Source organism: Bacillus nitroreducens (assembly GCF_964021195.1).
The window spans coordinates 308187-769559 of the sequence record NZ_CAXHYI020000003.1 but is presented as its reverse complement, the minus strand read 5'-3'; the positions used below and the strand labels follow the sequence as shown (position 1 = coordinate 769559).

Here is a 461373-nt window from a genome sequence, read left to right as displayed (position 1 = left end):
TTTTGGATGGGGATATCGTATATTTGTGGATAGGGGAAAAGGTCTAGTCTATTCGTTATCCACTAATTTCATGAAGGGATTCCCATTCCTCCATTAACTTTTCTAATTTTGCTGTGGATTTCTCATTTTCATCATTGATTTTCTGAACTTCTTCATGGTTTTGATAGACTTCAGGGTCACAGAGAAGTCGCTCATTTTCTTCTATTTTTTCCTCGATTGTAGATATTTCAAGTTCAATTTCTTCAATTCTACGCTTTCGTTGGCGTTCTTGCCTTTTTAATTCTTTTTCCTGTTCATATGAAGTTTTTTCTTGAATGACTTCTCGTTTGTCGGTCTTTTTATCCTCCGCTTCAAGTCGAGCAAGTTCTTCCAATTCGAACTTCTTTTCAAGATAATAGTCATAATCACCAAGGTATTCAGTCAGGCCATCTCTGGATAACTCAAATACCTTTGTTGCAATGCGGTTTATAAAATATCGATCATGGGATACAAACAAAATGGTCCCGGGATAATCAATAAGTGCATTCTCGAGAACTTCCTTACTATCTAGGTCTAAATGGTTTGTAGGCTCATCCAAGATTAGAAAGTTTGACTTTTCCATCATCAACTTTGCCAGTGCAAGTCTTGCTTTCTCTCCACCACTTAATGTAGAGACGGTTTTTAACACATCATCCCCTGAAAATAGGAAATTTCCAAGAACCGTTCGAATTTCTTTTTCAGGTTTAAGTGGATACTCATCCCATAATTCATTTAAAACCCGTTTGTTTGAGGTTAGGTCTGCTTGTTGCTGGTCATAGTAGCCGATTGTCACATGAGAACCGAAACGAATCGTACCATCGACATGATCAAGTTTATCAGTAATCGCTTTTAATAATGTTGATTTTCCAATACCGTTTGGTCCGACTAGAGCTATGCTGTCCCCACGAAAAATATTAAAATGGATATCTTTTACGATAGGTTTCCCTTTTTCGTAGGAAACGGAAATATCTTTCGCGCTAAGTACATCATTTCCACTTTGTCTTTCAATTTCAAATCGGAAGGAAGCTGATTTTTCATCTCCTTGTGGCTTGTCCATAAGTTCCATTTTTTCAAGTTGTTTACGTCTACTTTGAGCACGCTTCGTTGTCGAGGCTCTAACTAGGTTTTTAGCAATAAAGTCTTTTAGTTTTTCGACTTCATCTTGTTGCTTTTCATATTTTTTCAGTTCAAGCTCATAGTTTTCAGCTTTGAGTTTTAAGTAGTTACTATAGTTTCCGACATATCGAGTGCTTGTATGTCGTGATATCTCATAGACTTGATTGACCACTTTATCAAGGAAGTAACGATCATGAGACACGATTAACAGTGCGCCAGGATATCCTTGAAGATATTGTTCTAGCCAAGTTAGGGTGTTAATATCAAGGTGGTTAGTGGGCTCGTCAAGAATTAATAAATCTGGTTTTGATAGTAATAGTTTACAAAGAGCAAGACGTGTCTTTTGACCACCACTTAAGCTAGAAATTTTCGTTTGGTAGTCTTCTTCTGTAAAATTAAAACCATGTAAAATGGATCGAATATCAGCTTCGTATTGATAGCCGCCCATTTCTTTAAAGTTAACTTGAAGCTGATCATATTCCTCTAGCAATTTTTGATAATCGATTGGATTTTCAAATAGAGAAGGATCTCCCATTTTTACTTCAAGGGTTCTAATGTCTTTTTCAAGCTTTTGTAAGGGTGCAAATACGGTTAGCATTTCCTCCCAGATGGTGAGTGTTGATTCAAGTCCAGTATCTTGAGCGAGATAATCGATTGTGACACTTTTAGGCTTAATAATCTCGCCGCCATCATGAGACATCTGACCTGCTATAATTTTTAAAAGTGTTGATTTTCCAGCGCCGTTTCGACCAACAATAGCAATTCGGTCACGTGTTTGTACTTCTAACTTTATATTCGATAAAATAAGATCAGCAGCAAAATATTTTTTGAGCTGATTTACTTGTAGTAAAATCATACTATTTCACCTCTTGTTTCTACCAACAGTGTATCTTATATTATCGTAAGAGAGCAACTGCAATGATAATGTTCACACACGTTTCGCAGACAGATGTGGTAAAATAGTGTATAGTTTATGGGAGGGTCGATAGATGTCAGCATTTACCCATTTTAATGAGCAGGGTCGAGCTAAGATGGTCGACATTACGGAGAAGTCAGATACAGTCCGTACAGCTATTGCAAAATCTAGTATAACTGTAAATAAAATGATTTATGAGCAAATCGTAAATAATGAGATTAGCAAGGGTGATGTTCTTGCAGTATCACAGGTTGCAGGGATTATGGCAGCCAAAAAGACGTCAGATCTCATTCCGATGTGCCATCCATTGGCATTGAAGGGCGTCGATATTTCATTCAGTTGGACAGTAGGAGACGAATATATTCTTCATATTACGGTTGAAGTAAAGACAAAGGGTAGCACGGGAGTAGAAATGGAAGCACTTACGGCTGCTTCTGTCTGCGCTTTAACAGTTTATGATATGTGTAAAGCAGTTGATAAAGGGATGGTCATTGGACCAACCTACCTAGCAGAAAAAACTGGTGGAAAGAATGGAGATTTCAAAAGGGAATTTAAAGGCTAGTAGTGGGGGAATATACACATGAATCTGGAACAATCAAAAATACCACAAGCAACTGCCAAAAGGCTACCACTTTATTATCGGTTTCTGAAAAACTTGCATGCGTCGGGGAAGCAAAGGGTGTCATCTGCAGAACTGAGTGAAGCGGTAAAGGTCGATTCTGCTACGATTAGGCGCGATTTTTCCTATTTTGGAGCGCTAGGAAAAAAAGGGTATGGCTATAATGTTAATTACTTATTATCCTTTTTTAGTAAAACGCTCGATCAGGATGAATTAACAAAAGTTGCACTAATTGGTGTAGGAAATTTAGGCACAGCATTTTTGAATTATAATTTTTCGAAGAATAATAATACAAAAATTGAGCTTGCGTTTGATGTGGATTATAATAAGGTAGGAAATAGTGTTGGTGGAGTCAAGGTACACCATTTAGATGATCTTGAAAAAGTATTGCCTGATGATGTAACAGTAGCGATCCTAACAGTACCTGTCGGCGCTGCCCAGGCGATTACGGATCGTCTTGTCGTTAAAGGCATAAAAGGTATCTTGAATTTTACACCAGCAAGAATCAATGTCCCTGAACATATTCGAGTTCATCATATTGATTTAGCTGTTGAGCTACAAGCACTTGTTTACTTTTTAAAGCATTATTCAAATGAGGAATAGAAACTTTTATTTGTGGGGAGGTGACTTACGATGGGAAGTCTCGGTTTCGGTAGTATCTTTTTAATTGTGGTTGCAGCATTACTCATTTTTGGACCTAAGAAGTTACCTGAGCTTGGAAAAGCAGCGGGGAATACTTTGCGTGAATTTAAAAACGCGACAAAAGGTTTAGCTGATGATGACGATGATGATGTTAAGAAGAAAGAATCTCATGATGTGAAGTAATGATAGGATGAGTCATATGAACGAAAAAGAAATGTCCGTCTACGATCATATTGGTGAGCTACGAAAACGACTGATTTATGTAGTCGTTTTCTTCTTCATAGTTGCATTAGGGAGCTTTTTTCTCGCCGAGCCTGTAATTGTTTATTTGCAAAACGCGGAAGAAGCGAAAGAGCTAACGATGAATGCTTTCCGTATGACAGATCCGATTAAAATTTATATGCAATTTGCGTTTATTATAGCGTTAGTTATCTCGTCGCCTTTTTTACTTTATCAACTTTGGGCATTTATTAGTCCAGGTTTGTATGAGAAGGAACGGAAGGTAACACTAAGTTATATTCCAATCTCTGTTTTTTTATTTTTAGTAGGAATCTCATTCTCTTATTTTATTTTGTTTCCGTTTGTTGTGAACTTTATGTCCAGATTAGCGGTACGACTTGATATTAATCAAGTGATAGGAATTAATGAATACTTTCAATTTCTGTTACAGCTTACCTTACCGTTCGGATTTTTGTTTCAGCTGCCAGTAATTGTGATGTTTTTAACAAGACTGGGAATTGTAACACCAATGTTTCTTTCTAAAATACGGAAGTATGCGTATTTTATACTTTTAGTCATCGGAGGGTTAATTACACCTCCCGAGTTAATCTCGCATTTAATGGTCACTGTACCGTTATTCGGACTATATGAAATTAGTATAATCGTATCAAGAAGTGCATATAGGAAAGCTTTGAAAGCGGAAATGATGGCTGCTAATAGTATGGAATAAAAAAGAAAAGCGGAAGTGCCTTGCTCAGCCCCGACAAGCATAAGAAAATCTGTCGAGAAGGTTGTGCTTTGACCTTCATGACAGATTGGCTAGACCCAGTGGGGCTAGGCGCTGTAGTTAGACAATAAAAAATAACCTCCGTTGTGAGGTTATTTTTTTGTGACTTTTTTTATTTTACTATGTAGGGAAAACATTCGGATGGCCATACCGAAGTCAAAGGTTGCAAACAGGACGAGAAAAATGGTGGAAAAGTTCCAGATTGTCTCCGTTGCAAAGCCAATCGCAAAATAAGTAAAAAGTGTTCCCATTAACGCGTAAAAGATGCCCATCGCAAAAGGTGAAGTTCTTCGCATATACTAAAAGCCTCCAATAAATGTTTGTTGCAGTTTCTCGGCTTGCTTCATAATCCTTTCTATATCATCAGCAAAAATCGTCTGAACAGCAACGACAAATGTATTCATCGCAACATGTGCAAAAATTGGTACAATGATCCGCTTAGTTTGTACATAAAGGAATGCAAAGGTGAAGCCCATCGCTGTATAAATAAGGATATGAGTAAAATCCATATGTACAGCAGCAAAAATTAAGGAACTAATTAAGCCCGATATGAAAAAGTTGAACTTTTTATATAATGATCCAAAAATAATTTGTCTAAAAATAATCTCTTCAAGTATTGGACCAATAATGGATACGACAATCACAAGTAGTGGAAGAGATTTCACAAGGGCCATAATTTCTTGCGTATTTTCTGAGCCTGGCTCAATTCCAAACAGGTGAATTTCGATGTTAGCCGCTAAAATTTGTGAAGTCATGGCCATAAATACACCTGCAATTGCCCACCCGATTGCTTCACCCTTAGAAGAACGTTCAAGGTTTTGATGTCTTTCCCTTATATCTTGTCGCAATAAAAATAAAACAATAGGGAGCGCTGCAACAAAACTAATAATTGTCCATGTCGCAATAATTGTGTTTTTAGCTTTGTCTGGATCCAAATCATCTCCAACGCCAAGAAACAAGAGAAGTGGGATCCCAAGAATTCCAGAAAACTGCATAATGATGTACGTTAAAATGACATACCAATATCTAATTTTCATGTAAATCTCCTTTTAACTAGGTGGAATATTTATCTATTATATCGATTTATTTGTCCACCATCTGATTGTAACATATATTCATCTTTATCCATTAGTATAATGCAAATCCAATATTTCATAGAAAAAAACGAAATAATTTTGTATAAAAGGTTTATTTTTCCTGATTGTGAGATACGATAGGTAGGTGGATGGTTTAGCATTTTTATGGAATGAAATTTTTTAAAAATTTCTTTATCAAATACTTGCAAAAAAAGTAGAGATTATTTAATATAATAATTGTGTTAGCACTCAGGTGATATGAGTGCTAATAATAAGACGAATCCATATTTAAATTATCTGAGGAGGTTGTTTGACTTGTTAAAGCCATTAGGTGATCGCGTTATTATTGAACTAGTTGAATCAGAAGAAAAAACTGCAAGCGGAATCGTATTACCGGATTCTGCAAAGGAAAAACCTCAAGAAGGTAAAGTTGTTGCTGTAGGTACTGGTCGTGTACTAGACAGTGGCGAAAAAGTAGCTCTAGAGGTTGCTGTTGGTGATCGAATTATCTTCTCAAAATATGCTGGTACTGAAGTGAAATACGAAGGTACTGAATACTTAATTTTACGTGAAAGCGACATTTTAGCTGTTATCGGTTAATAGAAAGCATGTCATATATCATAGAATTCTAATCTTTTGAGGAGGGCTTAAGAAATGGCAAAAGATATTAAATTTAGTGAAGACGCTCGTCGCGCAATGCTTCGTGGTGTTGATGCATTAGCAAACGCTGTTAAAGTTACTTTAGGACCAAAAGGACGTAACGTGGTTCTTGAGAAAAAATTTGGTTCACCACTTATCACAAATGATGGTGTAACAATTGCAAAAGAAATCGAATTAGAAGATGCATTCGAAAACATGGGTGCAAAACTAGTAGCTGAAGTTGCTAGCAAAACAAACGATGTTGCTGGTGATGGTACTACTACTGCAACTGTTCTAGCTCAAGCGATGATTCGTGAAGGCTTAAAGAACGTTACTGCTGGTGCGAACCCAATGGTTGTTCGTCGTGGAATTGAAAAAGCAGTTGCTGTAGCGGTTGAAGAGTTAAAAGCAATCTCTCAACAAATCGAAGGCAAAGATTCTATTGCACAAGTTGCTGCTATTTCTTCAGATGACAAAGAAGTTGGCCAATTAATCGCTGAAGCTATGGAGCGTGTTGGTAACGACGGTGTTATCACAATTGAAGAATCTAAAGGTTTCTCTACTGAACTAGAAGTAGTAGAAGGTATGCAATTTGACCGTGGATATGCATCTCCGTACATGGTAACTGATTCTGACAAAATGGAAGCAGTACTAGAAAATCCATATGTTTTAATCACAGACAAAAAGATTTCTAGCATTCAAGAAATCCTACCAGTATTAGAGCAAGTTGTTCAACAAGGTAAGCCATTATTACTAATCGCTGAAGATGTTGAAGGTGAAGCTCTTGCAACTCTAGTAGTGAACAAACTACGTGGTACATTCAATGCAGTAGCTGTTAAAGCTCCTGGATTTGGTGACCGTCGTAAAGCAATGCTAGAAGATATTGCAATCTTAACTGGTGGTCAAGTAATCACTGAAGATTTAGGTCTAGACCTAAAATCTACTGAGATTACTCAATTAGGTCGCGCTTCTAAGATTGTTGTAACAAAAGAAAACACAACAATCGTTGAAGGTGCTGGTTCATCTGATCAAATCGCATCTCGCGTAAACAATATACGTGCTCAAATCGAAGAAACTACTTCTGAATTTGACAAAGAAAAATTACAAGAGCGCCTAGCTAAATTAGCAGGTGGAGTTGCAGTAATCAAAGTTGGTGCTGCTACTGAAACTGAATTAAAAGAACGTAAACTACGTATTGAAGATGCTCTTAACGCAACTCGTGCAGCAGTTGAAGAAGGTATCGTTTCAGGTGGTGGTACAGCACTTGTGAACGTATATAACAAAGTAGCTGCTCTTGAGTTAACTGGTGATGAAGCAACTGGTGTGAACATCGTTCTTCGTGCATTAGAAGAGCCAGTACGTCAAATCTCTCACAACGCTGGTCTTGAAGGATCTGTAGTTGTTGAGCGCTTGAAGAAAGAAGAACTTGGCATTGGATTCAACGCAGCAACTGGCGAGTGGGTAAACATGATCGACGCTGGTATCGTTGACCCAACTAAAGTTACTCGTTCTGCACTTCAAAACGCAGCATCTGTATCAGCTATGTTCTTAACAACTGAAGCAGTAATTGCTGATCTACCAGAAAAAGACGCTCCTGCAATGCCTGACATGGGCGGTATGGGTGGAATGGGCGGCATGATGTAATAAATCTGCTGTAAATGTTGATTTATCAAGGGTTCAAGGCTTGTGATTTCAACCTAACCCTTGAAAAAATCACATTTCACTCACATTTATTGTTAAATTCCTAAATTGAGGATGTTTCCGAGGGTCTGATTGATCTTCTCAGAAGCATCCTCTTTCATTTTTTTCGTAACGTGAGTATAGATTCTCATTGTCGTTTTTACATCTTCATGGCCTACACGTTCCATTATAGTAGCAAGGTCAACTTTGGCAGCTGCTAACATACTGATGTGAGTGTGACGGAATATATGAGGGGTAGCATGTTTCTTAATATCTGTAAAACCTAACAACCTTTCCATTCGCACCAGGATATTCTTGGGTGCAAAAGGGTAGCCATTATCCCGACAAAATACAAAATTCCCATCATGGAAATCCTCATATTTCTTTCTTCCATCATTAAGAAGTTTCATTTGCTTCATTTTGTGTTGTTTAAGTAGATCCATTACATAATCAGGTACATCAAACGTACGTATAGACCCATCAGTTTTAGGAGGTGTAAGTTCGTATTCACGCATGTTATTTGTTTCATTTGAGAGTGTTTTGGTTACTCTTATTGTATTAGTCTTAAAGGTGATATCGGTCCATTTAAGAGCACACAACTCACCAGAACGCATACCTGAAAAAGCTAATAAGTAAAACCTTTCCCTGTCAAGGTATAGTCCATGTTTTTCAACTGCATCAAGGAACTTCGATATTTCATTTTCTTCTAAATATTCCTCTTCAATGTTTGTGTTTTCAATTTCTTCAACTGTTTTTCTCTTTTTAGGTATTACAGCATGTTCTGTAGGACTGGATTTAATAAGATGTTCTTTTACAGCATATCTAAAAATCATACCAGCTGTAGTATGTACACCTTCTATTGTGGTCCTTGCGTAATCTTGTTTGGATAAATCGATGAGGATATTCTGGTACCTTTTGCTCGAAATCTTATCAATATTTACCTTAGCAATATAACGATTAAGTATTTTAATTTCCTTTTCCCTTATACGAACCGTGCTTCGCTTCACACCAGTTAATTTATATACTTCAAGCCATTCTAAAGCAAATTTATTAAACGGCAAGTTTTTGACCCTTTTCTCGTCTATGTCATGTTCCTCTAGTTTTCGTAACGCTTCTCTAACTCTTTGTTCAGCCTCCTTTTTGGTCTTACCTCTACGTGATATTTGATTTCGTTTGCCAGTGACTGGATCACGAGGACCATCAGCTACACATACCCATTTTTTCCCCTTAACTAATTCCTTGCAATACACTTTAATCACCTCATTTTAGAGAATGTATGTTCGTTTTATGTTTAAAAGAAAAGCCCAATATGGGCGATATTAAAGACCTAAAATTTCTTTTTTCTTATGTTCAAATTCCTCTTGTGTAATAATTCCTTCGTCCAGCAATTCTTTAAACCTTCTTATTTCATCAGCACTTGAAGTGGAAGTATTGTTATTTTCTACATTGTTCTTTTGATCGTCACAAATCAATTGAAAAGTAGATAAACATTCATGCGCAAGCTTAAAAACAGATTTATAAATCCATCCATCCTTTTTAGTTTTAGAATTTAAAAACGGTATGTACACAACAGGATTATTCATGTCTCTTACAGTTACCTTAATTTTTAAACTAGTACAAATTCCCTTAGTTTTCTTCTTACCCGTGACTCCACCTACTATAGCCCCTGCACCACCGAATAGCGCGCCACCAACTAACGCTCTACCCAGTCCACCACTTGCGATTGATTCATCATCTTCTAAAAGTTCAAAGTCGATAATATCACTATAGTTATAGACGATGGACTTATCCCTCTTACCAAGTACTGGTGACAAAACGAGCCATTTTTTCTGGTTATCATCAAATTCAACAAGTGATCCAATTTTTTTTGTAGGAGTAAAAACACCTAATTCCTTTTGGTTTTCTATTGTTGCTTGAATAGCAGCATGAACATTGTCAACAGTTAGTGTTCTAGTATCCGTTGTTAATGTAAAGCCAGCTTCTTTGAAGCATTTAGGACAAATCCACTTTTTATCAGCGATTCTAGTTCGATTTAATCCTATTTCTTTTTCGCATACTGCACATGTAGCTTTTAGATCAAAGAATCCCATATAACCACCTCTTTGATAAATTTGTATATAATGGGTTCTACACCCAGTAAAAGTTATAGTTGTATGGTCTTGTGAAATAGTACCTAGTTAAAAGGTAAAACTTTTTAGGTGCGCCAGTTGTCCAGGTACACCATAAATTTCACTAATTTCAATGATTGATAGACTTGTATCTTTATATTCATGTAGGTAATCATCTTGCATTAACAACTCTACAGCGAAAGTATTCGCCTCAACTTCTAACTTATTTATAGAAAAAAGGGTTTTCTCTCTCAGGAACGGGGTGTTAGCTCTTGGGTGTAATATAGCGTGTCCTAATTCGTGGGAACAAACAAATCTTTGTGAGGTATCATCTAAGTTGCTGTTAATAAAAATATATTTATTTCTTTTATCGTATTTATAAAAACCTTTTATTTCATCATGTAAATCCCATAAGACAACATTGATATTTTTGTTTGATGCAATTTCGAATGGATCGGTTGTCTTATGTTTTTTTACTATTCTACTTACTTCATTTTTTATCCAACTCAAGTAATCGCCCCGCATCCCTAGTTGTCTTTGTTTTCTCTATATTTCTTAGGAATGTATTTTTTATTAATCCTTTGAGTTTGACGGAAAGCGTATTCCATAGCTTCTAACAAAGATTCTTTTGCTTCATCACTCATAGGTTCTCCAGAGAAGAGTAAGCCGTCCTGTTTAGATAGATCTTTACGGAATTCTTCTAGCCGTTTTGCTATGTCTTTTTCGTCTTTGTCTGATAAAGAACTGGATGATATATGATTATCTGTCTGTTTCCCATTAATCAAGTAATCGATAGTAACACCATATAAATCAGCTATCCTTGACAGCATATCTTTATCAGGTGTCCTAAGTCCATATTCCCAATTTGCATAGGTAGAAACCGTTTTGATACCTAATCTTCTTGCGACTTCTGTTTTAGACCAACCTTTATTTTCTCTCAATTCCTCTAAAATTTTTGGCGTTTTATCATTCATTAGATACACCTTCATCTTTATATATTAAATAGATTCTATCACACTTACACAGATTAGCTAAAAAACTACACAAAAAGAATAAAATAATACTTGACTTACTCTATTTGTGTAAGTTATGATGGGTGCAAGAGTTACACAAAACGAGTAAAGAGAGGTGATATAGTGACTCTAAATAAGTTGCGTGATATACGATTATCACAAGGTAAATCTCAAACATTTATGGCGAAAAAACTTGGTTATAAATATGCAAGCGGATATGCAAATATCGAAATGGGAAGAACGAAACCAAGTTTAGAAAAAGCTATACAGATTTCTGAAATTTTAGGTGTCGATGTTAATGAACTTTTTTTTGATCAGAAGTTACACAAAAAGGGTAAAATAATCACTGCTTAAGGAGGTCCATCATGCACTTAAATAAGGCTCTTGAGATACCAAAAAAAATTATCGCTTTAGCTGAAAACGAAGGGTGGAGCGAAGAAGAGCTCGCCAAAGCTGTTAATCTTCTTCACTCTCAATTAAACAATCAGTCATCGTTTATCTCTTCAGACCGATTAGTCGAGATGATATACCCTTCTGAACGAAGTTTGTTAAGAACGTCAAAAAGTAAAAGTTCAGTGTACAACCGTGATTCATTAACTAAGAATGCTGACATTTGATGAAGTTCAACTTTTCCATCAGCATTTGAATATTGACTCAGTCTTTCTTCAAACTCTTCACGAGAGAAATCCTTCTCTCTAAGTTTTCTAATGACAGTTTCGAAGATATCAGCAAGTTGCTGTTGTTCCATGATTTACACCTCCTTCCAATCTCATATTTCGACAGGAAGTGAGGGAAAACCTGCAAGGAGGTCATCATGTCAACCATCAAGATTTACTTATTAACGCTGAAATGAAATCAGAAATTCTGATGATTGCTTTCAATCTAGAAGATGATGAACTCTAATGCAAAGAGGATGCGATTCAGGAATTACTAAAAGTTATTGATAAATACAATCTTTAGGAGGTGCGAAATGTTAACGCTCAATTTTGATGATGAAATGATTGATATACTCGCTGAAAAAATTGCTGGAAGAGCTTATGAAATGTTTAAAGATAAAATCGATTCATCCAGCAACCTTCCACACTTACTTACTAGAGCTGAAGCTATGAAAGTTCTAAGGTGTGGTGATACAAAGATGGCTGAACTAATGGCAAGGCCAGATTTTCCTGTAAATCGTGACATGGGTGTGAAAATTCCAACTCAACTTCTATTCAAATGGATTGAACAAAACACTCGATGGGTCGAAAACAACACTGATTACTTTAATAAGAAGGCGATCTAATGATTTCCTATCTTAATTTTAGAGAAAAAGCACTCTCAAAACTATTCCAATTAGGAATAAATGAGAGGGGGTGACGAAGTGGAGTTTGGGGGAGTATTTAGAGCTTTACGACAAAGAGCAGGATTAAGTCAGGAAGAAATGGCAGAGAAGTTGTTTGTGAATCAATCAGACGTTTCTAAATTCGAAAATGACCACAAAACACCTGATTTGCCAACCTTCCTACGAATTGCTCAAGTCACAAACGCACCAGAGGTAGTTGTAGCATTCTTATATGGAATGGATGGAATCACGATCTTACAAAGTTTATCAACGTTACTAACAGGATACATAGGAGGGTTCTAATGAACATTATATTTCTTTGGTTTCTAACTACTTTTGCAGCAGTGGGAGTGGGTTATATATTGGGTTCGAAAATAGAGGGAGAAAAAGTGAATGACGCAAAACTTTTGAATGAAATGAAAAAGCAGTAAGCTAAGCGGCTACTTAACTTACTGCCCGAGAATTACTAAGGAGTCTGAATTAATTTTATTGTAACACGCAAATGCATGTTCGGCAAGGCTTGGTTCTTGCCGTGATGATCGGGAATTAATAAAGCTTTAATCTCCACCTTATCCCCCCGTTCCTGATCATCACGGTGTGAATCACACCTATCACAATTACTTTAATTATATGTGAGAGGAGGACAAGTTATGCAAATCGAACATCCATTAATCACAAAAGTTGAACAAACTGGTTATCCGAACAAGGTAAAGCAACCTGAACACAACGGAATTGACTATTTCGGAGATGAAATTCTTCAAGGTGATGAAGTTGTCTTTGATCCAGAGAACGATGAAGTGATTTTAAAGTGCAACTTAGAGAAGTATCTGGAGAAAATGTTTGGCTTTGATTTTACACTTGCTCAATAAAAAAGACTCACATGGCGAGTGAGTCCCTTTAAAAATGTGCTTATTTAAATTAATTAATTTTTATTTTAAAGCAAACTTTCAATTTAATCAAACGGAGGTTAAATAAGTGGCGAAAAATATGAGCTCGATACCTACAGAGGAAATGGAAAGGTATGAATGGTTATGGCGGAGAAAGCAAGGAATCGGCGGTTCGGATGCAAGTGCAATCCTTGGATTCAATCCATGGAAATCCGCATTTCAACTATATATTGATAAAACAAGCGACACTGTTGACGAAATTGACAATGAAGCAATCCATTTCGGTAACGTCTTAGAGGATATTGTCGCAGAAGAGTTTACACGTCGAACTGGTAAAAAAGTACGCCGTCGAAACCAAACATTCAGGCATCCAGAACATAGCTTCATGCTCGCAAACATCGACAGGGATGTCGTTGGAGAAAAAGCATTACTTGAGTGTAAGACTACAAATGCCTTTAATGCAGATGCTTGGGAAGGAGAACATATACCACCTGCTTATATATGCCAGCTACAACATTACATGGCGGTGCTTAACTACGAAAAGGCGTATATAGCTGTGCTAATCGGTGGACAAAAATTTGTCTGGAAAGAAGTACAACGCGATGACGAATTCATTGAATTAATGATTGCTCAAGAAAAACAATTCTGGGAAGAGCATGTTCTTAAAGAAATTCCACCAGAGATTGACGGATCGCCCTCGGCTACAGAAATGCTAAACAAAATGTATCCAAAAGATAACGGCGAGACCATCATGCTGCAGACGGATGACGCTGAAATGTTAATAGAAGCAATTGAATCAATTAAGTCAGAAGTAAAAGAAAAGCAAACACTTCAAAAAGAGTATGAAAACAAACTTAAATTAATGATTGGTAAAGCTGAGACTGGAGTTACTCCGCGTTTTGAAGTGAAGCACAAGGCTTATGAACGTAATTCGATTGATACGAAAGCACTAAAAAAAGAACTTCCAGATATAGCAGAGAAATACACAAAACAATCAATATACAGAAGACTAACTATCAAACAAATTGAACAGGAGGCTATCTAATATGGCTACAGTAGACCAAATGAAAAACCAAATGGCGTCTAAGCAAAATAAAGGCGGTGCACCTGCTTCTAATAAGCCAAAAACAATAGAGGATTACCTAAAACAGATGGCTCCTGCGATGTCGGAGGCCTTGCCTAAACATATGGACGTAGATCGTTTAATGCGATTGACTATGACTACAATTCGGACAACTCCTGAACTAAGAAACGCAGATTTGGGTAGTTTGCTTGGTGGCGTGATGCAAGCAGCACAATTAGGGCTTGAACCAGGACTGTTAGGTCAGTGTTACTTATTGCCGTTTAGAAACAAGAAGAAGGGGATTACAGAAGTTCAATTTATCGTGGGTTATAAGGGGATGATTGACCTTGCAAGGCGATCAGGTCACATTCAATCCATTTATGCACATGCAGTTTATGAGAATGATGAGTTCGTATATAAATTAGGGTTAAATCCAACGTTAGAGCATACACCTTGTATGCAAGCTGACAAGGGCGAATACATTGGTTCTTATGCAGTAGCTCACTTTAAAGACGGTGGTTACCAAATGGAATTCATGCCGAAGGCTGAGATTGAAAAACGAAGACTTTCTAGCCCTGGTGGACGTTCACAATATAGTCCTTGGAATAATTACTATGAGGAAATGGCGAATAAAACAGTCATTCGACACATGTGGAAGTACCTTCCGATAAGTGTTGAGATACAACAACAAGTAGCATATGACGAAGGTACAGCGAGAAGTATAAAAGATATTACTCCAGATGATGATGTTTTCTTAGAAGCACCTGAAAGTGATTATATTGATCATGAAGGTGTAGAGGATGAAAATCCATCGGCATTAAATCAACAAGAAATTGAATTCGAATGATCGGAAGAGAAGCATCTCACAAAGTCCTCCTACCCAAATGGATTTGGGAGGAGGCAAACAATAAAGAACAATTGAAACGGCTTGTACTAGAGTATATGCAACGTTATCCGCATTATACCGTGAAATCAGTTAAAGATAGATTGGCAGTTTGTGAGAGGAAGTAGGTGATACGGTGCCCGAAAGCTATCCATTTAACACATATTCAGGCTTATTGACCCCAGAACATTATTCAAAGATCGGGAATGCAATTTGGTTGTTCTTATGGTGTATAAGCTCTACAACAACCGAAAAAGAAAAGGATGGAGTAGTGTGGGGCATTGTTAAAGGAAATAAACCTCACAAGCTTCATGAATTAGCAGAGATATTCGATGTTAATGAGAAAACGGTCAGGCGCTGGATAGATACGTTAGAAAAGAATGGTTATATAAAAATTACAAGAGCGCCCTATGGATTGATTTTTACCGTTAAAAATTCAAAAAGAGGCTATATAGAGAGAGTGGACAAAAATGTCCAATCTCAAATAAGAGAACGGACAAAAATGTCCAATCACTCAGAGAGAGTGGACAAAAATGTCCAGTCCAGAGTGGACAGAAGTGTCCAATCTAATAAAGATATTATAAAAGATCTTAATACTACTACTATTACTACTAAAGAAAATGACCCTGTGGATTTAGTAGCTGAACGATATATCGATTTACGAACAGCTCAAGAAGGTAAAGTAGTTTACCCAACTACAAAGGACTATGAAGCAATCGCCCAGATTATCGCCCGTGCGGTGCCGCCCGTACAAATAATCAAATTGCTTGAACAGTGCTTTGATGAATACAGTAAGCGGAATCCAAATGGCAGCATTAAAGCTTTTAGTTATTGCGAGAAATATATACTCGATCACTACGAAGCTATTAAAGCTAGGGATGAAGCGAAGAAAAACATTGCAAAAAGGAGGATTCCTGAAGATGGCAAGAACAATCGCAGAGGTACTGGCAGAGTTACAAAAAAAGACCCAGGAAATGCAGAATCAATCACTGGCGGGCAAGTCGGATGGATTGGAAGAAAAAAAGTACCTGTGTCCGAAGTGCAAGGATCAGACGGGATATATTGAAAAACATGATGGTGTAGACGTTTGGGTTAGATGTGGTTGTGTTGAGTGGAGAAAGGCCCAAAAGCTCATGAAGGCATCTGAAATCACAGATGAGTTTCGGAACATGGGATTTAAAAATTTTAATGTTGATGGTAAGCCTTCAGTTATTCGTGACATTAGAGACTGTGCCATGACCTACCTTAAGGAATTTGAGTCTATTCGTCATGAAAGAGCAAATAGCATTGCTTTGTTAGGTCAACCAGGCGTGGGGAAAACTCATTTGCTAACAGCAGTATCCAATAATCTAATTAACAAGTTCGGTGTACCAGTACTGTATTTTCCATACGTTGAGGGCTTCAATGATTTGAAGGATGACTTTAATAAACTTGAGGAAAAACTTGAACGAATGAAAAACGTTGAAGTTTTATACATCGATGACTTATTCAAGCCTGTTAAAGGCAATCCAAGGGCTACAGAATGGCAAGTTGAGCAAACGTATGCGGTGATTAATTATCGCTATTTAAATCACAAACCGATTTTAATCTCAAGCGAATTGACAGTTGATGAACTGGTTGATATCGACGAAGCTCTAGGAACTCGTATATACCAAATGTGTAGAGATTTTACAGTTGTTATCAAAGGTGATCGTAAGGAACTAAATCATAGATTGGTAGGTGTTTAAGATGTCAGATTTTAAGAATGGTGACTGGATTACTGTCAACACAATTATCGGGGAGAAAAAGGGGTTCATTGAAGACATGACCCCTTGGAATATTCTGTTCAGACCAGTAAAGGACGGCCAACTACAGGATGTCTTGTTTGTAACTAGAGAAAAGGCACGGTTAAGCGATTTAGAAATAACTCAAGAGGATATCGAGGGAATGATTGACCAGGCATTAGCAACTAATGACAAACAGTGGTTCGAGGAATTAACAGAGATGTTAACGACTATGAAATCATTCGAAGAATTGTTTTAGGGGGAATTCGGGTGGAGAATCAAGCGACAAAGCTATCACAAGCAGTGGAGAAAAGAAAAGAATTTTTAAAGGATGAATTAATGAAATACGGTTACTTTAAAATGCCAGAACCAGATAACAGACAATTGTATGAATTAACCTTATCAGAACTTGAAGACATTCATATTAGGGTTAAATGTCAATTCGGAAGGGAAATGAACCAATGACCGAGCAAATCACTGTTGTTAAAGATTGGGACAAGCTGTCACTAGTCAAAAGAGTTCAGGAACTTGAAAAGCGGGGTTATTCTTGCGTTGCTCCTATCGCTTCAATCAAGAAAACTACAAAGCTATTCAAGTACAGAAAAGCAGACTACCAAGCATATAAAAATGATTTTTTAGGCACTGAAGATCATGTTTTATACATTGTGAAAATGGTGAGGAAGGTGAGTGCTTGATGGTTAGTAAACAAGCAATGCGAGATTATTATTTGGACGAGTTAAACCGATTGGGTGTCACTGAAACGAAGGATGGAGTACCTATCAGCAAATGTGATATTGATGAACTGCACTATGAATTGGTTCTTGCATCGTTTCGTGAAGTGGATGTTGCCAAAGCGGAAAACGCTTGGTTTTGAAGTAAAAAGCGAAGGAGTGAAAATGTGAAAAAACGCTTAATCAAGAAGAAAGTAAAGCAAATGAATAATAAAGATTTGAATGAATGTGTAGCGTATGAAACCAATAGACATTGGCGTTTTTATGCAGAAAAAGAATTTGATAAAAGGATAGAAACTCACAACGAAAGTTATCAATCGAGAAATTAATTTGTGTCGCTATCCGAACAAAAAAGAGGAAAATCAGCGCTGGTGGGGAGTCCCACTAATCCAGATCTACTAATATTTCCTCATTGGCTAGTTTAATAGATTTTTATAGAAAAGTAAACATGAAAAAATACAAGGTTAGGAGGTTAGCGGAATGATCTGTCCAGTATGCAATCGTCAATTGAAAAATGAAAAGAGTATTGAACGTGGAATGGGTCCCGTTTGCGCTAAAAAACAAAAAGAACGTGAGAATGAACCACCAAAAGGTCAGCTGCAGTTCGTGGAAGAAACAGTATTGGTGTTGAGGGAAGTTTGAAAATAATAATTCCAGTGGTACCGATAGGGGCTGTTAGGATGACAGGGCGAGGGAAGTACATAAAACCTAACGCCCAACGGTATCTCACTTATAAAAAACTTATTCGGATGCATGTGTTAAGTCAGGTAAAACGAATGGAGCTCTTAACAGGTCCACTGGCAGTAACAGTTTGCTTTACAATGCCCATACCTCAGAGTTGGAGTAAGAAAAAGAAGCGTGAAGCTATTGGAGATTACCATTGTAAAAAGCCAGACATCGATAATTTATTGAAAGGTTGCTTCGATGCTTTAAACGGACTAATTTGGACTGATGATAATCAAGTAGCTGTAGTTAGGTCTTTCAAGCAATATGGCGAAACACCAATGATTGAAGTGTACGTGGAAGGGTTAAAAGAAAATGATTAATCAACTATGCAAAGAAGCCTATGAAACTGCTAAAAATAACTGCAAAAGGATAGGCGATTTACCCGCAAATTATTGCGTGGGTTGTGGCAAAGAGCTAGAAGAGAATTAGAACAAAGGATTTAAAAAGAAGGTTTCATAGGAGGCGATCACATGAAATTTGTGAGCTGCAGTAAATGCCATATGTTAATTCCAGCAAAGTACTCAGTCATGGTTGAGAAGAAAAGAGTTTGTAGTGAGTGCTTAAAGAAAAAGGATGAGAGAGGAGTACGTCATGAAAATTCCATGGCATAAACGGATATACGCTTTGTATCAAGGTGATCAGTTTATTTCAGAAGGAACGATTCATGAAATTAGTGCAGAGACAGGAAAATCAGTGTCATTCTTAAGATATATGACATACCCCGTTTACGATAAACGTTGTGGAGATAGTACGAGACGATTAAGGATGATTTCTCTGGATGATGAGTAAATGAAAGAAAATGCGAAATAAAAAAGCAAAGGTAAAAAATATTTTTACCCTTGCTAGAACATTTAGTCATTACAAATCATTAAAACGTTGCCATCTAGGTCTTTAAAATTAAAATAAGCAAAATCACCTATGCGCTCTATTTCTCTAACAATTTTTATCTCTTTATTTTTAATGAATTGGTATGCTTCATCAATATCTTTAACGTAGAAATTAAATAAAACGTGTTCTGAGGGATGCAATATAAAGCCAGGGTCAAAGCTGTGATCATCTAAAGAAAGTCCGGTTTCTGAGGTTACAGGGACATTGTAAACTGGAGAATTAACTTTGTCCATATTAATTGGTAACCCAAGTAAATCACTATACCATTCTGCAGATTTTTTTAAATCACTTACATGAATAAATACATTATTTACTTTACTTGCAATTGGAGAAACAGTTGAATTCATAATATTCCACCTTTCGATTTCTTTTTATATTAATAATTCAACGAATACTACCAATAACCTTTTAATAATTCTAACGTTTATGTCGTAGTTCGACCAAAGAGTAAATGAGTTATGGAAAAACCTCTGAATAAGAAATTTCAGAGGTCTTAGACGAATTACGTGTTAATAGTAGTATCGCTTGTAGGCGTGAAGTTTGTAATAACTAATACAACTGGAGAATTTTCTTCAATAGTTGAACCGGCAGGAACTGTAATAACCAATTGTCCTACGCCTGTACCACCAGGAGTATAGGCTAATAAGTCATCCATCTGTAGTACACCATTAACATAAACGTTAATGTAACTATTATCAGCTGCTAAATCTGGAAGTGTAGTAGCATCTGCTCCAGTGTCAGTCCAAAATTCTTCAACAGGAATGGTTAAGGTACCAGCTCCTGTTACTTGGGTAGAAGCTTCATTAAAAAACCTTTCAACAGTTGGAAAAGTGTCAACAGTTGAATCTGCAGTAATAGCTAGTTTCATTATTTTAAGTGGCATGATAAAACCTCCTTTCTAAGTTTCTAATATGCTATGCCTTAAATAATTTATTGACTAAACTTAAGTTTAGAAAATAAAAGACCAAGCACATTATAAGAACGAATTTATATAATGTTGATGGGCATATATGGGAATTTTAGGGGAGGATAATCAATGGTATGTAAAAATTACACTTCTATAAATAACACAAAGCCATTTCTTTCGATTCCGACTATACAACCAGTAGTAGTTCGCGTTTGTGTACCAAAAAAAGTGGGAGTATATGAGTATTACACAGTTTCAGACGGCCATTCAAGAATCTACAAGGAAGAAAACGGAATAATTGAATTAGGTAAACAAATAATTCTAGATTCTTCAAAAGTATCTTACATGAATCTTTTTATTAACGGGGTATTACAACCTAAGGAAAGCTATGAAGTACAGAGTGGAGTAATTAAGTTGAAAACAATAGACGTGCCACCAAAAGGAGCGCCAGTGATACTTCAAATGTTTAAATTTTAATGAATTACGCAGGGTATTTTATTTAATTAAAATAAGCACAAGTAGTTTTAAGAAGGAGGAAAAACATGAATTATCAAGATTTAAATGAATCACAAAAGGCTCATTTAATGGATATTACGATAAAGTTCTTAATGTCCACGGTAGATGGCTATTGCGCTAACGAAGCAGATGCAAATAAACAGGAGTATGCAACGAGATTGTTGTTACACCTTAAGCCTCTTGTTGATCAAATTATAGATACGAAAGAAACAAATGGTTTAAGTGCAGCTCAACGAATTGAAGAGTTAGAAAAGGAAGTTGAAAGGTTAAAAACAATTGAACAAGCCTATGAAGCTTATAAATCAGCACATTAAAAAAAGCCAGGATTACTCCTGACCGCCTAAAATCATTTTAACATAGGGAGTGGTCCTGGTGGTAGTGTTGGATTTTGGTCAACTTATTAAAGACTACAATTGGATGAAAAAAGAAATATCAAGATTGCAACGTATTATTTATGGTACTAGCTTCCCTATGAAGTCGTGGGGAGTTGCACAATACGGTATTGAAGCCACATTGCCGAAAGGAAGTAGAGGAAAAAGCCAAGCTGAATTAGAGGCAATGGATCTGCGTGAAAAGCGACAAATCGAACGGTTAGAAACTTATGAGAGATATGTATATGCTCTAGAATCAGCAGTGGATGTATTAAAAGACGAAAGACTTAAAATTATATATGATTGCTTACTTGACGAAATGACCTACAGGCAAATAGCTTTGCACCTTAATGTTTCCAAAGACTATGTCCAGAAACGGAAAAACGAAATTGTTCGACAAATAAGCCAAAGTAGACAGATTACATCTATTTTGCAAAAGGAAAAATCTGTCGTGTAAAATGGGAGGGAGGTCGGCGCGGTGAAGTCAGACTCACTATTCCATCTTTCGGTGGAAAATAATTTGCAGGAAAAAACCTCCTTTTGTCGAAATAAGTAGATATAGAGGAGATGATTCATTGTGGATAAAGAAACAGAAAACTTTTTATATGATTTAACTTATTTTCAAGAAGTAATGCATATGGTTTATTCGGATGCTTATGAAGCGTACGACGCATTAGAACAACACGACGGGGAGAACAATTATATTATATCTTTAGGTTATTTGAACATGGCTAATCAAAGCTTTGTTGAGTTGAATCGATTTAAAAACGAAAAGGCTTTGGAGACTTATGAAATAAGCCCATTCTTTAATGCGTATTTGGAATATAAACATGAACTTAAAGAAGTGATCACAAATAAAGATACAAATACATCTTGGTTATATACCAAACATCAAAATTTAATTAATAGTTGGAAAAACGCAGATGAATTCATAAAGAATTATTTGAAAACAACAACTAACAATTAAAGCATTCCAGGGGGAGTGCTTTTTATTATGTCCAAAATTATTAGGAGGTAGGTGCTGATGTAGATGAATTGGGAAGAAATAAAAAGAGAATATGAATCTACCAATATCACCTTAAAGGCACTTGCCGAAAAACATGATATTAAATTAGGTACCTTAAAGAGCAGAAAAAGCCGTGAAGGATGGTCAAGGAATCCAACCGAAAAGGGTACAACCAAAAACAAAAAGGTTGCAACCCCAAAAATGAAAGTTGCAACCAAACCAAAAAAACAAACTAAGCCTGTTGTTGAAAGTGATGAACTCACTGATAAACAAAGGCTTTTTTGTATGTATTACACAAAGTATTGGAATGCGACAAAAGCATATCAAAAGGCATACGAATGCAATTATCAGACGGCAAATGTTAACGGTAGTAGGTTGCTAGTAAATGCTAGTATAAAAGCCGAAATTAACCGAATTAAAGAAGAACGGTTAAATGGTATTGATTTAGATGCTAAATTTGTCCTTCAGAAGTACATCGACATAGCATTTGCAGACATTACAGATTTTGTTGAATTCGGACAAGAAAAAAGGCCAGAACTTGATCATAAACTTGAACCGTTGATCGATGAAAATGGTGATGAAGTAACATATACCTACAGTTACGTTAATCTCAAGAACCATGATGAGGTGGATGGAACCATCGTCACTGAAGTTAAAAAGGGTAAAGATGGCGTTTCAGTAAAACTAGCTGACAAGATGAAAGCTTTAGAGTTTCTAGCCAAGTACACTGATCTACTTTCTGAATTCGATAGAAAAAGACTGCAGGATGAAAAGCTCAAAGCCGAAATGCAATTTACTAAAGAACGCACGAAACTTCTCCAAAGTGAAAAGAAAGACACTAGCTTATTAGATGTCTTGATTGATACGGTGACGAAAGATGACTAAGAAAATCGTTTTATCTCCCAAACAAAAGAAAATCGTTAGAGCTCCTTTTAATGTTGGTTTAGAGGTTCATGAAGGAACACCAAGGAGTGGTAAAACAACAGGGGTTCACTTTCGATTAGCCTATCTATATACGATTTCTAGAGATACAAACCATTTAGTTACAGCTTATAACCAAGAACAGGCATTCAGGCTATTTATTGATGGCGATGGAACAGGGTTAATGCACATATTTGGAAACCTTGCAAAGATAAAGCATGATGAACATGGGGACCATTTGGAGATTCATACACCAAAAGGAATTAAAAAGATTTATTACAAAGGTGGTGCCAAAGCAAATAGTGTTGGTGCCATTACTGGTATGTCTTTAGGGTCTGTAGCATTTGGAGAGATTAATCTACTTCATATGTCATTTATCCAGGAGTGTTTTAGACGTACCTTTGCTGCTCAAGATAGATTTCATATAGCAGACTTAAATCCACCAGCGCCGAATCATCCTGTTATTAGCGAAGTGTTTGATGTACAAAATACGCGTTGGACTCATTGGACCATACAAGATAACCCAATCATTAGCGAGGAACGAAAAAAAGAAATACATGAAACTCTAAAAAAGAACCCTTACTTGCTGGATCGTGATTGGTACGGAAAAAGAGTAATGCCTGAGGGTGTTATATATTCAATGTTCAATCCGTCTGTAAATAAGATTCCAGCGTTGTTAGGTAAACCTTATGAAATGTACTTTGTTGCCGATGGTGGGCAATCAGATGCTACTTCTTGCAGTTGTAACATCGTTACAAGGTACACTGACGAAAAAGGTGTTACTAAATTCAGATTAAACCGTGTAGCAAACTACTATCATTCAGGTGCCGAAACAGGACAAGTAAAGGCTATGAGTGTTTACGCTAAAGAAATCAAAGAATTTATGAATTGGTGCATTAATAAATATCAAATGCGATACACCGAATTCTTTGTGGATCCAGCCTGTAAATCATTGCGAGAAGAATTGCACTTAATAGGTGTTGGTACATCGAGAGCAGATAATAATGCCAGTGATGCAAAGAAAAAAGGAGGGGGCATTGAAGTAGGTATTGAACGTGCCCAAAACGCTATTACAAATGAACAGTTTTTCCTTGTTGAAACGAATGAATATGATCATTACAACTTTGTGAAGGAAATTGGAATGTACGTCCGAGATGACAATGGGAATCCGATAGATGAATGGAACCATGCTATGGACGAGTTTAGATATAGCGTTAACTATTTTTATAAACGATATGTGCTTTAAGGTGGTGATTAAGTGTTTGAGAAGTTGATGTCCATGTTGAAAGGTGGTTTGGCAAAATTGGGCCTTATTAAATCAATAAACAAACTCAGTGACCATAAAGACATTGAACTTAACGAGGAAATGTACCGCGAAATAGACGTTTGGAAAGCACTTTATCGTGGCTACCATGAGCCGTGGCACAAAGTCCAATATAAAACCATTGATGGACCAAAAACACGCAAAATGGACACTTTAAACATGGCGAAAACGGCAGCCTCTGAAATGGCATCTCTTGTGTTCAATGAAAAATGTGAGATTAGTATAAGTGATAAATCAACAAAAGATTTTATTGATGATGTATTCAAAAAGAATAAGTTCTACAAGAAATTCCAAGATTATCTTGAGTACTCATTTGCACATGGTGGTATGGTCATTAAACCTTATGTTGAAGATGGCCAAATCAAACTCTCATATGTGACAGCTGATTCATTCATACCAGTTTCATGGCGCAATGACTCAATATCTGAAGCTGTATTCCCATATGAATTTAAGCGAAAGGGTAAAAAGTACACTCACCTTGAATGGCATTTGTGGGAAAAAGACGTGTATGTTGTCAAAAATGAAGTTTACGAATCTAATAGCGGTGACGATCTTGGGGTAAAAGTAAATTTAAAAGATTTTTTCCCAGGTCTTGAAGAGGAAGTAAGAATAAAAGGGTTAAGGACTCCTTTGTTTAGTTACTTCAAGCCAAACGTCGCCAATAACATTGATACTAAGTCACCATTAGGTATTTCAATCTATGCAAATGCACTTGATACTATGAAAGCCATAGACACTGCATTTGACAGCTTCCATAGGGAATTTAGATTAGGTAAGAAAAGAATTATGGTTCCAGCCCACATGGTTAAAACGGTTGTTGATCCAGAGACAGGTCAAATGGTCCGATATTTCGATTCCACAGACGAAACATACGAAGCCTTTGGCGGTGAACAGGACGACACAACGATTCAAGATATTTCTGTTGAACTACGTGTCGAGGAACATATTGCTGCCATTAATGCTTTTTTAAATCTATTTGCTATGCAGACAGGATTTAGTCCTGGCACATTTACCTTTGATGGACAGAGCATGAAAACAGCTACTGAGGTCATTTCAGAGCAATCTAAGACATTTAAGTCTAAACAGTCTCATGAAATCATTATTGAAGCAGGGTTACAAGAACTCATCACCTCCATCGTGGATGTTGCTAGGTTATATAAACTTTTTAAGGGTAAAGCCGAATTTGAGGTTACAGTGTCTTTTGATGACTCTATTGCCGAGGATAAAGGCGCTGAAATTAACAAGCAAATTCAATTGATTAATGGCGGTATTCAGAGTAAGAAGAGGGCAATCATGAAGATTCATGGCATGACTGAGGATGATGCGCTGGTTTTGCTAAGAGAAATCATTGAGGAAGAAAGAATGCAGTCGCCTGATTTGGCTGATTTAGAATCTCAGGGGGCTATGTTTGGGACGAGGGAGTGATTTGAATGGATCCAAAGGAACCTAAAATTACACCACATCAATTAGACATATTCACAGAGCCAATCACAGACATTTACCGAGCCTTAGAGGATGAAATATTCCTGATGATTGCTAATCGCCTAAAAACGGGACCTTCACTTGGTAAAGACCACGTACTAGAATGGCAAATTGATAAGATGCAGCAATTGTGGATGTTTAACCAGGAGACAATTAAATCACTATCTAAAGCTACTGGACTATCAGAAATGCAAATTAAAAAGGCCATTGCTGATGTCGGGTATGGCACCATAGCGGGAGTGGACAAGGAGTTAGAAAAGGTCTATACGACACTTCCACCACCTAGTCAAATCGATGCTATTCTAGCAACCTATGTCCAGCAGACATTTGTGGAGTTTGATAACTATGTTAACCAAACATTAATCACAACGAATTATGGTGAGGGTACCGTCACTCGAATGTACCGTAAAATCGTTGAACAAACGACTGGGCGGGTTTTAGCGGGTACGACGACAATTAATAAGGCTGTAGCTGAAACGGTTATAAAATGGTCAAATAAAGGGATTGAAACAGCGTTCGTTGACCATGGTGGTCATGTTTGGAGTTTAGAAAGATATGCTGACACTGTAGTTAGAAACACTGTGAACCGTACTTATAACGAATTGCGAATGTCTAGGATGGATGAATATGGAGTGGATTTAGTCCTTGTAAACAGCTATCCAGATGCACGAGAATCCTGTTCTAAAATTCAAGGTAGAGTGGCGTCGATGAAACCACCAAGCGAAAACAATTCTAATTATCCATCAATCTATGAATTCGGCTATGGGACCCCAGCGGGGATTAGGGGTATTAATTGCAGGCATATTCTTTATCCGTTTGTAGAGGGATTGAATGAAAACAATCAGGTGCAATATGACCCTGACCAAGCATACGAACGAGGAAAACTTGTTCAACAACAAAGGTATCTTGAAAGGCAGATCCGCAAGGCGAAACGTTCTTTAATGCTTGCTGAGGAAATTGGTAATGAAGAAACTATCCAGAAATATAAGAAACTCGTCAGAAATCGTCAAGCAAATATAAGAGAGTTTATATCCGAACATAACCTTCCACGTCGTTATGACAAAGAAAGGGTATTGGTTACAGGTGGAAATCATTTGTAAGTAAGCCGTATAGGCTTTTTATTTTGGTCTTTTTAAGGGTTAGACCCTAAAGAAACGGAACCTTTCTGCGTGAGGTGTGACACGCCTAAAAACATTAACAAAGGAGTTATTATATATGGATTTAAAAGAGTTGTTAGGAGAAGAACTTTACAATCTGGTTACCGAGAAAGCTGGTGAACACAAGATTGCTGTTGTATCTGATGGAAATTGGTTCCCAAAAGAGAAGTTTGACACAGTAAATAATGACAACAAGGAACTCAAAAAACAATTAAAATCACGTGATGATCAACTAGAAGAATTAAAGAAAGTAGATGCTGAAGGGTTACAACAAAAGATTCTGGACTTGCAAAAGGCAAACGAAGATGCAGAAAAAGAATGGCAATCCAAGCTTGCACAACAAAAGTTTGATTTCTCTCTAAAAGATGCCTTAATTTCTGCCAAAGTCCGTAATCCGAAAGCTGTAAAAGCCCTACTAAACTTAGAATCTATCAAGTTAGATGGTGATAAGTTATTAGGTTTGGAGGAACAACTGAATACAATTAAAGAAAGTGATCCTTATTTGTTTGAAGAAGAACAGCAAGATCCTAGCAAACCATCTTTCACTACTGGAAAACATCAAACTGGTGGGGGAATAGGAGAACCTACAAACCTAGCTGAAGCATTATCTCAACACTTTTCACAACAACAATAATATTTTAGGAGATGATTATTTATGCCAATCACTTTAGAACAAGCAAAAGTCGGTATGGCCGACAAAATAGACCAATTTGTAGTGGATGAATTTCGACGTTCATCATTTTTATTAGATCAATTAACGTTTGATAATGCAGTGTCACCAGGTACAGGAGGAAGTACATTAACTTACGGTTACACTCGTTTAAAAACTCCTTCTACTGCTGGATTCCGTGAAATCAATAAAGAATACACACCAAATGAAGCGGACCGTGAGAATTTAACGGTTGATTTAAAAATCTTTGGTGGTTCTTACCAAATTGACCGTGTAATTCAAGACACTAGCGGCCAAATTAATGAAATGCAGTTCCAAATGGAGCAAAAGATTAAAGGTGCTGCAAACCTATTCCATCATACCGTTATTAATGGTGATTCTGCAGTTGATGCTAAATCATTTGATGGATTGGACAAAGCATTAACTGGATCAAGTACTGAAGTCAATACGGATTCCGTTCTTGATGTATCTACAGATTCTGGATTGAATGACAATAAATATGCATTTCTAGACCTAATAGACGACTTTTTATCTGAATTAGATGGTAAACCGACAATGCTTTTAGGTAATAACAAACTGATTAACAAAATTAAATCCGTCGCTCGCCGTTCTGGTTATTACACTCAAATTGAAGATGCGTTTGGTCGTAAGATTGATGCTTATGATGGTATTCCTATTCTTGACCTAGGATACTTCTATAATGGTTCTGCAACTGAACCAATCGTTAAGATTGAAACTCGTACTGTCGGAACAGAACAAACAGGTCTTACTGATTTATTTGCAGTGTCTCTTGGTTTAGATGGATTCCATGGTGTTTCTCCAACTGGTAATGGAGTGATTCGTAACTATCTACCAAACTTCAACACTCCTGGAGCAGTTAAGACTGGTGATGTTGAAATGGTAGCAGCTGTTGCATTAAAAGCTACTCGCAAGGCTGGAGTACTACGTAATATCAAAGTTAAGTAAGGGGGCATTCAAATTGGCAAAAATTACAGCTCCTAACAAGGGCTACACTGGCATTAGTGCAGGTGTAGCTTTTGTTAATGGTGAAGCTGAAACAAATGATAAATGGCTAATTGCTTGGTTTAAAAATAAAGGATATGAAGTTGAAGACAACAAGAAGTCAAAGAAGGCTAGCAAAAAAGAAGGTGAATAAATGCCTTATTTAACTTATGACGAATACAACGAATTTGGATTTGCTGAAGTTGATCAACTAGAGTTTAATAAATTGCTAGAACGAGCGAGTGATGCTGTCGATAGTGTCACTCGCCATTTTTATAAGTTTAACAATCTAACTGAGGATGTGCCTTTTAGGCAGCACCAATTTAAAAAGGCTATTGCTGCTCAAATTGAGTATTTTCATGAAATGGGAGCAACAAATAATCATGGATTGAATGAACCGCTAACCGTACAAATTGGGCGCACAAGTGTTTCAAATAGTTCAAGGGGTTCTACATCTCAACAACCGCAAAACAGCCTAATTTCGAAAGATGCGCTTATGTATTTGCGAGATACAGGACTACTGTACCGAGGATTAGGGGTGGTCTGATGCGAATTAGACCATTGCCTAAAAAGTGGCTTATTCATGAGATTACCTATGAAGGTTTTACTGGTGAAATAGATGATTACCAAAATCCTTTATATGGAGCGCCGATCACTATTAAACACGTTCGTTTTGATGATACTACGGTATTTTCTAGAGATAAAACTCAAACCAAGGTAGTAGCTGATGCAGTTATCTTTGTAGACGCCAAATACAGCAATCCTTTACCTTCAGATTTCAAAGAACAATCAAAGGTAAGCTTCAAAGGCAATGATTACATTATACAAAAAGTTGTTCCTTGTTATTACCCGAATAAGGACGAGGTCAGACACTACGAACTTGAGGTAATCTGATGGCTATAAGAGTGAGGATTAATAAAGATTTAAAAGGCGTTGTTAAACGTACTCAACAAATGACAAAGCTTGGCCAATATGCACTTGTCAATCAAGTTCATGCGGATAGTAATCTTTATGCCCCTATGCTATCGAGTGACTTGAGAAATCAATCTACAGTAGCAATTGATGGGAAGTCAATCATTTGGAACGTGCCATATGCAAGGAGACAATATTACAATTACGGTGCCAATTTCACAACACCAGGAACAGGGCCAAAGTGGGATAGTAAAGCACTAGCAATCCATGGTAAACAGTGGGAACAAATAACGAAAAAGGCGATGAAATAATATGGATTTAGATTTTATGGATAGATTAAAAGACAAAATTAATAGCCTGGGTCTTTATGCACGGTGCACTGTTGGTCTTCTTAGTCCTAGCGAATCATTATCCATTATGGCGATGCCTGGTGGTGCTGAAACGGTATATTATGACGGTTCAAGGGACAAAGACTATCAAGTTCAAGTCAACGCAAAGAGCAAAAATCAAATGAATTGTTTTAACGCTTTGACAAATGTTTACCAAGCGTTGGAGAACTTAGAGGAATTGCCAAGTGACAACGGAAGTTATGACTTCCAAAGCATAATCACCCCTTCTTTACCGTCTTTATTAACGCAAGACGAACAAGGATACTGGATATATGTACTTTCTGTAAGTGCAAAAATAACCATTTCTCAAGGGGTTAAAATGTAATGCGAAAAGGAGAGATTTAAATGTCATTCGAATTAAACTTTAAAAATAAATATTCAATCGACACTTCAGGTGGATCGGAATCGCCAACATGGGCACCAGTTGCAGCGGGTATCTCGAATGTAGATCCCTCTTTTGAGGATGAAACAGACGATACAACTTATTATGATGGCGAAGGGTTCGGTAGTGAAGATGTTACTGGAGTTAGGGCCTCTTTGGTATTTACTGGTCATCGCTTATATGGTGATGAGGCACAAGATTACATTGCCGGACTAGCTTTTGAAGTTGGTGAGGCACGTAAAACAAGATTAAAATGGGAACAACCTGATGGGCGCACAATTACTGGTTCAGTAACAATTAGTGGAATCAAAGGTGCGGGTGGAGATGCTAACGCAAAGCAAGATTTTGAATTTACAGCAACATTCAACGGCAAGCCGGAAGTTACTACAGCGCCGTAATGTTCACGTTAACTGATTACCTAGAGGATGAGATTGAGATTGGTGGGGAGACCTACCGCCTCAATCTCTTTTTTGATGTTGTCTTACGGTTCTTTGACCTAATGGACGACGATGCTTTTTTAGATCATGAAAAAATATCAATTGCCTTTGATATGTTCGTTGAAACCGAAAGGGAATTTGATTTTGATATAAAATTCAATGCCGTAAAAACGATTGTTAAAACGTTCATCAAGCAAGAGGACGAGGAAAAACAATCGGGAGGCAGTGGTAAGCAACTTTATGACTTTAAACAAGATGCTGAATACATCTATGCCTCATTCTTACAGGAATATGGTATAGACCTAATAGACCAACAAGGCGTGTTGCGTTGGGAGAAATTCAAGGCTTTGTTAGCGGGGTTACGGGATAACACTCGATTTAAGGAAATTGTGGGCATACGTGCGGCAGAACTTCCTAGAGGAAAAGGAGCCGAGGAGGAGCGCAAGAGATTGCGCAAACTCAAACAGGCTTACGCACTCAAAAAAGACCACAAGACCAAAGAACAAGAACTTGATTCGTTGTTCAATATGTTAGCGGGAGGCGAAAAATAAATGGCTATTATTATTCAAGAACAAAAACCAGAAATACCGGTGGAAATCGGTAAGTTGAAGTTTAAATTTATCGTTACGGATGAATCTGTAAAAGACTTTCGAGTAAAGGGCGCTCAGATTAAACAAGAATTAGAATCCATGCAAATGAAAGAGGATGACGATGCAGCAATTGAGCAAATCAAAGAAGTGTTGAAAAAAGGATTTGATTTGATGTTAGGTAACGGGGCGTTTGAACAAATTTACGATATGACCCCTTCTGTTATGTACTTAACAAGCTATTTCGTCCAACTATCAAATGGATTACATGAAGAACTAATTTCGATTGGTGCTTTTGATACAGTCCAAAAGAAAGCGCAAAAATACACTCGTAACAAAAACAGAAACAGACAAAACCGTTAATGATCGTTAATTGAATCAAGAAAGGCGGTGAGGTAAATGGCAGATGGAAAAGTTGTAATAGACGTTGAACTCAATTCTAAAGGCGTTGGAAAGGGTATTGATGATATTAATGGCCGTATGGGTAAAGTTCAATACTCAGGAGAAAAAGCGGCGCTTGGTATCGGTAAAATTGTAACGGCGTTAGGATTAGTTGCGGTTGGTGCGAAAGCTATTGGAATGGTAACAAGCGCACTGGACGGAGCTATCTCACGTTATGATACTTTGAACAATTTCCCTGTAGTCTTGGAAATGATGGGTTTTAGTGCCGAGGATTCTTCAAAGTCGATTAAAAGGTTATCCGATGGTATCGACGGACTACCGACAACACTTGACAGTGTAGCAAGCACAACACAAAGAATCGCTACTATGACAGGTGATTTAGACGGAGCAACAGAAACGACACTAGCACTAAACAATGCATTTCTTGCAAGTGGTTCGAGTTCTGCAGATGCATCAAGAGGATTAGAACAATATGTCCAGATGCTTGCAAAGGGTGAAGTAGACCTCCAATCATGGCGCTCACTCCAAGAGACTATGCCAGTTGCGCTTAATAAAGTAGCTGAGGCGTTTGGATTCACAGGAGCAAGTGCGCAAAATGACCTATATGATGCGTTAAAAGAGGGCGACGTTACATTTGACCAGTTCAACGGCAAATTAATTGAATTGAGTAACGCACAAGGCGGGTTCGCTGATTTAGCGAGGACAAGTAGCACTGGTATTGCTACGTCGTGGCAAAACATGAAAACCGCAATTGTTAAAGGTGTTACCGATGTAATAGCTGGCATCGACGGGGCACTTGGAGGCGTTGGAAGTATCACTGGTCTAATTGATAAGGCGAAAACAGGTATACAAACATTTTTCACGTTTATTACTACAAATATTCCCGTTGCGGTGGCGTGGCTTTCCAAAATCAAAGATGCAATTGAACCGTGGCTACAGATGATAGGTGCAGCGGTTGCGGCGATAATTACTTTCATGACTACATTTTCAATCATCAACACATTAAAAAACCTCATAACAGGGGTAAGGACGGCCGTATTGATGATGAACGCTGCATTTATGGCTAATCCTATTGGATTGGTGATTGCGATAATAGCGGGGCTAATAGCGGTATTGGTGATAGCTTACAATAAAGTCGATTGGTTTAGAAATGCCGTTGATGTTGCTTGGTCATGGTTGAAAGACGTAACAGGTGTAGCTTTTGCCTACATTAAAGATATAATCACTAAATTGATAGCTGATGCGGTTGAATTTGCATCTAAAATACTTCAAAAATTCCGTGATTTTTGGGATGAAAATGGTCAGGCTATCATGATTATTGTCGAATCAACGTTCAATTTTGTGAAATCTTTCATAGAAACAGTGATGGGCGTTATTAAAGGGATTTTCCAAGTTACGTGGCCGATTATCACCGGAATAATTAAATTAGCGTGGGAAAATATCAAATTAATCGTCCAAAACGGGATTGATTTGGTACTCGGAATTATCCAAACGGTACTCAAATTATTGCAAGGTGATTGGGAAGGCGCTTGGGATACAATCAAAGGCACGGCCCAAAAGATATGGCAAAACATAGAAGATTTCTTTAGAAAAGTTGACCTCGTACAAATCGGGAAAGACATCATTCAAGGTCTGATTGACGGCATAAGCTCAATGGTATCATCTGTAGGTAAGGCGGTAGGAAAAGTAGTCGATAAAATCAAAGGCGCAATCACTAATCCTTTCGCTATCAAATCTCCTTCACGTTGGATGAGGGATATGGTAGGCAGAAACCTCATGAAAGGGTTTCAGATTGGGATTGATAAGGAAAAAACGTCTACAATTCGAAAAATGAGCCAAGCGGCCGAGTGGATGGCCCCGAACGTTAGTGATTTTGTTAACGGGTTGAAAGGTGTATCAGCACCAATTAGCAATGTTACCCCTATTAGTTCGATAACAGGCTCAGGAAACAGCGCAGGAGCGTCCACAAGAGGCGCTGGTGTCGGTCTAGATAAATTGGTAGGGGCTATTGATAAATTAGCAAGAAGGCCAGTTAAAATCGCAATTGACAAATACGAATTTGTGACAGCGACAGTTGATGAAATGGGTAATGCATTGGATTTTAGGAAGTCAAGAAAAGAATCATTTAAGTAAAGGAGGGATAACCAATGAATTTCTCATTTAATGGAGTCACCAAGAGTTATGTTAGAGCATTGAGAGGAATTGAGAGACCAACATGGGCCACAATTGAGCAAGAAATTATTGAGGTACCAGGACGTCCAGGTGGTTATTCCTCCAATAAAACAATGAGAGTAAGATTGATCCATGTTCCTGTGGAGGTCAGTGGTGTTGATCACATGAATTTGCAGAGAGCAAAAGAAGACGTTGCATCATGGTTAATTACGGATGAGCCAAAACCATTAATATTCCCTGATGAACCCGACAGAGTTTATTTTGCAGAAGTCACAGGAGATTTAAACCTTGATGAGATTTTAAATAAAGGTAAAGGTGTCATTTCATTTGTTTGTCCTGATCCATTAAAGTATTCTAGTAATCTTAAAACAGGCATTATTCAGAATCCAACAGGTCCAATTATATTACAGAATTTGGGCACAGCGGAAACGGCACCAATATTTGACATTACATTGAAACAATCAACTTCATTTTTGGACATCATTGGTGAGCATGATTATATGAGAATTGGTCAAACACCAAGTGTTGATGTGACACCAATTAATCCAAAAGAGACAGTATTATGGGATCAAATGAACTCATTAACTGGTTGGGCAAATGCACAAAATAGTGACATCGACGGTGGTACTGTAGCAGGTGACATGAGAACTAATGGTTATGAGTTTTCAGCCAGTTCATTTGGGACAGGATCCAGTTGGCATGGTCCAGCTAAGATAAAGTCAATAGGTCAATCATTAACTGACTTTGAAGCAGAGTTTAGGATTGAATTGACAAATGAGGAAATGAAGACCGTTGGACGAGTTGAATTGTATTTGTTGGATGAAGCAAAGAAAGCCGTTTGTAAGTTGTCACTAAAGGATAATTATAGTGGGACTAATGGAAATTATGCAGAATTACGGATCGGAGACAGAACAACAAATAGGTTTCTGATAAACGAAAGAGGAACCGAATGGCATACATGGATTAATTTTAATGGCTTGTTGAGGTTATCACGTATTGGCAATAAGTGGGAGGCATATGTCACTAAAATTGTGGATGGTAAACATACCGCTAGAAGACGAGTTGAATTTACCGACACAGAGAATAAATTTACTGGTAAAGTTGCACATGTAGTCATTCATTTAGGGGCACATGGGACTATTCCGCCTGCACCAATGAAAATATTAGATTTAAAGATACACAAACTCAATAAGATTGACGAAGGTGAAATTGGTTTAATTGGTGAAGCAGGAGACACATTTACGTTTGACCACAAAGCAAGTGCAATTTATAAGAATGGCGAGTTATTTATGGAAAAGGACTTTGGATCCCGTTTCTTTAAATTATATAAAGGGATGAATGTTTTATTATTAAACCCATTAGAGGTTGTTTCGGAAGTCAGAGCTGAATGGAGGGACGCGTACTTATGATTCACATTCTTGATCAGAAGACGGATAAGTTAGTTGGGTGGGTTGATGGCCCACTGTATGATAGTCATAAAAGTTCTATTAGCAACGAAGAGACATACGACTTTCGTTTATCCATTACTGAGAAGGGTGCGGAATTAATAAGTGAAAGGTCTCGTATTCTCATTCCATCTGAGGAAGGCGATTATAGAGAGTTTATCATCCATCAAACAAGAGAATTATCTTCCTCACACATGAAGGAAGTTTATTCAGTTGGATCCTTTATGGATTTAGATAAACTCAAAATAATTAGACCACAAATATTAGAGGGGCAAACAATCAGAACAGCAGGAGAATTTGTTCTTGCTGGTATTGAGGATTGGGAATTAGGAATCACTGATTATAGTCCAGTCCGTAAATGGGAAATTAAAACTCACCAGACAGCATATTCAGCATTAAAGTTATTAGCAACATTATTTGATTTAGAAATACGATTTAGAATTACCACTAATGGTAGTTTTGTCACTGGTAGATACGTTGATTTTATAAAACGTAAAGGGATGAATCGTGGTAAAGAATTAGTCATGGGTAAAGACCTAATGGGAGTCGACAGGAAAATTGACTCTGGAAGGATTGTAACGGCATTACATGTCATTGGTCCTGAAAGAGAAGACGGATCCCGTTTAGAGGTCGTAGTGACAAATGATGAGGCTTATCAAAACTGGAATCGTAAAGGACAACACTTGATCCAGACATATGAGCCAGAAACAGAAGACACCAATATCACATTGGCACGTCTAACTGAATTAGGTGAGGCTGAATTAAAGAAACGTATTTCAGCGGTAGTTGAGTATGAAATAGATTCAGTGTCGTTGGAGCATATATTAGGACATGAGCATGAACAAGTGTTTTTAGGTGACTCCGCAAGAGTGAAAGATGAATATTTTAATCCTCCAATGTATTTTGACAGTAGGATTATTTACATTGATAGATCCGTGTTTGATGAGTCAAAGAAAGTGTACAAATTGGGAGAAGTAATAGAGTACTCTCAAGAGGACATTATGAAGACATGGAGGGAACTTCAAGGCCTTTACGGTACTAAGGTCATAAAATCTCCTGTTCCACCAGAAGGGAAATATGGTGTAATATGGATTGATACTTCACAGGATCCGAATGTACCTTATACATGGAATGGGACAAATTGGGATAAAGCGTCACCTACTCAACCACAAGAGATTGGTGCTGAAACTCCAGAGGGTGCGCAAGATAAAGCTGATAATGCCCGTGATGATGCAAACACATACACGGATGATCAAGTTAATCCTATTAAGGCAAGTGTCACAGAAATAAGTGAAGCATTAATAGGTAAAGCAACAATTGAGGATTTACTGGCAACAAATGCAGAAATAGAGAATTTAAAAGCTACAACTGCAACGATTGAAAACTTAAATGCTGTTAATGCGGACATTCAAAACCTTTATGCAAGTAAGGCAAGCATTGACGAATTAACTGCGACAAATGCATTAATCACAAACTTGCAGGCAGAAAAGGCAAACATTGAGGATTTAACAGCAATTAATGCTGAAATCACTGATTTAAAAGCAACAAGAGCAACGATTACTGACTTAGAGACAACAAACGCAGAGATAACAAATTTAAAGGCTGAAAAGGCCAACATAGAGGATTTGACTGCGGTCAATGCAAGAATAGATAATTTAAAAGTCGGAACGGCATTGATTACAGATGCGGCAATTACGACCGCAAAGATTCAAGATGCTGCTATCACTTCAGCTAAAATATTGGACGCGGCGATTACAACTGCCAAGATAGGGGACGCTCAGATTACTAGCGCTAAAATCGGGACAGCGCAGATTAAGACAGCTAATATTGACGATGCTTCAATAACTACAGCTAAGATCGCATTAGCTGCAATTACTGAGGCACTGATAAAGGACGCGACAATAACCTCAGCAAAAATAGGTGATGCGCAGATTACTAATGCAAAGATTGCTGATGCGGCTATAACAACTGCAAAGATTGCTGATGCCCAAATAACTGCAGCTAAGATTGGTACAGCATCAATAGAAACAGCAAAAATCAAAGATGCTGCTATTACCACAGCTAAAATTGCAACTGGGGCAATTACTACTGCATTAATTGAAAAGGGAGCAATAGGAGAAGCCCAAATAGGTGATGCATCTATAACCGATGCGAAGATTGTATCTTTAACAGCCGCAAAGATAACCTCAGGAACGATCGACACAAATAAGATTACTATTCAAGGTTTGAATGGAAAATTGAAAATTTCTGGGAATAGATTACAAGTTTTTGATAACAGTACTGTTCCAAAAGAGCGTGTATCAATTGGTGATGTAAATAATAATGGCACCGTATTTGGTTTTAGAGTTAGAGGATCTGACGGAACAACCGTCCTATATGATGAAAAAGGAGTTTATAACGAGGGGATTACAGACGGTGCGATAACAAACCCGAAAATTGGCGATGGTCAAATCAATAATAGGGTCATTCAAGCTGAGACAATTACGGGAGACAAACTTGTCGCTGGTACAATTACCGCTAGGGAAATTAAAGCAAAATCAATAACAGCTAATGAACTTGTGACAGGTACCATAACTGCAGAAAGTGGAATTATCGCAGATGCATCTATAACAACAGCTAAAATCGGAGATTCCCAAATAACCAATGCTAAGATAGCCAACTTGGCTGTAGACGCTGCTAAGATTGCAAACTTAACAATTACGGATGGTAAAATTGCAAATGGGACTATCACCTATGCAAGCATTAAAGACGCAACGATCACGGGTGCAAAAATTGCTAATGCCACAATTTCTACTGGTAAGATCATTGACGCCGCAATTACTACGGCTAAAATTGCCAATGCCGCGATTACTAATGCAAAAATAGACAGTCTTGATGCTGGCAAAATTACTACTGGAATATTAAATTCAGCAAGAATTAGAGTAGGTGCAGCCTCAACATTTGATGATGGGTATGATCCTACAAAAATTGAAATTGGTGGAGAGAATTTATTTTTAGGTAGTGATTTTAGTAAGGCTGATGTTTCTGATTGGGAAGATGGAATCGTAGGGGGATTGGGTAATAAAACAAGAGGGACAGTTGCCATTACGACATACGGACGAGGTTCAAACGAAGATTATGTACCTTCTGGGGAAAGAGTTCTTAGACTCATGTTTCCAGATACAGATACGGATTTACCAGAAAGATTCGTATCCACTAAAAAATTCTTTTACTTAGAACGAGATACTGAATATACACTGTCTTATTGGGTATATCTAGGTGGCGGTGTTGCTAGGCATAGAGTTGGTATAGATGGTGGACACGATGAAAGATGGGCAAGTGGTAATGTTTATTACGGTTTAAGTTCATGGGAAAATGGTTGGAAGGGTAAATTTGTAAAAAAAGTTCACACATTTAAGACTATGAGTGACCGAAATTGGTATAGATTCAGGTTTACTGCTGTAAATGCGAATAACGGTCAAACAAATACAGCTAACATATTCCTATGGCGTATAAAATTAGAAAAAGGAAATAAAGCAACCCAATGGACACCAGCTTTATCAGAGATAGATAGAAGTGAACTTGTAGATGGTTGGAGGCATGGAGATACAACATACATTAAAGGTGGCAGTATTTATACAAATTCAATTACTGCTAATCAAATAGCTTCACGCACAATTACAGCAAATGAAATTAAAGCTGGCGCTATAACAGCAAACGAGATAGCTTTCAGAACTATTACAGGAGATAGAATAAAAGCTAACTCCATTACTACCAACGAGTTAAATGTTACTACCTTATCTGCCATTAGTGCTAACTTAGGTAACGTTACGGCAGGCAATATTAAAGGGGTAACTATAACAGGTAGTACCGTAACCAGTGAAAATCTACATGACACTCAAACGAAATTAGAAGATGGTTACTTAACAGCTTATAGTATTTATGATACTAGAGATAAAGTTTGGTTTACTGGACAACAACAAAACTTTGTTATATTTGAGTGGATGGACGGAAGTACAGCACGTTCTGCTTCCTTTGGTAGCGCAGACAATGGCGGATTAGCTTACTATGGGCAAAGACCGTTCATGTTTGCTGGAGGGGGAAAATTAGAGGTAAGGAATTTAGGTGGTTCCGCTGGGTTAGAGTTACGCTCTAACAATGGAGGAAATCCGTACATCGACTTTTCTGACAATGGCACAAGCGACTATGTAATCAGACTTAGGATGGAAAATGCTAATAGATTACAAGTTACAGAAGGGTTAAATGTTTCTAAAGACCTTTATGTAGGCGGTAAAATTCAAGGTTCCCAAATTATCAACGGACACCTAACCTTAGAAGGCAACCGAATCTTGTACTTTGATAGAGGTAGAAATGAAACATCGAGAATTTATTGGAATGCTACAACATCGGCGGATTATGGGATGATTCACCAAGTAGATGGAATAACTGCTATGAAGTTGTTAATTAGGGATAAAGGGACTAATAACCATTCCCAATTAACGTTAGGAAAAGTGTCATTTAAAGGGTTAAACGGTTCTATAGTACAAATGCAAGTAAGGAATGAAGCTGATAGTGCTTATGTCCCAATCGTTGCATCAGACTTTATCAACGGGTCATCCAGAGACTTAAAGAAAAACATTGAGCCATATACCAAGTCAGCAATGGATGAAATTATGAAGACGAACATTTATTCTTATCATTACAAGAATGATTTGGACATTGAGCCTAAACGTCTTGGTTTAATTTTGGATGAGGCACCACTTGACGTGATTGATATTGCAGGACAAGGGATTAACGTGTATGCATTATCAACATTGGCAATTAAAGGGATTCAAGAATTAAATGCGGATTACACCGTAAGAATGAAGAATCTTGAGGATGAAGTCAATTGGCTAAAGATGCAGAATCAACTGTTAAATACAAGAGTAAAAAAATTAGAAAACTTATTGGAGGTTGCTTAATATGCAAGTGAAAATTGAAAATCGTAAACTAGGGCAGGCAATTGACCTGCTTTTTAATTTGTCTTTAAAAGGGAAACAATCACGTCACCGTACAAAATTTATTAAAACATTATCTGATCGTTTGAATGAGGTTGCAGAACAGGAAAAAGAACTTCTAAAAGAACATTGTCATCTTGATGAAGATGGAGAGCCTAAAACAATTAATGATGGTAAGAATTGGGACGTTAAAGATGTTGATGCATTTGTAAAAGATTGTAATGAATTGTATGAAGAAGAACTTGTCATTGATGGTGGAGACAACCATGGAATGCTTAAGACCGTTAAAGAAGTGCTATTGAATTGTGATGTAGAATTTAGCGGTCAAGACGCCAGTATCTATGATTATCTTTGTGATCAGTTCGAAGGAGGTGAAGAATAATGCAGATTAATATTACTTCGGTTGCTATGAGGTATGGAGCAGAAGAAGAATTGGACAGTGTGCAAGTTTTCTTCAATGGCAATGATGAAAACCACGAGATTAATATAAATGGCTATGTACCATTAACTGCCGAAAAATACACAGGTAATGAGTCTATCCCAGCTTTAACTGAAATTGTTAAAGAAACAGTGGCTAATAGGTTATTAGAGTCCTAGAAATAGGGCTCTTTTTAATACTAGGAAAGCAGGTGAACCAATGACAATAGAATTTACGGTACTAATCGGGTTCCTGTCCCTTATTATTAGTTACCAAGCTTATCAGTTGAACAAAACAAAACAAGTAAAATCAGATGGACAGGAAAGCGCAGAATTGAAAGCTGAGTTGGGGTATATCCGAAAAGGTGTTGATGACATTCGAATTGATTCTAGAGCTAATGAAAAGGCATTGAATCACCTGGGAGAACGTGTCACAAGAGTAGAAGAGAGTTCTAAGCAAGCTCATAAACGGATAGATAAAATCGAACAATCAGGAGATGAATAATATGTTTGAATTAGCACTGGTAATAGCGGTAGTTATAGCTTTAACCGAATTAGTGAAACGATTGGAAATTATCCCAGTTAAATACTTACCTGCACTATCCTTAGTTTTAGGATTGGTGGCAGGTATTTTTTATGTGGCTGCTTCCACAATTCAAGACAAAATCATGTTTGGGTTGATGATAGGATTGTCAGCTGCAGGTTTATTTGACCAAACAAAGATAATCAAAAAATAAAAGAGGTGTAAATAATGTCATATTCATTCGAAAGGCTTCCACAATTAGAGGATAAACGTGGAAAACTACCTAGCAAAGGAAGTTATAAAAGACGTAGTACTAGTTTGAAAGATTGTGATCGTGCTTGGCATCACAGTTTAACTAAAAAACACTTAGCTGGTTCTGTAGCTGAAGCTTTTGCACGTTATCATGTTTCGCTTGGATGGCCAGGAGTAGGGTATCACTTAATTATTGAGCCTAAGAATATTGTAAATACTCCAAAAGGGCCAAGAGCAAAAATTGTCTATGCAAATGATGTTACATTATCCACTTATCATGTGGGTAATTCAAATGGACGAGCTGTAGGGATTTGCGTAGCTGGCGATTACCGCACTGATCAACTAGATGATGCTACGAAGGCAAGTATCGATGAATTACAAGAAGCTTTAATTAAAGATGGTATTGGAAAAGAAGATAAATCACATAACGATTTCCCTGGGTACAGCTGGAAAGCTTGTTGTGTATATAATTACAAAGAAGCGTTCAAATTCTTGGATAACAAACAACCAACAACTTTACCGAACTCCTATAAGATCCAAGAGGGCGATACTTTCTGGGGAATTGCAAATAACCTAGATTGTGTAACTGTTGAAGACTTGATTGCAGCTAATCCTGGTGTTGAGCCTACTAGATTAAAAGTTGGACAAATCATCAATTTAGGTAAAGCTAAGAATGCTTATACTCCAAAACCAGAAACACCAAAGAAGCCTCAAGAACATTATCGTTTTCCTGTGCCACAAGTAAACTTAGTACGTGGTAGCAAAGGGACGGCTGTAAAACAATTACAACGTGCACTCAATGCGATTTACTTCCGACCAGGTGCAATTGATGGTAGTTACGGACCAGCTACAGAGGATGCGGTAAGACGATTTCAAATGGTATATCTTCCGTATGATGTGGATGGGAAGTTCGGACCACAAACACGCAAAAAGTTACAAGCTGTGCTTAAGTCGAAAGGATATTAATGTCATGGCCACCTATTTTTGTCGATAGGTGGCATTTTTATTCAGCTTTTATCTTTGTAACTGGCACCTCATAAAAATCTGCAAATTTATTAAGTAACTCTTCATTCGGGATTCTTTCGTTATTTTCATATCTACTTAAGGTATTTTTGCTAATTCCAATTACTTCAGCAACTTTTGATTGTGTTACATTTTTTTGGAACCTTAACAATCTAAGATTGTAGCCTATTGATGGTTTCATAATAATATAACCTCTCAAAAAGTATTTATTGAAATTATATATCTAAAGGGATCTTTTATATATTAAGACAATAATAATTCACACTTTTGTCACATAATAACAAAGGGATAGATCTCTCCATATTGAATCTCTATAAGGGGAGTTGAATGTATTATGGAAAGAAGAGAATTAACAGCTAATAAAGTTATTTCTTCTAAGGTCCATTTGCAGGTAATTGAAGTAGATGGTGTGTATGATGTAACTATTTTTCCTGATGATATAGATTTAAACTATGTTCGGATCAAACAATCAGGTAAAAAGGAAGAAGTAATGGTAGAAGCTTTAAAGCAGTTTGAAGAAATAAACTGCGTAAGGATTTCATAAAAATAGCCCTGTCTCTTCGGAGAAGGGGGTTTTATTTTGAAACATATATTTGAAATGTGACGAAAATAACTGAAGATTCTTTTATATGAATGTATAATCATGATGAGGGTTGCGAAGAAATTGGAAAGGAATATTCCAATTGGCCGCAAAGACCACCTATTTGTGTAGAAGCAGATAGGTGGTTTTAATTTATATGATTATAAAAGAGCCCTCCATGATTGCAAGGGCTCTAATTATTACTTTTTGTTTTTTAGTTTATTTAATAAATCTTCAGCCGTTCTACGTAATCTTATAGTTTCCTCTTGTAAAATTTCTACAAAAGCAACTGAACCATCATCATTTAGTTCTAAGTTGATGATATCTCCTTCTTGTAGTTCACTCGGTAAATTCTTCTTAGCAATTTCAATTTGTACTTCTTCATTTTGTCGTAACAATAAAACAGCAAGATTTCCCTCGAAACGATCAACTGTGTATTTATTTAGCAAGTGTATCAATCTTCTTTCCTTGTGGGTCATATAAGGTTGCTGTATCTCCTGAATTATTCCAAATATAGCCAGTAGTCCAAAGTAATTGTGAAGGAGGGTTATTTACAGCACCTCGACCTGAGACTATTTTTACTGTAGCACCTTTTTTAAGAACATATCCAGAAGGGAATTTGAAAGTTTGATTTCCTACAACACTAACAAGTTTCCAACCATCCATTTTAATATCTTTAGTATCTATATTTTTTATTGTAACTATTTCTTTATCTAAATCTAGGCCAGTAATATCCAGCTTACCAGTTGTTGCTGGTTCTGAAGGTGGTGTAGGCTTAGGGTTAGTCGTATCGCCATTTCCATTACCTGTCCAAGGTTTAGCATTAATACTATATGTGGAGCCGTCAGTAGTTACAACAATATCTCCTGATTGATAAGTTGAGTATAGCTTAACTTTTTTATTTTTAAGTCTATTAACCACACTTGAGTCAGGATGACCATAAGAATTCTTGCCGTATGAAAGAATTGCTTCTTTTGGGTTAACCGCATTTAAAAATGCTTGTGACGTAGATGTATCTGATCCGTGGTGTCCTACTTTTAAGAATGTCGCTTGTAGATTACCCGAACGAGACAGCATTTTTTGCTCTGATTTAATTGTAGCGTCGCCTGTTAATAAGAAACTAACTTTATCATAAGTTACCTTTGCAACTACAGAGCCATCATTATTTTCATTATAACCATTACCATTATTTAAGATATTAAAACCTATTTCTTTATTCAATGTAAAATTACTGCCAACACTAGGTACTTCAAAAGGAATATTCTTACGGTCAATAATTTGTAAATACTCGAAATAAGTTTGCGAAGTATGAGTTAGACCAGAGTCTAATACTTTTCCTACTTTGAATGAATTCAACACATCTATTAAACCGCCAATATGGTCAGCATCAGGATGCGTTGCTATTAAATAATCAATTGATGTAATCCCGGCTTTTTTTAGATAAGATACAACCTTTTGACCTGCAGAACGGTTTCCACCGTCAACTAATAGGGTTTTACCTTGAGTTTGTACAAGAATACTGTCGCCTTGCCCAACATCAATGAAGTGAACGGTTAATTGTCCTGGCGTATCGTAACCTAGACCTTGTAAAGCAGCATCACTTATGGCTACTTTTCCACCCAATACAATGGTGTTCAGAGTCTTTCCAGCTAGATAAGACTTTGTAATGTCTTGAGAGCGAGTAGGATGAATTAATAAAACTTTTGCATTAAGTTTGTTGGCTAAACCTGAAGCTGCAACTGCATCTGGGTAGTCTTGTTTTGACTTATTAACTGATTCACCACGAACAAGAATAATGTTGTTAGAATTAATTTTTAAATTGGTTGCCGCTTTAACACTAGTTTCATAGCGGGTTTTCCCAGAAATACGATTAACTTTTATACCTTTTGATTTAAGTTGGTTTTCAATTCCAGCGGAAATTGCCGCTGTACCACCAAATATATCAACCTCTTTGATATTGGAAGGTAATTGAACCCTCATGGAATCTTTTGTTGCAAGATAAATAGGAATTTCATTAATTGCAGATGTTGCTGAAGCAGACAACGCATCGGCTACAGTTACTCCATTTGCAATAATTGCCTTTGGCTTTTTTGAAGTCCCTGCAACGTTATTAATTGCTTCGGCAGTTTTGAAGCGATCAGACCCTTTAACACGTTGAGTTTGATAACCTTTTGATTTTAAAAGATTTTCAACATTATTAGATATTGCACCAGTACCACCGAGTATGTAAATCTTTTTTGCGCCCAATCGTGATAGCTCTGACAAGATGGAATTATCTAGTTTGTTTGGATAAGTAAGTAGTATAGGTGCATCCTTAGTACCAGATAAACTTGCTGCGGCAAGAGCATCTGCTGGATCATCTGCACGAGCTAGTACTACTGACTTTTCAGTGGATTCTAATCCATTTGGCCAACCCGTTTTTGAAATTTGCAATGCAGTGTCTAAACGGGTGCTACCAGACAATCTTGTGTAATCATTAGATGCATTACTAGATGTTGGATTAGTGAAGACGGCGCTTAATGTAACCAATAAAGCAAATAAGACATAAGTAATTTTTTTCATGTTATCCCCCTAAAAGTAAATTAATTTCCAGTAACAATGATACCATACATTTGTACTAGTTTAACAAACTATAATTCTTCTCAATTGAACATTTTAGTGTCAATTATCCCATTAAAAAGGACACAATTTTTTCACGTATCTGTCACATGATAATAAAGGAATGCCGCTCTTTTTATGGAATTTTTCTATTGAGGGGGATGATAAAGATGATAACAAATACCGAAATTAAAGAATTAACCGCAATTCAGGAGCTTAAATCAATGGTCAACTTAACAGTTGTAGAAATGAAAAATGGTGAGTTTGATGTGTTTGTGTTGCCGATGCAAATGGGGCATGGAGGAGTAAGGTTAACTAAATCAGGTAATAAAGACGAAATTGTTGCTGAAGCATTGAAGCAATTTGAAGATAAAAATAATGTTAAACTAACATGAAAAATCCCTACTCTTTTTGAGTAGGGATTTAATCTAACTGTAAAGAATCAGCATAGTCATATGAGATAATTTCTCTATCCTCAGTATATTTCCATCCGTCTTCTTTATGTGAAAATTCACTTATAGCACCTGAACCAAATCTTTTGAATTCCTCTTTAACTTCTTCTAGGATACGAATTTCATCTTCATCAAAAAGTGAACTATTAAAATCAAGTTTTGAATTAATGTTTATTATTGTATACTCATTAATAAATTCGTAGTTAATATCGATAACATTATTTTTTTCAAGAGAAGATAATAATAAATCATGGTCTTTTGGCACAGGCCCATAAGGTAACTTTACATATGGTGTTCCGCTCATAGAAACTAGATTCCTTTTGAAATTGAGAAAGTCGGAATAAAAGAGTAGTTTCATCAGCTTTGTTTTTTGAACACCATGTTTTGTGAAATATAAAATCATATGGATTAATTTTTCTAATGAGAAATTATTATAGCCTGAATCTATAGTTTTCTCATGAAGTTTATAATTAATGTTTAAAGCTTCCACTAATCCTTGTTCTACAGTAATCTGGTCTAAATTCTTTAATTTTTCTTCAATTTTTCTTCTTTCTTTTTCCGTAAATCTATGGGCGTTCATTTTGTAATATTCATCAATTATATCGGGTTTATCTCTTAATTGTTTTAATACAGTCAAATGAGATGAATCAGGAATATATTTTCCAGACTCATACCTTACAATTGTTGATTTACTCCATCCGAGAATTTTCGCGAAAAGATCCATAGAAAGACCAAAGTTAGAGCGAATACTCTTAATTTCGTCTAAAGAAATACCAACTTTTTCTGAATACAGTTTCACAAGAGTACTCATCGTTTGTGAATCTAAGGTTTCATTGTAGATATCCTCTTTACAGACGGCGCATTGCATGACCTTTTCAGTAATTTCGAAGGTTTCACCTTTAAACGTATAGGTGGCGGGTCTTTCAATAATAATAGTTTCAACATCTATGTGACATGTATCACAAAACTTAATAATTGGTTTCACGATATTGTCCTCCATTGAATATTTCCCCCGTTATGTTAGAATTATTTAATACATTTTACCAATCTTTATGGAAAGATAAACATACACACCCTCTTGTAGAGTCAATCTTAATTTTAATGTAAGTTAATACACCGTTAACTTGCTTTTTAAAAATCCAAATGACTTTACCTTCACTTGGGCGATCTTCATCTACACAAGGACCATCATGATAATCTTTTAGTGTCAATTTAAGGACCTCATCCCAAGCCTGCTCAGGATTTGTTAAACCGATATCTAAAAGTGCCTCAATCCAACGGACTTTTCGACCTGATGGGTGATCGTATGTTCTCTTGATGAAATCTCTTTTGCCCCTGGAGATGAGTTGTTTAGCTTCACGAAGAAAGGCTTTTTTAGTAGTATTAGTCAAAAACATTCCTCCAAATGATGTTAGGTTAATCATCTCCGTGTATTAAGTATACCAAATTCGGTATCAATTGATACCAAAAAGTTTAAAATTTACACTTTTCGACAAAAAAACAGCTATTTTTACATAAGATTTATAACTTTAGGAAAGAATGAATTCAATAGAGGACTACATAGAAATTATATATGTTTTCACATTGAAATGGAAATTAATTTCCCTTTATTATTTCTTTAGAAATGCATCCTAAAACGGCAAATCATCCCTCGGAGGAACCCTTCTTATCTGCCTGGTCAATTCAGTTATATCCTTATTCCCCTCATATAGTACTTTCCTAATTTCAGTTTCCCTGTAACCAGTTTGCCTAACAATTTCTTGAATGTATTCATAGGCAATGATGGCTACTGCAAGATCTGGATTATCTATATACTCACGAGAATTTACGTTAAAAGGACCACCGCTCCTAGTATAATTTCCTTCGATGTTAAGAAATACGTCGATATTAACTTTCAAGTAATTCACCTCAAGCTTTTGTTGCAATATGTATTATTTATACACCTTATGGTAAAGATGATTCCTAAAAAGGGTTGGTAATAATGAAAAAAAGATACATATTCGCAATAATAATTGGTTTTATGTTACTTTTCACAACCACAACAAATCCATCATCAAAATACGATTACGTAAATTGGGTTAAAGAACAGATAAGTGAAGAAAACGGAATACTCTTAGGATGGCTCGGTGGAACAGTAGTTAATTCAGAAACTACCAAAAAGAATATGGTATTATTTACACTTTATGAAACAAAGATTGGTAAAGAAGATAATGAAAAACTAGTCGCCATTGGCATTTTAAACAATTTCATATGGATAAAAGGATTTCCAGAGGACTCACCTAAATAGTAGGTGAGTTTTCTATACATATTCGGTAATTCAGAAAGGGCTTGGTGGAAGATTCAAAGCGTGGGTCTAGGATACGTATTAATTGAGGTATCATCATTAATTTTAAATATACTAAAACAGATCGGAAATGCAGTTTAGAAAACGATGTGATTTTTTAGAAAATCACACAAAACTAACAAATGTTTCACCAGACAACGAAATAATTCAAAACATAATTATTCTATTACCTCATGTATCTATCAAAAAATCATTATTATGAAATGAGCAGAAAGACTACGAAACTGCTATAAAATATGGGCGGCATGATGTAATAAGCCGCTTCGTCCCTTGATATATAAGGGTTTTATGTAAGATGAGAGTGGAATGTTAACATTTTGCTAAAATTGAGGTTTTAATCGAGGCTTCTCATGAGTTGAGTAAACTTGTGGGGAGCTTCTTTTTTATTTCTATGTTAACGTGAATGTGTGCTCTTTTTCCCTAGCCGTTTCGTAACAGATCAACGAAGCTCTGAAATCTACCAAAAGTATGAAAAGACAACTAGTGTTTATAGGTCAGTCATAAGTCTGCCACACTTATAATGCAGCAAAGGACTGATCCTAATTTCCACCCGTTGTCTTTTTTCGTTTATTAAGTAAAGAAAGTTGTGTCTGTCTGTTAGTCCCCACACATATTTGTCAAATTAGGTAAATGTAATTTCATGAGAATTCTACAAAAGTTGACCATTCCCCTGCATATAAAACTGAGATTGTTTATAGTTATAGGAAATCTTTGAAAAGTCAAAAGGCAACCCATTTGTTAAATGAAAAATCGATTCAACATATAGCTTTGGTGCTCCTGTTTCAAGTTTTAAATACCTAGCTTCTTCTTCTGTTAACATTCCAGCTTGTAAGTAAATATCTGAAAATCCCACTTGTAAGCCTAATGCGTCCCGAATATAATCAAATATTGAATCTTTGACAATCTCGTTATTTAAGTAAGTAACAATTGATTTATTATAATAAGATTCTTCTAGACATAAGGTTTCTCCGTTTATATAACGAACTCGTTTAACATAATAAACATCATCATTTAGATCCATATTTAAATTGAATGCAACCTCGTCTGTGGGTTTTCTTACTTCTAATTCGATGACCTCGGAAGATAATTGAAAATCCTCAAGATCCTTTTTAAAACCTTGATTTGTAAAAAGAGTGATGTACCCTTTTCTTTTTTGCCTTCGAACAAAAATGCCGCTTCCTCTTAATTGAAATATAACTCCTTTTCTTTCCAATAAGTCCAATGACTTCGTTATAGTACTTTTGCTTACTTTGAACTGAGTCATTAACGATTCTAATACAGGCAATTTTTCACCTTGTTGGAGAGAGTGATCTTCAATATATTTTTCAATTTCCTTCGCAATTTGCTGATACTTTAGCATGTACATTCCTCTTTGTTTTTTATCAAAATTATAGCACTTAATAGTAAAAAAATCACAGACAGCTCGGACATTATGAATGTAATGTGATATTGTTAGGTTATTGATAAATTATACCGATACAATTATACTATAAATGCACAAAGTAATAACAAGTCATTTACCTATAATAGTGAAAGTGATCAAAATCTAGTGTACGAACATTCGTCATGTAGAAGGCTAAGAGAGAATATAAAATAACTTCCTTAAGGAGGACTCATAAATGGGAAAATTACCAAAAGATTTTTTATGGGGTGGCGCATTAGCAGCTCATCAATTTGAAGGTGGTTGGAATGCAGGGGGCAAAGGACCGAGTGTTGTTGATGTAATGACGGCAGGTGCTAACGGTGTGCCAAGACAAATAACAGATACGATTGAAGATGATAAATTTTACCCAAACCATGAGGCAATAGATTTCTATCATCGTTACAAGGAAGATATCGCTTTATTTGCCGAAATGGGGCTAAAATGTTTAAGAACTTCTATTGCATGGAGTAGAATTTTTCCTAAAGGTGATGAAGCGGAACCGAATGAAGCAGGATTACAATTTTACGATAATGTATTCGATGAATTATTGAAGTATGGAATCGAGCCTGTGATTACGTTGTCTCACTTTGAGATTCCGTTACATCTAGCAAAGGAATACGGCGGATTTAGAAACAGAAAACTTGTAGACTTCTTTGTCAAGTTTGCTGAAGTTTGCTTTACCCGTTACAAGGATAAAGTGAAATATTGGATGACGTTTAATGAAATCAATAACCAAATGGATGTTAGTAATCCAATCTTTTTATGGACAAACTCAGGTGTCGTGGTGAAAGAAGGCGAAAATGCTAGGGAAGTAATGTTTCAAACGGGTCACCATGAATTACTAGCAAGTGCTTTAGCGGTAGCAAAAGGAAAAGAAATAAATCCCAATTTCCAAATTGGAGGAATGGTTGCACATATTCCGATTTATCCATACTCTTCAAATCCCGAAGACGTTCTGTTAGCTGAAACTTCGATGAGAGAACGTTACTTCTTCTCAGATGTACATGTACGCGGGTATTATCCAAGTTATGCCCTTAAGGAATTTGAGAGAGAAGGATATAACATCAAGATGGAAGACGGAGACGAAGAAATTTTACGAAATGGAACGGTTGACTACTTGGCACTTAGTTATTATATGTCTAATACAGTTAAGTCAGGTGCAACAGAACAGAATTCTGAAAAAATCGTAAATGGAGCTGTTCCAAATAGTGTTAACAATCCTTACATCAAATCAAGTGATTGGGGTTGGGGGATTGATCCAACGGGACTCCGTTATACATTAAATCGTTTATATGATCGGTACCAAATCCCTTTATTTATCGTTGAGAATGGATTTGGTGCGGTGGATAAAGTGGAAGAGGATGGCTCGATCCATGATCCAGAAAGAATTGCCTATTTAAGAGGTCATATTGAGGCTGTAGAACAAGCAGTAAATGAAGATGGAGTAGAATTAATTGGTTATACACCTTGGGGGATTATTGATATTGTATCCTTTACAACAGGGGAAATGAAAAAGCGATATGGAATGATTTATGTGGACCGTGACAATGAAGGAAACGGTACGATGAAGCGTTCCAAGAAAGATTCATTCTACTGGTATAAAAAAGTCATCGAAACCAATGGAGAACAATTATAAGTAAGTTAACAATAGATAATCAACTTTAAGGATTAATAAGCAAGATTTTAAATTCTTACCCTACACAAAAAGGAAATGGAAGGCTTAGCTCAACATGTATTACAACCCGAGCACAACTGCTTAGGTACTCGATGTTGTAAAGTCAGTTACACAAAATAATTCAGCTTAAAAAGGCTGTTTCAATAAAAGGTCTAGTAAAACAAATAGAGACTTCTCAATTGTTATATAAACTTTTGGGAGGTCTTTTTTGTTTAGGAATGTTTTTTCACCTAATCATATTTCAATCTTCTACACATTCAAATCTCAGTGTTTGGACTGATATTACTAAATAGAAATCCTAAAGATGCAATTGACAACGAGAATCGTTTTCAATTATACTGTTGATTGAAAACGATTATCATTTACCTAATCCTTTAATGCTTGATACATGATCTAGATAAAACTTTGTTTTTAGGGAAGGTGAATGATAAGAAAAATAATAGTTTTTCAATATTGATTTTCATACATACATTGTGCACGATTGCCTAATTTTTTTCCTGACTATTACAAAAAACACTTGGTATTTAAGGAGGTTCATATGGAGTTATATGATGTAACGATCATCGGTGGAGGTCCTGCGGGCTTATATAGTGCTTTTTATAGTGGTTTACGGGATATGAAAACTAAAATTATTGAGGTTCAACCTGTCTTAGGTGGTAAAGTGAACATTTATCCAGAAAAGGTGATATGGGATGTTGGTGGACTTCCGCCAATGCAGGCCCAACAATTTATTCAAAACTTAATTAAGCAGGCGAATACCTTTTCACCAACGATATGTCTAAATACTAAAGTGGAACGAGTTAAGAAGCAGGGGGATATTTTCGTTATATTAACGAACCATGGGGAAGTTCATTATTCCAAAACCATTATTATTGCTGTAGGTGGAGGAATTTTAAATCCAGTTAAGCTTGAGCTGGAAGGCGCAGAAAAATATGAAATGGCAAACTTACATTATACAATTTTAGGACTAGAACGTTTTCGTAATAAAAAGGTTCTTGTATCAGGTGGCGGAAATGGGGCCATTGACTGGGCAATTGAACTTTTATCAGTGGCAAAAGAGGTCGTTGTTATTTACCGAAAGGAACAATTAACTGCCCACGAGTCTCAGGTGAAGAAACTAAAAGAGCACGGTGTGCAAATCATGCTTTGTGCAGAAATTCAGTCCTTATTATCAAATGAAAATAAATCAGCGATTGAACATGTTATCATTTCGCAAAATGGCAAGAAGCATCAAATACAGGTTGATGATGTACTAATCTGTCATGGCTATAATCGGGAAATTTCTTTAATCTTCGATGATGATATTCAACCAGTACGTAAAGACGATTATTACTTAGTGAGTCAAGGACAATGTAAGACTTCGGTTCCAGGAATTTTTGGTGCTGGGGATATTGTATCTTATGACGACAAAGTAAATTTATTGGTTGGTACCTTCCAAGATGCGGTGCTTGCAGTTAATAATGCATGTAGGTATATCAATCCAGAAGCTGAAAAGTATGCAATGGTATCTTCTCATAATGAAAAATTTGAAGAGAAAAATAAGGAAGTTCTAAAAAGATAAATCTAAAAAAATACTAGAAGGTAGGTTTCTATATGAAAAACAAAAAACTATTTTCATTATTGTTAACATTAACTATGGTTTCCGTTTTTGCCATAACTGGTTGCTCTAGTCAGACTTCAAAGAATGAGGAAACAAAAACAGCAAATTCAACTGAAACAGATTCAACATACCCAATTACAATTAAACATGCTCTAGGAGAGACAGTAATTGAAAGCAAACCAGAACGAGTTGTAACGATTCAATGGGGAAATCAAGATATTCCCTTAGCGCTTGGAGTTGTCCCAGAAGGTTTCTCAGCTGCAAACTATGGTGTTCAGGATGAGAGCGGAATGCTACCTTGGACTGCAGAGAAATTAAAAGAACTTGGTGAGGAAAATCCGACAATTTTTCAAGATACAGATGGACTAGATTTTGAAGCTATTTCAGATGCTAATCCAGATGTCATCCTTGCTGCATATTCAGGTATTACTCCAGAAGAATACGAAACATTGAGTGAAATCGCTCCAGTAGTAGCCTATCAAACTAGTCCTTGGGTAGCTTCATGGCGTGAACAAACCCTTTATAATGCAATAGGTATGGGGATGGAAGAAGAGGGTAAGCAACTTATTGCGGATACAGAAAAATTAATTGAAGAGAAATCATCTGCTCACCCAGAAATTAAGGGTAAAAAGGCAGCATTTGTAAGTATTAGTCCTGCTGATTTATCGAAGTTCTACATCTATTCACCAGAAGATCCACGTGGTGAATTCCTTACGGAGTTAGGAATGGCTTATCCTGAAAGTATTTCAAGTGAAGTGGCTGAGGGTAGTTTCTATATAGAGGTTAGTGCTGAAAATGCAGATATGCTTAACGATGCAGAAGTTATTGTGTCGTACGGTGATGAAAGTACGCTTGAGGCTCTTCAAACTGATCCGATTTTCGGAAAAATTCCAGCAATAGAGAGAGGTTCTGTTGTTATTATTGGAGATAACACTCCACTTGCAGCAGCGGGAACGCCTAACCCACTTGCTATTCAATACTCAATTGACGAGTATTTAACTTTACTATCTGAAGCTGTAGGTAAGTTGAACTAAGATGACATATAAATCTGTTACAGAAAATAAGCAGTTCCTTATACCTAAACATTTTTTTAAGGTATTGGCCCTTTTAATGTTCTTACTGGGTATTAGTTTATTGGCATCATTTGCTTTCGGGTCTAGAATCGTTGGGTGGAATGAACTAATGGATGGTTTATTCCATCCTGACGTACAATCCCATGGAGCAAATGTAGTACGCCAAAGAATCGCTAGAACTATATTTTGTGTGATGTGTGGTGCTGCATTAGGAGTATCTGGGGCTTTAATGCAATCGGTCACTCGTAATCCTATTGCGGACCCAAGCATATTGGGAGTGAACACAGGGGCAGCCCTTTTCGTTGTTTGTGGAATAGCTTTTTTTCATCTAAGTAGTGCTGGTCAATATATTTGGTTTGCATTAGCAGGAGCCATTATAACTGCGATAATTGTATTTGGAATTGGTTCGATAGGGAGCGGCGGTACCACTCCTCTAAAGCTCGTTTTAGCGGGAGCTGCAACAAGTGCTGCATTATCCTCTCTTGTTATGGCTATTATGATTCCTCGCTCTAACGTGATGGATCAATTTAGATTTTGGCAAGTTGGTAGTGTAGGAGCAGGAAACTGGGACTCTATATCGATTTTTATACCATTTTTAATTATAGGAATTTTAGTTGCTCTCTTCACGGCCCCCGCACTGAATGCATTAGCATTAGGAGATGAAGCTGCAACGGGATTGGGAGTACGAACAGGTACACTTAGATTAATTGCTGTTTTTGGAGGAGTCTTATTGTGTGGGGTAACCACAGCACTAGCGGGACCCATTGGTTTTATTGGGTTACTAGCTACTCATATAATACGACTTTTGATTGGTGCTGATTTACGATATGTTATCCCGATGTCAGCACTCTCGGGTGCCGTCATATTAACTATATCAGATGTATGTGGAAGACTTCTCGGGTCACCAGGTGAGCTTGAAGTTGGGGTAGTTACTGCATTTATTGGGGCACCTATATTAATCTTAATAACTATGAAAGCGAAAATGCGTGCGTTATGATAAATGAATCAATGAAACTTCTCATGGTAGGTAGATACAAAAGACGTCGGCGTTTTATCATTATGACTTCCATCCTTACAATCATTGCTATCGCACTTTGTTGCGCTATGCTTATGCTTGGAAACACGATCTATCCCGTTCAGGATGTTATACGTGTTCTACTAGGCGAAGAGGTTAAAGGTGCAACGTTTGCAGTCGGTACAATCCGTTTTCCAAGAATGATTGCAGGTGTATTTGCTGGATTTGCTTTCGGAGTTTCTGGTTATGTTTTCCAAACCATGTTACGTAATCCTTTGGCAAATCCCAACGTAATTGGAATAACAGCTGGTTCAAGTTCAGCTGCAGTATTTTGCATCATTATTCTTCAAGCAAGCAATACGGTTGTTTCGATTGCTTCCGTAATTGGTGGACTTGCGACTGTCTTAATCATATTTCTTTTATCAAGAGGATCATCTTTTTCAATTGGTCGCCTAATATTAGTAGGTATCGGTATTCAAGCTATGCTAAATGCTGTCATTTCCTACTTACTGATGATTGGTCAGGAACATGATATCCCAACCGCAATGAGGTGGCTCAGTGGAAGTCTAAATGGCGTAAAAATGGAAACTCTCTATCCTCTAATCATTACTGTTCTAATCTTTGCGCCTATCATCATCGCACTTGGGAATCGATTAGAACTATTAGAACTCGGGGAGCAAGCAGCCACTTCGTTAGGAGTCAATACGGATAAAACAAGGCTAATCCTTATCATTAGTTCTGTTCTTATCCTTGGGTTAGCTACTGCTTCAACAGGGCCAATTGCCTTTGTTGCATTCCTTTCTGGACCCATTGCGAAGAGGCTTGTTGGTGTTGGATTTTCAAATGTTATTCCAGCAGGTCTTGTAGGGATCATTTTAGTTTTAGCATCAGATTTGGTTGGACAATTTGCCTTCGTTGCTAGATATCCTGTCGGGGTAATTACAGGGATTCTAGGTGCGCCATACTTGATCTACTTGCTATTTCGAATGAACCGAAAGGGAGATTTATAATGAAATCGACTCATACTTTTCAAGCTGAAGGAATTACGGCTGGATACGATAATAGAACCATCCTACATGATGTGTATATGAATATTCCAAGTAATAAGATAAGTATTTTAATTGGAGCGAACGGTTGTGGCAAATCAACTCTCCTTAAAACGATGGCAAGATTAATTAAGCCTACCTCTGGGAGAGTTACATTAGATGGAAAGCCTATTCATAAGATACCACCAAAACAGTTGGCTCGAGTGTTAGGGCTTTTGCCACAAACACCAATTGTCCCTGAAGGAATTACGGTTGCAGATTTAGTAGCGCGGGGCAGATTTCCGCACCAAACCCTTCTAAAAGGTTGGACAACAAAGGATTATGAAGCCGTTGCTGAAGCCATGGAGATAATGAAAATTACGGAATTCGCGGATCGAAATATTGATGAACTATCAGGCGGGCAAAGACAACGGGTATGGATTGCAATGGCTCTGGCGCAACAAACTGATATTTTGTTTCTAGATGAACCGACCACATATTTAGATATCACTTATCAAGTGGAAATTCTCGACCTTTTGACAGATCTCAACCGAAAACATGGAACTACGATCGTTATGGTTCTTCATGATATTAACCTATCAGCACGTTATGCAGACTATATCTTTGCTCTTTATAACGGAAAGCTTGTTGCAGAAGGGGAGCCATCTAAGGTTATCACTAGTGAATTGATTGAAGACATTTTTGGCCTCCAGTGCAAGGTTATAAGAGACCCTGTATCGGATTCTCCATTTATGGTTCCAATTGGTCGATATCATAATGTAAAAATGTACTCATATTAAAGATTATCAGCTCACTATAAAAAGAAGCTTCTCATTAGTCACTAGACTTTTGAGGAGCTTTTTCCTATTGTTAAAAGGAAATGGTTTCTGCTAATTTCGATCATCATAGGGATGAGCCCGTAATATAATAAGAGATAGAATTGGGGGCTTAATATATGGAGGAAAGAGCCCCCGTTGAATTTAATATGGTACTAAATCATATCATTTATCGCGGTCCGTTCTGTGGAAAGGAGTAAAAACATGAATTTTAATATGAAGGAAGCAATTGAGGTTCTAGAATCTACACCACAAACTTTGGATTATTTTTTATCTGGTTTATCGAATGGGTGGCTGCAGTGTAATGAAGGAGAAGGAACTTGGAATGTCACTGAAGTCATTGACCACCTTATTGAAGGAGAGAAAAATAATTGGATTCCACGATTAGAGTTCATTCTTCAGGAAGGTGAAAGCCAGCCATTTCCTGCTTTTAATCGGTACTCACATATGGGGAAAAAACAAGCAGAGTCATTTAAACATAAGCTAATTGAATTTAAAGAAATTAGAAAGCAAAATATAATGAAGCTGAAGTCGCTTATAGAATCTGAAGAGGATTTTGAATTAACGGGGAGCCATCCAGAGTTTGGTACCGTGAAACTAAGAGAGTTACTATCGACGTGGGTGGTTCATGATTTAACGCACATTTCACAAATCGTACGGGTAATGGCGAAGAGATATCTAGTAGACGTTGGACCATGGAAAGAGTATTTAGGTATATTAAAATAATAAAAAAGTAGATAGTGATTAATTCTCAAAAAATGAAAGTAGTCAAAAAACGTGATTTATAAATATGCCTGATGACTACTTTCCTTTTTTCGTTTATTTCCAATTAAATTTAATGACGAGTGTTACTTACTAGTAACTGAATCTTTTTCGCTATTTTTAAATAGATCCAGTAACTCCTTTGCGTGATAAACGATATGATCTGGCTTAACATCACCTGTAGGTAGTTGTCTGTTTCGATGATTCATCCATATGGCGTGCCAGCCTGCTTGTTTTGCCCCTACAATATCATTAGCAAAAGAATCGCCAATATAAACTGTTTTTTCTTTATCTAATTGAAGTTTGTCTTCAAGAATATGAAAGGCTTCACGTGTGGGTTTCGAGTAGCCAATAGATTCGGATATAAAAAGATGCTCTTCAGGAATCCATCTAGTTAAGTTCAGTTGCTTAATCTTCATGGATTGATGACCTTCAGAACCATTTGTAAGAATGGCAAGTTGTTTGTTTTGCTGATATAGTAAATCAAGTAACTCTACGACTTCATCAAATAAGGTAATTTTTTGTTGTTCCTCAACATAGGCTTCTTGAAATTCTAGAGCCTTTTTTCTAGTGATCGCAATATTAAGCTCATCACATGCATCTGTAATTCTGCGGATGTGCATCTCTTCTACTGATAATTCACCTGCAACACTTTTATCAAAAAGGGCATCACTATGCTTTCTACTCACCTTGTAAAAGTTTTCTAATTCTACCTCTGTAAAAGGTATATCAAAGATTCGTTTGCATGTATTTTTAAAAGATAATGCCTGATCATATAAAGTGTCATCAACATCGAAAATAATGGTATTCATTCTATCACCCTCCGTACCTATCATACCTATAAAACGTAAAAGCGTACAGATTCAATAATTGTCCAACTTTTCCCTGTTATGCAATTATAAGTGCTATTAAAAGGGATATGTAGGCAAAAAGAAAAGAATCAGCCCATACTACTTAAGTGTGGGGACTGATTCTTTAATATGCTCATGAAAATTAGATACGCATTAATGCACCATTCGGTTCGGGTAATTCTTCTTTCACAATTCGATTTAGCTTACAATAATAGTCGAAAAAACCCTCTGCTAATTTTCGTTCCTGTGGATCCTGTTTTAGGGAAACAATATCACGTAAAATTTGAGCCATCCAACTATTATTAAAATAACGGAATTTACCTGTGTTCCAACTCATAAGGTGAGGAGATTTTTCATTTACGTAATATTTCCAGAAAAGTAGTTCATTTGCTTCCTGTTCTGTTAGTTTTAATCTGTATTTTGAATGGGCTGGTATGTATCCATCCTCACAAAGTTTACCAATAAAATCTTCGTTCACCATATACAGACCTAAGATACGTCTATCTTTTTCAGGAATACTTGCTTCTCTTGAAGTTAAAAGACAAACACTATTTTTGTAAATGCGGGTAGGTTTTTTAGGCTTTCCTTTATTAGTTCCACTTTTGATAATACCAGTAAACGTCTTCCACTCCGTAAAAATACTACTCAACTCTTCCGTTTCACACCAATAAACCATTTGTGATTCAGGATGAAGTTTATGATTCTTCATAAGTTTTTCGTGCTCTAAGCGAAGCTCATGTTCTTTACGTCGTAGTCTTTTTTCTTCTTCCTTTTCCTGTTTTATTCTCTCACGTTCAGATTCCCTTTTTTCTATTACCTTTTCAAGTGAATGAGCAGCATTTTTATCATGTAACGTTAGGTGTTTTACAAATGCATCGGGAAAAACAAACTTTTTATTTTCAGTTGCGAAATTGATTTCAATAATTGAATCGTTATGCTTCACAATACTTCCTTCACCGAAATGTTTGTGTGTTACTTCTTTATTGACTAGATTCATTCTTTTATCCTCCCTGTCATAGTAAAAAAACTTGGTTCACTCATCTTGAGTTATTTATTCATTAGTACAACTAATTTGCGACTCAAGATACGTCCTTTTAATGGTTGAAGCCAAAGTTTCCAAGGTACCGATTCTTCTAACTAGTTGGTGCCTTCTACAGGTGATCTACAATGCAAATTCTCATCACATCTTTCCTTTTTATTCGAGTTCGATTTATAAAAAACGCACCCAAATTCTCCTTTAAAAAGAAGTACATAAGAATTTGAAATACGATTAAACAAATATTGTAAAATAATTGTAACATCTTTCCTAAAAAAAAGCAAAAAACGTATTGACAGGTTAAATTTCTGTGATGTAAAATAAAAGATTATTTTGTTGTCGATATAAAAATCTTCTTCTATATTCGCTTGAAAGATATGAAGAAATAATACCTAGAACAGGTATTGTATTAGTCAACAAAACCAGTAGAATACGCGAGGAACTCTATTAAAAAGAAGAACAACAAAGAGGTGGCAACTTGAAAGGGAGAACTCACTTAACAATCGGATTAGGAATAGGGGCAGTGGCGTCTGTTAACCAGTCACTTGAAATGATTCCTGTCATTTTAGCAGCATCGGGAGTGGCTTCTCTTGCTCCTGATTTGGATGGAAATAATCTGTTAAACAAACGTGTAACGAAAACTGCAAAATTAATAAAGAAGAGTGGAGTGTTTGTTGGTGGCTTATTAATGGCTTTATCATTACTAACATTCTTTTTGGATTTACATTTCTTGTCTAACTTAGATGAGAAATGGTTTAGTCAACAAAATTTACTTCTCTTTTTTGGATGGGGAACGGTTATTTTGGGTCTTTCTATGAAGAGCCAGGAAACGGTGAAAAATATTTTAATGAGTGTATTAAGTTTATTTCTTCTGTACTATGCCGCAACAAATGAGCTGTGGTGGTTGGTTATGTTTGCGTTGTACATTGGGATAGCTGGTTGGTTTGCACATCGAGGAACAACACATACCATTTGGGCATTGATTTATTGGTGGTATATGTCACATCTATTAGAAGTCAGTAATAACGTAGAAGGCTTGGCTCTTATTTCCACAATAGCGTATCTATCACATATAGTAGGTGATATGCTAACGAAAAAAGGTGTCAAATTTCTATATCCATTGACCAACAAAGTATTTCGACTTCCTATTATAAAATAATGGCTTGAGTTGGTGTAGATATATGAGGAGGATCTATACTGGATTACGCACTATAGGGTGTTGAAGGTGCACAAATAAAGCTGAAGACGCAAAAACGAGATGAGAAGCAAATCATAGCCCAAAAAAATAAGAAATAGAGGCCGTACCAGATAGTAATGTATGTTAATGAAGCTTTCTACAAGGTAATGAACCTAGGAGAGCTTCTTTTTTTGCTTTTAAAATAAAGCACGGAGTTTGAAAAAAATTTCGAATTATGTAAACTTGTATATATAGGTAGTTTCATAATCTAAACCTATAAAATAATAGTTTACTAGTTACATAAAATGAGAAAGGTGGAAAAATAGTGAGTACATTAGTTGCGAAAGAAAGGAAAGAATTTAAAAGATCAAGTTTGAAACAAATAAGAAATGCTGGGGAAATTCCTGCAGTTGTTTACGGAAGTAAGATTAAAACAAAGTCAATTGTTGTTAAACATTCAGATTTAAAAAGAACATTAAAGAATGTTGGTCGAAATGGGATTATCGAATTAAGTCTCGATGGTGATACAAACAATGTAATTTTAAGAGATTACCAAAGTAATCCTGTAACCAAAGATGTTCTACATGTCGATTTTCTTCAAGTAGAAAAAGACACAGAAATTGATACAAAAATTAGTGTTATTTTAAAAGGAACGTCTAATGGTGAGAAAGCTGGAGGTACTGTCAAACAGTTTATTCACGAGCTAGATATTAAAGCAAAAGCAAGCGATATCCCTGATTTTATTGAAATTGATGTTACAGAGTTTGAAATCGGACATACTGTACGAGTAGAAGATATCAAGAAAGAATATAGTAACTGTACAATTAACCACGAAGATGATGAAACAATTGTGCTGATCGACTATGTGAAAGCTCAATCAGAAGAAGAGGATGAGAGTGAAGTTGAAGTTTCGGGTGTCTAATATCCTAGGAATCTAACCTGGTAAGTTGAAAAATAGGACGAAAAGACAGACCCAAAACAGTGAGGCATCACCTTTGCATAAGTGAATGACCGTTTTATAGTGTAAACAAAACGATTCACGATAGCAATACTTTTTTTTAGAAAAAACAACATTTTATCATTGTCTATAGTGAAGGCATGTTTTCGTTCCTTTGCTATAGACTTTTTTATTATCATTGTTTAATCTGTTTAGTAAAAGTAAATTCTACTTTTACGGGTGAATGATTGAAAAAGACCCTTTTATAAAAGTTGTTGTTTTAAGATATAGCAAAAATCAACGGCATAAAAAACAAAGTAACCAAAGGAATTTTGTAAAGCGATTTACCTTTAAAGAAAAAGGAGTAAGACATGATAAAACCAATTCGAAAAATCCATCAGTTTCTTATCGATAAGCCAATAAGTGAAGGGGAAATGCTAAATCAACGCTACCAGGTGTTAGACATGATTGGAGCTGGAAGCTATGGAATGGTATATCTATGTCATGATTTAAACGATCAAGTAAATAAAGTCCTCAAGCAATTAAGGCCAAGTAAGCGCAAGAGTAAGAAAGAGATTAAGCTCTTTCATGATGAAGTTTCAATCTTAAGCAATTTGAATCACCATCATATGCCTAAGCTCCATGAGGTCTTTTCCGATCAGGGTCATTATTTTTATGTGATGGACTATATAGATGGGGTAAACTTAGAGGATGAAATTTTTCGAAATAAGAAAACTTTTAATGAGAGAGAGTCTTTACAATTCGTAGCTCAAATCATCAAATTGGTTGAATATCTTCACAAACGAAATATTTTCCATCTTGATTTACGAATACCCAATATATTAGTAAAAAACAATGAGCCATATTTAATTGATTTTGGCTTAGCACAACAAATAGCCTCTTCTGCAAAACTTGAAGGACAAAATAGGGAAGAGATGAAACTTCAAGACTATTATGATTTAGGGGATATTCTTTTATACTTACTCTATACAACGTATTCCTCTAAAACAAAAAAAGCTCTTCCTTGGACAGAAGAACTTTTTTTACGAAAAGAAACAGTCTTACTTTTGGAAAAGCTATTAAAAATAGATGAACCATATACGTCTATTGACGAGATTCTTCATGACCTTCATTTAGCTATACAAGCTTTTAGGGAATAGTACTTGACTGGAATTAGCTACTACTTCCCCAACTTCTTCGTTTATAACGTTTACTACCGCTCATAGGATTATATTTATGTCTCCTGCTGCTACTTCCGCGGAAGTAACCGAATCTCTTACTACTACTTCCACCATAGTAACGATGTCTTTTTTTACTACTACTACCTCCATAATAACGGTTTCTCTTTTTAGTGCTACTCCCGCCGTAGTACCACTGCCTTCTACTACTGCTTCCACGTGCGATATTTCTTAGTTGCCTTTTTATTTTGTCAAACATGTTATCGCCTCTTTTCACATTTTAAAATGTTATTTTTAGTATTCTAACATACATCAATTTTTAACGGTTAATTTACGATTTCTACGTGAAACTTCTCATGTTCTTTTGACTTTAACGAAAGCTTTTTATATACATCTTTTTTCTAGTAGATTGTTGTTATTAGTAAAACGCCTGGAGTGCGGGCGCTCGGCACCTACGGGAATCGAATGGTTTTCGCTCTCGAGGAGGCTTAAAAAACAACTGCCCCTTAACAACTTCAAACATCTAATCATCTTAAGCAGTATTATATTTTTGCACTCGAATACAGTTAGAAAAACGTCCATTTGAAGCGAAAATACATTGTATCGATACTAAAAAAGTTTGCGATTACAACCTTATTTAAGAAGGAGAAGGCGCTTTTTGAAACCGTAAAATATAATCATTTGAGTCAAGTTTTGAATAAATGTTGACTATCTGAGTTAACGACTATTTCAGATTTATAGAGTAGAATGAAGCTAAATGAAAGGGTTTACCATTTGTATATTAGTATATTTCATGAAGGGGAGGGAAACGTTTTGACTGAAAATCTGGTACCTGTTGGGATTGAAAAAGATGATTCGGTTAGGAACTATGGGAACAAGTTTAATTTTAACGTAGGATGGAAATTCAAAAAGTCAGATGTAGAAGGGGCATGTCAGATTGATTTTGATGATTCTGATTGGGAGTTAGTTAGTGCGCCACACACATTTAATGATATCGATACTTTCGATAATTACATGGAAGGTGGACATAACGGTGAACGGAGTATGTTCACTGGAAGGACCTGGTATAGAAAATATTTTAAATTAAATCAAGAAGATCAAGATAAAAAAGTTTTTATAGAATTTGAAGGGATTAGACAAGCTGCGGATGTATATATCAACGGTACGAAATTAGCTGGAAAATATGAAAACGGATTTATTCCGTTTGGGTATGACCTAACTCCTCATGTGCATTTTGGGGATGAGGAAAATGTTTTAGCAATTATGGTTGATAATACGTTCCCTTACAAAGCGGAAGGTACGGATGATGTACTTAGTTGGCATGACTCTCATTGGCATCCGACACATGGTGGAATATATCGAAATGTTTTCCTTCATCTCAAGGACCGTTTGCATATTACACTTCCTTTATACAGTTATTTAAAAACTCAAGGAACATATGTATACGCTTCAAACATAACAGAGAACTCTGCAAAAGTAACCGTTGAAGCAGAAGTGGCGAATGAGTATGACACCAACAAAGAAGTACATTTTATTGCGGAAATACTCGACCAAGATGGTGTAGTTATTCAAACCATGGAGGACAAGAAACAACTACAATCAGGTGAAATGTTTGTATTTAAAACTTCAGAGACTGTGAAAAATCCCCATCGCTGGTCACCACAGTATCCATATTTGTATACAGTGCGAACGAAGTTACGATTAAATGAAAAGACAACAGACTCGGTCGATACACCACTTGGAATTCGCACATTCGAGTTTACGTTTGACCAAGGATTCTTTATTAATGGCAACAAACTTAAGTTAAAGGGTTGGGGACAAAGACCAACAAACGAATGGGCAGGGTTAGGTGCAGCATATCCAAATTGGATGCACGCGTTCATTTTTAAACAAATGAAAGAAGCTGGTGGAAACATGATTCGCTGGGGACATTCGGCAGGTGCTCCAGTTGATATTGAACTAGCGGACAAATATGGCCTCATAACCATACAGCCTGGTGTGGATGGAGAGGGAAGTACTGTTGGTGGTGTGTACAGTGATGTTTCCTATAAAATTCGTTCTGATGCATACCGCGATATGATTATTTATTACAGAAATCATCCCTCTATCCTTATTTGGGAAGGTGGGAACCAAAGTGTTCCTGATGAAGAGGCCCAGAAATTAGTAGAAATCACGCGAGAGTGGGATCCTCATGGGGCACGAGCTTATGCTCATAGACGTTGTGATCTAACCATGGAAAAATATGTAGATGTTTCTATTGGTACGGAAGGTAGTTGGGAGCTTAAGAGTAAGGGGAAACCAGTTGTAGAGGGAGAATACAACAGGGAAGAAGCGGCGCGCCGTGTTTGGGACAGACATACCCCAGGATATGAGAATTACAAGACTGCAGATGGTTCTGCTTATAATTTAACTTCAGAAGAATTTGCTAGAAATCAGGCAAAACATTTTGAAAAAATTAGCCATCCAGCACATGGTGGAGGAGCAAATTGGATTTATTCAGATTCCACAAGCCATGGTCGGGTATATTCAGAAGTGTCACGTGTAAGTGGTCAAGTAGATGCCGTGATGTTGCCAAAGGAAGCATATTATGCGACGAAAGCCATTTACCGCGAAGATCCACAAGTTCATATCATTGGTCACTGGAATTATCCAGAAGGAACAGTAAAAGACATCTATGTCATGTCAAATGCCGAACAAGTGGAACTATTCATCAACGGAGAATCAAAAGGATTTGGTAAGAGAGATCATACGTATCTATTTACCTTTGAAAATATTAAATGGAAAGCTGGAATCATAGAGGCGATTGCATATGACGAAAATGCTCAAATCATTGCACAACAATCCAAGCAAACAGCTGGTGATCCTGTTGCGGTAAAATTAATGCCGATTACTAACATAGGTGGCTTCAAGGCAAACGGTTCAGACGTTTTACTGGTGGATGCTGAAGTCGTGGATCAAGAAGGGAATCGTGTCCCTACATTTGAAGGGCGAATTGATTTCTATATGGAAGGTCCAGGAATATGGCGTGGTGGCTATAATAGTGGAAAAGAAGGATCAACGAACAATACCTATTTAGACATCGAAGCGGGTATAAACCGCGTAGCCATCCGTTCTACTTTAACACCAGGACAATTAAAACTAATTGGAGAAGTTCAAGGTTTAGAGAAGGATGCTCTAGTCGTAGAAGTTAAAGCTTTCCCTCATGTTAATGGGATATCAAAGGAGCTTCCACATTATCCAGTTGATTCACTTGGAGAGGAACCAGCGATTGGAGATGGACCAATTGAGAACTATCAAGCATTCCATTCCGAAACTGAAGACTCTGAACTGATTACAGATTATTCTTATTCAGGGATACGTGAAACGGGTGGTGTCAAAGTAAACGTAGGTACGGGGGATCGCATTTACAATGATAGAGAATACGAGTTTCAGTTTTTAGCAGAAAACTTAGTAGGTAGTGACTATCTCCAACTTGCAAATGATGAGACGAATTATAAGGCCCTTGATTTAATTCACTTTACCGTGGTAAAAGATGCATCTGTTTTGATTGCACATGACGATCGCTTAAGTCGACCAGAGTGGTTAATGGAGGACTTTGAAGAAACAAAACAGAAGGTTCTTGTTCATGATACTGGACATACCGTGTTCAAGAAACAGGTCAAGGCAGGGACAACCCTTACCTTAGGTGGGAATCAGGATGATTCGAATATTGAAGATAGTAACATGTATATCGTTTTTGTAAAAGAAGACAAGTAATCTAGAGAAAAAGGCGGTTTCCAAGCTGTTATAGGTAGAAGGGAACCGTCCAATGAAAATACAATTGATTTAATTCTCAAAAATGTAAGGGTTTTAGACAATGTTGTATTCCAAAAGGAGTGAAAAAAGATGGCTGTAGAAAAATTACATGAAATAGAAGAACCAGTAAGTACAACCAAACAGTCGACAACCAGTTATGATACATCTAAACGTCCCTTTGGTAAGCGTGATGTATTCGGGTATTTCATGGGTGATTTAGGGGGAAACTTCAGTTTTGACTTGGTAAACATGTACATGTTTATCTTCTTTACCCAATTTATTGGGATTGAATTAGCTCATTATGCGTTAATCATTTTAATCGCAAAAATTTTAGATGGTATTAATGATCCACTTATTGGGATGGTTATCGACCGTTTTAGATTAAAATCTCCAGATAAATTCAAGCCTTGGATCATGAGAATGGCACCATTACTTGCCTTTTCTATGTCCGTTATGTTTATTGATGCATCGGATTGGTCTTACACTGCAAAAATAGCACTATTCGCAGGTAGTTATTTCTTATGGGACCTCCTATATACTTTTGTAAACGTGCCCTACGGTGCTTTAAGTTCGGTTATGACAACAAAAGCATCTGAACGTACGGCATTATCGACAGCTAGAAGTATTGGTGGCTTTGTTCCAAATATTCTTTATGGAATATTTATTCCGATAGTATTGTACACGACTGTTGTTGTTGATGGCGAATCAAAAAGTATTTTTCAAGGGGAAATGATGTTTCCGATTACGCTTGTAACGGGTGTTTTAGCGATTCTTAGTTATGTTGCCCTTTACTATAATACAGAGGAACGAATTGTTCATTACAGCCATTCATCTCAGGATAAATCGAAAACCAATAAATACAGCTTTTTTGACACATTTATTAATTTCTTTAAGAATAGAGCGATGATAGGATTAGCTTTAGTCGCTTTGGCACAAATTCTTTTCTTAAATGGAGCGCAGCAACTTAACTCTCTAACGTTTCAATTATACTTTGAAGACGGTAAATTAAACTCTTATGTGATTATCGTAACACTTATTCCGATGATTCTCGGTGTTACTATCGGGAATAAACTTGTTAAACGTTTTGGGAAAAAAGAAATAGTTGCTTATCCGTTATTGATTAGTATTGCCATTTATTTAGTCATGTTATTTGCACCAATCAGTAACCCCTTTGTTTGGTTGGGATTACAAGCATTTGCGAGTGTCTTTTCATTTGGTTTAGGAATTTATACTTGGGCTATGGTAGCTGATGCAATTGATTATCAAGAATGGAAGACTGGAAAGAGAAATGAAGGATCCGTTTATTCTATGTACTCCATGATTCGTAAATTAGGTCAGGGATTAGGAGCTTCTATTGTTCCTGCTACCATTGCGATTATTTTACCAGGACTGAAATTAAGTGATGCCTCAACATGGACAGCAGAATATGCTACAAGTATTAAGAACCTTTCTGTTATTTTCCCAATTACAGGTATGGCACTAATCATGTTAGCGATGTTGTTTGTATATAACTTAGATAAGAATACATTAAGCAAGGTACAAAATGACCTTGGTCATGAAAGTGAATAATTCCTTTGTTTTTTATGTGTTTGTGGGGAGGAACCTATCATTAGGTTTCTTCCCTTTTTGGTTGACTTCACTTGTTTTACATGCGATTGTAAAAGAAATGAGAAAAATTAGATTTTGCCAAAAGGGGGGTGTGATATGAGGGAATTGAACAGTCAACATTTGTATAATCTATTTGCGATTTCTCATCAAAAAGGGATAGAAAAATCACCTGATTATCATACCCATTTTCATTATGAAATTTTTATTTTTCATTCGGGAAACTGCAAATATCTAATTGATAATAAGATTTATGATCTACTTCCTGGAGATATTATACTCATGGATGGGAGTAAATTGCATAAACCTTTTGTAACAGGGGATACAGATTCATACGATCGAAGTATTATTCAATTTTCATTAGAATGGATACAACCGACTCTTGAATTTTTAGAATCTACCCATTTATTAAAGCCTTTCCAAATAAATCATCACAGTATTTATCGCACAAATGATAAACATTTACAAAAGATAATCGGACTAACAAAGGATATGGAGATGTTACTGTCTGCTCGTTCAGTTGTAGAAGTGGAGAATGAATTGAAAGTAAAACTAATGGAATTGCTTTTCTCCATCCATCATTACCGCGATAAAAAATTAATTGGTTCTGACGATATTTATGAAAATAATGCCTATATCCAACAAATTGCTACCTATGTTCAAGAACATTTTAATAAAAAACTGTTACTAGAGGATGTTGCGAAAGAAATTAATATAAGCAAGTCCTATATGGTTCATATGTTTAAGGAGCAAACAGGGCAAACAATTATGGACTATGTCATGCAATATCGCTTAAGGCAAGCCATTCATCTTTTTAAAATGTATCCTGACTGGACTATTAAGAAAATCAGTACCGATTGTGGCTTTGAAAGTGAAGCCCATTTTAGTCGGTTCTTTAAACGTCATGTTGGTATTTCACCTAGTAAATACCGAAGAAACTTATAAAAGAGATGTTTATTAAGTAAGGGGGATTTTGAAAAATGGTCACGTTTTTTATCTATTTTGTTACCCTTATTGCAATAGGGGTTTCAGTGTTTATTTCGCTCTTTTTCAAGGCCGAACTAGAGCGAATGTTCCGAGAAAAAACGAGCGTGATTGCTTTTCATATTTGCAATGTTTTAATTGTATTAATGGTTTCTTTTACGTTTCATGCTGTTTTTACGATTTATATTTTTGAGCGGGAATTGAACTTGTTGTTGCAAATGTTGATTAATTTGCTCATCATCCTACCTATATATGTTGTAGGAAATAACCTATTTGAAAAAAACAAATTCATCTTTCGTAAATATAGGCCAGTTGAGGATGGAAAAGTGCTTGTCATAAATGAAAAATTTCTGCATCGGAAAAGAAAATAGTCGAATCACTAGAGAAATAAATAAGGACCAGATACTCAAAAGAGGGTGTCTGGTCTTTGTTCATTATTAAAGTCGAATTTTGAAGATACTACTATATACAGAAAAGGTAATGTTATGCGAATACTACATATTGAGCACTTGTTGAAAAATCAGATATTTTTTGAAAATTGGAGGATTTGAGAGGATAGGGGAGGATGTTGGAAGGATAAACCACCTCAACCCTCTAAAATTTCGAGACTGCAAAATATGCTAGTTTATCTCGAAATATGCTAATTTATCAGGTTTGTTCTCAATTTCCTATTCCTCTATACTTTTTATGTACCCAGTTTTTTACCGCGATTAAATAAGCTTAAGCAATTCCCACCTACACAATACAATGTGTCCTCATTTATATAAAATGTAGCTTTTTCTATTCCTCTACATTTTTTTCTTGCTGATTATTGAACGACTATCTACTTTTCTATTATTCATAAGCATATTGCTTGATAGTTAGGAAACAATTGTGCAAAAAATAAATGAATGTTCATTCATTTTGCTTGCTTGTATCGTTAGGTAAATAAATCGGTTTAAAAGACAAGAAGGGGAGTAATTACACAATGAAACGAAAGCTATTTACGGTGCTAGTTGTCCTATTACTAGCATTAGTAGGATGTAGTAGTGAAGGTTCTTCAGGAGATGGCGAACCTGAAAAATTAGATAAGATTGTACTTGCTGATGCTGGTTGGGACAGTATTCGTGTTCACAACAGTATAGCGCAAAGAATCCTTGAAGAAGGATTTGGATATGAAACAGAAGTTACAACTGGATCTACTCCTGCGACACTAGAAGGTCTCCGTCAAGGTGATATTAATGTCTACATGGAAGTCTGGACTGACAATGTTAAAGAGCTTTATAAAGAAATGACCGAGGCAGGAGATATTGAGACCGTTTCTACAAACTTTGGAGATAATAGCCAAGGATTGTATGTTCCCACTTATGTGATTGAAGGAGATGCAGAAAGAGGAATTGAACCGCTAGCTCCTGATTTGAAGACAGTCGAGGACTTGAAAAAGTACCCTGATGTTTTCCCAGACCCAGAGGATTCAAGTAAAGGACGTGTTGTAGGTGCTCCTACTGGATGGGCTGTTGGTGAAACAATGTCAGTAAAATTTGACACATATGGTTTAGGAGACTCGTTCAACTATATTAGCCCTGGTTCAGATTCGAGTGCAGTTGCAACTCTAGTTGATGCATATGAAAAAGGAGAAGGTTGGGTCGGATACTACTGGTCACCGACTTGGGTAACGGCAAAATATGATCTTACTCTTTTAGAAGAACCAGAATATAACGAGGAACAATGGAATAAAGACTTTGGTACGGAATTTCCACCAAACGATGTTGTGGTAGCAGTTCATAAGGATATGCCAGAACAAGCCCCAGAGGTTGTGGAGTTTCTAAAAAACTATGAAACAAGTAATGATTTAACAGAAGAAGCACTTAACTATATGAATGAAAATGAGGCATCTGCTGAGGAAGCTGCCGTTTGGTGGATGGAACAGCATGAAGATATATGGACTTCTTGGATTACAGAGGAGATCGCTGAAAAAGTAAAAAGTTCATTAGAATAATTTCTATGTAGTAGTTAGCATCTTGCTGGCTACTACAATTTTTAAGACAATTTGTCGAAAAATATGAATTTTATTCAGTGGAAGCCACACCTTCAGTAGTAGTCGATAGGCAATTTAAATTACCAATTGAGTGGTAGTTCTAATTTCGACTGAAATGAAGGAACTCCCTTGAGCATCTGAGTGACTAATGACGACTTGGCCAAAAGAGAAGGCGCAAGTGATTTTTGTAAATATAAGCGAGGTGAATGGTTACTTCATGTAACCTACTTATGAGTAATTTTCCAGATATAAAATGGGATTTTTTAGGTAAAAGTGTTGAAAAGTTTATAAAATGGGTAGATACAACGTTCGAAGGTTTTTTTGATATCATACATCTTATTTCCTCTCAAACAATCAATGGAATTGACAGTTTCCTTAGCTTCATACCATGGTGGCTCTTCTTAATTATTACTTTCCTTTTAGGATGGCGTTTTAAATCTGCCTTATCAGGTGTCTTATATGCATTCTTTATTTTTTTGATTGGAACATTTGGATTGTGGGATGTACTAATGATTACCATCGCGATTGTCTTAACATCCGTCGTGATTTCACTCATCATTGGGATTCCGCTTGGTGTGTGGATGGCATTTAGTAAAAAGTTCTCCATTTTCATGAGACCTATCTTAGATGCGATGCAAACCATGCCAAGTTTCGTATATTTAATCCCAGCTATTTTCTTCTTCAGTCTAGGAAATGTATCAGCGGTCTTTGCAACGTTAATATATGCATTGCCTCCTGTCATCCGTTTAACAGAGTTAGCGATTCGAAATGTGGATGAAGATGTCATTGAATCAGCGCAATCATTTGGATCCTCTAGATGGCAAATGCTCACGAAAGTTCAATTACCACAGGCGTTACCAACCATTATGGCAGGTGTTAACCAAACGACAATGATGGCTCTTTCAATGGTCGTTATTGCATCCATGGTTGGTGCGAAGGGACTAGGGGAACAGGTTTTAATCGCTATTAACCGTATTGATATGGCACTCGGATTTGAAGCGGGCATTAGTATTGTATTTCTAGCAATTATTATCGATCGAGTGACAAACGGAGTCGCGAGTTCCTTTCAGAAACACAAGGGGGCTGAATAAACATGGAAACAAAGATTAAGATCGAGAACGTTTCAAAAATATTTGGTTCAAAGCCAAAATCAGTCATTCCAATGATCGAACAAGGAATGAGTAAAAAAGAAATCTTAGAAAAAACAAATCATACCGTTGGTGTTTATAATGCATCAATGGAAATAAAAAAAGGTGAAATCTTTGTCATCATGGGACTCTCAGGGAGTGGAAAGTCGACATTGATTCGCTGTTTCAACCTTTTAAATAAACCAACATCTGGTGCTATTTATGTTGATGGAGAAGATGTCGTTCGCTATAATTCAGCCCAACTTAAGAAGTTTAGACAAGATAAAATAGCAATGGTGTTTCAGCACTTTGGATTATTCAGTCATCGTACTGTGTTAGCGAATGTAGAGTATGGACTTGAAATTAAAAATGTTTCAAAAGAAAAACGTCGAGAAATTGCGTTAAAAAACATTGAAAGTGTAGGGCTAAAAGGATATGAAGATAAATATCCTACTGAGCTTTCAGGAGGGATGCAGCAACGAGTAGGGCTTGCCCGTGCTCTAGCGAACGATCCTGATATCCTCCTAATGGATGAACCTTTCAGTGCACTTGATCCACTTATCCGTCGAGAAATGCAGCTTGAGCTCATTGAACTTCAGGAAAAGCTTCAAAAAACAATTATTTTTATCACGCATGATATCAATGAAGCATTTAAGCTTGGCGATCGGGTTGCAGTTATGAAGGACGGGGTCGTTGAGCAAATAGGTACTCCAGAAGAAATTATTGAGTCACCTGCTAATGACTATATCTCTGAATTTATCAAAGATATTGATCGTTCTAAAGTATTACAGGCAGAGCATGTCATGATTGGTTCCAATGCGTTGGTTTCTTTAAAAGATAGTCTGCAGGTAGCAATAAAAGAAATGCAAAAGAATGGGATATCCAGTGTGTTTGTTGTAAACAAGCACCAACAACTCCAAGGAATTATCACGATTGATGATGCAATCGATGGCATAAAGGAGAAGAAAACACTAAAAGATATTATTCGAGATGATATTTTTACAGTGGCCAAGGAAGAATATATTCAAGATATCATTCCAAAAGCATTAGAAACTAAGTTCCCGTTAGCGGTAGTGGATGAGGAACAACGTCTATTAGGAATAATCCTTCGTGTTCATGTTCTCTCGAGTCTCGTTTAATAGAGGTTGGTCATTTTCAAGGTCTGACCCTGATACAGTATCGTATTACTGTGTCGGGGATCAGGCCTGTTTATTTATCTCTGCTTTTATAATTGTAGTGTGAATAGTATAATAGTTACATATATTGTAAGACAAAGCTAGGTATACGGGAGGACGGAAAATGTCGCAGCTTGAAACGTTACATCCAGTTTTAGGAAGAGTTATTGAGAATATAGAGAAAGTTATGATAGGAAAAAGAGATGTAGCAACTATGAGTTTGGTCGCATTACTAGCAGAAGGTCATGTTTTACTTGAGGATGTACCTGGTGTAGGGAAGACGATGATGGTGCGCTCGCTTGCAAAATCGGTGAGTGCTGAATTTAAACGAATTCAATTTACACCTGACCTATTACCATCTGATGTGACGGGAACATCCATTTATAATCCAAAAGAACTCCAATTTGAATTCAGACCAGGTCCAATTATTGGTCATATTGTGCTTGCAGACGAAATTAACCGAACTTCTCCGAAGACACAATCTGCTTTGCTTGAAGGGATGGAAGAAAGTAGTATCACAGTTGATGGTGTTACAAGAATGCTACCAAAACCATTCTTCGTCATGGCGACCCAAAATCCGATTGAATACGAAGGAACATATCCACTTCCCGAAGCGCAGCTAGACCGCTTTCTATTAAAAATGAAAATGGGATACCCATCAGTTCAAGAGGAGATAGAAGTGTTAAATAGAGCGGAAAAGTCAAAACCAATTGAACATCTTGATGCGGTCATCACCCTTGAAGAGCTCGTTAGTCTTCAAAAGGAAGCTAAAGAAGTCTATGTTGATGAAACAATTAAAGAATATATTGTTGATCTTGTAAGTCGTACAAGAGAGCATCAATCTGTCTATTTAGGAGCTAGTCCTCGAGGTTCAATTGCGTTAATGAAGGCAGCGCAAGCTTATGCTTTAATACATGGAAGAGATTTTGTAATTCCCGATGATATTCAATATCTAGCAACATATGTATTACCACATCGGATCATTTTAAAGTCGGAAGCAAGATTTGAAGGAATCACGACGGAGAAGGTAGTGGAAAAAATTATTGAACGAACACCTATTCCAGTAAAAAGGTCGTTGAATCATAGATGAGGCGTTTACTACGAAAACTAAAAAAAACGGGGAAGCTTGTCAACATCTTTCTCTTAATTGTTGCAACATTTGTATATGCGATGTTTCAAGGTGGATTTGTTAGTTGGTTCCTTTTTTATAGTTTTATCCCGTTTGGCCTGTATTCTTTTGTTCTATCAATCTATCCTCTCAAAGACTTTATGCTCATGCGCCTTGTAAATCATAAGGATTATGTCGCAGGAGAAAAATTTGAGGCGACAATTGTAATTAGGCGAAAGATTCCGTTTCCACTCATGTATCTCATTATCGAAGAACTTCTACCGCCGCAATTAAAAAAGATGGAACAAGCAAAGCACTCTAAGGTCATGTTGTTCCCTTGGTTTAAACGGGAATTGACTTATAAATATAGGTTTGATTCCATACCTCGAGGCGAACATGTGTTAGAAGGTATCCGAATCAAAACTGGCGATTTGTTTGGACTCATTGAAAAGGAAACTGTTTTTCCAATCTATGACCAGTTTTTAGTATATCCACAGTACGTAGATATCGTGTATCGTCAGTTAGAAAGTCGATTTGAACAAGGAATGACATCTTCAAACGTAAGGTTAAAGCGGGATACAGCCATTGCAATTGGTGTTAGGGATTATACACCTGGGGATCGATTTTCGTGGATTGATTGGAAGGCTTCTGCAAGAAGAAATGAGATTATGACGAAAGAGTTTGAACAGCAGCAAAGCCATGATGTGGTGCTTTTTATGGATCGAGCCACATCGACACACTTTGAGCCACTTGTATCTTTTACAGCTTCACTTACAAAAGCCATTTTAAAAAAGGGTGCGCAAGTTTCACTTATCTCGATAGGGGAAGAACAAACTATTTTTCCTTTGAAAAACGGTGAATCTCAGCAACAAGTCATATACCATCACCTTGCAAAAGTAAAAGACGATAGTCAGATTCCATTTTCCCAAATTGTTGAAACACAGATCAAGAAGATTTATCAGCCAGTGACCTTTATGTTAGTTACGACTGAATTAACCGAAGAGACGATTCATATGGTAGGCAGGTTTACGATGCGTAACGCTGACTTGCAACTATTTGTGGTAAAGGGAAAAGGAACTCAGCTATCCCAAGAGGAAATACATGTCTTTGGGGCGGTTAGAAAGCATAATGTCATTGCAAAAGTCGTCTATGAAGGCCAATTTGCAGGAACATTTGATTGAGGTGAAATCATGAAGCCTAAAATTTCAGCACGGCGTGATATTCGAAACCTGTTGTTAAATATCTTTGGTTTTTTCTTACTATGGGAGTGGATCCGCCCGTTAAAAACGGTAACTGATACACAGGAGACAAGTGAATTTGTCTTATTTATTGGTGTTTGTTTTTTATTATTATTTCTACGAACCCCATTTTTTCTCGGTGCTTTAATGAAAATTTCTCTGATCCTCTATGCGGTTCATTCCATTTATTTTAATGTTTCATTTTTAGATGCTTCATGGTTGATGATGTTTAGTTCAGACGTAATAACAAATTTTGGGCTTCTCTTTCAGGCAAACTGGATGGGGATGACACCTATTTTCCGTACGCTTCTGTTTTTTATTTTACTTTGGTTATTAAGTTACTTGCTCCATTATTGGTTTGCTTACCAAAAAAGAATACTGTTGTTTTTTGTATTGACTATTATTTATATCACGGTAATCGATACATTTAGCCCTTATGATGCTAAATTTGCAATTATTCGGACGGTCTTAATCGGATTTTTCATGCTCGGTATTTTACAATTTGAACGATTAAAGGATAGAGAGCTTTCGCACCATATAAATATTGGAAAAAGGTGGGCAATTCCATTAACAGTTTTTATTTTGTTTTCAACTATGATTGGATATGTATCACCGAAAGCAGCACCACAGTGGCCTGATCCTGTTCCTTTCTTGAAGGGATATGGACAAGAAAATATGAATGGGTCCATTAACGGGGTAAAAAAGATTGGATATGGTGCAGATGACAAAAATTTAGGTGGACCATTTATCCCTGATGATACGGTAGTGTTTACAGCTAAGACGGAAAGACGTCATTATTGGCGAGTCGAAACAAAGGACACATACACTGGTAAGGGATGGGTATTATCGGATCAAGCGGAAAACGAAACCTTATATGCAGAAAATACAGCATTAAGTTGGTATGAATCGAAAACAGAGGTAGGAGAACATGACGCCGAAATCCAAATGAAACTAAAATATCCACATATTGTGTATCCGCTGGGGCTAACATCAGTAGAAACAGACCCTGATGTACATTTTGAGGTGAATCCAATCTCTGAAAAATTTTCGACCTATAGGGGTAATGCAGAGGTTGAGTTGGATCAATATACGCTGAATTACGAGTATCCAAAATACTATATTAACCTATTAAAAGAGGTTACAGACTCAGGGGGACTTGAGCACAATGTAGAATTCAAGGAAAGATATACTCAATTACCTGAGCGTTTACCAGAACGTGTCAAAGAGTTGGCCCAAAATATAACGAATACACATACAAACCGATATGATAAGGTTAAGGCGGTTGAAAGCTACTTCCAGGCCAATGGGTTTGTGTATGAAACGCAAAATGTAGCCATTCCGACAGGAAGTGAAGATTATGTTGATCAATTCCTGTTTGAAACGAAAATGGGCTATTGTGATAACTACTCAACTTCTATGGTTGTGTTATTGCGAGCTGCCGATATACCAGCACGATGGGTAAAAGGATACACAGAAGGCGAGCGTCTAGATATCCATACGTACGAAGTTACAAATAATAACGCCCACTCATGGGTAGAAGTATATTTTCCAGAATTCGGTTGGGTGCCATTTGAGCCAACAAAGGGCTTTAGTAACTCAAATCTATTCTCCTATTATTTGGATAGTGCTGACTACCAACGTAACCAGACTCCAGAAACAATACTAGATGAAATTCCTGAGGAAGAAGAGGTTGAAGAAACGGTAACAACACCTATTTTGGAAGAAAATAAGAGTGGAGTGATTGATAAATTCTCTGATTCCTTTTCGTGGAAATATGTATTGATTGTCATAGCAAGCCTGCTTTTAATGATTTATATCTTTTTTAAAACGAGGAAAAAGTGGATGCCTTATTTCTATATATGGCTGTATAGGAACGCAAAGGATGAAGATGTCTATTTTAAAGCCTATGATGCCTTGTTAAAACAATTAAATCGTGTTGGTTTGCCAAGGAAAGAGGGACAAACCTTAAGGGAGTACTCAATTAAAGTTGATAAGTTCTATAGAGGGAATGAAATGCAGCAATTAACCCGAAGTTACGAACGTGCACTTTATCGAAAAGATAATGCAAATGATGAATGGAGTAGGTCTGTTGAATTATGGGAAAATTTAATTAAAAAGATATCTTCTTGACCAATAAGTACGTGATTGATAGAATGAAAACACAATTTTAATAGAAATATTTGTTTCCTTTGTATATCCTCGAAGATATGGTTCGAAAGTTTCTACCAGACCACCGTAAATGGTCTGACTATGAAGGCAGCTATTCTATTTACGTGCGCAATCTAGAATCCTGCCTTTTTTTTAGGTAGGATTCTATTTTTATGCATATTTTCTGGTGGGTGTATAACAAAATAAAACGAGGTGATTTTGTGAATAACGTTCAAGAAACGATCGTTGTTTTAGATTTCGGTAGCCAATATAATCAATTAATCACGCGCAGAATCCGTGAGTTTGGAGTGTATAGTGAACTCCATCCACACACATTAACTGTTGAAGAAATTAAGGCAATGCAGCCTAAAGGAATTATTTTATCAGGTGGACCAAATAGTGTATATGATGAAAATTCATTTAGATGTGATGAAGGAATTTTTGAATTAGGGATTCCTGTATTAGGAATCTGCTATGGAATGCAGCTTATGACACAACATTTTGGTGGACGAGTTGAAAAGGCTCATAACCGTGAGTATGGAAAAGCAACAATCACAATCCAAAACGAATCTGCGCTTTTTGCAAATACCCCAAATGAACAAGTGGTATGGATGAGTCATGGAGACTTAGTTGTAGAAGCACCAAGCGGCTTTACGGTAGATGCGGTTAGTCCTTCATGCCCAATCTCAGCAATGAGTGATGAAGCTCGTAAATTTTTTGGTGTTCAATTCCACCCAGAGGTACTTCACTCAGTATATGGAAACGATCTTCTTAAAAACTTTGTTTTCGGTGCTTGTGGATGTACGGAAAGTTGGTCAATGGAAAACTTCATTGAAATTGAAATGGAAAAGATCCGTCAAACTGTTGGGGATAAAAAAGTACTTTGCGCACTTAGCGGAGGTGTAGATTCTTCCGTAGTTGCAGTTTTAATCCATAAAGCGATTGGTGATCAATTAACTTGTATGTTCGTTGATCATGGACTTCTTCGTAAGGGAGAAGCCGAGAGTGTAATGGAAACATTTAGCGAAGGTTTCAATATGAATGTGATCAAAATTGATGCGAAGGAACGCTTTTTAAATAAATTAAAGGGTGTAAGTGATCCAGAGCAAAAGCGTAAAATCATTGGTAACGAGTTCATCTATGTGTTTGATGACGAATCAGCAAAGCTTGAAGGATTTGATTATCTCGCACAAGGTACTCTTTATACAGACATCATTGAAAGTGGTACGGCTACTGCACAAACAATTAAATCTCACCACAACGTTGGTGGTCTACCAGAAGATATGCAATTTGAATTAATCGAACCGCTAAAAACTTTGTTTAAGGACGAGGTTCGTGCACTTGGAACGGAGTTAGGTATCCCAGATGAAATCGTTTGGCGCCAGCCTTTCCCTGGACCTGGTCTAGGTATTCGTGTTTTGGGTGAAGTGACGGAGGAAAAACTAGAGATTGTTCGTGAATCAGACTATATTTTACGTGAAGAAATTAGAAAAGCAGGTCTAGAACGTGAAATTTGGCAGTACTTTACTGTCCTTCCAGATATCAGAAGTGTTGGAGTCATGGGAGACGCTCGAACATATGACCACACTATCGGAATCCGTGCAGTAACATCTATAGATGGAATGACATCAGACTGGGCTCGTATTCCTTGGGACGTGCTTGAAGTTATATCAAGAAGAATTGTAAATGAAGTAAGTCATGTAAACAGGGTAGTTTATGATATAACAAGCAAACCACCAGCAACAATCGAGTGGGAATAATACACGAACGATAATAAAAGTAAATTCAATAATGTTCGCTTTTTGTATTGACTCTCTAGGCATATTGTCATATAATAAAATCGAATTTAAGATTTTGTTAATATACGTCGTATAATCTTGGGGATATGGCCCAAAAGTTTCTACCAAGCTTCCGTAAACAAGCTTGACTACGAGGTATAACTGATAATAGTGAGAGTTGATTCCCTAGGGTTCCTCTGATTTATCCGTTAACCTTAACGTCAAGCGCTTCAGATATAAATCTGGAGCGCTTTTATGTTGCTTGAAACAGGGGGATTTCAAGATTAGTCTGACGATATGGATAAAAGGGAGAGGTAATCTTTTATGAAAAAGTACTTTCAATTCGATGAGCTTGGAACTACTTATAGGCGAGAAATTATTGGTGGAATCACAACGTTCTTATCTATGGCTTATATTCTATTCGTTAACCCATCGATCTTGTCTTTAAGTGATGTACCTGATTTACCAGCTGAATTAAGAATGGATGCAAACGCAGTGTTCGTAGCGACAGCACTAGCAGCAGCGATAGGTACATTTATAATGGGAGTTGTTGCGAAATATCCCGTTGCGCTAGCACCAGGAATGGGACTTAATGCTTTCTTTGCTTATTCAGTTGTCCTAGGAATGGGAATTGCATGGGAAACAGCATTAGCAGGAGTTTTAGTATCTGGGGTATTTCTAGTGATACTAACATTAACACGTATTCGAGAAAAAATTATTGATGCAATCCCACAAAACCTTAAATTAGCAGTTGGTGCGGGAATTGGATTGTTCATTACATTTATCGGATTAAAAAATGCAGAAATCGTAATTGATGATCCTGCCACTTTAGTAGCACTGGGCAATTTATCAAATGGCAGTACATTATTAGCTATATTTGGTGTTGTTATTACGGTTATCTTAATGGTTCGTAATGTAAAAGGTGCAGTATTCTTCGGAATGATCATCACTGCAATCGTTGGGATGATTGTTAATTTAATTGATACTCCAGAACAAATTGTAAGTTCAGTACCAAGTTTAGCTCCAACTTTCGGTGCAGCGTTCACACACTTTGGAGAGATTTTTACTATTGACATGTTAGTTGTTATCCTAACATTTATGTTTGTAGACTTCTTTGATACTGCAGGAACTCTAGTAGGAGTAGCGAACCAAGCTGGAATTATGAAAGATAATAAATTACCACGTGCAGGTAGGGCGTTGGTTTCAGATTCTACGGGAACAGTAATTGGAGCAGTACTTGGAACTTCTTCAACTACATCGTACGTTGAATCAACAGCTGGGGTTGCTGCAGGTGCAAGATCAGGATTTGCTTCAGTTGTAACAGCAGTATTTTTCTTGTTAGCTTTATTCTTTTCTCCTCTCTTAGGAATAGTAACACCAGCTGTTACTTCTCCAGCTTTAATTATTGTGGGTGTACTCATGGTTGCTAGCTTAGGAGATATCGAATGGAAAAAATTTGAGGTTGCAGTACCAGCTTTCCTAACCATTGTGGCAATGCCTTTGACTTCTAGTATTGCCTCTGGAATTGCGATCGGATTTATCTTTTATCCAATCACAATGATATTTAAAGGAAGAGCAAAAGAAATACACCCAATCATGTATGCATTATTTGTAGTCTTTGTTTTGTATTTCATCTTCTTAGCATAAAAGTGAGAATGCCAGTTTCATTGCTGGCATTCTTTTTTTATATAGGAAAGTATGGAACTTTTATTATGTACAAGCCTCTGTTACTTAGTTGAAATTTAACTTAGATGTATAAATTTAAAGTGATATATAATTCTGGTTTAATTTATGTTGACAGAGATATATAAACTTGGTATAGTAAATGAGTCGCTGTTACAACATCATTTAAATAAATTATTTTTTAAAAGATGTTGACATAGACTTCTGAAGATGTTATATTATAAAAGTCGCTGCAAAACAGCGCGTCAAAAGTTCTTTGAAAACTGAACACAATACAAGCGTCAACGTTAATTCTAAGTAACAAATTTATTGAGCAATCAATACTCTATTGGAGAGTTTGATCCTGGCTCAGGATGAACGCTGGCGGCGTGCCTAATACATGCAAGTCGAGCGAATCTAAGGGAGCTTGCTCCCAAAGATTAGCGGCGGACGGGTGAGTAACACGTGGGCAACCTACCTGTAAGACTGGGATAACTTCGGGAAACCGGAGCTAATACCGGATAACATATGAGACCACATGGTCTTATATTAAAAGATGGCTTCTTGCTATCACTTACGGATGGGCCCGCGGCGCATTAGCTAGTTGGTGAGGTAACGGCTCACCAAGGCAACGATGCGTAGCCGACCTGAGAGGGTGATCGGCCACACTGGGACTGAGACACGGCCCAGACTCCTACGGGAGGCAGCAGTAGGGAATCTTCCGCAATGGACGAAAGTCTGACGGAGCAACGCCGCGTGAGCGAAGAAGGTCTTCGGATCGTAAAGCTCTGTTGTTAGGGAAGAACAAGTATCGTTCGAATAGGGCGGTACCTTGACGGTACCTAACCAGAAAGCCACGGCTAACTACGTGCCAGCAGCCGCGGTAATACGTAGGTGGCAAGCGTTATCCGGAATTATTGGGCGTAAAGCGCGCGCAGGCGGTCCTTTAAGTCTGATGTGAAAGCCCACGGCTCAACCGTGGAGGGTCATTGGAAACTGGGGGACTTGAGTGCAGAAGAGGAGAGCGGAATTCCACGTGTAGCGGTGAAATGCGTAGAGATGTGGAGGAACACCAGTGGCGAAGGCGGCTCTCTGGTCTGTAACTGACGCTGAGGCGCGAAAGCGTGGGGAGCGAACAGGATTAGATACCCTGGTAGTCCACGCCGTAAACGATGAGTGCTAAGTGTTAGAGGGTTTCCGCCCTTTAGTGCTGAAGTCAACGCATTAAGCACTCCGCCTGGGGAGTACGGTCGCAAGACTGAAACTCAAAGGAATTGACGGGGGCCCGCACAAGCGGTGGAGCATGTGGTTTAATTCGAAGCAACGCGAAGAACCTTACCAGGTCTTGACATCCTCTGACACTCCTAGAGATAGGACGTTCCCTTCGGGGACAGAGTGACAGGTGGTGCATGGTTGTCGTCAGCTCGTGTCGTGAGATGTTGGGTTAAGTCCCGCAACGAGCGCAACCCTTGATCTTAGTTGCCAGCATTCAGTTGGGTACTCTAAGGTGACTGCCGGTGACAAACCGGAGGAAGGTGGGGATGACGTCAAATCATCATGCCCCTTATGACCTGGGCTACACACGTGCTACAATGGATGGTACAAAGGGCAGCGAAACCGCGAGGTTAAGCCAATCCCATAAAACCATTCTCAGTTCGGATTGCAGGCTGCAACTCGCCTGCATGAAGCCGGAATCGCTAGTAATCGCGGATCAGCATGCCGCGGTGAATACGTTCCCGGGCCTTGTACACACCGCCCGTCACACCACGAGAGTTTGTAACACCCGAAGTCGGTGGGGTAACCGTAAGGAGCCAGCCGCCTAAGGTGGGACAGATGATTGGGGTGAAGTCGTAACAAGGTAGCCGTATCGGAAGGTGCGGCTGGATCACCTCCTTTCTAAGGAAAAAGTCGAAAAGCGAAGGTGACTGTTCAGCCTCGACAAGTGCTGGAACTTCTGAAGGAAAAGTCAGTAGACTTTGACAGAAGAAGTGAAGTAACCTCGAGAGACTAGGAACCGTAGCTAGACAATAGAAGTTCTGCGAACTTCATAAAAAAAAGACGTTTTGTATTGTGGTCAGTTTTGAGAGTGCTTTTTGTGCTTTCAAAGGTCGATTTTTGCAAAATGCAAAAATCAATTGCGCTTGCGTCTGCAAGATTAGTCAATGATGATTAATTCCTCAGCGCAAAGCTGCATGGAGACTATTCACTGATGTAAATCACGATGTGATTGAAGTCAGTAGCTTCGTTCCTTGAAAACTAGATAACGTAACAAAACATTCATTGAAGTAAAGTTCTTTAAACTTATAGGCGCATGAGAAGCGAAGAAATTTGAAGCTTATCGAAGCCGAACAGGTTAAGTTATAAAGGGCGCACGGTGGATGCCTTGGCACTAGGAGCCGATGAAGGACGGTACTAACACCGATATGCTTCGGGGAGCTGTAAGTAAGCATTGATCCGAAGATTTCCGAATGGGGAAACCCACTGCTCGTAATGGGGCAGTATCCTTACCTGAATTCATAGGGTAAGCGAAGGTAGACCTGGGGAACTGAAACATCTAAGTACCCAGAGGAAGAGAAAGCAAACGCGATTTCCTGAGTAGCGGCGAGCGAAACGGAAGATAGCCCAAACCAAGAGGCTTGCCTCTTGGGGTTGTAGGACACTCTATACGGAGTTACAAAAGAGCGAAGTAGACGAAGCGACCTGGAAAGGTCCGTCAGAGAAGGTAACAACCCTGTAGTCGAAACTTCGTTCTCTCTTGAGTGGATCCTGAGTACGGCGGGACACGTGAAATCCCGTCGGAAGCTGGGAGGACCATCTCCCAAGGCTAAATACTCCCTAGTGACCGATAGTGAACCAGTACCGTGAGGGAAAGGTGAAAAGCACCCCGGGAGGGGAGTGAAATAGAACCTGAAACCGTGTGCCTACAAGTAGTCAAAGCACATTCATGTGTGATGGCGTGCCTTTTGTAGAATGAACCGGCGAGTTACGATTACGTGCAAGGTTAAGTCGAAGAGACGGAGCCGCAGCGAAAGCGAGTCTGAATAGGGCGAATGAGTACGTGGTCGTAGACCCGAAACCAGGTGATCTACCCATGTCCAGGGTGAAGTTCAGGTAACACTGAATGGAGGCCCGAACCCACGTACGTTGAAAAGTGCGGGGATGAGGTGTGGGTAGCGGAGAAATTCCAATCGAACTTGGAGATAGCTGGTTCTCTCCGAAATAGCTTTAGGGCTAGCCTCGAGTATAGAGTCTTGGAGGTAGAGCACTGATTGGACTAGGGGCCCTCATCGGGTTACCGAATTCAGTCAAACTCCGAATGCCAAAGACTTGATTCTCGGGAGTCAGACTGCGAGTGATAAGATCCGTAGTCAAGAGGGAAACAGCCCAGACCACCAGCTAAGGTCCCAAAGTATACGTTAAGTGGAAAAGGATGTGGAGTTGCTTAGACAACCAGGATGTTGGCTTAGAAGCAGCCACCATTTAAAGAGTGCGTAATAGCTCACTGGTCGAGTGACTCTGCGCCGAAAATGTACCGGGGCTAAACGTATCACCGAAGCTGTGGATTGTTCTTACGAACAATGGTAGGAGAGCGTTCTAAGTGCAGCGAAGTCAGACCGTGAGGACTGGTGGAGCGCTTAGAAGTGAGAATGCCGGTATGAGTAGCGAAAGAGGGGTGAGAATCCCCTCCACCGAATGCCTAAGGTTTCCTGAGGAAGGCTCGTCCGCTCAGGGTTAGTCGGGACCTAAGCCGAGGCTGAAAAGCGTAGGCGATGGACAACAGGTTGATATTCCTGTACCACCTCTTTACCGTTTGAGCGATGGAGGGACGCAGGAGGATAGGGTAAGCGCACTGTTGGATATGTGCGTCCAAGCAGTTAGACTGGTAAGTAGGCAAATCCGCTTACCGTAAGGTTGAGCTGTGATGGCGAGGGAAATATAGTACCGAAGTTCCTGATTCCACACTGCCAAGAAAAGCTTCTAGCGAGGTAAATGGTGCCCGTACCGCAAACCGACACAGGTAGGCGAGGAGAGAATCCTAAGGTGATCGAGAGAACTCTCGTTAAGGAACTCGGCAAAATGACCCCGTAACTTCGGGAGAAGGGGTGCTTTTTAGGGTGCATAGCTCTGAAAAGCCGCAGTGAATAGGCCCAGGCGACTGTTTAGCAAAAACACAGGTCTCTGCGAAGCCGCAAGGCGAAGTATAGGGGCTGACACCTGCCCGGTGCTGGAAGGTTAAGAGGAGGGGTTAGCGCAAGCGAAGCTCTGAATCGAAGCCCCAGTAAACGGCGGCCGTAACTATAACGGTCCTAAGGTAGCGAAATTCCTTGTCAGGTAAGTTCTGACCCGCACGAAAGGTGTAACGATCTGGGCACTGTCTCAACGAGAGACTCGGTGAAATTATAGTACCTGTGAAGATGCAGGTTACCCGCGACAGGACGGAAAGACCCCGTGGAGCTTTACTGCAACCTGATATTGAATTTTGGTACAGCTTGTACAGGATAGGTAGGAGCCTTGGAAGCCGGAGCGCTAGCTTCGGTGGAGGCGTCGGTGGGATACTACCCTGGCTGTATTGAAATTCTAACCCGAAGGCCTTATCGGCCTTGGAGACAGTGTCAGGTGGGCAGTTTGACTGGGGCGGTCGCCTCCTAAAGAGTAACGGAGGCGCCCAAAGGTTCCCTCAGAATGGTTGGAAATCATTCGTAGAGTGTAAAGGCACAAGGGAGCTTGACTGCGAGACCTACAAGTCGAGCAGGGACGAAAGTCGGGCTTAGTGATCCGGTGGTTCCGCATGGAAGGGCCATCGCTCAACGGATAAAAGCTACCCCGGGGATAACAGGCTTATCTCCCCCAAGAGTCCACATCGACGGGGAGGTTTGGCACCTCGATGTCGGCTCATCGCATCCTGGGGCTGTAGTCGGTCCCAAGGGTTGGGCTGTTCGCCCATTAAAGCGGTACGCGAGCTGGGTTCAGAACGTCGTGAGACAGTTCGGTCCCTATCCGTCGTGGGCGTAGGAAATTTGAGAGGAGCTGTCCTTAGTACGAGAGGACCGGGATGGACACACCGCTGGTGTACCAGTTGTCCTGCCAAGGGCATAGCTGGGTAGCTATGTGTGGAAGGGATAAGTGCTGAAAGCATCTAAGCATGAAGCCCCCCTCAAGATGAGATTTCCCATAGTGTTAAACTAGTAAGATCCCTCGAAGATGACGAGGTTGATAGGTCAGAGGTGGAAGCATGGTGACATGTGCAGCTGACTGATACTAATCGATCGAGGACTTAACCAAATAGAATTGCGAAGGCGACTGTATAGGAGCCGTAGCAAGACAAATGAATGAATGTGCGTACGTTATCTAGTTTTGAAGGAATGAATCCTTCTTATAGTTTAGTGACGATAGCGAAGAGGTCACACCCGTTCCCATACCGAACACGGAAGTTAAGCTCTTCAGCGCCGATGGTAGTTGGGGCATTGCCCCTGTGAGAGTAGGACGTCGCTAAGCACCTAAAAGATCAGCCAATATGGTTGGTCTTTTTTGTGTTTTAAAACAAGAGCTTAGGTCGATCGTTGAATTTTACACAAGCAATTTACGGTTAGATTTAAATGGTATCCCGCAAACTCCCTTTATGATAAACCATGGAAGTGAAAAACAATAAATGATACACAGCAATCTATCCAAACAGTACCGAATCTACAAAATAGAGAACGATACCCGTAATCGTCCTATTCCACCTACCACCATCCACAAAACGACGCCACTTATCCCACAACACTATAAACACCATAATTTATGAATATTTTAGGTAGAAAATTCACCTTAACATTATAAGCTTCTTGAAACTTCTCTCCCCTAAACGTAATACATATATAACCTATAATAAGAGGTTACCTATGCTTGCTGGTTTCATTGTATGTTTTTTAGTAGGTCTTTTCTGTATCTTATTAGGATTTCTAATTTGGAAAAAAAGGCAGCTTTCACTTATAGCTGGTTATAACGAGGAAACATTTACGGGAGAAAGAAAGAAGGTAGCAAAAGCTGTAGGTGTGTTTACAATCATCATTGGTTTACTTCCTAAGTTACTTCCATTTGGGTTAGAGTTTGTAGGTGAGCTTACTGGATTGTTTTATGGTGTGATTGTCACAATAGGTTCAATTGTCCTTGTTATCTACATAAATATGTTAAATAAGCAAACGGACTCTAAATAGGAAAATCCCTCACATTATGGTGAGGGATTCAGTTATTTGTCTCGGTCGATGACTTCGATTCTTTTTCGATTATCATCGGGGATTTGTTTGTGGAGATGAATAAGAAGGAGTCCTCTTTTATAGCTTGCATGAATGCGGTCCTCTTTGACTGTGTACGGCAGCTGAATTTCGCGCTCAAATTTGCCTTGGAAGATTCCTTCTTGTATGATCTCAAAACCCTTAAAGTTCAAATTGATTTTTCCGCGTACTTCTAGGGTTTGATGATTTACATATATATCGACATCCTCAACCTTTACGAGCCCAGGGAGACTTAAGACAACTAAGAGTTCATTTTCACCTTGATAGAGATTAAGTTGTGAATGTGCGTTATCGAAAAATGGGGCAAATCCATTCCAGAATTCATCACCAAAGAAATGGTCCCATTGCTTTCGCCATTGTTCCATGTTTTTGAATTGGTCCATTTTCATAGGTTGCGATTCCTCCTCGACAGTGCATTATTCCGTTATGTAGTATATGGTAAATGTAATAGGTATGTGCCTATCGACTAAACGTAAGTATTGGTATATTTGACTATATCATTTAGGAAAAATGTTTAGTACAATGTAGTCTTTGGTAAGCTAATTAAAGCGAGCAATCGAAGGGGGCATTTTCATGTTAGCAAACGCGTATGTTATGGTTATTATCATTTTAGTTATTAATATTGTGTATGTATCGTTCTTTACGATTCGGATGATTTTAACGATGAAGGGACAACGTTATACAGCTGCTTTAATTAGTACGGTAGAAGTTGTCATCTATGTGGTCGGGCTTGGCTTAGTATTGGATAATTTAAACCAAATTCAGAATTTGATTGCGTATGCGGTTGGATATGGATTAGGAGTAATTGTTGGAATGAAAATAGAGGAAAAATTAGCACTAGGATATATCACGGTAAATGTAATTACAAAGGAATATGAGATGGATTTACCAAAGCGTTTGCGTGATGAAGGATATGGGGTTACGACCTGGCAAACCCAAGGGAGAGAAGGAGACCGATTGTCAATGACGATTTTAACTCCTCGAAAATATGAAATGAAATTATATAAAACCATTATAGATGTAGATCCGAAAGCCTTCGTGATTACATCCGAGCCAAAATCCATTCACGGTGGATTCTGGGTGAAGGCAGTTAAGAAAGGAAAATTAGAAACATGAAAAAACCAAAAAAACAAAAATTTGAGGTTCGGGCTAGTGAAACAATTGATCAATGTTTAGAAAGAATGAAAGTTGAAGGGTATGTTCCTGTAAGGAGATTAGAAGAGCCTGTATTTCAGGAAGTAAAGAGAAATGGAGAGCTGATAGTCGAGCCTATCGGGAGAAAAATAGTTTTTGAAGGAAAACTTCATTAAAACACGAACATTAAAAAAGAAATAATTGTAAAATGTTCGATTTAAATTGACAAGGCATGAATACTGTTGTTAAGATTAGGTTAGCAAAATTACCTCATATAATCTTGGGAATATGGCCCATAAGTTTCTACCCAATAACCTTAAATTATTGGACTATGAGGGAAAAGTATAATTTTACCTATTCTTGGTATGGAATGCTCAGGTAGGATTGCTTTCCCTTTTTCGGAAAACAGTCTTTGCCTGGGCATTTTTATGTTTAAGGAGGATATTATGAAACCAGTAGTTGGTGTCATTATGGGAAGTACTTCAGATTGGGAAACAATGAAGGAAGCATGCAATGTACTTGAAGAGATAGGAATTCCATTTGAAAAAAAGGTGGTATCTGCACACCGTACACCAGATTTAATGTTTGAATATGCAGAAACTGCAAAAGAACGAGGGATAAAGGTGATTATTGCAGGAGCTGGCGGTGCAGCACACCTACCAGGGATGGTGGCTGCTAAGACGACGTTACCAGTCATTGGAGTACCCGTTCAATCAAGAGCATTAAATGGACTCGATTCATTGTTATCGATTGTACAAATGCCTGGTGGAGTACCAGTAGCGACAGTTGCGATTGGAAAAGCAGGAGCAACCAATGCAGGATTATTAGCGGCTTCGATCCTTGGAACATCTAATCCAGAATGGGATCAGAAACTTGTAAATATAAGAGAAGCAAGAAAAAATCAGGTTCTAGAAAGTAGTGATGAACTTGAGTAAGCAAATTTTACCAGGTCAAATGATTGGCATTATTGGTGGAGGCCAACTTGGCAGAATGATGGCAATTTCGGCGAAGGAAATGGGGTTTAATGTTGCTGTTTTAGATCCAACACCGAACTCCCCATGTGGTCAAGTAGCAGATATTCAAATAACAGCTAATTACGATGATCTTGAAGCGATTAAAAAGTTAGCAAGTATTAGTGATGTTATAACGTATGAATTTGAAAATATAGATTACGAAGCCTTAACTTGGCTAGAAGAGAATGCGAATTTACCACAGGGAAGTCATTTGTTAAAAATTACTCAGGACCGTGGTACGGAAAAGAAAGCCATTCAAGAGATTGGCTTGAAAGTTGCACCGTTTCAACTTGTAGAAAATAAGGAGCAACTAGCTGAAGCAGTTGAGATCATTGGAGTACCCTCAGTATTAAAAACATGCCGTGGGGGTTACGACGGTAAAGGTCAATTTGTTTTAAAACAAATTGACGACATAAGGCTGGCGGAAAACCTATTAGAATCTGGGATGTGCATTCTAGAAGCGTGGGTTCCATTTCAAAAGGAAGTTTCTGTGATTGTTACTAGAAATCCATCAGGTGAGGTCAAAACATTTCCAGTAGCGGAAAATATTCATGTTGAAAATATTTTGCACCAATCAATTGTACCAGCAGGAATTCTTGAAAAGACAGAAGCGAAAGCAAAGGAAATGGCGATGAAGCTTGCATCAGCATTTGAACTAGTTGGTACATTAGCAGTTGAGATGTTTGTGACAGAGGATGGGGAAATTTATGTTAATGAATTAGCACCCCGCCCACATAACTCTGGACACTATACAATCGATGCTTGTGAGACTTCACAATTTGAGCAGCATGTACGTTCCGTATGTAATTGGCCATTAGGAGAAACGACTCTCTTACGACCAGTTGTCATGACAAATATTTTAGGTGAACATCTTCAGCCTTTGTTGGATAAAGTGGCACTCTTATCAAATATAAAGATTCATCTATACGGAAAAGAAGAAGCAAAAGTAAAAAGAAAGATGGGGCATATTACTGTTTTAGGAAATACAGTGGAAGAAGCTCTTCAAAGATCAAACGCCTTGAACGTTTGGGACACACTATAATCGAATGTACACATATAGCACCGAACACTACTTGACCTAGTATCCTGTTGGGATGTCTCGAACAATAGGTGATCTAGTATGGATGTATGTCGCAAAATTTTTTATTGCAACGAAAGTTTGAATAGTAATCCATAACTGACTGGGAGGACAAATTGCATGTCATACAAAGTAAAAGTTTATGTAACATTGCGGGAAAGTGTTTTAGATCCACAAGGAAGTGCAGTGATGGGGTCCTTGCACAAATTGAATTATCAAGAAGTTAAGGATGTTCGTATCGGGAAGTATATGGAACTCTTAATAGATAAATCAGTAAAAGACCTTGATAAGTCGGTTATGGAGATTTGTGAGAAGCTTCTTGCAAATACGGTGATTGAGGATTACCGTTACGAGGTCGAGGAGGTTGTCACACAGTGAAATTTGCTGTAATCGTGTTTCCAGGCTCTAATTGTGATGTAGATATGTATCATGCTGTTAAGGATATTCTTGGAGAAGAAGTGGAGTATGTAGATCATAATGTAACAGACCTTGATATGTTCGATGGAATTTTACTTCCTGGAGGTTTCTCTTATGGAGATTACCTACGAACTGGGGCCCTTGCTCGTTTTTCAAATGTAATGGATGAAGTTGTAAAAGCCGCTGAAGCTGGTAAACCAATTCTTGGTGTATGTAACGGATTTCAGATTTTATTAGAAGCAGATCTGTTACCAGGTGCTATGCGCCGTAATGATAACCTAAAGTTCATGTGTCGACCAGTCGAACTTCGCGTTGAAAACAACAAATCCATGTTCACATCTGAATATGAATCAGGCGAAGTAATAACAGTTCCGATTGCTCATGGTGAGGGGAACTATTACTGCGATGACGAAACACTTGATAGATTACAAGCAAATAATCAAATAGTTTTCACATATAACGGAACAAATCCTAATGGTAGTATTGCCGATATTGCTGGTATTACGAATGAACGTGGAAATGTGTTAGGAATGATGCCACATCCTGAAAGAGCAGTTGAGGAACTATTAGGTAGTGCAGATGGTATGAAGCTTTTCCAATCAATTGTAAAAAATTGGAGGTTATCAGCGAATGTCGTTACTTCTTGAACCAGGTCCGAATGAAATTAAGGAAAAAAAGATCTATAGTGAAATGGGTTTGAGTGATTCTGAGTTTGAATTAATTGAGAAAATACTTGGTAGACTCCCGAACTACACAGAGACTGGTTTATTCTCTGTTATGTGGTCAGAGCACTGTAGCTACAAAAACTCGAAGCCAGTATTACGAAAGTTTCCTACATCAGGGGAACGTGTTCTCCAAGGACCTGGCGAAGGTGCTGGAATAGTCGATATTGGAGATAACCAAGCAGTAGTTTTCAAGATTGAAAGTCATAATCACCCATCGGCAGTTGAGCCCTACCAAGGAGCAGCAACAGGTGTGGGGGGAATTATCCGTGATGTGTTCTCAATGGGAGCAAGACCTATTGCACTATTAAACTCACTTCGTTTCGGGGAGCTCACTTCACCAAGAGTGAAGTATTTGTTCGAAGAAGTAGTAGCTGGAATTGCAGGATATGGAAATTGTATTGGGATACCAACAGTAGGTGGAGAAATACAATTTGATGATTCCTATGAAGGAAATCCTCTTGTAAACGCAATGTGTGTCGGACTGATTAATCATGAAGATATACAAAAAGGGCAGGCAAAAGGCGTTGGTAACACTGTAATGTATATTGGTGCAAAAACAGGGCGTGATGGAATCCATGGCGCAACCTTTTCATCTGAAGAACTTTCAGAAGAATCTGATGCAAAACGTTCAGCGGTACAGGTTGGAGATCCTTTTATGGAAAAGCTATTGATGGAAGCTAGTTTGGAGATTGTAAAATGTGATGCATTAATCGGAATTCAAGATATGGGCGCAGCAGGTTTAACAAGTTCTTCATCGGAAATGGCAAGTAAGGCTGGATCAGGTATTGAAATGAACCTAGACCTAGTACCACAACGTGAAACAGGAATGACTGGATATGAGATGATGCTTTCTGAATCACAGGAACGTATGCTGATTGTTGTGGAAAAAGGCAGGGAGCAAGAGATTCAGGATATCGTTCGGAAATATGACCTCGAAGCTGTAGCGATCGGAAAAGTAACAGATGATAAACAATTCCGTCTTATTCACAAAGGTGAAGTTATTGCCGATGTTCCAGTGGATGCACTTGCAGAAGAGGCTCCTGTTTATTATAAGTCGTCCAGAGAGCCTGCTATGTTTCGTGAATTTAAAGAAATGAAAATAGAAACTCCTAAACTTGAAGATGTAGGGGAAACTTTGAAGGATTTGCTAGCACAACCAACAATCGCCAGTAAGGAATGGGTCTATGACCAATACGACTACATGGTGCGTACCAATACAGTAGTCGCTCCAGGTTCTGATGCAGCAGTTGTTCGGATTCGTGGTACAAAGAAAGCATTAGCGATGACAACAGATTGTAACTCAAGATACCTCTATTTAGATCCAGAAGTTGGAGGACAAATTGCGGTTAGTGAAGCAGCAAGAAATATTGTATGTTCTGGTGGAAAACCACTTGCAGTTACAGATAATTTGAACTTTGGAAATCCAGAGAACCCTGAAGTATTTTGGCAGATTGAAAAATCCGCGGACGGTATTAGTGAGGCATGTCGTGTTCTAGAGACACCTGTTATTGGTGGAAATGTGTCATTAAACAATGAAACGAACGGAAAGGCAATCTATCCAACACCCGTTATTGGAATGGTCGGATTGATTGACGATATTGCACATATTACTACCCAAGAATTTAAAGTAGCTGGTGACCTTGTTTATGTAATAGGCGAAGCAAAAGAAGAGTTCGCGGGCAGTGAGCTACAAAAGTTAATTCATGGTGAGATTTTCGGGCCAGTTCCTGAATTGGATTTAGAAATTGAAAGAAGAAGACAACAGCAAGTTCTAACTGCGATACGTGCAGGTGTGGTTGCTTCTGCACATGATGTGTCAGAAGGTGGATTTGCAGTAGCGTTGGCTGAAAGTACTTTCGGCTCAAAAGGTCTAGGGGTGAAAGTGCGCCTTAAGGGTGAGGTAGTAACTGAGCTATTCAGTGAAACACAATCCCGTTTTATTGTATCAGTGAAAAAGGAAAATAAAGAAAAATTTGAACAACTCGTAAAAGCAAATCTAATCGGTGAAGTTACTGAGAATGGATTATTTATCATCGAAAATTCAGCAGGAGAAGAGATTATGAATCTACCTGTTGCAGAACTTAAACATACATGGAAAGGAGCGATCCCATGCTTGCTGAACTCAAAGGCTTAAATGAGGAATGTGGTTTGTTTGGTATTTGGGGGCATCCAGATGCAGCACAAATAACATACTATGGATTACACAGCTTACAGCACCGTGGTCAAGAAGGTGCAGGTATTGTTGTAAGCAATGGAGAGAGACTAAACGTTGTTAAAGGGGAAGGCCTTGTAAACGAAGTGTTTAGTAATGGTCAACTTGATCAACTACATGGAAAAGCTGCGATTGGACATGTTCGTTACACAGCAGCTGGGGGGAGAGGTGTTCAAAACGTCCAACCCCTTCTCTTTCAATCTCAAGTAGGCGGTCTTGCAGTTGCACATAATGGCAACCTTGTAAATGCTAATCACTTAAAGCATCAGTTAGAAAATCAAGGGAGTATCTTTCAAACTTCCTCTGATTCAGAGATTCTCGCTCATTTAACTCGAAAGAGCGGCTATACAAAAATTAAAGACCGAGTTAAAAATGCACTAACCATGTTAAAAGGAGCTTATGCATTCTTAGTCATGACTGAAAAGAAGATGATTGTGGCTCTTGATCCAAATGGTCTTCGCCCATTATCACTTGGTAAGCTCGGTGACGCATGGGTAGTAGCTTCTGAAACTTGTGCGTTTGATATCGTTGGTGCTACGTTTGAAAGGGATGTGGAACCTGGGGAATTACTCGTGATCAATGATGAAGGCATTCATTCAGAACGATTTACATTAACAACCAATCATGCAATGTGCAGCATGGAATATATATATTTCTCTCGTCCAGATAGTGATATTAATGGAGTCAATGTTCATACAGCACGTAAGAATTTAGGAAAGCAGCTTGCTCTTGAAGCACCAATTGATGCCGATGTGATAACAGGTGTACCTGATTCTAGTATTTCAGCGGCAATTGGGTATGCGGAGGAATCTGGAATTCCATATGAACTTGGTCTGATTAAAAATCGTTATGTAGGTAGAACGTTTATTAAACCTTCCCAATCTTTACGTGAACAAGGAGTAAAAATGAAGCTTTCTCCTGTTCGTGGTGTTGTAGAAGGAAAGCGTGTTGTCATGGTGGATGACTCGATTGTGCGTGGAACGACAAGTAAGCGAATTGTAAAAATGCTTCGTGATGCAGGTGCTGTGGAAGTGCATGTATGTATAAGTTCACCACCAATGAATAATCCATGCTTCTACGGAATTGATACCTCAACACACGAGGAATTGATCGCTTCTTCAAACTCAGTTGAAGAGATTCGTCAAATTATCGGAGCAGATTCATTAACATTCTTAAGCCCTGAGGGGTTAGTAAAAGCAATAAATAGACCGATTGAAGGGGAAACACGTGGATTATGTATGGCTTGTTTTACAGGCAAATATCCAACAGAGATTTTCCCAGATACGGTATTACCACATGAAAAAGTTTTTAGCTAAATGTGTGTGTTCAAAAGGATGATGAAAAGGACCATGTCGACAAAATACATGTCCCCATGTTATGTCGACACTTGCACATCCTGTGCGTCGAAAGTTAGAGTTGGGCGGCTTTGAGTAGCGGAACGAATGTCGTTAATATGTGAGCAGATGTTTTTGCATGCTGGAGTAAAAAGCTAACAAATAAATTCGATGTGGCAATTTCACTGTACTTTTTGAACATCCTCTAAAAAGAATTAGGAGTGTTTATAACGATGGCAAATGCGTATAAGCAAGCTGGAGTAGATATTGAGGCAGGCTACGAGGCTGTTTCAAGAATGAAAAAACATGTTGCAAAAACAATTCGCCCTGAGGTTATGGGTGGACTAGGCAGCTTTGGCGGTATGTTTGATCTTTCTAAAATTAATGTAAAAGAACCTGTATTAGTTTCGGGAACCGACGGTGTGGGTACGAAATTAATGCTGGCTTTTATGATGGATAAACATGACACGATTGGAATCGACGCAGTTGCAATGTGTGTGAACGATATTGTTGTACAAGGCGCAGAGCCTTTATACTTTTTAGATTATATTGCTTGTGGAAAAGCGCAACCTGAGAAAATCGAACAAATTGTAAAAGGGATTGCAGACGGTTGTGAGCAAGCGGGTTGTGCATTAATTGGCGGTGAAACAGCTGAAATGCCAGGCATGTATAGTGAAGATGAGTATGACCTTGCTGGTTTTTCAGTTGGTGTTGCAGAGAAATCGAAGCTTGTCACAGGTTCTTCAATCAAACCTGGTGATGTACTCATTGGGCTATCTTCAAGTGGAATCCACAGTAACGGCTATTCACTTGTGCGTAAAGTATTATTAGAAGACGGTGGATTAGATCTTCATAAAGTGTATGAAGGTATAGACCGCCCATTAGGAGAAGAACTTCTTCAACCTACCAAAATTTATGTCAAGTCACTGTTAAAAGCAATGGAAAAATTTGAAGTAAAAGGGATGTCTCATATTACAGGTGGAGGCTTTATTGAAAATATTCCACGAATGTTGCCAGAGGGTGTCGGTGCTGAAGTTGATTATGGTTCATGGCCAATTCCATCAATCTTTGACTTAATTCAAAAGACAGGAAATCTTAATCGGGAAGAAATGTTTAATATTTTCAATATGGGTATTGGTATGGTACTAGCAATCAGTGAAGAGAACCTGCATGATGTGATTGAGCTTCTTGAAGAGCAAGGTGAAAAGGCGTTTGTAATCGGGCGTATCAAAGAAGGAAATGGTGTAACCTTTGGTGGAGGAGCACTTGTATGAAAAAAATAGCTGTCTTTGCATCAGGCAGTGGCTCAAACTTTCAAGCAATTGCAGACTCGATTAAAGAAGGAAGATTAGCAGCAGAAATTGCAGTTTTAGTTTGTGATAAACCAGGTGCAAAAGTAATTGAACGTGCATCAAGGGAAATGGTTGATACATTAGTTTTTACACCAAAAAATTACCCAGATAAATCATTTTTTGAAGCAGAGATTGTGGAAGTTTTACGTGAAAAAAATGTAGACTTAATTGTATTGGCTGGGTACATGAGATTAATTGGTCATACTCTTCTAAGTGCGTATTCAAATAAAATTGTAAATATTCATCCTTCTCTTCTACCTGCATTTCCAGGTAAAGACGCGATTGGTCAGGCTTTTCGAGCAGGTGTAGAGAAAACAGGTGTTACGATTCATTATGTTGACGAAGGAATGGATACTGGTCCAATTATTGCACAACGTGAGCTTCTAATTGAACCAGAGGACACTTTAGAAAGTATTGAAGAAAAAGTACATCGTATCGAGCATGAATTTTATCCGCAAGTCTTACAATCACTTATAAATAAGAGCTCAGAATGAAAGTTGAAAAGGACCAGCAGATTTTGTCATGTCCTACACGTTGAAAATCAATGTGTCTTTTTCAGATGATTTTTAAACAACAAAGAGCAGAAATTTACATTAGGGAGCGATATTAAATTGGCAATTAAACGTGCACTTGTCAGTGTTTCAGATAAACAAGGTCTTGTTCCATTTGTAAAAGGTTTAATCGAAAATGGAGTAGAAGTTATTTCAACTGGTGGTACAAAGCGTACTCTTGAGGAAGCTGGCCTGTCTGTTATTGGTATTTCAGAGGTAACAGGATTTCCTGAAATTATGGATGGACGGGTTAAGACGCTTCATCCAAATATCCATGGTGGGCTTTTAGCAGTTCGAGAAAATGAGGATCATGTAAATCAACTTGAAGAGCATAATATTACGCCAATCGATTTAGTTGTTGTAAACCTATATCCATTCCAACAAACGATTGCAAAACCGGATGTTGATTTTGCAGATGCGATCGAAAATATTGATATTGGTGGACCATCAATGCTTCGTTCGGCTGCTAAGAACCATAAATATGTTACTGTTGTTGTAGATCCACAGGACTATGATACAGTTCTTACAGAGTTGACTGAAAAAAGTGAAGTTACTTCTGAAACTAAGCTTCGTTTAGGAGCAAAGGTATTCCGTCACACAGCTGCATACGACGCGGTTATCGCTGAATATTTAACAAATGCAGCAGGTGAGGAAAGTCCAGAATCACTAACGGTTACTTATGAGAAGAAACAAGACCTTCGTTATGGAGAAAATCCACATCAAAAAGCTGCTTTTTATAAAAAACCATTAGGTACGGCGCTATCCATTGCATCTGCTACTCAATTGCATGGAAAAGAATTATCTTACAATAATATTAACGATGCAGATGCTGCTCTTCAAATTGTGAAAGAATTTAATGAGCCTGCTGCAGTTGCAGTTAAACACATGAATCCTTGTGGGGTAGGTGTTGGTGCAACGATTGAGGAAGCTTTTCAAAAGGCTTATGAGGCAGATTCTACTTCTATTTTTGGTGGAATCATTGCGGTTAACCGTGAAGTTGATGCTCAAACAGCTCAAAAAATGCGTGAGATTTTCCTTGAAATTATTATTGCACCATCATTTAGTGAAGAAGCATTTGAAATCTTATCTTCAAAGAAAAACCTCCGTTTGTTGACTGTTGATTTTTCAGATGACAAAAAGATTGAGAAGAAGTTAGTATCTGTTCGTGGGGGATTACTCGTTCAGGATGAGGATGCATATGGCCTTGAAGAGGCAACCATTTCTATTCCAACAAAACGTGAACCTACAGAACAAGAATGGGCTGATTTAAAGCTTGGTTGGAAAGTTGTAAAGCACGTTAAATCTAATGCGATTGTGCTAGCAAAAGACGATATGACCATTGGAATTGGTGCTGGTCAAATGAACCGTGTTGGTTCTGCAAATATCGCTATTAATCAAGCTGCTGCAAAAGCAAAAGGGGCAAGTCTTGCATCAGATGCCTTTTTCCCAATGAGTGATACTGTTGAAGCAGCTGCTAAAGCAGGTATCACAGCTATCATCCAACCAGGTGGCTCGATTCGTGATGAAGAATCCATTCAAAAGGCTGACGAATATGGAATCGCAATGGTCTTTACTGGAGTACGTCATTTTAAACACTAATTAGATACGCACAAGGCGCATTGAGTGATGACGCCTTGTGCTATGACATTGTTAACTATGAATTAATTAATTTCATTTGATGAGGTGAAAGAATGAAGGTACTAATTGTTGGCCGGGGTGGTCGCGAGCATACACTTGCTTGGAAAGTTGCACAAAGTCCTAAGGTACAATCAGTGTATGTAGCACCAGGTAATCCAGGGATGCAGGATGTCTCAACAATCGTTAATATAGATGAAAATGATTTTGATCGTTTAATCGCATTTGCAAAGGAAGAGAACATTGACCTTACGCTTGTTGGTCCTGAGGTTCCACTAATCAATGGAATCGTTAATCGATTTCAAGCTGAAGGTTTAAGAATTTTTGGTCCATCTAAGGAAGCTGCTTTATTAGAAGGAAGCAAGTCCTTTGCAAAAGAAATCATGAAAAAATATAATATCCCAACTGCGGAATACGAGACATTCACTTCTTATGAAGAAGCAAAACAATACATCATTGAAAAAGGTGCGCCGATTGTTATCAAAGCTGACGGTTTAGCAGCTGGAAAAGGTGTAACAGTCGCTCTTACATCGGAAGAAGCCTTAACAAGCGTTTATGAAATGTTAGAGGCTAACAAGTTCGGAGAAGCAAGTGCACAGGTAGTCATTGAAGAGTTTCTTGATGGGGAAGAATTTTCATTAATGGCCTTTGTTGACGGTAAAAATGCGTATCCGATGGTCATTTCACAAGACCATAAACGTGCCTTTGACAATGATGAAGGTCCAAATACAGGAGGAATGGGAGCTTATTCTCCAGTACCGCAGATTTCTGATGAAGTCGTTCAAACAGCTGTTGAAACAATCATCAATCCGACTGTCAAAGCGATGGAAGCTGAAGGTAGAGACTTTATAGGTATTCTTTATGCAGGGTTAATTCTAACAAAAAATGGCCCGAAAGTAATTGAATACAATGCACGTTTTGGAGACCCAGAAACACAAGTCGTTCTTCCACGTCTAACAACAGATTTGATTGACGTAGTTGAAGGATTATTAGATCAAAAGGAGATTACGCTTGAGTGGTCCAACAATGCAACATTAGGCGTCGTCTTAGCTTCAAAAGGCTATCCAGAAAGCTATGCAAAAGGCGCAATCATTGAAGGACTTAATAATCTTGATGAAAAAATCACTGTATTCCATGCAGGGACTGACATGGAAAATGATCAGTTTGTTACAAATGGTGGAAGAGTGTTAACCGTAGTGGCAAGCGGTGAAAATCTTGAAGCAGCGCAAAAATTTGTTTACCAAGAAGTGGTGAACATTAAATGCGATAACCTCTTTTATCGAAAAGACATAGGGAACAAGGCGATTGCATATAACTCAAAGGATGGAAAGCTAACACAGTTCGTTTAAATTCTAAATGGCAAATCTTATTTGCCATACGAAGTCTCATATATGTAATATTAATTTAGTAAAATTTACTTAAATATAAAAAGGTAAGAGGATTTCCTCTTACCTTTTTATTATGATGGATTAACAGGAGGAAGCTCTAATGATGGAGCCGTTTCCTGTTGCTTTTTTTCAACATATTCATGAAAAAGAGCGGTAAGTGGACAGAATCGAACAATACCTTCTGCTACCTTCATACCTCCAAGCATGGCAACGAGAAGAAAGCTTTCCCGCCATGGACGTTTTACCATTTTTGATGTTGCCCATGCAAGCATTGTAAACCCACAAGTAATGCGGATTAGAGCATTTATCATTCCGATATTCGGCTTCATTCTTATCCCCCCGACACACATTTTTAAAGATCGCATGTAAGAAATATTTTTACAAATTTTCACAAACTCTTTAATGCACTAAATCACTTAATATGGTACCATAATAGAAAGCGCTTCCATACAACTAGGTAGATGATTGGAGAGATGACTTATGGTTGGGCAACGATACCGATGGAAAAATAAGCAACTGCGCGAGCATATTGCTGTTATAGATGGAAAAAGGTCACCAACGATTCTATTAAAAAATGTCACATATTTAAACCAAATGTTAAAAAAGTGGATCAAGGCACATATTTGGATCTACCAAGATCGAATAGTGTATGTTGGACAAAAGCTCCCATCAAAACTAGCTGACTGCGAAGTTGTTGACTGTGATGGAAAATTTGTTGTGCCTGGTTACATTGAACCTCATGCACATACTTTTCATTTATATAATCCCCACTCATTCGCTCAGTATGCATCCCAAACAGGGACGACAACGCTCATAAATGACAATTTAGTGCTTGCTTTACAAATGACAAAAGAGAAAGCGTTTTCTTTCCTAGAGGAAATGAAGAAGCTTCCTGTAACAATGTATTGGTGGTGTCGCTTTGATCCTCAAACGGAGATTCATCATGAGGAGCAGGCCTTTTCAAATGGAAATGTGTTAAGGTGGATTGAACATGATTCTGTTGTACAAGGTGGGGAGTTAACAGGATGGCCGAAGTTACTTGATGGCGATGATTTAATGCTACACTGGATTCAAGAAACAAAAAGATTAGGCAAGAAAGTAGAAGGGCATTTTCCTGGTGCTTCAGAAAATACATTATCCAAGCTGATGTTATTAGGGGCGGATTGCGATCATGAGTCCATGACAGGAACGGATGTATTGAATCGTTTACTTCAAGGGTATACGACTTCATTGCGGTATTCATCCATTCGTCCAGATTTGCCAAAGATTTTCGATGAAATTCATGAATTGGGAATTGATACGTACGATAAGTTTATCTTCACAACAGATGGTTCCCCGCCTGCATTTTATGAGGAAGGAATTATCGATCGAATGATAAAAATTGCAATTGAAAAGGGTGTTCCAATAATTGATGCCTATAACATGGCAACACTTAATGTTGCACAATACTATAATATGGAGAACCTTCATGGTATTATAGCAACAGGTAGAATAGCAAACCTTAATTTTTTAACAACTATAGACAATCCTACTCCAGAATCGGTTCTTGCAAAAGGGATATGGGTGAAGCGTAATCATAGGGACCAACATGCATTTCCAGAATTCCCCTGGAATGTTCATGGTTTATCGAAGCTTACTGCAGACTGGGAATTAACACTTGATGACCTTCAATTTTCAATGCCGTTTGGTATGAAGATGGAAAATGCCGTCATAATGAAACCATATTCCATAACGATAGATGCTTCATCTGATGAGATATCAATGGAGCATGATGAAAGCTATTTAATGTTAATAGACCGTGAAGGGAAATGGCGTGTCAATACGATGATTAAAGGTTTTGCAAACCGGATATCTGGGTTTGCAAGTTCTTTTTCAAATTCGGGTGATTTTGCTTTAATTGGAAAAAATAAAAAGGATATGCTTATTGCCTTTAACCGGATGAGAGAGCTTGGTGGTGGTATGGTTTTAACTGAAAACGGTACCATTTTACATGAGATTCCTTTGGACATTGGTGGAGTAACATCCTCGAAATCAATTGTTGAGCTAAGTATACTTGAAAAAGAATTTAATCAACTAGTGCGCGAACGTGGGTACAAACATAGTGATCCCATTTATACTTTATCCTTTTTATCTTCTACACACTTACCATATATTCGCATTACTCCACAAGGGATTTATGATGTTATGAACAAAAATATACTCTTTCCATCAATAATGCGTTAAAATATAAAAGGATTTATAATAGTGTCCGATTGACCTGGGACTGACTATAAACCTTGAACAAAAGGTAGCATCATATAAATCTTATCTATTACAAAGGTTGTGTGCCTCAATATGAAAAGAGCTTTATATATTTTAGGAATAACTCTTTTGCTATTAACAACAGCATGCGCTAATAAAGAGGAAGCAGCAAAAAAACAAGATGAGCATGAATTCAAACAGGTTGAGCCAGTGGTGAAGGAAGAACCTATGTTTGACCATGTTTTCCCATTAACAGGAATTAAAACGAATGAAGAAATAGATAGTCGTCCATTTGCTGTCATGGTCAATAACCACCCTCAAGCACGTCCTCAATCAGGCCTACATATGGCCGACGTTGTATATGAGGTGTTAGCAGAAGGGGACGTGACACGTTTTCTTGCTGTGTTTCATAGTGAAAAACCATCAATCATTGGACCCGTACGAAGTGCGAGGGATTATTATATTGAGTTAAGCAAAGGTTTTGATGCATTATATGTGGCACATGGCTGGAGCCCAGAAGCACAAGAAATACTAAATAGCGGTCGAGTCGACAACATAAATGGAATGGTCTATGATGGTACTCTTTTTTGGAGGGCAGACCATAATGTTGCTCCACATAATTCGTATATTTCATTTGAAAATATCGTGAAAGGGGCAAGCAAACAAGGTTATACAATGAAAGATGAAGTTTCCAGTTTTTCATTTTTAAAAGAAAATGAGCTAGATAATATTGAAGGAACTACAGCAGAGCATGTTCGTGTCTCCTATTCATCAAGAGATGTCTTTGCTGCTGTCTATGATTACAACATAGAACAAGGGAAATACGAGCGTTATAGTGGAGGCGTCCAAACAGTAGACCGTGAAACAAAAACACCTGTTTTACTTGATAATGTGTTAATTGTTGAAATGAATCACCGCCTTATTGATGATTATGGAAGACGGGAGATTGATATAACCACTGGAGGTAAAGGCTTTTTACTCCAAAAGGGGAAAGCTCAGGAAATTGAATGGAAAAATGTCGATGGGCGTATCGTTCCATTTATGAACGGTGAAGAAGTCTACTTTGTTCCAGGGAAAACATGGATTAATATTATTCCAACATCACCAGGAATCACAGGTGCCGTTTCGTTTGGAAATTAGAAAAACATTGACAAAGGGAGATAATCTATGCAAATTGATAAATTACGTGGGAAAGAACTTGATCAATTATTTAAAGCAATATTGTCACTGAAAGATCTTGAAGAATGCTATCGATTTTTTGATGATTTATGTACGGTAAATGAAATTCAGTCTTTGGCACAACGATTAGAAGTTGCAAGAATGCTTCAAGAAGGAAATACGTATCATAAAATTGAAACTGAAACAGGTGCGAGTACGGCAACGATTTCGCGAGTAAAACGTTGTTTAAATTACGGAAACGATGCCTACCAAATGGCGCTTGATCGTGTAAAAGAAGTAGAAAACCAATAAATTGAAAGTCGAAACTTAGGTTTCGGCTTTTTCTTTTTTAAAGATGATTTTCTTTATCTCACATAAAAAAATTAAATTACATCACTTTTAATAAATATCGGAAATAATCTTTCTAGTTACGTTACCGTGATAATTAAAATCTGAAATAAAATTGTTCTTACTGTTATTGTTTTCTTTCAAATGTACAATTGTGATTTAATGGGGTTATGCTATCTAAAGCTATAAATCCAACGAAATCTTGATTGGTATTAATAGATGGATATAGTTTTGCTATAATGGAGAAATGGAATGATGAATGGAGGATCTTCATGTACGATTTTAGAGAATGGAGACATGTTTTTAAACTTGATCCGAATAAGGAAATTAGTGATGAACATCTAGAAGCTGTTTGTGAATCAGGTACGGATGCTATCATCGTTGGCGGAAGTGACGGGGTTACATTGGATAATGTCCTTCACTTAATGTCTAGAATCCGCCGTTATACCGTACCTGTTGTATTAGAAATTTCGAATATCGAGTCAGTTACCCCTGGCTTTGATTTATATTTTATTCCAACTGTTTTAAATAGTCATGATACAAAATGGATGATGGGATTACATCATGAAGCAGTAAGGGAATATGGAGACGTTATGGATTGGGAAGAAATGATCATGCAGGGCTATTGTATTCTGAATGAAGACTGTAAAGCAGCAAAGTTAACAAACGCAAATGCCGCTTTATCGAAAGAAGATGTTGTGGCCTATGCAACGATGGCAGAAAAAATGTTTTCTCTTCCTATTTTCTATATAGAATATAGCGGGGCTTACGGGGATGAAGAAGTTGTTTCGGCTGTAAGTGATACACTTCAATCAACAAAGCTGTTTTATGGTGGTGGAATCAAAACCGCTGAACAAGCAAAGAAAATGAGTCAATTTGCTGACACAGTCGTTGTTGGAAATGTTATCTATGAAGATCTGAATGCAGCATTAAAAACAGTAGAAGCTGTTAAGGAATAGGAATGGAAAGTTTATTCAAAATCGGATAAAATAGAACGTATGTACGAGATTGAAATAGGACGGTGAAAAAATTGCAATTTTTAATTGATAAATTGTTATCGGGGTTAAACGAACAACAACAAGAAGCGGTAAAAGCAACAGATGGTCCACTTTTAATCATGGCAGGTGCTGGGAGTGGAAAAACAAGAGTTCTAACACACCGTATAGCCTATTTGATGGTGGAAAAGGAAGTAGCACCTTGGAATATTTTAGCGATAACTTTTACAAACAAGGCAGCAAGAGAAATGAAGGACCGTGTGCAAGGTATACTCGGTGGTGCGGCTGAAGATATTTGGATTTCTACATTTCACTCAATGTGCGTACGTATTTTACGAAGAGATATTGATCGCATAGGATTTACTCGTAATTTTTCAATTTTGGACACAACCGACCAACTATCGGTTATCAAAAATATACTAAAAGAGAAAAACATTGATCCAAAAAAATTCGACCCACGTACAATTCTTGGAACGATTAGTAGCGCGAAAAATGAATTACAGACACCTGAGGATTATGAGAAGATAGCGGGTGGCATGTATGAGCAAGTTGTAAGTGACGTATATAAATTGTATCAAAAGAAGCTTCGTAAAAATCAGGCACTTGATTTTGATGATCTAATCATGACGACCATTCAGCTATTTAAAACGGTACCAGATGTCTTGGAATACTATCAACGTAAATTTCAGTATATTCATGTGGATGAGTACCAGGATACAAACCGTGCTCAGTATCTTCTAGTGAAACTTCTAGCATCACGTTTTCAGAATTTATGTGTAGTTGGTGATTCAGATCAATCTATTTATCGTTGGCGTGGTGCGGATATTACCAACATCCTTTCATTCGAAAAAGACTATAAAAATGCAAAGGTCATTCTGCTTGAACAAAATTATCGTTCAACAAAGCGAATCCTACAAGCAGCTAACCAAGTGATTCAAAATAATATGAATCGTAAAGCGAAAAATCTTTGGACGGAAAATGATGAGGGTAAAAAGCTATTATATTATCGTGCTGACAGTGAATCGGGAGAAGCACAATTTGTTGCAGGGAAAATACGTGAACTCGTTGCTGGAGGAAAACGTTCCTATAAAGATATTGCGATTTTATATCGGACCAATGCCCAATCCCGTGTAATGGAGGAAGTCCTACTAAAATCCAATATTAACTACCAAATCGTGGGCGGGATCAAATTCTATGACCGTAAAGAAATCAAGGACCTATTGGCATACTTACGCGTCATTGCAAATCCAGATGATGATATTAGTTTAGCGAGAATCATCAATGTTCCTAAGCGTGGAGTTGGTGCAACCTCTATCGATAAAATTGCAAATTATGCGATTGCCCATGACCTTTCAATGTTTCAAGCATTGCAAGAAGTTGAGCAAATTGGATTAAGTGCCAAAATCACGAATTCATTGCGTGAATTCAGAGATTTAATCCACAATTGGGGGCAAATGCAAGATTATTTATCTGTGACTGAATTAGTGGAGAATGTTTTAGAGAAGACTGAATATGTGGAAATATTAAAAGCAGAAAAAACACTTGAATCTCAGAGTCGAATTGAAAACATTGAGGAGTTTTTATCCGTTACACAAAACTTTGAGAAATCAAATGATGACAAGAGCCTTGTTGGTTTCTTAACAGATTTAGCTTTAGTAGCAGACATTGATAAACTGGATGAAGATGAGAATGATAAAAATAATGCAGTTGTGCTTATGACTCTGCACTCTGCCAAGGGCCTTGAGTTCCCCGTAGTATTTTTAATGGGAATGGAAGAAGGGGTCTTCCCGCATAGTCGTTCCCTTATGGAAGAGGCGGAGATGGAAGAAGAACGCAGACTTGCGTACGTGGGAATTACCAGAGCCGAGGAAGAATTATATTTAACAAATGCACAAATGAGAACCTTGTATGGTCGAACATCAATGAATCCTGTATCACGTTTTATAGCGGAGATTCCTGAAGATCTTATTGAAGATTTAGGTGAGCAGCGTCGACAGCAAATGCGCACGCCATTTTCTTCATCCTCTACGCCGTCAAGACAACCAGAAAAAAGAGTATTTGCAAGACCTATCGAACAGTCTACGGGTGGAGATGAAATTGGCTGGAAGGTTGGCGATAAAGCGGAACATAAAAAGTGGGGAATAGGTACGGTTGTAAGTGTGAAAGGAGACGGGGAATCGAAGGAATTGGATATTGCTTTCCCTAGTCCAACTGGAATCAAGCGATTGCTTGCAAAATTTGCTCCAATCACAAAAGTGCAATAAGAAAGAGAGGATTGGATGTATGGAAAAAATGTCAGCAGAAGCGCGAGTTCATGAACTACATGAGCTTCTAAATCAGTACAATTATGAATACCATGTGTTGGATAAGCCCTCTGTACCAGATGCGGAATATGATCGATTGATGCAAGAACTAATACAACTTGAGGAAGAGTTTCCAGAATTAAAGACAGGCGATTCTCCTACGGTCCGTGTCGGTGGACAAGTCCTGGAATCCTTCCAAAAAGTTGAGCACCGCATTCCAATGTTAAGTCTAGGAAATGCATTCAATGAACAAGATTTGCGCGATTTTGACCGCCGTGCCCGACAAGCTGTGGGTGACTCTATTTCTTACGTGTGTGAGTTAAAGATTGATGGTCTTGCAGTGTCTCTTCGTTATGAACAGGGCCGCTTTGTACAAGGTTCTACTCGTGGTGATGGTGAAATTGGTGAAGATATTACGGTTAACTTAAAGACGATTCGTTCAATTCCTCTTCGCTTAAAAAAGCCAGTCGATATCGAGGTGCGTGGAGAGGTATATATGCCAAGAAGTTCATTTGAAAAGCTTAATGAAGCTAGACTTCAAAATGAAGAAGAACCGTTTGCGAATCCAAGAAATGCAGCAGCAGGTTCATTGCGTCAGCTTGACCCCAAAATTGCAGCAAGTCGGAATCTAGATATCTTTTTATATAGTATAGCTGATACAAGAAATTTAGGTGTAGATTCCCATAGTGAAGGCCTTGATTTATTGGATGAAGTTGGTTTTAAAACAAACCGTGAACGTAGGAAATGTAACACGATTGAAGAAGTGCTCGATTATATTGAAGAATGGACAGTAAAGCGTCCATCTCTTGCGTATGATATTGATGGGATTGTCATTAAGGTTGATTCTTTCGATCAACAGGATGAACTTGGTTTTACGGCGAAAAGTCCGCGTTGGGCGATTGCTTATAAATTCCCTGCAGAAGAGGTTGTGACTAAGCTAATTGACATCGAGCTAAGCGTTGGAAGAACAGGGGTTATTACGCCAACAGCCATCTTAGAGCCTGTTCGAGTTGCTGGTACAACTGTACAGCGTGCTTCACTTCATAATGAGGATTTAATTCGCGAAAAGGATATCAGAATAGGCGATTCAGTTGTTGTGAAAAAGGCGGGAGATATCATTCCTGAAGTTGTAAACGTCCTTGTTGATAAACGGACTGGGGAAGAATCTGAGTTTTTTATGCCGACACATTGCCCTGAATGTGAAAGTGAGTTAGTCCGCTTAGAGGGCGAGGTCGCGTTACGTTGTATTAACCCAAAATGTCCTGCCCAGATTAGGGAAGGCATGATTCATTTTGTTTCAAGAAATGCGATGAATATTGATGGTCTTGGTGAAAAGGTGATTTCACAATTATTTGATGAAAAATTGATTTCGGATGTGGCAGATCTCTACACATTAACAAAAGAACAGCTGCTAAAACTGGAAAGAATGGGCGAAAAGTCGACTGATAATTTACTGTCAGCCATTGAAGCATCCAAATCAAATTCGTTAGAAAAGCTATTATTCGGTTTAGGTATACGCCATGTGGGTGCAAAAGCTGCGAAAACCCTGGCTCAGCATTTTGAAACGATGGATAGATTGCAGGTCGCTACAAGGGAACAGCTTACAGCCATTGATGAAATCGGTGAAAAAATGGCTGATGCGATTGTCACTTATTTTGAACTTCCAGATGTTCAAGACCTTTTAAATGAACTACGTCAATATGGTATAAATATGGAGTACAAAGGTCCAAAGCTAATTTCAGTAGAGGACAGTGATTCTTATTTTGCTGGGAAGACTATAGTTCTCACTGGGAAGCTCGAGCAACTGACGAGGAATGAGGCGAAAGCTGAAATTGAGGCGCTTGGTGGAAAGGTTACAGGAAGCGTAAGTAAAAGCACAGATTTACTAATTGCAGGTGAGGCGGCTGGTTCAAAGCTTGCAAAAGCAGAACAATTACAAATTGAAATTTGGGATGAGGATAGACTGGTACAAGAACTAAGGAAGTAAGAGGTGCTTGGATTGAAAAACCTATATTTGCTAGGTTTGTCGGTGTTGCTACTCTTATCTGGGTGTGCTCCTAAATTTGACCAAGAAACAGAGGTCATTCAGGACTCAGATAAAAAGAGTGAAAAAGCGATTATTCCTAGGTACAATATTTCAGATTCTTATTATAAGGCTGTCATCCCTTATAAAACAGGCAAGGCAAGAGGGATGGTTGCAGCGGGTCTTAATAACCGGGTGGATATTGATGAGTTTGAAACAGGACTGATGCGTATTGCTCAAGACTCATTTCCAGCCAATAAATACTTTTTTCAAGAAGGACAATATATAGAGAAAGATACAATACGAGATTGGTTAAGGAGAAAACGATCTCCTGCCCAACAGGAAGCCTATGAACAGAATACTGCAAAAGCTAAGAAAACAAAGGTAAGGACCTTGCCGAATGAGGGATTAAATCCAGTTTTTGATGTGGCGGATAATAATCCTGACTATGAAGCGGAAATGACAAAGAGTCCGATTTATATTGCGACGATTACGGAGCAGAATTATTTAATCAAAAATAACGAAGACAAATTAGAGGTTGGAGGAGTAGTGATTGGGATTGGAATGAACTCCCACCATTATTATAATCTTCCCGCTGGAATGGGTGGTTACCCAAGAGATGTAAAAATCTCCGATGCTGACATTGAGCGAGAAGGTAAAAAAGCAGCTGAGGAAATCATTAATCGAATTCGTTCTGGAGAAGAATATGCAGGAATTCGTGATGTTCCTATTATTGTCGCTTTATTCAAGCAGGAAGCGGTAAACTCAGTGGCACCTGGAAACTTTATTATGAAAGCAAAGGTAGATGCTAATTCCTCTAAAATTGGAAAATGGGAAGCCATCAATGAAGAGTATTACTTTTTCCCATCTTCTGATGCAACAAACAATTATCGTGAAGATGCTTTAATGGTACAGAATTTTTCTGATGCCATTGCCGAATTCTTTCCTAACTTTACGGCGGTAGTTGGTAAAGGTTTTTATAAAAATGATGAGTTACAGGAGTTAACTCTGACGGTTCCTATGCAATTTTATGGGAAAGCAGAAGTTATTGGGTTTACACAATATGTAACAGGTTTGATTATGGAGCATTTTGAAAACTATATTTCACTTCAAGTATATATAGAATCTGAAGGCGAGGCAGAAAGTGTCATCATCAGAGATGCGGGTGAAACCGAACCTACAGTACATGTCTATAATTAAGGATTTTTTTAAAGGATTGATGCTTTTGAGGTGGAAATTCGACCAAATAGATTGAAACGAAAAGCGGGGCTTCCTTGAGATGTATACATTGTCTTAGTATGTGGCTCGACTAAAAGGAAATGGTACCAAGCCCATCTCAAAAACGTAAGTCAATGGTCATAAAACAACAAGTTTACGAAAGGAAGATCTAGCCATCAGGTTGGGTCTTCTTTTTTGTAATTGTTGACAAGATTTGAAAATACACTCGCAGAGATTAAAGAAAGAAAATTGCGACTTATTATTCTCGTTTGAAGAAAGCGCTTTATTTTAGTAGAATGAAATTGTTACGTTTTAGACTATAAGGGAGGCGAAGTAGAATGGTAGTTCCATATAAACATGAACCATTTACAGATTTTTCAATTGAAGAGAATCGCAAAGCGTTTGAGGCTGGTCTAAAAACTGTAGAATCATATTTAGGCAATGATTATGATCTAATCATTGGTGGTGAACGAATCTCAACTGAAGATAAAATCGTCTCTGTTAACCCTGCGAATAAAGAAGAAGTGGTTGGAAATGTTTCGAAAGCAAATCGTGAGCTAGCTGAAAAAGCCATGCAGGTTGCTGATAAGACATTTCAAACTTGGAGGAAATCAAGCCCAGAAATGCGTGCTGATATACTATTTAGAGCGGCTGCAATTGTTCGTCGTCGCAAGCATGAGTTTTCGGCATTACTGGTTAAAGAAGCGGGGAAACCATGGAATGAAGCCGATGCTGACACAGCAGAAGCGATTGATTTCATGGAGTACTATGGTCGTCAAATGTTGAAATTAAAGGATGGAATTCCAGTAGAAAGCCGTCCAATTGAGCATAATCGTTTTACTTATATCCCATTAGGTGTTGGAGTTATTATTTCTCCATGGAATTTTGCGTTTGCTATTATGGCTGGTATGACAACTGCTGCATTAGTTTCTGGAAACACAGTTTTACTAAAACCGGCTAGTACAACTCCAGTCATTGCTGCGAAATTCATGGAAGTCCTTGAAGAAGCAGGATTACCTGCTGGAGTAGTGAACTATATTCCTGGTAGTGGTTCTGAGGTTGGTGACTTTCTCGTTGATCACCCGAGAACTCGTTTCATTAGCTTTACGGGTTCACGTGATGTAGGCCTTCGAATTTATGAACGTGCATCTAAATTAAATGAAGGTCAAATTTGGTTGAAGCGCGTAATCGCTGAAATGGGTGGTAAAGATACAATTGTTGTAGATAAAGAAGCAGATTTAGAATTAGCTGCTAAATCAATCGTTGCGTCTGCATTTGGATTCTCTGGACAAAAATGTTCAGCTTGTTCCCGTGCAGTTGTTCTTGAAGAAGTCTATGATGAGGTTTTAGCTCGTACTGTTGAATTAACAAAAGAACTCATGGTAGGTGACCCTACTAACAAATCGACTTTTATGGGACCAGTAAATGATCAAGGTGCATATGACAAGATTATGGGTTATATAGAAATTGGGAAGAAAGAAGGGAAACTGCTTCACGGCGGTGAAGGAGATGATTCCAAAGGCTGGTTTATCCAACCAACCATCTTTGCTGATGTGGCGGAAGATGCTCGTATCATGAAAGAAGAAATCTTTGGCCCTGTCGTAGCTTTCAGTAAAGCTCGTGATTTTGACCATGCCATTGAGATCGCAAACAATACGGAATACGGATTAACTGGTGCCGTTATCTCAAACAATCGTGCCAATATTGAAAAGGCAAAAGAAGACTTCCATGTTGGGAATCTATACTTTAACCGTGGATGTACAGGTGCAATTGTGGGCTATCAGCCATTTGGTGGATTCAATATGTCAGGAACTGACTCAAAAGCAGGTGGCCCTGATTATCTTCTACTTCACATGCAAGCAAAAACAATTTCAGAAATGTTATAAGTGCAAAAGAAACGCCCTCTCGCTTAAAATGAGAGGGCGTTTGGTATTTTACTAAGACATGTTTACAAATTGTCCAGAGCTAAATCTGTATCCTCTTTTTCTCCAACCTCTGTTTGTTCTACATTTGTTTCTTCCGTATCTGGCTGTTGGTCTGTATCTTCACTGCTGCAAGCTGTCATTAAGAATATTGCTAGTAGAGAGGCTCCAATTTTAAACAATAAGTTCTTTTTCATTGTTTTCAATACCTCCAAATCATTAATGTATGGATTGGATAACCAAGCTTCCAATCTAGTAACAATATACAATAAATACTTTGCTTGCAGACTCAATTTACAGTAAACACACCCATTTTTTACAATTTATAAGAAGTGATAAAGATAATGTTATGTAATGTGGTAAAAATGTCTCTTGACTTTTTTATATAAAAAAGCTCGGACGATTCTCCGAGCTAAACATATCAAAGCAGGTTTTAGTGGTGATGATGGCCTTTTTTCGGGTTTGTAATTACAAATTGTTCTTCAGGAACATAGAAGAATTGAATCCAAACTCCGTCTAAAAATTCTGCATCCCTCGTATCTAGAAGAACCTCAATGTCTTTATCGGTTTTTACAATTTCATCATGTTCTGTAGGATTATCGAATTGGAGCGCATAATGTGCGTGGTCCCCGTGCATCTCTGTAATGACAACACGAAGCATTTTACCTTCAGATTCTTCACTTTCGAGCATTTTTTTCATTACCTTTGCAGCATTACGATTAATTTTAACTTTCATCGGATTCTCCCATTTCTATAAAAATTTATTTACTATTTATTTTCTCAGTATTTCTGAAAAATGACAAATTTATAGCCCGTTTTCATAAAAAGTTCAATTTAATTTTATTCGTTTTCATAAAAAGTTCAATTTAATTTTATTCGTTTTCATGAATAGATATTAGGTTATTAGGTTCATAGAGTTAAAATTAATGCAAACTATTGAATAAATATAAATATAAAAATTTTTATCTGATAATTACAACTGTTCTAATAATAATGATGTGTTACGATTAATTGGTGTTTAGTTTACCTTGTGGTTGATATTGAATAATGGGAATAATCATGAAATTGTATATGACTGCATAGGTATATGGATAACAAAATTTTTGGGGGTGAAAGGGTGGAATATAGTTTAACAGGTGCCACTTGGTTTTGGTTACTCGTGCCAATGTTATCGTTAATTGTACTATCTGCAATCACGCTATTTACTGAAAGAGGAGAGGATGTCTAAACATGGATATTAATCCACAAACGTTTACAGCTATTATAATCTATTTAGTAGGAATGCTAGTCATCGGTATTCTTGCTGCAAGAATGACGAAAAATTTAACTGACTATGTGCTAGGTGGAAGAAGGCTAGGTGCAGGAGTTGCTGCTCTAAGTGCAGGTTCATCTGATATGAGTGGATGGCTCATGCTTGGTTTGCCTGGTGCAATGTATGCAAGTGGAATGGGCGAAATTTGGCTTGCAGTAGGTTTAGCGATTGGGGCCTACCTGAACTGGCAATTTATTGCGAAACCATTCCGAGTGTATACAGAGGTGTCAAAGGATTCAATTACGGTACCAGATTATTTTGAGAACCGTTTCCGTGATGGATCAAAGCTTCTACGTATTATTTCCGCGGTTGTCATCTTAGTATTTTTTACCTTCTATACTTCTGCTAGTCTCGTCGGAGGAGCGATTCTATTAGAAAGCTCATTTAAGATGGACTATGAACTCGCCCTTTGGGTTGGAGCTGCCGTTATACTTTCCTATACTTTCTTTGGTGGTTTCCTAGCAGCAAGCTGGACGGACTTTGTTCAAGGTATTTTGATGTTCCTGGCTTTAATTATTATCCCGATTGTAACCATTTATGAGCTTGGTGGATGGGGTGAGACGGTTAATAAAATTGGAGCCATAGACACAAGTTATTTAGATGTCATGTCTGGTGCAACTACTCTAGGAATTATTTCGTTGTTAGCATGGGGTCTAGGTTATTTTGGTCAACCTCATATTGTCGTTCGATTTATGGGAATTAAATCGACAAAAGAAATTCCTAAGGCACGATTTATTGGGATGACTTGGATGGTTTTATCTTTATTCGGAGCAATTTTTATTGGATTCACAGGTATTGCTTATTTTGCAGAGACACCACTTGGAAATCCTGAGACTGTTTTCATTGAATTTTCACAAGTGTTATTTAACCCGTGGGTGGCTGGATTCTTATTGGCAGGTATTCTTGCAGCGATTATGAGTACAGTTGATTCCCAATTACTTGTTTCTTCAAGTGCATTGACCCAGGATTTCTATAAAGCGATCTTTAGAAGAGATGCTGGTCCGAAAGAAGAAATGTGGGTTGGTAGAATTGCAGTCCTTGTGATAGCAATAGTTGCTATTTTCTTAGGTTATGACCGAGATAGTAAGGTTTTAGATTTGGTTGGATATGCGTGGGCAGGATTTGGAGCTGCATTTGGTCCTGTTATCATTCTCTCCCTGTTCTGGAAAAGGATGAATCGTTGGGGAGCATTAGCCGGAATGATCGTAGGAGCAGTTACAGTCGTTGTCTGGAGTATATTATCTACACCTAAGTTGAATGAAGCTGGTGAGGTTATTAGGGAGGCTGTCATTCCATTTAGTTTGTATGAAATCGTTCCAGGTTTCCTACTTGCCCTCATCTCCATTATCGTTGTTAGCTTGGTTACAAAAGCACCATCTCAAGAAATCCAAGATGAATTTGACTCGGTAAAAGAGAAACTAAAAAAAGCGTAAAAAAAAAGGCCGTTCCTGCAATTTTTGCAGGTAACGGCCTATTATTTTTTCAACAAGTAAGGACTCATGAGAAAAGCATCCCACCATGAAAATACAAGGTATTCTAAGGTTGTGTTGCATCGACGGTTTATACAGGACATGTGTAGGTCGAGGATGTTTCTTTTTCAAGTCGCTTGCGCAATTGTTCCTAGATTCCTAATCCTTCTAAGTATTCTTTTACTTGCTCAGGAGTTTTTGCATTTGCACTGTGTAAGTGGCCAAGCTTTTCTCCACCTTTATAATAAAGAAGACTTGGGATTCCCATTACCTGATATTTTTCGGCAATCTCAGGGAAATCGTCCTTGTCCATGCTGTACCAAGGGACACTATTGTGAGTTTCGAGGATCTCACCGATAAACGCTTCTAGGCGTCGGCAATCAGGACACCAAGTTGTATCGAACTTAATAACTGCACCTTCAGATTGAATAATTTCATTAAATTGTTCAACAGAAGTAATCCTTTCCATTACAATCACTCCAAATGCTAATATTTGTAATCCTACTATAACAAATTTCCTGTCTAAAAGAAAAATATCTGCCCAACTCGATTTTTCGAATTGATTCATGTCGAAACTGGGAAGAATGAGAGAGGAAATGTTGCCGAAATAGAGTAAATTTTGATATTATCAGTATATTGTATGGACGGTGGAGGTGAAGGAAAATGTCGAGGATTTCGATTGAAGAAGTTAAGCATGTTGCAAACTTAGCGCGTTTGGCTGTAACAGAGGATGAAGCAAAGATGTTCCAACAACAGTTAGATGCGATTATTTCATTTGCAGAGCAATTAAATGAACTAGATACAGAAGGTGTGAAGCCAACTTCACATGTTCTTCCTGTTAAAAATGTAATGCGAGAAGATGTCGCTAAAGAAGGATTACCTATTGAAGAAGTATTAAAAAATGCACCTGATGCAAAAGATGGTCAATTTCGCGTACCAGCGATAATTGAATAAAAGGGGGGATAAAAGGTGTCACTATTTGAGCACAAAGTGTCTGAATTACATTCTTTATTACATAAAAAAGAAATTTCAGTATCTGACCTTGTTGGTGAATCATTTAAGAGAATCAATGCGGTTGATGAAAAAGTACAAGCTTTCTTAACATTAAATGAAGAAAATGCAAGAGAGTATGCAAAACAATTAAATGAAGCATTAGGAAAGAACGAGGATTTAGGCTTATTATTTGGAATGCCAATTGGTGTGAAAGATAATATTGTAACCAAAGGTCTTCGTACGACGGCTGCTAGTAAAATTCTAGAAAACTTTGATCCAATCTATGATGCAACAGTTGTTCAAAAACTCCAAAATGCCCAAACGGTAACGGTTGGTAAGTTAAACATGGATGAGTTTGCGATGGGTTCATCAAATGAAAACTCTAGCTTCAAAGTAACGAAAAACCCATGGGATCTTGACCGTGTTCCAGGAGGATCAAGTGGTGGTTCTGCAGCAGCAGTTGCTGCGGGGGAAGTTTTATTCTCACTTGGTTCTGATACAGGTGGTTCCATCCGTCAGCCTGCTGCATTTTGTGGAGTGGTTGGATTAAAGCCGACATATGGTCGAGTGTCGCGTTTTGGATTAATTGCGTTTGCTTCATCTTTAGACCAAATTGGACCAATTACTCGCACTGTTGAGGATAATGCATATCTATTACAGGCAATCTCTGGTATAGATCCAATGGATGCTACTTCAGCAGATGTAGACGTACCAAACTATGTATCTGCCTTAACTGGTGACGTTAACGGGCTAAAAATTGCGGTTCCAAAAGAATACCTTGGTGAAGGTGTGAATGAAGAAGTTCGCCAATCTGTATTAGATGCCCTAAAAGTTCTTGAAGGACTAGGTGCAACATGGGAAGAAGTTTCACTTCCTCATTCAAAATATGCACTAGCAACATATTATTTATTATCTTCATCAGAAGCATCTGCGAACCTAGCTCGTTTTGACGGCGTTCGTTATGGATACCGTTCGGACAATGCAGAGAATCTTCTAGATATGTACAAACTTTCAAGAAGCGAGGGCTTTGGTGACGAGGTAAAGCGTCGTATTATGCTTGGTACATTCGCACTAAGTTCAGGATACTATGATGCGTATTATAAAAAGGCACAAAAAGTTCGTACATTAATTAAGAAAGACTTTGAAGACGTATTTGAAAAATATGATGTCATCATCGGACCTACTACACCAACACCAGCATTTAAAATTGGTGAAAACGTGGATGATCCACTTACAATGTATGCAAACGATATTCTCACAATACCAGTTAACCTTGCTGGTGTACCAGGAATATCAGTACCTTGTGGTTTCTCAAATGGACTACCATTAGGGCTTCAAATTATTGGTAAGCATTTTGATGAAAGCACAATTTATCGTGTTGCCGATGCGTTCGAGAAGGCAACTGATCATCATAAACAAAAACCACAATTGTAAGGGGGGAAACTAAAATGAAATTTGAAACAGTTATCGGACTTGAGGTTCACGTTGAACTTAAAACCAACTCAAAAATATTTTCAAGTGCACCCAACGCATTTGGTGCGGCACCAAACACGTTAACAAGTGTTGTTGAATTAGGATACCCAGGTGTTCTTCCTGTTGTAAATAAAAAAGCAGTTGAGTGGGCAATGAAAGCGGCTATGGCGTTAAACTGTGAGATTAACCAGGAAACAAAATTTGACCGTAAAAATTATTTTTATCCTGATAATCCTAAAGCTTACCAAATTTCTCAGTTTGATAAGCCGATCGGTGAAAATGGTTGGATTGAAATCGAAGTAAACGGTGAAAAGAAAAAGATTGGGATTACTCGTCTTCACCTAGAGGAGGATGCAGGTAAACTGACTCACTCAGGCAGAGGCTACTCTTTAGTTGATTTAAACCGTCAAGGAACACCATTAATTGAGATCGTATCAGAACCAGACATTCGTACACCAGATGAAGCATATGCATACTTGGAAAAATTAAAATCAATTATCCAATACACAGGTGTGTCTGACTGTAAAATGGAAGAGGGTTCACTTCGTTGTGATGCTAATATCTCTCTACGCCCAGTTGGACAAAAAGAGTTTGGAACAAAGACAGAGTTGAAGAATTTGAACTCATTTGCCTTTGTTAAAAATGGTCTTGAGTATGAAGAAATCCGCCAGGCAGAGGTATTATCAGCAGGCGGAGTGATCGGACAAGAAACACGACGTTATGACGAATCTTCAAAATCGACCATCTTAATGCGTGTAAAAGAAGGATCAGATGATTACCGCTACTTCCCAGAGCCAGACCTAGTGGAACTTTATATTGATGATGAGTGGATGGAAAGGGTACGAGCTGAAATCCCTGAGCTTCCTGATGCTCGTAAAAAGCGTTATATTGAAGAGCTTGGACTTCCTGAGTACGATGCCGCTGTTCTTACAGTGACAAAGGAAACATCTGATTTCTTTGAAGAAACAGTTGCGAACGGTGCAGATGCAAAGCAAGCTTCAAACTGGATTATGGGTGAAGTTTCAGGTTACCTCAATGCCGAGCAGAAGGAATTACATGAAATTGCCTTAACACCAGCTGGCCTTGCAGGCATGATTAAATTAATTGAAAATGGCACCATCTCCTCTAAGATTGCGAAAACCGTCTTTAAAGAGCTTATCGAAAAAGGCGGAGACGCAGAAACGATCGTAAAGGAAAAAGGTCTAGTTCAAATCTCTGATGAGGGAGCCTTAACGAAAATTATCGTTGAGGTTATTGCGAACAACCCACAATCCGTAGAAGACTTTAAAAACGGAAAAGGAAAGGCAATTGGTTTCCTAGTGGGACAAGTCATGAAACAAACAAAAGGACAAGCTAACCCACAAATGGTTAACAAAATCCTTGCTGAAGAAATGAATAAGTTGTAAAAATCAAAGGGATCTACTTTTTAAGTGGGTCCTTTTTGTATTTATGTTAATCGTACATTGGTTATTATCTGATCTGACAGTAATCAAGCTTATTATGTGCTCGAGTACGAATTAGAGGGTGATACTGACACCTTTTTGATCTTAAGGGAGAAGTGTGACCAAAAGTGATTAGGATTGCGACAGTACTTATTGAATCAGGAGGATTTGAGTCTGAAATCGATTAGTATTTTGACAGAAATCAAGTATTTAAGCGTCTTAGAGTCCAAATGAGGGTGTGATTCAAGACAGTATTACATGGTTCATAGAGGGTTTGCGTGCAAAAACGAGTGGCATTCTGACAGTAGAGAAGCAATTAAATGTTTCGAAGTCAAAATGAGAGTATGATTCAGACAGTATTTATGGAATCAGGAGGATTTGTGTCTGAAATTGAGTAGTAATCTGACAGAAATCAGTCATTTGATTGTTTATGAGTCCGAATGAACACAGAATCTATATCTCTTACGTTATTTTAATGACTGTCTTCTGTTTCTAATCTCTAAAATTTATAAGGAAAACATGCTGTATATAGTCTAACCAAAAGCTATGTTTACTACAAAAAGATCATTAAATTTTGTACTGCGAAACTTTCCTTCCTTTCATTCGTAAATAGAAGTATAGGTACTGTCATAAGGGGGAAACAAGAATGGGTATGGCTATAACCATAATTGTAGCAGTATTAGTCCTTTATATTTTAGTCATGATCCCCATCCAATATCGCAATATAGAGGCAACAAAGCAGGAATTAAAGAGAAAAAATAAAACTCATAACGAAATGTATGACGACATGTCCTTTGAGGAGCAACAATTACAATACAATCTACAAGGAAACCTACTTAACTTTCCATCAACATTAATCGCAACCTTTCTCTATAAAGTAATTAATCGAAATAAATAATTGGTTACGAGACCTTCTAGAATGAGGGTCTTTTTTCATTCTAAAAAAATTTTAATAATTTTTTTATAAAAACTGTAGGGTATAGTAGAAGTTAGTTCGTCTAATTAGGTAGACAAAGAAAGAGAGGGGGGAGAGTGCAATTGGAGGATGAGAAACTGATTGAGAAGGCAGCAGCAGGGGATGAGCATGCCTTTCGCTTACTCATTGAAAAATATAAAAATCTAGTCTTCAAGGCGATTTATTCGGTTTTACGCCATGAAAAAGATGCCGAGGATGCCTCGCAGGAAGTGTTTCTCAAAATCTACTATGCTCTCCCAAAATACCACTCACAAGGGATAAAAGCATGGATGACTCGAATCGCGGTAAACCATGCAATTGATGTGAAACGGAAGAAACAGCGGCAACAGGAAATGATTCTTGAGTCTGATGAACTTCCAGTCTCCTCAGCTGAGGAAAACGTCGTTGTCCCTCTTTTGCGAAAAGAACAAAAAGAAATGGTTAAAAAAAGATTACGAGATATGCCGGCAAACTATCGGAATGTAATTGAAGCTTATTATTTAGCCGAAAAAAGCTATAAACAAATTGCCAAGGAGCAACAAGTTGAGGTAAAAACAGTTGAAACAAAACTGTATCGAGCCCGAAACTGGATGAAAAAACATTGGAAGGAGGATGATTTTAAATGAGTCATTTCAGCAGAAACGAGTGGTTCATGTATATAAAGAATGAAATAGCAGAAATAAAGCGAGAAGAACTCGAAAATCATCTGTTTTCCTGTGATCAATGTTTAGAAATCTATATGGAATTAGTGGAAAATCAAGCTGATGAATTACCAGATATCGAAAATGAGAGCTTTACAGACGAGGTAATTGTAAAGCTTGCTTTGAAAAAAGAAAACAAAAGAAAGTCGTTCCTGCAAAGCCCAATTTTCCATTATGGAATTGCGGCAACCGTGACAGTAACTTTGATGTCGACGGGGGTCTTCCAAAGTATGACAGGAATTATTGGAGTAGTGGAAGCATCAAGTTTTTCTGAGCAAAGGCAATCTGTAACGGATAGTTTGATGGAAAAAGCATTATCCATATTTGACATATTTGAAGTAAATCATAAGGAGGGTGAAAGATGAATTATAATCCAGTACTTGCATTTTTTCTATCATTTATACCAGGTGTTGGACATTTTTATGTGAATCGAAAAGTAAGAGGGTATTTATACGGGATGGGCGCTTTTATCCCATTGTTTTTTACCATATTTATTTGGTTTTTTGGCGGATATATCGGTGACGTGATCCTTATCGGATTATTAATTTCTTTTTTTGTTACGGCGATTAATGTGTTAGATATGATTTTGTTTTTAATGAAAAAAAGTAAACATAATCAGCAGGTTGCGCATGTTGGAGAAGAGGGAAACATTGTATCACAAACGGAAGATTCAGAGCGCTTTTATACGATTATCCTATCATTCGTCCCAGGATTAGGACATTTCCAGCTTGGATTGATTAATCGTGGTTTGACATTTCTCATCGGATTTTTTGGATTAGGAACAATGATTGTGTTTATCTCAGTCTTCACGGACCAAGGTGCATTCATGGTGTTTCTAGGAATTCTTCCGATCATTTGGGTGTACAACATGTTTGATGCTGTTCAACTTGTAGGAAAAAAACAGCGTGGAGAAGAATTGGTCGATAAAACGATTATCGAGGATTTTGAAGAAACAAGACGAGAACAAGGGCGAAAAAGCAAGACTCTAGCAACTGTTTTAGCGATTTTTCCTGGAGCGGGGCACTTGTATCTTGGACTGCAAAAACGTGGTATTCAGTTAATGGCTGCCTTTCTATTAGCCATTTATATACTAGATGAACTCAGGTTGTCTCTATTCCTATTTTTAATCCCAATTATTTGGTTTTATAGCTTTTTTGATGCCCTTCAGAAGGTATCAAAGCATGGTGAAGAAGAGCTTGAAGACGTTCCAGTTGTATCTTATATTGTAAACCATCAAAAATGGGTAGGGTTTGGTCTAATTGCATTAGGGATTTACTATTTGGTTGTGAATGTTGTACTCCCGACAGTCGGCCCAATAATCTTGAATGCATTTAATTTTGATATCCAATCTTTTTACTACGATTACTTCCAAGGGACAATCATATGTATTCTATTAATTGGTGGAGGCTTGAAGCTTATGGTCGGAAGTAAAAAACGAAAGGAGAACGCATGATGAGGAAATGGCGTGTTGGATCTATATCAATGGGAATATCTTTGATATTGTTAGGTATTCTCCTTTTTGTTTCACAAATAATGGGGATGCAAATGATAGAGCCACTGCTTGTGTGGTGGCCGATCATTTTAATTGTTCTAGGAATTGAGATTGTTGTTTACCTTGTTTTATCAAAACAGGAAGATCCAATTGTAAAATATGATTTCTTAAGCATTTTGTTTGTGGGAATTATTGGGATGATTGGAATTGGATTTACGCTATTGTCGTCTGTAGGACTGATTGATGAGGTTCAAGGTGCGATTGGTGCAGAACACCGTTCGATGGACTTACCTGCTGTAGAAGAAAACTTGGTAACGGACATTAACCGAGTGGTCCTTGAGACAAATGGAGTCACCAGTAAAATTGAGGGATCTTCTTCAACTGAATTGCATGTGTTTGGTGTTTATAGGGCAACTATTCATCCGAAAGCAGACCCAATTATTTCAGAAACAACGGATTATGTGACTACAAAGGTTGTCGGAGATACATTGTACGTGACATTAAAGGAACCAGCTGAGTATGTGGGGCCATTTTCTACTTATACAACAATGGAGCCAACGATTATTGTTCCAAATTCAATTCAATTAGAGGTTCGCGGACAGGATAATCATGTTTCACTCTATCCTGGTTCGCTTAAAAATAACTGGATTGTAGATGGAGCAGCCAATGTTTCCGTACATGTGGATGATAAGAGTAATATTTTGTTATCTGCCGTTTCTCATAATGAGTTAGAAAATGGCAATATGAAATGGGATAAAATTGATACAACGGATCGTGACGAGACAGATGAAGTATACGAGAAAAGCACCACTGAAAAATTGTATAAAGGAACAAAACAGCTAGGAGAAGGTACTTATAAACTATCAATTTTTAATAGTAATGTAGTAACCATAAACCTAGTAGAAAAATTGTAAAGATGAAATGCGCTTTGAATTTTCTCAAAGCGCATTTTGATTACTAAGAATTAGCTCGATGGGCACCTTAATAGTGTTTTCTACATAAAAATGATATAGTAAATACGTATGTAGTAATTGGATTATTTTACTAATATCCAAATTGATTAATTCAATTGGATAAGCTATGATGTAAAAATAAACGATTGATTATCTATTTTTAGGATGATGAAAATGAAAAGAGCTCGTATTATATATAACCCAACTTCTGGTAGAGAAATATTCAAACGACATCTTCCTGAGGTGCTCGAAAAGTTAGAAAAGGCAGGATATGAAACCTCCTGTCATGCAACAACTGGGGCAGGGGATGCAACTAATGCTGCGAGAATTGCGGTTGAAAGGGAATACGACCTAGTTGTTGCAGCAGGTGGAGATGGGACAATCAATGAGGTTGTCAACGGCTTGGCTGAGCAAGAATATCGCCCAACACTTGGAGTGATTCCAGTTGGAACAACGAATGACTTTGCGCGTGCAATTGGGGTACCTCGAAATATTGAGGGTGCTTGTGATGTAATTATTGAAGGCAATTCAGTTCCGATTGATATAGGTCGAGTAAGTGATAAATATTTTGTAAATATTGCAGGTGGAGGTAGGTTAACTGAGTTAACCTATGAAGTTCCAAGTAAGCTTAAAACGATGCTCGGGCAGCTTGCTTATTATTTAAAAGGTATGGAGATGCTTCCTTCAATTCGACCAACTGAAGTAAGTATTGAGTATGATGGAAAGTTGTTTGAAGGTGAAATTATGTTATTCCTTGTCTCATTAACGAATTCTGTTGGTGGCTTTGAAAAGCTAGCACCCGACTCCTCGTTGAACGATGGCTTATTTGATTTGTTGATTTTAAAAAAGGCTAATTTAGCTGATTTCATTAAGGTTGCCACGCTAGCGATTCGTGGGGAGCATATTAATGACCCTCATGTCATTTACACGAAAGCGAACCGTGTTAAAGTCAATCCGACTGAAAAGATGCAAATCAATTTAGACGGTGAGTATGGTGGTTTGCTACCAGGCGAATTTGTAAATCTATATAAACATATTAATGTTTTGGTATCGAAAGAAAAAGCAGAGAGTATGGAGTAGAATAGAAAATCTGGCGAGGGCCAGATTTTTTTATTTCGCTCTTTTCTTAAAGAGTGTTGCTATTTGATAAAACTAATCTTTTGATTTTTAGCGAAAGGAGGCGACTCCTGCTCAGAGAAGCGTGAGACTTGAGCCCCCGCAGGAGTGTTTAGAGAATTGTCCAGTTGTAGCGGCTAGAAACTAAAGAAATTTCAACTTCTCCTGCAGAGGCAAAATACACCTTTTAGTCGGAGTCTCGGCGCACAGGAACGTGGCGATTTTAGTCGGCCAATTTTCTCGTTTTGAGTGCAAGCCGCCTCCACATTTCGTTGAGAAGGCTCAAGCCACGCCCGCTCAGGAGCGTCAACCTGCAGAGGAAATCAATTGTGTTAATAACAACAAAGTTTGTGAAAACAGCCTTTTATTTTAACGTAGATAGCAACCTACATTGGCGCATCATACCTCCAATATGTTACAATCAGTTCTAGCATTTTGAACGTAAAGGAAGAAAAATTCAATGACAAAACTGAAACCTCCAGTTGAAAAAAATACATACTATGATGTGACTTTTGAAGATCTTACCCATGATGGATCTGGTGTTGCGAAAATTAAGGGTTTTCCCATTTTTGTTCCGAATGGTTTACCAAGTGAGAAAGCAAAAATAAAAATCACGAAGGTTCTAAAAAACTATGGATTCGGTAGGTTAATTGAACTATACGAAGAAAGTAAATTTCGCGTTGATGCTCCATGTCCGATATACAAAGAATGCGGAGGTTGTCAGCTTCAGCATCTTAGTTACGAGGGGCAGTTAATAGCAAAACAAAGACAAGTCCAAGATGTGTTGACTCGAATCGGCAAGCTCCAAGATATCATGGTACATCCTGTACTTGGAATGGAAAATCCATGGCGCTATCGGAATAAGGCGCAGGTGCCCGTTGCTGATCGTGAAGGTGGCCTTGTGGCAGGATTTTACCAACAACGCAGCCATCAAATTATTGATATGAAAAGTTGTCTTATACAGCAAGAAAAGAACGACTTGGTTGTACAAACAGTAAAAGAAATCTGTGAGAAATATGGAATCCAAGCCTATAATGAAAAAAGCAATAAAGGAACAATACGTCATATTATGGCACGCTATGGTCTTGTCTCAGGTGAAATTATGGTTGTTCTCATCACAAGAACAAAGGATCTTCCACATAAAAATAAGTTGATTGAAGATATTACCAACCAGTTACCTGAAGTTAAATCAATCGTGCAAAATATTAACTCCAAACAGACGAATGTAATCTTTGGAAATGAAACAACTGTTATTTGGGGCGAAGAATATATTTACGACAATATTGGTGATATTCGCTTCGCTATTTCAGCTAGATCGTTTTATCAGGTCAATCCAGAACAAACGAAGATACTTTATGAGAAAGCATTGGAATATGCCGAGCTTACAGGAGAAGAGACGGTGATTGATGCCTATTGTGGGATAGGGACTATATCTTTATTTTTAGCACAAAAAGCTAAGAAGGTGTACGGTGTTGAAATTGTCCCTGAGGCGATTGAGGATGCAAAGCGTAATGCTGCCTTGAATAAAATAAATAATGCGGAATTTGCAGTAGGTGAGGCAGAAGTTGTAATCCCTTCCTGGTACAAGAATGGGATTGAAGCAGATGTCATTGTTGTGGATCCTCCGCGTAAGGGCTGTGATGAGGCACTATTACAGACGATTTTAAAAATGAAACCGAAAAAAGTTGTATATGTTTCATGTAATCCAGCAACACTTGCAAGGGATCTTAGAATCTTAGAAGACGGTGGCTATCAGACAGTTGAGGTGCAACCAGTCGATATGTTCCCACACACTGTGCACTGTGAAGCAGTTGCGAAGTTGGTTTTTAACTCACGAGGTTAGAAAATACACATTTGTTATAGATAACCCAAAAAAGGGAGGATAAGGCATTTGGTAAACCATAAATTAAAATCAAAAATTTTAGAAATTGTAGATAATCAAATTATGATAAATGATCCGAAGTCAACGAAAGAAACGTTGGAACGTCTGGTTAGCTTAGGTTTCTCTGAACAAGATTCCAAAGAAATGATCGGAAGGGTACTTGTTGAAGAAATGTACGATATATTAAAAAATAATGTACCGTTTAATGAAGAAAGGTATACTGAAAAATTATCAATGCTTCCTTGAGATTCAAGTCATTAAAAATCTGTACTAATCTGTTAATTTCCAGAAAACCCATTTTTAATCAAACGTTTGTTTAATGGGTTACCTTAAGTGTATCAACAATTTGTAAATTTAATCAAACGATTGTTTAAATTGTTTTGGTTGTTGAGTGCATTGTGAAATTTGTGCTGTACTAGTCATTAAATTTGAAAAAGTGAGAATGAAAAAGGCCCGTATCGTAAAAAGATACAGGCCTTTTTTATGGTTGGTATTATTTTCAACTTTCCGTTCAGCATTAAGAAATTTCATAGGGGGAATATAGAGAAAAAGGGGGTTTTACTCATAGAAACAGTATACAAAGGTACAAATAAAATGATTATTGGGATTGTGTTCGGAGTTATTACATTTTGGCTATTTGCACAAGCAATCGTGAATGTAGTTCCTGCCGTACAAGAAGATTTAGGTATTTCACTCGGGACATTGAACATTGGAATTAGTTTATCTGCTTTATTCTCAGGAATGTTTATCGTTGCTGCAGGAGGTCTAGCTGATAAATTAGGGAGGAAAAGGATCGCTTATATTGGGTTTATTTTAAGTATTATTGGCTCATTATGTCTAGTTTTGGCTCAAGGCGCAGCATTACTAATAATAGGAAGAATTATTCAAGGTGTTTCAGCAGCATGTATCATGCCGTCAACCATTGCATTAATGAAAGCATATTTCGAAGGTGCAGAACGGCAACGTGCACTTAGTTATTGGTCAATTGGATCCTGGGGGGGCTCTGGAGTAGCTTCGTTTGCAGGTGGAGCAATAGCAACTTCATTAGGATGGAGATGGATCTTCATATTTTCGATTGTATTTGCTGTTGTAGGGATGTTTTTACTTAAGGACACACCTGAAAGTAAGCAAGAATCCTCAGGAGCCTTTAAATTTGATTACACTGGTTTAGGGATTTTTATCATAACGATGATTGCATTGAATGTTTTGATTACGTATGGTTCAGATTTAGGCTGGACAAGCCCAATTTCACTGCTGCTCATCGCTGTTACCATTGTCGGTTTAATTGTATTTATTAAAGTAGAGAAGAGCAAAAAAATCGTTCTTATTGATTTTGCCGTATTTAAAAATGGTCCATATACGGGTGCTACTGTTTCGAACTTTCTACTTAATGCGATTGCGGGTACGTTAGTTGTTGCAAACACTTATGTTCAAGTGGGACGAGGTTTTAGTTCATTCCAATCAGGAATGCTTTCGATAGGTTATTTAGTCACTGTACTTTCTATGATTCGAGTCGGTGAGAAAATCCTTCAAAGAGTAGGGGCAAAATCTCCTATGATTTGGGGGGCTACCATTACAACAATTGGTGTAGGAATCATGGGTTTAACTTTCTTACCAGATTTCACCTACACAGTTGTGGTCTTTACTGGATTTGCTTTATTTGGATTAGGACTCGGGATATATGCTACCCCATCGACTGATACATCTGTCTCGAATGCTCCAGCTGATAAAGTTGGTGAAGCGGCTGGGGTTTATAAAATGGCAAGCTCACTAGGTAGTGCATTTGGTGTGGCTATCTCAACAGCAGCTTATGCAACAATTGCAGCAACTGGTAATCTCGAATGGGCAGCAACAGTAGGGATTATAGTCAATGTAATCTTTGGTATTTTATCGATCCTATCGATTCTTATAATGGTACCAAAAGATGCAGGGAAACTAGAAAAAACAACGAAACCAAATCTTACATCAAAACTAAAATCTAAAGAACCTGAGCCCATTATCGAATAAACTCGTGAAAGAACGAAGATTCTGGCTTTGCTAAGGAAAAAGGAGTACGTGTTCATGAAGAAACAATTAATGGAGATGTTAGAATCACGTAAAGATGAAATTATTGAAATCCGAAGATATCTACATGAAAACCCAGAGCTTTCCTTTGAGGAGGAAAAAACAGCACAATATATTCTTGATTTCTATAAAGGGAAAGACGTAGAAATACAATCAAATGTTGGCAATGGATACGGTATTGTTGTAACCATAAAAGGAGGAAAGGCTGGTAAAAATATTGGGTTACGTGCAGACTTTGATGCACTTCCTATCGTTGAAGAAACAGATGTACCATTTAAATCTAAGACAGAAGGTGTCATGCATGCATGTGGTCATGATGGACACACTGCATACTTATTGGTACTAGCTGATTGTTTAATTCAATTAAAGGATGAAATTCCAGGTACGATTAAAATCATCCATCAACATGCGGAAGAAGTGCCACCTGGAGGAGCAAAAAGTATTGTGGAATCAGGGGTTCTTGACGATTTGGATCATGTATTTGGAATCCATCTCCTCCCAATGGGACCTGCAGGAGTAGTAGGGTATCATGGAGGGTATTCCTTTAATGGAAGAGCATATATGAAATTGAAAATTCAAGGGAGAGGTGGACACGGCTCTTCTCCACATCTAGCAAATGATGCTATTGTGGCAGGTGCACATTTTGTTACTGCTGCTCAAACGATTATAAGTAGACGCCTAAGTCCCTTCGAAAATGGTGTCATTACAATCGGTTCATTTGATGGTAAAGGGACCTTTAATGTTATTAAAGATAGTGTAGAGCTTGAAGGTGATATTCGTTATATGTCTGAGGAGACAAGAGAAAAAATTGAGCATGAAGTAAAACGTCTTGCGAAGGGACTTGAAGAAGAATTCGGAGTGACTTGTGAATTAGCATATGAAAATGATTATCCACCTCTATATAATGATCCAGAATTGACCGAAAAAGTAGCGGGGTATTTAAGAAGTGCGAATGACAAAGATATTAAAGAAGTAAAGGAATTTCCTGCAATGGCACCATCAGAAGACTTTGCATATTACGCAAAAAAATTCCCTTCTTGTTTCTTTTACATTGCCTGTACCCCAAAAGGAGAAAAGGATCCATTCTTCAATCATCATCCTAAATTTGATATCGATGAAGATGCGCTATTAGTCGCCGCAAAAGCAGTAGGGACAGTGGTTTGTGGGTTTTATGAATTAGATTAGGGAGGGAAATTAAGGATCAATTGAATGATGGAAGATGTAAAGCCCATCCGATAATTGGATGGGCTTTATGCATGTTAGGATGCGCGTTCTCGCATATTGGTTTGAACGGGTGTGAATGTTTTTTTCTTTTGTGTCATCCTGACAAAGATATTATTTGATAAGAGAGCGACGATGATAAATACCGTTCCAAGTAGGTCGAAAATCGTTACAGAATTTCCTTGGACTATGGAAATTAAAAGCGTTGTAACAGGAACAAAGTTAATGAACAAAAGTCCATTTAATGGTGATAGGATACTCACACCAATATTCCATCCTAGCAATGCAATTACTCCTGGGAATATGATCATAAATAATAAGTGAGGACTTACTGCTACAATATTGTCTACTGAGGGCACAGATAAATATCCAGTAAGTGTAACTCCAACGGTAACTACGATAGCTGTGATCGTTCCTAGTAAACAACTTAACGTCGAATATCTTAGAGCGGACCAACCGCTAAACTCACTACCACCCATTGTATAAATAACCCATCCAATGACGGCGATAAATATGAGCAATGATGGGATAAAGTCTTCAGTCGCTCCAAGAAATGCGTATATATCACCTTTTGTAATCACCAGCATGGCACCGATAAATGAGACAATTACACAAACTAATGTAAATAAATGTGGACGTTTTTTAAATAGCATCCAAACAATTACAATCGATATCATTGGCATTAGTGACTCCATAATCGAAGCTACCATGACTCCGGGAGCACCTAATAAATCTTCACCCCAGAAAATGAATAAATTATAGACGGTAAACGCCATTGTTCCAAAGAACCATAATGATAGTCCTTTCCCCTCAAGCCGAAAAGCTTGTTTTCCTTCTCTCCATAATAATATCGCCACAAGTATGACCGTAACAGCTCCATACCGAAAGATTGTAAAATAAAAAGGATCAATATGCTTAAATGCTGCATGTGCTACTGGAAACATTGCTCCCCAAGAAACCGCAGCAATAAAACATAAGATGGCCCCTAATAAAACACTATTTTTCAACTCTCCATTACCTCTTTCTATATTCACTTCAAAATTGTATATCTATCATATAAGTAATGGAATATCATGTAAAATGAATAAAAACAATGATTATCATCATTATTTTTGATACCATAAAATAAAATGAGAAGTATTGAGGGGAGGAGAAAACGTGGAACTTAAGGATTTGGAAATATTTCAAATGATTGCTGAAAAAGGCACCATTACAGAAGTAGCAAAAGAGTTAAATTACGTTCAGTCTAATATTACCTCTAGAATACAAAAGCTTGAATCGGAATTGAATACGCCTTTATTTAACCGTCATCGACGTGGAATGACCTTGACACCTGAAGGAAAGAAGTTGTTAATGTATAGTAAACAAATCTTATTGTTAACAGATGAGATGAAAAAAGCTGTTCAAAGTAAACATGAGCCTTCAGGAAAATTGGAAATTGGAACGGTCGAGACCGTCATTCAGTTACCCAAAATATTATCAACGTTTACGAAAAAATATAAAAATGTGGATCTGTCCTTATATACAGGTGTTACTGAAAACCTTGAAGATGAAGTTTTACAGCATAAGTTAGACGGAGCATTCGTTTCAGAAGCAGATTTTCATCCCAATCTTGTGACGCATGAAGTGTTTCAAGAGGAGCTTGTTTTAATTTCAGATATACACACTTCATCATTGGAAGAGGTTAAAGAGGAGACGATTCTTTGTTTTAGTGAAGGCTGTGGATACCGAGCGCGTTTGAAAGTTTGGTATAAAGACCAAAATATCACACCACGAAAAATAATGGAATTTGGAACACTGGAAACCATTTTACGTAGCGTTGTCGTAGGACTTGGCGTTGCATTCGTCCCAAGATCAGCAGTTACACATCTTGAACAAAGTGGACTTATCAAGTGCTACACCTTGCCGAGCCAATATAGTCGATTAAAAACTGTATTCATAAGAAGAAGCGATTCTTACTTAACTTCCACAATGGAAAAATTCATCGAAACAATTGAATCACCACAAGAATAGTGGGTTGGGAACAGTTCATTCCCAGGCCCACTATTTTATTTTTACCCATTCTTGTGACCATTTTTCAATCTCTTTTAAAATGGGCTCCATGGAATGCCCTTTCTCCGTTAAGGAATACTCTATAATAACGGGTATTTCTGGAATAACCTGTCGACTAACTAATCCTTGTTGCTCTAGATCTTTTAAACGACTAGATAATACTTTTCCGCTTATCCCAATAGTTGATTGAATTTCGTTAAACCTTCGTGGTCCCGATAACAACTGATAGATAATTAATGCTGTCCATCTTTGACTTAATAGCGATATAGCCTTTTCAAATTTTGGACAAATTGTAGGTTGTTTCATCTTTAATTACCACCTCACTTATGATTCATTGTATCAAAAATAATGATACGATTACAGATGGGAATGTAATTTCTTGACAATATTTAGTTGTGTTACTATACTAACTTACATAAAGTAAGTGTTATTTAAAAGTGAAATTATATAAGAAAAGAAGGAGCGGACCTTCATGGAGCAGACTAAGAAAACTGAAATAGAAATAGGGATATACACACTGGCGGATATAGGACCAGATCCAATTAGTGGTACTACAATATCGGCTAGAGATAGAGTCAAAGAAATCGTAAAAGCTGCACAACTAGCGGACGAAGTGGGTTTAGATGTATTTGGTATCGGGGAACATCATCGTCTAGATTATGCTTCATCATCTCCCGCGGTGATATTAGCAGCAATTGCACAAGTAACGAAACAAATTAGATTAACGAGTACAACCAGTGTATTAAGTACACTTGATCCAGTCCGCCTATTTGAGGATTTTGCATCATTGGATTTGCTTTCAGATGGTCGTGCTGAAATACTTGTAGGTCGGGGGGCATTTATAGAGTCATTTCCTTTATTTGGATATGACACAAATGATTATGATGAATTGTTTGAAGAACATATGGAACTCCTCCTACAACTGAATCAACATGAGACTGTTAGTTGGTCAGGCAATTTTCGTTCTTCCTTAAGGAATGCAGAAATAGCCCCAAGACCTGTGCAAGAACAATTGCCAATTTGGATTGGTGTTGGAGGATCACCTGAAAGTGCTGTACGTGCTGGAAGATTAGGTGTAGGAATGGCTTTAGCAATCTTAGGTGGACATCCAAGACGGTTTAAGCCACTTGTCGACCTTTATCGTCAAGCAGGTGTGGAGCATGGACATGCACCTGAAGACTTGAAGGTTGGCGTAACAGGCCATGCCTATCTTGCAAAGACAACACAGCAAGCAAAAGATGAGTTTTATCCCTACTACTCTAACTACTGGTCTTATGTGAACCGTCAACGTGGAATGGGGACAAGAATGTCAAGAGAAGATTTTGAGCAGATGGCAGGTCCAGAGACTGCTTTGTTCGTTGGAAGTCCACAACAAGTTGCTGAAAAAATTTTACACCAGCATGAACTCTTTGGACACCAACGTTTTCTTGCTCAATTAGATATCGGTGGACAACCATATGAAAATGTGGCCAAAGGTATTGAATTATTAGCTGGGGAAGTTGTCCCAATTGTGCGAAGAGCAATTGGCAAATAACAGAATCTTGTAAGGTGGACAATCACATTTGTTCACCTTATTATGTCAATTCAAAGGCAATCATTCTCTTTTGGAAACTCTTGTTTTATAATGAGGTGGGGTGAAAGAAACATGGCTCGTGAACGTAAATTTACAACAGAAGACTTATATCGGACGACTGAGGAACTTCTACTTACATATAATTATGAAGGGTTCCAGTTCAGTTTGGTGGCAGAACAATTGGAGGTTTCCCGTGGAGCAATCTACAAGTACTATGAAAACAAGGAAGAATTGATCACGGAATATATGCTTTTTAAAATGGAGCAGATTCTTGAAGAACTAAAGGAAATCAACACAATTGAAGGGTTTAAACCACAATTTGATTTTCTTTTACAACTAATATTTAAGAATCCAGAGCTTTATCACCTTATTGAAATTGGAAAACGTGTGCCAGTTCATATAAATGATAAGGTAAAAGCGAATAAGGAAAAACTCCAAAAATACCATATTCAAATGTATCAACATGTCGAGAGCTTAATTGAATCAGGTAAACGGGAACAAATATTAAACCCAAATATCCCAGAACCTGTTGTATTAGGCTATATATTTCAATCAGTTGCAATTCCAAATCATTTTGGGATTCCACGTGATGTATGGGTACAATCAATTAAGGAAATAATATGTCACGGAATCTTCAAAGCTTCATAATTGACACATGTGTCACTTTAAAAGATAATTATCCTGACAACTGTGTCATTATTTTTTATTGAAAGTAACAGATGTGTTACTTTAGTAAGTAGAGGTGGGTTTAATTATGAAAAAGCTATTACAAGCCATTACAGATAGAGTCACTACGAAAAAAGGTGTATGGATTACTTTAGTTACATGGCTTATTATTACGGTGCTTTTGGCCGTGTTTGCACCGAATGCGAAGGATTATGAGGTTACAAGGATAGACTCGTTACCTGATGATGCACAATCGGTCATTGCCCAAAGTAAGATAGATGAATATTTCAAGGATAGTAATGGAACTCCAGGAATATTAGTCTTTCAATCAAACGAAGGACAATTTGGTTTCCAGGAACTTGTTGACGTATTTACTCTTATAGAAGATGCTGACATTCCTGGTGTCGAGCAATTAGTTCCATTAACAAGTTTGCCACCCCAGGCTGCTGCTGGATTTTTCTCTGAAGACCAATCGACGGCATTACTTCCAATTAATTTCGATGAATCATTAGAAACAAAGGAAATACGAGACTCAAAGGATGAATTGGTAAAAGTCGTTGAAGAAAATTCAGAGTTAACAATGTATGTAACTGGCCCAGCTGGAATCGCAACAGATTCACTTGATTTATTTTCAAGAGCTGACTTAGTTTTAATTTTCTCCACAATCGGATTAATCCTTATTCTATTAATCGTTATTTATCGTTCACCACTGTTAGCATTAATTCCATTATTGGCAGCTGTGTTTGTCTATGAAGTGGTCATGAAGTCCTTAGGAATTTTAGGGAAAGCAGGATTATTGTTAAGCAATCAAACGATATCAATTATGTCGATTCTTTTATTTGCGGCAGTTATAGACTATTCTTTATTTGTTTTCTCCCGTTTTCGTGAAGAACTTAAAAATTATGAAAGCAAATATGATGCAATAAGAGCTGCTATGAAAGAGGTAGGGATGCCCGTATTCTTCTCAGGTGGTACTGTTTTAGCTGCTATGTTAGTGTTGTTCTTTGCAGAAGTTGGAGATTATAGAAACTTTGCTCCAACCTTTGCCACTGCAATGGTAATCATCATGGCTGCCTCCATTACTCTAGTACCAGCATTATTTACTCTTTTCGGAAGAAAATCCTTCTGGCCAAAGGTTCCTAAAGTTGGGGATGAAAAAGTAAAAGATCATTCCTTCTGGAGTAAAGTTGGAAGACTGGTCGTGAAAAAACCAGGTTTATCCGTTGCGATAATAGGAGCATTTCTCCTTTTATCTGCTTCAAACATGTTTAACCTTACGTATGAATTCGATACGATGAAGTCATTTCCAGAAGATATGCCTTCACGCCAAGGTTATGAATTAATTGAAGAGAAATTTGCAAAAGGGGATCTTGCACCTTCAACTGTGTTGTTTGAAGGAGAGGAGCCTGCCACTCAGGAAGAAATAGAGTCACTGCGCAATGAATTATTAGCTCAAGAGCTTGTTAGTGATGTTAGGATAAATGGTACAGCGGATGAAAACAAGGTACTCAATTTTTCGTTAACGTTTGAAGAAGGTCCATATGACGTGATTACTATAGACGCAATGGAGAAGATGATTCAAAACGCTGAAACCATTTTAGAAAAAGCAGAACTAGATGGGAATCTTTATTTTGCAGGTGAAACTGCAACGAAAGTAGATGATCGTTCTACCAACAATCGAGATGTTATTCTAATTGTCATCCTTGAAACCATTTTAATCTTTGGTATGTTAATTGTCCTTACCAAATCATTCAAAATGCCAATCTATATGATGGGTACAATCCTAGTATCATTTTTAGCGGCATTGGGATTGGGAATGTTTTTAACAAATTTATTCTTTGGCATCGAAACGATAGCAAATAGAGTACCGTTATATGCATTTGTCTTCCTAGTCGCACTTGGAATTGATTATAATATTATGCTTATCTCACGTTACCAAGAGGAGCGGAGAAATCATTCTGTAAAAGAGGCTGTACAAATTGCTGTAGCAAAAACCGGTGGGGTTATCTCATCTGCTGGAATCATTTTAGCTGCAACTTTTGCAGTTTTAATGACACAACCAGTTGAATTATTATTCGTATTTGGATTTATTGTAGCGGTAGGAATCCTATTAGATACGTTCTTAATTCGAGGCGTTTTATTACCAGGTATTATTGTGCTGTTAGAAAAGGATAAAGCGGTAAGTAAAGATAATTAATTAGAAAAGGCCTATATCTTTGTGATATAGGTCTTTTTCTAAGGGCGGATTGTCATGATTATAAGAAGTTGACAGGTTTTTTGTATTATGAAAATATGTTAATATCCCCTTTGATCCTCAAGTTTCTTCACATTATAGAACGATAAGAAAAGGCAGGCTAAAAAGATGATACTTAAAGAAAGAAAAATTCCTTTTCACCTTCAATTACGGCGATATTTAAAGCCTAGAATAGCGTTTACTGAAGGGCAGTTAAAAAAGTTACACAACGATGAAAAAGGTTTTGAAGGTGAATGCAAATTCGATGAACTAATTGCACAGTCTTCCGCATCGACCTATCTTCAACTAAACGACCTCCTCCTTGAATGGAGAAACACGACTTTTCAAATTGACTCATGCTTAATCTCTCCATATAAAATCTATCTTTTCGACATTAAAAACTTTGAAGGGGAATGTTATATCGAAGGTAACCGGTGGTACTATTCTTCTGGCTTTGAGATAAAGAATCCAATCCTTCAACTTCAACGTTCTGAATCACTTTTTACACCACTGATTCAATCCTTAGGTATTAATCTTCCCATTGAATCAAAAATCGTTTTTGTAAATCCTAACTTTACTCTCTTCCAGGCAAGTAGACACCTTCCAATTATCCTACCTACACAAGTGAATTCTTTGTTAAAAAGTTTTGGTTCGGTTTCAATGAAATCGAGTGGGCATTTAGTAAAAGCGGCAAAAGAACTGGCACTGCTACACAGTGACAAAAACCCATTCGATAAAATACAAATCCCTGAATACGACTATGAATCTGTAAAAAAGGGAGTATCCTGCAGTGGATGTCAGGCGTTAAAGGTTCAGGTAAATGGAAGATTCCTAATTTGTAAGAGTTGTGGGGCGGTCGAGAAGCTTCACATCGGTATAATGAGAACGATTGAAGAATATAGGGTTCTCTTTCCAAAGAGGCTATTAACAGTTTCAGCAGCAATTGAATGGTGTGGATTAGACGTGAAAAAGCTTAGAATGCAGAAAATATTAAAGGAGCACCTTGTGATGGTTAAGGGTGGAAAATCAACGTATTATCGGTTCGAGTAGATTTTTCTAAAGGCGACATATGGGCGGAAAAGGGGATTAGAGTATGTGTAAACAAGGGGTGCCCAAGTTGTCGAAAAATCAAGCGGGGAATCCAGGAGGTGGAAGAAATGTTTGGGAAGTTGGTTGAACTTGTAAAGTAATTCCAGATCCGCATGGTTTGTTACAAAAAAGCAGAAAAAAGCATGCGTAAATTAAGGATTCGCGTGGTTATTGGTTAATAGGAGGAACAAAATCATGCGGGGAATCCAGGATGTGGAAGAAAAGTTTGGAAAGTAGGTTGAACTTGTAAAGTAAATCCAGATTCTCATGATTTGTTGCAAAAAAAGCAGCAGAAAGCATGCGCAAATTAAGGGTTCGCGTGGTTATTGGTTAATAGGAGGAACAAAATCATGCGGGGAATCCAGGATGTGGAATAAATTTCCTAAAAATTGTTTGGACTTGTAATATAATTCCAGATCCACATGGTTTGTTGCAAAAAAAGCAGCAGAAAGCATGTGTAAAATAGGGATCCGCGTGGTTTTTAGTTATGAGGAGGAACAAAATCATGAGCAAAATCCAGGATGTGGAAGAAAGGTTTAGAAAGTTGGTTGAACTTGGTAAAGTAATTCCAGATCCGCATGATTTGTTGCAAAAAAATCAGAAGAAAGCATGTGTAAAATAGGGATCCGCGTGGTTTTTAGTTGTGAGGAGGAACAAAATCATGCGCAAAATCCAGGATATGGAATAAATTTCCTAAAAATTGTTTGGACTTGTAATATAATTCCAGATCCACATGGTTTGTTGCAAAAAAAGCAGCAGAAAGCATGTGTAAAATAGGGATCCGCGTGGTTTTTAGTTATGAGGAGGAACAAAATCATGCGCAGAATCCAGTATATGGAAGAAATTTCCGAAAAATCGTTTGAACTTGTAATATAATTCCAGATCCGCATGGTTTGTTGAAAAAAATCAGAAGAAAGCACGCGCAAATTAGGGATCCGCGTGGTTTTTAGTTAAAAGGAGTCGCAAAATCATGCGCAGAATCCAGAGATTGGAAAAAACACCAAATAAACTAACTGGAAATGTAAATTTTACCCAATTTTACATGTTTACTAACCAAAAAGCACTTAAAATCATGCGCAAACCAGGGATCGCCTTGCCATTGTGTTAAAAGATGCACAAATCATTGACCCATTCATAATTAAAAGGCCCATATCAGCTAAGATACAGGCCTTCGTTTTATTCAAGCTCCAGGCACCATCGGCTCGAGGTCTTAAGCCAATCGCTTCGGAAGGTTAAAGGGCACCTTCTGTGAGCGATTGGACTTAAGCTTGTCATTGATAATCGAGCACCTTGCGCTTTTCTTTTAGTTCTGTGCCATTTTAAATTCAAGAAAAAGTTGGTTATAGATGGCGAGATTTCGTTTTCCTAGGTTTTCGTAAACTTCAAGCTTCTCAGTGAGCTCAGGTGATGGATAGAAACGCTCATCTGTTACCATGTCTTCGGGCATATACTGAAGGGCTGCCTTATTTGGTGTAGAGTAACTAACATATTCTGTGTTTTGAGCAGCTACTTTAGCATCCAAGATAAAATTGATAAATTGATGTGCACCTTCAACGTTTTTAGCAGTCTTCGGAATGACCATATTATCGAACCAAAGGTTAGAGCCTTCGCTAGGAACAACATAGTCGATATCTTCATTTTCCCACATGATATCGGCAGCATCGCCAGACCATACAATCCCAATGGCGGCTTCTTCGTTTTGAATCAGGACTTTACCTTCGTCGCCCACGATGGCTTTTACATTAGGTGTGAGAGTAATGAGTTTTTCCTTAGCTTCAATTAAGTGATCGATGTTTGTGTCATTTAATGAATAGCCAATGGAATTAAGACCCATCCCAATAATTTCCCTAGCTCCATCGATCAAGATGATTTCATTTTTCAAAGAAGGATCCCAGAGATCGTTCCAGCTCGTAAATTCTTTTCCGTCAAGCATTGTTGGATTATAGACGATTCCAACTGTACCCCAGAAATATGGGACAGAGTATTGGTTGCCAGGATCAAATGGAAGGTCCATGAAACGCTCATCAATGTTTTTTAGATTTGGTAGTTTTGAATGATCAAGGGGAATCAGTAGGTCCTCTTGACGCATTTTATCAATCATATATTCGGATGGAACAGCGATATCATAGGTGGTTCCACCTTGTTCAATTTTTGTCATCATGGCTTCGTTAGAATCGAATGTTTCATAGATGACCTTGATGCCAGATTCTTCTTCAAAACGGTCAATAAGTTCTTCATCGATATAATCGCCCCAGTTATATATCGTCAATGTGTTCCCACTTGCAAGACCTTGTGACGAATTTAAATGGTGGATAAGGTAGAGAAGGATACCTGACACGAATGCAATTGCTATGAAAGCACGGATGAGTTTCGTCATTTTCGAACCCCCAATCCACGTGTGCTGTTTCGTTGTGAGATAAAGTAATATCCAGAAACTAATAGCATTGTAAAAATAAATAGCAGAGTAGACAATGCATTAATATTCAATGAAATTCCACGACGTGCTAGAGAATAGATTTCAACTGACAGGGTTGAGAAACCATTTCCTGTTACGAAAAATGTGACAGCGAAATCATCAAAGGAATAAGTTAATGCCATGAAAAAGCCAGCAAAAATTCCTGGTGTGATGTATGGAACAATGACCTTTGTTAGCACCTGCCACTGGTTTGCGCCAAGGTCTTTTGCCGCATCAATTAGAGATGGACTCATTTCCTTTAATTTTGGCAGGACCATAAGTACGACAATTGGAATACTGAAGGCAATGTGTGAAAGTAACACAGAATAAAAGCCTAATTTGATTCCAGCTAATGTTAATAAAATCAAAAACGATGCACCAATGATGACATCTGGGCTGACAATTAACACGTTATTTAACGATAACAATGCATTCTGAGTTTGTCTCTGTTTGACAGAATGAATCCAAAGGGCGCCAAAAACACCTATAATGGTTGAAACAAGTGCAGAGAGCAAGGCAATTACAATTGTATTTAATACAATGATTAGCAGTCTTGTATCTCCAAACAGTTCCTTGTACCAATCCAAGGTAAAGCCCTCGAAATTGCTCATTGTGCCACCACTATTAAATGAGTAATATACTAAATAAAAAATAGGTGCATATAAAATGAAAAATATAATAAATAGATATGCTTTTGAAGACAGAGCAAGTTTATCTCTCATTCTTTGCACCTCGTTTCTTGCGGTTTCCAGTAAAGATCATAATTAACACCATGAAAATAGTTAAGAATACAGCGATTGTGGAACCCATGCCCCAATCCTGTGTCACGAGAAACTGCTGTTCAATAGCAGTACCAAGTGTAATAACTTTGTTACCTGCAATTAATCGAGTTAACATAAACAAAGATAGAGCAGGAATAAATACGATTTGACAACCTGATTTTACCCCTTGAATGGTTAGGGGAAATACGACACGACGAAAGGTTGTCCATTTTGATGCACCAAGATCTCTTGCCGCATCAAGTAAACTAGGGTTTAACTCATTTAATGAATTAAAAATTGGTAAAATCATGAATGGTATAAAAATATAAACTGATACAAACACGAAACTAAAGTCTGTAAATAGTAATTGTTTTGAGCCTATACCAAACACTTCAAGTAATGCGTTGGCAGTTCCGTGTGCCCCAAATATACCGATAAAGGCATAAGCTTTTAAGAGAAGATTCATCCAAGAAGGAGCAATAATTAACAGCAACCAAAAATGCTTATGCTTCGTTCTTGTAATCAAGTAAGCAGTAGGGTATGCGACCAATAACGTCACAGCTGTAATTAAAAATGCATACCAAAAAGAGCTCAGTGTCATTTTTAGGTAAATAGGTGTAAAAAACGTTTTGTAATTAACTAATGACAAATTACCCTCTATATCAAAAAATGAATAATAGAGAATAAGTGTAATGGGTGCAATGACAAATAGCAGAATCCATAAAGCGTAAGGGATGACATAAAGGTTACGAGTGAGCTTATTTTCCATGGCTTTCCCCGTCCACGTATGCTTCTAATCGACGATCATACTCTTCTTCTGTTTCACCAATACCCATAACATGAATAGCTTCTGGATCAAAATAAAGACCAATTTCATCGCCGACTTTTGCCTTTTTCGTAGAATGAACAAGCCACTCATTCCCGTCCTTATCAAAGCCACAAATTTCATAATGAACGCCTCTGAATAACTGAGAATCCACGACCACACGTAGTTTTCCTTTTTCAACAGAAGTGATTTGTAAATCCTCTGGGCGAATGACAATCTCAACCGGTTCATTTTCAGAAAAACCTTGGTCTACACACTCAAATGTTTTTCCAACGAATTCAACGAGAAAATCTCGATGCATTTTCCCTTTCACGATATTGGATTCTCCAATAAAGTCTGCAACAAAGCGGTTAATTGGTTCGTCATATATATCAATTGGGGTACCACTTTGCTGAATTTTTCCTTCATTTAGGACAAAAATCTCATCAGACATTGCAAGTGCTTCTTCTTGGTCATGTGTAACGAAGATGAAGGTAATGCCCAAGCGCTTCTGAAGGTCGCGAAGTTCATACTGCATTTCGGTACGTAGCTTTAAATCAAGTGCAGATAATGGTTCATCCAGTAAAATAATTTCTGGTTCATTTACAATCGCACGTGCAATTGCAACACGTTGTCTTTGACCACCAGACATTTCTTTTATTTCGCGATTTTCATAGCCACTAAGATTGACGAAACTTAAGGCTTCTTTCACTTTTTTATCAATTTCAGATTGCTTCATCTTTTTTATACGTAAACCAAAAGCAACGTTTTCATACACATTAAGATGTGGAAACAAGGCATAATCTTGAAATACTGTATTTACTTGACGCTTATTGGCAGGAGTTGTATTTACTTTTTTTCCATTAAAAAAAACCTCGCCCTCAGATGGTTCGATAAATCCTGCAATTAAACGTAGAATCGTTGTCTTTCCACATCCAGAAGGACCTAGAAGGGTATAAAATTTTCCTCTTTCTATTTCAAAGCTAACATTGTCAAGGACAGCGGGGTCATTGTCGTATTGCTTAGTTACATTTTTAAATTGGATAATAGGTGTACTGTTCATAAGTAACCCCCTTCTTTCTATTAAGGTAGAGTTTTAGTGCAATCCGGCATAATTATACACGAATCGGCGAGAAATTCAATAACATTCATGGCTTGTCAAACTATAAAAATTGTAGTTGAATCTGGTTTAAGTTTATAGGACAATAGAAATAGGAAATAATTCACAATTTTAGCAATTTATTAGGTTAATCTCATTGACCAATAAGATAAATACAAATATAATTATGGTATAATTTAAAATTTTTCCTTTAGTTGGATAATTTAATAAAGTAAGGGCAAATTCATTGAAAGATGAAGACGCAAAACTATAGGGGCTAAGTCCATTAATAAATCAGGACATGCCAGCCAGTTGCCGAGTATAACTCGTATCGTATGTACGTTGATTAATCGGTTATTGATTAATCATTTTTTTTTACCTATTGCTGATTGGTTTCTACTATATTAATAGATTTTTGGAAGTGATTAAATGGAAAAGACAATCCAGAATCTGAACATATTGAAAAAACTGAGTGAGCTTATTGAAATGGTAGGTTCTGAGAAAGATCTAATATCTAATGAGATTCGCGATTATTTTATTGCTTCTTGTAAAGACCAAAAGGAAAAAGAAGTTTTGAATGCGCTTATATTTCAACTCCAACAAATGAACGTACAAATGGAAAATATGTCTTGGATGAACAAACATTACCGTATCCTTCATGATTTTGCTCAAATCTGCAGTAAAACACTTGATGAAAGTGTTCTTCTTCAAAAGTCCTATGAGATGGTTTCACGTGTTATGCCAACTGATGCATTTTATATAGCCTTACATAATCCTGGTGATGCACATATTCGATTTATTTTTATAATGGATAATGGCGTACCAGCACCTCCAAGTATCGTAGATTTTGGTGAGAACTACACGTCAAAAGTCATTAAAACCAGAGAAATCATACATCTCAAAAACCTGAATCAGAACGTTGAATATAATACGAAAATGGGAGACGGAGATGAAGATACGAGCTCCTGTCTTTTTGTACCTGTTATCATCGATGATCAAGTAAAAGGTGTCATCTCAACCCAGAGCTTTAAGGATTTTGCGTATCGGAAGGAGCATGAGGAGCTTTTACAAATGATCGGTGCACAGGTAATCAACTCAATTCAAACAGCACGCTTATATGAGAAAATTTACATCATGTCTCGAACCGATGAACTAACTGGATTAAAAAATCACCGTGCTTTCCATGAAGATTTAGCAGAGTTGATTCAGGGTGGAAATAAAGAAATTACAGTCATGATGCTCGATTCTGATGATTTGAAACAGGTAAATGATCGCTTCGGACATGATGTCGGAGATTTATATTTGAAGGTACTAGCTGACGGAATAAAAACGATTTGTAATGATAAGATTGAGGGCTATCGTTATGCGGGTGACGAGTTCATGATTTTGATTAAGACGCAGATAGATACGTGCGTAGATGAAATATACTCAACCCTAAAAAAGTATTATAATGAACATCCTGTTAATATTGAAGGTGAAAGTATAAAAGTTTCGATAAGTGCTGGAGTTGGGGTCTATCCATATAATGGAAACACAGTAGATTCAATAAAAAAAGCAGCAGACCAGGCGCTTTATGTGGCAAAAGAAAGCGGCAAAAACAAGATTGTTGTGGCAAAGTGAAAAAAGCTCATCCATTTGGATGAGCTTTAATTCTCTTAAAACCGTTACTCGTTAATGTGTGCAATGATGCCTTCCTCGTCGTCTAAGATAAGCTTGATTCCTGCATAAGGATCTCGGTTAAGGAATTCCCCAAGCCATAGACGAATAGCTTCAATCAAGTTCGCCATGATTAGGACTTGTTTCCGATCGTTCACATACACCTCTGCTGAGAAGCCATAATCATCATCATACATGAGCTCTACCTCAACTTCTTCAGGCTTAACTTGCTTTTTTAAGCCTGTATACACACATACTGCATTAATTATTTCTTGCTCAGACAGAATTAGCGTTGCCATGGGTCGGCCTCTTTTTTCTTACGGTCTTTAATCATTACAAAAATTTTACGGATTACAGCAATTAGAACGTATATAGCAAGAATGTTAATCATTAGTCCTAAGAAAGAACCAAGCATACCCATTCCGCCTAAAAGGCCACCGAATAGGAAACCTGCCAGTCCACCTAGCATAAGACCTTTCATTAAACCACCAGACATAAGACCACCCTTAGGAGTTGTATTCGTAGTGGACTTGTTTGTCACATTAGTGTCCTCTTTTTTCTGCTGCTGCTGGAAGTTTGATTTATTTTTATTTCCTATATTACTGTTGAATCCTTTTTTACCTGACTTGTACCCTCGTGCTTCAACGGTTGTTGTGTTGTCTTGAAAAACAAAGTTCCCAAGGGGGGAAAGAATGAGCGTTAGAGCAAGTAATGCTGCAAAAATCTTTTTCATAAAACTGTGTACCTCCATTAATTATTATTTTATATTATACCTTATTTTTAATGGGAAATCTCTTGTAAACCACCTTCCTAACCTTGTACCTTATATACGTTGTAAGCGGGGATTGGTTTCGGATTTTATAAAAAAGATATTGTTAAATTATTACTATATTGTGAATAAAGTAGGTTAAAAAGTGGTTTCCTTATCCTATTAGCTAGAAAAATGGTATAGTATATTTGATACATTTTGTTCTTGTAACTAAAGCAGGAAAGAGGATTCGAATGAAAGCAGAATTACATCTACAAAAAACGTCCCTCATAGCTGATCTTAAGTCCCTATTTAAGGCAGGAGTATTACTTGCAAATGTTCTACCCGTGTTTTCAGGATTTTGGTTAGCTATTTATTTTTCGGGTGCATCGTTTCAGGAAAATGTGGGATTGTTTGTATATACAATGTTGGGCAGTACGCTAGTTATAGCGGGAGCTCTTATAATTAATAACTGGTACGATGTAGATATTGATACGGTTATGGAACGGACGAAAAAACGTCCAACTGTAACAGGTCATTTTTCTATGAAATTTGTGTTGTTTTTAGGAATCACCTGTACCATTTTAGGATTCCTATTCTTGTTGTTTACAACATTTGAAGCTGTCTTTTATACATTCATCGGTTGGTTTACGTATGTTGTGTTATACACGATGTGGTCAAAGCGCAAATTTGTCAGCAACACAGTGATTGGTAGTGTATCAGGCGCCGTTTCACCATTAATGGGATGGGCTGCTGTTGCACCTATCGATCATAAAGTTCCCATCGTGCTCTTTTTAATTTTGTTTGTCTTTCAAATGCCACATACGTACGCCATTGCCATGAGAAAGTATGATGAGTATAAAGCTGCGGGGGTTGCGATGCTTCCAGTTGTTCGTGGATTTGAGGTAACCAAAAAACATTTTCTATTCTGGGTTATCTGTCTTTTTCCGTTACCATTCTTTTTGGGAGAACTAGGGACGGTCTTTATCGTATTGGCTACATTACTTAATATTGGATGGATCGTATTGAGTATTATAGGATTTTCGGTCAAGGATAATATAAAATGGGCTCGCTGGAATTTCCTTTATTCTGTGAATTACATTTTCATCATCTTCCTATCAATGGTCGTTGTAACATTACCTAGTTTATTCGGATAGACTTAAGCCTCGCCGCTTCTTAAGAAGTGGCGGGTTTTTTTAGTGAGAAAGTTAAAAATTCATGGATTAGATTGAAGGTTAGGAGAGGAAGTATTTGGAGTATCAAGACTCTTCTAACGAAAGGAAAAGAGAGCAACTGAAAAGTGTTTGGAGTACTGCCAATCGCCTAGTATAAGGAATATGAGGGTAATCGAAATGTGTTGGAGTATCGTCATTATCCTAATAAAAGGAAAGTGGGAGCCCTCGGAATGAATTGGAGTATCGTCATTATCCTAATAAAAGGAAAGTGGGAGTCCTCGAAATGAGTTGGATTATCGTCGTTATCTTAATAAAAGGAAAATAGGAGTCGTCGAAAGAGGTTGGAGTATCACGAACTACCTAATAAAAGGAAAATGGAAGTACTCGAAAGTGTTGGGAGTGTCATCAATCACCTAATAAGTGTAAATTGAAGTTACTCAAAATCGTTATGAGTATCCCCAACTACCTAATAAAAGGAAAACAGGAATACCCGAAAGGTATCAGAGTATCATCATCCCCCTAATAAAAGTAAATTAGCAGTACTCAAATTTGAGGTTTTACCAGGATGATAAATTTGTAAGTATTAAGTTAAAATGAGATCATAATAAAGAAAAATTATAGGGTAGAAAATGTGGTATGCTTTGAACTAGAGAAAGTCAAATTATGCAGATCTTCTCTATGCGCAATCCTGAAAAATTGATATATGTAGAAAACGGATTCCATCTAACATAGCAAACAAGGAGACTAGCAATGGACGATAAGTATTACGATGCACTATTACATGTGAAAACAGGTGGAGGGCAAAAGGGATTTAGTTCCTCGGTACACTATCATCGTTATGAACCTACACCTTATGAAGGACTTAATGCACTGTTTCAGCATTATCAATTAAATGAAACAGATAGAGTCGTGGATTTTGGGTGTGGTAAAGGAAGGCTGCTTTTTTATATTCACCACTATTTTAGGTCAACAGTTGTTGGAATAGAGATTGACAAAGGATTGTATCATGAAGCTCTAGAAAACCAAAAACGCTATCTAAGAAAGACAAATAGTCGTCAAGATGAAGTTGAGATTCATCATTGTGCAGCACAAGATTATAAGATACATCCATTGGATAATCGGTTCTACTTTTTCAACCCTTTTTCGATACACGTTTTCAAGCATACCATTTCAAATATCCTCCGTTCATATGAGCAGAATCCACGTAAGATGGAAGTTATTCTATATTATGGCTCAACAGACTACTCCTATTTTTTAGAAAACAATACACCATTTCAAATGAAGAAAGAGATCACGATTCCAGCATTATTTGAAAAAAATATATATGAAAGATTTTTGATATATGAGCTTTTGTAGGTAGCTTTCAACAGTGAAGGCTGCCTTTTTTGTATTTAAAATGTATGTTCACTATTTTGTCATTATTGTTTATTGTAGCTAGTTGCTCATGTCAGAACTTAGCAGAAACACAACATTGGTGGGGTATTGGCGTATTTTAAAAGAATTTTTGTGGATGAGAGTAAACCAATGTTTTCGTCTTTATTAATAGGTGTAATAAAAAATACACATTATGTGTGATTCAGTTCACAACATTGAGAATGGTTCCTAATTATGATGTAAGTAAGAAGAATATAAGGAGGTTGAGTTGGGTGGGAGCTTCAAAGGTAAATAACAGTAAAAACACAAATCAGGATTATCAAGGTCCACTAGTCGGAACATGGATATCAGTCGGTGTCGTTGGAGCAGTCATTCTTGCAACGTATCTAATATTATTTGGCCTATTTATGGCTAGATTTTAGGAGGGAAATAAATGAATATGCATCTTGATGAAAAAATATGGCTTACGATAAGTTTTGGTTTGATCGTTGCTTTCATGTTAATTACAGGGTACCAGGCATTTGCGTTAGAGATGGGACCACCAAGTGAAATGACAACAATCGATCCACAAAAAGTCGATGAAACAGCTCCGTTCGATAAACCTGGTGTGTATAAAGTTGGCGAAAATGAGTATGAAGTAGTGATGACTTTAGAGATATTTAGTTTTAACCCATCAAATATTGAAGTACCTGCTGGGGCAAAGGTGAAATTTATTATGACATCGAAGGATGTTGTTCATGGATTCCAGGTTGCAGGAACAAACTTAAACGCAATGGTAATGCCAGGTCATGTACAAACAATCACTCAAACATTTCATGAGCCTGGTGAGTATTTAGTTCTATGTAATGAGTATTGTGGTGCTGGACACCAATTAATGGCAACAACAATTACAGTGAAATAAAAAGGGGGGAGACCATTGGCAACAGTTTTAAATAATTCAGATTTAACATTAAAGGAAAAAGCAAAAAAAGCTTTAGGCGTAAATCCAGAAGATGCAAAAATATCAAAATCTTATTTATCAGTAGCATTTATCTCATTATTTCTAGGTGGACTTTTCGGATTATTTCAGGGCTTAAATCGTGCAGGTCTTTTAGAATTACCAAGTTGGCTCAACTATTATCAAGTATTAACAGCACACGGTTTACTTTTAGTCGTAGTATTTTCAGCTTTTGTAACAATTGGATATTTTTATGCAGCTCTTTCACATGATTTAGGTGGTTTATTATCAAAGGTTAGAAGAATGGCATGGGTTGGTTTCTGGACGAAGATGGTAGGTATCGTATTAGTAGTCATCCCAGTCTTAATGAACGAAGCATCTGTTATGTACACATTCTATCCACCAATGGCAGCACATCCAGTGTTCTACATCGGTTTAGCATTAGTGGTAGTCGGTATTTGGATCTTAGCAGCTGGTGCATTTATTCAAATTGCAAACTGGAGAAAGAAAAATAAAGGTCAGCATCTACCAATCCTTTCTTTCTTTGCAATGGGTGTATTTGTACTATTAGTAGGTGCAACTTCATTTGTTGCAGTAGAGGTATTATTTCTCATTTTACCTTGGTCACTTGGATGGGTGGACGGAATTAATGTAATGGTTTCTCGTACACTATTCTGGGCATTTGGACACACTGCAGTTAACATATGGTATTTAACAGCGACATCTGCATGGTATGTCATCATTCCAAAAATCATTGGCGGAAAACGTTTTAGTGACACACTTACCCGTGTAGTAGTTGTTGCATTAGTAATTATGAACATTACTGGTGGATTCCACCACCAAATCATTGACCCAGGAATTGGGTTATCAGTAAAATTCCTACACGTATTCATGAGTTTAGCAATTGGTTTCCCATCTTTAATGACTGCATACGCAATGTTCTCAGTATTTGAACGTACTGGAAGAGCAAAAGGTGGAAAAGGTGCATTAGGCTGGTTGAAAAAATTACCTTGGGGAGACGTACGTTTCTTATCACCATTTATCGCTATGGCAGCCTTCATCCCAGCAGGTGCTGGTGGTATAGCACAAACAACAAACCAACTTGACCAAGTAGTACACAACACAATGTGGGTAGTGGGACACTTCCACTTAACACTTGGTATGGCAGTAGTTATGACATTCTTCGGAATTATGTACTGGTTGATTCCACACCTTACTGGTCGTGTGTTAACAAAGGGAATGAATAGACTAGGTATTATTCAAACCATTATCTGGACGATCGGTATGGTCATCATGGCGATCACGATGCACTGGGTTGGACTTCTTGGCTCACCAAGAAGAACGTCTTTCACAGACTACTTTGGCAGTGCACAAGCTGCAGGCTGGGAGCCATTCATGATGGTAATTGGTATCGGCGCAACTTTATTATTAGTAGGTGTAGTCATCCAAGTATATGCAGTCTTTAACATGATGTTCTTTGCACCAAAAGGAGTAACTGAGTTCCCAGTTGCAGAAGAAGAAGAAAATGCGTCAAAAACTCCAATGTGGACAGAGCGTTGGGGATTATGGATCGTACTTATGGTTCTAGTAGTCGCAATGGCATATGTATTGCCACTAACAGATATGATTGTAAACGCACCTCCAGGATCACCACCATTCAAAACTTGGTAAACCGAAAAGCGGAGCTGAGAGTATAGCGACGTACGGACTAGACTGAACCCGTAGGAGATAAAGGAAACACGGAGAAAGTAGCGATACGATGTTGACCTTATCGTACGGAGGGTGAGGGAAATCTCGTTAATCACTCCGAGCCAGGGCTAGACAAATCGAAAAGCGAAAGCGCCTTGCCCAGAAACGAGAAAACTGGAGACTCCGACGAAGAGGCGTACTTTGCCTCTGTAGGAAGAGTAGAAGTTTCTCGAGTTTCTAGGGGCTGTAGCTAGACAAATCGAAAAGCGAAAGCGCCTTGCCCAGAAACGAGAAAACTGGAGACTCTGACGAAGAGGCGTAAGGTAGTAATTTCTTCTATAGAAAGAGATAGCCAAATCAACAGCTATCTCTTTCTAACATTAGTGAGTAAAAACTAGAAATAGGATGTGATTGGCGTGAATAAATTAAATCGCACAACATTCGCTTGCATAATCATAATAATATTTGGATGTGCGTTGTTCTATCAAGGAACTGATGGATTACAGGCATTCACAGCAGAAACAGCACGAGTAAACCAACTTTTAGAGGATCAACCAGCATTTCCTAATGTAACCTTTGAGGACAGCGAGGGACGAATCTATCCTATTTCTGAGTTTGAAGGTAAGTACGTATTTATCACTTACATCTATACGGCGTGTACAACGGTTTGTCCGCAATTAGAAATGAATATGGCACAGGTGTATGAACAGATTCCACATGAATATATGGGTAAAGATATCGTCTTTTTAAGTATTAGCTTTGATCCAGCAAGAGATGATCCAGCTACATTAAAGAAATATCGGCATTACTTCGGAGCTGATGGAGAAACATGGAGAATGGCTAGGATTCCAAATGAAACAGAATTACAATCCCTACTTGATGAATTTGGGGTAATTGTCATTCCCGATGGAAAAGGGAACTTTGCACATAATTCAGCCTTTTATTTAGTAGATCCTAATGGATCATTAATTGATGTCATGGATTATCGTGAAATCGACCAGGCCGCTACAAAGGTTTTAAGCCTTCTAGAAAGTGAAAGGGGGAATCAGTGATGAAACAATTTTTGATCGGATTAGGCCTATTATTCGTTTTAGCACTTCCCCCAGTTGCTAATTTACTAGAATCTATTATGATTATCCATATGCATATGCAAATGCCCTCAATTGTGATTGCGGGATTTTTTATGGGAAAACTTTTTCAACAAAAATTTCCCCAATTTTTTTTAAAATGGAATGAAAATGGTGTTCCTGGAATCTTATTATTTACTGTGATTATGATATATTGGACCATTCCGAAAACGATGGATGAGACATTAACCATTACAAGTATGGAAGTGTTTAAGTTCTTAAGTCTGTCATTTTTAGCGGGTGTACCATTACGAGATAGCTGGAAGAAATTAAGTGACCGTGCGAAAAACCTTGTATTTGTTTTCTTCACTGTGAAATATTTGGGGATGGGTGTATTATACATTAATACGAATAACCAACTTTGTAATAACTATCTCGTAATCGACCAAATTACTCTAGGATGGGGCTTTATTACAACTGCGATTTGTATTGCCATTTACCTGGTTTATAACAATTTCACAGATCAATCAATCTATAAAGAATAGAGGAGAGGAGCTATGGAAGTAGCTTCTCTTTTTATTGACTGAAATGTTCCAATTGACATCCTGAAAAATAAGGTTCAGAATAATAGCAATACAAAAATAGAGGGTGAGAAAATTGTCAAAACGGTTTGAAACAAAAATAATACATAGTGTCGAAAAAAGTAAATTACCGATTCGAAGTAAAGTAACACCAATCTATCAAACATCCGCTTTTACCTTCGATAGCCTTGAAGATTTAGAGGGATATTTTCAAGGTGAGGGTAATTATTTATATTCACGTACTGGAAATCCCAATCCCGATGAACTTGGGCAAATGGTCGCAGCAATTGAAGGTGCACCTGCAGGTATTGCAACATCTTCAGGACTATCAGCCATCTTAGCAGGGGTCTTTTCGGTTGTGAAAAGTGGAGACCATATTATTGCAGCAGAAGATGTGTATGGGGGAAGTTTTCATTTATTAAAAGAAGAATTAAAGCAGTTTGGAATTGAAACAACCTTTGTTTCCTTTGCAGACCTTGAACAAGTCGAGAGAGCAATAAAGCCCAATACAAAACTACTTTATACGGAATCCATTACAAACCCACTTTTACGTGTTGAAAACCTACCTGCTGTTGTTGCACTGGCTAAACGAAAAAATCTAATCACTGTCGTAGATAACACATTCGCAACCCCATTTCACTGTAATCCATATAAACTTGGAGTGGAGGTAGTTGTTCATAGTGCAACTAAGTACATCGGCGGACATAGTGATGTAACTGCTGGAGTTGTTGTGGGAAGAGAAGACTTGGTAGCAAAGGCAAGAGAGAAAGTTGTAAATATTGGTGCCAATGTTAGTCCTTTTGAGGCATGGCTTACAACTCGCGGTTTAAAAACATTAGCTGTACGGATGCAGGTACAATCTTCAAATGCTCGTAAACTAGCAGATGCTTTGCGAAATAATGCACACATTACGAGAGTGTATTATCCTTTCGAGGAAGAAGCAACAGGATTTGGAGCAATGGTTTCCATGGAACTTGCCAAAAACGTTGATGTGAGCCAGTTTTTTAAATCCCTTGGATGGGTAAAGTTAGTACCTACCTTAGCTGGAATAGAAACAACTGTATCACATCCACTAAAGACCTCTCATCGTGCATTACCACCTGAAGCTCAGGAGGCATTAGGTATTACAAACCATCTTGTTCGAATTTCAGTAGGAATAGAACATATTGAAGATATTATTTCCACCTTCGAACAAGCCATTGAAAAATCGATAAAGTAAATCTTTAATCTGTATTCGTTAATTACAATAAAGAAATAGACATTAAAGAGTATCCATTTATCAAGGATACTCTTTTTTAAACAAACGTTTGTTTAATAAAGGAAGGAGCGTAAATCTTCTCCTTTCGACTTATTTCTACTCATTTCCCAAGCAATAATTGTATTTTAATGAGAGAATGTGATGTTGTGTGTAGAAAGATAGTTAAAGGGAGAATAAGGCAGTTAGATTAAAGCTTACCCGTCGCTCTGCCTTTTTTGAATTCCGTACTTTTTTAAGCGATATTGGAGGTTTTGGCGACTCATACCAAGTGCTTTAGCAGTTTTTGTTATATTAAAATGGTGGTGTTTGAACATATGTCTCAAATATTTAATTTCGGTTTCCTTCATGTATTGGTCCAATGGTTGAACTTCCGTTAATTCAACTGACGGTGCACTAGTATTACTATTCACATGTCTCATTTTCGTCTTTTTTCGGAAATGAATAGGAAGATGATTATAAGAAATCATCTCTTCATAGGTAATCACATTCAGTGCTCCCTCGATAATATGCTCTAATTCTCGAACATTTCCTGGCCAGTCATATTGCATAAACATTGTTAATACCTCATCATCTATGCTTTTGACATTCATTCCAAACAGATGATTATATTTTTCCATAAATGCATATGCGAGTTCTTTAATATCCTCTTTCCGGTTTCGTAATGGAGGAATAAAAAGGGTCACAACACTTAATCGATAGTATAAGTCCTTACGAAGCCTACCTTCTGAAATAGCATCAATAGGATCCTCGTTCATGGTTGCAAGGATTCGGACATTCACCTTTTTATCTTTGGTGTCACCTATTCTTCGAACTGTTTTTTCTTGAATGACACGAAGAAGCTTTGCTTGTAGGGCAGGGTTTAGTGAATTTATCTCATCTAAAAGCAAAGTTCCTCCTTCTGCTTGCTCAAACAAGCCAGGGCGGTCAAATGCCCCTGTAAAAGCACCTTTTTTTGTACCAAACAGGATGCCCTCAATTAGGCCGTCTGGAAAAGCGGCACAGTTCTGCGAAATAAAGGGTGCAGAAGACCTGCTGCTACCATTATGAATACTTTGTGCAAAGAGTTCTTTACCAGTTCCCGTATCTCCGATAATGAGAACGGAGGAACTTGTTCGTGTAGCACGCTTGCTGGTCTCAATGACTTCTGAAATCGCAGGACTACTTCCTATAATGCTGTCAAAAGTATAGTATGTATCATTTCTTCGATTCATGTTTTCACGTAGTAGTTTTTCAAGTTTGGTTACATCGCGAGCAATTTCCATTGCCCCAATCCGCTTTCCTTGATCCAGTATTGGGATTGTATTATTAATAGTTGTAATTTCTTGTCCGCGATTATTGTAGTAGGTCTGTTTCTCATTTTTTAAGGGTTCACCTGTTTTAAGGACTTGAAGCAACGTACTGTCCTCATTATTATGAAAGGAAAATACATCTTCAAGTTTTTTATTAAGAACATCGTTTTGATTCATGCCTTCAATTTGGGCCATTTTTTGGTTGTAGATGATTGTTCTTCCACCAGAATCTACGACATGTATGCCAACGTCAACCTCGTTTACCAATTGTTCAGTAGCTCTTTTAATTAATAATTTAACCTGACTCACGATATCAACGCCTCCTATTACTTTCATTATAAGTGGATTTGTGTAGGGGGGCCAATCATATTTGCATATTAGACAGAGAGAGTAAAGAATTTTTGCGCTTAACCTGCAAGAAATTTTTGCCTTTACTAAGATTAGTATGTAAATCAATCACTTATACCGAGTCCTATTTGGATACGATACACAACTTTATCAGTAGGAATTGCGCTCTTTTTAAAGAAAACAACATATATCTCCCTTTTCGAGAAGTTTGGCATGTTATTTGCATAGAATAAAGACAAGAAGCAATTCTTATATATGATAAGGCATTTTGGAGGTTAGAGAGATGACTCAAATGAATTCCGACTCAAAAACAATCATTGAACAAACAGAAAAGTTTGGTGCAAATAATTATCATCCACTACCTATTGTGATTTCAAAAGCAGAAGGTGTATGGGTAGAGGACCCAGAAGGAAATAAATACATGGATATGCTTAGTGCCTATTCGGCAGTTAATCAGGGACACCGACATCCAAAAATTATTCAAGCCTTAAAGGACCAGGCGGATCGTGTCACATTAACATCACGTGCTTTTCATAATGACCAACTTGGTCCATGGTATGAGTTGATTTGTAACGTTACGAATAAGGAGATGGCTCTCCCAATGAACACGGGGGCAGAAGCGGTTGAAACTGCTGTCAAGGCAGCTCGGAGATGGGCGTATGATGTAAAAAGAGTAAAGGAAAACCAAGCAGAGATTATTGCCTGTGTAGAGAATTTCCATGGACGTACTATGACGGCTGTATCACTATCGTCTGAGGAAGAGTATAAGCGTGGATTCGGTCCAATGTTACCAGGCATAAAATTAGTTCCCTTTGGTGATATTGAGGCATTAAAAAATGCCATTACTGAAAATACAGCAGCATTTTTGGTGGAGCCAATACAAGGTGAAGCAGGAATTAAAATCCCGCCTGCGGGTTTTCTTAAGCAAGCATTTGAGACATGTAAGCAAAACAATGTTCTATTTATTGCGGATGAAATTCAAGCGGGACTTTGCCGTACGGGAAAGATGTTTGCTTGTGAATGGGAGAATATTGAACCTGATATTTATATTTTAGGAAAAGCATTAGGTGGTGGGGTATTCCCAATCTCTTGTGTTGTTGCAAATAAAGATGTATTAGGTGTGTTTAATCCAGGTTCCCACGGTTCCACATTCGGTGGTAATCCATTAGCTTGTGCAGTGTCTATTGCCTCTTTGAATGTCCTAATTGAGGAAAACCTAGCACAACGCTCCCTAGAACTCGGTGAGTATTTTATGACTAGATTAAAAGAAATACAAAATCCGATTATTAAAGAGGTTCGTGGACGAGGTCTATTTATAGGAATTGAATTAACAGAGGCTGCACGTCCGTTTTGTGAGGCATTAAAGCAGGAAGGGCTTCTTTGTAAAGAAACGCATGAAACAGTCATTCGATTTGCTCCACCACTTATCGTAACTAAGAGTGAGTTGGATTGGGCAATAGAACGTATAGTAAAGGTTTTAAAAAATAGCATTTAAAAAAGGATCTCAGGATCCTTTTTTATCTTACTAAGACGATTCAGGCTGCCGAATAAGCGGGAGTGTTAAACAGTGAATTCCGCCACCTAGCTTATAGAATTCAGAGACGTCGACAGGAATTATTTGAATGCCATTTGCTTTAAGTAACTTCATCGTATTTACACCATTGGAGGGGAAAATAACCCTACCGGGGGAAACAGGTAAGACGTTTATTGTTAAGGGAGGGTCTTTTGGGTGAACATGGAAAATTTCAATCTCTCTTTTATGTAATTCATCTATAAACCAAAATGGAAGTAGTGCTTTATTTACAAGTGCTTTCTTCTTATCGATAAGAAGAAAAGCTTCATCAAGATGAATAATCGTTGATGGCAAGTCAACTACTAGTAAATCAATGTTCTGTAAGGAGAGAAAATGATGTAATTGGTTGATACCAGATAAATTTACGCGCTCAGAGCGACCAATAATGGCTGTGTTATGATTAAGCATTGTGAAACTGCCGCCTTCTATGAAACCATTGCCTTGGATACAACCGAGAATAGGGATTCCAATTTTACTAAAGGTTTGTGAAGCTAGACGGGCTTCACCATATCGGATATAAGTGGCAAGCCTGGATAGAATAACACCGCTTGGGATGACAACTCCTAAGTCTCTTGTGAAGGTCCTTTCGGGTAAGTCCTCATGTTCACCATCAAGGTAGATTACGTCCACACCTTCTAGTTCCAAATTTTTTACTAATTGGTCATGCTGAGTTTGTAGAAGGTTTAGATTTGGTTTTGATTTCTTTTCAAAATCTTCAGGTTGTGTACCCTTGATATATTCACCTAACAATGGACCTGCTTCGACTTTTTTTGAGTTTTGATGAAGGTTTATTATTTCTTGACCTGGGCGATGCATTAATACTTTTTTCAGTTTCCCAAACTCACTAGAAACACCCCAGCGTTCGCCCCACACCTTTTTGACAAGAATATCGTCATGAAATGGTTCTTGCACAATCTTCCTAGAAAGGTTATGAATATTATCATTCATTATGTATCCCTCCCTTGCTCGAATGATCTAAAGAACCCCATAGATTAATATGGGGCTCTTAAAGATGGTTTTTCCTGATTTAAGGCATCTCATCTTCTTTTACTCTGTTTTTAAAAGCTTCATGCGAGACAATGCCTTCCATTTGTTCAAATTGTCGACTATGATCTTTTTCTTCACTTATGCTGTTCTTTGGAAAGTTACCAGGATGTCCTTTTTCTTTGTGGTTAAAACTTTTTCCACGACCCATATCCGATTCTCCTTTCAGATTCTTTCCTTCGTAGTTTTTACATTCCTTGATTTTGTATGTATTTCATTTGCTTTGGTAAAACACGGTATTCGTAGAAATAACGTCACAAGTAGGGGAAGAGCCGAGTAGCAAAGTACTTCGATATATGGTGAACGAAATATTCTACAATGTTACCTTGAAATAGGCTAAACTAGTGAGTAAGTTTTTATGGGAGGAGTTTTTTTGATGAAAGAAAAAGATGCACAATTTTACATTTCTCAACTTGGGCTTGAACCGCATCCTGAGGGTGGTTTTCATAAACAAACATTTGTATCAGAAGAAATGACCAATACAGGGAAAGACAAACAAAGAAAACTATACACGAGTATTTACTTTTTGTTGCGATCTGAGGATATATCACGATTACATAGATTACAATCAGATGAACTTTGGTATTACCATGGCGGCAGTTCATTAACTGTTCATATCATTGATGAAAAAGGGGACTACAAAGAAGTGAAGCTTGGTCTTCAACTTGATAAGGGAGAAGTTCCACAGGTTCTTGTACCAAAACATTCAATTTTCGGTTCCTCAGTGAATGAAGAAAATACATTTTCGCTTGTAGGTTGCATGGTTTCTCCAGGATTTGAGTACGAGGATTTTGAATTGTTTACAATTGATGAGCTACTGAAAGATTATCCCCAACATGAAGAGATTATTCGGAAGCTAGCACGATAAAAACGATAGTCTAGAATAACTTTAATATTGTTTTACGATATATAACAGCAAAAATTCCATATGCTAAAACTGGTTTAAACAAACGATTGATTGAAATTTGAAAACCTCGCGACTACTGGTATAGCCAATTGAACAAACGTTTGTTTGAACCGCTTTTTGCCAAATGAAACAGATTATTTGAAACGTAATTTCAATAATAATATATAGATGTCCTTCCGTGTCACTTTGGGAGGGCTTTTTTTGATTTAAAGCGTTTATCATGCAACGGGCATTCTTGAGTTGAATGCATAAAATATTCTACATTATAGATAGAATGAATCTTCAAAAAATTAGGGAGGGATTCAGATGAAAAGAAGGACGGCAGAGCCTTATAAGATTAAAGCAGTTGAACCGTTAGCAATGTTGACATATTCGGAAAGGAAAGAAGCATTAAAGAGGGCAGGTTATAACACTTTCCTCATTGATTCACAGGATGTATATATTGATCTTCTTACGGACAGTGGAACGAGTGCAATGAGCGACAGACAATGGGGTGCATTAATGGTTGGTGACGAAGCCTATGCAGGGAGCAAGAGTTGGAAAAGACTCGAGCAGGCAGTTCGAGAGATTTATGGTTATAAGTATGTGTTGCCGACACACCAGGGACGGGGTGCAGAGAATATTTTGTCCCAGTTAAAAATAAAACAGGGTGATGTGGTACCAGGTAATATGTACTTTACAACTACTCGAACACACCAAGAGCTAAACGGAGCAAGGTTTATTGATATTATCATCGATGAAGCGCATGATTCAGTAATTGACCATCCTTTTAAAGGGAATATCGACCTTTCAAAACTGCAGGCGCTTATCCAAGAGGTCGGAGCAGAGCGAATACCATATGTATGTGTGGCGGTAACTGTTAATATGGCAGGTGGGCAGCCAGTGAGTATGGCGAATCTTAAGGAGGTCTATAACCTTTGTAATGGCCATGGTATTGATGTCATGTTTGATGCTACACGTTGTGTGGAGAATGCGTATTTTATAAAAGAAAGAGAAAAGGGATATCAAAATCATCGCATTAAAGATATTTTAAGGGAGATGTTCTCGTACTCAGATGGATGTACGATGAGTGGGAAAAAGGATTGTTTAGTAAATATTGGTGGGTTTTTGGCGATGAATGATGAAGAGCTTTATGCAAGATCGAGGGAATTAGTAGTTGTTTATGAAGGGATGCCATCCTACGGAGGAATGGCGGGGCGTGATATGGAGGCAATGGCCCAAGGTATATATGAGTCGGCCGATGACCATTATATTCATCATCGTATCCAGCAGGTTCGTTATCTTGGGAATCAGTTGATCGAAGCGGGTGTACCTGTTGTAAGACCAATTGGAGGTCATGCTGTTTATTTAGATGCAAAACAGTTTCTACCTCATTTAACACAAGAGGAATTTCCTGCACAAGCATTGGCAGCAGCGCTATATCTTGACTCAGGTGTTCGAGCAATGGAAAGAGGAATCGTCTCGGCAGGGAGGAATAGTGTGACAGGAGAACATAACAAACCAAATTTAGAACTTGTTCGTCTAACCATTCCTAGAAGAGTTTATACGAATAATCATATGGATGTTGTGGCTGATTCCGTAATAGCCCTCTATGAAAAACGAGATCAAATCAGCGGATTACAAATGGTTTACGAGCCTCCGACACTCCGTTTCTTTAATGCGAGATTTTCACCATTATCGAGCGATTCAGAACTGTTTCTAACGGAATAAGATAATCCCCAGCCCTTTTTTTGAAAAGGGCTGATTGTTTTTTACTTAGCTTTTACTAGATAAGGACGGTCATTTTCCCAATGAACATGAACAGGAAGGTCAAAATAGTTTGACAAGATTTCACTTGTAATGATTTCTTCCGTTTGGCCGGAAGCAAATACTTCGCCATTTTTTAAGAGCATCGTTTTTCTAAAGACAGGAAGAATTTCTTCTACATGGTGAGTTACATAGATAATAGCTGGCGAGTTTTCTTTGTTAGCAAGTTTTTCAATGGAATCTAATAATTGTTCCCTGGCAATAAAGTCTAACCCGTTTGTAGGTTCATCCAAAATTAGAATGGCTGGGTCTGCCATTAATGCTCGTGCAATCAAGACTCGTTGTTTTTCCCCTTGGGAAAGGGTTGAATATTCTCGGTTTGCATACCCTATACATCCAAGGTCCTCTAGTAGTCCAATTGCCCTCTCACGCATTTCGTCTGTAGGTGACTCGTATAAGCCGATCGATGCAAAAGCCCCACTTAAAACGACCTCAAATGCGTTATCACTAGGATATAACTTTTCCTGTAAGGAGTTTGATACAAATCCTATTTTCTTCCTAAGCTCCTCACCGAGATACATCTTTCCAAACTTAAATCCTAATACAGTAGCCTGTCCGCTAGTAGGGAAATTATAGGCATTGATTAGGTTCAATAATGCCGTTTTGCCAGAGCCATTTAGTCCATAAAGCACCCAATGCTCGCCTTGTTCAATTTGCCAATTAATATTCTGAAGAATTAACGAATCATTACGTCGCAGTGTAACATTTTTCAAATCTAAGACCATCAGTATCCCTCCTTAATGTATAGAGTAATAATATCAAATAATTCAGAAGAGAGTGAAGAGTTATTAATTGAGTGAGTAGGCGCGAAATAATAGATTTTTTCAAATCCTAGTAGTTTGTGAAGTATTATATAATCCCTTTACATAATCTTAACGAGGAATTTACAATGCTTGTTTATAATTTGGGTTATATAGGTGAAAAGACTTAGGGTTTGGGGGTTCTTATATGAGAAAAAAGATACGTAAGGAGAAAGTGAAAAAGAGAACAAACAATAAAGAAAAGCGCTCAATAAAGGGCTTTTTACAAAGAATAAATCTAAGTGTTCGACTGTTCTTTCTGTTTGTTTCACTTTTAGTTCTCTCTGTTGTGACAGTAGGAACAATATCCTACATAGAGGCGAAAAACATGACAATTGATACCATTGAAAATCGTTTAGAACGAGAAGCAGAATTAATGGGATATATCGCAGAAAGTTTAAAATTTGTCTACGTAAGTGAAGATGATTATTTTATGCAACAGATAGATGGGAATGTACGCATGCAGCAAAAGAAACTTGAAGAGGATGGAATACAGGCTGAATTTTTCTATATTCAACAATCAGAAGCAATCCCCTTTAAAGTGAGTAAAGATGCTTTACCAGCAATTTCAGAAAAAACAATTGAAAAACTTGTTGAACAAAAAAATGGTGTTATTCATGAGAAGATGAGTGGAGAGCAATATACGATTTCATTCCATGAAATAAAGGAGATCGGTGGTATTTATGGCATCCTAATTCCAGTGAAATCTTACACAGGTCCTATTGACCAAATGGCTTATATTACTTTACTCGTAATGGCTATCAGTATCATCGTTATGACGGTTGTGATAATCCTTTTAGTGCGAACAATTGTAAAGCCATTAAACGCTTTAAGGAATACGATGAAAGAAGTGAGGGATGGTAATCTTCAGCACTCTGTTGAAATACGTACTACGATTCCTGAAATTACGTCACTACATAAGAGCTATCGTGCAATGATAGACCAGATGAGAAATATGATCGATGAATTAAGAACATCAACAAGAGAATTAGAAACAACAGGAGATGAATTAAAGTATTCGTCCAAAGACGCCCTTGAATCCAGCCATCAATTAATATCAGCGATTGATACGGTCAGACAAGGAGCAGAGCATACAGCAAGTAGCTCAGAGGAGAGTGCACTTGGCTTTCGGACAATGTCAAACCAGATCGTCGATATTATGTCAAATATGGATACCGTCATCGAAAGTTCTAAAAATATGAATCTTTCAGCAGGTCGCGGTGAAAAGAACATTGGGCAAATGATTTCAACGATCCAATCATTTGAAAGTGACTTTAACCGTCTAACGAAGACCATTCATGAGGTAAAAGACTATTCTATCGAGATTACATCATTAGTTGAATTAGTAACCGAAATCGCAAAGCAAACAAAACTACTAGCCTTAAATGCTACTATTGAAGCAGCTCGCGCGGGTGAGGCTGGAAAAGGGTTTGCTGTTGTTGCTCAAGAAGTTCAAAAGCTTGCTGAACAGTCAACGAAAGCAACTGAAGAAATAACAAATGCAATAGACAGAATGGAGTCTATTACATTGATAGCCTCAAGGGAATTTGATCAGATGCTACGTAGTATTAATTCCAATCTTCACTTAGCCAATGAATCAAAGATTTCTATAAATGAGTTAATGCAGGGAATCTATGAGGTAAGTGGAAATATTGAAGTTATGCAAAAAGAATTAACAGGTTTAGAAGGCATTGTTCCAGACCTACAACAATCCGTGACCCAGGTCTCATCAGTATCACAGGAGACATTAGCAAGTGCCGAAGAAATGCTGGCATTTAGTGAGAATCAAATTAAGCTTATGGAAAATACGAATGGTGTCGGAATGAGATTACATAACCTATCTAAATCACTTTCTGAAATAACCCAACGTTTTCATGTTAAATAACTAGATGAGTCATAGGCCATCTAATTTTCATATTTTAGGTGCTTTTTGTACCAAGCGAACTCTTTAGGTATAATTTATCTACATAATTAAAAAGGAGAGTTCGGAACATGAGATATGACAAGGTACGCTGGGGAATAATTGGCTGTGGCAATGTAACGGAAGTGAAAAGTGGTCCAGCCTTTCAGAAAGTTAAGGATTCGGAGTTAGTTGCAGTGATGCGCAGGAGAGGTGAACTAGCAAAAGAATATGCTCTAAGGCATAATGTGCCAAAGTGGTATGACAATGCAGAAGATCTTATTCAAGACCCTGATGTAGATGCCATCTATATTGCGACTCCGCCAGGACCCCATAAAGAATATACCCTTAAAGCTGCAAAGGCAGGAAAGCCAGTATATGTGGAAAAACCAATGGCACGTAATTATGAGGAATGCCTTGCTATGATTGAAGCGTGCAGGGGGGCTAATGTTCCTTTATATGTTGCCTATTATCGCAGGGCCCAAGAGAGGTTTTTGAAAATAAAAGAATTGCTTGAGAATGGTGCAATAGGGGATGTCCGATATGTATCTACAACACAATATCGAAAAGCAAGTGTAGACCCTAACAATCTTCCATGGCGGGTTCAACCTGAAATTTCAGGTGGCGGGCTGTTTTTTGACTTGGCAAGTCATACCCTTGATATATTGGACTTCTTGTTAGGGCCAATTAAAGAGGTTCAGGGGTTTGCATCGAACCAAGATGGTATATATGAAGCAGAAGATATTGTAACGGGTACTTACGTTTTTGAAAAAGGTATTCATGGTGTTGGAAATTGGTGTTTTACAGCATTTAAGAATGAGGATATGAATGAAATCGTCGGTAGCAAAGGAAAAATCGCCTTCTCTACATTCGGAAACGAACCCATTGTATTAACAACAGAGAACGGAACAGAGGAGTGGAGTTTTGAACGCCCGCAGCACGTACATCAGCCACTTGTGGAAACCATTGTTGCTGAATTAACAGGAAAGGACGAAATTTGCCCAAGTAACGGAGAGTCTGGGGCTAGAACAAATTGGGTCATGGGTGAAATGGTAAAAGGCTACTATTCAACAATATAATGCCTTCATCTTGAATCATTCTTCCAAAATTTGTTCTGAATAAATTTTTATATTTGCTACGATTCCGTACACCATTTAATGTAAGAGTGTGATAAAATAGTTGATAATATTATCAGAATAATATAAGATTTCGATTATTAAAGAAAAGTTTACATTTAAATGAAAGCTGGGATTAACATGACGACAGATTTTGCACTTGATATCACCCTTACAAATCAAAAGAAGGAGATTCCTCCATTCGACCAATTGGTGTTTGGAACTAGTTTTTCCGACCATATGTTCATCTGGGATTATACAGAAGGAAAAGGTTGGCATGATGCTCGAATTGTACCTTATCAACCAATTCTTTTAGATCCTGCAGCTACTGTATTTCATTATGGTCAATCTGTTTTTGAAGGGTTAAAAGCCTATCGTACAAAGGATGAGGAAATTTTATTATTCAGACCTGACCAAAATATGAAACGATTTAACAAGTCTAATCAACGTTTGGTCATGCCACAGTTTGACGAAGAATTTGCTCTCCATGCCTTAAAGAAGTTAATTGAAATAGATCGAGACTGGGTACCAAATCATCCAGGTACTTCATTGTATATCCGTCCATTTATGATTGCTACGGAAGCACATCTTGGCGTTGATCCTGCTAAAAACTATAAATTTATGATTATATTATCTCCAGTAGGCTCTTATTATAAAGAAGGAATCAATCCAGTTAAGATTGCTGTAGAAAATAAATATGTACGTGCGGTTTCAGGGGGAACAGGTGATGCAAAAACAGCGGGTAACTATGCTGCAAGTTTATTAGCATCAGAAATTGCAAGTGAACAAGGCTATTCACAAGTGTTATGGCTTGATGGACGAGAAAGAGAATACATTGAAGAAGTTGGAAGTATGAACATCTTCTTTAAAATCAACGGTGAAGTAGTTACACCAGCGTTAAACGGTAGTATTCTGGACGGAATCACTCGTAAGTCCATTATTGAGCTATTAAAATACTGGAGTATTCCTGTTACAGAAAGAAAGATTTCGATTCATGAAATTCAACAGGCATATAATGACGGCTTGCTTGAAGAAGTGTTTGGAACAGGTACAGCTGCAGTTATTTCACCAGTTGGAGAGCTTTTCTATAATAATGAAAAACTCGTTATTAATAATGGTGAGACAGGGGCTCTATCGAAAAAGCTATACGATACGATTACTGGCATCCAAAATGGTACGAAAGAAGATCCATTTGGCTGGACTGTTAAACTATAAAAATGAAATGTGATAGTGTTTATCTTAATAGATAAGCACTATTTTTTTAGCAAGTAGGCAAGAAGTATAGAATATGCCGATTATTCATTCGTGAAAAACCAGTGTGATAAAAGTATAAATAATATATCGCTCTATACAAAGCTTGGAGGGGAGATTGTTGACGGAACAAACGAAAATAACAACAATGCACTTAATTGAAAGAAAGGTAAGCAACTCGATGAAGATCATAGAGGACGGATTGCCACACACAGCAGCCTTAGATGGAATTTACGATGATACTAGACCAAACTGGTGGACATCAGGATTTTGGCCTGGTATCCTCTGGAACCTTTATGATCAAACAGGAAATGAGAAGTTCAAAAAGAATGCTTTATCAGCATCTAAAAAGATTGCAAACGCATTCAAAGAAAACCAAGACAAGTTTGATCACGATGTTGGTTTTCAATTTTTATTAACAGCTGTATATCATTATGAAATTACAGGTGATGAGGAAAGTATGAAAATGGGGATCGAAGCTGCTAATTTTTTAGCTGGACGCTATAATCCAGTTGGGAAATTTATCAAGTCATGGGATCGTGAAGCAGGCTGGGTTATTATTGATTGCTTAATGAACTTATCTCTACTATTCTGGGCAACTGGTGTAACTGGTGATCCTCGCTATAAGCATATTGCTGTACTTCATGCAGATACATTTTTGAAATATGGTGTTCGCGAAGATGGGTCAACATGTCATATACTATCATTCGATGCTGAAACAGGTGATTTTATTGAGGCAATAGGAGGACAGGGGTATTCTCCTGATTCATCCTGGAGCCGTGGTAATGCATGGGCTATCTATGGATTTGCGAATATGTATCGTTTTACTGGGGACGAGAAATATCTACTTGCTTCAAAGAAGGTAGCACACCAATTTATCGCTTCTTTACCAGAGGATTATATTCCATATTGGGATCATCGAGCCGAATCTATTGAATCAGAACCTAGAGATAGTTCCGCGGCAGCAATCACTGCATCTGGATTATTAGAAATTGCAGAGCACGTACACAAAAATGAAAAATACATATATCAAAATGCAGCTACAAAAATTATAAAATCCCTTTCAGACAACTACTCAACCTGGGATAAGCCAGAGCATCAAGCAATTCTTGTAAAAGGAACTGGACATCGACCAAAGGGCAATTTTGTAAATGCATCACTTATTTACGGAGATTACTTCTTTGTTGAAGCAATTTCAAAATTAAACGGATATAATAAAAATATTTTTTAAAGAGGAACACTGTGTTCGTTGATAATGCGATGGGTCCTATCGTTCAAAAAACAAGAGTACCTTTGGGTGCTCTTGTTTTTTTGAAAACGTATTTATTTAACAACAAACTAAAAAAAGAGCCTTCCTAAAAGAAAATTAACCAACCAATATAAGAGAAGATAAGTAGACCAACATATGTCCAAGATAATTTGCGCTGCCATGTTTTTGTTTGATAGGTCAAAAATAGGAAACTAATTGGTATGAGTGTCCAAGGTATTAATGTTAATAGGCTCAGTAGAAATAAGACGACTGATCCAGCCTTTATTGAAAAAGTTGTTATGTATGCGGAGGCTCCTAAACCAATTGGGGAGATTAGGAGTAGTAAATAAATTTTAAGTTTGAATGTTGTGAAAAATATGTGTAAAGATTCAGGTTCAAACAAGCGAATTTTTAAGTGTAAGAATGGTTCACGCAGTTTTTCAGGAACTAATTGCAATTTATATCACTCCTTTTTGAATGGGTAACCTGTGCTAGTTTCAAAGATTCTTATACTATATAATACGGGCAAATTAGTAAAAAGTTTTACATTTGTTCCAAAATATTCTATTTAAGGAGAGTCTATGAATAGTCTGGTGAATTTATTGTAATTATTTATCTGTTTTTGATCGGAGTAATTCAACTTACACGCCTCGAAAAGGTTTAGTTCCTAATATTTGCTTTTCGAAACAATTTAAATAAATAATAGAGGCAGTAGGAAAATAGGAATAATTATTCATTTATATAGAGGGGGTCCATACTTTGGAAATAGGTATAAGTACTTTTGTAGAGACAACACCTGATTCACATACAGGAAAGGTCATCAGTCATGCAGAGCGAATTCGTGAAGTTGTAGAAGAAATTGTTTTAGCCGACGAGGTAGGCTTGGATGTATATGGCGTTGGTGAACATCACCGTGAGGATTACGCAGCATCAGCACCAGCTATAATACTGGCAGCAGCTGCATCTCAAACAAAGAAAATTCGCTTAACAAGTGCGGTTACTGTGCTATCTTCTGCCGATCCTGTCCGAGTGTTCCAAGATTTTGCGACACTTGATGCAATTTCAAATGGACGGGCTGAAATTATGGCAGGAAGAGGATCATTTATTGAATCATTCCCATTGTTCGGCTACGATTTACAAGATTATGACGAGCTTTTTGAAGAAAAATTGGATCTGTTGCTTCACATTCAAAAGTCAGAGAAAGTAACGTGGCAAGGGAAACACCGGCCATCCATAAATAACCGTGGCGTCTATCCAAGACCAGTTCAAGATCCACTACCAATTTGGATTGGGAGCGGAGGTAATCAAGAGTCAGTGGTACGAGCGGGTTTACTAGGCTTGCCACTAGTACTAGCGATTATTGGAGGTAGGCCAATTCAATTTGCACCGCTTGTAGAACTATATAAGAGAGCTGTTAATCATGCAGGACATGATTTTTCAAAACTAACGGTTGCTTCCCACTCTCATGGTTTTGTAGCTGAATCCATGGATGTGGCAGCAGAAAAGTTTTTCCCATCAACCGCACAGGCAATGAGTAAATTAGGACAAGAGCGCGGCTGGGGTCCATATACCCGAGAAACTTTTGATTTTGCTCGTAGCGTTGAAGGGGCCTTATATGTCGGTGATCCAGAATATGTTGCAAAAAAAATCATCGACCTGCGTAAAAATGTTGGTGTGACCCGTTTTATGTTACATTGCCCAGTTGGTACAATGCCACATGAGGACGTCATGCGCTCGATCGAACTATTAGGAAAAGAAGTGGCTCCACGCGTTAGAGAAGAAGTCGCAAAATGGGAAGCCGAGAATGAATCAAAATAAAATAAATTTGGAAAAAATATGAATAATTCAAAGAGGTAATCGGGATATTACTACCTGAGGTGAATAATATGAAAAAAATAGTAATATCCTTGTTATCCCTTACTTTCCTTTTTCCATTCAAAGTTGGCGCACAAGCAACAGTTGAATGTCCAAATGTTAGTCAATTAGAGAATACATCTACAGAAAATAAGGATGAGCTTATTAAGGCGCTCGAAACAATCATACCTCGTACATTTGGAGAAAGTGACTATGGAAATCATTTTGGAGAGTGGGAGGTTGTTGCAGCCGAACCCTTAGATGAAACACTAACAAAAGAGTATCAAATGTCATCCAAATATTGTGGGCAAGATGTAGCTGATAAATCCTGGGTAGTTGATTTGCATTTTCCAAGATGGGAAGGAAAAAGTGAGATTGCAACAAAAAGTCAAATTTTTGTCTCAAAAAGCAAGGAAAATGGTTGGTTTATTTGGTATCGAAACCAATAAAGATAGTTTAGACAAATAACGAACGCTTGGAATAATAACCAAGCGTTTTATTTTTTTCATAAATTGATAAGTAGATCAGTTCATTTTTATGTTTATTTTTTGGTGTTTTTTGCCTCAAGCGTTTGTTTACATATCTGATGTCCGAATACGGCAACACCTGCTGCTATGACTCCATTATAAACGGCGTCTGCTGTAAATCCAAAAAAATATGTGCTCACTAAAACAGATACCCCTAATAGAATCCAAGTAATCGACCAATCGGGAATAATGGGAGTTTGCTTTAAGAAATACCCAATGACCCAAAGAATAGGAACTAACATATAATAATTTTCATTTAGGAATTCAAGCAAGTCCATGTTGTCACCTCCCTAATGTATCGTATGAAGGGGAAGAAGAAAGTGCTTGTTCGAGTATCCTATTTTCCAGAATTTTTTTGTGAGTAGATACTCATTTTTTCCTTGACCAGGAAAAATAAATAAGTAATAATGTGAGTAATCACTCACTTTTTTGGAATAAGGGGAGGTAATTGAATGACCCAATCAGTTGAAATACGGAATATCAGCAAACGCTTCGGAAAAAAAGTCGTGTTAAACGAGGTAGATATGGCTATCAAAGGTGGATCCATCTACGGTTTTATTGGTCCTTCAGGTGCAGGTAAGACCACTCTCATCAAAATGATTGTTGGAATGGACTCTCCAGATCATGGATCTATCGAAGTGTTAGGAACAAAAATGCCGAATCTAAAGCTGTTACAAGATATTGGATATATGGCTCAATCGGATGCGTTATATACTGAACTCACTGGCAAAGAAAATATCGCCTTTTTTGCTTCGCTTTATCAATTAAATCGAGCGCAAACCAAAGAACGAATTGCATATACATCCAAGCTTGTCAATCTAACAGATGATTTAAATAAAAAGGTTGCTTTATATTCAGGGGGAATGAAACGCCGTTTATCACTCGCCATTGCATTAATTCAGAATCCCAAAATCCTAATTTTAGATGAACCAACTGTTGGAATTGATCCAGAGTTAAGGCTTGCAATATGGAATGAATTAATTCGGTTAAAAAGCGAAGAGGGAAAAACAATCATTGTAACTACCCATGTAATGGAAGAGGCTGAACGTTGTGACTATATAGCAATGGTTCGAGATGGTCGAATCTTAACTAGAGGAACACCAAATGAATTAAAAGAAGCCTATCATGCAAGAAATTTTGATGAGGTATTCTTACATGCTGGGAGGGCGAAACAATGAGAATAAGTGCACTTATCAAAAGGATTTTTCAGCAACTCCTGCGCGATAAGCGAACATTGGCACTCTTATTTGTGGCACCACTTCTCATTCTTTCACTTATGTATGTTATGTTTAATGGGAATACCTCCGAACCCGTTTTGGGAGTTGTGAATATCGATGATAAGCTTGTAGACACATTAAAAGAAATAGATATCGAAATAGAGAAGTTTGAACATGTTACAAATCCTGAACAAACAATACTCGATTACGAGCTTGATGGGCTACTAGTTTCTCAAGGTGAACAAATGGATCTAACGTTAGCAAACAGTGATCCAACATCTTCAAAAGCATTACAAATGAAAGTGAATCAAGTAATAGCTTTACAGGCCCAGGAAAACCTTGTTAGTCAACTACCAACCCTTAGCGAAATTCCAAAAATGGAGCTTGAAACAAATTATGTATATGGAAGCGATGATACAGTCTTTTTTGATGTGTTAAGCCCTATATTAATTGGTTTTTTTGTCTTCTTTTTTGTCTTTTTAATTTCAGGAATTGGATTGTTAAAAGAAAGGACAACTGGAACATTAGAGCGTCTTCTCTCCACACCGATACGTAGAGGAGAAATTGTCACTGCCTATCTTGTTGGATTTGGGATATTTGCGATGCTCCAAACCGTTATTGTAGTCTTTTTTGCTATCACCGTGTTAGATGTTACATTAGAAGGCTCTATTTGGAACGTGCTTATCATCAATCTATTATTGGCATTAGTTGCTCTATCCTTGGGAATATTATTGTCTGCTTTTGCAGCTTCCGAATTTCAAATGGTACAATTTATACCAGTAGCTGTAATTCCACAAATTTTCTTTTCGGGCATCATACCACTTGAAGGAATGGCTACCTGGCTTCAAGCAATTGCCAAAATCATGCCTTTATATTATGCTGCGGATGCTTTGAAGGGAGTTATGTATCAAGGCTTAGGGTTTACGGATATCATCCAAAATCTATTAGCATTAGTCATATTTGCGGTGATTTTTATCATTTTGAATGTATTCGCTTTGAAAAAGTATCGTGCATTGTAGATAAGGAAGTGAAGAAAATTGAATAAAGGTAATCTATTAGATGCCTTGATTGAACAAACCAAATTATCAAAAAAGCAAACCGATAAGCAACAAAGAATTATTGAAAGTGCGATCAAAATGTTTGCTGAGAAAGGCTATGCAAACACATCGACTAGCGAAATTGCAAAAGCTGCAGGAGTAGCAGAAGGAACCATATTTCGCCACTATGGTACAAAGGATAATCTACTGCTATCTTTAATTCTTCCATTCTTAAAAAAGGCACTGCCTGTGATGGCTGAAAATGTGTTTAAAGAAGTACTGACTGAAGAGACACTATACTTTGAAGACTTTTTAAAAGGACTCTTCAAAAATAGGATTGAATTCGTAATTGAGAATAGAGAAATCTTTCAAATCATTGTTAAAGAAATGTTGTACAGTGATTCACTCCGCTCAGAGATTGCTCCTTTTTTCTCAAAGAGTATCGCTACTAGGGTCGCTCAAGCAATTGAGTTATTTAAAGAGCGGGGAGAAATCATTGAAATGCCGACGCATACGTTAGTAAAAATGTTAATGACAACTTTCGGTGGATTTCTGGTCACTCATTTCGTCCTTTTACCATATGAAGAAATGGAGATTGACAAAGAAGCAGAGAACCTTGTTCGTTTTGTTATGGATGGCATTCGAAAATAAGAAAATCCTTGCCCGAATCATTTTGTAGGGCAAGGATTTTTTCTCTTAGACTGATATGGAAGTGGTTTTATTTTTCCGTCCTAGCGCTTCTTTCTTTCCGTGCATAAAATAATAAAGAAGTATACTCGCTAAAACAACAAACCCTAAAATGGTATATAGCTTACTGTAACCTGTGATTGGAATAAGAGTACCTAGTAAGTAAGGGCCAAAACCAAGTCCAGCATCTAAAAAGATGAAGAAAGTCGAAGTTGCTAGTCCCATTCGATCAGAAGGTGTAAGTTTAATCGCTACAGCTTGAGCACATGACTGTATGTTCCCGAATCCAAGCCCGATAAGCGCACCTGATAGGAGAAGGGTTACACTGTTATCAGCTGTACTTAGCAGAAACATCCCGATTGCAAAAATGATAAAGGCTGGATACATGACATAGTTTGCACCCTTTTTATCCAATAAGGGCCCTGTAAACGGACGGGAAATTAAAATAGCAATTGAATAGACGAGAAAGAAAAAGCTAGATGCAGTAACTAAATTAATTTCAATCGCATAAAAACCGATAAACGAAAGTACACTTGCATAACAAATCGCAATAGCTAAAACAACAAGAGCGATTGGTAGTGCCTTGGGTTCCACGTAATTCTGAATGGAAAAACCCTTGCCCTTTTGAGTGGGACTTTTTTGTATTTCAAGTGGTGGTACATGAAGAATCAGTGTAGTTAGTAGGCTACTGACACTAATTATAAGACATAAACCAAAGATAACTTGGAAGCTTGTATGTTGTGCCATAAATATTCCAATAAATGGGCCAATCGCCGTGGATAATGTCGAGCTCATGCTAAAATAACCAATTCCCTCGCCTCTTCGCCTAGGAGGAATGATTTGAGCAACAATGGTTCCTGTTGCTGTACTTGCAACACCGAGAGTAACACCGTGCAGGAATCTATTGATTAATAGAAAAGTAATACCTGCATCTACGTAATATAGGCTTGTGGTAATGGTGAATAGAGCCAAACCAATAAACAATGTTTTTTTTCGGCCAATAACATCTATATAACGTCCGATTATAATTCGCCCAATGAGTGTACCGATAATAAATATACCTGTTACAAGCCCTGCCTGGCTCGTGGACGCGCCATATGCATCAACTGCATATAATGCAATAATGACAACTAAGAGATAAAAGACAAGTGTTAAGAAAAAATTAATGGAGGATATAATGATAAAATCTTTTGTCCAGAGCTTTTGATTATTCAATTTAAAGTCCCCTTATCGAAATAAAAATAAAAAATAGTTACCAAGGTAACTATTAAACTACTTTAACAAACAACTATGAATTTAACCATCAAAAAATATTGGGATTTTTATTCTGGCTGAGTCGGAGATGAAGTATCGCGGACTCTACTGATACAAACTAACGCTAAAATTAGACTTCCTGACGCAGCAAGAAACAACACACTAAATCCAAATAAATCAATTAAATATCCAAGTACAGGCGGTGAAGTGATTGCAGCAAGTGATGAAACTAGATAATACAGTCCTGTTCTTGTTCCGAAGCTTTTTTCACTCCCCATTGAGACAATAAAAGGGTATGCATTAATGTTAACAAATGCCCAGAAGATGCCCCCTAAAAACAAAATCGTTCTTAAATAAAACACTGAATCGACCCAATTTAACAGTAAAAATGAAACAATTAGCCCCATAACACCAATTACGATAACATTTTTCTTGCCAATTTTTGCCCCTAAAAGGCCACTTGGAATGGCTGAGATGACAAAGCTCATTGAGAAAAATGTTAACGAAAACGCAGAAGCACTTCTAGATAGACCTAATTCATGGACTCCGTATAATGTAAACAATGCCTCCATCCCTTGAATGGCAATAAACCAAAAAAAGATGGCAGCTAATAAATAAATTGTAGAGGAGTGTAGCTCTTCTTTATAATTAATTTTTGGAACGGTTGTTTCTGTGTAGGCAATGGTATCACGATGTTCTTTAATATTTGTATAAACAATCCAGAGAGTTAATATAAAAACAATGGATACTGCAATAAATGGAAGCGTCTCATCAACACCAAACAAAAAAGAGCCAATACTAAATGCAAGGATTCCACCACAGCCGCCCATAAAATTAATTATTCCATTTGCCTTTGTCCGCTGGGGTTCCGCCGTAATGTCAGGCATCAATGCAATCGTAGGGGAACGAAAAATGGCCATTGATAAGTTCATACATAACATAAAAATGAGCAGGGTCAAGAGGCTAGTGTGAAAAGGAATCAGTGTATAGAATAGCGCGGCAAGTGGAACACCAACTAATAAATATGGCATCCTTCTCCCAAAGCGAGTTCGGGTTCGGTCACTAAGATGACCAATGTAAGGTTGTAAGAAGAGAGCGATGTAATTATCGATGGTCATTAAGAACCCAATCACAGCTGTACTCGAAATAAAATTGTCGAGAAAAAAAGGGACAAATCCATTATATATAGACCATCCAAGACTAATGCTAAAGAAGCCAAACCCTAACAACCAAGTTTTTTTCATGCTTGTTCTCCCTAGTTGAATTTTATGCAGCAAATAAGATAAAACGTACTACTAATTTATGCGCAGGTGTAGTCCTTTTTGCCTGTATGACTCATTTTCTTTGAAGATTATTTTATTTGTTTAAAGTGCGAAAATAAGGTATCGTATGTAATATGTGATTCTAGACAAGAAGTAAGAAAGTGGGAATATGAAATGAAAGATCGAAGTTTAATCTTTTTTGATATAGATGGTACACTCTTGAACCATGAAAAAAAGCTACCTGCATCTGCAAAGGATGCTATTTTTAAATTGAAGGAATTAGGGCATGAAGTAGCCATTGCAACAGGGCGAGCTCCTTTCATGTTTGAAGACTTACGTGAAGAGTTAGGTATTGGAACGTACGTCAGTTATAATGGTCAATACGTTGTGCTAAATGGAGAAGAGATTTATACGAATCCATTAAATGAAGAAGCATTGATCCAATTAACAGAAAAAGCACTTGCTAACAATCATCCTGTTGTCTACATGGACCATGAGGATATGAAAGCTAATGTACCAGAGCACCATTATATTACGGAAAGTATTGCAACGTTAAAAATTAAAAGTTTCCCAGCTTATGATCCGAAGTATCACGAAGGTCGCAAATTGTTCCAAACGCTATTATTCGTCGAAGAAGGGGAAGAACCGCAATACGAAAAAGCGTTCAAGGACTTTGATTTTATCCGTTGGCATCCCGTTTCTGTTGACGTCATTCCAAGCGGTGGCTCAAAGGCAAATGGAATTGAAAAATTAGTTGATAAATTAGGCATTCCTGAAGAACGAGTATATGCTTTTGGTGACGGATTAAACGACATTGAAATGCTCTCCAAAATCCACAATAGTGTAGCGATGGGGAATGCACTTGATGAAGTAAAAGAAGTAGCCAAATTTGTCACGAAGTCCGTTGAGGAAGACGGAATTTTACATGGACTTAAGATGGTAGGGTTATTATAAGATAAGGAAAAAAGCAAGCATGAAAATTTGATGCTTGCTTTATTAAAAATCTGTATTTAGGATTAAAAAATCTAATCTATTTTCCTAAATCTTTTTAAGAGATTAATTTAACTTTTACCAAGATCTAACGAATCAATAAGTTAAGTCGAAAAAATAACCTTTTAAAATAAGCTTTTACCCAGTAGTAGGGTAGAAGCTTATTTTGTTTTGGTCTACAGCTGGTGACTAGTTATTTGTGTGTAACAAACCTAAGAAAAGAAAATTTCATGTTTGTCCAATGATTCTTTTATTTGCTTTCGTAGTACAATAAGAGTAATGTCACCGACAAAAATAATAAAAATGGGGGATTATCATGGATGAGATGGAAAAGCACTATTCAGACGAAAAATTTTGGGAGAAATTGAAAAAGTTTGCGTTGAGGGCGGGCCACTCGGTTGTATATACAGCACTTTTGCTTTACTTTGTGTTACAAAAGCCAGACCTTCCCGCAAAGGCAAGAGTAACTATTCTTGCTGCACTAGGATATTTTATTTTTCCCCTGGACCTCATTCCAGATCTAGCTGCAGGTATCGGTTTTACAGATGACTTAGGTGCGTTAGGTGTTGCTCTTTTTCAAGTGGCGATTCACATCGATGAGAATGTAAAATCAAAAGCAAAGGCAAAATTGGTTGATTGGTTTGGAGATGATGTTGATACATCAGATGTAGATGAAAAGCTATAGAATAACCCTTATTTTGCATGTGATAATCCTTTTATTAACAGGATAGACCTAGGTGTTTTAGGCTCATATTGTAACTTGCCTTTTTCCATCAGGCGGTCCAAGTAGGCCTTAATCGTACTCGTTGAATTTACAGATTGGCAAAGTCGTGCTAATTCCCGCATTGTCGGGGCTTTATGATGTTTTTTCATATATTTTTCAATTTGTTCAAGTATTTCTTGCTCGGTATGCTCCATTCGCATCTGTAGTGTTCTAATTTGCAAATCTTACAACTCCTTTTTTCTTTGGAACTGCTGCTGATAAGATACTATCTATTATAAAGGTTCGTTTTCTACCGCGAAGTAAACAAAAGGCTTTGATTGTGTTGTCATGGATTTCCAAAACACGAATTTGACGTTGGGTGAGAATCCCACTTTGTGACATATAGATGATTTCGATTGAAGTGTGCCCGATTAAAGCACGCTGTAAAATACCGCGCATGTCATCATCTCCTTTTTTACATTATATACGAACATGTATTCTATTATCAACTAAAATAAGAACGTTTATTCGTATTTTTGTTAGTTAACTTGAGGATGGATATTGGGTATATGAGGATTTGGGCACTTACTTTTATAATGGTCTGGTCTTCGGTACACGCTCATCCACAAATATCTCCAGTCTGTCTTGAAAAATCCATGTAAGACCTTAAAAAAAATTCAAACCGTCCCATATAAGGAAACGGTCAAATAATGCTGTTCTCAAGGATGAATGTAAACAGGGGTACCGATTGGAATCAGACTTGCCAGTTCTTCGACATCTTTGTTATACATTCTAATACAACCTCTTGAAACCGATTTACCAATTGAACTAGGGTCATTTGTTCCATGAATCCCATAATGTTCTTTTGATAGACTCATCCACATTGATCCAAAGGGGCCGCCTGGATTTGGTGCTTTATTAATGATGATATAGTTTCCGACAGGTGTGGCATGTAGCATCCGACCAACTGCGATCGGGTACTGCTTTTGCACTGCACCATTTTTTTGTAACTGTAACCAACGCCCTCCAACTGAAACTTCAATTTGATAAGGAAGTGTCGCAGGATCTGGGAAACCTGGGATGGTAATCGATTGTCCTGGATAAATAAGATTCGGGTTAATGGAAGGATTTGCTCGAATGATTTCCGAAAGAGGTTTCCGATAGTCTTTTGCGATTTGATGAAGCGTTTCTCCAGGTTTTATCGTGTGTATCATTGATAAACCTCCTATATATAATGCGGGATATTTAAGTATCTTATTTATTTATCCTGCGAAAAGAGCCTGTACCTGAATGATTGACACTTCCTTTATATAAAAAGTAGACGTAAAAAAAAACACCCAGGTATAAGACCAGGTGTTATTATGATTTAGATGAGATATGTGGGGCTGATTGTTGAGAAGGGTCTATAACCCTCTTACCTAGAACGCCTCTTGATTCCAACAATCTAATTATTTTTTCAAGATGCTCTTCTTTTTCAACGACAACATAATTAATGAATGGAAATATCCCCTTTACCTTAATTGTTAATTTATAGCTAAAATTAAGGCGGTCATGAAGGCCATATAACTCATGCCAACGGACAATACGCTCAACCTCATATTCCTTAACTTGGTTGTAGGCGAAATATCTGCCTTGTAGGATAATCCCCTTTGGTAATATAAATAGATTACCACGGTGACGTACAGCACTAATAATGGCGAAAAAGAAATAGGCAAATGAAAAGAATGAAGAACCTAAATAGTCGGTTGTAAGGACAACTAGTAGTAACGCAAGTAGGAGAATAACGACTGCGACAGTCCCCCATTTGACAATCTTATATGACTTAGTCGACTTTGAGAGAGGCTCCATTTCCTTAAATTCTGTAGGGATGAGAATACCACGAAATTCCTCTTCCGTTTGTGGGAATAATGCTTGTTTAGAAAGATCAACGGCCTTTTTAATACTAAGCCTGTATTGAATCAAATAATACACTCCAAGTATGAAAACAATGGAGAAAAAAATATCAACAAACAAATGATCACCTCAGTCATTTACATTATTTTCTATACTCTTATTTTTTCATAAAATTCCTTTTTTGAAAAGGAAAAGAGCCACAAAAAAAGTGGCTCTTTATTATAACTCTGTTTTTTGGGCATCTTCGACAATATGGTAAAGTAGGTGGGCAAGATGATGGATGGCACCATACTCTTGTTCTTCGTCCTCCGATTCTTCATCCGAGAACTCAAGATCATTGAGGTACAACGCCATAAATTCATAAAAATCCTTAAGCTCGAATGAAAAACAGTATGTGGGCTCTTCACGATCCTCTTCATATTGTAAGACAAGATAATGTAAATTCCCTTCGGCATCAGCGCCATCGAAGAAGACAAAAAAACCAATATTCGTATCAAGTTCAAAAAGATGTCGAGTGCCGCCTTCCGTTACACGGTTAAAATCTTCTTCCTCGAGAATATTGACCTCCATTGCTTCAACACCATCTTCCTTATGAAAAGAAACAGTAATTGATTTCAACGATTACACCTCCTTATTATCTTCTTTATGTTGTACTAAAAATAAGGAAAGTAAAACGAAAAGTGAAAAGATTTTCTCGATTTTAAAGATTACTAGATTTTTAGGTATAGATAATTTAATCCGTGGCTATCCTTGTTAAAGAGGTGAGGGATGGTGAAGACGATAGTTGCATTCATTTTATCATTTGGAATTTTAGCAGGTTTCATTTCAGATAATGAAAAAATTCAACAGAATGATTTTGAAGAAATAGTGGAACTTGCGTTAGAAAATAATGTTGAAATCAAATCATGGATGGCTTTGTCCCGTGGTAAGGTTGGACAAGCAACTGATTTAAATGATCTAAATAAGCAAATAGCAGATTTCATGATGAATCATGATACATATAGTTGGAAAAAAATTCTTGAAGAGGAAAATAGCCATTATGTATGGCTAGGTAAAAAAGAGAACGATAATGGAATCATGGAGTCGATTAAACTAAAAGCATATAAATCGGGAGAAACATACAAAATTGCGATAACGACCGAAGTAAAAGGTACTCAGATTTCTGACAACCAAGTTGAGTGGGTACGAGAGAAGATGAAGGATGACAATACGTTCTATACTGTATCAGGTGTAATAGGGTCTACAGATATTCAATTGAATCAAGTTGCAGAAAAAATGATCAAGGATGCACAAGGAAAAACCGTGGAACAACTTCGGGAAAAAAGTTTCGTTTCTGTCTCAGCTTATTCGGATACGATTGAAACAGAATTAATGACAGCAAAGCGAGAAAAAATGAATCTGCAAATAGGCTTACGCGCAATTGAAGAGAGTAACAAAATAGATGTAACGATTGGTACACCGATTATAACAACAGAGTATTAAAGTTTAAGTAGCTTGGGGGATATCTCCAAGCTATTTTTGTATCCTGCTCAAAGTATCTCTCTAGTGTAAACCCATCTCGTCGTAAGAGTGTCAGACTTGTCAGCAAAAGATAGGATTCTCGAAACGCTAGTATCACAGAAAAAAATGCAAACTTTTCGAGAATATGTCTCACTACATTCCCACAAAATATAGAAGGGGAAGTTGTTTGCACCTGTCCCTTTACAAAACCTTTACAAAATCTTATCGTTTCAAAGAAAGCTCACACTTTATAATAGAAATAGACACTATTGTAACTTTATCAAAAGGTAGGGGCCCATGAAGAAAATCCATTTACGTAATCTAATGCACTTTTTAGCTTTTATACAAAAGAAAAGGGGCACATTATACCAAGAATATAAGCGAGATGAAGATCTAAAGAAGTTGATGCATAAATCAAAGATAAAGACCGTTTTTCAACCAATACTCTCGTTGGAGACAGGGGCAACGATAGGTTATGAAATCTTGAACAGACCCGAAGCGACAGAGTGTTTTCCGACAACCGAAACCTTCTATAATTATGTAGGAAACAGCTCATCGGTCTTTCAAGTAGAACAGTTCTTGAGAAACTTATCAATAGAACGATTCGCAGAACAGATCAAGCATATAAAGAACGAAGGGAATCAACTTGTATTTCTTAACATTCAAACACAGGTATTAGCAGACCCTAGTTGGCGAAGTGGAATCACGATGAAATTACTTGAGAAATATAACCTTTCCCCAAACCAGATTGTCTTAGAATTAACAGAAAAACAGTCTGTCATTAATTACAATCAATTTAAAAAAATTATTGAACATTATCGACAACAAGGCTTTCGAATAGCAGTTGATGATGCAGGGACAGGATATAATAGCTTAAAGACACTTGTCTATCTGAAGCCTGAATTTATCAAGCTCGATAAGTCACTCATACGGGATATTTACCAACATAGAGAAAATCAGCATTTAGTTGAACTTTTAGTCAAATATGCGATGCAGGTCGGGACGAAGATTATCGCAGAAGGAATTGAAACGGAACAGGAACTTGAATATTTGCAAGGCTATGGTGTCCATATGGGCCAGGGTTATGGGCTGGGTAAACCAATGCCAGAGCTCCAACAAGGACGTTTACCTAAAATAAATAGGTATCATCAAATTGCATTACCAATATAAAAAAGAAGCCCCTTGTTTAAACAAGAGTCTTCTTTTTTGTGTGTTCCTCAAAATCCTCCAATGTGAGGTATATGCTTTTATTTATAGATTTGCAATAGCTTTTCACTTTTGCTGATTCTATACTTAATTGCTCGAGTGACTTGATGGGTCTGTTTTTATTATGAATGATGGCAATAGAGATACTTGCTAGAGGTAGTTTTTCAAAGATTCCCTTCCTACTTATCCCAGATACATACCCTTTTTTTAAATCCTCTAGTGAATAGAAGCACCTTAACGAATTAGAAAACTGAGTAATGATTTTTTCGGATATAGACTGATAGTGATAATGTGGGATTGTTGCAATAAAATCATCACCACCATTATGCCCTATAAATGAAGGCTCGTTTGTAGTCTTCATGATTACTTCAGTTAATATCATTGCCGTCTCTTTTATTAGTTCATCCCCTTTAGAAAAACCATATGTATCGTTAAAAGCTTTGAAAGAATCAATGTCGATATACAATACACTAAACCTTTTATACGTTAGAACTTTTTGCAATGTTTCTTTGATGACATTGTTTCCAGGTAATCCTGTTAATGGATTCGAGTAACGCGCATCTCTTATCTGAATTTCAGCAAGTTTTATAATGAGTTCTCGAATGCTTACGATGCCATAAAAACGATTGTCTTTTGTGACCACCACAACATCATATAAATGTTCTTGCCTCCTATCCATCGCAAGAGAACTAACCTCTGTTAAAGATAAATTATAATCAACAATTAATAATTCTTGGTCCATGACTAGGTCAATTGTTCGGTTCATAAAAAGATCAAATCCATATTTAATAGAAAGTTTTTGAAAAAAGTGGGCTTTCATATTGTTGATTTTCACAAACAATAATTCCCTCCATGCCAGTCTCTTTTTCAAAAATTGCATATACATCCTCACATTTTGTAGAAGGAGATACAATGAAATTTTCTTTCGCTATTTCTCCTATTACAATATCCATTAACAAGTCCATCTCCTATACTATTATTTTTCATGTAGACCTTAAAAATAGAAAAAGAGAAATAATTCCAATTACCTATTACTAGATTACCAGTCTCCTATTAATAAATTTAAGTGGCAACGTTAATGTTTTGTAAATTAAGTATTAACTATTCGGAATTCGTTAATAAATAGTAAAGGTGATTTTACGTCATTTTTATAGAAAGAGTAGATATTTTTCACTATTGAAAATTTTATGGTAAATTAGTAGATAAACTATGAGGAAAGGATGAGTATTTTGTCACTTGAAAGTGTAAAAGAACACCTAAAAAAATGGAACCGTGAAAAAAATGTGATGGAATTTGATACAGTCAGTGCCACAGTTGATCAGGCGGCTGAAACAATTGGAGTAGCTCCTGCTCGAATCGCGAAAACTCTATCCTTTCGTGGAGAAGGGGATTTGGCCATTTTAGTTGTGGCGGCAGGTGATGCAAAGATTGATAATAAGAAATTCCGTCAAACCTTTGGCTTTAAGGCAAGAATGCTGTCTGCAGACGAGGTCGTGGAGCAAACGGGGCATGTGATTGGCGGTGTGTGTCCGTTTGGACTTGCGAATAAGCTCGATGTATATTTGGATGAGTCTATGAAGCGTTTTACGACTGTTTTTCCTGCATGTGGTAGCATCAATTCCGCTATCGAATTAACGTGTGACGAACTATTCCAATATTCGGAAGCAAAAGCGTGGGTAGACGTCTGCAAAGGCTGGCAGACCGAGGAAACAAACGAAAAAGTAGCCGTACATAACGAGTAATTGTTTGTTACAGGAGAGCAGGTTGAAAATCGTAAGTGGAAAACGACGGGGGAGATCCATTTAAAGCTTCGTCACTGAGTGAATCTAGAAGAACGTTAGTGGAAAACTTGGCTGATATCCTCTTTATTGATGGAATGAAGGGGAAAAGGAATGGAAAAAACGTTGGAAATCCTCTTCATGGAAGGAATGAAGGGGAAAACGCCAGTAAAAGTCGTTGGAACTCCTCTTCATTGCGGGAATGAAGGGGAAAAGGCCATGAAAAGTCGTCCGAACTCCTCTTCATGGAAGGAATGAAGGGGAAAAGGCCAGTAAAAGTCGTTGGAAATCCTCTTCATCGCGGGAATGAAGGGGAAAACGCCAGGAAATGTTGTTAGAACTCCTCTTCATCGCGGGAATGAAGGGGAAAAGGCCAGTAAAAGTCGTTGGAAATCCTCTTCATCGCGGGAATGAAGGGGAAAACGCCAGGAAATGTTGTTAGAACTCCTCTTCATCGCGGGAATGAAGGGGAAAACGCACTTGCAAATCCCTCTAAATCCCCTTCACCGAGTTAATGAAGAGAGAAACAGCAAGAAAGTCTCCCGAATCCGAATTCCTCATCAACGTATGCAACTTGCTCCTGAGTTCCAATCCTTTTCTCAAGATACTTTTAAAATTTTACTCTACTAAACCAATTGATTTTAACCCATTGAATACACCAGAGTCTTCAACATCTGTTGTTTTGTATTTTGCGTAGGAAAATAAATCAGGATGGGCATTTCCCATTGCAAATCCATAACCGACTGCTGAAAGCATCTCTTTATCATTCATGCCATCACCAAATGCAACTGCTTGTTGAGGTGAAAGCTGAAGTGCAGCCAACACGGCATTTACAGCAACCCCTTTATTTACCTTTTTACGAATAACGTCTCGGCAGTTCTTCATGCCTTCTACATTTATTGCGGAAAGATGAATTTCATCAATCCGTTCGAATTTCTTCTCTGCATGTTCTTCATTCGTGATAATCGATGACCCTAAGATTACCTCTTTCATTGATCGATCATAAATCCTATTTTTCCTTAAATGAAAAGTTTTGATGAATTCCTTTACAAGCTCAGATTCCATACTAGTAAAGAGGTTGTTTTTTTGCGAATACAGGACTATATCAAAATTGTTTTCTTCCGTAATGGTTAATAAGTGATCTACTAAGCTTGGTGGAAGTGGTTCGTTAAAGAGAGTTTTCCCTTCGTGTATAGCAAATGCCCCGTTATATGCAATATAAGATGTAATCGAGAGTTCATCCCCAATATCCGTTATTTCATGAAGCGGCCGACCAGTTGCTAGAAATACATCAATTCCTTTTCTTTTTAGTTGAGCAATAGCGGTTTTCGTTGATTCTTCAATCGTATCATTGGGTTGTAAAATGGTACCATCTATGTCAAGGAAGACAATTTTTATAGTAGGCATTTATTTACTCCTTTTTTAGATTAGTATACCATGTTGGTTCATTTGAAACCTGTTGGGGATTTATTCGTATATATAAGTATAAAGGAGGGTACGGTTATGAAAGCAAAAATCGGTGGTTTCATTCTTTTATTGGCTTTTCTTTTAATATTTCCTATACAGAGTTTTGCGGTAGACTATTGGATTAGTGATGTGAAGATAGACGCTCATCTGCAAAAGGATGGGACAGTGCATGTTATAGAAGAGCATACCTATGAATTTGAGGGTGAGTTTAATGGAATTACCCGAACTGTTATACCGAAGGAAGGAAGTACTATAACAGACTTTACAGCGACTGAAAATGGCTCGGAATTACAAATCGAAAAGGAAGATAACCTATATAAGATTCATCGTAAAGGAGAGGACGAGACTATTACAGTTACACTCGCCTACACGATTGAAAAGGGACTGGAATTCTACCAAGATGTCGCACAATTTTATTGGCCGTTTTTCGATAGTCGTAATGAATCAACCTATGGAGATCTCGTTATTACGGTTCATCCGCCCCAGCCAACAGATGAGGTGATTGCGTTTGGTTATGATGAGGCATTTCAGAAAGAAACCGTACAATCTGATGGAACCGTCAACTTCTATTTTGGAGAAGTTCCTAGTGAAACCAATGGAGACATTCGGATTGCCTATAATGTTGGTCTATTTTCTGGAGCGACCTATTTAACCTCTGATGAGCCAATGAGGAATGAGATTTTAAATGCAAAAAATGAACTGCTTGTTAAAGCCCAAGAATGGGAGAAAACTCAAGAAACTCTTGCTAAGATTTCATGGGTGTTAATCCCAATTTTTATCCTCACCTTTATCGTGATCATAATTCGGCACAGGATGGAAGGGAGGGCAAAGCTAGCAGTGGTAAAACGAGAACTAACAAATCCTGGCGTACTTCCAAAGCAGGAGCTCAGCTTACCCGCAACAATTTACTATACAAGCCCTAGCTATGTTCCGAAGGGAGAGACGATGGCTGCAGCGTTATTAGACTTGGTAAGGAAGAAAATGGTCAAACAGGTGTCTGAAGAAAAATTTCAACTTGTAGACCAAACAGGTGCCTTGCCACATGAGACTGTATTAATTGAATGGTTATTTGAGAAAATTGGTAAAAATGGTGAGTTTAGTTTTTCAGACTTGGAAACATTCTCAAAAGACAAGAAGAACAGTGGTAAATACTCTAGTTTTCAAATGAAGTGGGGAGAGGCTGTTCGCAATGAAGTAAAAGAACGCAAACTCTATGAAGATAAATCAAAGTTCAAATTGTTTTTTGGTCTATCAAGCATTGTGTTAGTCCCATTTTTAGTTCTGTTCCCCATGTATGAGTTATTTTTATCGTTTGTTTTAACATTGGTATTGTTTGGAGCAATTATTGTGTATTTGATTGCATACCATCCTAAAAATATGGAAGGCTTACGAATTTATCATGAATGGTTAATGTTTAAAGAAAGCTATAAAGCATTGACACCAGGAGAATGGAAGAAATGGACAGAGGATGACCAAATGCGTGCCTATATTTATGGGTTAGGATTAAGGGATAAGGGAATGAAGGAACAAAACGAGAATTTGATATCAGCTTTTGCTACACCGTATTTTAATCCGACTGCAGGGTTTTACCCATATTCGATTTATTCCTTTGGGTATGTCGGCCCTAACGCATCTGCTTCCTTTGAATCTGCAAATGAGTCCATCGGAAGTGGTAGTAGCAGTGGAGGCAGTTATGGCGGAGGAACTGGTGGAGGCGGTGGAGGATCAGGGGCTTTTTAGGTAGTATGGTGATACAGACCCAAGGTTCCCATCGTTTTTATTATCAAGACCAAGGAATCGATTCACTTGAAAAAAAGCGGCAGTCTAGGCTGCCACTTTTTTATTGTTTAATACAATTTCCCTTGACGATATAGAACGGTTGATAATCTTGTAACAGAGTGAATATAACAATTTTGTCTTAACGTATAAGAACCACCGAAAAATGCAGGTAAGATGGCATCAAGAGTTGCCTTCATTTTATTGAAGAGTTGGTTAAATACCTCATCTTCACTGTAAAATTGAGTTTCGCGGCCTTGTAACCACTCTAAGTATGAAACTATAACCCCTCCAGCATTAGCAAGAATGTCTGGTATGATTAAAACACCATTTTGACTTAAGAATTCATCAGCATCCTCGGTGATTGGAGCGTTCGCACCTTCAACAATAATTGGAGCTTTGATTTTATCCATATTGTCTGCATGGATTTGATCTTCTAAGGCAGCGAGAATTAACGTGTCTACATCTAGATAAAGAATCGCTTCACGGTCTAATATATCTGCTTTTACTCCAGCAATAGCCAATTCTTCAGGAGAAACAGGTAAATCACCCTTGTTGCCCTTTGTGAATTTAACAAGGGATGGAATGTTTAGACCATCTTCATTAAATAACGTGACATTACGATCACTAATCGCTACGACTTTATTTTGTAAATATGTACACTGATAGGCTTCCAGTGCTGCAACAGAACCAACATTTCCAAAGCCTTGGATAGCAAGTTTCATTGGTTTATTTTCAAACTTAGAGACTGTTTTGGAAAATGAATTATCTGTTTTTGTAAGTAGGTTTTTTTGATTTTTGATGAAATCATGAAATAGATAACGGAATGTAAAATATACACCTTTCCCTGTGGCTTCACGTCGTCCTAGAGAACCTCCGTTTACCACGCTCTTTCCTGTAAAACTCCCTCTGTATGGAGTACCAGGGCGAATGCTTTTGTACTCCGCCATCATCCAATCCATTTCACGTTCACCTGAACCTACATCTGGCGCAGGAATATCTTTATCTGGGCCAAGGCTATCACTAAAGTAACGAACATATTTTTTACAAATCTGATGAAGTTCTTTCTCGGATAGTGTTCGAGGATTGACAACAAGTCCTCCTTTTCCTCCACCAAATGGAACATTATGTAGTGCGTTTTTTAATGTCATCAGGGAAGCTAGATTTATCACTTCATCCTCGTTGACTGTTTCGTGGAAACGAATTCCCCCTTTATAAGGGCCCAATGCATTATTATGCTGAACGCGGTAAGCTGGAATTCGAACTACTTGGCCATTTTCTAAAGGAATTCTTAAAAATGATTTATGTACATGATTCGGGGTAGATAAAATGGAGGCTAAAGAGGTGAATGCTTTCTCCCTGGTTTCCCCTGTTAATTCTGGAATAAACGTATCATCCTTCATTAAAGCATCTAAGGATCGCTGAACAATTTGCTTCGTTTTATTCAATTTCATTCCTCCCATTGTTGAAAGCGTTACTAATTTTATTGTAACACAACATAGGAATTTTTATAGGAATAAGGACAGGGGGGACAAGCTATTTGTTTTACTTTATTTTGGCTAAAATCGTGTACTTTCTCTTTGCAGAAGAATGATAATTTAAATCCGTTCTTTTTGTTTGCACTTCCTACTGGTTTAAAATATGATAATACATATGAGAATGATAGGAATTGAGGGGACTACAAGTGGCGAAAAAAATATATATTATCCATGAAAATGATGATTGGACTTTACATTTGACAAAACGGTTGGATGAATTAAATCTACCATATGAAGCATGGCATCTAGATCAAGGAATGATTGATTTAACTGCAGAGCCACCAGAGGGTGTTTTTTATAATCGAATGAGTGCGTCCTCCCATACAAGAGACCATCGATTTGCTCCAGAATTAACAGGAGGTATTTTAGATTGGCTCGAATTTCATAATCGTACAGTTTTTAATGGTAGCAATGCCCTTCGTCTTGAGTTAAGTAAAATCAAACAATACACAGCGCTTGAGAAAAATGGGATCCGTACTCCAAAAACGATAGGTGCAGTGGGGCGCAAGCAAATTATTGAAGCAGCAAAAAAGTTAGGTAAAATACCTTTTATCACAAAACATAACCGAGCGGGTAAGGGCTTAGGTGTTCAATTATTTCAATCTGTTGAAGCGTTAGAAGCCTATGTGAATAGTGCAGCATTTGAAGAGCCAGTTGACGGAATTACGCTAATACAGGAATATATTGAATCACCAGATTCCTCGATTACAAGAGCAGAGTTTGTTGGGGGGAAATATGTATATTCTGTTAGAGTAGATACATCTGAAGGTTTTGAACTTTGCCCTGCTGACGCATGCCAGATTGGCGATTTATTTTGTCCAGTTGGAGAAGAAGTAGAAGAACGTCCGAAGTTTGAAATTATTGATGATGTTGACCCAGAACAAATTGCAAGATATGAAACTTTCCTTAAAAATGTAAATATTGATGTAGCAGGTATCGAGTTTGTGAAAAATGCCGAGGGTGAAGTTTTCACCTACGACGTTAATACAAATACCAATTACAATTCTGATGCAGAAGCAAAAGCCGAGAAATATGGAATGTTGGAGCTCGCAAAATTCCTTGGAGCAGCACTAGAGAAGGAATGAGACTCAGTATTATGTGATAAATACAGAAGTAATTTGAAAGAAGGGGTAGCGTTACACGCTGCCCCTCGTTTGTTTTACATGTTGAACAGAATAAGCCCTATATAAAATAAATGCGATTGCTGACAAGAAAATACCAGAAATATATGGTAAACCGCTTCCGATACTGTAGAGCAATCCGCCTAAAATAGGTCCGAGAATTCTTCCTAATGAATCGAAGGAAGACAATAATCCTGTAACACTGCCATGGCCATTTTTTGCTCGCTTCGTTAATAAGGCTGAAACGGCAGGACGAATGACACCATTACCCACTCCGAAAATGGTTAAATAAATTGCAGCGGTAAGAAAATCCTTTGTAAATAAAATAAGGAAGAAACCTAAAGCCGACACAACGATACCAATTTGAATAACAAAGCCTTCACCAAATCGTTTCGTCAATTTTCCCACAAGACCACCTTGAACAATAGCGCCAGCTAATCCCATTATCATAAAAATATAACCAAGTTCAGTCGTCCCTAATCCTGCTTTCTCAGCTGCAAAATAAGCAAATGTAGCTTCAAGCCCCGATAGGGATAATGTGATAAACAAGGAAATGAAAAATAGAACAGCTTCAGGCCCATTAATTGCTTTCAAAAGACTAGGTCTTTTTCTTCCTGATGGATGTCTCGCCTCTTTAGACAGAGATTCCTTAAGGATGAATAGAACTAATAAAAAGGTCAAAAAAGATGAAAACCCTGCTATGTAAAAAGGCATTTGTAAGTCTGTTTTCGAAAAGATACCTCCTATAGCTGGCCCAAAAATAAACCCTAAACCGATAGAAGCACCAATGACTCCCATACCTTTCCCTCGATCTTCTTCAGATGTAATATCTGCAGCATATGCCATAACAGTTGGCATAGTAGCGGCAGAAAGGAATCCTCCGACAATTCTAGCAGCAAAGAGCATCCAAAGCGCAGTAGATAGGGCCATTAAAAAGAAGGAAACGGCAAGGCCGAAAATTCCGATCATAATAACAGGCTTGCGACCAACTCGATCGGAAATTCTTCCCCACATCGGGGCAAACAAAAATTGCATGAGAGAATAAACAGCCATTAGCAGCCCTAATTCAGTTGGTGATGCACCGAGATTCTCTGCATAAAAAGGTATAACGGGAATGATAATACCAAACCCAACATATACGAAAAACATAACAGCAAATAAGATGGGTAATGCTTTTTTTGTATCCAACATTATGTCACTCCAGTATGAATAGCTTACTTTCCTATCATAAATTAAATAAAACCTTTTTGAAAGCCTTGGGGAAGAGAGTCAAGAAAAATTCATCTTACTCGTTAAGCACCTGGATGTTTTTTCACTCTCAACAAAAGTTTATAAAGCAAAAAAGCATCTTCAAAAAGATGAAGATGCTTCTTAACATAGGTCTTTCCATTACATAATACGTCTAACATGACCCTTAAAATGTTTATTCCAGTAGCCACTTGACATATCAGCAACAGCTACACCAGTAGAGTTCTGAGAGCCGATAAATTTACCGCCTCCGACATATATTCCAACATGACCATCTTTTTTATAAGTATCAAAGAATACTAAATCACCAGGTTTCATGTCATTAACTGACACAGCCGTACCTTGGTGCCTTAATGCACTCGTGCTTGAGCCTACATTAACACCTGCTTGAGCAAATGCCCAATGAACAAAACCAGAGCAGTCAAACAAACCATTTGCAATATCAGAAGCACTTCTACCGCCACCGAATTTATATGCAGATCTTCCGATGTATTTATACCCTGCATTAATAACTGTGCTAAGTGAACCTGTCACTTTTGGAGAAGAGGTTGGAACTTTAGCAACAGATGCAGTTGTAGGTGTAGTAGATGTTGAAGTAGTAGCTGAAGCATTGTTTTCAGCTGGTGTAGCAGCAAGCATACTTGCACGAAGTTCTTCAATATCTGCTAGTGTTTTTTGTTCTTTTGATTGCAAGGCAGCTTTTAATGAGTCATTTTGAGTTTTTTGTTCCTGAATTTGTGCTTGCATAGCTACCAATTCTTCTTTTTTACTTTGTAAAGAAGTAAGTGTTTCCTGAATAATATCTTGTTTTTCTTTTACTAGATTGATTGCATCCACTTGCTCATCTACTATTTTTTGATCAGCTTGCATAATGGTAGTAACAGCGCTCACACGGTTTATAAAGTCACTGAAACTTTGAGCACCAAATATAACATCTATGTAACTAATAGCACCGCCAGATTGCTGCATCATGCGGACACGTTCTTTTAGTATTTCGTTCCGAGCCTCAATCTCTTTCTCTAATTGGTCAATTTCAGCTTGAAGTGTATTGACTTTTTCTTCAGATTTTTGAATATCAGCCTCTGTTTTGGCAATCATTTTATTGTTTTCTTCAATCGCTTGATCAACTCTAGCGATTTGTTCATTTAATTCATTTAGTGCACGCTGCGTTTCTGAAAGTTCACTTTGAAGTGAATCCAATGTATCGGCATTAGGTGAGATCACATATGGGGAAAAGGCACTTAGCATTAAAGTGGCACTTAACGTTATCAGTGTCTTTTTCAAGATAATTCCTACTTTCTTACTAATCTACTTTTTATTAATCTAGTTTTTTACTCTCCAATATTATCATATATTTCTTTGAAATTCTCCATTTGTCGCGAAATTGTTACATTTTGTTATAATTGTAATGTTTCTATAAAGTGAATAATAGCAATGCAAATAGAGGTTTCGCACATTTGGTGTCGAAATATAATTGTAATAATTGCAATATGAAATATTCGCATGTTCCTACTAAAGTAGGAGGACCGGAAAGTAATTTCAATTAACTATTAGCAGTATCCCAAGTCGTATACTTCTGTAATCTTAGAAACGTACTTTGCATACTATTCTTTAGAGATCGTACCGTTTTTGAGAAAGGTTGTACATAAAATGAAACTAAAAGTAATGAAGGGAATAGGTGAGTCCTATCTAGTTGCGGGAATCGGAGGTCTGCTCTTTTACGTCTTGCATTTTCCAATACCATGGATCCTTGGTCCAATGTCATTTATGATTTTATATAAGGCTATTGCACACCGAAAAATGATTGTGTCTACAAGGGCATATAATGGGGGACTGGCAACCCTAGGAATCTACTTTGGTTTATCTTTTACAAGTGAAACATTTTCCACAGTGTATCCTTATATTCTACCGTTTTTATTAACGACAGCTTTATTATTATCAATTAGTGTAATCAACAGTATCTTTATAACTCGTTTTATAAAAATTGACCCCATGACAAGTGTTTTTGGTTCAATTCCAGGGGGACTATCTGAAATGGTCGCGGCAAGCCACTCTTTGAATGCAAATTCAGCTATGGTAACGATATTTCAAACTGTTCGCTTGTTAACGGTAGTCTTTATAGTTCCAGTCATAGTCACACAGTTTTTTGTAAGGAATAGTGAAGCCTCCTATGAACTAATAAAAAATAGCAGTAATGTTCCATTACACTCTTATTTGTGGCTTTGTATTGCTGTTGTTGTAGGATGGTTGCTTCGAAATAAGCTTCCAGCTGCTTATGTTGTTGGACCACTAGCGGTTACGGCACTCCTTGGTGTTTTAGGTGTAGGCTTACCTTCTATTGCTTCATGGTTTTTGATAATAGCTCAGGTTACTGTAGGGATGAAAATGGGAAACAATATCAAACTACGAGATATTAAGTTTGGTGGAAAGTATTGTGGATTGTACTTGTTGCTGACTATTTTTTTAATTGGAATTTCTTTTGGATTTGGGTATGTGTTTGCTCTCTTCTCGGATTTAGATTTACCAACTGCTATGCTAAGTCTGGCACCTGGTGGCATAGTTGAGATGGTGTTAACGGCAGACTCAATCGGAGCAGACCCAGCTGTGGTTAGTTCGTTGCAACTCATTCGTCTATTGTTCATCATTTTACTCGTACCTGGTTTTTTGAAATGGATGTTTACAAGGAAGCAAAAAGCAGTTGCATAATGGGAAGATACATCAACTACATGAATGTAGTCCAAAGTTCTTTAGTAGCTAGGCGTAACAGTTAAACAAGCGTTTGTTTGAATGGATGTGAGACATGAGAAATTTTGTAGATAAAATTCAAACAAACGCTTGAATGAAGAGTCAATCCCTTGGGCCGTAAAGAACTGACTGCTAAACAAACGTTTGTTTGAATATTAATTTGTAAACTGTGGGATATGAATGTTAAATTTAGTTTTTTAAAGTATATGGGGATGATCTTATCATTTCTGTTAAGGATAGGGAAGGGGATATAGTCAAAACAAATAGCCACTAGGAAAACCAAGTGGCTAAATGAATCAATAATGTTTAAGCGCCCCACTCTTCTTTAGATGGTCCATATACTCCTGGTACCTTTAAACCAGCTTGGCGCATAAGGATTGTCATTTGCCCGCGATGGTGAATTTGATGTGTATTCATCATTCCGAGTGTCACGGCAACTGGCATTTGCTGACCAAACACTTCTTTGACTTCCTTCAATGATTCTTCGTTCCATTGCTTTTTTATTGCGGAAACTAAGTTTTCGCTAGTTGTACGATAGCTGTCTGCTATTTCCTTAGCACTAGCTGGTACATCTTCACCTTGAGCTCCTTCAAATTGCAGACCAGCCTGAGAAAGCATTTGATGTACAGAAGTTACAACATGCCAAGAGAGCTCACCTAAAGTACGGTGACCAGGCGCAACTTCTTGTGCTAATGACTCATCTGATAAAGCATCCAGAATTTTTTGAGTAGCACTTGCTTCATACTGCCAATCTTGCAAGAATTCATCGATTGAATGATACATATGTATTCCTCCTATAATGTGATTACCAATATTATACTTCATGTACATCTAAAAGACATTTTAAACAGTCCCTTGATAATGTTTTCATTTTTGAAACCATGTAAAATAGAAGTAGAATCTATATTTCTACAATAAAGGATGTTGACATGTGAAGGATATTACACTTGGCTCACTCTTAAATGTGATCGGGGAATTGTTCTCTGACGAAATTTCGATAGCGGTTTCAAATACAACTGAATATGTATATTATCGTCCAAGTAAACGAGTGGACTTAAAAATCAAACCTGGTGACGAGGTTAAAGAAGGAACCATTGCTTATAAGGCGATTACATCAAGACAAAAAGCATCTGAATTTATCAATCGAGACGTGTTTGGGGTTCCTTATCATGGAATGGCGGTACCCTTTTTCCATAAAAATGAATTGGAAGGGTGCGTAACAGCGATTTATCCTGCCTTAACAGATGGGAAGTCGGTGGTGACGGTAAAATCACAGGATGGGTGGGTCCCTATCCCTTTTGCAGATGTTATTTTTCTAGAAGCGAAACAAAAAAAGACGTATGTATATACAGAAGACTTTTATGGTACACATAAATATTCGCTGCAGGAATTCGAATATAGGTTACCTAAGGATTTTTTTGTCCGTTGCCACCGTTCATTTATTGTAAATGTTCATCAAATAAAAGAAATTCACCCTGATACCCATTCCACATTTTTATTAGAGATGAAGAATGGTGCTAGAGTGCCAGTTAGTCAAAATTACTCGAGTTATTTTCGTAAATTGTTAGGCTTTTAATAGTATTAGAAGGATATTTCCAATTTTTATAGGGAGGATCACGTATAGGATAATGACTAGGTACGCCACGTCCTGAAATCTTCGTCTTAGTGCCCCGTATAAAGTGGTTAAAAGAACAAATCTTCTACTTCAGAGGTTTGTTCTTCTTATTTATCAACATTATTTGTGCTTTACTCCAGAAATCCCAATTCTGATAGTAAATAAAGTTAAAATTATCTTAATATTCTATTTCATGAAAGGGATGGGAGATATGAATAACAAATTAGTGCGTATTAAGGACACTCGCCTACATAACCTTGTTGTAACACCAGAAGAAGCGGCAGAATGGATCGGGGACGGTATGACATTAGGACTTAGTGGCTTTACTCGTGCAGGTGATGTGAAAGCGGTGCCATTCGCGCTTGTAAAACGTGCTGAAAAAGAACCTTTAAAAGTAAACGTATATACAGGAGCCTCACTAGGATCTGATGTAGATAAATTATTTGCTGAGGCAGGGATATTAGGTAAGCGTCTACCATTCCAGGCCGACCCTACGATGAGAAAAGGTATTAACCAAGGGGATTTTTTATTTGTAGACCAGCATTTATCACATACATCAGAATTAATACGTTCAAATGTAATGGAAGTTGATGTGGCAATTTTGGAAGCGGTTGCAATTAGTGAAGATGGTTTAATCATTCCGACAACATCAATCGGAAACTCTTTAACATTTGCACAACATGCCAAAACAATTATTGTTGAAATAAATCTTGCACAAACACCTGAGCTTGAGGGTGTTCATGATTTATACGCACCAGGTAGTCAAGGGGAAAGAGAACCGATTCCGTTAACAAAGTCTGATGATCGAATTGGCTTACAAGGAATTAAGGTTGACGTAGAGAAAATTAAGGGAATCGTTTTTACAAATCAGACAGATTCACCTTCAACAATTGTACCTCCAGATGAAGAAACGGAAGTTATGGCCCAGCACTTGTTAACTTTTTTACGAAATGAAATAGAAGCAGGTCGCTTAACTGAGAAACTCGCACCACTACAATCAGGTATTGGCTCAGTAGCAAATGCCGTGTTACATGGAATGCTTGATTCAGAGTTTACTGATTTAGAAGTATATTCTGAGGTCCTACAGGATGCAGTATTTGACTTAATAGATGCTGGAAAAGTGAACTTCGCTTCATGTTGTTCGATTACATTATCGGATGAAAAAATGAAGAAGGTCTTTGGTAATTTCGAACAGTACCGTGACAAGTTAATCATGAGGCCACAAGAGATTTCAAATCATCCTGAAATCATCCGACGTCTCGGACTTATTTCAATTAATACAGCACTCGAACTAGATATTTACGGAAATGTGAATTCAACACATGTACTTGGAACAAAAATGATGAACGGTATTGGAGGATCGGGTGACTTTGCAAGAAACGCACGTCTTGCGATTTTTGTTACAAAATCAATTGCAAAAGGTGGAAATATTTCAAGCATCGTACCATTTGTATCCCATGTGGATCATACTGAGCATGATGTAGATGTCATTGTAACAGAACAAGGATACGCTGATCTCAGGGGACTTGCACCTAGAGAGCGCGTGGAATTGATTATCGAAAACTGCGCACATCCGATGTATAAAGAACAACTTCGTGAGTATTACCAAGAAGCGCTAACAAGAGGTGGGCAAACACCACATGTATTAGAAAAAGCGTTCTCTTGGCATACAAACTTTGCGCAAACAGGAACTATGCTACAAAAAGAATTAGTTGAAGCGTAACTAGTATAGCCAGCCGTATAAAGAAGCAATTCTTTATGCGGCGTATTTTTTGAGCTTGTATTTCAAATTGTACAAACGAACATAGGTAAAAAGTAATCTATTCTACCATTTGGAATCATGGTACGATTAACGAAAATGTGTAGGGAAGAGGGGTCAAATGAAACAACTTAAAGCATTAGTAGGCTGCTTTTTTATTGGAGTGTCTGCTTTTTTGTATGCTACAAAGCATATAACAGCCGCAATCATATCGTCCAATATAAATCGTCCAGATGTAAATTATTATGAGGGTGCATACAAAATTGTCGGCTTCGGCATCAACTTTTGGATCGTAGCATCGCTACTTATCGGGGTAGTTATATTAATAAGTCTGTTTGCACAAGGAACTGGGATTTGGTCTAAAAAGAAAAGAACAATAGAAGAAAATCCTCACCAATGAACGATGAGGATTTTGATACTTGTAAGAATTAAAAAGGCTTTAAAATCATAAGGGTAATGACTATTAGAAAAATGAAGTTCTCGAAATGTTCGACTCGGAAAAGTGCTTTTGCTAAAGGATAGTATTCTTCAGGAATGTCATCACCTTGATGGGTTTTTAATAACTCCTTTACTGGCTTTGATTTGGGTGTCAGAGCGAAAGGTCCCATTGCTAATGCAACGAGAAAGAGCACTAAGCTTGTTACATACCAGCCCATTTTAAAAAGATACGGATTAATAGCCCCCATTAGAAGACCTGTCACTAGCAGTGAAATACCACCAATCATAACAATAATATGAAGTCTATGTCTAATCGCATAAGAATGACGAAGCTCTGTCATCGTATCTCCTTTTTTCACTACTGTTGTTAAGATAAAGCCAGGTCCCATACCAAGGATGGCTGAAATTATATGTATAAAAACAAGTATTTGATAAAGTACATCCACTTAATGGAAACCCCCATTCACAACATATCCACTACCAATGATACCACTAAATATAAATAGGAATGTGATATCCCTCACTCTCCATGCACTATTATCTTACTATTTTGTGACATCTGTTTTCCAGTAAGAAATGCATGATATAATAGTAAAAGGTTATAGATAGTGAAAGTTATAGAAAGGAGGCAATTTTGTGAAGAGTATCACGAAATTTTTATTTATTGTCTTAGGTTTTCTATTTTTAGGCCTCGGGGTAATAGGAATTGTTTTGCCAATCATTCCAACTACACCATTTTTGCTTCTTGCTTCCTTCTTTTTCGTAAAAGGCTCTGAGCGTTTTGACCGCTGGTTTAAAGGCACCAGTTTATATAAAAAGCATTTAGAAGGATTTGTTAAGCGCCGTGAAATGACTCTTAGACAAAAGCTTACCATTCTGTTAACAGCCGATGCGATGATTGCCGTTCCTTTTTTTATTCTGGATAGTGTTGCCCTAAAACTATTTTTAGTAGTTGTTGTCATTTATAAGTATTACTACTTCATAACTAAAATAAAAACAGTCACACTAGATTCCAATGCGATACATGAAAAGCAATTGCTCGAAAAAGCAAGCCATAAATAATACAAAAACCCTTGTCATTCTTATTATGACAAGGGTTTTTAGTCGTTATATACTAAATGGTCTGTGTTTTCGTCTAGGTTTTGGATACTATCGGATCGAGTATGAAGCTAGTCGATCATGCCAGGATGGTGGGTTCCTTTTTTACGTACAGGACATGCCTAGCTTTTACTTGAATTGGGATTACATGACTTTTTCTTATTCAGTTACTTTGCTAAATTCATGAACCCAGACTTTCATATGAGGGAGCCAAGGCATTCCAGGATGGTAGGACAGGATCGATTCTTTATACTCATCAACTGTATCAAACCCTTCCCTTTTTGCATCTTCATCTGTCAGTTCGCCAAGGGACTGCTCATATACCTGGTCAATTCTAAATTGTTGACCTTCTAGGGTCATAATTTCCCCAACATCAGCATATCTTCCGTTTCTGCGAGTGGCTGTTTTAATACCTTCAAGTACTTTTTTTATGTCCGACTCCATTGTCACGAGACGATCAATGGTACATGTTTTTGCTGGTAATTCGTTTGGTGTAGTCATAATTATGCTCCTTTCAATTGACAATCTTCATTATTGGTTTTACCAACTTTCACTATACATACTCTAACAAGAAATTGGAGTAGTAACAACATGGTTTGTCTAATAATCTTAGTTGACCCGTTTTTTCACGATTGGATTGGTTCTATTGTTCTATATAGATTTCATAATATGTAGGGAGAGAGCCATGTAATGTAGCAAATAGTTGTTTCTGATTTTTTTAGACACTACTAATACTTATAAAAGTATTGAAAGGGGTTACATAATGAAGAAATTATCTGTTTTTTCGATTTTGTTAGTTTTCTTATTGTTAGCTGCCTGTGGAACGAGCGATACGAGCGGGAAAGATGGAGGTAAAGAAGGTGAGGAGCAGGACAAAAAAACCCTTAAGGTTATGACAGATGCTGCCTACGCGCCGTTCGAATTTATGGAAGGTGACAAAATTGTCGGCTTTGAAATCGATGTGATTCAAGCGGTGGCTGAAGAAGCAGGGTATGAACTAGATATCAAGCATACTGGTTGGGACCCCATCTTTGTTGAGTTAAACAAAGGATCGTATGATATGGCGATTTCTTCTATTTCCATTACGGAAGAACGTAAGAAAGAGTACTTATTTACGATTCCGTTCTTTCTATCCACGAATAAAATTATGATTCCTGAAGACAGTGACATTCAAACTGCAGAAGATTTAAAAGGTAAAGTGGTCGCGGTTCAAGCTTCAACCACAGGTCATTTTGCTGTAGAAAAGGTACTAGGTGAAAAGCACCCTGATATTAAAGCTTTTGAAAATAATAACCTAGCGATTCTTGAACTGGACAGCGGTGGAGCAGATGCCGTTGTGGCAGATAACGGTGTGATTGAATACTACGCCGCACAAAATCCGAATAAAAAACTAAAAGTAGTCGGAGACAGTGATACTTTTGATGCGGAATTTTACGGAATGATGTTTCCAAAAGGAAGTGACGACTTAAAAGCTGATTTTGATCAGGCAATCGAAGCTATTATTGAGAACGGAACATATACCGAAATTTATCAAGAATGGTTTGGAGCAGAACCAGATTTAGAGGCATTAAAAGCAGAACAAGAAGCTTCGAAATAGGATAAACCAAAAATTGCGTAACGACTTTAATGTGTTACGCAATTTTTGCCATATTTACAAATTTTACAGGGGGACACACTATGAATTTTAGTTTCGAAATAATTATTGATTACCTTCCCTATTTTGGGAAGGGGGCATTGCTAACCATCGGGTTATCCATTGCTGGGATTTTACTTGGGACAATCCTAGGTCTATTTATAGGTCTTGGAAAAATGATTCGAAATAAATGGTTAGCATTTCCGTTTGAATGTTACATTACCTTCTTTCGAGGAACACCATTACTTGTTCAAATCCTTTTAGTGCATTTTGGGGTTGTTCCGATGTTTCTTGGTACGACAAACGGTATAGTAGCTGGAGTTATTGCACTAACCTTAAATGCATCGGCATATATCGCCGAGATTTTTAGAGCGGGTATCCAGTCTTTAGATCGAGGACAAATGGAAGCTGCACGCTCCTTGGGAATGTCCCATGTTCAAGCAATGAGATATATCATTATCCCGCAAGCCTTCAAGCGGATGATTCCTCCACTCGGAAACGAATTTGTAATCCTAATAAAAGATTCATCTCTTCTATCGGTTGTCGCAACCCCTGAATTAATGCATTGGGGACGTATGATGATGGGACAGCATGCCAAAGTATGGGAGCCATATTTAACGGCGGCCTTCATTTACCTAGTCCTAACACTATCTTTAACACTTCTTTTAAACCACCTAGAAAAGAGGTTGAAAACGGAATGATTAAAATAGTTAATATTAAAAAAACGTTCGGAAAAAACGAAGTACTAAAAGGAATTTCGGCCGAAATTAGGCCACAGGAAGTAGTGGTAGTTATTGGTCCATCTGGTTCTGGAAAATCAACCTTTTTACGATGTATCAACCTACTTGAAACCTTTGATGAAGGACAAGTGTATATTGAAGGTGTTGATATAATGGATAAAGAAACCAATATTAACAAAATCAGAACAGATGTTGGAATGGTATTCCAACAATTTAATCTATTTCCGCACAAGACCGTGATGGAAAATATCACGTTATCCCCATTGAAAGTAAAAAAGATTTCTGAAGAACTAGCGTATAATAAAGGTATGGAACTTTTGAAAAAAGTGGGTCTTGCAGAAAAAGCGAATGCTTATCCAGATTCCTTATCTGGAGGTCAAAAACAACGTGTTGCGATTGCGAGAGCCCTTGCAATGGAACCGAAAATCATGCTGTTTGATGAACCAACCTCTGCACTCGATCCAGAAATGGTTGGTGAAGTTTTAGAGGTTATGAAGCAGTTGGCACAAGAAGGGATGACCATGGTTGTTGTGACCCATGAAATGGGCTTTGCTCGCGAGGTTGGAGATCGTGTTCTATTTATGGATGGTGGGTATATTGTGGAGGAAAATCGACCGAAAGAGTTGTTCGAAAATCCTCAACATCAACGAACGAAAGCATTTTTAAGTAAAGTACTTTAGTTCTTCAGAAGCATTTTTTTATAGGTGGTGATAAAAATGGACATGATTGAGAAAGCAATAATAGTTGCAAGTAAAGCGCACGATGGACAATATCGAAAACTAACACAAATTCCTTATATTACACATCCGCTTAGTGTTGGCCTTATTTTGTTAAAGGCTAATGTAAAAGAAGAGCTAATTGCTGCAGGAATTTTACATGATACTGTGGAAGATACCGAGCTAACCTTAGAAGAAATTAAGGAAGAATTTGGAGAAGTAGTGGCAGAAATAGTGGATGGTTGCTCTGAGCCAGATAAATCGTTAACGTGGGAAGAGAGAAAAGAACATACCATCTCTTTTTTACGAACAGCATCAGAAGAAATCCGTATCGTCGTATGCGCTGATAAACTCCATAATATCCGATCTATGATCCGTGATTACGAAGAACTGGGTGACCAAGTGTGGAGACGGTTTAGTCGCGGTAGGGATAAGCAAGAGTGGTACTACCGAAACGTGACCGCAAGCCTTGGCCATTCTTCAACCTTTCCATTATTAGACGAGCTTAAAAGCGAAGTAAATTCCTTATTCGGTAAGTACTAACATTGTCTCAAAGGGAGCTTTGGGGCATTTTTTATTTAGAGAAGTTTCACTTATCGCTCCTTTTGTTTGACTAACAAACTAATATTGTTGTTCATTTGAATGAATGTTGGTTGGTTTATGTGAACAAAATTCAATCTTAATTAGCTGTAACTTGTTGGTAATAATGAGTGTAAAACCTTAATTTCATTGGATTCTGAAAAGAAAATATAATTCCGCTTTCAAAAAAATGTTGACGTTTTAAAATATATAGTGATACTATTCTAATATGCTATTTAATTTGTTCACCCAACGAATTAAAGAAAACTTTCAAGTATTTTTTAAATCATCTAAGCAATCCTAATAAATAAGTAAACCTAAGTAATGGGGGAATTACGAAATGAGTACAGCAAAGTCGCTTGACACCACAGAAACAAATGTAAGCGGAAATCACGGAAAACCCGAAGTGCGTCCTTTTGGTATAAGAGATAAGTTAGGGTATTTATTTGGTGATTTTGGCAACGATTTCTTCTTTATTCTTGTAGCTATTTTCTTAATGGTATTTTATACAGATGTTTTCCATATTCATCCAGCAACAGTTGGGGTGTTATTTACAATCGCTCGTCTATGGGATGCTTTTGCTGACGTAGCATGGGGGCGTTTCATCGATACAAGAAAAACAACCCCAAATGGAAAGTTTAAACCTTGGATTTTAAGAATGTCGTTTCCACTAGTTATTACAGGCGTGTTAATGTTCGTTAAGATTCCGGGAATGTCTGATGGATTTTATTTAGCTTGGGCATTTGTTACCTATATTGTATGGGGAACTTTATACAGTACCGTTAATATCCCATATGGTTCAATGGCTTCAGTTATTACAGATGATCCAGTGGAGAGAACATCACTATCTGGTTGGAGAACGATGGGGGCACAAGCTGCTAGTTTAATCATAGGTGTCGGAGGTCCATTGTTTATCTTTGTTGATGATAAAATTGACCCGAACCGCATGTTATCAGCTGCTATTATTTTCGGTGTTCTTGCACTTGCTTGTTATATCGCTTGTTATAAATTATCAACTGAACGAGTTATAGCACCAGAAAGACCAAAGCAAAAGGGCTCTTCGAAAGCAACAATGAAAGGGCTTGTAAAGAACAAACCTTTAATTTGGATTCTTGTTGCATCTCTAGCGTTCATGATTTGTACAATGCTAGTTCAGACAGTTAATACGTTTTTATTTAAAGACTATTTTGCAAATGCTAAGGCACTAAGTTTAATGAATTTAGTTATGACAGGTACAGTATTTGTTCTTATGCCATTCTTAAGCCCACTTGTGAAAAGATTTGGTAAGAAGGAATTAGCGGCTGCTGGAATGCTATTAGCTGGATCAGTTTACTTACTTTTATTCTTCTTAAAGGATATTAGTGCCATGCAATTTATTGCTATATTAACAATCGGAATGTTAGGTAACGCGATTTTTAACCTTGTAATTTGGGCATTTGTAACAGATGTTATTGATTATCATGAATATCTCACTCATTTACGTGAGGATGCAACTATCTACTCTATCTATTCAATGGCTCGAAAAATTGGACAAGCAGTAGCTGGTGGCCTCGGTGGAGTCTTGATTGGATTAGTTGGGTATAATTCAACTCTTGAAATTCAGACAGAAGAGACATTAAAAGGTATTCATACTGTGGGTACTTTAATCCCAGCTGTTATATTCTTGGCTGTTTTCTTAATTATTATTTTCTTCTATCCATTAAACAAAAAGCGTACAAATCAGTTGTCTGCTGATTTAGCGGAAAGAAGAAGAAAAGCACAAGAAACAGAAGCGTAACATTGTATAACAAAACCCCTTCAATGCTGAAGGGGTTTTTGTTGTGACTCTTTTCTATTTATTTTGTTCTTGGTCATATTTTAAATTTAACATAGGTACTTCAAGAAAATGTTTAATAGCATAGGCACATGCGCCCATTGTCACTGATTTCTTTCCGAAACTTGAGACTGATAGGTGACGGTAATGGCTGATTGAAGAGTTTAAATACTCTTCAATTTTTTTTATGGAGTTAGGGTATAGTCTAAGAATTTCTCCATCAAGGACAATCGTATCGGGATTATACATATTAATCATATTATTTAGACCAATTGAAAGGTAGTAAATATAATTTTCGAGCCGTTCAAGAATATCCTGATCACTCTCTAAGATCAATTTATGTAAATCTTCATACGTAAAAGATGAGAGATTTTTTTCCTTTCTAATATTGTCTAAAAAAACTATTTCAGAAGCGTATTGTTCCCAACAGCCTTCATTACCACACTGACACGGTCTCCCTCTCGGTACGACGATCATATGTCCAATTTCACCTGCAAAGCCATCATTTCCACGAAAAAATTCATTATCCATGATCATCCCGAGTCCTATTCCGGTGTAAATCGTTGCACATAGGAGGCTATTTGTCTCATGATGATAAAAAACTCTCTCAGCAAAAGCAGACATGTTTGCATTATTTTCTACATAAATACTTACATTGCATGCCTTTTGCAAGTCTTCTTTTAGATTGACCGATCCCCATTGGAAACGTGGGACGAAATGGACTTTTTCATCTTTGCCAACTAGTCCATGTACTGCAATCACAACACCAGTAATTCCATAGCGATTATCATCAAATTCTTCCTTAAAGAGGTTAATTTGTTCTATTAATAGGTTAAGGATGCTCTCATAGTCTAGCCTGTTACACTCAATTGTCTTTTCACAAATGGGTTTCCCAAGTAAATCTGAAATGGTAAAGGAGATTTGTCCATAGTCCACATCAATTCCAAGTGCATAGCCAGCGTGGGCATTTAATGAAAGCATAATTGGCTTTCTACCGACCGTATTGTGCTCTAGTCGCGTTTCAATGATTAACTCTTCATCTAATAGATCAGCAACCTGTGCAGAGACTGTTGCCCTTGTAAGTGCTGTAGCTTTGGAAATGTCAGCCCTCGAAATCATGCCTTTTTCTATTATTTTCTCTAGTATAAGTGAGCGATTTATTTTTTTAATATATGCTGCATCTCCAGTAATCATACAAATCCCCCATTTGATAGTAAGTACAACTAAATCAACATGCAAAAAATATATTTATCATTAAGTTACTCATAATTACATGCTTTATGTGAAAATTCATGATGACGACGCTTTCATTGATAAAAAATTGCATTTGACATAATTGTTTTAATTTAGATAATTGACGAATAAAGGTAAGGGTGGTACATTATAAATGGTTATAATTTGTTTAGTGAACGAATTAATTATACACCTTATTTTTAGGATTGAAAAGATTGGATATTTTGGGTAGGGTATAACAATAAGATATTTTTTAATAGTTTAGGAGAGTGGTAAAATGAAAACGGCTTTAAACGAGAAAGAACTTGATTTGTTAGCGATTAACACCATTCGAACGCTTTCTATCGATGCAATTGAGAAAGCAAACTCTGGGCATCCAGGAATGCCAATGGGTGCTGCTCCAATGGCTTACACTCTATGGGCAAAAGAAATGAAACATAATCCTGCGAATCCAAACTGGTTCAACCGCGATCGTTTTGTATTATCAGCTGGACATGGTTCCATGCTTTTATATAGTATGTTACACCTATTTGGATACGATGTAACAATGGAAGACTTGAAAAATTTCCGTCAGTGGGGAAGTAGAACTCCAGGACACCCTGAATTTGGACATACTGCAGGTGTTGAAGCAACTACTGGTCCATTAGGACAAGGTATTGCAATGGCTGTTGGTATGGCAATGGCTGAAAGACACTTAGCTGAAACATATAACAAAGATAACTATGAAATTGTTGACCACTTTACATATGCAATTTGTGGTGACGGTGACTTAATGGAAGGTGTTTCTGCAGAGGCAGCATCACTTGCTGGTCACTTAAAATTAGGCCGTCTTGTTGTCATGTATGATTCAAACGATATTTCATTAGATGGTGACTTAAACCTTTCTTTCTCTGAAAGTGTTGAAGATCGTTTTAAAGCATACGGCTGGCAAGTAATCCGCGTAGAAGATGGTAATGACACTGAAGAACTTCAAAAAGCATTGCAAGAAGCAAAAGCGGATTTAAATCGACCAACTTTAATTGAAGTTAAAACAACAATTGGTTTTGGTTCTCCAAACAAAGGTGGTAAATCAGCTTCACACGGTGCTCCACTAGGTAAAGATGAAGTTGCTTTAACGAAGGAAGCATACGGCTGGTCTTATGAAGAGCCATTTTTTGTTCCAGAAGAAGTAAGAGAACACTACAATCAATTTGTTGAAGCTGGAAAGCAAAAAGAAAGTGTATGGAATGAATTATTCGCAGAATATAAAAAAGAATACCCTGAATTAGCGAAGCAATTTGAAATGGCTTTAAACGGTGAGTTACCAGAAAACTGGGAAGCTTCACTTCCAAGCTTTGAAGCTGGTACTTCATTTGCAACTCGTGATGCATCAGGTAAGGCATTAAATGCAGCTGCTACTGCAATTCCACAATTAATCGGTGGTTCAGCAGACTTAGCAGGATCAAACAAAACGTTAATTACATCTGAAAAGAACTATGCAATTGACAGCTTTGCTGCTCGTAACATCTGGTTTGGTGTTAGAGAATTCGCAATGGGTGCTGCAATCAACGGTATGGCACTTCACGGTGGTGTAAAAGTATTTGGAGCAACATTCTTTGTATTCTCTGATTACCTACGCCCAGCAATTCGTCTAGCAGCTCTTATGAAGCTACCTGTAACATATGTATTTACACATGACTCAATTGCAGTTGGTGAAGATGGTCCAACACATGAGCCAGTTGAACAATTAGCTGCATTACGTGCAATGCCAGGACTTTCTATTATCCGTCCAGCTGATGCGAAAGAAACAGCTGCAGCATGGCGTTTAGCAATCGAAAGCACTGACACTCCAACAGCACTTGTTTTAACTCGTCAAGGCTTACCAACTCTTGAGGTTAATGACGAAGCTGTTTATGAAGGTGTTAAAAAAGGAGCTTACGTTGTTTCTGAAGCAAAAGGAGAAGTTGCGGGTCTATTACTTGCAACAGGATCTGAAGTTTCATTAGCAATTGCTGCACAAAAAGAACTTGAAAAAGAAGGCATCTTCGTATCGGTTGTAAGTATGCCAAGCTGGGATCGCTTTGAAAAGCAATCAGCTGAATACAAAGAAAGTGTTCTTCCAAAATCTGTGAAAGCTCGTCTTGGAATTGAAATGGCTTCTTCACTTGGATGGAAACAATATGTTGGTGACCAAGGGAAAGTTCTTGCTGTTGACACATTCGGAGCATCTGCACCAGCAGGTAAGCTTTTAGAAGAGTACGGCTTTACAGTTGAAAATGTAGTGAAAAACTTTAAAGAAGTTCTATAATATAGTAGTTTTTACTAAAAGCATTTGACCCACCTACACGTATAGGTGAGTCAAATGTTTCGAACAATATGTATGATTAGATACTGGAGGGAAAAGAAATGAAATTTTTTATCGATACAGCTAACCTAGAAGATATCAAAAAAGCGTATAAAATGGGTGTACTTTCTGGTGTAACAACTAACCCATCACTAGTAGTAAAAGAAGGCGTTAAATTCGAAGACCGCATTGCTGAAATTCTTCAAGCTGTGCCAGAAGTAGAAAGCGTATCTGCTGAAGTATCTCCAGATGCTGAAACTGCTGAACAAATGATTGCAGAAGCTGAAGAGCTTCTAAAAATCAACGATGGCGACAAAAACATCACAATCAAACTTCCTATGACAGTGGCTGGATTAGAAGCAACTCGTTACCTTGCTAAAAAAGGTGTTAAAACGAACGTTACACTAATCTTCACAATGAACCAAGCATTATTAGCTGCTCGTGCTGGTGCAACATATGTATCTCCATTCTTAGGTCGTCTTGACGATATTTCTGAAGATGGTGTACAACTAGTTGAGAAAATTGCTGAACTCTTCCGTGTTCACAACTTAGATACTCAAATCATCGCTGCATCTGTAAGACACCCGGACCACGTTACTCGCGTAGCATTGGCTGGTGCACATATCGCAACGATCCCTTACTCTGTAATTGAGCAACTTACTAAACACCCACTTACAGACCAAGGCTTAGAAAAATTCGCAGCTGACTGGGTAAAAGCAGTAAAATAATTAATGTTTTTTAAATGGAACCCCGATTCGTGATTTGTGCGGATTGGGGTTTTTAGTGTTTGGAAGATTATTGGATGAGGATGAAGGATTCCGTCCTTATCGATGAAGGGGAAAAAGGTAGAGAATTCGGTTTGCAATCCTCTTCATAGCAACGATGAAGGGGAAAAGGGTAGAGGAATCGATTCGCAATCCTCTTCAAAGCGACGATGAAGGGGAAAAGGGTAGAGGAAACGACTCGCAATCCTCTTCATAGCGACGATGAAGGGGAAAAGGGTAGAGGAATCGATTCGCAATCCTCTTCAAAGCGACGATGAAGGGGAAAAGGGTAGAGGAAACGACTCGCGATCCTCTTCATAGCGACGATGAAGGGGAAAAGGGTAGAGGAATCGATTCGCAATCCTCTTCAAAGCGACGATGAAGGGGAAAGCGGCCGAGAAAACAGTACGCAATCCTCTTCATATCATCGATGAAGAGGAAAGCCGCCGAAAAAACAGTACGCAATCCTCTTCATATCATCGATGAAGAGGAAAGCCGCCGAAAAAACAGTACGCAATCCTCTTCATAGCATCGATGAAGGGGAAAACAACCGAGAACACGTTTCGCAATCCTCTTCATTGCATCGATGAAGGGGAAAGCGTCCGAAAAAACAGTACGCAATCCTCTTCATAGCATCGATGAAGGGGAAAACATCCGAGAACACGTTTCGCAATCCTCTTCATATCAACGATGAAGGGGAAAGCGGCCGAGAAAACAGTACGCAATCCTCTTCATATCATCGATGAAGAGGAAAGCCGCCGAAAAAACAGTACGCAATCCTCTTCATATCATCGATGAAGAGGAAAGCCGCCGAAAAAACAGTACGCAATCCTCTTCATAGCATCGATGAAGGGGAAAACAACCGAGAAAACGTTTCGCAATCCTCTTCAAAGCATCGATGAAGGGGAAAGCGTCCGAAAAAACAGTACGCAATCCTCTTCATAGCATCGATGAAGGGGAAAACATCCGAGAACACGTTTCGCAATCCTCTTCATATCAACGATGAAGGGGAAAGCGGCCGAGAAAACAGTACGCAATCCTCTTCATATCATCGATGAAGAGGAAAGCCGCCGAAAAAACAGTACGCAATCCTCTTCAAAGCATCGATGAAGAGGAAATCAGCCGAAAAAACGTTTCGCAATCCTCTTCATATCATCGATGAAGAGGAAAGCCGCCGAAAAAACAGTACGCAATCCTCTTCATAGCATCGATGAAGGGGAAAACAACCGAGAACACGTTTCGCACTCCTCTTCATTGCATCGATGAAGGGGAAAGCGTCCGAAAAAACAGTTTGCAATCCTCTTCATAGCTAGTAGGCAGTATTTCCAGTTTTATTTAAACAAAATGTGACCACTGGTGAACTCCCACTAAAGTAAAATTATTTGCTAGTATGTACCGTATTCTCTCTTTCGACGACACAACCTGACACCACTCATAAATAGCATTAGTTGTAATTTTTTCCCCCGGGAAGAGGATTTGAAATTCCTTAACAGCTCTTAATACTGCGCTTGATACTAATTCTGTATGCCCACATTCCTTACAGACACATTTTCTACTTTCAATAACAACGGCAAACGAATCACACATCTTACAAGTGATTCCTTTTCGAAGCATGTCGAATGTATAGCTTGGAATCTTACTGTATAGCGATTTAGTCATGTGCAGTGAAAGTAGTCGATCCGCTATACGTTTGTGATGTTCATTTATTTTGGATGGTGTTCGATTAAGTGAGTGCATGTAAGTTTGAATTTGGGTCGGAAAAATAGCTGGTAAATTTAGAGGGGCTTGGTATAAGGTGAAAGTTGGATTGATAAAAACAACAGAGGCCTCGATTTGAGGTTGAAATCCGTTGTTACGCAGTAACTGGCATAATAAGGATTCGGCTCGATTCATTTGTAAAAGGGGGTTTACAACTTCGAGTTTCGGCTTCTTAAATAACTTGTTTGATTCGTAAAAATAGTCACCTTCCAAATTTTTCACTTCATATAAGTGAATCATTTTTTCGATAAAAATAAGTGAATCAATTTGAAAGGTAGTGTTATTCAGTTCCAGTAATAAATCATTTATGATTAAGCAATCACACTGAAGTTGTTCTGTATAAGAATCGAATAATACTTCGCCTTCATACCCTTTTTGGAGATTTGTCAAATACTGCTTGTCCTTGCTTGATAAATCAGTCCTCTTATTTAATATTTCGAGAGTTAATAATTCATCTGATTTGCTACGGTGCTTATAAATCATAGGCCACATCCTTTCTAGAATTTAAGTTTATTATATTTAATAAATTGGTAGATTAAAAGAAAAATCTGTAAATTCGCTCCAGACCAAAGTTGAAAAATTGATTGGAATTAAAAAAACTGTGGCAATCTAATATAGGCTTTATTTTTTATTTAGAAAATTGGTGAGTAGTGAGGGGGGATAAAAAAATGTTAAAAGCTTATTCATGGCTCACTTTTTGTGTTGTGGTATGGGGGAGTAATTTTGTGTTTGGGAAAATGTTAGTTTTGTATTTTTCACCAACCATGCTCACAATGCTACGGCTTTTGTTTATTGTATTATTATTAGTAGGGTTATTTTCTTTTAATAAAAAACGTCAATCACTAAAGAAATCGGATCTTTTTCCAGTAGTAATACTGGGGGTAGTGGGTGTTTTTATTAATCAGTGGTCCTTCTTTAAAGGATTGGAGACTGCAGATCCAACAATCTCGGCCTTAATATTAGCAACAACCCCGATAGTGACGGGTGTTTTGGCAGCTGTTATTTTAAAGGAAAAGTTTACGGGTCGCATGTTGATAGGGTCGATTGTAGCGATTATGGGTATAATTTTTGTGGTAACAAAAGGGACATTATCATCTATTCAAGTTGATAGAGGCCTGATATGGATTGTTGTTACGATGCTTACATTTGCTATCATGATTATTATGACAAGGCAACTATCTAACAGAATGTCTCCTCTTGCCATTACATTATATTCAAATATAGTAGGCCTAATTGTATCTATTCCATTTGTGTTTATACTAGATTCACCAATAAGAATTAGTACTTCACTTTCTGATTGGATGTTATTAATAGGAACCGCTATTGTTGTACACGGGTTCGCGAATCTAATCTGGAATAAATATATTCGATATGTTGATGCTTCGAAGGCTTCTATCTTATCGAATTTGGAACCCTTTGTAGCGATGATCATGGGATTCATCCTATTATCTAAACCAATTACTGGTGCAGAAATAGTAGGTTCATTTCTTATTGTTGGGGGAGTCCTCGTTTCTACTTATCAGAGAAAATTGAAAAGAGGAAAGCTCATTTCTAGTTAGAAATAAGAGCAAAGTGTAAATTAAAAAGAGAATCCTACCTTTAAGTGAGGATTCTCTGTCATTTATTTCTGTACGACTAACTTTAACGTTGTGCCTTTACTAGGCACAGACATCAAACTCAAGTTACCGCCAACACCTCGGGCGCGTTCCTCCATGCTAAAGAGACCGACACCGTTTCCTTTTTCATCAGCTGTAAAGCCTTGACCATGATCAATCACTTCAATCGTAACATCGGTTTCCGCTTCATGAATTTTCACAACGGCTTCTGATACATTGGCATATTTGGCGATGTTTGTTAACGCCTCTTGGACAATTCTATAAATCGTTGTCTCTTTATGAATATCGAGCCGTGTTTTTAATGTACAATCGAACTCAATATCAATTCCATAATGGTGAGTATAATTTTCGATATATTTACGTAGGGCTGGTACGACACCAAGATCATCTAATACGGATGGACGAAGCTCCCATGCTAGACTGCGGATGTCCTCCATAATAAAAGAAACATCCTGACGCAATCGCCCAAGGCGGTCATCTGGTTTTTCACTTATCAATTGATCAAGTTGGATTAATAATGAAAACATACTTTGGCCAATCCCATCGTGAAGTTCACGTGAAAAACGCTTGCGCTCTTCTTCCTGAATGCTAATAACCCGTGTCATCATATTTTTTAATTCTTCCTGAGTCTCTTTCAAGGCAGTTACTTCATGACGAACAGCTAAATATTGTTTTGGTCGACCATTATCAGATAAAATCGGAACAATCGTTGTATCGACCCAATAAAAAGAACCATCTTTTGCTTTATTCCTAATTTCACCTTTCCAGACATGGCCAGAGCCAATTGTACGCCACATATCCTTCCAAAATTCCTTGTCATGATATCCTGAATTAATAATGCGATGATCTTGACCCATTAATTCATGCTTCGAGTATTTAGAGATTTCGCAGAATTTATTATTCACATATTGAATTTTTCCTTGCTGATTTGTAATCGCAACAATGGAGGATTCATCTAATGCAAATGTTAAATCAGCTAGATGACGTAGTGATTTTTCCACATCATCACGAAACGTAGGTTCATCAATATGGTGTTCAAGTTCGGCTAGAAGTTTGATTACGCTCGGGCCGCCAATTTCAGATTGGTGTTGTAGTCTGTCCACTTTACTCAAAATGTAGTAATCCTTTCTTCATTGCGTATTTTACAAGTTCTGGTCGAGTTTTCAAACCTAATTTTTCCATCAAATTGCTTTTATGTGATTCAACAGTTTTTACGCTGATGACTAAGTTCTCTGCGATTTCTTTGTTCGAATAACCCTTGGCAATCCATTCGAGTACTTCTTTTTCACGCTCCGACAGTAGGGCAAAGGAGTCTGCATTGTCCCCGTTTTTGACACGATCTAAATATCCGCTCATTAATACCTTGGTTGCAGCGGGAGTCAAATATGCATTTCCTGAGGAAACGGATTCGATCGCGCCTAGCAAATCTTCATGTGGTGCATTTTTTAAAATATAGCCAGAGGCCCCAGCATGAATCGCTCTAAATAAATATTCTTCATCATCATGCATGGTTAAAATCAAAATTGAGACATCTGGCATCAGTTCATGAAGTTCCTGTGTAGCTGTCAATCCATCTTTGCCATGAGGCATACTTAGATCCATAAGTACAACATCAGGGTGTAATTCCTTTGCTTTTTTAATAGCCTCGTCTCCTTCAGATGCCTCCCCAACCACTTCAATGTTATTTTTTCCGTTCAATAACATCATCAGTCCTGAACGCACAACGGCATGGTCGTCAACAATAAGTAGTTTAACCACAATAATCCTCCCCATTTCTCAATGTTCTTATTATAACACGTTAATAACTGATTTTTGAGTTCAAGAAGTTGTTACAAATAAGGGGTTTTTCGACCAAAGATGGGGAGGTTCCCTGATATGTTTTAAATCACTCATCTTCTACAATGGGGATAAGTTATTCATTTGAGGAGGAGTTCGTATGCAGACAAGGGCTGCTGAAATCCAAAAGAAGGATATGCCAGCTTATAATAATGCATTTGCATCAAAATTTGCCAAATCCATGTTTTTAACTGTATTAGGTATAGCGGCTTTATCATTTATCGGAACCAGAATGTTTACCCATGTTGACTTAAATCTCTACGGGTATATGGTTGGAACAATTGTTTTTATTGGTGGATTCTTTTACCGCTTTATCGCATGGGGGGAAAGACCACCTACAAAGATTATTATAAAAAAAGGCTTAAAACTGCTATTTAGAAAATCTACGCCAAAAACATCTGTAGATCATTTGGCTACCTATAACTTTATTTGGAATAGGGGAATTTACCGATGGACCCAACATATTTTAATTGGTTGGGGTTGTATTCTGTCCTGTTTAGTTACATTTCCGCTCGTCTTTGGATGGATGTATTTTACGATGGACGAGAGTGGATACTACAACATCGTTGCGTTAGGGATGCAAATTATGACGGTACCAGCTGATGGTATCATTGCAAATCTTTCTTATAATGCTCTGAATATTACTGCAGTCATGGTCATCGCAGGAGTTTGTATGGCGATGTATCGTCGAATGAAAAACCTTCAGGCACGAGCTGAGCAAAAATTTATGTATGACTTGTTGCCGTTATATTTACTACTGTTTGTCAGCATAACGGGGTTGCTTTTAACATTTATGAACATCTTTTTACTTGGATGGGGCCAGCCTGTTATGTCACTTATTCACCAATGGTCTGTTATTCTCACTTTAATTTACTTACCATTTGGAAAGCTCGCCCATATTCCGTTCCGCCCAATGAGTGTGTTAGCAAGAAACTACCGTGAGCATTTTGCTGAAAAAGAAACAAAACAATGTAAGGTTTGTGGTGAAGGTTTCGTTTCAGTCGAACAATCACAAGATGTTATTCATGTACTCGATGTGAACGATATTCATTTTAAAACAAGTGAGGGCCACCATCTAGCTGAAATGTGTCTTCCATGTCGTAGAAAATACCGGATTGCTCAATTTTCCGGCTTCCCGACCCACGAGGTAAAAGTCAAGGAGGCAAATCAGAATGCAAAGGGATAAATTTTTTAAAGAAGTCAAAAATGTCTTTCATCCAAACGAAAAATTAATTAAAACACATTGTAGCTATTGCGGGATGCAGTGTGGAATGAACCTAAGAGTAAATACAGTTACAAATAAAATTGTGGGGGTTGAACCTCGCTATGATTGGCCAGTAACTGTGGGAAAAATGTGTCCAAAAGGGGTTACAGCCTACCAACAAACAAACCACCAAGATCGTATTTTGAGACCACTTATTCGAGATGATGCTTCATTAAAAGGAACAAAAGAAGGATTTCGAGAGGCTAGTTGGGATGAAGCGTATGATTTAATTGCAAAAAACTTTAAGAAACTCCAAGAAGATTACGGAAAGGATTCATTATCCGTATTCAGCGGAGTGTCGATGACGAATGAAAAATGTTATTTAACAGGGAAGTTTGCTCGTGTGGCATTAGGTACTCGTTATATTGATTACAATGGCCGTTTCTGTATGTCAAGTGCGGCAGGTGGCTTCCTTCGCTCATTTGGTGTTGACCGTGGCTCAACATTACCATGGACTGATATCCATGAAACAGATTGTTTATTCATTGCAGGAAGTAATACAGCAGAGTGTCATCCAACCTCTATGTTCCGTGTCTGGAATGTCCAGGAAAGAGGTGGATATATTATCGTCGTTGATCCGCGCGAAACACCAATAGCAAGAAGAGCGGATATACATCTAGATTTAAAACCTGGTACAGATTTAGCATTAGCGAATGGAATACTTCACTTATTGATTGAAAATGGTTATACAGATGAAGACTTTATCGCCAATCATACGAATGGCTTCGAAGAGACGAAAGAACTTGTGAAACAATTCACACCTGAATACACAAGTGAGTTAACGGGGGTAGCTCCTGAAAAGATAATACGTGCTGCTGAGATATACGGAAAAGCACCGAATGCAGTCGTGATGTTTGCACGAGGCATTGAGCAACAACATAAAGGTGTTGATAATGTATCGGCATACACAAACATGGCACTTGTTACAGGAAAAATCGGACGTCCCAAATCAGGTGTAGCTACGTTCACTGGTCAAGGTAACGGCCAAGGTGGTCGTGAACATGGTCAAAAGTCAGACCTGTTACCAGGGTATCGTAAAATCACAAACCCAGAACATGTAAAAGAGGTCTGTGAAGTTTGGGGTATTACACCTGAAGAGATGCCTCAGCCAGGTGTGTCTGCCTATGAAATGTTTGAACTAATGGAGCAGAAAACAATACGTGGATTATATCTTCTTTGTTCAAATCCAGCAGTATCTGCATCTAATCTGAACTTCGTTAGAAAAGCACTTAAATCTTTGGATTTCATGGTATGTGCAGACTTTTATCTATCTGAATCAGCTGAGTTTGCGGACGTGATTCTTCCTTCAGTGACCTGGTCTGAAGATGAAGGAACAGTAACAAACCTTGAAGGTCGTATTATAAAAATCAATAAGGCCCAGGAACCAATCGGGGAATCTAAGCCAGACTGGCAAATGCAGGTTGAACTTGCTGAGCGTTTAGGTAGGGGTGAATATTTTTCACACTTAAAAACAGCTAAAGATGTGGCAGATGAATTCCGACTCGCTAGTAAAGGTGGGTATGCCGATTACTATGGGGCAACATGGGATAAAATCGATAAGCAGGACGGAGTCTTCTGGCCTTGCCGTGATGAAGAGGATAAGGGAACACCACATATGTTCCTTGATAAAAAGTTCTATCACCCAGATGGAAAAGCAAAAATTTGTGCGTTGCCATACCGTCCACCTGCTGAAGAACCTGATCAAACCTATCCGCTTCGTCTTACAACAGGTCGTGTCGTGTATCACTATTTATCTGGTAACCAAACAAGACGAATCCAATTCTTACATGATATGTGTCCAGAGCCGTATGTTGAAGTTCATCCGGAAACAGCGGCGAAATATGATATCCAGCATGAAGAAAAAGTACGCCTATTTACAAGAAGGGGCGAAGGAATATTCAAAGTAAAAATTACGGAAGCGATCCGAAAAGATACGGTGTTTGTTCCTTATCACTTCGGTCATGAGGAATCTATCAATCTACTAACAATTGCAGCACTTGATCCGATTTCAAGAATGCCAGAGTTTAAGGCATGTGCGGCTCAGATTGAAAAATTAGTTGTAAAGAAGGTGCAGTAAATGCAAAAAAGGCTTTATTTAGAACTTGAAAATTGCATCGGATGCCGCTCTTGTCTTGCGGCTTGTACACAGTGTGGGGGACATGAACAACGAAATCGTAACTATGTCTATGATGTTAATCCACTTGTGAACAGACAGACAATGCCACTTATGTGCCTTCATTGCGTAAACCCTGCGTGTGCAAGAAGTTGTCCAGCACAAGCCATTCAGATTCATGAAACGGGGGCAGTATTATCTGCATTAGTTGAAAAATGTATTGGATGCCAAAATTGTACAATTGCTTGTCCATATGGCATACCAAAATTTGATGAAGAACAAAACCTAATGTACAAATGTGATTTATGTATTGATCGCACGAAGGATAATATTCCACCGATGTGTGCAAGTGTTTGCCCATCCAATACCATTCAGTGGCTATCAGATGATGAAATTGAAGCTAAGAAACAAAGTCATAATCTAGATAATGGAAAATGGGTTACAAGCATGCCACTTGAAGGTGAAACAAACGTGAAAATTAATTTACCTGGTATCTTACAGGGTATTGAGAAGTTATTTTAACTGTATCAGGCGGGATTTATACGCCTACAGAAATGGATGAACTCAGACTTATTACGCCAAGACACACGAGCGCCGTCTGAGTGACGAACATCGAGTTGCCCGAGCCTCTGGTGATGCCACGATTTTTTATAGGTAGTTTTCGAGCAGTAAGAATAAAGACAAGAGCGCCACTACACGAGCGGGATCGTCTTTATAATCCACTTCCTCTGGACCTAAAAAAATCGGGCACAAATACGCCAAGGCGCATTTGATATATATCCGAAAAGGAGTGATCGGAATGTCGTCTGATAGAAACAATAAAATCCCTTTTAATGAGGATAATTATACGCATAATATTAATCGCAATAATGAAAGAAGCTTAGACCGACGCGGATTTATGAAAACATTGGTCGGTGCAGCGGGTGTCTTTGCTATTTCATCCTTACCATGGGGAGCTGTGGCTGCAAAAGAACTAATGGGACTAGGGGATAAGGAATATCCACATAAAAAAATCATTGATGTTGAAAAGCTTGCTGTAGGCGAATCCACAAACTTTACCTTTCCTGGTGACCATGATGATTCAATTTTGATTAGGCTATCTGACACGAAATACGTTGCCTATCAAAATAAATGCACCCATCTTCAATGCCCTGTTTTTTGGGTGAAGGAAGAAGGACAGATGGTTTGTCCTTGTCACCATGGGTATTTTGATGTGGAAACTGGTGCACCGACTGCTGGACCGCCACGACGTCCATTGCCTGAAATTCAGGTGAAAGTTGAAAATGGTGCAGTGTATGCAGTGAGGGTGAAGCGTTATGAAGCGTAGTTACCGAGGTGTTCTCATTCTTACAATTATTTTGTTATTGAATATCATTTTTACGCAAAAAATGGTTCATCAATTTTTTTATGAGAACTATGTAAATACGCTAGTATTTTGTGGCTTGAATATTGTGTTATTTCCAGTCGCATGGATTTTGTATAAAAAGTTGAAAAGAGCGTGATGGACATGAACAGCGAAACCTATCTTGATTTTTGTTTTATAAGAGAGGCAACGGGAAATTTCACAGAAGAGATTCACGAACTCTTATCGAAGCTTTTTAAGGGTATACGATTAAATTGGTATTTGGAAGAAAAGACAGAAGAGGGCATTGAGATTGTTATTGCTGAGGTAAAAGGAATGAGTAGGTGGTATTCGGAGAAAGAAGCGACTGAATACATCGAGGCCCATGCCGAAGAAGCTTTTTGGTCTTATCTTCAAGGGTATAAAATGTTCATCTATCCTGTTAAGAAGGGGTGCAACAGCTGTGGAGTTAACTGAAATCGAAAGTTTAAAATCATTTCTTTTCGAAAATGTAGAAGTGTCCATTTTGGATGAGGAAGGGGAAGATAAAGCCCCATATGTGAAAAAGAAAATTAGTAAAACGGAGCTATGTCCAGATGGAACTCACCTCCGCATTTACTTTGACCGTCTTCAGTTTTTTGCAGTCCCTTTAACAGCTGAGGTAGCAATGAGCGAAGAAGTTTGGTCTGCGATTGATCAACAAGCTGGTTTAACCTATGTTGTGAAAAAAAGGGGGGAGCTATGATGGTTAGAAAATTTCAACTCCCCTTACAAACGTTAAACCTTGTTGTAGGTTTTATGGTTTGGGTACTTATTTCATCGTTGTTACCATTTATGAAAGAGGATATTCAGATTCCAGCAAACCAATTGGCTTTGGTAACAGCAATACCAGTTATTCTTGGATCAATCTTACGGATTCCATTGGGATATTATGCAAACCAGTTTGGGGCACGTAAGATCTTTTTACTTAGTTTTATTTTATTACTTTTCCCAGTTTACTATATTAGTATAGCTAATTCGGTAACCGACCTTTTAATTGGAGGGTTATTCCTGGGTATTGGTGGTGCGGTTTTCTCAGTCGGGGTTACTTCTCTGCCAAAATATTATCCAAAGGAAAAGCACGGATTTGTGAATGGAATTTATGGTGCAGGGAATCTTGGAACGGCTATTTCTACCTTTGCAGCACCTGTCATTGCAACAAAGATTGGCTGGTCCCTAACCGTTCAGTTATATTTAATTGTTTTGGCTATTTTTATTGTGGCGAACTTCTTATTAGGCGATAAGAAGGAAGTAAAGGTTCAAACCCCTTTAATGGAACAAATCAAGGGTGTCTACAAAAATGAAAAGCTATGGCTTCTGAGTTTGTTTTATTTTCTTACGTTTGGGTCTTTCGTGGCCTTTACCGTCTATTTACCGAACTTCTTGGTAGAGAATTTCGGGTTAGATAAAATAGATGCAGGTTTACGTACAGCAGGCTTTATTGTGCTCGCAACAATCATGCGTCCTGTTGGGGGATGGCTTGCGGACCGGTTCCATTCTCTAAAACTATTAATGTTTGTATTTGGATGTTACACCGTATCTGCAATGATTTTATCATTTGCACCATCGATTGGTTGGTACACAATTGGCTGCTTAACCATCGCTTTCTGTGCGGGTATTGGTAATGGGGTTATTTTTAAATTAGTTCCGATGTATTTCCAAAAACAAGCGGGAATTGTGAATGGAATTGTTTCTGCAATCGGAGGATTAGGTGGATTTTTCCCGCCAATTCTGTTAGGAATTCTATACAATGTTACTGGACATTATGCAATTGGATTTATGGCATTATCAGAGGTGGCATTAGCAAGTTTAATTCTTGTTGTGTGGATGTATTATCATGGAAGAATGGAGCTTGCGAAACAAGTGATTGATCATACGGTTGAAGGAATTATGGTGACGGATGTGCATGGGAAAATCATTTCTGTGAATCCAGCTTTTACGACGATTACAGGGTTTACAGAGGAAGAGATTGTTGGAAAGACACCAAATATCCTGAAATCAGGCAAACAATCGAAGGATTTTTATGAAGATCTCTGGAGTAAAATCGAAACAGAAGGATTTTGGCAGGGAAAAATATGGAATAAACGAAAAGACGGAACCAATTACTTACAATGGTTAACGATTAGTGCTATAAAAAATGATTCTGGTGAAATCGTGCAATACACAGGAATGTTTAGTGATATGACAAAAGAAGACTAAAGAAAAATGAATCCTATTATGGGATTCATTTTTTTAAGTGGATGAATAAGCTGTAAGCCTCTCTACCATGTTATATAAGAAGTTTAGATGGGAGTTAAAACAACCATCTAAAAATAAAGACTAATAACATCATGTCTATGTGGTGTTATTAGTCTTTTATACCCCATTTGATTGGGTAACAAACTACAGTCAGTAGCGATGACGTTTCACGTTAAAGCTGAAAGTTCATTAGCAACTCTTTTTAAAAGCTCAATATGTTCAGTTGTGTATATAACCTCCGAACGAGAGCCTATTAGAAGAACCGCACAAACCTTGCCGTTCGAGTGAATAGGGACAGCTGCAGCTGACACTAGGTTTTCTGCTAGCATTATCGGATATTGAAGTCGAGTTTTTTGGCGGTTTGGTGTATTTATGTCAAGAATCATAGTTGTTCCAAAACGAACGACCGAGCCGGAAAGACCCTTACCAGGTCGAATGACCATATTTTTATAACGATTATTTGTAAATCCATAGGCATATTCCCAGCGGATTGTTTGACTTTCTTGATCGACGGTTGCAATAGCAGAGAACTCACTTGAGGTGTTTGTACACAAATCACGAAGTCTTTGTTTAATTTCTACTTGTAATGCTTCCATGAGTATCTCTCCTCGATACATCTTTCCAATTTAACTCTTCTTGTCTATTGTAAAGCTTTTTTGTGAGATTGTATGTCAGGGAATTCCCTTAACTTTATCTCCCAAAAAGATGATATTTCACTTCGAGGGAAGAGAATTCGATTACGATTTGTCAAGCTAAGGGAATATCACGAGAGATTAAATAGGGGAATTTAGCAAAAAAGTTCAGGATATCCCCTGATACCGAGTTTATGCTATTAGTCGTATGATAATAGTATAAAGTCAGGACGGGGGGATTCAAATGGCATTATTTGTACAGGAACCAAATGGCGAGATTCCTCACATAGAGTCAATAAATGAAAGTATTGATCAATTCCTATCAGAAGAAAATTTAAATAAATTAAAAAGTTTGATGCGCATTCGCAAAGTAGAAGAAGGATCTCACCTTTTTTGGGATGGTGAGGAAGCGGATAAGATGTACTATGTTCTCTCTGGTAGAGTAAAACTTCGGGCATCTTCAGAAAATGGAAAGGATTTCTTATTATCCATTAAGGAAAAGGGAAGTCTAATTGGAGAATTCGGTAGCTTCACGGAAAAACTGTATTTTAACTACCGTGCAGATGTAGAAGAGGCTGCTGAAATTGGTGTAATCACTATTAGTGATTTGAAAAAATTATTATATCAATTTGGTAATTTTGCTGTTGAGTTTATGAGTTGGATTGGTAGGACACAGAGGATTATGCAAAATAAATTATATGATTTTCTCTTCTTTGACAAACAAGGAGCGCTTGCATCTACATTAATCAAATTAACAACAACACACGGGGTAAAATGTAAGGATGGAATTTTAATCGCCATTGAATTAACAAATAAGGATTTAGGTGACTTCATTGGCACAACTCGAGAAAGTGTTAACCGTCTTCTGAATGGTTGGAAAAGAGAAGGAATTGTAGAAATGTACGACCATAAAGTTGTCATTCATAGAATCGACAGGCTATATGAGATGTGTGAATATTCGGGTGGATTACATTAAAATAAAATAGTAAAGCGCATAGTTTCAGTTATCTATAACCGAGAAAACCATGCGCTTTTTTATTGAATGCTATTTCGTATTTACAATTGTTTTCTCGAGGAATGTGAATCTACTTTATTTAGATTCTCTAGACAATTGCTTTTACTTGTTTTTTTGATTTTGCATTTTTTTGCCAGAACAAAGTAATGAACAAAGTGACAATGAGTAAGATAAGTCCTAGTATAAATGGATAGATAAGATTAACATCATATAAAATTCCTGCAAGTGTTGGGCCTAAAATGTTACCTATACTCATATAGGCGTTATTCATCCCCATCGCAAATCCTTGTTCATTTCCTGCAAGCTTAGAAATTAACGTGTTAAGCACAGGACGAAGGATGGACGTTGCAAGGAAGATTAGTAAAGAAATGGCGAAAAACATTGCAAAGCTATTCGCGACTAATGAAAGAAGGAAGCCGACTGCGGCTACTGTAATAAAAATGTTCAAGATTTTTCCTTCTCCAAAGCGTGCAACCATACGATCAACAACAAACAATTGAACGATTACACTCACAATTCCAGTAGATGTTACCATGATGGCGATATCTTGTGGTGATGCATTGTATTGGTTATCAACAAAAAGACCAATAACGGATTCAAATGCCATTAAACCGAAGCTCATGACAAGTGTAATGATAAGCGGAATGAAAAACGGCATACGTACGGATCGTACGATCTTTTTAACCATGTTTTCATTATCAACAGGCATAAAGCCTTCTACCTTCTGTTGGCTTTCCTTAAGAACGGCAAAGGAGAATATGACAGATACAAGTGAAACCAATGCTGATATTAGGAAAGGGAATTTAATTCCAAAGTCTGCTAAAAATCCACCAATTCCAGGTCCTACGACAATTCCAAGAGACATAGCGGCTGATATATAGCTGTTTCCTTTCGCACGTTGTTCCATGGTTGTAATATCTGCAACATAGGCGAATATTGCAGGAATAAGTAAAGCTGCACCAATTCCACCCACAACGCGAGAAGCATACAACAACCAAATTGAATCTACAAAGTAGAAAATAAACATGGATAAAGTAAGGCCTATAAGTCCATAAATAATCATTTTTCTTCGACCATATTGGTCCGTCCATTTTCCTGCTATAGGTGAAACAATAAATTGAGCCCCAGCAAAAATAGCAATCATCAGTCCAGCCGCTTTTCCACCCTCATTAATTGATTCAAGATAAGCTGGTAAAATGGGAATAATAATACCAAAACTTCCAATCGCAATAAACATATTGATCATTAATATTATCATCTTTTTACGTTGGTCTGCAGTCATGGTACACCTCTTTCTCTATAGTAATAACTGATAGTCTATATTTCTTATAACTATAATAAGTTATTACAACTTCAAACAGTTGTCAAAGAGAATTACTACCAATAATTCGACAAAATTCGACAACGCGACCAAGGACAGTCTTTATCTCGTGATGAAATCTTCCTGGGATAATGGACCTATCCTTTGTACGCAACTATAATTAAAGAAAAAATGAGGTAAATTTATGAGTAGTTTTGAAAAATTCAATTTAAGTGACGAAGTCGTTCGATCGCTTTCAGGTTTGGGCTATGAAACTCCGACTGACATTCAAACAAATGTCATACCTGTTGCTCTAGAAAAGCAAGACCTTGTTGGAAAATCACAAACAGGTAGTGGGAAAACAGCCGCATTTGCGATTCCGATTTGTGAATCAATTATTTGGGAGGAAAACAAGCCACAGGCGCTGATTTTAACCCCAACGCGAGAGCTTGCAGCACAAGTAAATGAAGATGTGATAAATATCGGTCGATTTAGGAGAATAAAATCAACCGCTATATTTGGTAAGCAATCTTTTCAAAGACAAAAGCTGGAGCTAAAACAAAAAACACATGTTGTAGTGGGAACACCAGGAAGGATACTTGACCACTTAAAAAAAGGAACGCTACTTGTAGATAACATAAAATTTCTTGTAATTGATGAAGCAGATGAGATGTTAAATATGGGGTTCATTGAACAGGTGGAGGCGATAATTAATGCCATTCCTACTGAACGTGTGACGATGCTTTTTTCAGCAACATTCCCAAAGGATGTAGAAGCACTTTCGAATAAATATATGAATTCTCCAACATATATAGAAGTTCAAACCCCTATTCATGCAAAGGGAAAAATCAAACATTTTGTAGTGAATGTAGAGGAAGAAAATAAGATTTCAGTGTTGAAAGATCTAACAATGGTAGAAAATCCAGATAGTTGTATTGTTTTTTGTAGCACTCAGCAGGGTGTGGATCAGTTGTATAGGAAATTAATGAATGCTCATTATTCCTGTGGTAGGATTCACGGTCGTATGGTTCAAGAAGAGCGTTTTGAGGTTATAGATCAGTTTAAAAAGGGGAAGTTTCGTTATTTAGTTGCAACAGATATTGCTTCACGAGGGATTGATGTAGAAGATATCTCTTTAGTCATAAGCTATGACGTTCCTCAAGACAAAGAAAGGTATATTCACCGAATTGGCAGAACGGGTCGTGCAGGAAAAATGGGAAAAGCGATCATGTTAGTAACAGCAAATGAAGAGAATCTTGTAAAAGAAATTGAAGAATACATGGGAGTAGACATTAGAAAAATGGAATTTCCCAATCATGGAGAGGTTGATCGTGCAAAAGCTGCCTTTCTCAAAAAAATGAATACAAAGCCACAACTAAAACAGGATAAAGCAAACCAAATCAACAAGGATATCGTAAAACTTTATTTTAATGGTGGGAAAAAGAAAAAACTACGGGTGGTGGATTTTGTTGGAACAATTGCAAAATTACCTGGGGTAACAGCTGATGATATAGGAATTATCACCATTCAGGAAAATGCAACTTTTGTAGAAATTCTTAATGGAAAGGGCCAAAAGGTATTAGAGGCAATGAAACACACAACAATAAAAGGAAAACAACTGAAAGTTCATATTGCAAGATAGAAGAGGAGTACACATGATTGAACTCTGCAGTTTCTTAGATAAAATACTTGTCTCTTTGTCTAACGTAACTGCAGGGGAACATGGACTTGCAAAACGGAATACTCATAAAAGAGAATGGAATTGTTATAATGAGCATAACGATGATAAGCAAGAAGGGAAGAAATTAAGTGACAAAGCAAAATGTAGATGACTATCTTCAACAGGGCATTTATGGAGCGAAAGAAATAAAGCCTGAAGAGCGGAAAAAATTTCTTGGAACGATTAGAGAACGTGTTGTATGGGCTCTCACCCAGTCTCAAGTTAGAGAAAATAAGGTATTCCAAGAGATTCAAGATGCTTGTAAAAAAGACAATAGAGTTCATATGTACTTGAATGGGCATATGAATTATCGCTTTCTATCGAAATATGTACAGTTGGCTGGTCAATATAACATCCAGTACACACTTGTCACGAACAAGGAATACAATTCAGACCTTGGACTTGTCCTCGCATACGATCACGCGATTGACAAAGAAGAGATTTTTATCGATAAATCAGGAAAGCCAGTTATCCCAAACCAGCAAACAGCCAAAAAAAGTGGACTCCTCTCTCTTTTTAAAAAAACGTTTAAAAAGTAGGGAAGAGTCCCTTTTTTGTTTTACTTATAACTTGCCATGGAATCGAGTTCCCAAATCTCATCATAATTTTCCCTGAGACAAAGATGTCCCCGTGCCTATATCCATCGTTTTTCTTTCGCCACGGTAACTGCCTCAGTACGGTTCTTCACGCCTAGTTTGTTGATAATTTCAGACATGTAGTTGCGGACAGTTCCAGGTGAAAGGAACAATTGTAAAGAAATTTCTTTTGAGGTTTTACCCTCTGAAGCCAACCGTAATACATCCTGTTCTCGTTTCGTAAGTGGGTTGTTTTCTTTGATACTACCAAATATTAATTCAGGGGAAAATTCCCGTTTGCCTTTCATGACACTGCGAATTGACTCGGCAAGCTCATCAACGGAGCCATCTTTTAGCAAATAACCATGGACACCTATCTTGACAGCTTGCTCAAAATAACCAGGACGTGCAAAAGTAGTGAGGATGATAACTTTACAACTGGAAAACCGTTTTTTCGCTTCTTCAGCTACTTCCAGACCGTTTCTATAAGGCATCTCAATATCCATTAAACAAACGTCGGGCTTAAGGGAGAGTATTAACTCCAAAGCCTCTTTTCCATTTGAAGCTTCCCCAACAATTTCGATATCATCCTCAAAATCTAGTAATGAGCCTAAAGCACCTCTTAGCATTCCTTGATCTTCGGCTATCACTACTCTAATCAAGAACCAACACCAGCCTTTTTTTCTTTTACAATGATGGGAACTGTGATCATGAGTTTTGTTCCTTTGTCTGAAATGATTTCTACAAAGCCGTCGATCAAACGTAGTCGTTCATGAATTCCTTTTAACCCGTTTCCTTCTTCATTCGAGTCTTGAAGGCCTTTCCCATCGTCAACAATCGTTAATTCTATTTTTCCAGTTCGTTGTATAAGCTGGACGATACAGGTTTTTGCTTGGCTATGCTTTACCACATTTGTAATGCCTTCTTTCAGGCACAGGCTAAGAATATTTTGCGTAAGCAATGGGACATCCTCAAGCTTCGAGTCCCCATTAAATTGAAATGAAATTCCTGCTGCTTGCAATATGGTTTCCGTTTCGATCAGTTCTTCAGCAATCGTGATGGCTCTCATATCGGATATGAGTTCTCTAACTTGTCTCAGTGCAGAGCGGGAGGTTCTTTCAATTTCCTTTGTTTCAAGTTTGGCTTTTTCTATATCTTTACTAATTAATTTGTGGACGAGCTGACTTTTTAACGTAATCATCGATAATGTGTGACCTAACGTATCATGGAGGTCCCTTGCAATTCGCATTCGTTCTTCTCGTTTTACGAGCTCCTCGATCTGTTCATTTGCTTCTTCTAGCTTTTTTTCTAACTCCATCCGACTATTCATTGAACGAATTCCAAATGGGGAGACAATCATAATGATGATAAATATGGCATAGAAGTACGTCTTCTCAATCATTAATGAATCCCAATGAATGAGCAGTGGAATAGAAATAGCAAGTGTAAAGAAACCTAACGCCCGATAAAAATATACCCTTTTGCCGTACCAGCCAATAAAATGGGCAGGGAAAAATCCTAAAAATATATTGTACAGATTATATGAGATTGCGAGAATCATAACGATAATAATTTGGATTACCAACCAATACGTGTAGGTTTTTTTATCAAAAGAGTTATAGAGCTGTCGATAGGTTACAAGAAACAATATGAGCAGCCCAATACCTGCAATTTGTTTCCAACCGCTCTCGATTGAAACGTAATAGGCAGGCATGACAAGGTAAATCAAAAATATATAGGGGAAAAATCCATATCTAGCGGGAAAAACCTTGAATTCTTTTAGTTTTTGTAGCAATTGTTTACACCGCCACTTCTTGTTTTCTCCTTGTATATCCTGATATTACCATGAATAGAACGAGATACCCAACTAAAAGTGTAAAATTAGTCCAGTCTGGCACACCACCACGGACGATTTCCCATGCGCCACTGCCGTAGTGGTAGGATGGGAGCCATTTACCAATATTTTGAATGAAGTTTGGCATGATTTCCATCGGCATCCACATGCCACCACAGATTGCTAGAACCATATAAACCATATTTGAAACACCACCAGCGGTATCCACTCTTTTCATTGTTCCCACAAGTGTCCCTATCGCTAGAAATGGCAAGGAGCCAAACAATAGCCAAACCCCGCACATCAACCACTCAAGTGGGCTAAGGGAAATTCCATTAATTAGTCCACCTGCTGTAAAAATAATAACAATTGAACAAATATGAATAACCGTTTGACCGATCATTTTCGCAGCAAAATATGCTTGATCAGATAACGGAGTAATTCTCATAAACATGGACCAGCCTTGTTTTCGTTCTTCCACAAGTCGAATTCCCAATGTCATAATGGCAGACCCCATCACACTAAACGCAGCCATTGACATTAAAAAATGTGCTTTCCATAACTGTTGGTCATCCGTTGCCGAGTTGAAAATTTTTGTAAATACAACATAAAAAACGATAGGCATGAACAATGACCAAAATACATAATAGGGGTTTCGAAAAATCCTCAATATCTCTACCTTACATTGCATATAAAATCCGTTCACTTTAGATAACCTCCCTTTGTTCTACTAAATGCTCGAATGCATCTTCAAGTCTCCCTCGTTCGATTTCAATATGCTGGATTGGAAGCTTTTTCTCAAACAGTGTGGCCAGTACTAAATCGGTGTTGTCCGTTAAGACATGCACCCGTTTATCTTTTTCATACACATCTATTACATATGGTAAGATTTGTATTTCTCTTAAGCTGATTGCGCTCAATGGAGTAAACGAAACAGATTGTTTGATTAACCGAGCTTTTATATTAGTGGGGGTTCCATCTCCAACAATTTTGCCTTCGTGAAATAGAATCACTCTTTCGGCTACATCATCGGCCTCTTGCAAATAATGAGTCGTGAAAATAATGGTTTTTCCTCGATTTTTTAATTCATTAATCGTACTCCAGAAAAGTTTTCTCGCGGTTACATCCATTCCAACGGTTGGTTCATCAAAGAAAAGTACATCTGGATTACCCGCCATAGCTAGTGCAAAACCAAGACGTCTCTTTTGACCACCTGAAAGCTTATTCGCTCGTTTTTGCAATTCATCTTTCGTAAATCCAGTAAACGTAATCAGTTCTTCATAGGTTAAGGCATCCGGATAATAGCTTCTAAACAGCTGTATCACTTCATGGACTTTCAAAGCATCTATTACACTTACTTCTTGTAGCAACGCACCAATTTTCCCACGGACAGACTTATCCTTCGGAGATTTTCCAAATAAACGAACAGAGCCATTGGTTGGTTCATGTAACCCAAGCATCATCATCATTGTGGTTGTTTTTCCCGCCCCATTAGGTCCAAGAATCGCCACAACCTCACCTTTTTGAATCGAAAAAGAAATTTGGTCAACAGCTGTCTTATTTTTAAATAATTTACTAACCTGATTTACTTCAATTATTGTTTCCATCAAAAACACCTCCACCTTGATTGTAAAACGAACGAGGGACCTATATTAGTGGATAATGTCATGTTATGAGATGACAAATGTCATTAGGCTTTATATTTGTAGGGAATGTCCTATTCCTACTAAGAGAGAATCTTTACCCTTACGCAGTAGAGGGATAATTAAAAAACTATGTTTTATTTTCAATGGAATTCCACAAACTAGAAAAAATATGTGTTGAATGTTTGGAGGAGGAATACGACGTTATGAGGACGCAAAAACTGCAGCTACCACTTCAAACCTCAAGTTTAGTTGTAGGTTTTATGGTGTGGGTGATCCTATCTTCCCTAATGGCTAGCATTAAACAAGATATACCTCTAACTGATAATCAAACTGCGATGGTCACAGCAGTTCCAGTTATTTTGGGTTCTTTATTGCGCATTTTGTTAGGATATTGGACAAATATATTTGGGGCAAGATGGTTGTTCTTCATCGGATTTGTTATCCTAATCTTTCCGATTTTCTATATTAGTCTCGCTGATTCGATGTTCGATTTAATTTTAGGAGGGCTTATTCTCGGTGTTGGGGGCGCCCTCTTTTCAATCGGGGTAACTTCACTCCCAAAATACTATCCGAAGGAACGGCACGGGTTTGTGAACGGGATTTATGGTGCGGGTAATATAGGTACAGCCATTACATCCTTTGCAGCACCTGCACTCGCTGTAAGTATAGGATGGCAAAGTACGGTCCGTTTATTTTTAATTCCTGTCATTTTATTTGCAGTATTAAACTTCTTACTAGGGGACAAAAATGAGCCTAAGGTCAATAACCCATTAAGTGAACAAATAAAAAGTGTATATAAAAATGAAAAACTTTGGTTTATCAGCTTATTTTATTTTGTAACCTTTGGTTCGTTTGTTGCGTTTACTGTGTATTTACCGAATTTTTTAGTCTCATATTTTAGTCTAACATCTGTAGATGCAGGCTTGCGAACGGCTGGGTTTATTACACTGGCAACACTTATGAGACCAGTTGGAGGATGGCTCGGCGATAAGTTTAACCCGTATCTCATTTTATTTATTGTCTTTAATGTTATTACGTTTGCGGGTGTACTCTTGGCTTTTACACCTGATATCGTTTTATATACGATAGGTTGTTTGCTCGTATCTATTTTTGCTGGAATTGGAAATGGAACGATTTTTAAACTTGTACCGTATTATTTTTCAAAACAAGCTGGGATTGTCAATGGAATTGTATCTGCAATGGGTGGTCTCGGTGGATTTTTTCCACCAATCGTTCTTTCCATTGTATTTGGCATGACTGGACACTATGCCATCGGATTTATGTCACTAGCGATGTTTGCATTGCTAAGTTCTGTATTCGTTGTATGGATGTATAATTCTGAACGAATTCAACTAGAGGCAAAGCTAATCGAAAATGTAGCACAAGGTATGATGGTTACAGATCCAAATGGTGTTATCAAGAAGGTGAACCAAGCTTTTACAAAAGTAACGGGGTATGAGCCTGAAGAAGCAATTGGAAATACACCAAGTATGCTTCGCTCTGGTAAACATGATCAGGCTTTCTATGAGCGGATGTGGGAAGCAATTAGCACCAAAGGTTATTGGCAAGGAGAAATTTGGAATAAGCGAAAAAACAATGAACTGTATTTAGAATGGCTGACGATTAGTGAAGTAAAAAATGAGGCAGGAGAAACGAAATACTATGTAGGTCTTTTTAATGATTTAACTGAAAAACAAGATGTAATACCACAAAAAGGCTAGGGGTATCCCTAGCTTTTCTTAATTGAATATAAATGTTGTCTCTTACCTATTTCTTATTTTAAGTAGTCAACGGTCTTGAGGTTCTAGTAATTTGCTTCAGAAGGGCAAAAGACACCTACTTACTAATTGTGACATTTTTAGAAATTATGTTTATAGGAGTTTAATGAAATCGTAGATGGAAAGGATTATGAAGGAAGTAATAATTGTAAATGAAGAAAGGATGATAGTGATGTCAACAGGACCAAGTTTACGAAAAGTGGATGCTCATTCTGCGATACATGAGGCCGCCCTACATGAAGCGAAGGAGCTTCGAAATATATTTCGAAAATGTATTGAAGAAGGTGATAAGGAAAAAGCCTTGCAAGTTGCAGAAGTTGCAATTGACCATTGGGAGTCACGTACTTTGAAACATGCAGATTCAGAAGAAGAAGGTTTATATAAGGAAATGATAGAAAAAAATCCAAAGCTCGAAAAAATGGTGAATCAATTAACACGTGACCATGATTTAATGCGGCGTATTGTTGCAACAATCAAGAAAAGCTTGGAGACAGAAGTGGCTGATCATCGATTGATTCCTCTTTTAGATAGCTTAATTATTATTGATGAAATTCATAATGAGGATGAAATGAATAAATTACTAGCCAATAACGAACAATAAAATGAAAAATTAGGAAACTGAGGAAAGGGGATGAAAATGGGTAAAAAAGATGCAATTGAGGAAAAACTGTTACGGTTCGTGGCTCCTGCCCTCTATCAAAAGATGGTCGAAACTTTTTTAGCGCATAATATTCATTCCTATGATATTTATGCAACTGTAGTGAAACAGGAGAATGGCTATGAGTTAACATTGCGATTCTCTCAATCATTTTCCCAATCCGTCACAACCTTTGTAAGTTTTGAACAAGCAAAGAATCCAGATGCAGAGATTGAAACGTTCTTTAAAGAAACAGCTGAAAAATGCAAGAATCAACTCATTTCTGACTACTACAAGATGATTAAACTATAAAAATGAGTACTTTGTTTTGGGTGTCTAGTTCCAAGCGCGATTGGCGCAAGGTCAAAAGCCAATCTCTTCGGAAGGCCGGCCTGTCTTATGCTTTTTGTCTCTGCTCGGACGGCAAGTATTTTAGTGTTAGACAAGGACACACCTGTCTTCAGCTGGAATTAGGGCGATTTGGATTTCTCTTAAAAAAGGAGTTGGTTTGTTGTTTTGGATGGAGAATGACTCAATGTTGGTAGAAGATCGTGAGGATTTGATTGCTGTGTTGAGGATGAGATTTGGTGATGTTCCAGGGAAAATGATTGAAGAAATCTATGAGATTGATGACCTGAGCACCATTCAACGTCTTATTCTTGCAGCAGCAAATGCTTCGAGCTGGAATGTCTTTGTCGAAGAATTTCAGGCAGGTACACAAAGTTTCAGGTTAGTGGGTGAGGACTTTAACCCATTGGCTAATATCCTAAAGGGAAGGGATGGAGACATTGGCAAAGCAGAATAGTCTCTTCCACTCGCTAAAGCATTTAGTGCGTGGAGAGCGTATAAACGATGGTTGGACAGAAGAAAATCCACGCCCACGTGACTGGGAATCAATCTACCGCCAACGCTGGGCCCACGATAAGATTGTCCGCTCCACACATGGGGTGAACTGTACGGGTTCTTGTAGCTGGAAGATTCATGTAAAGGACGGAATCATTGCCTATGAAACTCAGCAAACAGATTACCCGTCAACAGGGGATAACTTCCCAGATTACGAGCCCCGTGGTTGTCCACGTGGTGCTAGTTTTTCATGGTATACATACAGTCCTACCCGAGTGAAATATCCATACGTACGAGGTGACCTTCTCTCTTTATGGAAGGAAGAGGTTGCTCTGGCGGATAACCCTGTTCAAGCATGGGAGAATATTGTGACAAACCCTGAAAAACGAAATGCCTATGTTTCAGCACGAGGTAGAGGTGGGTTTGTGAGAGGAACCTGGAAAGATGTCTGTCAGATTATTGCAGCATCAACCATTTATACGATTAAAAAATATGGACCAGACCGGGTTGTTGGATTCAGTCCAATTCCTGCCATGTCAATGGTCAGCTATTCGGGAGGAACAAGATTTTTATCCCTTATTGGTGGGACCATTCTTAGCTTTTATGATTGGTATGCAGATTTACCACCAGCGTCTCCGCAAGTCTGGGGTGACCAGACTGATGTTCCAGAGAGTGGGGATTGGTACAATACTAAATATTTTATTATTTGGGGCACGAATATCCCTCAGACAAGAACTCCAGACGCGCACTTTATGGTTGAGGCGCGTTATAACGGAACAAAAGTAGTTGGCGTAAGTCCCGATTATGCGGAATATGATAAGTTCGCTGATATTTGGTTGCCTGCTAAAGCGGGTACAGATGGTGCACTTGCAATGGCAATGACCCATGTTATTTTAAAAGAATTTTATGTAGATAAAGAGACACCTTATTTTAGAGATTATGCGAAACAATACACAGATTTACCGTTCCTCATTACGTTGAATAAAAAAGGTGAGAACTACCGTTCAGACCGATTCCTTCGTGCTTCTGATTTTTCTGACCAGCATGAATTAGGGGACTGGAAGACGGTGGTTTGGGATGAAAATACAAATCAAATTGCTGTGCCTAATGGAAGCCAAGGATTCAGATGGGATAGCAGCACAAAGTGGAATTTGGATATGACGACTGAAGACGGAACTAGCATTAATCCAAAGCTAAGTTTTGTAAAGGATAGCGATGATGTTGTACTGGTTGAATTCCCGTATTTCGCCGAAAAAGAAGGCGGGAAAATTGTACGTGGTGTCCCGATCAAGCGAATGAAAGATCAATCAGGTAATGAAATGATGGTGACAACCGTTTACGATTTAATGCTTGCTCATACTGGAATAAGCCGTGGGCTTAAAGGTGATTACCCGACTGACTATCATGATGCAACAAGACCATACACTCCAGCATGGCAAGAAAGTATTACGGGTGTTAAAAAGGAGCATGTTATCCAAGTTGCCCGAGAATTTGCTGAAAATGCAGCGTTAACCCAGGGTAAATCAATGATTGCAATGGGTGGTGGAACAAATCACTGGTTCCATAGCGACCAAATCTACCGTTCCATTTTAAACCTGGTCCTCCTTACTGGCTCGCAAGGGGTCAATGGGGGTGGATGGGCTCACTATGTTGGACAGGAAAAAGTCCGTCCATTAGAAGGGTTTCAGCAAATTGCGTTTGCAAACGACTGGGTAAAATCTCCAAAGTTGATGAACGGAACATCGTTTTTCTATTTTGCTACAGAACAATTCCGCTATGAATATGATTTTGATGATCGAGAAACGGACTGGGGTAGTCAATATTCAACGATGCATCCAGCCGACTTTAACGCTATGTCCGCGCGTTTAGGGTGGTTACCTAGCTTCCCGTCATTGTCACAAAATACACTCGATGTAATGAAGGATGCACGTGAAAAAAATAGTGATGACAAAGCTGTAACCGACTATATTGCAAAGCAGTTAGTCGATGGAAAACTAGATTTTGCAATTGAAAATCCAAATGACCCACGAAATTTTCCAAGAGTCTTCTTTAATTGGCGTTCTAATTTACTAGGAGATAGCGGAAAAGGTCACGAGTATTTTGTTAAACATTTAATTGGTTCTAAAGATACCGTTTTATCAGACCCTGAACAATCATGGCAGCCTAAGGATGTAAAAATTACAGAAAAACCACCTGAAGGTAAGACAGATCTTTTTATCAGTATGGATTTTCGGATGACAAGTTCAGGTTTATTCTCTGACATCATCTTGCCTGCAGCTACTTGGTATGAAAAACAGGACATTAGCACAACGGACTTACATCCATTTGTTCACCCATTTAATGCCGCTATTAGTCCGCCTTGGGATACAAGAAGTGACTGGGATGCATTTAGAGAAATTGCGAAGGCTTTCTCTGAGCTTGCAAAGGATCATTTGCCAGCTCAAGAAGATCTCGTGATTTCACCTCTTGCCCATGACACGATAAATGAAATTGCTCAACCATTTGGAAAAGTAAAGGATTGGCGAAAGGGAGAAATTGAAGGTATACCAGGTAAAACCATGCCAAACTTTAATTTCGTAAAGCGTGATTATCCAAATGTGTATGACATGTGGATAACTGTGGGGCCAAATATAAAAAATGGCTATGGTACGAAAGGTGTAAAAATTCCTGGGGATAAAGTGTACCAATCGTTATTAGATCGCCTCGGTCCATCCAAGCATGAAGGGATTGGAAAAGGCTTTCCGTCCCTCTATTCAGATGTTCAAGCTATTAATGCGATTCTCCTTATGTCGGGAGCTACCAATGGTAAGCGTGCAGTTGAAGGTTGGAAATCGATGGAACAGAAGACAGGGAAGAAACTTGAACATATTGCAAAGGAACGTGAGGAAGAGGATTTTACTTTAGATGCATTAACCATTCAGCCTAGACAAACTCTTTCAACACCTGTTTGGAGCGGGTTGGAAAGTGATGGTCGCAGGTATTCGCCTTTCACAGTAAACAAAGAGTACCACATTCCTTGGCATACACTGACAGGTCGCCAAAGTTTTTACTTAGATCATGAGGTAATACTCGATTTTGGGGAGGGTCTTCCATTATATATTCCACCTATTAATAAAGGGCCTTTTATTAAGGGGGAAAAAGAGGTTGAGAATAGCGGAAAGTCTATCACTCTTCGGTATATGACCCCTCACCAAAAATGGGGTATCCACACGATGTTCACAGATACCAACCATATGGTACAGCTTTTTAGAGGTTGGCAAGTTGTGTGGTTAAACGAAGAGGATGCTGCAGAAATAGGCATTAAAGATAATGATTGGATTGAATTATACAATCGAAATGGTGCGGTTGTAGCTAGAGCGGTCGTCACATACAGAATGCCGCGTGGAGCGGTATACATGCATCATGCACAAGATCGGGTTATGGGAGTGCCAGGTAACACAATCAACAAAAACCGCGGTGGAACACATAACAGCGTGACAAGAATTTATCCAAAGGCAACGCATATGATTGGTGGTTATTCACAGCTAAGCTATGGATTCAATTACTATGGACCAACAGGTAGCCAGAGAGATACGCTTGCGATTGTTCGCCCATTAAAGGAGGTCGACTGGCTTGAGAATTAAGGCACAAGTGGCGATGGTGATGCACTTAGACAAGTGTATAGGCTGTCATACTTGTTCTGTCACATGTAAGAATGTATGGACGAATCGACCTGGTATGGAATACGTCTGGTACAACAACGTTGAAACACGACCAGGACCAGGGTACCCGAAAGAATGGGAAAACACAGATCGCTTTAAGGGTGGTTGGACATTGAGAAATGGAAAACTACATCTACGAGCTGGTGGTCCAATTTCCAAACTTGCAAACATTTTTTACAATCCAAATATGGCAGAGCTTGATGACTTTTATGAGCCATGGACTTATGATTATCAGCATTTGCACCAAGCGAAAAAAGGGGAGAACATCCCTGTTGCAAGACCAAAGTCTATGATTACAGGTAAATATATCGATAAGCCAGAATGGGGACCGAACTGGGATGATGACCTTGCAGGTGGTAGTGAGGTCGTCCCAATGGACCCTAACGTTCAAAAATTGCAAGAGCATATTGCAATGGAATATGAAAAAACCTTCATGATGTATCTACCACGAATATGTGAGCATTGCTTAAACCCTTCTTGTGTCGCATCCTGCCCATCAGGAGCTCTTTATAAACGAGATGAAGATGGAATCGTCTTAGTTGACCAAGATGCGTGTCGTGGCTGGCGCTTTTGCATGAATGGTTGTCCGTATCACAAAGTGTATTACAACTGGAACACACATAAAGCAGAAAAATGTAACTTCTGTTATCCACGTACAGAGGCAGGATTACCAACGATTTGTTCTGAAACGTGTGTAGGTCGTATCCGATACATCGGTGTTGTACTCTATGATGCCGACCGTGTGAAGGAAGCGGCATCAGTAGAAGACCCTAAAGATTTGTATGAAGCTCAGCTTTCAGTCTTTTTAGATCCATTTGATCCAGAAGTAATTGAAAAAGCACAAGAGCAAGGAATTAATCCTAGCTGGATTAGGAGTGCACAGGAGTCACCAGTTTATAAAATGGCAATGAAGTGGAAAATTGCTTTACCATTGCACCCTGAATACAGAACGCTACCAATGGTGTGGTATGTACCGCCGCTTAGCCCAATTATGAACCATATTACAAATGAGGAGTCTTTAAGTGCGAATGGATACATTCCAGCTGTAGATGATATGAGAATTCCAATGGAATACCTAGCATCCATTTTATCTGCGGATGATACGGAAGTCATTCGTCGAGTACTACTCAAGATGGCCGCGATGAGAGTTCATATGCGTGCAAAAACAGTTGGAGGTATTGATGAGGAGTCGATGAGCAAACTCATAAATGAAGCGAGAACATCAACTGAAGAGCTTGAAGACATGCAGCGATTATTGGGAGTTGCAAAATATAATGAGCGCTTCGTGATTCCAACAGGTCGTCGAGAAATGGATGAAGATCTCCATTACAAGCAAGGAGCATGTAGTATTGAAGATTTAGCACCTCCTGAAGGAATGGTGACATATCCATTTGAAAGAAGTGGGAATCAATGACCAATGAAGCAAAAGCTCTATTAATGATCATGTCGCGTATTCTCGATTATCCGGATAATACCCTACTCAAAGGGTATCGGGATCTTGAGGATTTTGTGAATGCTGAGATTGGCTCTGTGAAAATGAGAAATGAAATTTTAGAAAGAATAACTCCGCTTTTTAAGATGCCAATCCTTGAGTTACAAGAACTGTATGTCGAGACGTTTGATTATAAGGATAAAACAGGTTTATACTTAACCGCTCATGAATTGGGCGATAGTCGAAAACGTGGTGCAGCTTTAATTAAGTTGCAAAAATTAATCGTAGAAGGTGGATTTGAATACCACGGAAACGAAATTGTGGATTACATCCCGATGCTGTTTGAGCTATTAGCTCATGCACAAGAAGGTGAAAATTTCGAACGATTATATCGTCGCTTAGCATTTGCAGTTGCTCGAATTCATAAGAACTTAATGGATTCAAATCCTTACAAGAGGATTGTGGACTTGCTAATGATGTTTGTTTTTGAAGCACCAGAGGCTGAAGAGATCACATTACTTGAGAATCAACGCGAGGAAGCCGATTTAGAAGAACTTCCATATCCGATGTTTTATCAATAAGTGAAATCTTTTTAGTAAGCTTTCTGCTGATAGTAGTTCTGTGAAGTGAGATGTGGACAGAACCTTTCATCAGGTAATTGATGCTGCTGTTTTTAAGTGGCAACTTAACTAGGCGAAACGAGGAAATGTTCATAACTTTGTGGATATTGTGGATAATGTGGAAAAAACAGATGCCTTTCTGTGGATAACGTGGATAGTGTGGAAAAAGAAAATGACGTTTCTCTCAACACTATCCACAAAAGGATCCACAGGTTGTGGAAAACAAATGTTCTTATGTGGATAAATGGATATTGATCTTCACATTTTGAAAGGGGGGTATTAGATGGAATTATATTTTTGGTGGACAGCCTATCCTTATATATGCATTGCGATCCTTGTTGTAGGGCTATTATATCGTTTTGTGTTTCGCGGAAAGAGCTGGACCGCACCATCAACGGAAATCTTTGAAAAGAAATGGTTAAAGTATGCATCCGTTACTTTTCACTATGGGATTATTTTTGCCTTTTTCGGCCATGTCATGGGGATGTTGATACCTATAGAGTTTTACAATGCTATTGGGGTTGACGACCACACCTATCACTTATTTGCAATAGTGGGTGGTGGTTTTGCAGGGCTAATGGTTGTTTTGGGTTTGGTTTTATTTTTGATTCGGAAGTTTATTATCGAACGTGTCAATGTCCAAACGTCATTAGGGAGTTATTTTACAATTATTCTACTACTCCTAGTAGCTGGTTTGGGTACATATATGACGATTGTCTACAACACAACAGTAACAGCATATGAATACCGGCTGTCTATCGGTCCGTGGTTTCGCAGTCTATTCACATTACATCCACAACCTGAATTGATGCTCGGAGTTCCAAGTCTGTTTAAGCTTCATGTAATTTTGTCGTTTCTTTTATTTGCATCGATTCCATTCACAAAGCTTGTGCATATGTTTAGTTTCCCATTGCGTTATCCTGCAAGGGCTCCACAGCAATATCGTTCACGTGACGGTTATTCGAAAAACACGCGTCAAAACTAGGGGAGGGACACCTCCTCTTTATTTTTGGGGATAGAACCATTGATTTCGATAACCCTTAGTGTTGATTTCGACACAGATGGTAGTTTGTAGAGAAGTAGAGTCCAAAACCATCGTTGATTCCGACAGAGATCGGTGTTTGAAGTAAAGCAGAGTCCGAAATCGTCGTTGATACTGACAGAGAACAGTGTATGTAGTGAAGTAGAGTCCAAAATAGAGCGTGAATCCGACGCTCCTTTAGCATTTTCAAACCAATAGAGTTCAAATCGATCGCAATTCTGGTATGCATAGATAATCTTAAAAAATAGAGTCCAAAAAGAAGAACGACCTTCTATTAACATGATACTCTCTATAATTTTAACCCACGTCAGTTTTTATTATGTTCACCACTAACAATTAAGACATAAATAATCTAGTAGTCTATTAAAATGCGACTCTGAATTTCAGTTTTTACCAAAAATATATATTTTTCAACAGGAATTATGACAATTGTTTAGATTATGTTTATTGACGAAGACAATTTCCTTTCCAATCTGGTATGTTTAAATCATGAGTCAAGAGTCCTGAAAACCGATTAAAAAAATGATAAGTACCGGTAGCCACCATGGGCAATGAGGGTAGTGAAGGAATTGCACATAAAGGAGAGTATTTGAATGTCCTGTCATTCTAGTATTCATGAAAATAGTTTGGAAAACTTCTGTATTTCAAGGGTGCCGATTTTCAATCATCTAACAGACATTGAGATGCTTGAAATATCAAAGGTCGCTGTACGAAAAAAACTCAAAAAAGGAGAGCTTTTATTTTATTCAGATGAGCTTTCCGAACATCTTTTTATTGTTCATAAAGGGTTGGTCAAAATGTACCGAATTACTGAAAATGGAAAGGAACAAATCATTCGTTTTGTTGATGAAGGTGACTTTATTGGGGAGCTTTCATTATTCTCGAAGTCAGTGACATCAAGTTTTGCAGAGGCGATGGAACATACGGAGATTTGTACGATCCATCAGCAGGATATTCATCAATTACTCTTAAGCTATCCGACTATTTCGATAAAAATTTTGGAGGAATTTACAAGAAGACTCCATGAGACCGAATCATTAATTGAAAAACTAAATTCACAAGATGTGGAAAAGCGTGTGGCCAGTTATTTAATTGAGCTAATCGAGAACCAAGTTGTGGATAAGATGATCATTCAATTACCAGTTCGCAAAGGAGACCTCGCTTCCTATTTAGGGACTTCACAAGAAACATTGAGTCGAAGGCTTTCGACATTACAAAACCAAGGTCTTATCGAAATGAAGGGACAAAGAATGATTATCATCAAACAACTTGAAAAGCTTAAACAGAAAGCAAATCACTAAAAAAGGTGATAATGTTAGAAAATGTAATGCATATTATATGCATTACGTTAGGAATACAGAGTTAAATGGTAATGTAAACAGCACGAGGTTTGAAGTAAGAGGCATACAATTAGTTAAAGAGAATGCTTTGAAATAGATCTAGAGGAGCTTGTTAATTACTAAATATTATCTTAGGTAGCTATACTTAGGGTAATGGTACGCTTTCAAATGAATTAGTTTTATAAAAGGAGAGCGGGTAATTGGTTTGGTAAGCATTTTTATTCTATTTACGGCGGTGCAGATGATTTTCTCGTCGAAGAGTTAAATGGCGTGGAGCTCAAGAAAGTGAACAAGCACTATGAATAGCTTGGCAGAATATATGCTAAAACCTGATAGACCTCGATAAACTCCTAGCTAAAAAAGAGACCACAAGGTTTGCAGCCTCTTTTAAAGTCGTCAATTTTATAGGCTGAATGTTGGTGTGTCAGAACTCAACCTGTTCACTTTCTAAAACAAGCTCCTAGCATCATCCCAATAAATTTACTGTGCTTTTACTTTGGGTATAATTTTTCGAGGCGTATAGTTGATACCCTCTGAAGAGTAGACCGATACAGCGATGGTACCATAATGAACTTTCGCTCGTATCAAAATCGGCTGGTTGTATGTATTTTTAAATTTAAAATCAGGACCATACCAGCTAACAGTTGCATCACGTCCTGGAGGTACATAACCGACACGTTTGCTATGTGAATAGCGATTAACGATTTGAACACCTGCTTGATCGACCGCATTAAACAGGGTGGAAGATGTTTGGCAAATCCCCCCTCCGATTCCTTCAATTAATTCTCCTTTGATAATTTCTGGTGCAGGTTGGTAACCTCTCTCAGCAGTGCGTTTTCCCACCACCTTATTAAAAGAAAAGGTTTCATTTTGAAACAAAACATACCCATCAATGGCAGCAGCTGACAAAGCAATATTGGTGGAGCGCTCCTTATTGGAGGAATTGAAATAAGTGACATATTGCCCGATCTTTTTTGCTCGTATGGTTGATAAAAGTTCACTGTCCACTCGTGGATACAATCTTACTATTGGCACTTCAAGGTAGTTATCTTTTCCAAAAAACTTCGAATAGAATAATTTCGTAAATTTCTCTTCATTTAATTTTACGCCAACAATCTCTTTTATAATTTCACCAGATTGCCCTATTTTTGCATCCCTTGGCTCTTCATAAAGTTGCTCACTTAAATAATCAAGGAAATCTGTGAATTTTTTCGTGTTAATTGCAGGAATACCGAGTATTGGAATTACATAATCCGCACGATTAACTGTCGCAATAGGCTCTCCCTTATAGGTAATATAGAGATGATTGTCCTGAGGGGGAATTTGTTGTACCGAAAAGAAAAGCATTAAAGCCCAAAGAATTTTCAATGCCCTCACCACCTTTCAAGTTCCTTTTACTGATAGTATGGATATTTCACCTCAATTCCATTAAATCAAACCCATTATTTTCGAAATATGAGACTGTAACAAAATGTTCAAATTCACAAAAATGCCTGTGATATGCATCACATCAAGGTTTTAGAGAGATGTGTTAGGATAAACAACTTTTTACAAATAATTCCTTCTTTATTCTGTAACAACTTTTTTCTTTTTTTGATGTTATCATCATTTACACAGTGATTATGTATAAGAATTCTCTTGTTACAAATTAGCTACTCGTTATTTCACGATATTACGGAAAAACAGGTAGCTAAAAATTTTTGACAACTTTGTGAAGTTGTACACAAATTCTTCACAATCACATACTTGTGAATGAAGCATCCATTGGGAAAGGAGTACTTAAATGAAAATCAAATGGTTTTTCTTATCGATGGTTATTACTATTGCCACAGTGCTAGCAGGTTGTGAACCATTATTGGTGCTAGACCCTAAAGGCCCACAAGCTGAGAGGCAAGCTCAAGATATCCTGCTTTCAATTGGAATCATGGCATTTGTAGTTATTGTCGTTTTCGTATTGCTAACGTACATGCTTGTTAAGTATCGAGCATCTAAATTACCGGAGGATTATGAGCCACCACATATTGAAGGAAACCCTTGGGTCGAAGCGATCTGTATCGGGATTCCAGTCCTAATTGTTGGTTACCTTTCATTTGTATCGGTTCAAAGTAACTATATTGTTGAGTCAACTCCACAAGGTTATGAAAACCAAGAGCCATTGGTCATTTATGCGTCATCTTCTGATTGGAAATGGCATTTTAGCTACCCTGAAGAAGATATTGAAACAGTCAATTATTTATACATTCCAACTGACCGACCACTTGAATTTAGACTTTATTCATACGGACCAATCACAAGCTTTTGGATTCCGCAGCTAGGCGGGCAAAAATATGCTATGGCTGACATGATTACGACGTTACATCTCGCTGCTGAAGAGCAAGGGGAATTAATGGGACGTAACGCAAACTTCAGTGGTAAAGGATTCGCGGAAAACAGTTTTAGCGTTAACGCCGTATCTCCAAAGGATTTTGAAGAATGGGTAGAAGAGGTTAAAGAAACAGCAAAACCTCTTACAGAAGATAAATTTAAAGAGCTTTTAGAGCCTGGCCACCTTGGACAAATGACGTTTACTGGAACTCACCTTGGATTCGCGCCACCGCCAACTCATGACCATGGTTCAGGTGAATCAGAAGAAGGTCATGAGGAAGAGCACAGTGAGCACAATGCTCACTCAGAACACAATAATCATTAATTCCTTAATTGACATTGAAATATCACTTCATATAGGAGTTTAAAAAGGAGGATGAAGAGGACGGCTCCGACAAGAACGCCACGTCCTCATGTCTTGTCGAGACGAGCACTTCCTGTGCGTCGAAATTTCAAGGCGGTACAGCTTTGAGTACCAGAACGTATGCAGTTAATACGTGAGGATCTAAAGAAGCAAGCCAACGCAGAAATTCGACGCGTCATATTCACCGCACTTTTTAAACATCAACTACATTTGAAAGGAGTAACAAACGGATGGAATTCTTTGAACGTTTTGCTATACCACATCCTAGTCCTGCTATCTATGCAGCGATGGTTGCAATTGGACTTACCGTAATTGGAATAGTCGCTGGTTTAACCTATTTTAAAAAATGGGGTTATCTATGGCGCGAGTGGTTAACAACCGTTGACCATAAACGAATTGGTATCATGTATTTAATCTCCGCCTTAATCATGCTGTTCCGTGGTGGAGTGGATGCAGTTATGTTACGTGCACAGCTAGCTACACCAGAAGCAAAGCTATTAGATGCACAGCACTATAATGAAATATTTACAACACATGGTGTTATCATGATCATGTTCATGGCGATGCCATTTATCATTGGTTTTATGAACTACGTTGTACCTCTGCAAATCGGAGCGCGTGACGTAGCATTCCCACGCTTAAATGCGATAAGCTTCTGGCTATTCTTTATGGGGGCTATGCTATTTAATATCTCCTTTGTAATTGGGGGGTCGCCTGATGCAGGATGGACTTCATATTTCCCACTTGCAGGGAATGATTTCAGTACATCAGTAGGAACGAACTACTATATGATCGCATTACAGATCTCTGGTCTGGGTACGTTGATGACTGGGGTCAATATGATCACGACGATTTTGAAAATGAGAGCACCTGGCATGACTTTGATGAAAATGCCAATGTTCACTTGGTCAACTCTGATTGCCAACTTAATTATTGTAACAGTTTTCCCAGTTTTAACAGTTGCTTTAGCAATGGGAACAATGGATAGACTTTTTGGAACACATTTCTTTGCAAGTACAAACGGTGGAATGGATATGCTTTGGGCAAACCTATTCTGGGTTTGGGGACATCCAGAGGTATATATCTTAATCCTTCCAGCTTTCGGTATTTACAGTGAAATTATTTCAACCTTTGCAGGAAGAAACCTATATGGCTATAAATCAATGGTTGGTTCAATGGTCATTATTTCAGTTCTTTCATGTCTCGTTTGGGCACACCATTTCTTTACAATGGGACAAGGGGCTGCAGCTAATAGCTTCTTCTCAATTACAACAATGATGATTGCTGTACCAACAGGTGTGAAGATCTTTAACTGGTTGTTTACTTTATGGAAAGGTAAAATCCGTATGACAGTCCCAATGCTTTACTCAATTGGATTTATCCCATTATTCACAATTGGTGGGGTAACAGGGGTAATGCTTGCAATGTCAGCAGCGGATTACCAGTACCACAATACAATGTTCCTAGTGGCACACTTCCATAACACAATTATTCCTGGTGTAGTATTTGCGATGCTTGCTGCACTCACTTATTACTGGCCAAAAATGTTTGGATTTATGCTAAATGAACGTATTGGTAAATGGACGTTCTGGGCACTTTCTATCGGATTTGTCTTAGCATTCTTCCCAATGTATCTATCTGGATTAGACGGTCAAGCTCGTCGTATGTACACTTATTCTGAAAGCACTGGTTTTGGTCCATTGAACATGATTTCGTTCATCGGTGCGGGTATTATGGCTATTGGATTTGTTCTGATTGTATATAACATCTACCACAGCATTCGTTACGCATCTAGAGATATCAGTAGTGACCCATGGGATGCACGTACACTAGAATGGGCAACACATACACCTGTACCTGAGTACAACTTCGCACATACACCAAGTGTGAACTCAAGCGAACCATTCTGGGATGACAAGAAGAAAAAGCATAAGCTCTTCCCAGGTGAAATCGAAAAAATTCATATGCCTAACAAAAGTGGGCTTCCATTTATCATGAGTAGTATTTTCTTTGTATGGGGCTTCTCCTTTGTATTTGCAATGTGGACACTGTTGATTATTTCAACAATTGGAATCTTTATTTGTATGGCATACCGTTCATTTGAAAAGGATCCTGGATATTACATTCCAGTTGAAAAAATTAAAGAAACAGAAGAAAAACTTGGAGGTGCTAAACTATGAAATTAGGACATTCGCAACCTCTTGAATATAGTACGCACCAAAATGATTTAAATATATTTGGTTTCTGGATTTTCTTAGGTGCAGAAATCATGCTTTTCGCAACCTTGTTTACATCGTATTTTACACTTGAGAACCGTGTTGGTAGCGGTCCGTCAGGTGCTGAGATTTTTGAGATTACTCCAGTTTTAATCGAAACAATTTTGCTTTTAACGAGTAGTTTTACAATCGGTCTCGCGGTCCATGCAATGCGTATCGGTAAAGTGAAGGCAATGATGAGCTTTTTCGTCATTACACTAGTTCTAGGTTTAGCCTTCCTCGGTGTTGAAATCTATGAGTTTGTTCACTATGTTCATGTTGGTGCTGGTTTACAGACAAGTGCATTTACAGCAATGTTGTTAACAACTTTAGGAACTCATGGTATCCACGTTACATTCGGACTATTTTGGGGAGTTATGATTCTTCTTCAAGTTAGAAAAAGAGGCTTAACTGCAGAAACTGCTGGTAAATCGTTCATCTTTTCATTGTATTGGCACTTCCTAGATGTTGTCTGGATTTTCATCTTCAGCTTCATTTATCTGAAAGGAATGATGTAATATGAGAGAACTTTTTCCAGCAAAACAAGTAATGGGGTTCGTCTTTTCAATGCTTCTTACTGCAGTTGCTCTTGGAGTATACTTCTTTGATCTATCTTTTGCAGTAGGCATGACTATACTTCTTGTTACAGCATTCGTGCAAGCATTGTTGCAATTAATTGTCTTCATGCATGCTGGTGAAACGAAGGATAAATGGGCTATTTATGCAAATGTTTATTTTATGATTTTTATCGGAATCATTACAGTCCTTGGTACACTATTCCTATTAATTTGGGATATGGCATAAATTTGGGGGCTGTCCGATAAGTTCTAAAAAATAAGGCAAGGGAGAAAAACGAGCGTTTTTCTCCCTTGCCTTTTTGTTTTTTTCGATTTTTCTCTGAAAGTAGCTGGCGTATGCCTGCTACTTTCAATATATTGTGGGCTAATGCAAGCACCGAGTGTCTGTTGAGCGTTGATGTATTGTATAGTATAGAATAAACTGGTTTTCTGTTCCTACTTATACGTTGTATCCTGGCTTAAGTTGGCCATTTTTCATATGATCTTCTTTCATACGCATGAAGGTGGCATCTTTGTCCGTTTTAGAATAACTATTACGATCACCTAAAACTTCATTTTACTAAAAAGGATGATTTTTTTGTGAGTTTTTTTAAAAGTTACGAGTCAATACTATTAAATTTTGTAACCTTGTTGATTGTAGCGGAAGGTACGAGACTCCTGCGGGAAAAGCGTGGCCAGGGGAGACCCCGCAGGAGCTTGCGACGAGGAGGCTCCCGGACCGCCCGCGGAAACATACTAACATTAGTAGTACAGACCAAGGCCACGGTTTGTGCTACTATTTTTTTAGTAGAAGTGAAGTGAAGTCGTGTACTCGCTGGGATCTAAGAATCCGTATAAGGAAACCGACACGCTTCACACCCTTATTAGAATCAGTTTAGTATGTTGGATCTTCGAGATCGTGTATAAGAAAGTGGAATCGATGAGGCACTGTGAAGAACTTCTATGTGATGTAAACAGGGGGAAGAATTATGAAACATGTAATTGCTTTTGACGTAAGTATGGGAAAAAGTACAATAGTAATATACGACTGCTATCAACGCTGTCAATATGAAGGGGAATTAGAACACACGATATCTGGATTCCAATCATTAAAAGGACGTATTGAATCACTTAGGGAACAGGACGGCAAAGTACCTGACATTGTCTTTGAGGCTACGGGTGTCTATTCTAAAGGGCTTGAGAACTTCCTGCAGGTACACCAATATCCCTATATTCGCTTGAACCCTTTGGAGGCTAAGCTTCAGATGGCAGCCATGCGCCGACATAAAACAGATATTAGTGATGCACATGAATTGGCTAAATCCCATTTCAGATTGGACCGGCAGGAAACATACGTACAAGAAGAATACTTTGAACAAATGCGTGCACTGGGACGCTACTATGAAGATATAGAAAAGGAGATAAGGCATCACTATAACAGGCTACACTCTTTCCTACAACTAAGCTTTCCGCTACTTGAAAAGGTATTTACAAAGAGCTCAGTCCTGTTTTTAAATATCATTCAGCTTTATCCCCATCCTGCATGCTTACATATGCTTTCAAAAGAGGATTTACGTAACCAAATCAAACAAGCAACCCGTAAGAATATATCTAATCAAAAAGCGGAGGAAAAAGCGGCATTACTAATCAACGCTGCAGAAAATTCCTATTCAGCAATTCGGCCGGAAGACGTACGCTGCCAACATCTACGACACTATGCCAAACGCATTTTGGAACTGGTGGATCAGAAAAAGGATATTATTAGACAGATGGTGGATCTATCGAAAGATCGTGTTGATTTTCAAGTTCTCGTGTCATTTCCTGGAATTGGGGAATCTACAGCAGTTAGAATAATTGGCGAGTTAGGCGACATCCGCCGCTTTAAAAATCACAAACAGGTCAATGCATACGTAGGGATTGATATCCAACGGTTCCAATCAGGTAAACTTCAGTACCAGGATCGGATAAATAAACGTGGAAACCGAAGGTTGAGGCAGATCCTTTATTTCATGGTGATGTCAATGATCTCATTAAGGACAAAAACTAAAAATACGATTGTGGATTATTACGACCAATTAAAAAAGCAACCCCAGAGTAAGCCCCATAAGGTTGCGATGATTGCATGTGTGAATAAGTTCTTGAAAGTCGCATTTCACCTTATTCAACATGATGTCCTGTATGATTACGAATCAGCCAAAGCTTCGTAACAGGATAGCTCCACTATATCACATAAGACCTTGTGAAAAAAACAAATATTCGCTAGGTCTATTTGGTATACACATTTTTATTTTATCCAAACCTGGTCCTAGTAGTGCAGGCGCTCGACTCCTGCGGGAATAGCATGAGCCTTGAGACCCCGCAGGGAGCAGTCCTTTCGCTCCTGAGGAGGCTCAAGCCATGCCCGCGGAAAGCGGAGCGCCGGAACGGAGAGTAACGGCCTGTCGGCAGCTTTAAACTATTTAAATTATTTATGACAGAAAAACAATTTTAAAAAAACACTTGACTACAGGTAAGAAAAACACTTGACTACAGGTAAGAAAGCGAGTACCTGCAGAGGAAATTAACACCAGATTTTTTAGTAAACCAAAAAAACAAAAAATGAGGGCTGTCCTCAAAAGTCATTTTTCAGTGATTTTTGGACAGCCCTTTTTTTAGAGATATTCAGTTTCATGTTTTAATATAAATCATGAAGGGGGAGTGCAAATGTATTCTTCATTTCGATTGAGATTCAAAGCTTTCGTGATTGATTATCTATTGATTCTTGTATACTTAGTTATTCTCTTTGTAATTTCTGTATTTCTATTTCCAGGTTTGCAAGAATTCTTAAAGGGATCAGTAATTGTTGCACAGTTCTCAGGCTTTCTAATGGTGACTTTGCCTGTTTTCCTTTATTTCATCATTTCCGATTCAAAAGTAGTTGGACAGTCATTTGGTAAGAAGAAATTAGGAATAAAGGTAATCGGAAAAGGTGGAGATACTCCGTCATTACTACAAATGGTGTTTCGGACAATCATAAAATTTACACCTTGGGAATTGTCGCATTTTCTTGTTTATCGTTTGGTTAACATCGAAGGTGAAGTAGTAGTTACTCACATGTTAATTGGTGGACTCATCTATGCACTTATGTTTGCATATGTTTTGACATGTATTTTCACAAAAAAGAAACAGTCTTTATATGATATCTTAGCGAAGACATACGTTGTGAAGGTCCAATGAGGCCCCAACTTTTTTCTGAAATATAAAAAGCTTAGCCATATGTGTGGCTAAGCTTATACATAATAGATTGTTTCTTATTTATGTTTTACCCCTTGTGCTTTTAACAATACCTCTTCAGACGCAATTAAAAATAATCCCATCAAAAAGACGAAAATAGCCCCCATGACTGTACCGATTCCTATTGGTGTTAAAACGCTGGAACCGCTTGCGAAAAATCCAAGACAAAAAATAATGATACCTGCAATAAGCACTGTTCCCCCAAAATACTTAACAGCCTCAAGCATATTCGTTTTCATTTTTCCTCATCCTCCTACTATATATTATTCAACATTGTCACAAATTCGTCAAATATTTTTCACAAAATGTTCAATTTTTAATAATTGGTAGTAAAATATGAATTTCAACTCGGGAATCGAGCGATTTTTTTACGTCACCACTAAACAAATTCATTATGATAAACAGGAAATTCAATTTTCTTTTTCGAATATATAGTAGGGTAAAAAAAGGGGTGGTACAGATTACGTCTATTATTGAATGGGGGCCAAGTTTGTTTACAGTCATAAATGTACTCGTAGGGTGGAGTGTAATTGCATATTTTGCGATTAGAATCTACCAAAAACAACAGGTGAAAATAAAGGTTTGGAAGATCATTCTTGTCATCTGGATCGGTTGTTTTTCATTTTCGTTTAATGTGGAATTTTATCAAACCATCTTAAAAATACCGATTTTACCCTTTGGGGTTTGGATCCTTTATTTTTTCCTTAAATCCAAAAAGGGGCGTTGGGAGAGATACTGGAGATTTGCGTGGCTTGGTTTCCTCGGTAACTTTATTTTTCTGGCGGTTACATTGATGACAATTCCACTTCAATCTGTGCTCTATCCTTCTGACAAAATATCCACCTATATTGAGAGTGTAGATCATGCCTACATTGTCAAAACTTATTCATCGAAGAACGATGTTATCCTACAAAATGAATTATTGGTGGAACAATTACCTTTAATGGTGCAGACTGAATTTTTTAGTGATAAATGGTATGAAGAGACATACATGAATGGGGATGAAATTCAGAGCAAAGAAAGGTTTCCATATCAAATGGTTGGAGTTAAGGGCAAATGGGGTAGTGGAATACGATCGACGTTTTTTATTGAAGAAGATGGGAAAGGGTTGTTAATAGCAACTCCAAAAAGGCAGTACTATTTTCGATCCGACGTTTCATTCTTAAAAGGGGTGAAACACGAATGACAAGGAAACGAAAAATAAAGCGAATAATTGGATTCTTTTTTACGATATCTATTGTAGTTTACGTATACTATTTTCACCTAGCGAATCCTAGTAGCTTCTTGACATCTGAGGAAATTCTTTCAGATTTAAATCGACATTCATATGATCTTAAAGCTAATGAGGTACTTGAAATGATTGAAATAGATACTCGTCATATGTATGTACCGTTTATGACTAAGGATAATAAATATGGTATGGGCTTGTGGAAGTGGGAAAAACACAAGTGGACGCTTATTGCTGAGAGTGACATTGGTGCACCGCAAGTATTGAAAATTAAACCTGATGATCCAAGCAGTTACAAGATTTATTGGAATATTCATCCTGATGATGATATAAGTTATGGAGAATTGTATTTTATTAGAGATAGAAATTATCATATGACAGAAGGAAATGATAATTATTTTCCACGAATTCAAATGAAGACGATTATTAATTTTGAGGATATTCCATATGGGGTGCTAGACCTTCCAAGCGAATGGCAAGAAGTAATGCAGGTTTTAGTTAAGATAGAGGAAGCAAAGGAACCAGTTCCATTTAATAATGGATTTTTTCCTGTACTTCATGATATCTATTTCGGTTGGATTTCATATAACAATGAGCACGAAAGACAGAGACCTGATAAAACCCACCGTGGTAGAGGTTCATCGAGCGGTATAGAATTGCAACATGTCATGTATTTGAATGAAGAGCAGCTTGAATAATAGAAAGTGAGAAACAAAAAGGATAGAATCTACATTGATTTTAAAATTATAATAGAATAATATTTGAATGAGATTGATTTTATATAAAAACGATATTTGCGAGATTAAATGTGGGATTATACAATATTTCTAGGGGATATTTCAGGGATTGCTTCATCACTGATGAGGGTGATTAACTTTAAATCCCTTAGAAAATTTAGAGTGAGGAAGGTGAGCGGTATACTACATATTGATCCCGAGCAATTTATTTTGAAACCATCGTTTGCAACTATTACCTGTGAACCGAATTGGCAGTGGAAACGAAAAGAACCCATTCCTAACTTTGATTTGTTATATGTTTGGAGCGGAGAAGGGATTCTAATGCTTAACGGGAAGGAATATTTGATGAAAAGAAGAAGTTGCTTTTTTTTCCAGCCTGGAGATTGGGCAACTGCCACAATGAAACCTCAGCATCCACTCATTATTACCTACATCCATTTTGATTTAGAGAAAGAACCAAAATTAATACCTAGCTCTTATCGAATCTTACAGGATTCCATCCCTTTTGAGTCACTCTTAACAAGGTATGTTCGTTTATTTTTAATAAAGACGTTCGGAGCAGAAACGGAAGCCAAACTCATTCTTAAGCAACTAATGATTCAGCTATTACGAGAAGAACATCAGGATGAAGAACAAGTCGATCAAGTTCAAAACAATCTTTTGTCAGCCATTAGGGAAGTGGCGAACTATGTGAAGCAGCACCCAGGTAAAAATCATACGCTAGAAAGCTTAGCTGCTCGTGCGAACTTTTCTCCTCGATATTTTTCTGTTAAATTCAAGGAGATTATTGGGCAACCAGTCCGTTCTTATATAGTGGAAGCGCGTATTAGAAGAGCTGAGCATTTGCTGCATTATACTGGAATGTCGGTAACCGAAGTGGCTCAAGCATTAGGATATGACAATCTTCACTTTTTTAGCAGACAGTTTAAAAAATATACAGGGAAGAGTCCTTCTGAAATACGATAATGGATCTTTAATTATTGCTGACTCTTTTACTTGAAAACACCTTACCTCACGGATAAGGTGTTTTTTATTTGAACAAAAAGATATGTAGAAAAATGCAAACTTTGTATCGAATAGTCTAAATATTTTAAAAGAAATGGATGCTACGATAAAAGAACTTCAACCATAAAGATAACGAAAATGAATAGAGACTTAGAAATGAAGTTGGAAAAAATTAAAAGAAAGAGTGATCAAAATGTGTGGAATTACAGGATGGATTGATTGGCAACAAGATTTAAATAACCAAACTTTTATCATCAAAAAGATGGCACAAACATTAGCAAAGCGTGGTCCAGATGCTTCAGATATCTATAGTGATCAACATGCTGCTCTAGGTCATACAAGACTAATTGTTGTTGATCCTTCAGGAGGCATACAGCCGATGACTAGGAAATCAAATGCTGGTCATGCATATACGATTGTGTACAATGGTGAACTTTATAATACGGAAGAGCTTCGTAGAGAATTAATTAGTCTTGGATATACCTTTCAGTCCCATTCTGATACTGAAGTTCTTCTTATTGCTTATATTCATTGGAAAGAAGCATGTGTAGAGCGATTAAATGGGATTTTTGCTTTTGCGATATGGGACCCTCACAGAGAAAAACTTTTTATGGCAAGGGATCGACTTGGGGTGAAGCCACTCTTTTATAAACATACAAATCGTACACTTTTATTTGGTTCAGAGCTCAAGGCTATTTTGGCACACCCACTTGTAAAAGCTGAAGTAAATCGAGAAGGCTTGCAAGAGGTGTTCGGGTTAGGTCCTTCACGTACACCGGGACACGGTATTTATAGAGGGATACACGAATTACGCCCTGCATATTTTTTGACATTTGATCGTAATGGCTTGAAAATCAAGCGATATTGGAATGTAGAGAGTCATAAACATACTGATTCCTTAGAAGATACAGTGGAAAAAGTGAGATTCCTTGTGAAGGATGCGGTTGAAAGGCAACTTGTTGCAGATGTTCCTGTCTGTACCTTTTTGTCTGGAGGGCTAGATTCAAGTGCGATAAGTGCGATCGCTGCCAACTATTTTCAAAAAAATGGAAGAGGTAAGCTTCATTCGTATTCAATCGACTATGAACGCAATAGTGAGTTTTTCAAATCCAGCTTATTTCAAGTGGACGAAGACAAACCATGGATTGATACAATGACTCAGTATTTAGGTAGCATCCATCATTCGAAAGTGATTACTCAAGAACAACTTGCTCAAAAGTTGGAGGATGCTGTAAAGGGAAGAGACTTACCTGGAATGGCTGATATTGACTCTTCACTTCTATGGTTTTCAGAAGAAATCAAACAAAACTTTACGGTCGCTTTGTCAGGGGAATGTGCGGATGAAATTTTCGGTGGCTACCCTTGGTTTTATAAAGAAGAATTACTACGTGACAATCACTTTCCATGGATGAAATCAGAAGGGGAAAGACACAACCTTCTATTACCACATTGGCAGAAAAAACTTAATCTAAAAGATTATGTTCAAGAACAATATGAGGGAACCTTACGGGATGTTCCACGATTAGATGGGGAAAGCCTAATAGAGGAGCGCCGTCGGGAATTATTCTATTTAAATATGATTTGGTTTATGTCTACTCTGTTAGAACGAAAAGATCGGATGAGTATGGGGGCTAGTCTAGAGGTACGTGTTCCATTTGCCGATCACCGTCTAATAGAATATGCGTGGAATATTCCGTGGGAGATGAAGATGCTAGGAGGACGAGAAAAGGGAATTCTACGAAAGGCATTAGAAGGAACGTTACCTGATTCTGTTTTGTATAGAAAGAAAAATCCTTATCCGAAAACCCATAATCCTGAGTATATGAAACTTGTAAAAAATATGCTAACTCACATAATCGAAAATAAACGTTCTCCGATACTTGAGATTGTTTCAGAGCAGAAGGTAAGAGAAATTATTGATTCAGAAGGAGCATCATTTAAAATCCCATGGTTTGGGCAACTAATGACAGGCCCGCAGCTAATTGCTCATCTTGTCCAGATCAATATGTGGCTTGAATTATATAATGTGAACATTGTTGATTAAGAGCGAATCACTAATCCAAATCTACTAAATCCTGTAAGTGAAAAGTTGTGTCATTTAGTGCAAATTTTATAACGATTAGTTTAAATATTTTTGATAAATTCGCTGTTACTATTAAATTAACAAGAACGCAGAAGAAGGGAGATACAAATGCATCAAATAAAAAGACAAGGTTTATATAATTCGCAATTTGAACATGACGCTTGTGGTATCGCCTTACTTGCAAATATTACAGGAGATCAGACACATACCATTGTTAGTCAGGCACTAACGGCACTTGAGCGTTTAAACCATCGTGGAGGTCAGAAAGCTGGCGAGAAGTTAGGTGATGGTTCTGGAATATTAACGGAGATTCCCCATCAGTTATTTTTAAACGACTGGAAGGAGAAAGAGAAGCTGCTTCCGAGTAACGGAGCATATGGAGTGGCGATGATATTTTTACCTCAAGAGGTAGAAAAAGTAGCAGCTTATAAAACGAGGATAGAGGAAGTTATACAAAACGAGAAGTTGGAGTTGTTTGGTTGGCGGAATGTACCAACGAACGATGAAGGATTGGGAAGAAGGGCTAAACAATCACAACCATCCATCCATCAACTATTTGTCACTCCTGCAAATCATGAGTTTGATCATGATCAATTCGAACGACTCCTTTATGTGACACGTCGAAAAATAGAAAAAGCATTTAATGATGCTGGAGTGAATAAAGAAGATTGCTATATTGTTAGTTTTTCATCTAGGACGATTGTTTACAAAGGACTTCTCCTACCAAGCCAGTTAAGAAGTTACTATGAAGATCTTCGGCGGCATGATTACCACTCAGCGATGGCTATGGTGCATAACCGATTTAGTACGAACACGTTTCCTAGTTGGAGAAGAGCGCAACCAAATCGAACTTTAATGCATAATGGTGAAATTAATACCATTACAGGGAATGTCAATTGGATGATTGCACGTGAACCCGTTCTTCAATCAGATATCCTCAAAGATAGTGATGCCCTCCACCCAGTTATTGACTTAGACGGTAGCGACACCGCAATGTTTGATAACGCGTTAGAATATTTGACAATGTCAGGCTGGTCACTTCCTAAGGCCATGATGCTTATGATTCCTGAACCATGGCAAAATAATAAGCTGTTATCTAATAAAAAACGAGCATTTTATCAATTTCATAGTTGCTTGATGGAGGCGTGGGATGGTCCTGCCGCAATGGGATTTACAAATGGAAAGCAGATAGGTGCTTGCCTCGATCGAAATGGGTTAAGACCCGCACGTTTAATTGTGACAGATGATAATTTCATATGTTTATCATCGGAAGCTGGAGTTGTAGATATACCAGAAGAAAAGATTATTCGAAAAGATCGACTGAAACCAGGACAGATGCTACTTGTCGATTTTGATAAAAAGAAGCTTTTTCTTGATGAAGAACTGAAACAGATGTTTATTAATGAACATCCATATGAGGACTGGGTTGCAAAGTCAATTATGCCAATTGAGAAATTGACTACAATGGCCAAGATTAAAGGGGAACAAGAAGGAGAAGAGAATCTACTTCGTACTCAAAAGGCCTTCGGCTACTCTTACGAAGAGTGGGAAAAAGTGATAAAACCAATGGCCAAAGAGGGAAATGAACCAATTGGGTCGATGGGGTATGATGCTCCACTAGCTGTTTTATCTAAGAAACCTCAACTTTTATTTAATTATTTTAAACAGCGATTCGCCCAAGTAACAAATCCTCCAATTGATGCGATTCGTGAACAGTATGTTACGTCTATGGAAGTACTATTAGGAGCAGAGGGTAATCTATTACAACCAAAGACGGAAGATTATAAAAAAATAAGACTCAAATCTCCTATATTAACTGAGATTGAAATGAGAAAAATCCGTAGTTTGAATAATGAAGATTGGAAGGTATCGACGATCTCAATTCTTTTACCTACACAAGGAATCACATTGCAGAGTCGTGTCAAAGAAATCCTAGATAGAGCTGAAACAGCAGTTAGGAACGGTAGTAATCTCCTCGTTATAAGCGATCGAGGGATCAATCAGGACCACAGTGCTGTCCCTTCTTTGCTAGCCGTATCTGCTCTTCACCATCACTTGATACGACAAGGACTTAGAAGCAAAGTGAGCATCATTGTGGAGTCTGGAGAACCAAGAGAAGTTCACCATTTTGCAGTTCTACTCGGATATGGTGCAAACGCGATTTATCCGTATTTGGTATACAAATCATTAGCGAAACTTGCCGAAAAGAAGGGGACTGAACTTACCACAAATTATAGAAAATCAGTTACAAAAGGAATCTTGAAAATCATGTCGAAAATGGGCATCTCAACTGTTCAAAGTTATATTGGTGCACAAATTTTCGAAGCAGTAGGAATTAGCTCAGAAGTTATTGAAGACTATTTTCCTCGTACAGTCTCTCGAATCGGTGGATTACAAATAGAAGATATTGCAAAGGAAACGATACTTCGTCACAACCAAGCTTGGTTGAAAGAGGAGCCAACGTTGGATGAAGGATCCGACCACCAATGGCGTGCAGGCGGAGAGTCACATTTATTTCGTCCAGAGACCATCCACACCTTACAGCATGCCTGTCGAACTGGCAAGTATGAGCTATATAAAAAATACAGTCAAATGTTAGCGGAAGATACTGAAAAAAGTATTACGCTCCGAGGAATGTTCCAATTAAAAAGTAATCGAACTCCCATTCCAATCGAAGAAGTTGAATCAATTGAGATGATTCTAAAAAGATTCAAAACTGGAGCAATGTCCTATGGTTCCATTAGTAAAGAAGCCCATGAAGCAATCGCAATTGCAATGAATCGAATTGGAGGAAAAAGTAATTCTGGAGAAGGAGGAGAGGATCCAAAGCGATTTACACCGCTTGCAAATGGAGATTCAAAATTAAGCAGAATTAAACAAGTTGCATCTGGACGTTTTGGTGTAACAAGTCACTACCTTGTAAATAGTGATGAAATTCAAATAAAAATGGCACAAGGAGCAAAGCCAGGAGAAGGAGGTCAGCTTGCTGGACATAAAGTTACTGTCTCAGTAGCAGAGACAAGGGGGTCGACACCAGGTATTGAGTTAATCTCACCTCCTCCACATCATGATATTTACTCCATTGAAGACTTGGAACAGCTCATATATGATCTGAAAAATGCAAATCCAAGTGCAGATATCAATGTAAAGCTCGTTTCGGGAACAGGAGTAGGTACAATCGCAGCGGGTGTTGCAAAAGCAAAGGCAGATGTCATTTTAATCAGTGGCTATGATGGTGGTACTGGTGCTGCGGCGAAAACGAGTATTAAACACGCGGGATTACCGTGGGAATTAGGATTGGCAGAGGCCCATCAAACATTAATGTTAAACGGGCTAAGAAACAGTGTAAGACTTGAGGCAGATGGAAAACTGATGAATGGCCGTGATGTAGTAATCGCAGCACTATTAGGTGCAGAAGAATATGGTTTTGCGACTCTACCACTCGTTTCATTAGGATGCGTGATGATGCGGGTTTGTCATCTAGATACATGTCCAGTTGGAATTGCCACCCAGAATCCTGAACTTCGTAAAAAAATGATGGGAACAGCAGACCATATCGTTCATTTAATGACATTTATTGCGACAGAAGTTCGTGAATATATGGCTAAACTTGGTTTCAGAACGATGGATGAAATGATAGGTCATACTGATGTAATCAAGTTAGAAGAAGTTAAGGGATGGAAAATGAAAAACCTTGATCTAACTCCACTTCTAGTAAGACATGATGGGGATCGAGTTTCAACTACTAAACAAGATCATCAACTTGAGCAAACGCTCGATTATCGAGAACTACTTCCAGTAAGCCGTGAAGCATGGACTAACCAACAAACAGTAAACTATCTTTTACAAATTACAAATACAGATCGTTCAGTCGGAACAATGACAGGAAATGAAATCTCAAAACAATTTGGAGCAAGAGGTCTACCAGAGGATACACTTCACTTTCTATTCAAAGGATCTGCAGGTCAAAGTTTTGGGGCATTTATTCCAAATGGGCTTACCTTAGAAGTGGAAGGTGAGGGGAATGATTACGTTGGTAAAGGTCTCTCAGGAGGGAAAATCATTGTCCGCCCATCAGGCCTATCATCTCTCGTTGCCGAAGAGAATGTGATTATCGGTAATGCAGCATTTTATGGAGCAACAAGTGGTAAGGCGTTCATCCGTGGGAAAGCGGGAGAGAGATTTTGCGTTCGTAATAGTGGAGCTACGGTTGTTGTTGAAGGAGTAGGGGAACATAGTTGTGAGTATATGACGGGAGGCAGAGCTGTCATCCTTGGAGAAGTTGGTAAAAACTTTGCCGCGGGGATGTCTGGGGGTATCGCTTATATCTATGAACCAGCCAATAGACATTTCGAGCAAGAATATAATTCAGAACTAGTCCTCCTAGAATCTATTGAAGATCTTGAGGAAAAAAATAGTGTTTACAATCTGCTTAACGAACATTATCAGTATACGAAAAGTCCATTAGCATACCGGATCATTCAAAATTGGAAAAAGGAATCAACGCGGTTTATTAAAGTAATTCCACAAAATTACAAACAAATTCTGGAATCTCAGAATTTAGTGGTCTAGCATGTGTTGAAGAGTTAGAAGAAATGAGGTGCAAGGTTTGGGAAAGGAAACAGGATTTATAGATTACAAGCGACAGCCTGCAAATTACCGTGAGCCGTTGCAACGACTGAAGGATTGGAAGGAAATATCCATTCTCCTACCTTCAAGGGATCTAGAAAAACAAGCAGCGCGTTGTATGGATTGTGGCGTACCGTTTTGTCAGAACGGAAGCGTGCTGAGTGGGATGACGACTGGATGTCCCTTATATAATCTAATCCCCGAATGGAATGAACTTGTTTATCGAGGAAATTGGAAAGAAGCATACTTACGATTAAGTAAGACGAATCCATTTCCAGAATTTACAGGGAGAGCATGTCCAGCACCTTGTGAGGCAGGCTGTGTAGCTTCGCTTTATGAAAGTTCTGTCACGATAAAAAATATTGAATGGGCAATTATTGATAGAGCTTTCGGAGAAGGATGGGTATCTCCAAATATACCTAAAAGTAGAACGGGAAAGAAAGTTGCCATTATTGGATCAGGGCCAGCTGGACTTGCAAGTGCAGCTGAACTGAATCAATATGGACATTCGGTAACTGTGTTTGAGCGTTCTGACCGAATTGGAGGACTACTCACTTATGGAATACCAAAAATGAAAATAGAGCAGCATGTTGTCGATCGTCGAATCAATCTATTAAAAGAATCAGGTATCCAATTTGTAACGAATACAGAGATTGGCAAAGATTATCCTCTAGAGAAGTTACAAACAGAGTTTGATAGTGTCATTATTTGCACCGGCGCAACTAAACCACGAGATTTGGTGGTAGACGGTAGAGAACTAAAAGGAATACATTTTGCAATGGATTATTTGCATAGCAATACGAAAAGCATGCTAGATTCTAATTTCGAAGATGGAAATTTTATCTCTGCGGAAGGGAAAGATGTCATTGTCATTGGTGGAGGGGACACGGCAACTGATTGTGTGTCAACTGCACTCCGTCATAACTGTAAAAGTTTAGTACAGTTTGATATCTATCCTGAACGTTCTATCTCTCGGACAGAAGCAAATCCATGGCCAGAATATCCCATTATTCACAAATTGGATCATGGGCATGAGGAAGCAGTAGCAAAGTTTGGAAAAGAACCTCGCTCTTTTGCCACTACAGCCATTGAATTCATTGGAGATGATCAGGGGTATTTAGCTGGTGTAAGGAGTGCAGAGATTAAAACCACTACGAACGAAAATGGAAAGAAAATCAGGGTGAAGCTCCCTGGTACCGAAAAAATATGGCCAGCACAACTTGTTTTACTTGCTGTAGGTTTTGAAGGAATGGAACGGGAACTACTGAAAGATTCAAACCTTGAAATACCGTCAAAGCACAAGGATCAAGTAGAAAATCGATATGTAACAAACAAGGATGGAATATTCATTGCAGGAGATGCCCGAAGAGGTGCAAGTTTAATCGTATGGGCGATTCAAGAAGGGAAAGAGGTTGCAGCAGCATGTAATGAATATGTGATGAGCCATTAATAAAATTGTTCAAGATGTCTGGAGTGAAGAAGATCATAGGTAGGGAGTGATATATATACCTTCTGGGAACCTTTTTCATCCTCACTCTTGAACTCCGTAACTAAAGATGTGGAGGAGTAAGAATGACTATAACAGATTATACCCAACAACTCTTCGCTGACCGAATCGGCGGACAGTCATTCGGAATAAAAGAAGAAATTTTCAAGTTTGAAAAAATAAAAAGAGCAAAAAAAGCTGCGTTAAAAGCGAATCCTCATATGGAATTAATCGACTTGGGTGTTGGTGAACCAGATGAGATGGCTGATCTACGTGTGGTGGAGAAATTGGCACAAGAGGCAGCTAAACCTGAGAATCGATTTTATTCTGATAATGGAATTCCTGAATTTAAGGAAGCGGCAGCACGCTACATGAAGGCCGTGTTTGGTGTAAATGATCTGGACCCAGAGACAGAAATTAACCACGTGATAGGATCTAAATCAGCACTTACGATGTTGCCTGCTGCATTTATTAATCCAGGTGACATTACACTAATGCCAACTCCAAGCTACCCCGTACTAGCTACTTACACAAAATATTATGGAGGTAAAGTCGTTCAACTACCTCTACTTGAAGAGAATGGATTTTTACCGCAGCTTAATCAGATTGAAAGTGAAACATTAAAAAGAGCTAAATTACTTTATTTAAACTACCCAAATAACCCGACTGGTGCTGCTGCAACGCGAGAGTTTTTTGAGGAAGTGGTTGCATTCGCAAAACAGAATCATTTAATTGTTATCCATGACGCAGCCTATGCAGCATTAACATTTGATGGTGAAAAACCATTAAGTTTTCTATCCATACCAGGAGCTAAGGAGGTTGGTGTTGAGCTACATTCTTTATCAAAATCCTTCAACATGACAGGGTGGAGAATTGGCTTCATTGCAGGCCATTCAAAACTAGTAAAGGCATTTGCAACTGTGAAGGATAATAGTGATTCAGGACAATTTATTCCAATTCAAAAAGCAGCAGCCTATGCGTTAGCGCATCCAGATATTACTATCAGAACAGCTGAGAAATATTCACGACGCCATGAATTACTTGTGAATGTGCTCCGTGACTGTGGTTTTAAAGCAGTAAAACCAAAAGGTTCATTCTTCCTCTATGTGAAAATCCCAGTTGGAGTGGCTGGTGGACCAACGTTTGCGAATGCAGAAGAATTTGGACAGTATCTCATCCGAGAACACTTAATTTCAAGTGTGCCTTGGGATGATGTTGGAAATTATGTAAGGTTCTCGGTGACATTTCAGGCAGATAGAGAAGGTGAAAAGGAAGTCATCGAAGAGATAAGAGCACGATTAAGTAGAGTACGATTTATCTTTTAGAAGGAAAGGTGGGATAAGATGCTTTTTACCAAAATGCATGGCTTGGGGAATAATTACATTATTTTCAATCTTTTAGAGTCCTCCTTGAGGGAGCAGGATCTCACGAATCTTGCTATTGCAGTATCAGATGTCAATTTTGGAATAGGTTCTGATGGAATGATTCTCATCTGTCCATCAAGTATTGCAGATTTTCGAATGAGAATATTTAATGAGGACGGCTCAGAAGGAAAAAACTGCGGAAATGGCCTCCGCTGTGTAGCAAAATATTTAGTTGATCATTTATATGCTGAATCTAACACCTTTTCAATCGAAACACTTGGAGGAATTGTACATGTGACTGTCTCTATAGGACAGAAAAACGTTGTAGAGTTCATCACTGTCGATATGGGCGAACCAAAGTTACTAAAAGGGATGATCCCGATGAAGGGAGATCCATTTTCTTCGACAGTCAATGAAACGTTTATAATCGATGGCGCTACGTATGATTTAACCTGTGTTTCAATGGGGAATCCACACGCAATCCTTTTTGTTGAAAATGTAGATGAGATAAATCTTGAGGAAATAGGACCGAGTATTGAGCATTCAGATTTATTTCCAGAAAGAGTAAATATAGGGATTGTAGCTGTGAAAAATACGGAAGAGATTGATTATCGAGTGTGGGAAAGAGGTTCTGGTATTACAATGGCATGCGGTACAGGTGCATGCGCAGCCGTGGTGGCCGCAACCTTAAATGGAAAACTAGCAAAACACCGCCCTATTACCGTACACCTTCCAGGTGGTGACTTGGAAATCAGATGGGATGAAAACAATCATATTTGGAAAAAAGGGACGGCAGAGTACATTTGCCACGGTGAAATTGATGTAAAAGCATCTTTGGAAAGGAACATAATGTAAAACGATCTACAAGAAGGAATTAGTTCACGCCCGTCTACAACTTAACATATCAGATGACCTGATGACTTGTGGTTGCTTAGGTGTGGCGGTTGCGCGGCTAATGATAAATATAAGGAGGAATTAGTTATGGGAAGAACGTATACGAAAGAAGAAATTTTACGAATTGCAAGTGAGGAGAATGTACGCTTTATTCGCTTACAGTTCACAGATTTGTTTGGCATTATAAAAAATGTAGAAATACCGTTAAGTCAATTGAAAAAAGCGTTAGATAATCAAATGATGTTTGATGGTTCTTCCATTGAAGGTTTTGTAAGAATAGAAGAATCTGATATGTACTTATATCCTGACTTAAACACTTGGTTGATCTTTCCTTGGAGTGCAGAGGAAAGTAAGATTGCTCGTCTAATCTGTGATGTATATCTACCTGATGGTACACCATTTCCTGGTGACCCTAGAGGGGTATTGAAGAGAGTATTAAGTCAAGCGAATTCACTAGGTTTTACAGCGATGAATGTTGGACCAGAACCAGAATTCTTCTTATTCAAGACGGATAGCAATGGTCAGCCAACCATGGAACTTAACGATAACGGTGGCTATTTTGACCTTTCTCCAACAGACCTTGGTGAAAACTGTCGTCGGGATATTGTCCTAACATTAGAGGAGATGGGGTTTGAAATTGAGGCATCTCACCACGAAGTAGCTCCTGGGCAACATGAGATTGATTTTAAGTACTCTGATGCTGTTCATGCAGCAGACCAAATTCAAACTTTCAAATTAGTTGTAAAAAATATCGCGAGAAAACACGGGCTCCATGCAACCTTTATGCCTAAGCCCCTTTATGGTGTAAATGGTTCAGGGATGCACTGTCACCAATCGCTGTTTAGAGGGAATGAGAATGCATTCTATGATGAAAATGATGAGCTAGGTCTAAGTGAAACAGCTAAACAATATTTAGCAGGGATTCTGAAGCATGCATATAGTTTTGCTGCGATTACGAATCCAACCGTAAATTCTTATAAACGTTTAGTACCAGGTTATGAAGCCCCAAGTTATATTGCGTGGTCCGCAAAAAATCGTAGTCCACTCGTTCGTGTTCCAGCTAGTAGAGGCCTTAGCACGCGAATTGAATTAAGAAATCCAGACCCATCAGCAAATCCATATCTAGCGCTAGCTGCAATGCTTGCTGCTGGCTTGGATGGAATTCAAAATAAACTTACCTTAGATGATCCTGTTAATCTAAATATCTATCATATGTCAGACGAGCAAATGGAAGAGCTAGGAATTCAAAGTCTTCCAGAAAATCTAAAAGAAGCAGTAGCCGCGTTTTCGAAAAATGAACTACTTACAAATGCCCTTGGTGAACATATTAGTACCCATTTTGTTGAAGCAAAGCTCATTGAGTGGGACCAGTTCCGTACTCAAGTAGATGCATGGGAAAGAGAACAATATATGACTTTGTATTAAGGGGGTAGTCAATTGAAAAAGATCGAGATTGTAACTAGACCTGAAAAATTCAAGGAATTAAAAGATAGGCTTTATGAGATTGGAATAGGGGGTATGACTGTAACGGAAGCAGCAGGTACTGGGAAACAAAAAGGGAAACAAGGGTTGTTCCGTGGAACAACCTTTGAAATAGAAGTTCTTCCAAAGTTGAAAATTGAATTAGTTGTAGATGACGTTCAAGTAGATGAGATTGTTTCGATCATCTTGGAAACTTGTGATACAGGTTCCATTGGTGATGGCAAAATCTTTATTATGCCAGTTGAGGAAGCCATACGGATCCGAACAGGAGAAACAGGAAGAAAAGCTATTTTATAGAGGGGGAGAAAATATGGTAAAGAAGAGCATAAGTATAGTCGTTTTTTTACTTTTAATTATGACAGTTGTACCAGTTCATGCAGCCGCTCCGACTGCAGAGACTCTCGAAACATCTATTAATCTAGTTTGGGTCATGTTTGCTGCAACATTAGTGTTTTTTATGCACGCAGGCTTTACATTAGTAGAGAGCGGTTTTACAAGAGCTAAGAATGCTCTTCATATCATTATGAAAAACTTTTTAACGATTAGTATCGCCTCTATCTTATTTTTTGTGGTAGGTTTTGGATTGATGTTTGGTAAGTCACTTGGAAGTCTAATAGGATCGGACGGTTTTTTCCTTAATGGAAGAAGTGACATCGACTTTTTTGTCTTCCAGGCTGTTTTTGCAGCTACATGTGCGACCATTATTTCTGGTGCTGTAGCAGAACGAATCAAAATTAGTAGCTACATTTGGATTACGGTTGCAATGACGGCCTTCATCTATCCAGTGGTAGGGCATTGGATATGGGCTGATGGCTGGTTGGCAGGAATGGGCTTCTCTGATTTTGCAGGGTCGACAGTCGTTCATTTAACGGGTGCTAGTGCTGCCTTGGGCGTAGTTCTAATACTCGGACCTCGTATTGGTAAATATGCAGGAAATAAAGTGAATGTAATACCAGGACATAATATTCCACTTGGTGCATTAGGGGTATTTATTCTTTGGTTAGGTTGGTTTGGGTTTAACGGTGGAAGTACGTTAGCTGCTGATCCTGAATTAGTTCCTAGTGTAATTGCTGTAACGTTACTTTCCTCCGCATCTGCGTTTATTTCAACGGCTCTATATACAAAAATTCGATTTGGAAAAGTCGACCCTTCTATCTCTTTAAATGGTGTGTTAGGAGGTCTTGTAGGAATTACTGCTGGGGCTGCTGAAATTTCACTAGGTGGCTCAATTCTAGTAGGGATTGTATCAGGAATTCTACTTGTAGAAGGTGTTCGTTTCCTAGATGCAAAGCTTAAAGTTGATGACCCTGTTGGTGCAATTACTGTTCATGGGATATGCGGAATATGGGGAACCATTGCTGTAGGATTATTTTCAACTTCAACAGGTCTATTCTATGGTGGTGGAATTAGTCAATTAGGGATTCAAGCCATCGGTGTTATCGCTGTTGTGATCTGGTCGGTAGGATTGGTTACCTTATTCACAGCCGTTATAAACAAGATTTCACCTATTCGCGTTTCTCATGAAGAAGAAATTGCAGGATTAGATTTTGCCGAACATGGTTCCCATGCCTATGAGTGGAATGAGAGTTTGTTACAAGGAAAAACGAAGGAACTTCATGATGAAAAGCCGTATATTGGCCTGGCAGAACGTCTGAATAAAAACCCTTACTGAAGTCTTACCATCAATTAAAAGTGGATGTTAAAAACGGTTGTCCCCCTGATACAACATGCGATGTCAGGGGGTCTAGCCATGGAATAAAGATACATATTAGCAAAAAAATCCAATATAGCCTGTCAAACACATATTTTTTTAATAAGAAAATTGAGGTATAATATAGACTCATTCAATATTCGAAAGCGAGTGTTCAAGATGGGACGTAAATGGAACAATATTAAGGAAAAAAAAGCTTCCAAAGATGCAAACACAAGTAGAATCTACGCAAAATTTGGACGCGAAATCTATGTTGCAGCTAAACAGGGTGAACCTGACCCTGAACTAAACCAACATTTAAAAGTCGTTCTTGAGCGTGCGAAAACATATAATGTACCAAAAGCAATCATTGACCGTGCAATTGAAAAAGCAAAAGGTGGCTCTGAAGAAAATTACGATGAGCTTCGCTATGAAGGTTTTGGACCGAATGGCTCAATGGTGATTGTGGATGCATTAACAAATAACGTAAACCGTACGGCATCCGAAGTGCGTGCGGCATTCGGTAAAAATGGCGGAAACATGGGTGTAAGTGGTTCTGTAGCTTACATGTTTGATGCAACGGCTGTATTTGGAATTGAAGGGAAAACAGAGGAAGAAGTTCTAGAATTGCTAATGGAAGCGGATTTAGATGTTCGTGATGTTCTTGAAGAAGAGGATTCTGTGATCGTCTACGCAGAGCCTGATCAATTCCATGCTGTCCAAGAAGCTTTTAAAAACGCTGGAATTACGGAATTTACAGTAGCAGAATTAACCATGCTTGCACAAAATGATGTAACCCTTCCGGACGATGCGAAAGAAAAATTCGAAAAAATGATCGATGCTTTAGAAGACCTTGAAGACGTGCGTCAAGTCTATCATAACGTTGATCTCGGAGAATAATAGGACAAGGGAACGTATACTGTCTCGAAAATCAAGCAGACCTTTCATCAGGGAGGGTCTGTTTTTTTGGTTTAAGTCTCGTGAGATTGACGTAATAGGATTTTGACCATTGAAACTTTTTGATTATTAAAGCGTAATAAATAATACAGATGCTGAATTCAAGGGGGAAGTTTATGTACCCAGGAGACGTAATGTTCAATATTGTACCTTTTATCGTAATGATTGGTTTCATTGTTGTGATTGGACTCATAATTGTTAATATAGGAAAGGGAATTGGTCAATGGAAGAAAAATGAAGATTCGCCAAGACTAAGTGTTCCTGCAAGTGTAAAAACAAAGCGTACGCATGTGAGCAGACATACCCACCATCATACTGAACCACATCACCATCATGTGTCATCATCTACTAGTTATTATGTAACTTTTGAGTTTGAGAGTGGTGACCGGTCTGAGTTCAAGGTTTCTGGAAGTGAGTTTGGTCAACTTGCTGAAGGTGATTTCGGAAAGCTGACATTTCAAGGTACAAGATATATAGGGTTTGATAGAGTAAGAGGATAAGTCTTCATTACAGTCAGTCATATTGAGAAAATAACAGGCTTTTCCACAGAAAAAATGGAGGAATTCATGTTAAACACTTGGAATGAAAAGATTGAAAGAGCACAAAAGAAAAATATATTTTATCGACCGCTATGAAGGATGTGAAGTAAAATAGAGGGGTGTTTCTCTGAAAGGGGGAACAAGATGTTTTCTTTCTTTAGTAAGAAATGCGTAATCTGTAAAAGAAAAATAAAGCCTTTGCGCAAGTATGTGGATGATAAGGGGAATACAATAAATGTGTGTATTCCTTGTTCGGAGTATGCAGAACGCAGGGCGTACAAAATTCGAAAGTAAAAAAGGATGAGCAAGTTGTATTTAACAGTCAAAGAAACAGCAGAATATTTGTCTATTCCAGAGGAACTACTGAAAAAGCTGATCCAAGAAAAAAAGGTGCGTGCACTTTTTGATGGTGAACAGTACCTTCTGAACAAAGAGCAATTCAATACAACGATGGAACAACTTGAAAAATATAAAAGGCTCTACGAAGAATGGCTAAACGAACCAATCCCCGAAGACATTGATGTAAAAGACGAAGACTAGTGGGATAAGGGGATAGGGTTAGTATCTCAATAACAATACGAGCACCTGTCTCCCTTTATCCTCACAATCGTTTAATATCCTTTTTTGTAGTCCACTACATTTATTGGTAGGACTCCACCTTGAGCATAACTCTTTAGATTTGGAATAAAGATATCCTCAATGACACGTTTTGCATAATGTTCTGTTGAACCAGATGTGTGCGGTGTGACAATCACATTTTCAAAATCCCAAAGCGGGCTGTCCTCAGGTAGAGGCTCCTTCGTGAATACGTCCAATCCAGCACCAGCAATCTCACCTGATTGTAATGCCTCAATCAGTTCCTCTTCAACGACAATCTCACCGCGTCCAATATTAATAAAGATTGCTGATGATTTCATTCTCCTAAACTCGTTAGCACCAAACAAATGACGTGTCTCTTCAGTTAATGGCAATGTCAAAACAACATAGTCACAACGAGGCAGAACCTCTGATAATTGATCTGTTGTATACATTTCATCCACAAATTCCTCATCACGACCAGAGTGACGAACTCCAAGCACTGTCATCCCAAATGCTTTTGCAATCTTTGCTGTTTCCTTTCCAATGTGACCAACGCCGACAATCCCAATCGTTTTTTCGTGAATTTCAAGTTTCATATTTGAGTGATGCCATTTTTTCTCTTGTTGATTACGTACATAGGAATGAATTTTTCTCGTTAAACCAAGCATTAACGCAAAAATGGTCTCGGAAATTGGATAAGCGTGAACACCATTAGCACTTGTTAAAAGGATGTTGCTCTTCTCCATTTCATCAAGTGGCATGTTATTTACACCTGCACTCCAACTTTGGAGCCAACGAAGCTTGGATTCACTATGTATGCATTGCTCAGCTATTTCCTTTTTCCAACCAACAATCACCTCAGCATCTTTGAGATGCTCTAACCAAACTGAAGAATCCTGCCCCGCAACAATCTCCCAGTTTGGAATAATCGATTCGATTTGGTTCAAATGCTCTTGCTCGATATCTTGTGTAATGACTAGCTTTGACATGTTGTGCCCCCAATCCCAATTTTGTTTAATTTAATCATATTACAGACTGCCATTCATTGCCAGTAGTAGTGTGGGTTTTATTCTGCCTTAACCTTCAAAAACGTCATTCTCCTAACTGACTTTTCAATTCTTTATGGGACTAATATAAATCTAGAAAAAGTGGCTAGTGATCTCAATACGAGTTGGAGTAAATTAGGTGGATGGTGTAACTCCAATTGAGTTAGAGTGCTGTTGATATCCAGAAACTAGGAGGTTGATGTAACTCCAATTGAGTTAGAGTGCTGTCGAAAACCATAAATTAGGAGGCTGGTGTATGTCCAGCTTGGTTGGAGTGCTGTCAAAAACCAGAAAATAGGAGGTAGGTGTACCTCTAGGCGGTTAGGAGCATCATTGAAATCTAAAAACTGGAAATTGGGTATTTCCAACCTTTTTGGAGTCAAAAAACACTTCCAGGTACCTCAACACTAATTACCCATTACCCAATCCTGATAAATTTTGACAAATTAATGATGAAAATGTGACTAAATTGGTAATGATATTAATTTGTGAATTATTTCACATGACACCACCCTATTCCCGTAGTATGATTAATTTATAGAAAAGTTTGTTCAGTACTGAGCAAACTTTCGATGAATAATTGAACTAACTAAATTTAAATGTATCCAAACCTTTTAATGGAGGTCATTGATTATGAAAGCATGGGCTAATTTTAAAGAAGGTAAATGGCAAAAAGAAATCGATGTACGTAATTTCATACTAGAGAATTTTACACCATATAGTGGAGATGATTCATTTTTAGAGGGGCCAACAGAGGCAACCAATCTTTTATGGGAACAAGTAATGGAGTTAACCAAGCAGGAGCGCGAAAATGGTGGAGTGCTTGATATGGATACGAAGGTTGTATCAACGATTACTTCACATGGTCCTGGTTACCTCGATCAGGAAAAGGAAAAAATCGTTGGTGTTCAAACTGATCAACCATTCAAACGTTCATTGCAACCTTTTGGCGGAATCAGAATGGCTGTCGATGCGGCTAAATCTTATGGATTTGAAGTAGATGAAGAAATTGTAAAGATCTTTACCGAATATCGAAAAACACATAACCAAGGAGTATTTGATGCGTACACACCAGAAATGAGACTTGCGAGAAAAGCAGGTATTATTACTGGTCTACCTGATGCATATGGACGTGGAAGAATCATAGGTGATTACCGCAGAGTTGCACTTTATGGGGTTGATCGTCTAATCGAGGAAAAGAAAAAAGACCTGCTTGAAACAGGAAATGGTGTAATGACGGATGATATTATCCGTGACAGGGAAGAGCTTTCTGAACAAATTCGTGCATTACAAGAATTGAAAGAATTAGCTGTTTCTTATGGTTATGACATTTCAGAACCAGCAACAAATGCGAAGGAAGCATTCCAATGGTTATATTTTGCATACTTAGCTGCCATCAAAGAGCAAAATGGTGCTGCGATGAGTTTAGGTCGTGTGTCTACTTTCTTAGATATTTATATTGAAAGAGATCTAGCGAACGGCATTCTAACCGAGCAAGAGGCACAGGAGATTGTTGACCATTTCGTAATGAAGCTGCGTCTTGTTAAGTTCTCAAGAACACCAGACTATAATGAATTATTCAGCGGAGATCCAACTTGGGTAACTGAATCACTAGCTGGTGTTGCAGTAGATGGACGTCCATTGGTAACAAAAAACTCATACCGATTCTTGCATACACTAGACAATTTAGGGCCAGCCCCAGAGCCAAACTTAACTGTGCTTTGGTCTGTAAAACTACCTGAAAATTATAAGAAGTATTGCGCAAAAATGTCTATTAAAACAAGCTCTATTCAATATGAGAATGATGATATTATGCGTGAAACCTATGGTGACGATTATGGAATTGCGTGTTGTGTCTCCGCTATGGCTATTGGAAAACAAATGCAATTCTTCGGTGCACGAGCAAACCTTGCGAAAGCTCTACTTTATGCAATCAATGGTGGAGTGGATGAAAAACTAAAAATTCAAGTAGGACCAACGTATGCACCGATTACTTCCGAATATTTGGATTATGAGGAAGTGATTGAAAAATACGATGTCGTTCTGGAATGGCTTGCTGGTCTCTATGTAAACACCTTAAACATCATTCACTATATGCATGATAAATACAGCTATGAACGCCTTGAAATGGCCCTGCATGACCGTGAAATTTTACGTACAATGGCGTGCGGAATTGCAGGTCTATCTGTAGTCGCAGACTCATTAAGTGCAATTAAATATGCAAAAGTAAAAACAATTCGTGATGAAAATGGCATAGTGGTAGATTACGAGATTGAAGGAGATTTCCCGAAATACGGTAACAATGATGATCGTGTTGATGATATCGCAGTTGAACTTGTGAAACGTTTTATGACCAAAATAAAAAAGCACAAAACATATCGCAACTCTGTTCACACTCAGTCCATTTTAACGATAACATCTAATGTGGTATACGGGAAAAAGACGGGTAACACACCTGATGGAAGAAAAGCAGGAGAACCGTTCGCTCCAGGTGCAAATCCACTCCATGGTCGTGACACAAAAGGAACGCTTGCATCGTTAAGCTCTGTTTCTAAGCTACCATATGAGTATGCCCTTGATGGGATCTCAAATACTTTCTCTATTGTTCCGAAGGCTTTAGGTAGGGAGGAAGAAGCAAGGATTAGCAATCTAGCAGGATTATTGGATGGATATGCAATGAAAAAAGGACACCATTTGAATGTTAACGTGTTTGACAGAGAAACTCTTATGGACGCAATGGAACATCCAGAGCTTTACCCACAATTAACCATTCGTGTATCAGGATATGCTGTGAATTTCATTAAATTAACAAGGGAACAACAAATTGATGTGATAAACCGAACATTCCACGAAAGCATGTAAGATAGAGGAGGACGAAAAGTATGAACGGACGCATTCATTCCATCGAAACGTGTGGAACAGTAGACGGACCAGGGTTACGTTATGTCATATTCACTCAGGGGTGTTTGCTCCGTTGCCAGTTCTGTCATAACCCCGATACTTGGAAATTAAATAAGGGGAAAGAAATGAGTGTTCAAGAGATTATCCATGATATAAAAACGTATCTTCCCTTTTTCCAAGCGTCAGGCGGTGGCGTCACTGTAAGTGGTGGCGAGCCTTTGCTTCAACTCGAATTCTTAATTGAGCTTTTTAAAGAGTGCAAGAAGCTTGGTATTCATACCACAATTGATAGCTCTGGCGGGTGCTTTTCACGTTCTCCTCAGTTTATGGAAAAATTAGAGGAATTACTGCCACTAACTGACTTGGTCTTACTTGATATCAAAGAAATTGACCCAGTGAAGCACAAAGACTTAACAGGCCTAAGTAACGATCACATTCTCGACTTTGCACAGTACTTGGCAGAGAAGAAAGTCCCCGTTTGGATACGCCATGTGCTAGTCCCAACAATTAGTGATAATGATGAAGATCTAACGAAGCTATCTGAGTTTATCAAAACGTTAAACAATGTGGAAAAAATTGAGGTTCTTCCATATCACAAACTTGGCATCTACAAATGGGAAAGTTTAGGACTCGAATACAAGTTAAAGCATATAGAACCTCCAACTGATGAACGCGTAAGGAATGCTGAAAAAATTTTAGGATGCTAGCGGGATGAAAAAAGTAGAAAATGCATTTTAAAAACACAGCATCTCACACTTAAAATCTGTAACTAACACAGTCTAACTTAACATATGAATAATACACTAAAAGTAAAGCAGCAAGAGAGAAATGAGTCGTTTTCCTCTTGCTGCTTTTTATTGTTGTAAGAATGTTACCCTAAAATGGCATCAGTGTTGTAGTTTAAAGCCTTCTTCGAAAAGGTAGTCTTCAGCTTCGTCGTAGGATCCAAAGGCAGCTTCTAGGTTTAGCCCAGCGTATACATTCCACCATTCTTCTTCGAGTACAAGAAGTAGTGTTTGTCCTTCATCATTCACCCATCGTTCCTCTTGGCCTTCTCCAATGATGGCATTCTCCCTTGCTAAAGGGGAATTTGCGGAGAGGGATTGGATGGATTCCTTTACGATTCTACGTAGTTCAGCTTCGGAGAAATCCCGTATATTGATAAATCCTTTTGCATCCACTTCATAGTTTTGGAGGTTCCCAGCATAAACAAACCCGTTTCCATTTGGATGGAGATGCTGAACAACGATCTTTTTTTCAAAAACGCTGTCTTCATAATGAAAATTGACTCTCCCTAAAGAAACATTTTTGCGCGTAAGCTCAGGGAATGATTCGATGATTGCAAGTTTTTCTTCAAAAGATAACATATATAAGTCCTCATTTCTTGTCCTATTGTATAATTTCCTTCACTCGACCAACCTGTCCATCTTCTAATCGCACCTTGATCCCGTGAGGATGGAAGCTGGACTTTGTTAAAATATCTTTCACAATTCCTTTTGTGAGTATACCAGTTCGTTGGTCTTTCTTTAAAACGATTTGTACTTGGAGTCCTGGTTTTATATCTGCGCGATTTTGGCCATTCATATTTTGCAAAAATCCTTCCATTTTACTATTTGTCTATTTAGTTTACCTCAGTTAGCGATGTTTATCTCAAAAAAAAGGTTCTAAATCAAATGTTGGGGTTTTAGGCTACCGCGCTACGCTTGGTGGCCTCTATAAAAAATGATGGATGGTACCATTCATCATTTTTTATAGAGGAGAATCACACCAACTCGGTTAACCAATATGTACCCCAATTCTTTTATACTTGTGTGTTAATAAAATCTTCGCCCTAAAGCGTTCAAAAACTCTAAATCCATAAGCATTTCTCTTTAGAACTTTGGTTGAATTATTAATTCCCTCTAAAAACCCATTTGAATATTCATAGGCAAAACTATTTAATACTTCAACTTGCCAATTTTGTATGGTCTTTATTGCTTTAATCATTTCAGGTATCTTTGAATCCTCAATTAACTTATATAGTTCTTCCAATTCCTTTTTAACCAAACTGATACTGTTTTTTCCGTTTTCTTTGGCACGTAAAAACCAAGAACGATATGCCTCTTTAATTTCATATGCTTGTTTGAGTTCATTCGACATCTCCAAGTAACGATTTAAATGCCATTTCTCATCCTTAGTTAAGCGTTGGCAGTCTTTATGAAAGACATGTTTCATACGTTTACACTTTTTACGGTCGTAGCCATGAAATTGGTTTTGTACTCGACGTCTTACTCCATCAAGCCCCCAATAGATGTAACGACAAAAATGAAATCTATCAGCTACAATAACAGGTTTACCCAATGCCTCTTGAACGGCTGCTTTAAAGGAATGATTCATATCCATTATGATTATTTGCACTCTAGATCCGTGCTTTCTTAAGTAGTCTTTTATCGTACGTTTATAACGATTTGGTAGAATATCAATCGGTTCTTTTGTTATCCCATTCGCAATGATTAACTGGTATTTCCCTTCGCGGGTATCACCCTTGTATTCATCAATAGCTATAACTGTAGGTAATTCTTCCACCGGACGAATTTCACTTCGTGAAATTTGATCGAATCGACGTATAATGGTTGAAGATGAACACCCGTAGATTTCAGCTGTTTCCTTAAATGTTTTTCCTTTAATCGCTTTAATTGATATAGCTTGATTCCATTCTATTGAGGTACGTTGATAACGCATGACAAAAGGATTTTTCTCTGAAAAACGTTTCCCACATTCACAGACATATCGTCTACGCTTATAAAAGATTTGGGTTTTTCTTTCAAACCACTTTAAGTGTTGAATTTTTTGTATACGATAGTCATGAATTTTACTCGTCCTTTGATTACATTTAGGGCACCGATGTACTTTTCGCTCCATTTCAACGTACAGGCGGATAACTTCGCCCACTTCTTCAACATTGGTTAGGATTGACCCTTTTAATCCAGGAATAATCATGGTAAAATCCATATACACGCAACTCCATTCTTTAGACTTGTTTCTAGACAATTCAAGTATAAAAGAATGTGGAGTTTGCGTGTTTTTTTATGCACACAAAATTTTGTTTAAACCCCAACAAATATTATAGAGCCAAAAAAAAAACAGATGACCACAAAAGTCATCTGCTTAGAATAACTGTATTGGATGCATGGAGGAATCCAGTGTCCCGAATTCGTAACCTTGTTCTGTTAGATAGTCTAATAGTTTTGGTAAATGTTCCAGTGTTTCAGGTCGTTCATGTAACAAAATCACAATGGGTTCATTGACTCGATTGAGATTATTTAATTGATCAATTACACTCTCGACATAGCGGCTATCTCTAAATTGCCAATCACGACTATCAATATTCCAATCCCACATTTTATATCCTGCCGCATCAACTGCGTCTTTATACGCATCTGTCATATGGGGTGCACTTCCAAACGGGGTACGAATTAAGTCCGTTTCTATTCCTGTCAGTTCTAGAATGGTCTGCTGTGTTTGGTCCATTTCTCCTAGAACAGATTTTGAAGATTGATAGAATTTATTTTTATCATGGGTTACACCGTGAAGGCCTACACTATGCCCTTTATTAACCATTTCTTTTACAGCATCAGGGTAATTTTTGATATTGCCGTCTAACATGAAAAATGTTGCCTTCGCATCATATTGATCGAGTAATGCAAGAATATCCATTGAAACCTTGTGTGGACCATCATCAAATGTAAGATAAACTGTCTGGGATGGTGGGGCCGGTGTTTCTTTTGTTACTTCCTTGTCTTGACTTTCTTCCTGTTCCTCATCTACTTCGGGTGGTGTTGAATTTTCAGTACCTGGAGTTGGGTCGGTAATAGGTTCTGTGTTAGGTGAAGGATCTTCTTCAGTGGACTTTTCCTCTTCGGCATTTCCATTCGTCACGTCTTCAACATTCATATTATCATCAATTGTTTCATTATTGTCAGGTGTTTCTACAACAGTAACATCATCTTCTGAAGCGTTTGCTTCTAGAAAAAATTTAGATTGTAGTAGAAAGAAAGAATATAAGAGTAACAACACAATAAAGCCAAACAACGCAATGATTTTGATAATGTTGCCTTTTCTCACTTTCTTTTCGCTCGCCATCTTGCATACCTTCTTTGCTGTAATATTCTTCAATATATATGACGTAAATGTTGCAGAAACGTTTCAAAAAGATTACGACATTTTTTATAAATTGTATAGACAAGCATTATCTTAACATAAGGAAAAGTCGTACGGAAGAATAATTCGTGGAAAATAAAGGGTTTTGAATGGAGAAACTTATAAACTACTATTTAGAGGGAAAAGGTCAGATTCGGATTAGGATTTTTCCTCTCAGCAGGGTCTATGGTAACGTCAGAGCGACCAACATCATGTTGTTCTCATCAACCTGTCGTATGTATGATTGTTTCTTAATAATATTTAACTTGTTTCAATGATAAAAATAGGTAATAATCCACTTATATGAACGTAAATTTAAAGGGGGATCTCGATTTGAAAATAAGAGTTTCAGCCGTGCAGTACCATCTTCACACCATACATTCTTTTGATGAATTTGCTGCTCAATGTGAGCATTATATTAAAACTGCAATGGAATTTGATGCAGAATTTATTCTGTTTCCTGAGTTTTTTACAACACAGCTTTTATCAATTGGAAAAGATGATGGCTCGAGCATGTCAATTGATGATCTACCAGGCTTTACTAAAGAGTATCGAACTCTTTTTTCAACACTTGCCAAACAATATAATGTGCATATCATTGGGGGGACACATGTAATTCGGATGGGAAATCATCTTCGCAATGTAGCACACTTATTTTATCCAGATGGTAGGGTAGGGGAGCAAGCAAAACTGCATATTACTCCTACGGAAGTGAACGAATGGAATATGTCACCAGGTGAAGATTTCCAAGTCTTTGATACGGAAAAAGGACGCATTGCCATGTTAACCTGTTATGATATTGAGTTCCCAGAAATCGTTCGAATCGCGAAGGCAAAGGGTGCTGATATCATCTTTTGTCCGTCTTGTACTGATGACCGTCATGGCTTCCATCGAGTACGATACACAAGCCATGCAAGAGCAGTGGAAAATCAAGTATATGTTGTAGGAACCGGAACGGTTGGTTCATTGCCAACAGTTGATTTTATGCGTGCAAATTTTGGCCAAGCAGTAGTCATTACCCCAAACGATATTCCATTCCCTCCAAAGGGGATTTTGGTTGAAGGTGAAATAAACAACGATATGATCGTAACAGCTGATCTTGATTTAGACCTTCTCTACGAAGTACGTGAGCGTGGTTCTGTTACAACATGGCGTGACCGCAGAACAGATCTTTATCCTGATTGGAAGTAATAATCTCAGTTCAAAAGGAGGATGAAAAGGACCATGTTGACAAAAACGCCACGTCCTTTTGTCTTTTCGACACTAGCACATCCTGTGCGTTGAAAGTTCGAGGCGGCGATGCTTTGAGTAGCGGAGCGTATGCTTTTAAGACGAGAGCAATTGTTCTTGCACAAGGGAAAAGCGATTTTCTTTTCCAAGGAACGGAAAAATCAAGCTAACGAGCTTCCACAGGATGTGTCGGTAATTAGTCGAAGGTCATCTGCGATATGTCATTTTTATCCGACGTTTTGAACTACCTTAAAAGGAGATGTTGAGATGGACTATAAAAGAATAACAAGCATCAATGATCCATTGTTTTTAAAAATGCATGAGTTAATGAAGACTGTGTTTCCAAAAGAAGAGGTACTCGATTTTGAACTTTGGAAGGAGCCGTTGGAGGACCCAAGTATCCGCGTTTTCGTTGCAGTGCACGAGAATGAGGTTGTTGGTGCAACAGAATATCGTTATTACCCAGATTGGAATATTGCTATGACTGATTTTACGATTATCGGTCAACCTGGTTTAAGCATTGGCCGCTATTTAGCGCAAAACCGTAGTCATGATCTACAGGAACTAGCCAAGGCAAATGGAAAAGATCTCTTCGGTATGTTTGCTGAAATTTATGATCCATACAAAGTTTCACATTATGAGTTCGGTACCGTGAAGCCAATGGACCCGTTTGTTCGACGTGAGGTTTTATCTCATCTAGGCTATAAACGGATTGATTTAGATTATGTTCATCCATCATGGAACAATGATGGAGAAGCAGTGAAAGGACTCGACTTATGCTTCATGCCTAGTGATGACCAAGTAAGTGAACTACCAAGTCAATTGGTTGTTGATTTTCTAACAACCTATTACACCGTACTATCGAACAAACCTGCAGAATGGCTTGAAATGGTGAGTGGGTTAAAAGAAAAAGAAACAGTAACATTATTGCCATTATAAAAATACAGTCTATATTTAAATCTTTTTGGTTTAAATATGGACTTTTTTTGTCTGAAAAATGTTTGAAAATCGACATGTGATATAAATCATATACCAAGGAGTGAGAGAGGTCTTACAATATTTGTAGAAGTGTATGTTTGGAGAATGTTACGTTCCAGACAAACCAATATCCAAAAGTAAGGTGATATTGTGATTAGTCAACTATTAGATGGTTTTAGCTTTCACTCCCAATTTAACGGTGGGGTCATTTTTTTTACGTTGATTTTAATTGTCTTGTATCTATTCTTATTACCTACGCCAGACGGCCATAGAAAGTATAAGTCAGTTGCGTTTGCTGCTAGTATGTTGCTGATTCTTTTGGCAGTAGGAAGTCCTTTGAACTTATTGGGACGCATGCTATTTCGAGCGCATATCATTCAGATCATAATTGTGCTTTTTATCGCTGCACCATTGATTGTCATTGGATTGAAGACAAATCTGTTAGAAAAATCACTAAAATATAGTGGTGTAAAAAAAGTTTATCGATCTCTAACACATCCACTGTTTGCGATTATTGTGTTCCATAGTTTATTTATTGGGTACCACGTACCTGTTGTGTTTGACTGGATTCGAACAGGGTATTTTACAAATTATTTCTTTTTAATAGGTTTGATTTTGGCTGCGGTACTCTTATGGTGGCCTATCATTGGACCAATTGAAGAGCAGGACCATCTGGCATTTAAGCACAAGCTCATGTATATTGTGGTGAATATCCTATTATTTGTGCCAGTAACCCTCTTTTTATTGTTTGCTGATGGTGCATTATATACGGTATATAGTGACACGAGCCAAATGCTTGCCGCATTAGCTTTATGCGTACCTTTAGGTGAAGAGATTCCACCAGATTTAATAGAAAACTTATTACCATATCCACCTATAAGTGAACAAAAGATCGGAGCAATCATTTTATTTGTTTCTCAAGCATTGATTTTAAGTTTGAGTGCCATCTGGTTGTTTATGAAAAAAGGCAGGAAATGAATTCCTGCCTTTTTTCAGTTAGCTGAGTTTACCGATGTAGGCTAGGTCTTTAACCTCGATAGAGTCTGTAGAGCCATCAAGAATTTTTCGGATGTCCAGTAAAGCATCCTGCAAACTGATGGTTTCACCTTTTTTCCCGGTGTAGTCTTCAGCTACATAAAATGGTTGGGTTAAATAAGCTTCAAGACGTTCACCGCGTTTGAATGTTTGTACTTCTGTTTCTGGAAGTTTTTCAAGTCCATGCACAGAAACGAGTGAACGTAGCTCACGGTATCTGCGCAGTAATTTCTTTGCTCGTTGTTGGATGGTAAAATGTGTTTGGTCTAGGTGTATGCCCTCGAGAATAGAAGAGGTTGAGTATATTGGATTGACGGCAGGGAATTGATGTCTAGCAGTAAGGTCAGCGTCAAATTGCCACAATGTTTCAAGTGGACCATATGGTACTTCTTCGTCAACCACCTCGCCCTTTAAATCGACAAGAATCGTCGTGACCGAATCCATGCCAATTAAATGGAATTTTTCTTGAAGAGTGGGTATTTCGCCTGAGATGACATGTGAGCGGTCTGCTGCAAAAGCAACTTCTTTTGTTTTACCAAGCTTTGTGATTTCTTCATAAGCTTCGTCAATTGTTTTTACTTGGATTTGAACTTCATGTAAAAGATCCTTTATTTCTGGATAATCCCCTTCAGGTAAAAGCAATACGGTTACAAAATCATTTTCTCGTAAGCGACGGAATAATTCTGAAAGTACAACAAGTTGACCCATACCAGGTCGAGCTACTAGACCCACGGTTCCACCTTTTACTAATGGAGCAAAGACATCCAGCGTTTTAATCCCCGTTTCAATCATTTCAATTTTCTCCCCTCGAATTAATAACTCATCCAAACTACACTCGGCTAAATCAGCTAGTGCTACCAGTGTGCGCACCTCTGCACGACCAACAGGAATCTTCCCAGTGCACAGATTTGAAACAGTAGCTGGGCGTAATCCCACAGAGCGAGCAGCGGTTGTTAAATTTGGTACTCTCCTACGAAGTAAAGAGACATTGAGTCGAATATTTTCCAATTTTTTCACCTCCTGTTACTTTATAGAGTAAACTAAATTTCGTTTAGTTGCAATAATCAATTTCTTTAAAACGTAATTTCTTTTACGTTTTAATGTTTTAAGTATGTTAACATGTTTAAAATAACACGGATTGAATCTATCTATCGCCGATTGAATCAAGCGAGCATACGTGGTTAGAATAATAACGAACACTAATAGCTACATTGTAAGCCCAGTAATTCACAGCCCCAGCCTCATGCTAATCGGAAAAAAATCCACAAGGAGAAATACAATGACTGATATCCTACCTGAATCATTTTTTCATCAACCTACATTAGATCTTGCTAAAGCTCTCCTAGGATGTTTGCTTGTAAAAGAAACAGAAAAAGGCGTCGCTTCAGGTTTTATCGTGGAGACAGAAGCCTACATGGGACCTGAAGATCGCGCAGCACATTCGTATAATAATAGGAGAACGAAGCGTACGGAGGTTATGTATGGCAAACCAGGGCTTGTGTACACCTACCAAATGCATACTCATTGTCTAGTGAATGTTGTCAGCGGTGAGCTTGAAAAACCAGAAGCGGTTCTTATTCGAGCAATCGAGCCTGAAAAAGGAATTGAGCTCATGATGGAACGCCGTGGTCAAATGCCATTTAAGAATCTAACAAACGGTCCAGGAAAATTGACGAAAGCGTTAGGGATCACGATGGAGGATTACGGTCGTTCTTTTTTTGAACCACCTATTTACATGAAGAAAGGATATACGCCGACAAACATTTCAACTGGCGTACGAATCGGAATTGAAAATACAGGTGAAGCAAGAGATTATCCATGGCGATTTTGGATTACAGATAATCCGTTTGTTTCCCGCAAAAGATAAGGGTTTGCTCAAATGAGCAGACCCTTTTTGACGTGACAGAAGCTGGTCGTGTTCCGCATAGGGATGCCTTGCGTTTTTCTCAATAAGCCTCAGGTCCTAGTGAAAAATATAACTGTGGCTCATTATGACGAAACGAAAATCAGGATAAGATTGAATCATGAAAGGAGGAAGTAAACATGAAAAAGTTCGGATTGTTTATTCTTGGAGGTATTGCAGCGATTGTGCTTCTATCACAGGTCGGTCCTATGATTGGTCTCGCGATAAGCTTAGCGATTCTGTATTTTGCATTTAAACAGTTTATGAAGACAAACTCGACATTCGGTAAGGTTCTTTGGGCCGTTATCGGTGTGATAGCACTTACCGCAACTGCTTCCAATATACCAGCGATTTTAGGTGTAGTAGCTGCATACATCCTCTATGTCGTCATTAGAAAGTGGAAAAATGAAAAGCATGAAGTTGTTTCTGAATCATCAGACCCATTCACGAATTTTGAAAAACAATGGGCTGAATTAAACAAGCATTAATCGTAAATCAAAAATAAAAACATTATAAGGAGACTGATACAAATGGCAAACCTATTAACTCGATTAAAGGACACAATTTTAGCAGATTTTCATGGTATTCTAGATGAGAAAGAAAAGAAAAATCCAATTTCTTTACTAAACCAGTACTTACGTCAATGTGAGGCAGAAGTAGAAAAAGTACGTAAGCTTGTTGAACGTCAACATTCACTAAAGGATCAATTTGCAAGAGAGCATCGTGAGGCAACTGCTTTAGCAGAAAAACGCAAACATCAAGCGGGTGTAGCTCAGCAAGCTGGTGAGACCGAACTGTATGAATTTGCTGCTAAAGAGCAAGTTGTTTACGAGGAGCGCGCGACTAAATTACAAGAGGCACTAAATAATGCGAGCGCTGAGCTAATTGGACTTGAGAAGAAATATGAAGAAATGAAACATAAACTTAAAGATATGTATATTAAGCGTATGGAATTAATGGGACGTGAGAATATTGCACGTGCCAACCACCGAATGAACCAAGTGCTCGATACAAATGCATATACTAATAAAGCTTCAAGAACTTTTGAAGAAATGGAATCTTACTTAGAGCGTCTTGAACATCAAGTAAATTCTTCTTATCACCGTAATACAATTGATGCACGTATTGCTCAACTTGAAAAAGAAGTAAAAAATGAAGAAACACATTAATTTCAAAGTAAAATCATGGTATTCTAAAGAAGACGTAGACATTCTACGTCTTCTTAACCCAAATTGCGGGTGATAATCAATACATTCAACGAAGGGAGGCAGGTACCTTGTTAGATAAAATAAAATCAGACAATCTTAATGCATTTATACTTCTTGGTATCATTTTATTGATCATTGAAATTTCGTTCTTTAATAGCGGGGTCCTTTTCTCTTTTATCATATCGATTGGATGTATTTATATTGGTCGTAAAAGAATGCCACGAACCTTTGGTAAGGTTCTGTTTTGGTTTGGATGGATCAGTTTAGCCTTAACAATTTTAGGTATGATGACAGTTAAGTTTTTAATTTTAGCGATTCTGATTTATTTACTCATTCAATTTTATCAATCAAAGAAAAAACCAAACTATATTAAACCTGAGATAAAAGAAACCAAAAAAACAGCTCAACAAGAGACTATCATAAAACGTGAGCCATTATTCTGTAATAACATTTTTGGTAGGCAAAGTACGCCAGAACAAGTATATGAATGGAATGATGTGAACATTCAATCTGGAATTGGTGATACCATTATTGATTTAAGTTACACAGTACTTCCAAAAGGTGAATCGGTTATCTTTATACGAAATATAATCGGTAATATTCAGATCCTTGTTCCGTATGAGGTTGATGTAGAAGTTCATCATTCTTTTCTTTATGGATCGACAACGATTTTTGATAATCACGAATCGAAGACAGTGAATCAGACACTCCATTACCAAACACAGGAGTATGATCAGGCTGAATATAAACTTAAAATAATGACATCAACTGGCGTCGGAGACCTTGAGGTGAAACGAGCATGAGTACTGTAACTCGACAAATAGTGGTTGGTATTTGTGTCTCGGTGTTTCTATTTGTACTAGCACATATCATCATGTTTATGGCATTTCCATTAGCGAATTGGGCAGCACTTTGGCAAACAAAGCTTATGGATTTGCCATATATTATCCTCACAATAAGTATAAGTATATTAGGTGGGCTTATTTTTGGCATAATCTCAGGGGTTTTGTGGAGAAAACAGCTGCTAACTGTATCTGAGGCTATACACCAGGTTGAACAGGGCAGGACAATCCCAGTAGTTCTTGAAAATCAAACGGATGAAATGATCACAATTTGGGAACGGCTAAAAAAGGTTCAAACACATATTGCTGAACAAACAAAACTATCTCAAAAATTAGCGACTGAAAAAGCAGAAGACCAAGAAAAACGGATTCAAAAAATTGTATCTGATGAGCGCAACAGGTTGGCGAGAGAACTCCATGATTCAGTAAGCCAACAGCTTTTTGCCGCATCTATGATGATGTCTGCCATCAATGAGTCGAAAGTACAAACAGATGACCGTGAGGCGAAACAGTTCAAACTTGTAGAGGAAATGATTCATCAATCCCAACTCGAAATGCGAGCACTGTTACTTCACCTGCGTCCTGTCGCGTTAAAAGGGAAGACCCTACAAGAAGGAATTCAGGAGTTGCTTGCTGAACTAGTACAAAAGGTACCCGTTACAATTGAAACAAAAATTGAGGATTTTCATCTTGATAAGGGCATTGAGGATCACTTATTCAGGATTCTTCAAGAGTCTATTTCAAATACCCTTCGTCATGCAAAAGCAAATAAATTGGAGGTCCTGTTAATCAAGAGGGATAATTTTGTCATTTTGCGAATTGTTGATGATGGAATTGGATTTGATGTGGAACAAGCGAAAGCTGGTTCCTATGGACTCCAAAATATGTATGAACGTGCTGTTGAAATAGGTGGCACAATGAGAACGGTGAGTATTAAGGACAAAGGTACACGGATTGAAGTAAAAGTACCAATTCTAAAGGGTGAAGAAAATGATTAAAGTATTATTTGTTGATGATCATGAAATGGTAAGAATAGGTGTCTCTTCCTATTTATCTGCACAGCCAGATATCGAAGTCATCGGAGAAGCGGATGACGGCAAAGTGGCTGTTGACCTTGCACTTGAACTTCGACCGGATATTATTCTGATGGACCTTGTCATGAAAGAGATGGATGGTATTGAAGCTACTAGAAGAATTATTGAGAAGTGGCCAGAAGCAAAAATTATTATCGTCACAAGCTTTATTGATGATGAGAAGGTGTATCCAGCACTGGAGGCAGGTGCAACGAGCTACATGTTAAAAACCTCAAAGGCCAGTGAAATTGCCGAGGCGGTTCGTAAAACGTATCATGGACAATCGGTATTAGAGCCTGAAGTGACAGGGAAAATGATGGTTCGAATGAGACAGAAAGATACGCATCTTCCACATGAAGAACTAACAAACCGTGAAATGGAAATATTACTATTAATCGCAGACGGTAAAACAAACCAGGAAATTGCAGATGAACTATTTATTGCATTAAAAACAGTAAAAGTACACGTCAGTAACATATTAAGCAAACTAGAGGTACAAGATCGAACTCAAGCCGTCATTTATGCATTCAAACATTCACTTGTAAAATAATTGTATATAATTCGACAAAAACACAGGATACCACTGTGTTTTTTTGTATAATGATAAAATCTAAACTTGGGGATAATTTTTTAATTGGATTATCTACTTTAAGTACGTCTAGGTCCAATACCTAGCCCCACTTTAGTCTAGCAAATACGTTATGAATGTCGAAGTACACGCCCTTAGTCGCATCATTTTATGCTTGTCGAGGCGCTTGCACATTTGTTCTTTGGTTCATTCGCAAGACTTTAAGAACGGTTCAAAACCCACTTGTAAGCAATAAGACCTATATAAAAATTGCCAGTATTTATATTTTCTAGGAAGATTTTTATACCTATTTAACTATTTAGTTTGTAGTACAGATGGTTTATAATGAAAATGTCGATATTTGACGAAAAAAGTCTGTGACTTTTGTACCTTTTTTGCGTGAAAAAGAAGGACTTTTGCATATATAGCTAGAAATATAAGAGAAAATGGAGAAAATGAGATGCAGAAAATAACAAAAAAATCTACCATCCTAAGTACTGAGGAAAAAGTAACATTAAAATGGTTTATTGCTCTTTTCTACTTAATAATGGTTGTTTATGATGTGTTTTTTTACTTTATCTATCCAAAATATTTCGTAGGAATCTCACCGGGATTACCGAGTAACTTTGGATATGTAACTTATTTAATAATGTTCTTATTAATTCCAGTAGGGATATATTTGATTAGGAAGGACAAACTTCATCATATTAAATATCTAGTTGTTTTAACTTATATGACTCTCTCTATTGGTAATGATGTTTCATACTATATTAATAGTGCTGCAGAATATAAAAGTGGTAATATTGCAGAAATGATCATTGTGCTATTTTCTCCGATTTTTGTAAATAAAAGGTTTTATTATGTTGTATCGATTAGTGCCTTTATTAGATATTTGCTGACTGGTGTAATTCTTCAGGCATATGAAATTTTTCTACCGTTGTTAATAATTATTGTCTTCTCAATTATAGCACTTATCTTTTTATTAAGATTTCAATCATATATTCAAGCTGTTAAAACATCATATAATGAACAATTAGAAGGAATGGTTAAAGGAGTTATCGCAGCTTTAGAATTGAAAGATCCTTATACAAGAGGTCATAGTGAAAGAGTTGCCAGTTATGCATTGTCACTAGCAAAAGAAGTAAAAAAGTTTACCAATGAAGAATTAACGGCTTTTAAATACGCATGTTTGCTACACGATATAGGTAAAGTTAATATCCCTGATCAAATTCTGATGAAACCTTCAAAACTAACAAATGAAGAATTTGAGGTTATTAAGACGCACCCAGTTGTCGGAGCGGAAGCAGTAAAAAATATTGAAGGGTTAAAAGGAAACATCAGTGTCATACGCTCTCACCATGAACGTTGGGACGGTAAGGGGTACCCAGATAATTTGCAAGGTGAGAACATTCCGTATCTGGCTAGAATTGTAGCGATTGCAGATGCATTTGATGCAATGACGTCTTCTCGATCATATCGAAGTGCCCTTCCGGTTGAGGAGGCATTCAAAAGAATCATTGAGGGAAAAGGCACACAGTTCGATCCTAAATTGGTTGAATCGTTTAAAAAGGTATTTCCATCATGGGTAGAAAGCATAAAAAAACATGGTGTCTTATAAGAAGTTATGAGTTTACTAGAATACTTGAAAGGAGGGATATTATGAAAATAAGGAAACTAAAAAAACAAAAAACAACTTGCTGGTGGTGTCCATGGATGCCTAGACTACCATAGAATATGTAAAGGATGCTTGCTATTAAGAACGCATCCTTTTTTTGTGTTTTTAGGGTAAAATAATAGTGTTGATTTTAAATCGGATTATTAATAGGGTGAATGGATTGAAAATTACTAAGGAAACAATAATAGAACTTCATGAAATAGAAATCCGTAAAGACAATAAAAATTTCATCATAGAAGATCTAGCAACAAAAGAGTTTTATGAGATGCCTTTAGTATGTATTGATGCGTTAAATTTTATTTCGAATGGATTTAAGTTGGGTGAAATTGAGGAAAAGTTGGAAAAAGCTTATCCAGATGAGGAAATTGATATTGTTAAATTTGGTGAACAGCTGCTTGAATTAAATTTAGTACATTCAGTAGATGGAAAAATAATTGAAACTCAAAAAGGCCAGGGAGATAACTTAGGTTTTGAATGGATTCCAACAAGAGTTGGAAAGGCCTTTTTTAATACCTATACCAAATATTTATATGGGGTATTATTCATTGGAAACGTTGCTATCTTTTGTTTCACCCCCTCATTATTCCCGCATTTCATGGACTTATTTGTATTTGATTTACTATCTTTAAACATATTAGTATTAGGTACGTTATCACTAGTTTTAGTTATGATTCATGAATTTGGGCATATATTAGCTATTCGTTCATATAATCTGCCCACCAGCTTAAATATTGGTCATCGATTATATCTAATTGTATTCGAAACAGATCTAACCATGGCTTGGAAACTTCATCCGAAGCAAAGGAATATTCTTTATTTAGCGGGGGTCTGTTTTGACAATGTTGTACTTTTTGTAGCCTTAATTTTACAGTTATTTGCACCCATACAATCAGAAATTATATCGGGATTAATCGGACTAGTAGTTTTTGATGTTATCGTTAGAATTATTTATCAAGCTTGTATCTATATGAAAACTGATTTTTATTATTACTTTGAAAATAAAACAGGGACATATAACTTGATGGAAAATAGCATTCACATGATAAGAAACGTATTCTCTCGTTCAAAACCAGAAAATAAAGAGCTTTTCCAAGGTGAAGAAAAAATTGTTTTATCTTATGCGGTATTTTATTTGGTTGGTGTAGTTATTACACTAGGATTATTTTTCATCTATTACTTACCTCAATTAATCTATATGTTTATAAACATTCTGCCAGGATTTAAAGCTTCTTTTTCAGAGTCATATTTTTGGGATGCAGTCATTTTCACTTTGCAAATGGTTGTGTTAATAGTATTGTTGTTATACTCTTTCTCCAAAAGTTTAAAGAGAAAAAATATCAAAAATTTATAAAGTTTCTCCGTTTAGGACTTTTGGTATATAATATAGTGAATAGAATCACTATGATTATTCAGTTAAAGAGGGCTTCTAATGCAGTTTAATAGAAAAACTATAATGTTACAACATGAAGAAAAGCGAGCATTGACTATTTATTTGATTTTCTTTTATATTACTCTAATCTTATTCGATATGGTTTATTATTTTCTCTATAAAAATAGTGTAGTTCCTACAGGATATAGTAACAATTTGGGTTATGTAAATTACATAGTTTATTTAGGACTGCTTATTCTCGCTTTTTATTTATTAAAAAAGGGAAAGCAGACAGTAATAAAATATATCTACGTAATTAGTTATTTTTCTCTTGCAATCATTTATGATTGTATCGTTTTTATTAAAGAACCATCACTATATGCTAGTGGTAATGCAGCCGAAATAGTGCTTGTTATGTTTTCACCTATATTTATAAATAAACGGTTTTTTTGGGTTGCTTCTATTGGAGCCTTTCTACGCTATATAGTTGTTGGGATAATCATTCAAACATCTTTGGTAATCATACCAATTGTAATCATATTTGTTTTCTCATTAATAGGGTATATCCTCCTAACGCGTTTCTACTCCTATATTGAGGCATTGACAGAGACGCATGAGAAATTAAGGGATAAGGAAAAGTTAGCGTTTGTGGGGCAGATGGCCACTACAATTGGGCATGAGATCCGTAATCCTTTGGCTTCATTAAAAGGGTTTACTCAACTGCAGCGAGAAAAGCACAAAGAGGATGAACAGCACTTTTCGATTATGGAACAGGAGATTGACAGAATTGATTCAATCCTGAATGATTTGCTTGTGATTGGAAAGCCCAGACAACTCAATGTAAAGCAAACTAATTTAATAGACTTGATTAATTATGTTATTTCGATCACGAATCAATCAGAACGAGGAAAACATTCTGTGATTGATATGAACATTGATCAATCCTTCCCAATCATTGAGTGTGACCCGAAACAAATGAAGCAAGTGTTTTTGAATCTAGTTAAAAATGGACTTGAGTCAATGGGAAGCGGAGGAAGACTGACGATTAATGGTAGTCGTACCACAAACAGTACGGTGTCTATTCGAATTTGTGATGAAGGTTGTGGTATTTCAGAGGATGCAAAGAAAAAACTATTTGAGCCATTCTTTACAACGAAGGACTACGGCACAGGATTAGGATTAATGGTGTCTAGAAAAATCATAGAAGACCATCAAGGAATGATTTGCATCAGTAGCACAGAGGGGAAAGGCACGATTGTTGAAATAACATTACCTATCTTTCAATAGGTAAATAAGCTACAAACAGTTGGTAATCCATTGTTTGTGACCACAATGAAAAGAAGTAACCCATCTATAAAAGAGGATTACTTCTTTTTGCGTTAGGCATAGAAGCTATTTCATACCAACTTCTGTTTCTTGGGCGCCCTTATTTTGGTGCCAAATCTTAATATGAGTTAGAATGGTAAAGACGAAAAAGAAATTCATCGCTAGAACACTGACCAGTAACTGAAGATCTCCAAAATAAATCCCAGTATATCCCTTTAGTTTAATTACAATAAATCCTTCAAAGAGCAATAAAAAGACACTTAAAAAAGCTGCAATCCCTGTCCGAATCATGTCATGCTCCCCCTTATGTATATTCCAAATCGATAAACGAGCTATCAAATTGTGTATAAATTGTGAACTAAATCTATTATACAATAGTTTTCACGTTAAGAGTAGAGAAAGCGTTTTAATTATATGAATAATATTATTCCTTAGATGGTTGTTTAAATCTTGCATGAAAGGAAGAAATAGGTTGAAACTAGTGAAGTGCTGTACTATAATCAAAATTACATTTTGTCAAAATACTTTTTTTATTTGAACTCTCACCATGGATTAATTGCTAATTCATGGTTTTTTTGGTCTTTTTAAGGAATATGGAGGTGGTTGGATGACGGACGATAAAGATAAAGACTTCAAGTTGGAAGTGGAAAGATTAGACTTTACGAAAAAATATATGGATATTGTGATTCAAGCATCGGAATCAACCGAGGAGAACTTTCGGGAAAATTTGAAAGGGGCACTTGATGGTGTTGATTTTAAGGATAGTAGCTTGAGTTATTTAAATATGTTAACCAATTCAACCTTGCTTAGAAGGACCCATGAAGAAGTTCGAAGCTTGAAGAAAAACCGAAATAAGCCTTATTTTGCTCGGATAAATTTCACCCAAAAAGAAACAGGGAAAGAGGAAATCCTCTACTTCGGAAAAGTATCCTTATTTGATAAAGAAACCCAAGTTCCGATTATTGTTGACTGGCGCTCACCTGTTGCAAACCTCTATTATGATGGGCGATTAGGAGAAGTTTCTTATGAGGCTGAGGGTGAAGAATATGAAGGATATTTATCCTTAAAGCGTCAGTTTATTATTGAAGAAGGAGAGCTTCAGGAAATTAGAGATGTTGATTTAACAACAACGGATGAGTTGCTGCAAAAGTCTTTGTCTGAAAGTGCAAGTAACCGCCTTACAGATATTGTCTCAACGATTCAAGAGGAGCAAAACAATATCATTCGTGCTGATCTGAATAAGCCCATTATTGTCCAAGGTGCAGCGGGAAGTGGAAAAACAACGATTGCCCTTCATCGAATTTCATATTTTATTTATACCTATGCCGATTATTTTTCACCAGATCAACTCATGATTCTCGCCCCAAACAGGCTATTTATTGATTATATATCAGAGGTGCTTCCAGAATTAGGTGTGGATAACATTTTACAAACAACATTTGTAGATTTCGTGAAAAAGTGCCTTGGAAAACCGATTAAGCTCACAAAACCAGAGGAGAAGTTGCTTGGGTTTATACATGATGAATTTCAAAACCCAGAAATGATAAAGTGGATCTCTGCATTTAAAGGATCACTAGAGTATAGAGATATCCTAGAACATTATGTTGAAGACATATTAAGTTCCCTACTTCCGAAAGAGGATTTCTTTGTATCGAAGTTTCGGCTTTATAAAGCGAGGGATATCCACCATTTAATGACCTATGAATATCGTTATCTTCCATACTACAAGCGACTAGAAAAAATAAAAAGGGTTCTTCAGAATACGGTACGACTTGAAAAGAAAAAAATGCTTCAGAAGGTCACGAAATTTTATGATGATAAGCTTGATAATGTCTTATTTAAAACGAAGATTGATCCAGAACAACGTCGACGTTATGTTACAAAAGCCCTTGATAAAAAAGCTGAGCTCATTGAGGAAATCGTGAAACAATCTCGTACAGCGGTGAATGCCTATATGAAAAAGCTTCCACGCCATGATGTGTTTTATTATTTTCAAAGATTCGTGACCGAGCTATTTCCAACTTACGCAACTGGAATTCTGACGGATGAACAAATTCAATTCTTTGTCGATTATCAAAAACAACTCCAAAAATCAAAACGATATGAATTAGAAGATTTAGCCGCACTTCTTTATTTAAAAGCAAAACTATTTGGAGTGAAAAAAGAGTTGAAAGCCCGGAATGTTGTTATCGATGAAGCGCAGGATTACAGCTACTTTCAATTAGTTTCGTTAAAAACCGCACTCGAAACCGATATGTTTACGATTGTCGGGGATTTAGCGCAAGGCATTCATTCATATCGAGGCATAAATGATTGGGGACCTGTGATCAATCATATTTTTCCAAGGGCGACCTACAAGACTCTTCAAAAAAGTTACAGGACAACGATTGAAATTATGAATACAGCAAATCAATTGCTAGAATTGTTGGAACTAGATTTGCCGATGGTTGAGCCTGTTGTTCGTCATGGAGAAAAGCCGATTTTTCACCAACTAACCGGAAAAGAAAAAGAAACCGTTACTGCACTTACCAACGCTATCAAAGCGCTATATGAGGATGGTATGAAAACGGTGGCGATCATTGGAAAGACGAACAAAGAGTGTCAAAAGGTTGCTAAAGCATTTAAAAAGTATAGTGACCTTCCCGTTCAGCTCTTAAAGGAAAATGAAGAAATCAATAAAGAAGAGGTCGTTATCGTAAGTTCCCACTTATCGAAAGGGTTAGAGTTTGATGCAGTACTGGTTTATTCTGATGATGAATACTTCTACAAAAATGAAATTGATATTAAGCTTCTCTACGTATCGATGACCCGGCCATTGCACAGGTTACACTTCTTCGGGACAGATCTTACGAATTTTCTATTGGATGAAGTGGATGAGGGATTATATGAAAAAGCGCAAAACACCTAAATAGGTGCTTTGCGCAACGTGGTTTATTTACGAACTAGCTATAGCAGCGAGCCCCTCTAGGTCACAAGCCAAGCTGTCGAAAAAAAGGTCAAAGAACAACCTTCTCGACAGCTCTTCTTGTGCTTGTCGGACTTACACAGGACAAGGAAGGCTCCGAAAGCATTAGATTAGCATTTCTCGAGGAAGTGTTGGCATCGACGTTTGCCGTAGGACGTGGCAGTAGTTAGTCGATGTTTCCCTTTCAAAAAGCTTGTGCATGTGTATTTTAGAAAACCTTCGTTGTCCACGATTCAACATTCCACACATCTGTCACCACATCATGGTAAAATTCAGGTTCGTGGCAGATGAGGAGGATGCTTCCTTTATATTCTTTAAGTGCACGTTTTAGTTCATCTTTTGCATCTACATCAAGATGGTTGGTTGGCTCGTCAAGAAGAAGGATATTTGTATCTTTATTAATTAACTTACAAAGGCGTACCTTTGCTTTCTCCCCACCACTTAATACTTCAACCTTACTTTCGATATGCTTCGTCGTTAGACCGCATTTTGCTAGTGCCGCACGTACCTCGTATTGATTAAAGGAAGGGAACTCACTCCAAATTTCTTCAATACACGTGTTATAATTGGCTTCTTTAATCTCTTGTTCAAAATAACCAATTTCTTGATTCTCCCCAAGCTCAACTGTTCCTGAAAGGGGCTTGTTCATGCCAAGGATGCTTCGTAAAAGAGTTGTTTTTCCGATTCCATTGGCTCCAACTAACGCAATTTTTTGGCCTCTTTCCATACGAAGGTTAAGTGGTTTTGAAAGAGGTTCATCATACCCAATTACAAGGTCGTTCGTTTCGAAAATCAGTTTGCTTGATGTTTTACCTACTCTAAAATTAAATTCAGGCTTCGGCTTTTCCTTCGCAAGTTCAATAACTTCCATTTTATCGAGTTTCTTTTGACGAGACATTGCCATATTACGGGTAGAAACACGTGCTTTGTTTCGAGCAACGAAATCTTTAAGTTCAGAAATTTCCTGTTGTTGCTTTTTATAAGCTGCTTCTAGCTGTTGTTTTTTTACTTCATATACTTTCTGGAAATTATCATAATCTCCAACATAGCGGTTAAGCTCTTGATTTTCCATATGATAGATGAGATTGATCACACTATTTAAAAATGGAATATCATGTGAAATCAAAATAAATGCATTTTCATATTCTTGTAAATAACGTTTTAACCAAATGATGTGTTGTTCATCTAAATAGTTGGTTGGCTCGTCAAGTAATAGAATGTCAGGCTTTTCGAGTAATAGCTTTGCGAGTAGCACCTTCGTACGCTGTCCACCACTTAGATCTTGTACATCACGTTCAAGTCCAATATCTTCTAAGCCCAATCCACGAGCAATTTCATCGACTTTGGCGTCAATCACATAAAAGTCATTATTTGTAAGGGTATCTTGAATGATGCCTACCTCTTCAAGCATCTGCTCGAGTTCTTCAGGTGTAGCATCACCCATTTTTCCGTATAATTCATTCATTTGTGCTTCCATGTCAAACAGGTATTTAAAAGCAGTGTTTAATACATCACGAATAGACATCCCTTTTTCAAGCACCGTGTGCTGGTCGAGATACCCCACTCGAACATTTTTTGACCATTCAATTTTTCCAGCATCAGGCTCAAGTTTGCCTGTGATGATATTCATAAAAGTAGATTTACCTTCTCCATTCGCACCGATCAATCCGATATGCTCACCTTTTAGAAGGCGAAACGACACATCATTAAAAATAGCACGGTCCCCAAAACCGTGACTCATATTCGAAACCGTTAAAATACTCATCTATCTACACCTTTTCATTAATTTGGTTATCGCGAAAATCACACATATACCGATTATAAACGAGAAAATAAGAGGTTGGAAAGGGAAGTTTATTAGTAGTGCAGTAAAAATTTTCTTTTAGTCAAATAATCTCCAGACTTGTCTCATATTAATGTATTACTGAATAAAATAGGATAAGGGGCTTACATCATGAATACATTTTTTAAAGGGACATTGGTTCTGGTTATCGCTGCTTTTATTGGGGAATGTGTTGAGTTTTTAATCAATCTCGTTCTTGCAAAAGAGCTTGGTGGGCATGGAATGGGGTTATATATGACCATATTGCCTTCCATCTTCTTGGTTGTTATTTTAGCAAGTCTGGAGTTACCGATCTCCATCTCAAAATTCATTGCTGAAAAAGAGGACAGGTATCATAGGAGTATGCTGAAGCATGCAACTGTGTTAACAACCGTGTTCACAGCCATTATTATTTCGTTGTCACTTGTCATTCTGCCAGTTATACCTGTTTTTGATGATTACCATCCATTTGTTAGATGGCTCGTCATCTTGTTTATTCCAATTGTTTCGTTTTTATCGATTGCCAGAGGGTATTTTATGGGAATCCAATCAATGGGAAGAATTGCCTTTGCGAATTTCTTGCGTAAAGCCGTTCAATTAATTTTATTGGTGTTTATTTATCAATTGCTTGAATTTGAAATTCATACCTCCATACTGATCGCATTATGTACACTTGTTGCAAGTGATTTAATTGTTTTTGGTTATTTAGGCATTGAATATATGATTCACTATCGTAGATTAGGGCAAAGACCAACTTCATCGTTAAGTGGAAAACTAGTACGAAAGAATTTACTTGCTGTGTCATTGCCGACAACAGGTATGCGTATTTTTCATGCAATCTCACACGCAGTTCAGCCGTTTTTAATTAAAGCAGCCCTTTTAAAAGCAGGAATGCCTGCAGCTGTAGCAACAGAACATTTTGGGTTGATGACAGGAGTCGCGTTGACGATCGGTTTCTTTCCAGCGTTCATTGCTCATTCGTTACTAATTGTGTTAATTCCCACTGTGTCTGAAGCATATGCAAAGCGGGATATGTCCCAGTTGCAAAACTTACTTCAACAAGTAATGAAGATCACATTCATGTATGGCATCCCAGCCTGTGTGGTGTTTTACTATTTTGCGGAGCCTCTTACAAAAATTTTCTTTGAATCTTCATCGGCAACTGTGTATTTGCAGATGCTATGGCCGTATTTCTTGTTCCATTTCTTCTTAATACCAATGCAAGCTTATTTAATCGGTCTTGGTTTGGTAAAAGATGCGTTTATTCATAATGTATGGTCAACTGTCGTATCCTTTGGAATTATGTTTGTATTAGGTTCGCTTCAAACACTTCAAATGGAAGGGATCATTATCGGAATGAATATGGGGGCTGTCCTACTTGCTCTTATGCACTATGTGACAATTTGCAGGAAAATCGGTGTGTCCGTGATTTCCACAAAGTTTTTACATACTGCTGCATAATCAATTTGTTTGTTTAAAATTTTACGTTGTCATGATACGTGTTACGGATAATGGCTGCGGCGGTATAACCGAAGAGGAGATTCAAATGGTTGGAAAAGCATTTTTTTTCAACTAAGGAAAAAGCCTTGGCTAAATGATTTGCCAAACTATCATCCAGGATCTCGGCGGTCAAATGACAATCGATAGCGAAGAAAACGAAGGCACAACTGTTGAAATCACGTTACTAATCATGGAAGAAGGTCTTCATCTGGAATGAAGACCTTCGTGTTACTGTGCTCAACTCTTTTCACTAGAATCTGGTGAATCGACCAATTTCAAATCCTTATCTGAACCATTTTCAGCGATATGCTTTAACATAGAAAGTTTATTGTTCCAGAACTGGTCGAAATATCCTAGCCACTCGTGCAGCTCTGAGAATGACTCTGGTTGCAGACGATAGCGTTTTTCCCTTCCGACTTTTTTGCCACTTACTAGTTTTGCCTCAGATAGAATATGAAGATGCTTTGCTACAGCAGTTCGACTCATCGAAAAGTGACTCGTGATTTCTGAAATGGGTAGTTCTTTTTTAGATAATAATCGAAGAACTTCTCTGCGGGTAGGATCTGAAATTGCTTGGAATACATCATATTTCCTAGCAGTTTGACCCACTAATTTGTCGCCACCTGACGTAATTTTTGTACAATGCCTACCCAACCGCCATTCATTGTCTCACGAACTTCTGCAGCAGTACGGCCTGCTTTACCAATGATTTCTTCAGAATCTTTCCAGCCACCATGGATGAGGGTGAATTCAGTATTTCCGTTTACTTCTTTTAAATGAAACTCTACAATCCATCCATCTGTATCCCAAGAAAAAATAAGAAGATGTGGTGCTTCAACCTTTAATACCTTGCAGGGAGAAGGACCAAATGGGGATTGAATATGAAATTCGTGTCCTTCGACGGCTACTAAATTACTAGGCATAAACCATGATTCAATCGCTTCACCAGTAGAAACAAGATCCCATACCTTTTCTATAGGTGCTTCAATTAGAATCGTTTGTTTGATATCAGCTACTTTTGTCATAAATCATTCTCCTTTAATTTTAAATATAACACCATTTGGTTTTATGTTTTGATTATATGAAACCAAATGGTGTTATGTCAATGAATAGGATAAACTTATTTGAAGCGGAACATTCCATTGGTTCACATGCAAGATTCATGAAGTTGGAGTTTGCAGTCTTATTTAAAGAAAGAGTAATAATTGAAAAATTCATAGGATTGGTAAGGGGGAATTACATAGACCAAATCATTTTGAATTGGCTATTTTTCGTGTGAAAATGAACAAGTTGAATCTAGTAATTCTCAATTATATATATAAATGAAAAAGGAATTAGTAGAATATCAGATCCTAAAAACATGTATATCTGATAAGATTAATATATATCACAAAAAATATAAAAATATTAATCATATTAGTTGCAATGAAGTAATTTATACTATATTATAATGATTATAAATTAGTAATAATTTTAGGAGGAAGAATAATGACAGACCAAAATAAAAAAATGACAACGGCATTTGGAGCACCTGTTTCAAATGATGATGATAGTAAAACAGCAGGTAGACGTGGACCAATTGTTATGGAAGATGTTTGGTTATTAGAGAAATTGGCTCACTTTGATAGAGAAGTTATTCCGGAACGTCGTATGCACGCTAAAGGTTCTGGCGCATACGGAACGTTTACAGTTACTAACGACATTACAAAATATACAAAAGCAAAACTATTTTCAGAGGTTGGAAAGAAAACTGATATGTTTATCCGTTTTTCAACGGTAGCGGGTGAACGTGGTGCAGCGGATGCTGAACGTGACATTCGTGGTACAGCTATGAAATTCTACACTGAAGAAGGGAACTGGGACCTTGTAGGAAATAACACGCCAGTATTCTTCTTTAGAGATCCTAAGAGATTCCCAGATTTAAACCATGTTGTAAAACGTGATCCAAGAACAAATATGAAAAACCCACAAGCTAACTGGGATTTCTGGACTTCATTACCTGAAGCACTTCACCAAGTTACAATCGTTATGAGTGACCGTGGAATTCCTGCAAATTACCGTCAAATGCATATGTTCGGAAGTCATACGTACAGCATGATCAATGCAGACAATGAACGTGTTTGGGTAAAATACCACTTCAAGAGCCAGCAAGGAATTCATAACCTGACTGACCAAGAGGCGGAAGCACTAGTAGGTAAAGATCGTGAAAGTAGTCAGAGAGATTTATTTGAGGCTATCGAACGTGGAGACTATCCAAAATGGAAAATGTATATTCAAGTGATGACAGAGGAGCAAGCTTCGAAGCACCCAGATAATCCATTTGACTTAACAAAAGTTTGGTATAAGAAAGATTATCCACTGATCGAAGTTGGGGAAGTAGAGCTTAATCGTAACCCAGAAAACTATTTTGCAGAAGTAGAGCAAGCAGCATTTGCTCCATCTAATATTGTTCCAGGACTAGGTTTTTCACCTGATAGAATGTTACAAGGACGTTTATTCTCATATGGAGATGCACAACGTTACCGTTTAGGTGTAAATCACTGGCAAATCCCTGTAAACTATCCAAAAAATACAGAGAACTTCTGCCCATATCATAGAGATGGTGCAATGAGAATCCATAATCCATCAGTGAACCAAGTACCATATTCACCAAATAGTTATGGTCAATGGAAAGATTCAAAAGAACATCAAGATCCTGCATTAGAATTAGCTGGAGGAGTAGATTTCTACGACTTCCGCCAGGATGATGATAATTACTTTGAACAACCAGGTAAATTATTTAACCTAATGACTGATGATGAAAAGCAAAGACTGTTTGAAAACACAGCTAGAGCTATGCAAGGCACAACAAAAGATATTCAACTTCGTCATATTACACACTGCTACAAAGCAGATGCTGCATACGGTGAAGGTGTAGCACGTGCTTTAGGGATTGATATAAGTGAAGTAGAAGCAGCTGTTTCACAGGAATAATAATTGTAAAACCGTAAGTCCTACCTATAGGGCTTACGGTTTTTTTGGTATCTTCCTGTGATTGTATCTTCTAGTCTGAGGTGCGATGATAAGGGAATCATTGTATAATTTGAATAGAATGTATACAAGGCGGTATTATACCCCTGCGTTAATAACAATGAGGCTACACCGTAGGAACTTATAAGTGATTAAAAGATAGTGATTGAGGCTTTACTTTATCGGAGATGATTTATATATGAAAAAGACGTATTTTATTTGGCTCTTTATTTATATTCTTGTTACTGTGTTCGCTGTCATCGAATTGCCCTTTGTTTCAGAGGTAGAACGTTTAACAGGTATCTGTTTATTTCTAATTATTTTGTTTATTCATCCACTTTTCAAAGAAAAACAGATTGTACAAATCGTATTGTTTTCTATTCAACTCCTACTAACCATTGTAATTTTCTATCCCGTAGATTCTGAATTGAATTCGTTTATATTCTTCATTCACGCATTGATTTTAGCTGAAGCTGTATTCAACCTAACGCGTATTCATAGTTTGATTGTAATAGTCGTTCAAGTTGCGAGTATCTCTTGGATTATATTGGCTTCAAATTTATCTTCTCTCCAAATTGCTTGGTGTGGGGTTTTTAATCTGTTAGTCGTGTTAGGATTATTCCAATATCAAACTATACATAGACGAGAAAATGAAATAGTACAAAAAAACAGTGCTTTATTAGATGAATATAGACGAATGAAACGGCAGCTAGTCATTGAGGAAGAGCAGGCGAGGCAAGATGAACGAAATATGATTGGACATGAAATTCATGATTCTGTTGGACATAAGCTTACAGCCTTACTCATGCAATTAGAGGTATTCCGTTTAGGTGCAGATGAGAAAGACAAACAGAAGATTTTAAAACTGAAGGAATTAGCTGAGCATAGCTTGGATGAAACAAGACGAGCTGTAAAATCATTTAAGCAAAAGGATGTCGGTGGGCTTCAAGGGGTCATGCGATTAATTCGCAAGCTAGAAATGGAGAGTTTTATGAAAATCCATTTTTCAGTTAAACATGGTGCCTTCGCTGCCCCGTTAACAGGTGAGCAGTCTTTTGCGATTTATCGATCGGTGCAAGAGGCATTGACTAATATAATGAAGCATAGCTCGACTAGGGAAGCACAAGTCTCATTTGAATCTCCAGGAGGAAGTATTTTTCGATTTGAGGTTATAAACAAGTCAACCTTTAATCCGTTTTTTCAAGAAGGATATGGGTTGAAGGCGATGAGAGAACGATTAGAAAAAGTTGGAGGTTCCTGTGAAATTATTCATGATGAACAACAATTTATTGTTAGAGGAACCATAGCTTTAATTGAACGAGGTGGATAGGATGATTAAGGTAATGCTTGCGGAAGATCAGGTAATGGTGCGGCAAGGACTCAAAGTGATGATTGAAACAGATGAAGAGATTAAAGTCACAGGAGAAGCAGATAATGGAAAAGAAGCAGTTAATCTTTGTGAAAAAAACGTTTATGACGTAGCGATATTAGATATTCGAATGCCTGAAATGGATGGAATTGAGGCTGCAAAAATTTTGCGCGCTCGCTACCCTCATTTGAAAATTCTAATGCTGACCACTTTTGATGACAATGGCTTGGTGATGGATGCGTTAAAGCTAGGTGTAAATGGTTATATGCTGAAAAATGGAGATACAGATTCACTTATTCGTTCGATTAAAAGTGCCATGAGTGGCGGCTTATCACTCGAGGAGCAAGTAGCTGCAAAAGTAATGCCAGTTTTACTCCAGAATCAAGAGGAGGAATCGATTGATCCAACATTAACTCCAAGGGAAAGAGCGATTCTGAAGTGTATTGGGGAAGGCATGAACAATAAGGAGGTTGCTGATACTCTTGGGCTTTCAGTAGGAACGGTCAAGAATCAAACCAGTCATATTTTAGATAAGTTAGAATTAAGGGATCGTACTCAACTAGCCATTTATGCGATTCGGAACAGATTAGTTTAATAAAAAAAGAAAAAATGACAAAAGTAACAATAGAATGTTTGCAGAATGACCATTGTCAGTAGTGACGATGGTCTTTTTATTTTATGATGCCATTATAACGATAGTAAGTAGCTGGGAGGCGAATTCATGCTTGAAGCAATACGTTTAACGAAGACATATAAAGGAAAGTCGGCAGTTAAGGATGTAAATCTATATTTAAATAATGGTGAATCAGTCGGATTATTAGGACCAAATGGGGCTGGAAAGTCCACGACGATTTCAATGATTTCATCCCTCATAAAGCCTACGAGTGGTGAGATTAAGTTCAATGGCATTAATACGATTGATAAACCAGGAGAAATTAGAAAGATTCTAGGCGTAGTTCCACAGGAAATCGCTCTATATCAAGATTTGACGGCTTATGAGAATCTAAAGTTTTTTGGTTCAATTTATAACATGAGAGGAGCAGAGCTAGAAAAAAGGATTCAACATGCATTAGTCATGGTTGGGCTAGAAGACCGACAAAAAGATTTAGTGAAAACTTTTTCGGGTGGGATGAAGAGAAGAATCAACATCGCCGCGGCCTTGTTACACGAACCGAAAATCCTGATATTAGATGAGCCAACGGTCGGTATTGACCCACAATCGAGAAATCATATTTTAGAAACAGTGCGTCGGTTAAATAAGGATAGTGGTACAACCGTTCTTTACACGAGTCACTACATGGAAGAAGTTGAGCAGCTTTGTGATCGCTTATACATCATGGATCATGGTGAAATTATTGCTGCTGGTACAAAAGCAGAATTACTTAGTATTTTATCGACTGAAGATACAATTAAAGTTGAAGTTGATGCTTTGAACGAAGCTTTTGTTGAGAAGGTAAAAAGTCTCGAAGGCATTCGCAAGGTAGAGGCATCGCATTTGGAAATGAAAATTATCGCAAAAAAAGGGAGCAATCTGATTAATAAGCTTGTTCATCTAACGGAGGAACACCATATCCAAATGATAAATTACCAAACAGAAACACCTAGTTTGGAAGATGTGTTTCTTCATTTGACAGGACGTACATTAAGGGATTAAGGGGGGATAGGTGTGTTAAGTTTTATTAAAAAGGATCTATTACTTTTTTGGCGTGACCGAAAAGAAATTATTACAATACTCGCTCTACCTATCCTATTAATCATCGTATTGAATTTCGCTTTTGCTGGATTGTTTGGGAACAAAGATGAGCTCTCGATGGATTTGGAAGTAGCAGTCGTAAATCATGACGATCAGACAAAATCGATGGAGAGATTAAAAGAAAAATTGGATGTAGATGCCTCACTAGGGGAAGAAGAAGCCTTAGCAGTTGTGGAGCAAGCACGCCATATAGAGCCAATAGAATTGCTGATGACCTATCTGAATAGTGAAGGTATTAGCGAATGGGTGAGAGTTTATACTCTCAAGGAAGATGAAGCGATTAGCAGGGTGGAGAAGGGTGAACTAGACGGTATAATAGTGATCCCTGAAGGGTTTTCTGCTGATAGTTTATATGCGGCCTTTCTTGGTGAAGCACCGTCAAGTTCAATGAAGTTTAAAATGGAAAAAGAAACGAACGAAAGTAAGGCACTATACAATATCGTGAATGGCTTTATAGAACAACTAAATTATCAATTTGCCCTCCAGAAAACTGGGAATGTTACAGAGGGAGATGTGATTCTTCCAAACGGTGGTTTTGAAGAAATAGGTTCAGGTGAAGGCTTTACTTTAACCGAGTATATGACCATTGCGATGGCAGCTTTGTTCGCCTTAATTTTAACAGGAACCATCGCAACAAAAACAGGCGTTGAAATAAGAGAACAGGTTTTCAAACGAATTATATTGACGAACAGTCGTCCAATCTATTTTTTAATTGGGAAAATGGTATCTACATTTTTCTTAACATGGTTACAAATGATGTTTGTGTTTACATTTTCTCACTTAATCCTGAAGGTGTTTCCTGACCGATCGATAAGCTTTTGGCTGGGTACAGTCGGAAATATTTCCATCCTTTCGCTTGCATTAGCGGGATTATCAGCTGTTTTCACTGCAGTCTTACTGAGGATGAAAAATATAGATGCTGCAAATGCCATTTTTATGTTAGTAGTCATCTTTTGTGGTGTAGTCGCAGGTAATTTTGCTCCAAATGAAATGTTTCCTGAATGGTTACAACGAATTGGAGAATGGACACCAAATGGTCTGTTTATGGTTTCTTTATCAGAGTGGGCTCAGTTTGAGGAGTTATCCTCTATGTTCATGCCAAGCCTGTCATTGGTAGGATTCTTTTTACTATGTACAATAATTGGTTTAGCCTTTTATCCAAAAAGGGGGGAGACAAAGTGAAAACAGTAATGTGGGCACAATTTGCTAAAGATAGGCGAAACCCGTTAATGATTTTATTATTTATAGTTGGAAGTATTCTTGCTACGTTATTATTTGGTGGAGGTATTCATTCACAAACCACAATTCCTATTTTCAGTGAGGAAGAGAATGCGGCCGAAATAGAGAAAAAATGGGAAAGTGTGTTAAATATAGATGATTCCTTTCACTTTGAAATTGTTTCCTCAGAAAAGGCATATGAAGATGTGAGAGAAGGAAATGTCGATGTTGCTGTAAAATTAATGGAGGATGATTATCGCTTAGTCGTTAGTAATAAACTTCCAGGTGTGTACTATGTGGAGCAGCATGTCGACAAAGTATTTCAACGCGAGGCAAAACTTCATGCAATTGCTAAATCAGGAGAAAACGAAAATATTCGGGCGGAAGTGGAAGAGTTGTTAAAGGTTCCTCCATTTCAAATACATGCTCTAGGACTTGATAATGAAAACATCCCTACCCATAACATGAGCACACAATTATTATTTGCTTTTACCTTCTTAATTGCAATGTTTATTCTAGGATTTAAGGTAAACAATGTTACGCATGACAAGATTTCTGGTATTTGGGATCGAATGATTTTGTCACCCATCAGTAAAACAAGTATGTACTGTGGGTATCTCTTATACAGTTTCTTGATCACCATGTTACAGATAATCGTTGTGTTACTCGTTTTTAAATACATGATGAATTATGAGGTTGGAGATAATCTTTGGTTGATTATCTTAATCGCTGCCTTCTTTACGTTTAGTATGATAAGCTTGGCGATGTTAATAACTGGCTTTGTAAAGACTCCAGAGCAGTTTTACGCGGTATATCCTTCATTGATTCCACTGATTCCACTTGTAAGTGGAGCCTATATGATGCCAGGGACTATTACAAACCCTGTACTTGTTTTCATTGCAGATTTGTTCCCCATGTCTCATGCAATGGAAGCAATAATGAATGTAATATTTTATAATGCGGGTCTACAAGATGTGATAGTATCTTTATTGATTATGTTATTGATAGGGATCGTCGCAATGGGGCTCGGGATTAATTTGGTAGAACGTAGGAATGTTTAATAATATGGTTTTAAATATAGGCTCTTATCTAAAAGATTGTTGCTATTGGATAAAACTAACCTATTGATTTCAGTGGAAGGTGGCGACTCCTCGAAAATGTATTCACATTTTCTTCGTGCGTGGGTTAATTCCAGGGAGTTTTTCAAAGTCCTGCTCAGAAAAGCGTGAGACTTGAGACCCCGCGCAGGAGCGTTTACCGACGAGGAGGCTCAAGCCACGCCCATTCAAAAGCGTCCACCTGTAGCGGAAATCAATTGTGTCAATAACAACAAAGTTTGCGAAAACAGCCTAAATAGAAAAGTACCATCCAATAAAGGACGGTACTTTTGTTTATTTTGCAATCTTATGCAGTTTTTGAATAATGCTTAATGAACGTCCTGTTCCAATTGCCACTGATTCTAACGGGTTTGGAGCAAGGTGAACTGGAACAAATATTTCTTGGCTGAGCCATTCCTGCATCCCGTTTAATAGGGCACTACCGCCTGTTAAAATAACACCGCGGTCTACAATGTCACCACTTAATTCTGGTGGACAATCCTCCAAGGTAGCACGAATTGCTTCTAGAATATGAAGCAATGACTCTTTTAATGTTTCTTGAATTTCAATTGAACTTAAAGAAATGGTTTTAGGTAGACCTGTAACAAGGTCGCGTCCGCGAATCTCCATTGATTTAGCTTCATGCTTCACGAGTGCATAGCCGATTTCAAATTTGATTTGCTCAGCTGTATGTTCCCCGATAAGGACATTGTATTTTTTACGTACATACTGGATAATGTCTTCGTCAAATTGGTCTCCTCCAATTCGAACGGAATTACATGTTACAACACCACCAAAAGAAATAATGGCAACCTCTGTATTCCCTCCGCCGATATCAACGACTACATTTGCAACTGGTTCATCAACAGGCAAATCTGAGCCAACCGCCGCTGCAACTGGTTCTTCAATTAAGTACACTTGTTTAGCGCCACATTGTCTAACTGCATCCTGAATAGCACGTCGTTCAACGGATGTTGAGCCAGATGGAGTACAAACCACAACATTTGGTTTACGAATCGAGTATCCCGTTTTTTGGCTCACTTTCTTCATGATATGGCGAAGCATGTCCGCAGTCACATTGAAATCCGCAATCACACCTTTACGTAAAGGACGAATGGCAACGATTTTTTCAGGTGTTTTTCCTATCATTCTTTTTGCATCTGTACCAACAGCCACAACACTGTTCGTTTCAGTATCGATCGCCACAACGGATGGCTCATTAATGATGACACCTTTATTTTTTGTATATACGAGAATGTTAGCAGTTCCTAAATCAATTCCGATTTCCACATTTGAAAACATATAATCTCCATCCTTTAAAGGTTTTATGGGTATATATTAAGAGCTATATTTGTCTGACTATTTGCTTGTATTTGTTAAGAGAAGTCAATTCAACCCACTTCACCTTATAGTCATTCATGAAAATATGTCGATATTTGGGGGTTGTTGTCATATTGTAAAAAATGAAATATAGGAGAAATATAAGTGGAGAATGGAAATAAGTTCAAAATACACGTAAAATAGTAGTAGTAGTACCACTCCAAAAAGGAGGACAATAACAATGGATTTTTCAAGGATTGTATCTGAGGATAAAATACGTAAAGCTTATCAAGAAGGAGAATTTGATAACCTTCTAGGCTACGGAAAGCCCCTAAAGCTTGATGATGATTCAGCAATACCAGAAGATCTCCGTATGGCCTATCGGGTCATGAAGAATTCTGGATTTATTAATGAAGAAACAGAATTAAAAAAAGAATTGCTTACCATTGAAAACCTACTTGATCAATGTGAGGATGAAGCTCAACGGGTTATTTATGAGAAAAAGTTAAACGAAAAACAGTTCCGTTTAAACCAAATCTTAAAAAATCGAAAGACCTCACATTCAAGTGTCTTTAAAGACTATCAAATGAAATTGCATAACAAATTTAAATAATGTAGAAGCGGGGCAAAACAACTGTTTTGTCCTTTTCTTTTTGAAAGGATAGATAGTTATGATGAAAAATGTCGTGTTAAAACGAATCTATGAACCAGCGAATGAGGAAGATGGAAAACGGATCCTAATCGACCGTATTTGGCCACGTGGCATTTCAAAAGATGTAGCAAAGCTTGATTTGTGGATGAAAGATATCGCGCCAAGTACAGAGCTGCGTAAGGAATTCTACCACAAACCAGAAAGATTTGGAGAGTTTAAAGTCCAGTATATAAACGAATTGCAAACAGATGTTGAAAAACAGCACGCGACTCAGGAGTTGATGCATTTAATCGAAGAAGGGAAAGTCACTCTATTATTTGGGGCAAAAGATGAAATACATAACCATGCGGTCGTATTAAAAGAATGGATAACTCACGTGATGAACGAGCGTCAGAATGGTTAGTGTCAGTAATTTGGGCGAGTGGCAGTAAATTTGGGTTAGTGCCAGTGATTCGGGTTAGTGCCAGTAAATTTGTGATAGTGACAGTAAATCTGAGATAGTGACAGTAAATCTGAGATAGTGACAGTAAATCAGAGGTAGTGCCAGTAAATCTGGGCTAGTGTCAGTAATTTGGGCTAGTGTCAGTAATTTGGGCTAGTGTCAGTAATTTGGGTTAGTGCCAGTAAATTTGGGCTAGTGGCAGTAAATTTGGGCTAGTGGCAGTAAATCTTGGTTAGTGCCAGTAAATTTGAGATAGTGCCAGTAAATCTGGGATAGTGCCAGTAAATTTGAGATAGTGACAATAAATTGGGCTAGTGTCAGTAATTTGGGCTAGTGCCAGTAAATCTGAGATAGTGACAATAAATTGGGTTAGTGCCAGTAAATCTAAAATAGAGCTATTAATTTTAAATATAGCGCCAGCATGTTCAACATAAACAAGTAAAGAATACTACTTCTTCCAAAAAAACAGACATTTGACTAACTTGTATATACAAGTTAAACTAACACTACAAATAAGTTTAATTTCTTTTAGAAATACTAAAAGCATGAATTATTTAAATGGTGGTGTAGCAAATGAAACAGCCTTGGTGGAAGAAATCTGTAGTTTATCAAATTTATCCGAAGAGTTTTAATGATACGACCGGTAATGGTGTTGGTGATATACAAGGGATCATCGAAAAGCTTGATTACTTGAAGACACTTGGTGTAGATGTGATTTGGTTGACCCCTATTTACAAATCGCCACAGCGGGATAATGGGTACGATATAGCTGACTATTTTGCGATTCATGAAGAATACGGCACGATGGAGGATTTTGACCGTTTGCTTGAGGAAGCTCATTCTCGCGGTTTAAAAATTATTATGGACATCGTAGTCAACCATACTTCAACTGAAAACGAATGGTTCAAACAATCACGAAGTTCAAAGGATAATCCGTTCCGAGACTTTTATATTTGGAAGGACCCAGTAGATGGTCGTGAGCCAAATAATTGGGAATCAAAGTTTGGTGGCAGTGCCTGGGAGTATGACGAAAAAACAGGTCAATACTACCTCCATCTTTTTGATGTTACTCAAGCAGACCTCAATTGGGAAAATGAAGAAGTTCGAAAAAAAGTCTATGATATGATGACATTTTGGTTTGAAAAAGGGGTAGATGGTTTCCGCCTTGATGTGATCAATTTAATTTCAAAAGACCAGCGTTTCCCAAATGATGACGGTTCTGTCCCTCCTGGTGATGGACGAAAATTTTATACAGATGGACCACGAGTTCATGAATTTATGCATGAAATGAATCAGAAAGTTTTTTCAAAATACGACAGCATGACAGTTGGAGAAATGTCGTCAACAACGATTGAAGATTGTATAAAATATTCAAATCCAGAACGTGAAGAACTTAGTATGACTTTCAATTTCCACCATTTAAAAGTGGATTATCCGAATGGTGAAAAATGGACGGTTGCTGATTTTGATTTCTTAGAATTGAAACGAATCTTATCGACTTGGCAGGTTGAAATGCATAAGGGTGGTGGCTGGAATGCACTATTTTGGTGTAACCATGACCAACCTCGGGTTGTCTCAAGATATGGCGACGACTCTACGTATTTAACAGAGTCGGCGAAGATGCTTGCGACAACGATCCATATGATGCAAGGAACGCCTTACATTTACCAAGGTGAAGAGATAGGAATGACCAATCCTAAGTTCAACGATATCTCTGATTATCGTGATGTCGAATCCCTGAATATCTATAATATAAAAAGAGAACAGGGGATGAGTAATGACGAGATAATTGAAATTTTAAAACAAAAATCAAGGGATAATTCTCGTACACCTGTACAGTGGGATTCAACTGAACATGCGGGCTTCACGAGCGGTACACCATGGATAAATGTTGCGCCGAATTACGACACGATTAACGTAGAGAATGCCTTAAAAGATAAAAACTCAGTCTTCTACCATTATCAAAAACTAATTAAGCTCCGTAAAGAATACGATATTATTACGTACGGTGATTATGAACTTTTACTAGAGGACGATAAGCAGATTTTTGCATATGTTCGAAATGGTAATAATGAGAAACTTCTAGTTGTGAATAACTTTTACGGCTTGGACGCTACGTTTGAAGTTCCTGACAGTATTGGGCTTGAAACATATACGACTGATTTACTCATTTCCAACTACGGGGATTCACAGACTAGTCTTTCTAAAGGAATTTCCTTACGTCCATATGAATCCGTTGTGTATCATCTAACTCGTAAATAAAAATAAAAAAGTGTAGGTGCTAACCTACACATAAACCAGCCATACCTGTACAAGGTGTGGCTTATTTAAAAATCTCGATCAGTTGGGATTGGGTCAATTTTTTTTGAGTCGTCCATATTCATGCCAGACTTTACGAAATAAAACCAAAAACCAGTGGAGATAAAATACAATACAGTGATTCCAATAAGCGTTAGCCATAGACCTAGCAATTGTATTCCCCCCTTAGATTGGGGCAACAAATCTTAAGTTTAACACTGAGACAATGACCTGTCCCTTGGATTTTCCGACTGCCCCTTCTTATACATATATGCGCAGCTAGGGGAGTTTTTGCCTTAATCTTATAAAATGGGTATTTTCATCTAGTTGGTGGCAATGTGGCTTGCGGGAATAAAAGTGTTTGTGGCAGGTATTTGCGTCGTCGTTAGGATATATGCGTGTTGGTAGGAGTATTTGCGTCATCGCTAGGGTATATGCAAAATTGGGGGGGGAAATGCGTTGTCGCCCTGTGGATATGCGCCATCGCAGGAGTAATTGCGTTGTCGTCTCGTGGAAATGCGCCATCGCAGGAGTAAATACGTCGTCGCCTCGTGGATATGCGTGTTCGCGGTAATAAATGCGTCGTCGCCCTGTGGAAATGCGCCATCGCAGGAGTAAATACGTCGTCGCCTCGTGGATATGCGTGTTCGCGGTAGTAAATGCGTCGTCGCCACGGAATATGCGCCATTGTGGGGGGGAATGCATCGTCGCCTTGTGGATATGCGTGTTCGCGGTAATAAATGCGTTGTCGCCCTGTGGATATGCGCCATCGCAGAAGTAAATGCGTCGTCGCCTCGTGGATATGCGTGTTCGCGGTAGTAAATGCGTCGTCGCCACGGAATATGCGCCATTGTGGGGGGAATGCGTCGTCGCCTTGTGGATATGCGTGTTCGCGGTAATAATTGCGTCGTGGCCACGGAATATGCGCCATTGTGGGGGGAAATGCGTCGTCGCCTCGTGGATATGCGTGTTCGCGGTAATAAATGCGTCGTCGCCCTGTGGATATGCGCCATCGCAGGAGTGAATGCGTCGTCGCCTAGTGGATATGCGTGTTCGCGGTAATAATTGCGTTGTCGTCTCGTGGAAATGCGCCATCGCAGGAGTAAATACGTCGTCGCCTCGTGGATATGCGTGTTCGCGGTAATAATTGCGTTGTCGTCTCGTGGAAATGCGCCATCGCAGAAGTAAATGCGTCGTTGCCCCGTGGGTATGCGCCATCGCAGGAGTAATTGCGTAATCCCTGCGACAATCGTGTTTCCCGCCCGATTGCTGCACATACTCCTTCCCATTAAATTTACCTATAAAAAAATGCGACCCTAAAGGTCGCATTCAGAGTGTAGAGAAAGGGGTATTTTTTCTCTACACTTTTTGTTTTCGGTGGTTTTTGTAGTTGTAAGTTGACATTATTCTTTATCAAAAATCTTGAAAATATCACTCCCAACCATCTAGCCTTGCTTGGCTAGGTGGTTGGCAATCTTTTTCATGTTCTGGCAGGCTGCTGTAAGTAATACCTGCTCACTAGCATTTTTATTTCCCCGTAACCTACAGTAGCGAAGCCCATGCAGCTCTTTTGAGTCTGCGAAGCTTCGCTCTACGGTTTCTTTTCTAAACTTATAAAGAATTTTCCCTTCCAGAGAGAGGCGATTTAGCCTCACCTTATCTTTATGATCTTCCCAAACATGACGAGTAACAACTTTTTGCTTATTCCGGGATCTAGTGCATTGTTCAAGAAGAGGGCAGGTTGAACATTTCTTGGGATCTGACTTGTACTCTCGGTAACCTTCTCTTGTAGTTGAACGATATGTTAGTTCCTCGCTATTTGGACAAACATAAATGTCATTTTCTTTATTATATTTAAACTACCATTTTGGAAAGAGTCCTTTTGTTGGTTGATACCTTCTATGGGCAATAACTCCAAAGATCTTACGATCTGATAATCCTTTGCAAATCGGATTAGTTAAGTATCCAGAGTCAAGAGCAACAGCTTCCACATTAAAGTTAAATCGTAAGATTTGACGATCTAAACGGCTAAGATATGGTATTGAATCATGGACATTACCTGGAGTTACGAATGCATCAGTTATAATGTTAAACTTCAAATCTGTTGTCCGATGGTCTAAATAACAGAACATCTCTTGCTTATTGTCTCGCGACATAAACCCACTTTCTGGATCTGTGGTACTTACTCTAATCTCTTTTGTTTCTTTCACCTCCTCCTTTTCCTTTAAAGGCTTTTTTCCATGTTCAGCACGATCTTCTTCAATTGCCTTATTTAACTCATTTAAATATTCACGAGTTTCTACTTCAACTTCTTCCCTTGTAAATTTATGTTTATTCGCATTAGCTTTGAGATGAGTGGAGTCCGTAAATAAGACTCTTCCGCCAACCATTTTGTGATTCATTGCAAGAAGAACAATTTCATCCTTTAAAACGCTTATGACGATTCCAGCTTATTGTGGAATGATGTGGTACAGGATCTTTAAATCTGAGACCTAAAAACCAACGATATGCGACATTAAGTTTTATCTCTTGTTCAAGCTGTCTTTCGGAACGGATACCATAAAAATATCCAATAAACATCATTTTAAAAAGAACAAGAGGGTCGATCGAAGGTCGACCATTATCTTCAGAGTAGTAAGGTTTTACTCTCTCAATTATAAAAGAAAAATCTATGTATTTATCTATTTTTCGTAACAGATGGTTATCTGGAATAAGCTCGTCAATTGATACAAATTCAATTTCATTTTGTGTATTTTCCCTAGTATTTAACACAATATCACCAACCCTAATTTATTAAATATATTATAACATATTAACGCGGTGAATTATTAAAGTGTATCAAAAGAATAAAGGCTGTCGAGACTTTCTCGACAGCCTGAATGCGACCCTAAAGGTCGCATTTTGTGTATGTATTATTTGTTTTTACGTAGGCTACCAAGTTCTTCAACAAGTGCTTGCATCTCGTTTGGGCTGAATGAGTTCTTTTTCATGGTAAGGTCGTAGATGTCTTTTAATTCCTCGTACATTTCTTCATCAAAATGGGAAGGCTTGATAGCTCCTAAATTAAGGACTTTAAGCTTTTCTTTAATTTTTTCTATCATAAACTCTACATTTTCGACCGATTTTTGTGAGAGATCCATGTTTTCATCCTTTCAAGTTTCAGTGTATTCTTATTGTAACATGTTTCTACTATTAGTTAATATGGTACTAGGCAGAAAATTATAACATAAGGAGAACGTACAGATGGTAAAAGTTTTATTTGTTTGTTTAGGTAATATTTGCAGGTCCCCGATGGCGGAGGCCATTTTTCGGGACTTAGTTAAAAAGGAAGGGCTTGAAGGTCAAATCGAGGTGGACTCAGCTGGAACAGGTGATTGGCATATTGGAAGACCACCACATGAAGGGACGCAAAAAATTCTGAACGAAAACAACATTTCGTTTGAAGGAATGAAAGCTCGCCAAGTTATCTCTTCGGACCTCGAAGAATTCGATTATATTATTGCGATGGACTCTGACAATTTACGAAATCTCGAGCGCATGATAGATACTGAAAAAACAGGTCAATTGAAGCGACTTTTAGATTATGTTGATGATAGAAAGATTACGGATGTACCAGATCCATATTATACAGGGAATTTTGATGAAGTGTACGAGATGGTAAGTGACGGTTGTCAACGTTTATTGGATATCATTAAGAAGGAAAAACTAGTGGTAAAGGGGTAATTATTATATGGCAAAGCGCAATAAAATGGTCGAGGGTATGGTAATTGGGGCTGTTGTAGGTGCAGCAATTTCTTTGTTTGATAAGGAAACAAGAGAGCAATTTTTACATACTAGTAAGAGAGTTAGTAAAAAATGCGTTGATGTCATAAAAAATCCGAAAGAATATACAGACCGTATGAAGGACCAATTTGACATGGTTCGTACAACCGTTGAGCAAGTGGCAGAGGACGTCCGCATTGTGACCTCAAAGGTGAATGAAATTGTTGAAACAACACCTGAAATTGTCGAAGCTGTTAAGGAAACAAAGGATGCAATTTCTCCGACTCGTAACGGTCAGTAAGTCCAAACCTCTTGAATTCGACTAGTCAAAGAAAAGGGTGTGGGTAACTGCCCGTAAAGGGTCGAATTAGTGAACAAAGACTAAGAACGCCCTTCTGTGTGGCGACGTCTTTGTGACCCACGTCCTGTGGACCTCAACTAACAATCAGTGGAAAATCTCCACTGATTGTTAGTTTCACTTTATAATAAACCGAAAGATTTGAGGGACGATAATATAGAGAGGTGAAGTAATGACCCAAATTCGAACGTTAGATTTGCGGTTTATTAAGGAATTAATTTTGCGATATAAGGAAGATGAGGTAGGAAGCATGTCAGCTGAGCTCGCCTACTTTTTCTTGCTTTCTCTATTCCCGTTTTTACTCTTTCTTGTGACCCTAATCGGGTATTTACCAATTTCCCAAGTTGATGTGTTAGGTTTTGTAAAGCAATACGCTCCAGAGAGTACGTATACAATGATTGAAGAAAACTTAAATTACATTGTTGGCTCGCAAAAAGGAGGCCTGCTATCAGTAGGGATTATTGGTACGTTATGGTCTTCATCTAATGGAATTAATGCTGTTGTCCGCGCGTTTAATAAAGCATATGATGTGAAAGAAACCAGGAACTTCTTCTATACGAGGGGAATCTCGGTGTTGTTAACATTCGGCATGATTTTTGTAATCATTGTTGCTTTGTTACTGCCTGTTTTCGGAAAACAAATTGGTGTTTTTATGTTTTCATCATTTGGTTTGTCTGATGAATTCTTAGATATTTGGAACGGAATTCGTTGGATTGTCAGTGCCGCTATTCTTTTTATCGTGTTTACTTTTTTATATTGGGTAGCACCGAATCGCCCGTTAAAATTTAGAGAGATTATTTCTGGCGCGTTTTTTGCAACTTTTGGATGGATGTTTGTTTCGCTTGCTTTTTCCTACTATGTGAATAGCTTTGGACATTACTCTGCAACATATGGAAGCCTAGGTGCTATTATCGTTCTAATGATTTGGTTCTATTTATCCGCGATGATCATCATAATTGGTGGAGAAATTAACGCTATTATCAATTGTCATCGAATCAGAGGTCAATGATTACCGTAAGTTACCTTTATGGAAAGTGAAAGGACGAGAGATAATAGAGGATGTAAGTACGAACCAAGGAGGCCTTTATTATGTCTAAGAAAAACGGTGGAAGTACAAAGCAAAGAGGAAAGAAAAATAGTCCAAAACAAAAAACAAGTAGTTCTGCAAACGGAAGTAACGGCTACCATTAGGAATCAGGAGGGACGGTTTTTCTTGTCCCAATAGCAAATAATATGAAGGACTTGACCGAATAGGGTCAAGTCCTTTCTTTATGACTTTAAAAGTCGGAGTCCATTTAATATAACAAGAATCGTACTTCCTTCATGACCTATTACACCAAATGGAAGGTCGATGACTTGAAAAAAGTTTGAAACGATTAACAGCAAAATGACAGCAATTGAAAATGCAATATTTTGTTTGATGATCCGATTCATCCTTTTTGAAAGTTTAACGGCTTCTGCAATCCGAGGGAGGTCGTTTTTCATGAGAACGATATCGGCTGTCTCCATTGCCACATCTGTTCCTTGGCCCATTGCAATTCCAACATTTGCTGTAGCAAGTGCTGGTGCATCATTAATTCCATCACCTACCATAGCCACTGTATCATAGTCGGAAATAAGCTCTTTTATATGAGTAACCTTTGTTTCTGGTAGGCAATCGGCAATGTGTTGATCAACATGACTTTCAGCTGCGATGGCTTCTGCCGTTTTTTCACCATCACCTGTTAGCATGACTGTATAAATACCAAGCTCTTTGAGGTCTGATACAGCGGAAACAGTGTGTTCTCGAACTACATCTTTTAGAGCAAGAATTCCAGTTATCTCGTTGTCAGTTTTAACATACACAATCGTTTTTCCTTCAGAAGCTAATTGTCTAGAAATCCCATTATTAAAATTAGTCGCATTATCTTTACCAACAAATTCAGATTTCCCAATAAGCCACTCTGTCTCGCCTACAGTTGCTTTCACACCATAGCCTGGCATGTCTTCGATTCCGTCAATCGGAACAAGCGCACATCCCTTCGATTTGGCATATGCCACAATTGATTGTGCCAATGGATGTGTGGACTGGTTTTCGATTGATGCAACAATCTGTATAAATTCATCGGAATTTACTGAATCTCCAACAATCATGTCAGTAACAATGGGCTTTCCTTTTGTCAAAGTTCCAGTTTTATCAAACGCAATGGCTTTTAGATTTCCTAGTTGCTCTAAATGTACGCCGCCTTTAAAAAGGATTCCACGTCTCGCGCCATTTGAAATCGCCGACAAGGTAGCTGGCATAATGGAAGCCACCAGTGCACAAGGGGATGCAACTACTAATAATATCATCGCTCGGTAAAAAGTCTCTGTCCATGTCCATCCTAGTAAGAAGTGGGGCAGGAACAACATTAAACCAACTGCAATCAACACGAATTTCACATATTTTCCTTCAAACTTTTCAATGAACAGCTGTGAAGGTGATTTTTCACTTTGAGCAGATTGAACGAGTGTAATGATTTTTTGAAACAATGTATCCTCATTTAGTTTAGTTACTTCAACCGTAATAGACCCTCGAAGGTTGACTGTACCAGCAAACACATCATCACCATGTTTTTTATGAACAGGAATAGATTCTCCTGTGATTGCAGATTGGTCCACGTTTGTCTCACCTTTTAAAAGCCTTCCGTCTGCTGGAATTCGTTCACCTGGTTTTACCAAAATGGAGTCACCAATCTTAAGGGATGAAACATGAACAACTCTTTCAATCCCATCTGTAATAAGGGTTGCTTCCTCTGGCTGTAACCCCATGAGTGAGGAAATTTCCTTATGGCTTTTATTCATTGTATAGGTTTCAAGTGCGCCACTTAAAGCAAAAATGAAGATTAATATAGCTCCCTCGTTCCAATAGCCAATGATAGCAGAGCCAATCGCTGCAAAAATCATGAGCATTTCTACATTTAATTCCTTTTCAGCAATCGTGTCGGAAATGCCTTCCTTAGCTTTGGCGTATCCACCAATCACAAATGCAAGTAGATAGAACACAATAGAGGAGGTACTGTGTTCAAAATGACCGAGTATCCATGCAATTACGATTAACACACCACTTGTTATTGCTGCAATTAATTCACCGTGAAGTCTCGCTTTTTCAAGAAATAAGGAAGGGCCGTTTTCTATGTTATAGACCTGTCGTTGTCTTGGTGCTGTTTTAACATCTGTATTCATTTATATCGCCTCCAGTTGTAATTGAGAAAAATAATCATTTTTATTAATCTAATTGAGAATAAAAATCAATGTTATTTTGCTAATTGAGAAAGGTAATCACCATCATTAAGCTATTTAAATAGGAAAACTGCAATCAGATTGATAGCAGCAGTTTGTTTTAATGATTTTTACTTTATAATTATTATTAATTATAACATATTGCGTTTGTTTTTAAAGTGTTTTTTAGAATTATTTTAAATAAGCTTTTGGAGGCAGTAAAAAACCCACCTATGAATAGGTGGGTATTATATTATTCAGCGATTTCGATATGGTGATAATAGGTTGTGTTGTAGATATGCTCAATATCTGCATCTGTCATATACATGAGGACAAATTTGTCAATACCCTTTACCTTTTCAATAAATTCCATCATGTTTTTGCGTTCTTGCCTACTCATTCAAATCATCTCCCTTTTTTGGTTAGTTAATCTGTTTTAATACAGTTTATTATAATTAATTGTATTATATAACAGTAAAGATGAAAACGTCAATGAAATTCTGAAAATAGGCAAACCATTATGAATCAAAAAAAGACTTCCAAAAGAGGAAGTCAATATTCAGCCGTTTTAGGAGCCGTTTTTGAACCGAAAACAGAAATGACGATAAAGATGAAAAGTAACATCGTTCCAATCACATTGAAAAAGCTAATCTTTTCCCCGTATTGGATAAACAGTCCTCCGACAAAAGGACCAATAAGACTGCCGATACTAAAGAAGATGCCACAAAGGAGGTTGCCAGTCGGCAGTAGATTCTTTGGCATTAAATCTGTCATGTAGGAGATACCCAGTGAAAATGTGGAACCAACCGCCATACCCGCAAACGTGATACATAGCCATAATCCGAGATGCGAATGTTCAAGAAAACTTGCAACTGTAAAGCTGAAAAATCCTAAAAACATCACGATCATTAAAATATTTCTTCGGCCGAATTTGTCGCTTAGAATGCCTAAAGGGAGTTGTGTAATGATACTTCCGAGAGCAAACGATGTTAGTAGGATCGATACGAACGTCACATTTAGGTCAATTCGTAACCCATATACAGGGAAGCTTCCATTTAACGATGATTCTAAAAATCCATAGGCTAGCGGTGGCAAGAACGCAACCCATGCATATTTCCAGGCTTTTGAAAAGCGATTAATCGTCTCTTTAAAAGAATTCACACCTAGGTCGGTTTCAGGAAATTCATTTTTTAATAGGAATAGAAAGAACCAGCCAATTAAGCAAAAGAGTGATGATAGGACAAATGGCAATGCCTCATTTATTTCTACTAGCGGTGTCATTAATGGACCTGTTGCAAAGCCAAGCCCAAAGAATAAACCGTATAAAGAAATGTTTCGACCACGTTTATTTTCAGGAGAAAAAGACGTAATCCATGTTTGTGTTCCGAAGTGCAAGGCATGGTCTCCGATACCGATTAGAAGTCGTAACACAAACCAAAACCAAAATGATTTCCATAATGGGAATAGGACAAGTGATACTACAACAAGCAATCCACCAAATATAATAACAGGTTTGTAGCCATACTTGCGTAAAGGATGTTCCATAAATGGCGAAATAAAAAGAATTCCGATATAAAGGGCAGTTGCATGAAGACCATTTAAGGTTGAGGAAAGTCCACTATTTTCAAAGATTACAGCTATTAATGGTAGCAGCATCCCTTGACTAAACCCTGAGACCGCTACAATACTGACTAAAATCCAAAATCGCAATTTCATGTTGTTTTCCCCCTGTTTGATTTCCCCTCTAATCATACAAAATTACCTTACCATTGAAAATGGAAAAGATTAAAGCCTTTAAAAATGTCAAATCTGTTTTTCTTTTCAACTTGGGGAAGTATGAGTACACTAGAAATAATAAAAAAACTGGGGGACATGATAAATGATTTTTAAAATGCAAGAAGTTGGGTTTTACACAGATGTAGAATATGGGACACTACATGTTGCGGGTGATGAGGCATATGGATTTCGACCTTATCAGCTTTTAGTATCATCAATTGCGGCTTGTAGTGGAGGCACCCTTCGGAAGGTTCTTGAAAAAAAGAGAATGCAGGTGGAGGACATCACGATTCACACTGAAGTTGAACGAAACGAGGCGAAGGCAAACAGAGTTGAGAAAGTACATCTTCATTACTTAATTAAAGGAAATGATTTGAATGAACAGAAAATTGAGCGCTCCATCGAAGTTGCTCATCGAAATTGTCCAATTGCACAATCGGTAAAGGGGAGCATAGAAATTACGGAAACTTTCGAAATTGTCGAGTGATCAAAAATTAGGCGTATAAATAAGTAATCAGGTTGAATTAAAACAAAAAACAACTCTGTGCAGATTACATCATCTACACAGAGTTGTTTAGATTTTTTGCATTTTTCTAAGTACTTTTAAAGGGATAACTTTCAGTGGTGTACTTCACGTCAGGTAAATCGATAGCATACCCCCCTGCATTAAGGTATGGTCTCCTTATCCCTCCTTCAATTAAGGTATACTTAATCATATTTACCTAAGATTAAAAATATTCAGGTAAATACTAAAAATATAAAAAAATATCTATATTTTTTACAAGACGATTATAATAATAAAGACTGTTCCATTAACAGTCATACAAATACGATCCTAAGGGAGTACATCAATGGTTGGACGACGAGTTCTATTTTTTAGTATTGGATTATTTATTTTAGCATTAGGGATAAGTTTAATGATTATTGCTGACATCGGTGCAGGGGCATGGGATGCTCTAAATGTTGGTCTCTCAGCGTCTATCGGTCTTACGGTTGGGAATTGGGTGATAATTGTCGGTTGTATAGTCATGCTCGTAAATGCGATTTTACTAAAGGAGAGGCCAGCATTTTTAGCAATTGGAACGATTATTTTAATCGGGTTCTTTGTTGATTTTTGGTTATTAATTGCTTTAGATGGATGGAACTTTAAAGGGTTATTCATCAAGGCTCTTGTTTTAGTAGTCGGAATTGTCGTTGCGTCACTAGGAATTGCAATCTATTTACAGGCAAAGTTTCCACTCTCGCCATTAGATAACTTGATGCTCGCTATCAGTAAGCGATTTAAGCTCAAATTTGGTGTGTCCAAAACAATTGCGGAGGCGACTGGCTTGCTTTTAGCTCTTTTGGTCGGAGGACCAATTGGTATCGGAACATTAGTTGTCACATTCGCAATCGGACCCATTATTCAACTCTTTTTTCCCTTTTTTGAAAAATTGATGCAGAAGGGTGTACAGAGTTAATGCTCAATACAGGCGATTCATGAATTTTTAACGGTTGGATTCAACCTTGAAAAAGGATGCTCAAAAATTTCCTAATATAAGGATGGATAATCTGCAAATACTTCGAAAACACTAAGCACAAAGCTTAGGAAAGGAGTACCGACCTATGAAACGAAAATTTCTTTTTATAGTTACCGTCATTCTCATGTTTGCTTTCATTGCAGAAACAACATTGGCGGAAGGTACCGAAAAGTCGAAGGGTGAAAAAGCAGATAAAGTTAAAATTCCTAGTTCCGTTTTGGACATATCACAGGATAATACGTATCCGAACCCAACGCAAGATTTGCCCTATCTTCAGCCAAGTAAGCTTGCAAAAGAGCTGATTGATAGTGCTGGTATGGAAATAGAAAATCCAGACCTTATTCGTATTTTAAATGAATCAGCTATTCAAACAACACCACTTGCGCTTGGATATCGTGCAACTATTTATCTAGGGCAGTGGCCATTAAACTACGAATCATCAGAAACAAGTACAAATTGGGAATATGAAAAAATCAATACAAACTTTTATGACAACCGTGGAGGAAAAGCTCCATACAAAATTCACTACAAACAGGAAATGCAAAAAATAGTAAGAGGTGGCTTAACGGCTGATATCCAAGGTGCGGAAGAAGTAAAGAAAATGATGCTAATTGAAGCAGCGAACAAAACAAAGCTTCCACTTTCTTTTACAACGATTATTGGTGGAGGTACGAAAAAGGATCAAATTTATAATGTACCACCGAAAAAACTTGGATATTTATACGCATATGCGCCAGCCGTTAATGAAAAAGGGAAGGTTACATATGGAGAAGTCTACCTCGTTCTAAAAGGAAGCAAGAAATCCATCGTAGTTAAAAACGTAACCCACCAAGGAATTGGGGCATGGATTCCAGTTCAGGATCATGTTTCTTATGGATTTATGGTGTCAGATAATCCTAGATAAGGAATTGTTCCCCATGATTGTGAAATAACAAAACAAAATTCGGGCGACCATTTGGCGCCCGAATTTTTATATGTTTGTATGACGTTTAGTAAAGTCATCCTCTTTGTAATACGCATTTTTTACAAGGATATTAGGACCAAGACATTTAATAGCTGGACAATGACAACTGATTTCTTTCGCAATTTTTGTTTGTGTCCAATTGTCATATGCTTTCTGAAGAGACATTGTTTGAACATTACCGAGAGGTGGAGTATCACCAAAATCAGTTACGATTATGTCTCCGTTGAATATATTCACATTTAGTCGAGAGCGTCCATCAGGGTCATTACGTACTGTTACGTTTTTACTTGCATAAAGACGCTTTAGGAGGGTGAGATCCTCGACATTATCACTACACGCATAGAACGGCAGTGTTCCAAAGAGCATCCAGACATCTTCATTTCGAATATCAAGGAGATGGTGAATAGCGCTTCGGATTTCCTTTAAGGATAATACCTCAAGATTACTTGCAAAATCACTTGGGTACATTGGGTGAACTTCGTGTCGTCCACACTCCATCTCTTCCACTATTTGTTTGTGGATGTTGTCTAAATGCGGAAGTGTTCGTTTGTTCAGCATCGTTTCTGCAGCAACCATCACACCAGCTCGTGATAAGGCCTTACTGTTTTCGATCATTCTTGTAAAATAACGTTCACGCTGTTCAAACGAGGGCTTTCTTTCCATCATAGCAAAGCCACCCTCTACAAAATCATCTACTGTTCCCCAGTTATGTGAAATATGGAGCACATCTAAATACGGGACAATTTTTTCATATCGCTTAAGGTCAAGTGTGAGGTTTGAGTTGATTTGTGTACGAACCCCCCTATCATGGGCATACTTAAGAAGAGGGACGACATAATTGTCTACCGATTTTGTTGAAAGCATCGGTTCGCCGCCTGTGATACTTAGAGAACGAAGCTTAGGAATTTCATCCAAGCGCTTAAGCAAAAGATCAATTGGCAGGGCATCAGGGTCTTTTGGTTGTAATGTGTAACCTACTGCACAATGTTCACATCTCATGTTGCAGAGATAGGTGGTTGTAAACTCGATATTCGTAAGTTGCATTGAGCCGTATTGCTCAACATCTAAATAAGCCTCCCACGGATCATGTGCAGGAGAAATTTTTAATGAAGATTGTAAGTTAGTAGTCATTATGTAGCTCCTTTTTTATAGGATGTTCAAAAATGTCGAATGAAAGTGACACATCAGTAGAGGTACTTCGACTAAAGTCTGACACGTCCTGTGTCAAACGTCGAAGTCACCACATCATGTGGAAGCTGTTGGCTTGCTTCTGCGTTCCTCGCGTATTAATTGCATACGTAGCGGAACTCGAAGCTTCATCGCCTCGAACTTCGACGTACAGGATGTGCTAGTGTCGACAAGACAAAAGGACGTGGCGTTTTTGTCGACGTGGTCCTTTTCATCCTCCTTTTTGAACATACATGTGATGAATGGGTGAACCACAAATCGCCATAGGCATTGTATTGAATAGAATAAGAGTTGTCAATATAAACATCTTTTACTAAGATAGAAGAAGTCGGAAAATGAAAGGAACGTTGTCACTTGGGAAAAGCGATTCATGATAAGGACTCACAATTAACCTATTTGAAAAATCGTCTAAATATGTTCTTAGAGGTAATTGATACATTAGACCCTGAATCTACAGATGTGGAGGACATAGATCGTCTCATCGGAATGCTTGATGATTTAGAAGGAAAATACGAAACCTTTAAGAAGGATTGGAAGGAATAAGTAAAACAGTGGATTTCGATATGAAATCCACTGTTTTTAATCCAAGGCTGTTCAAAAACTTTCACAATTGATTTCCGTGAAATCAAAAGGTTTGTTTTTTCATTAAAAACAATTTATTAGAAAGAGCCTAATTTAAAGGATCTGTAGAACTATCCTTATTCACCAGGGTTCTTCGTTTCAAGCGTTAGTCCTTCAACCACGACATCCTCGTCAATTTCTAACAACAAACAACGTTTGCCTTGGTACATGATGTATTTGACGTATTTAAGTTCTTTTGGACTTAAAGAAAGTTTCGCAACCTTGGTGTTGATTTTAATTGATTTTGGAATGAGGTTGGCTGCTTTGAATTCATGTCGCTCGTCATCGATAACACTTTTAAAAGCATGTTCTACCTTTGCTGTATCCACATCATCAACGCCACTAACCTTTAAGATGCGTTCGACATCTTGGTAGTTGATCACGGGTGGTTCGCTTTCTTCTTCTGACTCTTCTTCTTTTTCCTGAACGAATCGGTCAATTTCTTCGTACACATTAGAAATAACCTCGGATTCTACTGTATCTCCAATGACATTTTTTAGGATCATCTCGAATCCAATCTTATCATCTTCTGCTGTCATGATATCTTCGCAGTTTAACACATCTTCAATAAATGTATAGCTTGGCTCATTTGCTTTTCCCGCAGCATACAGAATATGATTCACGTCTGCTGCATTATCAGTAAAGGCAGGAAAAAGAAAACCAGTAAGTGGGGCAGTTAAGTTAATAACAGGATCCAACTCTGTGTTTGATTTGAACGTTCTCTCAATATAATCAAAAACCAATGTCTTTTTCGGTTGATCAATTTTATTCAGGCTACAAAGAATAAGCGGGCTATAATAAACCTCATCAGAGCCGCCAGCTTCAGATTCAGGGTCACGTTTTCGAGTCGGTTTTCGATATTCGGCACGGATGAATGTTACTACAGTGTCAAACTCATAAACAGTATGAGCAAATATTTTTTCAACGATTAACAGCATTTGCTCAATCCAATCTTCTGTATCATCCATTTCGAGTCCATCATATAAAAGGTCACGTGTACTATTCTCAACACCTTGTTGGAATCTCAATTCAAACAACTTAGTATCAAGCTGACCTGACAACGTCTTTTTAAAATTACCTAAAAATAATTCCTGTGCTTCTAGCTCTAACAGTTCGAATGGTTGACAGATATGGTGATAAATCTCACCCGATTCTTTTTTTACATAGACATTGAGAATCTCATTTAATTTTAAATATTGATTATCTAATTTAAATTGTTTACGGATGTTTGCGACGTCTTTTTTATTCATTGATCTCAACTCCCATTTTTTGATTATACCTGTTCGAGATATAAAATGTAATGATTGTTTTTTTTACCTCTGTATGGGCATCACGGATATAAAAATCCATATATATACTGTAAAAAAGCAAACAGGGGTAGATAACGATGAACAAACAAAAAAGTCAATTCAGATGGGTTATATTTACTTCTGTTTTGTTTACGTATGTCGTCATGTCTAGCCAGCGGACCGCGCCAGGGCTTATTACAGACCAATTAATGACTGATTTCCAAGTGACAGCAACCACGATTGGCCTTCTTACAAGCATTCAATTTCTTGTATACACGGCTCTGCAAATGCCGATGGGGATTTTGGCTGACCGATATGGACCTAACTTTTTTCTGATTTTTGGTGCGATCCTCACAGGGGGTGGGACAGTTCTTTACAGCATAGGCACCCATGAATTCATCCTCTTTTTTGCACGTATTTTAACGGGGATCGGGGATGCAACGATTTGGGTGAATTTAGTGCTGATTTTAAGTAAATGGTTTAATAAAAAAGAATTTACTCGACTCATCGGTGTCGCGGGAATGACTGGTAGTTTAGGTTTCTTGATGGCAACCGTTCCTTATTCAGCTTTAGTCGCACTTTTAGGGTGGCGAGGTGCCTTTTTTTCAGGGGGAGTCCTATTATGTATGTGTGGGATATTTCTATATTTTGTCCTTGTAAAAAAGCCCGGTCAACCGATGATTGAGAAAAAAGAAATCCAACGTGAAAATCTCTCCGTTTTACTCAAACATATCTTATCAAATCGACAAGCATGGGCGTTATTTCTATGTCATTTCGGACTTGTCGGTGGGTATTTAGGATTTATCGGTTCATGGGCAGTGCCTTACGGAATGGAAATATACGGGTTTACCCGCATGGAAGCAAGCCAACTTATTATGTTTAGTCTCATCGGTGCACTTATTGGTGCACCATTAATTGGCTGGATTTCGAGTCGATTAGGAAACATTAAACGACCTTATCTCTTTTTCCATCTAGTTACTGTTTTGTGCTGGTCCACTTTTCTATTATTCAGTAAGGGACCACCATTATTCTTGCTTATTTCTTTATTTTTTATCATCGGATTTTCATTTGGCTCGAATTCCTTAACTTTTGCAGTTGTACGACAAACCTTTCCGACAAGTGAATCTGGCATGATATCAGGTTTTGCTAACACAGGGGGTTTTTTAAGTGCGGTCTTACTTCCAGCTATATTCGGAATGGTCTTGGATCATTTTCAAGCAGGTTACTATTTTGGTTTCATCATACCGATGATTTTTTCCGTCGCAGGGTTAATCGGTGTGAATTTAATAACAGAAAAGGAACAAGTTGTCTCTATCTCCTTACCTACTACTAAATAATAGTTGGAATCGCTTGCAAATTACTTTCGAAAAAAAATATATAGGAGTATAATGATAGTGAGTTTACAAGTTTAATAAAATTCAATAGTTTACTAGCTTCTTGGACAATTGTGTTCATGATAGGCTGGTGAATAATGTTATGTCTCTGGCGGATGCGACGATTGAAGCTAAATAGCGCACATTTTGTGGCAACGCTTTTATGATCCACCCGTGTGGGTCTAAAAAATCGGTGCAGATAAGCCGAGGAACATGTGATAAAGGGGAATCTAGGGAAAGGGGAATACAGATGGATAAGCTACAACAAAGCATGTACAAGTTAATTGTAGAAACATCAACAAGACTTCCAAAGGATGTACGTAGAGCAGTTGCTCGCGCAAAAGCGAGTGAAAGTGCTGGCACACGTGCAGCGATGTCTCTCTCAACAATAACCGAAAATATTTCAATGGCAGATGTAAATGTATCTCCAATCTGTCAAGATACAGGTCTACCAACTTTTAAAGTAAAAACACCTGTTGGGGTGAATCAATTAAAAATTAAAGCTGCCATTCGTGAAGCGATTGTCGAAGCAACAAAAGATGGAAAACTTCGTCCAAACTCAGTCGATTCATTGACTGGAAAAAATAGTGGGGACAACCTAGGTGAAGGTGTTCCTGTAATTAAATTTGAGCAATGGGAAGAAGATTATATCGATGTTCGCCTTATTTTAAAAGGAGGCGGCTGTGAAAATAAAAACATTCAGTACAGTTTACCATGTGAACTAGAAGGACTGGGACGCGCTGGTCGTGACTTAGATGGAATTCGTAAGTGCATCATGCATTCTGTCTACCAAGCACAAGGACAGGGCTGTAGTGCAGGTTTCATAGGAGTTGGTATCGGTGGGGACCGTACTTCTGGATATGAATTAGCAAAAGAACAGCTTTTCCGTTCTGTTGATGATGAGAATCCAAACGAAGACCTTCGAAAATTGGAAGAATACGTGATGGAAAATGCCAATAAGCTTGGAATTGGAACAATGGGCTTTGGTGGCGAAACAACACTCCTTGGCTGTAAGGTGGGCGTGATGCACCGTATTCCTGCTAGCTTCTTTGTTTCTGTAGCATACAACTGCTGGGCCTATCGTCGTCTAGGAGTTACACTTGATGCAGAAACTGGTGATATCAAAGAATGGTTATACCAAGAAGGAGAAGAAATCGACTTCTCAAAAGAACAAGAAAAAGTGGAAGTGAAGTCAGAAACTCGCGAAGTGGTCCTTCAAGCACCAATTACAGAAGAACAAATCAGAGAACTTAAGGTTGGGGACGTTGTTAAAATCAATGGTCGTATGTTCACGGGGCGTGATGCGATCCATAAGCATTTATCAGAAAACGATGCACCAGTTGATCTGAACGGACAAATCATTTATCACTGTGGTCCAGTTATGCTTAAAGATGAAGATGGGAAATGGCACGTTAAAGCGGCAGGTCCAACAACAAGTATACGTGAGGAGCCTTACCAAGGCGACATCATGAAAAAATTCGGCATCCGCGCGGTTATTGGGAAAGGCGGAATGGGACCGAAAACACTTGCTGCATTAAAGGAGCACGGTGGTGTCTATCTAAACGCAATCGGTGGTGCTGCCCAATACTATGCAGACTGTATCAAATCTGTTGATGGTGTTGACCTCATGGAATTCGGTATCCCTGAAGCAATGTGGCATCTAAATGTTGAAGGCTTTACTGCTGTTGTGACCATGGACTCTCACGGCAACAGCCTACACGAAGACGTCGACAAATCTTCATTAGAAAAACTAGAACAATTCAAAGAGCGTGTATTTGCTTAACATATAGTTGGAATTGTTGCCCGTTACGTTTATGCGTAGCGGGTTTTTCTTATTGAATTTGTTACTCAAGAAAGAAATGTCCCATTTATTCATAATTGTGTCCGATATAATTGAGTGTGTGTCCCATAAAATAAAGGTTGGGTCCAATAAATCAAGAATAGTGTCCCATATCTTCATTGTTATGTCCCATATCTTCGAAAAATAGGATTCAAAATATACATGGCTGCCTTATAATTCGAACTCAATATTGGAGATACCGAATATTAGCCACTAAAAATATGTACAATAACAGCAAATATTGAAAAAGCATTTTATCTAAAATAGTCCTCCTTCCTTGCGAAATTACATACACTCACGCCAACAAGAGCTTTTTGGTAATCTATCCCTGCATGAACTCCCTAAATGTGGTAAAAACTAACCCTACTACTAACGGAGTTTGGGAGGTTTTACTTTTGAAAAGGCTTTTTAGCTTACTTCTTGTTTTGGTCGTATCCTTTTCATTCGCTGGTGCCCACCAAGCGGAAGCATCATATTCGAACACACCGATCCATTGGGGCTTTAAAAAGAGCAGAAATCATGAACCAGCCTCAGCGGGTGAGGACTATGAAAATTTACTTGCCAAATATGGATCATTTTATATTGGAGATACAACAAAAAAAGATATTTACCTGACTTTCGATAATGGTTATGAAAATGGTTACACTGAAAAAGTATTAGATGTGTTAAAAGAAAAGAAGGTTCCTGCGACTTTCTTTGTAACAGGGCATTATTTAAAAGACCAAGCTGACCTTGTCAAACGAATGGCAAAGGAAGGACATATTGTTGGAAATCATTCATGGTATCATCCAGACTTAACAAGAGTAAGTGACGATCGTCTAAGGAAAGAATTAGATTCTGTTCGAGAGGAAGTCAAAAAATTGACTGGGCAGGATATTACCTATCTTCGGCCACCTCGAGGTATCTTCAGTGAGAGAACCTTAGCTTTATCAAACAAACTTGGCTATCAGAATGTGTTTTGGTCACTTGCATTTGTGGATTGGCACATTAACAATCAACGTGGGTGGGAGTATGCCTATAACAACATCATGAGACAAATTCATCCTGGTGCAATTCTACTGCTACATACCGTTTCGAGGGATAATGCTGAAGCGTTAGGAAAAGCAATCGATGATTTGCGGAAAGAGGGATATACCTTCCGAAGCTTAGACCACCTTATGGCGGAAAGAACGATTAAAGGAGAATTATTATTTAATATAAACTAAAAGGACTTAGAATCATTCCTAAGTCCTTTTTCCATTACATATATTTTTCAACTAATTCATAACATCTTTCTTTGGTGAACTGTGCCTGTGCGTTTATCTTCGCCAAGGACTCCATTGAGCCACCTTCGTATTGTGCGGCTTCTTCACTTGCTATTTTGTATTTTTCTTTAATCCAGCGACGTTGTTCTTCTCGAAGCTTGTCCATTTGTTCAACTGGAAGTTGCTTTTCTAAGTCAGAAAAGATTTTATTCAGTGCATTGTCCCAAGCTTTATAGGCAACTGATGCGATTTCTTCCATCTCCATTTGGGTTTCACCTTCAGGCTTACTCTCAAGATCTGCTGCAATTGCATCTAACTCACTTACATATTGCTCCTTTAGCGGGCTATTATCAGCTGGCGCGTCATCATTACCGTTATCAACACCAGAATCATGATTTTCCTCGTAATCAGCTGTGCTTGCTTCTTCACTTGAGATTTCGTCAGATTCATTTGCCTCTACACTATCTGTATCTGAATCATTTTCCGCGCTATGAATAGGTTCCTCAGACGGTGTGCTCGCCTCCTGATCAGCATTTCCACAGGCAGCTAACAATACCAGTAAAACGGACAACAGCAATAACTTTTTCATTGTGAAAGACTCCTTGTAAAATATTGACTTAGTAATACTTTACAAAAAAAGTTAGAATATCACAAATTAAATTATCATTACGTTTCTTTGTCTTGCTATATACAATAATTTCCAACCTGTTCCCAGATATCATTAAAACAGGTAAAATGGAGAAAGAAAATTTTTTGTATTTGAATGTAGGGAATCTAATTCATTGTTAGGAAAGTATAAGGCGGAAACTTTGCTTTTATATATAAAACTTCAAATAGGTAACAGACTTAAGTGCCACTTTCTGTGGCATTGTTTTGTTGTCGCAGCTTGTGTGGGCATGAAATTTGTGTTCACATAACCAAGTTGTATTTGCTTATAGGAGGGATATCGTTGAATCCATACATTCTCTTAATTTTCGCGATCTTGAGTGAGGTGTTTGGTAGCTCGCTGCTTAAAGCAACAGATGGGTTCAGGAAACTCCTGCCTTCTTTAGGAGTCATGCTTGGATACGGTCTATCATTTTATGCTCTATCTTTATCGTTAACGACTTTGCCACTTGGACTCGCCTACGCTATCTGGGCTGGAGTAGGGACAGCACTTACTGCATTAGTCGGGATTATTTTCTATAAAGAAAGCATTGATAAGCAAAAAATCCTTGGGTTCCTCTTGATTATTGGTGGAGTCATTTTACTAAATATGGGAGGGGATTTTGAATGAAGGGATATTTTGCTTTGACCATTTCAATTGTTGCTGAGGTCTTCGCAACAACTATGCTAAAAATGTCAGAAGGATTTACTATCCTTCTCCCATCAATCGGTGTCATAATAGGATATGGACTTGCTTTTTACTGCTTAGCCCTTTGTCTGAAGTCACTTCCGCTAAGTTTGGCTTACGCGATTTGGTCTGGTGCGGGGACAGCACTAACAGCAGTGATTGGCGCACTCATGTGGGGAGAAGTTTTTAGTACGCTTAAATTAGCAGGCATTGCCTTAATTATCGGTGGTGTGGTTTTACTAAATACGTCTAAAAAAGTGGAAACAGAAATCGAACATACAGAAGCAAAGGCCCTTTAAAAGGGATTTTTTCAGTAACGGTAAAATTCACTACAGATAAAAACTACTTACCGTAAAGTTATAGAGACAAAACTGTCACCAGCTCCATTAGTTACCCATCAGTGTGGAAAAAAACACCACTACGGATGGGTGTTTCATTATATAATGTAAGGGAATACAAGAAGGGGGAATGGGCAATGGTTGGAGATTGGGAAAATGCAGAACCAGGGGTAAAACGAAAAATATTCCCACCAGGTAAATCCGTTATGATGATGGAAGTACACTTTGAAAAAGGTGCGGAAGGCTATCAACACAGCCATCCACATGAGCAGCTTACTTACGTCATGAAAGGTAGCTTCCAGTTCACAATTGAGGGTGAACAAACAACGGTCTCACAAGGAGAAACGATTGTTATTCCTGGGAACCATAAACATGGGGTCATTGCATTAGAAGAAGGTATTTTACTTGATACATTTACACCACTTCGTGAAGATTTACTAAATAGATAATGAAGAAATCCTCCTTGCTTCCGGGAGGATTTTTTTTCTGTCCAAATGGTATAATGGGTACTAACACATTAGAATTGAGGTTGGTTTCCATGTGGGAGAAAAAGGTGCATGTTCAGCCGCCATATGATTTTGATCGCGTCCTAGATAGGCTTTCGATAAATCCACTAATTACACTAAATAAAGAGGAACGCTCTGTGAAGGTGCCGTTTTATAGTGAAAATAAACCTGTCATTGTGACTGTAAAAGCAACAGGTACAATTGATGAGCCCACTTTTTTAGTCACAGGTACCAATTCAACGGAGCGGAGTCTACAACATGTTTCCCACATTTTTCAGTGGAACGTACCTTTAGATCCTATTCAAGAACATTTTTTACAAACAGATCTACGAGATATTTTCATAGAACATCGTGGAACACCACTGGTCTTAGACTTTGATCCGTATTATTGCTTAATGAAATGCATTATCCATCAACAGCTCAACATGACGTTTGCCTATACACTAACATCCAGGTTTGTTACGACATTTGGGGAAGAAGTCGACGGAACGTGGGTCCACCCACAACCTGAAAAAATAGCACAGTTGTCTGTTTCAGATTTGAGAGAGCTACAATTTAGTGGCCGGAAGGCTGAATATATAATTGATACATCGAGGCTAATTGCAGAAGGAGAACTATCCCTTCAGGACCTCCAATCTAAAACAGACGAAGAGGTTACGGATACTCTTGTAAAGTTGCGAGGAATTGGAAAATGGACCGCACAAAATTTCCTTCTATTTGCACTGGGGCGACCAAATCTCTTTCCAATGGCAGATATCGGAATCCAAAATGCGGTCAAAAAATTATACAATCTCGAAAATAAGCCAACCTATGAACAAATGGAAGAATACAGCAAGCCATGGGAGCCATACTTAAGCTATGCCTCCTTATATCTATGGCGAAGCATTGAATAGAAAGTTGTGTGTAAGAATGAAACAACAAAAAGAAAATCAAGCAAAACTACAGGTGGGACAAACCTTTCCCCTTACGATAAAAAGACTCGGAATCAATGGTGAAGGTGTTGGGTATTTTAAAAGGCAGGTTGTCTTTGTACCAGGAGCACTGCCTGGTGAAGAGGTCGTCGTTGAAGCAACAAAAGTTCATCCGAAATTTTCGGAAGGTCGGATAAAAAAGGTCCGAAAAAAATCAGAACATCGGGTAAAGCCACCATGTCCTATTTTCGATCAGTGTGGCGGCTGCCAGTTACAGCATTTGGACTATCGTCAGCAATTAAAAGAAAAGCGGGACATCGTCGTCCAAGCCTTTGAACGTTACAGTAGGACACAACCGATTGAAAAACTCAATATCAAAGACACGATTGGAATGGATAACCCGTGGAACTACCGAAACAAAAGCCAATTCCAGGTCGGACTAGAGAAACAAAAGGTAATCGCGGGGCTATATGCCTTAAACTCTCATAAGCTTATCGATATTGCGGACTGTATGATTCAACACCCTGCAACAAGCAAGGTCACTCAAACGGTAAAAAGGATTTTACAGGACTTGAACATTTCCATTTACAATGAACGTAATCGAAAGGGTCTCGTCCGAACCATTGTCACAAGAGTGGGTGTCCAAACGGGAGAGGTCCAACTTGTCCTTATTACAGCGAAAAAAGAAATTCCGAATAAAAACAAATTAATCGAGGAAATCAACAACCGTTTACCAGAAGTCAAATCAATTATCCAAAACATTAATGGGCAAAAGACTTCACTCATTTTTGGTGACGAGTCGGTCCACCTACACGGAAGCGAGGTCATTCAAGAGACACTAGGTGACTTGTCATTTGAGCTATCAGCTCGAGCATTCTTCCAACTGAACCCAGAACAGACCGTCAAATTATATGATGAAGTCAAAAAGGCTGCCCAATTAACAGGTAAGGAAAAAATCGTCGACGCCTATTGTGGAGTTGGAACGATCGGGTTATGGCTAGCAGACGGGGCTTCCGAAATTCGAGGTATCGAAGTCATCCCAGAGGCCATCGAAGACGCAAAGAAAAACGCCAAAAAACACGGCTTCCATAATGCCACCTATGCCGTAGGAAAAGCCGAGAAGCTCCTACCAAAATGGGTGAAAGAAGGCTGGCGTCCAGACGTGGTGGTAGTTGACCCACCACGTACAGGCTGTGATGACCAATTCCTTCAAACCGTCTTAAAAGTAAAACCGAAGAAGATGGTGTATGTATCTTGTAATCCGTCTACTTTAGCAAAGGATATTCAGGTCCTATCGAAGCTATATCGAGTGGAATATGTACAGCCAGTGGATATGTTTCCGCATACGGCGCATGTGGAAGCAGTAGCGCGGTTGGTGTTGAAATTGTCTAACTAATTTAAACATCTCTCAACCAAAATAAACATTACCGATTCAGATCCGGTTTTCGTGAAAATAAACATTTCCGAATTCCGGGTCTTTTTCATATATTGCTTTAATTTGCGATTCACATAGATGATCTTAAGAAGGGTTATCGCTTATTTTTGCTGAAGTTTTTAAGCTTGCGAATTAGTATAGTGGATAAAAGTTGATTACGGCCATGTGATTTTACCACCCTTGCCATCTTTTGTACCAGTGTTTGTCAAAGAACTTACCACGCAATGCCAACACGATTACCAATCTCATCATAAAACCCTACAGATTACTAGTTGTTTAATAAACTGTAGGGTTTCTTTTGTTACAGATTGTATGTTAATTAGAACTGTCTTTAAAATACTCTATAATCATTTTTCTAGCTCCCTCAAAAATGTCCTGTTTGCTCCATTCATGAGGAGAGGGTTCCTTTCCGTAGTAGTCAATCAGCTGCGTTTTTAATTCCTTGGGGAACGGATACCAGCTCTTGAATCCGACACAGTAGAAGTATTCCTCCAACTCCCTTAGATCTTTATTCGTAATAACTGTCAAATTAGAATCCTCCACCAAGCCCATGACGTTCACGCATGGATATTTCTCCATCTATTAAGATTTGATAGGAGTCATGAATAATACGGTCCAAAATAGCTTCTGCTATCGTTTCATTACCTAATTTGGTATGCCATCCGCTAGGATCAATTTGCGAACAGAAAATAGTTGAAGCTACTTTATGGCGGGCTTCGGCGATTTCTAGTAGGATTGCTGCTTCATCAGTTGATAAATCTGTCAGTAACCATTCATCTAGTATGAGTAAATCTACTTTTGTATACTTTTTGATTAATTTACGATAACTTCCGTCCGCAGCTAATTTTGCTAGCGAAAGTTCATCTAGTAATTCTGGTAAACGAATGTATTTCACTTTATAGAACTGACGACAAGCAGACACTCCAAATGCACTGGCTAAAAATGATTTTCCTGAACCGGTGGGTCCCTTTAATATGATATTGTGGCTGTCTTGAATATAGGTACCACTGGCAAGTTTTAAAATCAAATCTCTATCTAATCTTCTATCCTCGTAATATTCTATATCTTCAATACAGGCATTTGAGTTTAAAAAAGTAGCTGATTTTATTAAACGTTGAAGCGTATTGCTCTTACGACGCGAAAACTCTAAATCAACAAGTAAAGAAAAACGATCTTCAAAACTCATCTTTTGGAATTCCTTGTTCAATGCTTGCTCTTTATAGGCTTCCGCCATTCCACTCAATTTCATTTCGTGTAGTTTAGTTAAAGTTTGGTCATTCATCATTTATCTGTTCCTCCGTAGTAATGAGCTCCACGTGTGAAGCCATATTTATTTTCACTGCTTTCTGTTTTCCGTTTCATCTCTTGCTCGGCATCATTCTTTTTATTGCTCTTTAGAATGGTTTGAATGCTCTTGACCGTCGGTCTTTTTGTCATAGAAATAATCATTTTACATGCACGTTCAATTTCATATTTGGTATAACGACGCTCAGACTTTTTTAAAGAAAATATAGACTGTAACGCCAGTTTTTCTGTTTGTGTATTTTGCAAGAAAAAAGTGCATAGTTGCGCAAGAATTTTTGCAGAGTTTTGCCACCCAATCGTTTCAACTTATCTTGCTCGTGATAAAGCGTTCGATAATCTATAACTTCCACCGTTAAATGTTAATACATGAGCATGATGAATTAAACGATCCACTAACGCAGCTGTTAGTCTAGAATCAATAAAAATCCTATTCCATTGGCTGAACTCAAGGTTAGAAGTGATTATCAGGCTTTTCTGTTCATACCATTCAGCAATAAGTTGAAATAGTAGTTCAGAACCCTCCTTGCTAAAAGGTAGATAACCCATCTCATCGAGAATGATTAATTCTACCTTTTCAAACTTCTTTCTAAAGGAAGGTAATTTATCCTGTTTCAGCGCTTGTTCCAATTGCTCGATAAGTGTGGATACACGATAAAATCTAACTTCATAACCCATTTCACATGCTTTTCTTCCAAGTCCAGTTGCTAAATGAGATTTTCCATTATGCAAAGCTTTTCATAATGGAAATTATCGAAAGTTTTTGTTTATGGAAAGAAATAAGTGTATATACGCTAATTGAATTAAAATATACGTTTATTTCTTTCCATAACACCTCACAATAGATTTATTAAATCTAGGAGGTGCCATGTGGAAAATCGAATTCCTATTGGAGAATTAGTTTCAAAAGTCTTATCTGAACTAGAAAGGCTGAATTATGCATATAACACTATTTGTGGTTATCGTGCTTTTTACAAAAGAGTTATTTCATTTGCGAAAGAAAAAGATGAAATCTATTTTTCAGAAGCATTAGGAAGAGACTTTTTAAAGGAAAAATACAACTGCACAGTTAACTATTATATGGAGGCTATGCCTAAAGGACTCAAGGGTCCCATTAGAAGAATAAGAGTTCTAGGCGATTATCAGCTTCACGGCGTGATTATTCGAAGGATAGTAAAAAAGCCAGGTTATATTAAACCACCACAATTTGAATCAGAACTTACTGCCTATGAAAAGGAATGTGAAAATAACGAGTACTCCAAAAGAGGTCTACGTTCGCGTATGCAGCGTTTGTTCTTTTTCATAGATTATCTTGACAGTAGAAAGATTCAGAAATCGAATGATATTACTGCAGAGATAATTTCTGATTACGTAAAAACAATTTACAAATATCATGAAAAAAGCATTGCATCTATCTTAACAGCTCTCAGGGTTTATTTAAGATTTCTCTATATTAACCAACATACGGATGAAAATTTATCTTTAAAAGTTCCCAAACAGAGTAGATATTATTATCCACCTGTTCCTTCTGTCTGGAATAAAGAGGACGTTATTCGAATGTTGAATAGTATTGACAGAGGAAATCCAACCGGAAAAAGAGATTATGCGATTCTGCTTTTGGTTGCCAAACTTGGAATAAGGGTCGGAGACCTCAAATCCTTGAAGTTATCGGACTTGAACTGGCAATCAAAAACGATAGAATTTAAACAAAATAAAACAAAGAGTATCGTAACATATCCAATTTTAAAGGATATAGGTTGGGCATTAATTGATTACCTAAAAAATGGTCGTCCTATTAGTAATTCTCCTTTCGTTTTCATTCGGATGAATGCACCCTACGAGGCCTTTGGAAGAGACGCTAATCTTCATAATATAATAACAAAATATACTAGACTTTCTGGAATAACTGTTCCAGATGGAAAAAGGCAAGGATTACACTCGCTTCGTCATACTCTTGCGAGTACTTTGCTTGAACAGGGAACACCATTATCAGTAATTTCAGAAGTCCTAGGACATTTTAATTCTAAATCTACCAATGTCTATCTGCATACAGGAATAGCCGGTTTAAGAAAATGTGCTATTGACCCAGAGGAGGTACTTCAGAATGTCTAAGGAAACTGTTGTGTTTCAAAGTATTCTTGGTCCACTGATTCATGGGTATATTGAGGAAAAGAAGTCTGTTGGTTATAAATACAGAAAAGGCGCTTCACTTTTAAAGCATTTTGACAATTTGGCGGCCAATGAAAATTTATTAGAAATAAAACTTCCGAAAGAATTAGTGTTACTTTGGACAGAAAAAAGATCAAATGAGACTCTCAGTACTAGAAACGGAAGAATCTCTATCATACGCGGGCTGGCTACATACATGGTTCGTCTTGGGTACGAGGCATACGTTTTTCCAGTTGCAACCATTTCGATTGATAGATATTCATATGTCCCGTACATCTTTTCAGAAATTGAGTTAAGGAATATTTTTACCATATGCGACAGTTATCCTATTTCAGATGTTTCTCCCAACAGGCATCTGACCCTACCTTTACTGTTCCGTATTTTATATGGTTGTGGGCTACGGATTTCAGAAGCATTAAATTTAAAGCAAAAAGATATTGATTTAAATCAGGGAACTCTATTCATTCGGGATACGAAATTTGGAAAAGAGCGCAAAGTCCCAATGGCCGAGACACTGACTGAGCGTTGTCGTCTGTTTATAGAAGAATCTAATCTTATAGAGTCTAGTGATACCTTTTTATTCAGATCTCCTTATGGAGGACGTTATAAGGAAAGTACGATATATAAACTATTTAGAGATATTATATGGGAGGCTGGAATTTCTCATAGTGGAAGGGGGCCAAGACTCCATGATTTCAGGCACACTTTTGCGGTGCATTGCTTAAAAAAATGGGTCTTAAATGAAGAAGATATCACGAATCTCCTTCCCTACCTTTCTGCATTTCTAGGGCACGTTGATTTAAGGGGTACACAACATTATTTAAGGCTAACTGCTGATTTATATCCAAAAATTATTAGGTCAGTCGAACATAATTTTTCAACTTTAATACCGGAGGTATCGTCTGATGAAACAAACTGACTTTGCCAGAACGCTCACACGATTCCTTTCCGATTATCTTCCAAGCCAGCGTAATGTTAGTACTAATACGATAAAGTCCTATCGGGATACATTTAAACAAGTGTTAATTTATTTTAATTTAGAATTGAAAACAAGGCCAGAGCACCTTACCCTCGAAAAAATAAATGCACAAAATATTAAGGATTTTCTTCTTTGGCTTGAAAAGACGCGTAAAGTTGGCATTAACACCCGTAACCAAAGATTAGCAGCTATCCATAGTTTCTACCGATATACACAGTCAGAAAATCCTGAATATATATTAGAATGCCAACGAATATTAGGAATTCCCTTTAAAAAAAGAGAAAAAAAGACTGTGGAATTTCTTTCACAGGAATGCTTAAAGCATATATTGGAACAACCGGATACCAGCAGGAAAAAAGGTCGCCGTGATTTAACATTAATGGCTATATTATATGATACTGGTGCACGTGTACAAGAATTAATAGATTTGAAATCAAGAGATGTTCGACTCACTAAGCCCGCCACTATTACCTTAACAGGCAAAGGTAATAAACGTAGAAGTGTTCCTATGATGGATAAAACTCGAGATCTGTTGGAGAATTACATGAAAGAAAATAATCTATTGGAAAACGGGAAACAAGATTATCCACTTTTCTATAATAGTAATAACCGCCCATTTACGAGGCCAGGTATAACATACATTTTAAAAAAGTATTTACAAAAGGCTAAGGAAGCTCATTTAGATATTCTGTTTCCTAATAGACTTCATCCTCATATGATTAGACATACAAAGGCTATGCATTTATTAGAGGCGGGAGTAAATCTGATTTATATAAGAGATTTATTAGGCCATGTAAATGTTACTACCACTGAAATTTATTTAAGGGCAAATACGGAAATAAAAAGGAAAGCATTAGAAGCCGCATATATGGAGGTTTTAACGCAAGATACCCCAGTTTGGGATGAGGACACAGATCTATTGAAGTGGTTGGAGCAATTTTGTAGATAAGAATTTTTGTTTATTATGGAAAGATATTTGATATACAGTATACAAATTTTACGATTAATATAGATATCTTTCCATAAACAAAGTCTTTTCATAATTTCCAGTCCCAGGAGCGCCAATCAAAACTACGTTTTGCTTCTGCTTGATGAAATCTAGGCTCATTAAACCATCTTTATCAATCTGTGTAGGAAATCGAATCCTTTCGGTCCATTCATAGTTACTCAAACTCTTCGAGTCTAAGAATTTAGCATTTTTAATTAAGCGCTGTACCTTTGCTTGATCACGTAATCGAAACTCTTCCTTAAATAATTCCTCTAAGAACTGGCTTGGAGATTCAAAGGGAATTGACTCATATATTTCAGAAACATAAGCCAGTCTTAAAGACTTACACATTGAACGAATTTGCTCGCTCATTCATTGTCACCTCCTGTAGGTGCCAATGAATCATACTCTTCCCAATCTAGCCCGAAGGGGTTTTCATTGTTTCCAGATATTAAGTCATAAAATTCCTCATTAATTCTTTTTATATCATGTGTAACTAGTAAGCTTACTATTTCTACTAATCTTTCCTTCCTAACGACTAAATCTTCAACCTTCAAGTAGTCGTTGATGCGGCCAGGTAAGTATTTCTGATATCTTGAATATGTTACCGCTCTTGGTTTTCGTATCCAATCCTTGAAAATGGACAGCCATGGAATAGCTCTCTTTTTGTTCATGTAAGGTCTAAAATCTTCAAAGAGAATTTCTCCATCAGGTGATACAGCTTTATATTTATTCCAAGTAACTACAAAGTATATAAAAGGGTAATTCGATGCTTTCGGGATATGTAACAGAGTATTATCTAACTTTGCTTCATTATATTTATTAACTTTTGCCTCAATCTCTTTAAAGACTGGATAGTCCTCCTCAGGTAACTCAAGCAAATAGTTCTTCTCATCATTCCAAAGATCTTCGATCAAAACTTCTTTCTCATAGTGAAGTCTCTGGCGGTCCTTTTCAAGTTGAACACGAAGTGTTTCTGTAAAATCCTCGTAACTATTCATAACTGGTGAAGTTGTAAAGAAGTTGTATCGGATATAACCTACTTTATTTTCCACACTTCCTTTTTCATTACCTTTACGTGGATTACATACTTGTACGTCAAACCCATAGTGATTCTGAAATTGTATAAAGGCATCTGTTAGCTGTGCCGCTTCAGTTTTTGATCTCACCTTCTTAACAGCTGGAGTTAAATTATCAATCCGTATTTTTCTCGGAACTCCTCCACATTGTTTAAATAAAAGCTTCAATCCTTCAAGAAAACATTCCTGATTTTCAGAAGGTAATGGTATCGCAAACCCCGCATTACTGTAAGGGTACGACATTACTAACGCATGAGTATCCACAAACTCACCATCTTTAACAACTTCCATAACACCAAAGTCTACTTGTGCTTCACTTGGAGGATGTTCTAGCCGTTCATGGCCTTTATCGTGCTCCTCATTATGGCTATTCTCCCAATCTGTTATAAAGTAACATACTGTTCTGTAGGAACCTTCAAATCCAAGGTCCTGAAGATCTTTATAGATCTGTTTTTTTTGTTCTACGTAATTTCCTCTTTAATCTACTATCCTCAAAGAGCCAATCTGAAACTATTTCTCCCCATTTTTCAGTATGCATCATACCTTTAGACTCTTTAATTTTAGACTTAGGTAATTGATTTTCATCTGCATATTTCTTAGCTGTTCTCCAATTAATCCCTAAAGTTTCCTTAATTTTTGTTATTGATAATCCTTTTTTGTCTCGTAAGTGTTTGATACAATTAATATCAGACATTGCTAGCATCCTTTCTACCTCCACTCCAAAAATTGCTCGACACAATTAATGTAGTGGGACTTGGGGTGACTGGCAAGTCTTTTTTTATGCACTTATTAAATCTAGTGCCGGACTCTGCATTTTTTCGTTGCAAAGCTCTGCACTTTTATTTTGCAATAAACAGTTTGAGAAGTATCTAAAATATATTTAACGACTGTTAAGGTTGATGCTCCGATATTTTCAGCCCACTCAAAAGCAGCTTCAGGCGTTTGATCAACATATAACTTATGATTTTCTGGCATATGATCACGAATAGTAGATAATTGACCGAATTTCCCATATAATCGTTTATGGGAAGCTACCCGCATATGATTGAAATATACCTCAACGAGGTCGTCTGAAAGTTTCACTTCGACTTGTCGATTGATATATTCATATGGCACTGAATAAAACATACTATCGACAGAGATGTGATAGTCAGGACGTACTTTTGCTGTTTTCCATTCAGACATTTTATAAGGCGTAGATGGTAGGGGGGAAAGTGCGAATTTCTCCTCTTCCTCAAACGCCGAGAGACGACACCCTTTTTTACGCGTAAAGGGACGCTCATTAAAATCAGCTAGTTTCTTCCAAACTACTTCATTCAATTCATCAATACTGAAACAATGTGTATTTCTTAAGGCCGCGATGATCCATGTAGAGATAACATTAACTGAACCTTCTACATTAGCTTTATCCTTCGGGGTACGGACCCGAGCAGGCATGACCACAGTATTGTAGTAGTCTGCCATTTCCCTATAAGTAGGGTTTAAGATTAACTCGCGTGTGGTATGTTTCGTCACACTTGCTTTAAGATTATCTGGCACAATAATTTGTGTACTACCACCAAAATACTGGTATGCATTGTTGTGTGCGGTAATCCATGAATGTAAATCCATTGATAAGGTTGCTTCCGCATAAGATAATTGACTGCACGGCAATGTCGCAACGAAAACATACGCCTTAACTTTTTCCCCAGTATCTCTATCAATGATGTAAGATGTGGATCCAGCCCAATCAACTTCCATAATTTCACCTGGTTTTCTACGAATACGTAAAGTAGCTTTATGCTTATCTGCGTATCTACTGTAATGGCGCACAAAGCTACGATAGGAGTAAGGAATCTTGTTGTTTACTCGGCACTCTGCTTCATATTCATGATGTAAAAGAGAAAGTGTCACGTTAGGCTTAGCTAACTCTTCATGAATATAATCAAAGTTCAATGGCTGTCGCCCTGACCCCTCCAGAGATTTCTCTGGAAAGAGAAACTCCTCAATCCATTTATCCGTCATTTCTTCATCTAAAGGACAAACTAATCCCTTCTTTTGAGCTAGACGAATAATCTCTGTTATTTTTTGACGAGAGTTACCAGTGCTTGCAGCGATTCCTCTTAGACTGATTCCCTCATCGTGTAATTCCAAAATCTTTTGATAATGGATCATAAAAAAATACCTCCATATAAAAAATGTCACACCCGTAGGTGTGCCTATTAATTATACAAAGGTATGAAGTGGTAAACGCATGGCATTAACTGGTACATTCCTTGTCATTCGGTGGTAAAAACTATGTCAGAGGTGGTACATTTTGATGGCCGTAATCATAAAAGTAGTTAAGTAGATTTTGCTCAATGAATTTTCAAGTTAATATTAACTCTTTATAAATTTAAAAAATAAAAAATCCCAATATTCACTAACTGAATATTAGGATTTTTTGTAATCGGTGTGGATTGATATGGAAAATACTGATCTATATAACCAAGTGAACAGTATTTAATCCTGCGAAAGATATTTAAATTTTGAAGTATTATCTCTGTTAAATCCGTGATTCTCTAATAATTCATTTATATAATCTTCTGCATTGTTTTTTATCAAAAAGTCTATATTCCAGTTACAATAACCTTGTGCAACATGCCCTAATAAGTTTTCTGCTACATTAGATATTTCACTATGGGATAAGTTTAAACTCTCTAAATCTTTTTCTGAGATAAATTGAATCTTTATAAAATTCTCTCTTGGTTCAAAAAATTCTTTATCTGCTTCACTAAACCAAGGATAGTCTTCTAATGTACTTGGTCTCTTCTGATCCGCAATAACCAAATAATTTATACTTGATATGTTAGGTACTTCTACCTTCCAAATTTCAAGTGAATTAGAATTAAATTCTCTACTAATTATCATTTTGATCATTCCATCCTTTTATTTTATTTTGAATAATGTTTATTCTAGTAAATTTGAAAAATAAATAACCGAGTAATAAATAAAATATCGAGTTTACAAGAACAATTATACAATGCTTGATAAAGAATACAAAATTTGGTGTATAACCATCAAATAGATTAATAACGAATAACTTTGTGTTAGAAAACGGAATAAGAAAACTTTCAAACGGTGTAGCAAAGATTAGTAGGGTTAAAAGTATTTGACTTAAAATTACTATAGGTAACTTAATGTTAAATTTCCAAACAATCGAAGCCATTATAAATCCTAAACCAATTACACTGAATGAACCAATAATACCGATTACTAAAAGCATAATATATAAATTTAAATTTTTATCCAACGAAACTGGAGCTATTAAATTAATTAAAAAGATAAAAAATAATGCTATAAATACATTGAATATTGATGAAAATACACTACGGATTAATACTTGGTTTTCTAAATTATAGTTTGAAATTGCCATTATATTATCTAGACTATTTCTATTTATATCCTCTGCAAGCTGAGAAATAGGAAACATTAAACCACTTAACATTATTCTAATTAAAAATATAGTTCCAAGTATAATAGAGCTAATTTCATCTAAATCATGAAAGCGATTTTCGTAAATGTTTAATGTAATTCCAATAATTATAACTAGTAATAAGAGTGAGAATAAAGTTGTCTTCTTATTTTTAATATATGTAAATAATAATTTTAGGTATTCTGCTTTAATAAGTTTCAATACTTCTTACCTCTCTTTATTGATAACCCGATCTGTAATATGATAAATAGTAGTACTTATTTCTTTTGCGTATTCTATTTCATGAGTAGAAATAATTATAGTTTTGTTTAATTTTTTAATTAACTCAAAAAAATTATAAGTACTAGTACTATCGAAACCCAACGTTGGCTCATCTAAAATCAAATATTCGTTTGGAAATAATAATGAACAAATAATTACTATTTTTCTTTTGCTTCCGTGCGAAAGTGAACCGATTTTCTTGTCCAAAGATCCTTCTAGCCCAAAATAATTTAGATATTTTAACAATTCAGTTTCCTTATCCTTCAAAGTAATGTTGTTTACTAAGAGAAGATATTTTATATTTTGTATAACTGTAGCATTCTCGAAGAGGTCAATATTTGCGGGTATATATTTTACTTTTTTCTTTAAAAAATTTAAAACTTTATTCAATTTTATTATATTAATATTTGAATAATCTATTTGAAAATCCATTTTATAGCTCAGTAATCCTGCATTCGGAATAATAAGACCAGACAATACTTTTAATAATGTTGTTTTACCACTTCCATTCTTTCCTAAAATAGAGGTAATGCTATTTTCCTCTATCTGAATATTAACATCCTTTAATAATGGACTTATATCAACTTTTTCTATTTTTAAAGACACTTATATCACCTTTTGATATTCAAGATATTTTATTAAAATAGTGCACTAAAATTAGTGCACTATCAAGGGGAGGTATTTATTTTTCTTAAGTTATGCTAAAGCCCTTAATAGTACTCCCCATGCAAAAACGTCATCCCCAGGGAAGAATACTGTGATGGAAGCAAGTGCAACTAAGACTGCTGCAGCACTAACTAAAGCCCATTTAGGGATCTTATCGGCCCAGCTTTGTGCGCTTTTATTATACTGTTTTGCTCTATCTTGTACTGACTTATCATTCATTACCTTATCTTGAACATAACCAGGTAAATCCCCAAATTTATGAACCTTGTTCTTACCTTTATCACATTCACTTAAATTATCCAATCTAATACAATAATAATGAACAGTCTTTTTATAAATATGTACATGGTACACGTCCCCATTAAAATGAGGGGCATCTAATCTATAGCACCATCCATTAGATATATCTTTAGTACAATTTTTTGGATTAATTGATGATGCTGCTTCTGCAACATTAGTGCTATTAATAGGTAACACAGTAAATATTATTGAAAAAAGCATAGTTAACACTAAAATATAACTAGCACGTTTCATATAATATCTCCTCCTTTGCCAACCTCCCCTTGCTCAGGAAATATTATCATAATATGTCAAAAAAAGTATTATATATACAGATATTGTAAATCTATAAAAGTATTCCAAATCATTGCTATTAAAGTAAATATACTTGTATTAATAATCGGTAACCTTTTCCAGTAATGGGTCTATAAATATTTATTAAAATAATCCAATCTTAAATTATATTAGAATAAAATGTGCATTGTACCTTGAAGAATTAACGCACCTTATATTATGACTATTTAAGCTTACAGGGGAGATTATTGTAACAAGGATATACTTGGCTAAATGTAATAGTATATTAATATATAAAAATTTAGTAATCCGTTTATGGAGTAATCACGCCATTAGATATTTGTAGCCTTATAAGTCTAAACTTTAATTAGATATAAAAGGGACTAACCAGTACTACTAGAAAGGAAGAGATGTGGATTTTTTACTTTATCAGGGATGCGTTTGAAGAAATAAACGCTTAAAAACAATAGCATTTGCTACATGAGTAGTCTGTTTTGTTTTAGAGGGCTAGCATAACTGCCAATTTTAGATGGTGTGTGAGTAAACATCATTTATTTAGACCAAAGCAGTTTTTGATTTAGCAAATAAGAGAATCAATTGTAAAAATGTATTATTCACCAAGCAACATTCTATTTAGGATTTTTGTATGCAAATTTAGTTAGATGATTACCCATTTTCAGTTTGGATATCATTCAGACAAAAGTTGAAATTTATCGTCACGACCGGACAAGCCGTTTCGCCGATCTTAGATCAACTTTGTCGTAAGAGGTTTATCTAATGGAGATACCCCTTATGAGTTGTAGTTTAGTTGATGAAACGCGTTTCAGGGCAAGAGAAAGTTAAAAAAGTTTGACATCAAATGAGTATCATACCTACACTGAGGTTAACAATGATAAAACCATAAGTTCTATTTCCTATGTTAATTGTTGATTAATAAGGTAGGTGAACGTGTGAATGACGAACATTAAAGATTTGGCAAAATTAGCTGGGGTTTCGGTCACAACTGTATCTCGGGTATTAAATAAACATCCATATGTGAGTCAGGAAAAAAGAGAAGCCGTTTTAGATGCGATTAGAAAGACAAATTATCAAATAAATATAAATGCAGTCCATTTAAGTAGGGGAAAGACAAATTTGATTGGGGTTGTTCTCCCGTATTTCGATCATCCTTTTTTCTCTCAAATCTTAAAGGGAATAAGCAATCAGGCGATCATCAATAATTATAAGTTGGTATTATTTCAAACCGACTATAAAGTAGATAGAGAGATAGAAGCACTACATATGTTAAAACAAAAACAAATTGATGCTCTGATTATCTGTTCAAGGACAAGTGATTTGTCCATCATTGAGGAGCATTTGCCATTTGGTCCAATTGTTTTGAGCGAAGATAACCAAAGTGTGAACTGTTCAACAACCTTTGTGAACCATTATAAAGCTTTTTATAAAGCATTAAAGTACTTGTACGAAAAGGGTCATCGAAAAATAGGATATTGTATCGGGAGAAAATCAGGTGCGAATAGTTCGATGAGGAATCTCGCCTATAAAACATTTCATGAGAAATATAACCTGCCGTACCGTCCAGAATTTGTCATAGACAAGACTTTGTACTTCGAAGATGGAGAAAAAGTTGTTGACCAAGTAAATAAGATGAAAAACCCTCCAACTGCATTGTTGGTAACGAGTGATCAAGTCGCAGCAGGAATCGTCATAACTTGTCAAAAAAGGGCAATCTCTATTCCAGAGGATATCGCAATTATTGGCTTTAATAATGAACCGATCGCTAAAATGATGAATATTACCTCAATAGAAATACCACTTTTGGAAATAGGGAAAAGCCTCTTCCTTCAAGCTATAGATGATGCTATCTCTAGTAAGGAAATCGATGTCAAGCTAATTGAAAGAGGAACTGTCTAAACCAAATCATATTGTATTGCTAAATAATTATGTGGTAAACCATAAGCATTATGGAGTTTTATATCGGATCGCGAAATTATAATTAAAACACACATTGTAAACTGCAGTTAAATCAATCTGGATATAATACTATCAAAAAACTGTAAATTCAAAGTTATCCTCTGAATTTACGGTTTTTTTTATATTCTTCTCATAGGTATTTAGATAATTGATTTAGAAGGTAATCATTACCATCAAAGTACGAATGTACCTCACAGAAACTGAACATTCTAACGTTAGGTTATAAGTAAGTGATATGGACTACAATCCTAGTTTCGGAAAATCCGCATAGTTATTCCAAAAAAAAAAGGACAGAGAAATGTTAACTGAATATAACACTTTATGTTGTGTTTAATTGGTTGAATGATAAGGAAATCATGATTTAATGAGTATGGGGTGTGAAAAGTATGATAAATATGAATCTGAAAGAATTACGAAAAGCTCACCGATTTACACAAGAAGAGGTCGCTGAAAAAATAAATGTATCCAGACAAGCAGTAGCAAAATGGGAGAGTGGCGAAACTGTACCTGATATTAATAATTGTATAGCTTTGTCCCAATTGTATAGAGTGACACTGGATGATTTAGTCAATCATTCGAAGCAAAGGGCGGAATAGGCATACAACCTCAGGGGAAACACGTTTTTGGAACTGTTAAGGTTGGAGAAAGGGGACAAATCGTCATTCCGAAAAAAGCTAGAAAGATATTTAATATTTCACCTGAAGAAACGTTATTAGTTTTAGGTGATGAGGCACAGGGAATTGCCCTGGTAAAGCACGAAAAATTTATGCATCTTGTAGAGGCGGTTTATAATGCTAAAGAATGTAAAGAGTAACAACTACTGATTGTGAAGAATGAGACGAAAGCCTTCATTATGTTGGATATACAAGATAAGAAAGGATTCGATTTAATATTGAAGAGAATAATCACGATTGGCATTTTAGTATTCATAGTATTTGTGGTTGGAAGTTACTTTTATAACAATATTACGTATATTGAGAAACCACTAAAAAAAATGTATCGAGCAGGATTTGTTGAAAAACAAGTAGAGCTAAAGGATGGTACAATCCTAAATTATGGAGAAGGCCCAAACAATGGGAAAACACCACTTCTACTCATACATGGTCAAGGTATGACATGGGAGGATTATGCGAAAGTTTTGCCAGAGTTATCAAAGCATTACCATGTATTCGCTGTTGATTGCCACGGACACGGAGAATCGGATATGAATCCTGAGAAGTATTCTGCTAAAGTAATGGCAGAGGATTTGATCGAATTTATTGATGAAGTGATCGGAGAAAAAACAGTAGTTTCGGGTCACTCGTCAGGTGGAATGATTGCTGCATGGATAGCAGCTTATGCACCAGAACGTGTACTGGGTGCTGTTATTGAGGATTCACCTTTCTTCTCAACTGAACCTGGTAGAAGAGAAAACACATATGTGTGGGTATATGGCTTTCAATTATACGAAGACTTTAAAAATCAAGACAAAGAAAAGGATTATTTCAAGTATAGTTTAGAGAGAAGTTATTGGAAAAATGTCTTTGGGGATTTTCTGTGGAATAAATTTTCAAAAGATGCTGTAGCTTATCATCAAAAACATCTAAATGAACCAGTCCACTTAAAATATTTACCACCACAGATAAATCGAATATTTGAGTCCGCCACCTATCCATATGATCGCAAATTTGGAGAAGCATTTTATGATAATTCTTGGTTTGCAGACTATAACCAGTCAGAAGTGTTGTCAAAAATCAAACTCCCTACAGTATTTATAAAAGCTAATACAAGCTATGATGGTGATTTATTAGTAGCGGCATTATCGGATGAAGATGCGGATCGTGTGGTTGAATTATTAGAAAATGGAAAAAGAATTGATGTAGATACCCCAGGTCACGATATACATTACGATAAACCTGACGAATTTACAGAAATTATGGTTGATTTCTTACAGGAAGTTCAATAAAAAATTTAGCTTTCAATTAAAAAGAAGTCATATAGTCAGCTAAGGGACCCTCTAGGTGAACCAATCAAAAGTATAGTTAGTCTTAGACCCAGATTGCGAAAAGAAAATGTTCTGGGTCTTTTTTTGTCTAGTCACAATGAATGTACCCTAGAACCTAACGTAATGCCTTTTCGTGGACTTAAGAATGTTTGAATCCAAAACAATATCAATCTTTGACAATTTTTAAAAGAGAATCTATAATAATCAATATACTTTTGAACGGTAAGGAGGATTATTAAAAAATGATACCTAGACTATGGTCCCTAACTTTGAACCAGTAATTGAATACGGTCAAAGTCTCTGTTTGTGTAAACAGAGTAAACGGGATACGTCTGTCTTTTTTAATAATTCTCATTTCATATTTTTATAAACATCCACTCGTTACGAGCTATTTGTCCATCTTTTTGAACATGGTCAAAATGCTAGGTTTCTAGGATGGAAATATATCATGTATAGGAAGGCGGATTGTTCTGCCTTCCTTTCTTTTTGCTTTATTTTCCTTCCTAAATAAAGTCATTTGGTAGGATTATTTGCTGACGGCTTCTGAAAGCCCTAATAAGGATGGTTCTCTTTCCCTTTACTCTTCGATCACAGGCAGATGCGTGTGAATTTTTATTATTTGACCGTATGGAAAATGAGAAGTGAAAGAGGAGGAGAGATTCATGCAATTTTTATTATTCTTTTGATACGAGCTTGAAATAGAAGCTCGTATCGGTCCTAGCTATCGATACGAAATGATTAATTTTCGGGAGGTAGCAAAAATGGAAAAAATATGTTTTGAATTGAAAAATATAGAGATAAATTTTTTAGATAAAACGGTATTAGAAATTGATCATTTAACGATCCATCAGTTTGACCGAATTGGAATTGTTGGGAAAAATGGTGCAGGCAAGAGTACATTATTAAAGTTATTAGCGGGGATCATCCAACCGACTAGTGGAAAAGTGAATTGTCACGCAGATTTTGCTTATTTTGATCAATTAACACCACCTAACGAATCAGAGATTGATTACGAACTAAAAGGGAGATTGGTCATTCCAGAAACAGAACTTGAAAACTTTAGTGGTGGCGAAAAAACGAGACTGAAGCTCGCGCAACTTTTTTCCGATTATCACGAAGCCTTATTAATAGATGAACCAACCACGCATCTTGATACAGAAGGCGTACAGTTTTTTATTGAGGAGTTGACTTACTACTATGGTGCACTCGTGCTTGTGAGCCATGATCGGTATGTATTAGATCAACTGGTAACGAAAATATGGGAAGTAAAAGACGGAAAAGTAACCGAATATACAGGGAACTATACCGAATATGTTTCTCAAAAAGAACGTGAGAAGAAACAACTTCTAGAACAGCACGAAAAATATGTAAAAGAAAAAGCACGTCTACTAAAAGCGGCTGAGGAAAAAATGCAAAAGGCACAAAAAATAACACAAGGAGATAAAAAAGTAACAAGAGCTAAAGGAAATCGAATAATTGAAACGAAATCAAAAGGTACAAGTCAAAAATCCATGCAACGTGCAGCGAAAGCGATCGAACACAGAGTGGAACAACTCAAATCGGTTGACGCACCTAAAGGAGAACAAATCATTCGTTTTCATCAATCAAAGGCTCTTCAATTACACAATAAGTTTCCAATTATGGGGGAAAGGGTAACGCTTAAAGCAGGGGACAAACCACTACTAAAAGAAGTGAACTTTCAATTCCCTTTAGGAAAGACGATTGCTATAAAAGGTAAAAATGGTTCAGGTAAATCATCATTGCTTCACCATATTGTTAAACATGGTGAAGGGATTACGGTCTCGCCAAAAGCCGTCATAGGAACGTATCAACAAATGGATTATCGATTTTCAGTAGAAGAAACCGTTTTTGATTTTATTAAAAACCGAAGTGACTACGAGGAGAGTAAAATCCGAGCTGTCCTTCACGCCATGAATTTTACTGGCAATGATTTAAAAAAGAATGTCCAGAATGTAAGTGGTGGAGAGGCAATCCGTTTAGTACTGTGTCAGCTATTTTTGGGAAGGTATAATATATTGGTTTTGGATGAACCAACAAACTTTTTGGATCTCTTTTGTTTGGAGGCATTGGAGCGATTTTTGCTTGGATACGAAGGGACAGTGCTTCTAGTTTCGCATGATCATACTTTTGTTAAGACAGTGGCTGATTCTGTTTATGAAATAGAAGAGCAGAAATTAGTGCTAAAAAGCTGAAAAGAATAGAAAGCTAGAAAAACGTACAAACCACAAGGCTTTAGTTCCTTGTGGTTTGTTTTTTGTCTATATTCATTTGTTTAACTTGATTACTTAACCTACTCATCTTGCATGTCTCATGCTTTTTGATTTATCCTTATCCTTCTATCGTTCGGCCTATCAAATTTGTACTAACTTCTATATGACTTTGCAAGATTTAAGTACAAATTGTTGAAGGGTGTTACTTTTATAAAAAAATGTAACACTCATATTGTGTTGCGGCACAAACCCTGGTCATACCTTGACGAAATGTTAGGTATGTCCCATATTCTCGAAATTGTGTCCCAAATAGGAACGGATATGTACCATAAACTTGTATTCGTGTCCCATTTATTTAATCGAATGTCCCATAAAATCAAAAGTTTGTCCCATATTTCAAATTGTGCATGAATTGGAGAAGATTATCATTTAATCGGGTTATTTATTTTTAACATAGTTTTAATTGTTGCATAATTGATGCTAGGATACTAATATAAATACATTGCCATTCATTCTCTCTGTACGCCTTATCGTGTCACGAATGATAACAAATGTGTTACGTCAGTTAGTTAACTTTTTATAGATTAGGTAGTAATCAATGAAATTCAAGGAGGAAATAATGGAAGATTCAATGTTAAAGAGATTTGGGATTTCGATGGAAGGGCATTTGCTTCGGAAGTTTGACAATATGGTGAAGCAAAAAGGGTATGAAAATCGCTCAGAAGCGATTCGCGATCTTGTTCGAGACGCCCTGATCCAACATTCATGGGAAAAGGATGATCAAATCGTTGCGGGAAGCATTTTACTATTTTATGATCATCACAAAAGAAATTTAATGGAAGAGCTGACAAAAACTCAACATGAGATGCATGATCTGATTATGTCCACAACTCATTTTCATCTCGATCATCATAATTGCCTTGAGTTAATCATCGTAAAGGGAAAAGCGAAGGATATCCAGATACTCAGTAATAAACTAACTAGTTTGAAAGGTGTACATTATGGAAAGTTTACAGTCGCACCGATCGAAAGTATATAGGATATACCCTTACATATAGAAGAAAAATATAACACGAGGTGAATCTATTGAGACGAAAATCATTTGGATATATTGCAGTGGTTCTTGTTTTTTTATTGGTCCTATCAGGCTGTAACCAATCGAAACTGGATGAAGTAAGGACTGGTAATAGCAAGGATAACGAAAAGAAAAAGGATGAGCTTGTGCTGGCCTTTGGAGCGGAGCCTGAAACAGGTTTTGATCCAACAACAGGGTGGGGCCGCTATGGTTCACCACTGTTTCAGAGCACACTTCTAAAAAGAGACGACAAGCTTACTATTGTGAATGATTTAGCAACCACGTATGACGTGAGTGAAGACGGAAAAGTTTGGACAGTACACATACGTGAGGATGTAAAATTCTCAGATGGACAGCCATTAACAGCAGATGATGTCGAATTCACGTTTGAAACGGCTGCTAATGCAGGTTCAGTTGTAGATTTACACGTATTGGATAAAGTTGAGAAAGTGGATGATTACACAGTCACATTCTCATTAAAAGAGCCTCAATCTACATTTGTTAATACATTGATTGGAACAGGGATTGTTCCAAAGCATGCTTATGGTGAAGACTATGCAGAAAATCCAATTGGCTCTGGGCCATTTAAACTTGTACAGTGGGACAAAGGCCAACAGGTTATTGTAGAAGCAAATCCTGAATACTACGACAAGCAGCCATATTTTAAAAAGATGACGTTCTTATTTTTAAGTGAGGATGCATCATTTGCTGCTGCTCAAGCAGGTGAAGTTGATCTTGCTTATATACCAGCTGCATTTAGCAAACAGACAGTTCCAGGAATGAGATTAGAATCGATTCAAACCGTTGATAACCGAGGGATTGTGTTCCCGTTTGTAAAATCAGGAGACATCACTGAAGATGGTGATCCAATTGGAAATGATGTAACAGCGGATCCTGCCATTCGACATGCCATTAATATGGCGGTAGACCGACAAGCGCTTGTAGATGGTGTATTAGAAGGTCAAGGAACACCAGCCTATACTTCAGTTGACGGTCTACCCTGGTGGAATCCTGATACAGTCATTGAGGACGCTGATATGGAAGGAGCACGCAAACTTTTAGAAGAAGCGGGCTGGAAGGATCGTGACGGAGATGGAATTCTAGAAAAGGGAACTTTAAAAGCTGAATTCACTCTTTATTATTTAGCAAGTGATGCAGTTAGACAATCATTATCGATTGCAGTTGCAGATATGATGAAGCCGCTTGGTATTCATATTACATTAGAAGGCGCAAGCTGGGATGTTATTGAAAAGAAAATGCATTCAAATGCTGTCCTTCTAGGTTGGGGAAGTCATGACCCACATGAGATGTACAACATATATAGTAGTGAATTTGCAGGAGTAGACTACTACAACACCGGCTTTTATGAAAATCAAACCGTTGATGAATATTTTGAGAAGGCTCTTCGTGCTACAGATGAAAAAGAAGCCATTGAATATTGGAAAAAAGCTCAATGGGATGGAGAAACGGGGTTAAGTGCGAAAGGCGATGCACCTTGGGCATGGTTAGTAAATATTAATCACTTATATTTAGTGAAGGATGGATTAGATATTGGGGAACAACGAATCCATGTTCATGGTCATGGCTGGCCAGCGACTGATAACATTACGGAATGGAAATGGACTGAATAACAGTGGGAAAAAGTTTTGGAAAATACTTGTTGTTAAAAGGAGTAAGAATGGCGTCTTTGCTAGTCGCCATTTGTTTCATTTCCTTTCTGTTAATAAAAAATTCTCCGATTGATCCGATACAAGCCTATATTGGTGCGGATCTCTTGAAGGTTGGACCTGAACAGCGAGAAATGATCGCACAATATTGGGGACTTGATCAGCCAGTAATGGTGCAATTCTTTAGTTGGGGTACAGCTTTGTTACATGGGGATTTAGGTACTTCTATGATTTATCGTCGTCCTGTAGCTGATATCATTGGTGAACGCTTTATAAATTCATTGGCTCTCATGCTATCAGCTTGGCTTTTATCTGGAGTCATTGGTTTTATCATGGGTGTAATGGCTGCAATGAAACGAGGTACGTGGGTTGATCGATTGATTAAATGGTACTGCTTTACATTAGCCTCAACTCCAACCTTTTGGATGGGGCTTCTGATCCTGATCGTTTTTGCTGTTTGGTTAAAATGGTTCCCAATTGGTATGGGAGTTCCAGCAGGTGTTCTTGCAGAAGATGTAACGCTAGCGGATAGAATCAAACATCTCATTCTCCCAGCACTCACATTGAGTATAGTTGGTGTTGCAAACATTGCGATGCATACAAGGCAGAAATTGATTGATGTTATGGCTAGTGATTATGTCTTATTCGCAAGGGCGAGAGGTGAACGAGGCATTATCTTATTTTGGAGACACGGATTAAGAAATGTAGCCTTACCAGCGATAACCTTGCAATTTGCAGCTTTTAGTGAATTATTTGGTGGTGCAGTGCTAGCTGAGCAAGTCTTTTCATATCCTGGACTTGGACAGGCAACGGTTGAAGCAGGCTTAAGAGGAGATGTACCCCTATTATTAGGCTTAGTTATTTTTAGCACTCTATTTGTGTTTGTTGGAAATCTAGTAGCAGATATCATCTACCAAATCGTTGATCCGAGGATAAGGGAGGGACATTCGAAATGAATCAGATTCGTAGTGGACGATTCCCTCTAAATAGAAGGCAGTGGACATTATTGTCAATTCTACTAGCCTTTGCTTTCGTACTTACAGTGATACTAGGAAGTTTTTTAGTAGAGGAAGGAAAGTTAGCGGCCGATCTTCAAAATCGAAATGCGTCTCCTACCTTCCATCATCTGTTTGGGACAGATTGGTTAGGAAGAGATATGTTTACCCGAACGGTTATGGGTCTTTCATTAAGTATTTGGGTTGGCCTGATTGGAGCGATTGGGAGTACGGCAATTGCTCTCATTCTAGGCATGGCAGCAACACTTGGAAAAGTAGCTGATCTGATTGTCACGTGGCTTATTGATTTATTTTTAAGTGTGCCTCATCTTGTCACTCTCATCTTAATTGCTTTTACATTGGGAGGCGGATTTAAGGGAATTGTAATTGGGCTTGCTTTAACCCATTGGCCAAGTTTAGCTCGTGTGATTCGAGCAGAGGTTTTGCAAGTTCGTTCTGCAGAATATGTTCAAATCTCTCAGAAAATGGGGAAATCCAAATGGTGGGTTGCGATCCATCATATTCTACCCCATGTGTTTCCACAACTTTTAATTGGTTTTATGCTCATGTTTCCACATGTTATTTTACATGAAGCAGCCATAACATTTTTAGGATTAGGGATGTCTCCTCATGAACCTGCAATTGGGATTATTCTTTCCGAATCGATGAAATACTTGTCTTCTGGTATGTGGTGGCTTGCCTTTTTCCCAGGGCTAAGTTTGCTGTTGATTGTGAGGGCATTTGATCATATTGGAGAAAACATCAGAATGCTAATGGATCCAGTTAGAGCACATGATTAATCGTAGAGGAGTTGTGAAATGCCAATCCTTGAAGTAGAGAATTTATCTGTTTCGTTTAAGCAATACAAAGCTTTTAAACAGGTTCATAATCAAGTGATTTCGAGCTTGAATATTGCAATAGAAGAAGGTGAAATCCTTGCTGTTGTTGGGGCAAGTGGATCAGGGAAAAGCCTGTTGGCACATGCCATTTTGGGTATTCTTCCAAGCAATGCAAGGACAAGTGGAACAATTAAATATGAAGGTGAAATATTAACCCCTAATCGTCAAAAAGCGTTAAGGGGAAAGGAAATCGCAATTGTCCCTCAGTCGGTAAGTTTTCTGGATCCATTAATGCGAGTTGGCAAACAAGTGCGGACATCTGTGAAAGGAAATAAAGATGCAACCGAAGTTCAACGTAAGGTGTTTGAACGCTATCATTTAAGAAAAGAAGTTGAAACAATGTATCCGTTTCAGCTTTCTGGCGGGATGGCACGGCGAGTACTTCTCTCAACTGCGATGGTGAGCGGAGCGAAAGTGATTATTGCAGATGAGCCTACCCCAGGCCTGGATCCTGTCGTCATGAAAGAGGCGTTGCAGAATATCCGAGAGTTTGCTGATAACGGGAGTGCGGTCATGTTCATTACACATGATATCGAATCCGCCCTTCAAATTGCGGATAAAATTGCTGTTTTTTATGCTGGAACGACTGTTGAAATCGCTCCAGTTGAAAATTTTCTGGATAAGGGAGAGGCGTTAAGACATCCTTACACGAAGGCGTTGTGGAGAGCCCTTCCCCAAAATGAGTTTATTCCAATTCCAGGTTCTCAGCCCCACCCAAACGAATTGCCTAAGGGATGTTTATTCGCTCCTCGATGTGCGATGGCTACCCCTGAATGCCGAGAAAAGAATCCAGAAATGAGAGAACTCAGGGATGGAATGGTGAGGTGTTTCCATGCAAATTGAAGCAAAAGGGATTGGATTTCGTTATGAAAATGGACCATGGCTGTTTCAAGATGTCGATTTAACGTTAAGGCCAGGTGAAATCGTAGGAATCACAGGACCAAGTGGTTGCGGAAAGTCAACATTTTGTAGACTATTAGCGGGGTTTCAACAGCCAGTTAAGGGAAATATAACGGTCGGTGGAGAACCATTACGAAACAGTGGCTATCAACCGATTCAATTAATCTTTCAGCATCCAGAAAAAGCCGTTAATCCTCGTTGGAAGATGAAAAAAATACTGAATGAAGGATGGAAACCAGATCAAGAGCTACTCGATCTATTTGGGATTAAGAAAGAGTGGCTCGAGCGCTGGCCCAATGAGTTATCTGGAGGAGAGCTTCAGCGATTTTGTGTCGCAAGAGCATTGGGACCAAACACACGCTTCTTGATTGCCGATGAGATGACAACTATGCTAGATGCCATTACACAAGCTCAAATCTGGGATGCTGTACTACAAATTGCCAGAAAAAGAGACATGGGGATAGTCGTTGTCAGTCATGAAGCGAAGTTGATTGAAAGAATTTGTCATCGGAAGATCCAGCTCTGTAATAATCCTTTATAAGAATACATGAATCATGATATAGTCCTTTTGTTAAGTAGGGTACTAAAGTAAAAAATGACGTAATCAAAGAGTTAAGAAATTAGTTGAAGTGTTTTTAACTGAAAGCTGTCGGTAGACAGCTTTACTTTTTACTTAACATAGACAAGTTAGGATATAAAAACGTTTTTTCATCATTTCAAAAAAAGAAAGGTTATTACATTTAAAAGTATATTTTTTACATACAAGTGTAAAAAAACTTAACCAACAGAAAAACAAAAACTACCCCAAAAGGGTAGTTCCTAGATAAAAGTATTACAAGCCCATTACCTATTTTTTTTCATCTTTTTTTACATCGTCTTCTTCACTACCAACTTTTAGTTTGATATTCTCACCGTTGTTTTTATCTTGTTCTGAGGAATTATTTTTCTTATGATCTGATTCTTCTTTTGATGGAGCACATCCAACTAACATAATAGCTGTAACAATATTTATAAGAAATACCCATTTTTTCTTCAAGAAGGATTCCCCCAAAGTTATTAAATTTATCAATAAATATCTTACATCAAAATTTCTTATATAACTCCTAAGCAAAACAAATAGTCCCTTTTCGGGCTATTCATTCTCCTGTTCATTTCTAAATGCCAAAATAGAGGTTTTTAAAGATGCGTATGAACCTATTGCGGCAGAACCATAAAACCACCCCATAAATATCCCAGCAGCTAGATTGTGTCGGTGACTAATAAAAATGGATATTCCTAATCCTAAAATAGTTGCAATAGTAGGTATGTATTTTTTTGGAACTTTCAAAAGACTTTTTATTAGTTGTGTAACAACCAATACGACGGGAACGGCGATGACAGCATCCCAAACATTTGTATGTATTGTAGGAAAATCCATCGTACATATCACCTCTCCTATTGAGTGTTTCCTACTTTCTTTTTTTTATTAATCCGTTAAGTGTAAGAATTAAGTAGGAATGAGTGAATGTTCAAATAGGTGGTGATAATATGTATAATTCACTAATATTAAAAGGGTGGTTTTGTGATATATATTTATGATGATTATGCGGGGACACACAGTACGGCACTAGCTGCAGCGTATCATTTGAAAAAATTACCTACTAATCGAAAGCTAACGAAAGAAGAAATATTACAAGTTGACTATTTTAATAAATTATCGAAGGATGACTTTGGTAAACTTATTTATCATGGATGTGATGAAGAGGGTAATGCTGTTTATACGATTGGTCGAAAAAGGAATAAGTTAGTGATTCCAGCATTAAAAAACATAAGTGTATTAATGCAACAAAAATATGGAGTACATGAAAAAATTATTTTTTCCAATACATCTCCAACTGTTCCATTTGCAATGACGATGGGAGGATTATTTTCTCGAGGGTTACATATTGACTTTATTGGGGTTCCCTTATTAGTGTTAGGGGCGAAACAATGCTGTAATAATATTCTCCAACTTGTTGAGTACACAAAGGAAGTTGGTAGATCGTCAAATGAAAAAATAATTGTGTTAGAGAACAAAAGTTTTAAATCAATATAATAAGAGAGCGTATTTTTTAACTATATATTATGATTGATATTAAACCGATAAAGTATATAAACAAGGAGAAAGTAATGAACAATTATAAATTAACCATTCAGTACGACGGTGGCCGTTACAAGGGTTGGCAACGTCTTGGTAACAGTGACAAAACGATCCAAGGAAAAATTGAAAATGTATTATCTGAGTTGGCAGGAGAAAAGATTGAAATCATCGGGTCTGGAAGAACAGATGCAGGTGTACATGCTCTAGGTCAAATTGCTAATTTTAAGATGCGTAACAATGCAACAGAAGATGAAGTAATGCATTATTTAAATAAATATCTACCGAATGATATTAGTGTCGTCGATGTTACGCTAACTCATGATCGTTTTCATGCGCGCTATAATGCGAAAGATAAAACCTATTTATATAAAATTTGGAATATGCCATATACACATCCTTTTATGAGAAAGTACAGTATGCATGTGGAGGAAAAGCTTGATATCGAAAAAATGAGAAAAGCATCTCAATATTTTCTAGGTAAGCATGACTTTACATCCTATTCCAATGCAAAGTCGAAGAAAAAGTCGATGGTACGTGAAATATACTCACTTAAGATAGATGAAAATGAGGGCTTTATCGAGATTAAAATAAGAGGTAACGGCTTCCTTTACAATATGGTGAGAAAAATTGTCGGGACGTTAATCGAAGTTGGATTAGAAGAGAAGGATGCTACCTCAATCCCTAGTATTCTCGAATCCAAAGAAAGAATTCAAACTGGTCGCATGGCGGATGCAGAGGGGTTGTACTTGGAAAAGGTTGGCTTTTAACCAAACCCGTAGTTTCAACTACTAATGAAGAAAAAACATAAAAGTACTGATTGTTTTTATTTAACAGCTATTTTTAAATCTAACAAAAGGTGATAGGCTCCCCTAAAGGGACAGATGAGATTAATCATCTGTTCACCTTAAGGGGAGTTATTTTTTAGCTAAAGGTATACTAGACCCTACTCACTATGATTATGTCTTTGGAGGCAAACCAAAACAGTCAATTTAAAAATAAATATTGTATCACTAAAAAAATTATGCTAACATACTATCTGTAACCGGTTACACAATCGGATTACATAGCAGGTTACTCATTGTGGGGTGAATGAATGGCTACGATACGAGATGTCGCGAAGAGAGCCGGAGTATCCGTGGCGACTGTTTCAAGAGTACTTAACAATAAAGGCTATGCACATGAAGATACTAGGAAATTAGTAAATGAAGCAATTAAAGAATTAAACTATAAACCAAATGAAGTGGCAAGATCGCTTTTTAAGAAAAAATCAAGATTAATCGGATTATTACTTCCAGATATCCGAAATCCATTTTTTCCTGAGCTAGCTCGGGGAGTAGAGGATGAAGTGCAAGAACAAGGGCTTCATTTAATTATTGGTAATGCCGATGAAAAACCTGAGAAAGAAATCGATTATATACAGACCTTTAAGCAAAATAATGTAACAGGTGTTATCTCAGCTAGAGCCCAGGTAGATACAAAACATTATGAAGACTTATCTTTTCCTGTAGTATTTCTAGACCGTAATACAAATAGTTATCCTTCTGTTTATGCAGATGGTTTTGCTGGAGGAAGATTAGCAGCTAAAGAAATAATCAGACGTGGTAGCAAACGAATTGCTGTCCTTAGAGGTCCCATGGAAATGCGAACGGCGCAGGATAGATTTAAAGGTGCTGTTGAAGAACTTTGTAATTCGAATGTGGATTTTCAAGTGATCTCCTCATCTTTCAGCTTTAATGATGCTGAAAGAGTTGCAAAAACTTTATTTGACAATTTTCCAGATACTGATGGTGTAATTGCAAGTAATGATCTAAGTGCGGCAGCAGTGTTACATGAAGCACTTAGGAGGGGAAAATCAATTCCAGAGGATTTGCAAATTATCGGCTACGATGATATTCCACTTAGCAAATTGCTATATCCACCACTCTCTACCATTAGGCAACCAGCCTATGATATGGGAAGAGAAGCAGCAAAATTGTTGATAAAAATAATTGAAAAACAACCAATAACCGAAAAAAATATTCAAATGCCAGTGGCTTTTATTGAACGAGAAACGACAAGAAGGGTTGAGAAAGATGGTTAAAATGACTGTAATTGGAAGTTCGTCTATAGATTTAGTTGTAACCGCTTCAAAGCGTCCAATGAAAGGAGAAACAATTCTTGGTGAGAGTTTTAAGACAGTACCTGGTGGCAAGGGCGCCAACCAGGCTGTCGCAGCTGCCCGACTAGGCGCTGAAGTGTCAATGGTAGGATGTGTAGGGAATGATGGATTTGGTGAAGAGATAATCAAGAATTTTACTGAAAATCATGTTCTTATAAACAATGTGGAACGGGTTACACATTTTGAAACAGGGACAGCACATATTACGCTTGCAGATGGTGATAACAGCATCATCGTGGTAAAAGGTGCTAATGATGCTGTCACACCTGATTTTGTTGAAAAAGCAATAGATACAATACGTACATCCAATATTGTATTAATCCAGCAAGAAATTCCTGAGGAAACGGTGGAATATGTGGCAGAAATTTGTTTTGCAAATGATGTTCCACTCTTACTTAATCCAGCACCGGCTCGACCTATTAAAACATCGGTGATAGAAAAGGCAACTTATATAACGCCAAATGAAACAGAGGCATCAATCCTTTTTGAAAACGAGGATATTCATGAAGTATTAAAAAAGTATCCAAATAAATTATTAGTTACAGAAGGTAAAAACGGAGTCCGTTATCACGATGGTGAAAAAGAAGTGGTTGTTCCATCGTACTCTGTTGAGGCTGTTGATACAACAGGGGCAGGGGATACATTTAATGCTGCATTTGCTGTTGCAGTAGCGGAAGGAAAAAACATTCAAGATAGTATTCGTTTTGCTAATCGTGCTGCATCATTATCTGTAACAAAATTTGGTGCACAGGGTGGCATGCCAACAAGAGAAGAAGTTGAAGGGTGTTTATAAAATGAAGCGTTTAGGAATATTAAACAGTCATATTTCCAAGGTTTTAACCGACCTTGGGCATACAGATTTTATTGTAATAGCGGATGCAGGCCTACCTATTCCAGAAGGAGTTACGAAAATTGATTTAGCGATCAAACCTGGCTTTCCTTCATTTAATGATGTCGTACATGCAGTTGCAGAAGATATGGTCATTGAAAAAGTGGTGATTGCCTCTGAGATTGAACGTGAAAACCCTGAACAAGCGGGCATTTTAAAAGAAAAATTTGCAGAGTTACCAATAGAACAAGTTTCCCATGAGGAATTTAAGCAATTAACGAAACAAGCAAAGGCAGTTATTCGTACGGGCGAAATTAAACCATATGCGAACTGTATATTGCAATCAGGAGTATTTTTCTAATAATTGAGGTGATTAACATGCAAATTATGATGGAAAACATCTATAAAGCATTTGGTACCAATCAAGTTTTGACAGGTGTTGATTTTGAATTAGAAGCTGGAGAAGTACACGCCCTAATGGGGGAAAATGGCGCTGGTAAATCGACTATGATGAATGTATTGACTGGGCTACATTCTCGCGATAAAGGAACGATCACAATTGATGGGAAAGAAACCTATTTTAAGAACCCTAAAGAAGCAGAGCAATTTGGGATTACGTTTATTCATCAAGAATTGAATATTTGGCCTGATATGACTGTTCTAGAAAACTTGTTTATTGGAAAAGAACTAAAAAATTCATTTGGTCTTTTAAGAACCAAAGAGATGAAAGCGCTAGCCAAGAAACAGTTTAATAGATTAGCGGTAAACATTTCTTTAGATAAGGAAGCAGGGTCTTGCTCTGTTGGAGAACAGCAAATGATTGAAATCGCAAAGGCTTTAATGACGGATGCAAAGGTCATAATTATGGATGAACCAACAGCAGCATTAACTGAAAGGGAAATAAGTAAACTTTTTGAAGTGATTGCTTCATTGAAAAAAGAAGGCGTATCCATTGTCTATATTTCTCATCGAATGGAAGAGATTTTTACGATTTGTGACAGGATTACAGTAATGCGTGATGGAAAAACAGTTGATACAAAAGCAATTCCCGAAACAAACTTTGATAAGGTTGTACGTAAAATGGTTGGACGGGAATTAACCGATCGATTTCCTAAACGAAATCCAACCCCTGGCGATACAGTTCTTCAAGTAAAGGGTTTAACGAAAAAAGGAAAATTTGAAGATGTATGTTTTTCTGTTAAAGCAGGAGAGATTGTTGGGGTATCTGGATTAATGGGAGCTGGTAGGACTGAAATCATGAGAGCTATTTTCGGTCTGGATCCAATCGATAAAGGAGAGATTTGGCTGAACGGTGAGAAAGTAACGATTAAATCACCAGAACAAGCTGTTAAATCTGGAATTGGATTTATTACTGAAGATCGAAAAGATGAAGGGTTAATTCTCGATTTTTCAATAAAAGATAATATGGTGTTACCAACCCTATCAAGCTTTGCTCCCAAAGGGATTATTAATGAAAAAGATGAATCTGATTTTGTCCAAATGTTAATCAAACGGCTAACTGTTAAGACCGAGTCAGCAGAAATTGCAGTTGGCAAGTTATCCGGTGGAAATCAGCAAAAAGTGGTCATTGCTAAGTGGGTTGGCATAGGTCCGAAAATACTAATATTAGATGAACCAACTAGGGGAGTAGATGTTGGAGCAAAACGAGAAATTTATCAATTGATGAATGAACTTACCGATCGAGGCGTGGCAATCATTATGGTATCTTCCGAATTACCTGAAATCCTGGGTATGAGTGATCGAATTCTCGTCGTACATGAAGGAAAAGTGACAGGCGAATTAATGAAAGAAGATGCGTCTCAAGAAAAAATTATGACATTAGCAACAGGAGGTCAGTAACATGAATTCCATGAATGCAGGAGTAAAACCTACTAAGACAACGATGATGAATACTATCACTCAAAAGTTAGGACCGTTTTTAGGTTTAATTTTATTAATTGTAATCGTTTCTGTATTAAATCCTAGCTTTCTAGAACCATTAAATATTTTAAATCTATTACGGCAGGTTTCCATTAATGCACTAATAGCCTTTGGTATGACTTTTGTTATCTTAACAGGTGGGATTGATCTATCTGTCGGAGCTATTCTGGCTTTATCGAGTGCTTTAACGGCAGGAATGATTGTATCAGGTGTAGACCCGATTCTTGCTATTTTTATAGGTTGTATTCTCGGTGGTTTGATGGGAATTGTTAACGGATTGTTCATTACAAAAGGAAAAATGGCTCCGTTTATTGTGACACTAGCAACAATGACAATCTTTAGGGGACTTACACTTGTTTATACTGGTGGTAACCCAATTACTGGACTTGGGGAAAATGAATTATTTCAATTATTTGGACGCGGTTATTTTCTTGGAATACCTGTTCCAGCCATCACAATGATGATCACATTTATTGTACTTTATATAGTCCTTCACAAAACTCCATTTGGACGTAAAACATATGCAATTGGTGGAAATGAAAAAGCCGCCCTTATTTCAGGGATTAAAGTACCGAGAGTAAAAGTCATGATTTATGGCCTTTCAGGAATGCTTGCAGCTTTAGCTGGAGCAATTCTAACATCTCGTTTAAATTCAGCTCAACCAACTGCAGGTACATCATACGAACTTGATGCAATTGCTGCAGTTGTACTAGGTGGGACAAGCTTAGCGGGTGGTAAAGGAAGAATTGTTGGGACATTGATTGGTGCTTTAATTATCGGGACATTAAACAATGGATTGAATCTACTTGGAGTATCATCGTTTTATCAAATGGTCGTGAAGGGGATCGTAATATTATTTGCTGTATTACTTGACCGTAAGAAATAGCATAAGGAGAGATTTAGATGAAAAAATTAATCGTTGTATGTTTATCACTAACACTTTTGCTCCTAAGTGCTTGTTCAATGGAACCTCCTGAGTGGGCAAAACCAGATAAAAAAGATAGTTTGGAAGATATAAAAATAGGTTTATCAGTTTCTACATTAAATAACCCATTTTTTGTTTCCTTAAAAGATGGGGTGGTTAATGAAGCAGAAGCTTTGGGAATGGAAGTCATAATTGTCGATGCGCAGAATGATTCCGCTAAGCAAGTAAATGATGTAGAAGATCTAATCCAGCAAGGTGTAGATGCTCTACTCATTAATCCAACCGATTCTGCTGCCATTTCAACAGCGGTTCAATCAGCTAATAATATTGGGATACCAGTGATTACTTTGGACCGTTCTGCTGATAACGGAAAAGTAGAGACATTAGTTGCTTCGGATAATATAAAAGGCGGGGAAATGGCTGCCAACTATATAGTAGAAAAGCTAGGTAAAGATGTGCTTGTCGCTGAATTAGAAGGAGTGCCTGGGGCATCTGCAACTCGTGAACGGGGTCAGGGATTTCATAATGTTGCAGATCAACAATTAAATGTAACCGCAAAACAAGCGGCTGATTTTGATCGGACAAAGGGCTTGACTGTGATGGAAAATCTATTGCAAGCAAATCCAGATATTAAAGCTGTGTTTGCACATAATGATGAAATGGCATTAGGAGCGTTAGAAGCGATTAATAGCTCTGGAAAAGATATTAAGGTCATCGGATTTGATGGAAATGAAGATGCACTCAATGCAATAAAAGCAGGGAAAATGGAAGCAACAGTAGCTCAACAACCAGATTTAATTGGAAAGTTAGCTATAGATGCTGCAAGAGATATCTTGCAAGGGAATAAAGTTGAGGAACTCATTGCAGCTCCATTAAAAATGGTAACAATCGATCAATAAAACGAGTTGTAATAAAGTATAGAATGTATCTCGTCAATCATTCTATACTCTTCCCATTCACAAAATCGACCCTTATTTCGTCAGGTTAAATGGACGAAGTATGGGTCTTTTAGCTAGTACCCTATTATTCTGACAGTGAACAAAATCCTTTCCTACTTTCACCCTTCACACAAAAAAGCACAACTAGAAAAACTCACTAGTTGTACCTCAATTTGGGGAACACTTCCTGAATGGACCATATTTAGAACCGTCCTAAGTGTTCCAACTATCTTAATGAATCTCTTGAATAACTTTTTCTAGGAATTCACCCATTCGCTTAACCGCTGGCTCTGTAAAATCAAAGTCTACCCCAGTTTCTTGATAAATAGCTGCGATCGATTGATTGTAGTCCGCACCTGCGCCTTTTTTAAAGGCTTCGATAGCTTGCTCAGGGTTCTTTTGATAATTTTCAAGTAATTGTAGTGCACCAAGCATTGAAATGGAGTATTCAATATTATAGAAAGGTACTTCGAAATAATGTAAAGTGCCTATCCAGCTCATTCCAATTACTTCTTCTAGCCCAGACGTATCGACTGGATGTAAGCCATAGCGTTTTGAGATTTCAAAGTATTTTTCATCACGCTCTTTTGCTGTATGTTGAGGATTCGTATACATCCAATGCTGGAAGAGGTCTCCAGATAATGGACCATATAACATTGTAAATGCTCGTTTTAACTCTTCACGTTGTGCATTCTTAAAATCTTCCTCATCTGGATAAAAACGATCAAGTTTATCCAGAAGGAGCAATTCCATCCCATGCGAATACAATTCAGCCACTTCCATACGATGTTGATAGTCTTCAATAGGTCCGTGTTTGGAAAACTCGAGGTATCCATTCACCGCATGGCCCATTTCATGAATTAATGCAATTAAAGAAAAGAAGGAAGGGCTAAAGTTCGCAAACACAAAGGTATCTCCTGAAACAGGTAAGGAAGTACAGAAGCCACCAGGGCTTTTTCCTTTTCGGTCGCCGAGATCTAGTAACCCATTTTCTCTCATGTAATCGAAACGATCTTTAAAATATGGATCGGTCTTCCCTAGCATTTCAGAAACACCATCCATAAGCTCTGTCACTTCTGAGTAAGGTGGTTTTTTCATCAACTTTGCGGAGTTATCCCAAGGGCGATAGGTATCGACACCAAGCTTGGACTTAAAGACGTCTGCAAGTCGATCCCATGCGGGGATAATATGCTTTTCTACATTCTCATGAAAATCATAACAATCTTGGACACTGTACTCGCGATTTTTAGCTACAAACATATAATCACGATAATTTTCAAAACCTGCGTTTAATGCAATTTGATGACGTAGTTGAACGAGCTCATCCATAATGGCATCCATTTCGGGTTTAATTTGACGAAAGGTAGATCCTATCTTGACATATGCTTTTTCTCTTACAGCCCTATCAAGATTATCAAGTTGGGATTGGATAAATGGAAAAGGTTTTTCTTCTCCCTCCCATTCAACGGTTAATCCTCCCATGATTTCACTATATCTCGTACATAACTCTTGTTCTCGCACCATTAATGGAATGTTTTCTTCTCTGAACAGTTTCATTTTGGACTCGCGAACTCGTCGCATCAATCCATAACGTTTTTCATCCAATTGATTTACATATGGAGATCCACAGAATTTCTCATTCAATTTTGCTTCATATTTCATTAGAAGAGGTTGAATAACCTGCTGATCGTGAAGGTATGTTGATTTGATGTCTGCGTCCTCCGTATTTCGATAGAAGTCGACTTGGTGACCTGTCATTGCCTCAGTGATCTTAACCATTAAATCCTTTTCGCTTTGCACCCATTTTTCTAGGTCAGAAGTGGATTCTATCGGAACCTCGAGTAAACCTTGAATTTGGGCTTCGACTTCTTTTACATCTTTTAGGTCAATCAATTCTTTATAGTATGTATGTCTTATTTCTTGTGTCATTGGAAATGCTCCTTCCCTTTGGACGATTTGAACTATTCTTAATAATCATATGATAGATTTCTAGTTAAAATCCAGCTTTTTCAAAAAAATAATGGGATGACGTGAAGAAGCCTTGTGTAAAAGTTTTTATTTACTCAAAAACTATTATCAGATTGTTAGTAAATCTCTTTAATTAAATATAGCACTTATGATATGGTAAATAAGTAGTGTAAAAATTTTGTAGAATTATGAAATTAATTGTAAAAAATAAATAGCAATCTGGTGATGGGGGATAAAAAGTGCGTAGTCGTAAGAGGTTAAATAGAAGAGGGAAGATTGCAGTTTCGGTTCTTTTCATTGTTCTGATTGTACTTATATCAGGACTTTTTGGTGATAATCAAAAGAAATTAGCGAAAGAAAAAGATAATCAAGCTGAGAATACAATGGCTGTGATCCCGTTTTCCGTTGAGCCTTTGGTAGCTTTTACTGATTCAACTTTAAGCCGATCTATTATTGAAAGTACAAACGAAAAAAGTGAAGTTACTAGAAAAAAAGAGTATGCAAAGCAAAATAAAATCGACCAAAAGGAAAATGCCATTTATCTGACCTTTGATGATGGACCAACAAATGTTACAGACGAATTATTGGATATCTTAAGTGATTATCACATGAATGCTACATTTTTTATGGTCGGCCCAAATATAAAACAATATCCAGAAGTTGTGAAACGTATGCACGAAGAGGGATTTGGTCTTGCCTTACATGGAATGACTCATGATGTATACAAGATTTACCGTAACGAAACTGCTCCATTAGAAGAAATGTTGGAAAACCAAGAGATTTTAAGTGAAGTTACAGGGATGAGTACTGAAGTGATTCGATTACCCTATGGAAGTATCCCTTATTTAACAGAAGGAATGCGTTATATGTTAGCCCAATATAATTTTAAGATTTGGGATTGGAATGTTGATAGTCTTGATTGGAAGCTGAACAATAAAAGCTATGTTCAACATACAATTCAAGAAATTGAAGAAATGAAACAAAAAGGATTAACCCCAGTCATCCTTCTTCATGATAGACAAGAGACCGTAAAGCATTTACCTAAATTATTATCTTATTTGAAAGAACAAGGCTATAAAACAAAAATATTAACTAACGACTCTCCTCCATTAACATTTCCATGTGAAGGGCGATGTCGTCCAGTTAAGTAAGTGGGAGGTACCTAAGTTTGAAGAAAGTACGATTTGTTCTTACATTAATGATTGCATTTTCTTTTATACTGAATGGATGCCAGTCCAGCTCAAAACAGGTTACCAAAATTGAAAAAGTAATGGATAAAGCTACTGAGTTAGAAAAAGAATTCTCCACTACTCAACTTGAACTATTAGAAACTAGAGAAAATGCTCGGTTACTCTATTATGATTTGATTAATCTAACTATATCAGATAAGGACTTGTTGCATCAGAAGATTGAAGACGGAAAAACATATGTGACCAAACAACAACAGCTATTAGATCAAGCAGAGGAAAGTTTTAATAAGGCCTATAACACGTCATCCAAAATTGAGAAATCCATTAAAAAGATGAAAGATGATGCACAAAAGAATGAGGCTACAAAACTACTAACAGTTATGAAAGAACGTAAAATATTAATGGATACGTTTTTTAAAGATTACCATGAAACGTTGCAATTACAAAAAACATTCTATCAACAATTGGAAGATGAAAAAATTGATATTGGAAGCCTTAATCAACAAATTCTTGAAATAAATATGCGTACCCAAGAGATGGGAAAAATTATAGAAGAATTTAATCAGTATACCCGACAGTATATTGAAGCAGAACAAGACTTTTATCGAGCAAGTGAATCGGATGAACCAAATTATGATGCCTAGTAGAGACTTACATACAAGAATTCTTCAGACTTGGACTCTTTCTTTGAAAAAAGAAAGAGTCCATTTTTATTTCAGAACCACTTAATGCTAATAAATTTGTTTAATGACATCGATTTTAGAATACCCTACTTAGTGAGAATAGAAGTATTTATGGTGAAATTTTTAAAGAAACATATAAAAAAAGAGATGTATCTCATACTTAATTGGAGGAAATGGATACGTGGAATTATTTAAAAGGTTTTTCACTAGTAGTACGAAAACGGCTGACAGGAATATCGTTGCCGTATATGTTGTGTTTCGTGTAATTGTGATTTTAATGCTGATTAGTCAAATCTATATGCAAAGGTGGGGGAATACTTTTATTTTATTGCTGACGCTCGCGTTATTCGCTATACCGTTGCTTGTAGAAAGGTTATTTAGGGTTGAAATTCCTAACGTGTTGGAATTGATTATTCTATTATTTGTTTTTAGTTCAACGATTTTGGGAGAACTGAGCGATTTTTATGGATATTTCAAAATATGGGATACAGCGCTTCATACGCTTAATGGATTTCTAGCTGCAGGTGTCGGTTTTTCTCTCGTTTATCTGTTAAATAAGAATGCCGAGGGTATGTCTTTAACCCCACTATTTCTTGCGATTGTTACTTTCTCTTTTTCTATGACAGTTGGGGTTATGTGGGAGTTTTTTGAATACTATGCAGACCGATGGATGAATCTCGATATGCAGAAAGACCGAATTGTTCAACGAATCGATAGTGTTAGTATTGGTGTAGAAAAGAATAATGTCCATCATCTAGAGAATATTCAACGAACAGTTATTGAAAGCAAAGACGATTCTGGAAATATGATAGAGACTGTTATTTACGATGGATATCTTGATATTGGACTAATTGATACAATGAAGGATTTGTTTGTCAATTTGATTGGGGCGATTGTTTTCAGTGTATTCGGCTATCTATACGCACATCATGATCAGAAAAAATATAGGTTTGTTCGGAATTTTATACCGAGAAAAGGGAGTAAGTAACAAGAAGTACTGCCTATTTAAAGAGCAACGCCTCTCATAGGTGTTGCTTTCATTTTATCTGATGTAAGACAACAATCATACCCTATTTAGTCGTTAGAAACGGTAACTGGCTTATATCCTTTAGTTAAATGAGCAAAATACTTGATGCAATTATTCTATAGGTATTTTTACATGGTAGTTGATTGAGTTTGAAAAGGTAGTAATGGGTCTTTTTAATCATTTTCAGAAAAATCCAAAAATAACACAATTATACGTAATTAAACCAATACCATACTTTTCCGGTCACATGATAGACTCCTCTTGTAGTAAGCGCTTACATATCGTGCGAACAAAGGAGCTGATACATGGATAAATACAATACGAGTTTAATAGTTTTTTAGAAAACAATCAAAGTTAGGAGAGGGTATGAGGGTGAAGCGGTTTCGGTTTAGTGTACATGTAATGGTAGTGTTTATGACTGTATTAGGTGCAATCTTCTTACATTTGCCAAGTAGCCATGCAGCAGAAAATAATGAAAATCTTGCATTAGGTAAAAACGTTACGGTCACGAGCTTTTGTAATAGTTGTGGAACACCAGGATCCAACGCGGTGGATGGTGATGTAAAAACGTTTTGGCGTGCCCTTTCGGGGGATGCTCGACCAACTATTACAGTAGATTTAGGTGAAGAAACAGAATGGAATAAAGTAGTCTTGAATGTAAATGAAGAAATTATTAATGAATACTCTGTGGAATATTCTAGCGATGGAGAAAACTGGGAAGAAGCATATGTACATGGGTTTCCCCCTGCTAATACAATTGAAAATTTTGTAATCGAACCTGTGAATTCGCGTTATGTACGAATCGGCTTTGCTCCCAATGCTACTGGAGTCGCTCTTCTATATGAATTAGAAATCTACCATGTGGATGAAGAGCCAACTCCTGCACCTGCCAGTGTTTTAACAGAAGTATCACTTAAGGATAGTGGTACAACTTATGGTTTTTGGGATGAAATCGAATTGGAGATTGGGGACAAGCATCAATTGAGTGTTTCTGGGAAAATGTCTGATGGTGGTGAGGCTGATTTATCAGAGGCAACTGTTAGCTATCAAAGCTCAGATACCCAAATTGTGGAGGTAGATGAACACGGGAAAATGACGGTCGTTGGTCATGGAGTGGCAAAAGTGGGGGCGACTGTCGAACTTGGTTCGCGGAGTCGTTCAACCGAAATCTTTGTAGTGGTGAAAAATTACAAGGATGATGTCATCATTGATGCGAGTTGGTCAGGTGAAGACATCATTTCGAAGATTGGTCAGCCTGCAGTGCTAGAGCAGGGAAAAAGCTTCCCAGCATTGCAAATGAGAGCATACACAGATGTGAAAATTGAAGGGCAATTACTGGACAGCACAGGGAAATCTGAACAGCCAGTTTCTCTGGAATTAGATAAGAATGAAAACGGAGAGTTATTGATCTCAGGAACAGCGGATACAGAAGGTACCTACAAGCTGGAGTTGACGTTGACTCCGACGAATCAAGCACCAGTTTATGACACTTTTTATTTTACTGTACGCAATTCTGAAGACATTACGGAAGGCCAGAGTAAAATCGCTTATCTTGGTGAAGACGGCAAAATGCAATATGTGCCAGATTATAAGGGCAATCGTATCTTAGATTTCTCGCATAGCGGCTATAAAGGCGGAGGTGTGAAACTTCCAGATGTACAGGCTAGAGTCGTTGTAGAACCAGGAGAAGGAGATGATACGGCACGTATCCAGGATGCTATCGATCGAGTATCCCAAATGCCAATTATGGAGGATGGATTCCGCGGAGCGGTTGTGCTAGAACGTGGAACGTTCGAAGTTGGTGAGACGCTAACGATCTCTGCTGATGGAGTGGTTCTTCGAGGAAAGGGCTCTGGCGAAGATGGCACGATACTTTATGCTACAGGCAAAAAATCTAGAGATGTTTTACAAGTGATTGGTTCGGGCGCTCCGACGATTGTTGAAAATAGTGGTACTGAGATTACGGAGCTATATGTGCCTGCAGGGGCTCGTACTTTTAAGGTGGAAGATGCCTCAGGGTTTAAGGTTGGCGACACTGTAATGGTACGCCGACACGGGAACGATCAATGGATTCATGAGATTGATATGGACCAAATTATAGGTGGAGAGAGTATTGTACAATGGTCACCGTTTTCCCTTGACTTTGACCGGGTGATTACAGAGATTGATGGTAATTCCATTACGGTTGATGCGCCAATTGCGAATGCAATCGAACGCCAGTGGGGCGGAGGTGAGATTTTTCAATATACAGATGAAGGTCGAATTGAGAACGTTGGTGTTGAGAACCTGCGTGTGAAGGTAGAATTTGACCCAAGCGTGATTAAGCAACATAATGGCGAAGATTATTACGCGGATGAGAATAAAGCAAGAAATTTTGTATCCTTAAATAATGTCAAAGATGCATGGGTGCGAAATATTGATGCATTCCATTTGGAATATGCCCTAGCTGACATTGGGAGAAACGCAAAAGGGATTACGGTTCAAGATAGCCGTGCGTTAGAACCAGTTGGAGAAATTGCGGGTTCACGTCGATATGCCTATAATTACAGTGGTCAATTGGCATTGACACAACGTGTTCATGCGGAACATTTTAGACATGCCTTTGTCGTTAATTCACGTGTACCAGGTCCTAATGTGTTTTTGGATAGTACATCTGAGAATGAATACACCAATAGTGAACCGCATCATCGTTGGTCTGTAGGGGGCTTATACGACAATATCAAAGGTAATATAGCCTTCCAAGATCGTGCCTCGTACGGTACAGGACATGGTTGGTCAGGAGCCAATTATGTGGCATGGAACACGGAAGGGAACTTAATTGCACAATCACCGCCGACTGCACAAAACTATGCAATCGGTCATGTAGGTGAACGTCGTCAAGGAAATTGGCCAAACGATAATGATCCACGGCCGCGTGAAGATGCTTATTGGGATAGTCATGGCAAACATGTTGCACCACAAAGCTTGTATTTACAGCAACTAAAGGATCGTTTAGGTGAAGTGGCCATTAAAAACATTGCGGAAACTCCAGTTGGTGGAGAGGCTCTGGATACACCAGAGGCGGACCATTTGTCCACTATCCAAATGATTCATGTCAATGGTGTTCCACTTGAAGGTTTTGATCCTGAGAAATTTGCTTATCAGGTAGAAATACCTCTTGATATGTTGGATGCTCCTTATGTAACAGCAGAAGGCGGACATAATGTCCACATTATTCAAGCGGAGAAACTATCTGATCGAACAGTGATTCAGGTCGAGAACAAGGATAATCCTGGGATTATTACTGAATATGTGTTAACTTACACGCAAACCTTACAACCTGATCAACTTCAATATGTAGACATCGCAGAAGTTGTAGCAAGTGCTGATGATGGAAACGTTCCAGAAAATATGTTGGACGGAGATCTAAGTACACGCTGGTCCGCAGAAGGGGAACAATGGGTTCAGTTTGATCTAGGAGAAGTTCACTCCATCAGTTCTGTTCTATTGGCTTTTCACAATGGTGATAAGCGGAGATCACTCATTGATATTGAGCTTTCTGTCGATGGAGAGCAATGGGAGCGAAAATTCAGCGGTCAGAGCAATGGCAATACACTAGAGCTGGAAATGTTCAATTTCGACAAGACACCAGCTAGATATGTACGTATCTTAGGACATGGCAATAGTGCCAATGCTTGGAATAGCATTACAGAAGCGAAGATCGCAAAATATGTAGCAGAAGCTACTGAGGTAAAAGTGAACGGACATGTACAAGTTCAGGTAGAGTCGTCTAAACCCGGCTCTAATGTCCATCGAATTCATACACAGATTAATTGGCAGCGAGATCAAGAGGGTGTTGTGAGTGGAAGTTCAAGGTTGCATACAACACCAAGAGGGATCGATGTTAGCTTTGAAGAGTTAGAATGGTTAGCGACATCTGAAACAGTAACATTGCAATGGCAGGGAAAAGATAAACAAGGCAAAACGTATACGGTTCGGACGGTACTTACAAAGAATGATAGCCAGAACCCTTCGAATAAGTGGGTAGCTTCTTTCGTAGTTTGGGAAGGTGAAACGGCAAGCGGTGAACCTCAAATTGTAGCAATGAACCAACCGTTTAAAGGAAATATTGATATTAAATAGTTGAATTGTAAAGGTTGATCGATACTTCTGATTATCTATAAAAAGGATTATAGCAAAGCACCAACCCTGCTGGGTTGGTGCTTTAATAATGGTTTATATTTTCGATAGTAAGCGTGTGGAAAAAAATAGGAGAACAGTAGAACCGTCCCCATGTTCTAATTCATCTTGCTGTGCTTTTGGCCATATATGAAATAGAATAGGATTCCAATTATAAACCAAATTCCGCATGCAATCCATGTGAAGGTTGAGAGCTGGGACATTAAGAATATGCATGATAAGAAAGATACAATCGGTAAGAGTGGAAAGAAAGGGACTTTAAAACCAGTGGTAGGTAAGTTTTTATTCTTTCTCAAGTAAATAACACCGATTGAAACAATCATAAATGCGATTAAGGTTCCAATGTTGACCAATTCGGCTAGTTTAGATAATGGAATGAAGCCAGCACAAAAAGCTACGAGTGTTGCAAATACCCATGTATTTTTAACGGGAGTTTTATATTTTTTACTAAGTTCGAACATACTTTTCGGTAATAATCCATCACGGCCAAACGCGTATAGTAGTCTAGTTCCTCCATAGGACATAACAAGAATAACAGTCATCATTCCAACGACTGCACCAAGTGATATAACACCAGCCACCCAATCTTGTTGAACCAACTGCATCACATAGCTAACTGGATCACTTACATTCAGTTTTGTATATGAAACCATCCCAGTTAAAACAAGGGAAACAGCTCCATAAAGTAGGGTACAGATAAATAATGATCCAATAATTCCGATTGGCATGTTACGTTGTGGATTTTTTACTTCTTCTGCAGCCGATGAAACGGCGTCGAACCCAAGATAAGCAAAGAAAACAAGGGCCGCCCCACTTATAACCCCACTCATTCCAAAAGGCATGAATGGTTGCCAATTATCAGGTTTAACATAAAAAATACCTACTCCAATAAAGAGTAGAATCACACCTACTTTTATAAATACCATGATCATATTAACCTTCGTGGATTCTTTAATTCCACGCGATAAGAGAAAAGCAGTGGCAAATATAATCGCTATAGCTGGTACATTTACATATGTTCCATCAGCTGGATTAAATGAACCAGAGATTGCCTTTGGAATGGTAATATTAAAACCTTCTAACAAGGCACTTAAATAGGCAGACCAACCTGTTGCAACTGCCGCAACTGCTAGTCCATATTCTAACAACAGAGCCCATCCAACTAACCAAGCGATTAACTCACCAAATACGATGTAAGCATACGTATAGGCACTACCCGTTACGGGTACGGTAGAAGAAAATTCTGAATAACACATGGCTGCCAATGCACAGACGATAGCAGCAATAATAAAGGAAAAAACGATAGCTGGTCCAGCGTGACTCGCGGCTACTGTCCCAGGAAGAATGAATATCCCAGTACCGACAATGGCACCCACACCAAGCAGCATTAAGTCAAAGGCACCTAGCGTTTTTGGTAACTGGATATTTCCTTTATTTTTAAGTAACTCCCCGAGATTTTTTTTCCTAAATAATACTTCTTTCATTAACGAACCCTCATTTTTTTAGAAATATGTAAAAAGTCTATAGGTTTCTGAATAAAAGGTCAACCGCTTTTGTCGAATTCCCAATATTTTTGTCGATTCACAGTTTGTATTTGAAATATTTATCAACAAATACTATTGATTGTCTATTACAACACAATAAATGGTATATTTAAAAGATGGGTGTAAATTAATGCATAAAGAGGTAAGTATGAAGGAGTTAACGAATCAATTACATAAAAAAATATACTATATTGTCGTTTGGATTATTATAGCCATCATGTTAATGGGCTTATTCATTGATAACCCGTATGTTGGAGAATACAATCTTGGTTACATTATACATGTTATACTCGTGTTCGTTTTGTCTGTGTGTCTCTTGCTTTATCCTAAAAAGAGTACAGGTACTCTTAGACTTTGTATAATCCTGGTAACATCCATATACTTTTATACCATTTTTCTATTATATCCAGAAACGGGTTCTGCCTTTATTTTTCTTTGTTTTATACCTGCCCTTTCCATTTTGTTATTTGATAAAAAGCTATTTTATTTTTCATTGGTATTAAACTATGTCTTAGTCATGTTTTTGTTTGGATATATTCTTTTTATAAATCAAGAGCAACAATACATCTATTTAGAGCGAGACTTAGTAGGGAGCTTAATTAATTTTACTGCTAGCCAAGTACTCATCTATTTTATCTTTTATCTAACAAATGAAAGAATGAAGCAACAAAGAGTGTATTACGAACAAATAAAGCAGTCTGAACGTTTGAAGATATCTGGACAATTAGCTGCTGCGGTAGCTCATGAAATTAGGAATCCTCTGACGGTTGTGAAGGGATTTTTGCAAGTTTTTGAGAAAGAAAATTCGTTTTCTTCTGAACAAAAAATACATGTTACATTGATGATTGATGAATTGAATAGCGCTGAACATGTCATTTCTCAACTTTTATCGTTAGCAAAGCCAGAAAAAAATGGAGAAACAGATATAGTAGACATTAGGGATGTTCTTAGGGAGGTTACAGATTTACTTTATTCCTATGGACATTTACATAAAAATCGGATCAAATTAGAGGTTACAGGCGAATGTCACATCTCCGCTAACAAAATTGAGTTAAAACAAGTTTTTATTAATATTATAAAAAACGCAATTGAGGCTTCCCGTATAGGAGATGCCGTACTTGTAACAGCTGAAAGAGAAGAGAAGTCTGTGGTAATCAAAGTCATTGATTATGGAGTAGGTATGTCAGAAGAAGAAGTGGCCTCTATAGGGACACCTTTTTACTCGTTAAAAAGTAAAGGCACTGGTTTGGGAATGATGATTTGTTTTACAATTATTGAAAAATATAATGGGACCATCCATTTCCAATCGATTAAAGGTCGTGGTACTACCGTTACTATTCGCTTTCCATCAGTAGATGTAGAGGGATAGGACGGCTCGTTAATTATTAGCTTTTCTATTTTTAATTGTCTAATAAATATTTATATGATTGGGAATGTTTTTTGTTGCGAAATACATAATTATTTAATAGGGAACAATCCCTAGATTGAATCTAGGTTTCGGAGGATGAGAAGCAATGAGTGATGTAAAATTAAGGCCTTTAGAAAGAGTGGACTTAGGATTTGTTCATAAATTAAATATTAATGCAAACATCATGTCTTACTGGTTTGAAGAGCCATACGAATCATTTGTGGAATTGCAGGATTTGTATGATAAACATATTCATGACCAAGGTGAAAGAAGATTTATCGTACAAAAAGGTGATGAAATGGTGGGTCTAGTGGAACTAGTAGAGATTGATTATATCCACCGTAGGGTTGAATTCCAAATTATCATTGATCCTAATCATCAAGGGCATGGCTATGCAAAGTCTGCTACACAACTTGCAATGGATTATGCGTTTTCTGTATTAAATATGTATAAACTCTATTTAATCGTTGATAAAACTAATGAAAAGGCGATTCATATTTATGAAAAACTCGGATTTCAGTTTGAAGGAGAACTAATTGATGAGTTCTTTGTTGATGGTGAATACCACAATGCAATTAGGATGTGTATGTTTCAACATCAATACTTCAATCGAGGTTCTTAAAACGTCGGGTGAATATACTATGAACAATTTAATTTCTTAATCAAAAAACATTAAACATCGTCTAAATCTAAAAGCATGAGCATGGAATTACCCCACGCTCATGCTTTTTTGTTTGTAATAAACTAGGACTTTTTGTACGTGTATCATCATGATATGAGCCCTATCTATTCAAAAATGCTAAAAAAGTACAGAAAATACTAAAAGATTACCCTATGTTAGCGCTTTCTTAATGCGTAAATCGCTCTATACTTGGTGTGTACCAAATCATTTTTATATCTCGAAGGGGGAAATTCTTGTGAAAAGGACATTGAAGTTTTTTTACGGACTAATCGTTGCGACAGTATTACTTGGTATGTTAGCAGCTTGTAGTGGCTCAACTGGTGGAAGTAGTAAAATGAGTGTCGGTATTGTTCTACCGACGAAAGACGAGCCAAGATGGGTGCAAGATGAGCAGCGCTTTAAAGACTCACTAGCAGATTCTGATTACACAACAGAAATTTTATTTAGCCAAGGTTCATCTGCCAAAGAAAAGGAAAACGTAGAAACATTACTTAACAAAGGAATTGAAGTATTAATTATTGCTCCTCACGATGGTGCAGCTGCTGGTTCTGCAGTTGAAGCAGCAAAAAAAGAAGGAGTAACAGTTATAGCTTACGACCGATTAATTACTGATACAGATGCAGTCGACTATTATGTAACGTTTGATAGTGTGGCAGTAGGTGCAGCACAAGCCCAATATATTATTGATAACACGGAAGGTACGAATATTCCGTTATACCTATATGCAGGTGCTGCTTCAGATAACAACGCTTTCTTATTCTTTGAAGGTGCTTGGAAAACTCTACAGCCGAAAATTGCAGACGGTACATTCGTCATTGCAAACTCAAGTGAAGCAGAAGCATTAAAAGATAAAGCAGATCTTACTCGTGATGAGTTAGGTAAAATCTTAGGTCAGGTGACAACAAACTGGGATCCGAATGAGGCAATAAATAAAGCTCAAACGCACTTAACAGCAGCAGATTCTGACTTAAAAGGTGATATTGCAATTTTAGCTCCTAACGATGGTACGTCACGATCTATTGCAGATGTGTTCGCAAGTGATTCGGACGTTTCAAGTTTCGTCATTACAGGCCAAGATGCTGAAAAAGCTTCTATCCAATATATTATTGATGGCAAACAATCCATGACTGTATTTAAAGATGTTCGTACATTAGTTGCAGATGCAATTGGTATGGCAGTCGACATTTTAGATGGTAAAACACCTGAAACAACTGGTAGCTACGACAATGGAGTTGTAGAAGTAAAAGCAAAACAAACGGATGTAATTGTTGTAGAACAAGAGAACGTGAAGACTGAACTCATTGATTCAGGATACTACGAAGCAAGCGAGTTTTCTGGACTATAAATATCGAATCAAATAATGCGTGATAGGTTCACTATCACGCATTGATTATAGCTTTTCGTTTGGAGGTATTCAGGATGAGCGAATATATTTTAGAGATGAACCAAATCTCTAAGGAGTTCACAGGTGTTAAAGCGCTCGACAATGTCAATTTTAAAGTCAAGAAGGGTGAGATACACAGCTTAGTTGGTGAGAATGGAGCTGGAAAGTCAACCTTAATGAAAGTTCTTAGTGGTGTATACCCTTATGGAACGTATGAAGGAGATATTGTGTACGAAGGCAAGGTACAACAATTTAATAAAATAAACGATAGTGTGAATGCAGGAATCGTTATCATATACCAGGAGTTAGCTTTATTTCCAGATCTCACAGTCTATGAAAATATTTTTGCAGGGAATGAAATCAAGCAAGGTTCTTTGATTGACTGGAACGAGACGATTGTTGAAGCAAAGAAATTATTAAAAAAAGTGAATCTTGATATCAATCCTGAAACACTAGTGAAAGATTTAGGTGTAGGGAAACGTCAGTTAATTGAAATTGCTAAAGCATTAAGTAAAGATGTGAAACTTCTAATCCTAGACGAGCCAACTGCAGCATTAAATGAGGATGATAGTGAAAATTTATTAGAATTACTAGATGGTCTCAGAAAACAAGGAATTACCTGTATTATGATCTCTCATAAATTAAAAGAAGTGATTAAAATATCGGATAGTGCAACCGTCATTCGGGACGGACAAACCATTGGAACTCTTGATGCTTCCAAAGGAGAGATTACTGAAAATACGATTATTAAGAATATGGTAGGACGTGAGATTCAAGATATTTATCCGAAACGAGCCAAGCAGTCATTTGATGAAATAGTACTAGAATTAAAGAATTGGTCTGCATACGACCAAAAACTTGGTAGACATGTTGTGAAAAATGCAAATTTCAATGTTAAAAAAGGTGAAATTGTTGGAATAGCTGGCTTGATGGGGTCTGGAAGAACTGAACTTGCACTTAGTATTTTTGGTAATGCGAAATCGTATAAAGTACAAGGAGACTTACTTCTAGACGGTGTGCCAAAAGTATTTAAGCATACTAGTGATGCAATAAATGCTGGGATTGCCTATGTGACTGAAGATCGTAAGGGTGATGGACTGTTTTTACTCCAAGATATTAAAAGTAATATTACTGCCGCAAATTTGCAGGGAATTGCAACGAATGGTGTTATAAACGAAAACGAAGAGATTAAAGTAGCAGACGGTTATAAATCATCATTAACCATTAAAGCCTCTTCTTTAGAACAGCTTGTTGGCAATTTAAGTGGTGGAAACCAACAAAAAGTTTCGCTTGGTAAATGGCTGTTTGTTGGGCCTAAACTTCTCATATTAGACGAACCTACTCGTGGAATTGATGTGGGCGCAAAATATGAAATTTATACGGTTATGAACAGGCTAATTGAAGAGGGAATGAGCATTATCATGATTTCTTCAGAGTTAGGGGAAATATTGGGAATGAGTGACAGAGTCTATGTCATGGCCGAAGGTGAAATTAAAGGCGAATTACCAATAGGAGAAGCCGATCAAGAAAAAATCATGCAACTTGCTACACAATAGGAGGCTAAACTCATGACTTTTTTTCAAGAAATGAGAACATTAATTAGTAAAAATATTCGTGATTACGGGATGTACATTGCTTTATTGATTATTTTCATTATCTTTACTATTCTCACTGATGGCTTATTTATTTCTTCCCGTAATATTAGTAACTTATTAGATTCAGCAGGTTATATTGCTGTTCTAGCAGTTGGTGTTATGCTCGTCATTGTCATTCGACATATTGACTTATCGATAGGGTTTCTAGCAGGATTCCTTGGGGCAATTGCAGCTATTTTACTGATGCAGTATGGATTTCCAGTTTATATTGTAGTGCCACTTATTCTAGTACTTGGAACGATAGCTGGTTTAATAACAGGTTTTCTTGTAGCGAAAGTAGGCATTCCCGCCTTTGTGGCAACGCTAGCGGGTTGGTTGATCTATCGTGGTGCAATCCTACAAGTAACAGAAAAATCTGGTACTATCATTGTCCAAAATGACGCATTTAATGCAATTGGAAATGGCTTTATACCTTCCATTATGCAAGTTGGTGGCTTACACTTACTCTCTTTATTATTGGGTGTTGTAGGAATTCTATTTTATAACTACAGTGCAATATCTAATCGTCGAAATAAAATAAAGTATCGTTTTGAAGTCGTTTCGAAGCAGGTTTTTATTTTACAGCTCGTGTTTGTTTCGATTGTCATCGCAGGAATTACATGGATATTAGCAGGTTATAACGGATTCTCTTGGACTGTTATTATTATCTTACTAGTCGTTCTCGTTTATCATTTCTTAACAACTAAGACGGTACTTGGCAGACATATTTATGCAGTTGGTAGTAATCCAGAAGCTGCACATTTAAGTGGAATTAACGTGAAGAAGATTACGTATATTGTATTCGGTTCGATGGGACTATTATCAGCTTTATCAGGAATCTTATTTACATCTCGTTTACAAGCAGCAACTACTACAGCTGGAACACTTTTTGAACTGGATGCGATTGCGGCTGCCTATGTTGGTGGTGTATCTGCAGCTGGTGGGGTAGGTAAAGTAACTGGTGCCATAATCGGAGCTATCGTAATGGCATCCCTAACAAGTGGAATGAACCTACTAGGTGTAGGAATTTCATATCAGTATATGATTAAAGGTGGCGTACTAGCTTTAGCCGTAATCTTTGATGTGATGACAAGAAGAAATGGAAATTGAAATTCTCGTTTGTACACGTGCATGTTAGCAAATAGGCTCTCTCCGAGAAAACTGGGGAGGCCTTTTTCACCATGATGAACAGGATTTCACATGAGAATCCGCTGATTTTTCCTCTTTATCCCTTCAATGAGCGGGAATACACATGGGGTTATACAGACAATTCCATTCATCCCCTCATCGAATGAAATATCATTATTCTATATTAAAATAATGCAAGGATATGTAGGGTTGATAGAAACGAATTAGATGACTTACAATATGGTAAAAGAGAGAAGAGGGAGAATCTACATGAAAAAATATATGTATATCATACTAGTAATCTTATTTGTCTCTCTTTGTTATCTGATTTTTACCTCAGCAAATATTGTTCTTAGCAATGACCTATCCTTACCAAAAGGAATAAAACAAGCAGACTCTCAATATCGATTAGTCTTAATTACAAGAGATATGGACACGACGTTTTGGAATAAGGTCGGTATAGGTGCGTTAAGGCAGGCGGAGAAAGAAGGTGCTAGCCTTGAGATGTGGGGCAGCTACAGTAATAATCCTGAAGAGTTTCTAAAAAAATTGGAACTTGCTATACATTCAAAAGTAGATGGTATTATTATTCAAGGTCTTGATACTGATGAATTTAAAGCGCTCACAAAAGTGAAGGCTTCGTTTTTTGGAATACCGATTATTACGGTAGCAAATGATGTGCCAATGAAGGAAAGCTTAAGAAGAACATATGTTGGTTCAGACCAATTCAGTGCAGGAAAATTAATAGCGATGCAGTTGTTGAATGATATGGGGGAAAAAGGGAAGGTCGTCATTTTATACGACAGCCAACAAGAATATTATCAAAAGGAGAGAGTTAGGGGCATTGAAGCAGTATTAAGTATCTATCCTGATATAGAGCTACTCCATGCTGAAACATCGGAGTCAAGAGATAGAGTGATCTCTTCAGTGAGAGACACATTGAATCAAGTCCCTGATGTACATGCATTTATTCCTGTAAATGCAAATATGATTGGTCCGATGGTGCAGGAAATAGAGAAACGTTCTCAAGTTGAGCCTTATTTTATTTATACATTTGATGACGGGCCGGAATCTATTCCACTTGTAGAACAAGGGAAAATTGACGGTGTTATTGAGCAAGATCCAGAAAAAATGGGAGAAGTTAGTGTTGAACAAATGATTAAGTGGTTGAACGGCGAAACGGTCCCACTCGATATTAACGGTTACTTCACGAATATCCAGATATTAAAGGGCGGAGAAAATGAGTAGCATTCAAAGAAAAATATTAACGCTTACAACAGTTATTATCGTCGTGATGTCACTAATCTGGATTATGCTAACATTCTACAATTATAAGACGCAAGTAAAATACAATGAAGTTCTAAACCGTTACTTACTATTAAATGAGGTATCAAGATCTAGTAATCAAGTCATTACGAATTTAAATAATTATTTGCTCCAGCCATCTTCAGAAAACCTAAAGGAATTAGAAGATAGTAAGAAGAGTTTGGTTTCTGCAAAATATGAAGTGTTTAAAGTAAGAAATGAAGAAAATAATTTTACATTAACAAATTATATTCATTTAATGGAAAGTTTAATTGAAACGACTGACCGACTATTGGGGATTGAGCAAGATGATGAGGAGACAGTAAAGGACCTTGCAGAAATTTCTCGGATTGGAAACTATATATCTGAAACGACCCTCACATTAATCGATATGGAGCTTAAAACACATGAACCGTTTTATCGAGGGATCATGGAACAGTCAATTGAATTAGTAAAGTTAGCCATTTGGATGATCTTGTTAACATCTTTACTATTATTGATAGCTACGTATTGGTTTTCTTTAAGTATCACTAGGCCAATCCAGCAACTAACAGTGGCTGCTAGTGAATTATCAAAGGGTAAATTTGATAAAGAAATAACGGTTAAAACAAATGATGAAATTTCTTTTCTTGCTAAGACTTTTGATCATATGCGGAATAATATTAATAACTTAATCCAGCAAATGAAGGAAAAAGCAAAACTAGAACGTGAACTCCAACAAAATAAAATTATTTTACAGGAAAGTCACTTTCGCAGTCTGCAAAGTCAAATCAACCCACATTTCTTGTTTAATACACTAAACACACTTTCGAAAAAAGCATACCTAGAAGGATCTGAAGAAATTAGCGATTTATTAGTGAGTGTAGCTGATCTTTTACGATACAACCTAAAACAAATTGACAGATCCGTTACATTAAGAGATGAGCTAATGATCGTGAAACAATATATGGAGATTCAGAAGGCGCGTTTTACGGATAGACTTCAGCTACAGGAAGACATTGATGAATCCTGTCTAGGTGTAGGGATTCCAGCACTAACTTTACAACCTATTATTGAAAATGCTGTTATTCATGCAGTCGAACCAAGTGTCGATGGTGGCGTGATTTCTATCAGTGTGAAAGATGATCATGAATATGTCATGGTGCAAATTAAAGACGACGGAATGGGTATGACTGAGGAGAAAATTACTCAAATATTAATGGAACATCAGGTTCAGACAGAAGGACATTCAACAGGAATAGGATTCAGTAATGTGGTGAAGCGTTTACGTCTCTTTTATGGAAGGGATGACGTTATTTCCATTAATAGTACAAAAGGTGTCGGCACGGCTGTTCTACTAAAAATTCCAAAACAAAGAGGAGAGAAACATGATTAAACTCTTAATTGTAGATGATGAACAAATTGAACGGGAAGGAATGAAAGTCATTTTAGACAGATCTTTCCCTGATTTAATTGTTGAGGAAGCACATAATGGGAAGATGGCGGTAGAACAAGCAAAAAGCTTTGAACCAGATTTAGTGTTAATGGATATACAAATGCCTGGTATGAATGGTTTAGAAGCAATAGAGCAGATTCATGAAGATCAGCCTTATGTAAAATTCATTATGGTAACAGCATTTGATACGTTCCAATATGTTCAGTCGGCTTTAAAGCTCGGAGCGAAAGATTATATATTAAAGCCTAGTAAAGTGAGTGAAATTCGAACAACAGTTGGAAAGGTTATACAGGAAATAGAAAATGAAAGGGAACAGAAAGAAGAAAATAATCTACAAAAAGAAATGTTTCAAAGGACTTTAGCTCTCGTTGAAACTGATGTTGTCACTCAACTATTATTTGATCATGTTCATGAGGTACATTTAAACATGCTGATGGAGATGCTTGATATTCGTTTTACAAGTAGAGCGTTTGTGATGAATGTTGTCGTCCCAGATGGAAAGGAACACTTATATTCAAAGATTAAAGAAAAAGTGAGAAAAACGAAAAGCGGGTGGATGGGGGCACTTTACCATGGAAATCTACCCATCATTATATTCCGAGATGAAGGCCAATCCTATCGCTCACAAGCTATTTCACTAGCAAGAGATATTCTAACAGTAGCAAATGTTGATAAACAATCTGGATGGTTTATCGGAATAGGGAATGATTGTAGCACCTTAGAAGAAATACGCCAATCTTATCAAGGAGCAATTATTGCTTCTAGCAATACGACTCTTCCTGTAAAGTATCGATTTTATCAGGATGTACCTGTAATAAACGAAAGAGACAGTTGGCAACAGATAAAGATACTAAAAAAAGATTTGGTAGATCAAGTACGTCTGGGACAATGGGACCACCTTAAATTGAACATTATCAATCTCATTCAGTCATATGAAATGGAAGGCTTAGAAATACAACAAGCTCAGCAATTAACACTTGATGCATTATGGTCGATCTGGTCGATATTAAGTGAAATGGGAATTGACACAGAAACTCCTATTTATCATTATCAAACGCCAAATTACCGTCAGTTGCGTTCTGAAACTATGAATTTACTTAATAAGATGAAATCTTCTCACGAGAACCATTATAAAAATTTGGAAGCTAATACAATCCATCAAATTAAACAATTTATCTTGGATAACTCTCAAAAAAACATCTCGCTAGAAACATTGAGTAATCAAGTTGGGTTAAGTCCGATTTATATTAGTAAAATGTTTAAAGAGGAACTCGGAATTAACTACATTGATTTTTTAACGGAGTGCCGTATAGAAAAAGCGAAGAAGTTATTAGCAGATTCAGATAAGAGTATTAAAGAAATTTCACTAGAAGTAGGCTATCATGAACCAAATTATTTTAGCAAAGTATTTAAGAAAATGTGTAATGTCACCCCAAGAGAATATCGTAAAACACTTCTGGGTTTAAAAGATTAATCCGTCATCATATTTAAATTGAGCTAAGGTAAGGGGGGAAAACGATGGTAAAAAAGCTAGGGAAAGTATTTTTAATAAGTATCATCTCCCTTTTAATCGTATTGACAGCATGTGAACGAAGTGTCTCTACAAAACCTATCGATAACAAAGAACCTGAAAGAAACGTGCAGACAAAAGGTGAAGATAAGATTAGAATTGGATTTTCGATGGATACATTAGAAGAAGAACGTTGGCCAAAGGACCGAGATTTGTTCAAAGAAGCTGTAGAGGCACTAGGTGCGGAAGTTGTAATACGTGAAGCAAAGGGTGATGATGCTTTACAAATTGTACAAGCAGAAACATTAATAAGTGAAGGAATTGATTTACTTGTTATTGTTCCGCATAACGCAGAGTCTGTAGCAACCATCGTTAATAAGGCCCATTCTGCTGGAATTAAAGTGATATCTTATGACCGTTTAGTAAAAAACTCATCTGTCGATTTATATGTTTCTTTTGACAATGAGTTAGTTGGGGAACTTCAAGCACAGGCGATTACAAAGGTAGTTCCTAAAGGGAAGTATGTGTATATAGGTGGAGCATATACAGATAACAATGCCCACTTATTAAAAAAAGGAGTCTTCAAGGTTCTCCAACCAATGATAGACCGTGGTGACATACAGGTTGTATATGATCAATGGACTGAAAATTGGGATCCAGAGAATGCAAGGAATTATATGGAAAATGCCTTAAAAATAAATAACAATGATATAGATGCTGTCATTGCAGCAAATGATGCAACAGCTGGAGGGGCAATTGAAGCACTTGCAGCCAAAGGACTTGCAGGGAAAATTCCTGTGGCTGGCCAAGATGCAGATTTAGCTGCTGTAAGAAGAATTGCTGAGGGAACACAAACCATGACAATCTACAAACCTCTTAAAACATTAGCATACGAAGCAGCAAAAGCCGCTATTAATATGGCGGAAGGAGATACCATTCTAACCGAACGAAAAATTAACAATGGAAAACTGGAAATACCATCGCTTCTGCTTCGACCAATTGCAGTGGACCAACAAAATATAAATGAAACGGTTATTGCCGATGGGTTTCACACACGGAAAGATGTGTTTGGAGATAAAAGAGAATAGCATGGCAAGGCACGAAAATAGGGATGTTTTTGTTGAGGGTTTAATTTGATTTATCAGTATTTAGTTGGCAAAGAACAGCAATCTTGTAAAAAAAAAGTTGGAGTGTTGGCCAGATTACTGCATAACACTCCAACTATTTTTATTTATTGATATTTCTTGATTAATTCAACAAATTCATTAACGAATCCTTGAAGGAACTCGGTTGTACCCTCATTTAGCTTACCGTTTTCATCTAGTAATTCATGAACAGATCCTATGTATGCTTCTGGTTGTTGAACAACAGGCATATTTAAGAAAGATAGTACCTGACGTAAGTGATGATTTGCACCGAATCCAGCAAGTGCACCTGGAGATTGGCTAATGATTGCTGCAGGTTTTCCGTTCCAAACGCTTTCCCCATATGGGCGTGATGCTATATCGAGTGCATTTTTCAATACAGCTGGAATCGAACGGTTATATTCAGGTGTTACAAATAATACTGCATCTAATTCTTTGATTCTATTACGGAATGCCGTAACTTCAGCAGGAGTTCCTAGATCTCCTTCAAAATCTTGGTTAAAAAACGGAAGATTGCCAATTTCTACAAACTCTGTTACAAATCCTTCTGGGAACAAAGTTGCTACGTTATCAGCAACTTGTTTTGAAAATGAATTTTTACGAAGACTACCAATAATAATGCCGACTTTTGTCATGTATTTCTCCATCCTTTACCATAATTTTGAATTCAAGATAATTATAAGAATTAATTGAAAAGTTAGCAAATAATATGCCTTTACCTAAAAATTAGGGAGTAGTATAGGGTTCATATTTGGTTAATCATATATATGAAACTTTCTAGCTATCGTATATGACCGAATGTACTAGTTACATGTTGAATACGTTTCATAGTTGATGTTAATATTGTGTAATGAATAGATAGCGGATAGACCCGATTTCGTAAATCAAGATATCAGGGTCTTTTCCTGTTCAAAACAAAGACATAAACAACGTGATCATTTGTATCATCATTGTTTTTTTATTATTGGAAAATACCTTTTGTATTCCAAAAAGAGAGGATTTATATAAATTATGAAGGGAAATTTTTGGCATAATCTACCAAGACCGTTTTTTGTACTTGCACCCATGGAAGATGTAACAGATGTTGTTTTCCGACACGTCGTAAGTGCAGCAGCAAGACCAGATGTGTTTTTCACGGAATTTACAAATACAGAGAGCTTTTGTCACCCTGATGGACATGAAAGTGTTAAAGGGCGATTAACTTTCACAGAAGATGAGCAACCAATCGTTGCTCATATATGGGGAGATAAGCCTGAGTACTTTCGCCAAATGAGTATCGCTATGGCGAAACAGGGATTTAGTGGTATAGATACCAATATGGGATGTCCTGTTGATAATGTAGCAGAAGATGGAAAGGGTTGTGGTCTCATTCGTCGCCCAGAGGTAGCAGCTGAAATCATACAAGCAGCAAAAGCAGGGGGATTGCCTGTAAGTGTGAAGACAAGGCTGGGATACACGGAGGTAGATGAATGGAGAGACTGGCTTACTCACATCTTAAAACAAGACATCGTGAACTTATCCATTCATTTGCGTACAAGAGAGGAAATGAGTAAAGTAGATGCACATTGGGAGCTCATCCCAGACATTAAGAAACTTCGTGACGAGGTGGCACCAGATACTCTTTTAACCATCAATGGGGATATTCCTGATTATCAAACGGGGATAAAACTGGCGCAACAATACGATGTAGATGGAATTATGATTGGGCGGGGTATTTTTAAAAACCCATTTGCATTTGAAAAAGAGCCAAAAGATCATACTAGTAAGGAATTACTTGATCTTCTAAGATTACACCTTGACCTTTTTGATGAGTATTCGCATTTACAATCACGCTCATTGGGACAATTACGTCGCTTTTTCAAGATTTATGTCAAGGGATTTCGAGGCGCGGGTGAGTTAAGAAATCAATTAATGAGCGCGAAGTCTACAGATGAAGTTCGTAAATTACTCAATACTTTTGAACAACAAGATGTATAGGATGTAGCGGTAAAATAAATTATTCAAGGCTAGCTAATAGTAAGCATAAGGGGGCTGGTTACGAACATGGTCTCGAACCTGACTCGTTCCAGCCCACTTTTGCACAGAAAAAGAAGAGGGATTTATCATGAATATTCTATGGGATTTTGATGGAACATTGTTTAACACATATCCAGCATTGGTGAAGGGTTTTATCCATTTAAGTGGTAAGGATTTGGATCCAAATGAAGTATTGAAATGGCTTAAGAAAAACTCAAAGGTGGCTTTTAAGCACTATGGAATTGATGAAAGTAAGCGAAGCGACTACATCAGACTGTATAATCAATATTCCACAGACACACAGCCGTTTGAAAATATAGAGGACGTTCTACAAGTAGCGGAAAATAATTTTATCGTCACACATCGGGATAAGGAATCCACTCTTTCTCTTTTAGAGAAATTTGACTTACTGCAATATTTTAAGGTTATTGTTTCTGTAGAAGAAGAAGGATTTGCACGAAAGCCAGACGCCGCTTCATACAAACATGTGTTGAAGGATTATCAGATTGACTTAGTAATCGGCGACCGCGAACTGGACTTAATACCAGCAAGAGAATTAGGGATTAAAACTGTTGCATTTGAAAATCAAGAAATTGAAGCAGACTTTCATATCGAAAACTATGCTGACTTCAAATCGAAAGTATACCCTTTTTTATAAGTAAATTATGCGTTGTGACTGTCAATACGATACATAAACTCTATCGATTACAATGAAGTATCTGTTTCTTTAGGTAACAGATGCTGACAAATACGAAGAAGGAAGGTCCAGTATGGATAATAACGACATTTTAATCCGATTAAGATATGCATTGGACATTAAAAATAAAGAAATGGCCGAAATCTTTAAACTTGGTGGCGTGGACGTATCAGTACCAGAAGTGGTAAAGATTCTTACAAAGACTGACGAAGATGATGAATTTGAGAATGAAGATCAAATAAAATGTACTCATAGTATGTTAGATTCATTTTTAAATGGTCTTATTATTTATAAAAGAGGAAAACAAGAGCCTAAACCAGGACAGGCAGCTCCACCAGAACCTTCTCTAAAGACAAGTGGAAATGTGAATAACCTTCTGTTAAAGAAAGTCAAAATCGCATTAGCATTAACGACTGAAGACATGCTTGATATTTTTGATCGTGTAGGTTTACGGGTAACAAAAGGCGAATTAGGGGCACTTTTACGAAAAGAAGGACATAAAAATTATCGAGAATGCGGAGATAATTTTGCCAGGAACTTCTTAAAAGGGTTAACGATTAAATACAGGGGATAATGCGATTAAGTATCATCATGATGACTGGTTAAATAATTTTAATGAGAACAGCAGTGGTTTTGAACATATCCCACTGCTGTTTTTTATTTTATTTGAATGCAGCAAAATAACCGACTTTTTTCTAAGTAGGTGCTATTATTGCTAGGTAACTATTTAACATGATAAAGGAGTTGTAAAATGAATGAAGTGATGTTGTTTACATCAATATTTGTTTTAAATAAGTTTTTTAAATCAGTCTCAGAGGAGTAAGTAAATGTCCAAAAAATTATTTGTTTTGGTACCTATTATCATTATTGCAGTAGTTCTTATCAGTCTTTTTATCCCTAGAGATACTCAACCGGCCTCAGACACAAGAGTTATACTGGAACACACACATAAAACCTATATTGCTCCTGTGTGTTTTGAGGGGTCAAATGCAACAAACTTTATTGCCGAGTCTACTTTAGAAGAAGCACATTCTTTAAGCTACAATCCACATAATTCTTGTACGGAAGATGCATTAACAGCTGAAACAGACTCCCTTCTAGTGAGTCTGTTAAAAGAAATGGGTATTTTGGATACGAAGTGGGATAATTGGTAAATTAATATACCAGCAAGCGAGATAGCCTAACGAATCTGGTCTCTTCAAGTAATATAGGGAAAATTAAAGCCCAATCAGCCCAATCATACAAAGATTGGGCTTATTTCATGTCATGATTTACATCCTTCACGACTCATTATGTTTCTTGTTTTACATGGGTGCTTTGACATGCCTTAAAACAGTAACCCTATGTATTTTAATAGGATGGAGCATTGATAAGGTAGTGGAAAGAGCTACATTCCTGTGATTTCATGGGGGCATTTGTTACTATTTAAAGTAAGGGAAGTTTATACACCATTTATATTCACTGCCAGGAAAGGCTAGACTTGTAGTAAACGTAATAAGGATGATAGAAAAAGAGGAAGGAGAAGAAATGTCAGAGATAAAAGATGAGATCATCTTAAGAGGGCTGAAGGAACATAATTTAAAAAATATAGATTTAAACATACCAAAAGAAAAAATCATTGTATTTACTGGATTGTCAGGTTCAGGGAAAAGTTCAGTTGTTTTTGATACATTAGCAACAGAAAGTAGAAGACAAATGACATTGAACTATCCCCTCTATGTCAGAAATCAAATGCCGAGGTATGAAAGGCCTTATGCTGATTTAATGCGGAATTTAAGTCCAGTAATTGTAGTTGAACAAAGGCAAGTTAGTGGTAATTCTCGCTCATCAGTAGGAACTTATATGGATATTGACCCATTAATTAGACTTTTGTTCTCTAGAATAGGAAAGCCTGCGATTGGTTCTGCAACTGACTTTTCAAGCCAAAGTTCTTTTGGTAGGTGTCCAGAATGTGGTGGATTTGGAGATGTTGTTTCACCAGACCTTCATAAGATGATTGATTTTGAAAAGTCACTTCGGGAATATGCGGTGAAATTTAAACCATTATCCCCATCTGGATGGCAAGGTAGATGGATGATGACGGGTGGTTTATTCGACCCAGATTTACCGATAAAAGACTATTCAGATGAGAAGCTCCACCTATTATTATATGGTCCCCGTGAAGGTGAAAGGGTCTTTGCCCCTTTCCACACAAAAAACGGACCTCAAGATCACGAATGGGATGGGTTATTGCCCCGGTTTAGAAGACTTTATATAAATAGAGATATATCAAAGCTTAAAGAAGTTTCTCAAGATGATGTATTTGCAGTATCAACTCGAGTCCTATGTCCAACCTGTCAAGGATCTGGTCTTAATCCAACGGTATTATCATGTAAAATAAATGGGCTGAATATTGCAGAATATGATCAATTAGAGCTTCCAGAATTACTAGAAGAACTAAAGAACATAAAAGATCCGTTGGGAGAATCTATTGCCCAACAAGCCATCCCAACTGTCAAACAACTAATTGACATGGGACTGGGCTATTTAAGTCTATCACGAAAAATGGGTACCCTTTCAAGTGGGGAAGCACAAAGGGTAAAAATTGCTCGTCATCTAGGAAGTAGTCTTAACAATATTACATACGTATTTGACGAACCAAGTGCTGGGCTTCACCCAGAAGAAGTGGATCTATTAATCCAAATGCTAAAAAGGTTAAAAGCCCAACATAATACGGTCATTGTGATTGAACACAATCTATCTGTTATTAAAATAGCTGATGAAATTATAGAAATGGGACCAGGCGCAGGTGTAAACGGAGGAGAGGTTGTATTCCAAGGAAATGTAGAAGGTCTAAAAAATTCTCCAACTGCAACTGCCCTACGAAACAAGGTAAAAACAAATCAAAATCCTAGAAAAACAAAAAGCTATTTTACTATAAACAATGCAAATAACAATAACTTAAAAAATGTAAGCGTGAAGATACCGAAAAATGTGTTAGTTTCTATATGTGGTGTGTCAGGTTCAGGTAAAAGCTCCTTAATGTTGGAAGCGTTCGCGGATAAATATCCAGAAACAATAATGGTAGAACAAGGCAGTATTGGTGTATCTAATCGCTCGACTCTTGCTACATATATGGGAATCATGGATGATATCCGCACAATCTTTTCACGAGAAACTGGACAACCAGCTGGTTTATTCAGCTTTAACTCTTTAGGGGCATGTTCGATTTGTAAAGGAAAAGGAATCATAACGCCTGACGTTGCATTTGCAGATCCCGTGACAATTCCTTGTGAAACATGTGGTGGCACGAGATATTCAGAGAAGGCACTTGGCTATCGATATCAAGGTAAAAATATCGTGGAAATATTGGAATTAACAATAGAAGAAGCTGTTCATTATTTTAAAATACCAAAGATCATAAAAAGGGTGGATATGTTAAAAGAGGTAGGTTTAGGGTATTTGACCCTAGGACAAACGACGAGTTCTCTTAGTGGAGGGGAAGCTCAACGTTTAAAACTCGCAAGTCACTTACAAAAGGAAGGACAAATCTACCTCTTAGATGAACCATCATTAGGACTTCACGCAGAAGACAGTGAAAAACTATTAGATTTATTCCAAAAACTCGTTAACAACGGTAATTCGGTCATTATTATCGAACATAATCGAAATTTTATTGCTGCGAGCGATTGGATCATTGAATTGGGTCCAGGAGGGGGAAAACAAGGAGGAACGATTATCTTCGAAGGAACACCTGAAGAGATGATCGCTACAGAGACATTGACGGCAAAATGGTTAAAACAAGCGTTAAAATAAGCTTATTTGTCGTTCATCCACCTTGCTGAGTATTACTACTAGATTCTAAGGAGGCCTATCATGAATATTGGTTTAATTGGTGCAGGTGCCATTGCCCATTTTTTATTAAAGGAAATCAATCAAAACAAACATGAGATTTTGCAGATTAAAAGTTTATTGGTACGTGATAAGGAAAAGTATCGGTCTTTAGAATCAAGGTTCGGGATAACATTATATACTGATCTTGAAGCCTTTCTTGATTCAAAAATTGATATGGTTGTAGAGGCAGCGAACATACAGGCAGTGAAAACATTGTTGCCATCTGCCTTAAGGAAAAAGGATGTCATGGTAATCAGTGTAGGTGCACTTGCAGATGAAGCACTACTTTCAGAGATCAGTAATCTTGTAAAAGAGTATAACAACCATGTTTACTTGCCGTCTGGTGCAGTTGGTGGATTGGACTTATTGCAAAATGCAAATGCCCTTGGTACAGTCACAAAAGTTACGTTAACAACTCGGAAACCTGCCAGCTCCCTTATCGAAGAGACCATTGATGAGGAGAAGGTTGTATTTGATGGGAAGGCGGTTGACGCCATTAGAAAATTCCCTAAAAATATGAATGTCTCTATCGTTCTGTCACTAGCAGGTGTTGGGATAGAGAAGACAAACGTACGGCTCTTGGCTGATCCACATGTAGATAAGAACATCCATCAAGTGGATATTACAGGTGAATTTGGGGAAGCGACCTTCACAATTGCCAATAATCCCCTTCCTGAAAATCCAAAGACAAGCTATTTAGCAGCTATGAGTATTCTAGGAACGTTACAAAGGATAAATGGAAAACTAAAAATCGGTGAATAATGAATAAAAGGATTTCCTCCTAGCGGACTACTGTTTTCCCGCAACATGGGGGAGGTCCTGTTTTTGTTTTATTGCCATATTGTCCAAGTTTTCTTCAAAATTTGACCTAGGTCAAATTCTTTTGCAATCATTCTAGTTAAAATGGAAGCATCATATAGATAAAGTCGCAGCTCACTATTTTTTTGATAACAATTGTGAATAAATTCACAATAAAAGGAGAGATTTATCATGTTAAGGTTTTTAACTGGAACAAAAATGGCAATCGCTTGGACAATTGTACGCATTTGGCTAGGTATTCAATGGTTAGAAGCGGGTTATTATAAAATTAAGCAGCAAGGATTCGATGCAGGTGGTTTTATACAAGGGGCAATCGCAAACGCTAGGGGGAATTCTCCTACGGTTCAAGGGTGGTATGCAAGTTTTCTGGAAACACAAGTATTACCGAATATAGAGCTTTTTAACATTCTTATTCCGTGGGGTGAATTCCTAGTTGGATTAGGCTTAATTATAGGTTTAGCCACAATCCCAGCATTACTTGCAGGTGCATTCATGAATATTAACTTCATATTGGCAGGCGTTGGCTTAAATAGTCTCGATACAAAACTCTTTATAGTCGCAATGATTCTAGTATTAATTGGCTCAGCAAGATCTTATTATGGGCTGGACCGATTTGCGGTGCCAACTATTAAAAGATTAATCTATAAGAATGAGGTCAAAAAAGAAAAAGTCTCTGCTTTAAAGTCAAATTAAAACGAACGTAATAAGAAATTGGCAAATAGTCTAATCTCTTTTTTAATGAAACAGAGAAACATCTTAGTTACATACTAATTTTGTGTGGTTGAGGGACAAATGTTAAAATTTAAGAAAACAACCATGAAAGAAGATTAGGAGGAAAAATGGTCAATATTCAATCAAATAATCAAGACATGAAGATCATAAGCCCTAAGGATTGTGATAATGCACCGAAAAAGAGAATTCTTAAGGAATTTATCATAGCATGTGCGAAAAAAGATATCGACTTTATAACAGAACATACTTTAACAGATATTAACTGGACGATTGTAAACGATACTACACTGCTAGGTAGAGAAGAAGTGATTCAGACATTAGTAAACAAAATGCCGAAGCAAATAATTGAAATTGAACTAACAAATATTATCACACACGGTCATACAGCAGCTGCAAATGGCGTTGTGAAGTTTGAAGATGATCGTATATATTCGTTTTGTAACGTGTATCGGTTCGTTAGCCCTGGTAAAAATACACTAAAAGAAATCACATCGTATGTTATAAAAAATGAATAATATCTTATCAACAAAGTTTGGGGTAAACTGTATTCTTAATAAAAGAATAGCAATTAGCAAAGTATAAGGAGTAATGTATGAAACACGAGTGGAGAAAACATGAGAAAAATTTATATATACCAAAAGGCAAACCAGAACTTGTAACTGTTCCAGAGCAAAAGTTTTTAATGATAAAAGGTCAAGGAAATCCGAATAGTGAGGATTTCTCAGACAGAATAAATGTCCTGTATTCAATATCTTACGCAATCCGAATGATGCCAAAAGGTGGCTATACTCCTGAAGGTTATTTTGAGTATACAGTCTACCCCTTAGAAGGAATATGGGATTTAACCGAAGCGGGGAGAAAACAAGATACATTAAATAAAGATGAATTAGTCTATACTATCATGATCAGACAGCCAGAATTTGTGACCGAAGAGGTCGTAGCGAAGGCCTTAGAAAAAGTGAGGAAAAAGAAACCACACCCATTACTAGAAGATGTAACTTTTGGCGTGATGGAAGATGGCTTATCTGTCCAAATGCTTCATGTCGGACCATATGATGATGAACCAGAAAGCTTCAAAAAAATGAATGAATTTATTGAAACAAATCAACTTGAAATCGCAACACTTGTACACAGAGAGATCTATCTTTCAGATGCAAGAAAAGTTGATCCCTCAAAACTAAAAACGGTTTTAAGGTATAGGGTTAAGCCACGAGTCTAGATGTTTGGATGAAATCAAAATTTATGAATCATGATGAATAATAGAAGATGATTAATAAAGATTAAATAGTTTTAAGAAACTAAACCAGCTATCATGTCAAAATAAAAGACATACTAGCTGGTTTTTATATTGGGATAATAAGGACAGAACAAATAAAAACACTTACATTACCAGAGTTATGAAATATCAACCAATTTCAGAAAATACTATTATTTAAACAAGTGAGATGTTATTATATTAAAAAAATAATAACAATTAAGATAAAAGGGAGATGACACAAAATGTCTCAAATGCTTGCTTTAGTTATTCTACTATCCATTCTTTATATCGGAGACATTATTTCTGTGAAAACAAAAGCATGGATACCTTCAGTGTTTGTGTGTGCTGTCTTATTTTTAGTAGGATATTGGACCTTTTTCCCTAAAGATATAGTGGCATTAGCAGGTATTCCTTCCGTTGTAGCAACAATGATGATGTATCTATTAATTGTGAACATGGGAACATTATTGTCTCTAAAAGAATTAATGGGACAGTGGAAGACGATATTAATTGCTTTATCTGGAATTGTCGGAATAATCGCAATCCTATTTGGCATAGGGACTCTAATTTTTGATGTGCAAACCGTAATTGTAGCCATTCCACCGTTAGTTGGGGGACTCGTATCAGCCATAATCATGTCAGAAGGTGCCGCGAATGCTGGACTAACAAGTTTATCTGTTTTTGCGATTGTGATTTATGTGGTGCAAGGATTTGCTGGATATCCATTAACATCAATCGTATTAAATAAAGAAGGAAAGAGATTGTTACAGCAATATCGAAGTGGTCAACTGTCTGTTGTAAAAGATGTAAAAGCGGAAGTTGCGGCAACAGTGGAAACTGAGCGCAAGGTAAAGTGGATAGATAAGATACCTGCAAAATATAATACAGAATACTTTAAGTTCTTAAGGCTAGCATTTGTTGGATTTCTTGCTTATTTAACATCAACCTCTTTAGCTCCAATTGTGGAAATTAATGCCCTTGTTCTTTGCTTGCTTTTCGGTGTAATCGGGAGGAGTATTGGATTTCTTGAAAAACACTCCCTCCAAAAAGCAAATGGCTTCGGACTAGCGATTATGGTTCTTATGGTTTTCATTTTTGATGGGTTAAAGCATGCGACTCCTAACATGATGCTCGAGATCTTAACACCGCTTGTGGTTTGTATTGGATTAGGAGTAGTCGGTATGTATATCTTTTCGTTCATAGTAGGTAAAGTACTGAAAGTTAGCAAAAACATGGCTTTCGCCGTGTCCTTAACAGCCCTATACGGGTTCCCAGCTGACTATATTATTACCAATGAAGTCATTAAATCATTAACACAGGATGAAAAGGAAAGAGAAGTATTAACAAGTCATATGCTGCCACCAATGTTGGTAGGAGGTTTTATCACAGTTACAATCGTTTCTGTTATTTTAGCTGGAACCTTTGTAACATTACTAAAATAAAGGATGAAATGACATGATGAATGAGAAAATCAAACATGCAATCGGACAATATAATGAAGAACTAGTTACGATCCGTAGAAAATTGCATAGTGAACCTGAACTATCGTGGGAAGAGTACAATACATCAGCATTTGTGTCACAGTATCTCGATCAGTTAGGAATCGAGAATCGAAAGACAAGCCCTACAGGTGTGATTGGAGAAATAAAGGGAGGCAAACCAGGAAAAACGATCGCTCTGAGGGCCGATATGGATGCCTTATCTGTAGAAGAATTGAATATAGACTTACCATATGCCTCCAAAACAAAAGGGAAAATGCATGCATGTGGTCATGATGCACACACTGCAATGCTCCTTATTGCTGCAAAAGCATTGAACGATATTAAGGCTGAATTACCTGGAAATGTACGTTTAATTTTCCAACCGGCTGAAGAAGTGGCTACAGGTGCAAAGGAAATGGTCAAGCAGGGGGCTGTTGAAGGTGTCGATAATGTATTTGGAATTCATATTTGGTCTCAAATGCCTACAAAGAAGGTTTCCTGCAACCCTGGTCCATCCTTTGCTTCAGCAGATATTTTTACTGTACGATTCAAAGGTAGAGGAGGACACGGAGCTATTCCACAAGATTGCATTGATGCAGCGATTGTCGCTTCTTCGTTTGTAATGAATGTCCAGTCAGTTGTTTCAAGAACCATTGACCCGCAAAAACCAGCCGTATTAACGATTGGAAAAATGACAGTCGGTACCCGATTTAATGTCATTGCTGAAAATGCCGTAATTGAAGGAACGGTACGATGTTTTGATTCTGAAATTCGTGACCATATCGAAAACCAGCTTCGTGTTTATGCAGAACAAGTTGCTGCCGTATATGGAGCGAGCGCTGAGGTAGACTACGTTCGTGGAACACAGGCCGTCATAAACGGAGAGGAAAGTGCACATCTAGTCCAAGATGTCGCAGTAAGTGCATTCGGTGAAGAGGTGCTGTATCATGAAAAGCCAACAATGGGTGGTGAAGATTTCAGCTTTTACTTGGACGAAGTACCAGGTTGCTTTGCTCTAGTCGGATCAGGAAATGCGGAGAAAGACACCCAATGGGCACACCACCATGGGAGGTTTAATCTTGATGAAGATGCGATGGTAACGGGAGCAGAGTTGTACGCACAATATGCATGGTCATTCTTGAATAAATAGGTAACAAGGGGACTGTTCTCCAGGTTCCATTTATTTTTATTAAATGGTAGGGCCTTTCTTATTAGAAGGGCCCAAGTGTGTTATATCAAGTTCTTGTAATTATTATGTTAAAGTTCGAAAAATTGTAATAATCACTTCTGGATGGATCGTTTAATATGGAAAACTATGTGATATAATTTTTTTCGAAGGGAGGTAGAAAAATGTCGAAAGTATAACAATAATTAACGAATAAGCTCTCTTAAAATCTAGATTACTTCTATTAAGTTGCAATTCTCCCCTTATTATTTCATCATCTTACATCCACAAACAAACATCTATTAAATTACATCCTGATAAAATGCGGAAGTGAATAAGTTCTGTCTATTACCTGATTGGGGATTTGCCAGTTAGTCATGGTTTGAATTTTTTGTATTATATTTTCATATTTCAAGGAGGAACATTTATGGGACATGATATTTCAGGAATAAATAAAGCGGGAGAAGAAATTGCATATGCGCGTTTTGGTATGTCGAACTATAATGCAACCATACTTTACAGTTTACTTGAAGCCAATGAATACTATGCAGGTGTAAGTGGTTCAGGAGGTATTTCGACTTTTTCGGTACAACAAATTGAAAAGGCTTTAGAAGAATACAAAAAATTCTTTAACACAAAGGATACTACCCTGCAGAACAATGAGCCAACCAATTGGGATCAAAGACAAATTCTACAATTCATACAAAACTGCTTAGCAACTGCACATAAAGAAGGAAGTGTAAATGTGTACTTTGGCTAAATTCTCTATAAGACTATTTTCTGCACTCTTCCAATTTACTACTTTACGTTAAAACAACTCCAAGATTATCACTTCTTTCATTGCCAACAAAAAACTTCTTTCCTTCAAAACTCCATTAGTTACAACTGCCTTCAAGACAGTAATCTGAGATTGCTTTGTTAATAAAACTTCTATATTGATATCTATATAATTTTATTGTTGTGAAGTTAAAGCGTATTCTTTGCTTTGTTATTAAGATAGTACTATAATAAAATTATCTCGCAATCAAGATAATTAAATTCGAGATTATTATAAAGCTAATCCGAATGAATAAGGAGAGGTTAATATGAATTTTGAAGGAAAAGTAGTTATTGTTACAGGTGCAGCAGGTGGTATCGGGAAAGAAGTTGTACGTAAAATAGCAAACAACAAAGGGAAAGTTGTATTAGTTGATTTAAATGAAGACGCAATCAAGTCTGTACAAGCGGAGCTTGGTTTAACAGAAGAAAATAGCTTAGTGGCAAAAGCAGATGTTTCCAATGAGGAAAATGTTAAACAATATGTAGATCAAACCATTTCAAAATTTGGTCGTATTGACGGTTTTGTAAATAACGCAGGTGTTGAAGGACCAGCAAAACCACTTGAAGAAATTACTGAAAAAGATTTTGACTTCGTTTATGGTATTAACGTAAAAGGTGTACTTTTTGGCCTTAAATATGTACTACCTGTTATGAAAGAACAAAAATCTGGTTCCATCGTTAATACTTCATCAGTAGCAGGTTTAATTGGTTCACCGAGCATGTTATTATATAATTCTTCAAAACATGCTGTAATGGGTATTAATAAAGTTGCGGCTTTAGAAGCAGCACCATTCAATGTTCGTGTAAACACAGTAAACCCTGGGGTAATTAATACACAAATGATGCGTAACATCGAATCAAATGTTGCTCCAGGTGCAGCAGAAGCAGCACAAGCAGCTTATAATGATGCTGTTCCAATGAAGCGTTACGGTGAACCTGAAGAGGTTGCAAATGTAATTACATTCTTACTTTCTGACGAAGCTTCTTATGTGAGCTCATCTTCATATACTGTTGACGGTGCTTTATTTAACGTTTAAGTAAAACGAATCCCCTTTAGAATTTTAGTAGTCTAAAGGGGATTTTTATTGGTTCTTTAGCATTAGTAGTTATAGTAGAATAGTCCTTTACAGCAATTTCAAGTGCTATTTTATTGACTAATTTTTTATATTAATATATTCTTAATTCGAGATAATTAAATCGAAGATAAGCGAAGGAGATTATATAGAATGAATGTATTAGTAGTAAAAGCAAATAACCGTCCAGCATCAGAGGCTGTTTCAAGTAAAATGTATGAAACTTTCATCAACAACATTGAAGGTGTTAATGTAACAACTTACGATGTGTTCGCTGAAGATATGCCATACCTTGGTCAAGATCTATTCAACGCTTTTGGTAAATTAGAATCTGGCGAAGAAATGACAGACATTGAAAAACGTATCTTAGCTGCAAAACAAAAAGCGATGGATGCATTAACTGCTGCAGACGTAGTAGTATTCGTCTTCCCATTATGGAACTTAACAATTCCAGCAAAATTACAAACATTTATCGATTATGTGTACCAAGCTGGTTACTCATTCAAATATGATGAAAACGGCAATGCTGTTCAATTGTTAACTGACAAAAAAGCTGTGATTTTAAGTGCTCGTGGTGGTATTTACTCAACACCTGAAGCAGCGCCAATGGAAATGGCTGCAACTTATATTAAAAATGTTGCTGGTGGCGTATTTGGTATGGAAATCACAGATGAAGTCATCATTGAAGGCCATGCTGCAGCACCAGACAAAGCTGAAGAAATCATTGCTGAAGGACTTGAAAAAGTTGAGGCAGTTGCAAAGAAATTATCAGCTGTACTTGTTTAATTAAATAACAGCACGAATGACTAAAATAAGGTAGGGAGGACCCTACCTTATTTTTTATCTGCCAATTTAAAGCGGAAGTGACAATTCCCATCTATTAAAATATATTTATCATGTTCAACCTCAAACTCTGGGTTAAATCCTTTAGCAACTGCTGGGTCAATCATTTGACAATATAAGATCCCATATTCATGCATGTTGTCATCTGCCCATTGTTGTCCAAACGGACATACCGTAAAGTTTTGTTCAATCTCACCAGGCTTATATTCTGTTGTATAAGTAAATAACTCACTTCTGCCCATATCATAGTTTGTTAAATAGTTTTCTCTTGAATTCTCTTCACCGTTTGCACGTGCGCGTTGAGCAATACCACGACCACGTTCTTCTCCAAAGGTTCGAACGCCTTCACGAATAGCGTCTTTCCCTTTTTCTCCGAATCGATCAACAACTGCTTTACTAATTTGTGCAAATAGTTTCGCCATTAAAGCATAGATTGTTAGATTAGGATATTTAATTTCATCGGAATGGTTCATCGGAATGTAATTAAATAATGTGTGATTTTCCCCATCTATCGTTCCTTGTTTTGCAATAATTTCTGCATCCTTGAAACCAAAGTTCTCTACTCCTTTTTGTAGCAAGTCTTTTCCTTCAGTTCCAAACTCAGAAACAACAGATGCTTCCAAATGTGTGAAGAGCTTCGTTGTAATATTGTGCATGGACAATGGTGGGATTTGGACTCTTTCTTTATTCATCTATCGCACTTCCTTATTAATATAGTTCCTATTAGTATATTGACACTTCTAAAAAATAATTATAGTATACTATAATATTGTTGTAAAACATATATGAATAGTATGGATTGAAAGAGGAGGAAATACTTCATTATGAATGTCACATCTGGTAGCATTATTATTTATGTAGAAATTGCTATTTATCTCTTAGTCTTATTAGGTATCGGATTTTACTTTAGTAGAAAAAAGTTAGATTCGTCCGATTACTTTCTTGGAGGAGGTAAACTCTCTGGTTGGGTTCTAGCTTTTTCAGAAAGAGCGACTGCTGAATCAGCCTATATGTTCTTAGGGGCAGTAGGCTTTATTTATCTAGCGGGACTGTCGGGTATCTGGTTATTATCAGGTATGTTTTTAGGAGTTATATTTTCATGGGTGTTCTTATCGAAGAGGTTCATGAATGAAAGAAAAAAGTATGGTGTATATACGCTACCAGACTATTTTGCTGCTAAATATCCAAAACATGGGACAGTTATTCGTCTATTATCGGCAATCATCATGGGGACATTTTCTCTATTTTATATAGCTGGACAATTCTCTGGTACTGGTAAGACTTTGTATTCCATTTCAGGAATCGATATTACATTTGGAACGATCGTCATTGCCATGATTATTATCGCCTATGCCTGCATGGGAGGATTCATGTCTGTTGTTTGGACAGATGCTGTTCAGAGTGCTCTTATGGTATTCGCCTTTATTATCGTGCCATTCGCAGCATTTATAGAAATACAAAATCATGATTTATCAATTTCTGCCTCATTAGCCGCAATGGATAATGGAGCAGATCAATGGTTAGGTGGTCTTTCTGGACTAGCACTTGGCGCTATGCTATTAACGAATTTCTCTTGGTTCTTTGGTTTTCTAGGTGGACAACCACAACTAAGTACACGTTTTATGGCGATCAACAACGATAAAGAACTAAAAAGTGCAAAGTGGGTTGCATACATATGGACGATCATCGTTTATGCGGGTGCTTTTTTAGTCGGGATCTTTGGTTCTGTTTTATATAAGCAGGATACGATCGCAGACTCTGAGATGATTTTGCCTTATATGGTATCACAGTTATTACCCCCTTGGATTGCTGGTATTATTTTTGCGGCTATTTTGGCTGCTATTATGTCAACGGCTTCCTCACAATTATTAGTTGTAACAACCTCAGTCAGTGAGGACATTATTCATAAGTCTTTAGGGATTAAATTATCAGAACGTAAAATCGTGGCGATTTCAAGAATCACAGTTGTTATCGGTGGTATTTTAGGTATTATTATTTCCTTGTTGTCGGATTCGTTTGTTGGCGGAGTAGTTGGGTTTGCTTGGGCAGGTATTGGTAATACCTTCTCGGTTGTTGTTCTTTTAACTTTCTTCTGGAAGAAAACATCTGGAGCAGGAGTCGTTGCAACGATTATTACTGGATTTTTCAGTGCCATTATCTGGACCCTTTCTCCATTAGAAGCAATTGTCTCTGCAAGAGCTGGAACCTTCTTTATTTGTTTACTTGTAGGGATAGTTGTAAGTTTAATGCTCCCTGATAAAAAAACTGATAGCACCGTAGCGTAGTTTAAGTTAATATTAAATCTAAGAAAATACTATTATTGTAGTAGATTTAAGAAGCAGGGACCTATTAAGGTTTCCTGTTTTTTCTTGTTTTATGGCTATAAGAATAATAAGTATTATCCTCAAGCGCGTCACTTCCTATTTGTATTTTTAGAAAATTAATCCATTTACCTCATCGTGATTATCTAGTTTATAATAAATGTAGAGCGTAAACGTTAATAGGGCTTCAATTTTTAGTAAAAGCTCATTGGTATTAAAAACAATGGTTGAGAAAACAGTCATAGGAAAAAGTATAGATTCAAGTAGGTGAGTACAATTAATATCATTGAAGCAAGGGTGCGAGGTTTTATTGAAGATATTCAACACCCAAAGCAGAAAAAGAAGATTAATATAAATGATTTAGAGTTTCAGTTACGTAAGCTAATGGATGATTATTTTGAATTGGATGGGTATACATTGTTCTATCAATCGATAGAAGCCCTGCAAGCTGAAGGGGTACTGACTCCGATTCAAAATAAACAATTTAATGGAAGAACTCCAGCACTTTCTTTATTTTACTGGGTGAATATAAAGAATCAGGAAAACAAGTGGGACCGGCTTGAAATGATGAAGTTAAGCGATCTTTTCGATTTTTCTTTTTACGAACGAAATCCAGAATGGCAATCCCAAGAGGAATGGATGCGAATCCAAAATGTTTATGCATTTTTAAAGTCTCATTCTGAGCGTGAAATGGTATCTGTTGAGGAAAGAAGTCTAGAACTATTTGGTCATGAGAAATTTCTTCTAGATGCTGATACCTTCCCTGAAGGCAAAGGGTTTTTAACAAGACTTGGAATATCAGAAGACCAACTAAAAATGGTGAATTACGGAGAGCCTTTTGTTTTTTGGATGAAGCAGGGGATAGAATTACAGCAAATTCGAAGGGTTCTCATTGTCGAGAATCTATCTTTCTTCCATACATCTATTAAGTTATTGGAAGCTGATTTACTAGACTATGAACCAGAATTAATTATTTATGGTGAAGGAACAAAAATTGAACGTAGCTTTTCATACTTCTTTCAAATGTTTCCAACTAAGCCGTATTTATTCTATTATGCTGGAGATTTAGATGCAGCAGGATACGGTATCCTCATAAGGTTGATTGAAAAATATCCAGAATGCTCCATTCAGCCCGCCTTGAAGATTTATCGCAAAATGCTCGATTGCTTTGAACAAAGGAATGATCAAAAACAAGGGCAGTCACAAAACCTCAGAATACGTGATGCTTTTTTTCAATGGTTTACGGAAGAGGAACAAGCATTATTAATCCAGTTATGGGAGGAAAATAAACGAATTCCGCAAGAAGTACTAACAAGCGAAACATGGAGGAGATGGATGTGAACGAGTCATGGGAAGGGTTCGCCCAGCGAATGCAACGATTAAATCCTTTGTTTGAGCTCGGGAGGGGAATGGATGTAGGGGAGTTAAGACCCCATCTGCAAACTATACTCATGCACGTCCTCCTCACCATTTTTTATCGAGAATTAAATGATGATGACAATCGACGTAAAACGGATATTAAGTATATGGTAGAAGACTCGATTAAGGAAATGAAACTATTAGCAGATGAAAGGCAAATCGATCGGATTACGAGCGGTCTCCTTTATCAAGGTAGAGAAGAGTTTAGCAAACCGTTCGAAGCATTGTATTACGATGAAATAAGAGGAACTTGGGAGACGCAAACTTTCCGTTATCTCACCATGGATGAACTGTATACGAATTTAGAAATAGGTGGATCGATTGTATATAAACTCACTGAGATTGCTCAAGAAATGATCTTTATGAGTCGAGAAATGGCAGAGGAATTTTCAATCACGATTGAGCAACTGTATAGTATGCAGCTTATTAAAAATGGGAATTTCAGAAAAGCTACACGAAACCTGGATCACCTTATTTCTCGAGTAAACCGGTTAATGTCAAGGGAGTTTTCTTTCCAGAAGGAAATGATTAATAATCCCAAAATTCTCCTAATGGAGGAAGAATGGCAACGGGCAAATAACCGAGAAGAAATCGAAAAACAGTTTGAAGAAGAAAAAAACCATTTCCGTACGATCACAAGTATGATTGAAAAAACGAAACGTAGGAATGAGGCTGATGATCCTATCCAGAAAGAACTAGTTCTACTTCAGGAGAAAATTGGCCATACAAGACAATTACATGATCGTTTCGCGAAGCTTGTCATTCAAAATATCTCCTATGAGATGAAGCTAAAGGTAGAGAATCCTTCACTGTTTTGGGAAAACAGCCTCGTATCATTCCGAGAGCATTTTTATGAAAATTGGTTAATGAAAGATGGATTTAGTCATTTTGAGGAAATTGAAACGATAATGTCTTCTTTATTTTCGCCGAAGAATGAGTTCATTTTGCCACTAGACTGGATCTGGGGAGAACAAGAATTTAATGAAAAACAACAGTTAACTGATGCTGAAGAAGAGGAACCAATTGAGAGCATTACCCATCAACGCGTGACAAATTGGGATTCTGTTGTGAAGGCTTGGAGTTATGTTTTTCAATATTTACAAACATACCGTGAATTTTCGCTAGCTGATTTAAAAGATTTACCATTAGAGGTGCAGGATTTGTGGCTAGAAGAATCAGAAACGATAGATTTATGGATGATGTTTGATAAAAAGCCATTAAAAATTCAAGTGATGTATCGGAAAGAAGAAACACTTAGTGATGAGAGGGAGATTCTTCTTTTTAAATTGATGAAGGAATATCCTCAATTTCAAATGTTTGAGGGGATGAAAATTTATACAAAATTTGATCATAGAGCAGAACCGCTTCTTTGGCATCGAATGAAGATCACCCCATTTAAAATTTGTATACAGGAGGAGAAGCGATGAATACAGATACCATAAAAAAAGCATCGGCTGTTTATTTTACTCTTCTAAAAGAGAAAGTGATCGATGAAAATAGTGAACACTTTCAGACATATTTTGAGCCAGAAGTAAGGCAGACTGTTCTAGTATTAGCAGATGAATCTGGTACATATATAATTGAGGCTCCAAAACGTATTCACTTAGTTGTTCAGCCTACAGGGTCTGTTTTTGCTACGAACTTCACCCACATGAAAGACAAGCACCGACAAGTTGAAACGAAGAAACACTTCCATCTTATGAGCATCATTATCATGTCCTTTTTAGCAAGCATTGACAGGAACCAAGCTGCTAAAGTCCGTACGAAACGGGAAGGTATAAGCTATTACGCAATAGAGCGGCACGTCAATGACCTTATGAAGAATTGGGATAGCATGCTAAAAACAAATCCTACCTTTGGAGAAGAAGAACGAATTGATATGAAGGAAGTTGTGGTAGCTTGGAAGTATATGGAGGTAGATACAGACGATTACGGAATAAAGAAAGGTAATCGTAGAACGAGAATTGGTTTAATTGCGAGCAGTATGCGGATGTTAGAGACAGAAGGTTTAATCGTTATTCTTGATCGCGACGACATTCCAAAAGTGATTCCGAAGAATGAACTATTTGAACGGATTGAATATCTATATCATGATTATGATCGGTATGAAATGTTTAAAAAATTAATGACGAAAGAGGAGGACGAGCATGCCGAAAATTCACCGAATTAGAATTGTTGGCCTTAAGTATGATGGCATGCAAAAGCAATATAAGGACACCACATTTAACTTCCATAATGAGAGAACATCTTCAAATGGTCTCATTGCAATGATGAACGGTGGTGGAAAAGGGGTATTCCTGCAAACGATCTTCCAAATCATTAAGCCAGGAACTGCATGGGGCAAACAAAACAATCGATATTATCAGCAGTTCTTTTTCAATAATAAAGAGCAATTTATTCCATACACCTTCCACGTTGCCATTGAGTGGGAATTGGATGGGTCTGACCGTAGGCATTTGATTACTGGAGGAATGTTCTCGGCAGAACAACGGATTTCCATGAGTGATGAAGGTGAAAGTGAAAGGAAGTCCTTGGAGCAAGAGGCGAAAATTATTCCGAATATAACCTTTTATACGAGAGAATTTGAACAGAATGAAGTCGCTGCTCTTGAGCATATCCCTTTATATGAAAATGACGAAGTCTCAGATACAGAAGAATTAAAGGATTATCTGAAATGGAATGGCTATGATGTATATCGAGATACGAAGAAGCATTATCGAATCCTCGATACTTATGGAATTAACCGTAAAGACTGGGACATTATGAAGGACATTAATAAAGATGAAGGTGGAGTTGGAAAATACTTTGAAGGAGCCGAGGATGACCATTCCTTGTTCCAAAAAAGAATTATTCCAACCGTTAGTCAGGTGTTACATCGAACTGAGCATCAAAAGAATGACCTCGTAGAAATCTTTAAAAGTCAGGCAAGCATTGCGAAGGATTTGCCTGTTCTATTAAAAAGAGAGCAAGCTCACAAAGAATTTCTAGAGGATATTGTCCCTTTTGAAGAGCACCTAGCAAAAGGAATCGAACATAAGGAAATAGTTGAAAAGAGTATTAAGGTAGGAAGACAATTACTTGGAGCGTTAGAACATCTCAAGAAAACGGAAGAAGAAACACAGCTTACATTAGAACAAGACATGGAAAAGTTGCTGGAAAAGCAAGCCGATTTACGCTTTCAAAAAGACAACTTGGAATATGCAATGGCCCATCGAGAAGTACTTGAATGGGAGAAGAAGCTAGTTGATGAAAAAGAAAAGCATGCAACTTTAGAAGAAAATGTTCTAAAAAAGCAGGAACGAAAAGAAGAACTCTCATTTCAACTTCTCTTAAAAGAGTGGCATGAATTTGAACAAACGATTCGTTCTCATTCACAGCAGATTGAAACACTGGAGCAAAATAGTGGTTTAGAGCAAGTGAATCAACGAATGGATGAAATAAAAAAGAAGGTAGAAACCGACTGGGAACAAGCCTTCCAAAAGGTACAAGAAGCGGTGAAACAGCATTTTGGGTATCAGAAATATTTAAAGAAGCAAGGAACAGAGCTTTCCCGTCAGGATAAACAAAAAACAAAGGAAATTGCTCAAGCATCTACAGAAATTGATTTCCTCTTTACTCAAATTCAAGCCTTTGAAACAAAAGAAGAGGCGCTAATTGAGACATATGGTGACCGTTTAACATATGATTTAAATGGTTTTATCGGTAGTCTTAAAAATCAAATAGAAGAACGACAAACTAGACTTTTAGAGTTGCAAGCAGAAGAAAAGGCTTCTAATGAAAAACAAAATCAACTTGCAGAAGCACAAGGTACACTTGCTCAATTGATTCAGCATTCAGAGGAAAAATGCAAAGAATTAGAAAAAGCGAATGAGGAACAGAAGCAGAAGGAAGCAAAGCTTTACGAGAGGCTTCATGGGGTGTTACCTGAAGTCACAATCCCGTTTACACATTCTCAACTATCGAATTATTCCCTGCAACTTGAAGATATGCTTGAACAAAATCAACAAGATGCGGAGCAACTCAAAAAAGAACTTTGGGAATCCCAACTCGACCATACATTAAATGATGAGCCTTTTTGGGTTGCAAATAAAGATGTGAAGGAGCTTAAGGAGTGGATTGATGAAAAAACAGGTATTGATGTGTTTTATGGTTCACAATTCCTTCAATCGTTAGATACTGAGGAGATGGCTTATCATCTGAATGCATACCCACTACTTCCATTTGGATTAGTCGTCAACCAACATCAGTGGCAGAAAATTAATCAGCAGGTTCTTTCAGTAAGAATGTTTAACAGCCCTGTTCCGATATTTTTACGGGAAGAAATGAAAAGCAACGACAATATCCATGGCTCTTTTGTACTAGTAAATGGTACGGAAAGGGAACTATTAACAGATAAAAACCTGTTTAACAATTGGAAAATAAAGATTGCGAAACAAATAGAAGAAAAGAAAGATACTCTCATTGAGATTGGAAAAACAGAATCCTCACTGCGTGCGATGTTAAAAGAGATTGATCGATTCGTCTCAAACGATCTATCTATTGATATAGAAAAGACAATTGCTCAAGAACAGAGTGCACTTCAAGTGAAGAGAGTAAATCTTCAGGACATCACAAAACAGACGGAAAAAGAAAAAGAGTTACAGCTTCGGTTAAAGGAGCAGCTAGATAAAACCGTTAGAAAAATAGAAAAACTGTCAAAAGATGTAGAAGTATTAGAGGATTTTCAAAAAGAAAAGATTATTAATGAGGAAAACAAACGTGTTAAGTTGGAAAAAGAAAAACAAAAAGAAGCATTTGTTACCAAGCAGCAGGAAATCATTAAAGAGCATGAAACGATTGTTGGCTTAGAAGCACAGTGGAACCAAACGTATTTGGAGTGGAAACTGAAAACAGAACAAAATATAAAAGAGATTGCGATTTTTATTGAAGGAGCAACTTTTCCAACTGAAGAGAAGACAGACCCTTGTGATGAAATACCAAATCTATCTCCACATCTACTAGAAGAAATCAATGGGAGAATGGAAGAGTTAAAGCAACTTCAAAAGTCTAAGGAAGAGCAGGCGAGGGAACTACTCATAATCCAGGCTAAGAAAGAAGCGGAGCAAAAGCAGCAAAAGAAATTAGAGAAAAAGCTGAGTGCCCATAGCCAGGATTGGAAAGAAACGCCCGAGCCAAATGAGCCAATCAGTATATTAGAAACAATGTTACAAACAGCTCAGAAGGAAGCAAGACAGGCAGAAAAAGAAGAACGTCAACAAGGAACCGCTGTGACAAAAGCTGAAACAACTCTTGAGCATGCAAAGGAACAACGTGGTAAAGCAGCGAAAAAGATTGCCAAGCATGAAACAGAGCCTCAAGAATGGGAGGATCTTGACTTAAATATAAAAGAAGTCGAAATAAAAGACCTTACTAAGAAAACAAAAGAGGAAATCAAACAGACCGAGAAACTACAAAAAGAGGCTGAAACAACAATCGCTAGCTATGAGGGAGATTTGTTAACTTTATCTGTTATCCTCAAAGAGGAAGCGACCAGTTTCACGAATGATGAGATCGAAAAGATTAAGAGCCAAGGTAAAGCCTGTATTTTAGCCTGGTGTGAAGACCATCAAGCAATCCAGGAGGAAGGCCAAGAAAGGCATGCCAAAATTGAGCAATCATTACGTAATTTAAAACTTACAATTGAAGGAAAAGATTGGGAGATTCGCTTCAAAAATGAAGTATTAACGACACTCGATCATATGGATACAAGGCATTATATTCACATAGAAAGCGTCATACAAAATATGAAGCTATTCTCACAAAGTGGTTTAGAGCAATTAGAGCGTGATAAAGAAAGAGCTGAAAGGGCTCAAAACTTCTGGGCGAGTCGTGCGAGTATGAAGGTTATGAGTATATCTGAGGCGATTCGATCGATGATTGCAAAAATGAAACTGAAAAATGAGCTTGGCTCATTCCCACTTGTTCAGCTAAAAGAGGATATATTACCGAAACGACCTGAAGATGTTGAACCACTATTAAAGCAGCATTTCGTATCGGCCATAAATAAAATTACAAATCAATTTGATCTGATAGATGATAATAACCGGGCATTAGAACAAGAAATAAAAGAACTCATCAGTGATGAACAAATTTTATTTGTATCCTTACGGAATCGATATCCAGAGTTACTCGTATATAACATGAGAACAGATAATGCTTTTATGTACGGGAAACCACAAAAGGAACATTATTCAACATGGCAGACGATCAATCAAGGTTCGAAGACGAAATCCGACGGCAGTGGTGGGCAAAAACTATCAGCCCGTATGGTGATGATGATGATGCTATTATCGGTTAAGAGTGAAACCGATCAGAGTTGGGTCCCGTTGGTTTGTGATAACCCATTTGGACAAGCGGCGTCAGCCCATGTCCTTGATCCAATTTTTGCTGTTGCTGACAAACTTAAATTCCAATTCATTGTCGTAACGCCACCAGAGTTGGTGAAGACAGAAATTAGCCAAAGATTTGATGCTTACTACAAATTGGATTTCATTCGTGAAAAAGGAAAAGAAATTGTTTCTGACACAATTGTTCCAGCTTTCCGAATTTATCAGGGGGAAGAAGTGCATCAATAAAATATCTCAATAGAAGGTACGACGATTGAATAATTTTTAGTTAATAATAAAAGGTATGCTGCAAGTATAGTAGAAACTCGCCCAAGGTATGATCGGACGAGTTTCTTTTTTTCAGCTAAATGGCTTACGTTTACCTTCTAGTATAAAATATTCCTGCTCACCTATTGCCAATCAGTTTGAAGAAGTAGCGGTAGGGCATATAAAAGTTCATAGAATAAGAACTTCGAATCAAAAAAGCACTCAACATCATTTGTTGAGTGCTCATCTAACATGCCTTACTTGTATTATTTGCCAATAAACATCTGAGTCCAATAATTACCTTCTACATGACCTACACCAATATGAGTAAAGTTTGAACTTAAAATATTTTTACGATGTCCTTCACTGTTCATCCACGCGTTTACAACTTCTTGTGGAGAACGTTGACCTTTTGCAATGTTCTCACCAGCTGCTCGGTATTGAATACCAAATTGATTCATCATTTCAAATGGTGATCCGTATGTTGGACTTGTATGGGAGAAATAGCCATTACTTTTCATATCAGAAGATTTTGTTCTTGCTACTTCACTTAATTTTAAATCTACTTTTAGTGGCTGTAATCCATGTTTTGCACGTTCATTGTTCGTTAATGTCACAACCTCTTGCTCAAACTGACTTAATGAATAAGTAGCCTGATTAGGTGTTTCACTTTTTGGTTCAGCAGGCTTCTGTTGTACAGGCTGTTGAACGACAGGTTCCTGAGCTGGCTCTTCAACCTTTGGTTCAGCTGGTTTTTCAACTGGTTGTTTAGGCACCTCAACTTTTGGTTGAGATTGATAATGCCCAGAATAATACTTATTTAGTATGTTTTGAATAATCTTATTCCAGTCTGAATCGTTGTTAACAGATATAACGTAACGATTTTCATATACATTATTTGAACTATCTGATTGTGCTGCAGAACTTGCTAATGGTCCTGTGACTAATAGCGCACCTGCTACTAGAAAAGAAAATACTGTTTTCTTCATATTCAATCCTCCTCGTTTTGTGTACCAAAGATACACCGATATCATAGCATGCGAATTTTGTAATATTTGAGGAAGACTTTTCCTATTGAAACTATTCTACTATTTATAGTTTCATAGGTAGTTGATAATTAAAAGATTACTATTTTTCACATTGGAAATAGAGGATGAAAATACTAGGATCTTCCTATTGACAGATTTTTAAGGAGCTGTAATTTATGACATATATTAAAAGAAAATGTCAAATGTGTCTACAAGTTACAAAGCTTATTATAAGTAAGCTGAGGGGCTAAAGTTTCGTGTATGACCAATGGAAAAGGCCATGGAAGTTATCCATGGCATGTGTGTTAGTTCTTTGATTGTAAATATGATAGTGTAACCTTTAAGTTTGCGTTTCTTTCACGTATTTTATTTAGTAAATCGTGATCCCTCGTTGATAGCTTATTACGAATGGCAAACGTATATAGAATCATCGTGCCAAGATTAGTCGTTTCAACTTGACGTAAAACGTGGTACTCCGTATATTTATCTAAAATATCCTTGAATAAATCCTCATAGTTTAAGTTTTCAGGTACAGTTATTTTTAAAATCTGAGTGTCCTTGCCTCTACCATAATCAAATTTATACAGGAAGTACAACACAAGACATGAGAAAATCGTTAATAAAATAGCCAAACTAAATTGATATAATCCTGCAGTCATCCCAACACATAAGCCGAAGAAGATATAGGCAATATCTTTTGCATCCGTAACTGCACTTCGGAAACGAATGAGTGAAAAGATTGCGAATAACCCAAAAGCAACTCCAGCATTATTACTAACGACATTCATTACCACTGAAACGACTACACTCATGATAATGATTGTATGCACAAAGGATTGTGAATAACGTTCACCGTTGAATGTGATTTGATATACTTTTGTAATGGCTAGACTCAAAATTGCTGCTGTAGCCATTGCGATGATTGTCATTAAAATTGAAAATTCTCCTGATTGTCCATTAAATAAAAAATCCATTTTTATCCGACTCCTATCATTACTTTTTCATTCATTGTCTTGTTAGGGATAAATTCTCCCCTTAATAACTCCAAACTCGTGCAAAATTTTGAAGCACTTCTTTGTTCACAGTCTAGATCTTGGAGAAATCGTGTTAACCATAATGGCACACTATGTGTTACTTTAACTTCAAGCACAACTAGGTTGGGGTCAATAAAGTGTTCACCATACGGTCCGTATTCGATGTTTAGGTCCGTATTGCGGCACCGTAAATTTAAGTCAAAGGTTACCCGTAAATCAGGATCAGTGACGCAATGGAATGCATGTCGGTCATAGCTTACTACCATTTCTGGTTCTAAACGATAGAGTCTACGAAAATAGTCAACTTCTTTGAAGATTTGTGAATTAGAAGTTTGATAAGTACTAAGATCACTGTCTGGTTTATTGATATAACGGTATGCATCTAGTAGCGGAATGGTCGTTCTTCTTTTATTGACGACATTGTTATGCTTTTGCTTAACCTCGAAAAAAGCTGTTCCATTAATATCTGTTTCATCATAAATTCGTAATCTAAGTTTTTGTCTAAACTTTAGCTTGTTCTTTGTTTCAAAATAGATATCCCTTTCTTCGTTATCAAAATATAAACTCGTCACGGTATACCGTCCTGCATCACCAAATTTATCATAGCGCATATAGGGATACATCAAATCAACTAGCGCTTCATATTGATATCTGGTAATTAGATACTTTTGTTCCCTTCGGCTGAATATTTCAATAGCCAAGTTTCTTACCGCCTTTCTTGTTCATTATTCGTTGTTTAACGTTATCTTAATAGTAAATTTACAATCTTAAAGAATGCTTAAAGAAAGATGAGAAAATGATGAGAATATGAGAAGAATAGTTAGAGAGGAGGAATATGGATCCATCATTCATGAAAAGTTTATAGAAATAAATAAGAGCAGGAACCGAATAAGGTTTCCTGCTCTGTCTATATATGAATAAAATTAATTTGTACTAAAAAGATCGGTCATGATTTTCTCAGCAATTAGACGGTATTGACCTGGTTTAAAATGAACGCCGTCCTTTAAATTACCTCTAATTGGAGTATCAGATCCGTTTACATAATGAAAATTATCGTCTTTTAATAAAGACTTTATAGCATTTGTATACTGTTCCTGATTTAGATGCGCATTATTTTTTTTGCTCGTAAAGGTGGTTGGAGAAACAATGACGACTTCGATTCTTTTTTCATTCAGCTTATGTAATAATTGCTGAACGTTTTCTTTATATTGGTCAATAGGTATCGGAAGTGCATCTGGACTATAATTCTTATGACCTCTAGCATCATTTATTCCAAACATGGTAATAACAAGGTCTGGGTGATAAAGAAGAACTTCTTTCTCGAGATTTTCAAGTGCCTGAATCGAAGTCCAGCCAGGATGACCTCTATTGATGATGTTAATATGCTGATAGTCATATTTTTTTTTAAGCATTTTTTCAAGTTCACTTGGGTAAGGATTGGTCACTTGACTTATTTCTCCAGTTTTTAAATCCCGTTCATATCCCCACGTAATGGAGTCTCCATAAGCAACAATGGTGACTGGTTGTTTATTTTGAAGTTTTTGAATGATTGGCAACTCATCATTGGACATTGTGTCAAGATTAGCTGCATGGCTTTTTTGTTTACTAATAATGGTTTCCGTTATTCCATGTACTCCAAATAACATCAACACACAAATGAAGAGTAACATAAAATATAGTATAGGGATCATTCGGGGGTTTTTCATAAGCAAACCTTACTCCTTTTGGAAACGTAGCATCCTCGCTAGCTGTAAATTTATAAACGTTAAATCAGGGAAAAATAGTTATTCATAAGTTTCATTTGATCCCACTATCATCGAGAAGTTAAACACCTACCTAAAAATGAGAAAGGTCGGAGAAGATAGGGGATAGCGCTCGTAAAGGTCTGAAATATTGAAAAAGACTAAGGAGTGGCGACGGATTTTTGCCACATTTTCTGGCCCTCAATCAAAAATCAGTTGAATAAGAGAAAATCCCAGCGTACTAAGGTTTTCACTATATATATTGTTCTGTTGTTTAGTATACCTATTTTTTTATATTTATGCTTGCTAGTTTGACATGTTCTTATGGTAATATATTAGTATATATTCTTTCAAATCAGAGTCTTTATACAATGACAACTGAAGCGCAGAATTGACTTTACTATTTACTGCGATTTTATTCAACGAATCATGCACGGTAAATATAAAGATATGGTTGCCTTTTGTACTCTTTGATCATAATTATTTTGGAGTATTTAGGACCATACTAATATAGGGCATTAACCAGTAATAGGAGGCATCATATGGTACAAAACTTAAAACAACCGAATTTAGAGGTGCGAATCAAAAACATCATTGAAGTGGATGATTTGCAATTTAAGGATTTAAATAACAATGGAAAGCTCGATCCTTATGAGGATTGGCGCTTAAGTCCAAAAGAACGTGCTGAAAACCTAGTATCGTTAATGAACATTGACGAAAAAATCGGTATGATGCTAATCAATACCCGTAGAATGGGTCTTTCACAAAAAGATAAAAGTAAGACAAGTCATGATGGTATCATAGACGAGGCCATTGTTGAAAAGGGCGAAAACATTTTTGCTATTGCTAAGCTGTATGGAACAACACACACCATTACAAACATGCATTTACGTCACTTTATCTTGAGAGACAATTATAGCCCTGCTGAAATGGCAGAGTGGATCAATAAAATGAATGAAATCGCAGAAGGAACACGCTTAGGTATTCCTGTTCTTATCGCTTCGAATTCTAGAAATGAAAATGCTGAACCTGTTTTCGGTATGAATGATGCAGCGGGGATTTTCTCAACATGGCCAGGAACTTTAGGTCTAGCAGCAGCAGCTAAAGGAGATATCAAAAATGGCGGTGATGCTTCCTTAATTAGTGAATTTGCTAGAATTGCACGTAAAGAGTGGGATGCGACTGGTATCAGAAAAGGCTATATGTATATGGCTGATGTTGTGACAGATCCAAGATGGCAACGTACATACGGAACATTTGGTGAAGATCCAGAATTTATTTCTGATGTCATTGGTCGTATTATTGACGAGTTCCAAGGTGAAGAGTTAGGAAAAAATAGTATTGCCATGACAACGAAGCATTTCCCTGGTGGAGGAGCAAGAGAAAATGGATTTGATCCTCACTATGAAGAAGGAAAGTGGAATCTGTACCCAACTTCAGGAAGTTTAGAAAAATATCACTTACCACCATTTAGATCAGCAGTTGAACACGGAACATCATCCATCATGCCATATTACTCTATCCCAAGCATCAAGAAGAGCGTGGTTCAGGAGTTCCAAGGTGAAGACATTCCATTTGAAGAGGTTGGATTTACGTTTAACCATTATTTCTTACAAAAAATTCTCCGTGAAGAGCTAGGATTTAAAGGATATGTAAATAGTGATAGTGGTATCGTCAACAAGATGAGTTGGGGAATGGAAGATAGCAGTGAAGCTGAACGCTTTGCGAAAGCAGTCAATGCAGGAACTGATTTAGTGGCTGATACAAATGATATTGAAAACTTGAAATTAGCGATTAGCAAGGGATGGATTAGTGAGAAACGTATTGATGAAGCGAACGTAAGGCTTCTAACAGAAATGTTTACTCTAGGCCTATTCGATGACCGTACGTATAATGCACCAGAAAAAGCTACAGAGGTCATTTCTACACCTGAGCATTGGGATGCTGCATATGAAGCACACAAAAAATCTGTCACGATTCTAAAAAATACAGATCAAACTTTACCATTAACAGGTGATAAGCTAAATGGCAAAAAAGTGTATGTTGAAGTTTTCCATAAAGAGTTAGAGAAAGCTGCTTCATTCACTGAACAAGCAAGAAGCCAAGCGAAAGAACTTGGATTGTTTACAATGACAGAAAACTATGAAGAAGCAGATACAGCTATTCTTTTCTTAAATCCAAAATCTGGAGCTTACTTCGATGCAACACCAGGTCTCTTGGAGCTTAACATTTGTGAAGATAAAGTAAACACTGCATTGGATGGTGCATTGTATCAAGAGACAACATTAAGTAATATGAATCACTTAAAAGAAGTTGTAGAGAGCATTCATAGCCGTGGTGGAAAGGTAATTATGAGTGTAAACTTTGTATTACCTTGGATTCTTGGTAATGTTGAACCATTAGCTGATGCATTAATCGCTGGATATGATACTTTCTTTAATGCGCAGTTTGAGGTGATGGCAGGAAATCATAAGCCAACAGGTGTATTACCGTTAACATTGCCTGCGAGTGATCATGTCATTGCTGTAAAACTTGATGGCGAATGTGTATCACCAAATGACGTGCCAGGGTACGATAAAGACAAATATATGCCAGAAGGTCTAAGCTACGCATACAAAGATAGCGACGGCAATATCTACAAACTTGGTCACGGCCTAACATATTAAGACAAGGGGACAGAGATTCTGTCTCTCTCACATAATAAAAATCGTCAAACCTATTTCCTTAGGTTTGACGATTTTTTTATCAATAAATCTAGTATCCAACTTCAACTGATGCGACAACGATATACATTAAATCATTTTGATCGCCTTTTTCTTCAATCATGATACCACTTGTTGTTAACATACCGCCATCCATCACTTCCACTGATTTTTTCCCAAATGGAATCGTCGCTTTAACTGCCTCGATATCAAGCAATTCTTTATCACAAGGAACAGCTAGTTTTACATTTACAACCATATTATCTAAGCTATTTCCCGGTAGCACAGAGCGAATACCTGGCATTGAATTAAAGTGAATCGCATTCTTCACAGCACGAACAGCGGCTTTTGTGATATCTTGGCCGTGAACATCAATTCCCATCCCAGTTTCAATAAACATCAATTTCTCCATTATAGACACTCCTTATTGGTTAGTCATACAACCTATTTTACCAAAAAAAGAAGTGCTTAGCTTTCCTTATTAGTTGTAAAGATATCAATTAGAAAATTGTAATAGCAGCTGATTAAGCTTGTCACGTTCCTCCCAGAATGGACCATGCCCACTATATTGGAATGGAACAAGCTGTGAATTTCTTATTTTTTGATGTAGTTCCTGAGCTTGTGAATAGGGGATCACTTTGTCATGAATACCGTGAATGATTAGTACAGGGACTACAATTTTGTGCAAATCTGGAGTGAGATTTTGATCTCTTAATAATTCAATTATCGCTGCAGTAGACCACCCAGCTGCTTGAAGTCCCAATTGGAAAAACCAATCTGAGAAAGGGGGGAAACATACTGAAAGAAAAAGGTGTCCATAATTTCACGCAGCATCTTAGGCCGATCATTTAGTGTCGCATCTAAAAGGTGAGCAGCTGTCTCTTTTGTAAACCCAGTAGGGGCAGCTGCATCAATCAGAGCAAGCTTTGAAACCCCGTATCCATTGTGCCTAGCCATATAATGAATGGCAATGGCTCCGCCTGTTGAGTGTCCCGCAAGTATGAAATTGTTTAGTTGAAGTATATTCACTATAGCTCGGATATCATCTGCCAGTTGGTCATAATTATAGCCGTTTGCTGGCTTATCTGAATTCCCGAATCCTCTCCAGTCAATTCCAATACACCGGTACCCTTTTGAAGGTAGAACATTAAATTGATATTCGAACTGTTTATGACTAAACGGCCACCCATGTAAAAACACAATGGTTTTTCGTCCGCTTGGGTTTAAATCCTCTACGTATAAATTTACCCCAGGTTCAACATTTACAAAGTACCCCATACCATTCCTCCGTTTCCATTATTGTGGGTGAAGGGATCGCTTAAAAAACCCACATAATTGATAGTAAAAATTGAATCTTCAATTGTGTTATGATGGCAAAATTTCAAAAACCGTACCTTGGTGATAATCAATCACGTTCATCGAGTAATACGTTCCTAAGTATAATCTCGATTGGTTTTGGTTTGACCCTAGGCTAACGTAATATGCAGATTGAGATCCAAAAGGATCATCGGTTTCAATTAGTTGATAATCATTAGGTTTACCGTCTGTTCGTCTTTTGGTATATGCTAGAACCCCTCTAACTGGAGTGAGTGTATCTTCTTTACGTGCAAAATCAGTAAACACAACACTTCCTGTTAAAGCTGATATTCTATTCCCTATATATGCTTGCACTCCTGTAAGTGCAGTTCCCCTAAACGTATTTGGTCGGGAGTCCTGGTGATAATAGCTTGTTAGAGGATGTATTCGCTGGACTGCAGTTTCAATTGTTTCATTGTAATAGGCTATCGTTTTTTCATCTAACGACTGAGTTGTAGAACATTTCTTTAGGATTGTAGTAGGCAAGTCACCTTCCCACCCTCGCCAACCAAGGTTAATAAAGCCGTCTTGATTGGTTGGGCTAGGAGTCTTTCTCTCTATGGTAGAGGGAATCATAGAGCTGGATCCCACAAGTTGATTTACTGGTATTGGTTTATATTGTTTGAATGAAAAAATCGACTCTACTAGTCCCTGTCCGACATTCCCTACATATTTAGTAAATTGATTATGAGATGGTTGAAATGAAATCCCAGGTATATTACGAATCCCTTTAGCCATTACCATAAGTGTTTCTTGAATCGAGACTGGAAGTTCGTCAAAACGTGTGACAACTGGGGGATTACTAATACGTGTATTTTTATCTACATCAATTTCAATAATTTTCCCGCATATCTCCATATCATTTTGGCTCAAATTAAATGGATCATAACCTGAACCACCATCTCCATTTGTAAAAATGAGTTTCCCCGTTTCGGGTGAAAAGTGTAGACTGTTAACACCATTATGATTAGAGAATGGTCTTTTTAAGTTAAGTAAGGTCCGACGTTTTTGCGGCTGACCATTATTTTGTAAAATCCATTCCTCAACTGTATCAATGTGATCATATTGAGTATCTCGATTTCTCCATTTAAGATTTAATGTTTTGGAATTGCATGGGTCAGGAGTAAAGGATTCAGAAAGTGCACCTGGACCTTGTGTTCCAGCTACTGAATAATGAAGATAAAACAAACCGTTATAATAAAATTGTGGATGGAATGCTAGTCCTAATAATCCTCGTTCATCATATCCGCTAGAACCGCCAAGTTTTATTATATTAGAGCGAATATCTAAAAATGTCCGTATATCTGAGTTCCTGACGTAGAAAATCTCCCCCACTTGAGTTGCAATAAATAATGTTTCAGTGACATCACCTGGAAGGATGGTTGTTTTCAATACTGTGGGTAAATTTAACTTCGTTACAATGGGGCGTAAACGAACCTTTACTTTCGCCAAAATAGTTTACCCTCTTTCTAATTGCGTTTGTATAAGAATATGTTACGTGTTTTTTTATTAGTACCCCGGGATCTTTGGAACCTTCAAGGACTATTTTGGAGTACCTTGTATATAACTCAATACATATAATATTGAAAGATTAAGAGTTGAGAGTGGAATCAAAAGATTGGATAAAACCTTCTCAACAAACACCTTTTTAGGGGGATGTTAGGTGCGGTCTATTTACAAAATGCTAAAACCGATGGTTCGGGACAAAGAGTTCATTCCAGTTGTTGAGAGTGCTTCCAAGACGAAGAGGCTTGTAGTTGGTGGATTATTAGGTTCACTAGCCATGCTGCTTCAATCCGCCGGAGTGTTTGCGGGTTTGGGGTATGTCTTAAGCATGATGAGTACTGGTCCGCTTGTGATTGCTTGTCTATTGTCAAGTAGGATAGGGGCAATGACATATGTTGTAACTATAATATTATTGTTTATGTTTCAACCGAGCGAGCTATTGATATTTACATTCACTACTGGTTTATTAGGACTGAGTATGGGTATAGGTTTGAAGTATTTAAAGAAAAACATCATGATTATTTCATTTTCCGCTTTATGTCTGTCACTAGGAATTGCTGTTTTGCTTTACGTCGTTAAATTCTCTATTTTAGGGCCAGCGGTCATGACGGATTTTAATGGCATGCTTTTAATAGGAATCTATCTATTTTCTTTTGTGTATAGTTGGATTTGGTTAAGAATAAGTATTTTTGGTTTTAAAATTTTTGGCAAAATATCAACTCGACGATAAGGGAGATATGGACAGGTTCTTTGTCTTGTTAATATTAGATCAAACAGGACTTGTCTCCATATGGTTTATCTCCACTCTTATGGATAAGCACTACATAACCAGATTCTAAAATTTATTTTATTCATTTGGGAATGATTAATGAGAACGAAAAATGAATTTCTATTTTTTAGAATTATGTGTTATATTTAAAAAATATGTTTAAGTAGATACCAGAAATATGTGCATAAATAGCAAAGTTTATCTGGATATTTCAGAAAAGGGGGAATAGTCAAATTGCCAAAATGAGAATGATATATTCAACGTTTTTCAAGTAAGGCTTATATAGTAGAAAAATAGTTACATAAAAAAGAGAAGGACTGAGAGAAATATGAACAAACCTCTAAGAGATAGCATAATTATTGGACTTGCATTATTTGCAACATTTTTTGGGGCAGGGAATTTAATTTTCCCACCATTACTAGGGTTACAGTCGGGGACAGATTGGTTTAGCGGAAGTATTGGTTTCATTCTTTCAGGAGTCTTTTTCCCAATCATAGCGATTTTAATAATTGGTTATGCTGGGGGAACTGTAAATCAACTGACTCAAAAAGTACATCCTAAATTTTCACAGTGGATACTACTAGGTATCATGTTATTTTCAAGTTTTATTGCGATCCCAAGGACAGGAGCTGTAACCCATGAATTAGGTTTTCAGGCCATTTTCCCATCTATTCCAGCTGCACCGATTTTCATCATTTTCTTTGTGTTAACTTATTATTTTGTGAATGACAGGAATAATGTAATTGATAAAGTAGGAACTTTTTTAACTCCTGCATTAGTTGTCATTTTAGTTGCAATTATCATAAAAGGAGTCATAACGCCAATTGGCCAACCAATTGACACAGATATTTCAAGTAGTTTTGTTAATGCTTTTCTTGGCGGATATCAAACAGGGGACTTATTAGTAAGTTTTATGGTTGCAAGTGTGTTTATTTCACATATTGTTGGAAAAGGGTATACGTCTGAAAAGGCAAGATATAAAATGACAGCATTTGCTGGACTTGTTGCTTTTATCTTTCTAGTTCTGATTTATTCGGGACTTTTATATTTAGGTGCTTCTGTTAGTGAGATGTATCCACAAAATATAGACAGAGCCGAATTATTATTAGGGATTGTAGAATCGATCTTAGGTAAAACTGGTCTTTATGGATTAGGGATTGTGGTGGCATTAGCATGTTTGACTACTGCGATTGGCTTGACCACAGCTGTTGCTCAATTTTTTGATAATTTAACAAATGGAAAGTTAAGTTATAAAACAACAGCGGCCATCGTATGTGTCCTTGGCATTGCCATTGCTTTATTAGGAGTAGATCGAATCGTATTTATAGCCACACCGCTTTATTTGGCAATCTATCCAATTTGTATCGTGGTCATCTTGGTGGGGATCTTCCATAGGCATTTACCAAACACTGCCTCTTATCAAGGTGCCGTGCTATTAACAGTGATCATTAGTGTAGCAGAAGCTGTAACATCAGCCGTAAATATCCCATTTTTATCACGTTTAATTGGAATGATTCCGTTAAGTAGTAATGGATTTGCATGGTTAATTCCAGCGGTAATTGGTTTCATCGGTGGTGCAATAATTGGAAGTTTTAAAGAAAAGGAGAAAGCGACAAAACATTCGGTAGCTAATTAAGTCCGATCCTTGTAAATAAAGGTTTCTAAACTAAAACACACGTCCCACTACTCAATTCTTAAAGGAGGTAGGCGACGTGTGTATTAGGTTTTATACCTACATTTTTATAGCCACTCTTTTTGTCATGAAACGAATTATCCAAATAGATAGTAGAATGAGAACAACTATTCCTAAAATTGCGATGCTGAACGGAAGAAAATCAAGCATGGAATACCAACCTGGTATAGGTAATTCAAGAGAGATTCTAAGTAGAGTATCCTTTAACATTTTTATATTAAGCCCGATAAAAATAAACCCTATACTGACTGCAACATCAAAACGATAGAAACTGGAGCCTATTAACCAGCCAATCAAATAATTCACAAAAATGTTGAGACTAAGTACTACGATTGCAAGTATCCAATTATTTTGAGGGTCGACGTATGGAGAGATGATCGCTGACTGTATAATATCTCCAATGATATTCCCATCAAGATCTACATTATTTATGGTTTGTTCCTTATAACTTAGGCCAACGATATTTAAAATGAACTTTTCTAGAACTGTTATGATCATCGTGATGATGGGAATGACGATGGATATGCCAATAGAAGCTAATACAGTTCCCTTAAAATAATCTTTTCTTGTCACACCATTTCCTACAAAATGTGGAAGAAAGTAAATAGAAAGTATGCCTAAAACAAACATGTAGATACCGCCAGCAACAAAGAGAGAATTAAAAAATCCTTCCGCAAGATTACCTTGATTTCCTGCGATGATCAGTTTAACAATGTTAACGATAAGCATGATTCCTAAAAAACCAGCTGTCCAGATTAATTGGACCATAAACATATCGGTAGCAACTTTTGGGAAGTTTGCTGTTTGTTTCATCCTTCGATTCCTCCTTGCGTTAAATGAACAAATAAATCATGTAAGGAAACTGGGGCTATTTCTAGTCCTTTGTCGAATGCAGTCTCTCTCTCTCGTTCACTAAGTTCTCCATAAATCGTGACCGATTTTGTATTTCCTAGTTGTCGTACATTTATCTGTTTCATTGAACGCACAAATTCATTAACCAATTCTACATCTCCAGTAATCGTAGCTCCTTTGGAGAGAAGTGAATCCACTTCTTCTTGGAGTAGGATACTGCCTTCGTTTATTAAAATCACTTCATCAAATAAATAATCCATTTCGGATACAAGATGAGTTGACAAGATAATCATTCTTGGATGTTTTTCCTGTTCCGCCAACAGTTCTTTATAAAAGATTTCCCTGGAGGGTGCGTCCATTCCTAGATATACCTCATCGAGAATCGTAAGAGGTGCTCGACTCGCTAACCCAATAACTACATTTAAAGAAGATTGCATTCCCTTTGAAAATTGCTTAATTGGTTTCTTTTTGTCAAGATTAAATCTCTCTACAAGTTGAGTAGCATAGTCCATGTCAAAGTTTGGACGATAACGTTGGACGTCTTTAAGCATATCTATCACATTGTCAGATTCATCTTTATAATCCTTGTTATACAGAAAGGCAACTTGTTGCATAATGTTAGGATTTTCAAATGGAGTCTCACCATTAATGGTAATCGTTCCAGAAGTGGGTTCACGGAATGATGCCAAAATAGAGAGAAGAGATGTTTTCCCAGCCCCATTTCTTCCTAGCAATCCATATATTTTATTACCATTTAACTCAAATGAAACATCTTTAAGTGCTGAATGATTCCCGTATTTTACTTGAAGCTTTTCCGCTTTTACATTCATTTACGTCTCACGTCCTTTTACATTTTTTATATACTCAATCATTTCATTTTCCGTAATACCTAACTTTTTGGCTTCACGAACTAATTTGACAACATAATCATCTATAAAAGTTTCCTTTCGTTTTTGAATTAATTTTTCTTTAGCACCTGGTGCAACAAACATCCCAATACCTCTTTTCTTAAAAAGAATACCTTCTTCAACCAGTTGATTCACACCCTTAGAAACGGTGACATGGTTAATCTTGTAAAAAGTAACGAGTTGATTTGTTGAAGGGGCTTGATCTCCTTCTTTTAACTGGTTATTTAAAATTTGGTCCTCAATCTTTTCACGTACCTGCAAGTAGATAGGTTTATCCTGATCAAATGTTTTCTTCATAAGTATCGCCTACTATTCGTTATATACTTAACTGGTTATATAGTTATGTATATAACCATAAAGGTTATTCATAAAAATGTCAATAGGTTTATACATTGTTTTCTCGAATAGGATAATAATGGAAAATTATGGAGTGTTGCATCCTTGGGGGCACAGTAACAAAGTGGGTAAAGGGACAGTGAGCAATGCAGCGGTAACGCATAAATGGATGTAGAGTTTGAGCACACTAATATTTGAGGGAAATGCGAAGTATAAAGTTTTTCCCCACAAGGAGGTGTGAAACTTGGCTGAAAATAAACGAAATCGTGAAGATGTTACTGCTGGTGAAGCACTTGGAACAGGTACTGGTGCGGCAGCGGGTGCAGCCGTAGGATCTGTGCTAGGTCCACTTGGCACAGTAGCAGGAGCCATTGCTGGCGGTGCCATGGGCAAAAAAGTCGGTGAAGGCGCTGAAGAGGCTGTCGATCAAGAGGAAAAATAAAATCTCCACTTACTTAATTTACCTTCTACAGAATTAGACCCTAGGAACAAACTGGGCTAAATGTTTTTAGTAGGTAAGAAATAATCAAAAGGGGCTGTCCAAAAAGTCACTGAAAAATGACTTTTGAGGACAGCCCTCATTTTTTGTTTTTTTGGTTTACTAAAAAATCTGGTGTTGATTTCCGCTGCAGGTACTCGCTTTCCGCGGGCGGTCCGGGAGCCTCCTCGTCGCAAGCTCCTGCGGGGTCTCCCCTGGCCACGCTTTTCCCGCAGGAGTCTCGTACCTTCCGCTACAATCAACAAGGTTACAAAATTTAATAGTATTGACTCGTAACTTTTAAAAAAACACACAAAAAAATCATCCTTTTTAGTAAAATGAAGTTTTAGGTGATCGTAATAGTTATTCTAAAACGGACAAAGATGCCACCTTCATGCGTATGAAAGAAGATCATATGAAAAATGGCCAACTTAAGCCAGGATACAACGTACAAGTAGGAACAGAAAACCAGCTTATTCTATACTATACAATTCATCAACGCCCAACAGACACTCGGTGCTTCATCCCTCATATGGAGAAACTGGCAGCTTCTTCTTTACCAATACCCAAAACGGTTATTGCCGATGCAGGATATGGTAGTGAGGAGAATTATGTTTACGCTGTCGGAGATGAGAAAGAGCAACGATTCGAGTTTCTTATTCCGTATGGAAGCTATGTACAGGAACAAACCCGTAAATATAAAAAAGACATCAAAAACGCAAAAAATTGGACTTACGTGGAAGATGACGACTATTTTATTTGCCCGAAAGGAATGAAAGTAACGTTTAAAAAATACCTGAATAAAAAGAATAAATCTGGCTACGAGCAAAGTTTCAAAATATATGAATGTGAAGATTGTACCGATTGTCCACTAAAAGCACAATGCACAAAAGCAAAAGGGAATCGTCAGATTCATTGGAATACGATTTTTGAAGAAATGAAAGCCAAGGCTAAAACAGCCCTTGAATGTGATGAAAAGTCGCTATCTACGCTCAACGTAAAGTTGAAGTAGAAAGTGTGTTCGGTCACATCAAGGGCAATAGGTCGTTTCGCAGATTTTCTCTGCGGGGGCTCGACAAAGTATATGTTGAGTTTGGAATTGTGGCATTAGCCCACAATATATTGAAAGTAGCAGGCATACGCCAGCTGCTTTCAGTGAAAAATCGAAAAAAAAAAAAGGCAAGGGAGAAAAACGGTCATTTTTCTCCCTTGCCTTTTTTTTTAGGACTTATCGGACAGCCCCTTTTTTATCTTTCCATGAATAATTGAAGATTTGTTTGAAATAAGACCATAGGCTTAGATAAGATTTAGTCTCAAGTTGGTTAAAAACAATCCTTAGCCTTTGTATGATTATCTTAGATTTTAAATAAAGACATGAGTTTTCAAACGACTGTATAAATAGGGCTAAGGGGAGTATGACTATGATCGAAAAGAAGGTGTATATACTTTTAACAGATACAGGTACAATTTTCACAAAAATGATTAAACTATATACTAAAAATCCATATAATCATGCATCAATCGCTTTTGACTCAGAATTGTCGGAGGTTTATAGTTTTGGTAGAAAGAGTGCGAGGAACCCATTTATTGGTGGTTTTGTTAGCGAAAATGTGAAGAAAGGTTTATTTAAACGAGCAGACTGTGCCCTCTACTCGATTACAGTAAATGAACTAGATGTGCAAAAAATGAGACAATATATTAACGAAATACAGGCGCAAAAAGATGATTACCGTTATAATTTTTTAGGCTTATTTGGATTCTTATTTAATAAACCACTGAAAAGATCTAAGGCTTTTTTCTGTTCACAGTTTGTTGCATCTGTACTAAACGAATGTAACGAAATTAAATTTGACAAACCACTATCACTCATTGCACCTAATGATCTCAAGAACATAGAACCACTACGATTTGAGTATGAAGGGAAACTTTCGAATTATCCGACGATACAGGTAGAAGATACACAACGGAAGTGGGTTCCTTTTCCGACCACTTTTTGACATATAACTTTGGACAAATGACCTGTCATTTTATTTCCAAAAAAGTGTTTGTATTTAAGGCGAGTTCCTGATATTATAATAAAGATTAATATGAAATGGAGGTTTTCTTTGTGACAGCTTCAATGAGATTGCGATTCCTAGCTTCATCCGTTAACTGAATACGATGAGAGCTCTGCCTACTTTGGAGAGCAAATGGGATTAGTCTGTCTAATTTTAAGAAAACCTATATTTGACGGTTATTTAAAAAAAGAGGGGGCAATAATTCCCTCTTTTTTGTTGTCTAAAAATATAGTTAGGCAAAAACGAATAAATGTAGGTGGAAAAATAAAAAACTAAATAGAAATGAGTTGTTACTTTATGAATACGGTAGAACATAAATTCAAGGAGAAGTGGCTTAAGAATATTATTCTGTTTTTAAGTAGCCAGACGATTTCCTTATTCGGATCGTCTTTGGTTCAATATGCTATTATGTGGCATATCACTTTATCAACAGAATCTGGATTAATGATGACGTTGTTTATCATTTGTGGGTTTATTCCAACCTTTATTTTGTCACCAATTGCTGGAGTGTGGGCGGATCGCTATAACCGTAAAATGTTGATTATCTTAGCAGACAGCCTTATTGCAATCGCAACATTAGTCCTTGCTATTCTCTTTTTAATGGGATTTGATTCAATCTGGCTACTCTTTGTAATGGCAGCGGTTCGTGCTTTTGGAACTGGAATTCAGATGCCAGCTGTGGGTGCAATTTTACCGCAAATTGTACCGAAAGATAAACTAACGAAAGTGAATGGAATAAACGGTAGTATTCAAGCGATTATCATGTTTGTGTCTCCGCTAGTTAGTGCTGCATTACTTGGATTGACCTCGATTGAATACATCTTTTTTATTGATGTTATTACTGCAGCCATTGCGATCTTTACATTACTTTTCTTCCTAAAGATTGCTGTGCATGAGAAGGCGGCAGCAGCACAATCAACAAGTTACTTTGGTGACTTTAAAAAAGGTTTACAATATGTGAATAACCATGCATTTCTGAAGAGATTCTTCATCTTCTTTGCTATTTTCTTTGTATTAATGGCTCCGGCCTCATTTTTGACGCCACTACAAGTTGCTCGAAGTTTTGGTGGTGACGAAACGGAATTAGCTGCTATTGAAATTGCATTCTCCATCGGCATGATGATAGGAGGAGGAATCATAGCTTCCTGGGGAGGATTTCAAAATAAAGTCAAAACAATGGCCTTTGCCAGTGTCATAATGGGAGCCTGTACATTTGCACTCGGTATCGTTCCTAACTTTTGGATTTATTTTGCCTTCATGGCGTTTTTCGGTGTAGCCATGCCGATATTTAGTACTCCTGGTACCGTGTTATTACAGGAGAAGGTAGAAGAAGATTATTTAGGTAGAGTTTTTGGGGTAATGGGTATGATCTCAACCTCAATGATGCCGCTTGGAATGCTGATTTTCGGACCAATTTCAGATTATATTAAAATTGAATGGCTACTAGTAGGAACGGGAATATTTATTATCTTACTTGCTATTTTTATGGGAAGAAATAAAGTGCTAATCGAAGCAGGGAAACCTGTAATGAAGGAAGCAATAGAATAAAGATACAAAAGGACCTGCCCTTAGGATTTGCTTATCCTAAGTGGGAGGTCCTTTTGTATAGGACATTTTTTGGAAGGGGCGTGGACAGGTACCGCGTCCCTCTTTTTGTGTTTAGGAAATTATAAATTAGAATATTTACGTCTAGCACAAGCCCCCTCGAGGTTAGAAGTCAGTCCGTCAAGAAGGTCAAAGAACACGTCTTTAGCCGTATCGTCTTATCTTTATCGGACTTACATAGGACAAGGAAGGATTCGAGAGCGTTAGCATCGCACGAAAGCATTTACGAGGATGTTTCACTTTCAAGGCGCTTCCCGCATTTGTTCTTACAGTCAGATTTTTCAAATGCCACCGAAGGTCTATTACTTGAGTTGAGTGTTTGTAAAGGTACGTTAAGTATTTCAATTAAATGTTAATGTTTGTCAATTTTCTGTAAATCCGCTTTTTTTTCACCTTGAATATGTTTAAATAGTTTTGTAATTAGAAAGGAGGCTGGCCATGAGTCGAGTTGAGTTGGCTGACATTACGAAATCATACGATAAACAAAAAGATGTTTTAAATGGGATTGATGTTTCGATAGAGGAAGGTGAATTTTTCGTTCTTGTCGGACCTTCAGGTTCAGGTAAGAGTACGTTGCTTCGCATGATAGCAGGGCTTGAAGAGATTACTGGAGGAATCCTCAAAATTAACGATAAAGTGGTAAATCATCTACCACCAAAAGATCGAGATTTATCAATGGTCTTTCAGAATTACGCATTGTACCCACATTTAACAGTTGAGCAAAACATTCTGTTTGGTTTAAAAGCCAAAAAAGTGGATAAACAAGAACAACAAAGAAGGTTAAAAGAAGCAGCTGAGATGTTAGGGTTAAGTGAATTATTAAAGCGTAAACCAAGGGAGCTATCTGGAGGTCAGAGACAGCGTGTCGCATTAGGACGTTCTGTTGTCAGCCATGCCCCATTATGCTTAATGGATGAGCCGTTATCTAATTTAGATGCAAAACTTCGTGCAAATATGCGGGTTCAAATTAGAAGGCTACAAAAACGCCTTGGGTTAACCATGATTTATGTAACACATGATCAGGTTGAGGCGATGACAATGGGTGACAGGATTATGGTACTAAATGATGGGAAAATTCAACAAGTAGGTAAACCAATCAACTTATATAATGAACCAGAAAATCTATTTGTTGCATCATTTATCGGTTCACCCAAAATGAATTTAGGGAACGCTGTGTTGTCAGATGATTTAACACAGTTAATCATAGAAAATCAATTAATTATAAACGTAGATCCAATGATGGTAAGGGATTTACCAAAAGATCGAAATCTAGTGGTTGGCATTCGAGCAGAGCATTTATTTTCTGGTATGGAAAAAGATGAACATATTTCATATTTAGAAGCTGTGAATGTTGAACAATTAGGAAATGAAACATCCATTGCATTCGATGTTGGAGATGAATTATGGACTGCAAAATGGCCAGGACAATGGAATATCCATTATGGGCAAATGATTCCTGTACAAATCATGCCTAAATATCTACTATTCTTTGATGGCGATACTGGTAAATTACTAAAATCTGCTGAACTTGGGAAGAAGCAAGAGGTTGTAGCGGTATGAGTACAGTTAGTCCAATCATTGAAAAGAAAGAAGATTTTGCAGCTCAAATTAATAGAGTAAAAAAACAAAAACGGATGACAGGCTTACTTAAAGGGATTTTATTTTTATTACCTTCTATTATTTTGTTTGGTGTTTTTGTGTTTTACCCCCTGTTTAGGACTATGTATTTGAGTTTCTTTTTGACAGATGCAAAAGGTGCTACAACAGTATTCGTTGGTCTTGAAAATTATGTTTATATGTTCTCAGATCCTATTTTTCTAAAAAGCATTAAAAACACGTTTCTGTTTGTCATTTATACGGTACCTGCAACAGTCATCATTAGTTTATTTTTAGCGGTCATTTCGAATGAAAAGCTTAAAGGAATTGGCTTATTTCGCACAATTTTTACATCAACGATGGGAATTTCAGTTGCGGCAGCTTCCGTGTTTTGGCTCTATTTATTTAATCCAACCATGGGGTTATTAAATCAAATACTTGAAGTCTTTGGTGCAGAATCGATTGGATGGCTTACAAATCCAAAGTGGGCCATGATTGCTATTGCCATTACAACGATTTGGATGAATATTGGATTTACGTTCCTCATATTGTTAGGTGGCCTACAATCGATTGATACTTCCTTATATGAAAGTGCTGAAATTGAGGGTTCGGGTTATTTTTATAAGTTACGTAGAATTACAGTTCCGATGCTTTCACCCACATTGTTCTTTGTTATAACTGTATCAATTATTAATTCATTCCAAACGTTTGGTCAAATTGATATTTTAACACAAGGCGGACCTGCAAATGAGACGAATTTAATCGTATATTCCATTTACCGTGAAGCATTTGTGAATTATCAGTTCGGATCGGCCAGTGCTCAGGCTATTGTGTTGTTCATCCTCATTTTATTGATGACAGCATTGCAATTTAAGCTTGGGGAAAGGAGGGTCCACTATCAATGATGATGTCAGTGGGAAGAAAGGTCATTTTCTATGTACTATTGATAATTTCAGCGGTACTTGTGGCAGGTCCAGCAGTAATGGCAATTGTGATGAGTTTTATGACAAACCAAGATATTTTAACGGCGAGTATGCCGACCACATTGTCATTCGATAATTATGTGGCTGCTTTTGAACGCTTTCCATTATTTAATTTCTTACTTAATAGTTTCATAGTGTCCGTTGTGATTATGCTTGGACAATTGGCGCTATCGAGTCTAGCTGCATATGCCTTTGTGTTTTTGGAGTTTAAGGGACGAGATGTATTATTTTATCTTTTTATAGCGACAATGATGGTCCCATTTGAGGCATCGATTATTCCAAACTTCCATATTATCCGAGATTTAGGTTGGATAGATAGCTATGCTGGATTAACGATTCCGTTTTTTGCAACAACTTTTGGAACATTTTTATTGAGACAGAATTTCAAACAAATTCCAAAGGAATTAAGAGAAGCAAGCCATATTGCAGGGATTGGAGATTTTAAATTTTATTTAACAGTTGTATTACCAATGTCAAGGACTAGCTTAGTTACATTAGGGGTTTACGGGTTTTTAACGTCATGGAATATGTATCTATGGCCGTTATTAGCTACCACTAATGATACAGTTCGAACTGTGCAAATTGGCTTAAAGCAATTACAAACACAGGAACAATTAAATGATTGGGGTGTCATTATGGCAGGGGCTGTAATCGTGATTATTCCAACATTGATATTACTATTCCTTGGACAAAAGAAACTACAAACAGGTTTAACAGAGGGAGCTGTAAAATAACAGATTCCTCGAAATTATATTAATTTAAAGGAGCAATAATAATGAAAAAAATCATGATGATGCTTGCGCTAGGTATTGTTTTACTATTAGCAGCTTGTGGTGGAGACTCTACATCTGGAGATAGCTCCAATAACACGGGATCTGATAGCAATTCAGGTTCTGAAGATAAGAGTGAAAAACAGGCTGTTACCTTCTGGCACTCTATGGGAGGAGCGGGACAAGAAGCATTAAACAGTATTGTGGAAGACTTCAATAACTCACAAGACGAAATTCAAGTAAATGCGGAATATCAAGGTACATATGATGAGTCATTGACAAAATTTAATGCTGTTGCTGGAACAGATAGTGCCCCGACTATGATTCAAACGTTTGAAATTGGAACAATGTCGATGATCAATAGTGGAAATATCAAACCGATACAAGATTTAATTGATGCAGATGGTTATGATATGAGTGGATTAGAAGAAAACATTGTTAATTACTACTCATTAGATGGAACATTTTATTCAATGCCTTTTAACTCATCAACACCAGTGATGTATTATAACAAGGATGCTTTTGAAGCAGCAGGATTAGACCCAGAAACACCACCAGCAACTTATGAGGAAATCGAAGCAGCTGGTAAAGCAATTGCTGAGTCGAATCCAGAAATGAAAGGCTTCGCTTTACAAGCATATGGTTGGTTATGGGAACAATTATTAGCAAACCAAGGTGCATTATTACTGAACAATGACAATGGTCGTACAGAAACACCAACTGAAATTGGTTGGACAGAAGAAGAAGGAAAATCTATTTTTGAATGGGTTAAACATATGGTAGATAACGGTACATTTGCGAATTATGGAACAAATGGGGATAACATGGTTGCTGGTTTCTTAGCAGGTGACGTAGCAATGTTCTTACAATCATCAGCAAGTGCGAGAGATGTAATCGATAATGCTCCTTTTGAAGTAGGAATTGCGTTCCTTCCACATCCTGAAGATAAGGAACGAGAAGGGGTAGTCATTGGAGGAGCTAGTCTTTGGATGATCGATGGAAAACCAGAAGCAGAAACAAATGCTGCATGGGAATTTATGAAATATTTACAAACACCTGAAGTTCAAGCAAAATGGCATGTTGGGACAGGCTACTTCGCAATCAACCCAGATGCATACGAAGAACAACTAGTAAAAGACGCACATGAGGAAAAGCCACAATTACGCGTAACTGTAGAACAATTACAACAAACTAAATCATCATTTGCTACACAAGGTGCATTAATGGATATGCTTCCACAAGGAAGAAAAGTAATGGAAACAGCTCTTGAATCAGTATACAATGGCGGGGATGTTGATGAAGCCTATAACACTGCTGTTGACCAATTTAATAAAGCAATCGAACAAGCTAATAAAGCAAGAGCGAAATAATTTGGATGGGACGCGGGGGATAGGTACTGCGTCCCATATTTTTCCTAAAAAATCTATCTTGGTCACATAGATGTGACGTTGCGTAGTCTATTGACTTAGAAATCATATCGAAAGGAAGGACTTAGGATGACAAAAATTTATGGGCACCGCGGAGCTAAGGGAAGCTATCCAGAAAATACATTACTTAGTTTTAAAAAAGCAATCGAACAGGGTGTTGATGGATTGGAACTAGATGTCCATTTGACAAAGGATGGAGAAGTTGTTGTGATACATGATGAGGCCCTGGACCGCACGACAAACGGTTCTGGTTGGATTAAAGATTTGACCTTGGCTGAAATCAAACAATATAGTGCTGGAAAGAAGTTCACTCATCTTGATAAATACGAAAAATCTTGGGATAGCGAGCAAGTCCCAACACTACAAGAGGTTCTAGAGTTATTGGCTCCGTTTCAAATCGAACTTAATATAGAACTAAAAACCTATTTAGAACCTTACATTGGAATTGAGGAGAAGATCCTAAAAATTGTTGAACAATATGGAAGGGAGCAAAATGTAATTTATTCTTCGTTCCATTTGCCTTCGATTTTACGAATAAAGCAGCTTGCTCCGAGTGCCCAAATAGCTTGGTTACTGAATGATGGTGTTACACTTCCGCATGATTATATTAATATATTAGATCTGGAGGCTTTACACCTCAATAAATCAATTCTTTTACCGAATAAAGAAATGTTTCAGCAACTGCAACAATGTAACAAGCATTTTCCGATGAACCTTCAAGTAGAGGTAGAACATATTTTGAATAAGCTGGTAAATGTTGACTATGAAACATGTTTGCAAGGTCTTCACGATAAAGTGAGGGTTTGGACAGTCAATGAGCCACATGAAATTGAGAAATTAGTAAGGAAACAAGTTGAAGCCATTATTACGGATTTTCCAGAAAGGGCCATCCTCATAAGGAATGAGCAGATGAAACTAGTATAGTTTGTGGGACACGGGTGAAGAAACCGTGTCCCATTATTCTTTTACAATAATGATTTAATGCTCCTGTAAAAAAGAGACTAGACTAGGAGATTTATCCTAATAATTACTTGGAAGTAGGTCGAAGAGATTATTTCTTCAATGCTTACATTCTTTTATAATTGAAATATTATGGAAAGTTTTTCAAACTACAATAAATTAGGAAAGAAAGTCAGTAAGACTACAGAGATATATTCATTCATTTAAGTAAAGGAAGTGAAATAAATTGTCCTCTAAAATTGTGTTTAAAACCAATGCAGTAAATAGTACAGTTGGCGATTTAACTAGTGTTCGAACAAGACTATCGAGTACACAAAATAGTATTGCAACAATCCGAGCTAGCATTGATCCGCAAATTTTAAGTAGAAGTGGAATAGCATCTAGATTAGCTGGAGTTAATCGTGATCTAGAACACGTAGAGAACATGGTAAATCGGGTCAAGAATTTTACATCTAGTGCAGTCGCAAAATACTCTTCAGCCGAAGGGCAGGTCAACAGACAAGGTCAAGCACTCATTGCAGACTCTAATCTAATAAAACAGGTACTAGATGCACGTATGCCAAGTGACTTATATGAGTTTTACAATAATACAGTAGGTCGAATTGGGGATCTTATGCACGGCCTCCAATATTCCGCAGGTGCTGGAATCATGCACCTTCTCGGATTCAAATACACCCAAATGGACGGATTACTACGTAGATTTGACCTTGTTGACGATGTGTTAGTTGGAAAGTATAGAATTCCAGTAGGTAATGTAATAAAAGGGATCGAAAATTCAAAGTTTCACACGTTAGCAAGATTAATGGTTAGTCCTTATGGAGCTCTTAGATACGCAGATAAACCCCTATCAGAACTCATTTATAAGAAGTTTTCAAGTTTTTTTCCAACAGATATTGCGAACTTCGGTAATAGTGTAACGAAATTGAAAGAGGCTCTTAGACAGAACGGGTTAGGATTTTCAGTTGTCAAAGAACATGCTGGAGGCATTTTAAAAAATGGACTAAAAGTGGTTAAATCAAACGCCATTTTAGCAGGTGTCATTACGGCTGGAACAGAGACAGTTGGTGCAGCTCTTAAAATCAGTGAAAACTATTCCATTTATGGTGGAGATATTGAGAAATTGAAAGAGGAAAATGCAAAAGTGGTCGGTGAAGCGACATGGAAAACAGGCGTTGTAACAGCTACATCTGTTGGAGGAGCGGTCGTTGGAGGTGCTATAGGTTCTCTTGCTGGGCCAGTGGGAACTGTTGTAGGTGCCACGGTCGGAGGCTTTATCGGAAGTTGGGCTGGAGATATCATCGGAGGAAAAACGTCTGGCTGGGCACAGGATGTTGCTGTTAAATTTAAAGATCAAATTCATACAGTTACGGAGGGCGTTCGTTCAGGTATTGATAAAGTAAAAGAAGGCTTTGAAGATGTAAAGAACTTTGCTGGAAATTTACTAAGTGGCTCTAAAAAGCTGTTTGGGTTCGGAGGTTAGGAGTTACTTATCGAAACGTCTGAGTAAAGAAATTAGGAGGACTTATGGAACAAATTTCACTTTCAATCGAAGAATTAATTTATTGTTTTTATAGTGAAGGATACTTTGAACAAGGGAATGCACTTAAACAGGTTTATTTTGGAGATCTTGATGACGATAAAATGGATTTATTACTACAAATCACATGTCGCTCACTTTTGGCTAAGAATCTAGTAGATTATCAAAATCATAAATTTACTTTGTCAGACGAATTGGCTCAAATTATTTCGACTTTAAATTATTCGGAACAATCGATTAAAGCTTCACGCCACGCGGCTAATGGTAAAGGAGAGGAACAGTTATCCTTTCACTTTGGGGTAAAGGGCATTATTAAACATGAATTGATGTTTGATGAAATGGTTCATGTGTTTACTAAAGTAACAATGGCGGATGTAAGTAAAACGATATCTGAATACTATTGCGTTCCTGAAAGTTTGGAGACCACTTACAATCCTTTGAAGTTGACACAGTCAGAATTTGAAGAATTACTGTTAGATCTTAACGATAATAAAACTAAATTTGACCAACCATCATTTAAAAATGAAAAGAAACTTTTTAATGATGTGTTAGAAGAGACAGAAGGATTGTTAAACACATTGCTATTTTTGAAATTTGATGAGAACAAAGAGCCGTATGCAACAAATATTGTTATGTTTACTAATCGTGACAAAGATAATTGGATCATTGAAAAAAAGGATGACCAATTTGAAATTCAACCTTGTACCACAAAAAGTATTGATCTCCTCTTAGAAAACAACTTATCTGTTAAGGAACAACGAGAGGAGTCAGCAAATGGAAAATAATATTAAAGTATCTAATGATAAAGTTGAAGTGGTCTATCTATCATCTTGGGCTGGTTGCATGGTATTTGGTAGTGGATTGATGACAGCTGCGGGGTTATTCACGCTTTTTTATATTGTACCAAATACGGGTTTTCTAAGAGGATTTTTTGGGATCATTATTGGCATAATTGCTACATTATTTTTCGGAAGTGTTTTTTTGAGGATTTTATCTGTTGTACTCAACGGAAAGACATTATTTACTGTGGAAGATGGGAAATTGAAAGGTCGGAAAAAAGTTATCCCGATTAGAGAAATTAAAGATATCCACTGGGGCGGGTCTTCATTTAGATATATTTTGGTTAAAACCCAAAATAATAAAAATATAAAGCTCTCTACCTACAATTTAGTCAACGAACAACCAGTAAATCATGTAATTGAAACCTATGTCATTCCGTATGCTAATCCTGAACTCAAGAACAATTGGGAAAAAAGAAAAAAATAGGACATGAGTAGGGACGCACCGACAGGTACCGCGTCCCTCTTTGTGTTTTTCCGAAGTACTTCTAACTTATTCAGATTTCAGCTGAAATCAACAGTGATTCCTATCACATAATCTAGTATCTATTAAGAGTATGCTATTGAAAGAGAGTTTCTTTCATTGCGCATAAATGAGGAAGAAAGATGGGGATGACATGAGTATAGATGACCCAAAAAGAAAATTAAGCGCTCCATTGCAACAATTAATGGACGAACATATTTCGTTAAGGGACGACATGGACCGTTTTTATGAGATTGCTGAAGAAATAGAATATGAATCTGGTCCTAAGGTAGTTGAACAGTTTAATGAATTATATCATCTCGTTTCGGCATTCAATGGTAAACTCGCTAAACATTCTAAACGTGAGGATGATGGCTTGTTTCCAATGATGTCCCGCCACCTTGGAGAAGAGGATCGGACAATTGACACAATGGAGTATGAACACCAAAAGGCAGAACAGCATTTACGAGACTTTCTTGACAAAGCTGATCAAGCAGGAAAATCCATAGATGAAGATGATGCGCAAATAATTACTGTAAATGCAGTCCAAGCTTATGCGACTTTAACTCAACACTTCGCGAAGGAAGAAACGAAGTTATTTCCATTGGCAGATACAATACTTTCGTATGAAGAAAAGGAAGAGCTTGACCGTTTATTTCGAGAAAATTAAAATTGTATGCGATTTGCAAACCCAAGGATTATGGGTCATTGGACCTGTATCTATGTTCGAGTTGAAAAGTTCATAAGAAAGTGATTGACATATATGAAAATTCAGTGTAATTTAAGTACTACAAACATCTAAAAATGAATATTGATTTTTTTTCTTATCCAGAGAGGTGGAGGGACTGGCCCGTTGAAGCCTCGGCAACAGACAATTTGTACTGTGCCAATTCCAGCAAGCTTAAAGCTTGAAAGATAAGAAGAGTGTATTTGAAGTATGTAACTATGCCCTCTTCTTATTAGAAGAGGGCTTTTATGTTCGCCCAGCATGGGCGAACTCTAACGGGTGAAAGTCCCGAGTGCGACCTTGTAGCGGTAAGCACATAGCCAAAAGCAAGGGTGTTCATGGCGACGTGGAATCTGAAGGAAGCTCGAGGCAAACCTCCGGTCTGACGAACAGAAACCATATAGGAGGCAACGTATGAGGATAAGACTGCATAAGAAGTTAAAGTCCAATAGCTACATTAGTTTCATACGTTGTAAATATGGCAGATAGATGGAGGGAAAGAGTTCGTACCTTAACTGGGGAGGTCTCACTAGGCTATACCAAAATCTTATAGAGATATAAGACTGGATAGTGAGAAGTCAGCAGAAGCCGTAGTAGTGAAGATGTCTAATGAAAGTTAGAAGGAGCGAAGGGCTGAACAATTTTATCGTTATAGAAATCTCGATTGGAAGAGGAAATAGACCACTGGCACATAAGCGACAAAGTGGATACCGCCTTCACGAGACAGAAAGGAAATAACAAGCATGTACGAGGAAAAACTACTGGATAGAATTCTAAACAGGGATAATCTTAACCTGGCATTCAAGCAGGTGAAAAAGAATAAAGGTGCAGCTGGTGTAGATGGAATGACCGTAGAGGAATTAGGGGCATATATGGCATTAAATAAGGATGAAATCATCTCACAAATTCGCCAAAGAAAGTATCAACCCTCTCCCGTATTAAGAGTGGAGATTCCTAAGCCAAACGGCGGAGTTAGGCTCTTGGGAATACCAACGGTCAAAGACAGAGTCATCCAACAAGCAATTGCACAAGTACTTACACCCATATTTGATAGGCAATTTAGTGAATATAGTTATGGATTCAGACCACGTCGGTATGCAGAGATGGCTATAGTACAAGCTTTAGAATTTCTAAACGAGGGTCACGATTGGATTGTAGATATTGACCTAGAACGTTTCTTCGACACGGTCAACCATGATAGACTAATGAACCTTGTATCAAAAACAGTAGACGATGGTGATGTCATCTCACTAATTCGTAAGTTCTTAGTGAGTGGAGTACAAATCAACGAAGACTATAAAGAAACAGTCATAGGAACTCCGCAAGGAGGAAACTTATCACCCTTACTCAGCAATATCATGCTTAACGAGTTGGATATGGAACTTGAAAGAAGAGGTCTCCGTTTTGTTAGATATGCTGACGACTGCATTATTATGGTCAAAAGCGAGATGTCTGCGAGACGAGTGATGAGGTCAATTACGAGGTTCATAGAAGAAAAACTAGGCTTGATTGTTAATGCCAGTAAAACGAAAGTGACAAGACCAAATGACCCCTCCATGAAATTTCTAGGATTCGGTTTCTTTAAAGATTATCAAATGGATTTGTACAAAGCAAAACCACATCAAAAGTCAGTAGAAAACTTCAAGTTTAGGTTGAAACAACTAACACGGAGAAACTGGGGTGTTGATACGAAGTATCAGGTTGAAAGAATCAATCAACTAACACGAGGCTGGGTGAACTACTTTAAAATTGGCTATATGAAAACATTGTTAGGTGATATAGATTCACACATTAGAGTACGATTAAGAACTTGCATTTGGAAGAAATGGAAAACAGCCAAAAATCGCAGGAAAAATTTAATCAAACTTGGAATGAACAAACATAATGCATACCAATATAGCCATACAAGTAAAGGAGCAGTCCGCATTGCCTATTCGTGGGTGCTTACTACAACTATAACAAATAAAAGATTAGCCCAGTTTGGGCTAATCTCGTGTAGAGAACACTACATGAAAGTACATGCTTAGTATAAAATTGAACCGCCGTATACGGATCCGTACGTACGGTGGTGTGAGAGGTCGGAGGTTAATCACCTCCTCCTACTCGATTTTTCCAAAATGAACAGATTACCTTACTGGTCAACCAGAGGTAATGAAATATTAGATGACTAACAAGGAGGGGTAACGTGGCGAAACTTGATGAATCGAAAGTGAAACATATTTTGTCTGCCTTGGAGAACCTGGAATTTGGATCAATTGTGATTACCGTGCACAACGGGGAAATTACCCAAATTGATGCAACGGAAAAGAAACGCTTTGCATTGCAAAAATCTACATCAACTCATAATCAACCAATCCATAAAAAAACGATATAAATTGCCGATTAGACAACTAAAGGCATCTTTATTCTATATACGTCCAATCTGACGTTTTAGATAAAGATGCCTTTTTTATTGGACTTTTTTTAATTGGGGTTGAACATAACAATCGATTTAAAGCAGGCAGTACTTAACAGGGCCTTATGTATGTTAAAAAAAATAATAGATAGTAGAAAGGATGATAAAAATGAGTGAAATTATCATTTTGTCAGGAAGCCCTTCAGAAAATTCAAGAACAGATTTGGTTCTACAATATGCTGGTAAAAAGCTTAAACAAGAGGGTTTTACTGTAAAACAAGTATCTGTTAGAGATATTCCATACGAAGACATTTTCAATCTGAGATTTGACAGTCCTGCTCTTGTAGAGCTCACTCACCTTATTCAAGGCGCAGATGGAGTAATCGTCGGCTCACCTGTTTATAAAGCAGCTTACACGGGGGTACTGAAAGCATTACTCGATTTACTTCCTCAAGACGTGTTAGCACAGAAAACAGTATTACCAATCATGACAGGGGGAAGTCCTGCTCATTTACTTGCGATAGAGTACAGTCTGAAACCTCTATTGTCTGCATTAAAGGGGCAAAGCCAACAGGGAGTTTATTTCCAAGATTGCCAAATTGATAAAACGAAAGGAAATAACCCGATTATTGATGTAAATGTTTTAGAAAGACTGAAAAAGGAACTTTATTACTTTGTAGAATCAGTAAACAGAAAAAAAGCTATTGTATGATAGAGTTTTTCGTTGGTCCTGAATGTTCCAGTGGTGTGCTTGGAATGTCATTTATGGAAATTTGTAAGTCCAGAATTTCTCTTAGATTTGTTCGAAAGGTCTTTCATCTAGGGCGACGAAGTCCCGGCTGTCTTTATGATGAGCGACACAATTAAATATCTTTGAATATGAGCGAGAACAAACTTCCACGACATTTGATACCAGTTAAGAAACACTGTAACTAGCCAACTCAGCTGGCACAAATACGTAAAGTTTATTCAATATAAAAACATTTTTTTAAAAGGAGCTACCTACAATGACAAAGAAAAGAATCTATTTAAATGCGTTCGATATGAACTGTGTTGGACACCAATCTCCTGGTTTATGGTCACATCCAGAGGATCAATCTCACCGTTATAAAGATAGCGAGTACTGGATAGAGCTTGCAAAGATTTTAGAAAAAGGGAGATTTGATGCCATTTTTCTTGCAGATGTACTTGGGACCTATGATGTTTATCAAGGTTCTAGAGATGCTGCTGTTCGTCAAGGTGCACAGTCACCTGTTAATGACCCATCACTTGTTGTGCCGTTGATGTCAGCTGTAACCAAACATTTAGGGTTTGGTGTAACTGCTTCTGTCACTCATGAGCATCCATATACATTTGCTCGTCGTATGTCAACACTCGACCATATTACAAAAGGGCGTGTCGGATGGAATATCGTCACATCATATCTGAAGAGTGCTGCTGTTAATATGGGGCTAGAAGATCAAATTAAACATGATGAGCGTTATGACATTGCTGATGAATATTTACAAGTTTGCTATAAATTATGGGAAGGAAGCTGGGAGGATGATGCGGTTTTACTAGACAAAGAGAATCGAATTTTTGCTGACCCAAGTAAGGTTCATGATATCAACCACGAAGGGAAGTATTTTAAGGTCCCAGGTGCCCATTTAAGTGAGCCATCACCACAAAGAACGCCTGTACTTTACCAAGCGGGAACTTCGTCTAAAGGTCGTACTTTCGCTGGAAAACATGCAGAATTAATCTTTATTGGTTCACCAACGAAGAATGCAGCGAAACATTCTGTGAAAAAACTACGTGAAGAAGCTGTAAAGGCTGGAAGAGCACCAGAGGAAATTAAAATACTAGCTTGCATTACTCCGATTGTTGGGAGAACAGAAGAAGAGGCACGGGAAAAGTTTAATGATTATCAAAAATATGTAAGCTATGAAGGAGCACTCGCACTCCTAGGTGGCTGGACGGGTATTGATTTTTCAGAATATGGTCCAGATGAAAACCTTAAGTATGTAAAAAATGATGCGATTCAATCAACAGTAGAAAACTTTACAAAAATTGATTCAGACAAAAACTGGACGATTGAAGAAATTAAAAAATACACAGGAATTGGTGGCTTAGGTCCTGTAACTGTTGGAAGCCCTGAACAGGTTGCAGATGATTTAGAAAGTTGGGTAGATGAGACTGGTGTTGATGGATTTAATATTGCATACGCTATTACACCTGGTACCTTTATCGATTTTGTAGAACTAGTCGTTCCAATTCTACAAGAAAGAGGCCTAGTCCGAAAAGAATATGAAGGTGACACATTACGAGATAGCTTATTCGGAAAAGGCAATCAACTACCAGCTCACCACATAGGTAAACAATATTCAATTTCTAAAGCACTCACAGTAAAATAACAGCTCTTATGATTCTTTAACAGTAACCAAACGAAATTTTTCCGTCCCATTTAGCTTTTTGTACCATCTATTAAGTGATTAAAATCATAACAAAAGCATCCAAATGATGGTCTAATAAAGGAAGAAGCTAATAAGTGGAGGGTGGAAATATGGCTACGATCAAAATCGAAAAAAATGATTTGATCCTTGAAGCGGGATTGGAAGACTTAAAGACAATTTTAGATGAAGCGATAGCTAATATTGATTTATATAAAGAAGAAATTGCTGTAATCTATGAGAAAATGCCAAAGTTTGATTATGTATATTTTTGTTTTTATGCATATTCCACGTACCGTTTGCTAGAAAATGCCTTGCATTTTAATACAGATGAAGTTGGTCATTTTCGGCTTAATGCACCAGAGTCATTTTATTATGCATTTTACGGCATGATTGCGACATTGCACACAGAACATAATAAAAAAAATGGAGAGTAATATGTAAGGGTGATACTTTAAAAGAGTGTCACTCTCTTTTTTTTACCTTTTACTCAATTTTTATAAAAAACAAAGTTTGGGGTTTTTTATTCTTACGTAAAACCAAACAGAAATTAGGTTGAAATGGGTGGAACCAAAAGTTCCATCCTATTGTTTTCACTTTACATAAAACGCTTGATTTGGTTCGTTTTTGGAATGTGGGTATAATAACGAACAGTGGACTGTACTACCAGTAACCAGAGGGAATTTGGGATATATACTATAAGAAGAGGGATATGATTTTTGGGGGAAATGGAAGTCTTAAAATGCTAAGTTCTAAGTTGTAATAAGCAAAAATGATTGGGATGTCCCGTTTTTGATAGTATAATAAAAATTGATGTAATGGATGTGTCAAAATACACACTAGATAACTCGTACATGTGTTATTCTTACTATATATAACTGTTGGAGGTTTATGAAAATGCAACGAACTATAGATGATGAAAAAAACCCGAAAAAGCCTATTCCTACAACTTATTCTAGAACGAATCCTTTTCCAGCAAAAGTGCTTAAAAACATTAATTTAAATGGAAAAGGTTCGAATAAGGAAACAAGGCATATTGAATTATCATTAGAAGGATCTGGATTTTCGTATATTCCTGGTGACACACTCGGCGTTGCACCTTCAAATGATCCTGAATTAGTCGAAGCTCTTCTTAAGGAAATGAAGTGGGATGCAGACGAAGTAGTAACGGTTGGACGTAAAGGTGAGTCAATGCCTTTGAAGGAAGCGTTAGAGACATACCTCGATATTACCTTGCTTTCTAGAAAAATCTTACAAAGCGCGGCAGCATTCACAGACAATGAAGAACTTCAGAAACTAATAGAAGATGCAGTGGCTGTTAAAGAGTACATTGATGGTCGTGATTTACTTGATATGCTACGTGATTTTGGACCATGGAAGGTACCAGCGCAAGAAATCGTTGCATTATTAAGAAAGATGGTTCCTAGACTTTATTCGATTGCTAGTAGTTTAGAGGCACACCCAAATGAGGTTCACCTGACAATTGGTGCTGTACGTTATACAGCACATGGCCGGGAACGCAAGGGAGTTTGCTCTGTTCAATGTGCAGAACGCGTTGAAGTAGGCGACACACTTCCTGTCTTTGTTCAAGTTAATAAACATTTCCACTTACCAGAGGAATTAGATAAGGACATCATTATGGTTGGTCCTGGAACAGGAATTGCGCCATTCCGTTCATTTATCGAAGAGCTAGCTGTGAAAAACGCAACAGGTCGTTCTTGGTTATTCTTTGGAGACCAGCATGAGGCAACTGACTTCTTATACCAAGAAGAGTTGGAAAAATATCAACAAGACGGCATTCTAACAAAAATGGATGTTGCTTTCTCAAGGGATTCAGATCAAAAAGTATATGTACAGCACAAAATGCTTGAACATAGCAAAGAATTATTTGAGTGGATTGACAATGGTGCCTATTTCTATGTTTGTGGTGATAAGGATCATATGGCAAAAGACGTGAACGAAGCCCTTCTAACCCTCATTGAAAAAGAAGGTGGCATGGATAGAGAAGCTGCGGAAAACTATCTAAAAGAAATGAAAACACAAGGTCGATACTTACGTGACGTGTACTAAATAATTCTTACAACCCTTTCGCATCAGGCGAGGGGTTTTTTAATTGAAAATTTTCTCGACATACTAAAAATATCTTGGTGGTGTTACATAGTGGATGTTAAAATATGGTTAAGTAACATAAAAAAATAGGAGGAAAATCCTATGGAGTACGTCGACCCAATTAAAAAAGTTGCTGATATTAAGGCGATGAAGCAACTATTAAGACAACATTCACAGCGAGATTTATTATTTTTTGTTTTTGGTATTAATACAGGAATGAGAGTTAGTGATTTGCTTACCTTGAAAGTGGAGGATGTATGGGATGGAAAAAAAATAAAAGAATTTGTTTCTCTTAAAGGTGCCCAAACTGATGAAGCAACTGACTTCTACATAAATCATAGTGTGAAGACAGAACTAAAAAAATACTTATCACAAGTTGAATTAGAGGAAAACGATTATCTATTTAAATCGAAAAAGAATAATAAGCCAATTACTCGTCAGCAAGCATATCGAATCATTAATCAAGCAGCAAAAGAGGTTGGGATTCCTGGGAAAGTAGGTACCCATACATTAAGAAAAACCTTCGGATATCATGCCTATCGAAAAGGGATAGCCGTCTCGATTCTTTCTAAGATTTATCACCATCAATCCTCTGCCGAAACCTTACATTATATCGGTATTGATAAAAATGAAAAATACACTATAAAAGTGGATGTTAATTTGTAGTAATGAGATGTTTTTGGAAGTTCGTACTTACATACTAACACTCTATTAAAATGTGAAATCGCCAACTTATCGCCCTCTTTATCAATTAAATATAGAAAGGAATGAGTAAAAGTTGAATGTTTTAGTTTCGAAATTAGTAGAAGTTTTGTATGCTGTTCTCCCTATTACTTTTATTGTTTTACTATTAAATTTTACTCTAGTCCACTTAGAACCCTCACTCATTATTCGGTTCATCATTGGTGCCTTATTTATCATCATTGGATTATCGATCTTTTTATTTGGAGTCGATATTGGGATTACACCAATTGGTCAATCTATGGGGGCATCTATTGCAAAAACAAATAAAATCTGGATTGTCGGGACCGCTGGATTAGCTCTCGGTTTTTTCATTTCCATTGCTGAACCTGATTTACATATCTTGGCTGGACAGGTTGATCTTGTAACCTCTGGACTAATCTCTAAGTTTAGTCTGGTTGTAATTGTTTCGATTGGAATTGGGGTTCTCATTGCGATTGGTCTCGGAAGAATCGTTTATAACTTTCCCTTATATAAACTATTATCCATTTTATATTTGATAATCCTGATACTGGCTTTATTTACTTCTCCAGAATTTTTAGCAATATCCTTTGATGCGTCTGGAGCAACAACAGGTGCCTTGACAGTTCCGTTTATTCTAGCGCTTGCTTTAGGGGTTTCTGCACTTAAAAAGGATAGTAAAGCGTCCGAAAAAGATAGCTTTGGATTAGTTGCAATTGCCTCAACGGGAGCTATCATAGCCGTTATGATTATGAATATTATTGCCAAAACCGATAAAATATCAGGTAGTTTAGGTGAACATGAAATTTCAAACTCGATTATTGGACCCTTTTTAAAAAAGTTTCCAATCGTGGCGTTTGAAATAATTGTTGCGTTACTACCCATTCTAATCCTGTTCCTTTTGTTTCAAAAAGTTTCATTTAGGAAGTCTAAAAAAGCAGTCCGTAAAATTTTGATGGGGATCTTATTTACCTTTATAGGACTCGTCCTCTTTTTGGTTGGAGTAAACGCTGGATTTATGGATGTGGGTACTGCAGTAGGATATAGTATTGCATCTTTAGAGAATAAAGCATATGTTGTTATTGTGGCTTTTATTTTGGGGCTAGTGACGATATTGGCAGAGCCTGCGGTTCATGTATTGACACATCAAATAGAAGATGTTACAAGTGGGTATGTACAAAGAAAGATGGTTATGTTTTCTTTATCAATTGGGGTAGGTCTTGCAGTAGCATTGTCAATACTAAGAATATTAATTCCTGAATTACAGCTATGGCACTATCTTTTACCTGGATATATTATTGCCATTGCGATGACGTATTTTGTGCCAAAGCTGTTTGTTGGGATTGCCTTTGATTCAGGTGGAGTGGCATCAGGACCAATGACAGCTACGTTTATCTTGGCGTTTATCCAAGGTGCAGCCGAAGCAATAGAGGGGGCAAATGTCTTAATTGATGGATTCGGTATGATTGCAATGGTAGCGTTAACACCATTAATTACTTTACAGGTATTAGGATTTGTTTTTAAACTAAAATCAAAAAAAGGAGGACTGGAGAAGAATGTTGGGTAATTCTGAAACAGCCGACTTTGAACTGATTTGTATAATTGTCAATCTCGGTCAAGGAAGCAAAATCTTACAAACGGCTAAGAAATACGGGATATCAGGCGGTACCGTTTTATTAGGAAAAGGCACAATTAAAAATCGTCTCTTGGAATTATTAGCGTTAAACGATATAAAAAAAGAGATTGTAATAATGGTTTCTACTAGTAAAACAGCACAACAAGCATTAGTTCAGCTTGATAAAAAATTTAAATTCTCTAAACCAAATCATGGCATCGCATTTACCACTTCAGTTGGTTACATTATGGGAACAAGTAGTTGTAAAAGTGAGGAAATTAAAGAAGAAAGAGGTGCAGAAAATACAATGTATCATGCGATTACAGTGATTGTCGAAAAGGGAAATGCCGAGGACGTTATTGATGCAGCAGTTGAAGCGGGTTCCAAAGGTGGCACAATCATCAATGCGCGTGGTTCAGGAATCCATGAAACAAGCAAACTATTTTCAATGGAAATTGAACCAGAGAAAGAGATCGTACTGATTTTATCTGAAATAGAAAGCACCGAAGCAATTGTAGATTCGATCAGGGAAAAAATCAAAATTGATGAACCAGGAAATGGGATTATTTTTATTCAAGATGTAAAAAATACGTACGGAATCTATAAATAAAGAGTTAATTGAGGGACAGGAAAACTGTCCCGATTTTTTATTTTTAGGACATTTAATAGTTTTTTTAAGAAAAGTTAGTTGTTTCACTATACAAAGTGCTTCTAATGTGATATTAATAGTTGTGTAAGGATCATAAAAGTTATTGGAGGCTGTTATGATGAAAAAAGTAAAACCTAATGAGCCAATTGTTACACATATTTATACGGCAGACCCATCTGCACATGTTTTTGAAGATAAGCTTTATATTTATCCTTCACATGATCTCGAACACGATGAACCGTCAAATGATAATGGGGATCAATATAAAATGGAAGATTATCACGTTTTATCAATGGAGGATATCGAAGGTCCTGTTATAGACCACGGTGAAGTTCTCCATATCAAGGATGTTCCGTGGGCAAGCAAGCAAATGTGGGCACCTGATGCAGCTTATAAAAATGGTAAGTATTATTTTTACTTCCCAGCTCGTGATAAGGACGGTATTTTCCGTATAGGGGTTGCAACAGGAACAAGTCCTGCAGGTCCTTTTACACCTGAGGAAAATTATATTCCTGGAAGTTTTAGTATCGATCCAGCTGTGTTAGTAGATGATGATAATCGGGCATATATGTATTTCGGTGGCCTTTGGGGTGGTCAGTTAGAAAAATGGCAAACTGGCACATATAAGGCTGAGGTTACAGAAGGACCTGCGCCAAATGAACCAGCTTTAGGACCAATTTTTGCCGAATTAACAGATGATATGCTTACGTTCAAAAGTGAGCCTAAAGAGATTTCGATTGTAGATGAGGATGGAAATCCAATTTTAGCAGGTGACGAAGACCGACGATTTTTCGAAGGTCCATGGGTTCATAAATACAATGGGCTATACTATCTCTCATATTCAACTGGTACAACACATAAAATTGTATACGCTGTCAGCGAAAACCCTCAAGGACCATTTGTTTACAAGGGGACAATTCTTAAGCCGGTTATTGGTTGGACAACCCATCATTCGATCGTTCAATACAAAGAGAAATGGTATCTCTTCTATCATGACTGCTCTTTATCAAATGGAGTTAACCATAAGCGCAGCGTGAAATTAACAGAGCTAACATACAATGAAGATGGAACGATTCAAACAATTGATCCATATGAAAATAAATGAAGAGAAATCGACAGGTAAAACCTGTCGATTTCTTTTTATAAAAAAACCTGCTTCATCTCTGAAGCAGGAAAGACAAATTATCCTTTTATGAAGTTATCAACGACGAATGCTGAGACGCCGAGGGATGTCGAGTATTTCCCTAGCTTTGAAAAGTGAAATTGCAGATCATTTTGGTGGAAAGCGAGTGTATGTTTTTCAATTGTATTTCTAATTGGTGCCTCGAGCCAATCCTTAGCCATTGCAAGACGGTTTCCAATGATGACTTGTTCTGGATTAAATGTATTAATGATATTATTGATGCCAAAACCAAGATAGTTCCCGATCTCTTCAAAGAGATGCTTTGCTTTTTCATCACCGTTTTTTGCAGCTTCAATTAACATGTCGAGTGATTCAATGCTTGGATCTGACATTTCGAGCAGTGCTTGTTCTGAAGCATACGCTTCCCAGCAGCCACGACTCCCACAATTACAACGTTTTCCGTTCATGTCTATAATCATGTGTCCCATTTCTCCAGAAAACCCGTTTTTTCCTTTATACAGCACATTGTTTACTATAATTCCAACACCTATTCCAATTCCAGCGCTGATGTAGAGAATATTTTTATGGTCTTGCCCAGCACCAAATTGATGTTCACCGACTGCCCCAGCATTAGCTTCGTTTTCAATAATAACAGGAACATTGTAAAGTTTTTCGAGCTCCTCTTTAAATTGTATATTGCTCCAGCCAAGATTTGGTGCAAGGAGGATTGATCCTTCTTTATTTACAATGCCTGGTACTCCAATTCCGATACCGACTATTCCGTATCTGCTTTTTGGCATTTCATCCATTAGAGACTGAATCATACTTTGCACAATGTTCATGATTGTCGCATAGGTGGTTCGGCTTACTGGTTGACTTTTTTCAATTAGGATATTCCCTTTTAAATCGGTGAGGACAGATAAGACATAGTTCACACCAATATCAATTCCAATTGCATAACCAGCATCTTTATTGAAGTGAAGAATTACGGGTCGGCGGCCACCACTGGAGACACCTGGTCCCGATTCGAATATCAAATCCTCCTCCAATAACTCAGTAACTAAAGTAGAAACTGTAGTTTTATTTAATCCTGATGTCTGAGCAATGTCCGCACGTGAAATCGGCTCGTTTTCCATGATTAATTGAAAGACAAGCGCTTTATTATTCTTTTTTACAACTTGTTGATTCCATGTCATCGTTCTCACAGATAAAATCTCCTTATTTTGTATTATCTCTATTTTATCATAAAACTTAGTCTGATGAATATACGAATGTTAAATCTATTAAAATTAAAGGATAGAAGGGATAATGAACATAGTAATCCATAAAAATAAAAAAAATCTGCAAAACTTAGTTTATTGTATAGACAAACTTGTTTTGCAGTGCTATAATCTGATTATAAAAGCTTATTGATTTAGGCTTTTGACTATTTGAAAGCATTTTCAATATATAAATTAAACTATAAAAATACTAGGAGGAATAACCCGATGGCTTATTTCGAATCAGTGAACAAAATTAAATATGAGGGCGCTAAATCAACGAATCCTTTTGCATTTAAATACTATAACCCAGAAGAAAAAATTAATGGCAAGACAATGGAGGAAATCCTTCGTTATTCTGTTGCATACTGGCATACATTTACTGCAGATGGAACAGATCCATTTGGTGTGGGCACAGCAATCCGTCCGTGGGACCACCTAAAAGGTTTGGACTTAGCGAAAGCTCGTGTAGAAGCATCATTTGAGCTATTTGAAAAACTAGATGTTCCATTTTTTGCATTCCATGATGTTGATATCTCGCCTGAAGGAAGCACATTAAAGGAAACAAATGAAAACCTTGATGTAATTGTAGCGATGATCAAAGATTACATGAAAACAAGTAAAGTTAAATTACTTTGGAACACTGCTAACATGTTCACAAATCCACGTTATACACACGGTGCTGCAACTTCACCAAATGCAGATGTATTTGCTTACTCAGCAGCAAAAGTGAAAAAGGGATTAGAAGTAGCAAAAGAGCTTGGTGCAGAAAACTATGTGTTCTGGGGTGGACGTGAAGGCTACGAAACACTACTTAATACAGACATGAAGCTTGAAATGGACAACTTAGCTCGTTTCTTCCATATGGCAGTAGATTATGCAAAAGAAATTGGGTTAAATGTTCCATTCTTAATCGAACCAAAACCAAAAGAGCCAACTAAGCATCAATATGATTTCGATGTTGCAACTGGACTAGCATTCTTACAAAAATATGACTTAACAGATTATTTTAAGTTTAATATTGAAGCGAACCATGCAACACTAGCTGGACATACATTTGAGCATGAACTAAGAACCGCACGTATTAACGGAATGCTTGGTTCAGTTGACGCTAACCAAGGCGATACATTACTTGGCTGGGATACAGATGAATTCCCAACAGACCTATACACAAACACATTAGCAATGTATGAAATTCTAAAAAATGGTGGACTAGGCAAAGGTGGTCTGAACTTCGATGCGAAAGTAAGAAGAGGTTCATTCGATACTGATGATCTGTTCCACGCACATATTGCAGGAATGGATGCATTTGCAGTGGGCTTAAAAGTTGCAAATAAATTAATTGAAGATAAAGTACTTGATAGCTTTGTAGAAGAGCGTTACAGCAGCTATACGAAAGGAATTGGCTTAGATATCGTTGAAGGAAAAACAAACTTCCGTGAACTAGAAGCTTATGCACTTGGTTTAACGGAAATTAAAAATACTTCAGGTAGAACAGAACGCTTAAAAGCTTTAATTAATCAATATTTATTAGAAACTCTTAATGATTAATGTATAAGAACCAAAAATGTGCTGGAAGTTTGTGATTCCAGCACATTTTTATCAAGCTATAACGGGCAGTAAATGCATATATTATTTTGTGGAAAAGTGAATAATGACTATCCTTAATGGCCCAATTGGTTTAACTAAAATCAGTGGGATACCCATAGATTGAAGTTTCACTTTATAGAAAAGGATGATACGGATGAAATATGTAATTGGTGTAGACCTCGGAACAAGTGCTGTAAAGATTTTACTTGTGAATCAATATGGTGAAGTAGCAGGCGAGGTCTCAAAATCTTATCCTCTTATAATTGAAAAGTCAGGCTATAGTGAACAAAATCCAGAAGAATGGGTTGAAAAGACAATTGCAGGGCTGAAAGAGCTTGTTGAGAAATTTGATGGTGACGTCAATGACATTGAAGGAATCAGTTTTTCTGGACAAATGCATGGACTTGTTTTATTGGATAAAGAACACCAGGTATTACGAAACGCCATTTTATGGAATGATACAAGAACGACAAAACAATGTGAGGAAATCTATGAAACTTTCGGGAAAGAACGCCTTTTAGAAGTAACAAAGAACCCAGCTTTGGAAGGGTTTACACTACCGAAAATCCTTTGGGTGAAAGAAAATGAGCCACAGATTTTTGAACGCTCACATACATTCGTGCTTCCAAAAGATTATTTGCGTTTCCGCATTACTGGTGCACTTCATATGGAGTACTCGGATGCAGCTGGAACCTTGATGTTAAACGTTGCTCAGCGTGAATGGAGTAATGAAATTTTAGAAACATTTGGCCTAACTCCTGATTTTTGCCCACCGTTAGTTGAATCACATGCATTTGTCGGTGAGGTGACAACTGAAATTGCTGCAGCCACTGGTTTACAAGAGTCAACGAAAGTCTTTGCTGGTGGAGCAGATAATGCTTGCGGTGCGATTGGTTCAGGTATTTTGTCAGAAGGAAAAACCCTTTGTAGTATCGGAACTTCGGGAGTGGTGTTGTCATATGAAGAGCGTAATGACCTAGATTTTGAAGGTAAGGTTCACTATTTTAACCATGGTGAAGAAAAGACGTATTATACGATGGGTGTAACTCTAGCAGCAGGTTACAGCTTAAGTTGGTTCAAGGATACTTTTGCAAAAGAAGAGGCATTTGGTCAATTCTTACAAGGGATCGAGGAAGTCCCAGCAGGCTGTAATGGCTTATTATTTACACCATATATTGTTGGTGAGAGAACGCCGTATGCGGATTCAAATATACGCGGTAGCTTTATCGGTGTTGATGCATACCATGAACGCAAGCATTTTGCACGCGCGGTTCTAGAGGGGATTACTTTTTCATTAAACGAGTCAATTGAGATCTTTAGAAATAGTGGCAAAACGATTGATACTATTGTTTCAATTGGAGGCGGTGCAAAGAACGAAACATGGCTTCAAATGCAGGCTGATATTTTTAACGCGAAAATTGAAAAATTAACTTCTGAGCAAGGACCTGGAATGGGAGCAGCGATGCTTGCTGCATATGGAAGTGGCTGGTTTGAATCATTAAAAGAATGTGCAGAAACATTCCTGCAAACCTCCAAAACATATGAACCAATTCCTGAAAATGTGGATGCCTATAAGAAGTTATTTGCCATGTATCAACAAGTTTATACACAAACTAAGACTCTTAATGAGCAGTTAAGAGAGTTTAGGAAATAGTTAGTAGGAGTAGATTGCCATTTCTATAGGACCATACTTATTGAGGTCTAAGCATTCTACTCCATTTTTCAAGTGTTATTTACTCGCACCTGATATTTTTTTGTTTACTTTTTAAAAAGGGAGGAGACATTGTATGGATTACATAAATAATCCAATATTGCCAGGATTTAATCCAGACCCTTCGATTATAAGAGTCAATGATGATTACTATATAGCTACATCAACTTTTGAATGGTTTCCGGGTGTACAAATCCATCATTCAAAAGATTTGAAGAACTGGCGGTTACTGACGCATCCTATAACCGAGAAGCGACAAATTGAAATGCTAGGGAATCCAGATTCAGGCGGTATTTGGGCACCGTGCCTGTCTTATCATGAAGGAACTTTTTATTTGGTGTTTACAGATGTTAAAAGTCATATTGGACCTTTTAAAGATACGCATAATTATTTAATTACAGCCGAAGACATCATGGGCCCATGGTCAGATCCAATTTATCTAAATAGCAGCGGATTTGACCCATCACTATTCCATGATGATGACGGAAAAAAATGGGTTATGAATATGATTTGGGATTATCGAAAAAACAAAAATTCATTTGGAGGAATCCTACTCCAAGAATATTCACCAACTGAAAAAAGATTAATAGGTCCAAAGTATAATATCTTTAAAGGGACAGAATTAGGATTAACGGAAGGTCCTCATATCTATAAACATAATCATTATTACTATTTAATGACTGCAGAAGGTGGCACAAGAGAGAACCACGCTGTAACAGTTGCACGTTCTAAATCTATTCTTGGTCCGTATGAGCTAGATCCAAAAGGTACTGTTCTTACGTCTGCTGGAAAACCAGAATTACTACTTCAAAAGGCTGGACATGCCAGCATTGTTCACACTCAAACAAATGAAGTTTATTTAGTTCATTTGACTGGTCGTCCATTAAAACCGTCGATGAACTGCAACCTTGGAAGGGAAACTGCCATTCAAAAGATGACTTGGACTGAGGATGGGTGGTTAAGACTGGCAAGCGGAGGAAATGAACCTGAAGTTAAGGTCGAGGCACCGAACTTACCTGTGTTTCCATTTAAAGAAGAGAATGAAATCGAGCATTTTAATAATGAAAAATTAAGTATTCATTTTAGCTCACTTCGTGAACCATTTTCCGAAGAATGGATCTCACTAAAACAACGACCAGGTTTTTTAAGGTTAATAGGAAGAGAATCCCTGAGTTCAACTTTTAGACAAAGTCTTGTAGCGCGTAGACAGCAAGCTTTCTCTGTTACAGCTGAAACGGTCATTGAATTCGAGCCTAGTACATTCCAGCAATTAGCAGGGTTAATCTACTATTACAATACTCGTAATTACTATTATCTATATATAAGTCATGATGAGGAAATAGGAAAATGTTTAGGGATTATGTCTTGTAACAGAAGGCAGTACGATGAGCCTCTTGAAAAGCCAGTTTCTATAGAAGGATGGGATCGAGTTTATCTCAAAGCGGATATCCATTACGATAAGCTACAGTACTATTACTCTAAGGATGGAGAAACCTGGAATCCTATTGGGCCCGTTTTAGATGCTAGTAAAATTTCTGATGATTATGTTGAGTACAAAGTAGAGGGAATTTTGTTAGACCAAGGATTTACCGGGGCGTTCATTGGAATTTGTGTGCAAGATCTTAGTGGGGAAAGAAAACATGCCGATTTTGACTATTTCTCATATCAAGAACGGTCATAGGTTGGTCATTCTATAAAAAAACTGTCTCTTTGCCAATTTTGATTTGGTATTAGAGACAGTTTTTTTGCTGGAAATGCCATGCTATGGCTCACTTGTAAGTGAGTATTTTTTCGTGAGGGTATAACTCCCGTGAGATTTTCTGCCATCGATAAGTTTATTGAAGGATTCCCTTTACTTTTTCATAGACAAGCTCTGCTAATTTATGATGCCCTTCTTCGTTAAGATGAATATAGTCATAATCGTGCATATGGACAATTCCTTTAGTATCGAGAAATTCAAAACCGTTTTCTTTTGAGAATTCCTCTAGATAAACGGGGAACTCTTCTGATTTTATATCGCAATTCTTACCAAATGTCTTCCCTAACTGAGTTGTATAATACTTTGCTCCAATAGGTGGTGGAGCAATAACAAGAACCTTTGGGAAGGTATTATCTTTATTAACGGGTGTATTTTTTGCTAAAACTGCAAGCTTTGTAATGCCTTGGGCGATGTTAATAGAAGATAAATGTATTCTTTCCTTCGTGTCGTTAGTTCCTAGCATAATAATCACAAGCTCAAGTGGAGAATGACTTAATAGACAAGGATGTAGATAATCTAAACCTTTACGACCTTCAAACAGGGGATCATCGACTATAGTTGTTCTGCCAGAAAGCCCTTCTTCAACTACATCAAATTCTTCACCTAGAAACTGACCTAGTAGGCTGGTCCATCTGATGTCTTCTTGGAATCTTTCATTTTTTTCTGCATTTAGTCCCCAAGTATTAGAGTCACCGAAACATACAATTCTTCTCTTCATAAATTTTCCTCCAGTTCTAATCATGGTCCCAAAATAATATGTTTATTTCACGTATTCGCTTTAGAAAAAGTGAACAACAAGGTCAAAAAATAAATTGAAGTAAACACAGTATGACTTGCTTATAATTCTAAACTCATTAAAATCATATTAGTTAATAAAAATAGTATATTAGTTAAAAAATGGTTTGTCCATTGGATGAACTAAGTGTATAATAATATATAAATAAACCCTTATCAGGAAGGAGATTGATTAGTAGAGAGAAATGGAAACGTTTTAATAAAAAGAACAGTAAAAATTACAGAAAATATCTTGGGGGGTAATGTAGATGAAAATAGGTGTTATTGGTTTAGGAATTATGGGTAAACAAATGGCTAAGCACTTAATTAATAGTGGCTATGAAACGTATTTATTTGATATTAATACTGCTGTAGTGAATGAGCTAGCCACATTAGGCGGGCATGCTTGTGAATCGAACAAAGAAGTTGCAAATATATGTAATGTCATTATTACCATGCTTCCAGCTGCGAAACATGTCCAAGAAGTGTTATTTTCTGATGAGGGTGTTGCGAAAAACGGCAATCCAAATTCCATTATTATTGATATGAGTTCTGTATCGCCTGAGGAATCTAGGACCTTCGCCGCTGGGTTAAAGGAATATGGCATGCACTTTTTAGATGCTCCTGTTAGCGGTGGAGAGCCAATGGCAATCGAAGGAAGGTTGTCAATCATGGTTGGTGGAGAAGAGGAACATTTTAATAAGGTATTGCCACTATTCAAAGCTATGGGTGAGAATGTTGTTCATGTTGGGCCAAACGGAGCTGGATCTGCAACAAAACTGGTCAACCAAATTATGGTGAGTGCTCATCTTGCAGCGTTATCTGAAGCATGTGTATTTGCAAGTAAATCAGGTATTGATTTAAATAAAATGTACCAAGCAATTCATGGCGGTTTAGCTGGAAGTGCAGTTATGGATGCAAAAATGCCGAAAATTATTAACAGAGATTTTGAGCCAGGTGGTCGAATTGAAATTAACTACAAGGATTTGCTAAATGTGCAATCCTCTGCAAATGCTATTGGTGTGCCATTACCAGTTACAAACCTTGTTAAAGAGATATTTTCATCTGAAATTGTAAATGGAAATAGTAAAAAAGATCATTCACATATTATTAACTTTTTCGAAAAAATGGCAAATCATCAAATACCTAAAAAGACAACTACAGAAGTTAAATCCTGACAATTATCTGAATTATGAAGATAATTGTCTATTGACACATCTAAAACGGAATAATACCATAAAGTTAGTTAGTCCATTAGATAAACAAACAGGATAAATATATTATTAAACATTTTGTGAAAGCGTTATCCATACTCTGAGGACCTACTAAATATGGTAAAAGAGTTATTCATATCTTGGAATTCATTTAACACTCTACGAATCATGATCAAGAAAAGTAAATCAATCTACTTATTAACAGAGAAAGGGTGACAAATGTGAAGAAAGTACACATTACACTAATGAGCTTATTTGTTTTACTTGGGCTAGTATTAGCGGGCTGTGGCGGAGAAAAATCCGAAACATCCAAGAAAGCTGGAAGTGGTTCAGGCGATGAGGCTGTACTAGATTTATGGTATTTTGATGCAGGTGCAAGAGAAGAAGTTTATAAAGAAGCAGTTGAACGATTTGAAGCCGAACATGATGTAAAAGTTAATATGTTACAGGTTACAAATGATGATTATAAACAGCGTGTAGTAGTAGGAATGTCTGGTGGAAATCCTCCTGATGTATTTGCAAGCTGGGGTGGAGGATGGTTAGAAGAATTCGCTAATTCAGGAAAACTTCTAGACCTGACAAATGAGGATATTGATTATAGTAGATTCGTAGACGTTGCGCTTGAAAACTCTACATATGACGGTAAGGTTTACGGATTACCATTAGGTATTGCACCATATACCTTCTATTATAATAAAGAAATTTTTGAGAAATACAATTTAGAAGTTCCAGAAACTTATGATGAATTGTTAGCAATTATTGATGAATTAAAATCTAATGACATTATTCCAATTGCATTAGCAAACCAGCCTAAATGGCCAGGTGCTTTCTATTTAATGTATTTTGCAGATAGAATCGGCGGAGAAGAAGTTTTCCAAAATGCATATCGCAGAACTGGCGGTAGTTTTGAGGATGAGGCATACGTAAAAGCTGGTGAATACATTCAAGATTTAGTGAAACGTGATGCATTTAATCCTGGTTTTAACGGCATACCTTACGATTCTGGTCAAGGTAGACAATTGATGTATACGGGCGAGGCGGCAATGATGCTCATTACTTCTGGATTTGTAAACAATGTTAGACAAGAATATCCAGAGTTCGAGGAAAAAATGGGTGTCTTCCCATTCCCTGCTTTAGAAGAAGGAAACGGTGACCCTTCCAATATTGCGGCAGGAGTATCCCCAGTTTGGTCTATTCATAAGGACACAAAACATCCTGATCTAGCAGTCAAGCTAATTGATGAATTATCGAGTGTTGAAACTGCACAAGGTTATGTTGATAAATCAGCAACTCCTGTTGCAGTAAAGGGCGTTACATTTAACGACCCATTTGTAAATACATTCTCTGAGTGGATCAATAATGCTAACTCCATTCAGTTCCCATATGATCAAACGTTACCACCTGAATTAGGTGAACTTCATAAAAATACAACATTTGATTTATTCGGAACAAGCATGACTCCTGAAGAAGCAGCTAAGGCTATGGAGAAATTAGCAAAAGAGCTCTTAGATAAGTAATTTTCCAGTAAGTAAGAGAAGGCTAATTTGCTTTCTCTTACTTATTAAAATCAAAGCAGGGGATGTGATCGACATGTCATCAAATAGCGATTTGGCTCTTACGAATCGTGAAAAGAATAAGAGCATTAATACCAACAATATAACCCCGTTAAGTAGACAAAAAAAGGAAAAAAGAACCCAGTCACTGACGATTCTATTATTCTTATTACCAGCATTAGTCATATATTTGATATTTATTCTTTACCCAATTATTGCAACGTTTAATTACAGTCTTTATAACTGGAACGGAATGGGTGAGAAGGTCTTTATAGGTCTTGAGAATTTTAGCAGATTATTTTCAGATCAAATATTTTGGACTGCACTTAAAAATAATTTATATCTCGTAGGAGTGTCCGTTTTTGTACAGGTTCCGTTAGGACTTGTAATGGCGTTAGTTCTATTAAGTAGGATAAGAGGGAAAAAAGTACTTAATGTTATTTATTTTTTACCGTACTTAATGTCTTCCGTAGCAATTGGCTTACTTTGGGTATTCATGTATGACCCAGTTAAAGGTCCTGTCAATCAATTACTTAACATATTTGGAATAGATTCTGTACATTGGTTGGCTTCTAATCAAATGGCTATTGTTGCCGTTTTGATTGTACTAGTTTGGCAATTCGCCCCATTTTATATGATTCTCTTTAAAGCATCATTGGTAGGTATACCAGAAGAATTATATGAAGCTGCAAATATTGATGGAGCAAACTCCATTCAACAATTTTTCTATGTTACACTCCCATCTTTAATGCCAACCATTGTGAGTTCTTCGATACTTGCAGTAGTTGGGTCTCTAAAAACATTCGATATGTTCTATGTAATGCTTGGCGGTGGGTCTGGAAGTGCAACCGAAATATTAGGAACCTATATGTATAAACAAAGTTTTATCAACTTCAATATGGGTTACGGTAGTGCGATAGCATCCATGATGTTCATCCTGGCTCTAGTAAGTACCATAATCATTCTATTTTCAGACAACAAACGAGTGAAGCGTGGTGAATCAAAATGAGACTAAAAGCGGTAAGTCAACAGTCATTCATCTATATACTGGCTTTAATCTTATTAGTTTTTACAGCCTATCCGTTTATCTATATGATAACAACTTCGGTTAAAACGATGGGAGAATTCTTTGAAAATCCCTTTTCTATTATAGCTAGCTCCATTACATTTGAGCAGTATGCATCTGTCTTTGAGATGGGTCTTACAAATTACTTTGTAAATAGTATTTTGATTACAGTAATATCCGTTGCAATCGTTGTTTTTATATCTGCTCTTGCAAGCTATCCATTGAGCCGATTAAAATTTCGTTTGAATCGTCCGTTATTCGTCCTTTTCCTAGTAGGAATGATGATACCAGTACACGCATCGTTAATTCCTATATTTGTGATGTCAAATGACATGGGACTTTATGATACTTTATTTGCTCTTTTAGGACCATATGTGGCTTTTGCCTTACCAATATCCATTTTTATCATGACTCAATTCATGTCAGAAATTCCTGTAGAGCTAGAAGAAGCGGCCAAAATTGATGGCGCAGGACATTGGAAAATTTTTTCGAAGGTAATGTTCCCAAACATAAAACCAGCCATTTCAACAGTAGTTATCTATAACTTTGTTCATATTTGGAATGAATTTATATTCGCATTAATTTTAATCCAAAGTGACGAGAGCCTGACGTTACCAGTTGGACTTCAAAAGTTCTACGGGGAATTTTCTGTAAATGTACCTGGACTGATGGCTGCATTGACTCTAGCAAGTATCCCGGTAATCTTTATCTTTATTATTGCTCAAGAAAGAGTTGTTAAAGGATTAACAAGTGGTTCTGTAAAAGGATAATGAAAATAAATATTTAGTAGGTTCACATTAAAAAATCGGAGGTATAGAAAAATGACTATAAAATTTGGCTGTCAAGGATCAACATGGGTTTTAGATTATGATATTGAAGCAGATATCCTGGATCGAGTAATGGATAATGTACAGAATGCTGGATTTAAAGGAATAGATATTCAGGTAGCGTTATTGGGGAGATATAAAAATTCTCCAGAACTCCTTAAGGAAAAACTAGACATGAGAGGGCTGGAATTAGCTGCATTAACATTGCCGACGAGTTTCATAGGCGGAGAAGAATCTCCTGAGGAAAGAGAAGCAAGTGATTATTATATCGAATATTTAAAACGCTTTCCAGGCGCTAAATTAAACGTACCTTCAAGAGTTGGACCAAATCGTGATAATTTACTTCAAAGACAAAAAGAAATCGTTGCTGGTGCAAATAAATTAGGAAAACGCGCATATGAAAATGGAATTACTGCTTCCATTCATCCGATCTCCTATAAAACCTCTTATTTTATATTCAAGGAAGATTATGAAGTTCTTTTAGAGGGGCTA

Annotated in this window: 441 protein-coding genes, 3 rRNA genes, 5 pseudogenes and 5 riboswitches (1 of these 454 cut by a window edge); of the genes and pseudogenes, 331 read left to right on the top strand and 118 right to left on the bottom strand. The window is 37.5% G+C overall.

Features of this window, described 5'->3' with window-relative positions; genetic code table 11:
• Positions 1-55: 55 nt before the first annotated feature.
• Entirely contained in the window at positions 56-1990 is a 1935-nt protein-coding gene (locus ACWPVE_RS07530; protein ID WP_453992200.1) for an ABC-F family ATP-binding cassette domain-containing protein, read from the bottom strand.
• A gap of 133 nt (positions 1991-2123) precedes the next feature.
• Between ACWPVE_RS07530 and moaC the strand changes: the two genes are divergently transcribed.
• Genes moaC through tatC form a run of 4 tightly spaced genes read left to right on the top strand, consistent with a single transcriptional unit; the run spans position 2124 to position 4260 of the window.
• On the top strand, positions 2124-2612 hold the full coding sequence (moaC, locus tag ACWPVE_RS07525) for a cyclic pyranopterin monophosphate synthase MoaC (RefSeq protein WP_453992198.1): 489 nt from the start codon (positions 2124-2126) through the stop codon (positions 2610-2612).
• A gap of 18 nt (positions 2613-2630) precedes the next feature.
• Positions 2631-3272 (top strand): redox-sensing transcriptional repressor Rex, encoded by a 642-nt coding sequence (locus ACWPVE_RS07520; RefSeq protein WP_453992196.1) that lies wholly within the window; start codon positions 2631-2633, stop codon positions 3270-3272.
• A gap of 30 nt (positions 3273-3302) precedes the next feature.
• Complete coding sequence (locus ACWPVE_RS07515) at positions 3303-3494, top strand: twin-arginine translocase TatA/TatE family subunit (RefSeq protein ID WP_453992194.1); 192 nt, start codon at positions 3303-3305, stop codon at positions 3492-3494.
• A 16-nt stretch (positions 3495-3510) separates the two neighbouring features.
• Complete coding sequence (gene tatC / locus ACWPVE_RS07510) at positions 3511-4260, top strand: twin-arginine translocase subunit TatC (protein ID WP_453992193.1); 750 nt, start codon at positions 3511-3513, stop codon at positions 4258-4260.
• Between the two features lie 149 nt (positions 4261-4409).
• Here the strand turns inward: tatC and ACWPVE_RS07505 are convergent, their stop codons facing one another.
• Together ACWPVE_RS07505 and ACWPVE_RS07500 are read right to left on the bottom strand one after the other, a co-directional pair.
• On the bottom strand, positions 4410-4613 hold the full coding sequence (locus ACWPVE_RS07505) for a YdiK family protein (protein WP_453992191.1): 204 nt from the start codon (positions 4611-4613) through the stop codon (positions 4410-4412).
• Positions 4614-4616: 3 nt separating this feature from the next.
• The gene (locus tag ACWPVE_RS07500) at positions 4617-5354 is read right to left on the bottom strand and encodes a CPBP family intramembrane glutamic endopeptidase (RefSeq protein ID WP_453992189.1); all 738 of its coding nucleotides are present in this window, start codon (positions 5352-5354) and stop codon (positions 4617-4619) included.
• 354 nt (positions 5355-5708) lie between these two features.
• Here ACWPVE_RS07500 and groES point away from each other — a divergent pair, with 354 nt between their 5' ends.
• Both groES and groL read left to right on the top strand, forming a co-directional pair.
• A complete protein-coding gene (gene groES, locus ACWPVE_RS07495) occupies positions 5709-5993 on the top strand; it encodes a co-chaperone GroES (RefSeq protein ID WP_453992187.1) in 285 nt (94 codons plus the stop codon).
• 54 nt (positions 5994-6047) lie between these two features.
• Positions 6048-7676 carry a chaperonin GroEL gene (gene groL, locus ACWPVE_RS07490; RefSeq protein WP_453992185.1) on the top strand — a complete coding sequence of 543 codons (1629 nt, stop codon included), beginning with the start codon at positions 6048-6050 and terminating at the stop codon, positions 7674-7676.
• A 92-nt stretch (positions 7677-7768) separates the two neighbouring features.
• Here the strand turns inward: groL and ACWPVE_RS07485 are convergent, their stop codons facing one another.
• From ACWPVE_RS07485 to ACWPVE_RS07470, 4 genes are all read right to left on the bottom strand, one after another.
• The gene (locus ACWPVE_RS07485) at positions 7769-8962 is read right to left on the bottom strand and encodes a tyrosine-type recombinase/integrase (protein WP_453992183.1); all 1194 of its coding nucleotides are present in this window, start codon (positions 8960-8962) and stop codon (positions 7769-7771) included.
• A gap of 69 nt (positions 8963-9031) precedes the next feature.
• Complete coding sequence (locus ACWPVE_RS07480) at positions 9032-9802, bottom strand: SHOCT domain-containing protein (protein WP_453992181.1); 771 nt, start codon at positions 9800-9802, stop codon at positions 9032-9034.
• 87 nt (positions 9803-9889) lie between these two features.
• Positions 9890-10330 (bottom strand): ImmA/IrrE family metallo-endopeptidase, encoded by a 441-nt coding sequence (locus tag ACWPVE_RS07475; protein WP_453992179.1) that lies wholly within the window; start codon positions 10328-10330, stop codon positions 9890-9892.
• 17 nt (positions 10331-10347) lie between these two features.
• A complete protein-coding gene (locus tag ACWPVE_RS07470) occupies positions 10348-10794 on the bottom strand; it encodes a helix-turn-helix domain-containing protein (protein WP_453992177.1) in 447 nt (148 codons plus the stop codon).
• Between the two features lie 162 nt (positions 10795-10956).
• On the opposite strand from ACWPVE_RS07470, the gene ACWPVE_RS07465 reads away from it, so the two are divergent.
• Positions 10957-11187, top strand: a complete 231-nt coding sequence (locus ACWPVE_RS07465; RefSeq protein WP_453992175.1) for a helix-turn-helix transcriptional regulator — start codon at positions 10957-10959, stop codon at positions 11185-11187.
• 130 nt (positions 11188-11317) lie between these two features.
• Here the strand turns inward: ACWPVE_RS07465 and ACWPVE_RS07460 are convergent, their stop codons facing one another.
• Positions 11318-11581, bottom strand: coding sequence for a hypothetical protein (locus tag ACWPVE_RS07460; RefSeq protein ID WP_453992173.1), 264 nt, complete (start codon positions 11579-11581; stop codon positions 11318-11320).
• Positions 11582-11803: 222 nt separating this feature from the next.
• Here ACWPVE_RS07460 and ACWPVE_RS07455 point away from each other — a divergent pair, with 222 nt between their 5' ends.
• From ACWPVE_RS07455 to ACWPVE_RS07375, 17 genes are all read left to right on the top strand, one after another.
• Positions 11804-12115, top strand: a complete 312-nt coding sequence (locus tag ACWPVE_RS07455) for a hypothetical protein (RefSeq protein ID WP_453992171.1) — start codon at positions 11804-11806, stop codon at positions 12113-12115.
• Between the two features lie 78 nt (positions 12116-12193).
• Entirely contained in the window at positions 12194-12457 is a 264-nt protein-coding gene (locus ACWPVE_RS07450) for a helix-turn-helix domain-containing protein (protein WP_453992169.1), read from the top strand.
• The gene (locus tag ACWPVE_RS07445; protein ID WP_453992167.1) at positions 12457-12585 is read left to right on the top strand and encodes a hypothetical protein; all 129 of its coding nucleotides are present in this window, start codon (positions 12457-12459) and stop codon (positions 12583-12585) included. The genes ACWPVE_RS07450 and ACWPVE_RS07445 overlap by 1 nt, the downstream gene beginning before the upstream one ends.
• A gap of 219 nt (positions 12586-12804) precedes the next feature.
• A complete protein-coding gene (locus ACWPVE_RS07440; protein ID WP_453992165.1) occupies positions 12805-13023 on the top strand; it encodes a YqaI family protein in 219 nt (72 codons plus the stop codon).
• Positions 13024-13129: 106 nt separating this feature from the next.
• Positions 13130-14086 (top strand): YqaJ viral recombinase family nuclease, encoded by a 957-nt coding sequence (locus tag ACWPVE_RS07435; protein WP_453992163.1) that lies wholly within the window; start codon positions 13130-13132, stop codon positions 14084-14086.
• 1 nt (position 14087) lies between these two features.
• Positions 14088-14951 (top strand): recombination protein RecT, encoded by an 864-nt coding sequence (recT, locus tag ACWPVE_RS07430; RefSeq protein ID WP_453992161.1) that lies wholly within the window; start codon positions 14088-14090, stop codon positions 14949-14951.
• A 172-nt stretch (positions 14952-15123) separates the two neighbouring features.
• Positions 15124-16053, top strand: coding sequence for a hypothetical protein (locus ACWPVE_RS07425; RefSeq protein WP_453992159.1), 930 nt, complete (start codon positions 15124-15126; stop codon positions 16051-16053).
• Entirely contained in the window at positions 15962-16714 is a 753-nt protein-coding gene (locus tag ACWPVE_RS07420) for an ATP-binding protein (RefSeq protein WP_453997398.1), read from the top strand. The genes ACWPVE_RS07425 and ACWPVE_RS07420 overlap by 92 nt, the downstream gene beginning before the upstream one ends.
• Before the next feature lies 1 nt (position 16715).
• Positions 16716-17009 carry an IDEAL domain-containing protein gene (locus ACWPVE_RS07415; RefSeq protein WP_453992157.1) on the top strand — a complete coding sequence of 98 codons (294 nt, stop codon included), beginning with the start codon at positions 16716-16718 and terminating at the stop codon, positions 17007-17009.
• Between the two features lie 11 nt (positions 17010-17020).
• A complete protein-coding gene (locus ACWPVE_RS07410; protein WP_453992155.1) occupies positions 17021-17215 on the top strand; it encodes a Fur-regulated basic protein FbpA in 195 nt (64 codons plus the stop codon).
• Positions 17212-17445 carry a hypothetical protein gene (locus tag ACWPVE_RS07405; RefSeq protein ID WP_453992153.1) on the top strand — a complete coding sequence of 78 codons (234 nt, stop codon included), beginning with the start codon at positions 17212-17214 and terminating at the stop codon, positions 17443-17445. Before ACWPVE_RS07410 ends, ACWPVE_RS07405 begins: the two co-directional genes overlap by 4 nt.
• A complete protein-coding gene (locus ACWPVE_RS07400) occupies positions 17445-17624 on the top strand; it encodes a hypothetical protein (protein ID WP_453992151.1) in 180 nt (59 codons plus the stop codon). The genes ACWPVE_RS07405 and ACWPVE_RS07400 overlap by 1 nt, the downstream gene beginning before the upstream one ends.
• 24 nt (positions 17625-17648) lie before the next feature.
• Positions 17649-17810: a hypothetical protein gene (locus tag ACWPVE_RS07395; RefSeq protein WP_453992150.1), complete on the top strand. Its 162-nt coding sequence runs from the start codon at positions 17649-17651 to the stop codon at positions 17808-17810.
• A gap of 151 nt (positions 17811-17961) precedes the next feature.
• On the top strand, positions 17962-18123 hold the full coding sequence (locus ACWPVE_RS07390) for a DUF6011 domain-containing protein (RefSeq protein ID WP_453992147.1): 162 nt from the start codon (positions 17962-17964) through the stop codon (positions 18121-18123).
• Positions 18124-18161: 38 nt separating this feature from the next.
• Positions 18162-18527 carry a RusA family crossover junction endodeoxyribonuclease gene (locus ACWPVE_RS07385; RefSeq protein WP_453992145.1) on the top strand — a complete coding sequence of 122 codons (366 nt, stop codon included), beginning with the start codon at positions 18162-18164 and terminating at the stop codon, positions 18525-18527.
• Positions 18528-18677: 150 nt separating this feature from the next.
• Positions 18678-18818 (top strand): hypothetical protein, encoded by a 141-nt coding sequence (locus ACWPVE_RS07380; protein WP_453992143.1) that lies wholly within the window; start codon positions 18678-18680, stop codon positions 18816-18818.
• Positions 18799-18996: a hypothetical protein gene (locus ACWPVE_RS07375; protein ID WP_453992141.1), complete on the top strand. Its 198-nt coding sequence runs from the start codon at positions 18799-18801 to the stop codon at positions 18994-18996. Before ACWPVE_RS07380 ends, ACWPVE_RS07375 begins: the two co-directional genes overlap by 20 nt.
• Positions 18997-19058: 62 nt before the next feature.
• Here ACWPVE_RS07375 and ACWPVE_RS07370 read toward each other — a convergent pair whose 3' ends face one another.
• Positions 19059-19442, bottom strand: coding sequence for a VOC family protein (locus tag ACWPVE_RS07370; RefSeq protein ID WP_453992139.1), 384 nt, complete (start codon positions 19440-19442; stop codon positions 19059-19061).
• Positions 19443-19597: 155 nt separating this feature from the next.
• Complete coding sequence (locus ACWPVE_RS07365; RefSeq protein WP_453992137.1) at positions 19598-19978, bottom strand: DUF4183 domain-containing protein; 381 nt, start codon at positions 19976-19978, stop codon at positions 19598-19600.
• A gap of 153 nt (positions 19979-20131) precedes the next feature.
• On the opposite strand from ACWPVE_RS07365, the gene ACWPVE_RS07360 reads away from it, so the two are divergent.
• From ACWPVE_RS07360 to ACWPVE_RS07235, 26 genes are all read left to right on the top strand, one after another.
• Positions 20132-20479 carry a DUF4183 domain-containing protein gene (locus ACWPVE_RS07360; protein WP_453992135.1) on the top strand — a complete coding sequence of 116 codons (348 nt, stop codon included), beginning with the start codon at positions 20132-20134 and terminating at the stop codon, positions 20477-20479.
• A 65-nt stretch (positions 20480-20544) separates the two neighbouring features.
• The gene (locus ACWPVE_RS07355; protein ID WP_453992133.1) at positions 20545-20832 is read left to right on the top strand and encodes a hypothetical protein; all 288 of its coding nucleotides are present in this window, start codon (positions 20545-20547) and stop codon (positions 20830-20832) included.
• A gap of 58 nt (positions 20833-20890) precedes the next feature.
• The gene (locus ACWPVE_RS07350) at positions 20891-21346 is read left to right on the top strand and encodes a sigma-70 family RNA polymerase sigma factor (protein ID WP_453992131.1); all 456 of its coding nucleotides are present in this window, start codon (positions 20891-20893) and stop codon (positions 21344-21346) included.
• Between the two features lie 120 nt (positions 21347-21466).
• Positions 21467-21856, top strand: coding sequence for a hypothetical protein (locus ACWPVE_RS07345; RefSeq protein ID WP_453992129.1), 390 nt, complete (start codon positions 21467-21469; stop codon positions 21854-21856).
• A 63-nt stretch (positions 21857-21919) separates the two neighbouring features.
• The gene (locus tag ACWPVE_RS07340) at positions 21920-22780 is read left to right on the top strand and encodes a terminase small subunit (RefSeq protein WP_453992128.1); all 861 of its coding nucleotides are present in this window, start codon (positions 21920-21922) and stop codon (positions 22778-22780) included.
• Entirely contained in the window at positions 22773-24062 is a 1290-nt protein-coding gene (locus ACWPVE_RS07335; RefSeq protein ID WP_453992126.1) for a PBSX family phage terminase large subunit, read from the top strand. The genes ACWPVE_RS07340 and ACWPVE_RS07335 overlap by 8 nt, the downstream gene beginning before the upstream one ends.
• 12 nt (positions 24063-24074) lie before the next feature.
• Positions 24075-25565 carry a phage portal protein gene (locus ACWPVE_RS07330; RefSeq protein WP_453992125.1) on the top strand — a complete coding sequence of 497 codons (1491 nt, stop codon included), beginning with the start codon at positions 24075-24077 and terminating at the stop codon, positions 25563-25565.
• Positions 25566-25570: 5 nt separating this feature from the next.
• Positions 25571-26722 (top strand): phage minor capsid protein, encoded by a 1152-nt coding sequence (locus ACWPVE_RS07325; RefSeq protein WP_453992124.1) that lies wholly within the window; start codon positions 25571-25573, stop codon positions 26720-26722.
• Positions 26723-26837: 115 nt separating this feature from the next.
• Positions 26838-27413 (top strand): phage scaffolding protein, encoded by a 576-nt coding sequence (locus ACWPVE_RS07320; RefSeq protein WP_453992122.1) that lies wholly within the window; start codon positions 26838-26840, stop codon positions 27411-27413.
• 21 nt (positions 27414-27434) lie between these two features.
• A complete protein-coding gene (locus tag ACWPVE_RS07315) occupies positions 27435-28415 on the top strand; it encodes a major capsid protein (RefSeq protein ID WP_453992120.1) in 981 nt (326 codons plus the stop codon).
• A 13-nt stretch (positions 28416-28428) separates the two neighbouring features.
• Positions 28429-28605: a hypothetical protein gene (locus ACWPVE_RS07310; RefSeq protein ID WP_453992118.1), complete on the top strand. Its 177-nt coding sequence runs from the start codon at positions 28429-28431 to the stop codon at positions 28603-28605.
• The gene (locus ACWPVE_RS07305) at positions 28606-28998 is read left to right on the top strand and encodes a hypothetical protein (protein WP_453992116.1); all 393 of its coding nucleotides are present in this window, start codon (positions 28606-28608) and stop codon (positions 28996-28998) included.
• A complete protein-coding gene (locus tag ACWPVE_RS07300) occupies positions 28998-29345 on the top strand; it encodes a putative minor capsid protein (protein ID WP_453992114.1) in 348 nt (115 codons plus the stop codon). Before ACWPVE_RS07305 ends, ACWPVE_RS07300 begins: the two co-directional genes overlap by 1 nt.
• Positions 29345-29674 (top strand): minor capsid protein, encoded by a 330-nt coding sequence (locus ACWPVE_RS07295; RefSeq protein ID WP_453992112.1) that lies wholly within the window; start codon positions 29345-29347, stop codon positions 29672-29674. The genes ACWPVE_RS07300 and ACWPVE_RS07295 overlap by 1 nt, the downstream gene beginning before the upstream one ends.
• 1 nt (position 29675) lies before the next feature.
• The gene (locus ACWPVE_RS07290; RefSeq protein ID WP_453992110.1) at positions 29676-30077 is read left to right on the top strand and encodes a phage tail terminator protein; all 402 of its coding nucleotides are present in this window, start codon (positions 29676-29678) and stop codon (positions 30075-30077) included.
• 20 nt (positions 30078-30097) lie between these two features.
• The gene (locus tag ACWPVE_RS07285) at positions 30098-30532 is read left to right on the top strand and encodes a phage tail tube protein (protein ID WP_453992108.1); all 435 of its coding nucleotides are present in this window, start codon (positions 30098-30100) and stop codon (positions 30530-30532) included.
• Positions 30532-31122, top strand: a complete 591-nt coding sequence (locus tag ACWPVE_RS07280) for a bacteriophage Gp15 family protein (protein WP_453992106.1) — start codon at positions 30532-30534, stop codon at positions 31120-31122. The genes ACWPVE_RS07285 and ACWPVE_RS07280 overlap by 1 nt, the downstream gene beginning before the upstream one ends.
• The gene (locus ACWPVE_RS07275; RefSeq protein WP_453992104.1) at positions 31123-31521 is read left to right on the top strand and encodes a hypothetical protein; all 399 of its coding nucleotides are present in this window, start codon (positions 31123-31125) and stop codon (positions 31519-31521) included.
• Between the two features lie 36 nt (positions 31522-31557).
• The gene (locus ACWPVE_RS07270; protein ID WP_453992102.1) at positions 31558-33693 is read left to right on the top strand and encodes a phage tail protein; all 2136 of its coding nucleotides are present in this window, start codon (positions 31558-31560) and stop codon (positions 33691-33693) included.
• A gap of 14 nt (positions 33694-33707) precedes the next feature.
• The gene (locus ACWPVE_RS07265; RefSeq protein ID WP_453992100.1) at positions 33708-35141 is read left to right on the top strand and encodes a distal tail protein Dit; all 1434 of its coding nucleotides are present in this window, start codon (positions 33708-33710) and stop codon (positions 35139-35141) included.
• On the top strand, positions 35138-40117 hold the full coding sequence (locus ACWPVE_RS07260; RefSeq protein WP_453992098.1) for a phage tail spike protein: 4980 nt from the start codon (positions 35138-35140) through the stop codon (positions 40115-40117). The genes ACWPVE_RS07265 and ACWPVE_RS07260 overlap by 4 nt, the downstream gene beginning before the upstream one ends.
• Before the next feature lies 1 nt (position 40118).
• The gene (locus ACWPVE_RS07255; RefSeq protein WP_453992096.1) at positions 40119-40535 is read left to right on the top strand and encodes a DUF1617 family protein; all 417 of its coding nucleotides are present in this window, start codon (positions 40119-40121) and stop codon (positions 40533-40535) included.
• Positions 40535-40750, top strand: coding sequence for a hypothetical protein (locus ACWPVE_RS07250; RefSeq protein WP_453992094.1), 216 nt, complete (start codon positions 40535-40537; stop codon positions 40748-40750). Before ACWPVE_RS07255 ends, ACWPVE_RS07250 begins: the two co-directional genes overlap by 1 nt.
• A gap of 40 nt (positions 40751-40790) precedes the next feature.
• A complete protein-coding gene (locus ACWPVE_RS07245) occupies positions 40791-41075 on the top strand; it encodes a hypothetical protein (protein ID WP_453992093.1) in 285 nt (94 codons plus the stop codon).
• Position 41076: 1 nt separating this feature from the next.
• Positions 41077-41307 (top strand): holin, encoded by a 231-nt coding sequence (locus ACWPVE_RS07240; RefSeq protein WP_453992091.1) that lies wholly within the window; start codon positions 41077-41079, stop codon positions 41305-41307.
• Positions 41308-41321: 14 nt separating this feature from the next.
• On the top strand, positions 41322-42311 hold the full coding sequence (locus tag ACWPVE_RS07235) for a peptidoglycan-binding protein (RefSeq protein ID WP_453992089.1): 990 nt from the start codon (positions 41322-41324) through the stop codon (positions 42309-42311).
• Positions 42312-42348: 37 nt separating this feature from the next.
• On the opposite strand, the gene ACWPVE_RS07230 is transcribed toward ACWPVE_RS07235, so the two are convergent.
• Positions 42349-42549 (bottom strand): helix-turn-helix domain-containing protein, encoded by a 201-nt coding sequence (locus ACWPVE_RS07230; protein ID WP_453992087.1) that lies wholly within the window; start codon positions 42547-42549, stop codon positions 42349-42351.
• 153 nt (positions 42550-42702) lie between these two features.
• On the opposite strand from ACWPVE_RS07230, the gene ACWPVE_RS07225 reads away from it, so the two are divergent.
• Complete coding sequence (locus tag ACWPVE_RS07225; protein ID WP_453992085.1) at positions 42703-42912, top strand: hypothetical protein; 210 nt, start codon at positions 42703-42705, stop codon at positions 42910-42912.
• 236 nt (positions 42913-43148) lie between these two features.
• Here ACWPVE_RS07225 and ACWPVE_RS07220 read toward each other — a convergent pair whose 3' ends face one another.
• Both ACWPVE_RS07220 and ACWPVE_RS07215 read right to left on the bottom strand, forming a co-directional pair.
• Positions 43149-43397, bottom strand: a complete 249-nt coding sequence (locus ACWPVE_RS07220) for a DUF3006 domain-containing protein (protein ID WP_453992083.1) — start codon at positions 43395-43397, stop codon at positions 43149-43151.
• Entirely contained in the window at positions 43387-45510 is a 2124-nt protein-coding gene (locus ACWPVE_RS07215; RefSeq protein WP_453992081.1) for a cell wall-binding repeat-containing protein, read from the bottom strand. The genes ACWPVE_RS07220 and ACWPVE_RS07215 overlap by 11 nt, the downstream gene beginning before the upstream one ends.
• A 206-nt stretch (positions 45511-45716) precedes the next feature.
• Between ACWPVE_RS07215 and ACWPVE_RS07210 the strand changes: the two genes are divergently transcribed.
• Positions 45717-45941 carry a hypothetical protein gene (locus tag ACWPVE_RS07210; RefSeq protein ID WP_453992079.1) on the top strand — a complete coding sequence of 75 codons (225 nt, stop codon included), beginning with the start codon at positions 45717-45719 and terminating at the stop codon, positions 45939-45941.
• Positions 45942-45969: 28 nt separating this feature from the next.
• Here ACWPVE_RS07210 and ACWPVE_RS07205 read toward each other — a convergent pair whose 3' ends face one another.
• The 3 genes from ACWPVE_RS07205 to ACWPVE_RS07195 all read right to left on the bottom strand — a co-directional run bounded on the left by ACWPVE_RS07205 (position 45970) and on the right by ACWPVE_RS07195 (position 47896).
• Entirely contained in the window at positions 45970-46983 is a 1014-nt protein-coding gene (locus ACWPVE_RS07205; RefSeq protein ID WP_453992077.1) for a type II TA system antitoxin MqsA family protein, read from the bottom strand.
• Positions 46984-47038: 55 nt separating this feature from the next.
• Entirely contained in the window at positions 47039-47389 is a 351-nt protein-coding gene (locus tag ACWPVE_RS07200; RefSeq protein ID WP_453992075.1) for a hypothetical protein, read from the bottom strand.
• Positions 47390-47629: 240 nt separating this feature from the next.
• On the bottom strand, positions 47630-47896 hold the full coding sequence (locus ACWPVE_RS07195) for a hypothetical protein (protein WP_453992073.1): 267 nt from the start codon (positions 47894-47896) through the stop codon (positions 47630-47632).
• A gap of 83 nt (positions 47897-47979) precedes the next feature.
• Here ACWPVE_RS07195 and ACWPVE_RS07190 point away from each other — a divergent pair, with 83 nt between their 5' ends.
• On the top strand, positions 47980-48285 hold the full coding sequence (locus ACWPVE_RS07190; RefSeq protein ID WP_453992071.1) for a DUF4359 domain-containing protein: 306 nt from the start codon (positions 47980-47982) through the stop codon (positions 48283-48285).
• Between the two features lie 706 nt (positions 48286-48991).
• On the opposite strand, the gene ACWPVE_RS07185 is transcribed toward ACWPVE_RS07190, so the two are convergent.
• Complete coding sequence (locus ACWPVE_RS07185; protein WP_453992069.1) at positions 48992-49702, bottom strand: GntR family transcriptional regulator; 711 nt, start codon at positions 49700-49702, stop codon at positions 48992-48994.
• 259 nt (positions 49703-49961) lie between these two features.
• Here ACWPVE_RS07185 and bglA point away from each other — a divergent pair, with 259 nt between their 5' ends.
• From bglA to ACWPVE_RS07150, 7 genes are all read left to right on the top strand, one after another.
• A complete protein-coding gene (gene bglA, locus ACWPVE_RS07180) occupies positions 49962-51401 on the top strand; it encodes a 6-phospho-beta-glucosidase BglA (protein ID WP_453992067.1) in 1440 nt (479 codons plus the stop codon).
• A gap of 577 nt (positions 51402-51978) precedes the next feature.
• Positions 51979-53001: an NAD(P)/FAD-dependent oxidoreductase gene (locus ACWPVE_RS07175; protein ID WP_453992065.1), complete on the top strand. Its 1023-nt coding sequence runs from the start codon at positions 51979-51981 to the stop codon at positions 52999-53001.
• Between the two features lie 32 nt (positions 53002-53033).
• Positions 53034-54074 (top strand): iron-siderophore ABC transporter substrate-binding protein, encoded by a 1041-nt coding sequence (locus tag ACWPVE_RS07170; RefSeq protein WP_453992063.1) that lies wholly within the window; start codon positions 53034-53036, stop codon positions 54072-54074.
• Position 54075: 1 nt separating this feature from the next.
• Positions 54076-55110, top strand: a complete 1035-nt coding sequence (locus ACWPVE_RS07165) for a FecCD family ABC transporter permease (RefSeq protein WP_453992061.1) — start codon at positions 54076-54078, stop codon at positions 55108-55110.
• Positions 55107-56138, top strand: coding sequence for a FecCD family ABC transporter permease (locus ACWPVE_RS07160; RefSeq protein ID WP_453992059.1), 1032 nt, complete (start codon positions 55107-55109; stop codon positions 56136-56138). Before ACWPVE_RS07165 ends, ACWPVE_RS07160 begins: the two co-directional genes overlap by 4 nt.
• Complete coding sequence (locus ACWPVE_RS07155) at positions 56138-56953, top strand: ABC transporter ATP-binding protein (protein ID WP_453992057.1); 816 nt, start codon at positions 56138-56140, stop codon at positions 56951-56953. The genes ACWPVE_RS07160 and ACWPVE_RS07155 overlap by 1 nt, the downstream gene beginning before the upstream one ends.
• A gap of 240 nt (positions 56954-57193) precedes the next feature.
• Positions 57194-57715, top strand: coding sequence for a DinB family protein (locus ACWPVE_RS07150; protein WP_453992055.1), 522 nt, complete (start codon positions 57194-57196; stop codon positions 57713-57715).
• Positions 57716-57837: 122 nt separating this feature from the next.
• On the opposite strand, the gene ACWPVE_RS07145 is transcribed toward ACWPVE_RS07150, so the two are convergent.
• Together ACWPVE_RS07145 and ACWPVE_RS07140 are read right to left on the bottom strand one after the other, a co-directional pair.
• Positions 57838-58563: an HAD family hydrolase gene (locus ACWPVE_RS07145; protein WP_453992053.1), complete on the bottom strand. Its 726-nt coding sequence runs from the start codon at positions 58561-58563 to the stop codon at positions 57838-57840.
• Positions 58564-58744: 181 nt separating this feature from the next.
• Positions 58745-59599, bottom strand: a complete 855-nt coding sequence (locus ACWPVE_RS07140) for a malate synthase (protein WP_453992051.1) — start codon at positions 59597-59599, stop codon at positions 58745-58747.
• A 517-nt stretch (positions 59600-60116) separates the two neighbouring features.
• On the opposite strand from ACWPVE_RS07140, the gene ACWPVE_RS07135 reads away from it, so the two are divergent.
• From ACWPVE_RS07135 to ACWPVE_RS07125, 3 genes are all read left to right on the top strand, one after another.
• Positions 60117-60797, top strand: coding sequence for a metal-dependent hydrolase (locus ACWPVE_RS07135; RefSeq protein WP_453992049.1), 681 nt, complete (start codon positions 60117-60119; stop codon positions 60795-60797).
• A gap of 343 nt (positions 60798-61140) precedes the next feature.
• Complete coding sequence (locus ACWPVE_RS07130; RefSeq protein WP_453992047.1) at positions 61141-61737, top strand: 50S ribosomal protein L25; 597 nt, start codon at positions 61141-61143, stop codon at positions 61735-61737.
• A 386-nt stretch (positions 61738-62123) separates the two neighbouring features.
• Positions 62124-62912: a serine/threonine protein kinase gene (locus ACWPVE_RS07125; protein ID WP_453992045.1), complete on the top strand. Its 789-nt coding sequence runs from the start codon at positions 62124-62126 to the stop codon at positions 62910-62912.
• Between the two features lie 60 nt (positions 62913-62972).
• On the opposite strand, the gene ACWPVE_RS07120 is transcribed toward ACWPVE_RS07125, so the two are convergent.
• On the bottom strand, positions 62973-63149 hold the full coding sequence (locus ACWPVE_RS07120; RefSeq protein ID WP_453992043.1) for a hypothetical protein: 177 nt from the start codon (positions 63147-63149) through the stop codon (positions 62973-62975).
• 594 nt (positions 63150-63743) lie between these two features.
• On the opposite strand from ACWPVE_RS07120, the gene ACWPVE_RS07115 reads away from it, so the two are divergent.
• The 16 genes from ACWPVE_RS07115 (at position 63744) to ACWPVE_RS07040 (ending at position 87767) form a co-directional block, all read left to right on the top strand.
• Entirely contained in the window at positions 63744-66686 is a 2943-nt protein-coding gene (locus tag ACWPVE_RS07115; RefSeq protein ID WP_453992041.1) for a sugar-binding domain-containing protein, read from the top strand.
• Positions 66687-66815: 129 nt separating this feature from the next.
• On the top strand, positions 66816-68294 hold the full coding sequence (locus ACWPVE_RS07110) for an MFS transporter (RefSeq protein WP_453992039.1): 1479 nt from the start codon (positions 66816-66818) through the stop codon (positions 68292-68294).
• 135 nt (positions 68295-68429) lie between these two features.
• Positions 68430-69275 carry an AraC family transcriptional regulator gene (locus tag ACWPVE_RS07105; RefSeq protein ID WP_453992037.1) on the top strand — a complete coding sequence of 282 codons (846 nt, stop codon included), beginning with the start codon at positions 68430-68432 and terminating at the stop codon, positions 69273-69275.
• A 35-nt stretch (positions 69276-69310) separates the two neighbouring features.
• Positions 69311-69685: a hypothetical protein gene (locus tag ACWPVE_RS07100; RefSeq protein ID WP_453992035.1), complete on the top strand. Its 375-nt coding sequence runs from the start codon at positions 69311-69313 to the stop codon at positions 69683-69685.
• A 596-nt stretch (positions 69686-70281) separates the two neighbouring features.
• Entirely contained in the window at positions 70282-71292 is a 1011-nt protein-coding gene (locus ACWPVE_RS07095; RefSeq protein ID WP_453992033.1) for an ABC transporter substrate-binding protein, read from the top strand.
• 269 nt (positions 71293-71561) lie between these two features.
• A complete protein-coding gene (locus ACWPVE_RS07090) occupies positions 71562-72422 on the top strand; it encodes an ABC transporter permease (protein WP_453992031.1) in 861 nt (286 codons plus the stop codon).
• A gap of 2 nt (positions 72423-72424) precedes the next feature.
• Entirely contained in the window at positions 72425-73597 is a 1173-nt protein-coding gene (locus tag ACWPVE_RS07085; RefSeq protein WP_453992030.1) for a quaternary amine ABC transporter ATP-binding protein, read from the top strand.
• Positions 73598-73757: 160 nt separating this feature from the next.
• Positions 73758-74723: an AAA family ATPase gene (locus ACWPVE_RS07080; RefSeq protein ID WP_453992028.1), complete on the top strand. Its 966-nt coding sequence runs from the start codon at positions 73758-73760 to the stop codon at positions 74721-74723.
• Complete coding sequence (locus tag ACWPVE_RS07075; RefSeq protein WP_453992027.1) at positions 74720-75922, top strand: DUF58 domain-containing protein; 1203 nt, start codon at positions 74720-74722, stop codon at positions 75920-75922. The genes ACWPVE_RS07080 and ACWPVE_RS07075 overlap by 4 nt, the downstream gene beginning before the upstream one ends.
• A gap of 9 nt (positions 75923-75931) precedes the next feature.
• Positions 75932-78109, top strand: a complete 2178-nt coding sequence (locus ACWPVE_RS07070; RefSeq protein ID WP_453992025.1) for a DUF4129 domain-containing transglutaminase family protein — start codon at positions 75932-75934, stop codon at positions 78107-78109.
• Positions 78110-78148: 39 nt separating this feature from the next.
• A riboswitch (purine riboswitch) is annotated at positions 78149-78250 on the top strand.
• Positions 78251-78348: 98 nt separating this feature from the next.
• Entirely contained in the window at positions 78349-79887 is a 1539-nt protein-coding gene (guaA, locus tag ACWPVE_RS07065; protein ID WP_453992024.1) for a glutamine-hydrolyzing GMP synthase, read from the top strand.
• Between the two features lie 87 nt (positions 79888-79974).
• A riboswitch (purine riboswitch) is annotated at positions 79975-80077 on the top strand.
• 152 nt (positions 80078-80229) lie between these two features.
• Positions 80230-81552: an NCS2 family permease gene (locus ACWPVE_RS07060; RefSeq protein WP_453992022.1), complete on the top strand. Its 1323-nt coding sequence runs from the start codon at positions 80230-80232 to the stop codon at positions 81550-81552.
• A gap of 361 nt (positions 81553-81913) precedes the next feature.
• Positions 81914-83463 (top strand): 16S ribosomal RNA (locus tag ACWPVE_RS07055).
• A gap of 455 nt (positions 83464-83918) precedes the next feature.
• Positions 83919-86850 (top strand): 23S ribosomal RNA (locus ACWPVE_RS07050).
• Positions 86851-86947: 97 nt separating this feature from the next.
• Positions 86948-87063, top strand: a 5S ribosomal RNA gene (rrf, locus tag ACWPVE_RS07045).
• The 16S, 23S and 5S rRNA genes sit together here, the layout of an rRNA operon.
• A gap of 389 nt (positions 87064-87452) precedes the next feature.
• On the top strand, positions 87453-87767 hold the full coding sequence (locus ACWPVE_RS07040; protein WP_453992020.1) for a DUF3784 domain-containing protein: 315 nt from the start codon (positions 87453-87455) through the stop codon (positions 87765-87767).
• A gap of 32 nt (positions 87768-87799) precedes the next feature.
• Here ACWPVE_RS07040 and ACWPVE_RS07035 read toward each other — a convergent pair whose 3' ends face one another.
• Complete coding sequence (locus ACWPVE_RS07035) at positions 87800-88234, bottom strand: Hsp20/alpha crystallin family protein (RefSeq protein ID WP_453992018.1); 435 nt, start codon at positions 88232-88234, stop codon at positions 87800-87802.
• 184 nt (positions 88235-88418) lie between these two features.
• On the opposite strand from ACWPVE_RS07035, the gene ACWPVE_RS07030 reads away from it, so the two are divergent.
• From ACWPVE_RS07030 to purD, 12 genes are all read left to right on the top strand, one after another.
• Entirely contained in the window at positions 88419-88961 is a 543-nt protein-coding gene (locus tag ACWPVE_RS07030) for a DUF2179 domain-containing protein (RefSeq protein WP_453992016.1), read from the top strand.
• The gene (locus ACWPVE_RS07025; protein WP_453992014.1) at positions 88958-89155 is read left to right on the top strand and encodes an NETI motif-containing protein; all 198 of its coding nucleotides are present in this window, start codon (positions 88958-88960) and stop codon (positions 89153-89155) included. Before ACWPVE_RS07030 ends, ACWPVE_RS07025 begins: the two co-directional genes overlap by 4 nt.
• Before the next feature lie 74 nt (positions 89156-89229).
• Positions 89230-89331: riboswitch (purine riboswitch) on the top strand.
• 94 nt (positions 89332-89425) lie between these two features.
• Positions 89426-89914 carry a 5-(carboxyamino)imidazole ribonucleotide mutase gene (gene purE, locus ACWPVE_RS07020; protein ID WP_453992012.1) on the top strand — a complete coding sequence of 163 codons (489 nt, stop codon included), beginning with the start codon at positions 89426-89428 and terminating at the stop codon, positions 89912-89914.
• The gene (purK, locus tag ACWPVE_RS07015; RefSeq protein WP_453992010.1) at positions 89907-91034 is read left to right on the top strand and encodes a 5-(carboxyamino)imidazole ribonucleotide synthase; all 1128 of its coding nucleotides are present in this window, start codon (positions 89907-89909) and stop codon (positions 91032-91034) included. Before purE ends, purK begins: the two co-directional genes overlap by 8 nt.
• A gap of 156 nt (positions 91035-91190) precedes the next feature.
• A complete protein-coding gene (gene purS, locus ACWPVE_RS07010; protein ID WP_453992008.1) occupies positions 91191-91448 on the top strand; it encodes a phosphoribosylformylglycinamidine synthase subunit PurS in 258 nt (85 codons plus the stop codon).
• Entirely contained in the window at positions 91445-92134 is a 690-nt protein-coding gene (gene purQ / locus ACWPVE_RS07005; protein WP_453992006.1) for a phosphoribosylformylglycinamidine synthase subunit PurQ, read from the top strand. Before purS ends, purQ begins: the two co-directional genes overlap by 4 nt.
• Positions 92118-94346, top strand: coding sequence for a phosphoribosylformylglycinamidine synthase subunit PurL (gene purL / locus ACWPVE_RS07000; RefSeq protein WP_453992004.1), 2229 nt, complete (start codon positions 92118-92120; stop codon positions 94344-94346). Before purQ ends, purL begins: the two co-directional genes overlap by 17 nt.
• Positions 94322-95740 carry an amidophosphoribosyltransferase gene (gene purF / locus ACWPVE_RS06995; RefSeq protein WP_453992002.1) on the top strand — a complete coding sequence of 473 codons (1419 nt, stop codon included), beginning with the start codon at positions 94322-94324 and terminating at the stop codon, positions 95738-95740. The genes purL and purF overlap by 25 nt, the downstream gene beginning before the upstream one ends.
• A gap of 251 nt (positions 95741-95991) precedes the next feature.
• Positions 95992-97032: a phosphoribosylformylglycinamidine cyclo-ligase gene (gene purM, locus ACWPVE_RS06990; protein ID WP_453992000.1), complete on the top strand. Its 1041-nt coding sequence runs from the start codon at positions 95992-95994 to the stop codon at positions 97030-97032.
• Positions 97029-97604 carry a phosphoribosylglycinamide formyltransferase gene (gene purN / locus ACWPVE_RS06985; protein WP_453991998.1) on the top strand — a complete coding sequence of 192 codons (576 nt, stop codon included), beginning with the start codon at positions 97029-97031 and terminating at the stop codon, positions 97602-97604. The genes purM and purN overlap by 4 nt, the downstream gene beginning before the upstream one ends.
• Before the next feature lie 117 nt (positions 97605-97721).
• Entirely contained in the window at positions 97722-99260 is a 1539-nt protein-coding gene (gene purH / locus ACWPVE_RS06980) for a bifunctional phosphoribosylaminoimidazolecarboxamide formyltransferase/IMP cyclohydrolase (RefSeq protein ID WP_453991996.1), read from the top strand.
• Positions 99261-99352: 92 nt separating this feature from the next.
• On the top strand, positions 99353-100645 hold the full coding sequence (gene purD / locus ACWPVE_RS06975) for a phosphoribosylamine--glycine ligase (RefSeq protein ID WP_453991994.1): 1293 nt from the start codon (positions 99353-99355) through the stop codon (positions 100643-100645).
• A 110-nt stretch (positions 100646-100755) separates the two neighbouring features.
• Here the strand turns inward: purD and ACWPVE_RS06970 are convergent, their stop codons facing one another.
• The gene (locus ACWPVE_RS06970) at positions 100756-101013 is read right to left on the bottom strand and encodes a YgaP family membrane protein (RefSeq protein WP_453991992.1); all 258 of its coding nucleotides are present in this window, start codon (positions 101011-101013) and stop codon (positions 100756-100758) included.
• Positions 101014-101164: 151 nt separating this feature from the next.
• Between ACWPVE_RS06970 and ACWPVE_RS06965 the strand changes: the two genes are divergently transcribed.
• The 8 genes from ACWPVE_RS06965 (at position 101165) to pruA (ending at position 112856) form a co-directional block, all read left to right on the top strand.
• The gene (locus tag ACWPVE_RS06965; RefSeq protein ID WP_453991990.1) at positions 101165-102907 is read left to right on the top strand and encodes an adenine deaminase C-terminal domain-containing protein; all 1743 of its coding nucleotides are present in this window, start codon (positions 101165-101167) and stop codon (positions 102905-102907) included.
• 111 nt (positions 102908-103018) lie between these two features.
• Positions 103019-104065, top strand: a complete 1047-nt coding sequence (locus ACWPVE_RS06960; RefSeq protein ID WP_453991988.1) for a DUF3048 domain-containing protein — start codon at positions 103019-103021, stop codon at positions 104063-104065.
• Between the two features lie 27 nt (positions 104066-104092).
• Positions 104093-104395 (top strand): YerC/YecD family TrpR-related protein, encoded by a 303-nt coding sequence (locus ACWPVE_RS06955; protein ID WP_453991986.1) that lies wholly within the window; start codon positions 104093-104095, stop codon positions 104393-104395.
• A 308-nt stretch (positions 104396-104703) separates the two neighbouring features.
• Complete coding sequence (locus tag ACWPVE_RS06950; protein WP_453991984.1) at positions 104704-105390, top strand: heptaprenylglyceryl phosphate synthase; 687 nt, start codon at positions 104704-104706, stop codon at positions 105388-105390.
• A gap of 71 nt (positions 105391-105461) precedes the next feature.
• A complete protein-coding gene (pcrA, locus tag ACWPVE_RS06945) occupies positions 105462-107690 on the top strand; it encodes a DNA helicase PcrA (protein WP_453991982.1) in 2229 nt (742 codons plus the stop codon).
• 19 nt (positions 107691-107709) lie between these two features.
• On the top strand, positions 107710-109716 hold the full coding sequence (gene ligA / locus ACWPVE_RS06940; protein WP_453991980.1) for an NAD-dependent DNA ligase LigA: 2007 nt from the start codon (positions 107710-107712) through the stop codon (positions 109714-109716).
• 12 nt (positions 109717-109728) lie between these two features.
• Complete coding sequence (locus ACWPVE_RS06935; RefSeq protein WP_453991979.1) at positions 109729-110952, top strand: CamS family sex pheromone protein; 1224 nt, start codon at positions 109729-109731, stop codon at positions 110950-110952.
• Positions 110953-111308: 356 nt separating this feature from the next.
• Positions 111309-112856 (top strand): L-glutamate gamma-semialdehyde dehydrogenase, encoded by a 1548-nt coding sequence (gene pruA / locus ACWPVE_RS06930; RefSeq protein WP_453991977.1) that lies wholly within the window; start codon positions 111309-111311, stop codon positions 112854-112856.
• A 62-nt stretch (positions 112857-112918) separates the two neighbouring features.
• Here the strand turns inward: pruA and ACWPVE_RS06925 are convergent, their stop codons facing one another.
• Both ACWPVE_RS06925 and ACWPVE_RS06920 read right to left on the bottom strand, forming a co-directional pair.
• On the bottom strand, positions 112919-113089 hold the full coding sequence (locus ACWPVE_RS06925) for a hypothetical protein (RefSeq protein WP_453991975.1): 171 nt from the start codon (positions 113087-113089) through the stop codon (positions 112919-112921).
• Positions 113090-113325: 236 nt separating this feature from the next.
• A complete protein-coding gene (locus tag ACWPVE_RS06920; RefSeq protein WP_453991973.1) occupies positions 113326-113628 on the bottom strand; it encodes an iron-sulfur cluster assembly accessory protein in 303 nt (100 codons plus the stop codon).
• Between the two features lie 494 nt (positions 113629-114122).
• On the opposite strand from ACWPVE_RS06920, the gene putP reads away from it, so the two are divergent.
• A complete protein-coding gene (gene putP, locus ACWPVE_RS06915) occupies positions 114123-115637 on the top strand; it encodes a sodium/proline symporter PutP (protein ID WP_453991971.1) in 1515 nt (504 codons plus the stop codon).
• 187 nt (positions 115638-115824) lie between these two features.
• On the opposite strand, the gene ACWPVE_RS06910 is transcribed toward putP, so the two are convergent.
• A complete protein-coding gene (locus ACWPVE_RS06910) occupies positions 115825-116142 on the bottom strand; it encodes a thioredoxin family protein (protein WP_453991969.1) in 318 nt (105 codons plus the stop codon).
• Between the two features lie 194 nt (positions 116143-116336).
• On the opposite strand from ACWPVE_RS06910, the gene gatC reads away from it, so the two are divergent.
• From gatC to ACWPVE_RS06845, 13 genes are all read left to right on the top strand, one after another.
• Positions 116337-116627: an Asp-tRNA(Asn)/Glu-tRNA(Gln) amidotransferase subunit GatC gene (gene gatC, locus ACWPVE_RS06905; RefSeq protein ID WP_453991967.1), complete on the top strand. Its 291-nt coding sequence runs from the start codon at positions 116337-116339 to the stop codon at positions 116625-116627.
• Between the two features lie 15 nt (positions 116628-116642).
• On the top strand, positions 116643-118100 hold the full coding sequence (gatA, locus tag ACWPVE_RS06900; protein WP_453991965.1) for an Asp-tRNA(Asn)/Glu-tRNA(Gln) amidotransferase subunit GatA: 1458 nt from the start codon (positions 116643-116645) through the stop codon (positions 118098-118100).
• A gap of 14 nt (positions 118101-118114) precedes the next feature.
• Positions 118115-119545, top strand: coding sequence for an Asp-tRNA(Asn)/Glu-tRNA(Gln) amidotransferase subunit GatB (gene gatB / locus ACWPVE_RS06895; protein ID WP_453991963.1), 1431 nt, complete (start codon positions 118115-118117; stop codon positions 119543-119545).
• Between the two features lie 682 nt (positions 119546-120227).
• On the top strand, positions 120228-120479 hold the full coding sequence (locus ACWPVE_RS06890; protein ID WP_453991961.1) for a DUF3949 domain-containing protein: 252 nt from the start codon (positions 120228-120230) through the stop codon (positions 120477-120479).
• Positions 120480-120619: 140 nt separating this feature from the next.
• A complete protein-coding gene (locus ACWPVE_RS06885; protein WP_453991959.1) occupies positions 120620-121162 on the top strand; it encodes a sigma-70 family RNA polymerase sigma factor in 543 nt (180 codons plus the stop codon).
• The gene (locus ACWPVE_RS06880; RefSeq protein ID WP_453991957.1) at positions 121159-121602 is read left to right on the top strand and encodes a hypothetical protein; all 444 of its coding nucleotides are present in this window, start codon (positions 121159-121161) and stop codon (positions 121600-121602) included. Before ACWPVE_RS06885 ends, ACWPVE_RS06880 begins: the two co-directional genes overlap by 4 nt.
• Positions 121599-122690, top strand: coding sequence for a hypothetical protein (locus ACWPVE_RS06875; protein WP_453991955.1), 1092 nt, complete (start codon positions 121599-121601; stop codon positions 122688-122690). Before ACWPVE_RS06880 ends, ACWPVE_RS06875 begins: the two co-directional genes overlap by 4 nt.
• On the top strand, positions 122690-123643 hold the full coding sequence (locus ACWPVE_RS06870; protein ID WP_453991953.1) for a hypothetical protein: 954 nt from the start codon (positions 122690-122692) through the stop codon (positions 123641-123643). Before ACWPVE_RS06875 ends, ACWPVE_RS06870 begins: the two co-directional genes overlap by 1 nt.
• A 213-nt stretch (positions 123644-123856) precedes the next feature.
• Positions 123857-124762, top strand: coding sequence for a diacylglycerol kinase (locus tag ACWPVE_RS06865; protein WP_453991951.1), 906 nt, complete (start codon positions 123857-123859; stop codon positions 124760-124762).
• 496 nt (positions 124763-125258) lie between these two features.
• Positions 125259-126641, top strand: coding sequence for a 23S rRNA (uracil(1939)-C(5))-methyltransferase RlmD (rlmD, locus tag ACWPVE_RS06860; RefSeq protein ID WP_453991949.1), 1383 nt, complete (start codon positions 125259-125261; stop codon positions 126639-126641).
• 48 nt (positions 126642-126689) lie between these two features.
• Positions 126690-126926 carry a hypothetical protein gene (locus ACWPVE_RS06855; protein WP_453991947.1) on the top strand — a complete coding sequence of 79 codons (237 nt, stop codon included), beginning with the start codon at positions 126690-126692 and terminating at the stop codon, positions 126924-126926.
• A 348-nt stretch (positions 126927-127274) separates the two neighbouring features.
• Positions 127275-128687 carry an MFS transporter gene (locus ACWPVE_RS06850; protein ID WP_453991945.1) on the top strand — a complete coding sequence of 471 codons (1413 nt, stop codon included), beginning with the start codon at positions 127275-127277 and terminating at the stop codon, positions 128685-128687.
• A gap of 54 nt (positions 128688-128741) precedes the next feature.
• Complete coding sequence (locus ACWPVE_RS06845) at positions 128742-129929, top strand: amidohydrolase (protein ID WP_453991943.1); 1188 nt, start codon at positions 128742-128744, stop codon at positions 129927-129929.
• Positions 129930-130003: 74 nt separating this feature from the next.
• On the opposite strand, the gene ACWPVE_RS06840 is transcribed toward ACWPVE_RS06845, so the two are convergent.
• Complete coding sequence (locus tag ACWPVE_RS06840; RefSeq protein WP_453991941.1) at positions 130004-130972, bottom strand: DMT family transporter; 969 nt, start codon at positions 130970-130972, stop codon at positions 130004-130006.
• A gap of 151 nt (positions 130973-131123) precedes the next feature.
• Between ACWPVE_RS06840 and ACWPVE_RS06835 the strand changes: the two genes are divergently transcribed.
• Positions 131124-131978 carry a LysR family transcriptional regulator gene (locus ACWPVE_RS06835; RefSeq protein WP_453991939.1) on the top strand — a complete coding sequence of 285 codons (855 nt, stop codon included), beginning with the start codon at positions 131124-131126 and terminating at the stop codon, positions 131976-131978.
• Between the two features lie 30 nt (positions 131979-132008).
• On the opposite strand, the gene ACWPVE_RS06830 is transcribed toward ACWPVE_RS06835, so the two are convergent.
• On the bottom strand, positions 132009-132323 hold the full coding sequence (locus tag ACWPVE_RS06830; RefSeq protein ID WP_453991937.1) for a winged helix-turn-helix transcriptional regulator: 315 nt from the start codon (positions 132321-132323) through the stop codon (positions 132009-132011).
• Positions 132324-132489: 166 nt separating this feature from the next.
• On the opposite strand from ACWPVE_RS06830, the gene ACWPVE_RS06825 reads away from it, so the two are divergent.
• The 4 genes from ACWPVE_RS06825 to ACWPVE_RS06810 all read left to right on the top strand — a co-directional run bounded on the left by ACWPVE_RS06825 (position 132490) and on the right by ACWPVE_RS06810 (position 137539).
• Positions 132490-133551: an LLM class flavin-dependent oxidoreductase gene (locus tag ACWPVE_RS06825; protein WP_453991935.1), complete on the top strand. Its 1062-nt coding sequence runs from the start codon at positions 132490-132492 to the stop codon at positions 133549-133551.
• A 111-nt stretch (positions 133552-133662) separates the two neighbouring features.
• Complete coding sequence (locus ACWPVE_RS06820; RefSeq protein ID WP_453991933.1) at positions 133663-134238, top strand: TetR/AcrR family transcriptional regulator; 576 nt, start codon at positions 133663-133665, stop codon at positions 134236-134238.
• A 106-nt stretch (positions 134239-134344) separates the two neighbouring features.
• The gene (locus tag ACWPVE_RS06815; protein WP_453991931.1) at positions 134345-136453 is read left to right on the top strand and encodes an MMPL family transporter; all 2109 of its coding nucleotides are present in this window, start codon (positions 134345-134347) and stop codon (positions 136451-136453) included.
• A gap of 165 nt (positions 136454-136618) precedes the next feature.
• A complete protein-coding gene (locus tag ACWPVE_RS06810; RefSeq protein ID WP_453991929.1) occupies positions 136619-137539 on the top strand; it encodes a nuclease-related domain-containing protein in 921 nt (306 codons plus the stop codon).
• A 1342-nt stretch (positions 137540-138881) separates the two neighbouring features.
• Here the strand turns inward: ACWPVE_RS06810 and ACWPVE_RS06805 are convergent.
• From ACWPVE_RS06805 to ACWPVE_RS06790, 4 genes are read right to left on the bottom strand one after another with little or no spacing between them, the layout of a single operon-like run.
• The gene (locus tag ACWPVE_RS06805; RefSeq protein ID WP_453991927.1) at positions 138882-139955 is read right to left on the bottom strand and encodes an ABC transporter substrate-binding protein; all 1074 of its coding nucleotides are present in this window, start codon (positions 139953-139955) and stop codon (positions 138882-138884) included.
• A complete protein-coding gene (locus tag ACWPVE_RS06800) occupies positions 139952-140755 on the bottom strand; it encodes an ABC transporter permease (RefSeq protein ID WP_453991925.1) in 804 nt (267 codons plus the stop codon). Before ACWPVE_RS06800 ends, ACWPVE_RS06805 begins: the two co-directional genes overlap by 4 nt.
• Positions 140745-141563, bottom strand: a complete 819-nt coding sequence (locus tag ACWPVE_RS06795; protein WP_453991923.1) for an ABC transporter permease — start codon at positions 141561-141563, stop codon at positions 140745-140747. The genes ACWPVE_RS06800 and ACWPVE_RS06795 overlap by 11 nt, the downstream gene beginning before the upstream one ends.
• A complete protein-coding gene (locus tag ACWPVE_RS06790; RefSeq protein WP_453991921.1) occupies positions 141553-142662 on the bottom strand; it encodes an ABC transporter ATP-binding protein in 1110 nt (369 codons plus the stop codon). The genes ACWPVE_RS06795 and ACWPVE_RS06790 overlap by 11 nt, the downstream gene beginning before the upstream one ends.
• 263 nt (positions 142663-142925) lie before the next feature.
• A riboswitch (cyclic di-GMP riboswitch) is annotated at positions 142926-143018 on the top strand.
• A 109-nt stretch (positions 143019-143127) separates the two neighbouring features.
• Here ACWPVE_RS06790 and ACWPVE_RS06785 point away from each other — a divergent pair.
• Positions 143128-144318: a sensor domain-containing diguanylate cyclase gene (locus tag ACWPVE_RS06785; RefSeq protein WP_453991919.1), complete on the top strand. Its 1191-nt coding sequence runs from the start codon at positions 143128-143130 to the stop codon at positions 144316-144318.
• Between the two features lie 44 nt (positions 144319-144362).
• Here the strand turns inward: ACWPVE_RS06785 and ACWPVE_RS06780 are convergent, their stop codons facing one another.
• Positions 144363-144653, bottom strand: a complete 291-nt coding sequence (locus ACWPVE_RS06780; protein WP_453991917.1) for a YxcD family protein — start codon at positions 144651-144653, stop codon at positions 144363-144365.
• Positions 144641-145087, bottom strand: a complete 447-nt coding sequence (locus ACWPVE_RS06775) for a hypothetical protein (RefSeq protein ID WP_453991915.1) — start codon at positions 145085-145087, stop codon at positions 144641-144643. The genes ACWPVE_RS06780 and ACWPVE_RS06775 overlap by 13 nt, the downstream gene beginning before the upstream one ends.
• Before the next feature lie 269 nt (positions 145088-145356).
• On the opposite strand from ACWPVE_RS06775, the gene cyoE reads away from it, so the two are divergent.
• From cyoE to ACWPVE_RS06735, 8 genes are all read left to right on the top strand, one after another.
• Positions 145357-146259 carry a heme o synthase gene (gene cyoE / locus ACWPVE_RS06770; protein ID WP_453991913.1) on the top strand — a complete coding sequence of 301 codons (903 nt, stop codon included), beginning with the start codon at positions 145357-145359 and terminating at the stop codon, positions 146257-146259.
• A gap of 768 nt (positions 146260-147027) precedes the next feature.
• A complete protein-coding gene (locus ACWPVE_RS06765) occupies positions 147028-147633 on the top strand; it encodes an SAM-dependent methyltransferase (RefSeq protein ID WP_453991911.1) in 606 nt (201 codons plus the stop codon).
• A gap of 290 nt (positions 147634-147923) precedes the next feature.
• A complete protein-coding gene (locus ACWPVE_RS06760; RefSeq protein WP_453991909.1) occupies positions 147924-148073 on the top strand; it encodes a hypothetical protein in 150 nt (49 codons plus the stop codon).
• Positions 148074-148084: 11 nt separating this feature from the next.
• Positions 148085-148552: a cytochrome c oxidase subunit II gene (locus ACWPVE_RS06755; RefSeq protein ID WP_453991907.1), complete on the top strand. Its 468-nt coding sequence runs from the start codon at positions 148085-148087 to the stop codon at positions 148550-148552.
• 15 nt (positions 148553-148567) lie between these two features.
• Positions 148568-150259, top strand: coding sequence for a cbb3-type cytochrome c oxidase subunit I (locus ACWPVE_RS06750; protein WP_453991905.1), 1692 nt, complete (start codon positions 148568-148570; stop codon positions 150257-150259).
• A 434-nt stretch (positions 150260-150693) separates the two neighbouring features.
• Positions 150694-151329, top strand: a complete 636-nt coding sequence (locus ACWPVE_RS06745) for an SCO family protein (protein WP_453991903.1) — start codon at positions 150694-150696, stop codon at positions 151327-151329.
• Positions 151329-151889 (top strand): hypothetical protein, encoded by a 561-nt coding sequence (locus tag ACWPVE_RS06740; RefSeq protein ID WP_453991901.1) that lies wholly within the window; start codon positions 151329-151331, stop codon positions 151887-151889. The genes ACWPVE_RS06745 and ACWPVE_RS06740 overlap by 1 nt, the downstream gene beginning before the upstream one ends.
• Before the next feature lie 112 nt (positions 151890-152001).
• Positions 152002-153144 (top strand): trans-sulfuration enzyme family protein, encoded by a 1143-nt coding sequence (locus ACWPVE_RS06735; RefSeq protein ID WP_453991899.1) that lies wholly within the window; start codon positions 152002-152004, stop codon positions 153142-153144.
• Between the two features lie 233 nt (positions 153145-153377).
• Here the strand turns inward: ACWPVE_RS06735 and ACWPVE_RS06730 are convergent, their stop codons facing one another.
• On the bottom strand, positions 153378-154808 hold the full coding sequence (locus ACWPVE_RS06730; protein ID WP_453991897.1) for a sigma-54 interaction domain-containing protein: 1431 nt from the start codon (positions 154806-154808) through the stop codon (positions 153378-153380).
• Between the two features lie 304 nt (positions 154809-155112).
• Between ACWPVE_RS06730 and ACWPVE_RS06725 the strand changes: the two genes are divergently transcribed.
• On the top strand, positions 155113-156315 hold the full coding sequence (locus tag ACWPVE_RS06725) for an ornithine--oxo-acid transaminase (RefSeq protein WP_453997396.1): 1203 nt from the start codon (positions 155113-155115) through the stop codon (positions 156313-156315).
• Between the two features lie 30 nt (positions 156316-156345).
• Here the strand turns inward: ACWPVE_RS06725 and ACWPVE_RS06720 are convergent, their stop codons facing one another.
• Both ACWPVE_RS06720 and ACWPVE_RS06715 read right to left on the bottom strand, forming a co-directional pair.
• Positions 156346-157341 (bottom strand): dimethylarginine dimethylaminohydrolase family protein, encoded by a 996-nt coding sequence (locus tag ACWPVE_RS06720; RefSeq protein WP_453991895.1) that lies wholly within the window; start codon positions 157339-157341, stop codon positions 156346-156348.
• 79 nt (positions 157342-157420) lie between these two features.
• Positions 157421-157588: a hypothetical protein gene (locus ACWPVE_RS06715; RefSeq protein ID WP_165439160.1), complete on the bottom strand. Its 168-nt coding sequence runs from the start codon at positions 157586-157588 to the stop codon at positions 157421-157423.
• Between the two features lie 225 nt (positions 157589-157813).
• Between ACWPVE_RS06715 and ACWPVE_RS06710 the strand changes: the two genes are divergently transcribed.
• Entirely contained in the window at positions 157814-158305 is a 492-nt protein-coding gene (locus ACWPVE_RS06710; protein WP_453997394.1) for a cupin domain-containing protein, read from the top strand.
• A 345-nt stretch (positions 158306-158650) separates the two neighbouring features.
• The gene (locus tag ACWPVE_RS06705) at positions 158651-160054 is read left to right on the top strand and encodes a tyrosine phenol-lyase (RefSeq protein WP_453991892.1); all 1404 of its coding nucleotides are present in this window, start codon (positions 158651-158653) and stop codon (positions 160052-160054) included.
• Between the two features lie 41 nt (positions 160055-160095).
• Here the strand turns inward: ACWPVE_RS06705 and ACWPVE_RS06700 are convergent, their stop codons facing one another.
• A complete protein-coding gene (locus ACWPVE_RS06700) occupies positions 160096-160875 on the bottom strand; it encodes an ABC transporter ATP-binding protein (RefSeq protein WP_453991890.1) in 780 nt (259 codons plus the stop codon).
• 223 nt (positions 160876-161098) lie between these two features.
• Here ACWPVE_RS06700 and ACWPVE_RS06695 point away from each other — a divergent pair, with 223 nt between their 5' ends.
• The 4 genes from ACWPVE_RS06695 (at position 161099) to ACWPVE_RS06680 (ending at position 166447) form a co-directional block, all read left to right on the top strand.
• A complete protein-coding gene (locus ACWPVE_RS06695; RefSeq protein WP_453991888.1) occupies positions 161099-162835 on the top strand; it encodes a methyl-accepting chemotaxis protein in 1737 nt (578 codons plus the stop codon).
• A 107-nt stretch (positions 162836-162942) separates the two neighbouring features.
• The gene (locus ACWPVE_RS06690; RefSeq protein ID WP_453991886.1) at positions 162943-163929 is read left to right on the top strand and encodes a Gfo/Idh/MocA family protein; all 987 of its coding nucleotides are present in this window, start codon (positions 162943-162945) and stop codon (positions 163927-163929) included.
• A 177-nt stretch (positions 163930-164106) separates the two neighbouring features.
• Entirely contained in the window at positions 164107-165180 is a 1074-nt protein-coding gene (locus tag ACWPVE_RS06685; protein WP_453991884.1) for a branched-chain amino acid aminotransferase, read from the top strand.
• A 157-nt stretch (positions 165181-165337) separates the two neighbouring features.
• Positions 165338-166447, top strand: coding sequence for a glycoside hydrolase family 88 protein (locus tag ACWPVE_RS06680; RefSeq protein ID WP_453991882.1), 1110 nt, complete (start codon positions 165338-165340; stop codon positions 166445-166447).
• 124 nt (positions 166448-166571) lie between these two features.
• Here the strand turns inward: ACWPVE_RS06680 and ACWPVE_RS06675 are convergent, their stop codons facing one another.
• Complete coding sequence (locus tag ACWPVE_RS06675; protein WP_453991880.1) at positions 166572-166922, bottom strand: hypothetical protein; 351 nt, start codon at positions 166920-166922, stop codon at positions 166572-166574.
• A 302-nt stretch (positions 166923-167224) separates the two neighbouring features.
• Between ACWPVE_RS06675 and ACWPVE_RS06670 the strand changes: the two genes are divergently transcribed.
• Together ACWPVE_RS06670 and ACWPVE_RS06665 are read left to right on the top strand one after the other, a co-directional pair.
• Positions 167225-168283, top strand: a complete 1059-nt coding sequence (locus ACWPVE_RS06670) for an LLM class flavin-dependent oxidoreductase (RefSeq protein WP_453991878.1) — start codon at positions 167225-167227, stop codon at positions 168281-168283.
• Between the two features lie 68 nt (positions 168284-168351).
• Positions 168352-168768 (top strand): hypothetical protein, encoded by a 417-nt coding sequence (locus ACWPVE_RS06665; protein WP_453991876.1) that lies wholly within the window; start codon positions 168352-168354, stop codon positions 168766-168768.
• Positions 168769-168860: 92 nt separating this feature from the next.
• Here the strand turns inward: ACWPVE_RS06665 and ACWPVE_RS06660 are convergent, their stop codons facing one another.
• The gene (locus ACWPVE_RS06660) at positions 168861-169124 is read right to left on the bottom strand and encodes a phage holin family protein (RefSeq protein ID WP_453991874.1); all 264 of its coding nucleotides are present in this window, start codon (positions 169122-169124) and stop codon (positions 168861-168863) included.
• Between the two features lie 174 nt (positions 169125-169298).
• On the opposite strand from ACWPVE_RS06660, the gene ACWPVE_RS06655 reads away from it, so the two are divergent.
• From ACWPVE_RS06655 to ACWPVE_RS06645, 3 genes are read left to right on the top strand one after another with little or no spacing between them, the layout of a single operon-like run.
• A complete protein-coding gene (locus ACWPVE_RS06655; RefSeq protein ID WP_453991872.1) occupies positions 169299-170024 on the top strand; it encodes an ABC transporter ATP-binding protein in 726 nt (241 codons plus the stop codon).
• Entirely contained in the window at positions 170021-171082 is a 1062-nt protein-coding gene (locus ACWPVE_RS06650; RefSeq protein WP_453991870.1) for an ABC transporter permease, read from the top strand. Before ACWPVE_RS06655 ends, ACWPVE_RS06650 begins: the two co-directional genes overlap by 4 nt.
• 18 nt (positions 171083-171100) lie before the next feature.
• Entirely contained in the window at positions 171101-171751 is a 651-nt protein-coding gene (locus tag ACWPVE_RS06645) for a TetR/AcrR family transcriptional regulator (protein ID WP_453991868.1), read from the top strand.
• Positions 171752-171796: 45 nt separating this feature from the next.
• Here the strand turns inward: ACWPVE_RS06645 and ACWPVE_RS06640 are convergent, their stop codons facing one another.
• The gene (locus ACWPVE_RS06640; protein ID WP_453991866.1) at positions 171797-173002 is read right to left on the bottom strand and encodes an MFS transporter; all 1206 of its coding nucleotides are present in this window, start codon (positions 173000-173002) and stop codon (positions 171797-171799) included.
• Positions 173003-173109: 107 nt separating this feature from the next.
• Entirely contained in the window at positions 173110-174285 is a 1176-nt protein-coding gene (locus ACWPVE_RS06635; RefSeq protein WP_453991864.1) for an SLC45 family MFS transporter, read from the bottom strand.
• Positions 174286-174477: 192 nt separating this feature from the next.
• Here ACWPVE_RS06635 and ACWPVE_RS06630 point away from each other — a divergent pair, with 192 nt between their 5' ends.
• Both ACWPVE_RS06630 and ACWPVE_RS06625 read left to right on the top strand, forming a co-directional pair.
• Positions 174478-175257: a Cof-type HAD-IIB family hydrolase gene (locus ACWPVE_RS06630; RefSeq protein WP_453991862.1), complete on the top strand. Its 780-nt coding sequence runs from the start codon at positions 174478-174480 to the stop codon at positions 175255-175257.
• 352 nt (positions 175258-175609) lie between these two features.
• Positions 175610-175978 (top strand): YkvA family protein, encoded by a 369-nt coding sequence (locus tag ACWPVE_RS06625; protein ID WP_453991860.1) that lies wholly within the window; start codon positions 175610-175612, stop codon positions 175976-175978.
• An 8-nt stretch (positions 175979-175986) separates the two neighbouring features.
• On the opposite strand, the gene ACWPVE_RS06620 is transcribed toward ACWPVE_RS06625, so the two are convergent.
• The 5 genes from ACWPVE_RS06620 to ACWPVE_RS06600 form a co-directional block, all read right to left on the bottom strand.
• Positions 175987-176238: a LexA family protein gene (locus tag ACWPVE_RS06620; protein ID WP_453991858.1), complete on the bottom strand. Its 252-nt coding sequence runs from the start codon at positions 176236-176238 to the stop codon at positions 175987-175989.
• The gene (locus ACWPVE_RS06615) at positions 176228-176455 is read right to left on the bottom strand and encodes a hypothetical protein (RefSeq protein WP_453991856.1); all 228 of its coding nucleotides are present in this window, start codon (positions 176453-176455) and stop codon (positions 176228-176230) included. The genes ACWPVE_RS06620 and ACWPVE_RS06615 overlap by 11 nt, the downstream gene beginning before the upstream one ends.
• Before the next feature lie 260 nt (positions 176456-176715).
• Positions 176716-177210 carry a L,D-transpeptidase family protein gene (locus tag ACWPVE_RS06610; protein WP_453991854.1) on the bottom strand — a complete coding sequence of 165 codons (495 nt, stop codon included), beginning with the start codon at positions 177208-177210 and terminating at the stop codon, positions 176716-176718.
• Between the two features lie 145 nt (positions 177211-177355).
• Positions 177356-177967, bottom strand: coding sequence for a hypothetical protein (locus ACWPVE_RS06605; protein WP_453997392.1), 612 nt, complete (start codon positions 177965-177967; stop codon positions 177356-177358).
• Positions 177968-178108: 141 nt separating this feature from the next.
• A complete protein-coding gene (locus ACWPVE_RS06600; RefSeq protein ID WP_453991852.1) occupies positions 178109-178507 on the bottom strand; it encodes a cytosolic protein in 399 nt (132 codons plus the stop codon).
• A 150-nt stretch (positions 178508-178657) separates the two neighbouring features.
• Between ACWPVE_RS06600 and ACWPVE_RS06595 the strand changes: the two genes are divergently transcribed.
• Both ACWPVE_RS06595 and ACWPVE_RS06590 read left to right on the top strand, forming a co-directional pair.
• Positions 178658-179371: a YwmB family TATA-box binding protein gene (locus tag ACWPVE_RS06595; RefSeq protein WP_453991850.1), complete on the top strand. Its 714-nt coding sequence runs from the start codon at positions 178658-178660 to the stop codon at positions 179369-179371.
• A gap of 315 nt (positions 179372-179686) precedes the next feature.
• Positions 179687-180559, top strand: coding sequence for an EAL domain-containing protein (locus ACWPVE_RS06590; RefSeq protein WP_453991848.1), 873 nt, complete (start codon positions 179687-179689; stop codon positions 180557-180559).
• A gap of 16 nt (positions 180560-180575) precedes the next feature.
• Here ACWPVE_RS06590 and ACWPVE_RS06585 read toward each other — a convergent pair whose 3' ends face one another.
• On the bottom strand, positions 180576-181361 hold the full coding sequence (locus tag ACWPVE_RS06585; RefSeq protein WP_453991846.1) for a GGDEF domain-containing protein: 786 nt from the start codon (positions 181359-181361) through the stop codon (positions 180576-180578).
• Between the two features lie 19 nt (positions 181362-181380).
• Positions 181381-181548: a hypothetical protein gene (locus ACWPVE_RS06580; protein WP_453991844.1), complete on the bottom strand. Its 168-nt coding sequence runs from the start codon at positions 181546-181548 to the stop codon at positions 181381-181383.
• A 276-nt stretch (positions 181549-181824) separates the two neighbouring features.
• On the opposite strand from ACWPVE_RS06580, the gene ACWPVE_RS06575 reads away from it, so the two are divergent.
• The gene (locus ACWPVE_RS06575) at positions 181825-182337 is read left to right on the top strand and encodes a YbaK/EbsC family protein (protein ID WP_453997390.1); all 513 of its coding nucleotides are present in this window, start codon (positions 181825-181827) and stop codon (positions 182335-182337) included.
• Positions 182338-182487: 150 nt separating this feature from the next.
• Complete coding sequence (locus ACWPVE_RS06570; protein WP_453991842.1) at positions 182488-182631, top strand: hypothetical protein; 144 nt, start codon at positions 182488-182490, stop codon at positions 182629-182631.
• 360 nt (positions 182632-182991) lie between these two features.
• Here ACWPVE_RS06570 and ACWPVE_RS06565 read toward each other — a convergent pair whose 3' ends face one another.
• Positions 182992-183780 carry an HAD family hydrolase gene (locus tag ACWPVE_RS06565; protein WP_453991840.1) on the bottom strand — a complete coding sequence of 263 codons (789 nt, stop codon included), beginning with the start codon at positions 183778-183780 and terminating at the stop codon, positions 182992-182994.
• 96 nt (positions 183781-183876) lie between these two features.
• Between ACWPVE_RS06565 and ACWPVE_RS06560 the strand changes: the two genes are divergently transcribed.
• A complete protein-coding gene (locus ACWPVE_RS06560; protein WP_453991838.1) occupies positions 183877-185580 on the top strand; it encodes a DUF2207 domain-containing protein in 1704 nt (567 codons plus the stop codon).
• Between the two features lie 107 nt (positions 185581-185687).
• Here the strand turns inward: ACWPVE_RS06560 and ACWPVE_RS06555 are convergent, their stop codons facing one another.
• On the bottom strand, positions 185688-187070 hold the full coding sequence (locus ACWPVE_RS06555; RefSeq protein ID WP_453991836.1) for a Glu/Leu/Phe/Val family dehydrogenase: 1383 nt from the start codon (positions 187068-187070) through the stop codon (positions 185688-185690).
• A 230-nt stretch (positions 187071-187300) separates the two neighbouring features.
• On the opposite strand from ACWPVE_RS06555, the gene ACWPVE_RS06550 reads away from it, so the two are divergent.
• A complete protein-coding gene (locus ACWPVE_RS06550; RefSeq protein WP_453991834.1) occupies positions 187301-188239 on the top strand; it encodes an ATP-grasp domain-containing protein in 939 nt (312 codons plus the stop codon).
• Positions 188240-188290: 51 nt separating this feature from the next.
• Here the strand turns inward: ACWPVE_RS06550 and ACWPVE_RS06545 are convergent, their stop codons facing one another.
• A complete protein-coding gene (locus ACWPVE_RS06545) occupies positions 188291-189463 on the bottom strand; it encodes an MFS transporter (protein WP_453997388.1) in 1173 nt (390 codons plus the stop codon).
• A gap of 201 nt (positions 189464-189664) precedes the next feature.
• The gene (locus ACWPVE_RS06540; RefSeq protein WP_453991832.1) at positions 189665-190807 is read right to left on the bottom strand and encodes a coiled-coil domain-containing protein; all 1143 of its coding nucleotides are present in this window, start codon (positions 190805-190807) and stop codon (positions 189665-189667) included.
• Positions 190808-191173: 366 nt separating this feature from the next.
• Between ACWPVE_RS06540 and ACWPVE_RS06535 the strand changes: the two genes are divergently transcribed.
• Complete coding sequence (locus ACWPVE_RS06535) at positions 191174-192229, top strand: AbrB family transcriptional regulator (RefSeq protein ID WP_453991830.1); 1056 nt, start codon at positions 191174-191176, stop codon at positions 192227-192229.
• A gap of 345 nt (positions 192230-192574) precedes the next feature.
• Here ACWPVE_RS06535 and ACWPVE_RS06530 read toward each other — a convergent pair whose 3' ends face one another.
• Positions 192575-193051 (bottom strand): DinB family protein, encoded by a 477-nt coding sequence (locus ACWPVE_RS06530; protein WP_453991828.1) that lies wholly within the window; start codon positions 193049-193051, stop codon positions 192575-192577.
• A 148-nt stretch (positions 193052-193199) separates the two neighbouring features.
• On the opposite strand from ACWPVE_RS06530, the gene ACWPVE_RS06525 reads away from it, so the two are divergent.
• The 3 genes from ACWPVE_RS06525 (at position 193200) to ACWPVE_RS06515 (ending at position 196042) form a co-directional block, all read left to right on the top strand.
• Positions 193200-193844, top strand: coding sequence for a LytTR family DNA-binding domain-containing protein (locus tag ACWPVE_RS06525; RefSeq protein ID WP_453991826.1), 645 nt, complete (start codon positions 193200-193202; stop codon positions 193842-193844).
• 250 nt (positions 193845-194094) lie between these two features.
• Positions 194095-195606 (top strand): acetyl-CoA hydrolase/transferase family protein, encoded by a 1512-nt coding sequence (locus tag ACWPVE_RS06520; protein WP_453991824.1) that lies wholly within the window; start codon positions 194095-194097, stop codon positions 195604-195606.
• Between the two features lie 157 nt (positions 195607-195763).
• A complete protein-coding gene (locus tag ACWPVE_RS06515; protein ID WP_453991823.1) occupies positions 195764-196042 on the top strand; it encodes a hypothetical protein in 279 nt (92 codons plus the stop codon).
• Positions 196043-196070: 28 nt separating this feature from the next.
• Here ACWPVE_RS06515 and ACWPVE_RS06510 read toward each other — a convergent pair whose 3' ends face one another.
• Positions 196071-196526 (bottom strand): DUF2269 family protein, encoded by a 456-nt coding sequence (locus ACWPVE_RS06510; protein WP_453991821.1) that lies wholly within the window; start codon positions 196524-196526, stop codon positions 196071-196073.
• Positions 196527-196716: 190 nt separating this feature from the next.
• Here ACWPVE_RS06510 and ACWPVE_RS06505 point away from each other — a divergent pair, with 190 nt between their 5' ends.
• Entirely contained in the window at positions 196717-197142 is a 426-nt protein-coding gene (locus tag ACWPVE_RS06505) for a YbaN family protein (RefSeq protein ID WP_453991819.1), read from the top strand.
• 195 nt (positions 197143-197337) lie between these two features.
• On the opposite strand, the gene ACWPVE_RS06500 is transcribed toward ACWPVE_RS06505, so the two are convergent.
• Positions 197338-197679: an ASCH domain-containing protein gene (locus ACWPVE_RS06500; RefSeq protein WP_453991817.1), complete on the bottom strand. Its 342-nt coding sequence runs from the start codon at positions 197677-197679 to the stop codon at positions 197338-197340.
• 262 nt (positions 197680-197941) lie between these two features.
• Here ACWPVE_RS06500 and ACWPVE_RS06495 point away from each other — a divergent pair, with 262 nt between their 5' ends.
• From ACWPVE_RS06495 to ACWPVE_RS06475, 5 genes are all read left to right on the top strand, one after another.
• A complete protein-coding gene (locus ACWPVE_RS06495; RefSeq protein ID WP_453991815.1) occupies positions 197942-198775 on the top strand; it encodes a basic amino acid ABC transporter substrate-binding protein in 834 nt (277 codons plus the stop codon).
• Positions 198776-198855: 80 nt separating this feature from the next.
• Positions 198856-199512 (top strand): amino acid ABC transporter permease, encoded by a 657-nt coding sequence (locus ACWPVE_RS06490; protein ID WP_453991813.1) that lies wholly within the window; start codon positions 198856-198858, stop codon positions 199510-199512.
• On the top strand, positions 199509-200231 hold the full coding sequence (locus ACWPVE_RS06485) for an amino acid ABC transporter ATP-binding protein (RefSeq protein ID WP_453991811.1): 723 nt from the start codon (positions 199509-199511) through the stop codon (positions 200229-200231). The genes ACWPVE_RS06490 and ACWPVE_RS06485 overlap by 4 nt, the downstream gene beginning before the upstream one ends.
• A 36-nt stretch (positions 200232-200267) precedes the next feature.
• Positions 200268-200810 (top strand): HD domain-containing protein, encoded by a 543-nt coding sequence (locus tag ACWPVE_RS06480; protein ID WP_453991809.1) that lies wholly within the window; start codon positions 200268-200270, stop codon positions 200808-200810.
• A gap of 376 nt (positions 200811-201186) precedes the next feature.
• Complete coding sequence (locus tag ACWPVE_RS06475) at positions 201187-202623, top strand: MFS transporter (protein ID WP_453991807.1); 1437 nt, start codon at positions 201187-201189, stop codon at positions 202621-202623.
• A gap of 54 nt (positions 202624-202677) precedes the next feature.
• On the opposite strand, the gene ACWPVE_RS06470 is transcribed toward ACWPVE_RS06475, so the two are convergent.
• Complete coding sequence (locus ACWPVE_RS06470) at positions 202678-203853, bottom strand: ROK family protein (protein WP_453991805.1); 1176 nt, start codon at positions 203851-203853, stop codon at positions 202678-202680.
• 316 nt (positions 203854-204169) lie between these two features.
• Between ACWPVE_RS06470 and tkt the strand changes: the two genes are divergently transcribed.
• Together tkt and fsa are read left to right on the top strand one after the other, a co-directional pair.
• Complete coding sequence (tkt, locus tag ACWPVE_RS06465) at positions 204170-206179, top strand: transketolase (RefSeq protein WP_453991803.1); 2010 nt, start codon at positions 204170-204172, stop codon at positions 206177-206179.
• 98 nt (positions 206180-206277) lie between these two features.
• The gene (gene fsa / locus ACWPVE_RS06460; RefSeq protein WP_453991801.1) at positions 206278-206943 is read left to right on the top strand and encodes a fructose-6-phosphate aldolase; all 666 of its coding nucleotides are present in this window, start codon (positions 206278-206280) and stop codon (positions 206941-206943) included.
• A gap of 1371 nt (positions 206944-208314) precedes the next feature.
• Here fsa and ACWPVE_RS06455 read toward each other — a convergent pair.
• Entirely contained in the window at positions 208315-209220 is a 906-nt protein-coding gene (locus ACWPVE_RS06455; RefSeq protein ID WP_453991799.1) for a nuclease-related domain-containing protein, read from the bottom strand.
• A gap of 185 nt (positions 209221-209405) precedes the next feature.
• On the opposite strand from ACWPVE_RS06455, the gene ACWPVE_RS06450 reads away from it, so the two are divergent.
• The gene (locus ACWPVE_RS06450; protein WP_453991797.1) at positions 209406-210296 is read left to right on the top strand and encodes a DMT family transporter; all 891 of its coding nucleotides are present in this window, start codon (positions 209406-209408) and stop codon (positions 210294-210296) included.
• Positions 210297-210358: 62 nt separating this feature from the next.
• Here the strand turns inward: ACWPVE_RS06450 and ACWPVE_RS06445 are convergent, their stop codons facing one another.
• Together ACWPVE_RS06445 and ACWPVE_RS06440 are read right to left on the bottom strand one after the other, a co-directional pair.
• Entirely contained in the window at positions 210359-211465 is a 1107-nt protein-coding gene (locus tag ACWPVE_RS06445; protein WP_453991795.1) for a PAS domain-containing sensor histidine kinase, read from the bottom strand.
• Positions 211458-212126, bottom strand: coding sequence for a response regulator (locus ACWPVE_RS06440; RefSeq protein WP_453991793.1), 669 nt, complete (start codon positions 212124-212126; stop codon positions 211458-211460). Before ACWPVE_RS06440 ends, ACWPVE_RS06445 begins: the two co-directional genes overlap by 8 nt.
• Before the next feature lie 163 nt (positions 212127-212289).
• Here ACWPVE_RS06440 and ACWPVE_RS06435 point away from each other — a divergent pair, with 163 nt between their 5' ends.
• The 7 genes from ACWPVE_RS06435 to ACWPVE_RS06405 all read left to right on the top strand — a co-directional run bounded on the left by ACWPVE_RS06435 (position 212290) and on the right by ACWPVE_RS06405 (position 219146).
• Complete coding sequence (locus ACWPVE_RS06435) at positions 212290-213375, top strand: hypothetical protein (RefSeq protein WP_453991791.1); 1086 nt, start codon at positions 212290-212292, stop codon at positions 213373-213375.
• Positions 213362-215530, top strand: a complete 2169-nt coding sequence (locus ACWPVE_RS06430) for a molybdopterin oxidoreductase family protein (protein WP_453991789.1) — start codon at positions 213362-213364, stop codon at positions 215528-215530. The genes ACWPVE_RS06435 and ACWPVE_RS06430 overlap by 14 nt, the downstream gene beginning before the upstream one ends.
• Positions 215531-216088, top strand: a complete 558-nt coding sequence (locus ACWPVE_RS06425; protein WP_453991787.1) for a 4Fe-4S dicluster domain-containing protein — start codon at positions 215531-215533, stop codon at positions 216086-216088.
• A 277-nt stretch (positions 216089-216365) separates the two neighbouring features.
• Entirely contained in the window at positions 216366-216893 is a 528-nt protein-coding gene (locus ACWPVE_RS06420; protein WP_453991785.1) for a QcrA and Rieske domain-containing protein, read from the top strand.
• A gap of 180 nt (positions 216894-217073) precedes the next feature.
• Positions 217074-217385: a hypothetical protein gene (locus ACWPVE_RS06415; protein ID WP_453991783.1), complete on the top strand. Its 312-nt coding sequence runs from the start codon at positions 217074-217076 to the stop codon at positions 217383-217385.
• On the top strand, positions 217372-217653 hold the full coding sequence (locus tag ACWPVE_RS06410) for a hypothetical protein (protein ID WP_453991781.1): 282 nt from the start codon (positions 217372-217374) through the stop codon (positions 217651-217653). Before ACWPVE_RS06415 ends, ACWPVE_RS06410 begins: the two co-directional genes overlap by 14 nt.
• Positions 217653-219146 (top strand): MFS transporter, encoded by a 1494-nt coding sequence (locus tag ACWPVE_RS06405; RefSeq protein ID WP_453991779.1) that lies wholly within the window; start codon positions 217653-217655, stop codon positions 219144-219146. The genes ACWPVE_RS06410 and ACWPVE_RS06405 overlap by 1 nt, the downstream gene beginning before the upstream one ends.
• Before the next feature lie 206 nt (positions 219147-219352).
• Here ACWPVE_RS06405 and ACWPVE_RS06400 read toward each other — a convergent pair whose 3' ends face one another.
• Entirely contained in the window at positions 219353-219781 is a 429-nt protein-coding gene (locus ACWPVE_RS06400) for a GAF domain-containing protein (RefSeq protein WP_453991777.1), read from the bottom strand.
• A 280-nt stretch (positions 219782-220061) separates the two neighbouring features.
• Between ACWPVE_RS06400 and ACWPVE_RS06395 the strand changes: the two genes are divergently transcribed.
• A complete protein-coding gene (locus ACWPVE_RS06395; protein ID WP_453991775.1) occupies positions 220062-220793 on the top strand; it encodes a Crp/Fnr family transcriptional regulator in 732 nt (243 codons plus the stop codon).
• Between the two features lie 127 nt (positions 220794-220920).
• Here the strand turns inward: ACWPVE_RS06395 and ACWPVE_RS06390 are convergent, their stop codons facing one another.
• Positions 220921-222114: an MFS transporter gene (locus ACWPVE_RS06390; RefSeq protein ID WP_453991774.1), complete on the bottom strand. Its 1194-nt coding sequence runs from the start codon at positions 222112-222114 to the stop codon at positions 220921-220923.
• 223 nt (positions 222115-222337) lie between these two features.
• Here ACWPVE_RS06390 and ACWPVE_RS06385 point away from each other — a divergent pair, with 223 nt between their 5' ends.
• Genes ACWPVE_RS06385 through ACWPVE_RS06375 form a run of 3 tightly spaced genes read left to right on the top strand, consistent with a single transcriptional unit; the run spans position 222338 to position 224391 of the window.
• The gene (locus ACWPVE_RS06385) at positions 222338-223774 is read left to right on the top strand and encodes a DEAD/DEAH box helicase (RefSeq protein ID WP_453991772.1); all 1437 of its coding nucleotides are present in this window, start codon (positions 222338-222340) and stop codon (positions 223772-223774) included.
• A 13-nt stretch (positions 223775-223787) separates the two neighbouring features.
• Positions 223788-223964, top strand: a complete 177-nt coding sequence (locus ACWPVE_RS06380; RefSeq protein ID WP_453991770.1) for a hypothetical protein — start codon at positions 223788-223790, stop codon at positions 223962-223964.
• Entirely contained in the window at positions 223942-224391 is a 450-nt protein-coding gene (locus ACWPVE_RS06375; RefSeq protein ID WP_453991768.1) for a YueI family protein, read from the top strand. The genes ACWPVE_RS06380 and ACWPVE_RS06375 overlap by 23 nt, the downstream gene beginning before the upstream one ends.
• A 95-nt stretch (positions 224392-224486) precedes the next feature.
• On the opposite strand, the gene ACWPVE_RS06370 is transcribed toward ACWPVE_RS06375, so the two are convergent.
• Genes ACWPVE_RS06370 through ACWPVE_RS06355 form a run of 4 tightly spaced genes read right to left on the bottom strand, consistent with a single transcriptional unit; the run spans position 224487 to position 227868 of the window.
• Positions 224487-225089 (bottom strand): response regulator, encoded by a 603-nt coding sequence (locus ACWPVE_RS06370; RefSeq protein WP_453991765.1) that lies wholly within the window; start codon positions 225087-225089, stop codon positions 224487-224489.
• A complete protein-coding gene (locus ACWPVE_RS06365; RefSeq protein ID WP_453991763.1) occupies positions 225086-226222 on the bottom strand; it encodes a histidine kinase in 1137 nt (378 codons plus the stop codon). Before ACWPVE_RS06365 ends, ACWPVE_RS06370 begins: the two co-directional genes overlap by 4 nt.
• A gap of 4 nt (positions 226223-226226) precedes the next feature.
• Complete coding sequence (locus ACWPVE_RS06360) at positions 226227-226967, bottom strand: ABC transporter permease (RefSeq protein WP_453991761.1); 741 nt, start codon at positions 226965-226967, stop codon at positions 226227-226229.
• 1 nt (position 226968) lies between these two features.
• On the bottom strand, positions 226969-227868 hold the full coding sequence (locus tag ACWPVE_RS06355) for an ABC transporter ATP-binding protein (protein ID WP_453991759.1): 900 nt from the start codon (positions 227866-227868) through the stop codon (positions 226969-226971).
• A gap of 242 nt (positions 227869-228110) precedes the next feature.
• Between ACWPVE_RS06355 and ACWPVE_RS06350 the strand changes: the two genes are divergently transcribed.
• The 9 genes from ACWPVE_RS06350 to ACWPVE_RS06310 all read left to right on the top strand — a co-directional run bounded on the left by ACWPVE_RS06350 (position 228111) and on the right by ACWPVE_RS06310 (position 239261).
• Positions 228111-229628, top strand: coding sequence for a nitrate/nitrite transporter (locus tag ACWPVE_RS06350; protein ID WP_453991757.1), 1518 nt, complete (start codon positions 228111-228113; stop codon positions 229626-229628).
• Between the two features lie 187 nt (positions 229629-229815).
• Positions 229816-230286 (top strand): hemerythrin domain-containing protein, encoded by a 471-nt coding sequence (locus ACWPVE_RS06345; RefSeq protein WP_453991755.1) that lies wholly within the window; start codon positions 229816-229818, stop codon positions 230284-230286.
• Between the two features lie 36 nt (positions 230287-230322).
• Positions 230323-230634, top strand: a complete 312-nt coding sequence (locus tag ACWPVE_RS06340) for a hypothetical protein (RefSeq protein WP_453991753.1) — start codon at positions 230323-230325, stop codon at positions 230632-230634.
• A gap of 223 nt (positions 230635-230857) precedes the next feature.
• Positions 230858-231127 (top strand): hypothetical protein, encoded by a 270-nt coding sequence (locus tag ACWPVE_RS06335; RefSeq protein WP_453991751.1) that lies wholly within the window; start codon positions 230858-230860, stop codon positions 231125-231127.
• Entirely contained in the window at positions 231111-234788 is a 3678-nt protein-coding gene (locus ACWPVE_RS06330) for a nitrate reductase subunit alpha (RefSeq protein ID WP_453991749.1), read from the top strand. Before ACWPVE_RS06335 ends, ACWPVE_RS06330 begins: the two co-directional genes overlap by 17 nt.
• Positions 234778-236280 carry a nitrate reductase subunit beta gene (gene narH, locus ACWPVE_RS06325; protein WP_453991747.1) on the top strand — a complete coding sequence of 501 codons (1503 nt, stop codon included), beginning with the start codon at positions 234778-234780 and terminating at the stop codon, positions 236278-236280. The genes ACWPVE_RS06330 and narH overlap by 11 nt, the downstream gene beginning before the upstream one ends.
• The gene (gene narJ, locus ACWPVE_RS06320) at positions 236277-236879 is read left to right on the top strand and encodes a nitrate reductase molybdenum cofactor assembly chaperone (protein WP_453991745.1); all 603 of its coding nucleotides are present in this window, start codon (positions 236277-236279) and stop codon (positions 236877-236879) included. The genes narH and narJ overlap by 4 nt, the downstream gene beginning before the upstream one ends.
• Before the next feature lie 322 nt (positions 236880-237201).
• Positions 237202-237903, top strand: a complete 702-nt coding sequence (narI, locus tag ACWPVE_RS06315; RefSeq protein WP_453991743.1) for a respiratory nitrate reductase subunit gamma — start codon at positions 237202-237204, stop codon at positions 237901-237903.
• 650 nt (positions 237904-238553) lie between these two features.
• Positions 238554-239261: a Crp/Fnr family transcriptional regulator gene (locus ACWPVE_RS06310; RefSeq protein WP_453991740.1), complete on the top strand. Its 708-nt coding sequence runs from the start codon at positions 238554-238556 to the stop codon at positions 239259-239261.
• 519 nt (positions 239262-239780) lie between these two features.
• On the opposite strand, the gene ACWPVE_RS06305 is transcribed toward ACWPVE_RS06310, so the two are convergent.
• Positions 239781-240668, bottom strand: coding sequence for a VanW family protein (locus ACWPVE_RS06305; protein WP_453991738.1), 888 nt, complete (start codon positions 240666-240668; stop codon positions 239781-239783).
• A 415-nt stretch (positions 240669-241083) separates the two neighbouring features.
• Between ACWPVE_RS06305 and qoxA the strand changes: the two genes are divergently transcribed.
• The 4 genes from qoxA to qoxD all read left to right on the top strand — a co-directional run bounded on the left by qoxA (position 241084) and on the right by qoxD (position 245087).
• On the top strand, positions 241084-241989 hold the full coding sequence (gene qoxA / locus ACWPVE_RS06300) for a cytochrome aa3 quinol oxidase subunit II (RefSeq protein ID WP_453991736.1): 906 nt from the start codon (positions 241084-241086) through the stop codon (positions 241987-241989).
• A 269-nt stretch (positions 241990-242258) separates the two neighbouring features.
• A complete protein-coding gene (qoxB, locus tag ACWPVE_RS06295) occupies positions 242259-244208 on the top strand; it encodes a cytochrome aa3 quinol oxidase subunit I (protein ID WP_453991734.1) in 1950 nt (649 codons plus the stop codon).
• Positions 244205-244801 (top strand): cytochrome aa3 quinol oxidase subunit III, encoded by a 597-nt coding sequence (qoxC, locus tag ACWPVE_RS06290; protein WP_453991732.1) that lies wholly within the window; start codon positions 244205-244207, stop codon positions 244799-244801. Before qoxB ends, qoxC begins: the two co-directional genes overlap by 4 nt.
• 1 nt (position 244802) lies before the next feature.
• Positions 244803-245087 carry a cytochrome aa3 quinol oxidase subunit IV gene (qoxD, locus tag ACWPVE_RS06285; protein WP_453991730.1) on the top strand — a complete coding sequence of 95 codons (285 nt, stop codon included), beginning with the start codon at positions 244803-244805 and terminating at the stop codon, positions 245085-245087.
• Between the two features lie 144 nt (positions 245088-245231).
• On the opposite strand, the pseudogene ACWPVE_RS06280 reads toward qoxD, so the two are convergent.
• Positions 245232-245414 (bottom strand): annotated as a pseudogene (locus tag ACWPVE_RS06280) (IS1182 family transposase); the annotation flags it as partial.
• 415 nt (positions 245415-245829) lie between these two features.
• On the opposite strand from ACWPVE_RS06280, the gene ACWPVE_RS06275 reads away from it, so the two are divergent.
• Both ACWPVE_RS06275 and ACWPVE_RS06270 read left to right on the top strand, forming a co-directional pair.
• Positions 245830-247047, top strand: a complete 1218-nt coding sequence (locus ACWPVE_RS06275) for an IS110 family RNA-guided transposase (protein WP_324301027.1) — start codon at positions 245830-245832, stop codon at positions 247045-247047.
• Positions 247048-247543: 496 nt separating this feature from the next.
• A complete protein-coding gene (locus tag ACWPVE_RS06270) occupies positions 247544-248056 on the top strand; it encodes an RDD family protein (protein WP_453991728.1) in 513 nt (170 codons plus the stop codon).
• Positions 248057-248130: 74 nt separating this feature from the next.
• On the opposite strand, the gene ACWPVE_RS06265 is transcribed toward ACWPVE_RS06270, so the two are convergent.
• Positions 248131-248352: a hypothetical protein gene (locus ACWPVE_RS06265; protein WP_453991726.1), complete on the bottom strand. Its 222-nt coding sequence runs from the start codon at positions 248350-248352 to the stop codon at positions 248131-248133.
• A gap of 251 nt (positions 248353-248603) precedes the next feature.
• Between ACWPVE_RS06265 and ACWPVE_RS06260 the strand changes: the two genes are divergently transcribed.
• The 14 genes from ACWPVE_RS06260 (at position 248604) to ACWPVE_RS06195 (ending at position 266747) form a co-directional block, all read left to right on the top strand.
• Entirely contained in the window at positions 248604-249299 is a 696-nt protein-coding gene (locus ACWPVE_RS06260; RefSeq protein WP_453991724.1) for a hypothetical protein, read from the top strand.
• Positions 249296-250039 carry a hypothetical protein gene (locus ACWPVE_RS06255; RefSeq protein WP_453991722.1) on the top strand — a complete coding sequence of 248 codons (744 nt, stop codon included), beginning with the start codon at positions 249296-249298 and terminating at the stop codon, positions 250037-250039. The genes ACWPVE_RS06260 and ACWPVE_RS06255 overlap by 4 nt, the downstream gene beginning before the upstream one ends.
• Positions 250040-250258: 219 nt before the next feature.
• Entirely contained in the window at positions 250259-251044 is a 786-nt protein-coding gene (locus ACWPVE_RS06250; protein ID WP_453997386.1) for a helix-turn-helix domain-containing protein, read from the top strand.
• Positions 251045-251276: 232 nt separating this feature from the next.
• Positions 251277-253127, top strand: coding sequence for an asparagine synthase (glutamine-hydrolyzing) (gene asnB, locus ACWPVE_RS06245; RefSeq protein WP_453991720.1), 1851 nt, complete (start codon positions 251277-251279; stop codon positions 253125-253127).
• Positions 253128-253274: 147 nt separating this feature from the next.
• A complete protein-coding gene (gene gltB / locus ACWPVE_RS06240; protein ID WP_453991718.1) occupies positions 253275-257738 on the top strand; it encodes a glutamate synthase large subunit in 4464 nt (1487 codons plus the stop codon).
• Between the two features lie 37 nt (positions 257739-257775).
• The gene (locus ACWPVE_RS06235; protein ID WP_453991716.1) at positions 257776-259245 is read left to right on the top strand and encodes a glutamate synthase subunit beta; all 1470 of its coding nucleotides are present in this window, start codon (positions 257776-257778) and stop codon (positions 259243-259245) included.
• Positions 259246-259367: 122 nt separating this feature from the next.
• Positions 259368-260606, top strand: a complete 1239-nt coding sequence (locus ACWPVE_RS06230; protein ID WP_453991714.1) for an LL-diaminopimelate aminotransferase — start codon at positions 259368-259370, stop codon at positions 260604-260606.
• A gap of 18 nt (positions 260607-260624) precedes the next feature.
• On the top strand, positions 260625-261500 hold the full coding sequence (gene dapF / locus ACWPVE_RS06225; protein ID WP_453991712.1) for a diaminopimelate epimerase: 876 nt from the start codon (positions 260625-260627) through the stop codon (positions 261498-261500).
• Between the two features lie 126 nt (positions 261501-261626).
• Positions 261627-262964 carry a type I glutamate--ammonia ligase gene (gene glnA / locus ACWPVE_RS06220; RefSeq protein WP_453991710.1) on the top strand — a complete coding sequence of 446 codons (1338 nt, stop codon included), beginning with the start codon at positions 261627-261629 and terminating at the stop codon, positions 262962-262964.
• Between the two features lie 12 nt (positions 262965-262976).
• Positions 262977-263318, top strand: a complete 342-nt coding sequence (locus ACWPVE_RS06215; protein ID WP_453991708.1) for a P-II family nitrogen regulator — start codon at positions 262977-262979, stop codon at positions 263316-263318.
• Positions 263319-263331: 13 nt separating this feature from the next.
• On the top strand, positions 263332-264693 hold the full coding sequence (locus tag ACWPVE_RS06210; RefSeq protein WP_453991706.1) for an ammonium transporter: 1362 nt from the start codon (positions 263332-263334) through the stop codon (positions 264691-264693).
• A 198-nt stretch (positions 264694-264891) separates the two neighbouring features.
• Positions 264892-265611, top strand: coding sequence for a YebC/PmpR family DNA-binding transcriptional regulator (locus tag ACWPVE_RS06205; RefSeq protein ID WP_453991704.1), 720 nt, complete (start codon positions 264892-264894; stop codon positions 265609-265611).
• A 173-nt stretch (positions 265612-265784) separates the two neighbouring features.
• A complete protein-coding gene (locus ACWPVE_RS06200) occupies positions 265785-266168 on the top strand; it encodes a DUF2500 domain-containing protein (RefSeq protein WP_453991702.1) in 384 nt (127 codons plus the stop codon).
• Positions 266169-266507: 339 nt separating this feature from the next.
• Entirely contained in the window at positions 266508-266747 is a 240-nt protein-coding gene (locus ACWPVE_RS06195; RefSeq protein WP_453991700.1) for an excisionase family DNA-binding protein, read from the top strand.
• Positions 266748-266818: 71 nt separating this feature from the next.
• Here ACWPVE_RS06195 and ACWPVE_RS06190 read toward each other — a convergent pair whose 3' ends face one another.
• Positions 266819-267775 (bottom strand): D-2-hydroxyacid dehydrogenase, encoded by a 957-nt coding sequence (locus tag ACWPVE_RS06190; RefSeq protein ID WP_453991698.1) that lies wholly within the window; start codon positions 267773-267775, stop codon positions 266819-266821.
• A 690-nt stretch (positions 267776-268465) separates the two neighbouring features.
• On the opposite strand from ACWPVE_RS06190, the gene pflB reads away from it, so the two are divergent.
• The gene (gene pflB, locus ACWPVE_RS06185) at positions 268466-270694 is read left to right on the top strand and encodes a formate C-acetyltransferase (protein WP_453991696.1); all 2229 of its coding nucleotides are present in this window, start codon (positions 268466-268468) and stop codon (positions 270692-270694) included.
• A gap of 20 nt (positions 270695-270714) precedes the next feature.
• The gene (gene pflA, locus ACWPVE_RS06180) at positions 270715-271440 is read left to right on the top strand and encodes a pyruvate formate-lyase-activating protein (RefSeq protein WP_453991694.1); all 726 of its coding nucleotides are present in this window, start codon (positions 270715-270717) and stop codon (positions 271438-271440) included.
• 180 nt (positions 271441-271620) lie between these two features.
• Here the strand turns inward: pflA and ACWPVE_RS06175 are convergent, their stop codons facing one another.
• The 4 genes from ACWPVE_RS06175 to ACWPVE_RS06160 form a co-directional block, all read right to left on the bottom strand.
• Complete coding sequence (locus ACWPVE_RS06175) at positions 271621-272100, bottom strand: hypothetical protein (protein ID WP_453991692.1); 480 nt, start codon at positions 272098-272100, stop codon at positions 271621-271623.
• 22 nt (positions 272101-272122) lie between these two features.
• On the bottom strand, positions 272123-272317 hold the full coding sequence (locus ACWPVE_RS06170) for a YwbE family protein (protein ID WP_453991690.1): 195 nt from the start codon (positions 272315-272317) through the stop codon (positions 272123-272125).
• 192 nt (positions 272318-272509) lie between these two features.
• Positions 272510-273730: an ISL3 family transposase gene (locus ACWPVE_RS06165; RefSeq protein ID WP_453991688.1), complete on the bottom strand. Its 1221-nt coding sequence runs from the start codon at positions 273728-273730 to the stop codon at positions 272510-272512.
• Between the two features lie 150 nt (positions 273731-273880).
• Positions 273881-274855 carry a polysaccharide deacetylase family protein gene (locus tag ACWPVE_RS06160; protein WP_453991686.1) on the bottom strand — a complete coding sequence of 325 codons (975 nt, stop codon included), beginning with the start codon at positions 274853-274855 and terminating at the stop codon, positions 273881-273883.
• A gap of 390 nt (positions 274856-275245) precedes the next feature.
• Here ACWPVE_RS06160 and ACWPVE_RS06155 point away from each other — a divergent pair, with 390 nt between their 5' ends.
• The 3 genes from ACWPVE_RS06155 (at position 275246) to ACWPVE_RS06145 (ending at position 278098) form a co-directional block, all read left to right on the top strand.
• Complete coding sequence (locus ACWPVE_RS06155) at positions 275246-276103, top strand: carbon-nitrogen hydrolase family protein (protein ID WP_453991684.1); 858 nt, start codon at positions 275246-275248, stop codon at positions 276101-276103.
• Between the two features lie 306 nt (positions 276104-276409).
• On the top strand, positions 276410-277081 hold the full coding sequence (locus ACWPVE_RS06150) for a GNAT family N-acetyltransferase (RefSeq protein WP_453991682.1): 672 nt from the start codon (positions 276410-276412) through the stop codon (positions 277079-277081).
• 189 nt (positions 277082-277270) lie between these two features.
• Entirely contained in the window at positions 277271-278098 is an 828-nt protein-coding gene (locus ACWPVE_RS06145) for a cytochrome c oxidase assembly protein (RefSeq protein ID WP_453991680.1), read from the top strand.
• 18 nt (positions 278099-278116) lie between these two features.
• Here ACWPVE_RS06145 and ACWPVE_RS06140 read toward each other — a convergent pair whose 3' ends face one another.
• Positions 278117-279163, bottom strand: a complete 1047-nt coding sequence (locus ACWPVE_RS06140) for an ATP synthase beta subunit C-terminal domain-containing protein (protein ID WP_453991678.1) — start codon at positions 279161-279163, stop codon at positions 278117-278119.
• A gap of 271 nt (positions 279164-279434) precedes the next feature.
• On the opposite strand from ACWPVE_RS06140, the gene ACWPVE_RS06135 reads away from it, so the two are divergent.
• From ACWPVE_RS06135 to ACWPVE_RS06095, 9 genes are all read left to right on the top strand, one after another.
• Positions 279435-280022, top strand: a complete 588-nt coding sequence (locus tag ACWPVE_RS06135; protein WP_453991676.1) for a DNA-3-methyladenine glycosylase — start codon at positions 279435-279437, stop codon at positions 280020-280022.
• A gap of 176 nt (positions 280023-280198) precedes the next feature.
• On the top strand, positions 280199-280546 hold the full coding sequence (locus ACWPVE_RS06130; RefSeq protein ID WP_453991674.1) for a lmo0954 family membrane protein: 348 nt from the start codon (positions 280199-280201) through the stop codon (positions 280544-280546).
• A gap of 42 nt (positions 280547-280588) precedes the next feature.
• Positions 280589-281227: a PspA/IM30 family protein gene (locus ACWPVE_RS06125; RefSeq protein ID WP_453991672.1), complete on the top strand. Its 639-nt coding sequence runs from the start codon at positions 280589-280591 to the stop codon at positions 281225-281227.
• A 107-nt stretch (positions 281228-281334) separates the two neighbouring features.
• The gene (gene liaF / locus ACWPVE_RS06120; protein WP_453991670.1) at positions 281335-282069 is read left to right on the top strand and encodes a cell wall-active antibiotics response protein LiaF; all 735 of its coding nucleotides are present in this window, start codon (positions 281335-281337) and stop codon (positions 282067-282069) included.
• The gene (locus ACWPVE_RS06115) at positions 282066-283106 is read left to right on the top strand and encodes a sensor histidine kinase (protein WP_453991668.1); all 1041 of its coding nucleotides are present in this window, start codon (positions 282066-282068) and stop codon (positions 283104-283106) included. The genes liaF and ACWPVE_RS06115 overlap by 4 nt, the downstream gene beginning before the upstream one ends.
• Entirely contained in the window at positions 283099-283731 is a 633-nt protein-coding gene (locus ACWPVE_RS06110) for a response regulator (RefSeq protein WP_453991666.1), read from the top strand. The genes ACWPVE_RS06115 and ACWPVE_RS06110 overlap by 8 nt, the downstream gene beginning before the upstream one ends.
• Positions 283732-284209: 478 nt before the next feature.
• Positions 284210-285367 carry an HD domain-containing phosphohydrolase gene (locus ACWPVE_RS06105; RefSeq protein WP_453991664.1) on the top strand — a complete coding sequence of 386 codons (1158 nt, stop codon included), beginning with the start codon at positions 284210-284212 and terminating at the stop codon, positions 285365-285367.
• A 217-nt stretch (positions 285368-285584) separates the two neighbouring features.
• A complete protein-coding gene (locus ACWPVE_RS06100) occupies positions 285585-286775 on the top strand; it encodes a hypothetical protein (protein ID WP_453991662.1) in 1191 nt (396 codons plus the stop codon).
• A gap of 78 nt (positions 286776-286853) precedes the next feature.
• Entirely contained in the window at positions 286854-288080 is a 1227-nt protein-coding gene (locus ACWPVE_RS06095; protein WP_453991660.1) for an ATP-binding protein, read from the top strand.
• 105 nt (positions 288081-288185) lie between these two features.
• On the opposite strand, the gene ACWPVE_RS06090 is transcribed toward ACWPVE_RS06095, so the two are convergent.
• Positions 288186-288410, bottom strand: a complete 225-nt coding sequence (locus tag ACWPVE_RS06090) for a hypothetical protein (RefSeq protein WP_453991658.1) — start codon at positions 288408-288410, stop codon at positions 288186-288188.
• Positions 288411-288726: 316 nt separating this feature from the next.
• Between ACWPVE_RS06090 and helD the strand changes: the two genes are divergently transcribed.
• On the top strand, positions 288727-291027 hold the full coding sequence (helD, locus tag ACWPVE_RS06085) for an RNA polymerase recycling motor HelD (protein ID WP_453991656.1): 2301 nt from the start codon (positions 288727-288729) through the stop codon (positions 291025-291027).
• A 265-nt stretch (positions 291028-291292) separates the two neighbouring features.
• Here the strand turns inward: helD and ACWPVE_RS06080 are convergent, their stop codons facing one another.
• Positions 291293-292849: an ABC-F family ATP-binding cassette domain-containing protein gene (locus ACWPVE_RS06080; RefSeq protein WP_453991654.1), complete on the bottom strand. Its 1557-nt coding sequence runs from the start codon at positions 292847-292849 to the stop codon at positions 291293-291295.
• A 189-nt stretch (positions 292850-293038) separates the two neighbouring features.
• On the opposite strand from ACWPVE_RS06080, the gene ACWPVE_RS06075 reads away from it, so the two are divergent.
• Positions 293039-294367, top strand: a complete 1329-nt coding sequence (locus ACWPVE_RS06075; RefSeq protein ID WP_453991652.1) for a polysaccharide biosynthesis protein — start codon at positions 293039-293041, stop codon at positions 294365-294367.
• A 133-nt stretch (positions 294368-294500) separates the two neighbouring features.
• Positions 294501-294623 (top strand): hypothetical protein, encoded by a 123-nt coding sequence (locus tag ACWPVE_RS06070; RefSeq protein ID WP_453991650.1) that lies wholly within the window; start codon positions 294501-294503, stop codon positions 294621-294623.
• A gap of 20 nt (positions 294624-294643) precedes the next feature.
• Here the strand turns inward: ACWPVE_RS06070 and ACWPVE_RS06065 are convergent, their stop codons facing one another.
• Both ACWPVE_RS06065 and ACWPVE_RS06060 read right to left on the bottom strand, forming a co-directional pair.
• Entirely contained in the window at positions 294644-295015 is a 372-nt protein-coding gene (locus tag ACWPVE_RS06065) for an ArsR/SmtB family transcription factor (protein ID WP_453991648.1), read from the bottom strand.
• A complete protein-coding gene (locus ACWPVE_RS06060; RefSeq protein ID WP_453991646.1) occupies positions 295015-295431 on the bottom strand; it encodes an SRPBCC family protein in 417 nt (138 codons plus the stop codon). Before ACWPVE_RS06060 ends, ACWPVE_RS06065 begins: the two co-directional genes overlap by 1 nt.
• Before the next feature lie 80 nt (positions 295432-295511).
• Between ACWPVE_RS06060 and ACWPVE_RS06055 the strand changes: the two genes are divergently transcribed.
• From ACWPVE_RS06055 to ACWPVE_RS06025, 7 genes are all read left to right on the top strand, one after another.
• Positions 295512-295685 (top strand): hypothetical protein, encoded by a 174-nt coding sequence (locus ACWPVE_RS06055; protein WP_453991644.1) that lies wholly within the window; start codon positions 295512-295514, stop codon positions 295683-295685.
• Positions 295686-295894: 209 nt separating this feature from the next.
• On the top strand, positions 295895-297379 hold the full coding sequence (locus ACWPVE_RS06050; RefSeq protein WP_453991642.1) for a catalase: 1485 nt from the start codon (positions 295895-295897) through the stop codon (positions 297377-297379).
• Positions 297380-297614: 235 nt separating this feature from the next.
• Positions 297615-298745, top strand: a complete 1131-nt coding sequence (locus ACWPVE_RS06045) for a sensor histidine kinase (protein ID WP_453991640.1) — start codon at positions 297615-297617, stop codon at positions 298743-298745.
• 1 nt (position 298746) lies between these two features.
• Positions 298747-299379, top strand: coding sequence for a response regulator (locus ACWPVE_RS06040; protein WP_453991638.1), 633 nt, complete (start codon positions 298747-298749; stop codon positions 299377-299379).
• Between the two features lie 126 nt (positions 299380-299505).
• Complete coding sequence (locus tag ACWPVE_RS06035) at positions 299506-300438, top strand: ABC transporter ATP-binding protein (RefSeq protein ID WP_453991636.1); 933 nt, start codon at positions 299506-299508, stop codon at positions 300436-300438.
• A gap of 12 nt (positions 300439-300450) precedes the next feature.
• Positions 300451-301719 carry an ABC transporter permease gene (locus ACWPVE_RS06030; RefSeq protein ID WP_453991634.1) on the top strand — a complete coding sequence of 423 codons (1269 nt, stop codon included), beginning with the start codon at positions 300451-300453 and terminating at the stop codon, positions 301717-301719.
• Positions 301716-302816: an ABC transporter permease gene (locus ACWPVE_RS06025; protein WP_453991632.1), complete on the top strand. Its 1101-nt coding sequence runs from the start codon at positions 301716-301718 to the stop codon at positions 302814-302816. The genes ACWPVE_RS06030 and ACWPVE_RS06025 overlap by 4 nt, the downstream gene beginning before the upstream one ends.
• A 330-nt stretch (positions 302817-303146) precedes the next feature.
• Here the strand turns inward: ACWPVE_RS06025 and mreBH are convergent, their stop codons facing one another.
• The gene (mreBH, locus tag ACWPVE_RS06020; protein WP_453991630.1) at positions 303147-304154 is read right to left on the bottom strand and encodes a rod-share determining protein MreBH; all 1008 of its coding nucleotides are present in this window, start codon (positions 304152-304154) and stop codon (positions 303147-303149) included.
• Between the two features lie 259 nt (positions 304155-304413).
• Between mreBH and ACWPVE_RS06015 the strand changes: the two genes are divergently transcribed.
• From ACWPVE_RS06015 to treC, 3 genes are all read left to right on the top strand, one after another.
• Entirely contained in the window at positions 304414-304785 is a 372-nt protein-coding gene (locus ACWPVE_RS06015; RefSeq protein WP_453991628.1) for a DnaJ family domain-containing protein, read from the top strand.
• Between the two features lie 58 nt (positions 304786-304843).
• On the top strand, positions 304844-305227 hold the full coding sequence (locus ACWPVE_RS06010; RefSeq protein ID WP_453991626.1) for a DUF488 domain-containing protein: 384 nt from the start codon (positions 304844-304846) through the stop codon (positions 305225-305227).
• A gap of 612 nt (positions 305228-305839) precedes the next feature.
• A complete protein-coding gene (gene treC, locus ACWPVE_RS06005; protein WP_453991624.1) occupies positions 305840-307528 on the top strand; it encodes an alpha,alpha-phosphotrehalase in 1689 nt (562 codons plus the stop codon).
• A gap of 65 nt (positions 307529-307593) precedes the next feature.
• Here treC and ACWPVE_RS06000 read toward each other — a convergent pair whose 3' ends face one another.
• From ACWPVE_RS06000 to ACWPVE_RS05990, 3 genes and pseudogenes are all read right to left on the bottom strand, one after another.
• Positions 307594-307737, bottom strand: a complete 144-nt coding sequence (locus ACWPVE_RS06000) for a hypothetical protein (protein WP_453991622.1) — start codon at positions 307735-307737, stop codon at positions 307594-307596.
• Positions 307738-309009: 1272 nt separating this feature from the next.
• A pseudogene (locus tag ACWPVE_RS05995) lies at positions 309010-310336 on the bottom strand (IS1182 family transposase).
• Positions 310337-310476: 140 nt separating this feature from the next.
• Positions 310477-310704, bottom strand: a complete 228-nt coding sequence (locus ACWPVE_RS05990; RefSeq protein ID WP_099355475.1) for a DUF1128 domain-containing protein — start codon at positions 310702-310704, stop codon at positions 310477-310479.
• 103 nt (positions 310705-310807) lie between these two features.
• Between ACWPVE_RS05990 and ACWPVE_RS05985 the strand changes: the two genes are divergently transcribed.
• From ACWPVE_RS05985 to ACWPVE_RS05975, 3 genes are all read left to right on the top strand, one after another.
• Positions 310808-311287, top strand: coding sequence for a low molecular weight protein-tyrosine-phosphatase (locus ACWPVE_RS05985; RefSeq protein WP_453991619.1), 480 nt, complete (start codon positions 310808-310810; stop codon positions 311285-311287).
• Positions 311288-311294: 7 nt separating this feature from the next.
• On the top strand, positions 311295-311627 hold the full coding sequence (locus tag ACWPVE_RS05980; protein WP_453991617.1) for a YtxH domain-containing protein: 333 nt from the start codon (positions 311295-311297) through the stop codon (positions 311625-311627).
• Positions 311628-311856: 229 nt separating this feature from the next.
• Complete coding sequence (locus tag ACWPVE_RS05975; RefSeq protein WP_453991615.1) at positions 311857-312693, top strand: YihY/virulence factor BrkB family protein; 837 nt, start codon at positions 311857-311859, stop codon at positions 312691-312693.
• 260 nt (positions 312694-312953) lie between these two features.
• On the opposite strand, the gene ACWPVE_RS05970 is transcribed toward ACWPVE_RS05975, so the two are convergent.
• The 3 genes from ACWPVE_RS05970 to ACWPVE_RS05960 form a co-directional block, all read right to left on the bottom strand.
• Positions 312954-314888, bottom strand: a complete 1935-nt coding sequence (locus tag ACWPVE_RS05970; protein WP_453991613.1) for a heavy metal translocating P-type ATPase — start codon at positions 314886-314888, stop codon at positions 312954-312956.
• Positions 314889-315177: 289 nt separating this feature from the next.
• On the bottom strand, positions 315178-315324 hold the full coding sequence (locus ACWPVE_RS05965; RefSeq protein ID WP_453991611.1) for a BH0509 family protein: 147 nt from the start codon (positions 315322-315324) through the stop codon (positions 315178-315180).
• 152 nt (positions 315325-315476) lie between these two features.
• Positions 315477-316640 carry an MFS transporter gene (locus ACWPVE_RS05960; protein ID WP_453991609.1) on the bottom strand — a complete coding sequence of 388 codons (1164 nt, stop codon included), beginning with the start codon at positions 316638-316640 and terminating at the stop codon, positions 315477-315479.
• Positions 316641-316803: 163 nt separating this feature from the next.
• Here ACWPVE_RS05960 and ACWPVE_RS05955 point away from each other — a divergent pair, with 163 nt between their 5' ends.
• The 3 genes from ACWPVE_RS05955 to ACWPVE_RS05945 all read left to right on the top strand — a co-directional run bounded on the left by ACWPVE_RS05955 (position 316804) and on the right by ACWPVE_RS05945 (position 319124).
• Entirely contained in the window at positions 316804-317187 is a 384-nt protein-coding gene (locus ACWPVE_RS05955; protein ID WP_453991607.1) for an OsmC family protein, read from the top strand.
• Positions 317188-317551: 364 nt separating this feature from the next.
• Positions 317552-318160, top strand: a complete 609-nt coding sequence (locus tag ACWPVE_RS05950; RefSeq protein ID WP_453991605.1) for a YczE/YyaS/YitT family protein — start codon at positions 317552-317554, stop codon at positions 318158-318160.
• Positions 318161-318305: 145 nt separating this feature from the next.
• On the top strand, positions 318306-319124 hold the full coding sequence (locus ACWPVE_RS05945; RefSeq protein ID WP_453991603.1) for a YfkD family protein: 819 nt from the start codon (positions 318306-318308) through the stop codon (positions 319122-319124).
• 66 nt (positions 319125-319190) lie between these two features.
• Here ACWPVE_RS05945 and yfkAB read toward each other — a convergent pair whose 3' ends face one another.
• Positions 319191-320315, bottom strand: a complete 1125-nt coding sequence (gene yfkAB / locus ACWPVE_RS05940; protein ID WP_453991601.1) for a radical SAM/CxCxxxxC motif protein YfkAB — start codon at positions 320313-320315, stop codon at positions 319191-319193.
• A gap of 411 nt (positions 320316-320726) precedes the next feature.
• Here yfkAB and ACWPVE_RS05935 point away from each other — a divergent pair, with 411 nt between their 5' ends.
• Complete coding sequence (locus ACWPVE_RS05935) at positions 320727-320915, top strand: SE1561 family protein (protein WP_453991599.1); 189 nt, start codon at positions 320727-320729, stop codon at positions 320913-320915.
• Between the two features lie 155 nt (positions 320916-321070).
• Here ACWPVE_RS05935 and ACWPVE_RS05930 read toward each other — a convergent pair whose 3' ends face one another.
• Positions 321071-322243: a DUF4317 domain-containing protein gene (locus tag ACWPVE_RS05930; protein ID WP_453991597.1), complete on the bottom strand. Its 1173-nt coding sequence runs from the start codon at positions 322241-322243 to the stop codon at positions 321071-321073.
• Between the two features lie 137 nt (positions 322244-322380).
• On the opposite strand from ACWPVE_RS05930, the gene ACWPVE_RS05925 reads away from it, so the two are divergent.
• The 3 genes from ACWPVE_RS05925 to pdaA all read left to right on the top strand — a co-directional run bounded on the left by ACWPVE_RS05925 (position 322381) and on the right by pdaA (position 326700).
• Positions 322381-323619 (top strand): MFS transporter, encoded by a 1239-nt coding sequence (locus tag ACWPVE_RS05925; protein ID WP_453991595.1) that lies wholly within the window; start codon positions 322381-322383, stop codon positions 323617-323619.
• A 286-nt stretch (positions 323620-323905) separates the two neighbouring features.
• Positions 323906-325438: a fumarate hydratase gene (locus ACWPVE_RS05920; protein WP_453991593.1), complete on the top strand. Its 1533-nt coding sequence runs from the start codon at positions 323906-323908 to the stop codon at positions 325436-325438.
• A 452-nt stretch (positions 325439-325890) separates the two neighbouring features.
• Complete coding sequence (gene pdaA, locus ACWPVE_RS05915) at positions 325891-326700, top strand: delta-lactam-biosynthetic de-N-acetylase (RefSeq protein ID WP_453991591.1); 810 nt, start codon at positions 325891-325893, stop codon at positions 326698-326700.
• Positions 326701-326734: 34 nt separating this feature from the next.
• Here pdaA and ACWPVE_RS05910 read toward each other — a convergent pair whose 3' ends face one another.
• Positions 326735-327328 carry a lysozyme inhibitor LprI family protein gene (locus ACWPVE_RS05910; protein WP_453991589.1) on the bottom strand — a complete coding sequence of 198 codons (594 nt, stop codon included), beginning with the start codon at positions 327326-327328 and terminating at the stop codon, positions 326735-326737.
• A gap of 360 nt (positions 327329-327688) precedes the next feature.
• On the opposite strand from ACWPVE_RS05910, the gene ACWPVE_RS05905 reads away from it, so the two are divergent.
• From ACWPVE_RS05905 to rlmD (ACWPVE_RS05885), 5 genes are all read left to right on the top strand, one after another.
• Entirely contained in the window at positions 327689-328015 is a 327-nt protein-coding gene (locus ACWPVE_RS05905) for a DMT family transporter (protein ID WP_453991587.1), read from the top strand.
• Entirely contained in the window at positions 328012-328371 is a 360-nt protein-coding gene (locus ACWPVE_RS05900; RefSeq protein WP_453991585.1) for a DMT family transporter, read from the top strand. The genes ACWPVE_RS05905 and ACWPVE_RS05900 overlap by 4 nt, the downstream gene beginning before the upstream one ends.
• Positions 328372-328547: 176 nt before the next feature.
• Positions 328548-328859, top strand: a complete 312-nt coding sequence (locus ACWPVE_RS05895; RefSeq protein ID WP_453991583.1) for a cupin domain-containing protein — start codon at positions 328548-328550, stop codon at positions 328857-328859.
• An 89-nt stretch (positions 328860-328948) separates the two neighbouring features.
• Positions 328949-329809 (top strand): DNA-3-methyladenine glycosylase family protein, encoded by an 861-nt coding sequence (locus ACWPVE_RS05890; protein ID WP_453991581.1) that lies wholly within the window; start codon positions 328949-328951, stop codon positions 329807-329809.
• Between the two features lie 16 nt (positions 329810-329825).
• Positions 329826-331223, top strand: a complete 1398-nt coding sequence (gene rlmD, locus ACWPVE_RS05885) for a 23S rRNA (uracil(1939)-C(5))-methyltransferase RlmD (protein ID WP_453991579.1) — start codon at positions 329826-329828, stop codon at positions 331221-331223.
• A 354-nt stretch (positions 331224-331577) separates the two neighbouring features.
• Here rlmD (ACWPVE_RS05885) and ACWPVE_RS05880 read toward each other — a convergent pair whose 3' ends face one another.
• From ACWPVE_RS05880 to ACWPVE_RS05865, 4 genes and pseudogenes are all read right to left on the bottom strand, one after another.
• A complete protein-coding gene (locus ACWPVE_RS05880) occupies positions 331578-331790 on the bottom strand; it encodes a hypothetical protein (protein WP_453991577.1) in 213 nt (70 codons plus the stop codon).
• Between the two features lies 1 nt (position 331791).
• Complete coding sequence (istB, locus tag ACWPVE_RS05875) at positions 331792-332547, bottom strand: IS21-like element helper ATPase IstB (RefSeq protein WP_453991575.1); 756 nt, start codon at positions 332545-332547, stop codon at positions 331792-331794.
• Complete coding sequence (locus ACWPVE_RS05870) at positions 332544-332813, bottom strand: hypothetical protein (RefSeq protein WP_453991573.1); 270 nt, start codon at positions 332811-332813, stop codon at positions 332544-332546. The genes istB and ACWPVE_RS05870 overlap by 4 nt, the downstream gene beginning before the upstream one ends.
• A 60-nt stretch (positions 332814-332873) precedes the next feature.
• A pseudogene (locus ACWPVE_RS05865) lies at positions 332874-333287 on the bottom strand (ATP-binding protein); the annotation flags it as partial.
• 147 nt (positions 333288-333434) lie between these two features.
• Here ACWPVE_RS05865 and ACWPVE_RS05860 point away from each other — a divergent pair.
• From ACWPVE_RS05860 to ACWPVE_RS05850, 3 genes are read left to right on the top strand one after another with little or no spacing between them, the layout of a single operon-like run.
• Positions 333435-334676, top strand: a complete 1242-nt coding sequence (locus tag ACWPVE_RS05860; protein WP_453991571.1) for a site-specific integrase — start codon at positions 333435-333437, stop codon at positions 334674-334676.
• On the top strand, positions 334669-335652 hold the full coding sequence (locus tag ACWPVE_RS05855) for a tyrosine-type recombinase/integrase (RefSeq protein WP_453991569.1): 984 nt from the start codon (positions 334669-334671) through the stop codon (positions 335650-335652). Before ACWPVE_RS05860 ends, ACWPVE_RS05855 begins: the two co-directional genes overlap by 8 nt.
• On the top strand, positions 335639-336661 hold the full coding sequence (locus ACWPVE_RS05850; protein ID WP_453991567.1) for a site-specific integrase: 1023 nt from the start codon (positions 335639-335641) through the stop codon (positions 336659-336661). Before ACWPVE_RS05855 ends, ACWPVE_RS05850 begins: the two co-directional genes overlap by 14 nt.
• 54 nt (positions 336662-336715) lie before the next feature.
• Here the strand turns inward: ACWPVE_RS05850 and ACWPVE_RS05845 are convergent, their stop codons facing one another.
• The 8 genes from ACWPVE_RS05845 to ACWPVE_RS05810 form a co-directional block, all read right to left on the bottom strand.
• On the bottom strand, positions 336716-337072 hold the full coding sequence (locus tag ACWPVE_RS05845; RefSeq protein ID WP_453991565.1) for an ATP-binding protein: 357 nt from the start codon (positions 337070-337072) through the stop codon (positions 336716-336718).
• Positions 337069-338226, bottom strand: coding sequence for an IS21 family transposase (istA, locus tag ACWPVE_RS05840; RefSeq protein WP_453997384.1), 1158 nt, complete (start codon positions 338224-338226; stop codon positions 337069-337071). Before istA (ACWPVE_RS05840) ends, ACWPVE_RS05845 begins: the two co-directional genes overlap by 4 nt.
• Positions 338219-338482 carry a hypothetical protein gene (locus ACWPVE_RS05835; protein ID WP_453991562.1) on the bottom strand — a complete coding sequence of 88 codons (264 nt, stop codon included), beginning with the start codon at positions 338480-338482 and terminating at the stop codon, positions 338219-338221. The genes istA (ACWPVE_RS05840) and ACWPVE_RS05835 overlap by 8 nt, the downstream gene beginning before the upstream one ends.
• 92 nt (positions 338483-338574) lie before the next feature.
• Complete coding sequence (gene istA, locus ACWPVE_RS05830; RefSeq protein WP_453991560.1) at positions 338575-339933, bottom strand: IS21 family transposase; 1359 nt, start codon at positions 339931-339933, stop codon at positions 338575-338577.
• Between the two features lie 327 nt (positions 339934-340260).
• Positions 340261-340668: a hypothetical protein gene (locus ACWPVE_RS05825; RefSeq protein WP_453991558.1), complete on the bottom strand. Its 408-nt coding sequence runs from the start codon at positions 340666-340668 to the stop codon at positions 340261-340263.
• Positions 340658-341434, bottom strand: a complete 777-nt coding sequence (locus ACWPVE_RS05820) for a hypothetical protein (RefSeq protein WP_453991556.1) — start codon at positions 341432-341434, stop codon at positions 340658-340660. The genes ACWPVE_RS05825 and ACWPVE_RS05820 overlap by 11 nt, the downstream gene beginning before the upstream one ends.
• A 6-nt stretch (positions 341435-341440) precedes the next feature.
• Complete coding sequence (locus ACWPVE_RS05815; RefSeq protein ID WP_453991554.1) at positions 341441-342100, bottom strand: ATP-binding cassette domain-containing protein; 660 nt, start codon at positions 342098-342100, stop codon at positions 341441-341443.
• 90 nt (positions 342101-342190) lie between these two features.
• The gene (locus ACWPVE_RS05810) at positions 342191-342694 is read right to left on the bottom strand and encodes a hypothetical protein (protein ID WP_453991552.1); all 504 of its coding nucleotides are present in this window, start codon (positions 342692-342694) and stop codon (positions 342191-342193) included.
• 993 nt (positions 342695-343687) lie between these two features.
• On the opposite strand from ACWPVE_RS05810, the gene ACWPVE_RS05805 reads away from it, so the two are divergent.
• The 11 genes from ACWPVE_RS05805 to ACWPVE_RS05755 all read left to right on the top strand — a co-directional run bounded on the left by ACWPVE_RS05805 (position 343688) and on the right by ACWPVE_RS05755 (position 354999).
• A complete protein-coding gene (locus tag ACWPVE_RS05805; RefSeq protein WP_453991550.1) occupies positions 343688-344647 on the top strand; it encodes a LacI family DNA-binding transcriptional regulator in 960 nt (319 codons plus the stop codon).
• Between the two features lie 446 nt (positions 344648-345093).
• Complete coding sequence (locus tag ACWPVE_RS05800; RefSeq protein ID WP_453991548.1) at positions 345094-345303, top strand: helix-turn-helix transcriptional regulator; 210 nt, start codon at positions 345094-345096, stop codon at positions 345301-345303.
• Positions 345300-345521: an AbrB/MazE/SpoVT family DNA-binding domain-containing protein gene (locus ACWPVE_RS05795; protein ID WP_453997382.1), complete on the top strand. Its 222-nt coding sequence runs from the start codon at positions 345300-345302 to the stop codon at positions 345519-345521. Before ACWPVE_RS05800 ends, ACWPVE_RS05795 begins: the two co-directional genes overlap by 4 nt.
• A 78-nt stretch (positions 345522-345599) precedes the next feature.
• On the top strand, positions 345600-346652 hold the full coding sequence (locus ACWPVE_RS05790; RefSeq protein WP_453991546.1) for an alpha/beta fold hydrolase: 1053 nt from the start codon (positions 345600-345602) through the stop codon (positions 346650-346652).
• Between the two features lie 800 nt (positions 346653-347452).
• Positions 347453-348904, top strand: a complete 1452-nt coding sequence (locus tag ACWPVE_RS05785; protein ID WP_453991544.1) for an Msr family ABC-F type ribosomal protection protein — start codon at positions 347453-347455, stop codon at positions 348902-348904.
• Between the two features lie 637 nt (positions 348905-349541).
• Positions 349542-349961, top strand: a complete 420-nt coding sequence (gene nikR / locus ACWPVE_RS05780) for a nickel-responsive transcriptional regulator NikR (protein ID WP_453991542.1) — start codon at positions 349542-349544, stop codon at positions 349959-349961.
• A 47-nt stretch (positions 349962-350008) separates the two neighbouring features.
• Positions 350009-351628, top strand: a complete 1620-nt coding sequence (locus ACWPVE_RS05775) for an ABC transporter substrate-binding protein (RefSeq protein ID WP_453991540.1) — start codon at positions 350009-350011, stop codon at positions 351626-351628.
• A gap of 47 nt (positions 351629-351675) precedes the next feature.
• Positions 351676-352620, top strand: coding sequence for an ABC transporter permease (locus ACWPVE_RS05770; protein ID WP_453991538.1), 945 nt, complete (start codon positions 351676-351678; stop codon positions 352618-352620).
• Entirely contained in the window at positions 352617-353459 is an 843-nt protein-coding gene (locus ACWPVE_RS05765; RefSeq protein ID WP_453991536.1) for an ABC transporter permease, read from the top strand. The genes ACWPVE_RS05770 and ACWPVE_RS05765 overlap by 4 nt, the downstream gene beginning before the upstream one ends.
• Before the next feature lie 18 nt (positions 353460-353477).
• Positions 353478-354401: an ABC transporter ATP-binding protein gene (locus tag ACWPVE_RS05760; protein ID WP_453991534.1), complete on the top strand. Its 924-nt coding sequence runs from the start codon at positions 353478-353480 to the stop codon at positions 354399-354401.
• Positions 354391-354999, top strand: a complete 609-nt coding sequence (locus ACWPVE_RS05755) for an ABC transporter ATP-binding protein (protein WP_453991532.1) — start codon at positions 354391-354393, stop codon at positions 354997-354999. Before ACWPVE_RS05760 ends, ACWPVE_RS05755 begins: the two co-directional genes overlap by 11 nt.
• Before the next feature lie 306 nt (positions 355000-355305).
• Here the strand turns inward: ACWPVE_RS05755 and ACWPVE_RS05750 are convergent, their stop codons facing one another.
• On the bottom strand, positions 355306-355494 hold the full coding sequence (locus ACWPVE_RS05750) for a hypothetical protein (RefSeq protein WP_453991530.1): 189 nt from the start codon (positions 355492-355494) through the stop codon (positions 355306-355308).
• A 96-nt stretch (positions 355495-355590) separates the two neighbouring features.
• On the bottom strand, positions 355591-355875 hold the full coding sequence (locus ACWPVE_RS05745) for a hypothetical protein (RefSeq protein WP_453991528.1): 285 nt from the start codon (positions 355873-355875) through the stop codon (positions 355591-355593).
• Between the two features lie 144 nt (positions 355876-356019).
• Here ACWPVE_RS05745 and ACWPVE_RS05740 point away from each other — a divergent pair, with 144 nt between their 5' ends.
• The 8 genes from ACWPVE_RS05740 to rbsB all read left to right on the top strand — a co-directional run bounded on the left by ACWPVE_RS05740 (position 356020) and on the right by rbsB (position 363329).
• Positions 356020-356532, top strand: coding sequence for a DUF3189 family protein (locus ACWPVE_RS05740; protein WP_453991526.1), 513 nt, complete (start codon positions 356020-356022; stop codon positions 356530-356532).
• A 74-nt stretch (positions 356533-356606) separates the two neighbouring features.
• Positions 356607-357344: a tRNA pseudouridine(38-40) synthase TruA gene (gene truA / locus ACWPVE_RS05735; RefSeq protein WP_453991524.1), complete on the top strand. Its 738-nt coding sequence runs from the start codon at positions 356607-356609 to the stop codon at positions 357342-357344.
• Between the two features lie 326 nt (positions 357345-357670).
• On the top strand, positions 357671-358657 hold the full coding sequence (locus tag ACWPVE_RS05730; RefSeq protein ID WP_453991522.1) for a LacI family DNA-binding transcriptional regulator: 987 nt from the start codon (positions 357671-357673) through the stop codon (positions 358655-358657).
• On the top strand, positions 358650-359528 hold the full coding sequence (gene rbsK / locus ACWPVE_RS05725) for a ribokinase (RefSeq protein WP_453991520.1): 879 nt from the start codon (positions 358650-358652) through the stop codon (positions 359526-359528). Before ACWPVE_RS05730 ends, rbsK begins: the two co-directional genes overlap by 8 nt.
• A 1-nt stretch (position 359529) precedes the next feature.
• Positions 359530-359925 (top strand): D-ribose pyranase, encoded by a 396-nt coding sequence (gene rbsD, locus ACWPVE_RS05720; protein ID WP_453991518.1) that lies wholly within the window; start codon positions 359530-359532, stop codon positions 359923-359925.
• A 17-nt stretch (positions 359926-359942) separates the two neighbouring features.
• Positions 359943-361424 (top strand): sugar ABC transporter ATP-binding protein, encoded by a 1482-nt coding sequence (locus ACWPVE_RS05715; protein ID WP_453991516.1) that lies wholly within the window; start codon positions 359943-359945, stop codon positions 361422-361424.
• A 10-nt stretch (positions 361425-361434) separates the two neighbouring features.
• Positions 361435-362391 carry a ribose ABC transporter permease RbsC gene (rbsC, locus tag ACWPVE_RS05710; RefSeq protein ID WP_453997380.1) on the top strand — a complete coding sequence of 319 codons (957 nt, stop codon included), beginning with the start codon at positions 361435-361437 and terminating at the stop codon, positions 362389-362391.
• Positions 362392-362408: 17 nt separating this feature from the next.
• The gene (gene rbsB / locus ACWPVE_RS05705) at positions 362409-363329 is read left to right on the top strand and encodes a ribose ABC transporter substrate-binding protein RbsB (RefSeq protein ID WP_453991514.1); all 921 of its coding nucleotides are present in this window, start codon (positions 362409-362411) and stop codon (positions 363327-363329) included.
• Positions 363330-363599: 270 nt separating this feature from the next.
• Here rbsB and ACWPVE_RS05700 read toward each other — a convergent pair whose 3' ends face one another.
• Positions 363600-365297, bottom strand: coding sequence for a M3 family oligoendopeptidase (locus ACWPVE_RS05700; protein ID WP_453991512.1), 1698 nt, complete (start codon positions 365295-365297; stop codon positions 363600-363602).
• 278 nt (positions 365298-365575) lie between these two features.
• On the opposite strand from ACWPVE_RS05700, the gene ACWPVE_RS05695 reads away from it, so the two are divergent.
• The 4 genes from ACWPVE_RS05695 to ACWPVE_RS05680 all read left to right on the top strand — a co-directional run bounded on the left by ACWPVE_RS05695 (position 365576) and on the right by ACWPVE_RS05680 (position 372358).
• Positions 365576-366487, top strand: a complete 912-nt coding sequence (locus tag ACWPVE_RS05695) for a polysaccharide deacetylase family protein (protein ID WP_453991510.1) — start codon at positions 365576-365578, stop codon at positions 366485-366487.
• A gap of 17 nt (positions 366488-366504) precedes the next feature.
• Positions 366505-367170, top strand: coding sequence for a YkyA family protein (locus ACWPVE_RS05690; RefSeq protein ID WP_453991508.1), 666 nt, complete (start codon positions 366505-366507; stop codon positions 367168-367170).
• A 220-nt stretch (positions 367171-367390) separates the two neighbouring features.
• Complete coding sequence (locus tag ACWPVE_RS05685; RefSeq protein WP_453991506.1) at positions 367391-368197, top strand: hypothetical protein; 807 nt, start codon at positions 367391-367393, stop codon at positions 368195-368197.
• Between the two features lie 411 nt (positions 368198-368608).
• Positions 368609-372358, top strand: coding sequence for a discoidin domain-containing protein (locus ACWPVE_RS05680; protein WP_453991504.1), 3750 nt, complete (start codon positions 368609-368611; stop codon positions 372356-372358).
• A gap of 155 nt (positions 372359-372513) precedes the next feature.
• On the opposite strand, the gene ACWPVE_RS05675 is transcribed toward ACWPVE_RS05680, so the two are convergent.
• Positions 372514-373899: an amino acid permease gene (locus ACWPVE_RS05675; RefSeq protein WP_453991501.1), complete on the bottom strand. Its 1386-nt coding sequence runs from the start codon at positions 373897-373899 to the stop codon at positions 372514-372516.
• A 190-nt stretch (positions 373900-374089) separates the two neighbouring features.
• Between ACWPVE_RS05675 and ACWPVE_RS05670 the strand changes: the two genes are divergently transcribed.
• The 9 genes from ACWPVE_RS05670 (at position 374090) to xylF (ending at position 385533) form a co-directional block, all read left to right on the top strand.
• Positions 374090-375328 (top strand): ATP-binding protein, encoded by a 1239-nt coding sequence (locus ACWPVE_RS05670; RefSeq protein ID WP_453991499.1) that lies wholly within the window; start codon positions 374090-374092, stop codon positions 375326-375328.
• Positions 375329-375473: 145 nt separating this feature from the next.
• Positions 375474-375989: a spermidine N1-acetyltransferase gene (speG, locus tag ACWPVE_RS05665; RefSeq protein WP_453991497.1), complete on the top strand. Its 516-nt coding sequence runs from the start codon at positions 375474-375476 to the stop codon at positions 375987-375989.
• A gap of 352 nt (positions 375990-376341) precedes the next feature.
• Positions 376342-377394, top strand: a complete 1053-nt coding sequence (locus ACWPVE_RS05660) for a sugar ABC transporter substrate-binding protein (protein ID WP_453997378.1) — start codon at positions 376342-376344, stop codon at positions 377392-377394.
• A 74-nt stretch (positions 377395-377468) separates the two neighbouring features.
• Complete coding sequence (locus ACWPVE_RS05655; protein ID WP_453991495.1) at positions 377469-378989, top strand: ATP-binding cassette domain-containing protein; 1521 nt, start codon at positions 377469-377471, stop codon at positions 378987-378989.
• A gap of 12 nt (positions 378990-379001) precedes the next feature.
• Positions 379002-380177: a sugar ABC transporter permease gene (locus tag ACWPVE_RS05650; RefSeq protein ID WP_453991493.1), complete on the top strand. Its 1176-nt coding sequence runs from the start codon at positions 379002-379004 to the stop codon at positions 380175-380177.
• A gap of 288 nt (positions 380178-380465) precedes the next feature.
• Positions 380466-381443 carry a sugar ABC transporter substrate-binding protein gene (locus tag ACWPVE_RS05645; protein WP_453991490.1) on the top strand — a complete coding sequence of 326 codons (978 nt, stop codon included), beginning with the start codon at positions 380466-380468 and terminating at the stop codon, positions 381441-381443.
• The gene (locus ACWPVE_RS05640) at positions 381436-382875 is read left to right on the top strand and encodes a sensor histidine kinase (RefSeq protein WP_453991488.1); all 1440 of its coding nucleotides are present in this window, start codon (positions 381436-381438) and stop codon (positions 382873-382875) included. The genes ACWPVE_RS05645 and ACWPVE_RS05640 overlap by 8 nt, the downstream gene beginning before the upstream one ends.
• Complete coding sequence (locus ACWPVE_RS05635) at positions 382868-384409, top strand: response regulator (protein ID WP_453991485.1); 1542 nt, start codon at positions 382868-382870, stop codon at positions 384407-384409. Before ACWPVE_RS05640 ends, ACWPVE_RS05635 begins: the two co-directional genes overlap by 8 nt.
• 44 nt (positions 384410-384453) lie before the next feature.
• Complete coding sequence (gene xylF / locus ACWPVE_RS05630; protein ID WP_453991483.1) at positions 384454-385533, top strand: D-xylose ABC transporter substrate-binding protein; 1080 nt, start codon at positions 384454-384456, stop codon at positions 385531-385533.
• A 143-nt stretch (positions 385534-385676) separates the two neighbouring features.
• Here the strand turns inward: xylF and ACWPVE_RS05625 are convergent, their stop codons facing one another.
• A complete protein-coding gene (locus ACWPVE_RS05625; RefSeq protein ID WP_453991481.1) occupies positions 385677-386225 on the bottom strand; it encodes an NADPH-dependent FMN reductase in 549 nt (182 codons plus the stop codon).
• Between the two features lie 376 nt (positions 386226-386601).
• On the opposite strand from ACWPVE_RS05625, the gene ACWPVE_RS05620 reads away from it, so the two are divergent.
• The 14 genes from ACWPVE_RS05620 to ACWPVE_RS05555 all read left to right on the top strand — a co-directional run bounded on the left by ACWPVE_RS05620 (position 386602) and on the right by ACWPVE_RS05555 (position 400309).
• Positions 386602-387567 carry a tRNA dihydrouridine synthase gene (locus ACWPVE_RS05620; RefSeq protein WP_453991479.1) on the top strand — a complete coding sequence of 322 codons (966 nt, stop codon included), beginning with the start codon at positions 386602-386604 and terminating at the stop codon, positions 387565-387567.
• 127 nt (positions 387568-387694) lie between these two features.
• On the top strand, positions 387695-388264 hold the full coding sequence (locus ACWPVE_RS05615) for an HAD-IA family hydrolase (RefSeq protein WP_453991477.1): 570 nt from the start codon (positions 387695-387697) through the stop codon (positions 388262-388264).
• A 112-nt stretch (positions 388265-388376) separates the two neighbouring features.
• Positions 388377-388877: a DUF1456 family protein gene (locus tag ACWPVE_RS05610; protein WP_453991475.1), complete on the top strand. Its 501-nt coding sequence runs from the start codon at positions 388377-388379 to the stop codon at positions 388875-388877.
• Positions 388878-389130: 253 nt separating this feature from the next.
• A complete protein-coding gene (locus ACWPVE_RS05605; RefSeq protein ID WP_453991473.1) occupies positions 389131-389457 on the top strand; it encodes a hypothetical protein in 327 nt (108 codons plus the stop codon).
• Between the two features lie 373 nt (positions 389458-389830).
• Positions 389831-392098 carry an ATP-binding cassette domain-containing protein gene (locus ACWPVE_RS05600; protein WP_453991471.1) on the top strand — a complete coding sequence of 756 codons (2268 nt, stop codon included), beginning with the start codon at positions 389831-389833 and terminating at the stop codon, positions 392096-392098.
• A gap of 60 nt (positions 392099-392158) precedes the next feature.
• On the top strand, positions 392159-392938 hold the full coding sequence (gene nadX / locus ACWPVE_RS05595) for an aspartate dehydrogenase (protein WP_453991469.1): 780 nt from the start codon (positions 392159-392161) through the stop codon (positions 392936-392938).
• A 228-nt stretch (positions 392939-393166) separates the two neighbouring features.
• Positions 393167-393688 carry a DoxX family membrane protein gene (locus ACWPVE_RS05590; RefSeq protein ID WP_453991467.1) on the top strand — a complete coding sequence of 174 codons (522 nt, stop codon included), beginning with the start codon at positions 393167-393169 and terminating at the stop codon, positions 393686-393688.
• 146 nt (positions 393689-393834) lie between these two features.
• Positions 393835-394242, top strand: coding sequence for a hypothetical protein (locus tag ACWPVE_RS05585; protein ID WP_453991465.1), 408 nt, complete (start codon positions 393835-393837; stop codon positions 394240-394242).
• Positions 394243-394319: 77 nt separating this feature from the next.
• Entirely contained in the window at positions 394320-394946 is a 627-nt protein-coding gene (locus tag ACWPVE_RS05580; RefSeq protein ID WP_453991463.1) for a GyrI-like domain-containing protein, read from the top strand.
• Between the two features lie 281 nt (positions 394947-395227).
• Complete coding sequence (locus tag ACWPVE_RS05575; RefSeq protein WP_453991461.1) at positions 395228-396427, top strand: hypothetical protein; 1200 nt, start codon at positions 395228-395230, stop codon at positions 396425-396427.
• 13 nt (positions 396428-396440) lie between these two features.
• A complete protein-coding gene (locus ACWPVE_RS05570) occupies positions 396441-397616 on the top strand; it encodes an amidohydrolase (protein WP_453991459.1) in 1176 nt (391 codons plus the stop codon).
• Positions 397617-398058: 442 nt separating this feature from the next.
• Positions 398059-398391 carry a hypothetical protein gene (locus ACWPVE_RS05565; RefSeq protein WP_453991457.1) on the top strand — a complete coding sequence of 111 codons (333 nt, stop codon included), beginning with the start codon at positions 398059-398061 and terminating at the stop codon, positions 398389-398391.
• Between the two features lie 325 nt (positions 398392-398716).
• The gene (locus ACWPVE_RS05560) at positions 398717-399487 is read left to right on the top strand and encodes an SDR family NAD(P)-dependent oxidoreductase (protein ID WP_453991455.1); all 771 of its coding nucleotides are present in this window, start codon (positions 398717-398719) and stop codon (positions 399485-399487) included.
• A 189-nt stretch (positions 399488-399676) separates the two neighbouring features.
• Positions 399677-400309, top strand: a complete 633-nt coding sequence (locus ACWPVE_RS05555) for an FMN-dependent NADH-azoreductase (RefSeq protein WP_453991453.1) — start codon at positions 399677-399679, stop codon at positions 400307-400309.
• Between the two features lie 47 nt (positions 400310-400356).
• On the opposite strand, the gene ACWPVE_RS05550 is transcribed toward ACWPVE_RS05555, so the two are convergent.
• The gene (locus tag ACWPVE_RS05550) at positions 400357-401058 is read right to left on the bottom strand and encodes an L-2-amino-thiazoline-4-carboxylic acid hydrolase (protein WP_453991451.1); all 702 of its coding nucleotides are present in this window, start codon (positions 401056-401058) and stop codon (positions 400357-400359) included.
• Between the two features lie 132 nt (positions 401059-401190).
• On the opposite strand from ACWPVE_RS05550, the gene ACWPVE_RS05545 reads away from it, so the two are divergent.
• From ACWPVE_RS05545 to ACWPVE_RS05525, 5 genes are all read left to right on the top strand, one after another.
• On the top strand, positions 401191-402651 hold the full coding sequence (locus tag ACWPVE_RS05545) for a sodium/proline symporter (protein WP_453991449.1): 1461 nt from the start codon (positions 401191-401193) through the stop codon (positions 402649-402651).
• 303 nt (positions 402652-402954) lie between these two features.
• Positions 402955-404028, top strand: a complete 1074-nt coding sequence (locus ACWPVE_RS05540; RefSeq protein WP_453991447.1) for a Wadjet anti-phage system protein JetD domain-containing protein — start codon at positions 402955-402957, stop codon at positions 404026-404028.
• Positions 404019-405533: a hypothetical protein gene (locus ACWPVE_RS05535; protein WP_453991445.1), complete on the top strand. Its 1515-nt coding sequence runs from the start codon at positions 404019-404021 to the stop codon at positions 405531-405533. Before ACWPVE_RS05540 ends, ACWPVE_RS05535 begins: the two co-directional genes overlap by 10 nt.
• The gene (locus ACWPVE_RS05530) at positions 405530-406276 is read left to right on the top strand and encodes a DUF6063 family protein (RefSeq protein WP_453991443.1); all 747 of its coding nucleotides are present in this window, start codon (positions 405530-405532) and stop codon (positions 406274-406276) included. Before ACWPVE_RS05535 ends, ACWPVE_RS05530 begins: the two co-directional genes overlap by 4 nt.
• Entirely contained in the window at positions 406254-410720 is a 4467-nt protein-coding gene (locus tag ACWPVE_RS05525; RefSeq protein WP_453991441.1) for a hypothetical protein, read from the top strand. The genes ACWPVE_RS05530 and ACWPVE_RS05525 overlap by 23 nt, the downstream gene beginning before the upstream one ends.
• A gap of 284 nt (positions 410721-411004) precedes the next feature.
• On the opposite strand, the gene ACWPVE_RS05520 is transcribed toward ACWPVE_RS05525, so the two are convergent.
• The 4 genes from ACWPVE_RS05520 to ACWPVE_RS05505 all read right to left on the bottom strand — a co-directional run bounded on the left by ACWPVE_RS05520 (position 411005) and on the right by ACWPVE_RS05505 (position 414506).
• Positions 411005-411727, bottom strand: a complete 723-nt coding sequence (locus tag ACWPVE_RS05520; RefSeq protein ID WP_453991439.1) for a CAP domain-containing protein — start codon at positions 411725-411727, stop codon at positions 411005-411007.
• Positions 411728-412071: 344 nt separating this feature from the next.
• A complete protein-coding gene (locus tag ACWPVE_RS05515; protein ID WP_453991437.1) occupies positions 412072-412740 on the bottom strand; it encodes a DUF4956 domain-containing protein in 669 nt (222 codons plus the stop codon).
• Between the two features lie 2 nt (positions 412741-412742).
• Entirely contained in the window at positions 412743-413501 is a 759-nt protein-coding gene (locus tag ACWPVE_RS05510) for a VTC domain-containing protein (protein ID WP_453991435.1), read from the bottom strand.
• Positions 413502-413723: 222 nt separating this feature from the next.
• The gene (locus ACWPVE_RS05505; RefSeq protein WP_453991433.1) at positions 413724-414506 is read right to left on the bottom strand and encodes an SGNH/GDSL hydrolase family protein; all 783 of its coding nucleotides are present in this window, start codon (positions 414504-414506) and stop codon (positions 413724-413726) included.
• Positions 414507-415084: 578 nt separating this feature from the next.
• On the opposite strand from ACWPVE_RS05505, the gene ACWPVE_RS05500 reads away from it, so the two are divergent.
• Positions 415085-417208 carry a glycoside hydrolase family 3 protein gene (locus ACWPVE_RS05500; protein WP_453991431.1) on the top strand — a complete coding sequence of 708 codons (2124 nt, stop codon included), beginning with the start codon at positions 415085-415087 and terminating at the stop codon, positions 417206-417208.
• An 88-nt stretch (positions 417209-417296) separates the two neighbouring features.
• Here ACWPVE_RS05500 and ACWPVE_RS05495 read toward each other — a convergent pair whose 3' ends face one another.
• The 3 genes and pseudogenes from ACWPVE_RS05495 to ACWPVE_RS05485 form a co-directional block, all read right to left on the bottom strand.
• Positions 417297-417656, bottom strand: a complete 360-nt coding sequence (locus ACWPVE_RS05495; protein ID WP_453991429.1) for a Lin0512 family protein — start codon at positions 417654-417656, stop codon at positions 417297-417299.
• An 84-nt stretch (positions 417657-417740) separates the two neighbouring features.
• Positions 417741-418522: pseudogene (locus ACWPVE_RS05490) on the bottom strand (alpha/beta fold hydrolase).
• A gap of 87 nt (positions 418523-418609) precedes the next feature.
• The gene (locus ACWPVE_RS05485) at positions 418610-420052 is read right to left on the bottom strand and encodes a PQQ-dependent sugar dehydrogenase (RefSeq protein ID WP_453991427.1); all 1443 of its coding nucleotides are present in this window, start codon (positions 420050-420052) and stop codon (positions 418610-418612) included.
• Between the two features lie 211 nt (positions 420053-420263).
• On the opposite strand from ACWPVE_RS05485, the gene ACWPVE_RS05480 reads away from it, so the two are divergent.
• Positions 420264-420836 carry a hypothetical protein gene (locus tag ACWPVE_RS05480; protein WP_453991425.1) on the top strand — a complete coding sequence of 191 codons (573 nt, stop codon included), beginning with the start codon at positions 420264-420266 and terminating at the stop codon, positions 420834-420836.
• 367 nt (positions 420837-421203) lie between these two features.
• Positions 421204-422511, top strand: a complete 1308-nt coding sequence (gene brnQ / locus ACWPVE_RS05475) for a branched-chain amino acid transport system II carrier protein (RefSeq protein ID WP_453991423.1) — start codon at positions 421204-421206, stop codon at positions 422509-422511.
• Positions 422512-422607: 96 nt separating this feature from the next.
• Here the strand turns inward: brnQ and ACWPVE_RS05470 are convergent, their stop codons facing one another.
• The 3 genes from ACWPVE_RS05470 to ACWPVE_RS05460 are packed head-to-tail and all read right to left on the bottom strand — an operon-like array spanning position 422608 to position 424625.
• A complete protein-coding gene (locus ACWPVE_RS05470) occupies positions 422608-423381 on the bottom strand; it encodes a hypothetical protein (protein WP_453991421.1) in 774 nt (257 codons plus the stop codon).
• Positions 423378-424250, bottom strand: a complete 873-nt coding sequence (locus ACWPVE_RS05465; protein ID WP_453991419.1) for an ATP-binding cassette domain-containing protein — start codon at positions 424248-424250, stop codon at positions 423378-423380. Before ACWPVE_RS05465 ends, ACWPVE_RS05470 begins: the two co-directional genes overlap by 4 nt.
• The gene (locus tag ACWPVE_RS05460) at positions 424251-424625 is read right to left on the bottom strand and encodes a GntR family transcriptional regulator (protein ID WP_453991417.1); all 375 of its coding nucleotides are present in this window, start codon (positions 424623-424625) and stop codon (positions 424251-424253) included. It lies immediately after the preceding gene.
• Between the two features lie 283 nt (positions 424626-424908).
• Here ACWPVE_RS05460 and ACWPVE_RS05455 point away from each other — a divergent pair, with 283 nt between their 5' ends.
• From ACWPVE_RS05455 to ACWPVE_RS05340, 24 genes and pseudogenes are all read left to right on the top strand, one after another.
• Positions 424909-425106 (top strand): hypothetical protein, encoded by a 198-nt coding sequence (locus ACWPVE_RS05455; protein WP_453991415.1) that lies wholly within the window; start codon positions 424909-424911, stop codon positions 425104-425106.
• Positions 425107-425518: 412 nt separating this feature from the next.
• A pseudogene (locus ACWPVE_RS05450) lies at positions 425519-426154 on the top strand (transposase); the annotation flags it as partial.
• A gap of 5 nt (positions 426155-426159) precedes the next feature.
• The gene (locus ACWPVE_RS05445) at positions 426160-426411 is read left to right on the top strand and encodes a transposase (protein ID WP_453991413.1); all 252 of its coding nucleotides are present in this window, start codon (positions 426160-426162) and stop codon (positions 426409-426411) included.
• A gap of 152 nt (positions 426412-426563) precedes the next feature.
• The gene (locus tag ACWPVE_RS05440) at positions 426564-427139 is read left to right on the top strand and encodes a hypothetical protein (protein ID WP_453991411.1); all 576 of its coding nucleotides are present in this window, start codon (positions 426564-426566) and stop codon (positions 427137-427139) included.
• Positions 427140-427496: 357 nt separating this feature from the next.
• Positions 427497-428747 carry an MFS transporter gene (locus ACWPVE_RS05435; RefSeq protein WP_453991409.1) on the top strand — a complete coding sequence of 417 codons (1251 nt, stop codon included), beginning with the start codon at positions 427497-427499 and terminating at the stop codon, positions 428745-428747.
• A gap of 495 nt (positions 428748-429242) precedes the next feature.
• Positions 429243-430364: an ABC transporter ATP-binding protein gene (locus tag ACWPVE_RS05430; RefSeq protein WP_453991407.1), complete on the top strand. Its 1122-nt coding sequence runs from the start codon at positions 429243-429245 to the stop codon at positions 430362-430364.
• A gap of 74 nt (positions 430365-430438) precedes the next feature.
• Complete coding sequence (locus tag ACWPVE_RS05425; protein ID WP_453997376.1) at positions 430439-431305, top strand: carbohydrate ABC transporter permease; 867 nt, start codon at positions 430439-430441, stop codon at positions 431303-431305.
• Positions 431306-431307: 2 nt separating this feature from the next.
• The gene (locus ACWPVE_RS05420) at positions 431308-432117 is read left to right on the top strand and encodes a carbohydrate ABC transporter permease (RefSeq protein WP_453997374.1); all 810 of its coding nucleotides are present in this window, start codon (positions 431308-431310) and stop codon (positions 432115-432117) included.
• A 41-nt stretch (positions 432118-432158) separates the two neighbouring features.
• Positions 432159-433523 carry an extracellular solute-binding protein gene (locus ACWPVE_RS05415; RefSeq protein WP_453991405.1) on the top strand — a complete coding sequence of 455 codons (1365 nt, stop codon included), beginning with the start codon at positions 432159-432161 and terminating at the stop codon, positions 433521-433523.
• Positions 433524-433649: 126 nt separating this feature from the next.
• The gene (locus ACWPVE_RS05410; RefSeq protein ID WP_453991403.1) at positions 433650-434504 is read left to right on the top strand and encodes a glycerophosphodiester phosphodiesterase; all 855 of its coding nucleotides are present in this window, start codon (positions 433650-433652) and stop codon (positions 434502-434504) included.
• A gap of 262 nt (positions 434505-434766) precedes the next feature.
• Positions 434767-436020, top strand: a complete 1254-nt coding sequence (locus ACWPVE_RS05405) for a hypothetical protein (protein WP_453991401.1) — start codon at positions 434767-434769, stop codon at positions 436018-436020.
• A 44-nt stretch (positions 436021-436064) separates the two neighbouring features.
• Entirely contained in the window at positions 436065-436862 is a 798-nt protein-coding gene (locus ACWPVE_RS05400; RefSeq protein WP_453991399.1) for a hypothetical protein, read from the top strand.
• Complete coding sequence (locus ACWPVE_RS05395) at positions 436852-437343, top strand: DUF5381 family protein (protein ID WP_453991397.1); 492 nt, start codon at positions 436852-436854, stop codon at positions 437341-437343. The genes ACWPVE_RS05400 and ACWPVE_RS05395 overlap by 11 nt, the downstream gene beginning before the upstream one ends.
• 190 nt (positions 437344-437533) lie before the next feature.
• Complete coding sequence (locus tag ACWPVE_RS05390) at positions 437534-438049, top strand: hemerythrin domain-containing protein (protein ID WP_453991395.1); 516 nt, start codon at positions 437534-437536, stop codon at positions 438047-438049.
• A gap of 151 nt (positions 438050-438200) precedes the next feature.
• A riboswitch (SAM riboswitch) is annotated at positions 438201-438301 on the top strand.
• A 548-nt stretch (positions 438302-438849) separates the two neighbouring features.
• Positions 438850-440133 (top strand): group II intron reverse transcriptase/maturase, encoded by a 1284-nt coding sequence (gene ltrA, locus ACWPVE_RS05385; protein WP_453990256.1) that lies wholly within the window; start codon positions 438850-438852, stop codon positions 440131-440133.
• Between the two features lie 158 nt (positions 440134-440291).
• On the top strand, positions 440292-440480 hold the full coding sequence (locus ACWPVE_RS05380; RefSeq protein ID WP_453991393.1) for a YezD family protein: 189 nt from the start codon (positions 440292-440294) through the stop codon (positions 440478-440480).
• Between the two features lie 190 nt (positions 440481-440670).
• A complete protein-coding gene (ssuE, locus tag ACWPVE_RS05375; RefSeq protein WP_453991391.1) occupies positions 440671-441213 on the top strand; it encodes an NADPH-dependent FMN reductase in 543 nt (180 codons plus the stop codon).
• Between the two features lie 295 nt (positions 441214-441508).
• Positions 441509-442894, top strand: coding sequence for an LLM class flavin-dependent oxidoreductase (locus ACWPVE_RS05370; RefSeq protein ID WP_453991389.1), 1386 nt, complete (start codon positions 441509-441511; stop codon positions 442892-442894).
• Between the two features lie 149 nt (positions 442895-443043).
• A complete protein-coding gene (locus ACWPVE_RS05365; protein WP_453991387.1) occupies positions 443044-443367 on the top strand; it encodes a hypothetical protein in 324 nt (107 codons plus the stop codon).
• Positions 443368-443827: 460 nt separating this feature from the next.
• A complete protein-coding gene (locus tag ACWPVE_RS05360; RefSeq protein WP_453991385.1) occupies positions 443828-445000 on the top strand; it encodes a diflavin oxidoreductase in 1173 nt (390 codons plus the stop codon).
• 141 nt (positions 445001-445141) lie between these two features.
• The gene (locus tag ACWPVE_RS05355; RefSeq protein WP_453991383.1) at positions 445142-445705 is read left to right on the top strand and encodes a tyrosine-type recombinase/integrase; all 564 of its coding nucleotides are present in this window, start codon (positions 445142-445144) and stop codon (positions 445703-445705) included.
• A 112-nt stretch (positions 445706-445817) separates the two neighbouring features.
• Positions 445818-447308: a DUF1538 domain-containing protein gene (locus ACWPVE_RS05350; RefSeq protein WP_453991381.1), complete on the top strand. Its 1491-nt coding sequence runs from the start codon at positions 445818-445820 to the stop codon at positions 447306-447308.
• Positions 447298-447966, top strand: coding sequence for a P-II family nitrogen regulator (locus tag ACWPVE_RS05345; protein ID WP_453991379.1), 669 nt, complete (start codon positions 447298-447300; stop codon positions 447964-447966). Before ACWPVE_RS05350 ends, ACWPVE_RS05345 begins: the two co-directional genes overlap by 11 nt.
• 154 nt (positions 447967-448120) lie before the next feature.
• Positions 448121-449110 carry a glycoside hydrolase family 43 protein gene (locus tag ACWPVE_RS05340; RefSeq protein WP_453991377.1) on the top strand — a complete coding sequence of 330 codons (990 nt, stop codon included), beginning with the start codon at positions 448121-448123 and terminating at the stop codon, positions 449108-449110.
• Between the two features lie 77 nt (positions 449111-449187).
• On the opposite strand, the gene ACWPVE_RS05335 is transcribed toward ACWPVE_RS05340, so the two are convergent.
• Entirely contained in the window at positions 449188-450324 is a 1137-nt protein-coding gene (locus ACWPVE_RS05335) for an ROK family transcriptional regulator (protein WP_453997372.1), read from the bottom strand.
• A gap of 291 nt (positions 450325-450615) precedes the next feature.
• Here ACWPVE_RS05335 and xylA point away from each other — a divergent pair, with 291 nt between their 5' ends.
• The 3 genes from xylA (at position 450616) to ACWPVE_RS05320 (ending at position 455369) form a co-directional block, all read left to right on the top strand.
• Positions 450616-451938 (top strand): xylose isomerase, encoded by a 1323-nt coding sequence (gene xylA, locus ACWPVE_RS05330; protein WP_453991375.1) that lies wholly within the window; start codon positions 450616-450618, stop codon positions 451936-451938.
• A gap of 193 nt (positions 451939-452131) precedes the next feature.
• The gene (xylB, locus tag ACWPVE_RS05325; protein WP_453991373.1) at positions 452132-453631 is read left to right on the top strand and encodes a xylulokinase; all 1500 of its coding nucleotides are present in this window, start codon (positions 452132-452134) and stop codon (positions 453629-453631) included.
• Positions 453632-453764: 133 nt separating this feature from the next.
• A complete protein-coding gene (locus ACWPVE_RS05320; protein WP_453991372.1) occupies positions 453765-455369 on the top strand; it encodes a glycoside hydrolase family 43 protein in 1605 nt (534 codons plus the stop codon).
• A gap of 154 nt (positions 455370-455523) precedes the next feature.
• Here ACWPVE_RS05320 and ACWPVE_RS05315 read toward each other — a convergent pair whose 3' ends face one another.
• Positions 455524-456165, bottom strand: coding sequence for a GDSL-type esterase/lipase family protein (locus ACWPVE_RS05315; RefSeq protein ID WP_453991370.1), 642 nt, complete (start codon positions 456163-456165; stop codon positions 455524-455526).
• Between the two features lie 325 nt (positions 456166-456490).
• Here ACWPVE_RS05315 and ACWPVE_RS05310 point away from each other — a divergent pair, with 325 nt between their 5' ends.
• The 5 genes from ACWPVE_RS05310 to ACWPVE_RS05290 all read left to right on the top strand — a co-directional run.
• Entirely contained in the window at positions 456491-457399 is a 909-nt protein-coding gene (locus ACWPVE_RS05310; RefSeq protein ID WP_453991368.1) for a 2-hydroxy-3-oxopropionate reductase, read from the top strand.
• Between the two features lie 257 nt (positions 457400-457656).
• Positions 457657-458952 (top strand): ABC transporter substrate-binding protein, encoded by a 1296-nt coding sequence (locus ACWPVE_RS05305; protein ID WP_453991366.1) that lies wholly within the window; start codon positions 457657-457659, stop codon positions 458950-458952.
• A gap of 73 nt (positions 458953-459025) precedes the next feature.
• A complete protein-coding gene (locus tag ACWPVE_RS05300; protein ID WP_453991364.1) occupies positions 459026-459997 on the top strand; it encodes a carbohydrate ABC transporter permease in 972 nt (323 codons plus the stop codon).
• The gene (locus ACWPVE_RS05295) at positions 459994-460824 is read left to right on the top strand and encodes a carbohydrate ABC transporter permease (RefSeq protein ID WP_453991362.1); all 831 of its coding nucleotides are present in this window, start codon (positions 459994-459996) and stop codon (positions 460822-460824) included. The genes ACWPVE_RS05300 and ACWPVE_RS05295 overlap by 4 nt, the downstream gene beginning before the upstream one ends.
• 51 nt (positions 460825-460875) lie before the next feature.
• Positions 460876-461373, top strand: partial view of a sugar phosphate isomerase/epimerase family protein gene (locus ACWPVE_RS05290; protein WP_453991360.1) — the 5' portion only. 339 nt of this gene lie beyond the right edge of the window; only the first 498 of its 837 coding nucleotides appear in the window; it begins with the start codon at positions 460876-460878; the stop codon falls past the right edge of the window.

What these genes read in the sequence shown, in the direction of transcription:
- ACWPVE_RS06160 (WP_453991686.1), bottom strand. Translation starts at nt 274,855, where the DNA reads ATGGCGAGCGAAAAGAAAGTGAGAAAAGGCAACATTATCAAAATCATT.
- ACWPVE_RS05655 (WP_453991495.1), top strand. Translation starts at nt 377,469, where the DNA reads ATGAGCGAATATATTTTAGAGATGAACCAAATCTCTAAGGAGTTCACA.
- ACWPVE_RS06475 (WP_453991807.1), top strand. Translation starts at nt 201,187, where the DNA reads ATGAGTACAGCAAAGTCGCTTGACACCACAGAAACAAATGTAAGCGGA.
- ACWPVE_RS05335 (WP_453997372.1), bottom strand. Translation starts at nt 450,324, where the DNA reads ATGACATGGAATCAACAAGTTGTAAAAAAGAATAATAAAGCGCTTGTC.
- ACWPVE_RS07080 (WP_453992028.1), top strand. Translation starts at nt 73,758, where the DNA reads ATGTCGCAGCTTGAAACGTTACATCCAGTTTTAGGAAGAGTTATTGAG.
- ACWPVE_RS05615 (WP_453991477.1), top strand. Translation starts at nt 387,695, where the DNA reads ATGAATATTCTATGGGATTTTGATGGAACATTGTTTAACACATATCCA.
- ACWPVE_RS07090 (WP_453992031.1), top strand. Translation starts at nt 71,562, where the DNA reads ATGAGTAATTTTCCAGATATAAAATGGGATTTTTTAGGTAAAAGTGTT.
- ACWPVE_RS07250 (WP_453992094.1), top strand. Translation starts at nt 40,535, where the DNA reads ATGCAGATTAATATTACTTCGGTTGCTATGAGGTATGGAGCAGAAGAA.
- ACWPVE_RS06385 (WP_453991772.1), top strand. Translation starts at nt 222,338, where the DNA reads ATGAGTAGTTTTGAAAAATTCAATTTAAGTGACGAAGTCGTTCGATCG.
- ACWPVE_RS05425 (WP_453997376.1), top strand. Translation starts at nt 430,439, where the DNA reads ATGACAGGCTTACTTAAAGGGATTTTATTTTTATTACCTTCTATTATT.
- ACWPVE_RS06805 (WP_453991927.1), bottom strand. Translation starts at nt 139,955, where the DNA reads ATGACGAAACTCATCCGTGCTTTCATAGCAATTGCATTCGTGTCAGGT.
- istB (WP_453991575.1), bottom strand. Translation starts at nt 332,547, where the DNA reads ATGATGAATGACCAAACTTTAACTAAACTACACGAAATGAAATTGAGT.
- ltrA (WP_453990256.1), top strand. Translation starts at nt 438,850, where the DNA reads ATGTACGAGGAAAAACTACTGGATAGAATTCTAAACAGGGATAATCTT.
- ACWPVE_RS06495 (WP_453991815.1), top strand. Translation starts at nt 197,942, where the DNA reads ATGAAGAAATTATCTGTTTTTTCGATTTTGTTAGTTTTCTTATTGTTA.
- ACWPVE_RS07145 (WP_453992053.1), bottom strand. Translation starts at nt 58,563, where the DNA reads ATGAATACCATTATTTTCGATGTTGATGACACTTTATATGATCAGGCA.
- pflB (WP_453991696.1), top strand. Translation starts at nt 268,466, where the DNA reads ATGAAAGCATGGGCTAATTTTAAAGAAGGTAAATGGCAAAAAGAAATC.
- ACWPVE_RS06395 (WP_453991775.1), top strand. Translation starts at nt 220,062, where the DNA reads ATGGCATTATTTGTACAGGAACCAAATGGCGAGATTCCTCACATAGAG.
- ACWPVE_RS06650 (WP_453991870.1), top strand. Translation starts at nt 170,021, where the DNA reads ATGAGAATAAGTGCACTTATCAAAAGGATTTTTCAGCAACTCCTGCGC.
- ACWPVE_RS07455 (WP_453992171.1), top strand. Translation starts at nt 11,804, where the DNA reads ATGTTAACGCTCAATTTTGATGATGAAATGATTGATATACTCGCTGAA.
- ACWPVE_RS05370 (WP_453991389.1), top strand. Translation starts at nt 441,509, where the DNA reads ATGACAAAGAAAAGAATCTATTTAAATGCGTTCGATATGAACTGTGTT.
- ACWPVE_RS07100 (WP_453992035.1), top strand. Translation starts at nt 69,311, where the DNA reads ATGGTCACGTTTTTTATCTATTTTGTTACCCTTATTGCAATAGGGGTT.
- ACWPVE_RS05530 (WP_453991443.1), top strand. Translation starts at nt 405,530, where the DNA reads ATGAATACAGATACCATAAAAAAAGCATCGGCTGTTTATTTTACTCTT.
- ACWPVE_RS06810 (WP_453991929.1), top strand. Translation starts at nt 136,619, where the DNA reads ATGATACTTAAAGAAAGAAAAATTCCTTTTCACCTTCAATTACGGCGA.
- ACWPVE_RS05855 (WP_453991569.1), top strand. Translation starts at nt 334,669, where the DNA reads ATGTCTAAGGAAACTGTTGTGTTTCAAAGTATTCTTGGTCCACTGATT.
- ACWPVE_RS06435 (WP_453991791.1), top strand. Translation starts at nt 212,290, where the DNA reads ATGCAGACAAGGGCTGCTGAAATCCAAAAGAAGGATATGCCAGCTTAT.
- ACWPVE_RS05395 (WP_453991397.1), top strand. Translation starts at nt 436,852, where the DNA reads ATGGAAAATAATATTAAAGTATCTAATGATAAAGTTGAAGTGGTCTAT.
- ACWPVE_RS06500 (WP_453991817.1), bottom strand. Translation starts at nt 197,679, where the DNA reads ATGACTACACCAAACGAATTACCAGCAAAAACATGTACCATTGATCGT.
- ACWPVE_RS06615 (WP_453991856.1), bottom strand. Translation starts at nt 176,455, where the DNA reads ATGCGCGGTATTTTACAGCGTGCTTTAATCGGGCACACTTCAATCGAA.
- ACWPVE_RS06050 (WP_453991642.1), top strand. Translation starts at nt 295,895, where the DNA reads ATGACAGACCAAAATAAAAAAATGACAACGGCATTTGGAGCACCTGTT.
- ACWPVE_RS06230 (WP_453991714.1), top strand. Translation starts at nt 259,368, where the DNA reads ATGACTATAACAGATTATACCCAACAACTCTTCGCTGACCGAATCGGC.
- ACWPVE_RS05515 (WP_453991437.1), bottom strand. Translation starts at nt 412,740, where the DNA reads ATGGATTTTTTATTTAATGGACAATCAGGAGAATTTTCAATTTTAATG.
- speG (WP_453991497.1), top strand. Translation starts at nt 375,474, where the DNA reads ATGAGTGATGTAAAATTAAGGCCTTTAGAAAGAGTGGACTTAGGATTT.
- ACWPVE_RS05715 (WP_453991516.1), top strand. Translation starts at nt 359,943, where the DNA reads ATGCAAATTATGATGGAAAACATCTATAAAGCATTTGGTACCAATCAA.
- ACWPVE_RS06490 (WP_453991813.1), top strand. Translation starts at nt 198,856, where the DNA reads ATGAATTTTAGTTTCGAAATAATTATTGATTACCTTCCCTATTTTGGG.
- ACWPVE_RS05465 (WP_453991419.1), bottom strand. Translation starts at nt 424,250, where the DNA reads ATGAATGTAAAAGCGGAAAAGCTTCAAGTAAAATACGGGAATCATTCA.
- ACWPVE_RS06690 (WP_453991886.1), top strand. Translation starts at nt 162,943, where the DNA reads ATGAGATATGACAAGGTACGCTGGGGAATAATTGGCTGTGGCAATGTA.
- ACWPVE_RS06485 (WP_453991811.1), top strand. Translation starts at nt 199,509, where the DNA reads ATGATTAAAATAGTTAATATTAAAAAAACGTTCGGAAAAAACGAAGTA.
- ACWPVE_RS05825 (WP_453991558.1), bottom strand. Translation starts at nt 340,668, where the DNA reads ATGATAATTAGTAGAGAATTTAATTCTAATTCACTTGAAATTTGGAAG.
- ACWPVE_RS07240 (WP_453992091.1), top strand. Translation starts at nt 41,077, where the DNA reads ATGTTTGAATTAGCACTGGTAATAGCGGTAGTTATAGCTTTAACCGAA.
- ACWPVE_RS06695 (WP_453991888.1), top strand. Translation starts at nt 161,099, where the DNA reads ATGAGAAAAAAGATACGTAAGGAGAAAGTGAAAAAGAGAACAAACAAT.
- ACWPVE_RS05320 (WP_453991372.1), top strand. Translation starts at nt 453,765, where the DNA reads ATGGATTACATAAATAATCCAATATTGCCAGGATTTAATCCAGACCCT.
- ACWPVE_RS07270 (WP_453992102.1), top strand. Translation starts at nt 31,558, where the DNA reads ATGGCAGATGGAAAAGTTGTAATAGACGTTGAACTCAATTCTAAAGGC.
- ACWPVE_RS05625 (WP_453991481.1), bottom strand. Translation starts at nt 386,225, where the DNA reads ATGACAAAAGTCGGCATTATTATTGGTAGTCTTCGTAAAAATTCATTT.
- gltB (WP_453991718.1), top strand. Translation starts at nt 253,275, where the DNA reads ATGCATCAAATAAAAAGACAAGGTTTATATAATTCGCAATTTGAACAT.
- ACWPVE_RS06790 (WP_453991921.1), bottom strand. Translation starts at nt 142,662, where the DNA reads ATGAACAGTACACCTATTATCCAATTTAAAAATGTAACTAAGCAATAC.
- treC (WP_453991624.1), top strand. Translation starts at nt 305,840, where the DNA reads ATGAAACAGCCTTGGTGGAAGAAATCTGTAGTTTATCAAATTTATCCG.
- ACWPVE_RS06920 (WP_453991973.1), bottom strand. Translation starts at nt 113,628, where the DNA reads ATGAAAGTTAAAATTAATCGTAATGCTGCAAAGGTAATGAAAAAAATG.
- ACWPVE_RS07285 (WP_453992108.1), top strand. Translation starts at nt 30,098, where the DNA reads ATGTCATTCGAATTAAACTTTAAAAATAAATATTCAATCGACACTTCA.
- ACWPVE_RS06955 (WP_453991986.1), top strand. Translation starts at nt 104,093, where the DNA reads ATGCAAATTGATAAATTACGTGGGAAAGAACTTGATCAATTATTTAAA.
- ACWPVE_RS07185 (WP_453992069.1), bottom strand. Translation starts at nt 49,702, where the DNA reads ATGCTAAAGTATCAGCAAATTGCGAAGGAAATTGAAAAATATATTGAA.
- truA (WP_453991524.1), top strand. Translation starts at nt 356,607, where the DNA reads ATGAACAATTATAAATTAACCATTCAGTACGACGGTGGCCGTTACAAG.
- ACWPVE_RS06310 (WP_453991740.1), top strand. Translation starts at nt 238,554, where the DNA reads ATGTCCTGTCATTCTAGTATTCATGAAAATAGTTTGGAAAACTTCTGT.
- ACWPVE_RS06115 (WP_453991668.1), top strand. Translation starts at nt 282,066, where the DNA reads ATGAGTACTGTAACTCGACAAATAGTGGTTGGTATTTGTGTCTCGGTG.
- ACWPVE_RS05460 (WP_453991417.1), bottom strand. Translation starts at nt 424,625, where the DNA reads ATGAAGAAAACATTTGATCAGGATAAACCTATCTACTTGCAGGTACGT.
- ACWPVE_RS05345 (WP_453991379.1), top strand. Translation starts at nt 447,298, where the DNA reads ATGTTGGGTAATTCTGAAACAGCCGACTTTGAACTGATTTGTATAATT.
- ACWPVE_RS06430 (WP_453991789.1), top strand. Translation starts at nt 213,362, where the DNA reads ATGCAAAGGGATAAATTTTTTAAAGAAGTCAAAAATGTCTTTCATCCA.
- ACWPVE_RS05765 (WP_453991536.1), top strand. Translation starts at nt 352,617, where the DNA reads ATGAATCAGATTCGTAGTGGACGATTCCCTCTAAATAGAAGGCAGTGG.
- ACWPVE_RS06655 (WP_453991872.1), top strand. Translation starts at nt 169,299, where the DNA reads ATGACCCAATCAGTTGAAATACGGAATATCAGCAAACGCTTCGGAAAA.
- ACWPVE_RS06345 (WP_453991755.1), top strand. Translation starts at nt 229,816, where the DNA reads ATGAAGGAAGTAATAATTGTAAATGAAGAAAGGATGATAGTGATGTCA.
- ACWPVE_RS07295 (WP_453992112.1), top strand. Translation starts at nt 29,345, where the DNA reads ATGGCTATAAGAGTGAGGATTAATAAAGATTTAAAAGGCGTTGTTAAA.
- ACWPVE_RS06870 (WP_453991953.1), top strand. Translation starts at nt 122,690, where the DNA reads ATGAGGAAATGGCGTGTTGGATCTATATCAATGGGAATATCTTTGATA.
- ACWPVE_RS05610 (WP_453991475.1), top strand. Translation starts at nt 388,377, where the DNA reads ATGGATAATAACGACATTTTAATCCGATTAAGATATGCATTGGACATT.
- cyoE (WP_453991913.1), top strand. Translation starts at nt 145,357, where the DNA reads ATGAAAGCAGAATTACATCTACAAAAAACGTCCCTCATAGCTGATCTT.
- tatC (WP_453992193.1), top strand. Translation starts at nt 3,511, where the DNA reads ATGAACGAAAAAGAAATGTCCGTCTACGATCATATTGGTGAGCTACGA.
- ACWPVE_RS06580 (WP_453991844.1), bottom strand. Translation starts at nt 181,548, where the DNA reads ATGGATATTGTAATAGGAGAAATAGCGAAAGAAAATTTCATTGTATCT.
- ACWPVE_RS07515 (WP_453992194.1), top strand. Translation starts at nt 3,303, where the DNA reads ATGGGAAGTCTCGGTTTCGGTAGTATCTTTTTAATTGTGGTTGCAGCA.
- ACWPVE_RS05960 (WP_453991609.1), bottom strand. Translation starts at nt 316,640, where the DNA reads ATGAAATTGCGATTTTGGATTTTAGTCAGTATTGTAGCGGTCTCAGGG.
- ACWPVE_RS07300 (WP_453992114.1), top strand. Translation starts at nt 28,998, where the DNA reads ATGCGAATTAGACCATTGCCTAAAAAGTGGCTTATTCATGAGATTACC.
- ACWPVE_RS05845 (WP_453991565.1), bottom strand. Translation starts at nt 337,072, where the DNA reads ATGAGCGAGCAAATTCGTTCAATGTGTAAGTCTTTAAGACTGGCTTAT.
- purN (WP_453991998.1), top strand. Translation starts at nt 97,029, where the DNA reads ATGAAAAAAATAGCTGTCTTTGCATCAGGCAGTGGCTCAAACTTTCAA.
- ACWPVE_RS05945 (WP_453991603.1), top strand. Translation starts at nt 318,306, where the DNA reads ATGAAACGAAAATTTCTTTTTATAGTTACCGTCATTCTCATGTTTGCT.
- ACWPVE_RS05950 (WP_453991605.1), top strand. Translation starts at nt 317,552, where the DNA reads ATGGTTGGACGACGAGTTCTATTTTTTAGTATTGGATTATTTATTTTA.
- ACWPVE_RS07265 (WP_453992100.1), top strand. Translation starts at nt 33,708, where the DNA reads ATGAATTTCTCATTTAATGGAGTCACCAAGAGTTATGTTAGAGCATTG.
- ACWPVE_RS07400 (WP_453992151.1), top strand. Translation starts at nt 17,445, where the DNA reads ATGGTTAGTAAACAAGCAATGCGAGATTATTATTTGGACGAGTTAAAC.
- ACWPVE_RS06635 (WP_453991864.1), bottom strand. Translation starts at nt 174,285, where the DNA reads ATGAAAAAAACTTGGTTGTTAGGGTTTGGCTTCTTTAGCATTAGTCTT.
- ACWPVE_RS05805 (WP_453991550.1), top strand. Translation starts at nt 343,688, where the DNA reads ATGACGAACATTAAAGATTTGGCAAAATTAGCTGGGGTTTCGGTCACA.
- ACWPVE_RS06355 (WP_453991759.1), bottom strand. Translation starts at nt 227,868, where the DNA reads ATGGAAACAATAATTGAAGTAAATCAGGTTAGTAAATTATTTAAAAAT.
- ACWPVE_RS06565 (WP_453991840.1), bottom strand. Translation starts at nt 183,780, where the DNA reads ATGCCTACTATAAAAATTGTCTTCCTTGACATAGATGGTACCATTTTA.
- ACWPVE_RS05835 (WP_453991562.1), bottom strand. Translation starts at nt 338,482, where the DNA reads ATGCTAGCAATGTCTGATATTAATTGTATCAAACACTTACGAGACAAA.
- recT (WP_453992161.1), top strand. Translation starts at nt 14,088, where the DNA reads ATGGCTACAGTAGACCAAATGAAAAACCAAATGGCGTCTAAGCAAAAT.
- ACWPVE_RS06110 (WP_453991666.1), top strand. Translation starts at nt 283,099, where the DNA reads ATGATTAAAGTATTATTTGTTGATGATCATGAAATGGTAAGAATAGGT.
- ligA (WP_453991980.1), top strand. Translation starts at nt 107,710, where the DNA reads ATGGAAAAAATGTCAGCAGAAGCGCGAGTTCATGAACTACATGAGCTT.
- ACWPVE_RS05500 (WP_453991431.1), top strand. Translation starts at nt 415,085, where the DNA reads ATGGTACAAAACTTAAAACAACCGAATTTAGAGGTGCGAATCAAAAAC.
- ACWPVE_RS05670 (WP_453991499.1), top strand. Translation starts at nt 374,090, where the DNA reads ATGCATAAAGAGGTAAGTATGAAGGAGTTAACGAATCAATTACATAAA.
- ACWPVE_RS05965 (WP_453991611.1), bottom strand. Translation starts at nt 315,324, where the DNA reads ATGAGTAGGCAAGAACGCAAAAACATGATGGAATTTATTGAAAAGGTA.
- ACWPVE_RS07335 (WP_453992126.1), top strand. Translation starts at nt 22,773, where the DNA reads ATGACTAAGAAAATCGTTTTATCTCCCAAACAAAAGAAAATCGTTAGA.
- ACWPVE_RS06845 (WP_453991943.1), top strand. Translation starts at nt 128,742, where the DNA reads ATGAAGAAACAATTAATGGAGATGTTAGAATCACGTAAAGATGAAATT.
- ACWPVE_RS06865 (WP_453991951.1), top strand. Translation starts at nt 123,857, where the DNA reads ATGAAAAGAGCTCGTATTATATATAACCCAACTTCTGGTAGAGAAATA.
- ACWPVE_RS06340 (WP_453991753.1), top strand. Translation starts at nt 230,323, where the DNA reads ATGGGTAAAAAAGATGCAATTGAGGAAAAACTGTTACGGTTCGTGGCT.
- ACWPVE_RS05315 (WP_453991370.1), bottom strand. Translation starts at nt 456,165, where the DNA reads ATGAAGAGAAGAATTGTATGTTTCGGTGACTCTAATACTTGGGGACTA.
- ACWPVE_RS05645 (WP_453991490.1), top strand. Translation starts at nt 380,466, where the DNA reads ATGAAAAAATATATGTATATCATACTAGTAATCTTATTTGTCTCTCTT.
- ACWPVE_RS06665 (WP_453991876.1), top strand. Translation starts at nt 168,352, where the DNA reads ATGAAAAAAATAGTAATATCCTTGTTATCCCTTACTTTCCTTTTTCCA.
- ACWPVE_RS05525 (WP_453991441.1), top strand. Translation starts at nt 406,254, where the DNA reads ATGCCGAAAATTCACCGAATTAGAATTGTTGGCCTTAAGTATGATGGC.
- ACWPVE_RS07060 (WP_453992022.1), top strand. Translation starts at nt 80,230, where the DNA reads ATGAAAAAGTACTTTCAATTCGATGAGCTTGGAACTACTTATAGGCGA.
- purM (WP_453992000.1), top strand. Translation starts at nt 95,992, where the DNA reads ATGGCAAATGCGTATAAGCAAGCTGGAGTAGATATTGAGGCAGGCTAC.
- ACWPVE_RS05470 (WP_453991421.1), bottom strand. Translation starts at nt 423,381, where the DNA reads ATGAAACAAACAGCAAACTTCCCAAAAGTTGCTACCGATATGTTTATG.
- ACWPVE_RS05985 (WP_453991619.1), top strand. Translation starts at nt 310,808, where the DNA reads ATGGTAAAAGTTTTATTTGTTTGTTTAGGTAATATTTGCAGGTCCCCG.
- ACWPVE_RS06595 (WP_453991850.1), top strand. Translation starts at nt 178,658, where the DNA reads ATGGTGAAGACGATAGTTGCATTCATTTTATCATTTGGAATTTTAGCA.
- narI (WP_453991743.1), top strand. Translation starts at nt 237,202, where the DNA reads ATGGAATTATATTTTTGGTGGACAGCCTATCCTTATATATGCATTGCG.
- ACWPVE_RS05810 (WP_453991552.1), bottom strand. Translation starts at nt 342,694, where the DNA reads ATGAAACGTGCTAGTTATATTTTAGTGTTAACTATGCTTTTTTCAATA.
- ACWPVE_RS05920 (WP_453991593.1), top strand. Translation starts at nt 323,906, where the DNA reads ATGGATAAGCTACAACAAAGCATGTACAAGTTAATTGTAGAAACATCA.
- ACWPVE_RS06060 (WP_453991646.1), bottom strand. Translation starts at nt 295,431, where the DNA reads ATGACAAAAGTAGCTGATATCAAACAAACGATTCTAATTGAAGCACCT.
- ACWPVE_RS07355 (WP_453992133.1), top strand. Translation starts at nt 20,545, where the DNA reads ATGAATTATCAAGATTTAAATGAATCACAAAAGGCTCATTTAATGGAT.
- ACWPVE_RS06610 (WP_453991854.1), bottom strand. Translation starts at nt 177,210, where the DNA reads ATGATACACACGATAAAACCTGGAGAAACGCTTCATCAAATCGCAAAA.
- qoxA (WP_453991736.1), top strand. Translation starts at nt 241,084, where the DNA reads ATGAAAATCAAATGGTTTTTCTTATCGATGGTTATTACTATTGCCACA.
- ACWPVE_RS07170 (WP_453992063.1), top strand. Translation starts at nt 53,034, where the DNA reads ATGAAAAACAAAAAACTATTTTCATTATTGTTAACATTAACTATGGTT.
- ACWPVE_RS05600 (WP_453991471.1), top strand. Translation starts at nt 389,831, where the DNA reads ATGTCAGAGATAAAAGATGAGATCATCTTAAGAGGGCTGAAGGAACAT.
- ACWPVE_RS05580 (WP_453991463.1), top strand. Translation starts at nt 394,320, where the DNA reads ATGAAACACGAGTGGAGAAAACATGAGAAAAATTTATATATACCAAAA.
- ACWPVE_RS07140 (WP_453992051.1), bottom strand. Translation starts at nt 59,599, where the DNA reads ATGAATCTAGTCAATAAAGAAGTAACACACAAACATTTCGGTGAAGGA.
- ACWPVE_RS06170 (WP_453991690.1), bottom strand. Translation starts at nt 272,317, where the DNA reads ATGAATGGCCAAAATCGCGCAGATATAAAACCAGGACTCCAAGTACAA.
- ACWPVE_RS07070 (WP_453992025.1), top strand. Translation starts at nt 75,932, where the DNA reads ATGAAGCCTAAAATTTCAGCACGGCGTGATATTCGAAACCTGTTGTTA.
- ACWPVE_RS06055 (WP_453991644.1), top strand. Translation starts at nt 295,512, where the DNA reads ATGAATAGGATAAACTTATTTGAAGCGGAACATTCCATTGGTTCACAT.
- ACWPVE_RS05650 (WP_453991493.1), top strand. Translation starts at nt 379,002, where the DNA reads ATGACTTTTTTTCAAGAAATGAGAACATTAATTAGTAAAAATATTCGT.
- ACWPVE_RS06135 (WP_453991676.1), top strand. Translation starts at nt 279,435, where the DNA reads ATGACTGATATCCTACCTGAATCATTTTTTCATCAACCTACATTAGAT.
- ACWPVE_RS05660 (WP_453997378.1), top strand. Translation starts at nt 376,342, where the DNA reads ATGTTAGCAGCTTGTAGTGGCTCAACTGGTGGAAGTAGTAAAATGAGT.
- ACWPVE_RS06095 (WP_453991660.1), top strand. Translation starts at nt 286,854, where the DNA reads ATGCAGTTTAATAGAAAAACTATAATGTTACAACATGAAGAAAAGCGA.
- ACWPVE_RS07375 (WP_453992141.1), top strand. Translation starts at nt 18,799, where the DNA reads ATGAAAATTCCATGGCATAAACGGATATACGCTTTGTATCAAGGTGAT.
- ACWPVE_RS06480 (WP_453991809.1), top strand. Translation starts at nt 200,268, where the DNA reads ATGGACATGATTGAGAAAGCAATAATAGTTGCAAGTAAAGCGCACGAT.
- fsa (WP_453991801.1), top strand. Translation starts at nt 206,278, where the DNA reads ATGAAATTTTTTATCGATACAGCTAACCTAGAAGATATCAAAAAAGCG.
- ACWPVE_RS05575 (WP_453991461.1), top strand. Translation starts at nt 395,228, where the DNA reads ATGTCTCAAATGCTTGCTTTAGTTATTCTACTATCCATTCTTTATATC.
- ACWPVE_RS05675 (WP_453991501.1), bottom strand. Translation starts at nt 373,899, where the DNA reads ATGAAAGAAGTATTATTTAGGAAAAAAAATCTCGGGGAGTTACTTAAA.
- ACWPVE_RS06785 (WP_453991919.1), top strand. Translation starts at nt 143,128, where the DNA reads ATGGAAAAGACAATCCAGAATCTGAACATATTGAAAAAACTGAGTGAG.
- nikR (WP_453991542.1), top strand. Translation starts at nt 349,542, where the DNA reads ATGGAAGATTCAATGTTAAAGAGATTTGGGATTTCGATGGAAGGGCAT.
- ACWPVE_RS07530 (WP_453992200.1), bottom strand. Translation starts at nt 1,990, where the DNA reads ATGATTTTACTACAAGTAAATCAGCTCAAAAAATATTTTGCTGCTGAT.
- rlmD (WP_453991579.1), top strand. Translation starts at nt 329,826, where the DNA reads ATGAAACAACAAAAAGAAAATCAAGCAAAACTACAGGTGGGACAAACC.
- ACWPVE_RS06560 (WP_453991838.1), top strand. Translation starts at nt 183,877, where the DNA reads ATGAAAGCAAAAATCGGTGGTTTCATTCTTTTATTGGCTTTTCTTTTA.
- ACWPVE_RS05980 (WP_453991617.1), top strand. Translation starts at nt 311,295, where the DNA reads ATGGCAAAGCGCAATAAAATGGTCGAGGGTATGGTAATTGGGGCTGTT.
- ACWPVE_RS05495 (WP_453991429.1), bottom strand. Translation starts at nt 417,656, where the DNA reads ATGGAGAAATTGATGTTTATTGAAACTGGGATGGGAATTGATGTTCAC.
- ACWPVE_RS05770 (WP_453991538.1), top strand. Translation starts at nt 351,676, where the DNA reads ATGGCGTCTTTGCTAGTCGCCATTTGTTTCATTTCCTTTCTGTTAATA.
- ACWPVE_RS06515 (WP_453991823.1), top strand. Translation starts at nt 195,764, where the DNA reads ATGAAACAACTTAAAGCATTAGTAGGCTGCTTTTTTATTGGAGTGTCT.
- ACWPVE_RS07500 (WP_453992189.1), bottom strand. Translation starts at nt 5,354, where the DNA reads ATGAAAATTAGATATTGGTATGTCATTTTAACGTACATCATTATGCAG.
- ACWPVE_RS07190 (WP_453992071.1), top strand. Translation starts at nt 47,980, where the DNA reads ATGAAAAAAAGATACATATTCGCAATAATAATTGGTTTTATGTTACTT.
- ACWPVE_RS07280 (WP_453992106.1), top strand. Translation starts at nt 30,532, where the DNA reads ATGTTCACGTTAACTGATTACCTAGAGGATGAGATTGAGATTGGTGGG.
- qoxD (WP_453991730.1), top strand. Translation starts at nt 244,803, where the DNA reads ATGAGAGAACTTTTTCCAGCAAAACAAGTAATGGGGTTCGTCTTTTCA.
- ACWPVE_RS07380 (WP_453992143.1), top strand. Translation starts at nt 18,678, where the DNA reads ATGAAATTTGTGAGCTGCAGTAAATGCCATATGTTAATTCCAGCAAAG.
- ACWPVE_RS07370 (WP_453992139.1), bottom strand. Translation starts at nt 19,442, where the DNA reads ATGAATTCAACTGTTTCTCCAATTGCAAGTAAAGTAAATAATGTATTT.
- nadX (WP_453991469.1), top strand. Translation starts at nt 392,159, where the DNA reads ATGAATATTGGTTTAATTGGTGCAGGTGCCATTGCCCATTTTTTATTA.
- mreBH (WP_453991630.1), bottom strand. Translation starts at nt 304,154, where the DNA reads ATGTTTTCAAATGTGGAAATCGGAATTGATTTAGGAACTGCTAACATT.
- ACWPVE_RS06630 (WP_453991862.1), top strand. Translation starts at nt 174,478, where the DNA reads ATGAAAGATCGAAGTTTAATCTTTTTTGATATAGATGGTACACTCTTG.
- ACWPVE_RS07445 (WP_453992167.1), top strand. Translation starts at nt 12,457, where the DNA reads ATGAACATTATATTTCTTTGGTTTCTAACTACTTTTGCAGCAGTGGGA.
- ACWPVE_RS06040 (WP_453991638.1), top strand. Translation starts at nt 298,747, where the DNA reads ATGATTAAGGTAATGCTTGCGGAAGATCAGGTAATGGTGCGGCAAGGA.
- ACWPVE_RS05785 (WP_453991544.1), top strand. Translation starts at nt 347,453, where the DNA reads ATGGAAAAAATATGTTTTGAATTGAAAAATATAGAGATAAATTTTTTA.
- ACWPVE_RS05550 (WP_453991451.1), bottom strand. Translation starts at nt 401,058, where the DNA reads ATGAATAAAGAAAGAGTCCAAATCCCACCATTGTCCATGCACAATATT.
- ACWPVE_RS05570 (WP_453991459.1), top strand. Translation starts at nt 396,441, where the DNA reads ATGATGAATGAGAAAATCAAACATGCAATCGGACAATATAATGAAGAA.
- ACWPVE_RS05700 (WP_453991512.1), bottom strand. Translation starts at nt 365,297, where the DNA reads ATGACACAAGAAATAAGACATACATACTATAAAGAATTGATTGACCTA.
- ACWPVE_RS05420 (WP_453997374.1), top strand. Translation starts at nt 431,308, where the DNA reads ATGTCAGTGGGAAGAAAGGTCATTTTCTATGTACTATTGATAATTTCA.
- ACWPVE_RS06270 (WP_453991728.1), top strand. Translation starts at nt 247,544, where the DNA reads ATGTATTCTTCATTTCGATTGAGATTCAAAGCTTTCGTGATTGATTAT.
- ACWPVE_RS07150 (WP_453992055.1), top strand. Translation starts at nt 57,194, where the DNA reads ATGAATTTTAATATGAAGGAAGCAATTGAGGTTCTAGAATCTACACCA.
- ACWPVE_RS05635 (WP_453991485.1), top strand. Translation starts at nt 382,868, where the DNA reads ATGATTAAACTCTTAATTGTAGATGATGAACAAATTGAACGGGAAGGA.
- ACWPVE_RS05300 (WP_453991364.1), top strand. Translation starts at nt 459,026, where the DNA reads ATGTCATCAAATAGCGATTTGGCTCTTACGAATCGTGAAAAGAATAAG.
- ACWPVE_RS06150 (WP_453991682.1), top strand. Translation starts at nt 276,410, where the DNA reads ATGGACTATAAAAGAATAACAAGCATCAATGATCCATTGTTTTTAAAA.
- ACWPVE_RS06775 (WP_453991915.1), bottom strand. Translation starts at nt 145,087, where the DNA reads ATGAAAAAGATTTTTGCAGCATTACTTGCTCTAACGCTCATTCTTTCC.
- ACWPVE_RS06925 (WP_453991975.1), bottom strand. Translation starts at nt 113,089, where the DNA reads ATGAAAAAGAACTTATTGTTTAAAATTGGAGCCTCTCTACTAGCAATA.
- ACWPVE_RS06045 (WP_453991640.1), top strand. Translation starts at nt 297,615, where the DNA reads ATGAAAAAGACGTATTTTATTTGGCTCTTTATTTATATTCTTGTTACT.
- ACWPVE_RS06570 (WP_453991842.1), top strand. Translation starts at nt 182,488, where the DNA reads ATGGAAAAAACGTTGGAAATCCTCTTCATGGAAGGAATGAAGGGGAAA.
- ACWPVE_RS06010 (WP_453991626.1), top strand. Translation starts at nt 304,844, where the DNA reads ATGATGAAAAATGTCGTGTTAAAACGAATCTATGAACCAGCGAATGAG.
- ACWPVE_RS06350 (WP_453991757.1), top strand. Translation starts at nt 228,111, where the DNA reads ATGAGGACGCAAAAACTGCAGCTACCACTTCAAACCTCAAGTTTAGTT.
- ACWPVE_RS06175 (WP_453991692.1), bottom strand. Translation starts at nt 272,100, where the DNA reads ATGTTATCTTTTGAAGAAAAACTTGCAATCATCGAATCATTCCCTGAG.
- putP (WP_453991971.1), top strand. Translation starts at nt 114,123, where the DNA reads ATGGATATTAATCCACAAACGTTTACAGCTATTATAATCTATTTAGTA.
- ACWPVE_RS06965 (WP_453991990.1), top strand. Translation starts at nt 101,165, where the DNA reads ATGGTTGGGCAACGATACCGATGGAAAAATAAGCAACTGCGCGAGCAT.
- brnQ (WP_453991423.1), top strand. Translation starts at nt 421,204, where the DNA reads ATGAACAAACCTCTAAGAGATAGCATAATTATTGGACTTGCATTATTT.
- ACWPVE_RS05975 (WP_453991615.1), top strand. Translation starts at nt 311,857, where the DNA reads ATGACCCAAATTCGAACGTTAGATTTGCGGTTTATTAAGGAATTAATT.
- xylA (WP_453991375.1), top strand. Translation starts at nt 450,616, where the DNA reads ATGGCTTATTTCGAATCAGTGAACAAAATTAAATATGAGGGCGCTAAA.
- ACWPVE_RS06850 (WP_453991945.1), top strand. Translation starts at nt 127,275, where the DNA reads ATGATTATTGGGATTGTGTTCGGAGTTATTACATTTTGGCTATTTGCA.
- ACWPVE_RS05900 (WP_453991585.1), top strand. Translation starts at nt 328,012, where the DNA reads ATGAAGGGATATTTTGCTTTGACCATTTCAATTGTTGCTGAGGTCTTC.
- ACWPVE_RS06660 (WP_453991874.1), bottom strand. Translation starts at nt 169,124, where the DNA reads ATGGACTTGCTTGAATTCCTAAATGAAAATTATTATATGTTAGTTCCT.
- ACWPVE_RS05410 (WP_453991403.1), top strand. Translation starts at nt 433,650, where the DNA reads ATGACAAAAATTTATGGGCACCGCGGAGCTAAGGGAAGCTATCCAGAA.
- ACWPVE_RS06195 (WP_453991700.1), top strand. Translation starts at nt 266,508, where the DNA reads ATGAGCAAGTTGTATTTAACAGTCAAAGAAACAGCAGAATATTTGTCT.
- gatB (WP_453991963.1), top strand. Translation starts at nt 118,115, where the DNA reads ATGAAATTTGAAACAGTTATCGGACTTGAGGTTCACGTTGAACTTAAA.
- purL (WP_453992004.1), top strand. Translation starts at nt 92,118, where the DNA reads ATGTCGTTACTTCTTGAACCAGGTCCGAATGAAATTAAGGAAAAAAAG.
- ACWPVE_RS06880 (WP_453991957.1), top strand. Translation starts at nt 121,159, where the DNA reads ATGAGTCATTTCAGCAGAAACGAGTGGTTCATGTATATAAAGAATGAA.
- ACWPVE_RS06710 (WP_453997394.1), top strand. Translation starts at nt 157,814, where the DNA reads ATGAAAGAAAAAGATGCACAATTTTACATTTCTCAACTTGGGCTTGAA.
- ACWPVE_RS06255 (WP_453991722.1), top strand. Translation starts at nt 249,296, where the DNA reads ATGACAAGGAAACGAAAAATAAAGCGAATAATTGGATTCTTTTTTACG.
- ACWPVE_RS05755 (WP_453991532.1), top strand. Translation starts at nt 354,391, where the DNA reads ATGCAAATTGAAGCAAAAGGGATTGGATTTCGTTATGAAAATGGACCA.
- ACWPVE_RS07175 (WP_453992065.1), top strand. Translation starts at nt 51,979, where the DNA reads ATGGAGTTATATGATGTAACGATCATCGGTGGAGGTCCTGCGGGCTTA.
- ACWPVE_RS06130 (WP_453991674.1), top strand. Translation starts at nt 280,199, where the DNA reads ATGAAAAAGTTCGGATTGTTTATTCTTGGAGGTATTGCAGCGATTGTG.
- ACWPVE_RS06450 (WP_453991797.1), top strand. Translation starts at nt 209,406, where the DNA reads ATGTTAAAAGCTTATTCATGGCTCACTTTTTGTGTTGTGGTATGGGGG.
- ACWPVE_RS07470 (WP_453992177.1), bottom strand. Translation starts at nt 10,794, where the DNA reads ATGAATGATAAAACGCCAAAAATTTTAGAGGAATTGAGAGAAAATAAA.
- ACWPVE_RS05760 (WP_453991534.1), top strand. Translation starts at nt 353,478, where the DNA reads ATGCCAATCCTTGAAGTAGAGAATTTATCTGTTTCGTTTAAGCAATAC.
- ACWPVE_RS06815 (WP_453991931.1), top strand. Translation starts at nt 134,345, where the DNA reads ATGAAAAAGCTATTACAAGCCATTACAGATAGAGTCACTACGAAAAAA.
- ACWPVE_RS06440 (WP_453991793.1), bottom strand. Translation starts at nt 212,126, where the DNA reads ATGGGGAGGATTATTGTGGTTAAACTACTTATTGTTGACGACCATGCC.
- gatC (WP_453991967.1), top strand. Translation starts at nt 116,337, where the DNA reads ATGTCGAGGATTTCGATTGAAGAAGTTAAGCATGTTGCAAACTTAGCG.
- ACWPVE_RS06390 (WP_453991774.1), bottom strand. Translation starts at nt 222,114, where the DNA reads ATGACTGCAGACCAACGTAAAAAGATGATAATATTAATGATCAATATG.
- ACWPVE_RS07085 (WP_453992030.1), top strand. Translation starts at nt 72,425, where the DNA reads ATGGAAACAAAGATTAAGATCGAGAACGTTTCAAAAATATTTGGTTCA.
- ACWPVE_RS07210 (WP_453992079.1), top strand. Translation starts at nt 45,717, where the DNA reads ATGATAACAAATACCGAAATTAAAGAATTAACCGCAATTCAGGAGCTT.
- ACWPVE_RS07415 (WP_453992157.1), top strand. Translation starts at nt 16,716, where the DNA reads ATGTCAGATTTTAAGAATGGTGACTGGATTACTGTCAACACAATTATC.
- ACWPVE_RS05310 (WP_453991368.1), top strand. Translation starts at nt 456,491, where the DNA reads ATGAAAATAGGTGTTATTGGTTTAGGAATTATGGGTAAACAAATGGCT.
- ACWPVE_RS07390 (WP_453992147.1), top strand. Translation starts at nt 17,962, where the DNA reads ATGATCTGTCCAGTATGCAATCGTCAATTGAAAAATGAAAAGAGTATT.
- ACWPVE_RS07255 (WP_453992096.1), top strand. Translation starts at nt 40,119, where the DNA reads ATGCAAGTGAAAATTGAAAATCGTAAACTAGGGCAGGCAATTGACCTG.
- glnA (WP_453991710.1), top strand. Translation starts at nt 261,627, where the DNA reads ATGGGAAGAACGTATACGAAAGAAGAAATTTTACGAATTGCAAGTGAG.
- ACWPVE_RS07040 (WP_453992020.1), top strand. Translation starts at nt 87,453, where the DNA reads ATGCTTGCTGGTTTCATTGTATGTTTTTTAGTAGGTCTTTTCTGTATC.
- ACWPVE_RS06265 (WP_453991726.1), bottom strand. Translation starts at nt 248,352, where the DNA reads ATGAAAACGAATATGCTTGAGGCTGTTAAGTATTTTGGGGGAACAGTG.
- ACWPVE_RS06825 (WP_453991935.1), top strand. Translation starts at nt 132,490, where the DNA reads ATGGAGCAGACTAAGAAAACTGAAATAGAAATAGGGATATACACACTG.
- ACWPVE_RS06795 (WP_453991923.1), bottom strand. Translation starts at nt 141,563, where the DNA reads ATGGAAAATAAGCTCACTCGTAACCTTTATGTCATCCCTTACGCTTTA.
- ACWPVE_RS06090 (WP_453991658.1), bottom strand. Translation starts at nt 288,410, where the DNA reads ATGATTCGGACAGGGATTGCAGCTTTTTTAAGTGTCTTTTTATTGCTC.
- ACWPVE_RS07260 (WP_453992098.1), top strand. Translation starts at nt 35,138, where the DNA reads ATGATTCACATTCTTGATCAGAAGACGGATAAGTTAGTTGGGTGGGTT.
- ACWPVE_RS05355 (WP_453991383.1), top strand. Translation starts at nt 445,142, where the DNA reads ATGGAGTACGTCGACCCAATTAAAAAAGTTGCTGATATTAAGGCGATG.
- purE (WP_453992012.1), top strand. Translation starts at nt 89,426, where the DNA reads ATGAAACCAGTAGTTGGTGTCATTATGGGAAGTACTTCAGATTGGGAA.
- asnB (WP_453991720.1), top strand. Translation starts at nt 251,277, where the DNA reads ATGTGTGGAATTACAGGATGGATTGATTGGCAACAAGATTTAAATAAC.
- xylF (WP_453991483.1), top strand. Translation starts at nt 384,454, where the DNA reads ATGGTAAAAAAGCTAGGGAAAGTATTTTTAATAAGTATCATCTCCCTT.
- ACWPVE_RS06765 (WP_453991911.1), top strand. Translation starts at nt 147,028, where the DNA reads ATGGACGATAAGTATTACGATGCACTATTACATGTGAAAACAGGTGGA.
- ACWPVE_RS07030 (WP_453992016.1), top strand. Translation starts at nt 88,419, where the DNA reads ATGTTAGCAAACGCGTATGTTATGGTTATTATCATTTTAGTTATTAAT.
- ACWPVE_RS06715 (WP_165439160.1), bottom strand. Translation starts at nt 157,588, where the DNA reads ATGGGTCGTGGAAAAAGTTTTAACCACAAAGAAAAAGGACATCCTGGT.
- ACWPVE_RS07420 (WP_453997398.1), top strand. Translation starts at nt 15,962, where the DNA reads ATGCAGAATCAATCACTGGCGGGCAAGTCGGATGGATTGGAAGAAAAA.
- ACWPVE_RS06700 (WP_453991890.1), bottom strand. Translation starts at nt 160,875, where the DNA reads ATGGTCTTAGATTTGAAAAATGTTACACTGCGACGTAATGATTCGTTA.
- ACWPVE_RS06125 (WP_453991672.1), top strand. Translation starts at nt 280,589, where the DNA reads ATGGCAAACCTATTAACTCGATTAAAGGACACAATTTTAGCAGATTTT.
- ACWPVE_RS06425 (WP_453991787.1), top strand. Translation starts at nt 215,531, where the DNA reads ATGCAAAAAAGGCTTTATTTAGAACTTGAAAATTGCATCGGATGCCGC.
- purS (WP_453992008.1), top strand. Translation starts at nt 91,191, where the DNA reads ATGTCATACAAAGTAAAAGTTTATGTAACATTGCGGGAAAGTGTTTTA.
- ACWPVE_RS06585 (WP_453991846.1), bottom strand. Translation starts at nt 181,361, where the DNA reads ATGAACCGAACAATTGACCTAGTCATGGACCAAGAATTATTAATTGTT.
- ACWPVE_RS06210 (WP_453991706.1), top strand. Translation starts at nt 263,332, where the DNA reads ATGGTAAAGAAGAGCATAAGTATAGTCGTTTTTTTACTTTTAATTATG.
- ACWPVE_RS06080 (WP_453991654.1), bottom strand. Translation starts at nt 292,849, where the DNA reads ATGAGTATTTTAACGGTTTCGAATATGAGTCACGGTTTTGGGGACCGT.
- ACWPVE_RS05850 (WP_453991567.1), top strand. Translation starts at nt 335,639, where the DNA reads ATGAAACAAACTGACTTTGCCAGAACGCTCACACGATTCCTTTCCGAT.
- qoxC (WP_453991732.1), top strand. Translation starts at nt 244,205, where the DNA reads ATGAAATTAGGACATTCGCAACCTCTTGAATATAGTACGCACCAAAAT.
- ACWPVE_RS05505 (WP_453991433.1), bottom strand. Translation starts at nt 414,506, where the DNA reads ATGAAAAACCCCCGAATGATCCCTATACTATATTTTATGTTACTCTTC.
- ACWPVE_RS05895 (WP_453991583.1), top strand. Translation starts at nt 328,548, where the DNA reads ATGGTTGGAGATTGGGAAAATGCAGAACCAGGGGTAAAACGAAAAATA.
- ACWPVE_RS06070 (WP_453991650.1), top strand. Translation starts at nt 294,501, where the DNA reads ATGATTTGCCAAACTATCATCCAGGATCTCGGCGGTCAAATGACAATC.
- ACWPVE_RS07460 (WP_453992173.1), bottom strand. Translation starts at nt 11,581, where the DNA reads ATGGAACAACAGCAACTTGCTGATATCTTCGAAACTGTCATTAGAAAA.
- ACWPVE_RS05295 (WP_453991362.1), top strand. Translation starts at nt 459,994, where the DNA reads ATGAGACTAAAAGCGGTAAGTCAACAGTCATTCATCTATATACTGGCT.
- ACWPVE_RS06720 (WP_453991895.1), bottom strand. Translation starts at nt 157,341, where the DNA reads ATGAATGATAATATTCATAACCTTTCTAGGAAGATTGTGCAAGAACCA.
- ACWPVE_RS06420 (WP_453991785.1), top strand. Translation starts at nt 216,366, where the DNA reads ATGTCGTCTGATAGAAACAATAAAATCCCTTTTAATGAGGATAATTAT.
- ACWPVE_RS06535 (WP_453991830.1), top strand. Translation starts at nt 191,174, where the DNA reads ATGAAACTAAAAGTAATGAAGGGAATAGGTGAGTCCTATCTAGTTGCG.
- ACWPVE_RS06725 (WP_453997396.1), top strand. Translation starts at nt 155,113, where the DNA reads ATGAATTCCGACTCAAAAACAATCATTGAACAAACAGAAAAGTTTGGT.
- ACWPVE_RS06820 (WP_453991933.1), top strand. Translation starts at nt 133,663, where the DNA reads ATGGCTCGTGAACGTAAATTTACAACAGAAGACTTATATCGGACGACT.
- ACWPVE_RS05970 (WP_453991613.1), bottom strand. Translation starts at nt 314,888, where the DNA reads ATGAATACAGATGTTAAAACAGCACCAAGACAACGACAGGTCTATAAC.
- ACWPVE_RS06910 (WP_453991969.1), bottom strand. Translation starts at nt 116,142, where the DNA reads ATGGAAAGGATTACTTCTGTTGAACAATTTAATGAAATTATTCAATCT.
- ACWPVE_RS05520 (WP_453991439.1), bottom strand. Translation starts at nt 411,727, where the DNA reads ATGAAGAAAACAGTATTTTCTTTTCTAGTAGCAGGTGCGCTATTAGTC.
- ACWPVE_RS06075 (WP_453991652.1), top strand. Translation starts at nt 293,039, where the DNA reads ATGAATACATTTTTTAAAGGGACATTGGTTCTGGTTATCGCTGCTTTT.
- ACWPVE_RS05910 (WP_453991589.1), bottom strand. Translation starts at nt 327,328, where the DNA reads ATGAAAAAGTTATTGCTGTTGTCCGTTTTACTGGTATTGTTAGCTGCC.
- ACWPVE_RS06380 (WP_453991770.1), top strand. Translation starts at nt 223,788, where the DNA reads ATGATTGAACTCTGCAGTTTCTTAGATAAAATACTTGTCTCTTTGTCT.
- ACWPVE_RS05590 (WP_453991467.1), top strand. Translation starts at nt 393,167, where the DNA reads ATGTTAAGGTTTTTAACTGGAACAAAAATGGCAATCGCTTGGACAATT.
- ACWPVE_RS05730 (WP_453991522.1), top strand. Translation starts at nt 357,671, where the DNA reads ATGGCTACGATACGAGATGTCGCGAAGAGAGCCGGAGTATCCGTGGCG.
- ACWPVE_RS06035 (WP_453991636.1), top strand. Translation starts at nt 299,506, where the DNA reads ATGCTTGAAGCAATACGTTTAACGAAGACATATAAAGGAAAGTCGGCA.
- ACWPVE_RS06875 (WP_453991955.1), top strand. Translation starts at nt 121,599, where the DNA reads ATGAATTATAATCCAGTACTTGCATTTTTTCTATCATTTATACCAGGT.
- groL (WP_453992185.1), top strand. Translation starts at nt 6,048, where the DNA reads ATGGCAAAAGATATTAAATTTAGTGAAGACGCTCGTCGCGCAATGCTT.
- ACWPVE_RS05340 (WP_453991377.1), top strand. Translation starts at nt 448,121, where the DNA reads ATGATGAAAAAAGTAAAACCTAATGAGCCAATTGTTACACATATTTAT.
- narJ (WP_453991745.1), top strand. Translation starts at nt 236,277, where the DNA reads ATGACCAATGAAGCAAAAGCTCTATTAATGATCATGTCGCGTATTCTC.
- moaC (WP_453992198.1), top strand. Translation starts at nt 2,124, where the DNA reads ATGTCAGCATTTACCCATTTTAATGAGCAGGGTCGAGCTAAGATGGTC.
- ACWPVE_RS07325 (WP_453992124.1), top strand. Translation starts at nt 25,571, where the DNA reads ATGGATCCAAAGGAACCTAAAATTACACCACATCAATTAGACATATTC.
- ACWPVE_RS06950 (WP_453991984.1), top strand. Translation starts at nt 104,704, where the DNA reads ATGTACGATTTTAGAGAATGGAGACATGTTTTTAAACTTGATCCGAAT.
- ACWPVE_RS06400 (WP_453991777.1), bottom strand. Translation starts at nt 219,781, where the DNA reads ATGGAAGCATTACAAGTAGAAATTAAACAAAGACTTCGTGATTTGTGT.
- ACWPVE_RS05365 (WP_453991387.1), top strand. Translation starts at nt 443,044, where the DNA reads ATGGCTACGATCAAAATCGAAAAAAATGATTTGATCCTTGAAGCGGGA.
- istA (WP_453991560.1), bottom strand. Translation starts at nt 339,933, where the DNA reads ATGATCCATTATCAAAAGATTTTGGAATTACACGATGAGGGAATCAGT.
- ACWPVE_RS05430 (WP_453991407.1), top strand. Translation starts at nt 429,243, where the DNA reads ATGAGTCGAGTTGAGTTGGCTGACATTACGAAATCATACGATAAACAA.
- ssuE (WP_453991391.1), top strand. Translation starts at nt 440,671, where the DNA reads ATGAGTGAAATTATCATTTTGTCAGGAAGCCCTTCAGAAAATTCAAGA.
- ACWPVE_RS06415 (WP_453991783.1), top strand. Translation starts at nt 217,074, where the DNA reads ATGAACAGCGAAACCTATCTTGATTTTTGTTTTATAAGAGAGGCAACG.
- tkt (WP_453991803.1), top strand. Translation starts at nt 204,170, where the DNA reads ATGAAAACGGCTTTAAACGAGAAAGAACTTGATTTGTTAGCGATTAAC.
- ACWPVE_RS07095 (WP_453992033.1), top strand. Translation starts at nt 70,282, where the DNA reads ATGAAACGAAAGCTATTTACGGTGCTAGTTGTCCTATTACTAGCATTA.
- ACWPVE_RS06625 (WP_453991860.1), top strand. Translation starts at nt 175,610, where the DNA reads ATGGATGAGATGGAAAAGCACTATTCAGACGAAAAATTTTGGGAGAAA.
- purD (WP_453991994.1), top strand. Translation starts at nt 99,353, where the DNA reads ATGAAGGTACTAATTGTTGGCCGGGGTGGTCGCGAGCATACACTTGCT.
- rbsB (WP_453991514.1), top strand. Translation starts at nt 362,409, where the DNA reads ATGAAAAAATTAATCGTTGTATGTTTATCACTAACACTTTTGCTCCTA.
- ACWPVE_RS07365 (WP_453992137.1), bottom strand. Translation starts at nt 19,978, where the DNA reads ATGCCACTTAAAATAATGAAACTAGCTATTACTGCAGATTCAACTGTT.
- ACWPVE_RS06590 (WP_453991848.1), top strand. Translation starts at nt 179,687, where the DNA reads ATGAAGAAAATCCATTTACGTAATCTAATGCACTTTTTAGCTTTTATA.
- ACWPVE_RS06405 (WP_453991779.1), top strand. Translation starts at nt 217,653, where the DNA reads ATGGTTAGAAAATTTCAACTCCCCTTACAAACGTTAAACCTTGTTGTA.
- yfkAB (WP_453991601.1), bottom strand. Translation starts at nt 320,315, where the DNA reads ATGACTACTAACTTACAATCTTCATTAAAAATTTCTCCTGCACATGAT.
- ACWPVE_RS07405 (WP_453992153.1), top strand. Translation starts at nt 17,212, where the DNA reads ATGACCGAGCAAATCACTGTTGTTAAAGATTGGGACAAGCTGTCACTA.
- ACWPVE_RS07075 (WP_453992027.1), top strand. Translation starts at nt 74,720, where the DNA reads ATGAGGCGTTTACTACGAAAACTAAAAAAAACGGGGAAGCTTGTCAAC.
- pflA (WP_453991694.1), top strand. Translation starts at nt 270,715, where the DNA reads ATGAACGGACGCATTCATTCCATCGAAACGTGTGGAACAGTAGACGGA.
- rbsD (WP_453991518.1), top strand. Translation starts at nt 359,530, where the DNA reads ATGAAGCGTTTAGGAATATTAAACAGTCATATTTCCAAGGTTTTAACC.
- ACWPVE_RS07385 (WP_453992145.1), top strand. Translation starts at nt 18,162, where the DNA reads ATGACAGGGCGAGGGAAGTACATAAAACCTAACGCCCAACGGTATCTC.
- ACWPVE_RS07520 (WP_453992196.1), top strand. Translation starts at nt 2,631, where the DNA reads ATGAATCTGGAACAATCAAAAATACCACAAGCAACTGCCAAAAGGCTA.
- ACWPVE_RS05890 (WP_453991581.1), top strand. Translation starts at nt 328,949, where the DNA reads ATGTGGGAGAAAAAGGTGCATGTTCAGCCGCCATATGATTTTGATCGC.
- ACWPVE_RS06755 (WP_453991907.1), top strand. Translation starts at nt 148,085, where the DNA reads ATGAATATGCATCTTGATGAAAAAATATGGCTTACGATAAGTTTTGGT.
- ACWPVE_RS06205 (WP_453991704.1), top strand. Translation starts at nt 264,892, where the DNA reads ATGGGACGTAAATGGAACAATATTAAGGAAAAAAAAGCTTCCAAAGAT.
- ACWPVE_RS07245 (WP_453992093.1), top strand. Translation starts at nt 40,791, where the DNA reads ATGACAATAGAATTTACGGTACTAATCGGGTTCCTGTCCCTTATTATT.
- ACWPVE_RS06105 (WP_453991664.1), top strand. Translation starts at nt 284,210, where the DNA reads ATGCAGAAAATAACAAAAAAATCTACCATCCTAAGTACTGAGGAAAAA.
- ACWPVE_RS07480 (WP_453992181.1), bottom strand. Translation starts at nt 9,802, where the DNA reads ATGGGATTCTTTGATCTAAAAGCTACATGTGCAGTATGCGAAAAAGAA.
- ACWPVE_RS06200 (WP_453991702.1), top strand. Translation starts at nt 265,785, where the DNA reads ATGTACCCAGGAGACGTAATGTTCAATATTGTACCTTTTATCGTAATG.
- ACWPVE_RS07360 (WP_453992135.1), top strand. Translation starts at nt 20,132, where the DNA reads ATGGTATGTAAAAATTACACTTCTATAAATAACACAAAGCCATTTCTT.
- ACWPVE_RS06190 (WP_453991698.1), bottom strand. Translation starts at nt 267,775, where the DNA reads ATGTCAAAGCTAGTCATTACACAAGATATCGAGCAAGAGCATTTGAAC.
- ACWPVE_RS07035 (WP_453992018.1), bottom strand. Translation starts at nt 88,234, where the DNA reads ATGAAAATGGACCAATTCAAAAACATGGAACAATGGCGAAAGCAATGG.
- ACWPVE_RS06015 (WP_453991628.1), top strand. Translation starts at nt 304,414, where the DNA reads ATGGATTTTTCAAGGATTGTATCTGAGGATAAAATACGTAAAGCTTAT.
- ACWPVE_RS06530 (WP_453991828.1), bottom strand. Translation starts at nt 193,051, where the DNA reads ATGTATCATTCAATCGATGAATTCTTGCAAGATTGGCAGTATGAAGCA.
- ACWPVE_RS05390 (WP_453991395.1), top strand. Translation starts at nt 437,534, where the DNA reads ATGAGTATAGATGACCCAAAAAGAAAATTAAGCGCTCCATTGCAACAA.
- ACWPVE_RS06555 (WP_453991836.1), bottom strand. Translation starts at nt 187,070, where the DNA reads ATGAAATTGAATAAAACGAAGCAAATTGTTCAGCGATCCTTAGATGCT.
- ACWPVE_RS07290 (WP_453992110.1), top strand. Translation starts at nt 29,676, where the DNA reads ATGGATTTAGATTTTATGGATAGATTAAAAGACAAAATTAATAGCCTG.
- dapF (WP_453991712.1), top strand. Translation starts at nt 260,625, where the DNA reads ATGCTTTTTACCAAAATGCATGGCTTGGGGAATAATTACATTATTTTC.
- ACWPVE_RS05560 (WP_453991455.1), top strand. Translation starts at nt 398,717, where the DNA reads ATGAATTTTGAAGGAAAAGTAGTTATTGTTACAGGTGCAGCAGGTGGT.
- ACWPVE_RS07160 (WP_453992059.1), top strand. Translation starts at nt 55,107, where the DNA reads ATGATAAATGAATCAATGAAACTTCTCATGGTAGGTAGATACAAAAGA.
- ACWPVE_RS06800 (WP_453991925.1), bottom strand. Translation starts at nt 140,755, where the DNA reads ATGAGAGATAAACTTGCTCTGTCTTCAAAAGCATATCTATTTATTATA.
- ACWPVE_RS06470 (WP_453991805.1), bottom strand. Translation starts at nt 203,853, where the DNA reads ATGATTACTGGAGATGCAGCATATATTAAAAAAATAAATCGCTCACTT.
- ACWPVE_RS05745 (WP_453991528.1), bottom strand. Translation starts at nt 355,875, where the DNA reads ATGGATTTTCCTACAATACATACAAATGTTTGGGATGCTGTCATCGCC.
- ACWPVE_RS06705 (WP_453991892.1), top strand. Translation starts at nt 158,651, where the DNA reads ATGAAAAGAAGGACGGCAGAGCCTTATAAGATTAAAGCAGTTGAACCG.
- rlmD (WP_453991949.1), top strand. Translation starts at nt 125,259, where the DNA reads ATGACAAAACTGAAACCTCCAGTTGAAAAAAATACATACTATGATGTG.
- ACWPVE_RS07320 (WP_453992122.1), top strand. Translation starts at nt 26,838, where the DNA reads ATGGATTTAAAAGAGTTGTTAGGAGAAGAACTTTACAATCTGGTTACC.
- ACWPVE_RS06780 (WP_453991917.1), bottom strand. Translation starts at nt 144,653, where the DNA reads ATGGCAACGCTAATTCTGTCTGAGCAAGAAATAATTAATGCAGTATGT.
- ACWPVE_RS06335 (WP_453991751.1), top strand. Translation starts at nt 230,858, where the DNA reads ATGTTGGTAGAAGATCGTGAGGATTTGATTGCTGTGTTGAGGATGAGA.
- ACWPVE_RS06685 (WP_453991884.1), top strand. Translation starts at nt 164,107, where the DNA reads ATGACGACAGATTTTGCACTTGATATCACCCTTACAAATCAAAAGAAG.
- purF (WP_453992002.1), top strand. Translation starts at nt 94,322, where the DNA reads ATGCTTGCTGAACTCAAAGGCTTAAATGAGGAATGTGGTTTGTTTGGT.
- rbsK (WP_453991520.1), top strand. Translation starts at nt 358,650, where the DNA reads ATGGTTAAAATGACTGTAATTGGAAGTTCGTCTATAGATTTAGTTGTA.
- ACWPVE_RS05925 (WP_453991595.1), top strand. Translation starts at nt 322,381, where the DNA reads ATGAACAAACAAAAAAGTCAATTCAGATGGGTTATATTTACTTCTGTT.
- ACWPVE_RS05585 (WP_453991465.1), top strand. Translation starts at nt 393,835, where the DNA reads ATGGTCAATATTCAATCAAATAATCAAGACATGAAGATCATAAGCCCT.
- ACWPVE_RS06830 (WP_453991937.1), bottom strand. Translation starts at nt 132,323, where the DNA reads ATGAAACAACCTACAATTTGTCCAAAATTTGAAAAGGCTATATCGCTA.
- ACWPVE_RS05565 (WP_453991457.1), top strand. Translation starts at nt 398,059, where the DNA reads ATGGGACATGATATTTCAGGAATAAATAAAGCGGGAGAAGAAATTGCA.
- ACWPVE_RS07440 (WP_453992165.1), top strand. Translation starts at nt 12,805, where the DNA reads ATGCAAATCGAACATCCATTAATCACAAAAGTTGAACAAACTGGTTAT.
- ACWPVE_RS07315 (WP_453992120.1), top strand. Translation starts at nt 27,435, where the DNA reads ATGCCAATCACTTTAGAACAAGCAAAAGTCGGTATGGCCGACAAAATA.
- ACWPVE_RS07025 (WP_453992014.1), top strand. Translation starts at nt 88,958, where the DNA reads ATGAAAAAACCAAAAAAACAAAAATTTGAGGTTCGGGCTAGTGAAACA.
- ACWPVE_RS07110 (WP_453992039.1), top strand. Translation starts at nt 66,816, where the DNA reads ATGGCTGTAGAAAAATTACATGAAATAGAAGAACCAGTAAGTACAACC.
- ACWPVE_RS05930 (WP_453991597.1), bottom strand. Translation starts at nt 322,243, where the DNA reads ATGAATAAAAAAGACGTCGCAAACATCCGTAAACAATTTAAATTAGAT.
- ACWPVE_RS06960 (WP_453991988.1), top strand. Translation starts at nt 103,019, where the DNA reads ATGAAAAGAGCTTTATATATTTTAGGAATAACTCTTTTGCTATTAACA.
- ACWPVE_RS05435 (WP_453991409.1), top strand. Translation starts at nt 427,497, where the DNA reads ATGAATACGGTAGAACATAAATTCAAGGAGAAGTGGCTTAAGAATATT.
- ACWPVE_RS07235 (WP_453992089.1), top strand. Translation starts at nt 41,322, where the DNA reads ATGTCATATTCATTCGAAAGGCTTCCACAATTAGAGGATAAACGTGGA.
- ACWPVE_RS05440 (WP_453991411.1), top strand. Translation starts at nt 426,564, where the DNA reads ATGATCGAAAAGAAGGTGTATATACTTTTAACAGATACAGGTACAATT.
- ACWPVE_RS07305 (WP_453992116.1), top strand. Translation starts at nt 28,606, where the DNA reads ATGCCTTATTTAACTTATGACGAATACAACGAATTTGGATTTGCTGAA.
- ACWPVE_RS05415 (WP_453991405.1), top strand. Translation starts at nt 432,159, where the DNA reads ATGAAAAAAATCATGATGATGCTTGCGCTAGGTATTGTTTTACTATTA.
- ACWPVE_RS05620 (WP_453991479.1), top strand. Translation starts at nt 386,602, where the DNA reads ATGAAGGGAAATTTTTGGCATAATCTACCAAGACCGTTTTTTGTACTT.
- helD (WP_453991656.1), top strand. Translation starts at nt 288,727, where the DNA reads ATGACGGACGATAAAGATAAAGACTTCAAGTTGGAAGTGGAAAGATTA.
- ACWPVE_RS06740 (WP_453991901.1), top strand. Translation starts at nt 151,329, where the DNA reads ATGAAACAATTTTTGATCGGATTAGGCCTATTATTCGTTTTAGCACTT.
- ACWPVE_RS07165 (WP_453992061.1), top strand. Translation starts at nt 54,076, where the DNA reads ATGACATATAAATCTGTTACAGAAAATAAGCAGTTCCTTATACCTAAA.
- ACWPVE_RS06970 (WP_453991992.1), bottom strand. Translation starts at nt 101,013, where the DNA reads ATGAAGCCGAATATCGGAATGATAAATGCTCTAATCCGCATTACTTGT.
- ACWPVE_RS05555 (WP_453991453.1), top strand. Translation starts at nt 399,677, where the DNA reads ATGAATGTATTAGTAGTAAAAGCAAATAACCGTCCAGCATCAGAGGCT.
- ACWPVE_RS07105 (WP_453992037.1), top strand. Translation starts at nt 68,430, where the DNA reads ATGAGGGAATTGAACAGTCAACATTTGTATAATCTATTTGCGATTTCT.
- ACWPVE_RS05535 (WP_453991445.1), top strand. Translation starts at nt 404,019, where the DNA reads ATGGATGTGAACGAGTCATGGGAAGGGTTCGCCCAGCGAATGCAACGA.
- bglA (WP_453992067.1), top strand. Translation starts at nt 49,962, where the DNA reads ATGGGAAAATTACCAAAAGATTTTTTATGGGGTGGCGCATTAGCAGCT.
- ACWPVE_RS07340 (WP_453992128.1), top strand. Translation starts at nt 21,920, where the DNA reads ATGAATTGGGAAGAAATAAAAAGAGAATATGAATCTACCAATATCACC.
- ACWPVE_RS06520 (WP_453991824.1), top strand. Translation starts at nt 194,095, where the DNA reads ATGAATAACAAATTAGTGCGTATTAAGGACACTCGCCTACATAACCTT.
- ACWPVE_RS05990 (WP_099355475.1), bottom strand. Translation starts at nt 310,704, where the DNA reads ATGGATCTCTCACAAAAATCGGTCGAAAATGTAGAGTTTATGATAGAA.
- ACWPVE_RS06890 (WP_453991961.1), top strand. Translation starts at nt 120,228, where the DNA reads ATGGGTATGGCTATAACCATAATTGTAGCAGTATTAGTCCTTTATATT.
- pruA (WP_453991977.1), top strand. Translation starts at nt 111,309, where the DNA reads ATGGTAGTTCCATATAAACATGAACCATTTACAGATTTTTCAATTGAA.
- ACWPVE_RS05640 (WP_453991488.1), top strand. Translation starts at nt 381,436, where the DNA reads ATGAGTAGCATTCAAAGAAAAATATTAACGCTTACAACAGTTATTATC.
- ACWPVE_RS05800 (WP_453991548.1), top strand. Translation starts at nt 345,094, where the DNA reads ATGATAAATATGAATCTGAAAGAATTACGAAAAGCTCACCGATTTACA.
- ACWPVE_RS05400 (WP_453991399.1), top strand. Translation starts at nt 436,065, where the DNA reads ATGGAACAAATTTCACTTTCAATCGAAGAATTAATTTATTGTTTTTAT.
- ACWPVE_RS05360 (WP_453991385.1), top strand. Translation starts at nt 443,828, where the DNA reads ATGCAACGAACTATAGATGATGAAAAAAACCCGAAAAAGCCTATTCCT.
- ACWPVE_RS05545 (WP_453991449.1), top strand. Translation starts at nt 401,191, where the DNA reads ATGAATGTCACATCTGGTAGCATTATTATTTATGTAGAAATTGCTATT.
- ACWPVE_RS07505 (WP_453992191.1), bottom strand. Translation starts at nt 4,613, where the DNA reads ATGCGAAGAACTTCACCTTTTGCGATGGGCATCTTTTACGCGTTAATG.
- ACWPVE_RS07155 (WP_453992057.1), top strand. Translation starts at nt 56,138, where the DNA reads ATGAAATCGACTCATACTTTTCAAGCTGAAGGAATTACGGCTGGATAC.
- ACWPVE_RS06730 (WP_453991897.1), bottom strand. Translation starts at nt 154,808, where the DNA reads ATGAAAGTAATAGGAGGCGTTGATATCGTGAGTCAGGTTAAATTATTA.
- ACWPVE_RS06455 (WP_453991799.1), bottom strand. Translation starts at nt 209,220, where the DNA reads ATGATTTATAAGCACCGTAGCAAATCAGATGAATTATTAACTCTCGAA.
- ACWPVE_RS05605 (WP_453991473.1), top strand. Translation starts at nt 389,131, where the DNA reads ATGTCCAAAAAATTATTTGTTTTGGTACCTATTATCATTATTGCAGTA.
- ACWPVE_RS06275 (WP_324301027.1), top strand. Translation starts at nt 245,830, where the DNA reads ATGAAACATGTAATTGCTTTTGACGTAAGTATGGGAAAAAGTACAATA.
- rbsC (WP_453997380.1), top strand. Translation starts at nt 361,435, where the DNA reads ATGAATGCAGGAGTAAAACCTACTAAGACAACGATGATGAATACTATC.
- xylB (WP_453991373.1), top strand. Translation starts at nt 452,132, where the DNA reads ATGAAATATGTAATTGGTGTAGACCTCGGAACAAGTGCTGTAAAGATT.
- ACWPVE_RS07225 (WP_453992085.1), top strand. Translation starts at nt 42,703, where the DNA reads ATGGAAAGAAGAGAATTAACAGCTAATAAAGTTATTTCTTCTAAGGTC.
- qoxB (WP_453991734.1), top strand. Translation starts at nt 242,259, where the DNA reads ATGGAATTCTTTGAACGTTTTGCTATACCACATCCTAGTCCTGCTATC.
- ACWPVE_RS07230 (WP_453992087.1), bottom strand. Translation starts at nt 42,549, where the DNA reads ATGAAACCATCAATAGGCTACAATCTTAGATTGTTAAGGTTCCAAAAA.
- ACWPVE_RS07275 (WP_453992104.1), top strand. Translation starts at nt 31,123, where the DNA reads ATGGCTATTATTATTCAAGAACAAAAACCAGAAATACCGGTGGAAATC.
- ACWPVE_RS07215 (WP_453992081.1), bottom strand. Translation starts at nt 45,510, where the DNA reads ATGAAAAAAATTACTTATGTCTTATTTGCTTTATTGGTTACATTAAGC.
- ACWPVE_RS07125 (WP_453992045.1), top strand. Translation starts at nt 62,124, where the DNA reads ATGATAAAACCAATTCGAAAAATCCATCAGTTTCTTATCGATAAGCCA.
- ACWPVE_RS05955 (WP_453991607.1), top strand. Translation starts at nt 316,804, where the DNA reads ATGATTTTTAAAATGCAAGAAGTTGGGTTTTACACAGATGTAGAATAT.